460 protein-coding genes, 3 tRNA genes, 1 other RNA gene, 1 pseudogene and 1 riboswitch (2 of these 466 cut by a window edge) are annotated in these 456,172 nt (G+C 54.6%); of the genes and pseudogenes, 232 read left to right on the top strand and 233 right to left on the bottom strand.

Translation table 11 applies throughout. The features are described 5' to 3' along the window. The 6 genes from L0666_RS09340 to L0666_RS09315 all read left to right on the top strand — a co-directional run. Positions 1 to 531 carry the 3' portion of a TIM barrel protein gene (locus L0666_RS09340; protein ID WP_235261023.1) on the top strand. The gene continues 288 nt to the left of window position 1, outside the view, so 531 of the gene's 819 nt are visible here — the last part of the coding sequence; its start codon lies off the left edge, out of view; the stop codon is at positions 529 to 531. A gap of 81 nt (positions 532 to 612) precedes the next feature. After that, positions 613 to 1,551 carry a substrate-binding domain-containing protein gene (locus L0666_RS09335; RefSeq protein WP_235261013.1) on the top strand — a complete coding sequence of 313 codons (939 nt, stop codon included), beginning with the start codon at positions 613 to 615 and terminating at the stop codon, positions 1,549 to 1,551. A gap of 91 nt (positions 1,552 to 1,642) precedes the next feature. Further along, a complete protein-coding gene (locus tag L0666_RS09330; protein WP_235261005.1) occupies positions 1,643 to 2,716 on the top strand; it encodes an ABC transporter permease in 1,074 nt (357 codons plus the stop codon). A gap of 14 nt (positions 2,717 to 2,730) precedes the next feature. Next, a complete protein-coding gene (locus L0666_RS09325) occupies positions 2,731 to 3,510 on the top strand; it encodes an ATP-binding cassette domain-containing protein (RefSeq protein ID WP_235261003.1) in 780 nt (259 codons plus the stop codon). Further along, on the top strand, positions 3,507 to 3,707 hold the full coding sequence (locus L0666_RS09320; protein WP_235260995.1) for a hypothetical protein: 201 nt from the start codon (positions 3,507 to 3,509) through the stop codon (positions 3,705 to 3,707). The genes L0666_RS09325 and L0666_RS09320 overlap by 4 nt, the downstream gene beginning before the upstream one ends. 6 nt (positions 3,708 to 3,713) lie before the next feature. Then, complete coding sequence (locus tag L0666_RS09315) at positions 3,714 to 4,709, top strand: LacI family DNA-binding transcriptional regulator (RefSeq protein WP_235260993.1); 996 nt, start codon at positions 3,714 to 3,716, stop codon at positions 4,707 to 4,709. Positions 4,710 to 4,736: 27 nt separating this feature from the next. Here the strand turns inward: L0666_RS09315 and L0666_RS09310 are convergent, their stop codons facing one another. Genes L0666_RS09310 through L0666_RS09300 form a run of 3 tightly spaced genes read right to left on the bottom strand, consistent with a single transcriptional unit; the run spans position 4,737 to position 7,912 of the window. Further along, positions 4,737 to 5,891, bottom strand: coding sequence for a Gfo/Idh/MocA family protein (locus tag L0666_RS09310; RefSeq protein ID WP_235260991.1), 1,155 nt, complete (start codon positions 5,889 to 5,891; stop codon positions 4,737 to 4,739). 4 nt (positions 5,892 to 5,895) lie between these two features. After that, positions 5,896 to 6,795 carry a TIM barrel protein gene (locus tag L0666_RS09305; protein WP_235261421.1) on the bottom strand — a complete coding sequence of 300 codons (900 nt, stop codon included), beginning with the start codon at positions 6,793 to 6,795 and terminating at the stop codon, positions 5,896 to 5,898. Positions 6,796 to 6,808: 13 nt separating this feature from the next. After that, positions 6,809 to 7,912 (bottom strand): Gfo/Idh/MocA family protein, encoded by a 1,104-nt coding sequence (locus L0666_RS09300; RefSeq protein ID WP_235260989.1) that lies wholly within the window; start codon positions 7,910 to 7,912, stop codon positions 6,809 to 6,811. A 119-nt stretch (positions 7,913 to 8,031) separates the two neighbouring features. Here L0666_RS09300 and iolD point away from each other — a divergent pair, with 119 nt between their 5' ends. Genes iolD through iolG form a run of 6 tightly spaced genes read left to right on the top strand, consistent with a single transcriptional unit; the run spans position 8,032 to position 14,398 of the window. Continuing rightward, a complete protein-coding gene (iolD, locus tag L0666_RS09295) occupies positions 8,032 to 9,903 on the top strand; it encodes a 3D-(3,5/4)-trihydroxycyclohexane-1,2-dione acylhydrolase (decyclizing) (protein WP_235260987.1) in 1,872 nt (623 codons plus the stop codon). A 1-nt stretch (position 9,904) separates the two neighbouring features. Then, positions 9,905 to 10,741, top strand: coding sequence for a phytanoyl-CoA dioxygenase family protein (locus tag L0666_RS09290; RefSeq protein ID WP_235260979.1), 837 nt, complete (start codon positions 9,905 to 9,907; stop codon positions 10,739 to 10,741). Then, the gene (gene iolC, locus L0666_RS09285) at positions 10,738 to 11,718 is read left to right on the top strand and encodes a 5-dehydro-2-deoxygluconokinase (protein WP_235260972.1); all 981 of its coding nucleotides are present in this window, start codon (positions 10,738 to 10,740) and stop codon (positions 11,716 to 11,718) included. The genes L0666_RS09290 and iolC overlap by 4 nt, the downstream gene beginning before the upstream one ends. Positions 11,719 to 11,728: 10 nt before the next feature. Further along, positions 11,729 to 12,571 carry a 5-deoxy-glucuronate isomerase gene (locus L0666_RS09280; protein WP_235260970.1) on the top strand — a complete coding sequence of 281 codons (843 nt, stop codon included), beginning with the start codon at positions 11,729 to 11,731 and terminating at the stop codon, positions 12,569 to 12,571. Between the two features lie 9 nt (positions 12,572 to 12,580). Next, positions 12,581 to 13,408, top strand: coding sequence for a class II fructose-bisphosphate aldolase (locus tag L0666_RS09275; protein WP_235260968.1), 828 nt, complete (start codon positions 12,581 to 12,583; stop codon positions 13,406 to 13,408). A gap of 3 nt (positions 13,409 to 13,411) precedes the next feature. After that, positions 13,412 to 14,398 carry an inositol 2-dehydrogenase gene (gene iolG / locus L0666_RS09270; RefSeq protein ID WP_235260965.1) on the top strand — a complete coding sequence of 329 codons (987 nt, stop codon included), beginning with the start codon at positions 13,412 to 13,414 and terminating at the stop codon, positions 14,396 to 14,398. Between the two features lie 83 nt (positions 14,399 to 14,481). Here iolG and L0666_RS09265 read toward each other — a convergent pair whose 3' ends face one another. From L0666_RS09265 to L0666_RS09255, 3 genes are all read right to left on the bottom strand, one after another. Continuing rightward, positions 14,482 to 14,997, bottom strand: a complete 516-nt coding sequence (locus L0666_RS09265; protein ID WP_235260963.1) for a fasciclin domain-containing protein — start codon at positions 14,995 to 14,997, stop codon at positions 14,482 to 14,484. Between the two features lie 194 nt (positions 14,998 to 15,191). Then, on the bottom strand, positions 15,192 to 15,827 hold the full coding sequence (locus tag L0666_RS09260; protein ID WP_235260961.1) for a ChrR family anti-sigma-E factor: 636 nt from the start codon (positions 15,825 to 15,827) through the stop codon (positions 15,192 to 15,194). Between the two features lies 1 nt (position 15,828). Continuing rightward, the gene (locus L0666_RS09255) at positions 15,829 to 16,461 is read right to left on the bottom strand and encodes a sigma-70 family RNA polymerase sigma factor (RefSeq protein ID WP_418887986.1); all 633 of its coding nucleotides are present in this window, start codon (positions 16,459 to 16,461) and stop codon (positions 15,829 to 15,831) included. 95 nt (positions 16,462 to 16,556) lie between these two features. Between L0666_RS09255 and L0666_RS09250 the strand changes: the two genes are divergently transcribed. Genes L0666_RS09250 through L0666_RS09225 form a run of 6 tightly spaced genes read left to right on the top strand, consistent with a single transcriptional unit; the run spans position 16,557 to position 21,584 of the window. Beyond that, the gene (locus L0666_RS09250) at positions 16,557 to 17,837 is read left to right on the top strand and encodes an NAD(P)/FAD-dependent oxidoreductase (RefSeq protein WP_235260952.1); all 1,281 of its coding nucleotides are present in this window, start codon (positions 16,557 to 16,559) and stop codon (positions 17,835 to 17,837) included. Continuing rightward, a complete protein-coding gene (locus L0666_RS09245) occupies positions 17,834 to 18,589 on the top strand; it encodes a DUF1365 domain-containing protein (protein ID WP_235260945.1) in 756 nt (251 codons plus the stop codon). Before L0666_RS09250 ends, L0666_RS09245 begins: the two co-directional genes overlap by 4 nt. Beyond that, positions 18,589 to 19,746, top strand: coding sequence for an SAM-dependent methyltransferase (locus L0666_RS09240; RefSeq protein ID WP_235260942.1), 1,158 nt, complete (start codon positions 18,589 to 18,591; stop codon positions 19,744 to 19,746). The genes L0666_RS09245 and L0666_RS09240 overlap by 1 nt, the downstream gene beginning before the upstream one ends. Beyond that, positions 19,739 to 20,476 carry an SDR family NAD(P)-dependent oxidoreductase gene (locus L0666_RS09235; RefSeq protein WP_235260940.1) on the top strand — a complete coding sequence of 246 codons (738 nt, stop codon included), beginning with the start codon at positions 19,739 to 19,741 and terminating at the stop codon, positions 20,474 to 20,476. Before L0666_RS09240 ends, L0666_RS09235 begins: the two co-directional genes overlap by 8 nt. Further along, complete coding sequence (locus L0666_RS09230) at positions 20,473 to 21,189, top strand: tryptophan-rich sensory protein (RefSeq protein WP_235260929.1); 717 nt, start codon at positions 20,473 to 20,475, stop codon at positions 21,187 to 21,189. The genes L0666_RS09235 and L0666_RS09230 overlap by 4 nt, the downstream gene beginning before the upstream one ends. After that, positions 21,186 to 21,584 (top strand): DUF2177 family protein, encoded by a 399-nt coding sequence (locus tag L0666_RS09225; RefSeq protein WP_235260912.1) that lies wholly within the window; start codon positions 21,186 to 21,188, stop codon positions 21,582 to 21,584. Before L0666_RS09230 ends, L0666_RS09225 begins: the two co-directional genes overlap by 4 nt. A 346-nt stretch (positions 21,585 to 21,930) precedes the next feature. On the opposite strand, the gene L0666_RS09220 is transcribed toward L0666_RS09225, so the two are convergent. The 3 genes from L0666_RS09220 to ychF all read right to left on the bottom strand — a co-directional run bounded on the left by L0666_RS09220 (position 21,931) and on the right by ychF (position 24,784). Continuing rightward, positions 21,931 to 22,020, bottom strand: a tRNA-Ser gene (locus tag L0666_RS09220). A gap of 98 nt (positions 22,021 to 22,118) precedes the next feature. Continuing rightward, positions 22,119 to 22,946 carry a LysR family transcriptional regulator gene (locus L0666_RS09215; RefSeq protein WP_272492177.1) on the bottom strand — a complete coding sequence of 276 codons (828 nt, stop codon included), beginning with the start codon at positions 22,944 to 22,946 and terminating at the stop codon, positions 22,119 to 22,121. Between the two features lie 740 nt (positions 22,947 to 23,686). Continuing rightward, positions 23,687 to 24,784 (bottom strand): redox-regulated ATPase YchF, encoded by a 1,098-nt coding sequence (ychF, locus tag L0666_RS09210; RefSeq protein ID WP_235260899.1) that lies wholly within the window; start codon positions 24,782 to 24,784, stop codon positions 23,687 to 23,689. Positions 24,785 to 24,960: 176 nt separating this feature from the next. On the opposite strand from ychF, the gene trpA reads away from it, so the two are divergent. From trpA to L0666_RS09195, 3 genes are all read left to right on the top strand, one after another. Then, on the top strand, positions 24,961 to 25,752 hold the full coding sequence (trpA, locus tag L0666_RS09205; RefSeq protein ID WP_235260889.1) for a tryptophan synthase subunit alpha: 792 nt from the start codon (positions 24,961 to 24,963) through the stop codon (positions 25,750 to 25,752). Positions 25,753 to 25,832: 80 nt separating this feature from the next. Continuing rightward, positions 25,833 to 26,996: an alpha-hydroxy acid oxidase gene (locus L0666_RS09200; RefSeq protein WP_235260880.1), complete on the top strand. Its 1,164-nt coding sequence runs from the start codon at positions 25,833 to 25,835 to the stop codon at positions 26,994 to 26,996. Between the two features lie 152 nt (positions 26,997 to 27,148). Further along, positions 27,149 to 27,805 carry a 50S ribosomal protein L25/general stress protein Ctc gene (locus L0666_RS09195; protein ID WP_235260872.1) on the top strand — a complete coding sequence of 219 codons (657 nt, stop codon included), beginning with the start codon at positions 27,149 to 27,151 and terminating at the stop codon, positions 27,803 to 27,805. Between the two features lie 78 nt (positions 27,806 to 27,883). On the opposite strand, the gene L0666_RS09190 is transcribed toward L0666_RS09195, so the two are convergent. Further along, positions 27,884 to 29,107, bottom strand: a complete 1,224-nt coding sequence (locus tag L0666_RS09190) for an EAL domain-containing protein (protein ID WP_235260870.1) — start codon at positions 29,105 to 29,107, stop codon at positions 27,884 to 27,886. A 145-nt stretch (positions 29,108 to 29,252) separates the two neighbouring features. Between L0666_RS09190 and pth the strand changes: the two genes are divergently transcribed. The 4 genes from pth to L0666_RS09170 are packed head-to-tail and all read left to right on the top strand — an operon-like array spanning position 29,253 to position 32,602. After that, the gene (pth, locus tag L0666_RS09185; RefSeq protein WP_235260868.1) at positions 29,253 to 29,978 is read left to right on the top strand and encodes an aminoacyl-tRNA hydrolase; all 726 of its coding nucleotides are present in this window, start codon (positions 29,253 to 29,255) and stop codon (positions 29,976 to 29,978) included. Continuing rightward, positions 29,978 to 30,994, top strand: coding sequence for a DUF2332 domain-containing protein (locus tag L0666_RS09180; RefSeq protein ID WP_235260859.1), 1,017 nt, complete (start codon positions 29,978 to 29,980; stop codon positions 30,992 to 30,994). The genes pth and L0666_RS09180 overlap by 1 nt, the downstream gene beginning before the upstream one ends. Before the next feature lie 55 nt (positions 30,995 to 31,049). After that, a complete protein-coding gene (locus tag L0666_RS09175; RefSeq protein ID WP_235260856.1) occupies positions 31,050 to 32,231 on the top strand; it encodes a serine hydrolase domain-containing protein in 1,182 nt (393 codons plus the stop codon). Further along, complete coding sequence (locus L0666_RS09170; protein ID WP_235260854.1) at positions 32,231 to 32,602, top strand: DUF2237 family protein; 372 nt, start codon at positions 32,231 to 32,233, stop codon at positions 32,600 to 32,602. Before L0666_RS09175 ends, L0666_RS09170 begins: the two co-directional genes overlap by 1 nt. 67 nt (positions 32,603 to 32,669) lie before the next feature. On the opposite strand, the gene L0666_RS09165 is transcribed toward L0666_RS09170, so the two are convergent. From L0666_RS09165 to L0666_RS09120, 10 genes are all read right to left on the bottom strand, one after another. Further along, on the bottom strand, positions 32,670 to 33,197 hold the full coding sequence (locus tag L0666_RS09165) for a ricin-type beta-trefoil lectin domain protein (RefSeq protein ID WP_235260852.1): 528 nt from the start codon (positions 33,195 to 33,197) through the stop codon (positions 32,670 to 32,672). A 33-nt stretch (positions 33,198 to 33,230) separates the two neighbouring features. Beyond that, complete coding sequence (locus L0666_RS09160) at positions 33,231 to 33,872, bottom strand: PEBP family protein (protein ID WP_235260850.1); 642 nt, start codon at positions 33,870 to 33,872, stop codon at positions 33,231 to 33,233. A 185-nt stretch (positions 33,873 to 34,057) separates the two neighbouring features. Further along, the gene (trpB, locus tag L0666_RS09155; RefSeq protein WP_235260847.1) at positions 34,058 to 35,284 is read right to left on the bottom strand and encodes a tryptophan synthase subunit beta; all 1,227 of its coding nucleotides are present in this window, start codon (positions 35,282 to 35,284) and stop codon (positions 34,058 to 34,060) included. A gap of 81 nt (positions 35,285 to 35,365) precedes the next feature. Then, positions 35,366 to 36,028: a phosphoribosylanthranilate isomerase gene (locus L0666_RS09150; protein ID WP_235260845.1), complete on the bottom strand. Its 663-nt coding sequence runs from the start codon at positions 36,026 to 36,028 to the stop codon at positions 35,366 to 35,368. A 5-nt stretch (positions 36,029 to 36,033) separates the two neighbouring features. After that, a complete protein-coding gene (locus L0666_RS09145; RefSeq protein ID WP_235260842.1) occupies positions 36,034 to 36,384 on the bottom strand; it encodes a lipopolysaccharide assembly protein LapA domain-containing protein in 351 nt (116 codons plus the stop codon). Between the two features lie 9 nt (positions 36,385 to 36,393). Continuing rightward, positions 36,394 to 36,675: an integration host factor subunit beta gene (gene ihfB, locus L0666_RS09140; RefSeq protein WP_235260840.1), complete on the bottom strand. Its 282-nt coding sequence runs from the start codon at positions 36,673 to 36,675 to the stop codon at positions 36,394 to 36,396. A gap of 307 nt (positions 36,676 to 36,982) precedes the next feature. Further along, positions 36,983 to 38,707 carry a 30S ribosomal protein S1 gene (gene rpsA / locus L0666_RS09135; protein WP_336246278.1) on the bottom strand — a complete coding sequence of 575 codons (1,725 nt, stop codon included), beginning with the start codon at positions 38,705 to 38,707 and terminating at the stop codon, positions 36,983 to 36,985. A 383-nt stretch (positions 38,708 to 39,090) separates the two neighbouring features. Beyond that, positions 39,091 to 40,647 carry an alanine/glycine:cation symporter family protein gene (locus L0666_RS09130; RefSeq protein ID WP_235260822.1) on the bottom strand — a complete coding sequence of 519 codons (1,557 nt, stop codon included), beginning with the start codon at positions 40,645 to 40,647 and terminating at the stop codon, positions 39,091 to 39,093. Positions 40,648 to 40,658: 11 nt separating this feature from the next. Continuing rightward, complete coding sequence (locus L0666_RS09125) at positions 40,659 to 41,090, bottom strand: universal stress protein (RefSeq protein WP_235260820.1); 432 nt, start codon at positions 41,088 to 41,090, stop codon at positions 40,659 to 40,661. A 318-nt stretch (positions 41,091 to 41,408) separates the two neighbouring features. Then, positions 41,409 to 41,978 carry a carboxymuconolactone decarboxylase family protein gene (locus tag L0666_RS09120; RefSeq protein ID WP_235260818.1) on the bottom strand — a complete coding sequence of 190 codons (570 nt, stop codon included), beginning with the start codon at positions 41,976 to 41,978 and terminating at the stop codon, positions 41,409 to 41,411. Positions 41,979 to 42,082: 104 nt separating this feature from the next. Here L0666_RS09120 and L0666_RS09115 point away from each other — a divergent pair, with 104 nt between their 5' ends. Next, positions 42,083 to 42,655, top strand: coding sequence for a TetR/AcrR family transcriptional regulator (locus L0666_RS09115; protein WP_235260816.1), 573 nt, complete (start codon positions 42,083 to 42,085; stop codon positions 42,653 to 42,655). A gap of 65 nt (positions 42,656 to 42,720) precedes the next feature. Here L0666_RS09115 and L0666_RS09110 read toward each other — a convergent pair whose 3' ends face one another. Together L0666_RS09110 and L0666_RS09105 are read right to left on the bottom strand one after the other, a co-directional pair. After that, on the bottom strand, positions 42,721 to 43,374 hold the full coding sequence (locus L0666_RS09110; protein ID WP_235260814.1) for an NAD(P)H-dependent oxidoreductase: 654 nt from the start codon (positions 43,372 to 43,374) through the stop codon (positions 42,721 to 42,723). Between the two features lie 114 nt (positions 43,375 to 43,488). Then, positions 43,489 to 44,652 (bottom strand): DUF2130 domain-containing protein, encoded by a 1,164-nt coding sequence (locus L0666_RS09105; protein ID WP_235260812.1) that lies wholly within the window; start codon positions 44,650 to 44,652, stop codon positions 43,489 to 43,491. A gap of 100 nt (positions 44,653 to 44,752) precedes the next feature. On the opposite strand from L0666_RS09105, the gene L0666_RS09100 reads away from it, so the two are divergent. Together L0666_RS09100 and L0666_RS09095 are read left to right on the top strand one after the other, a co-directional pair. Then, positions 44,753 to 45,400 carry a hypothetical protein gene (locus L0666_RS09100; RefSeq protein WP_235260805.1) on the top strand — a complete coding sequence of 216 codons (648 nt, stop codon included), beginning with the start codon at positions 44,753 to 44,755 and terminating at the stop codon, positions 45,398 to 45,400. Beyond that, positions 45,400 to 46,047 carry a histidine phosphatase family protein gene (locus tag L0666_RS09095; protein ID WP_235260802.1) on the top strand — a complete coding sequence of 216 codons (648 nt, stop codon included), beginning with the start codon at positions 45,400 to 45,402 and terminating at the stop codon, positions 46,045 to 46,047. The genes L0666_RS09100 and L0666_RS09095 overlap by 1 nt, the downstream gene beginning before the upstream one ends. A gap of 3 nt (positions 46,048 to 46,050) precedes the next feature. Here L0666_RS09095 and cmk read toward each other — a convergent pair whose 3' ends face one another. From cmk to miaB, 12 genes are all read right to left on the bottom strand, one after another. Continuing rightward, positions 46,051 to 46,659 carry a (d)CMP kinase gene (cmk, locus tag L0666_RS09090; RefSeq protein ID WP_235260801.1) on the bottom strand — a complete coding sequence of 203 codons (609 nt, stop codon included), beginning with the start codon at positions 46,657 to 46,659 and terminating at the stop codon, positions 46,051 to 46,053. 91 nt (positions 46,660 to 46,750) lie between these two features. Further along, the gene (aroA, locus tag L0666_RS09085) at positions 46,751 to 48,103 is read right to left on the bottom strand and encodes a 3-phosphoshikimate 1-carboxyvinyltransferase (RefSeq protein WP_235260794.1); all 1,353 of its coding nucleotides are present in this window, start codon (positions 48,101 to 48,103) and stop codon (positions 46,751 to 46,753) included. 52 nt (positions 48,104 to 48,155) lie between these two features. Beyond that, the gene (trmB, locus tag L0666_RS09080; protein ID WP_235260791.1) at positions 48,156 to 48,857 is read right to left on the bottom strand and encodes a tRNA (guanine(46)-N(7))-methyltransferase TrmB; all 702 of its coding nucleotides are present in this window, start codon (positions 48,855 to 48,857) and stop codon (positions 48,156 to 48,158) included. Between the two features lie 31 nt (positions 48,858 to 48,888). Beyond that, positions 48,889 to 49,392, bottom strand: a complete 504-nt coding sequence (locus tag L0666_RS09075; protein WP_235260789.1) for an ABZJ_00895 family protein — start codon at positions 49,390 to 49,392, stop codon at positions 48,889 to 48,891. A 10-nt stretch (positions 49,393 to 49,402) separates the two neighbouring features. Beyond that, positions 49,403 to 50,584 carry a methionine adenosyltransferase gene (gene metK / locus L0666_RS09070; protein ID WP_235260787.1) on the bottom strand — a complete coding sequence of 394 codons (1,182 nt, stop codon included), beginning with the start codon at positions 50,582 to 50,584 and terminating at the stop codon, positions 49,403 to 49,405. 6 nt (positions 50,585 to 50,590) lie between these two features. After that, positions 50,591 to 50,639: riboswitch (SAM-SAH riboswitch) on the bottom strand. Positions 50,640 to 50,654: 15 nt separating this feature from the next. Further along, positions 50,655 to 52,193 carry an apolipoprotein N-acyltransferase gene (gene lnt, locus L0666_RS09065; protein WP_235260780.1) on the bottom strand — a complete coding sequence of 513 codons (1,539 nt, stop codon included), beginning with the start codon at positions 52,191 to 52,193 and terminating at the stop codon, positions 50,655 to 50,657. Beyond that, positions 52,186 to 53,073 carry a hemolysin family protein gene (locus L0666_RS09060; RefSeq protein WP_235260778.1) on the bottom strand — a complete coding sequence of 296 codons (888 nt, stop codon included), beginning with the start codon at positions 53,071 to 53,073 and terminating at the stop codon, positions 52,186 to 52,188. Before L0666_RS09060 ends, lnt begins: the two co-directional genes overlap by 8 nt. Positions 53,074 to 53,121: 48 nt before the next feature. Continuing rightward, the gene (gene ybeY / locus L0666_RS09055; protein ID WP_235260769.1) at positions 53,122 to 53,613 is read right to left on the bottom strand and encodes an rRNA maturation RNase YbeY; all 492 of its coding nucleotides are present in this window, start codon (positions 53,611 to 53,613) and stop codon (positions 53,122 to 53,124) included. A 9-nt stretch (positions 53,614 to 53,622) separates the two neighbouring features. Further along, complete coding sequence (locus tag L0666_RS09050; RefSeq protein ID WP_235260761.1) at positions 53,623 to 54,636, bottom strand: PhoH family protein; 1,014 nt, start codon at positions 54,634 to 54,636, stop codon at positions 53,623 to 53,625. A gap of 140 nt (positions 54,637 to 54,776) precedes the next feature. After that, on the bottom strand, positions 54,777 to 55,202 hold the full coding sequence (locus tag L0666_RS09045; RefSeq protein ID WP_235260759.1) for a hypothetical protein: 426 nt from the start codon (positions 55,200 to 55,202) through the stop codon (positions 54,777 to 54,779). A 2-nt stretch (positions 55,203 to 55,204) separates the two neighbouring features. Continuing rightward, positions 55,205 to 55,762, bottom strand: a complete 558-nt coding sequence (locus L0666_RS09040) for an OmpA family protein (protein ID WP_235260757.1) — start codon at positions 55,760 to 55,762, stop codon at positions 55,205 to 55,207. Between the two features lie 340 nt (positions 55,763 to 56,102). Beyond that, complete coding sequence (gene miaB, locus L0666_RS09035; RefSeq protein WP_235260755.1) at positions 56,103 to 57,425, bottom strand: tRNA (N6-isopentenyl adenosine(37)-C2)-methylthiotransferase MiaB; 1,323 nt, start codon at positions 57,423 to 57,425, stop codon at positions 56,103 to 56,105. A 108-nt stretch (positions 57,426 to 57,533) separates the two neighbouring features. Here miaB and L0666_RS09030 point away from each other — a divergent pair, with 108 nt between their 5' ends. Next, positions 57,534 to 58,400, top strand: a complete 867-nt coding sequence (locus L0666_RS09030) for a hypothetical protein (RefSeq protein WP_235260748.1) — start codon at positions 57,534 to 57,536, stop codon at positions 58,398 to 58,400. Positions 58,401 to 58,433: 33 nt separating this feature from the next. On the opposite strand, the gene L0666_RS09025 is transcribed toward L0666_RS09030, so the two are convergent. Beyond that, positions 58,434 to 58,922, bottom strand: a complete 489-nt coding sequence (locus L0666_RS09025; protein ID WP_235260746.1) for a hypothetical protein — start codon at positions 58,920 to 58,922, stop codon at positions 58,434 to 58,436. 48 nt (positions 58,923 to 58,970) lie between these two features. Continuing rightward, entirely contained in the window at positions 58,971 to 59,399 is a 429-nt protein-coding gene (gene irr / locus L0666_RS09020) for a Fur family transcriptional regulator Irr (protein WP_235260743.1), read from the bottom strand. A 180-nt stretch (positions 59,400 to 59,579) separates the two neighbouring features. Between irr and fabA the strand changes: the two genes are divergently transcribed. Continuing rightward, on the top strand, positions 59,580 to 60,089 hold the full coding sequence (fabA, locus tag L0666_RS09015; RefSeq protein ID WP_216038102.1) for a bifunctional 3-hydroxydecanoyl-ACP dehydratase/trans-2-decenoyl-ACP isomerase: 510 nt from the start codon (positions 59,580 to 59,582) through the stop codon (positions 60,087 to 60,089). 318 nt (positions 60,090 to 60,407) lie between these two features. Next, complete coding sequence (locus L0666_RS09010; RefSeq protein WP_235260736.1) at positions 60,408 to 61,637, top strand: beta-ketoacyl synthase N-terminal-like domain-containing protein; 1,230 nt, start codon at positions 60,408 to 60,410, stop codon at positions 61,635 to 61,637. A gap of 102 nt (positions 61,638 to 61,739) precedes the next feature. Here L0666_RS09010 and L0666_RS09005 read toward each other — a convergent pair whose 3' ends face one another. Continuing rightward, on the bottom strand, positions 61,740 to 62,318 hold the full coding sequence (locus L0666_RS09005; RefSeq protein WP_235260729.1) for a VPLPA-CTERM sorting domain-containing protein: 579 nt from the start codon (positions 62,316 to 62,318) through the stop codon (positions 61,740 to 61,742). Positions 62,319 to 62,827: 509 nt separating this feature from the next. Between L0666_RS09005 and L0666_RS09000 the strand changes: the two genes are divergently transcribed. Both L0666_RS09000 and L0666_RS08995 read left to right on the top strand, forming a co-directional pair. Continuing rightward, positions 62,828 to 63,619, top strand: coding sequence for an enoyl-ACP reductase FabI (locus tag L0666_RS09000; protein WP_235260727.1), 792 nt, complete (start codon positions 62,828 to 62,830; stop codon positions 63,617 to 63,619). Between the two features lie 13 nt (positions 63,620 to 63,632). Next, positions 63,633 to 64,430, top strand: coding sequence for a metalloprotease (locus L0666_RS08995; protein WP_235260725.1), 798 nt, complete (start codon positions 63,633 to 63,635; stop codon positions 64,428 to 64,430). A gap of 65 nt (positions 64,431 to 64,495) precedes the next feature. Here L0666_RS08995 and L0666_RS08990 read toward each other — a convergent pair whose 3' ends face one another. After that, complete coding sequence (locus L0666_RS08990; RefSeq protein WP_235260723.1) at positions 64,496 to 64,933, bottom strand: FKBP-type peptidyl-prolyl cis-trans isomerase; 438 nt, start codon at positions 64,931 to 64,933, stop codon at positions 64,496 to 64,498. A gap of 91 nt (positions 64,934 to 65,024) precedes the next feature. Between L0666_RS08990 and L0666_RS08985 the strand changes: the two genes are divergently transcribed. The 15 genes from L0666_RS08985 (at position 65,025) to L0666_RS08915 (ending at position 77,568) form a co-directional block, all read left to right on the top strand. After that, positions 65,025 to 65,420, top strand: coding sequence for a DUF1801 domain-containing protein (locus tag L0666_RS08985; RefSeq protein ID WP_235260721.1), 396 nt, complete (start codon positions 65,025 to 65,027; stop codon positions 65,418 to 65,420). A gap of 78 nt (positions 65,421 to 65,498) precedes the next feature. Beyond that, entirely contained in the window at positions 65,499 to 66,176 is a 678-nt protein-coding gene (locus L0666_RS08980) for a haloacid dehalogenase type II (protein ID WP_235260713.1), read from the top strand. Further along, a complete protein-coding gene (locus tag L0666_RS08975) occupies positions 66,176 to 67,000 on the top strand; it encodes an alpha/beta fold hydrolase (protein ID WP_235260699.1) in 825 nt (274 codons plus the stop codon). Before L0666_RS08980 ends, L0666_RS08975 begins: the two co-directional genes overlap by 1 nt. Continuing rightward, entirely contained in the window at positions 66,997 to 67,980 is a 984-nt protein-coding gene (locus L0666_RS08970; protein WP_235260697.1) for a threonine ammonia-lyase, read from the top strand. Before L0666_RS08975 ends, L0666_RS08970 begins: the two co-directional genes overlap by 4 nt. A 64-nt stretch (positions 67,981 to 68,044) precedes the next feature. After that, positions 68,045 to 69,265 (top strand): endonuclease/exonuclease/phosphatase family protein, encoded by a 1,221-nt coding sequence (locus L0666_RS08965; RefSeq protein ID WP_235260695.1) that lies wholly within the window; start codon positions 68,045 to 68,047, stop codon positions 69,263 to 69,265. Then, positions 69,249 to 70,022 carry an alpha/beta fold hydrolase gene (locus L0666_RS08960; RefSeq protein ID WP_235260688.1) on the top strand — a complete coding sequence of 258 codons (774 nt, stop codon included), beginning with the start codon at positions 69,249 to 69,251 and terminating at the stop codon, positions 70,020 to 70,022. The genes L0666_RS08965 and L0666_RS08960 overlap by 17 nt, the downstream gene beginning before the upstream one ends. Positions 70,023 to 70,074: 52 nt before the next feature. Continuing rightward, positions 70,075 to 71,289, top strand: coding sequence for a TCR/Tet family MFS transporter (locus L0666_RS08955; protein ID WP_235261418.1), 1,215 nt, complete (start codon positions 70,075 to 70,077; stop codon positions 71,287 to 71,289). 81 nt (positions 71,290 to 71,370) lie between these two features. Next, complete coding sequence (locus L0666_RS08950) at positions 71,371 to 72,450, top strand: zinc-binding dehydrogenase (RefSeq protein WP_235260682.1); 1,080 nt, start codon at positions 71,371 to 71,373, stop codon at positions 72,448 to 72,450. Between the two features lie 33 nt (positions 72,451 to 72,483). After that, the gene (locus tag L0666_RS08945) at positions 72,484 to 72,837 is read left to right on the top strand and encodes a hypothetical protein (RefSeq protein WP_235260673.1); all 354 of its coding nucleotides are present in this window, start codon (positions 72,484 to 72,486) and stop codon (positions 72,835 to 72,837) included. 1 nt (position 72,838) lies between these two features. After that, positions 72,839 to 74,074: a mandelate racemase/muconate lactonizing enzyme family protein gene (locus L0666_RS08940; RefSeq protein ID WP_235260671.1), complete on the top strand. Its 1,236-nt coding sequence runs from the start codon at positions 72,839 to 72,841 to the stop codon at positions 74,072 to 74,074. Positions 74,075 to 74,134: 60 nt separating this feature from the next. Further along, positions 74,135 to 74,731 (top strand): TetR/AcrR family transcriptional regulator, encoded by a 597-nt coding sequence (locus L0666_RS08935; RefSeq protein WP_235260669.1) that lies wholly within the window; start codon positions 74,135 to 74,137, stop codon positions 74,729 to 74,731. A 115-nt stretch (positions 74,732 to 74,846) separates the two neighbouring features. Further along, the gene (locus tag L0666_RS08930; RefSeq protein ID WP_235260667.1) at positions 74,847 to 75,533 is read left to right on the top strand and encodes a PspA/IM30 family protein; all 687 of its coding nucleotides are present in this window, start codon (positions 74,847 to 74,849) and stop codon (positions 75,531 to 75,533) included. Positions 75,534 to 75,563: 30 nt separating this feature from the next. Then, positions 75,564 to 75,854, top strand: coding sequence for a hypothetical protein (locus L0666_RS08925; protein ID WP_235260659.1), 291 nt, complete (start codon positions 75,564 to 75,566; stop codon positions 75,852 to 75,854). Positions 75,855 to 75,967: 113 nt separating this feature from the next. Then, positions 75,968 to 76,633: a lysophospholipid acyltransferase family protein gene (locus L0666_RS08920; protein WP_235260658.1), complete on the top strand. Its 666-nt coding sequence runs from the start codon at positions 75,968 to 75,970 to the stop codon at positions 76,631 to 76,633. Then, entirely contained in the window at positions 76,630 to 77,568 is a 939-nt protein-coding gene (locus tag L0666_RS08915) for a phosphatidate cytidylyltransferase (protein WP_235260656.1), read from the top strand. The genes L0666_RS08920 and L0666_RS08915 overlap by 4 nt, the downstream gene beginning before the upstream one ends. Positions 77,569 to 77,570: 2 nt before the next feature. Here L0666_RS08915 and L0666_RS08910 read toward each other — a convergent pair whose 3' ends face one another. The 14 genes from L0666_RS08910 to L0666_RS08845 form a co-directional block, all read right to left on the bottom strand. After that, on the bottom strand, positions 77,571 to 78,470 hold the full coding sequence (locus L0666_RS08910; protein ID WP_235260654.1) for an endonuclease/exonuclease/phosphatase family protein: 900 nt from the start codon (positions 78,468 to 78,470) through the stop codon (positions 77,571 to 77,573). Then, positions 78,467 to 79,726: a glycerate kinase type-2 family protein gene (locus L0666_RS08905; protein WP_235260646.1), complete on the bottom strand. Its 1,260-nt coding sequence runs from the start codon at positions 79,724 to 79,726 to the stop codon at positions 78,467 to 78,469. Before L0666_RS08905 ends, L0666_RS08910 begins: the two co-directional genes overlap by 4 nt. Positions 79,727 to 79,993: 267 nt before the next feature. Beyond that, positions 79,994 to 80,998, bottom strand: a complete 1,005-nt coding sequence (locus L0666_RS08900; RefSeq protein ID WP_235260644.1) for an XdhC family protein — start codon at positions 80,996 to 80,998, stop codon at positions 79,994 to 79,996. After that, a complete protein-coding gene (locus tag L0666_RS08895; RefSeq protein WP_235260642.1) occupies positions 80,991 to 81,443 on the bottom strand; it encodes a CoxG family protein in 453 nt (150 codons plus the stop codon). The genes L0666_RS08900 and L0666_RS08895 overlap by 8 nt, the downstream gene beginning before the upstream one ends. Before the next feature lie 109 nt (positions 81,444 to 81,552). Next, positions 81,553 to 82,164, bottom strand: a complete 612-nt coding sequence (locus tag L0666_RS08890; protein ID WP_235260632.1) for a nucleotidyltransferase family protein — start codon at positions 82,162 to 82,164, stop codon at positions 81,553 to 81,555. Continuing rightward, positions 82,157 to 82,936, bottom strand: a complete 780-nt coding sequence (locus L0666_RS08885) for an XdhC family protein (protein ID WP_235260630.1) — start codon at positions 82,934 to 82,936, stop codon at positions 82,157 to 82,159. The genes L0666_RS08890 and L0666_RS08885 overlap by 8 nt, the downstream gene beginning before the upstream one ends. Then, on the bottom strand, positions 82,933 to 84,114 hold the full coding sequence (locus tag L0666_RS08880) for a vWA domain-containing protein (protein WP_235260628.1): 1,182 nt from the start codon (positions 84,112 to 84,114) through the stop codon (positions 82,933 to 82,935). The genes L0666_RS08885 and L0666_RS08880 overlap by 4 nt, the downstream gene beginning before the upstream one ends. Continuing rightward, positions 84,111 to 84,986: an AAA family ATPase gene (locus L0666_RS08875; RefSeq protein WP_235260619.1), complete on the bottom strand. Its 876-nt coding sequence runs from the start codon at positions 84,984 to 84,986 to the stop codon at positions 84,111 to 84,113. Before L0666_RS08875 ends, L0666_RS08880 begins: the two co-directional genes overlap by 4 nt. A 51-nt stretch (positions 84,987 to 85,037) precedes the next feature. Further along, positions 85,038 to 87,464: an aerobic carbon-monoxide dehydrogenase large subunit gene (locus L0666_RS08870; protein WP_235260611.1), complete on the bottom strand. Its 2,427-nt coding sequence runs from the start codon at positions 87,462 to 87,464 to the stop codon at positions 85,038 to 85,040. Continuing rightward, a complete protein-coding gene (locus tag L0666_RS08865) occupies positions 87,461 to 87,955 on the bottom strand; it encodes a (2Fe-2S)-binding protein (RefSeq protein WP_235260604.1) in 495 nt (164 codons plus the stop codon). Before L0666_RS08865 ends, L0666_RS08870 begins: the two co-directional genes overlap by 4 nt. Before the next feature lie 12 nt (positions 87,956 to 87,967). After that, positions 87,968 to 88,822: an FAD binding domain-containing protein gene (locus L0666_RS08860; protein WP_235260602.1), complete on the bottom strand. Its 855-nt coding sequence runs from the start codon at positions 88,820 to 88,822 to the stop codon at positions 87,968 to 87,970. A gap of 135 nt (positions 88,823 to 88,957) precedes the next feature. Continuing rightward, entirely contained in the window at positions 88,958 to 90,079 is a 1,122-nt protein-coding gene (locus L0666_RS08855) for an MHYT domain-containing protein (protein WP_235260588.1), read from the bottom strand. Between the two features lie 223 nt (positions 90,080 to 90,302). Next, positions 90,303 to 90,956 carry a glutathione S-transferase family protein gene (locus L0666_RS08850; RefSeq protein ID WP_235260579.1) on the bottom strand — a complete coding sequence of 218 codons (654 nt, stop codon included), beginning with the start codon at positions 90,954 to 90,956 and terminating at the stop codon, positions 90,303 to 90,305. Positions 90,957 to 91,025: 69 nt separating this feature from the next. Beyond that, positions 91,026 to 91,805: a transporter substrate-binding domain-containing protein gene (locus tag L0666_RS08845; RefSeq protein ID WP_235260577.1), complete on the bottom strand. Its 780-nt coding sequence runs from the start codon at positions 91,803 to 91,805 to the stop codon at positions 91,026 to 91,028. A gap of 142 nt (positions 91,806 to 91,947) precedes the next feature. On the opposite strand from L0666_RS08845, the gene L0666_RS08840 reads away from it, so the two are divergent. Further along, a complete protein-coding gene (locus L0666_RS08840; RefSeq protein WP_237693266.1) occupies positions 91,948 to 92,688 on the top strand; it encodes an amino acid ABC transporter ATP-binding protein in 741 nt (246 codons plus the stop codon). Between the two features lie 10 nt (positions 92,689 to 92,698). Then, positions 92,699 to 93,433, top strand: a complete 735-nt coding sequence (locus L0666_RS08835; RefSeq protein WP_235261416.1) for an amino acid ABC transporter permease — start codon at positions 92,699 to 92,701, stop codon at positions 93,431 to 93,433. Between the two features lie 371 nt (positions 93,434 to 93,804). Here the strand turns inward: L0666_RS08835 and L0666_RS08830 are convergent, their stop codons facing one another. From L0666_RS08830 to L0666_RS08815, 4 genes are all read right to left on the bottom strand, one after another. Next, the gene (locus L0666_RS08830) at positions 93,805 to 94,062 is read right to left on the bottom strand and encodes an alcohol dehydrogenase catalytic domain-containing protein (RefSeq protein WP_235260575.1); all 258 of its coding nucleotides are present in this window, start codon (positions 94,060 to 94,062) and stop codon (positions 93,805 to 93,807) included. 272 nt (positions 94,063 to 94,334) lie between these two features. Next, positions 94,335 to 95,243, bottom strand: a complete 909-nt coding sequence (locus L0666_RS08825) for a 2OG-Fe(II) oxygenase family protein (protein ID WP_235260573.1) — start codon at positions 95,241 to 95,243, stop codon at positions 94,335 to 94,337. A gap of 46 nt (positions 95,244 to 95,289) precedes the next feature. Continuing rightward, the gene (locus L0666_RS08820) at positions 95,290 to 96,078 is read right to left on the bottom strand and encodes an SDR family NAD(P)-dependent oxidoreductase (RefSeq protein WP_235260570.1); all 789 of its coding nucleotides are present in this window, start codon (positions 96,076 to 96,078) and stop codon (positions 95,290 to 95,292) included. Positions 96,079 to 96,116: 38 nt separating this feature from the next. After that, complete coding sequence (locus tag L0666_RS08815) at positions 96,117 to 96,893, bottom strand: CmcJ/NvfI family oxidoreductase (protein ID WP_235260561.1); 777 nt, start codon at positions 96,891 to 96,893, stop codon at positions 96,117 to 96,119. A gap of 98 nt (positions 96,894 to 96,991) precedes the next feature. Here L0666_RS08815 and L0666_RS08810 point away from each other — a divergent pair, with 98 nt between their 5' ends. The 8 genes from L0666_RS08810 to L0666_RS08775 all read left to right on the top strand — a co-directional run bounded on the left by L0666_RS08810 (position 96,992) and on the right by L0666_RS08775 (position 105,069). Further along, a complete protein-coding gene (locus L0666_RS08810; protein WP_235260559.1) occupies positions 96,992 to 97,903 on the top strand; it encodes a LysR family transcriptional regulator in 912 nt (303 codons plus the stop codon). 220 nt (positions 97,904 to 98,123) lie between these two features. Next, positions 98,124 to 99,317: a helix-turn-helix domain-containing protein gene (locus tag L0666_RS08805; protein ID WP_235260558.1), complete on the top strand. Its 1,194-nt coding sequence runs from the start codon at positions 98,124 to 98,126 to the stop codon at positions 99,315 to 99,317. Positions 99,318 to 99,561: 244 nt separating this feature from the next. Continuing rightward, a complete protein-coding gene (locus L0666_RS08800) occupies positions 99,562 to 99,921 on the top strand; it encodes a glycine zipper family protein (protein WP_235260556.1) in 360 nt (119 codons plus the stop codon). Between the two features lie 234 nt (positions 99,922 to 100,155). Next, positions 100,156 to 101,040 (top strand): SDR family oxidoreductase, encoded by an 885-nt coding sequence (locus L0666_RS08795; protein WP_235260554.1) that lies wholly within the window; start codon positions 100,156 to 100,158, stop codon positions 101,038 to 101,040. Then, positions 101,037 to 101,699 (top strand): hypothetical protein, encoded by a 663-nt coding sequence (locus L0666_RS08790; RefSeq protein ID WP_235260551.1) that lies wholly within the window; start codon positions 101,037 to 101,039, stop codon positions 101,697 to 101,699. Before L0666_RS08795 ends, L0666_RS08790 begins: the two co-directional genes overlap by 4 nt. A 30-nt stretch (positions 101,700 to 101,729) precedes the next feature. Next, positions 101,730 to 102,764, top strand: a complete 1,035-nt coding sequence (locus L0666_RS08785) for a serine hydrolase domain-containing protein (protein WP_235260549.1) — start codon at positions 101,730 to 101,732, stop codon at positions 102,762 to 102,764. Between the two features lie 147 nt (positions 102,765 to 102,911). Beyond that, positions 102,912 to 103,868 carry a serine hydrolase domain-containing protein gene (locus L0666_RS08780; RefSeq protein ID WP_235260547.1) on the top strand — a complete coding sequence of 319 codons (957 nt, stop codon included), beginning with the start codon at positions 102,912 to 102,914 and terminating at the stop codon, positions 103,866 to 103,868. A gap of 229 nt (positions 103,869 to 104,097) precedes the next feature. Continuing rightward, entirely contained in the window at positions 104,098 to 105,069 is a 972-nt protein-coding gene (locus L0666_RS08775) for a zinc transporter ZntB (protein WP_235260545.1), read from the top strand. A 136-nt stretch (positions 105,070 to 105,205) separates the two neighbouring features. On the opposite strand, the gene L0666_RS17275 is transcribed toward L0666_RS08775, so the two are convergent. After that, a complete protein-coding gene (locus L0666_RS17275) occupies positions 105,206 to 105,337 on the bottom strand; it encodes a hypothetical protein (protein ID WP_272492166.1) in 132 nt (43 codons plus the stop codon). 140 nt (positions 105,338 to 105,477) lie between these two features. Between L0666_RS17275 and L0666_RS08770 the strand changes: the two genes are divergently transcribed. Together L0666_RS08770 and L0666_RS08765 are read left to right on the top strand one after the other, a co-directional pair. Then, positions 105,478 to 106,419 (top strand): LysR family transcriptional regulator, encoded by a 942-nt coding sequence (locus L0666_RS08770; RefSeq protein ID WP_235260544.1) that lies wholly within the window; start codon positions 105,478 to 105,480, stop codon positions 106,417 to 106,419. 156 nt (positions 106,420 to 106,575) lie between these two features. Beyond that, entirely contained in the window at positions 106,576 to 107,412 is an 837-nt protein-coding gene (locus tag L0666_RS08765; RefSeq protein WP_235260531.1) for a DUF481 domain-containing protein, read from the top strand. A gap of 302 nt (positions 107,413 to 107,714) precedes the next feature. Here L0666_RS08765 and L0666_RS08760 read toward each other — a convergent pair whose 3' ends face one another. After that, complete coding sequence (locus tag L0666_RS08760) at positions 107,715 to 108,683, bottom strand: acyl-CoA desaturase (protein WP_235260529.1); 969 nt, start codon at positions 108,681 to 108,683, stop codon at positions 107,715 to 107,717. Between the two features lie 66 nt (positions 108,684 to 108,749). On the opposite strand from L0666_RS08760, the gene L0666_RS08755 reads away from it, so the two are divergent. Together L0666_RS08755 and L0666_RS08750 are read left to right on the top strand one after the other, a co-directional pair. Further along, positions 108,750 to 109,064, top strand: coding sequence for a metalloregulator ArsR/SmtB family transcription factor (locus tag L0666_RS08755; protein WP_235260527.1), 315 nt, complete (start codon positions 108,750 to 108,752; stop codon positions 109,062 to 109,064). 789 nt (positions 109,065 to 109,853) lie between these two features. Then, positions 109,854 to 110,393, top strand: a complete 540-nt coding sequence (locus L0666_RS08750; RefSeq protein WP_235260519.1) for a hypothetical protein — start codon at positions 109,854 to 109,856, stop codon at positions 110,391 to 110,393. Between the two features lie 279 nt (positions 110,394 to 110,672). Here L0666_RS08750 and L0666_RS08745 read toward each other — a convergent pair whose 3' ends face one another. Genes L0666_RS08745 through L0666_RS08690 form a run of 12 tightly spaced genes read right to left on the bottom strand, consistent with a single transcriptional unit; the run spans position 110,673 to position 120,798 of the window. Next, entirely contained in the window at positions 110,673 to 111,275 is a 603-nt protein-coding gene (locus tag L0666_RS08745; protein WP_272492165.1) for a 2-hydroxychromene-2-carboxylate isomerase, read from the bottom strand. Next, positions 111,262 to 112,119 carry a sulfurtransferase gene (locus tag L0666_RS08740; RefSeq protein WP_235260509.1) on the bottom strand — a complete coding sequence of 286 codons (858 nt, stop codon included), beginning with the start codon at positions 112,117 to 112,119 and terminating at the stop codon, positions 111,262 to 111,264. The genes L0666_RS08745 and L0666_RS08740 overlap by 14 nt, the downstream gene beginning before the upstream one ends. 17 nt (positions 112,120 to 112,136) lie before the next feature. Beyond that, a complete protein-coding gene (locus L0666_RS08735) occupies positions 112,137 to 113,252 on the bottom strand; it encodes an acyl-CoA dehydrogenase family protein (protein ID WP_235260502.1) in 1,116 nt (371 codons plus the stop codon). A 15-nt stretch (positions 113,253 to 113,267) separates the two neighbouring features. Next, positions 113,268 to 113,810, bottom strand: coding sequence for an OsmC family protein (locus tag L0666_RS08730; RefSeq protein ID WP_235260500.1), 543 nt, complete (start codon positions 113,808 to 113,810; stop codon positions 113,268 to 113,270). Between the two features lie 20 nt (positions 113,811 to 113,830). Then, positions 113,831 to 114,646 (bottom strand): ABC transporter permease, encoded by an 816-nt coding sequence (locus tag L0666_RS17365; RefSeq protein ID WP_235260498.1) that lies wholly within the window; start codon positions 114,644 to 114,646, stop codon positions 113,831 to 113,833. Beyond that, positions 114,643 to 115,896, bottom strand: coding sequence for an ABC transporter substrate-binding protein (locus tag L0666_RS08720; protein WP_235260496.1), 1,254 nt, complete (start codon positions 115,894 to 115,896; stop codon positions 114,643 to 114,645). The genes L0666_RS17365 and L0666_RS08720 overlap by 4 nt, the downstream gene beginning before the upstream one ends. A gap of 18 nt (positions 115,897 to 115,914) precedes the next feature. Then, a complete protein-coding gene (locus tag L0666_RS08715) occupies positions 115,915 to 116,721 on the bottom strand; it encodes an ABC transporter ATP-binding protein (protein WP_272492164.1) in 807 nt (268 codons plus the stop codon). Positions 116,722 to 116,728: 7 nt separating this feature from the next. After that, entirely contained in the window at positions 116,729 to 117,181 is a 453-nt protein-coding gene (gene cynS / locus L0666_RS08710; protein ID WP_235260494.1) for a cyanase, read from the bottom strand. Between the two features lie 32 nt (positions 117,182 to 117,213). Then, positions 117,214 to 117,681: a nuclear transport factor 2 family protein gene (locus L0666_RS08705; RefSeq protein WP_235260486.1), complete on the bottom strand. Its 468-nt coding sequence runs from the start codon at positions 117,679 to 117,681 to the stop codon at positions 117,214 to 117,216. Next, positions 117,678 to 118,577: an ABC transporter ATP-binding protein gene (locus tag L0666_RS08700; protein WP_235260479.1), complete on the bottom strand. Its 900-nt coding sequence runs from the start codon at positions 118,575 to 118,577 to the stop codon at positions 117,678 to 117,680. Before L0666_RS08700 ends, L0666_RS08705 begins: the two co-directional genes overlap by 4 nt. A gap of 8 nt (positions 118,578 to 118,585) precedes the next feature. After that, on the bottom strand, positions 118,586 to 119,422 hold the full coding sequence (ntrB, locus tag L0666_RS08695) for a nitrate ABC transporter permease (protein ID WP_235260478.1): 837 nt from the start codon (positions 119,420 to 119,422) through the stop codon (positions 118,586 to 118,588). Beyond that, positions 119,422 to 120,798 carry a CmpA/NrtA family ABC transporter substrate-binding protein gene (locus L0666_RS08690; protein WP_235260476.1) on the bottom strand — a complete coding sequence of 459 codons (1,377 nt, stop codon included), beginning with the start codon at positions 120,796 to 120,798 and terminating at the stop codon, positions 119,422 to 119,424. The genes ntrB and L0666_RS08690 overlap by 1 nt, the downstream gene beginning before the upstream one ends. Positions 120,799 to 120,988: 190 nt before the next feature. Here L0666_RS08690 and L0666_RS08685 point away from each other — a divergent pair, with 190 nt between their 5' ends. After that, positions 120,989 to 122,836: a sigma 54-interacting transcriptional regulator gene (locus tag L0666_RS08685; RefSeq protein WP_235260474.1), complete on the top strand. Its 1,848-nt coding sequence runs from the start codon at positions 120,989 to 120,991 to the stop codon at positions 122,834 to 122,836. Between the two features lie 193 nt (positions 122,837 to 123,029). Here the strand turns inward: L0666_RS08685 and L0666_RS08680 are convergent, their stop codons facing one another. Genes L0666_RS08680 through L0666_RS08660 form a run of 5 tightly spaced genes read right to left on the bottom strand, consistent with a single transcriptional unit; the run spans position 123,030 to position 127,728 of the window. Then, positions 123,030 to 123,662: an aspartate/glutamate racemase family protein gene (locus L0666_RS08680; RefSeq protein ID WP_235260469.1), complete on the bottom strand. Its 633-nt coding sequence runs from the start codon at positions 123,660 to 123,662 to the stop codon at positions 123,030 to 123,032. After that, positions 123,662 to 124,498, bottom strand: a complete 837-nt coding sequence (locus tag L0666_RS08675; RefSeq protein WP_235260467.1) for an ABC transporter permease — start codon at positions 124,496 to 124,498, stop codon at positions 123,662 to 123,664. The genes L0666_RS08680 and L0666_RS08675 overlap by 1 nt, the downstream gene beginning before the upstream one ends. A gap of 1 nt (position 124,499) precedes the next feature. Continuing rightward, positions 124,500 to 125,363 (bottom strand): ABC transporter permease, encoded by an 864-nt coding sequence (locus L0666_RS08670; protein ID WP_235260465.1) that lies wholly within the window; start codon positions 125,361 to 125,363, stop codon positions 124,500 to 124,502. A gap of 58 nt (positions 125,364 to 125,421) precedes the next feature. Further along, complete coding sequence (locus L0666_RS08665) at positions 125,422 to 126,708, bottom strand: ABC transporter substrate-binding protein (RefSeq protein WP_235260462.1); 1,287 nt, start codon at positions 126,706 to 126,708, stop codon at positions 125,422 to 125,424. 39 nt (positions 126,709 to 126,747) lie between these two features. Continuing rightward, on the bottom strand, positions 126,748 to 127,728 hold the full coding sequence (locus L0666_RS08660; RefSeq protein WP_235260460.1) for an ABC transporter ATP-binding protein: 981 nt from the start codon (positions 127,726 to 127,728) through the stop codon (positions 126,748 to 126,750). Positions 127,729 to 127,963: 235 nt separating this feature from the next. Between L0666_RS08660 and L0666_RS08655 the strand changes: the two genes are divergently transcribed. Then, on the top strand, positions 127,964 to 128,686 hold the full coding sequence (locus tag L0666_RS08655) for a GntR family transcriptional regulator (RefSeq protein WP_418887985.1): 723 nt from the start codon (positions 127,964 to 127,966) through the stop codon (positions 128,684 to 128,686). 432 nt (positions 128,687 to 129,118) lie between these two features. Here the strand turns inward: L0666_RS08655 and L0666_RS08650 are convergent, their stop codons facing one another. Beyond that, the gene (locus L0666_RS08650; RefSeq protein WP_235260457.1) at positions 129,119 to 129,430 is read right to left on the bottom strand and encodes an ETC complex I subunit; all 312 of its coding nucleotides are present in this window, start codon (positions 129,428 to 129,430) and stop codon (positions 129,119 to 129,121) included. Positions 129,431 to 129,628: 198 nt separating this feature from the next. Between L0666_RS08650 and uvrB the strand changes: the two genes are divergently transcribed. Both uvrB and L0666_RS08640 read left to right on the top strand, forming a co-directional pair. After that, positions 129,629 to 131,839: an excinuclease ABC subunit UvrB gene (gene uvrB / locus L0666_RS08645; RefSeq protein WP_235260450.1), complete on the top strand. Its 2,211-nt coding sequence runs from the start codon at positions 129,629 to 129,631 to the stop codon at positions 131,837 to 131,839. A 275-nt stretch (positions 131,840 to 132,114) separates the two neighbouring features. Then, entirely contained in the window at positions 132,115 to 132,675 is a 561-nt protein-coding gene (locus tag L0666_RS08640) for a VPLPA-CTERM sorting domain-containing protein (protein WP_235260448.1), read from the top strand. Positions 132,676 to 132,749: 74 nt separating this feature from the next. Here the strand turns inward: L0666_RS08640 and L0666_RS08635 are convergent, their stop codons facing one another. From L0666_RS08635 to L0666_RS08625, 3 genes are all read right to left on the bottom strand, one after another. Further along, entirely contained in the window at positions 132,750 to 135,035 is a 2,286-nt protein-coding gene (locus L0666_RS08635; RefSeq protein WP_235260446.1) for a glycoside hydrolase family 55 protein, read from the bottom strand. A gap of 168 nt (positions 135,036 to 135,203) precedes the next feature. Beyond that, positions 135,204 to 135,605 (bottom strand): DUF4864 domain-containing protein, encoded by a 402-nt coding sequence (locus L0666_RS08630; RefSeq protein ID WP_235260441.1) that lies wholly within the window; start codon positions 135,603 to 135,605, stop codon positions 135,204 to 135,206. A 54-nt stretch (positions 135,606 to 135,659) separates the two neighbouring features. Further along, positions 135,660 to 137,300 carry a lysine--tRNA ligase gene (locus tag L0666_RS08625; protein ID WP_235260440.1) on the bottom strand — a complete coding sequence of 547 codons (1,641 nt, stop codon included), beginning with the start codon at positions 137,298 to 137,300 and terminating at the stop codon, positions 135,660 to 135,662. 114 nt (positions 137,301 to 137,414) lie between these two features. Between L0666_RS08625 and L0666_RS08620 the strand changes: the two genes are divergently transcribed. Further along, positions 137,415 to 137,846, top strand: coding sequence for a tellurite resistance TerB family protein (locus L0666_RS08620; protein ID WP_235260438.1), 432 nt, complete (start codon positions 137,415 to 137,417; stop codon positions 137,844 to 137,846). Here L0666_RS08620 and dacB read toward each other — a convergent pair. Both dacB and L0666_RS08610 read right to left on the bottom strand, forming a co-directional pair. Further along, positions 137,843 to 139,387: a D-alanyl-D-alanine carboxypeptidase/D-alanyl-D-alanine endopeptidase gene (gene dacB / locus L0666_RS08615; protein WP_235260436.1), complete on the bottom strand. Its 1,545-nt coding sequence runs from the start codon at positions 139,385 to 139,387 to the stop codon at positions 137,843 to 137,845. The genes L0666_RS08620 and dacB overlap by 4 nt on opposite strands. Before the next feature lie 9 nt (positions 139,388 to 139,396). After that, complete coding sequence (locus L0666_RS08610; protein ID WP_235260432.1) at positions 139,397 to 140,032, bottom strand: nicotinate-nucleotide adenylyltransferase; 636 nt, start codon at positions 140,030 to 140,032, stop codon at positions 139,397 to 139,399. Positions 140,033 to 140,205: 173 nt separating this feature from the next. Between L0666_RS08610 and L0666_RS08605 the strand changes: the two genes are divergently transcribed. The 3 genes from L0666_RS08605 to L0666_RS08595 all read left to right on the top strand — a co-directional run bounded on the left by L0666_RS08605 (position 140,206) and on the right by L0666_RS08595 (position 144,459). After that, entirely contained in the window at positions 140,206 to 142,071 is a 1,866-nt protein-coding gene (locus L0666_RS08605; RefSeq protein WP_235260430.1) for a putative bifunctional diguanylate cyclase/phosphodiesterase, read from the top strand. A gap of 81 nt (positions 142,072 to 142,152) precedes the next feature. Beyond that, positions 142,153 to 143,808, top strand: a complete 1,656-nt coding sequence (gene ettA / locus L0666_RS08600) for an energy-dependent translational throttle protein EttA (protein ID WP_235260427.1) — start codon at positions 142,153 to 142,155, stop codon at positions 143,806 to 143,808. A 27-nt stretch (positions 143,809 to 143,835) separates the two neighbouring features. Continuing rightward, complete coding sequence (locus tag L0666_RS08595) at positions 143,836 to 144,459, top strand: sulfotransferase family 2 domain-containing protein (protein WP_235260426.1); 624 nt, start codon at positions 143,836 to 143,838, stop codon at positions 144,457 to 144,459. 1 nt (position 144,460) lies between these two features. On the opposite strand, the gene L0666_RS08590 is transcribed toward L0666_RS08595, so the two are convergent. Continuing rightward, entirely contained in the window at positions 144,461 to 144,985 is a 525-nt protein-coding gene (locus tag L0666_RS08590; RefSeq protein WP_235260424.1) for a PhnA domain-containing protein, read from the bottom strand. A 267-nt stretch (positions 144,986 to 145,252) separates the two neighbouring features. On the opposite strand from L0666_RS08590, the gene L0666_RS08585 reads away from it, so the two are divergent. Then, positions 145,253 to 145,459 carry a cold-shock protein gene (locus L0666_RS08585; protein WP_015496137.1) on the top strand — a complete coding sequence of 69 codons (207 nt, stop codon included), beginning with the start codon at positions 145,253 to 145,255 and terminating at the stop codon, positions 145,457 to 145,459. A 79-nt stretch (positions 145,460 to 145,538) separates the two neighbouring features. Here the strand turns inward: L0666_RS08585 and L0666_RS08580 are convergent, their stop codons facing one another. The 3 genes from L0666_RS08580 to L0666_RS08570 all read right to left on the bottom strand — a co-directional run bounded on the left by L0666_RS08580 (position 145,539) and on the right by L0666_RS08570 (position 146,955). After that, a complete protein-coding gene (locus L0666_RS08580) occupies positions 145,539 to 145,826 on the bottom strand; it encodes a hypothetical protein (protein ID WP_235260416.1) in 288 nt (95 codons plus the stop codon). A 270-nt stretch (positions 145,827 to 146,096) separates the two neighbouring features. Continuing rightward, positions 146,097 to 146,306, bottom strand: coding sequence for a dodecin family protein (locus L0666_RS08575; protein WP_216038022.1), 210 nt, complete (start codon positions 146,304 to 146,306; stop codon positions 146,097 to 146,099). 46 nt (positions 146,307 to 146,352) lie between these two features. Further along, positions 146,353 to 146,955 carry an arylesterase gene (locus L0666_RS08570; RefSeq protein ID WP_235261410.1) on the bottom strand — a complete coding sequence of 201 codons (603 nt, stop codon included), beginning with the start codon at positions 146,953 to 146,955 and terminating at the stop codon, positions 146,353 to 146,355. Between the two features lie 73 nt (positions 146,956 to 147,028). On the opposite strand from L0666_RS08570, the gene L0666_RS08565 reads away from it, so the two are divergent. Genes L0666_RS08565 through L0666_RS08555 form a run of 3 tightly spaced genes read left to right on the top strand, consistent with a single transcriptional unit; the run spans position 147,029 to position 150,833 of the window. Next, complete coding sequence (locus L0666_RS08565; protein ID WP_235260414.1) at positions 147,029 to 147,715, top strand: ABC transporter ATP-binding protein; 687 nt, start codon at positions 147,029 to 147,031, stop codon at positions 147,713 to 147,715. Then, positions 147,712 to 150,240 (top strand): ABC transporter permease, encoded by a 2,529-nt coding sequence (locus L0666_RS08560; protein WP_235260411.1) that lies wholly within the window; start codon positions 147,712 to 147,714, stop codon positions 150,238 to 150,240. Before L0666_RS08565 ends, L0666_RS08560 begins: the two co-directional genes overlap by 4 nt. Beyond that, positions 150,237 to 150,833 carry a gamma-glutamylcyclotransferase family protein gene (locus L0666_RS08555; protein WP_235260405.1) on the top strand — a complete coding sequence of 199 codons (597 nt, stop codon included), beginning with the start codon at positions 150,237 to 150,239 and terminating at the stop codon, positions 150,831 to 150,833. Before L0666_RS08560 ends, L0666_RS08555 begins: the two co-directional genes overlap by 4 nt. Here L0666_RS08555 and L0666_RS08550 read toward each other — a convergent pair. Both L0666_RS08550 and gltX read right to left on the bottom strand, forming a co-directional pair. Then, complete coding sequence (locus L0666_RS08550; protein ID WP_235260401.1) at positions 150,768 to 152,156, bottom strand: MATE family efflux transporter; 1,389 nt, start codon at positions 152,154 to 152,156, stop codon at positions 150,768 to 150,770. The genes L0666_RS08555 and L0666_RS08550 overlap by 66 nt on opposite strands. A 113-nt stretch (positions 152,157 to 152,269) precedes the next feature. Further along, a complete protein-coding gene (gene gltX / locus L0666_RS08545) occupies positions 152,270 to 153,589 on the bottom strand; it encodes a glutamate--tRNA ligase (protein ID WP_235260398.1) in 1,320 nt (439 codons plus the stop codon). Positions 153,590 to 153,727: 138 nt separating this feature from the next. Here gltX and L0666_RS08540 point away from each other — a divergent pair, with 138 nt between their 5' ends. Next, positions 153,728 to 153,961 (top strand): hypothetical protein, encoded by a 234-nt coding sequence (locus L0666_RS08540; protein WP_235260397.1) that lies wholly within the window; start codon positions 153,728 to 153,730, stop codon positions 153,959 to 153,961. Here the strand turns inward: L0666_RS08540 and L0666_RS08535 are convergent. Continuing rightward, entirely contained in the window at positions 153,958 to 154,392 is a 435-nt protein-coding gene (locus L0666_RS08535; protein ID WP_235260395.1) for a DUF1801 domain-containing protein, read from the bottom strand. The two genes, L0666_RS08540 and L0666_RS08535, sit on opposite strands and share 4 nt — an antisense overlap. A gap of 131 nt (positions 154,393 to 154,523) precedes the next feature. Here L0666_RS08535 and L0666_RS08530 point away from each other — a divergent pair, with 131 nt between their 5' ends. Further along, the gene (locus tag L0666_RS08530; RefSeq protein WP_235260387.1) at positions 154,524 to 155,471 is read left to right on the top strand and encodes a 1-phosphofructokinase family hexose kinase; all 948 of its coding nucleotides are present in this window, start codon (positions 154,524 to 154,526) and stop codon (positions 155,469 to 155,471) included. Here the strand turns inward: L0666_RS08530 and L0666_RS08525 are convergent. Further along, entirely contained in the window at positions 155,468 to 157,147 is a 1,680-nt protein-coding gene (locus L0666_RS08525; protein WP_235260382.1) for an NAD+ synthase, read from the bottom strand. The two genes, L0666_RS08530 and L0666_RS08525, sit on opposite strands and share 4 nt — an antisense overlap. 137 nt (positions 157,148 to 157,284) lie before the next feature. Here L0666_RS08525 and L0666_RS08520 point away from each other — a divergent pair, with 137 nt between their 5' ends. Both L0666_RS08520 and L0666_RS08515 read left to right on the top strand, forming a co-directional pair. Then, entirely contained in the window at positions 157,285 to 158,724 is a 1,440-nt protein-coding gene (locus tag L0666_RS08520) for an MORN repeat-containing protein (protein ID WP_235260370.1), read from the top strand. A 43-nt stretch (positions 158,725 to 158,767) separates the two neighbouring features. Further along, positions 158,768 to 159,370: a hypothetical protein gene (locus L0666_RS08515; protein WP_235260368.1), complete on the top strand. Its 603-nt coding sequence runs from the start codon at positions 158,768 to 158,770 to the stop codon at positions 159,368 to 159,370. 4 nt (positions 159,371 to 159,374) lie between these two features. Here the strand turns inward: L0666_RS08515 and L0666_RS08510 are convergent, their stop codons facing one another. Continuing rightward, positions 159,375 to 159,770: a GNAT family N-acetyltransferase gene (locus L0666_RS08510; RefSeq protein WP_235261409.1), complete on the bottom strand. Its 396-nt coding sequence runs from the start codon at positions 159,768 to 159,770 to the stop codon at positions 159,375 to 159,377. Between the two features lie 56 nt (positions 159,771 to 159,826). Further along, on the bottom strand, positions 159,827 to 160,486 hold the full coding sequence (locus tag L0666_RS08505) for an SDR family NAD(P)-dependent oxidoreductase (protein WP_235260367.1): 660 nt from the start codon (positions 160,484 to 160,486) through the stop codon (positions 159,827 to 159,829). 219 nt (positions 160,487 to 160,705) lie between these two features. Between L0666_RS08505 and L0666_RS08500 the strand changes: the two genes are divergently transcribed. From L0666_RS08500 to L0666_RS08465, 8 genes are all read left to right on the top strand, one after another. Then, entirely contained in the window at positions 160,706 to 162,265 is a 1,560-nt protein-coding gene (locus tag L0666_RS08500; protein ID WP_235260365.1) for a 2-isopropylmalate synthase, read from the top strand. A gap of 2 nt (positions 162,266 to 162,267) precedes the next feature. Then, positions 162,268 to 162,861, top strand: a complete 594-nt coding sequence (locus tag L0666_RS08495; protein WP_235260361.1) for a hypothetical protein — start codon at positions 162,268 to 162,270, stop codon at positions 162,859 to 162,861. 113 nt (positions 162,862 to 162,974) lie between these two features. Further along, positions 162,975 to 164,012, top strand: coding sequence for a rod shape-determining protein (locus L0666_RS08490; protein ID WP_235260360.1), 1,038 nt, complete (start codon positions 162,975 to 162,977; stop codon positions 164,010 to 164,012). A 17-nt stretch (positions 164,013 to 164,029) separates the two neighbouring features. Next, positions 164,030 to 164,953, top strand: a complete 924-nt coding sequence (gene mreC / locus L0666_RS08485; RefSeq protein WP_235260354.1) for a rod shape-determining protein MreC — start codon at positions 164,030 to 164,032, stop codon at positions 164,951 to 164,953. After that, positions 164,946 to 165,578 (top strand): hypothetical protein, encoded by a 633-nt coding sequence (locus L0666_RS08480; protein WP_235260353.1) that lies wholly within the window; start codon positions 164,946 to 164,948, stop codon positions 165,576 to 165,578. Before mreC ends, L0666_RS08480 begins: the two co-directional genes overlap by 8 nt. Then, positions 165,575 to 167,539, top strand: coding sequence for a penicillin-binding protein 2 (gene mrdA, locus L0666_RS08475; RefSeq protein WP_235260352.1), 1,965 nt, complete (start codon positions 165,575 to 165,577; stop codon positions 167,537 to 167,539). Before L0666_RS08480 ends, mrdA begins: the two co-directional genes overlap by 4 nt. Continuing rightward, a complete protein-coding gene (gene rodA / locus L0666_RS08470) occupies positions 167,539 to 168,678 on the top strand; it encodes a rod shape-determining protein RodA (RefSeq protein WP_235260345.1) in 1,140 nt (379 codons plus the stop codon). Before mrdA ends, rodA begins: the two co-directional genes overlap by 1 nt. Beyond that, on the top strand, positions 168,675 to 169,601 hold the full coding sequence (locus L0666_RS08465; protein WP_235260341.1) for a 2-hydroxyacid dehydrogenase: 927 nt from the start codon (positions 168,675 to 168,677) through the stop codon (positions 169,599 to 169,601). Before rodA ends, L0666_RS08465 begins: the two co-directional genes overlap by 4 nt. Here L0666_RS08465 and L0666_RS08460 read toward each other — a convergent pair whose 3' ends face one another. Both L0666_RS08460 and L0666_RS08455 read right to left on the bottom strand, forming a co-directional pair. Beyond that, positions 169,602 to 170,408 carry an SseB family protein gene (locus L0666_RS08460; protein ID WP_235260339.1) on the bottom strand — a complete coding sequence of 269 codons (807 nt, stop codon included), beginning with the start codon at positions 170,406 to 170,408 and terminating at the stop codon, positions 169,602 to 169,604. Then, a complete protein-coding gene (locus L0666_RS08455; protein WP_235260337.1) occupies positions 170,401 to 170,985 on the bottom strand; it encodes a uracil-DNA glycosylase family protein in 585 nt (194 codons plus the stop codon). Before L0666_RS08455 ends, L0666_RS08460 begins: the two co-directional genes overlap by 8 nt. Positions 170,986 to 171,184: 199 nt before the next feature. On the opposite strand from L0666_RS08455, the gene L0666_RS08450 reads away from it, so the two are divergent. From L0666_RS08450 to L0666_RS08410, 9 genes are all read left to right on the top strand, one after another. Beyond that, the gene (locus tag L0666_RS08450; RefSeq protein ID WP_235260336.1) at positions 171,185 to 171,880 is read left to right on the top strand and encodes an ABC transporter ATP-binding protein; all 696 of its coding nucleotides are present in this window, start codon (positions 171,185 to 171,187) and stop codon (positions 171,878 to 171,880) included. After that, entirely contained in the window at positions 171,822 to 173,504 is a 1,683-nt protein-coding gene (locus L0666_RS08445; protein WP_235260333.1) for a KpsE/RkpR family capsule polysaccharide export protein, read from the top strand. Before L0666_RS08450 ends, L0666_RS08445 begins: the two co-directional genes overlap by 59 nt. Next, a complete protein-coding gene (gene kdsA / locus L0666_RS08440) occupies positions 173,504 to 174,337 on the top strand; it encodes a 3-deoxy-8-phosphooctulonate synthase (protein WP_235260332.1) in 834 nt (277 codons plus the stop codon). The genes L0666_RS08445 and kdsA overlap by 1 nt, the downstream gene beginning before the upstream one ends. Before the next feature lie 75 nt (positions 174,338 to 174,412). Then, positions 174,413 to 175,723, top strand: a complete 1,311-nt coding sequence (locus L0666_RS08435) for a mechanosensitive ion channel family protein (RefSeq protein ID WP_235260331.1) — start codon at positions 174,413 to 174,415, stop codon at positions 175,721 to 175,723. Between the two features lie 62 nt (positions 175,724 to 175,785). Beyond that, a tRNA-Gln gene (locus tag L0666_RS08430) sits at positions 175,786 to 175,860 on the top strand. Between the two features lie 150 nt (positions 175,861 to 176,010). After that, positions 176,011 to 177,852, top strand: a complete 1,842-nt coding sequence (locus tag L0666_RS08425; protein WP_235260326.1) for a tyrosine-type recombinase/integrase — start codon at positions 176,011 to 176,013, stop codon at positions 177,850 to 177,852. Between the two features lie 393 nt (positions 177,853 to 178,245). Further along, positions 178,246 to 179,436, top strand: coding sequence for a plasmid recombination protein (locus L0666_RS08420; protein WP_235260324.1), 1,191 nt, complete (start codon positions 178,246 to 178,248; stop codon positions 179,434 to 179,436). Positions 179,437 to 179,650: 214 nt separating this feature from the next. After that, complete coding sequence (locus L0666_RS08415) at positions 179,651 to 180,871, top strand: AAA family ATPase (RefSeq protein WP_235260321.1); 1,221 nt, start codon at positions 179,651 to 179,653, stop codon at positions 180,869 to 180,871. A 414-nt stretch (positions 180,872 to 181,285) separates the two neighbouring features. Beyond that, positions 181,286 to 181,864: a YceI family protein gene (locus L0666_RS08410; RefSeq protein ID WP_235260316.1), complete on the top strand. Its 579-nt coding sequence runs from the start codon at positions 181,286 to 181,288 to the stop codon at positions 181,862 to 181,864. Between the two features lie 74 nt (positions 181,865 to 181,938). Here L0666_RS08410 and L0666_RS08405 read toward each other — a convergent pair whose 3' ends face one another. Then, positions 181,939 to 183,123, bottom strand: coding sequence for a cytochrome b/b6 domain-containing protein (locus tag L0666_RS08405; protein ID WP_235260308.1), 1,185 nt, complete (start codon positions 183,121 to 183,123; stop codon positions 181,939 to 181,941). A 392-nt stretch (positions 183,124 to 183,515) separates the two neighbouring features. Beyond that, entirely contained in the window at positions 183,516 to 184,517 is a 1,002-nt protein-coding gene (locus tag L0666_RS08400; RefSeq protein WP_235260304.1) for a GlxA family transcriptional regulator, read from the bottom strand. A gap of 62 nt (positions 184,518 to 184,579) precedes the next feature. Between L0666_RS08400 and L0666_RS08395 the strand changes: the two genes are divergently transcribed. Continuing rightward, positions 184,580 to 184,894 (top strand): DUF1272 domain-containing protein, encoded by a 315-nt coding sequence (locus L0666_RS08395; protein WP_235260301.1) that lies wholly within the window; start codon positions 184,580 to 184,582, stop codon positions 184,892 to 184,894. Positions 184,895 to 185,319: 425 nt separating this feature from the next. After that, on the top strand, positions 185,320 to 186,210 hold the full coding sequence (locus L0666_RS08390) for a hypothetical protein (protein ID WP_235260299.1): 891 nt from the start codon (positions 185,320 to 185,322) through the stop codon (positions 186,208 to 186,210). A 293-nt stretch (positions 186,211 to 186,503) separates the two neighbouring features. On the opposite strand, the gene L0666_RS17360 is transcribed toward L0666_RS08390, so the two are convergent. From L0666_RS17360 to L0666_RS08355, 7 genes and pseudogenes are all read right to left on the bottom strand, one after another. Then, positions 186,504 to 187,307 (bottom strand): FAD-binding domain-containing protein, encoded by an 804-nt coding sequence (locus L0666_RS17360; protein WP_235261401.1) that lies wholly within the window; start codon positions 187,305 to 187,307, stop codon positions 186,504 to 186,506. Between the two features lie 336 nt (positions 187,308 to 187,643). Further along, positions 187,644 to 188,036, bottom strand: a pseudogene (locus tag L0666_RS17355) (deoxyribodipyrimidine photo-lyase); the annotation flags it as partial. An 8-nt stretch (positions 188,037 to 188,044) separates the two neighbouring features. Continuing rightward, entirely contained in the window at positions 188,045 to 188,269 is a 225-nt protein-coding gene (locus L0666_RS08375) for a TIGR03643 family protein (RefSeq protein WP_235260297.1), read from the bottom strand. Next, a complete protein-coding gene (locus tag L0666_RS08370) occupies positions 188,253 to 189,503 on the bottom strand; it encodes an FAD-binding domain-containing protein (protein WP_235260295.1) in 1,251 nt (416 codons plus the stop codon). The genes L0666_RS08375 and L0666_RS08370 overlap by 17 nt, the downstream gene beginning before the upstream one ends. Continuing rightward, positions 189,500 to 189,667, bottom strand: coding sequence for a DUF2256 domain-containing protein (locus L0666_RS08365; RefSeq protein ID WP_235260293.1), 168 nt, complete (start codon positions 189,665 to 189,667; stop codon positions 189,500 to 189,502). The genes L0666_RS08370 and L0666_RS08365 overlap by 4 nt, the downstream gene beginning before the upstream one ends. Further along, complete coding sequence (locus L0666_RS08360) at positions 189,654 to 191,186, bottom strand: cryptochrome/photolyase family protein (RefSeq protein WP_235260288.1); 1,533 nt, start codon at positions 191,184 to 191,186, stop codon at positions 189,654 to 189,656. The genes L0666_RS08365 and L0666_RS08360 overlap by 14 nt, the downstream gene beginning before the upstream one ends. A gap of 12 nt (positions 191,187 to 191,198) precedes the next feature. Further along, positions 191,199 to 191,711, bottom strand: a complete 513-nt coding sequence (locus tag L0666_RS08355; RefSeq protein ID WP_235260286.1) for an aggregation factor core — start codon at positions 191,709 to 191,711, stop codon at positions 191,199 to 191,201. Positions 191,712 to 192,244: 533 nt separating this feature from the next. On the opposite strand from L0666_RS08355, the gene L0666_RS08350 reads away from it, so the two are divergent. The 3 genes from L0666_RS08350 (at position 192,245) to L0666_RS17395 (ending at position 194,839) form a co-directional block, all read left to right on the top strand. Beyond that, positions 192,245 to 192,931, top strand: a complete 687-nt coding sequence (locus tag L0666_RS08350; protein WP_235260284.1) for an RHS repeat-associated core domain-containing protein — start codon at positions 192,245 to 192,247, stop codon at positions 192,929 to 192,931. 502 nt (positions 192,932 to 193,433) lie between these two features. After that, a complete protein-coding gene (locus L0666_RS17405; RefSeq protein WP_235260282.1) occupies positions 193,434 to 194,081 on the top strand; it encodes a hypothetical protein in 648 nt (215 codons plus the stop codon). 221 nt (positions 194,082 to 194,302) lie between these two features. Further along, positions 194,303 to 194,839 (top strand): GNAT family N-acetyltransferase, encoded by a 537-nt coding sequence (locus L0666_RS17395; RefSeq protein ID WP_418887983.1) that lies wholly within the window; start codon positions 194,303 to 194,305, stop codon positions 194,837 to 194,839. Between the two features lie 232 nt (positions 194,840 to 195,071). On the opposite strand, the gene L0666_RS08340 is transcribed toward L0666_RS17395, so the two are convergent. After that, positions 195,072 to 195,965, bottom strand: coding sequence for an AraC family transcriptional regulator (locus L0666_RS08340; protein ID WP_235260280.1), 894 nt, complete (start codon positions 195,963 to 195,965; stop codon positions 195,072 to 195,074). Between the two features lie 153 nt (positions 195,966 to 196,118). On the opposite strand from L0666_RS08340, the gene L0666_RS08335 reads away from it, so the two are divergent. Next, on the top strand, positions 196,119 to 197,024 hold the full coding sequence (locus L0666_RS08335; RefSeq protein WP_235260278.1) for an SDR family oxidoreductase: 906 nt from the start codon (positions 196,119 to 196,121) through the stop codon (positions 197,022 to 197,024). Positions 197,025 to 198,237: 1,213 nt separating this feature from the next. Continuing rightward, positions 198,238 to 198,468 carry a phage holin family protein gene (locus L0666_RS08330; RefSeq protein ID WP_235260276.1) on the top strand — a complete coding sequence of 77 codons (231 nt, stop codon included), beginning with the start codon at positions 198,238 to 198,240 and terminating at the stop codon, positions 198,466 to 198,468. A gap of 465 nt (positions 198,469 to 198,933) precedes the next feature. On the opposite strand, the gene L0666_RS08325 is transcribed toward L0666_RS08330, so the two are convergent. Further along, on the bottom strand, positions 198,934 to 199,842 hold the full coding sequence (locus L0666_RS08325) for a LysR family transcriptional regulator (RefSeq protein ID WP_235260274.1): 909 nt from the start codon (positions 199,840 to 199,842) through the stop codon (positions 198,934 to 198,936). A 157-nt stretch (positions 199,843 to 199,999) separates the two neighbouring features. Between L0666_RS08325 and L0666_RS08320 the strand changes: the two genes are divergently transcribed. From L0666_RS08320 to L0666_RS08300, 5 genes are all read left to right on the top strand, one after another. Beyond that, positions 200,000 to 201,049 (top strand): ABC transporter substrate-binding protein, encoded by a 1,050-nt coding sequence (locus tag L0666_RS08320; RefSeq protein WP_235260273.1) that lies wholly within the window; start codon positions 200,000 to 200,002, stop codon positions 201,047 to 201,049. Between the two features lie 64 nt (positions 201,050 to 201,113). Then, positions 201,114 to 202,079 carry an ABC transporter ATP-binding protein gene (locus L0666_RS08315; protein WP_235260271.1) on the top strand — a complete coding sequence of 322 codons (966 nt, stop codon included), beginning with the start codon at positions 201,114 to 201,116 and terminating at the stop codon, positions 202,077 to 202,079. Beyond that, positions 202,076 to 202,921 (top strand): ABC transporter permease, encoded by an 846-nt coding sequence (locus L0666_RS08310; RefSeq protein WP_235260269.1) that lies wholly within the window; start codon positions 202,076 to 202,078, stop codon positions 202,919 to 202,921. Before L0666_RS08315 ends, L0666_RS08310 begins: the two co-directional genes overlap by 4 nt. Then, a complete protein-coding gene (locus tag L0666_RS08305; RefSeq protein WP_235260264.1) occupies positions 202,918 to 203,709 on the top strand; it encodes an ABC transporter permease in 792 nt (263 codons plus the stop codon). Before L0666_RS08310 ends, L0666_RS08305 begins: the two co-directional genes overlap by 4 nt. Position 203,710: 1 nt before the next feature. Beyond that, complete coding sequence (locus L0666_RS08300; protein ID WP_235260263.1) at positions 203,711 to 204,826, top strand: DUF917 domain-containing protein; 1,116 nt, start codon at positions 203,711 to 203,713, stop codon at positions 204,824 to 204,826. A gap of 361 nt (positions 204,827 to 205,187) precedes the next feature. Here L0666_RS08300 and L0666_RS08295 read toward each other — a convergent pair whose 3' ends face one another. Together L0666_RS08295 and L0666_RS08290 are read right to left on the bottom strand one after the other, a co-directional pair. After that, the gene (locus tag L0666_RS08295; protein WP_235260262.1) at positions 205,188 to 205,652 is read right to left on the bottom strand and encodes a GNAT family N-acetyltransferase; all 465 of its coding nucleotides are present in this window, start codon (positions 205,650 to 205,652) and stop codon (positions 205,188 to 205,190) included. A gap of 3 nt (positions 205,653 to 205,655) precedes the next feature. Beyond that, positions 205,656 to 206,342: a D-lyxose/D-mannose family sugar isomerase gene (locus L0666_RS08290; RefSeq protein WP_235260260.1), complete on the bottom strand. Its 687-nt coding sequence runs from the start codon at positions 206,340 to 206,342 to the stop codon at positions 205,656 to 205,658. Between the two features lie 140 nt (positions 206,343 to 206,482). On the opposite strand from L0666_RS08290, the gene L0666_RS08285 reads away from it, so the two are divergent. The 6 genes from L0666_RS08285 (at position 206,483) to L0666_RS08260 (ending at position 213,812) form a co-directional block, all read left to right on the top strand. Beyond that, complete coding sequence (locus L0666_RS08285; protein WP_235260258.1) at positions 206,483 to 207,553, top strand: LacI family DNA-binding transcriptional regulator; 1,071 nt, start codon at positions 206,483 to 206,485, stop codon at positions 207,551 to 207,553. Further along, positions 207,550 to 208,896: an ABC transporter substrate-binding protein gene (locus tag L0666_RS08280; protein ID WP_235260255.1), complete on the top strand. Its 1,347-nt coding sequence runs from the start codon at positions 207,550 to 207,552 to the stop codon at positions 208,894 to 208,896. Before L0666_RS08285 ends, L0666_RS08280 begins: the two co-directional genes overlap by 4 nt. 120 nt (positions 208,897 to 209,016) lie before the next feature. Next, the gene (locus tag L0666_RS08275) at positions 209,017 to 210,249 is read left to right on the top strand and encodes a carbohydrate ABC transporter permease (RefSeq protein ID WP_235260252.1); all 1,233 of its coding nucleotides are present in this window, start codon (positions 209,017 to 209,019) and stop codon (positions 210,247 to 210,249) included. Beyond that, the gene (locus L0666_RS08270) at positions 210,246 to 211,478 is read left to right on the top strand and encodes a carbohydrate ABC transporter permease (RefSeq protein WP_235260250.1); all 1,233 of its coding nucleotides are present in this window, start codon (positions 210,246 to 210,248) and stop codon (positions 211,476 to 211,478) included. The genes L0666_RS08275 and L0666_RS08270 overlap by 4 nt, the downstream gene beginning before the upstream one ends. Before the next feature lie 3 nt (positions 211,479 to 211,481). Further along, positions 211,482 to 212,765, top strand: coding sequence for an MGH1-like glycoside hydrolase domain-containing protein (locus L0666_RS08265; protein ID WP_235260248.1), 1,284 nt, complete (start codon positions 211,482 to 211,484; stop codon positions 212,763 to 212,765). A 21-nt stretch (positions 212,766 to 212,786) separates the two neighbouring features. Further along, entirely contained in the window at positions 212,787 to 213,812 is a 1,026-nt protein-coding gene (locus tag L0666_RS08260; protein ID WP_235260247.1) for an ABC transporter ATP-binding protein, read from the top strand. Positions 213,813 to 213,939: 127 nt separating this feature from the next. Here L0666_RS08260 and L0666_RS08255 read toward each other — a convergent pair whose 3' ends face one another. The 3 genes from L0666_RS08255 to L0666_RS08245 form a co-directional block, all read right to left on the bottom strand. Further along, entirely contained in the window at positions 213,940 to 214,134 is a 195-nt protein-coding gene (locus L0666_RS08255) for a hypothetical protein (protein WP_235260243.1), read from the bottom strand. A 3-nt stretch (positions 214,135 to 214,137) separates the two neighbouring features. Further along, on the bottom strand, positions 214,138 to 214,308 hold the full coding sequence (locus L0666_RS08250; RefSeq protein ID WP_235260241.1) for a hypothetical protein: 171 nt from the start codon (positions 214,306 to 214,308) through the stop codon (positions 214,138 to 214,140). Between the two features lie 128 nt (positions 214,309 to 214,436). Continuing rightward, a complete protein-coding gene (locus tag L0666_RS08245; RefSeq protein ID WP_235260238.1) occupies positions 214,437 to 215,330 on the bottom strand; it encodes a LysR family transcriptional regulator in 894 nt (297 codons plus the stop codon). A 94-nt stretch (positions 215,331 to 215,424) separates the two neighbouring features. Between L0666_RS08245 and L0666_RS08240 the strand changes: the two genes are divergently transcribed. The 7 genes from L0666_RS08240 (at position 215,425) to L0666_RS08210 (ending at position 220,668) form a co-directional block, all read left to right on the top strand. Beyond that, entirely contained in the window at positions 215,425 to 215,718 is a 294-nt protein-coding gene (locus L0666_RS08240) for a DUF2218 domain-containing protein (RefSeq protein WP_235260237.1), read from the top strand. 51 nt (positions 215,719 to 215,769) lie between these two features. After that, on the top strand, positions 215,770 to 216,240 hold the full coding sequence (locus tag L0666_RS08235; protein ID WP_235260235.1) for an ester cyclase: 471 nt from the start codon (positions 215,770 to 215,772) through the stop codon (positions 216,238 to 216,240). A gap of 52 nt (positions 216,241 to 216,292) precedes the next feature. Then, the gene (locus tag L0666_RS08230; RefSeq protein ID WP_235260233.1) at positions 216,293 to 216,784 is read left to right on the top strand and encodes a nuclear transport factor 2 family protein; all 492 of its coding nucleotides are present in this window, start codon (positions 216,293 to 216,295) and stop codon (positions 216,782 to 216,784) included. A gap of 55 nt (positions 216,785 to 216,839) precedes the next feature. After that, complete coding sequence (locus L0666_RS08225; protein WP_235260231.1) at positions 216,840 to 217,700, top strand: NAD(P)H-binding protein; 861 nt, start codon at positions 216,840 to 216,842, stop codon at positions 217,698 to 217,700. Between the two features lie 42 nt (positions 217,701 to 217,742). Beyond that, positions 217,743 to 218,348 (top strand): protein-methionine-sulfoxide reductase heme-binding subunit MsrQ, encoded by a 606-nt coding sequence (locus tag L0666_RS08220; RefSeq protein ID WP_235260228.1) that lies wholly within the window; start codon positions 217,743 to 217,745, stop codon positions 218,346 to 218,348. A gap of 692 nt (positions 218,349 to 219,040) precedes the next feature. Beyond that, positions 219,041 to 219,355 (top strand): hypothetical protein, encoded by a 315-nt coding sequence (locus L0666_RS08215; protein ID WP_235260225.1) that lies wholly within the window; start codon positions 219,041 to 219,043, stop codon positions 219,353 to 219,355. A gap of 242 nt (positions 219,356 to 219,597) precedes the next feature. Continuing rightward, positions 219,598 to 220,668 (top strand): murein L,D-transpeptidase catalytic domain-containing protein, encoded by a 1,071-nt coding sequence (locus L0666_RS08210; protein WP_235260224.1) that lies wholly within the window; start codon positions 219,598 to 219,600, stop codon positions 220,666 to 220,668. Positions 220,669 to 220,821: 153 nt separating this feature from the next. On the opposite strand, the gene L0666_RS08205 is transcribed toward L0666_RS08210, so the two are convergent. After that, positions 220,822 to 224,220: an ExeM/NucH family extracellular endonuclease gene (locus tag L0666_RS08205; protein WP_235260222.1), complete on the bottom strand. Its 3,399-nt coding sequence runs from the start codon at positions 224,218 to 224,220 to the stop codon at positions 220,822 to 220,824. 371 nt (positions 224,221 to 224,591) lie between these two features. On the opposite strand from L0666_RS08205, the gene L0666_RS08200 reads away from it, so the two are divergent. From L0666_RS08200 to L0666_RS08190, 3 genes are all read left to right on the top strand, one after another. Next, positions 224,592 to 225,938: an NAD(P)/FAD-dependent oxidoreductase gene (locus L0666_RS08200; protein WP_235260217.1), complete on the top strand. Its 1,347-nt coding sequence runs from the start codon at positions 224,592 to 224,594 to the stop codon at positions 225,936 to 225,938. Positions 225,939 to 226,782: 844 nt separating this feature from the next. Next, positions 226,783 to 228,519, top strand: a complete 1,737-nt coding sequence (locus L0666_RS08195; RefSeq protein WP_235260216.1) for a hypothetical protein — start codon at positions 226,783 to 226,785, stop codon at positions 228,517 to 228,519. A 301-nt stretch (positions 228,520 to 228,820) separates the two neighbouring features. Continuing rightward, complete coding sequence (locus tag L0666_RS08190; RefSeq protein ID WP_235260215.1) at positions 228,821 to 230,476, top strand: DUF4214 domain-containing protein; 1,656 nt, start codon at positions 228,821 to 228,823, stop codon at positions 230,474 to 230,476. 112 nt (positions 230,477 to 230,588) lie between these two features. Here L0666_RS08190 and L0666_RS08185 read toward each other — a convergent pair whose 3' ends face one another. After that, the gene (locus tag L0666_RS08185) at positions 230,589 to 231,353 is read right to left on the bottom strand and encodes an endonuclease/exonuclease/phosphatase family protein (protein ID WP_235260209.1); all 765 of its coding nucleotides are present in this window, start codon (positions 231,351 to 231,353) and stop codon (positions 230,589 to 230,591) included. Between the two features lie 319 nt (positions 231,354 to 231,672). Beyond that, positions 231,673 to 232,629 (bottom strand): TonB-dependent receptor, encoded by a 957-nt coding sequence (locus L0666_RS08180; RefSeq protein WP_235260208.1) that lies wholly within the window; start codon positions 232,627 to 232,629, stop codon positions 231,673 to 231,675. Between the two features lie 347 nt (positions 232,630 to 232,976). On the opposite strand from L0666_RS08180, the gene L0666_RS08175 reads away from it, so the two are divergent. From L0666_RS08175 to L0666_RS08165, 3 genes are all read left to right on the top strand, one after another. Further along, positions 232,977 to 234,185, top strand: coding sequence for an NAD-dependent epimerase/dehydratase family protein (locus L0666_RS08175; protein WP_235260206.1), 1,209 nt, complete (start codon positions 232,977 to 232,979; stop codon positions 234,183 to 234,185). Positions 234,186 to 234,281: 96 nt separating this feature from the next. Then, positions 234,282 to 235,844, top strand: a complete 1,563-nt coding sequence (locus L0666_RS08170) for a hypothetical protein (RefSeq protein ID WP_235260202.1) — start codon at positions 234,282 to 234,284, stop codon at positions 235,842 to 235,844. Continuing rightward, positions 235,841 to 237,673, top strand: a complete 1,833-nt coding sequence (locus tag L0666_RS08165; RefSeq protein ID WP_235260201.1) for a glycosyltransferase family 2 protein — start codon at positions 235,841 to 235,843, stop codon at positions 237,671 to 237,673. Before L0666_RS08170 ends, L0666_RS08165 begins: the two co-directional genes overlap by 4 nt. A 60-nt stretch (positions 237,674 to 237,733) precedes the next feature. On the opposite strand, the gene L0666_RS08160 is transcribed toward L0666_RS08165, so the two are convergent. Continuing rightward, positions 237,734 to 238,867 carry a helix-turn-helix domain-containing protein gene (locus tag L0666_RS08160; protein WP_235260198.1) on the bottom strand — a complete coding sequence of 378 codons (1,134 nt, stop codon included), beginning with the start codon at positions 238,865 to 238,867 and terminating at the stop codon, positions 237,734 to 237,736. 145 nt (positions 238,868 to 239,012) lie between these two features. Between L0666_RS08160 and L0666_RS08155 the strand changes: the two genes are divergently transcribed. After that, complete coding sequence (locus L0666_RS08155) at positions 239,013 to 239,720, top strand: hypothetical protein (RefSeq protein ID WP_235260190.1); 708 nt, start codon at positions 239,013 to 239,015, stop codon at positions 239,718 to 239,720. A gap of 233 nt (positions 239,721 to 239,953) precedes the next feature. Further along, positions 239,954 to 240,241, top strand: a complete 288-nt coding sequence (locus L0666_RS08150; RefSeq protein WP_235260188.1) for an amidohydrolase family protein — start codon at positions 239,954 to 239,956, stop codon at positions 240,239 to 240,241. A gap of 130 nt (positions 240,242 to 240,371) precedes the next feature. Here the strand turns inward: L0666_RS08150 and L0666_RS08145 are convergent, their stop codons facing one another. The 3 genes from L0666_RS08145 to L0666_RS08135 form a co-directional block, all read right to left on the bottom strand. Then, positions 240,372 to 241,853, bottom strand: a complete 1,482-nt coding sequence (locus L0666_RS08145) for a tripartite tricarboxylate transporter permease (protein WP_235260183.1) — start codon at positions 241,851 to 241,853, stop codon at positions 240,372 to 240,374. A gap of 4 nt (positions 241,854 to 241,857) precedes the next feature. Further along, on the bottom strand, positions 241,858 to 242,340 hold the full coding sequence (locus L0666_RS08140; RefSeq protein WP_216035270.1) for a tripartite tricarboxylate transporter TctB family protein: 483 nt from the start codon (positions 242,338 to 242,340) through the stop codon (positions 241,858 to 241,860). A gap of 72 nt (positions 242,341 to 242,412) precedes the next feature. After that, positions 242,413 to 243,399, bottom strand: coding sequence for a Bug family tripartite tricarboxylate transporter substrate binding protein (locus tag L0666_RS08135; RefSeq protein WP_235260176.1), 987 nt, complete (start codon positions 243,397 to 243,399; stop codon positions 242,413 to 242,415). A gap of 103 nt (positions 243,400 to 243,502) precedes the next feature. On the opposite strand from L0666_RS08135, the gene L0666_RS08130 reads away from it, so the two are divergent. The 3 genes from L0666_RS08130 to L0666_RS08120 are packed head-to-tail and all read left to right on the top strand — an operon-like array spanning position 243,503 to position 246,517. Then, positions 243,503 to 244,171, top strand: coding sequence for a response regulator transcription factor (locus L0666_RS08130; protein WP_235260174.1), 669 nt, complete (start codon positions 243,503 to 243,505; stop codon positions 244,169 to 244,171). Then, positions 244,161 to 245,528, top strand: a complete 1,368-nt coding sequence (locus L0666_RS08125) for a sensor histidine kinase (RefSeq protein WP_235261399.1) — start codon at positions 244,161 to 244,163, stop codon at positions 245,526 to 245,528. Before L0666_RS08130 ends, L0666_RS08125 begins: the two co-directional genes overlap by 11 nt. Further along, entirely contained in the window at positions 245,507 to 246,517 is a 1,011-nt protein-coding gene (locus L0666_RS08120) for an ABC transporter substrate-binding protein (RefSeq protein ID WP_235260173.1), read from the top strand. Before L0666_RS08125 ends, L0666_RS08120 begins: the two co-directional genes overlap by 22 nt. Before the next feature lie 102 nt (positions 246,518 to 246,619). Here the strand turns inward: L0666_RS08120 and L0666_RS08115 are convergent, their stop codons facing one another. The 6 genes from L0666_RS08115 to L0666_RS08090 all read right to left on the bottom strand — a co-directional run bounded on the left by L0666_RS08115 (position 246,620) and on the right by L0666_RS08090 (position 256,431). Continuing rightward, on the bottom strand, positions 246,620 to 247,231 hold the full coding sequence (locus tag L0666_RS08115) for a hypothetical protein (RefSeq protein ID WP_235260172.1): 612 nt from the start codon (positions 247,229 to 247,231) through the stop codon (positions 246,620 to 246,622). 1 nt (position 247,232) lies between these two features. Further along, positions 247,233 to 249,476, bottom strand: a complete 2,244-nt coding sequence (locus L0666_RS08110) for an OmpA family protein (protein ID WP_235260170.1) — start codon at positions 249,474 to 249,476, stop codon at positions 247,233 to 247,235. A gap of 205 nt (positions 249,477 to 249,681) precedes the next feature. Then, positions 249,682 to 250,371: an ATP-binding cassette domain-containing protein gene (locus tag L0666_RS08105; protein WP_235260167.1), complete on the bottom strand. Its 690-nt coding sequence runs from the start codon at positions 250,369 to 250,371 to the stop codon at positions 249,682 to 249,684. Continuing rightward, positions 250,371 to 251,546: an FtsX-like permease family protein gene (locus L0666_RS08100; RefSeq protein WP_235260160.1), complete on the bottom strand. Its 1,176-nt coding sequence runs from the start codon at positions 251,544 to 251,546 to the stop codon at positions 250,371 to 250,373. Before L0666_RS08100 ends, L0666_RS08105 begins: the two co-directional genes overlap by 1 nt. Then, positions 251,543 to 252,763 (bottom strand): HlyD family efflux transporter periplasmic adaptor subunit, encoded by a 1,221-nt coding sequence (locus L0666_RS08095; RefSeq protein ID WP_235260159.1) that lies wholly within the window; start codon positions 252,761 to 252,763, stop codon positions 251,543 to 251,545. Before L0666_RS08095 ends, L0666_RS08100 begins: the two co-directional genes overlap by 4 nt. 206 nt (positions 252,764 to 252,969) lie before the next feature. Beyond that, on the bottom strand, positions 252,970 to 256,431 hold the full coding sequence (locus L0666_RS08090) for a transglutaminase family protein (protein ID WP_235260157.1): 3,462 nt from the start codon (positions 256,429 to 256,431) through the stop codon (positions 252,970 to 252,972). Positions 256,432 to 256,567: 136 nt separating this feature from the next. Between L0666_RS08090 and L0666_RS08085 the strand changes: the two genes are divergently transcribed. The 3 genes from L0666_RS08085 (at position 256,568) to L0666_RS08075 (ending at position 259,819) form a co-directional block, all read left to right on the top strand. Continuing rightward, on the top strand, positions 256,568 to 257,992 hold the full coding sequence (locus tag L0666_RS08085; RefSeq protein ID WP_235260153.1) for a circularly permuted type 2 ATP-grasp protein: 1,425 nt from the start codon (positions 256,568 to 256,570) through the stop codon (positions 257,990 to 257,992). Then, a complete protein-coding gene (locus L0666_RS08080; RefSeq protein ID WP_235260152.1) occupies positions 257,992 to 258,972 on the top strand; it encodes an alpha-E domain-containing protein in 981 nt (326 codons plus the stop codon). Before L0666_RS08085 ends, L0666_RS08080 begins: the two co-directional genes overlap by 1 nt. A gap of 88 nt (positions 258,973 to 259,060) precedes the next feature. After that, on the top strand, positions 259,061 to 259,819 hold the full coding sequence (locus tag L0666_RS08075) for a proteasome-type protease (protein ID WP_235260150.1): 759 nt from the start codon (positions 259,061 to 259,063) through the stop codon (positions 259,817 to 259,819). A gap of 78 nt (positions 259,820 to 259,897) precedes the next feature. Here L0666_RS08075 and L0666_RS08070 read toward each other — a convergent pair whose 3' ends face one another. The 11 genes from L0666_RS08070 to L0666_RS08020 all read right to left on the bottom strand — a co-directional run bounded on the left by L0666_RS08070 (position 259,898) and on the right by L0666_RS08020 (position 273,268). Next, entirely contained in the window at positions 259,898 to 260,977 is a 1,080-nt protein-coding gene (locus L0666_RS08070) for an ABC transporter ATP-binding protein (protein WP_235260147.1), read from the bottom strand. A gap of 30 nt (positions 260,978 to 261,007) precedes the next feature. After that, the gene (locus L0666_RS08065) at positions 261,008 to 262,060 is read right to left on the bottom strand and encodes a carbohydrate ABC transporter permease (RefSeq protein ID WP_216037962.1); all 1,053 of its coding nucleotides are present in this window, start codon (positions 262,058 to 262,060) and stop codon (positions 261,008 to 261,010) included. Further along, on the bottom strand, positions 262,053 to 263,021 hold the full coding sequence (locus L0666_RS08060; protein ID WP_235260146.1) for a carbohydrate ABC transporter permease: 969 nt from the start codon (positions 263,019 to 263,021) through the stop codon (positions 262,053 to 262,055). Before L0666_RS08060 ends, L0666_RS08065 begins: the two co-directional genes overlap by 8 nt. 60 nt (positions 263,022 to 263,081) lie before the next feature. Further along, positions 263,082 to 264,344: an ABC transporter substrate-binding protein gene (locus L0666_RS08055; protein ID WP_235260143.1), complete on the bottom strand. Its 1,263-nt coding sequence runs from the start codon at positions 264,342 to 264,344 to the stop codon at positions 263,082 to 263,084. 49 nt (positions 264,345 to 264,393) lie between these two features. Continuing rightward, positions 264,394 to 265,452 (bottom strand): Gfo/Idh/MocA family protein, encoded by a 1,059-nt coding sequence (locus tag L0666_RS08050; protein ID WP_235260138.1) that lies wholly within the window; start codon positions 265,450 to 265,452, stop codon positions 264,394 to 264,396. Next, the gene (locus tag L0666_RS08045; RefSeq protein ID WP_235260136.1) at positions 265,449 to 266,462 is read right to left on the bottom strand and encodes a Gfo/Idh/MocA family protein; all 1,014 of its coding nucleotides are present in this window, start codon (positions 266,460 to 266,462) and stop codon (positions 265,449 to 265,451) included. The genes L0666_RS08050 and L0666_RS08045 overlap by 4 nt, the downstream gene beginning before the upstream one ends. Further along, entirely contained in the window at positions 266,459 to 267,508 is a 1,050-nt protein-coding gene (locus L0666_RS08040; RefSeq protein ID WP_235260133.1) for a Gfo/Idh/MocA family protein, read from the bottom strand. The genes L0666_RS08045 and L0666_RS08040 overlap by 4 nt, the downstream gene beginning before the upstream one ends. Before the next feature lie 105 nt (positions 267,509 to 267,613). Next, a complete protein-coding gene (locus L0666_RS08035; RefSeq protein ID WP_235260132.1) occupies positions 267,614 to 268,537 on the bottom strand; it encodes a dienelactone hydrolase family protein in 924 nt (307 codons plus the stop codon). A 32-nt stretch (positions 268,538 to 268,569) separates the two neighbouring features. Next, positions 268,570 to 269,757 (bottom strand): kynureninase, encoded by a 1,188-nt coding sequence (kynU, locus tag L0666_RS08030; protein ID WP_235260125.1) that lies wholly within the window; start codon positions 269,755 to 269,757, stop codon positions 268,570 to 268,572. A 34-nt stretch (positions 269,758 to 269,791) separates the two neighbouring features. After that, positions 269,792 to 272,227, bottom strand: a complete 2,436-nt coding sequence (locus tag L0666_RS08025) for a GcvT family protein (protein WP_235260121.1) — start codon at positions 272,225 to 272,227, stop codon at positions 269,792 to 269,794. 90 nt (positions 272,228 to 272,317) lie between these two features. Continuing rightward, positions 272,318 to 273,268 carry a LysR family transcriptional regulator gene (locus tag L0666_RS08020; RefSeq protein ID WP_235260120.1) on the bottom strand — a complete coding sequence of 317 codons (951 nt, stop codon included), beginning with the start codon at positions 273,266 to 273,268 and terminating at the stop codon, positions 272,318 to 272,320. Between the two features lie 79 nt (positions 273,269 to 273,347). Here L0666_RS08020 and L0666_RS08015 point away from each other — a divergent pair, with 79 nt between their 5' ends. Both L0666_RS08015 and L0666_RS08010 read left to right on the top strand, forming a co-directional pair. After that, positions 273,348 to 274,868, top strand: a complete 1,521-nt coding sequence (locus L0666_RS08015) for a trimethylamine methyltransferase family protein (RefSeq protein WP_235260117.1) — start codon at positions 273,348 to 273,350, stop codon at positions 274,866 to 274,868. A 62-nt stretch (positions 274,869 to 274,930) separates the two neighbouring features. After that, positions 274,931 to 275,893: an NAD-dependent epimerase/dehydratase family protein gene (locus tag L0666_RS08010; RefSeq protein WP_235260109.1), complete on the top strand. Its 963-nt coding sequence runs from the start codon at positions 274,931 to 274,933 to the stop codon at positions 275,891 to 275,893. Here L0666_RS08010 and L0666_RS08005 read toward each other — a convergent pair. The 4 genes from L0666_RS08005 to rpe form a co-directional block, all read right to left on the bottom strand. Continuing rightward, on the bottom strand, positions 275,890 to 276,819 hold the full coding sequence (locus L0666_RS08005; RefSeq protein WP_235260107.1) for a HAMP domain-containing sensor histidine kinase: 930 nt from the start codon (positions 276,817 to 276,819) through the stop codon (positions 275,890 to 275,892). The genes L0666_RS08010 and L0666_RS08005 overlap by 4 nt on opposite strands. After that, on the bottom strand, positions 276,816 to 277,508 hold the full coding sequence (locus L0666_RS08000) for a response regulator transcription factor (RefSeq protein WP_235260105.1): 693 nt from the start codon (positions 277,506 to 277,508) through the stop codon (positions 276,816 to 276,818). Before L0666_RS08000 ends, L0666_RS08005 begins: the two co-directional genes overlap by 4 nt. Continuing rightward, positions 277,505 to 277,633 (bottom strand): hypothetical protein, encoded by a 129-nt coding sequence (locus L0666_RS17265; protein ID WP_272492162.1) that lies wholly within the window; start codon positions 277,631 to 277,633, stop codon positions 277,505 to 277,507. Before L0666_RS17265 ends, L0666_RS08000 begins: the two co-directional genes overlap by 4 nt. An 87-nt stretch (positions 277,634 to 277,720) precedes the next feature. Beyond that, entirely contained in the window at positions 277,721 to 278,410 is a 690-nt protein-coding gene (rpe, locus tag L0666_RS07995) for a ribulose-phosphate 3-epimerase (RefSeq protein ID WP_235260103.1), read from the bottom strand. 100 nt (positions 278,411 to 278,510) lie between these two features. On the opposite strand from rpe, the gene L0666_RS07990 reads away from it, so the two are divergent. The 4 genes from L0666_RS07990 (at position 278,511) to L0666_RS07975 (ending at position 283,010) form a co-directional block, all read left to right on the top strand. After that, positions 278,511 to 279,359 (top strand): helix-turn-helix domain-containing protein, encoded by an 849-nt coding sequence (locus tag L0666_RS07990; RefSeq protein ID WP_235260096.1) that lies wholly within the window; start codon positions 278,511 to 278,513, stop codon positions 279,357 to 279,359. 81 nt (positions 279,360 to 279,440) lie between these two features. Continuing rightward, entirely contained in the window at positions 279,441 to 280,427 is a 987-nt protein-coding gene (deoC, locus tag L0666_RS07985; RefSeq protein WP_235260093.1) for a deoxyribose-phosphate aldolase, read from the top strand. 5 nt (positions 280,428 to 280,432) lie between these two features. After that, the gene (locus L0666_RS07980) at positions 280,433 to 282,751 is read left to right on the top strand and encodes an aldehyde dehydrogenase family protein (RefSeq protein ID WP_235260090.1); all 2,319 of its coding nucleotides are present in this window, start codon (positions 280,433 to 280,435) and stop codon (positions 282,749 to 282,751) included. A 19-nt stretch (positions 282,752 to 282,770) separates the two neighbouring features. After that, positions 282,771 to 283,010, top strand: a complete 240-nt coding sequence (locus L0666_RS07975; protein WP_235260081.1) for a hypothetical protein — start codon at positions 282,771 to 282,773, stop codon at positions 283,008 to 283,010. Between the two features lie 95 nt (positions 283,011 to 283,105). On the opposite strand, the gene L0666_RS07970 is transcribed toward L0666_RS07975, so the two are convergent. Genes L0666_RS07970 through L0666_RS07915 form a run of 12 tightly spaced genes read right to left on the bottom strand, consistent with a single transcriptional unit; the run spans position 283,106 to position 291,566 of the window. Continuing rightward, a complete protein-coding gene (locus L0666_RS07970) occupies positions 283,106 to 283,783 on the bottom strand; it encodes a DUF1523 family protein (RefSeq protein ID WP_235260078.1) in 678 nt (225 codons plus the stop codon). Positions 283,784 to 283,793: 10 nt separating this feature from the next. After that, positions 283,794 to 284,063, bottom strand: coding sequence for a hypothetical protein (locus L0666_RS07965; protein WP_235260076.1), 270 nt, complete (start codon positions 284,061 to 284,063; stop codon positions 283,794 to 283,796). 1 nt (position 284,064) lies between these two features. Further along, complete coding sequence (locus L0666_RS07960; protein ID WP_235260068.1) at positions 284,065 to 285,414, bottom strand: DUF6638 family protein; 1,350 nt, start codon at positions 285,412 to 285,414, stop codon at positions 284,065 to 284,067. Positions 285,415 to 285,423: 9 nt separating this feature from the next. After that, positions 285,424 to 285,951: a GIY-YIG nuclease family protein gene (locus L0666_RS07955; RefSeq protein WP_235260067.1), complete on the bottom strand. Its 528-nt coding sequence runs from the start codon at positions 285,949 to 285,951 to the stop codon at positions 285,424 to 285,426. Positions 285,952 to 285,980: 29 nt separating this feature from the next. Further along, positions 285,981 to 286,325, bottom strand: a complete 345-nt coding sequence (locus L0666_RS07950) for a hypothetical protein (RefSeq protein WP_235260065.1) — start codon at positions 286,323 to 286,325, stop codon at positions 285,981 to 285,983. After that, positions 286,322 to 288,256 carry an ATP-binding protein gene (locus L0666_RS07945; protein WP_235260064.1) on the bottom strand — a complete coding sequence of 645 codons (1,935 nt, stop codon included), beginning with the start codon at positions 288,254 to 288,256 and terminating at the stop codon, positions 286,322 to 286,324. Before L0666_RS07945 ends, L0666_RS07950 begins: the two co-directional genes overlap by 4 nt. Next, the gene (locus L0666_RS07940) at positions 288,253 to 288,615 is read right to left on the bottom strand and encodes a hypothetical protein (protein WP_235260063.1); all 363 of its coding nucleotides are present in this window, start codon (positions 288,613 to 288,615) and stop codon (positions 288,253 to 288,255) included. The genes L0666_RS07945 and L0666_RS07940 overlap by 4 nt, the downstream gene beginning before the upstream one ends. A gap of 20 nt (positions 288,616 to 288,635) precedes the next feature. After that, positions 288,636 to 289,775 (bottom strand): hypothetical protein, encoded by a 1,140-nt coding sequence (locus tag L0666_RS07935; protein ID WP_235260062.1) that lies wholly within the window; start codon positions 289,773 to 289,775, stop codon positions 288,636 to 288,638. Next, positions 289,747 to 290,043: a hypothetical protein gene (locus L0666_RS07930; RefSeq protein WP_235260060.1), complete on the bottom strand. Its 297-nt coding sequence runs from the start codon at positions 290,041 to 290,043 to the stop codon at positions 289,747 to 289,749. The genes L0666_RS07935 and L0666_RS07930 overlap by 29 nt, the downstream gene beginning before the upstream one ends. Then, a complete protein-coding gene (locus tag L0666_RS07925) occupies positions 290,040 to 290,180 on the bottom strand; it encodes a hypothetical protein (protein ID WP_235260057.1) in 141 nt (46 codons plus the stop codon). The genes L0666_RS07930 and L0666_RS07925 overlap by 4 nt, the downstream gene beginning before the upstream one ends. After that, entirely contained in the window at positions 290,173 to 290,478 is a 306-nt protein-coding gene (locus L0666_RS07920; RefSeq protein WP_235260055.1) for a hypothetical protein, read from the bottom strand. The genes L0666_RS07925 and L0666_RS07920 overlap by 8 nt, the downstream gene beginning before the upstream one ends. A gap of 11 nt (positions 290,479 to 290,489) precedes the next feature. Then, entirely contained in the window at positions 290,490 to 291,566 is a 1,077-nt protein-coding gene (locus L0666_RS07915) for a coiled-coil domain-containing protein (protein WP_235260052.1), read from the bottom strand. 189 nt (positions 291,567 to 291,755) lie between these two features. Here L0666_RS07915 and L0666_RS07910 point away from each other — a divergent pair, with 189 nt between their 5' ends. Next, the gene (locus L0666_RS07910; protein ID WP_235260051.1) at positions 291,756 to 292,253 is read left to right on the top strand and encodes a hypothetical protein; all 498 of its coding nucleotides are present in this window, start codon (positions 291,756 to 291,758) and stop codon (positions 292,251 to 292,253) included. A 1-nt stretch (position 292,254) separates the two neighbouring features. Here L0666_RS07910 and L0666_RS07905 read toward each other — a convergent pair whose 3' ends face one another. After that, positions 292,255 to 293,088 carry a L,D-transpeptidase gene (locus L0666_RS07905; protein WP_235260050.1) on the bottom strand — a complete coding sequence of 278 codons (834 nt, stop codon included), beginning with the start codon at positions 293,086 to 293,088 and terminating at the stop codon, positions 292,255 to 292,257. 178 nt (positions 293,089 to 293,266) lie between these two features. Between L0666_RS07905 and L0666_RS07900 the strand changes: the two genes are divergently transcribed. Genes L0666_RS07900 through L0666_RS07885 form a run of 4 tightly spaced genes read left to right on the top strand, consistent with a single transcriptional unit; the run spans position 293,267 to position 295,914 of the window. Next, complete coding sequence (locus L0666_RS07900; RefSeq protein ID WP_235261397.1) at positions 293,267 to 293,623, top strand: cupin domain-containing protein; 357 nt, start codon at positions 293,267 to 293,269, stop codon at positions 293,621 to 293,623. Then, positions 293,623 to 294,096 carry a hypothetical protein gene (locus tag L0666_RS07895; RefSeq protein ID WP_235260049.1) on the top strand — a complete coding sequence of 158 codons (474 nt, stop codon included), beginning with the start codon at positions 293,623 to 293,625 and terminating at the stop codon, positions 294,094 to 294,096. Before L0666_RS07900 ends, L0666_RS07895 begins: the two co-directional genes overlap by 1 nt. Positions 294,097 to 294,109: 13 nt before the next feature. Beyond that, on the top strand, positions 294,110 to 295,438 hold the full coding sequence (locus tag L0666_RS07890) for an SDR family oxidoreductase (RefSeq protein WP_235260048.1): 1,329 nt from the start codon (positions 294,110 to 294,112) through the stop codon (positions 295,436 to 295,438). Beyond that, the gene (locus L0666_RS07885) at positions 295,435 to 295,914 is read left to right on the top strand and encodes a DUF2269 family protein (protein WP_235260046.1); all 480 of its coding nucleotides are present in this window, start codon (positions 295,435 to 295,437) and stop codon (positions 295,912 to 295,914) included. The genes L0666_RS07890 and L0666_RS07885 overlap by 4 nt, the downstream gene beginning before the upstream one ends. Positions 295,915 to 295,928: 14 nt before the next feature. Here L0666_RS07885 and L0666_RS07880 read toward each other — a convergent pair whose 3' ends face one another. Beyond that, positions 295,929 to 296,696, bottom strand: a complete 768-nt coding sequence (locus tag L0666_RS07880) for an alpha/beta hydrolase (protein WP_235260045.1) — start codon at positions 296,694 to 296,696, stop codon at positions 295,929 to 295,931. A 67-nt stretch (positions 296,697 to 296,763) separates the two neighbouring features. Between L0666_RS07880 and L0666_RS07875 the strand changes: the two genes are divergently transcribed. From L0666_RS07875 to L0666_RS07855, 5 genes are all read left to right on the top strand, one after another. Next, positions 296,764 to 298,242, top strand: coding sequence for an NAD-dependent succinate-semialdehyde dehydrogenase (locus L0666_RS07875; RefSeq protein ID WP_235260044.1), 1,479 nt, complete (start codon positions 296,764 to 296,766; stop codon positions 298,240 to 298,242). Positions 298,243 to 298,385: 143 nt separating this feature from the next. Further along, positions 298,386 to 298,799: a hypothetical protein gene (locus tag L0666_RS07870; protein ID WP_235260043.1), complete on the top strand. Its 414-nt coding sequence runs from the start codon at positions 298,386 to 298,388 to the stop codon at positions 298,797 to 298,799. A 403-nt stretch (positions 298,800 to 299,202) separates the two neighbouring features. Next, positions 299,203 to 299,616, top strand: a complete 414-nt coding sequence (locus tag L0666_RS07865; RefSeq protein WP_235260042.1) for a CopD family protein — start codon at positions 299,203 to 299,205, stop codon at positions 299,614 to 299,616. A gap of 62 nt (positions 299,617 to 299,678) precedes the next feature. After that, the gene (locus L0666_RS07860) at positions 299,679 to 300,212 is read left to right on the top strand and encodes an RNA polymerase sigma factor (RefSeq protein WP_235260041.1); all 534 of its coding nucleotides are present in this window, start codon (positions 299,679 to 299,681) and stop codon (positions 300,210 to 300,212) included. After that, a complete protein-coding gene (locus L0666_RS07855) occupies positions 300,213 to 302,204 on the top strand; it encodes a vWA domain-containing protein (protein WP_235260040.1) in 1,992 nt (663 codons plus the stop codon). Positions 302,205 to 302,269: 65 nt separating this feature from the next. Here L0666_RS07855 and L0666_RS07850 read toward each other — a convergent pair whose 3' ends face one another. From L0666_RS07850 to L0666_RS07830, 5 genes are all read right to left on the bottom strand, one after another. Further along, positions 302,270 to 302,488 carry a DUF6500 family protein gene (locus L0666_RS07850; RefSeq protein WP_235260039.1) on the bottom strand — a complete coding sequence of 73 codons (219 nt, stop codon included), beginning with the start codon at positions 302,486 to 302,488 and terminating at the stop codon, positions 302,270 to 302,272. Continuing rightward, positions 302,485 to 303,183 carry a helix-turn-helix transcriptional regulator gene (locus L0666_RS07845; protein WP_235260037.1) on the bottom strand — a complete coding sequence of 233 codons (699 nt, stop codon included), beginning with the start codon at positions 303,181 to 303,183 and terminating at the stop codon, positions 302,485 to 302,487. The genes L0666_RS07850 and L0666_RS07845 overlap by 4 nt, the downstream gene beginning before the upstream one ends. 3 nt (positions 303,184 to 303,186) lie before the next feature. Then, the gene (locus L0666_RS07840; RefSeq protein WP_235260035.1) at positions 303,187 to 303,561 is read right to left on the bottom strand and encodes a VOC family protein; all 375 of its coding nucleotides are present in this window, start codon (positions 303,559 to 303,561) and stop codon (positions 303,187 to 303,189) included. Between the two features lie 72 nt (positions 303,562 to 303,633). Then, on the bottom strand, positions 303,634 to 304,389 hold the full coding sequence (locus L0666_RS07835; RefSeq protein WP_235260033.1) for a hydroxypyruvate isomerase family protein: 756 nt from the start codon (positions 304,387 to 304,389) through the stop codon (positions 303,634 to 303,636). Next, a complete protein-coding gene (locus L0666_RS07830; RefSeq protein WP_235260031.1) occupies positions 304,389 to 304,982 on the bottom strand; it encodes a DUF1285 domain-containing protein in 594 nt (197 codons plus the stop codon). The genes L0666_RS07835 and L0666_RS07830 overlap by 1 nt, the downstream gene beginning before the upstream one ends. Positions 304,983 to 305,048: 66 nt before the next feature. Between L0666_RS07830 and L0666_RS07825 the strand changes: the two genes are divergently transcribed. Genes L0666_RS07825 through L0666_RS07810 form a run of 4 tightly spaced genes read left to right on the top strand, consistent with a single transcriptional unit; the run spans position 305,049 to position 311,850 of the window. Then, positions 305,049 to 306,068, top strand: a complete 1,020-nt coding sequence (locus tag L0666_RS07825) for an AAA family ATPase (RefSeq protein WP_235260029.1) — start codon at positions 305,049 to 305,051, stop codon at positions 306,066 to 306,068. Beyond that, positions 306,065 to 306,940, top strand: coding sequence for a DUF58 domain-containing protein (locus L0666_RS07820; protein WP_235260028.1), 876 nt, complete (start codon positions 306,065 to 306,067; stop codon positions 306,938 to 306,940). Before L0666_RS07825 ends, L0666_RS07820 begins: the two co-directional genes overlap by 4 nt. Before the next feature lie 37 nt (positions 306,941 to 306,977). Beyond that, the gene (locus L0666_RS07815) at positions 306,978 to 309,737 is read left to right on the top strand and encodes a DUF4159 domain-containing protein (RefSeq protein ID WP_235260024.1); all 2,760 of its coding nucleotides are present in this window, start codon (positions 306,978 to 306,980) and stop codon (positions 309,735 to 309,737) included. Between the two features lie 40 nt (positions 309,738 to 309,777). Next, positions 309,778 to 311,850, top strand: coding sequence for a hypothetical protein (locus L0666_RS07810; protein ID WP_235260022.1), 2,073 nt, complete (start codon positions 309,778 to 309,780; stop codon positions 311,848 to 311,850). On the opposite strand, the gene L0666_RS07805 is transcribed toward L0666_RS07810, so the two are convergent. Then, entirely contained in the window at positions 311,847 to 312,185 is a 339-nt protein-coding gene (locus L0666_RS07805; protein ID WP_235260018.1) for a hypothetical protein, read from the bottom strand. The genes L0666_RS07810 and L0666_RS07805 overlap by 4 nt on opposite strands. 36 nt (positions 312,186 to 312,221) lie before the next feature. Then, the gene (locus L0666_RS07800) at positions 312,222 to 312,932 is read right to left on the bottom strand and encodes a DUF599 domain-containing protein (RefSeq protein ID WP_235260016.1); all 711 of its coding nucleotides are present in this window, start codon (positions 312,930 to 312,932) and stop codon (positions 312,222 to 312,224) included. Positions 312,933 to 313,013: 81 nt separating this feature from the next. Between L0666_RS07800 and L0666_RS07795 the strand changes: the two genes are divergently transcribed. The 8 genes from L0666_RS07795 to L0666_RS07760 all read left to right on the top strand — a co-directional run bounded on the left by L0666_RS07795 (position 313,014) and on the right by L0666_RS07760 (position 320,054). After that, complete coding sequence (locus L0666_RS07795; protein ID WP_235260014.1) at positions 313,014 to 314,453, top strand: FAD-linked oxidase C-terminal domain-containing protein; 1,440 nt, start codon at positions 313,014 to 313,016, stop codon at positions 314,451 to 314,453. A 67-nt stretch (positions 314,454 to 314,520) separates the two neighbouring features. Next, positions 314,521 to 315,654, top strand: a complete 1,134-nt coding sequence (locus L0666_RS07790; protein ID WP_235260011.1) for an FAD-binding protein — start codon at positions 314,521 to 314,523, stop codon at positions 315,652 to 315,654. Further along, the gene (locus L0666_RS07785) at positions 315,651 to 315,968 is read left to right on the top strand and encodes a hypothetical protein (RefSeq protein ID WP_235260009.1); all 318 of its coding nucleotides are present in this window, start codon (positions 315,651 to 315,653) and stop codon (positions 315,966 to 315,968) included. The genes L0666_RS07790 and L0666_RS07785 overlap by 4 nt, the downstream gene beginning before the upstream one ends. A 3-nt stretch (positions 315,969 to 315,971) precedes the next feature. Further along, on the top strand, positions 315,972 to 317,291 hold the full coding sequence (gene glcF, locus L0666_RS07780) for a glycolate oxidase subunit GlcF (protein WP_235260008.1): 1,320 nt from the start codon (positions 315,972 to 315,974) through the stop codon (positions 317,289 to 317,291). A gap of 89 nt (positions 317,292 to 317,380) precedes the next feature. Continuing rightward, complete coding sequence (locus L0666_RS07775) at positions 317,381 to 318,193, top strand: trypsin-like serine peptidase (protein ID WP_235260003.1); 813 nt, start codon at positions 317,381 to 317,383, stop codon at positions 318,191 to 318,193. 144 nt (positions 318,194 to 318,337) lie between these two features. After that, positions 318,338 to 318,808 (top strand): Hsp20 family protein, encoded by a 471-nt coding sequence (locus L0666_RS07770; protein WP_235259999.1) that lies wholly within the window; start codon positions 318,338 to 318,340, stop codon positions 318,806 to 318,808. Positions 318,809 to 318,988: 180 nt separating this feature from the next. Then, the gene (locus L0666_RS07765; RefSeq protein ID WP_235259998.1) at positions 318,989 to 319,210 is read left to right on the top strand and encodes a hypothetical protein; all 222 of its coding nucleotides are present in this window, start codon (positions 318,989 to 318,991) and stop codon (positions 319,208 to 319,210) included. A gap of 211 nt (positions 319,211 to 319,421) precedes the next feature. Next, positions 319,422 to 320,054 carry a LysE family translocator gene (locus L0666_RS07760; protein WP_235259997.1) on the top strand — a complete coding sequence of 211 codons (633 nt, stop codon included), beginning with the start codon at positions 319,422 to 319,424 and terminating at the stop codon, positions 320,052 to 320,054. A gap of 31 nt (positions 320,055 to 320,085) precedes the next feature. Here L0666_RS07760 and polA read toward each other — a convergent pair whose 3' ends face one another. From polA to L0666_RS07740, 4 genes are all read right to left on the bottom strand, one after another. Then, complete coding sequence (gene polA / locus L0666_RS07755; protein ID WP_235259995.1) at positions 320,086 to 322,881, bottom strand: DNA polymerase I; 2,796 nt, start codon at positions 322,879 to 322,881, stop codon at positions 320,086 to 320,088. Positions 322,882 to 322,950: 69 nt separating this feature from the next. Further along, complete coding sequence (locus L0666_RS07750; protein WP_235259988.1) at positions 322,951 to 323,409, bottom strand: DUF1203 domain-containing protein; 459 nt, start codon at positions 323,407 to 323,409, stop codon at positions 322,951 to 322,953. 81 nt (positions 323,410 to 323,490) lie between these two features. Further along, positions 323,491 to 324,174: a TIGR02117 family protein gene (locus tag L0666_RS07745; protein ID WP_235259986.1), complete on the bottom strand. Its 684-nt coding sequence runs from the start codon at positions 324,172 to 324,174 to the stop codon at positions 323,491 to 323,493. A gap of 12 nt (positions 324,175 to 324,186) precedes the next feature. After that, the gene (locus L0666_RS07740; protein ID WP_235259984.1) at positions 324,187 to 324,366 is read right to left on the bottom strand and encodes a zinc-finger domain-containing protein; all 180 of its coding nucleotides are present in this window, start codon (positions 324,364 to 324,366) and stop codon (positions 324,187 to 324,189) included. A gap of 93 nt (positions 324,367 to 324,459) precedes the next feature. On the opposite strand from L0666_RS07740, the gene L0666_RS07735 reads away from it, so the two are divergent. Continuing rightward, positions 324,460 to 325,386, top strand: a complete 927-nt coding sequence (locus tag L0666_RS07735; RefSeq protein WP_235259979.1) for an ABC transporter ATP-binding protein — start codon at positions 324,460 to 324,462, stop codon at positions 325,384 to 325,386. A 50-nt stretch (positions 325,387 to 325,436) separates the two neighbouring features. Here L0666_RS07735 and L0666_RS07730 read toward each other — a convergent pair whose 3' ends face one another. Both L0666_RS07730 and L0666_RS07725 read right to left on the bottom strand, forming a co-directional pair. After that, entirely contained in the window at positions 325,437 to 325,799 is a 363-nt protein-coding gene (locus L0666_RS07730; RefSeq protein ID WP_235259978.1) for a histidine triad nucleotide-binding protein, read from the bottom strand. Between the two features lie 11 nt (positions 325,800 to 325,810). Then, positions 325,811 to 327,388 (bottom strand): DUF5928 domain-containing protein, encoded by a 1,578-nt coding sequence (locus L0666_RS07725; RefSeq protein WP_235259976.1) that lies wholly within the window; start codon positions 327,386 to 327,388, stop codon positions 325,811 to 325,813. A 153-nt stretch (positions 327,389 to 327,541) separates the two neighbouring features. Between L0666_RS07725 and L0666_RS07720 the strand changes: the two genes are divergently transcribed. Beyond that, a complete protein-coding gene (locus L0666_RS07720) occupies positions 327,542 to 328,360 on the top strand; it encodes a sulfotransferase family protein (RefSeq protein ID WP_235259974.1) in 819 nt (272 codons plus the stop codon). Positions 328,361 to 328,400: 40 nt separating this feature from the next. Here L0666_RS07720 and L0666_RS07715 read toward each other — a convergent pair whose 3' ends face one another. Both L0666_RS07715 and nth read right to left on the bottom strand, forming a co-directional pair. Next, the gene (locus L0666_RS07715; protein ID WP_235259973.1) at positions 328,401 to 329,378 is read right to left on the bottom strand and encodes an adenosine kinase; all 978 of its coding nucleotides are present in this window, start codon (positions 329,376 to 329,378) and stop codon (positions 328,401 to 328,403) included. Then, a complete protein-coding gene (gene nth / locus L0666_RS07710) occupies positions 329,375 to 330,028 on the bottom strand; it encodes an endonuclease III (protein ID WP_235259971.1) in 654 nt (217 codons plus the stop codon). The genes L0666_RS07715 and nth overlap by 4 nt, the downstream gene beginning before the upstream one ends. A gap of 91 nt (positions 330,029 to 330,119) precedes the next feature. Between nth and L0666_RS07705 the strand changes: the two genes are divergently transcribed. Beyond that, positions 330,120 to 330,962, top strand: a complete 843-nt coding sequence (locus L0666_RS07705; protein WP_235259970.1) for a bifunctional helix-turn-helix domain-containing protein/methylated-DNA--[protein]-cysteine S-methyltransferase — start codon at positions 330,120 to 330,122, stop codon at positions 330,960 to 330,962. Positions 330,963 to 331,091: 129 nt separating this feature from the next. Beyond that, complete coding sequence (locus L0666_RS07700; RefSeq protein WP_235259969.1) at positions 331,092 to 331,754, top strand: YiaD family glycine zipper/OmpA-like lipoprotein; 663 nt, start codon at positions 331,092 to 331,094, stop codon at positions 331,752 to 331,754. Between the two features lie 56 nt (positions 331,755 to 331,810). Here the strand turns inward: L0666_RS07700 and L0666_RS07695 are convergent, their stop codons facing one another. After that, on the bottom strand, positions 331,811 to 333,136 hold the full coding sequence (locus L0666_RS07695; RefSeq protein WP_235259965.1) for a hypothetical protein: 1,326 nt from the start codon (positions 333,134 to 333,136) through the stop codon (positions 331,811 to 331,813). Positions 333,137 to 333,346: 210 nt separating this feature from the next. Here L0666_RS07695 and L0666_RS07690 point away from each other — a divergent pair, with 210 nt between their 5' ends. Next, the gene (locus L0666_RS07690; RefSeq protein WP_235259963.1) at positions 333,347 to 334,114 is read left to right on the top strand and encodes a FadR/GntR family transcriptional regulator; all 768 of its coding nucleotides are present in this window, start codon (positions 333,347 to 333,349) and stop codon (positions 334,112 to 334,114) included. Positions 334,115 to 334,218: 104 nt separating this feature from the next. Here L0666_RS07690 and L0666_RS17185 read toward each other — a convergent pair whose 3' ends face one another. From L0666_RS17185 to L0666_RS07660, 6 genes are all read right to left on the bottom strand, one after another. Beyond that, positions 334,219 to 335,403 (bottom strand): formylglycine-generating enzyme family protein, encoded by a 1,185-nt coding sequence (locus tag L0666_RS17185; protein WP_235259958.1) that lies wholly within the window; start codon positions 335,401 to 335,403, stop codon positions 334,219 to 334,221. A 231-nt stretch (positions 335,404 to 335,634) separates the two neighbouring features. Further along, complete coding sequence (locus L0666_RS07680; protein ID WP_235259957.1) at positions 335,635 to 336,207, bottom strand: F0F1 ATP synthase subunit B; 573 nt, start codon at positions 336,205 to 336,207, stop codon at positions 335,635 to 335,637. 3 nt (positions 336,208 to 336,210) lie between these two features. Then, positions 336,211 to 336,741 (bottom strand): F0F1 ATP synthase subunit B', encoded by a 531-nt coding sequence (locus L0666_RS07675; protein ID WP_235259953.1) that lies wholly within the window; start codon positions 336,739 to 336,741, stop codon positions 336,211 to 336,213. Between the two features lie 122 nt (positions 336,742 to 336,863). Next, positions 336,864 to 337,091 carry a F0F1 ATP synthase subunit C gene (locus L0666_RS07670; protein WP_235259952.1) on the bottom strand — a complete coding sequence of 76 codons (228 nt, stop codon included), beginning with the start codon at positions 337,089 to 337,091 and terminating at the stop codon, positions 336,864 to 336,866. 67 nt (positions 337,092 to 337,158) lie between these two features. Beyond that, positions 337,159 to 337,917 carry a F0F1 ATP synthase subunit A gene (locus L0666_RS07665; RefSeq protein ID WP_235259951.1) on the bottom strand — a complete coding sequence of 253 codons (759 nt, stop codon included), beginning with the start codon at positions 337,915 to 337,917 and terminating at the stop codon, positions 337,159 to 337,161. After that, complete coding sequence (locus tag L0666_RS07660; RefSeq protein ID WP_235259947.1) at positions 337,917 to 338,258, bottom strand: AtpZ/AtpI family protein; 342 nt, start codon at positions 338,256 to 338,258, stop codon at positions 337,917 to 337,919. Before L0666_RS07660 ends, L0666_RS07665 begins: the two co-directional genes overlap by 1 nt. A gap of 204 nt (positions 338,259 to 338,462) precedes the next feature. Between L0666_RS07660 and L0666_RS07655 the strand changes: the two genes are divergently transcribed. Beyond that, positions 338,463 to 338,816, top strand: a complete 354-nt coding sequence (locus L0666_RS07655; protein ID WP_235259942.1) for an ArsR/SmtB family transcription factor — start codon at positions 338,463 to 338,465, stop codon at positions 338,814 to 338,816. A 56-nt stretch (positions 338,817 to 338,872) separates the two neighbouring features. Here the strand turns inward: L0666_RS07655 and L0666_RS07650 are convergent, their stop codons facing one another. Beyond that, entirely contained in the window at positions 338,873 to 339,751 is an 879-nt protein-coding gene (locus L0666_RS07650) for a LysR family transcriptional regulator (RefSeq protein WP_235259935.1), read from the bottom strand. 103 nt (positions 339,752 to 339,854) lie between these two features. Between L0666_RS07650 and L0666_RS07645 the strand changes: the two genes are divergently transcribed. The 11 genes from L0666_RS07645 to L0666_RS07595 all read left to right on the top strand — a co-directional run bounded on the left by L0666_RS07645 (position 339,855) and on the right by L0666_RS07595 (position 348,134). Then, positions 339,855 to 340,394, top strand: coding sequence for an FMN-dependent NADH-azoreductase (locus L0666_RS07645; RefSeq protein ID WP_235259933.1), 540 nt, complete (start codon positions 339,855 to 339,857; stop codon positions 340,392 to 340,394). A 48-nt stretch (positions 340,395 to 340,442) separates the two neighbouring features. Continuing rightward, entirely contained in the window at positions 340,443 to 340,991 is a 549-nt protein-coding gene (locus L0666_RS07640) for a hypothetical protein (protein ID WP_235259930.1), read from the top strand. Between the two features lie 171 nt (positions 340,992 to 341,162). After that, positions 341,163 to 342,659, top strand: a complete 1,497-nt coding sequence (ffh, locus tag L0666_RS07635) for a signal recognition particle protein (protein ID WP_235259928.1) — start codon at positions 341,163 to 341,165, stop codon at positions 342,657 to 342,659. After that, positions 342,656 to 343,219, top strand: a complete 564-nt coding sequence (locus tag L0666_RS07630; protein WP_235259922.1) for a GNAT family N-acetyltransferase — start codon at positions 342,656 to 342,658, stop codon at positions 343,217 to 343,219. Before ffh ends, L0666_RS07630 begins: the two co-directional genes overlap by 4 nt. Then, positions 343,216 to 343,518 (top strand): chorismate mutase, encoded by a 303-nt coding sequence (locus L0666_RS07625; RefSeq protein ID WP_216037857.1) that lies wholly within the window; start codon positions 343,216 to 343,218, stop codon positions 343,516 to 343,518. Before L0666_RS07630 ends, L0666_RS07625 begins: the two co-directional genes overlap by 4 nt. Positions 343,519 to 343,531: 13 nt before the next feature. Continuing rightward, the gene (gene rpsP, locus L0666_RS07620; protein WP_216037856.1) at positions 343,532 to 343,960 is read left to right on the top strand and encodes a 30S ribosomal protein S16; all 429 of its coding nucleotides are present in this window, start codon (positions 343,532 to 343,534) and stop codon (positions 343,958 to 343,960) included. 70 nt (positions 343,961 to 344,030) lie between these two features. Then, positions 344,031 to 344,558: a ribosome maturation factor RimM gene (gene rimM / locus L0666_RS07615; protein WP_235259921.1), complete on the top strand. Its 528-nt coding sequence runs from the start codon at positions 344,031 to 344,033 to the stop codon at positions 344,556 to 344,558. Positions 344,559 to 344,704: 146 nt separating this feature from the next. After that, a complete protein-coding gene (locus tag L0666_RS07610; protein ID WP_235259920.1) occupies positions 344,705 to 345,355 on the top strand; it encodes a hypothetical protein in 651 nt (216 codons plus the stop codon). After that, complete coding sequence (trmD, locus tag L0666_RS07605; protein WP_235259919.1) at positions 345,345 to 346,136, top strand: tRNA (guanosine(37)-N1)-methyltransferase TrmD; 792 nt, start codon at positions 345,345 to 345,347, stop codon at positions 346,134 to 346,136. Before L0666_RS07610 ends, trmD begins: the two co-directional genes overlap by 11 nt. Before the next feature lie 144 nt (positions 346,137 to 346,280). After that, positions 346,281 to 346,847 carry a hypothetical protein gene (locus L0666_RS07600; RefSeq protein WP_235259914.1) on the top strand — a complete coding sequence of 189 codons (567 nt, stop codon included), beginning with the start codon at positions 346,281 to 346,283 and terminating at the stop codon, positions 346,845 to 346,847. 63 nt (positions 346,848 to 346,910) lie between these two features. Further along, positions 346,911 to 348,134 (top strand): APC family permease, encoded by a 1,224-nt coding sequence (locus L0666_RS07595; RefSeq protein WP_235259912.1) that lies wholly within the window; start codon positions 346,911 to 346,913, stop codon positions 348,132 to 348,134. A gap of 15 nt (positions 348,135 to 348,149) precedes the next feature. On the opposite strand, the gene L0666_RS07590 is transcribed toward L0666_RS07595, so the two are convergent. After that, positions 348,150 to 348,989, bottom strand: coding sequence for a CE1 family esterase (locus tag L0666_RS07590; RefSeq protein WP_235259910.1), 840 nt, complete (start codon positions 348,987 to 348,989; stop codon positions 348,150 to 348,152). A 294-nt stretch (positions 348,990 to 349,283) separates the two neighbouring features. Here L0666_RS07590 and rplS point away from each other — a divergent pair, with 294 nt between their 5' ends. From rplS to L0666_RS07575, 3 genes are all read left to right on the top strand, one after another. Continuing rightward, positions 349,284 to 349,670: a 50S ribosomal protein L19 gene (gene rplS / locus L0666_RS07585; RefSeq protein ID WP_235259908.1), complete on the top strand. Its 387-nt coding sequence runs from the start codon at positions 349,284 to 349,286 to the stop codon at positions 349,668 to 349,670. A gap of 11 nt (positions 349,671 to 349,681) precedes the next feature. Next, positions 349,682 to 349,903 carry a 50S ribosomal protein L31 gene (gene rpmE, locus L0666_RS07580; RefSeq protein WP_235259906.1) on the top strand — a complete coding sequence of 74 codons (222 nt, stop codon included), beginning with the start codon at positions 349,682 to 349,684 and terminating at the stop codon, positions 349,901 to 349,903. Between the two features lie 119 nt (positions 349,904 to 350,022). Beyond that, positions 350,023 to 350,358, top strand: a complete 336-nt coding sequence (locus tag L0666_RS07575) for a cupin domain-containing protein (RefSeq protein WP_235259904.1) — start codon at positions 350,023 to 350,025, stop codon at positions 350,356 to 350,358. A gap of 104 nt (positions 350,359 to 350,462) precedes the next feature. Here L0666_RS07575 and L0666_RS07570 read toward each other — a convergent pair whose 3' ends face one another. The 3 genes from L0666_RS07570 to L0666_RS07560 form a co-directional block, all read right to left on the bottom strand. Further along, positions 350,463 to 351,953 carry an inorganic phosphate transporter gene (locus L0666_RS07570; protein ID WP_235259902.1) on the bottom strand — a complete coding sequence of 497 codons (1,491 nt, stop codon included), beginning with the start codon at positions 351,951 to 351,953 and terminating at the stop codon, positions 350,463 to 350,465. A gap of 83 nt (positions 351,954 to 352,036) precedes the next feature. Then, positions 352,037 to 352,498, bottom strand: a complete 462-nt coding sequence (locus tag L0666_RS07565) for an NUDIX hydrolase (RefSeq protein ID WP_235259900.1) — start codon at positions 352,496 to 352,498, stop codon at positions 352,037 to 352,039. Between the two features lie 70 nt (positions 352,499 to 352,568). Then, the gene (locus tag L0666_RS07560) at positions 352,569 to 353,882 is read right to left on the bottom strand and encodes a DEAD/DEAH box helicase (protein ID WP_235259898.1); all 1,314 of its coding nucleotides are present in this window, start codon (positions 353,880 to 353,882) and stop codon (positions 352,569 to 352,571) included. A 372-nt stretch (positions 353,883 to 354,254) separates the two neighbouring features. Between L0666_RS07560 and L0666_RS07555 the strand changes: the two genes are divergently transcribed. After that, positions 354,255 to 355,064, top strand: coding sequence for a division plane positioning ATPase MipZ (locus tag L0666_RS07555; protein ID WP_336246275.1), 810 nt, complete (start codon positions 354,255 to 354,257; stop codon positions 355,062 to 355,064). Here L0666_RS07555 and L0666_RS07550 read toward each other — a convergent pair. The 3 genes from L0666_RS07550 to L0666_RS07540 form a co-directional block, all read right to left on the bottom strand. Further along, complete coding sequence (locus tag L0666_RS07550; RefSeq protein WP_235259890.1) at positions 355,061 to 355,513, bottom strand: hypothetical protein; 453 nt, start codon at positions 355,511 to 355,513, stop codon at positions 355,061 to 355,063. The two genes, L0666_RS07555 and L0666_RS07550, sit on opposite strands and share 4 nt — an antisense overlap. A gap of 89 nt (positions 355,514 to 355,602) precedes the next feature. Beyond that, positions 355,603 to 355,995 carry a Cu(I)-responsive transcriptional regulator gene (gene cueR, locus L0666_RS07545; protein ID WP_235259889.1) on the bottom strand — a complete coding sequence of 131 codons (393 nt, stop codon included), beginning with the start codon at positions 355,993 to 355,995 and terminating at the stop codon, positions 355,603 to 355,605. Then, a complete protein-coding gene (locus L0666_RS07540; protein WP_235259886.1) occupies positions 355,995 to 358,148 on the bottom strand; it encodes a heavy metal translocating P-type ATPase in 2,154 nt (717 codons plus the stop codon). The genes cueR and L0666_RS07540 overlap by 1 nt, the downstream gene beginning before the upstream one ends. 181 nt (positions 358,149 to 358,329) lie before the next feature. Between L0666_RS07540 and L0666_RS07535 the strand changes: the two genes are divergently transcribed. The 13 genes from L0666_RS07535 (at position 358,330) to L0666_RS07475 (ending at position 374,168) form a co-directional block, all read left to right on the top strand. Then, complete coding sequence (locus tag L0666_RS07535; RefSeq protein ID WP_235259883.1) at positions 358,330 to 359,718, top strand: aminotransferase family protein; 1,389 nt, start codon at positions 358,330 to 358,332, stop codon at positions 359,716 to 359,718. A 102-nt stretch (positions 359,719 to 359,820) separates the two neighbouring features. Further along, positions 359,821 to 360,300: a hypothetical protein gene (locus tag L0666_RS07530; RefSeq protein WP_235259880.1), complete on the top strand. Its 480-nt coding sequence runs from the start codon at positions 359,821 to 359,823 to the stop codon at positions 360,298 to 360,300. A gap of 112 nt (positions 360,301 to 360,412) precedes the next feature. After that, positions 360,413 to 362,383, top strand: coding sequence for a trypsin-like serine peptidase (locus tag L0666_RS07525; protein WP_235259879.1), 1,971 nt, complete (start codon positions 360,413 to 360,415; stop codon positions 362,381 to 362,383). A gap of 49 nt (positions 362,384 to 362,432) precedes the next feature. Beyond that, the gene (pdxR, locus tag L0666_RS07520) at positions 362,433 to 363,896 is read left to right on the top strand and encodes a MocR-like pyridoxine biosynthesis transcription factor PdxR (protein WP_235259877.1); all 1,464 of its coding nucleotides are present in this window, start codon (positions 362,433 to 362,435) and stop codon (positions 363,894 to 363,896) included. A gap of 100 nt (positions 363,897 to 363,996) precedes the next feature. Continuing rightward, complete coding sequence (gene xsc / locus L0666_RS07515) at positions 363,997 to 365,778, top strand: sulfoacetaldehyde acetyltransferase (protein ID WP_235259875.1); 1,782 nt, start codon at positions 363,997 to 363,999, stop codon at positions 365,776 to 365,778. Between the two features lie 72 nt (positions 365,779 to 365,850). Beyond that, the gene (locus L0666_RS07510) at positions 365,851 to 366,786 is read left to right on the top strand and encodes a phosphate acyltransferase (protein WP_235259873.1); all 936 of its coding nucleotides are present in this window, start codon (positions 365,851 to 365,853) and stop codon (positions 366,784 to 366,786) included. Then, positions 366,783 to 367,832: an acetate/propionate family kinase gene (locus tag L0666_RS07505; RefSeq protein ID WP_235259871.1), complete on the top strand. Its 1,050-nt coding sequence runs from the start codon at positions 366,783 to 366,785 to the stop codon at positions 367,830 to 367,832. The genes L0666_RS07510 and L0666_RS07505 overlap by 4 nt, the downstream gene beginning before the upstream one ends. Beyond that, complete coding sequence (locus L0666_RS07500) at positions 367,832 to 368,593, top strand: sulfite exporter TauE/SafE family protein (protein WP_235259868.1); 762 nt, start codon at positions 367,832 to 367,834, stop codon at positions 368,591 to 368,593. Before L0666_RS07505 ends, L0666_RS07500 begins: the two co-directional genes overlap by 1 nt. Positions 368,594 to 368,605: 12 nt before the next feature. Next, positions 368,606 to 371,440 carry a molybdopterin oxidoreductase family protein gene (locus tag L0666_RS07495; protein ID WP_235259866.1) on the top strand — a complete coding sequence of 945 codons (2,835 nt, stop codon included), beginning with the start codon at positions 368,606 to 368,608 and terminating at the stop codon, positions 371,438 to 371,440. Continuing rightward, the gene (locus L0666_RS07490) at positions 371,437 to 371,577 is read left to right on the top strand and encodes a hypothetical protein (RefSeq protein WP_235259865.1); all 141 of its coding nucleotides are present in this window, start codon (positions 371,437 to 371,439) and stop codon (positions 371,575 to 371,577) included. The genes L0666_RS07495 and L0666_RS07490 overlap by 4 nt, the downstream gene beginning before the upstream one ends. Then, positions 371,574 to 372,353, top strand: coding sequence for a 4Fe-4S dicluster domain-containing protein (locus L0666_RS07485; RefSeq protein ID WP_235259864.1), 780 nt, complete (start codon positions 371,574 to 371,576; stop codon positions 372,351 to 372,353). Before L0666_RS07490 ends, L0666_RS07485 begins: the two co-directional genes overlap by 4 nt. Continuing rightward, positions 372,353 to 373,225, top strand: coding sequence for a dimethyl sulfoxide reductase anchor subunit family protein (locus L0666_RS07480; RefSeq protein WP_235259862.1), 873 nt, complete (start codon positions 372,353 to 372,355; stop codon positions 373,223 to 373,225). The genes L0666_RS07485 and L0666_RS07480 overlap by 1 nt, the downstream gene beginning before the upstream one ends. A 118-nt stretch (positions 373,226 to 373,343) precedes the next feature. Then, complete coding sequence (locus tag L0666_RS07475; protein WP_235259858.1) at positions 373,344 to 374,168, top strand: SMP-30/gluconolactonase/LRE family protein; 825 nt, start codon at positions 373,344 to 373,346, stop codon at positions 374,166 to 374,168. Position 374,169: 1 nt separating this feature from the next. Here the strand turns inward: L0666_RS07475 and L0666_RS07470 are convergent, their stop codons facing one another. Continuing rightward, positions 374,170 to 377,718 carry a hydantoinase B/oxoprolinase family protein gene (locus L0666_RS07470; protein WP_235259856.1) on the bottom strand — a complete coding sequence of 1,183 codons (3,549 nt, stop codon included), beginning with the start codon at positions 377,716 to 377,718 and terminating at the stop codon, positions 374,170 to 374,172. A 121-nt stretch (positions 377,719 to 377,839) separates the two neighbouring features. Here L0666_RS07470 and L0666_RS07465 point away from each other — a divergent pair. From L0666_RS07465 to L0666_RS07455, 3 genes are all read left to right on the top strand, one after another. Further along, positions 377,840 to 377,916 (top strand) — tRNA-Met (locus L0666_RS07465). 75 nt (positions 377,917 to 377,991) lie between these two features. Continuing rightward, complete coding sequence (locus tag L0666_RS07460; protein ID WP_235259848.1) at positions 377,992 to 379,371, top strand: FAD-binding oxidoreductase; 1,380 nt, start codon at positions 377,992 to 377,994, stop codon at positions 379,369 to 379,371. Positions 379,372 to 379,515: 144 nt separating this feature from the next. Beyond that, positions 379,516 to 379,809, top strand: coding sequence for a hypothetical protein (locus tag L0666_RS07455; protein WP_235259846.1), 294 nt, complete (start codon positions 379,516 to 379,518; stop codon positions 379,807 to 379,809). Between the two features lie 58 nt (positions 379,810 to 379,867). Here the strand turns inward: L0666_RS07455 and arsJ are convergent, their stop codons facing one another. The 4 genes from arsJ to hemC form a co-directional block, all read right to left on the bottom strand. Beyond that, positions 379,868 to 381,151, bottom strand: a complete 1,284-nt coding sequence (gene arsJ, locus L0666_RS07450) for an organoarsenical effux MFS transporter ArsJ (RefSeq protein ID WP_235259837.1) — start codon at positions 381,149 to 381,151, stop codon at positions 379,868 to 379,870. Beyond that, positions 381,148 to 382,146 carry an ArsJ-associated glyceraldehyde-3-phosphate dehydrogenase gene (locus L0666_RS07445; RefSeq protein WP_235259835.1) on the bottom strand — a complete coding sequence of 333 codons (999 nt, stop codon included), beginning with the start codon at positions 382,144 to 382,146 and terminating at the stop codon, positions 381,148 to 381,150. Before L0666_RS07445 ends, arsJ begins: the two co-directional genes overlap by 4 nt. Before the next feature lie 5 nt (positions 382,147 to 382,151). Then, entirely contained in the window at positions 382,152 to 382,991 is an 840-nt protein-coding gene (locus tag L0666_RS07440; protein WP_235259832.1) for an arsenate reductase/protein-tyrosine-phosphatase family protein, read from the bottom strand. Between the two features lie 298 nt (positions 382,992 to 383,289). Further along, a complete protein-coding gene (gene hemC, locus L0666_RS07435) occupies positions 383,290 to 384,255 on the bottom strand; it encodes a hydroxymethylbilane synthase (RefSeq protein WP_235259830.1) in 966 nt (321 codons plus the stop codon). Positions 384,256 to 384,347: 92 nt separating this feature from the next. On the opposite strand from hemC, the gene hemE reads away from it, so the two are divergent. Then, on the top strand, positions 384,348 to 385,382 hold the full coding sequence (gene hemE / locus L0666_RS07430) for a uroporphyrinogen decarboxylase (RefSeq protein WP_235259828.1): 1,035 nt from the start codon (positions 384,348 to 384,350) through the stop codon (positions 385,380 to 385,382). 54 nt (positions 385,383 to 385,436) lie between these two features. On the opposite strand, the gene hemF is transcribed toward hemE, so the two are convergent. Then, positions 385,437 to 386,333, bottom strand: a complete 897-nt coding sequence (gene hemF, locus L0666_RS07425) for an oxygen-dependent coproporphyrinogen oxidase (RefSeq protein ID WP_235259826.1) — start codon at positions 386,331 to 386,333, stop codon at positions 385,437 to 385,439. 107 nt (positions 386,334 to 386,440) lie between these two features. Here hemF and L0666_RS07420 point away from each other — a divergent pair, with 107 nt between their 5' ends. After that, positions 386,441 to 386,830 (top strand): hypothetical protein, encoded by a 390-nt coding sequence (locus L0666_RS07420; protein WP_235259824.1) that lies wholly within the window; start codon positions 386,441 to 386,443, stop codon positions 386,828 to 386,830. Between the two features lie 6 nt (positions 386,831 to 386,836). Here L0666_RS07420 and L0666_RS07415 read toward each other — a convergent pair whose 3' ends face one another. The 3 genes from L0666_RS07415 to clpS are packed head-to-tail and all read right to left on the bottom strand — an operon-like array spanning position 386,837 to position 388,989. Then, positions 386,837 to 387,646, bottom strand: coding sequence for an SDR family NAD(P)-dependent oxidoreductase (locus L0666_RS07415; RefSeq protein WP_235259822.1), 810 nt, complete (start codon positions 387,644 to 387,646; stop codon positions 386,837 to 386,839). A gap of 45 nt (positions 387,647 to 387,691) precedes the next feature. Beyond that, positions 387,692 to 388,627, bottom strand: coding sequence for a class I SAM-dependent methyltransferase (locus L0666_RS07410; RefSeq protein ID WP_235259820.1), 936 nt, complete (start codon positions 388,625 to 388,627; stop codon positions 387,692 to 387,694). Positions 388,628 to 388,647: 20 nt separating this feature from the next. Next, positions 388,648 to 388,989, bottom strand: coding sequence for an ATP-dependent Clp protease adapter ClpS (gene clpS, locus L0666_RS07405; protein ID WP_216037819.1), 342 nt, complete (start codon positions 388,987 to 388,989; stop codon positions 388,648 to 388,650). 384 nt (positions 388,990 to 389,373) lie between these two features. Between clpS and L0666_RS07400 the strand changes: the two genes are divergently transcribed. Together L0666_RS07400 and L0666_RS07395 are read left to right on the top strand one after the other, a co-directional pair. Continuing rightward, a complete protein-coding gene (locus tag L0666_RS07400) occupies positions 389,374 to 390,786 on the top strand; it encodes a D-alanyl-D-alanine carboxypeptidase family protein (RefSeq protein WP_418887982.1) in 1,413 nt (470 codons plus the stop codon). A 17-nt stretch (positions 390,787 to 390,803) separates the two neighbouring features. Next, a complete protein-coding gene (locus L0666_RS07395; RefSeq protein WP_235259818.1) occupies positions 390,804 to 391,496 on the top strand; it encodes a fumarylacetoacetate hydrolase family protein in 693 nt (230 codons plus the stop codon). Here the strand turns inward: L0666_RS07395 and L0666_RS07390 are convergent. The 5 genes from L0666_RS07390 to L0666_RS07370 form a co-directional block, all read right to left on the bottom strand. Continuing rightward, positions 391,493 to 393,079 carry an ABC transporter ATP-binding protein gene (locus L0666_RS07390; RefSeq protein WP_235259815.1) on the bottom strand — a complete coding sequence of 529 codons (1,587 nt, stop codon included), beginning with the start codon at positions 393,077 to 393,079 and terminating at the stop codon, positions 391,493 to 391,495. The two genes, L0666_RS07395 and L0666_RS07390, sit on opposite strands and share 4 nt — an antisense overlap. After that, the gene (locus tag L0666_RS07385) at positions 393,076 to 394,218 is read right to left on the bottom strand and encodes an ABC transporter permease (RefSeq protein ID WP_235259813.1); all 1,143 of its coding nucleotides are present in this window, start codon (positions 394,216 to 394,218) and stop codon (positions 393,076 to 393,078) included. The genes L0666_RS07390 and L0666_RS07385 overlap by 4 nt, the downstream gene beginning before the upstream one ends. Further along, complete coding sequence (locus L0666_RS07380) at positions 394,218 to 395,435, bottom strand: microcin C ABC transporter permease YejB (RefSeq protein WP_235259811.1); 1,218 nt, start codon at positions 395,433 to 395,435, stop codon at positions 394,218 to 394,220. Before L0666_RS07380 ends, L0666_RS07385 begins: the two co-directional genes overlap by 1 nt. Before the next feature lie 41 nt (positions 395,436 to 395,476). Beyond that, entirely contained in the window at positions 395,477 to 397,408 is a 1,932-nt protein-coding gene (locus L0666_RS07375) for an extracellular solute-binding protein (RefSeq protein ID WP_235259810.1), read from the bottom strand. A 181-nt stretch (positions 397,409 to 397,589) separates the two neighbouring features. Beyond that, the gene (locus L0666_RS07370; RefSeq protein ID WP_235259807.1) at positions 397,590 to 398,105 is read right to left on the bottom strand and encodes a c-type cytochrome; all 516 of its coding nucleotides are present in this window, start codon (positions 398,103 to 398,105) and stop codon (positions 397,590 to 397,592) included. 121 nt (positions 398,106 to 398,226) lie between these two features. Here L0666_RS07370 and L0666_RS07365 point away from each other — a divergent pair, with 121 nt between their 5' ends. Continuing rightward, the gene (locus tag L0666_RS07365; protein WP_235259806.1) at positions 398,227 to 399,075 is read left to right on the top strand and encodes a prephenate dehydratase; all 849 of its coding nucleotides are present in this window, start codon (positions 398,227 to 398,229) and stop codon (positions 399,073 to 399,075) included. An 8-nt stretch (positions 399,076 to 399,083) separates the two neighbouring features. Here L0666_RS07365 and L0666_RS07360 read toward each other — a convergent pair whose 3' ends face one another. Further along, a complete protein-coding gene (locus tag L0666_RS07360) occupies positions 399,084 to 399,545 on the bottom strand; it encodes an SRPBCC family protein (RefSeq protein WP_235259804.1) in 462 nt (153 codons plus the stop codon). A gap of 50 nt (positions 399,546 to 399,595) precedes the next feature. Continuing rightward, positions 399,596 to 400,552 (bottom strand): NAD(+) diphosphatase, encoded by a 957-nt coding sequence (nudC, locus tag L0666_RS07355; RefSeq protein ID WP_235259802.1) that lies wholly within the window; start codon positions 400,550 to 400,552, stop codon positions 399,596 to 399,598. Between the two features lie 108 nt (positions 400,553 to 400,660). On the opposite strand from nudC, the gene ffs reads away from it, so the two are divergent. Then, an RNA gene (gene ffs / locus L0666_RS07350) (signal recognition particle sRNA small type) lies at positions 400,661 to 400,759 on the top strand. 88 nt (positions 400,760 to 400,847) lie between these two features. Continuing rightward, complete coding sequence (gene rsgA, locus L0666_RS07345; protein WP_235259800.1) at positions 400,848 to 401,867, top strand: ribosome small subunit-dependent GTPase A; 1,020 nt, start codon at positions 400,848 to 400,850, stop codon at positions 401,865 to 401,867. Here the strand turns inward: rsgA and L0666_RS07340 are convergent. After that, positions 401,854 to 402,345 carry a protein-tyrosine phosphatase family protein gene (locus tag L0666_RS07340; protein WP_235259793.1) on the bottom strand — a complete coding sequence of 164 codons (492 nt, stop codon included), beginning with the start codon at positions 402,343 to 402,345 and terminating at the stop codon, positions 401,854 to 401,856. The genes rsgA and L0666_RS07340 overlap by 14 nt on opposite strands. After that, positions 402,332 to 403,861 (bottom strand): ankyrin repeat domain-containing protein, encoded by a 1,530-nt coding sequence (locus L0666_RS07335; RefSeq protein ID WP_235259792.1) that lies wholly within the window; start codon positions 403,859 to 403,861, stop codon positions 402,332 to 402,334. The genes L0666_RS07340 and L0666_RS07335 overlap by 14 nt, the downstream gene beginning before the upstream one ends. Positions 403,862 to 404,049: 188 nt before the next feature. On the opposite strand from L0666_RS07335, the gene L0666_RS07330 reads away from it, so the two are divergent. The 4 genes from L0666_RS07330 (at position 404,050) to recR (ending at position 407,227) form a co-directional block, all read left to right on the top strand. Next, a complete protein-coding gene (locus tag L0666_RS07330) occupies positions 404,050 to 404,409 on the top strand; it encodes a YidH family protein (RefSeq protein WP_235259791.1) in 360 nt (119 codons plus the stop codon). 35 nt (positions 404,410 to 404,444) lie between these two features. After that, the gene (locus tag L0666_RS07325; protein ID WP_235259789.1) at positions 404,445 to 406,208 is read left to right on the top strand and encodes a DNA polymerase III subunit gamma/tau; all 1,764 of its coding nucleotides are present in this window, start codon (positions 404,445 to 404,447) and stop codon (positions 406,206 to 406,208) included. 79 nt (positions 406,209 to 406,287) lie between these two features. Then, positions 406,288 to 406,632 (top strand): YbaB/EbfC family nucleoid-associated protein, encoded by a 345-nt coding sequence (locus tag L0666_RS07320; protein WP_235259787.1) that lies wholly within the window; start codon positions 406,288 to 406,290, stop codon positions 406,630 to 406,632. 1 nt (position 406,633) lies between these two features. After that, on the top strand, positions 406,634 to 407,227 hold the full coding sequence (gene recR / locus L0666_RS07315; protein ID WP_235259785.1) for a recombination mediator RecR: 594 nt from the start codon (positions 406,634 to 406,636) through the stop codon (positions 407,225 to 407,227). Positions 407,228 to 407,320: 93 nt separating this feature from the next. On the opposite strand, the gene L0666_RS07310 is transcribed toward recR, so the two are convergent. Then, positions 407,321 to 408,070: a DUF1013 domain-containing protein gene (locus L0666_RS07310; protein ID WP_235261383.1), complete on the bottom strand. Its 750-nt coding sequence runs from the start codon at positions 408,068 to 408,070 to the stop codon at positions 407,321 to 407,323. A 133-nt stretch (positions 408,071 to 408,203) separates the two neighbouring features. Here L0666_RS07310 and L0666_RS07305 point away from each other — a divergent pair, with 133 nt between their 5' ends. Together L0666_RS07305 and L0666_RS07300 are read left to right on the top strand one after the other, a co-directional pair. Then, a complete protein-coding gene (locus L0666_RS07305) occupies positions 408,204 to 408,833 on the top strand; it encodes a ribonuclease T2 (RefSeq protein WP_235259781.1) in 630 nt (209 codons plus the stop codon). A gap of 177 nt (positions 408,834 to 409,010) precedes the next feature. Then, the gene (locus L0666_RS07300; RefSeq protein WP_235259780.1) at positions 409,011 to 409,568 is read left to right on the top strand and encodes a hypothetical protein; all 558 of its coding nucleotides are present in this window, start codon (positions 409,011 to 409,013) and stop codon (positions 409,566 to 409,568) included. Positions 409,569 to 409,739: 171 nt separating this feature from the next. Here L0666_RS07300 and L0666_RS07295 read toward each other — a convergent pair whose 3' ends face one another. Then, positions 409,740 to 410,711, bottom strand: a complete 972-nt coding sequence (locus L0666_RS07295; protein ID WP_235261376.1) for an NAD(P)H-quinone oxidoreductase — start codon at positions 410,709 to 410,711, stop codon at positions 409,740 to 409,742. Further along, the gene (locus L0666_RS07290; protein ID WP_235259779.1) at positions 410,708 to 411,385 is read right to left on the bottom strand and encodes a COQ9 family protein; all 678 of its coding nucleotides are present in this window, start codon (positions 411,383 to 411,385) and stop codon (positions 410,708 to 410,710) included. The genes L0666_RS07295 and L0666_RS07290 overlap by 4 nt, the downstream gene beginning before the upstream one ends. Before the next feature lie 115 nt (positions 411,386 to 411,500). Between L0666_RS07290 and rpsU the strand changes: the two genes are divergently transcribed. The 3 genes from rpsU to L0666_RS07275 all read left to right on the top strand — a co-directional run bounded on the left by rpsU (position 411,501) and on the right by L0666_RS07275 (position 412,632). After that, positions 411,501 to 411,707 carry a 30S ribosomal protein S21 gene (rpsU, locus tag L0666_RS07285; protein WP_009159816.1) on the top strand — a complete coding sequence of 69 codons (207 nt, stop codon included), beginning with the start codon at positions 411,501 to 411,503 and terminating at the stop codon, positions 411,705 to 411,707. 121 nt (positions 411,708 to 411,828) lie between these two features. Continuing rightward, the gene (locus L0666_RS07280) at positions 411,829 to 412,191 is read left to right on the top strand and encodes a DUF1304 domain-containing protein (protein WP_235259774.1); all 363 of its coding nucleotides are present in this window, start codon (positions 411,829 to 411,831) and stop codon (positions 412,189 to 412,191) included. A gap of 27 nt (positions 412,192 to 412,218) precedes the next feature. Beyond that, the gene (locus L0666_RS07275; RefSeq protein WP_235259772.1) at positions 412,219 to 412,632 is read left to right on the top strand and encodes a hypothetical protein; all 414 of its coding nucleotides are present in this window, start codon (positions 412,219 to 412,221) and stop codon (positions 412,630 to 412,632) included. On the opposite strand, the gene L0666_RS07270 is transcribed toward L0666_RS07275, so the two are convergent. The 4 genes from L0666_RS07270 to L0666_RS07255 form a co-directional block, all read right to left on the bottom strand. After that, positions 412,629 to 413,087 carry an Lrp/AsnC family transcriptional regulator gene (locus L0666_RS07270; protein ID WP_235261374.1) on the bottom strand — a complete coding sequence of 153 codons (459 nt, stop codon included), beginning with the start codon at positions 413,085 to 413,087 and terminating at the stop codon, positions 412,629 to 412,631. The genes L0666_RS07275 and L0666_RS07270 overlap by 4 nt on opposite strands. 150 nt (positions 413,088 to 413,237) lie before the next feature. Beyond that, on the bottom strand, positions 413,238 to 413,606 hold the full coding sequence (mscL, locus tag L0666_RS07265; protein ID WP_216037800.1) for a large conductance mechanosensitive channel protein MscL: 369 nt from the start codon (positions 413,604 to 413,606) through the stop codon (positions 413,238 to 413,240). Positions 413,607 to 413,760: 154 nt separating this feature from the next. Continuing rightward, positions 413,761 to 414,207 (bottom strand): YtoQ family protein, encoded by a 447-nt coding sequence (locus tag L0666_RS07260; protein WP_235259770.1) that lies wholly within the window; start codon positions 414,205 to 414,207, stop codon positions 413,761 to 413,763. A 33-nt stretch (positions 414,208 to 414,240) separates the two neighbouring features. Beyond that, entirely contained in the window at positions 414,241 to 414,873 is a 633-nt protein-coding gene (locus L0666_RS07255) for a class I SAM-dependent methyltransferase (RefSeq protein WP_235259768.1), read from the bottom strand. A gap of 83 nt (positions 414,874 to 414,956) precedes the next feature. On the opposite strand from L0666_RS07255, the gene L0666_RS07250 reads away from it, so the two are divergent. Together L0666_RS07250 and L0666_RS07245 are read left to right on the top strand one after the other, a co-directional pair. Continuing rightward, the gene (locus tag L0666_RS07250; RefSeq protein WP_235259766.1) at positions 414,957 to 415,850 is read left to right on the top strand and encodes a LysR family transcriptional regulator; all 894 of its coding nucleotides are present in this window, start codon (positions 414,957 to 414,959) and stop codon (positions 415,848 to 415,850) included. 96 nt (positions 415,851 to 415,946) lie between these two features. Beyond that, positions 415,947 to 416,195 (top strand): Flp family type IVb pilin, encoded by a 249-nt coding sequence (locus tag L0666_RS07245; RefSeq protein WP_235259765.1) that lies wholly within the window; start codon positions 415,947 to 415,949, stop codon positions 416,193 to 416,195. 9 nt (positions 416,196 to 416,204) lie between these two features. Here the strand turns inward: L0666_RS07245 and pheT are convergent, their stop codons facing one another. From pheT to pheS, 3 genes are all read right to left on the bottom strand, one after another. After that, positions 416,205 to 418,604 carry a phenylalanine--tRNA ligase subunit beta gene (gene pheT / locus L0666_RS07240; RefSeq protein WP_235259763.1) on the bottom strand — a complete coding sequence of 800 codons (2,400 nt, stop codon included), beginning with the start codon at positions 418,602 to 418,604 and terminating at the stop codon, positions 416,205 to 416,207. A gap of 69 nt (positions 418,605 to 418,673) precedes the next feature. Next, on the bottom strand, positions 418,674 to 419,111 hold the full coding sequence (locus tag L0666_RS07235; protein WP_235259761.1) for an ASCH domain-containing protein: 438 nt from the start codon (positions 419,109 to 419,111) through the stop codon (positions 418,674 to 418,676). Positions 419,112 to 419,192: 81 nt separating this feature from the next. After that, entirely contained in the window at positions 419,193 to 420,254 is a 1,062-nt protein-coding gene (gene pheS, locus L0666_RS07230) for a phenylalanine--tRNA ligase subunit alpha (protein WP_235259753.1), read from the bottom strand. 242 nt (positions 420,255 to 420,496) lie between these two features. Here pheS and L0666_RS07225 point away from each other — a divergent pair, with 242 nt between their 5' ends. After that, complete coding sequence (locus tag L0666_RS07225; protein ID WP_235259752.1) at positions 420,497 to 421,786, top strand: CAP domain-containing protein; 1,290 nt, start codon at positions 420,497 to 420,499, stop codon at positions 421,784 to 421,786. A gap of 147 nt (positions 421,787 to 421,933) precedes the next feature. After that, entirely contained in the window at positions 421,934 to 422,365 is a 432-nt protein-coding gene (locus tag L0666_RS07220; protein ID WP_235259748.1) for a hypothetical protein, read from the top strand. 71 nt (positions 422,366 to 422,436) lie between these two features. On the opposite strand, the gene rplT is transcribed toward L0666_RS07220, so the two are convergent. From rplT to pyk, 4 genes are all read right to left on the bottom strand, one after another. Further along, a complete protein-coding gene (rplT, locus tag L0666_RS07215) occupies positions 422,437 to 422,796 on the bottom strand; it encodes a 50S ribosomal protein L20 (RefSeq protein ID WP_216037791.1) in 360 nt (119 codons plus the stop codon). A gap of 12 nt (positions 422,797 to 422,808) precedes the next feature. Then, positions 422,809 to 423,009 (bottom strand): 50S ribosomal protein L35, encoded by a 201-nt coding sequence (rpmI, locus tag L0666_RS07210; RefSeq protein WP_049835590.1) that lies wholly within the window; start codon positions 423,007 to 423,009, stop codon positions 422,809 to 422,811. A gap of 118 nt (positions 423,010 to 423,127) precedes the next feature. Then, entirely contained in the window at positions 423,128 to 423,352 is a 225-nt protein-coding gene (locus tag L0666_RS07205) for a hypothetical protein (RefSeq protein WP_235259747.1), read from the bottom strand. Between the two features lie 30 nt (positions 423,353 to 423,382). Beyond that, the gene (pyk, locus tag L0666_RS07200; RefSeq protein WP_235259746.1) at positions 423,383 to 424,834 is read right to left on the bottom strand and encodes a pyruvate kinase; all 1,452 of its coding nucleotides are present in this window, start codon (positions 424,832 to 424,834) and stop codon (positions 423,383 to 423,385) included. Positions 424,835 to 424,949: 115 nt separating this feature from the next. On the opposite strand from pyk, the gene L0666_RS07195 reads away from it, so the two are divergent. After that, positions 424,950 to 425,699, top strand: coding sequence for an N-formylglutamate amidohydrolase (locus tag L0666_RS07195; RefSeq protein ID WP_235259740.1), 750 nt, complete (start codon positions 424,950 to 424,952; stop codon positions 425,697 to 425,699). A gap of 1 nt (position 425,700) precedes the next feature. Further along, the gene (locus tag L0666_RS07190; protein ID WP_235259739.1) at positions 425,701 to 426,024 is read left to right on the top strand and encodes a DUF1244 domain-containing protein; all 324 of its coding nucleotides are present in this window, start codon (positions 425,701 to 425,703) and stop codon (positions 426,022 to 426,024) included. A 2-nt stretch (positions 426,025 to 426,026) separates the two neighbouring features. Here L0666_RS07190 and L0666_RS07185 read toward each other — a convergent pair whose 3' ends face one another. The 5 genes from L0666_RS07185 to dgcN all read right to left on the bottom strand — a co-directional run bounded on the left by L0666_RS07185 (position 426,027) and on the right by dgcN (position 431,730). Then, entirely contained in the window at positions 426,027 to 426,659 is a 633-nt protein-coding gene (locus L0666_RS07185) for an NADH-quinone oxidoreductase subunit E (protein WP_235259737.1), read from the bottom strand. 25 nt (positions 426,660 to 426,684) lie between these two features. Continuing rightward, complete coding sequence (locus L0666_RS07180) at positions 426,685 to 428,745, bottom strand: OmpA family protein (protein WP_235259735.1); 2,061 nt, start codon at positions 428,743 to 428,745, stop codon at positions 426,685 to 426,687. 156 nt (positions 428,746 to 428,901) lie between these two features. After that, the gene (locus L0666_RS07175) at positions 428,902 to 429,762 is read right to left on the bottom strand and encodes a D-amino-acid transaminase (RefSeq protein WP_235259734.1); all 861 of its coding nucleotides are present in this window, start codon (positions 429,760 to 429,762) and stop codon (positions 428,902 to 428,904) included. A gap of 4 nt (positions 429,763 to 429,766) precedes the next feature. Then, positions 429,767 to 430,732: an N-acetyl-D-Glu racemase DgcA gene (gene dgcA / locus L0666_RS07170; protein WP_235259732.1), complete on the bottom strand. Its 966-nt coding sequence runs from the start codon at positions 430,730 to 430,732 to the stop codon at positions 429,767 to 429,769. Beyond that, the gene (gene dgcN / locus L0666_RS07165) at positions 430,729 to 431,730 is read right to left on the bottom strand and encodes an N-acetyltransferase DgcN (protein ID WP_235259729.1); all 1,002 of its coding nucleotides are present in this window, start codon (positions 431,728 to 431,730) and stop codon (positions 430,729 to 430,731) included. The genes dgcA and dgcN overlap by 4 nt, the downstream gene beginning before the upstream one ends. A gap of 239 nt (positions 431,731 to 431,969) precedes the next feature. Between dgcN and L0666_RS07160 the strand changes: the two genes are divergently transcribed. Then, positions 431,970 to 432,926 carry an L-malyl-CoA/beta-methylmalyl-CoA lyase gene (locus L0666_RS07160; RefSeq protein WP_235259728.1) on the top strand — a complete coding sequence of 319 codons (957 nt, stop codon included), beginning with the start codon at positions 431,970 to 431,972 and terminating at the stop codon, positions 432,924 to 432,926. Between the two features lie 179 nt (positions 432,927 to 433,105). Beyond that, on the top strand, positions 433,106 to 433,708 hold the full coding sequence (locus L0666_RS07155; protein WP_235259726.1) for a hypothetical protein: 603 nt from the start codon (positions 433,106 to 433,108) through the stop codon (positions 433,706 to 433,708). Here the strand turns inward: L0666_RS07155 and L0666_RS07150 are convergent. Continuing rightward, entirely contained in the window at positions 433,705 to 434,544 is an 840-nt protein-coding gene (locus tag L0666_RS07150; protein WP_235259725.1) for an AraC family transcriptional regulator, read from the bottom strand. The two genes, L0666_RS07155 and L0666_RS07150, sit on opposite strands and share 4 nt — an antisense overlap. A gap of 99 nt (positions 434,545 to 434,643) precedes the next feature. Here L0666_RS07150 and L0666_RS07145 point away from each other — a divergent pair, with 99 nt between their 5' ends. Next, on the top strand, positions 434,644 to 435,606 hold the full coding sequence (locus L0666_RS07145; RefSeq protein WP_235259723.1) for an acetyl-CoA carboxylase carboxyltransferase subunit alpha: 963 nt from the start codon (positions 434,644 to 434,646) through the stop codon (positions 435,604 to 435,606). Beyond that, positions 435,603 to 436,097, top strand: coding sequence for a hypothetical protein (locus L0666_RS07140; protein WP_235259721.1), 495 nt, complete (start codon positions 435,603 to 435,605; stop codon positions 436,095 to 436,097). Before L0666_RS07145 ends, L0666_RS07140 begins: the two co-directional genes overlap by 4 nt. Here the strand turns inward: L0666_RS07140 and L0666_RS07135 are convergent. Genes L0666_RS07135 through L0666_RS07115 form a run of 5 tightly spaced genes read right to left on the bottom strand, consistent with a single transcriptional unit; the run spans position 436,094 to position 439,557 of the window. After that, entirely contained in the window at positions 436,094 to 436,654 is a 561-nt protein-coding gene (locus L0666_RS07135; protein WP_235259720.1) for a hypothetical protein, read from the bottom strand. The two genes, L0666_RS07140 and L0666_RS07135, sit on opposite strands and share 4 nt — an antisense overlap. Next, the gene (locus tag L0666_RS07130; RefSeq protein ID WP_235259719.1) at positions 436,654 to 437,253 is read right to left on the bottom strand and encodes a pyridoxamine 5'-phosphate oxidase family protein; all 600 of its coding nucleotides are present in this window, start codon (positions 437,251 to 437,253) and stop codon (positions 436,654 to 436,656) included. Before L0666_RS07130 ends, L0666_RS07135 begins: the two co-directional genes overlap by 1 nt. Then, complete coding sequence (locus L0666_RS07125) at positions 437,250 to 437,987, bottom strand: lysophospholipid acyltransferase family protein (protein ID WP_235259718.1); 738 nt, start codon at positions 437,985 to 437,987, stop codon at positions 437,250 to 437,252. Before L0666_RS07125 ends, L0666_RS07130 begins: the two co-directional genes overlap by 4 nt. Further along, complete coding sequence (locus tag L0666_RS07120; RefSeq protein WP_235259717.1) at positions 437,984 to 438,886, bottom strand: cell division protein FtsX; 903 nt, start codon at positions 438,884 to 438,886, stop codon at positions 437,984 to 437,986. Before L0666_RS07120 ends, L0666_RS07125 begins: the two co-directional genes overlap by 4 nt. Next, positions 438,886 to 439,557: a cell division ATP-binding protein FtsE gene (locus L0666_RS07115; protein ID WP_235259716.1), complete on the bottom strand. Its 672-nt coding sequence runs from the start codon at positions 439,555 to 439,557 to the stop codon at positions 438,886 to 438,888. The genes L0666_RS07120 and L0666_RS07115 overlap by 1 nt, the downstream gene beginning before the upstream one ends. A gap of 155 nt (positions 439,558 to 439,712) precedes the next feature. Here L0666_RS07115 and L0666_RS07110 point away from each other — a divergent pair, with 155 nt between their 5' ends. Next, positions 439,713 to 440,639, top strand: coding sequence for a zinc-ribbon domain-containing protein (locus L0666_RS07110; protein ID WP_336246274.1), 927 nt, complete (start codon positions 439,713 to 439,715; stop codon positions 440,637 to 440,639). Here L0666_RS07110 and L0666_RS07105 read toward each other — a convergent pair whose 3' ends face one another. The 4 genes from L0666_RS07105 to argH all read right to left on the bottom strand — a co-directional run bounded on the left by L0666_RS07105 (position 440,640) and on the right by argH (position 446,246). After that, entirely contained in the window at positions 440,640 to 443,291 is a 2,652-nt protein-coding gene (locus tag L0666_RS07105; RefSeq protein WP_235259713.1) for a DUF4175 domain-containing protein, read from the bottom strand. A 54-nt stretch (positions 443,292 to 443,345) separates the two neighbouring features. Continuing rightward, positions 443,346 to 444,611: a diaminopimelate decarboxylase gene (gene lysA / locus L0666_RS07100; RefSeq protein WP_235259712.1), complete on the bottom strand. Its 1,266-nt coding sequence runs from the start codon at positions 444,609 to 444,611 to the stop codon at positions 443,346 to 443,348. A 67-nt stretch (positions 444,612 to 444,678) separates the two neighbouring features. Next, positions 444,679 to 444,855, bottom strand: coding sequence for a hypothetical protein (locus tag L0666_RS07095; protein ID WP_235259711.1), 177 nt, complete (start codon positions 444,853 to 444,855; stop codon positions 444,679 to 444,681). Further along, positions 444,852 to 446,246 carry an argininosuccinate lyase gene (gene argH, locus L0666_RS07090; protein ID WP_235259710.1) on the bottom strand — a complete coding sequence of 465 codons (1,395 nt, stop codon included), beginning with the start codon at positions 446,244 to 446,246 and terminating at the stop codon, positions 444,852 to 444,854. The genes L0666_RS07095 and argH overlap by 4 nt, the downstream gene beginning before the upstream one ends. A gap of 30 nt (positions 446,247 to 446,276) precedes the next feature. Here argH and L0666_RS07085 point away from each other — a divergent pair, with 30 nt between their 5' ends. Together L0666_RS07085 and L0666_RS07080 are read left to right on the top strand one after the other, a co-directional pair. Then, positions 446,277 to 446,861, top strand: coding sequence for a TlpA family protein disulfide reductase (locus tag L0666_RS07085; protein ID WP_235259709.1), 585 nt, complete (start codon positions 446,277 to 446,279; stop codon positions 446,859 to 446,861). Continuing rightward, positions 446,858 to 447,550 (top strand): hypothetical protein, encoded by a 693-nt coding sequence (locus L0666_RS07080; protein ID WP_235259707.1) that lies wholly within the window; start codon positions 446,858 to 446,860, stop codon positions 447,548 to 447,550. The genes L0666_RS07085 and L0666_RS07080 overlap by 4 nt, the downstream gene beginning before the upstream one ends. Before the next feature lie 7 nt (positions 447,551 to 447,557). On the opposite strand, the gene L0666_RS07075 is transcribed toward L0666_RS07080, so the two are convergent. From L0666_RS07075 to ubiA, 3 genes are read right to left on the bottom strand one after another with little or no spacing between them, the layout of a single operon-like run. Then, positions 447,558 to 447,884 carry a hypothetical protein gene (locus L0666_RS07075; protein ID WP_235259706.1) on the bottom strand — a complete coding sequence of 109 codons (327 nt, stop codon included), beginning with the start codon at positions 447,882 to 447,884 and terminating at the stop codon, positions 447,558 to 447,560. Further along, positions 447,881 to 449,770: an OmpA family protein gene (locus L0666_RS07070; protein ID WP_235259705.1), complete on the bottom strand. Its 1,890-nt coding sequence runs from the start codon at positions 449,768 to 449,770 to the stop codon at positions 447,881 to 447,883. The genes L0666_RS07075 and L0666_RS07070 overlap by 4 nt, the downstream gene beginning before the upstream one ends. A 59-nt stretch (positions 449,771 to 449,829) precedes the next feature. Continuing rightward, positions 449,830 to 450,789 (bottom strand): 4-hydroxybenzoate octaprenyltransferase, encoded by a 960-nt coding sequence (gene ubiA / locus L0666_RS07065; protein ID WP_235259704.1) that lies wholly within the window; start codon positions 450,787 to 450,789, stop codon positions 449,830 to 449,832. Positions 450,790 to 450,800: 11 nt separating this feature from the next. Here ubiA and L0666_RS07060 point away from each other — a divergent pair, with 11 nt between their 5' ends. From L0666_RS07060 to L0666_RS07045, 4 genes are read left to right on the top strand one after another with little or no spacing between them, the layout of a single operon-like run. Continuing rightward, positions 450,801 to 451,520, top strand: a complete 720-nt coding sequence (locus L0666_RS07060; protein ID WP_235259702.1) for a 16S rRNA (uracil(1498)-N(3))-methyltransferase — start codon at positions 450,801 to 450,803, stop codon at positions 451,518 to 451,520. After that, the gene (locus tag L0666_RS07055) at positions 451,517 to 452,356 is read left to right on the top strand and encodes a GNAT family N-acetyltransferase (RefSeq protein WP_235259701.1); all 840 of its coding nucleotides are present in this window, start codon (positions 451,517 to 451,519) and stop codon (positions 452,354 to 452,356) included. The genes L0666_RS07060 and L0666_RS07055 overlap by 4 nt, the downstream gene beginning before the upstream one ends. Next, positions 452,353 to 452,862 (top strand): hypothetical protein, encoded by a 510-nt coding sequence (locus L0666_RS07050; RefSeq protein WP_235259700.1) that lies wholly within the window; start codon positions 452,353 to 452,355, stop codon positions 452,860 to 452,862. Before L0666_RS07055 ends, L0666_RS07050 begins: the two co-directional genes overlap by 4 nt. A 58-nt stretch (positions 452,863 to 452,920) precedes the next feature. Next, positions 452,921 to 454,291 (top strand): glutamate--cysteine ligase, encoded by a 1,371-nt coding sequence (locus tag L0666_RS07045; RefSeq protein WP_235259699.1) that lies wholly within the window; start codon positions 452,921 to 452,923, stop codon positions 454,289 to 454,291. A 21-nt stretch (positions 454,292 to 454,312) separates the two neighbouring features. Here the strand turns inward: L0666_RS07045 and plsY are convergent, their stop codons facing one another. After that, a complete protein-coding gene (gene plsY / locus L0666_RS07040; protein WP_235259698.1) occupies positions 454,313 to 454,918 on the bottom strand; it encodes a glycerol-3-phosphate 1-O-acyltransferase PlsY in 606 nt (201 codons plus the stop codon). Continuing rightward, positions 454,911 to 456,172, bottom strand: partial view of a dihydroorotase gene (gene pyrC, locus L0666_RS07035; protein WP_235259696.1) — the 3' portion only. The gene runs 10 nt beyond the window's last position; the window shows 1,262 of its 1,272 coding nt (coding positions 11-1,272); its start codon lies beyond the right edge, outside the window — the gene reads right to left on this strand; the stop codon is at positions 454,911 to 454,913. The genes plsY and pyrC overlap by 8 nt, the downstream gene beginning before the upstream one ends.

Genomic DNA, 456,172 nt, shown 5'->3' with positions numbered 1-456,172 from the left:
GCGCTCATCCCGCGCATCCAGGACAGCCCAGTACCGCGTCAAGTCCAACGGGACCAATTGCGCGACACACTGACCGCGTTGCTGCCGTTGTTTGAAAACTCCGGCATCACAGGATTGATCGAACCGTTAGGGTTCCCCAACGCCAGTTTGCGACTGAAAGCAGATGTGCGTGCAGTGTTGGATGAAATACACAACCCGACTTGTTTCGCGCTTATCCACGATACGTTTCACCACGCGTTGTCGGGCGAAACTGATGTTTTCGCCGCAGAGACCAAGATTGTTCATATCTCCGGGGTGTCTGACCCCCACGTGAAATTTGACGACATGACGGACGAAATGCGGGGGCTGGTCGATGACCAAGATCGCCTCGGAAATATTGCGCAAATCGCTGAACTGCGGGCGCAAGGCTACGACGGTCCGTATTCTTTTGAGGCTTTTTCAGCCGACGTTCATGCGCTGGAAAACCCAGTCGCAAACATCGCTGAGTCAACGAAATTCATAACTGCTCAAATCGCCGAAAGGGAGGCCTGAGAAGCTGTGAAGAGAAAGCCCTTTTAATAAGGGCCCCGGGAAATGAACCGTGTGCCGGGCACGATTTTTGGGAGGAAACCAATGAACAAGCTATTTATGGCCGCAGGCCTGACAATGCTGATGGGAACATCGGCTATGGCGCAGCAAATCGGTGTATCCGTTGCGCGTTTTGACGACAACGGCCTGACCGTTATGCGTAACGGTATGACTGCTCACGAAGAAATGCTGGACGGCGTATCTTTGCAGATCGAAGATGCGACAGACGACGTTGCAAAGCAGCTCGACCAGATCAACAACTTCATCGCATCTGGCGTCGACGCAATCATCGTGAACGCAGTTGATACAAACGCAACAGAAGCGATGTCCAACGCTGCAGCGGCTGCAGGCGTACCACTCGTTTACGTCAATCGTCAGCCAGTCAACATGGACACACTGCCAGAAGGTCAGGCATTTGTGGCATCCAACGAAATCGAATCCGGTACTTTGGCCGCATTCCAGATGTGTCGTCAGCTTCGTGCAGAGGGCAAATCCGGTGGCGCGACTGCGTACATGTTGATGGGTCAGCTTTCTAACCAAGCTGCGGTTCAGCGCTCCAAGGATTTCCATGACGTTATCGGCATGGACATGTGCAACTTCATTACTTTGATCGATGAGCAGACAGCGAACTGGTCTCGCGATGAAGCAAACGATTTGATGACAAACTGGATTTCTTCCGGTGAGCCATTCGACGCTGTTTTCGGCAACAACGATGAAATGGCGCTGGGCGCTATTCAGGCAATGAAAGCTGCTGGCATTTCCATGGACGACGTTGTCGTTGGTGGTGTTGACGCGACTTCTGATGCGCTGCTCTCCATGCAGGCGGGTGAAATGGACGTAACAGTATTCCAAGACCTTGCTGGTCAGGGCGCTGGTTCCATCGACACAGCAATCGCGCTGATCAACGGCGAAGAGGTCGACCAGACTGTCTTCATCCCTTTCAAGCTGGTGACACCAGACAACATTGGTGACTTCCTCCAGTAAGCCAATCTGGAGAATTCAGATACTGTGCAGGGCTGCGACATGCGGCCCTGCACCACAAACAACACCCCCGATCATGTAGGAGAACGGACCGATGTCGGACACAAGTGAAGGCACAGGCGGCCTGACGTATGACAAATCTAAGCGCCAATGGCCTAACGAGTTAAACGTCTTTGCGGCCCTTATTCTAATCGTGATTATCTTCGAAATTCTCGGCGCGATCTTCATGCAGCAAAGCCTTCTGTTTGACTCCCGTGACCGTTTTGACAGCATCTTTAACGAAGCGCGCCTTCGGATCATTATTATTCAGGTCGCAATCATCGGTATCATCGCAATTGGCGTCACTCAGGTGATCATCACGGCCGGTATCGACCTGTCGTCAGGGTCCGTTGTGGGCGCAACGGCGATGATCGCGATGAGTTTCGCGCAAGTCGCCGAAGTGAACGGCGGCCCGAATCCAAAAGCGATCTTTGGCGATTGGGCCTTGGATTTACCTGTCGTTGTACCAGTTCTCGTCGGCCTGGGTGTCGGTATGCTTGCCGGTATCATAAACGGGGTATTGGTCGCTTACTCTCGCATTCCGCCGTTCATCGCGACCCTTGGCATGATGCTATTTGCGCGCGGCGTTGCGCAGTGGTGGTCGCTGGGTAACCCTGTGTCTTTCCCGACTGAAGGTTACGCCAAAATCGGCGCAGGTATGATGCCCGTGATCATCTTCCTGTCGCTCGCGGTGCTGTTCCATTTCATTATGAACTATACCGTCTACGGCAAACACACCTACGCGATTGGTTCTAATGAAGCCGCAGCGCGGATGTCGGGCATCAACGTGCCGCGCCACCTTGTGCTGGTTTACTTGATCGCTGGCGGTCTGGCTGGCCTTGCCGCAGTGATCCTGACGTCCAAAAACCTGACAGCGCAATCCGGCATGGGTCTATCTTACGAACTCGAAGCGATTGCCATGGCCGTGATCGGTGGCGTGTCCCTGTTCGGGGGGCGCGGTTCGATCATTGGCACCGTTATCGGCGCGCTGATTATCGGCGTTATCACGTCCGGTTTCACGTTCTTGCGCCTTGGCGCTTACTACCAAGAGATGGTTCTTGGCTGCATCATTGTGGGCGCAGTCGCGCTTGATCAGTGGCAACAAAAACGCGCCGCGGCGCGAGCATAAGGGAGGGCATACCAATGTCAGATATCATTCTGGAAACCAAAGGCCTGACCAAACACTACGGCGGCGTTCACGCACTTGAAGATGCGGATTTCAAACTTGAGCGCGGCGAACATGTCGCGATCATGGGCGACAACGGTGCGGGCAAGTCTACCTTTGTTCGTCAGATCACAGGCGTTGAACAACGCACGCGTGGCACCGTCACCTTTGATGGCCAAGAAGTCCATTTTGCGGGTCCGCTAGATGCCCGCGAAGCTGGGATCGAAACCGTGTTCCAAACCCTCGCTCTTGCGGACGATCTGAACGTGCCGGACAATCTGTTCCTTGGCCGTGAAAAGACCAAGTTCAATTGGCTCGGTCCGTTCCGTTTGCTGGACTATAAGGGCATGCGTGGTGACACCATGGCTGGGCTCGAAAAGACGGGCGTCAAAATCCCGAACATCAAGAACAGCATCGCCAATATGTCTGGCGGACAGCGCCAATGTGTTGCCATCGCCCGCACAGCAACGTTTGCGTCAAAGCTGACTATCATGGATGAACCAACAGCGGCCCTTGGTGTGCAAGAAACTGCGCAGGTCGAAAACATCGTTCGCACGCTCAAGGAACAGGGTGAAAGCCTGATCCTTGTCTCGCACAACATGCGGCAGGTGTTTGATCTTGTGGATCGTATCATCGTCTTTCGTCGTGGGCGCATTTGTGCGAACCTCGACATTAAGAACGGCGATTACACAGGCGAGGATGTCGTGAGCTACATCACAGGTGCCAAAACGGGCGCAGAATACGAAGGGGTCGCATGAGAAAACTCATCGATCTATACCACCCCTTCTTTGCGCCCGCCTGGATCCGCGTCGCCATTGTCATAGTTTTGGCGGCGTGGGGCCTATTCGAGCTGAGCACGGGTGCCGTTCTCTGGGCAATTATCTTCATAGGAATTGGCGTCGTATGCGCGTGGCAGTTTGCCACGATTGACTACAGCACCATTTCCGATGAATAGGACAGTATGGCTGTCACTTTAAAAGATGTTGCGGAACTCGCGGGCGTGTCTCGCTCCGCGGTTTCACGCACCTTCACTGAGGGCGCGTCTGTTTCCGCCAAGACCCGAAACAAGGTCATGGCAGCGGCAACTGAGCTAGGTTACAGCCCCAATGCGCTTGCGTCGTCTTTGACCACCGGTCGCACCAAGATGATCGGCCTTGTCTCAAATAACTTTCACAACCCCATTTTCCTCGAAGTGTTCGACCTGTTTACTCGCGGGCTGCATGAACGGGATCTGCGCCCATTGCTGGTGAACCTGACGGACGAAACCGACCCAGAAGCGTCCGTGCGGATGCTTCGCCAGTATTCGGTAGATGGTGTGATTGTCGCATCCTCCACCCTGCCCCATGACTTTGCGCGTGCTTTCCGTGATGCAGGTGTTCCTGTGGTGCATTCTTTCGGCCGCCAAACCGAAGCGCCAGCTGTGGATGTTTTAGGGATCGATAACATCGCTGCCGGAAGACTGGCCGCGCGAACCCTAATTGAACGCGGCTATACAAATGTCGGATTTTTGGGCGGCCCAGCCAGTGCGACGTCGACAATCGACCGCCAAGCGGGGTTCATGGAAGAAGTCGCACAACATGGCAGCATGACCGCGACCTCCAGTTTCGCCACAGCCTATTCCTTCGAGGCTGGCCGCGAAGAAATGACCCGTCTGTTGGCATCAAAGCCTGCACAAGCCTATTTCTGTGGCGATGACGTGTTGTCCATAGGGGCTATGTCCGCACTTCAGACAGCAGGCCTAAAGGTTCCGGAGGATGTCGGTATCATCGGGCTGAACGACATGGAAATGGCGGGTTGGGAAAGCATAAACCTAACCACGATTCATAACCCAGTGTCCGAAATCATCGCGGCATCCATTGCGCGCGTTACCGAATTGGTTGCCGACCCCACGCTAGAGCCTAAGGCCCGCCTATTCGACGGATCCGTTGTCGAACGCGGCACGCTGCGGCCTGCTTAGGCGCCCGAAAAAACGGGCGCCCTTTAATTAGCGAAACATTGGGGGGCGCGCATCAAGCCACGCACCATCTTGCTTGCCGGACTCAGCGACAGCCACGACAGCCGCCATTGAACGCAACCCGTCCTCAGCACGTGGGAACAGGTTCGCCGCGCGGTCCATAACACGGCCTTCTTTGCGCGCGCTGATGGCTTCGGCCAAATCGGTGTAGATATTGGCAAACGCCAGCGGCATCCCTTCGGCATGACCGATGGTCACGCGGCTGGTGCGATCTGCTTCTGGTGAAAGGTTCTCTTCGCCGCGTTCAATGACCTGCAAACGCTCCCCCAGCGGCATATAGTAAAGCTGGTTGGGGTGTTCCTGGCTCCAGCGCAGCCCACCAGTTTCCCCGAACACCTGAATGCCCAACCCGTGCTGTCGACCTATCGCAATGGACGACGTCCACAAACGTCCAACCGTGCCACCATCCATTCGAAAGTTCACCATCGCATCGTCTTCAAGCGTACGCACATCGATGCAAGACACGCAGTCCGCCGAAAGTTTGGTGACTTCTTGGCCCGTCACAAAGCTCGCCATATGCAGCGCATGAATTCCGCAGTCGGCAAACTGTGCAGACACACCCGCCTGCGCAGGATCATACCGCCAGCGCACACGAGGGTTATCCGCATCCGTCGCATCTGCATGGTGACCATGCGCAAACTCCGCGTTCACCAAACGCACCTTGCCGATATCCCCACGCGCAATCATCGCGCGCATGTGCCGAACCAATGAATACCCAGAGTACCCATAATTTACGGCGCAGATGTTGCCTGTCTTGCTAGCGATCTCAACGATTTCCTGACCCTCTTCAACGGTCATGGTCATCGGCTTTTCACAAAGCACATGAAAACCGGCCTCAAGGTAGGCTTTGGTGATTTCAAAGTGTGTCGAATTTGGCGTAGCCACAGTAACGAGATCAACGCGGTCGTCGCGTTTCTTTTCGCCTTCAAGCATATCCTGCCAAGACCCATAGGCCCGATCGCCAAGCCCGAGCCGTTTACCGTAGTCGATACCTTCTTCGGGGCGGTGATCCAATGCGCCAGCCGAGAATTCAAAAAGCCCGTCCAAACCGGACCCAAGACGGTGTGCAGGCCCAATCTGACTGCCTTCGCCGCCGCCGATCATACCCCATTTCAGTTTCGCCATGACGTTAAGCTCCTTCAAATCCAATAGACCGCAAGTAAGCACGGTTTAGTTTTGCATCATCAATTGGCGATGTGTCGCCTTCTGGGTCGCAGTCCTGTTCAACGGTGCACCATCCGTCAAAACCATTATCCAACAGGACCTGACGAACCGCTGGGAAATCGACGTCTCCGTCGCCAAGGTTGCAGAAGATCCCCTGCCCACAGGCATCGTAGAAATCAGTGCGGTTGGTAACGACCTGCGCTTTTACTTTCGGGTCGATATCCTTGAAATGCATGTAGCTGATACGGTCGATATTGCGGCGCATGAACGCCACCGGATCAAAGCCTGCATAGGAATGGTGCCCTGTGTCAAAGCAGATCTTAAGAATGCTTTCGTCGACTTCAGCCAGCAAGCGGTCCAGCTCAGGTTCAAAATCCATGAACCCGCCAGCGTGTGCGTGAATACCGACCGTGAGGCCGTACTCTTCGGTCCCCATCTTTGCGATTGTCGCAAACTTATCGCGGTATGCTGTCCACTCGGCCTTATCCATTTGCTCGGCTTCATCAGCGCGGCCCGCTGTGGGCGCGCGGCGTGGTGAAATACTGTCGATCAAAACAAGGTGCTCTGCTCCGTGGGCCTGCAATGCTTTGCAAGTCCGAACAGCGCCGTCCATCACATCATCCCACGCGTCAGGGTCATGGAATGGCCGGAACACCACGCCACCCACAAGAGTTTGTCCGAACTCTTCAAGCGCGTCCGACAAGACCGCTGGGTCCTCAGGCATAAACCCGACGGGGCCAAGTTCGATCCCTGTGTAACCTGCGCCTGCATTTTCCTGCAGTACTTTTCGCCAGTTCGGGTTGCGCGGATCATCCGCAAACTCGACTCCCCAAGAACATGGTGCGTTCCCAATCTTGATCATGATCAAGCCCTTTCAGTTAGAAATTTTTGATGTCGACCCAAGTGCCTGTGCGACTTGAAGCCAGTGCAGCTGTGACAACGCGGTTTACTTCCATTCCTTCGGCGAAGGTTGGCCAGATGTTGCGTTGTTCATGGATGGCCCGCAAAAAGTCGTGGGCCTCGATGATAATTTGGTCTTGATACCCTGTCCCATGGCCGGGGCCCTGACAGAACGGCAAATAGTCAGGATGCGCCGGTCCCGTTAGGATTTTGCGAAACCCGCGTTCGGCCTCGGGGCCTTCCATCGTATAAAGATGCAGTGCGTTCTGATCTTCTTGATCAAAACGGATCGCGCCCGTTGTGCCGTGGATTTCATAGGCATAGCCCATCTTTCGACCTGTCGCGATCCGGCTAAAGAACAGGTGTCCCTGTGCGCCATTCTCAAACCGGCACATCATCTGTGCTTGGTCATCGTTATCAACGATCCCGCCTGGGCGGGTGCTGTGAACGGTTTCCGCAGTGGCGTTCAAGCTGACAATAGGCCCGATCAGCGCACGCGCAGCGTTGATCATATGGGGCGCGAGATCGCCCATGGTCCCATTGGCATCCCCTGTCGTGCGCCATGTCGCTGGTAGTGTCTCATCCGCGAGGAAGTCCTCGGTGTGCTCACCCCTAAACCACGTGACATCCCCGATCCGCCCTTCGGCAACGAGCTGCCTTGCAAACTGCGACGCAGGCGTGCGGATGTAGTTGAATCCCGTCATGTGAACTGCGCCTGAAGCCTCAGCCGCCGATAACATTGCGCGGCTGTCCTCTAGGGAGGCACCAAGTGGCTTTTCACAAAACACCGGCTTGCCCAGCGCAAACGCGGCTTCTGCGATTTCTCTGTGCGTGGACTGCGGCGAAGCGATGACGATTGCACCTACTGCATCATCTGCAACCAGCGTGCGCCAATCGTCAGTTCCACGTCTAAACCCATAGGATGCACGGTAGCGTTCGGCGGACGCAGGCGACGACGCGCAGATCATCTCAAGGACGGGGCGCAATGGCGTATCGAACACCCCCGCGACAGCCGCATATGCAACGGAATGGGCCTTACCCATATAGCCGCCGCCGATCAGTCCAATTCCAATTTCAGCCACTTTTTCTCTCTCCCAAAAGAATCCCGTTGCAACCGGTTGCAAAACGGCTATCTTTGATTGGGGGCGCAGGTCAATAGCGATTTGCTGTGCGTCATGCTCAATTTCGTGGAGGCGCCGCTGTGGCAAACGTAAACCAAACAATCACGCTGACAACTGCGCAAGCAATCGTGCGGTATCTTGCAGCACAATACATTGAAATAGACGGCGTAGAAACGCGCCTGTGTGGCGGTGGATTTGGCATATTCGGCCATGGCAATGTCACCTGCCTCGGCGAAGCCTTGCACGACCATCAAGATGAATTGCCCCTTTATCGTGGCCAGAACGAACAAGGCATGGGCTTTGCGGCAGCGGCCTACGCCAAGGCGCATCTGCGCCGCCGCTTTATGTTTTGCACCGCAAGTGCCGGCCCCGGCACGGCGAATCTTTTGACTAGCGCCGCACTGGCCCATGCGAACCGTCTGCCGTTGTTGCTTCTGTGTGGCGATGCCTTTTTGACTCGCCTGCCCGATCCTGTGCTGCAACAACTCGAACATTATGGAAATCCAACCTTTGGTGTTAACGACGCCTTTAAGGCCGTCAGCCGTTATTGGGATCGGATCACCCACCCCGCGCAGATCATCCAATCCTTGCCCGCAGCGCTGAATACCATGCTTGATCCCGCAGATTGCGGCCCCGCATTCCTTGGTTTGCCGCAAGACGTTCAGGGTTGGACATATGATTACCCCGCCTCCTTCTTTGATAAACGCGTCCATCGAATCCGACGTCAGGCTGCGGATATCGCAGAAATTGCCGAGGCCGCCGCGCTTTTGAAGACCGCAAAACGCCCGATGATCATCGCGGGTGGTGGTGTGCAATACTCCGGCGCTGTGGAAGAACTGACAACTTTCGCCGAGACCCATTCTATCCCTATTGTCGAAACCATCGCTGGACGTGCGAACCTGAAAGCGACGCACGCCCTCAACATCGGACCACTTGGGGTGACGGGGTCGGACAGTGCAAATGCGATTGCTGAAAAGGCTGATGTAATTCTCGCCGTTGGAACGCGATTGCAAGATTTCACGACAGGGTCGTGGACTGCATTTGCCCAAGACGCACAGATCATCGGATTGAACGCGGCGCGCCATGATGCGGCAAAACACATGTCGGCAACTGTCGTTGGTGATGCCAAACTGGCGCTTGGAGCTTTGCAAGACGCACTCATTGGATATGTGTCCCCCGAGGACTGGGTCGCAACCGCCAAAGCTGAACGGGTCAAGTGGGACGACTATGTCGAAGGCAACACGCGCCTCGGGAATGGTCCTGCGTCTTATGCGCAGGCGATTGGTGTGGTTAACGCCGCGTGCGATCCACGTGATCGCATCGTCGCCGCTGCTGGCGGGCTACCTGCCGAAGTTACCGCAAACTGGCGCACGTTGGATATCGGAACGGTCGATGTTGAATTCGGCTTTTCTTGTATGGGTTATGAAATTGCTGGCGGCTGGGGCGCACGGATCGCGCAGTCCGAAAAAGAGCCGGATCAGGATACCATCGTATTCACGGGTGACGGGTCATATCTGTTGATGAATTCGGATATCTACTCCTCAGTATTAACCGAGAAAAAGATGATCATCATGGTGTTGGACAACGGCGGCTTTGCGGTCATCAACAAACTGCAAAACAACACCGGCAACGAAAGCTTCAACAACCTGATCGCGGATACGCCAACAGCCACCCATCAGGTCGGCGTTGATTTCGAAGCTCACGCGCAGTCCATGGGCGCTTTGGCGGAAACCGTTGCCGACCCATCTGGCCTTGCCGAGGCCTTTGCCCGCGCAAAGGCGGCTGACCAAACCTACGTCATCGTAATGAAAGTCGATCCTTACGAGGGATGGACGACCGAAGGACACACATGGTGGGAAGTCGGCACCCCACATGTTTCAGAAAACCCAAAAGTCACTGCAGCCCACAAAGACTGGGAAAGCAGCCGCCCCAAACAGCGGAAAGGACTGTAGGATGAAGCGTTACACCGCCAAAACCGCTGACCCGGATGAGATTGTCGCAGAATTGTTGCACGGCAAAGGGGCTGTCCTGATCTCGGGTTTATTCACCGATGAGCAAGTCGCGGAAGCGCGGCGAATTGTGATGGAATACTCCGCCGAGGCCGATAAGGTCACTCACTTTCAAGGTAAGGCGGCGGAAGAGGGAAGGATCAACCTGCAACGCCGGGTGTGGAACCTATTGGACAAGGGCGCGGTCTTTTCGGATATGGCGACCCCTCCGGCGATCATGGCGATCCTGCGCAAGTTCTTAGGAACGGAATTCATCATGGGGTCCATTGCCGCAAACCGCATCCTGCCTGACGGTCCGGGGCAAGAGCCACACGTCGATTATCCCTATTGGGACTTCTACAAATCCGAAAGCCACCCTGTTGGTCTGAACAGCAGCTTTCCGATGAATGCTCAAGTCTCTGTCTTGCTTGACCCGTTCACGAAAGAGAGTGGCGCCACGGCCTACGTTCCGGGCAGCCAAAAAGAACTGCGCTATCCCAAAGAGTCGGATAATTTCTACGACAATTGTGAGCAGATGTTGGGCGAGCCGGGTGATGTGGCGCTGTTTTACGGCGTGGCTTGGCATTGCGCGATGCCCAACAACGCGGACCACGACCGGTCCGCAGTCCTGATCAACTACCTGCCAAAGTGGGTGAAACCGCTAGAGGATATGCCCGCAGCGCTGTCGCAAGAGTTTTTGGATGCCGCAAGTCCAGATCTGAAACAACTGCTGGGCTTCAACTATCCCTACCCGGAGATTTTGGATCAGGCCAAAGGTGGCAACACGGAGGGGCGCAAGTGAGCAAACTATTGGCGGGCATAGCCCAGAACAATTTCGTCATCGTCGGCCGCGCCGGAATGGACTTTTTTACGCCCGCGGGCACCGCAACCGAGGACGCCGAAGTCTTCCACGCGGGCCTTGGCGGATCGTCGGCCAATACGGCGGCGGGAATCTGCAAACTGGGCGGAAAGGCAGCCATCGTAACGCGGGTATCTGACGACAGCATCGGACGTTACTGCGTAAATCAACTAAAGCGCTACGGCGTTGGCACTGACTACGTAACCCCTGTCGGCGGCGAGTTTCGGAACTCTCTCGCCGTCTACGAAAGCCGTCTTGAGGGGCACCAGTCTGTTATCTACCGCAACGGCGCCGCCGATTTTGAGATGAACCAATCTGACGTCGAAGCTGTCGATTACGCCCGTTTCGGTGCCCTGATTACGGCAGGGACTGTTCTTGCCGCAGAACCATCCCGCAGCGCGACCTTCCGCGCATTTGATCTGGCCAAAGAGGCTGGGCTGCCGATTATTTTCGATGTCGATTATCGCCCTTATTCATGGCCCTCTGCTGAAGTAGCCGCAGATGTCCTCAGCCGCGCGGCCGATCAATGCGACATGATCGTCGGCAATGACGAAGAATTCGGTTTTATGGCCGGGTCCATCGACAAGGGCTTGGACAAGGCCCGTGAACTCTCGCAAAGCACTGCCGCGATTGTTGTCTACAAGATGGGGCCTGAAGGCGCGATTACCTTTGCCGAGGGCCAAGAAATTCATACCGGTATCTACCCAGTCGATGCACTCAAACCGACGGGTGCTGGTGATAGCTTTATGGCCGGCCTTTTAACTTCTCTCGCGGATGGTCACGACCTCAAGACATCTATTTTGCGCGGCTCTGCCTGCGCATCTGTCACCGTCTCTCGGCCCGGCTGTGCTCCCGCGATGGCTGACACCGAAACGCTTGAAAATTTTCTGGCCACCCACTCCGGCCCAACTCAACGCTAAAGGAACGATCATGCATATTGCTCCCTTCGACAACCACAACAAACCTATCGTTGATATCGACGACAGCACCGTTCCGCTGAACTATTTTAACATAGTGAAGTTGAAAAAAGGGCAGGCCTTTGAATATGAAGTGCCCGGATATGAGACCTGCATCGTGCCTGCCACCGGCAGCATCGACATCGACGTCGAAGGCTTCAAGGCCGGTGATATCGGCGGACGTGGCGAAGACGTTTGGGACGGTGAACCAGAAGGTGTTTACGTCCCCACCGCCGCAAAAGCGGAAATCGTCTGCACCTCGGACGAAGCCGAGGTTTTTGTGGCCGGAGCGCGCTACGACAAGGTGTTAGATGCCTTTGCCGTGCGTTCAGATGAACTGGACATGGTCCAATACGGATCCGACGACACTAAGACCCACCGCAAGATCAAACATATCCTTGGTACCAAGTATCACGACAAGGTTGGTCGCCTACTGGTATCCGAGCTGTTCACCGTCGGCGAAGGTGGATGGTCAGGCTTCCCAAGCCACAAGCACGACACAGATCGCCTACCGCAAGAAACGCGCCACGATGAAACCTACAACTTCCGTTTCAAACCCAACCACGGGTCAGGCGTGCAGATGTTGCAGCGCGAAGACGGCAAGGCGGGTGACGCCTATCACATCGTGGATGGCTCAACGATCTGCCTCGACAGCGGCTATCACCCTTGCGCGGTTCTGCCTGGCTATCAGATGTATTACTTCACGATCCTTGGAGGACTGTCACAGCGCAGCCTCGTGCAGTTCTTCCAACCGAGCCATGCTTATCAGGTCGAAACGATCCCCGGCATCAAAGACATGATCGCAAAGTTCAAATAGGAGCGCACTATGGCGTTGGTAACACTTGCGGATGTCTTGCAGCCCGCGCTCAAGAACGGAACGGCGGTTGCTGGTCTCGTGACACTCGGTTGGGAAGACATGCGCGCCTTTGTACATGCAGCAGAGGCTGAAAACTGCCCTGTCATTCTACAGGCTGGCCCCGGATGCAGAGCACACACGCCCCTGCCCGTTCTTGGAAAGATGTTCCGCCATCTGGCCGAGAACGCGTCTGTGCCTGTCGTGGCTCATCTGGATCACGGCTATACTTATGATGAATGCGCCGAAGCGTTGGACAGCGGGTTCACGTCCTTAATGTTTGACGGATCACGCAAGCCATTCGCCGAAAATGTAGAGGAAACCAAACGCATCGCTGACATGGCCCATGCGGCAGGCATTTCCTGCGAAGGTGAAATCGGTTTCGTGGGCTACGCGTTAGGCGAAGCATCCGCCGGAACCGACCCCGCGGAGGCCGCGGAATTCGCGCGTCTGACAGGGGTCGATGCAATGGCAATCTCGGTTGGAAACGTACACCTTCAAGAAGACAAAGAAGGCGGGTTGGACGAAGAGCGCATCGCCGCAATCCAAGCCCTAACGGACGTGCCATTGGTGATCCACGGTGGATCAGGCGTGCCAGTTGAACAACGCGCGCGATTGGCCCGCGAAACCAACATCTGCAAGTTCAACATCGGCACCGAACTGCGCATGGCCTTCGGCGCTGCCCTTCGAGACGCAATTGCCTCAGATCCTAAACGGTTCGATCGTGTATCGATCTTGAAAGACACAGAAACACCTATGATCGCCGCCACTCGTCGCGTTCTTGCTCCTCTAAAAGGATAAAACATGCTCAACATCGGACTTTTGGGATGTGGCCGTATCGGCCAAGTCCACGGCGCCACACTTGCAGGAATGCACACTGCGCGGGCTGCCGCAGTATCAGATTTCCTGCCAGAAGCGGCGAACGCGTTGGCCGGACAATTGGGCGCAAAGGTCATGACCAGTGACGGGATGCTGGAAGACCCCAGCATTGATGCTGTCGTCATTGGCACCCCAACGACCACGCATTATGACCTCATTCACAAAGCCGCCGCGAACGGCAAAGCGATCTTTTGCGAAAAGCCTGTCGATCTGTCCGTGGACCGCATTCGCGAGTGCCTAGCCGCCGTAAAAGCCGCAGACGTGCCATTCATGGTGGCCTTCAACCGCCGCTTCGACCCGAGCTTTGCCCATTTGCAAAAACAGATTGCCGATCAAGTTATCGGTGATGTGGAAATCGTCACGATCCTGTCGCGCGACCCTGCCCCGCCCCCGATCGGCTACGTCAAAACATCTGGCGGAATTTTCCGCGATATGATGATCCATGACCTTGATATGGCACGGTTCTTGCTGGGCGAAGAACCTGTTGAACTTACGGCAGAAGCGTCTTGCCTTGTGGACCCTGCAATCGGCGACGCTGGTGACTTTGATACAGCGGTTGTCACGTTGAAGACCGCGAGCGGTAAGCTTTGCCAGATCAGCAATTCCCGCCGTGCGACCTATGGCTACGATCAACGCATTGAAGTGCACGGGTCAAAAGGAATGTTGCGCGCAGACAATATGCTCGAAAACACCGTTCAGCTGGCCACGGGCGCAGGGCACCAAACTGCTGCCACACAGCCCTTCTTTCTAGAACGCTACGCGGCTGCGTACCGCGCCGAGATGGAACATTTCGTTTCTAGTATTGTATCGAATGTTCCAATGACGCCAACCGGCGACGATGGTTTGAAAGCACAAATTCTCGCCGATGCAGCCGATGCAGCTGCGCGAGACGGCGGGCGCCGATCATTCTAGCTTGGAAAGTTCTGAGGCACGTTAACCGAGCCCCGTGAGTGATGAATGGGCGCCCTGCCTATTCAGCAGGGCGCCATATCTAACTAGTGGCACGCAGGGCGTGTGCCCGGCAGAAGGACCTTGTCGATGACGTGAATAACGCCATTGTCAGCCATAATGTCTGCGATGATGACATTTGCCATTTCGCCTGTTCCATCAGCAATCGTTACGCCGCCACTTCCGGCAGTAATGCAAAGACGTTCGCTGTCCAGAATTGGGCGGAAGTAATTTGACCCAGCAGGGATCATGCTGGCGGACAATTTCCGATCATCAACATGGTAAAGCAGCACATTGGTGAGCTGATCCTTATTTTCAGGAAGCAAAAGAGTATCAACCGTTCCCTCTGGTAGCGCCGCAAACGCATCGTTGACCGGCGCATATACAGTGAACGGACCCGGTCCCGACAATGTGTCGACGAGGCCAGCGGCAGAGACTGCGGCTACAAGCGTTGAAAAGCGTTCGTCGCCAGCGGCGATTTCAACGATGGATTCGGCGTTCACTGCCGCGGCAGTTAGGCTGAGTGTGAGGGCTGCAGCAGTGGCTTTCAGGTTCATTTTCATCTTCGTTCTCCGTGTTGCCGGACGATCATGTCCGTTTTGATTTACGTTTCGTACAAAGGTTACGGAGGACGATCGGGCTTGGTTCACATGGTCACAGAAACGTGAGGACAACCAATTCAACCTGTTGAAATAAATAAAAAAACCACCGGGAAACCGATGGTTTTTTGCCCTAGTTGAATGTCATGTTTTGTGCGTCAGATACGAAAGAATGGCTGAAGCAATCGCGGGATAAACGAATTGAATCGTAATGGCGCGTCCGTGGCCGCAAGGCAGATACAAGGTGCGCCCGGATCGGCAACTGGCGTATGTTCAAGCGTGTGATCCGCAACCTCAAGGTCACCAACACCGAACCGACCGGTTTCATCGCTGAAGCTACCTTGAAGGACCAAAGTCAGTTCCAAACCGTTGTGGCTGTGATCCGGAACGGCGCGGCCAGGCGGTATATAAAGAAGACGAACAGAACCATCGCGCCCGTCCGACAAAATACTCTGACGGACTCCCATCCCGAGGGATTTCCAACGCGGAGGCTTACCTTTTAGCGCTTCCATCACAGGGCCCGGGAAAACCCCTGAACGCTGATACGCTGGTTTTGCTGCAACTGGTGCGTCCAAAAGATCAAGCACATTGGATTTCAAGTCGGCCGACACGGCTTCGGTATTGCTCATCTCCAATACCGCACCACCCGATACGAGATGGGCTTCGTAAGTAGCGCGACAGTCTAGACACAAAGAGATATGTGCTGCCACGGCCAACGCAAATGGCTGCGGTAAGCTTCCTCCAGCATAGGCCGCCAGCAAGGCGTCTGATGGGTGGTGAGTGATGGTCGTCATCTTAACGCAGTTCCTTTAACTCGTGACGTAGCTTTTCAAGACCCAGACGGATGCGGGACTTGATTGTGCCAAGCGGCAGACCCGTTTGGGTACTGATCTCCTGATGGGTAAGCTCGCCCATATAAGCTTTTTCAATTATTTCACGCTGCTCTGGCTTCAAACGCCCTAGAGCATCTTTTAACTGCCCAGCCTCTTGCTCAACGGCCAATATCTGGCTGGCGTCAGGTTCAGCGCTCGGGTCTTCGCCTAACTCTTCTGGCAGCGGCTTATTTTCTTTACGGATTACATCGATTTGGCGGTTTCGCGTGATTTGATAAACCCAAGCGGACACTTGCGCGCGCTCGGGATCGAATTGCTCTGCCTTGCGCCAAACGGTCAACATGACGTCTTGAACAATCTCTTCGGCTTGTCCGGATCCGGTGCCGGACCGCATGATAAATCCCTTCAGCCGAGGTGCAAAATGATCGAACAATAGTGCAAATGCGGCGCGGTCCCGATCATTGCGGACGGCAATCATTGATGCCGTCAGTGCAGATATCTGTGGGGGCGATTGCTTCACCTGAGATCGGTCCTTTCGCGGCTCCAACAAAGGGCGCCGATCAGCTTGTTCGATATCTATGCATTCTGTCAACATACACCAATTACGGGGGCGATCAGTTTTTGGATCATTTTTTTGATCCGAAATGCTTGAACGCGCGTAAACTATTCAAACAACCAACCGGAGTTTCAATGTCATTAGATGCAGTTCCGATCCGCCCACAACGGATTGCTATTATCGGCGGCGGTATATCTGGGCTTTCAGCGGCCCATCTTCTGTCCCCCCATCACGCAGTGACACTGTTTGAGGCCGCTCCAAGGCTGGGTGGCCACGCGCGTACCGTTATGGCTGGCCTAAATGGAGATCAGCCGGTTGATACGGGTTTCATTGTATTTAATTACGCGAACTACCCGCACCTGACACGGATGTTTCAAGAATTAGACGTGCCTGTTGTCAAAAGTGACATGAGCTTCGGCGCCACGATTAACGGTGGCGAAATCGAATACGGGTTACGCGACGTGGGCGCGCTTACGGCTCAAAAACGCAATCTGCTGCGACCCGGGTTTGTCCGCATGGTCCGAGATATCCTGCGGTTTAATGACAAAGCGGAAGCGCTCGCGACGGACGATACCGCCACAATCGGCGACCTGATGAATGATCTACGATTGGGGGATTGGTTCCAACGCTACTATTTGATGCCACTTTGTGGTGCGATCTGGTCGACGCCGCCGGATGAAATCCGTGGCTTCCCGGCCCGCGCTTTGGTGCAATTCTTTCGCAACCATGCTTTGTTAAGTTCATCGGGTCAGCATCAATGGTGGACCGTGGACGGTGGTAGCATCGAATACGTGCGTCGGCTGGAACACAGCCTTCGCGGGCGTGGTGTTGCGATCAGAACCGGAACCGCCGTGCAAAGCGTCAGTCGTGATGGTCAAAAAAGCACCGTTCACAGCAGCGCGGGCCCGCTTGAACCGTTCGATCAAGTGATATTCGCCTGCCATTCGGATCAAGCCCTACGCCTTTTAGAACAACCAACACCTCAGGAACGTGCTGCCCTGTCCGCGATCCGGTTTCAGGACAATCAGATGATCCTGCACAGAGACGAAAATCAAATGCCCAAGCGCCGTTCCGTCTGGTCAAGCTGGGTTTACAAGGCGGATACAACCCAACCGGAACCCGCAATAGGGGTGACGTATTGGATGAACCGCCTTCAGAATATCCCGTCAGATGACCCGCTGTTTGTGTCTTTGAACCCATCCGAGGCCGTGCCCGATGAATTGATTTACGATCAAAAGACATTTCGACATCCGGTATTTGACGCACCGGCGTTGGTCGCTCAGCGACAGTTGACCGAAATGCAAGGTCACAACAACACGTGGTATGCTGGCGCCTACACACGGCACGGATTTCATGAAGACGGGTTTGCAAGCGCGGCCCGCATCGCCCGCATGATGGATCGGCAGCTCGCATGACGAAAAAGCCAGAACTTATAGCTGGTGTGACGACCCATGGGCGCCGTGGGGCGATCAAGCATGGCTTTCGTTATGGTGTGGACTTTGTTCTGATTGACCCCGAAACAGCGGCCAATGGGCCAAGCCTGTTTTCACGCAATCGTTTCAATCTCGCCTCGGTTCATGATCGCGACCACGGCGGACCTCTCAAGGCCGGACGAGGCGTCAAATGGGCCCGTGAGGTTTTGACGGCGCATGGTCTTTCCGAGGCGGATCATCAACTACAGCTGCTCACTCAGCCTCGTTTGTTCGGAAATTGTTTCAATCCAGTCAGCTTTTGGTTGGCAAAACGCGGCGGAGATCTGGTTGCAGTCATCGCCGAGGTTTCAACGCCGTTTGGCGACCGTCACTCCTACCTGTGTCACTTACCAAATTTTGCCCCCATCACGTCTGACAGTCGCATAACCACGCCAAAATCGTTGCATGTGTCGCCGTTCCAAGAGGTGAAGGGCAATTATGAATTCAGTTTTGATATTCAACCCGATCGCATCGCCATCCGCATCTTATACCGCAATGGCGATGAGGGCGTAGTTGCCACTCTCGCTGGGTCCCGCGCGCCCCTCACAAACACGAATTTAATCAAAACCGTCCTGCGCCGCCCAATTGGTGCGTTTCGAACAATCGCGCTGATCCACTGGCAAGCCGTTCGTTTAAAATTGAAGGGTGCTCGATATCGCACCCGCCCGACACCCCCCAAGACCGAGGTCACTTAATGCTCTTCCTGACAAAACGCGTGAAACACGATTTCTTGGAAACCTGCGCGCAGATTAATTCCGGAAGCCTGCAATTGAGAACGCCAGAGGGCGAAGTGGTCAACTTTGGCCATGGGAGCCCAGCTGCCGATATGCAGATCCACGACTGGTCGGTGGTCACTGCGATCGCTTCGCGTGGCGACATCGGACTGGGAGAGGCCTATGTCGCTGGTTTGTGGGACACATCTTCAATCGAAAACCTGACCGCCGTTGCCTTACAAAACCTCGAACAGTTTCGTGGCTATGCCTATGCAGGTTTCTGGAGCAGCCTGAAATTTCGCGTCGTGAACCGATTGATGCGCGCCAACTCTCTCAAGGGGGCCGCGCGCAACATTCGAGCGCATTATGACGTTGGCAACGAATTCTACCAGCTCTGGCTGGATAAAAGCATGACCTACTCGTCTGCTATGTTTACGGATGGGGACGATGACCTAGAACGAGCGCAAAATCGCAAATATGATCGTGTTCTGAACCAAATTGGACCCGCAGAACGCGTCCTCGAGATCGGCTGCGGTTGGGGTGGATTTGCTGAACGTGCGGCGGACAATGGGCGTCACGTCACCGGGCTGACGATTTCCCCCAGCCAAAAGGGGTATGCCGATGCCCGGCTAGACGGGCGCGCTGAAATACGTCTGCAAGACTATCGCCAATGCTCCGGCCAGTACGACAGCATTGTTTCCATTGAAATGATCGAAGCGGTCGGCCAGACATATTGGCCAACCTATTTCGCCACCCTCAAAGCCCGACTTTCGGAGGGCGGGCGTGCCGTCATCCAAGCGATCACGGTACCCGATGACTATTTCGAAACGTATCGGCGCAGTGCCGACTACATCCGGCAATATACCTTCCCTGGAGGCATGTTACTGTCAGACGCAGTGATCGCCGAACAAGCGAAACGCGCGGGGCTCACAGTACAGGGAAGCCATGCATTCGGCCAAGACTACGCGCGCACCTGCGCTCAATGGAGTGATAGATTGGCTCAGCAGTCGGCCAAGGTGAATAAATTGGGGTATGGCCCCGAATTCTTGCGCAATTGGCAGTTCTACCTCGGAATTTGTGCAGGGTCTTTCGCAGTCGGACAAACCGACGTTGTTCAAGTGGAGTTGGCCCATGCCTGAGCCTGAGACTATCTGGATTATTGGCGCCAGCGAGGGCATCGGTGCCGCCTTGGCACGGGATTGGGCGCAACGAGGTGCGCGCGTGATTTTGTCTGCACGCTCGCAGGATCGGTTGGACGTTCTCGCGGCAGAGCTCGGGTCTGTGCACATACCGCTTGCTCTTGATGTGTCTGATCGTAGCAGCATCAATGAAGCGGCCGTCAGGATCTCCAAGATCGGCGCCTTGGATCGTATTGTGCATCTGGCGGCCATTTATGATCCGGGCAAGATCGCCGATCTTGATCCCGAAAAAGCAATGCAAATCGTCACAACGAATCTGACCGGTAGTTTTCACGTTGCGCAAGTCGGCCCAACACTGCTGAAGGACGGCGGCCAGCTCGCGCTGTGCGGATCGGTGGCGGGTTATATTGGCTTGCCTCAAGGCCAAATCTATTCGGCAACCAAAGCTGGTGTGATCAATCTTGCTGAATCTCTGCGCGCAGAGCTTTCAGGGCGCGTCGACGTCCGCCTGATCAACCCCGGCTTTGTCGACACACGCCTAACACAGCGTAACGACTTCCGTATGCCTGCGATGGTGACACCCCAACGCGCTGCCACCGCGATCATAGACGGGCTTTGTTCAAGACGTTTTGAGGTGCATTTCCCACGCCGCCTGACCTGGGGTTTGAAGTTGCTAAGCGCACTTCCGTACTGGGCGGCGATGCCGCTAACCAAGAGGTTAACACAATGATGAGATACCTCCCTCACGTTGTTCTGATTGCAACGATAACATTCGTTCTGTCGCCACTGGCATCCACTGGGTTCAATGGCTTTACGCCTGATCAGTTTCCTGTCGCACAAGTTGATCCGCCTGTGCAGCCAGCAGGATACGCCTTCTCGATTTGGGGTGTCATTTACCTATGGCTTGTCATCGGGGCGGCATATGGGCTCTGGCGTAAGGCGGATGATAACGACTGGCAGGCAATGCGCTTGCCGCTCGCCTTTAGCTTGATCATCGGAACGTTCTGGATCGCGGCGGCGAACGCCGCACCAATTTTGGCCACGATCATGATCGTTTTGATGGCAGCTTCGGCAATACTCGCTTTGTTTCGTGCTGGTCATCAACAGACTTGGCTACAGGTCCGCCCAGTCGCGCTTTATGCCGGTTGGTTAACAGCAGCCAGCGGTGTGGGCATTGGCGTCGTCCTCGGGGGCTACGCAATAGTGTCGGCCCAAACCGCGGCGATCCTTTGTCTGTCAGGCGTTTTGGTTGTCGCGCTATTCGTGCAATCAGTAAGACCCCGAGAATGGGGCTACCCCGTTGCCGTCATTTGGGCGCTAACTGGCGTGATTGTCCAAAACGCACCCAGCGCGAACTGGTTGGTAATTGCATTGGCCGCCATTGGCATTGCCGCATTGACGTTCCGCGCCTTCTTCTCATTCATGAAAGGTCAAAGATCATGAACATTCTGGTACTCTATCTCTCAACTGCTGTGATCTTTTTTGCCGCCGACGCTGTCGGCCTGCGCCTGCTCATAAAGCCAGTATTTGACCGCCATGTCGCGCACCTGTTCGCCGATCCGTTTCGCGTTGGACCCGCCGCTGTGTTTTATCTGGGATATATTGCTGGGGTGCTGTGGTTCGTTTCGGCCCCGGCCCTCCGAGAGAATGATCCGACCGCAGCTTTCTTTGGCGGCATAGCGCTGGGACTTCTGGCCTATGGAACCTATGAATTCACGAACTACGCGACACTTCGTGATTGGTCGCCCCAGCAGGTTGCTATCGACACGATTTGGGGCGGTATATTGACTGGGTTTGCCGCTTGGGCAGGTGTGATGGTCACGCGCTCGATAGGCTAGTGCTACTCGTAACATTCTGGAAATAGTACTTGTGCATATCGGCTAAGAACTCTGGCGTGAGCTCATATCCTGAAGCATCACCGATCACGGAGTCGACGCCACAGAAGGGACAGAGAGCTGTAGCTCCTTCAGGATGCCATTGATCGTCACACCAATCTTCTATCTTCTCAGATGCAAATACAGTCAGGCAGTAGAAGCACCCGCACATCTTGCTCGCGAGGACTTGATCCCTGTGCTTGATCGATTTGCCGTGTGCTGCTTTCAAAATGTCAGCCATTCAACCCTCAAAAATACCCCTATTAGGGGTTGTATAGATACCAATAAAATTGAGTGAAAGTGGTGTGGGTGGCGGAGACGAAGGGATTCGAACCCTCGAGACCCTTCCGGGCCTACTCCCTTAGCAGGGGAGCGCCTTCGACCACTCGGCCACGTCTCCGTTGACCCGTTTAGTGGGCACAGCGAGGCACCGCAACACTAAAACTTCATAGGTCTTTTGAATTTTCACTTGGGCTTGCTCGACATCATCGGCGCCACTTAATCAACAACGGTCTCAAACAGATGGTCCAGCCACTCTTTTACTTTGATCAACGTCTTATCCATTCTTCTGCTTTCATGGATCACGCTCCAAACTTCGCGTTCGACGATTTGTGACGGGTCCGCAACGAAAGTCTCTCCTGCTCCCATGATGACATCTGGGCCAATCGTTCCCAGACCTAACGAAAATGCAGTGCGTTTCGCCGCGGCATAAGAAGAAGTGCGGATAATCGGGTCACGCCCAAAAAAGGCACGACCCATTTCCATGTCCGGCGTCCAATCTAAGTCTTCGCTCATCCCGACCCAGTCCGTCGCGTCGCAACCTTTGGGTTTCCATACCCGCATAGGCATGCTGCAAATCCGTTTTGCAACTAATTGCCCTTCACATGGGCGACCAAAACGCAAAGCTAGATCTGCTTCATTGAATGCCAGACTCAGTCGTCGGTCCGAGCTCAACAATGAGACTTCGATATTTGGTACCTCATTCAAAAGAAGTGGCAGGTTAGGAGCGAGGTAATACGTCAGAACAAAATCTAAAGACGTGATTGCCAAACGCGTTACCTGTTCTTCCTGATCCGGCGTATCGAGATCCGAAAACTTAAAGCTCAGGTCGGAAGCCATTTCGACGAGCTTCAAACCTTTTGGTGTAATTGTCCAAGCTTCGCCCTTGGTTTGTTTTGCAAGCATCTCTTTGCAATCCTCGGACAGGGATCGCACATGCCGTGAGACGGTTGACGTCGATGTATCAAGTAGCTCAGCGGCACGTTTCATGGTTCCGCCTTCGTGTAAGGCAAGAAGATACCGCAAATTGTTCCAGTCTTTGATCATCAATCCCACTGCGTCCCCACGTCATAAGGTTACTTCTCTTGACCAGTTCGTACCGTAACCAAAAGCCTAGAATCTGCGCGAGTAAGAGTAGTGCGCGACTCAAAAGGCTATGCGACCTACCCGTAAGGGTAGCTAAAACGCTACCCGTTAGCATATCTAGAACGCCGCCCCAAAAGCCCGCTATCAAGTTCTCGCAGACCTCAGGTAAAGCGTCAGTCCTTAAGGCTGAGCGTACCATCCGATCGAGATTTCTGTGGGAAATACGGCGCGCAAATTTGCAACCACGTGATCGCAACCATCGAGGTTGCCTTACGTAGGGTAAAAGTTACGATTTACGTTGAGACGCCAAAAAGGGAGAGAACATTATGAATGATACGGAGCACAGATCACAGGGCCGCAAGTACGCCCGATCAAATCCCACTCTACTAGGTTCCCTTATTTTGGCTAATTTCGTGTCGTCGACCCACTTGCATTCTTCAGAGGGCATTTGGGCAACCACAGCGATCTACGCTTTGTGCTTACTTACCCCTATGGCGATACGGCTTTTAGTAATCAGCAGCGATAAGAACGTACCCGACATCAGACCTCGAAGCTCGATACAGCGATTGCCGCGCGCTAGCTACGGTGGCCGCTAAATCCATTCTGGCCCAAGACACCACTCACATTACTCAGCTTGGCCCAGCTTCGTGATCGAAAGATCGCGAACTCGGCGGCGGCACCCCCAATGCCGTCGCCATTTTTTAGTTATTGAACAAGAAGTGCAGTACGTCACCGTCTTTGACGGTGTATCCCTTGCCTTCGGCACGCATTTTGCCAGCTTCTTTTGCCGCTTGTTCGCCACCTAAAGAGACAAAATCGTCATACGCAATCGTTTCGGCGCGAATGAAGCCTTTCTCAAAATCACCGTGGATCACGCCCGCGGCTTTTGGGGCGCTGGTGCCTTCTTTGATCGTCCATGCTCGTGCTTCTTTCGGCCCGACGGTAAAATAGGTCTCGAGGTGCAGCAGCGCGTAACCTGCCTTGATCAGACGATCCAGGCCAGCCTCAGCCAAACCCATTTCCTCAAGAAACATCTGTGCTTCGTCGTCTTCCAGCTGGCTAATTTCTTCTTCAATTTGAGCCGAGATAATAACGTGCGAGTTGCCCTGCGACGCGGCCATTTCAGCCACGGCGGCGGAGTGGGCATTGCCTTCGGACGCTTCAGATTCACCTACGTTGCATACATATAGGACAGGTTTCGTCGTCAGCAGTTGCAGCATTTTCCATGCCTTAACATCGTCTTCGTCAATTTCCAGAACGCGGGCTGGTTTGCCGTCTTCCAAAGCGGCTTTCGCGGCCTCAAGCAGACGCACCTGTTGGACCGCGTCTTTGTCGCCGCCCTTCACCTTACGCACAAGGTTCTGCAACCGTTTCTCGATGCTTTCAAGATCAGCGAGCATCAGCTCGGTTTCGATGGTTTCTGCATCCGCGACCGGGTCAACGCGACCGTCAACGTGTGTGACGTCCCCATCTTCAAAACAACGCAGAACATGGGCAATAGCATCAGTCTCGCGAATGTTGGCGAGGAACTGGTTGCCGAGGCCCTCGCCTTTGCTCGCACCTTTAACGAGGCCTGCAATATCAACAAAAGTCATGCGCGTCGGAATGATGGATTTGGACGATGCGATCTCTGCTAATTTATCAAGGCGGGCGTCAGGAACGGCGACTTCGCCTACGTTGGGTTCAATTGTACAAAACGGGAAATTCGCGGCCTGCGCCGCAGCAGTGCGCGTCAACGCATTGAAAAGCGTTGATTTTCCGACATTTGGCATGCCGACGATACCCATTTTAAAACCCATCAGATCGCTCCTTAAACCCGTGTTTCTTGGGCTTCTAGGCCGTGACCCGACCTATCGCAAGCAACCATCTGTCTCCACGCCTTGTTTGGGCGCAGTTGAACGTCGCCCATTGATTTCCCCCGTCCTTTCGCGCAAACCCGCTTAAGGAAAAACGACACCACGATCAGGGGACGACCATGAGCAGAATTGACGCCAAATTTGCCGAACTCAGCGCAGCCGGCAAGAAAGCCTTTGTTGCTTATGTGATGGCAGGCGACCCTAACTACGAAACCTCGCTTGAGATCGTTAAGGGCCTGCCAGCAGCGGGCGTTGATGTCATCGAATTGGGCCTCCCCTTCACGGACCCGATGGCGGATGGTGCGACAATTCAATTGGCCGGACAACGCGCGCTTGATGGCGGCATGACGTTGGACCAAACGCTGTCTATCGCAGCCGAGTTGCGCAAGACCGACAACACCACACCGATTGTGATGATGGGCTACTACAACCCGATTTACTCCCGTGGCGTTGATCTGTTCCTAGAACAAGCAAAAGAAGCTGGCATCGACGGGTTGATCATCGTCGATTTGCCGCCTGAGGAAGACGAAGAACTTTGTATTCCCGCGCAAGCCGCCGGTCTGAATTTCATCCGCCTTGCCACCCCGACGACGGATGCAAAACGCCTTCCCAAAGTTCTGCAAAACACATCAGGCTTCCTTTACTATGTGTCCGTCACAGGCACGACTGGCGCGGCAGCAGCCCAAGCCTCTGATGTTGCGCCCGAAGTTGCGCGGATAAAGGCATCGACCGACCTGCCCGTCATCGTTGGGTTTGGGGTGCGCACCCCCGAGACCGCCAAAGACATCGCTGGCGTCGCGGATGGCACTGTTGTTGGATCGGCGATTGTCGAGAAGATCGCCGCAGGCGAACCTGTGGCCGATGTTTTGGCATTTGTTAAGACCTTGTCTGACGGTGCGCACTCCGCATAACAGCGATGCGACTTAACATTTGCGCTGAAAAGGCGATATTGGTAAAAGAACCTAACCAATATCAACCGAAAGCCCGCGCAATGCCTGTCATTACAAATATCAACGATCTAAAACGCCTGCACAAACGCCGCACGCCGAAGATGTTTTATGACTATTGCGAAAGCGGGTCTTGGACGGAACAAACGTTCCGCGAAAACACTTCTGACTTTGACAAAATCCGCCTCCGTCAGCGCATCGCCGTCGATATGACCAACCGCACAACCGCAAGTCAGTTGATCGGCCAAGACGTTACAATGCCTGTTGCGCTTGCTCCGGTTGGGCTCACGGGCATGCAACGCGCAGATGGTGAGATCAAAGCGGCACGTGCGGCGGAAAAGTTCGGCGTGCCTTATACGCTATCGACCATGTCAATCTGTTCAATCGAAGATGTGGCCGAACATACAACCGCACCGTTCTGGTTTCAGCTCTATGTTATGCGCGACGAAGAATATGTGGATGCCATCATCGAACGCGCAAAACGCGCGGGATGTTCCGCGATGGTCCTAACGCTGGACCTGCAGATCCTCGGACAGCGCCACAAAGACCTAAAGAACGGGCTGACGGCCCCGCCGAAATTGACGCCGCCGGTGCTCCTTGATCTTGCAACGAAATGGCGTTGGGGCATCGAAATGTTGCAAACCAAACGCCGATCCTTTGGCAACATTGTTGGCCATGCAAAAGGAGTCGAAAACATGAACTCCCTGCAGACATGGACGGCAGAACAATTCGATCCACGTCTGGATTGGGAGAAAATTCGCATTCTGAAAAAGAAATGGGGCGGCAAGTTGATCCTGAAGGGCATTCTAGACGCGGAAGACGCTAAGATGGCTGCCGAAGTTGGTTGCGATGCGATCATCGTTTCAAACCACGGGGGGCGCCAGCTGGATGGGGCATTATCCTCTATTCGAATGCTGCCAAGCATCATGCGCGCCGTGGGCGACAAGGTCGAAGTTCATCTCGATAGTGGCATCCGGTCGGGCCAGGATGTGTTGAAGGCGCTAGCCCTTGGTGCAAAAGGTGTGATGATAGGGCGGGCCTATATCCACGGGCTTGGCGCCATGGGCGAAGCAGGCGTGACTTCGGCGCTTGAAGTCATCCACAAAGAGCTCGATATCACGATGGCCTTATGCGGCAAACGCGACATCAAAGACCTTGATGAAAATGTTCTTTTGGTTCCGGAGGATTTCGAAGGGCGGTGGGCTTAACCCGACCTCGCAGGATGACAAAGAATCCCCCTTTTCAAAAGGGCAATCCTGCCCTATACGCGCGACTTCACTAGGGACCAGCATGGTTCCTGACATGGAAAAGTGGGTCGCTAACAGAGTTGAGCGACGCGCGAATTGAAAGGAAGACCAAGATGGCTGGCCAAGTTCCAGATTTTGAAGCAACACTTCGCACTGACACAGGTAAAGGCGCTGCGCGCCAAGCACGCCGCGACGGCCTCGTCCCGGGCGTTGTTTACGGTGGTGGTGAAGACCCAATCGCAATCAACGTGCCCTTCAACGTTCTCTTGAAGAAGCTGAAAGCAGGCCGTTTCTTGTCCACACTGTTCAACCTGAAAGTTGAAGGCCAAGACGACGTTCGTGTGATCTGCCGTAACGTGCAGCGCCACGTTGTTAAAGATTTGCCAACACACCTCGACTTCATGCGCCTGAAGCGCACAACGAAAATCAACCTGTTCATCGGTGTTGAATTCATCAACGAAGACGAATGTCCTGCGTTGAAAGCTGGCGGCGTTCTGATCCCAGTTCGCAACGAAGTTGAATTGGTTGTGACAGCTGGCGACATCCCAGAAAGCCTGACTGTTGACCTCACAGGTCTCGAAATTGGTGACACGATCACTATTTCTTCGATCAAGCTGCCTGAAGGCGCGAAACCAACAATCGATCGTGATTTCGTTATTGCGAACCTTCAAGCCCCAGCGAGCCTTACATCTGCTGAGGACGACGAGGACGAAGGCGAAGACGTTGCAGCGGACGAAGTTCCAGCAACAACTGAAGCTTCCGACGAGTAAGATTGCTGCCAAACGGCAAATAGACATTGAAAGGGCGTGCCATTGGCGCGCCCTTTTTCGTTATCTGCAAGCGTAAGTTTAGCCAGCCTGTTCCAAATCTAACAAATTCGCGGCGAGCTTTGGCCTCCCAAGGTGATACCCCTGCCCCATGTCGACCCCGAGCAACTTCAACGTTCGCATCTCTGCTTCGGTCTCAATCCCTTCGGCGACAACCCGTGCATTCGTGTCTTTGGCAAATTGCACCATCGCGGATGCCAATGAACGCCGCGCTAGGTCTTTGTCGACGTCCTGTGTCAATGAGATATCCAGTTTGATAACCTCGGGCCGCAGCCGAACGATCTGTTGCAAGCCAGAATACCCTGCTCCCGCGTCATCCACGGCGATCCGCACGTCCTGTTCGCGTAACTGATCTATTGCCATAAGCAGCTGATCTAGGTTCGCGATCTCAGCGTGTTCTGTTATTTCGATCAACACCCGAGCACCGTCTACATGTTCCAGAAGTTTAGCAATTTCCCCAGTGGCCAACGTATTGGGGGATGAGTTCACCGCGAGGTAGCTTTCAGGTGGCAGGTGAGGCAAGAAAGCGAGGGCCGCCTCGATGACCAGTAACTCCAGAGTCACCTGAAGCCCTGCTTCGGCGGCATCATCAAACCATAAGTTCGGCGCGCGGTACGGTTCAGGAGAGAACCGGCAAAGCGCCTCGTAGCCAGCAGTTCCATCTCCCTGCAACCGCATAATAGGTTGTAAGGCGATTTCGAACGCATGCCCCTCCAAAACGGCCTCAATAGCATTTCGCTTCAATACAGCGGCCTCTTCCTGAGCCAACCGCGCGATGATTTGGTCAGCCGAAAGCGATGCAAAAGCCCGCATAACCTTAAGATCGCGGGCATTTAACGATTTTTTGGGTCTGCTATCAACGCAACTAAACATCCCGTAGATCGCCCCCTCGGAATCGTAAATCGGAATACCGACATGGGACTGAATATTGACCTTCTTCAGAACACCAAGGTCTTGGATGAAGGGATAATCTTTTACGTTTGTAATCAGCTCTGGAAGGCGGCCTTCGATAATATGCTGAGACAAGGTCAAATTCATGGGTACGGATTGGCCGACCACAATTACCGTTTCAGTTTCCGGACCTACAACGACCTCAAACACGAGGTCATCGCCAACGATCCGCGCCAGAAAAGCGATCTCCATATCCAGATGGCTGCGCGCAAATGTCAGCGCGTTCATGATTACATCCCCGTCGGGTTCAATAATGTTCGGTACGATGGCTTTCGTAGATAGGGGATTTGACATTTGGTTCCTCATTCACCCACGAGAGATGCAACAGTCGGCCTGAACAAACCGTTACCAAGTCATTTTCAGATCGTTACAATTTTTATCACTTCAACCCAGCGATCTAGGGGCTGGGCGACCAGAACCCGTGCCGATATAAGACGGTATGAAATTATTTGTTGGCCTCGGAAACCCCGGTTCGAAATACGCGCAGAACCGACACAACATCGGCTTTATGGCGCTGGATGAATTCGCGCGCGATCACGGCTTTGCCCCTTGGCGCAGCAAATTTCAGGGACAAGTTAGCGAAGGTCGTTTGGGAAGCGAGAAGGTCATCCTTCTTAAACCCGAGACTTTCATGAACATGTCTGGTCAATCCGTTGGCGAAGCGATGCGATTTTATAAGCTCGACAGCACGGATGTGACCGTTTTCCACGATGAGATAGACCTCGCCCCAGCAAAGGTCCGGCTAAAGTCCGGTGGCGGCCATGCTGGCCACAACGGGTTACGATCAATTCATCAACACATCGGGCCGCATTACGATCGCGTGCGTTTGGGCGTTGGCCACCCCGGCCATAAAGATCGCGTTCCGGGTTATGTGCTGAGCGATTTTGCCAAAGCGGATCAGAACTGGCTCGACGATGTTTTGCGCGGCATGTCTGACGGAGTCGCATATCTGGCGAACGATGAAGGGCCGAAATTCCTAAATGCTGTTGCCTTGCGCGTAAACCCTCCGAGACCGTCCACAGGAACCAAGAAGTCAAACCAACAAGAACCGGATGCCAAGCCAGATCAAAAAACGGCCGCGCCCAAGCCCAAGCAAGATCCGGCGCCCGAAGTCGAGACTGACACGCGCTCGGCCTTGCAAAAACTCGCTGACAAGTTCCGTTAATGGCAGAGCTGCGCACAGCATTTCTTCAGCAGGCCGACCACTGCATCGCACTAGGTTCACCCTTTATGGGCCAGCTGTGCCGCGTCTTGGCCAAGCAACTGCGACGCGGATCACCTCTGACAGATCGCCTATTTGACTGGCAAGGTGAACTCGGCCCGGGCGGCGATAGCGTGCCACTACGGTTATGTGGAGCACTCCATGCGCTGCGCCTCTCGGGTGATCGAGTGCTCGATGCCGTCTATCCGCCCGCTATAGTGTCGGATGACGATCTTTGGCTCGCGCTCGACCAGACCTTCCGCACCCATGGTACAGCGCTGAACGCCTTTATCGACAACCCACCACAAACAAACGAAGTCCGCCGCGCATCCGCGTTAATCGCCGCGGCCCAAAAGATCACCGAACACTTCCCCAACCCGATGAGGGTTTCTGAACTTGGCGCAAGCGCGGGGCTGAACCTCAACTGGGATCGCTTTGCGTTACACGTTGGCGACACGACCTATGGGCCGACAGATGCCGCCTTGACGCTAAGACCTGATTGGACGGGCAATCTGCCCCCAATGATGCATCCACGCGTCGTTGAACGACGTGGTGTTGATTTGAACCCAGTCGATCCAATCAAAGACAGCTTGCGCCTGCGGGCATACCTTTGGCCCGACCAGCCACACAGGCTCGAGCTTACGGATACAGCCCTAGCCTTGCCGCCAGCGCCTGTTGATCAAGGTGACGCCATTGACTGGCTCGCGCCCCGCCTGCCCCATATCAGCGGCCAAACCCATATGATCTATACCACCGTGGCATGGCAATATTTCCCCAAAGAAAAACAAGAACTAGGCCTCGCCTTAGTCCAAGACGCCGGAGCAACAGCGACGTCCGACAGCCCGTTGGCCTTTGTTCAAATGGAAAACGATGGAAGTAAAAACGGCGCAGCCCTAACGCTTCGGCTTTGGCCGGGTGATTTACACCTTTCGCTGGGCCGCGTCGATTTTCATGGGCGGTGGGTCGACTGGACCATCTGACTTGTCGCAGTCCGCGCCCCGTGTCAGGCTGCAGAAAGCAATCAAGGGAACCGATATGAAGACCACTTTGAAATGGATCGGAATTGGCCTGCTTTTGTGCCTGCTTCTCATTGCTGGATTTGCTGTCCTTCAACGCGAGAAAGTCGCGCGTTTGATGGCTGTTAATTCTCTCTTTTCCCAAGATCGCATCGTCGCCAATTTCACTGCCATGGACACAATGTTCGAACACATTGCCCTTACACGTGACGACACCATCGTGAACCAGCTCCCTTCAGGCGCGCCGATGACACTGCCCACGGGTTTTGATTTATGGAGTGAAGACCGTGCTGTGACCGGCGTCATTGTGGTGCAAAACGGCGTAATTCGTCATGAAAGCTATCCACTGACGACCGATGACGAAGACGACCCTGCCACGTCCCTTAGGATTAGCTGGTCAGTCGCCAAGTCGTTCTTGTCTGTCCTTATGGGTATCCTGCACGAAGACGGCACCATCCCAGACCTAGACGCGCCTGTTACCCAGTACGTGCCGTCGCTTGTTGGGTCGTCTTATGAAGATGCGACCATCAAAGACGTGCTACAGATGTCATCCGGCGTCACATTCGACGAAGACTACCTCGATTTTTGGAGCGACATTAACAAAATGGGCCGCGTCCTTGCGCTCGGCCAATCCATGGACGGGTTTGCCGAAGGGCTAGATGAAACCTTCGCGGCACCGGGCAGCCAGTGGCAGTATGTGTCGATCGATACCCACGTCATCGGAATGGTAATCCGTGGCGCCACCAACCGTTCAATTCCTGACTTGCTTAGCGAAAAGGTTATCGGCCCTCTCGGGCTTACAGTCACACCTTACTATCTGGCGGACGGACACGAGGTCGCCTTTGTGCTGGGTGGCCTGAACCTCACGACACATGATTACGCGCTGTTTGGGAACATGGTCGCCAACGGCGGCATCGCATTCGGCAATCGCATCGTATCCGAAGCATGGATCGAAGAAAGCACCGCTGCCAGCGCCCCAACCGCCGAAGGAGCAATCGGATATGGGTACCAATGGTGGGTGCCGGTAGGTGCGACCGAAGGCCAATTCATGGCTCGCGGCATTTACGGTCAATATATCTACATAGATCGCACACGCGGCGTTGTGATTGCCGTGAACGCTGCAGATCGCGCGTTTCGCGAAGACGGTGTAGCGGACAGCAACGTCGCAATGTTCCGAGCAATAGCAGAAAGCCTCGACTGATGGACAAAGACCCTTCTCTCAATGTGCTCGGTGAGGCATTGCAAACCTGTTCACTAGACCCAATGACCGGTTTCTTTCGCAATGGAGCCTGCGACACCTGCGATCAGGACAGCGGCAGTCATACGGTCTGCGCAGTAATGACCGACGAATTCCTCGCGTTTAGTAAATATGTCGGCAATGACCTGAGCACCCCACGCCCAGAGTTCGGGTTTGCGGGGCTTAAGGCTGGCGATGGATGGTGTTTGTGTGCAGCGCGGTTCTTGCAAGCGGCCGATGAAGGCTGCGCACCTCGCGTGAACCTTTCGGCGACTCATCAAAAAGCGCTAGAGATTGTTCCTCTGAATGTTCTGGAACAACACCAGACGTCCTAAAGCCTTACGGCAAATCATGCCCGCAATCGGTATTGGGGGCCGGCAGAACCAGCCCCCCAATCTAAATTTATTCCGCTGTGCGGTTGGCCCAAGTCTGGGTCGCGGCTGCGTCCTCAGAACATGTTTCCAGCGTCAGTGCCTTCATCTGGTTCTCGTCGCTGCGACCCGTGCGGGTCTCTTCTGCCAACGTCAGGCAAACGTCAGTGGCGGCTGCGGGTGCGATTGTGCCCTCGCCGTCAAACGCCCAGCTTTGTGCCTCAGACCCATCACACTCAACCAATTCGACTTCCGCGCCGGCTTCGGTGGACGACGCCTGCATGCAAACATCGAACTCCGGCATGTAAATCACGCCATCAGCGAATTGCTCAGAGTCAAACGCCTGATCGACGTAGATCTCACCGGATGGGCTATAGCAGGTGTGCGCCTGAAGGCCGTCATCAGGGTTCGCGTTAGCGCCCTGCGCCTTAGCGATATCTAGGCAATACCCGCTCTGGATATTGTCGAGCATGTCCGTGACGTAGATTTCAACATTTTCCGCATAGGCTGCGCCGGAAATTGCGATCGCAGCGGCTGCTCCAGTGGTGAACTTGTACATAGTGTTTGTCCCTATTTGGTATTCTAATTTGATTTATTCGACAGTTAAGCGGCAAAGAACAGTGTTGCTTTGCTCAAGATCTGGGCCCCAGATTAGCTCTGCGTCGGCGTCCCAGCTAATTTCATCATAGCCCATCTTTGGATCGACCTGTGCCTCGGAATAGACATCAGCTTGCGGCCAATCGGCAGCGTCAAATCCGGCAAGATCCCAACCGGCGGGTTCATCAGATGCTTCGAAATCGCAAACACCCTCACCAGCAACTGGATTGCTTTCGCTTTCGCAGGATTTGTCTAACGGCGCCGTGTGAATCACAAGGCACTGCCACCCATCATCGCTAACAACAACAGCTTCACCAGAAGCATCGGTCATTTGAAGGATGACTCCACCATCGCCCATTTGTTGGCGACCAGAACCGATATACTCAAGTCCCGTGTCGTTCTCTTTGAAGTCTTTGGCCACAAGGCCAATCACAAAGGGGCGTTCCGCCTCAAAAGTGAAGCTTTCGGCGTTAAAAGATCGCTCTGTGGTAATGGATACGCTGTCTTCGGCGACCAGTTCACCATCAATACGCATTTCAAACCAGTTGTCGGCCCAAACATCCACCGCATAGGTTTCTGCCTGCAGTGCAGCGGTTGAGGTCAGTAAAAGGGCGAAAGCTGGAACTATCTGGCGCATCGAAAATGTCCTTGTTTGATTGAATTACAGGTTTCTACGTTTCAGCCAGAGGTTTCCGTCGGTCATTCGCCAACTTTTTTTGTAATTCAATCGCTTTAAAGGAGGCGTGTCAAAGACAGGCATCGTAATAGGCGGACCGCCACTCATGGTAGCGTCCGAAATTGCAGCCCATTTGAAAAGTCGCCTTAAGCCTCTGACATGTCCCAACCGAGCGCTTTCGCCACGGTAAAGATGTCCTTATCGCCGCGCCCGCACATGTTCATGACAAGCAAGTGATCCTTTGGCAGCTTGGGGGCGATCTTGCAGACATGGGCCAAGGCGTGGGATGGCTCTAGTGCAGGAATGATCCCTTCCATCTCGCAGGAGAGCTGAAACGCTTCCAGTGCTTCGACATCCGTAATCGACACATACTCAGCACGGCCGATTTCATGCAGCCAGCTGTGCTCAGGTCCGATCCCAGGATAATCTAGGCCCGCAGATATCGAATGGCCCTCTAGAATTTGGCCGTCATCATCCTGCAACAGATACGTGCGGTTGCCGTGCAACACCCCCGGACGACCGCCTGTCAGCGACGCACAGTGTTCCATCTTAGCGTTCACGCCTTTCCCACCAGCTTCGACGCCGATGATGTTGACGCTCTTGTCGTCGAGGAACGGGAAGAACAAACCCATCGCGTTTGACCCACCGCCAATTGCCGCGATCAATGTATCGGGCAACCGGCCTTCTGCAGCTTGCAACTGCTCTTTGGTTTCTTTGCCGATGATCGCTTGGAAATCACGAACCATAGCAGGGTATGGATGTGGCCCAGCAACGGTGCCGATACAGTAGAACGTATCGCGCACGTTAGTCACCCAATCGCGCAGTGCGTCGTTCATCGCGTCTTTCAGTGTGCCACGGCCCGACGTCACAGGAACAACCTCTGCGCCAAGCAGTTTCATACGGAATACGTTGGGGGCCTGACGTTCAACATCATGAGCGCCCATGTAGACAACACATTTCAATCCGAACTTTGCACAAACCGTCGCCGTAGCCACGCCGTGCTGCCCAGCACCCGTTTCCGCGATGATCCGTGTCTTGCCCATGCGGCGTGCCAGAATGATCTGGCCCAGCACGTTGTTAATCTTATGCGCTCCGGTGTGGTTCAACTCGTCACGCTTAAGGTAGATCTTTGCGCCGCCCAAATGCTCTGTAAGGCGTTCGGCGTGGTACAACGGGGATGGGCGACCAACATAGTGCGTCCAAAGATCGTGCATTTCCGCCCAGAACGACTCGTCCGTTTTGGCGTGCTCATACTGGTCCTCAAGTTCAAGGATCAGTGGCATCAACGTTTCAGAGACGAACCGCCCACCGAAATCACCGAAACGGCCTTTTTCATCAGGGCCAGTCATGAAGGAATTGAATAGATCGTTCATCGCGCGTCTCCGCCGTTTGCATGGGGCTGGCGCGAGATGTAGCGCGGTCCTGCCATCCCGTAAAGCCGCCCGTGGTGTTTCCTAGCTCAGCGAGGGTGCCGCGGGTGCATTTGCCGCATTAATGAACGCTCGGATCATATCCGCGTCCTTCACACCGGGCGCAGATTCCACCCCCGAAGACACATCCAACTGCGTCGCTCCCGTTTTGGCGAGTGCCAGCGCTGCGTTCTGCGGTGTTAGGCCGCCCGCCAGCAACCATGGTTTGGTCCAGTATTTGCGCGACCGAAGAAGTTCCCAATCAAACGCTAAACCATTGCCGCCCGGCAAAACTGCACCTTTGGGGGCTTTGGCATCGATTAACAGCTGATCTGCGACGTCTGAATAGATGTCGATCTGGTCCAAGTCAGCAGCGTCCGCGATCCCGATGGCCTTGAGGACCGGTAAACCATAGCGCGCGCGTACTTCTGCGACACGCTGTGGGCTTTCACTTCCATGTAGCTGCAACATGTCCGTCGTTGTGGTGTTCACAATCTCATCAAGCGTTGCATCATCCGCATTCACCGTCAACGAAACCTTGGCCACGCCCATCGGCACATCCAGCATCAACGCCGCCGCCTGCTCGGGGGACACATAACGCGGACTTTTCGGAAAAAAGTTAAACCCAAGATAGCGCGCGCCTGCGTCGGCCGCAGCCGCAACTGTTACGGGCTCAATCAGCCCGCAAATCTTTACTGGAACGGTCATAGTGTTCAGCTGGCTTTATCAAGCAAAGCGACGATCTCGTCTTTGCCTTCGTGCTTTTCAGTTTTCAGCGAATCGATCTCGCGCTTCAGCGCATCAACTTCACGGACCTTGGACTTAGCGTGGCTGCGCATACGGTGCTCACGAACCCATTCCCACAGGAAGCCAATCAGCAAGCCAATACCGACACCTATAAAGATCGCCATAAACAAAGGCATCTCAATATCCGGTGAAATCCCCAGCGGCGCCGCCAATGCTTCAGGCATTGCGCGCAAAGTCACAATACCGCGGTTCGCCATCCCGACGATTATGAGGCAAACCGCTACGATCAGCCAAAAGGTATATTTGATATATTTCATGACGGCAGTTTACTTCCCGTTCAGGCGGTCCCGCAAGAGCTTACCGGTCTTAAAAAAGGGTACATGTTTCTCATCGACTTGAACCGCATCCCCTGTTCGTGGGTTACGTCCCAGACGGGCGTCGCGTTTCTTAACAGAAAAAGCGCCAAATCCGCGGAGTTCGACACGATCACCATCCGCCATTGCGTCGATGATACGATCAAAAATCGTGTTCACGATTTTCTCTACGTCACGTTGATAGAGATGCGGGTTTTCCGCAGCAATGGTATCAATCAGCTTGGACCGGATCATGTAGTCGTCTCCCCAGGTTTTATCAGTGGCAGTGGCGCACCTGCCCTTTGGCGATAACTATAGGGTGGAAATTTCGTTCACGGAAGAACCCGATCCACAAATTTACCTGCCTTTTCAGACGTTTTCAGGCCTTTATCCGCTGAGATTGGTATTTCGAGCGGCACTCAACCGGAGTCACAAGAATTGCCGCAGAGCAGCATTCGCTCCCGATTCGCGGTGATCCCTCCCCAGAACGACAAAACCCCGCCGGTTTTCACCAGCGGGGTTCGTCATTTTCAAACGGCCCGGTATGGGCCGAAACGATCGATTACTCGTCGTCGCCTTTGTTCAAGGCTGCGCCCAAGATATCGCCCAAAGATGCGCCGGAGTCGGAAGAACCGAACTGCTCAACTGCTTCTTTTTCTTCTGCGATTTCGCGTGCTTTGATGGACAAGCCCAAACGACGCGTCTTGGCGTCGATGTTGGTGACGCGAACGTCAACCTTATCGCCTACGCCGAAACGCTCTGGGCGCTGCTCTGCACGGTCACGGGACAGGTCAGAACGACGGATGAAGGATTTAGCGCCTTCATAGTCGACTTCGATGCCGCCGTCTTCGATCTTGGTCACTTCAACAGTGATGATCGTACCGCGCTTAACGTCGCCAGTTGCGTCTGCAAACGGGTCACCGTCCATAGCTTTGATAGAGAGGCTGATGCGCTCTTTCTCAACGTCTACTTCTGTAACCTTAGCATTTACCATGTCACCCTTACGGTAGTCACCGATAACGTCTTCGCCGCGGCCTTCCCATGTCAGGTCGGACAAGTGAACCATGCCGTCGATGTCGCCTTCGAGGCCAACAAACAGACCGAATTCGGTGATGTTTTTGACTTCGCCTTCGACTTCAGTGCCTTCAGGGTGTGTTTCTGCAAACACTTCCCATGGGTTACGCTGTGTCTGCTTGAGGCCAAGGGAAACGCGACGCTTTGTTTCGTCGATTTCCAGAACCATGACTTCAACTTCTTGAGAAGTAGACACGATCTTGCCTGGGTGTACGTTTTTCTTTGTCCAAGACATTTCGGAAACGTGCACAAGACCTTCAACACCGGCTTCCAGCTCAACAAAAGCGCCATAGTCAGTGATGTTTGTCACGCGACCAGTGTGAACTGTGTCCAGCGCGTATTTCGCGGCCACTGCATCCCATGGGTCTTCCTGCAACTGCTTCATGCCGAGGCTGATGCGGTGCGTGTCTTTGTTGATCTTGATCACCTGAACCTTGATTGTCTCACCGATAGTGAGGATCTCGGATGGGTGGTTCACACGGCGCCATGCCATGTCTGTGACGTGCAACAGGCCGTCTACGCCGCCAAGGTCAACGAACGCACCGTATTCAGTGATGTTCTTAACCACGCCGTCAACTTCCTGACCTTCTGTCAGGTTGCCGATGACTTCAGCGCGCTGTTCTGCACGGGACTCTTCGAGGATTGCGCGACGGGACACAACGATGTTGCCACGACGACGGTCCATCTTAAGAACCTGGAACGGCTGCTTCAGACCCATCAATGGGCCAGCGTCGCGTACTGGGCGTACGTCAACTTGGGAACCCGGCAAGAACGCAACTGCGCCGCCCAGATCAACAGTAAAGCCACCTTTAACGCGACCAAAGATTGCGCCTTCAACGCGCTCTTCGTCTGCATATGCTTTCTCGAGGCGATCCCAAGCTTCTTCACGGCGTGCCATCTCGCGGGAGATAACTGCTTCACCGCGGGCGTTTTCAGACGAACGAAGGAATACTTCGACGCTGTCGCCAACATTGATTTCAGGAGCTTCGCCAGGATTTGCGAATTCTTTTACGTCAACGCGGCCTTCCATTTTGTAGCCTACGTCGATGATAGCTTGGCCATTCTCGATTGCGATGACTTTGCCTTTTACGACACTACCTTCTTGAGGTGTGTCGATTTCGAAGCTTTCGTTCAAGAGTGCTTCAAACTCGTCCATTGATACGTTCTGAGCCATGTGGCGTCTGTTTCCGGTATGTGTTTGCCTGCGCGGGATCGGTTCCGCCGGACTTTTGGTTTCAATTTATTGCTAGGCCTATGAACAACAAAAGAGGGCCGGAAACTCCGACCCTGCTCAGCTGTGCGTTCTAACGACCCATCAACAGGCGCGCGTATAGGCTGGTTTGATGTTATTTGCAAGGCGTATGAGGAGAAGCAATCTTTCAACAGCATCCATCAAATTGTGAACCAAAACCGCGCTGACAAAACTACCGACCAATGTCAGCAATGCCGGACAAAGCAGACACTCGCGGCGAGTTGATCAATGTCTGGTTTAGCGAAACGTTCAAAAAACGGCCGGTTTGTGAGTGGGTATGAACGCAAAAAGCCGCCCCATTCTTTTTTCAGGGGGCGGCTTTTCAATTTTGTGGTTACTTTACCTTAGTGCGAGAATTTCTTGATCTCGCCCGATTTCAATCGCGCTGAGTAAGATGCCAGCTCTTTACGGACAATCTTCATCAGGAAATACAGGCTGAAGATGTTCACGACAGCCATCGCAAAGATCGCAGCGTCAGAGAAGTCGATCACTGGGCCAAGGCTTGCAGCCGCGCCGATCACGATGAAGATGCAGAAGATGACTTTGAACGTCAATTCCGTCCCCTTGCCTTCGCCGAACAGATACGTCCACGCTTTCAGGCCATAGTAGGACCATGAAATCATTGTGGAGAACGCGAACAAGATGACCGCAATCGCCAAGACAAACGGGAACCAACCAATTGCCGAACCGAATGCCGCAGCCGTTAGAGCCACGCCTGTGTTGCCGTCAACAGTTGCAATTGCGCTGCCAGCTTCGTTTAGCATGTAGTTGCCTGTTGCTTGATCAATGATCAACTGCTGGGAAATCACGATGACCAGTGCGGTCATTGTACAGATCACAACGGTATCGATCAGTGGTTCAAGCAAGGACACAAAGCCTTCGGTGATTGGTTCTTTGGTTTTCACCGCAGAGTGCGCGATCGCCGCGGACCCAACACCAGCTTCGTTTGAAAACGCCGCCCGTTTGAACCCTTGGATCAATGCACCAACCATACCGCCAGCGACGCCAAGACCCGTGAAGGCACCTGCGAAGATTTGGCCAAAGGCCCAGCCGATCATGTTGTAGTTCACGATTAGAACGATGAGTGCTGCACCGACATAGAGGATGCCCATGAATGGAACGACCTTTTCGGTTACGCGTGCGATGGATTTCACACCACCAACGATCACCGCAAACACAACACCTGCGAAAACGACGCCTGTGATCCAACCTGGATAATCACCCGTGATGCCAGAAATCGCAGCGTGCGCTTGGTTCGCTTGGAACATGTTGCCGCCACCCAATGCGCCCAAGATACAGAAGATCGAAAACAGAACCGCAAGAATCTTACCGCCTGGAAGGCCGAGCTCGTCGAAGCCCTTAGAGATATAGTACATCGGACCACCAGAAACAGTACCGTCTGGATATTCGTTGCGATATTTCACGCCCAAAGTACATTCGGTAAACTTGGATGCCATCCCCAGAAGACCCGCAAGGATCATCCAGAACGTTGCACCGGGGCCACCGATACCGACGGCGACAGCAACACCTGCGATGTTACCAAGACCAACAGTCCCGGACAAAGCCGTTGCCAAAGCCTGAAAATGGCTCACCTCACCAGCATCATTCGGGTCCGAATAGTCGCCCTTAACCAACCCGATTGCGTGGCCGAAGAAACGGAATTGCACCGCAGCAAAATAGATCGTGAAAACAGTCGCACCGATCACTAACCACATAACGATCCACGGGAAGTTGGTGCCCGGAATCGACATGAAGATAAAGTTGACGAACCAACCTGTCGCAGCTGAAAAGCCAGCGTTTACTTTTTCGTCCAACGACATTGCGGCGTCCTGTGCCGATGCGGGGACCGCTGCAGCAAGAAATGCCGCAGCCATAATTGCGAAACGATATAATAAAGTCATAATATTGATCCCTATGCCACGACGGTGACAGGGACACGGGCATCCATCACCAAGTTAGCTGTTGAACTACCAAAAATACGTTTGGAGAAACCACCAGCGCTAGATCGCGCGACGATGATCTGGCTTGCGCCTTCGTCATGGGCAATGTTGTCAATCGTATCGGCCACATCACCGTGACGTACCACAGCACGTGCCGTCAGACCCGCATCTGTAAGTGTCTTAACTGCAGGGTTCAGCACCCGCTCCATTGCAATTGCGATTTCTTCTTCGCGGCGTTTATGGCGCTGCGCATTTTCCTCTGCAGTCTGAAATGAAAATGGCGACCATTCGATCACGTACACCACGATCAGTTCGCAGCTTTCCATCCGGTTGGCTAAATCCTTCGCAAATTCGAGGGCCTTATCCCCCGAACTTTGCCCGTCAAGGCCAATAACTAGTTTCATAACTTTGCCTCTCACTGTTTGAATATGCTCAGGTAAGGCCAGATAACCCCTCCGTGTAAAGAGTTTTGAATTACTCTGGGTTGTGCCGTTCGTGGAAATCGCTCAAAAAACAGGCACAAATCGCTTCGAAAATCGTAGCCCATAAAGTTCTACATTACCTAAGTATTCATAGAGGTTTTGCTGATCCGCTCGCGCTCAACAGACATTCGTGCCAACGGCTACATCGGTCAGACGGGGCTCAAACCTGCCGTTCGATAAAATTACGAAAAGGGGCACCAAGCGGCGCCCCTTTCCATGACCTGAAACAAACAACTTAGCTTAAGACTCAACAGGAGTGTCGCCGCGTTCCCAAAGCAGCGGGTGGAACACTTCGTCCACCGGCGTTTTGGCGAAGTGGTTGATGTAATTGGACATCGTCTTCTGAGCCACGACCAGAACCACATCCAACGCGGAACGGTGGGTGAAGCCCGCCGCGAAGAATGCTTCGAACTGAGCGTCTTCAATGTTACCGCGCTGACGGACAACCTGAAGCGTGAATTTGCGCAGAGCTTCGAGCTTAGCTGTTGGCAGTGGCGCTTCGTCGCGCAATGCGTTGGACAGCGCGTCGTCAACTTTCATCATCTTCGCGATGCCTGTGTGGGCTGGCACACAATAGTGGCATTCGTTTTCGACGTTAATCGTCTGCCAAACGACAGTGATTTCGTCCGCGTCAAAATCTGTCTCTGTCGCGAGCTTGTGTAGCACTTGGTAACCGTCAAGCGCCTGTGGGCTACCTGACATAACCTTGTGCAAACCAGGAAGACGGCCAAACGCCGCTTGGGATTTTTCCAGCAAAGGCTTGGATGCTTCGGGCGCAGTCTCGAGATCGTAGGATGGGAAGTCTGTCATGGGAATCTCCGTTTGAGTTGATGACTGACATTTGCCCTTTCTTGAGTGATCACTCAAGTATATAATTGAGTAGACGCTCAACAATATTGTGATCACCGCGAAACATGCCACGTAAACCATCATATGACAGAGACGATCTCATACGCCGCGCCCGCGACGTGTTCTGGAAACAGGGCTGGGCAGGAACGTCTCTCAAGGATCTGGAAAAGACGCTGAACCTCAAGCCGGGCAGCTTTTATGCCGCATTCGGGTCCAAAGATGCGCTGTATCAACTAACGTTGGATCAATACGCAAAAGACGGGGCTGCCGCTCTTGAGGCATTGGCACAAGACCGTGGACCCCTTGGCGCATTGCAGGCCTACCCCCGCCATATCATCGAAAACGATGCCGCTGCCGCGCGGGCCTGTATGTTGGTCAAGACCATGCTCGAACTGTCACCGCATGATCATCCGCTCGCCGATCACGCAAACGCGCACCTCAACACGATGGAAAATCGTTTTTCCGCTCTGTTTTCAGCGGCGCAGGATAATCAGGAGATCGGCGACACGCATGATCCCGCACGCCTCGCACGCCGGTATCAATCTGACTTACTGGGGATGCGTATTTCGGCAGAACGGCCCGGACACGACAGCGCCAGCACGATCGACGAAATCGAACAAAGTCTCGCGCGACTATAAATACAGAACCGCCGACCAACACATACTGATCGGCGGCTTGTTATTCTTCTACCTAGTCGAATGGATCAATCGATCCGCTCAAACAGTACATCTTTGCTTTTGCGGACTTTTGCCATCGGCGCCAGCCAATCGCCTTCATCAGCGCGCGTGCCGATCGCAAGGTAGCTTACTGCTTTCAGCCCTTGATCCGACAGCCCGAGAATTTCATCAACTGCGGCGGCGTCAAAGCCTTCCATTGGGGTTGTGTCGATCTGCATCTGTGCAGCCGTGTACATCGCAAACCCAAGCGCAATGTAGGATTGGCGTGCCGCGTGTTCAAAGTTCACATAAGGGTCGCGTGGCAAATACATGGCCTTCAGATTGCCGTAGTACCCTTCGAGCATCTCACGCGTGCCAGGGCGCTGTTCTGCGTGAACATCAACGACATTGTCGATCCGGTCTTCGCTGTAATTGTCCCACGCCGCAAAAACGAGCAACGCTGTGCTGTCCGTCACTTGTGGCTGGTCAAACGACACCGCACGCAACTTGGCACGCACATCATCATTGCGAATGACAAGAACCTTGAACGGTTGTGAACCACTGGATGTAGGAGCCAATTGGATCGAGTCCAAAACTGCATCAATCTTGTCGTCTGAAACCGGCTTTGAGGGATCGAACTTTTTAACGGCATAACGCCACTGCAAAGCGTCGGAAAGCGTGGTGGGAAGCGCATCTAACATCGGAAAATCCTTTTGGTCCCTGCACTCTTATTGAGTGCGTCATTACGACAAGTAGGTTGTAACTCCGCTTGCGCAATGCCCCAGCATCCACATTCAATGTGCGTATTTGCACGGCTAGTCGTGATCGCGGTCCTGACCAATCATCAAAGCATCCACACTTTCGATTTCGGGCATGGATCGGCCCGCAATTCCCTGGAGGTCTCCATGCATCCCGACGGTCGACGCAATCACCAAATCAATCTGTTTCGCGCGCAACGCCCATTGCTTTTCAATGAACACACGTTCCTTGCGTAGATTGTCTTGCATGTCTTCGAACCGTTCAACGATGGCATCAATTCGCTGCTTGAACTGCGTTCCAGTCAGGTAGTCATAGACCATTTCCATCTTGGTCTCCTGCCCCATTGCACGCCCTTTAGCGCCCGCGACTTCAATAAGGCCTTGGCGTAACGACGTCGCCAACGGAATTGCATAGCGCGGCGCGCACACCCAGACACCATCAACGATGCCAAAACTTTCGATGCCGTCCGGTAGCGCCACTGACGTAATCACTGCAATCTCGCATCCGCTGCTGCGTTGATCGTCGCGCAACTTGGCCAGCCAACCCGCCGTCCAGTTCTTCGTACGTTTACTTTCCCAAAGAATACGCCCCGCGATGCCGCCCTGCCCCATGACATCTTGCTGCACATCTGCACCGCTTTGCCCCTTAGCCACGGGAGAGAAGCCGTCCATCGGAAATGCTTGCGAAAGCGTATCTTCCAGAACCATTTCTGCAGCCTCGCCCTGAGTCTGCATCGACCCCTGTTCGGACTTTTGTTTCAACGCTTCGATTTGCTTTTTCATGCCTTCGATCATCTGCGCCTGTTCGGCCACTTTTAGTGCAGCCTTCTCTTCGGCGTCCTTGGCCAGCTTTTCGCCCATGGCTTCGCGCTCCGCCGCGATCATCTTTTGAACGGTCAGTTCGAGTTCCGCTTCTTTGTCCTGCAGTTCCTGTTCGCGTTTCATCGCCTTGGTCGCGGCGGCTTGGGCCTCTCGCAATTTGGCGTCTTGTTCTTTCAGGCGTTCTGCCATGGCGACGTGTTCCGCGTTCGCCTCCGCTTTACCAGCCGCCAAGGCTTGTGCTTTGGCTTCAGCGACGGCGCGTGCAGCATCGGCTTCTTGGCGCGCCAGCGTTTCAGCAAATCGTTTCTGATTGTCCGCCAATAATGGTCCGGCAAGTTGTTCGGTCAATTCGATCTCGCTGTTGCAAGTCGGGCATGTGATCGTGAGGTCAGACATCATGGTACTTTCGGCTGGGAATTGCCCAACTCCTAGCACGTCACCGATTGTGCCTCCAGCGGTGGTAGGTCATTGTCGCACAATGTTTCGATTGCTTGCCTTGATGGCCTTTTTACCTTCGCTCGCCGCCGCCGATTGGTCGCCGCGCCCATTGCTTTTCACATATGAAGCGACATTGGACACCTGCGTCGCGGACCCAAATCGCCTCGATCTCGCCCGCAATTGCGAAAAAGACCTCAGCGCGGCTTATGTCTTGAAGCGCGCCGTCGCTTTGGCCGCATTTGAGTGCGGTTTTACTGATGCCGAAACATGTGCAGCCCCCTTTGAGGACGAAGGCCTGCCTGCTTTGGCAGCCTCTATCGCCATTGACGTGGGGTGCGATGCAACCGCAATTGCAACCCTGCCCGAAGACGAACCTTTCCCGCCGAACCATTGCGTGACAGTTGCGTCAGACATCATGATTGATGAAGGCGTTGTGCCGCTACGGCTGGACATTTACTGCGGGATCAACTGGATCGAATGTGGTGAACTGGCGCTGATAAACGATGCGTTCTGGAAGGACCAAGTCGAACAGGCTGCCCCCGACGATCCTCTCATTCGTGAACTTCAATTGCGCAACATAGCGGAGTGTGAAATGCAGTCGCGCGATGTCGGGGGCTGGGCCATCGATCTGAATGCGCTCGAATGCACCAGCGCACGTTCGGCCAGTCTTTGGGCTGATCTAGCGCAAGGAATGGAACAGGAAAACTGATGGGTGAACTTTACTTGGTTCGACACGGGCAAGCCAATACGGGCGCCGAAACGGAAGAAGACTATGATCGCCTGTCAGACCTAGGCCATGTCCAAGCCAGACTTTTGGGCGATTGGATGCGCGATCACGAGGACCCCTTTGATCAGATTCTAGCGGGCACGATGCGTCGCCATCGCGAAACCGCCGCAGGGATGGGCTATGCCCCTGAACGCTTCGATGAACGCCTGAACGAAATGGAATATTTCGCCCTCGTTCGGGAAATGCAGTTGCAACACGGGATAGACCCTCCAAATAATGAAGAAGAATTCACCGAACACATGCCGAAAACTCTAGCCGCATGGGAACAAGCGACCATAAAAGGTGCTGAGCCCTTCGCGACATTCGAAACTCGTATCCTAACAGCGCTAAAAGAAGCCACGAAACCCGGCAAACGGGTGCTTTGCGTCACATCAGGCGGTGTGATCGGCATGGTGATGCGCGGCGCACTCGGCCTCAGCACGCATCAAATGGCGCATGTGCTTTTGCCGATCTACAACTCGTCGCTTCACCGGTTCCGCATCCGTCCAGAGGGCACGTTTCTGATGACCTTCAATGGGATACCGCACCTAGATGCGCCAAGCCTCTCGGATCATCGGACCCACATCTAGATCTTAGCTTTGCTTGGCTTTGATGTGGGCAATTGCTTGCGCAATAGCGTCCTCGGCACTCAGGTCAGACGTGTCCAACTGTATTGCGTCCTCTGCAGGCTTCAGAGGGGCCGTCTCGCGTTCACTGTCGCGTTTGTCACGCGCCAGTACATCGGCGAGAACCTGTTCGAATTCCAAACCCATCCCATTGGCGTTCAGCTCGTCCAGACGTCGTTGCGCACGAGTTGCGGCACTGGCCGTGACAAACAACTTAACATCCGCGTTCGGGCAAATGACGGTTCCAATATCGCGCCCGTCCAGAACCGCGCCACCGTCGCGCCCCGCAAACTGTATTTGAAACGCGATCAAGGCCGCGCGGACATCTCTGTCCACTGCAACACGGCTGGCGGCTTGCGCGACTTCGGGGGTGCGCAGATGCTTTGCGTCTAAATCAATCGCCTCAAGGGTTTGCGCAGCTTGCAACGGGTCCGCCCCGTTCAAGACTTTGGCCCCAACCGCGCGATACAATAGCCCTGTATCCAGATGGGCAAACCCAAAATGCGCGGCAACCGCTTTGGCAATCGTACCTTTGCCTGCGGCCGCAGGCCCGTCGATAGCAACCGTGAACTTCATATTGTTCTCCTTAGGGCACAATCAAAACCGCACCTATCCTAAGATAGGAAAGAAATCGCGATCGAACCAGCACCCCTGCGCGGGGACAAGATTATGCGTTCTGCCGCACGATCCCGGCACCAAGATCTTTCATCAAGCCTTCGAATATCGGGAACGAGGTTGCAATCGGGCCGCCATCATCGACCGACATCGGCTTATTCGTCGCTAATCCCATAACAAGGAACGACATCGCGATACGGTGATCCAACTGGCTCGCCGCAGTTATGCCACCTTCGACATTGCCAAAGCCTGCGCCAGTAACGATCCACCAATCGTCGCCTTCGTCAACGGCTACACCGGCGGCCCGCAGCCCTTTTGCCATAGCGTCAATCCGGTCGCTTTCCTTGACGCGCAACTCTTTGACGCCCCGCATCACAGTGTCGCCCTTCGCAAAGGCCGCGACCACTGACAACACTGGGTATTCGTCGATCATCGATGCTGCTCGCGCAGGAGGCACTTCGATGCCCTTCATATCAGGTGAATAACGCGCGCGCAGATCGGCTACGGGCTCACCACCTTCTTCACGCATATTCTCGAATGTCAGATCTGCACCCATCTCTTGTAGAGTGTAGAACAGCCCAGCGCGTGTCGGGTTCAGCCCGATATTGGGGACCAACACGTCAGATCCTTCGGCCAACAACGCAGCACAAACAGGAAACGCTGCCGAGCTTGGGTCGCGTGGCACAACAATCGTTTGCGGTTTCAACTCTGGCTGACCCACAAGAGTGATCACACGACCTTCGTCGGTTTCTTCAACGCTCAGCTCTGCGCCAAAACCCACCAACATCCGTTCTGTGTGATCGCGCGTCGCTTCTTTCTCGATCACCACAGTTTGACCGGGGGCATTCAATCCTGCCAACAGAACAGCGGATTTCACTTGCGCCGATGGCATCGGCACCGTGTAGCGCACAGGCACAGGGGCCTTCGCCCCTACAATGGTCATCGGCAGACGGCCACCTGCGCGGCCGACGGCCTGTGTGCCGAACAAAGCCAAAGGATCCGTCACACGCCCCATAGGACGCCCGTTCAGAGACGCGTCACCCGTAAACGTCACGGTGATATCACTGGTCGCCATCGTCCCCATGATCAACCGGACACCCGTGCCAGAGTTGCCACAATCGATTACGTTGTCAGGCTCCGAAAATCCACCAACACCCACGCCATGCACCGACCATTCACCGCCGCCGTGGTTAATTACCTCTGCGCCAAACGCTTCCATAGCGCGACCAGTGTCCAACACGTCTTGCCCTTCCAGAAGACCGGAAATCTTTGTCTCACCGACGGCCATCGCACCTAAAATCAATGACCGATGCGAAATCGACTTATCACCGGGAACATGAGCTTCGCCCTTCAAAGGGCCGCCCTTGCGGGATGTCATTGGAATTGGGTCGCCATGGCTCGACATATTGTGTCCTTCAAAACTGTTAGCGCCTGATAAACTGCTAACTACAGAACGTCTATGTCTTGCGGAAGGTTAGGTAATGAGGAGTTCGCCCCTCACGCAGAGCTTTTTGTTCGTACCTTGTAGAAATCCAATCGCTCCAAGGTGTGCGCCAATCGGTCGGCCCTTCGGCCAGCCACTCAAACCCTGCCTTAGGAACTTCTTCTAGTGTTTGACGCACGTAGTCCGGAATATCTGTCGCAACGCGAAACTCTGCCCCCGGCTTCAAAACCCGCACGAGTGGTTCAAGATGTTCCGGTGTTACAAAGCGACGGCGGTGATGACGCGCCTTGGGCCAAGGATCAGGATACAACAGGAACGCTTTAGAAATAGATGCGTCCGGTAAAACATCAAACATGTCCCGCACATCACCCGGGTAGATGCGCAGATTATCAACGCTTGCATTACGGATTTTGCCCAACAGCATCGCGACGCCGTTAATATACGGCTCACATCCGATAATCCCAACGTTCGGATTTTCAACCGCTTGATGGATCACGTGCTCACCACCGCCAAAACCAACCTCAAGCCACGTATCATTGCCGCCGAACAGCCCCTGCAAATCAAGGTTTTCGCGGGTAGGGTTTACGTCCCAATCCACAAGACCAGGGGACAAAGCCGCGAGATCATCTTCTAGATAACCCTTTTGGCTATCCTTCAGATGTTTGCCCTTTAGGCGGCCATAGAAATTGCGATGCGGACGGTCTGGATGTTTCATCCCTGCCCTTTAGCTTCGCCGTCCAACATTCTCAACCTTTGCGCGCTGCTTTCGCGGCCAGACGCTCAGCTTTCTTGATTTCGCCGCGTACGCCGGACCAAAGCATCAGCTTGATCACAAGGATCAGGAAAACCGCAAAACCACCTGCAATCATCATCAACAATTGGCTGTCATTGTTCCACATGTCCGCCATTGCGCCGCGTTCGCCATCCGTCAACGGAACGATCAGTGTGCCGACCCCGATCATTACAGCGCTCACCGCAAATGTAAGAAGCGTGAAAACCACGGCCATGAACCAGCCTTCGCCAGCGGTCATTCGCCTTTGTTCATGTTTGTAGAACTGCTGCGCAACGAGCATGGCAGGAACAATTACAGACACCACTCCCATCCCCGAACCACTTCCGCCTTGAAAGTATCGGGCTGCGAGGTCCAGCATGAACGTGTGCGCGGCCCAGATAATCGCAACAATCGCCAAAATAACGGCAATGTTGTAGATGACAAAACGCGTACAGTAGAACCCAAATGACTTGGTCATGGTATTTGCCTCAAACTTCTTTTTTCAAAACGTCTACGAGATCAGTGGCTTCCCATGAGAACCCGCCATCGGCATCCGGCTTACGGCCGAAGTGCCCGTAAGCAGCCGTGCGCTGATAGATCGGCTTATTCAATTGCAGATGTGTGCGAATGCCGCGCGGGGTCAAATCCATGACCTTCGGGATCGCAGCCTCAATCGCCGCGGCCTCAACCTTCCCAGTCTGGTGCGTATCTACGTAAATAGACAGCGGAGCAGCAACGCCAATGGCATAGGACAACTGCACAGTGCAGCGGTCGGCCATCCCTGACGCCACAACGTTCTTGGCCAGATATCGCGCAGCGTAAGCGGCCGAACGGTCCACCTTGGTCGGATCTTTGCCAGAAAACGCACCGCCGCCGTGGGGTGCGGCACCGCCATACGTATCGACGATAATTTTGCGCCCCGTCAGACCCGCGTCCCCATCAGGTCCACCAATGACAAACTTACCCGTGGGATTCACGTGCCACGCCGTCTGATCATCAAGCCAACCATCGGGCAGAACTTCACGGATATAAGGTTCGATCACGGCACGCACATCTGCGCTGGTCATGTTTTCGTCAAGGTGCTGGGTCGACAGCACCAACGACGACACCCCAACAGGCACACCGTTCTCATACCGAACTGACAGCTGAGATTTTGCGTCTGGACCAAGTGTCGGTTCGGTTCCGTTCTTACGGACCTCTGCCAAACGGCGCAACACGGCGTGGGCATAGTGAATTGGAGCAGGCATCAGTTCCGGCGTTTCATTCACAGCATAACCGAACATAATGCCCTGATCGCCAGCACCTTCGTCTTTGGTGCCAGCAGCATCAACGCCTTGAGCAATGTGCGCAGACTGCTCATGCAACAGGTTCAACACATTGCAGTATTTCCAGTGAAACTTGTCCTGTTCATACCCGATGTCTTTGATGCAATCGCGGGCAATCTGGTCGATATCACCCATCATCGCCGTTAGGCGGGTCGGGTCTGACAAGCCAATTTCGCCACCGATAACAACTTGGTTTGTCGTCGCGAAGGTCTCTGCGGCCACACGTGCTTCGGGTTCGATCGCAATCATCGCATCTAGGACCGCGTCCGAGATACGGTCACAAACTTTATCGGGATGCCCCTCGGAAACGGATTCCGACGTAAAGGTGTAGTTTTGACGTGCCATGAGAAGTGCTCCAGTTCATATGCCAATCCACGTCAGGAAGCCGTTGTGGATGGATTAAGGTTGGTTCCGCCTATCCCTGCTCAACCAGTGGGTCAACGGCTATAACGCGACGTCGCACAAGCCCCAGCAAAAAGAAGAGGCCCAGCAACACCAGCAACGGCCAATCCCGGATCCGCGCATAAGCTGTCGGCGGCAAGGCGTTGGGCACATGTGCGTCAAGGTAGCCGGCCTCGTTCAACGGCAAGCTGTCAACGATCTCACCACGCGCATCGATAACGGCGGAAATTCCAGTGTTTGCAGCACGGATAACGGGTAGGCCCTGTTCAATCGCCCGCGCCTGCGCTTGAACCAAATGCTGACGAGGACCAGCATTCGTACCAAACCAAGCATCATTCGTCAGAATCAACAGAACATCGGGGCGCACGTCACCACGTTGGATTTCTTCAGGGAAAATCCCTTCGTAACAAATCAGGACCCGTGCAAGGCCAAACCCGTCGATCTCCATCAACCCATCGCTTTGACCCGCTGTGAATCCTGCGACTTGCTCAACCAAAGTGCCAAGCCCAAGCGGGACCAGAACATGGGCAAACGGAATATATTCACCAAACGGCACCAGATGGGCCTTATCCATAATGTCGGCAACGGTCGTCGGTCCCTCGATCACAATGGCGGAGTTGAAGTAGTTGTTGGCGTCTTCGCGCTGAATGCCGGCCACCACCGGGGCGCCACGCGCCGCAATCGACATCCGTTCGATCAAGGGTTGGGCATAATTCAACAATGACGGAATAGATGTTTCCGGCCAAATTACTACGTCGGGCGGATCACCTGCGCTCGTTTGGGCAATCGCGCGTTCGAAGAAAACTGGCATCCAGTCGCGGTCCCACTTTTGATGCTGCGGCGCGTTCGGTTGAACCAGACGAAGAGTGACTTCTGCATTTGGTTCTGGCGCTTGCGGCGTTAGCGCCTGCAAACCGATTGTGACGAACAAACACCCGACCAAAGACGGCCAAATCAACGTCCACCCACGGTGCAAACAATAGGCCACCACCCCAATGAGACCCAAAAATAACAAGGTCGTGCCATAAGGCCCAACCCAAGCGAACCACACATCCCCGACGCCGCCAATCAAGGTGTAAGACGGCAATCCCCACGGAAACCCAGTGAAAACATGACCGCGCATAAGTTCAGCAAGGGTCAATGTGATTGGCAGCCACAGCATCGCACTCGCCCGCCCCACCGAGAACCAACGCGCCAACCAAAACGCAGCCCCCCAAAACAAGGCTAATCCCCCCGAAAGCAATAGGATCGCAAAGGGCGCCATCCAACCATGGCGCACAGGATCGACAAGAAAGGGCTCGATGATCCAACGCAGCGTTACGGCAAAGTAACCAACCCCAAGAAGCCAGCCAAACGATGCGGCCTTCTTCGGGGCAGCAGGCAAGATCAGTAACGCCAAGATGAATGGGATCGTGACCCACCAAAAACCGGTAGCCCAACTTTCGTGGCCGAGTGCAGCCAAAGCCCCCAGAACGACAGGTGCCGCACTACGCGCCACGCGTGGCCAAGCAGCGAACCGTTGTGCTAGATCGCTGGGGTGCAGCCTAGCCACCGCTCGTCCCTGTTAGTCGGACGCGCAGCCGTTTAATGCGGCGCGGATCGGCTTCGACCACTTCAAATTCAGGCCCATCAGGGTGAACGATCACTTCGCCGCGTGCAGGCACATGTCCCGCCAACATGAACACAAGACCACCTAACGTTTCGATCTCTTCTTCGTCGATTTCGTCGTGTTCCGTCAAAGGCATGCCAATTTCAGACTCAAATTCATCCAACGGCGCCTTGGCTTCGACCATAAAAACGCCCGGTTTCTCGGCGACCCAAAGCGTGTCTTCGTCGGCATCGTGTTCATCTTCGATTTCGCCGACGACCTGTTCGATTAGATCTTCGATGGTCACCAGCCCGTCAGAACCGCCGTATTCATCAATGACCAATGCCATATGAATACGTTCCGCTTGCATTTTTTGCAGCAGGACTCCTAGCGGCATCGATGGCGGCACAAACAACAACGTTCGCGCAAGATCACGCAGATTGAACGTTTTGGATCGTCCGTTAAATCCATGCGTCAACGCGAAGTCCTTGAGGTTCACAAACCCGATGGGCGTATCCAACGTCCCGTCAAACACCGGCAAACGAGTCAGCCCGCTGTCGCGAAATACTTGCACGAGATCATCGCGATTGATCGTCACCGGAACAGCCACGATATCCGCTTTGGGGATCATTACATCTTCGACCCGCATGCTGCGCAGGTTCATCATCCCGCGCGCTTCGAGCGGCGGGGCATATCCTGTCACGGGGGTAATATCTTCGGGGGTGTCCGAGGGGCTAAGCGCCTCGACTATACGGCTGAAAAAGCCGCGCTTACTCTTGCTAACTTGGATATCACTTAGCGCGCTTTGCGCTGCGCTAGAAGGTCCGTCGGTGGTGTCGCCCATTGTCTCCGTTTCCAAATGCGGCCGCATACTGCGACCAAGATACTGTCCTTACGAATATGGGTCAGGGATGTCCAGTTTGCCAAGGATTTCTGTCTCTAAACCCTCCATAAGCGTGGCGTCCCCGTCACGTATGTGATCAAAGCCCAACAAATGAAGGGTTCCGTGCACCAAAAGGTGGATCACATGATGCTCAAATGGCTTACCCGCCTCGGCGGCTTCGCGCGCACAAGTATCGTAGGAAATGGCGATATCACCCAATTCGGCGTCCATCGGCAGACTCGGCGGATCAGGCATTTCACCGTCATTTTCGGCGGCCCTCTCATCAGATGGCCATGACAGTACATTGGTCGCACTGCCCTTTTGACGAAAATCTTCGTTCAACGCGGCGATGCGTGCATCATCACAGGCCAAAATACTGACCTCGAACGGGGCTGGATCCAGCCTGACACCGGATAGGGCAGCCGCCACCGCTTGCTCGGCCAGCAGGGCTAGGTTTTCCGTCCAGCGGTCATCTTCAACGATAATGTCAGCAACTGCCACGGCGGGAACCTATTTGGGGTCGTCTTTGTCGTAGGCTTCGATAATCGCCGCCACAAGTGGATGACGCACGACGTCCTTGGACGTGAAGTAGTTGAAATCAATCTTGGGAATATGCGCCAATAGCCGTTCTGCGTCCCGCAAGCCCGAGCTCACGCCACGAGGCAAATCGATTTGGGTCCGGTCGCCGGTGATGACCATTCGAGACCCCTCACCCAGACGGGTCAGGAACATCTTCATCTGCATGGTTGTTGCGTTCTGGGCTTCGTCCAGCACCACGAACGCGCGGCTAAGGGTCCGCCCTCGCATAAACGCAAGAGGCGCGATTTCGATCTTCTTTTCCTCAATCAACTTTTCTACCTGCTTGGCGGGCAGAAAATCATTCAAGGCATCGTAAAGCGGCTGCATATATGGATCGACTTTGTCCTTCATATCACCGGGCAAATAACCAAGCTTTTCACCTGCTTCGACCGCAGGACGGCTGAGGATGATCTTATCGACATGACCGCCAATAAACAGGTTCACACCAACAGCGACCGCCAAATAGGTTTTGCCTGTCCCCGCTGGCCCAATTCCAAACGCCAGCTCGTTCTTGAACAACGATTTGACATAAGCCTTCTGGGCATCGGTGCGCGGTTCCACCAGTTTCTTTCGGGTTTTGATCTCAACCCGATCACCGACGCCTAGATCCATCTGATCCCCAACCGGGGATCCCGTCCCTTTTTCGGAAGACCCCATGCGCACTTCGCGGTCGATGTCTGCCATCTCTACGGCACGACCCGCTTCGAGGCGTTCATAAAGAGACTGTAGCACTTCGGCCGCTTCGGTCTGTGCAGCGGGTTCGCCGTGAATGGACAATTGATTCCCACGGCGCAGAACTTGCACACTGAGTTTTAGCTCAATGTCAGCAAGGTGACGGTCATGTTCGCCACACAAATCAATCAAAAGGAAGTTGTCAGGAAACTCCAGCACAACAGGTGCTGCGTCTTTCTCGTACGGTGTCGGGGGTAGCGTTGTCGTAGTCAATCAACTCTCCGGCGTTTGGTTTCCCCAATGGTGGCGGGTCGCGAGCGAACACGCAAGCCATCCCTTCAAATTGTCACACTTTTGAAACGAAAAAAGGCCGCGGTTTTCACCGCAGCCTTTCTTTTGGTCATTTAGGTGCATCAGTGCGAATGCGCGTCTGCCGGGTGCACCGTCTGGAACTGACCTTCGTTCGTACGAACTTGAACGGTTTCGACACGAACGGGAACAGGGTCACCTGGAACGTCGTCACGAATACCCGCAGAGTTACTTTGGTAGTTGCCATAAACAACACCAGGCTCACCGGCACACACCGGAAGACCCGTGACTGGGTCAAGGCGGTTGCTGGCACGGCCATCGATACCATCATCAATGATCCAAGCCTGACAGCCATCCGGTGTCACCGCAATACCGGCGTTGTCTCCCAAGTGGCTGTCTTTATCGCGGCCAAGATCGGCGGCAACGGCGATGTAGTCGTTTGGCCCCTGATAGCGGCGGGTCCCTTCGACACTACAGGCCGTCAAGCTGCCAACAGCGCCGATTACGAGTGCAAGTTTCAATGTATTCATGATTACCACCTGTAGCAGATTACTTCGACGCGACGGTTTTTAGCCATCCCGGCGCTGGTTCCATTGGATGCGACTGGACGGGTTTCGCCGAAGCCAATCTCGCGTTCAATCATTGCGCCCACACTACGGCCAACGTTCGCAACCGCACGAGCGCGGTGCTCGGACAAAGTCTGGTTGTAAGCGTTAGACGCACGGCTATCCGTATGGCCATAGACCGCAAAGCCGGAAACGCCACCTTGGCTAAAGACTTCTTGCAAGCGTGCGCGTGCGTTGTCTGTCAAACGGTAGCTGTCAGTGTGGAACATGGCATCCGTTTCGCCAACAAAACAAGTTTCGACCTGCATGCAGACCGGGCGACCTGTTTCCGGATCAAGGCGGTTGACCTGAAATTGTTCGAAACCACCGTCAGCCATCCAGTGCATACAGCCATCCGGATCGATCCAGATACCCCACTGAATGCGGCCAGACTGCTCTCCGCGCTCAAAAGTTTGCGCGGACGCGGACGCCGCGAGGGCCCCAACAAGCGCAACGGCCGCTAAGCCGATTTTTAGATATTTCATTAGATTTGGCATTCCGAATCCCCCGTAATCATAACTGCGCGCGTGTGGTTTATGCCCACGGCCAACGCGTTGCCCACTTGTCGCTTCATTTTTCTGCCCTGTCTTACCAACTACATTCACTAAGAGTGCCTGAAGGATGGCAAGCCATCTCGTGGACACTTTGTCACTTTATCCGCAAGAGAATAACAATTTTTAGCCACATTGGAAGGTAAAAACACAAGATATTGTAGCTAAACCGACAACAATCATGGGTCTAATGGGGGTATTAGCCCCCACAAACAGCCCAAGGTTGCCCCGCACGTCAATTACCTAAACGTGCAAGTTGTGTTCGCGATTCAGGTTAGCAGATTTCGCCACCCAACGAGTTTCTTTCAGACTTCACGATCAGGACGTCCCTTATGTCACCAATGGACACATCGGAGACCTCAGCAAACACGGCATGCAGGTATTCTGACTTACCAATCATCTGTCCCGCCTCGCGGCCGTGTTTTTCAAATAATACCTTAACCTTGCGCCCAATCATGGAGTCCTGAATGTCGCGCTGCTGTTCCCCCAGAAGGGCCTGCAGTCGGTGAAGGCGGTCCAACTTCACGTCCTCATCGACTTGGGCACGTTCGGCGGCGGGTGTGCCAGGGCGCGTTGAGTACTTGAACGAATACGCCTGCCCGTAACCAACAGTACGGACCAAATCCATAGTGTCTTCGAAATCGGCTTCGGTCTCACCAGGAAAGCCGACAATAAAGTCACCAGACAACAAGAGATCGGGACGCGCGCCGCGAATACGCTCAATCAGTTTGATGTACTCGTCGCGTGTATGTTTCCGATTCATTGCCTTGAGAATCTTGTCAGAACCTGACTGAACAGGCAGATGCAGATACGGCATAAGCTTATCGCAAGTCCCATGCGCCTCGATCAAAGCATCATCCATGTCGTTGGGGTGACTGGTCGTGAAACGGATACGTTCCAAACCATCGACTTTATCCAGATCCCAGATCAGTCCCGCCAAGCCACCATCATGGCCGTGGTAGGCGTTAACGTTCTGCCCGAGCAGCGTAATTTCACGAACACCCGCTTCGACCAATTCCTGAGCCTCACGGATAATACGTTCACTTGGGCGGCTGACTTCGGCTCCTCGCGTATAAGGCACCACACAGAAGGCGCAGAACTTGTCGCAGCCTTCTTGCACGGTCAAGAACGCCGTTGGCCCACGCTTAGCCTTGGGGCGCGACTTTAACGTTTCAAATTTATCGTCCTCTGGAAAATCCGTATCCAAAGCTTTCTCACCCTTGGTGACGGCTTCTTCCATAGCCGGCAAGCGGTGATAACTTTGCGGCCCCACCACCAGATCGACCATAGGCTGGCGCTTCATGATTTCGGCGCCCTCGGCCTGTGCCACACAGCCAGCAACGCCGATCTTTAGATCCGGCTTCTCAGCTTTCAGTCCCTTAAGACGCCCGAGTTCAGAATAGATCTTTTCCGCCGCCTTTTCACGAATGTGACAGGTGTTCAGCAGGATCATATCCGCATCTTCGGGGGTCTGCGTGGTTTCATAGCCCTGCCCACCAAGGCTTTCGGCCATGCGTTCACTATCATAGACGTTCATCTGGCACCCGTAGGTCTTGATGAACAGCTTTTTGTTGTTTGATTTGTTCGGAGCGGACATATGGACAGCTTTCGTGGATGGAATTCGGCAGCATTTAGCGTAAGGCCTGCCTGCTTGCAATGAAGCGTGATTTACAAGACATTAGCCGCAATCAGGCAGAGCAACCAAATGAACCAGTATTCAGACCTCACCAGCTTTTTGAAAGACGGCGCGCCCAAACTGCTGAAGGGTCCTGTTGCATTGATATTTGCCGAGGACGAAGTCGAGCTGGATGCAACCATACGCCACCACATCGACGCGGGATTTCGCCATACAGTCGTTTTCGCAATGCCCGAATTTTCCATAGCCGAAGACGTCGCTGAACAGATTTTCCGTGTAGATTACAATGTACGGACACCGACCGCGTTAGAAACAGCAGTTAACGGCGTGATGAGGGCTACTGGCGATATCTGGATTTACTACTGCTATAACGCCGAGTTCTTATTCCATCCCTTCTGCGAACACCGCACCGTTGGCGAAATGATTGCGTTCAACGTTGAAGAACGGCGCGACACTGTCCTGACCTATGTGGTCGATCTATATACGGGCGATCTGTGGCAGAACACGAATGCGGTTTGCATAGAAGACGCCCACCTAGACAAGACAGGGTATTACGCACTGGCCCGCAAAGATCGCTGGAACAATGATCTGGATCGCCAATTGGATTTCTTTGGAGGCCTGCGGTGGCGGTTCGAAGAACACATTCCCGCGCCAAAACGGCGTATCGACCGAGTTGCCCTATTCCGCAACAAACCGGGATTGGTGTTCTTGCCCGATCATCTGTTCAACGATCCCGAATACAACACCTACGCCTGCCCGTGGCACCACAACTTAACAGCCACGATTTGTTCCTTCCGCACAGCCAAAGCGCTCAAACGCAATCCTGGGTCTACGTTTGATATCGACACATTCAAATGGCACAACTCAACCCCGTTTGAATGGCATAGCCAGCAGTTGCTAGATTTGGGCCTGATGGAACCGGGGCAGTGGTTTTAGATTGGGACGAGCGACGCAAAATCACTCCCCCAACTAAGCCACAGCAACACCCATATCGCCTGACTGCTGTGCCTTTTTGTGAACAGAGCTGAAAGGCCAATCAATCGCGGCCATCACCAAACCAGCACGAACAGGCGCTTGTTCAATAAAGCCGCGACGCAGTTCTGCGACAGCGGGCTGAATCTCGATCACCTCATTAGCGTCGGACCACAGGTTATCCGTCATTGGTGGCACAGGTACATGTTTCGCAAATGCTGACATGATCAGCCGAAGCGCGCCGCCCACACCAAACTCACCGCACGGAAAAATGCACAAAAGCTGCATCTCGGACGGTAAGACGACGGCTGCTTCAACCTCAAAGGTCCACCTTTTCTGGGCCAAAGCAACGCAATCACGCAGTATACGCACATGGCGCACCAGCAAATCAGATCGCGGGTCAGCCAGCCGCATTGTAACCGAGACAAACGCATCATCGGGAGAAGCAGGGACCAGAGGGCGGGGGAATGGGGTTTGTAAGCTCATGCCCCATCATGGGACAAACGAGGTTAAAATCTCATGAAGCGCTATGAGTTAGCTGCGACGTAACCGGATTACGACATCCACGGACGCAATTTCTGCACCCTCTGGCGCATTTGGTATCCGTGCGATTTCAAGCTGCTCTGCTGGCGCGTCTGACAAGCGATTGTCGTCTTCCCAGTAGAAATGCGGGTGATCCGACATATTCGTGTCGAAATAGCTCTTGCTGCCATCCACCGTGATCTCACGAAGCAAACCGGCGTCACAAAACGCGCGCAACGTATTGTAGACAGTGGCCAAAGACACCTTTTCGCGGGTTTGTGTTGCCGCTTCGAACAGGCTTTCGGCGGTGACGTGGCGATCACGTCCATCCCCAACCAACAATCCGGCAAGTGCAACACGTTGCCGTGTCGGTCGCAGCCCTGCCCCCGCGAGCCACTGTGTGCCGCGTTCAGAGAGTTCATTAGAGGTAACGTCCGCCATTTCGGCACCTTTTGATCTGATCCCCTCTAATATGGGGAAATCTCCGTCCCTGTTCAATCTAAAATGCGAATAGGTCGCAGCCAGAACGTGTGTTTGGCGGCTCTCTTGCCCTTGGTAATCCCAAGATGATAGCAGGGAACAACTGCCAGAAATGCACCACTCCACAAGGACACACCTATCATGAGCGAATTCCCAACAAGTTTTGACCGCGATGACCTTCTAAAATGTGCTCGCGGGGAGCTTTTTGGCGAAGGCAATGCACAATTGCCCGAACCACCTATGCTGATGATGGACCGCATTACCGATATCTCTGGTGATGGCGGCGCACACGGCAAAGGTCACGTAATGGCCGAATTCGATATTACGCCCGACCTTTGGTTCTTTGAATGCCACTTCCCCGGCAACCCTATCATGCCCGGCTGCTTGGGGCTTGATGGTCTGTGGCAGCTTACGGGGTTCAACCTCGGCTGGCGCGGCTGGAAAGGCCGCGGCTACGCGCTTGGCGTTGGTGAAATCAAACTCAAAGCAATGGTTCGCCCAACGGCGAAAATGATCACCTATGAAATCGACTTCACCAAAGCAGTCCAAACCCGCCGCCTGACAATGGGCGTCGCCGACGGCATCGTTAAAGTTGACGGTGAACTGGCCTATGAAGTCAAAGACATGAAAGTCGCGCTGAGCGAGAGCTGAGCATCGGTTCGTCTATGTTCGATTTTACCCAAAGCTCATTTGCAGTTCTCTGCCTTGTGAGCCTCTGTATCTATTTGGGCTATGTCTTCTACTTCATGCTCCCGACTGAAATGGCGACACATCGGGGGAGAGACACTGCAAGCTGGATAATCATCGCAATTCTGGTCAGTCCTCTAGTGGCAATATGTCTGTTATGGCTTCTTGGAGACGCGCCAGACAAAGAGCCGCGCACGGATGATTGAACGCGGAAATGCTCACACTCTTGCTCCTCCCCCGCCTCTCGCCTACACCTAAGAAAACACTACTTAGGGAGCAGCTATGCGGCGCGTCGTCATTACAGGAATGGGAATTGTTTCCCCCATCGGGAACAACGTAGCCGAAGTCGATGCGGCTTTGCGGGCCGGCAAATCGGGTATTGTCGCCTCTGAGGAGATGGCCGAGCACGGGTTTCGCAGCCAGATCGCAGGGACACTCAAGATTGATGTGGCTGAACATGTCGACAAGCGCACCCTACGCTTCATGGGGCCAGGGGCCGCCTATGCCCATATTGCAATGGGGCAAGCCATCGAAGACGCTGGCCTGTCAGAAGATGAAATCGTCAACCCGATGACCGGTGTGATTGCCGGTTCTGGCGGCCCATCTACTTCGGCCATGTTTGCGGCACATCAGGTTGTCCTGAAAACCGGATCAACCAAACGGATCGGGCCGTTCGCCGTTCCTAAAACCATGTCGTCCACAATTTCCGCCAACTTGGCAACGGCCTACAAGATCAAAGGCATGAACATGTCGATTACGTCGGCCTGTTCTACGTCACTGCACTGCATCGGTATGGCTGCACAGCAGATCGCGCTCGGCACACAAGACATCATGTTTGGTGGCGGCGGCGAAGAACTGGATTGGACCCTGTCCTGCCTGTTCGATGCGATGGGCGCGATGAGTTCCAAGTATAATGACACCCCAGAAAAGGCATCCCGTGCCTTTGACGCCAATCGCGACGGGTTCGTGATTGCGGGCGGTGGTGCGATGGTCGTACTGGAATCCCTAGACGGTGCGCTCGCGCGTGGCGCGAAAATCTACGCCGAAGTCACCGGCTTTGCCGCCACCTCAGACGGCGCCGATATGGTTGCCCCATCCGGCGAAGGCGGCGAACGTGCCATGCGCGGCGCATTGGCGACCCTGCCCGAAGGTCGCAAAGTCAGCTACATCAACGCACACGGCACATCCACGCCGGTTGGTGATGTAGGCGAAGTAGAGGCTGTGCGCCGTGTCTTCGGACAAGGCTCCACGCCTCCGATCAGCTCAACCAAATCCATGACAGGTCACAGCCAAGGCGCGACAGGCGCGCAAGAGGCAGTCTATTGTCTGCTCGCACTTCAAGGCGACTACATCATCCCAAGCATCAACGTCGAAACGCTCGACCCGGCCTTGGACCCTGCCGAAATCGCGACCGAGTTCAAAGAGAACGCAGGGCTGGATACTGTGATGACCAACTCCTTCGGCTTCGGTGGCACGAACGGGTCGATGTTGTTGAGCAAATATCGCGACTAAAGTGTATGAGGTTGCAATTGGCAGCCTCATCATCTCGCTTCGCAAAAAGAAAAAAGCCCGCCAAGATTGGCGGGCTTTTCTAATTAGGTGTGCTGCGGATGATTAAGCAGCAGTTACGTCCTTACGACGACGTGCAACGCCAAGTGCGCCCATGCCGGCAAGCAAGAAGCCGAAGCCCGCAGGAAGCGGAACAGCAGACAACGCAGCTTCGAATGACGCATTCACGTCACCCGCACTATCCGTTACCGAGCCAGTGGGACAGTTGTTGAAGCAACGTGCGACGCTGTCGAAGCCTTCAAGTGTGAACGTGCCGTCTGTAAAATCAAATCCGACAGGAGCAACAAGAGTAAGTTGGCCAGCAGCGCCAGGTCGTGCGCCGGTCAGCAAGTTACGTGTCCGCAATGTGAAGTCGACTGTTTGCGTCAATGTTTGACCCAAGTAAGTCGCAGTAATGTCGATGGATTGCGTTTGCGAAACATTTCTCACAACTGAATCATCGAACAACGTGGAAAGCGTCCCAGTCAAAGAGGCACTTCCAACATCGGTGTCAACATCGGCCGAAAAGCCGTTGAATGTAGTGTTGTTCACCGTGAACGTATCAGTAGACGAAAACGTAACGGTTGCGGCAGACGCAGCAGATGCACTTACAAGAGCAGCTACAACGGCGATTGTCTTAAACATAAAGTACCTCATGGATAACAAGTTACATTGCCCCAATATTGGAGCCTCACCGATTTTAGTACCTTAAAGAATTGTTAACGTCGACAGCGCAGCAACGCAGAAGTAGGAAAAAACGTGAAAATGCAGCATTTTTCCAACCCAGCACACGCATGAGGAGAGCGATCAGGCCATATCGCCCATAAAGGTGGCATTGTGAGTACGGATTTCCATGACAGCCAGGCCTCAGTTGTTTGAAAAAGCGAAACAATGTGCGAAAAATGCGGCTAACGTTTCCGGTGATGCTGCCGATTCTTGTCGAACGGCACAACGATTCGCCACGGGACCTGCCGTAAGGGCAAGAACTCCTAAATCTAGAAGCGGCCATTCTGGAATACGGGCCACGAAAGGCGGGAGCCGTAAAGTTATACAAGGCCTCCGATCACAGCATAACTGTCTCAATTGGCTCACCGGAAGCTTGACCCGCCCCCCTAATCCGTCGCAAACCCACTTTAATTAATGGAGAGCAGGCTATGACCATCGACATGAACGGCAAGCGCGGACTTATCATGGGGGTCGCCAATGACCGCTCTATTGCTTGGGGCATCGCAAAGCAGATGCATGCGGCTGGCGCGGAACTGGCGTTCTCCTATCAGGGCGAACAGTTGTTGAAACGGGTTGGGCCACTTGCTGAATCTGTTGGCTCGGACACTTTGGTCGAAGCGGATGTTATGGATGACGCGTCACTCGACACTTGTTTTCAGACGTTGAAAGACAAGTGGGGCAAGATCGATTTTCTGGTCCACGCGATTGCATATTCTGACAAGAACGAATTGACAGGTCGCGTGTCAGATACAACTCGCGCCAACTTTACCAACTCAATGGCCATCAGCTGCTACAGCTTTATTGACGTGGCCAAACGTGCGTCCCAGATCATGCCAGACGGCGGCACGCTGCTGACGCTGACCTATGATGGCAGCCAGCGCATCACGCCAAATTACAACGTCATGGGCGTTGCCAAAGCCGCCCTTGAATCTGCGACCCGCTATTTGGCTGCCGATCTTGGACCGCAAGGTATTCGTGTTAACGCGATCAGCCCAGGACCAATGAAAACACTTGCTGGTGCCGCAATCGCAGGTGCGCGTCGCACGTTTAAATACGCCGAGGCCAATGCGCCGATGCGCCAGAACGCGTCCCTTGACGCAGTTGGCGGCACGGCCGTTTACTTGGCATCTGACGTAGGGGCATCAACAACGGGTGAAATCGTTCACGTCGATGGTGGCCTGCACGTCATGATGATGCCCGCCCTCGAAAACCTAGCCTAACAGGCGGTTCGTAATGAGCGGTTCAGTCACACTTTTGGCAGGCATTATTGCGTGCCTTGCCACCGCCTATGCTTTGCGCGGCGGTCTGGTGTCGCGAACGAAGATGACCGTGTTGGGTATGGACCCACAAGGCATAGGCATCTCGATTTTGGCCGTAATTTTGGCTGTGTTCCTATTTGGGCCCGTCTTTGGGCTGTCCCTCATCCTTGTTGTCGTGATCCATGAATTTGGACATGTCGCCGCGTTCCGTGTGGCGGGCCACGATGATGCACGGTTCCGGCTTGTCCCGTTATTGGGCGGCTACGCGATTTCAAATCGCGAACCCGACACGCAAGAAGAAAGCGTTTTCATAACGCTGATGGGTCCTGCAATCTGCATCGCCCCTATGGTTCTGGCCTACGGATTGGCTGGGATGTCGATCAATGTGATGCCTGCCGCTTATGGTCCGTTGATGACATTTGCCAGCATTTGCGGCGCGTTGAACTTCTTTAACCTACTGCCGATCTGGCCATTAGACGGAGGGCGCCTGACGGCCAGCATCACCTCTGTATTCCACGACCGCGCACCGTTTTACATCTTCGCGACCTCAGCCGCATTGATCGGATTGATCGCGCTCTTGTCGCAACGTATTTTTCTGATTTTCATTGTCCTCATGACGGTTCAGCACATGATGCAGACTGGCGGCGGCGATGGTCGTGCGCCCTATCGCCGGATGTCCAAGCAGCGCGCCCTGCTTTGCCTAGGTGCATGGCTGTTTACCGCCGCGGCACTCTTTGTCGGTGGGCTGCCGACCATCTTGCGGTTCATCTAAACCAACCCTCTAACGCAAACGGGCCGCGCTGATCTGCGCAGCCCGTTTGTCTGAAGACCAACGGTTTAGCTCGCCTTAATTGACGTCAGCTCGATCGCGAATGTCAGGTCTTTGCCTGCGAGCGCATGGTTGGCATCCAACGTCACTTCTTCTTCAGTCATCTCAACGACGGTAACTGGCATTACGTGCTGACCGTCAGGTGATTGCATCTGCAATGTCAGCCCCATTGCCAACGGAATTTCTGCTGGAATTTGTTCACGAGGGATGGACTGACGGTTCGCAGGATTGCTTTCGCCATAGGCCTCAGCGCATGGGATTTCGACAACTTTTTTATCGCCTACGGCCATGCCAGGGATCGCCTTGTCCAAACCAGGAATGATCTGACCGGACCCAACGACGAATTCCAAAGGATCGCGCCCTTCGCTGGAATCAAACGTGCTGCCGTCGGTCAATGTGCCCGTGTAGTGAATGGAAACGGTATCGCCTGATTTAACTTGGCTCATGGTGCTATCCTTTAGCGTGATTAATTTGGCGGCTGCCTACCAATCGGCCCACGGGATTGCAAATCAGCGCCTCTTGCGCGACGCTCGTCCTATGCAACAGCCGTTTCAAACCAGCGCCGTCAGCGCCGCATTTGACGATATGCAAGACAACCACCGCGCAGGGTTGTTAGCCATCCGCACGCTGATCTTTGAACAAGCTCATGCCTTGCCAGTTGGCCGCATTGAAGAAACGCTAAAGTGGGGTCAGCCGTCCTATGCAACACCTGATACAAAGGCCGGCACCCCCATTCGGTTGGGCACAACCAAATCTGGTCATTTGGCGGTTTTCACTCATTGCCAAACCACGGTCATGTCGGACTACCGCGCACTCGCTCCACCTGAGATGAAATTCGATGGCAATCGCGCCGTCCACTTGTCGCCAGATATGCCTATTCCACTAGCGGAGATCACACCATTGATCCGCGCGGCACTTACCTATCGGTTATAACGCCTAAAACTTCCGCCCTATTGAGGGTTCCAAACGCTATCCGCCCATGCCAAGCTACCTACAACTGAAAGGGTTCCCATGACCATAAACACCTGCATTTTCGACGCTTACGGCACCTTGTTTGACGTGGGCGCAGCCGCCCGCAACGTCGCCAAAGAACCGGGACAGGCGCAATTGGCAGCGGTTTGGGGCAGTTTATCGGCGGATTGGCGCGCCAAGCAGCTCGAATACTCATGGCTGCGTGCCATCTCGGGTCGCCATATCCCGTTCTGGCAAGTCACCCAAGATTCGCTGGATTGGGCAATGGAAAACAACGGTCTTGCAGACAACGCGCTGCGGGCCAAACTTCTTTCGGTCTACAAGGAACTTCCCGCCTTTCCCGAAGTGCCCGCCATGTTGAAAGCACTGAAAGAGAAAGACATGAACGTCGCGATCTTATCCAATGGATCGCCCGATATGCTGGTTAATGCTGTGCGTTCTGCTGGTATCGGCGAATACCTTGATGATGTTCTCAGCGTCGAAGAGGTGCAAATCTACAAGCCTCACAATCTCGTCTATGACCTAGTTTGGGATCGCTTTGATGTCGCCCAATCCGAAGTATTGTTCGCATCGTCCAATGGTTGGGACGCAGCTGGCGCGGCAGGTTACGGTTTTGCGACGGTTTGGGTTAATCGCGACGACAAACCCCAAGACCGTCTGTGGGCCACACCTCATCGCACCCTTAAAGACCTGAAAACGATCCCTGATCTGGTCTGATGCCCAAGTTTACGACCGCCGACGGAACCCAACTTTATTTCACTGACGAGGGAACAGGCTTGCCTGTTCTGGCTCTCGCTGGCCTGACTCGCAATACCCATGACTTCGACCATGTCGCCCCACATTTACTGAAACGCGGAATTCGACTTATCCGAATGGATTATCGCGGGCGCGGCCAGTCTGATTGGGCCGATCCGGCGAGCTATACAATCCCGCAAGAAGGCATGGATGCCCTCGCATTACTTGACCACCTTAGCATCGACAAAGCCGCAGTGCTGGGCACGTCGCGTGGCGGGCTTATCGCAATGGTGCTTGCGGCGACGGCTAAGGATCGCCTGCTCGGCGTGGCTCTCAATGACATTGGCCCAGAAATCGAAGCCGCCGGCTTGAGCGTCATCAAAGACTACATCGGTCGTAACCCCGCCCAGAGAACACACGACGAAGCGGCGCAATTTCGCGCCAAGGCGTGGTCGCATTTCAAGGGCGTTCCAATGGAACGCTGGCAAACAGAAGTCCGCAATCACTACACGCAAACGGACGCGGGCCTTTTGATCAATTATGATCCTAAACTGGCCGACACCGTTTTGGCCGCCAGCACCAACCTCGCGCCCGACTTGTGGCCGGTGTTTGACGCGATGGCAGGATTGCCATTGGCATTCTTACGCGGTGATGCTTCTGACCTGCTGTCCGCAGCAGCCTTTGATGAAATGCGTAACCGACGCCCCGATGCCCATGCCGCCACAGTGCTGGGCCGTGGCCATGTGCCATTTCTAGACGAACCGGAATCCATTTCCGTTCTACAAGACTGGATACAAGACCTATGAGCGAAGCCTGCAACATCGACATGATCCGCGACGCAGCTGTTCGCCTGAGCGGGCACGCACGTCGCACGCCTTTGCTGTCTTCGCCGTTCCTCGATGAGATTGCGGGCCGCAAGGTATTTGTAAAACCCGAATGCCTTCAGCACACGGGTTCCTTCAAGTTTCGCGGCGGCTGGTCCGCCCTCTCAGCACTTGATCCGGCGATCCGCGCCCGAGGCGTCATTGCGTTTTCGTCTGGCAACCACGCCCAAGGCGTCGCACTGGCCGCCGCCCGTCATGGGACCTCATCCGTGATCATCATGCCCGCAGACGCACCCCAGTTGAAAATCAACAACACGCGCGCCCTTGGTGCCGAAGTCGTTCTTTATGATCGTGACACCGAAGATCGTGACGAAATCGGTGCCCGACTGGCCAATGAACGCGGGCTGACCCTGATCAAGCCGTTCGACGAACCTTTGGTCATTGCCGGGCAAGGCACCTGTGGGCTTGAAATCGCCGAAGACGCCAACGCACTTGGGATCAAGAATGCCGATGTGCTGGTGTGTTGCGGCGGTGGTGGCCTGACATCGGGCATCGCTTTGGCCTGTGAAGCAGACGCCCCGACCTTACGCATCCGCCCTGTTGAGCCTGAAGAATTTGATGATGTTGCACGATCGCTGCGCTCAGGCAGGATTGAGCGTAACACCGCAGCATCAGGCAACATTTGCGATGCCATTATCACCCCCCAAGCAGGCGATCTGACATTCCCGATTATGAAACGGTTGTGCGGGCCAGGGCTTGCGATCTCTGAAGATGAAGCTTTGCGCGCTATGGCACAGGCCTTCTTACGTCTAAAGCTTGTCGCGGAACCCGGCGGAGCTGCGGCGCTAGCAGCGGCGCTTTATCGGTCCAACGGTATCGACGGGGATGCGGTCATCGTCACCATATCAGGCGGCAATGTTGACCCGACGCAGTTCATGCGCGCACTGGACACCTTGTCCTAACCCTGCTTTTCCTTGGGCTCTTAAATCGGGGCTCCGCCTGTCTTATCCTAATGAAAGCTGTTCCATGACCCGTTTCACCATCGCCAGTTTCAATGTCAAAAACCTGATCGGACCCGATCAGGAATACTACAAGTTCATGAAATACACGCCCGAAGAACATGCGTGGAAACTGGACTGGATGGCAGATCAGCTTCTGACCATGGACGCGGACATCGTCGGTTTTCAAGAGATCTTTGACGAAGGCGATTTGCGCGACGTCATCACTGAAACCGACTTGCGTGGTCAAGCATCCAATGACGCCTCTGTGCCTGACGAATCCAAACGATACCACCGTCGCGCGATCTTTCGCCGCTTGGCCTATACGCCCTACTTTGAGGGCAAAGGCGCGCTTGCCGTCGCCCCCAATGTCGCTGACGGCGAACCGGGCCAACGCAGACCGGGCGTTGCGATCCTGTCACGGTTTGGCTTTGTCGGCACGCCCGAAGTCATGCAAGATCTTCCCGAACCAGTCGACATTCCATTTTCTGCGTTGCGCGGTGCGGATGGTGATGATGATGCGGGCTACTACCGGCTACGCCGCCTTTCACGACCAATCCTAAAGGCGCGTATCCCTGTTGGCGGTGCCGTCATCACAGTGTTCAACTGTCACCTGAAGTCCAAGCTTGGCGAACATCAGAAACCAGCTGGCGCAGATTTTCCGCCCGCCGCAGACCTGACCAAATACGACCCGACCACCCGCGCACTGGGTGCATTGCGGGCCGCGTTGCGTCGCATGGCAGAAGCATGGGTTCTGCGCGCAGAAATCATCAAAGAACTAGAGGCCGGCAACCCTGTGATGGTGCTCGGGGATTTCAACGACGGCGAACATGCAGTCAGCTCGGAAATCATTTCCGGCGAAACACCATTCAAGAACTACTCTTGGATGCTGCGTCACGACGCCAAGACCCCTCAGGATCGTTATACCAAGGCAGAAAACGAACAGATCACAGAAGACATCAACCGTGTCCGCCTGCATTCGGCTGAAAAGATGTTCGTGCGAAAATCAGCGCGCGACATGGTCTATACTTCGGCATTTGGCGGCACTTATGAATCGATTGACCAGATTTACATGTCGCGCCATTTTCACCCCGATTATGCGGCCAAACTCGGCGAGATGGAGTATTTCTCGGTGCTGAATGACCACATCACCGACGGGTCCCACCCCGAAGCGCCATATAACAAGCTCGCGTCAGATCACGGCCAGATCATCGCACATATGGTGATGGGCGATGACGAAAACGCATAAGATAAACGCAAAAGGCGCGACTCTATTTGCCACCGAAAGCGGCAGTGGCCCGACGTTGGTGTTTTCTCATTGTCTTGGCCTTGATCATCATGTCTGGGATGGGGTGGTGGATCGCCTGCCAAACTATCGATCTGTGCGTTACGACCTGCGCGGGCACGGCCAATCGGACGCCCCTGAAGGTCCCTACAGCATGGGGACGCTGATCTCGGATGCCGAAGCGGTTTGTGATGCACTCGATCTGCGGGATGTGGTTTTTGTCGGCCTGTCCGTTGGCGGAATGGTTGCGCAAGGGCTGGCTGTTAAACGTCTCGATCTTGTTCGTGGCATGGTGATGATCGCCTCAGCCGCAAAAGTCGGCCAACCTGAACCATGGCACGAGCGCGCCAAGGCCGTGCGCGAAAAAGGGATTCAGGCCGTCGTAGACAGCACCATGGATCGCTGGAACGCAGGCGATGACAGCAAAGAGCTGAAAGAATGGTTGTTGCAAGTCAATCCAGAAGGCTACGCCGCCACATGCGAGGCCCTTGCCGGAACTGATTTTTACACGCCAACGTCAGGTTTGCGCCTTCCGACTTTGGGTATGTGCGGCAACGGAGATAAAGCAACGCCCCCTGACCTTGTACGCGAGACCACTGATCTTGTGCCCGGATCGCAGTTTCACCTGATCCATGGCGCAGGCCATATCGCGACTGTCACCCACCCAGAAGATATTGCAGCCAAGCTGAATGAGTTCCTAAGTGGGATCGGCCACGTCTAACGTTACGGCCCGCCCCCTTCTCATTTGGCAATCACGCCCTTAAATGCCCAACATGACACCAATCCAGCGCAAACGCGCCTTCCTGTTTATTCTTATGACACTGACTCTTGATGCCATGGGCATCGGGCTCATTCTGCCGGTGATGCCGGACCTCATTGCTGAGGTAAACGGTGGCACAATCGGAACAGCCGCCATCTGGGGCGGCATTCTGGCCACCACGTTTGCAGTCATGCAGTTCATTTTCGGACCGGTTCTTGGATCGTTGTCGGACCGTTTTGGCCGTCGCCCTATTCTGCTTATTTCGCTGTTTGTAATGACGCTGGATTACTTGGTCATGGCAGTGGCAGGGACCATTTGGCTGTTGTTCGTGACGCGCGTTATTGGCGGCATCACCGCCGCAACCCAATCTGCAGCACACGCGTTTATTGCGGATATCTCAGAGCCCGAAGAAAAATCTGCGAATTTCGGGCTGCTTGGGGCGGCCTTTGGGCTCGGCTTTGTTTTGGGACCCGTGATAGGTGGTCTACTGGGCGAGCTTGGCACCCGAGCGCCGTTCTATGCAGCTGCCGCACTGGGCGCGATTAACTTGTGTTTCGGGTATTTCGTGCTGCCCGAAACCGTGACTGACCGCATTCGCCGGCCGTTTTCGCTGCGGCGCGCGAACCCGTTTGGCGCATTCAAGGCACTTTCGCAGCTTGATGGTTTGCGTCGCTTGATCCTGTTGGTGTTTCTTTATGAGTTCGCGTTTATCGCCTATCCCGCCACGTGGGCCTATTTCACAAAAGAAGCGTTCGGCTGGTCACCTGGTATGGTTGGTGTTTCGCTAGCATTGTTTGGGATCGGTATGGCCTTTGTGCAAGCTGTCTTGATCCGTATAGCACTGAAACATTGGGGCGAACGCGTCACCATAATTTATGGCATTGCCTTTAACTTTTTGGCTTTCATTGCTTTGACATTGATAACCAACGGCTGGGTCGCGTTGGCGTTCATACCGCTTACGTCATTGGGGGCTGTTGTTAATCCTGCAGTGCAAGGGCTGATGTCAAAACGCGCAGGCGATGACCAACAAGGTGAATTGCAGGGCGTCATCTCTTCTGCGCGATCCATGGCCATGATCTTCTCGCCGCTTGTAATGACGCAGTTGTTTTGGGCGTTTACCAACGAAACTGGTGTTTACTTCCCCGGTGCGGCCTTTGCGTTGTCCGCTGCAATCATGATCGCCTGTATGATCGTCTTTTTGGGGCGCAAACGGACTGTCGTCGTGTAAAGGCAACCCATGTCGCATTCTTGCTTGCTTCCTTCGCACAGCATCGCCACGGTCGTTCGAAAGATTTGACCGGAGCACCCAATGTCCACAATCAAAGCCGCAGTCTGTCATGCATTTGGCGAACCTTTCGCAATCGAAGAGATCGCGATCCGCGCGCCTATCGGTGAAGAGGTCGAAGTTACGCTCGCCGCCTGTGCAATTTGCCATTCCGACATCACCTACGCCGAAGGGCATTGGGGCGGCTCATTGCCCGCCGTTTATGGCCACGAGGCCGCTGGAATCGTTACCGCCACAGGCCCGAATGCACGCGGAGTAAACCTGGGCGACAAGGTCGTCGTCACACTGATCCGCGCATGCGGAACCTGCCCCTCCTGTTCTGCGGCCCGCCCGACCAACTGCGAAGAGCCATATGACGGCGACCATGGTCCGATCAAAACCACCGACGGCGGCAAGCTCCACCAAGCAATGGCCTGTGGTGGCTTTGCGGAAAAGGTTGTCGTGGACAGCTCTCAGGTTGTGACACTCCCAGATGGGATCAGTATGGAAGTCGCAAGTCTTTTGGCCTGCGGCGTCATCACCGGTATTGGCGCTGTTGTGAATGCCGCCAAAGTCCGCCCCGGTCAGGATGTTGTTGTTATCGGCGCGGGCGGCGTTGGCCTAAATGCAATCCAAGGGGCGGCCATCGCAGGTGCGCGTCGCATCGTGGCCGTAGATATGGAACCGTCCAAACTCGATGTGGCCAAAGAATTTGGCGCGACCGATGCGGTTCTTGCAACAGGAGAGCCGTGGAAAGAAGCCAAGAAAACCATGGGCCGTGGCGCAGATGCCGTCCTTGTCACTGTCGGCGTTGCACCAGTTTACAACCAAGCGCCACGTTACCTCGCGAAAGGTGGCAATATTATTATGGTCGGAATGCCGCCATCCGGTGCCTTTTCGGAATACGAGGCGGCCAACTTTGCCGCCGCGGGCCAAGGCATGATCGGTTCCAAGATGGGGGACGTGGTAATCAAACGCGATATCCCGTGGATGGTTGATCTCTACAAACAAGGTCGCCTCAAGCTGGACGAACTTATCTCTGGCACATGGTCGCTTGACCAGATCAACGAAGCGATTGAGGATACCAAGACAGGGGCCGCCAAACGCAACGTGATTGTGTTTTAATCAAAGGCCCTATTTTTAATAGAAAGCCAACAGATGATCCGTTTCCTTGCAAACTTGTTCAAAGCGCCCGCCCAAGCGGCAGAACCGATTGCCGGCCACTCCGCTGAGACTTCGATGAATTTCGACAGTGAAAATGTGCGCCCTTTTCTTGAGGGACTTGCTCCAGGCACGATTGACCAAGGAGCACTGGCGGTTGTCGATTCCGCCGTCGGGACCATGGCAGTTGATGAAACGCGTGACATTGTTCTCAATGCCCAAAGTGGCCTTCAGCTCCAAATCTATATGGATGATATCCAAGCACCCGATTTGTATTTCTTTGGGCCACTCGAGGTCATCCAGTATATCGATTCCGCATTAATGGCCTTCGCCAACGCACTGGGGCTTTGACATGAAACTCCAAGATCTAGACGTCATCATCACGGCCCCGCCGGCCCCCGGCTGGGGTGGGCGCTATTGGATCTTGGTCAAAGTCACGACTGATACAGGCATCACAGGCTGGGGCGAATGTTACGCAAGCTCGGTCGGCCCCGATGCGATGACCCATGTCATCAAAGATGTGTTCGAACGCCACATGCAGGGCGAAAACCCCGAAAACATCGAACTGATGTTTCGGCGCGTCTATTCATCCGGTTTCACCCAACGCCCCGACCTAACTGTCATCGGCGCGTGGTCCGGCCTTGAAATCGCCTGTTGGGACATCTTGGGCAAAGACCGTGATCGTCCTGTTCATGCGCTGATCGGCGGACGGCTTAACGATAAGATCCGTGCCTATACGTACCTTTATCCCGAATCTCACCACCCGCTGCCTGATTTTTGGGGCAGTGCCGATATGGCTGCCGAAGTCGCGGTGAGCATGGTTGAAAAAGGCTACACCGCCGTAAAATTCGACCCTGCAGGCCCCTACACTATTCGCAGCGGCCATATGCCCTCGATGCATGACATCCAAACCAGCATCGCGTTCTGCCAGAAAATTCGCGATGCCGTGGGAACACGCGCCGATCTGCTGTTCGGAACCCATGGACAGTTTTCAACGGGCGGCGCGATCCGCATGGGTCAAGCCATCGAGAAGTTTTCACCGCTTTGGTACGAAGAACCCATTCCGCCAGATTCCGTGGCCGAAATGGCCAAGGTCGCATCAGCGGTCAAAATACCAGTCGCCACCGGCGAACGCCTAACCACTAAGGCCGAATTTGCCCCGATCTTGCGCGGCGGTGCAGCCAATATTTTGCAACCTGCGCTAGGGCGCTCTGGTGGTATTTGGGAAACCAAAAAGATCGCAACACTGGCAGAGGTCTACAACGCCCAAGTCGCACCCCACCTTTACGCGGGTCCGATTGAATGGGCCGCAAACGTTCAACTCGCGGCGACCCTGCCCAACATCCTGATGTGTGAGACCATCGAGACACCGTTCCACGATGCGCTGATAAAATCCTCGATCACGATTGAGAACGGCTACGTCAATGTGCCAACCGCACCCGGTCTTGGCATCGATGTGGACGAAGATCTTGCACGTGCGCACCCGCTTTCCGATGGCGGCCTGCATCTGCAAATGCAGGAAGATCCGATCGGCTACCACGCACCCAATCTGTTTGCGGGCGGTGCGCCGGTCAAAGAAGAGCCCTAGAACGAGCTTGCGAACGCCTCTGGCGCTGCTATCTTTGAACAAAGTTCACTGGAGACCGTCATGGCTGGAAAAGTCGAGTTGCGCCGCGCCGCTTTGCGCGAAACCCTGATCGCTCAGGCTGAACGCCGGATTAAGGCGGACGGGCTAAGAAACCTGCGTGCACGGGACCTCGCGAAGGATGCGGGCTGTGCCCTTGGTGCGATCTACAATGTTTTTGGTGATTTGAATGATCTGGTGCTGGCTGTAAATGCTGGCACCTTCAAACGGCTTGGCGCTGCGGTCGCCGAAGCATTGGCCGACGCCCCACAAGATGCGACCGAACAGTTAATTGTGATGTCGCACGCCTATCACCACTTCGCGGCCAAGAACTTTAACCTTTGGCGTGCACTGTTTGATATTGAACGTCCTGCTGGCGAAGCCGCGCCTGATTGGTACTTGCAAGAGATGGGCCAGTTGTTCGCCTACATCGACGCGCCCCTGTCCGTCATCTTCCCCGATCACACCCCCGAGAATCGCCAGCTTTTGACCAAAGCATTGTTCTCATCGGTGCATGGAATAGTGCTTTTGGGACTGGATGAGGCCTCTGCGGGGGTTCCAGCGGCCCATTTGGATGAAATGATTTCGTTGATACTCAAGCACTTAGCCGCCCAATCCTAATTTTTATGAACATTGTTCACAAAAGAGCTTGATACACCTAACCGCCCTCGCTAACTTTAATTCATGAACAACGTTCACGATATGGTGTGAACCGCGACACATGAAAGGAAGCGATATGTTCAAAACACTCTCAACCCTGATTGCAGGGGTTAACGCCCGCTCCGAAGACCGCGTTCGCGATGCTTTTGCGATTGAATTGATTGATCAAAAAATCCGCGAGGCTGAAACTTCTCTCAAGGCGGCCAAGGCCACTCTCGCCTCACTCATCCAGCGTCAGCGCAGCGAAGAGCGTCAGCGCGAGAGCCTGAAAAACCGCGTTACCGACATGATGGACCGCGCCCAAGAGGCCCTGAACAAAGGCCGCGATGACCTTGCAGCAGAAGCGGCACAAGCCGTGGCCCAAATGGAAAACGAACTGACGATCCGCAATGAAACCTGCGACCGTCTGGATCAGAAAGTGATCCGTCTGCGCAATTCTATCGAAGCAGGCCACCGCAGGATCATCGATCTAAAGCAAGGTGCGATACAAGCACGCGCTGTGCGCCGTGAACAAGCGATCCAGTCCAAGCTGAGCTCAACCATCGGGCACACATCCAACGTCGAAGAAGCCGAAGAGCTGATCACCCGTGTCATGGGTCGCGACGACCCGTTCGAGCAATCCGAAATCCTGTGCGATATCGATCGGGATTTAGGCCACGAAACTCTGACGGACCGCATGGCTGACCAAGGCTTTGGTGCAGCCACACGCACCACGGCCGACGACGTTCTGGCCCGTCTGAAAAACTCAAATAAATCCGCTTAACTTACTGTAATTTATCAAAGGAATAATTCGATGAGCAACTTCAACAAAAACGACAACGCATTGATCACCCTATTTAACGGCGCAGGAGTCGTGGTCGCCTACGGGATGCTTGGTCTCTCGCTTTACATGTCCCCTGATGTGCCGCTTTCGACCAAAGGGTACTGGGGTATCGGTATTCTTCTGCTCACCTTGTCTTTGGTGAACTTTGTGAAACTGCGCTTTGACGAACGCCTCTCAGAGGACCGTGTGACGCGCCTCGAGGAAGCTCGCAACGAGCGCATTTTGTCCGAATATGTTAGCGGCGACGACGCCAAAGACTAACCGCCAACATCCCCCTTGCCGCGTCATCGGCAAAGCGCCCCGCCCTTCCCGTCCCACGGGTGGACGGGGCGCACCCCTTTCCAATCCTGCGATCCTCAGCCAATGTCTGTTTAATGAAATCACTTCTGTCCCTCCCTCGGCGCGCCGCCGCCAAAATCGTCGGTTTGGCGATCTCCTTGTTGGTGAGGTTCCTGACTGCCGTGCGTGCCGATTGGCGGGGCATTGAACCCGTTAACAGACAACGGGTCTATTTCGCCAACCACGTCAGCAACGCCGACATGCCCATGATCTGGTCCTGCTTGCCGCCAAACCTGCGTCGCGATGTGCGCCCCGTAGCCGCTGCCGACTATTGGCTTAAGAATAAACTGCGCGCTTTTGTTGGCCCCGAAGTTTTCAATTGCGTCCTCGTTGATCGCCGCCCCGAAGCGCGCGACTCAGATCACGACCCGATGCAAAACATTCTTGATGCTTTGGATGACGGGTCCTCTTTGATCATTTTCCCCGAAGGCAACCGTAACATGACGGAGGACCCGCTGCTGCCCTTCAAGGCGGGGCTATTTAACATGGGCAAAGCGCGCCCTGACGTCGACCTCGTGCCGACGTGGGTGTCCAATGTGACCGAGATTATGCCTAAGGGCGAAGTCATTCCCCTGCCCCTGATTTGCACCGTGACATTTGGTGAGCCAATTCACGTCGATGACGGTGAGGAAAAAGACGCCTTTCTGAGGCGCGCCGAAAACGCCCTTGTGTCACTTGCGCCAAAGGATGATCGTCTATGACGTCGACTGACTCAGAAATCCTTGGCCTGTTCATCGGCGTTTGCGGCCTTTTGATTGTTCTCACACTCGTCGGCGAAGTTCTCGGCATGCGAGCGGATGACGACAATCCGGTCGTCGAAACCTTTAAAACGCGTGTGCGCAGCTGGTGGGTCATCGTAACTTTGTTCACGCTGGCACTGATTGCGGGAAAGGTCGGCCTTTTGGTCCTAACGGCGTTCGCGTCGTTTGCCGCGTTGCGAGAATTCATGACTCTGACCAACAAACGCCGCGCAGATCACCTGTCTCTTGCGCTCGGCTTTTTTGTCGTCCTACCGCTGCAATACATCTTTATCGGGTTTGGTTGGCAGGCTTTGTTCACGGTCTTCATTCCCGTCTACGTCTTCCTTCTTCTCCCCATTGTGAGCGCCCTTCGCGGCAATTCGGATCGTTACTTGATCCGCGTCGCGGAAACCCAATGGGCTTTGATGATCTCGGTCTTTTGCGTCAGTCACGTGCCGGCACTTTTGACGCTCGAATTTGACAGCTACCCTGCAGATCGCAGCGTCCTTCTCATCGCGTTCCTGATCATGGTGGTTCAATTTGGCGACTTGCTTGATTTCTTCTTTGGGCGCCGTATCGGCAAAACCAAGATAATCCCCGGAATTTCTGCGAAAACATGGGAAGGCATGGCCTGCGGTGTGGTATCCGCCTCAATCATTGGTGGGTTGCTTGCGTGGCTCACGCCATTCGGAGTGTTTGGGGCCATGGCAATGGCAGCACTTGCGTCCACCGTCGGGATGTTTGGAAATCTGGTCATCTCCGCGATCAAAAACGACCGCGGCATCAAAGACTGGTCACATCTGATCCCCGGCCAAGGCGGGTTTGTTGATCAGCTTGATTCCGTTATCTTCGCCGCGCCGATCTTTTACCACGTGACATATCTGGTCTGGATGTAACCCTAGCGAAGCCTGAAATCGCCTACGATCGGATAGTGATCTGTCGGCCATTCGCCATCAAATTTGCCACGCACTGAAAACGTCTCTCCGATAGGGTCGATACCCTCGGTCCCGCCAATATGATCAATGGCAGGAAACAGGTTCAGCCCGCGATTGAAGTGGTAGGTAGATCCCTGTGCGGGCCAAAACGTAACGCCTGCGTCTTCCAGAATTCCAAGCGTCGTTGATCCGCTGACCGCATTGAAATCACCAATCACAAACACAGGCATTTGGGCGGCGGGGGCTGCAATGCGGTCAGCGACCAGTTTTGCTGAAAGCTGGCGGTTGGATGCACTGCGATACTCTGTATGCAGATTATAGACCCGAAAAACTGTTCCCGACGTATCTTCAAATTCGGCCCATGACGTAAACGCGGGCCATGATCCGTTAAAGGTACGCGAATAAATCACATCCGGCGTATCGCTGAAAAAGAACCACCCCTGATCTCGCAGGTGCAGCCTATCTGTGCGATAGAAAATAGGTTGGGTCGATGGAAACGCTGCAGGGTCGCCCACGGCAGCGGCGGCGTAGTCGGGGTTGTTCATGCGCAGATAATCCAATGTCAGATTGGCGGGGGCCATGTTGCGCCCGAAGCTTTCCATCTCTTGGAAACCGATCACATCTGCGTCCAATGCACGAACAGACAATTGCAGCGCGTTTTTGCGCCGTCCCCAATCGCCCACGGACCAATCCCCCGTCTCACGCGCCATCCAAATGTAATGGACGTTATAGGTCGCGATCCGCAGGTTTTTCGGACTGGGCGCCTGAACGGGTTGTGGCAAGGAATTACATGCAACCATGCCCCCCAACACCGCAATCAACATCGCAAAGAAAACGGTCAGTCGTTTGAACCACCTCCTCATGGCAGGACCAAAATCGCTCTGAAATCGTTCACGTTCGTCAATGTCGGACCAGGGACAACCTGCGCGCCGATCGCTTCAAAGAACCCGTGCGCGTTGTTGTTAGCCAATGCACCTTCGGCGGAAATTTCCATCGCTTCGGCCAAAGCCAATGTCGTTGGGTCCGCCACTGCACCCGCAACCTCCGCCGCGCCATCCACACCGTCCGTGTCACAGGCAATCACGTGGATTTTTGGATGCCCCCGCAAAGCCAGTGCTGCCGCCAAAACAAATTCAGCGTTGGGTCCACCGATACCATCCCCACGTCGTGTCACAGTGCATTCACCGCCCGACAACAACAGAACTGGCTGAGACAGCTTTTCCTCAGCGATTTGAACCGCCAATTCTGATTGGGTGACCGCAAGATCGCGGGCCTCACCCTCCAGCGCATCGCCCAGAATGCGAACATCGACACCTGCATCTCGCGCGATCTTTGCTGCTGCTTCCAAAGACTGCGACGGCGCCGCGCAGATGATGTTTTCCACCCCAGCCAAACGTGGATCATCGGGTGACAATGGATCTCCACCCTTTTCCAGATATGAGGCAATCGCAGGCGGCGCGGTCACGCCCCATTTGGCCAAGGTCGCAATGGCCAAATGGGCGTTTCCTGCATGGCCAACGGTTGGTCCACTTGCGATGTCGCTTGGATCATCCCCAGGAACATCCGATATCATCAACGTTACAATCTTTGCTGGATACACCGCTGCTGCCAGACGCCCACCTTTGACGGCCGATAGTTCTTTGCGGATACCGTTAATATCACCAATCGGCATCCCGCTGGCCAGCATATCCGCGGCCAATGTCTGCTTGTTATCCAACGTTAGCCCGTCAGCAGGCGCACAAAGAAGCGCCGAACCACCGCCCGAAATCAGCATGATGACCGTGTCGTCTGCCCCCAGCCCCTCGGCTATTTCCAGCAACTGCCCTGTCGCATCCACGCCCGCCTGATCAGGGACGGGATGTGCCGCTTCGACGATCTCAATCCCCTGACAGTCCCGCGCGTAGCCATATCGCGTAATCACAAAGCCCTCACACGGACCCCATTCAGCCTCGACCGCCTCAGCCATTCGTGCAGACGCCTTACCCGCCCCCAACACAACAACCCGCCCGTCGGGCTTGGGTGGCAAAGCTGCAGGGACACAACGCATAGGATCGGCCTGCTTAACGGCGGCCGAAAACAGGCTGCGCAGAAAATCATTAGGGTCTTGAATACTGCTCATGAGGTAATCCTCCGAAACCGCTGTGCGGCGCATGTGTCAGCAAGAATGGAAGCATGCAGAACGCAAGTTTTGACGTCTTGATTTCAAGCATAAAGACAACTGCAAGAAAAGGACAAGGTGCTCAAGAAAGTTAGCGGTTATGCAAAGTGAAGAATGGGTAGGAAACAGACGTTCGCCATGAGTGCGAACGGTCTATCGAACCTAGAACCTTGAAATGCAGGGCGCAACTGACATTAGCGTTATCCCAATCAATCGCCACTTGCCCAATTAAGGTACCAAAGGTGCTTCTTTATCTGCTGCAAAGGAGGGTAATGTTGCGGCTTGATGGCCCTGCAGAGCCTCAACGACCACTTGTTGATCATAGGCAAAGGCCTGAGCGATTTCAGCCAACGCAGAAACTGCAATCAGATCTGCATTTCGCAACGACGGAACTAAGCCAATTGGCCCCTTGATGCGCCGCTGGTCCTCAGATGAGACGCCCATGTCAGCTAACTGCGCAAGCCGAGCGGCATGGGTTCCTTGACTGCCCAATGCACCAACAAATCCGGCCGTGGTTGCAAGTGCAGCGACAAGGAACGCAGGTTCCCAATCATGATCGTGAAACAGTGTTAGGAAACCACTGGTCGCGTCCAATTCAAGCTCAGTGATGCCCTGCTGAGACGTCACATGCGTTGGGGCTGCTTTACAATAGGCAGTGACTGCATCCAGATCATGTAGGTCGGGGGAAAAACCTGTGACGTCAAATCCGATGGCATGAGCAATTCTGGCGGTCGCCCGGAAAATGGCGCCTCGCCCCGCAAGTGTCAGAGCCACCTTGGGTTGATAGACAATCGTGACCGGAGCGAGAGACGTTTCCATTGCTTGAGGATGGAACGTAAGTGATGTTGGTTCACGTGCCAGCAAAGCAATGTAGGCTGCCACAAGCGCAGATTGGTCAGGTGCGGGGTCGATCCAAACTGATAGCGACCCACCACACGGCAACGTCAAATCATGGAAAGGTGACCCGTCACCGTACTGCAGCAAACGTGCCGTTCTTGACTGCAAACACTCCAACGCTTGAAACAGGATATCCTGATCAATACAGCCGTTGGACATATAACCTGTCATCTCGCCTGCATCATTGACGACAGCCAGTGATCCTAGATCACGTGCACTGCCGCCCTTGATATCCACCGAGGTAATCAACACAAACCGCTGGCCTGTTTGCACATAGGTCGCAACCTGCGCCAAAACGTCGACCGCGTGGTCTTGATATGTGATTGGATTAGCCAACCGTTTCGCCGTCCAGCACTTCGGCGAACTTCTTAAAGAATTTGGCCGCGAGTTTTTTAGCCGTGCTTTGAATAAGCCGACTGCCCAGTTGCGCCAACTTACCACCGATTTGCGCCTTTGCGTCATAGCTCAGGATTGTCGTGTCACCCTCCGCAACCAGCGTTACATCCGCTCCACCTTTGGCGTGACCCGCCGCCCCACCGTTGCCCTGCCCCGTTAATGAAAACGCATAAGGTGCACCACTTTTGTCCAACTGAACATCACCGCTAAAACGCGCCTTCACAGGCCCGACTTTCAGTACGATCTTTGCTTCAAGCTCAGTGTCGGAATGTTGGATCAGTTCTTCACACCCGGGGATGCATTCACGAAGGATGTCGGGATCGTTCAATGCTTCGTATACGCGTTCCATTGGTGCATTGATGATTATTTCGTCTTTAAGTTCCATGTTTTCGCTTCCTAACAGCAGGGGAATTTTACGGACGCAAGTGTTTCCACTTGTTCCGGTGAGAGCGCCCATTTTTGACGATAGGCTTGGAAAAGGCTGCGTAACTTTCTCATGTCAGATCCTTTAACGTTGTTGATTGATTGAAGACGTCAAACGCGGCTGGCGTGTCGATGTCATTGAAAAATCCGGATTGTGTCATGGGGTAGTGCTGGACCAGTTCGGGATGGTCGCGGGTGAATTTCCCACAACCTGGATTGGCTTGATCTGCCAATAACCGGGCCTGCATGGCTGCAGGAACAATGATCGGATTACCCCGTGTCGTACCGTGGTAGGGGATGGAAATCTTCAGAAGATCTCCCGCCAAATGCGCCGCAATCAATGCGCGCAAGTCGCCACCAGTTAGGTCAGGCTGATCACCAAGACCGATCAAGTAATGGTCAGCGCCCCGTGCCTCAAGAAGCCCAGTGCGGACTGAAAACGGTTGCCCGTCCTCAAAATTCTCATTGTGCACAATGCGCACATCCAGACCATGCAGCGCGGCTTCAATTCGTTCGTTTTCATATCCTGTAACAACCCAAACCTGTTCACCGACTACGGACAAATAGGTTTCAACGACGTGGCGGATCATGGGCTTTCCGTGGATAGGCAACAGTAATTTGTTACGATCACCCATGCGCCGCGACAGACCTGCAGCTAGAATTATCGCGCCAAAACTATCCATTCTGGGCAACCTCTGCCAAACGATCACGCTTGACCTGCGTGAGTTCCGCAAGGATCGACAGCGCAATTTCGGCAGGCGTGACGGCGCCGATGTTTAGCCCCGCGGGCGCACGGACAGCGGCGATTTGCGCGGGATCGGTTTCCGCCGCGATCAGCTTTTCGGTAAGGCTAGCGAACTTTTTGGAGCTGCCGACAAAAGCGACGTAATCAACTGGCTCAACCAGCCCCGTCTTCAATGCGGCAAGATCGCCTTGGCCTTGTGTCGCAATCACAAGATAGCGGGCGCGATTTGGTGTGCGCGCATCCAAAGGGGCGTCCACGCCAACTGAGGCCACGGCCCAACCAAACTGTGGCGCAAGTTCTAACAACTTCTCAGCCACGGGAGATTCCCCGAAAACCAGTAAATCAGGCGTAGGAAGGTATGGTTCGATAAAGATGTCGATCGTGCCTTTGGACGGGCATCCGTTGCGTGCAAATCGGACGCCATCAATGTCATCGCCGGCACGCACGCCCTTTTTCGTCAGGTCTTCTTCCGGAGCGACCGAGATAAATTGGGGTTGTCCTGTCGCATAGGCCCGGAAAGTCGCGTCCCGGATCGCACCGCGTACACATCCTCCACCAAGCCAGCCTTCTAGGATTGTACCATCTTCGCGCAGCAGCGCCTTGGCACCGGGTTTGGCTGAGGTGGTCCCTGCGGTCCGCACGATCGTTGCGATTGCGAAACAGTCTTCGCCTTCGTTCAAACCGTGGTCTGTGATTTGTTTGGGGGTCATAGTCGCGCCAATTCAGTTTCAAGCGCGGCCAAGTCGCCCAAGGTGTTGGCTGCGCGGAACAGATCCAGATGCGGCAGGGCACTGGCCATCGCGCGCGCTGTCGGCTCGTATCCGTCCCAGCCCTTAAGCGGATTGAGCCAAATGAGTTTGCAGCCGCGTTTCTTTATTCGGGCGAGCGCATCGGAAACCCCGTCAGGCGATGCCGTGTCATAGCCGTCCGACAGGATCATCACGACGGTGCGGTTGTCGACAAAGCGACGCCCATAAGTGCTTGCAAACGTATCGAGGCTGTCCGCAATCTTTGATCCACCGGCAAAACCTTCGGCCAACAAAGACAATCGTGCCAGCGCGCGCAGCGCATCTTTGTCGCGCAAAGCTTCGGTTATGCGCACAAGGCGCGTGTGGAATAGATACGCATCGGCGCGCGGGTCGGCGCGCATCAAGCCCGCGAGGAACGCTAGGAAAATACGTGAATAGACGGTCATCGATCCAGAAACATCACAGATCGCCGTGATCCGCAGCGTGCGGTCGGGCCGCTGGCGTTTGGGTAGCGCGAATGGCTCGCCACCCGTCGCAAGGCTTTGCCGCATGACCTTACGAAAGTGAATCTGATCGCCCTTACGGGCGGCTTTGCGACGACGCGAACGGCGATCCCGGAGGGCCGCACCAAGGCGTAGCGCGATTTTTTCGGCCTCTGCTATTTCTTCGGGTCGAACCAGATCGCGAAGGTCTTTTTTAAACAGGTTGGCCACATCAGTTGCGACCAATTTTCCCTGTCCATCGCTTGCCGCTTCGCCATCTCCACCGTCGGGCGCGCTAATATCGCCCGTGCCACTGCTTGCCTCTTCGCTGGCTTCGCGACCGGAGTGTACGTTTTCGTTTTGACTAGGTGTAGCCGTTGCCGTCACACGGGTTTTGACCCGCCCGCCATTCATCCAAAAGCTGTTGAACAAACCATCAAATTGCGCAGCTTCTTCGGCGCAGCCGGTAAACACGGTCTTCAACGCGCGGCGCGCATCATGGGGGTTAGCGGCGTTGATATGGGTCAGCGCATCAAGTGCTAAGCCCGTTTCGCCCACGCCCAGTCGCAACCCATTGTCGCGGAGGTGCGCCACAAATCCCGCCATTCGCGCGGCAGGCCCTGAATCGCGGGCCGCAAATTTGGTCACAAGGCTCATGCGGCTTTGCCTGCCAAGCGTTGTGCGATTTCGGTGGGGATCGCGTCACGGTCAATTTGCGTTTTCAAAAGCGTCGTCAGCGTCGCTTGCAACATTGCAGGATCGTCCGTTAAGTCGGCCACGCCCAACCCCATCAGGGCCGCAGCGAAGTCGAGCATTTCAGCGATGCCCGGTGTTTTCTCTAGTTCCTGTTTGCGCAACGCCTGAACGAAACCGACGATCTGCGCGCACAACCGATCCGTGATGTCGGGATAACGCGTGACTAAAATGGACAATTCGGTTTCATGATCAGGGTATGGGACATGGGCATAAAGACAGCGACGACGAAGTGCGTCAGATAAATCGCGCGTACCATTGGCGGTCAGGATGACAATAGGCCGTGTCGTGGCGGTGATCGTGCCCATTTCAGGAATGGTCACTTGGAATTCAGATAGGATTTCAAGCAGATACGCCTCGAATTCTTCGTCAGCGCGGTCAATCTCGTCGATCAGCAGAACAGGTGCTTTGTCTTGGCGGATCGCCTTGAGCAAGGGGCGCTCAAGCAAGAATTCATCGGAGAAGATCCGCGCCTCGACTGTCTTACCCGTCTCGCCGTCTTCGGATGCCGCGCGGATTGCTAATAGTTGGCGTTGGTAATTCCATTCATAAATAGCCTGCGCTGCATCCAGCCCTTCGTAACATTGCAAACGGATCAGTTGCGTATCCGTTACCGCTGCTAAGACACGCGCAACTTCGGTTTTTCCGACACCGGCGGCCCCTTCCAACAGCAACGGGCGGCCCAGCGATAACGACAGGTGCAACGCCATCGAAAGATCACCAGAGGCGATATATCCCTGATCGGCCATAGCCGTTTGTAACGTCGTCCAAGTCATCGATGTCCTCCCAGACGATGCGGACCGCATAAGGCAGTCCGCATCATTACCTTAGTCGTGCATGCCCAGATCGTTGGCTGTCTGCCAAATACGCCAGTGATCATGCGGCATATTGGTGTGACGGTTGCCAAACGGACGGAACGCATCCTGCACTGCATTCGAGAAGCACGGAACACCGCCGACATGCGGGCTTTCGCCGACACCTTTGGCCCCAATTGGGTGGTGCGGGCTCGGCGTGACGGTGAAGTCAGTCTCGTAATTTGGCACTTCCCAAGCCGTTGGCAGGAAAAAGTCCATCAACGTACCTGTCTTGACGTTGCCCATGTCGTCATAGGCAATCTCTTGACCCAAAGCGACGGCAAGAGCTTCGGTCAAACCACCGTGGATTTGCCCATCAATGACCATCGGGTTGATCCGCGTACCGCAGTCATCCAGCGCATAGAAGCGGCGGATTTCAGGCACGCCGGTATCGACGTCGATGTCCATGACGCAGACATATGCGCCAAAGGGATAGGTCATGTTAGGTGGATCATAGTAGCTGACCGCCTCAAGCCCAGGTTCAAGCCCAGGAATGGCCTGATTGTATGCAGCGTAGGCGACTTCCTTCATCGTCTTAAACTGCTCAGGCGATCCTTTGACAACAAAGCGATCCACGTCGAATTCCACATCGTTGTCGTGTACTTCAAGCAAATACGCCGCGATCATCTGAGCCTTGGCACGGATCTTACGCCCCGCCATTGCCGCTGCTGCACCCGCAACTGGCGTGGAACGCGAGCCATACGTCCCCAGACCATAAGGCGCGGTATCGGTGTCGCCTTCCTCGATTGTAATGCTTTCAGCAGACAGGCCAATCTCGGTTGCAAGGATTTGCGCAAAAGTCGTGGCGTGACCTTGACCTTGGCTAATCGTCCCGAGCCGCGCCACAGCCGACCCTGTCGGGTGAATGCGGATTTCACAGCTATCAAACATACCCATCCCAAGGATGTCGCAGTTCTTGACCGGTCCCGCACCAACGATTTCCGTAAAGAACGACAAACCGATGCCCATAACTTTGCGGGTCTTACCGGCCTTGAAGTCTTCGACCCGTTGGGCCTGTTCTTCGCGAAGACCTTTGTAGTCCACGGCCACAAGCGCCTTGTCCCAAGCGGTTTGGTAATCGCCGGAGTCGTATTCCCAGCCAAGTGCTGCCGTATAAGGGAACTGTTCCTTCTTGATGAAATTGATCGAACGCAGTTCTGCTGGGTCCATGTTCAGTTCGATCGCAAGAACTTCGATCATGCGTTCAATAAAGTACACAGCCTCAGTGACGCGGAACGAACAGCGGTACGACACGCCGCCGGGGGCCTTGTTGGTATAAACACCATCAACGCCTAGATAGGCGACCGGGATGTCATAAGACCCCGTACAGATGTTCATAAAGCCCGCCGGGAATTTGGTCGGATCGGCACAAGCATCAAACGCGCCGTGATCAGCCGTCACGTGGCAATGCAGGCCCGTGATTTTGCCATCTTTTGTGGCGCTGATCTTACCCTTCATCCAGTAGTCCCGCGCAAAGGCTGTGGACATCAGATTTTCCATCCGGTCCTCAACCCATTTCACAGGAACGCCTGTCACAATCGATGCAACGATGGAACAGACATAGCCAGGATAGACGCCCACCTTGTTGCCGAACCCACCGCCAATATCAGGGGAAACAACACGGATGTTGTGCTCCTCAATACCTGACAGCAGTGACGCAACCGTTCGCACGACGTGCGGCGCTTGGAAGGTCCCCCAAAGGGTCAGCTTGCCATTCACCTTGTCCATCGACGCGACAGATCCACAGGTTTCTAATGGGCATGGATGGGTGCGGTGGTAATACATCTCTTCGGTGGCGACGACTTCGGCATTGTCGATCACTTGATTGGTGGCTTCTTCTTCGCCCGCTTCCCAAGTAAATATATGATTGGGATGCTTACGAGGGCCATGGGCACCGTTCGGAACCGAACCGTCTTCGGCCACCATGTCCTCACGCAGTACCACATCTGATTGCAACGACTTGAATGGATCGACGATCACCTCAAGTTCTTCGTAGTCCACTTCGACCAGCTCAACCGCGTCAGCTGCAATATAGCGGTCATTGGCCACAACGAACGCTACTTCCTGCCCTTGGAACAGCACCTTTCCGTCGGCGAGCACCATCTGTTTGTCGCCCGCCAGCGTCGGCATCCAATGCAGGTTAAGTGGTTCTAGATCCTTGGCTGTCAGCACGGCAACAACACCGGGCAACGCCATCGCCGCGTCAATGTTGATCGATTTCACCCGAGCGTGCGCATAGGGTGAGCGTACGAAATCGCCGTGCAGCATGCCGGGTAGTTTGATGTCGTCAACGTAGTTGCCTTTGCCTTGGGTAAAGCGGGAATCTTCGACCCGTTTGCGTGAACACCCCATGCCCTTAAGGTTTGCGACCCGTTCGTCGCGTGTAATTTCGTCCTTCATTGGGCCGCCTCCTTGGATGCGTTTAGCTCAGACGCCGCTGAGAGAATTGATTTCACGATGTTCTGGTAGCCCGTGCAGCGACAGATGTTGCCGGCGATGCCAAAGCGGACGTCTTCCTCGGTTGGGTTGGGGTTCTCTTCCAGCAACTTGGCGGCGCGCGTGATCATGCCCGGTGTGCAGAAACCGCACTGAAGGCCGTGATGCTCTTTGAAGTTCTCTTGCAAAACGTGCAGCGCATCCGGCGTGCCGAGACCTTCGATTGTGGTGACCTCAGCGCCATTAGCTTGCGCCACAAAGACGGTGCAGGATTTAACGGACTTACCGTTCATCGTAACCGTGCAGGCCCCACAATGGGATGTTTCACAGCCCACGTGCGGACCCGTGATGTTGAGCTTTTCACGCAGTGCATAGATCAGCAGCTCGCGTGGTTCAGCAAGGAATTCGTGGTCCTCACCGTTGACGTTAAGTTTGACGTGCATCTTGTTTGACATAGTTTTTCTCCCTTACGCCCGTGACCAAGCGCGCGCGATGGCGCGGCCTAGGACGATGCTGGCAGCGTGGCGTTTGAATGCGACGGGGCCGCGGTTGTCTTCTGTTGGATCGATGTCGTCCAGCATGGCGGTGACAGCAGCTTTCACGGCAGCTTCATCACAGGCCGTACCGACAAGAGCCGCGCCCGCGTCTTCGGACCAGACCGGTGTATCGCTAAGGTTGGTCATCGCGATTGAGGCGGCAGAAACTTTGCCACCCTCTTTGGAGATTTGTACGGCGGCCGCAGCCGTCGCATAATCGCCAATCTTACGCTTTTGCTTTTCATAAGCGAAGCCACCGGCGGGGGCTGTAAAGCTCACAGCGGTCAGAACCTCTTCGTCTTCGCGGTCGGTCATATAGGCTGCCTCGTAGAAATCGCGCGCATCAACAACGCGATCCCCGTCAGGGCCAACAAGGTGAAACTGTGCGTTCAGACATTGCATCAAGCCGGGCATGTCGTTGCCAGGATCCCCGTTTGCGACATTGCCACCAACTGTGCCCATATAGCGGACCTGCGGATCAGCAATTTGCAGCGCAGCCTCTTTCATGATGGGCGCGGTTGCTTCCATCTCGGCGGAATTAATAATCTCGTGCTGTGTAACCATCGCACCGATGGTGATGGTACCGTCCGAAATGGCGATCCCGTTCAGGCCGTCAATTGCTTGCAAATCGATAAGATGCGGCACCTCGGCCATCCGCAGCTTCATCATCGGGATAAGGCTGTGCCCACCCGCGATCACCCGCGCATCATCTCCATGTTCTTGAAGCAGGGCGATTACGCCTGCCATGTCTGTCGGCCTGTAGTACTCGAACGCCGCTGGTATCATTGCTTCGCCTCCCGTTTCCGCAATTTAGTTCAGGACGACAGACTGTACGCAGCGGTATGCAGGCGCTTGGGTTAATCAACGAAATGATCTGGTTTTTTCACGAAATGCGCCTGAGGCTGCACGAATTGCGAAACGCTAGATGCCAAGTACGTCTCGAACACCCTTAAGGTGAGAGCGGCTTACCGGGACGGGTGGTAGATGCGGCGCAGCAAAGCGACAAACGCCCGTATCTTTGAGTCGTTCAAAGTCATTCACCTGCGCAGGGTTCACCAAATAACTACGATGAGTCCTGATGAGGCCCGACGCCTCTAGCCGCGTGATCGCCTCGGTAATCGGCCACCCACAAAAGTGCTTTGCGTCTTTGGTAAATACGTTGGTGTAATGCCCTTCGGCTTGAACAAAGGCGACCTGTGCCGGATCTATTAATTTAGTTACGCCGTTGTGCTCGCACGGGATGCGTACGGTCGCTAACGTCGGAGCAGGTACAGGCGGGCTCGCCTTTGAGTCCTGTGCAGCAATAGGTTGCTGTGCCGCCTCACCCGCAGTTGGTGCAAAGAACGTCACGCCCATCCATAAAAACGCCCCGAAGATTACAAAGCTCGAAAGAATAACCCCCATCGCAAGCGTCTCATTGCTCATTACTGGGCCAAATTCATGTAACGTCGGGAGGGCGACAAAATTGGTGCCAGCCATAGCCGCAAAATGTACCGCACTGACGGCCGACCCAAAGCACAGCGTTCCCAATAAGATGTTGCGATTGGTCCGTCGGCCATACGCAATCCAGAACGCGGCAATGCAAAGGCCCACAGCGGAAACGACAGCCAATAGAATTCCAAGTGGTGTATATACTGCGCGGCACAATTGAAGGCCCGCCATTCCGACATAATGCATCGCCAGTATGCCGCATCCAACCAACGCGCCCGCAGCAGACAAAGTAAAAGGCGTTCGTTCCCGAAAATGCAACAACAGCAAAGCGGTGCCAACGATCAGGATTGCCAGCAAAGCCGACGCTAACGTGATCGCCGCATCATAAAAGAATAGGATCGGCATCTGAATACCAAGCATTGCCACGAAATGCATGGACCAAATGCCGCCACCTAATGCGATCGCTGACATTGCGATCGACACTTTCCTACGCGCCACACTTTTCGTTGAAAGATCTTTGGACAGGGTCAAACCCGTGAAGCCAGCGACAAGGGCAACAACAATCGACGCAATGACAAGCGCAGTATTATGTTGGACGTCTAAAAATTCCATCCTGATTGATGGCATCAAATTTCGAACAAATCAATTCGGTAAGATTTGGTTTCAACTTAACCTTGCACCATTGGCTTATCGTGCTGAAGTCTACTGATGCAGGACGCGAAAGAACTGTTCCAACTTTCGCGGCGCCTTCGCGCCCCTAGAATGGCTACGATGGACCATGAGCCTGCTGTCGTCGGCTTCTATTCTGCGATCGGTACCGTCAACACTTATTTGCCTAAAGCGACGGCCGCTTTGCCTTCTCTAGGTAAGTATCCATCGCCGCCTGATATTGGGTCAGTTCTTGTTCAACCGCTGTATGGCTCCGCAGCCGCGCGTCATAGGTCAAAACCGTATCCGGCCAATCAATGGGCAAGTCGAGCGCTACTTCAAACGCTTTGATCCATGCGAAAGTCACAGCAAACCCACAATCGCACATCCAAAGGGTTTTTGTGTCCAGCGGATCTGTTTCGAGGAACAATGCCAGCGATTGTAAATGCTTTGAGATCGCGGCCCCGCCCGCTTTGACAGCCTCTGGATCGCGGCCCTCATAGGCGACTTGAGGATAGATCGCCCGCACGGCTGGTTCCAAACGGGTATCATGCAGGCGGCTTTTTTCGCGGGCTTTGGCGCGTAGGTTGATCGTGTCAGGAAGCATCGGCGTATCTGGGAACGCCTCTTCGATATATTCTGCAATTGCTTCGGAATCTGCCAGTATCAGATCGCCACGGACCATGGCGGGTAAATTACCCGAAGGCACCAGCGATTTGTATTCCGCCGACCCATAGCCACCAGGCGGAGGTAGCTCTGTAAAGGGAACGCCTTTGTGCCGTAACAAGATGCGTAACTTGGCGTTGTAAACCGAAACGGGTACTGCGTAGATCGTCAGCATCTAAGGGTCCTTTATTAAAAAGGCCGCCCGCTGGACAGCGGGCGGCTCTGTTTTCAAAACGCGTGTGGCTTATTCAGCAAGCAGTTGCCATTTAACACCGAGCTCTTCGAAAAAGCCCTGTTCCTGCTTTAGCGTGATCCATGTGTTCACGTAGTTGATCCAGACCTGATCATCTTGCGGCAAAAGCATCGCGATCGGAGTTGGAGAGCGCGCTTCTGCAACGGGAACGATCATCAGTTGTTCGTACTGGGCGACCAATTGGTTGGCTTCAACGTTCGATGTGATGTTTGCATCAGCACGGCCCGCAAGTACCTCTTGGAAGTCCCGTGCAGGGGCTTCGACGATCCGGTGTTCTGCATCAGGAAAGTACTGTCGAACCTGCGTCTCTTGGGTTGTACCCAATGTTGCGGCAACAGAGACATCGGGGTCATTGAGATCGTCCCAAGATGTGAACCGCTCTGCGTTTTCGCGCAATGTCAGTGGCACCGTCGCCAATGAGAAATAGCTGTCGGAATAACCGGCCGCTTTGGCTCGTGCCGGTGATACGGATGCGGATCCGGTGATATGATATTGACCTGCAGTGACACCACTGACCAGTGTCTTCCAATCTGTAGGCACGAATTCGACTTCCACTCCCAGATCGGCGGCAAGTTCGGTCATTACGTCGATGTCATAGCCAACATAGGAATTGGTCGCGACATCGCGCATTGTCATTGGGTTCCAATCGCCTGTCGTGCCAACCTTTAGCACGCCTTCGCTCAGGATTTCATTTAGCGCGGATTGCGCTGTTGCTGATACTGCGCTTGTTGCCAACAAAACGGTCGTTGCGGCGATCTTAAAAAATTTCATGGGTGTTCCCTTTTGGAGTAGCGTTCCACATCTAGTTTGCCAGTTGTTCGCAACAATGCAAATGTTGACGCTGGTGCTTTCACCCTATCTCAAGGCCCCGCCATCCGGAAAAGGAAATTCCATGACGAATACTGCCGCGCCTATGATCGAACCTGTGATCAAGATGCGCGATGTTTCTAAGTTTTACGGGGATTTCCAAGCGCTTAAGTCCGTCAATCTTGATGTTTCACAGGGTGAACGCATGGTCATCTGCGGCCCATCGGGCTCGGGGAAATCGACCTTGATCCGCTGTATTAACCGTCTTGAGGCGCATGAGAGCGGTCAAATTAACGTCAACGGGGTAGAGTTGACAGATGATTCAGAAAGTCATGACAAGATTCGCGGCGCCGTGGGAATGGTGTTCCAACAGTTCAATCTGTTCCCCCATCTAACCGTTCTCCAAAACCTGACCCTTGGTCCCCGTCGTGTTTTAGGTCTGTCCGACACAGAGGCCGATGAGCGGGCCATGACTTATCTGGAACGGGTGCGCATCCCCGATCAGGCCGATAAATATCCCCGCCAATTGTCGGGCGGTCAGCAACAGCGTGTGGCGATTGCCCGCGCGTTATGCATGGAATCCAAGATACTGCTTTTTGATGAGCCAACCTCTGCCCTTGACCCTGAAATGATCGCCGAGGTCTTGGACGTGATGACCGAACTCGCCTCATCGGGGATGACAATGATCGTAGTGACACACGAAATGGGCTTTGCGCGTAAAGTGGCCGATACGATGGTCTTTATGGATCAAGGTGAGATCGTCGAGGTCGGCCCCCCTGATCAAGTTTTCACCGCACCAAAGTCGCAACGCTTTGCGACGTTCCTCAAACAAATTCTGCAACACTGAGATGTCCCGCATGAAATGTATCGCTATACTTGCAACCTTTTTGCTGCTGGCTGGATGCTCGGGGAACTGGGGTTGGTATGTGGTTGATCCAACCACACCCAAGGGCTTGATCAACCTCAAGTTCATGCTGTCAGGGATGTATTACACGATCTTACTATCCGTCACGGCAATCTCGATTTCTGTGGTTTTGGGGCTTCTGGTTGCCTTACCGGGATTATCCGAAAAGAAAGGCTGGCGCAGGTTCAATCGCACTTACGTAGAAATCGTGCGCGCCGTACCGATCCTTGTCCTGATTTTATGGGTCTACTACGGACTCCCTGCGCTGTCGGGTATTACATTGAACGTTTTCTGGGCGGGTGTTTTGGCCTTGGCGTTGTCGGACAGCGCGTTTCAAGCCGAGATTTTCCGTGGGGGCATCCAATCCATCTCACGCGGACAATACGAAGCGGCGAAGTCAGTGTCGTTGAACTATCGCGACACAATGCGTTTTGTGATCCTACCGCAAGCAATTCGACGTATCTTGCCTGCTTTGGGAAATCAGTTGGTTTACATGCTGAAGATGTCGTCGCTCGTATCCGTCATCGGGATGCAAGAATTAACCCGCAAAGCCAATGAACTCTCGGTCTCAGAATACCGGCCCTTGGAAATCTATACGGTACTCGTGCTCGAATATCTTGTACTGATCCTTGTTGTGTCGGCCTTTGTTCGACGTCTCGAGCGAAGGATGCAAGCGGCCGAAGCATGAGCGTTGTCGATGACCTAGACAAAACCCAAGGCCCGTTTCTTTCGCATTAACGAGCACATGCAATGCATGCGGTTTTCGGGATACTGTCACCTACATTGTATGGCCCAATCGCGATCAATTGAGGGCCGATGGTAACCGTTGAACATTGCTTAAAAAACTACCGGACCTCAAAATTCGCCACGCTTAGACTTCGACGACGACCTTGCCGATCGCCTGTCCACTTGTCAGGCGGTGATGCCAACCAATGGGATGGCCACAGCTTCGCGCATCGAGATCGACTTTGGCTTGTGCGCAATCAACGTTGCATCAGCCAGCATAAACTCGGCCAATGCGCCTTGCAAATCTGCCAAACCACCCGCGCAGCCGTAAACTTAATCGCCTACGGCAAAACCGGTCCCCCCTTCGCCCACGACGTCGACAACACCGGCGAAATCCATGCGAAGAACCGCAGGAAGCGCAGGTGAAAGTGGCAGATCGCTCCCCATCGCGCGGATCGTCCTATCAACAGTGTTTACGCTGCTTACGGCAACGCGAACCAAAACATGGCCGGGCGTCGCGACTGGTTTTGGCAGGTCAGTTAGCTCGAATTTTGCCTTCTCGCCGTAGGTTGTAATTGTCGTGGCTCCCATTGGGGCAACTCCTAAATGTGTTTGTTAACCCCTCAGAGGTACTATTTGAAAACCGGGTAAATTGACCCTCTGATACGGTGCTGAGAAAGCAAACTCGCCCAAGCCGCCGCTCGAAAAGCGCATCCAAGAGTAAAACCGCTGCAGTACCGAGAGGATGTATCGCACTAAGGTCACGAGCAGAAAGCTCGAAGAGATCATTGCAAAAATCTACGTCGAGCGCAGGCACATCGAAGGGCGGATCTCACCGCCCTTCCAGTTGCTCATAGCGCGATCTAAAACGGTGCGAAGCCATCACTTTGCGTAGTCGGCACGGACCAACGTTCGCGGGGATCGAGTATGGTTTCACCGCCGCCAAACCGAGGCACTTGACCATCATCGCCATAAAGCCACAGAACAAAGTTCGACCGCTCGCCTTCTGTAATTGGCATGGATTCATGAGCCACGCTGCCGTGGTGGATCAATGCCGTACCGGGGGCGAATGTCAGTTCGCTGACCTTACGGGTATCGCGATCAAAGAACCGCACGCCGGAGCCTGAGAAGTCTTCACCTGGTAGGTTGAGGTTGATGTTCAACGTAACAGAAGACGCGTCCGTGTGGGCGCGCAAGGATGTGTCGGCATCTGCCTGCCACTGGATCGAAAACCCGAACGTCTGCGTATCAAAGCCCACGATATCAGGAAACAAAAGCCTCGAGATCGGGCGCATGTAGGCGTCCATCAAACCGCGATAAAACGTCTGGAAGTTCGGCGCACCGAGGTGCCCTTCAGACCGTTCATCAAGCATGGCCCCGCCACGGTTCAGCGAGATTCCATAGGGCGGGCGCAGCGGAATCTCCGCATCGGCTACGTCCTCAAGATAATCGCGCAGGACGTTCAGGCGCTGAGGATCAAAAAACTGGGTTTTGTATACGCCGGGGAACACTTCCTCCCACAGGTCTTTTACAGCACCTTCTTTGGTGGGGTCTTCCCAGGCTTGTTCAACAGCGGCGCGCAATTTGGGGTCATAAAGGCTGCTGTCCAGAACGGCAGTTTGACCAGTGCTGTCTTCCCATTCCTTCCAAGCCTCTTTGAACAGTTCCTTGTTTTGGTTCCAGAACTGCTGGACCGAAAATGTGCGTTGCAGCATTTCATCACGGGTCGGGCGTTCAATCGCGCGGGCGCGGTCTAGGGAATTGGTTTGCATTTTAATTACTCCGGATATGGGGCGCATGCCCCTTTGTTGATTGGAACTAGCTCAGCGCGGTGACAGCGTCGGTAATGCCTTGCATCACGCCCATCACATGGCCGTCGTCCATTGCGGCGGGGTGAGGCTGTGCAAAACGCTGGCTGTCGTTGTCGAAATACTTGCCTGTGGCTGTCTCAAAGGACGCACCCAATGCAGCTTCCCGCAGGATGTTTGCGCCGATGCTCAGATCGTTGCCCGAAATGCCATAGCCTTCTTTCACCATTTTGGAGGCCAACAGCGAACCGGGGTTCACCGCGATAACCGCAGGCCCATCGGGGAGTTCTTTGGCCAATTCTTGTGTCCAGATCGTAATGGCCAACTTACTTTGGGCGTAAGCGGCCGAGTCACCGATAGGTTTGCGCCCAAGCAATGCCGCAACATCAATTGGCGCTTGTGCGGCGGATGACAGGTTAACAATCCGCCCATCCTTGGCGATGATCGGCAGCAAAGCGCGAGTAAGAACGTAGGGCGCAATCGTATTGACCATAAACCGCAGATCAAAGCCGTCCTTTGTGACGGTATTCGGTGCCTTGAGAACACCGGCGTTGTTAATAACGACGTCAAGCTGGTCGTGATTGTTGCGGATGTCTGCGGCGAGCGCTTGGACGTCCGCCATGCGTGACAGATCGGCAGTGTAGACCTGCGTGTTGCCGCCGACCTTTTGTGCGGCCGCTGCAAGTTTTTCAGCGCTGCGGCCGTGCAGCAATATGGTGTGGCCCTCAGCTGCAAGGTTTTGCGCGGTGAGAAGGCCGATGCCGTCGGTGGCCCCTGTAATAAGAATGGTCTTGGTCATTTGATTTTCTTTCGTTTTTTACGCGGGCGGTGGGGTACTCAGTACCGAACCAGCGTCCGGCTCTCGATGCTTTGGCGCACGGTTTGGATGTTCGGATCTTCGACCATGTCCAACGCGCTATGCCCGATAGAGGGGCGACCCTTGTTGTCGTAAATATTGAAGTAGGCGACATCGTCCGGCGTCATCTTTGATCTGTAAATCCATCGATGATCCGGGTTCGCCGCCAGGCCTAAGATTTGCCCCTTGCGATCCGGATAAATCAGATCGAGCAAAATCCAGTCACGTTTTTCAACGCTGTCCGGCAGGATGAAGCCAAGCGGGGCTGAATTGATCGGCGCGCCCACTGGCCGCCAGACGTTGACGAAGGCGTAGTGGCCTTTGGCCCATTCCGCCGCTGTTTCTTCACCCAGAACGTCGATGAGCCGTTGTTTGGCCCCATTCAGGCTATAGTCGCTATGCACATTGCGTGCGGGTTTTCGGGCGGCATCTGGGTCATCGGTGCGCAGGGTATGATCGAAAATGATGACTTCTTTGGCATCAATTTCGGCGGTCAGAAGCGTGGTCAGTTCGGCATCATATGTGTGCTGCCAATCCGGGCCATCAAAGGCGCGAACTTTCGTCGGAGAGGTCGTAAACCCGACAGAGGCTTCTTCGAACGTTGTGCTGGCACCGACGGCGCGTTCGTCGAAGACTTGCACCTGTGTCGGCGCAAGCTCTGGCGCGATGAGATTGCCAACAATCCCGCCCGCGTCCAATTCAAACGCCTGTCGTTCCGGCTTATGGACATGGTAGTTCACTGTCGCTGTCTGGGTCATGAGAGCCTCCGTTCTTCAACTTGACCCTAGACATATCAGTCTGGAAAAATATAAAAACTGGGTGAAATTGATTTCAGTATTTCGAAAAAGGATATAATTTGGACACCCAAAGCCTGCGTCTTTTTGTGCTCGCGTGTGAAAAGCTCAACATCAGTGCGGCGGGTCGCGCGCTGGGTATGGCACCTGCTGTGGCGAGTACGCGCATTGCGAAGTTGGAGCATTTCTTGGGGGCGGATCTTTTGCACCGCTCAACACGTAAAGTGTCCCTATCGATAGAGGGTCAAGATTTCCTGCCCTATGCCCGAGAAATGATCGCGCAAGAAGAAGCCGCACTTGCGGCGCTCGGCAAAGGTCGCACACAGATCAGCGGCACGTTGCGCTTTGCCGCACCCAGTTCATTCGCGCAGCTCTATATTGCGCCTCTGTTGCCGAAGTTCATCGACCTCTACCCCGACCTGACGCTGGATCTGCATCTATCCGATACACAGTTTGACCTGATTGAGGGCAGCTACGACCTCGCCCTGCGCAACTCGGTCCTTGAGGACAGCACCCTAACGGCACGCAAACTTGCGGATGACCAGCGCATTCTCTGCGCGTCACCGGATTATCTAGACCGAAATGGCACGCCAAAAATACCGGAAGACTTACATTCACACCGTTTGATTGCCTTTCGCGATATCGAGCCAAGGGGGCTTATCAAAACCGATGGAACCACTGCCGTCTACAACCCGAAACGCGCTGCGCATCGACTGCTCCTGAATGACGGCATGACGCAAAAGAAATTGACGGTCGACGGCGTGGGCATTTCCATCAATTCTCTTTGGTCGGTCCACAAAGAACTGGCCGACGGGACGCTCATTCGGGTGTTGGAGGAATATCATATGGCCGACACGCCCGCCCTGTGGTTGATCTACCCCAAAAGCAACGTGGTTTCTGCCAAGGTGCGCGTTTTCATAGATTTCTTGATCGAGAATATTGGCCGCGCCCAAACGTGGCATGGGGTGGCTTAAGTGTTCACCACCCTTTCGGTTCTCGACGACATATGATCCGGCAATGACTGTAAAGCGGACGTAGCAGACGTCTGCTTTACCTGACCGGATGTCTGCTCTCAGTCTTGACGTCGGCAGCCGTCGAAAACCAATTTAAGTTCATGTCGCTTGCGCTGCGCCTATCGCGGCTTCCTTGAAATTCCGGCGCAAACGTTACAAGGATTTCATGTGAGGTCTATTGATGATGGAAATTCGCGCAGGTCTTTATTGGGAACATCTGGGTGTCGCAGGCGCGCTGGCAGTATCGGTATTCGTGCTTCTGGGTTTGATGCTCAGACTGCGCGACACTAGCCCGCCCCGTATGCATATCTGGGCGATGATCGCGTTTTTCACGGTTAACATCAGCGACGGCCTAAATTCCTTTGCCTATTCGGACACATTCAATGGCCCTCCTGCGCTCTATCGGTGGAATGATGTCATCATTCCGGGCTTCATGGTCGCGCTCTACTTCTATGTTCGAGCGCTCACCAGCGCGGCGCCCAAGCTGGTCCGGGCCGATCTGGTCCATCTTGTGCCCTTTCTCACCGGGTTACTTTGCCTCGCCCCAGCCCTCATCTTACCGGGAGAGGTGCGGCTTGGCCTCGCGCCTGACGACATCACAGACGGGCACCAAACGCTCATCGACACAGGCGAGACGGCGTTTTGGATCCTGTGGGTCATCATCCTTATTGTGTACGGCGCAATCTGCATCCGGCGGCTGATCCTGCACAAACGGAATATTCGCGACGTGTTCTCAGACCTCGAAGGTAAGACCCTGCGCTGGCTTGACGGCTTGGTGGCAACGATCCTGATCATCGCGCTCATCGTTATTGCTGACGAGATTGGACAACTTCTGGGTCAGCGCCCCATTCGGGACGGCATCTGGTCATTGTTCTTCGACGTGGTCATGCCGGTTTCCTTCGGCATCTTTGCCTTGCGGGCGAATCCGCCCCTTCCGGAGTGGACCGAAGCGGTTCTTGAAGATGCACTTGTGCCGAACGAGCCCACCCAGCAAGGCAAACCATACTCCCGTTATGCTCGCTCGGGGCTTACGGAGGCGGACATGAACCGCTACGCCGCGCGGCTAGAAAAGCGAATGGCGGACGGACAGCTTTGGCGCGATCATGGCCTGAACTTGCGCGGCCTAGCCGCCGAGATCGCCATCCCACCCATTCACCTATCAGAGGTTCTCAACACCAAAATCGGCATGTCGTTCTATGACTACGTGAACCAATGCCGCATCCGTGATGCTTGCAACTTGCTGATCAATAGCAATGACACAATCATTGAAATCAGCGAAGCCGTCGGCTTCAACGCAAAGTCGACCTTCAACACCAGTTTCAAGAAGGTCACCGATCAAACTCCGTCCCAGTGGCGAACCACCCACAAGCCATGACTGTGCCGTGGGCGTTCTGATCCACTGGCTGAACGCGCTGGATACCACAATTCGCCTCTATCCAAGCTCCTGGATTTTAAGGCATTTGACTCTTGGAGGTTCGATCCAGCTTGTTCGAACGTGCGGGCAAGCTTGTCCGGTCGAAGCAGGCGCAAGACGTGCCCTATTTCTTTTTACATCGCCAATGAAGCGCTGGGGACTGACCAGCAAAAGCGGCGCCAAAATGTTAAAAAGGAACTAACCTATGAAATATCTAATCGTAATTCCTGCTGTTCTTGCAGTCACGGCCTGCGCAGACAGCGGGGCAAATTATCGGCCCATCTTAGACGGTCAGCCTTCGGCAGCCTTCCAAGCTGATCTGGCTGCCTGCCAAACCCTCGCCCGCAACCAGAACCAGTTTGATCAGGAAACCTTCGGTGCCGCCGCCATGGGGGCAGGTGCCGGCGCTGTTCTGGGCGAAGTTGATGACGGGGGTGACGCTCTGGGTGGTGCAATTGTCGGCGCGCTCGCCGGAGGAGCTGCTGGTGCGGTCAATGCCAATGAACGGCGGGAAGCCATCGTTCTCAAATGCTTGCGTGGCCGTGGCCACCGGGTTGTTGGATAGGGGAAAGCTCATGGCAAACATCGTTCGCCTTCGCGCGCATCGCTTCGAGGCGCTCTATCAACTCCTCACTGGGGTAGCTCATACAGAGCTACCCCAACCTTACTCCGGATCGGATCACCTGAGAAAAGACGTCGGACTGCCACCGCAAGCCAACAGCAGTCTGACCTTCACTCACGTTGGAAAATTCCGAACCGATCCGTTTGATCGCTAGCCGCAGCATCGGAGGCATGAACAATGAAAAGCGTCTTCATCGCAGGGGCGACTGGCTATCTCGGCCGATTTCTGTGCAAAGAGTACCAGTCTCGCGGCTGGCATGTGACGGCCTTGGCTCGAAATAGCAGCCATCACGGTGACTTGGCCGCAGATCGGGTCATTGAAGCGGAAGCCACTTGGCCTGAGTCCTTGTCGGGAACGATGGAAGGCATTGATTTGGTGGTCTCTGCATTGGGGATCACGCGCCAAACGGACGGGGTCGGGTATTGGGATGTGGACTATCAGGCCAATGTGAACCTGATGGAAGAAGCGCTGCACAGCCAGGTTGCGCGTTTTGTTTTCGTTCATGTTCTCAACGCGGATCGCATGGAACATGTGCCTTTGGTCGCGGCCAAAGCGGCCTTTGTTCGCAAACTTCAAACGTCTGACATCCAATCGACGGTCATCGCGCCCACCGGATACTTTTCTGACATGGCCGATTTCCTGACAATGGCGAAGGCAGGCCGCGTCTGGCTGTTCGGCAACGGGCAACACAGGATCAACCCAATCCACGGCGCTGATCTAGCCGCAGCGATTTTCAACGCCGTTGAAGACGGTGCCGCTTGGGCTAACATCGGCGGGCCAGAAACCTTGACCCAAAGGGACCTCGCCAGACTTTGCTTTGACGTTTTGGAGAAACAGCCTCGCATCACATATCTGCCGGACATCCTCCGCCGTCTCGCGCTGCGGCTTCTGCCTCGGGTTGCACCTCGCCGTATTGCCGGGCCGGCCCAGTTCTTTCTAACGGCGGGAGGGATGAATATGACCGCGCCGCCGTCTGGGACACGCAGACTGGCGGATCATTTTGAATCATTGCTGGTTCAGGAACGCCGATCCTCGAACGAACCTATTGGAGACGACCCATGAAACTTCAAACCATCGGAGGCCTCGCGGGCCTCACCTGTGCCGCTACTTATATGTTCGGCTTTGCCCTTCTGGTCACGGTGCTCGCACCTTTGGGTTTCGGGACAGGTAGCATCGACGCACGGGCTGTCGTTGGATTTATTGAGGGCAATGCTGGGCTGCTGATCCTGTGGAATAGCGTCATCTATATCGTGAATGCGCTGGCTTTGGCCGTTTTGGTTGTCTCCATTCAGACACGACTACGCGCAAACACACCAGATTGGGCGGCTGTAACCTTCGCCCTTGGCCTCATCTGGGCGACCCTTGTGATTGGGGCTGGTATGATTGCCAATGTCGCGGTGGAACGGGCAGCCCTTCTCGCGCCCACCGATTTCGAACGCGCTGTGACACTTTGGGAAACCTTGCACGCCGTCGAATTGGGCCTGGGCGGCGGCAACGAAATCGCCGGGGGAGTCTGGATTGGCGGTGTGAGCATCGCCGGATGGATCGGCCGCAGCCTTGGCAAAATGACCGTTGGCCTCGGCCTGTTGACCGGTGCAGGTGGGTTGCTGACACTGATCCCAGTCCTTGGTGACACGGCAGGCGCCGTCTTTGGGCTCGGGGCGATTGCATGGTTCATCGCCATTGGCCTGACGCTCATCCTGCAGCCAAACAACGCCTGATAGGCGTCGAGGAACGAAAGGAACAGATCAATGACCCTCGACCAGGACCTGCAAGCCTTGATCGAAAAGGAATGCAACAAGGCCCACACTCATGCGCTAATCCTCCGCGTTCAATCCGGCGATGGCCATGTCGATTTCAAAGGCAGTGCCGGTGATGCCATGCCCGACACAGGCTTTCCAATTGCGAGCATCGCCAAGATGTTCACCGCAACGCTGATTATGCAACTGGCCGAAGAGGGCCAAATCGAGCTGGATCAGATGGTTCAGAACATCCTGACGGATGTCGACCTTTCTGGTCTGCATGTGGTGAAGGACATGGACTATGGCGCAAGCTTAACTATCCGACATCTCCTCCATCAAACCTCGGGCCTGGCTGACTATTACGAAAGCGATTTGGCATCGGATTTGAAGGCGGGCCGTGATCGCAGCTATGGGCTGAAGGACGTGCTACAGATGACGCGCGCCTTGCCGCCCCAAGCCGCGCCAGATAGCGGGCGATCCTACTATTCCGACACGAATTTCCAGCTTCTGGGAGCGGTGATCGAGCGCGTGACCGACAAGAGCTTTGATGAGATGCTTAAGACCCGTATCTGCGCGCCGCTTGGGCTGACGCAAACCGGGGTATTGGATGGCACGGATGTTGGCCTTCCCGTCTACCATGAAGACAGGATGCTCAATATTCCGCGGATCCTGGCCAGCATGGGACCAGATGGTGGCATCATCTCAACCTTGGACGAGATGATGATCTTCTTGCGCGCCTTTATGCAAAACCAGCTATTCCAGCCCCAGACGGCCGCGCAAATGCGCCAGTGGAACAAGCTCTTTTTTCCTATGCAATATGGCTACGGCTTGATGCGGATAAAGCTGCCGCTATGGACGACCTTGTTTCGCGCAACGCCCGAACTGGTCGGGCATTCCGGTGCCAGCGGGTCCTTTGCCTATTATGCGCCGGAACCGGATATCTACCTGATCGGAACCTTCAACCAAACTGACGCGCCACGTCGTCCCATTGGCTTCATGTTCGAAGTGCTGCGCATGATCGCAAAACATGAGGGCTCACGATGAAGATGGCTTTGAAATGGTTCGCCAGACTTTTGAACCGATGACGCCATGACTGATCAAGCATCGCAGCTCCGCGGCATGATGGAGCCCTATAAAGGGCCTCGGCACACAGTCGTGGCGTTTCACTTGAGAGACAGCAGGTGCAACATCGTGGGATCGGGTCCAAACGAGACAGGGGCGCCGTGGAACGACCTCATCTTCGAGATTGGCTCGATCACCAAAGTCTTCACCGCCATTTTGCTGTGCGTGCTGGTCGAAGAGGGAAGAATTGACCCGTGCGCGCCCCTTGCCGAGATGTCAGACATGTTCAAGGATGTGCCGCACTCGATCACGGCAGAGCGTTTGGCCTCTCACACCAGTGGCCTGCCTAACATCTACGTTCCTATCTGGAAGGCCCTGTTCCAACAGCAGCCTGAAGGCCCCTATGCGAACTTCACACGGACGGATTTGCTTGACTGGCTGCAGAAGTGGCGGGGCAAAGACCGCGGCACCCATTTGCGCCACAGTTATTCAAACCTTGGGTATGGGCTACTGGGAGAGGCGATGTCGATTACGATGGGCGAACCTTTCACCGAATTGCTGGCTGCCAAGGTGATCCACCCACTCGGCCTTTGCGACACAACGGGTGAAATGAGTGACGAGCAGCGCACGCGTTTCATGCAGCCAAGATATACAAACGGAAGGCCTGCTACGCCTTGGACCTTCGACGCTCTGGCTGGCGCCGGTATCTTACGGTCTTCGGCTCGCGACCTTGCTCGGTTTTCCGATGCGGTGATCCGGGCCTGCAACGCGCCAGAAACGCCGCTGGATCGCGCCATCTTGCGTTCAACCGAGCCACATATCGGCTTGGGCCCTCGTGGGAGCATAGAACCGACGGCGCAATGTCATGGGTGGTTGTCGGTGAGGCAGGACATAGCGAACCCGAAGATCATCCTCGCCAATGGCGGAACCGCCGGTTCGACCTGCGCACTCTATGTTTGTCCCCACCGCGCGCAGGTCATCTGCGTACTTTCCAACAATGGCGTTGCTGCAAATCTCTGGGCCAGCACCAAGCTGAGTTGGTCGAGCCCGATCCGGCATGCGAAAGTCATTCTGGCGGGACCTTAGTCGCCAAAGATGACATTCGTACAGATCGCAGCATTTGTCACTTTGGGTTCATAGCGGCCATTCTCCGCACCGCGGCGCCGCTTTTCATTTCACTTAGTCTGGTAACCTCTTGCTGGCCTGGTCATCGGATGCTTTGCAAAGCACAGATAAGCCATTTCTTAACCAATTCTTGCTTCAAAATAGGCAAATGCCATATGCGTGAAAACAGCTGTCTATTGTAGGATATAAAATGCCTGAAGAAGACCCAAAACCAATCTGTGCTTTTGCCGTTTCGGCTGATGGCTTGCCTAAAGCGATCCCACTACCAAAAGACTTGAAAGAACATTCAGCATCAGCTGGTTACATTTGGCTACACTTTGACGCGACGGACGTTGCGCTTGAAAAATGGCTAACCCGTCAGCTGCCCGTAACGGTTGTGAGTGCGCTGATCCAAGCGGAAACGCGGCCAAGGTGCGACCGAATTGAAGGCGGGCTGATCCTAAACTTGCGGGGAGTAAATTTGAATCCCGGCGCGGATGCTGACGATATGGTTTCTGTACGGTTATGGGTAACTGAAGGCTTGATCATCAGCGCCCGCGTTCGCAAAATTTGGGCTGTTGACGCGATCCGACAGCAAATGGTTTCTGGTAAGGCACCGGCTACAGTTTCCGCTTTTTTGGCCGAGCTCGCTTTCGGCCTGACGAAACGGATCGAACAGGTGTCTCTTGAACTAGTAGAAAATACCGACGCACTGGAGGAGGAGGCACTACAAGCCTCATCAACCTTAGTGTCGGTTCTCGCGGGATTGCGACACAGCGTGATCAAATTGAGGCGGTTTGTCCGACCGCAAAGCCAAGCGATCTCTGAGCTCAGCAATGGTCGAGCTTGGCCGCTCGATCCGCACTACGCGGGCCTTTTGCAAGAGGCAGCCAATCAAAGCCTACGTACTATGGAAGAACTCGATTCAACTTCAGACCGTTTGCAGGCGATACAGGATCAGCTCGATGTGATGCATGCATCGGCCTTGGGGCGAAACAGCTATGTACTATCTGTTGTGGCTGCAATTTTCCTCCCGCTTGGCTTTTTGACGGGCCTGTTCGGGATCAATGTTGGCGGCATGCCGGGTGTAGAAGCGGCCTATGGGTTCTGGGTGGTTACGGTTGGATCAATTCTAATCGGTCTAATTTTATTCCTAGCTTTCAGATACCTGAAATGGCTTTGAGTGCGTCCTACTTTCAGCCGAGCATTTATCAGCGAAGCTACACCGCACGATCGTAACGGCGCTGGCACCGGACAGAAAAGCCTGATGCAATCTCTCATTGGATCAGGCTTCTGTTTTTGCGACGGATAGAGGCCAATCAGTCGCCGCCCACCTGACGGGCGACAAATTTTCCAGCGCCCCAAACGTCGCTCACTACGCCTTGTGCTGTGCCACATGCCGAAGTGAAGGTCAGTGCCGCGAATACGGCGATCATCAGTGTCTTATTCATTGTTCTTCTCCCAAAGAAGTAAGGCCCAGTATCGGGCGCTGACGAAAGATTTAGGGCGCAACCACCCATAAGTGAAATTCAAAATAATTGTGTTTAGAGTGAGTATTTGTTAAGCTTGGCAAAGCATCGCAGGGAAACCCATGGACATTTCATTGCTTAAAACCTTCCTCGAAGTGGCCGCCACTGGGTCCTTTGTGAATGCAGCGGACCGTTTGTTCGTCACCCAATCCGCTGTTTCCTTGCGCATTGGCCGCCTCGAAGACACGCTGGGAAAGCCGCTGTTCACCCGTAGCCGCGCAGGGGCGGAACTCACGGCGGCTGGGCGTGAATTTGAACGTTACGCCTTGTCGATGATCCGCATCTGGGAGGAAGCCCGCCAGCAGGTCGCCATTCCAGAAGGGTTCACGCGGTCGCTGACCATTGGCGCACAGTATTCCCTTTGGCCGCGCCTTGGGTTTCGTTGGCTGGACCGATTGGAAGAGGCCGCCCCCGATCTCAATATCCGCACCGAGCTGGGCATGCCCGATCGCCTGATGCGGTTCCTGATCGAAGGGGTGATGCATGTGGGACTAATGTATATGCCACAGCTGCGCCCGGGTCTTGAGGCGCAAAAGGTCATGGACGAAGAACTGGTGCTCGTATCTTCGGTCAGGGGCACGACGATGGACACGATTGAACCTTTGTATGTGTTTGTCGATTGGGGTTCTGAATTTATCAGCGCCCATGCTCTGGCCTTGCCAAACTTGACCAATACCGGCCTTAGCTTTGGATTGGGCGCGATGGTGGCGGAATACATCAAGAACCGCGAAGCCGCCGCCTTCCTGCCCGCCCGCTACGTCAAAACCTACCTCGACTCAGGCGAGTTGTATCTCGTGCCAGAGGCGCCGCGGTTCCCCTATCCGATCTGGGCTGTATGGCGCGAAGACCTTGATGCAGAGCTGCGCCAGCTGGCGCAATCCGAACTTGTCGCCACTGCCAAGGCCGCAGATGTCGAAAGTCATGCGGTTGTTGACCGGTTGCGGGATCTAAACGATGGCGAAGATATTGAAGTGCTTGGTGAAAATACACAACTTGATACATAAGAAAAACTCTTCTTAAGAATAATTATTTTGAATTTCACTAATACATAAGCGAGTCCTATCTCTCCCTCAGCAGAAATGCTCCCGCCTCGATGAACGGCACTGATTGTCAGTCCGAATAGAGGTCTGGGTCACCTTCTTTGGGAAAGGAAGACCACTATGAACACGAATACATTCATTGCCGCGCTCGTCGCTGGCTTCGCTGCATCCTCCGTTGCCGCTCAAACAACAGCTTTCGACAACGTAGGCGCTGCGGAAACCGCAGTTGACGACCTGCAGGAACAAATGGAAGACGATCAGGACCGCGATCTAAGCGCGTTCGGCACCGAAGGCCGCGAAATTGGCGACTACGGCTCGGTTGCTCTGCGTTACACTGCGACGTCCAACGATGGAGACACTTCCAACGACCTCGGTGTTGGCCTGCGTTACGGTTGGTTTGATGGCGTGAACGGCATCGACACAAACGCGTCCTACGTCTACGGCGAAGAGAACGGAACAATCACAGAAAACACTCTGTTGGCTGGCGTCGACTACCGGCGTAACCTGTCTGATCGGGTCTTTGCCTACGGCCAAGCCGACCTCTCAATTGACAAGCAAACAACAACTGCGGACGAATACACTCAAGACATCTTTGCTGGGGTCGGTGTGGGTTACCGGATCTTCAACAGCGCTGACACTCAATGGTCCGTGCAAGCTGGTCCCGGTTATCGTGCTGCCGAAGTTGTTGGTGGCGCCAAAGTCAACGAAGCTGCGGCCTCTGTGTCGTCTAACCTTTTCGTGAGCCTGACAGACAGCGTCTATCTGACCAACGATACCGATGTGATCTACTCGGAATTTGCGACAACTATTGCCAATGACTTGGCACTGAACGTCGCACTGACTGACACAATGGCTCTGCGGACATCCTATGCTACGCGGTTCAACGATCTGACCGACAACAGCTTCTCTGATGGCGAAAACACACTCGGTGTGTCCGTGGTTTACAACTTCAACTAAGTCGCGGGTTTGCATTCCCAAGTGGGTCTGACCCTCGCAGTCCCACGCGAGTTGACGGACAGGGGCGGAGCAATCCGCCCCTTTTTGCGCCACTTCGCATCCCACCACCGCTTCCCCTCGCAGCGCGGCGCATTACGGTCGAAACAATCACGCCTTCGGTACACCTAACGGTGGGCATAAACAGATCAGAAGTAATACGAATCTGACGGGCTTTTTGCGGCCTTTCGTTCTTATCGCGGCAAACGTCAGCTTGGAGCCCTGAGTCACATATGCTGCGGGCCGTACATATGCCCCCTTTTTGGTTAACCTGTGATTTCAACAATCCGCTTGTTGAGGCCTTTTATTGATGGTTCCGACGTAACGAATTCTTTTCTTTCAACCCTTGTGAGACCATCACGTTCGGGTTGGTCTGTTGGCCCAAGAATTGCGTCTGCTAAACCAAGAGTCTCGAGCGCTTTGATAAACCAAAAGCCTGGATCAAGCTGTCCCTTCTCAATGCCAAGCTTCGCCGAATGCGGGAATGCATGATGGTTGGAATGCCAGTTTTCTCCAAAAGTAACCAACCCAAGGCCCCGCAGGTTAAAACCTTGAACCGGCAAGCCTTCGACGGTCCATCCTTGATGCCCGGTTTTGTGTGCAAAGTGACCGACGAGCCAATGACCATTCAGCGAAACCGCAACACGCAAGCAAACTCCCCATAGCACAAAATCAATGCCGCCAAGGCTGAAGAGCGGCACAGCGACAAAGAGCTGCTGCGCCATCCAGTGGCGCTCCATCCAACGATAGACAGGGTCATTTGCGATCTCGGCCTCAATTTCAAAATGTGGGGGATTATCGAGATCGAACCGGCAATGCATCTGCCACCATGCGTCACGCCAAAAACCCGCACCATGGCTTGGGTGTGGAGGACAAACAGACTGGCGCTGGTGCCAGTCACGCATGTCATGAGCGCGGATCATACCAAACGGCCCCGCCATACCAACAAGCGTTCCAAGCCAAACGAGAGTGTATTCCAGCCACTTAGGCGTATGAAATGACTTGTGAATAAGGAGCCTATGCATACCGACCGAATGGCCAGCGCAAACTGTGATTGCTGTTGTTGCGAGGAACAACATGAATCCGCTCCAACTTGGGACCAAGACGATTGCAATTATGCCCCCTGCGATCATGCTGAGAAGCCAAATTGACTTCAGTGCGTCCCAATAAATGGTGCCCTGCACCGCGTTGGTTTGGCTGTTGGGAAACACACGATCCGTAGCATGCAAGTACATCTTGAAACTCCCAAGAATAAGGAATACATTGTTAGATATATAACTAATAAGTTAAAAGGTGAATTCATGTCAAGCCCTGACAAAGTGTTTGAAGCGTTAGCGTCAACCACGCGGCGCCGGATACTGGCGTATCTCTCTGAGGGACCATTGACTGCTGGCGTCGTTGCTGAACGCTTTGATATGTCGCAACCCGCTATTTCTAAGCACCTTTCGATCCTAGAATCTGCGGACCTTATTTGGAAGAAGCGAGAAGGTCAGTTTGTGAAGTACGGAATGCAGGCTGATAATCTCGGCGGAACTTTAGCAAAGTTCATCCAGGAAGTCTGCCCACCGAGCCGCGCGTTGAAAGCAGAGCGACGTGCAGAGAACGACTCGGATTGAGCGGAATATGATATCTACAGCAGCTTAAGCGATCATTAGAAATTTCAAGCAGGCCGCAAATCACAAATTTTGAAAAACGGGGCAAAGTTGCCTCGAAGTTGGAGAATTTTCCCTGCAATTTCAATGTCTGTCCGTCGTCAGAGTTTTTGGAACCAATGGCTACCCAAACGACGAGAGAGTTTGGCCGATCTGGTTGGTTTGATTATGCGGCGCGTTGTCTGTGATGCAAGCGTCCCGTTTCGAATGTCTTTCGTTTGATCCTTTCCCGTTGCTTTCAATTGATTTGAGCTATGCGTGTTCAAACGGAGTGAGCGTCGGTCCGTTCCACAAAAAAACAGCGGCTAAACTCTCTGCGATATGGGTTTCGGTTTCTTGCTCATGGTGGAAACGCGGGCGTAGGCAAATGTCCTGAGTATGGTGCTATAGTCAAGAAATCGGTGCCCGTACGTGTATGGATGTTCTTAAACGCGTCAAGTTAAGTTTCGGAAATGGGGTCGGAGGGGGGCGAAAGGCAATCTTTTAGAACACCAGGGAACTTTCAAGAAAATGTTGCATGACAGGCCAGGTGGGTATGGCGAAACAAACCGAGCTTTTTTGTCTCTGGGAAGCCCAACTATCTAAGGAACATATGTTTTGCGGAAAGAGGAACCTTTTCTAGACGGATTACGAGAACTGGTCGGTGCTTCAATCTCCTAGAGGTTCTAAATTTTTTGATTACTTTATTCGTGAGGGATATATTCGTGAGTGATAATCGGCAAAAAATTTGTGGTCATTTAAAGGGATCTAAAGATGAGACGGTTTCCCGAGACAATCGCTGGTTTGTTCGCCGCCGTACAGCTTTTAATCGGCTGCACGCAAGTTGCCTCTATCGCGAATAATAACAACTCAGATAGTTTTAACGAATGTTCAGGCAAGGACGGATTCATTCAAGCTCAATACGAATTCTATGAACCTTGGATGGATGAATATTCAATTTGGGTAAGGCAAATTGAGGCGGAGGTTCCAGTACTTGAAGTTGGCGGAAAAATATTTTCACTTTCGGCTGATAACCTGGCTGTCGTTCAGATTTATAGAGGTTCGACACGCTGTATATTCGAGATCGAAACTGCTACTTTTCAGGTGTCTTCATTAGGGCTTTATTTGAGTACGTTTACAGTGGGTGCTCTATCGCCTGCAGCTGAAGCGCAGATCAGAAACTTGAGATCGTCAATAGCAAGTGGAACTCTAGACGCGGCGATACACCTAAGTGCAAGCATCTATGATGATCGCGGCGCTCGCAACGCAATCAGTTTTTTGATCTTGGATGGTGAATTTTTTTCTTTAAATTAAGGTAGTAGAATTTATGACAACTTTTGTTGACGGAACTGGGTTTGGGCCGTGAGCGACCTTGCCCGAACTGGCTAAGTCGGTGGATGCGGCGTATGTCAGCTTTGAGCCCACTTTACCGCATTTCTGCATCGCAACTAAAGTCCGCTTCGAGAACATGGAGCGTCGATAACCGACAATTGTGTATCATAGCTGGCCTGAAGCGTTTTACCGCCTAGGGTGGGGTAGTGAATTTTGAAGCCGTAGAGCATATCTCCGAGGTCGGAGTATCTGACTGTGATCCTATTTCGAGAGATCGCTATGTAAAAAATCTAGTCTGTCTTGGCCGAAAAACCAGTTCTGGTCGACGACATAAGTTGGGGAGCCGAAGATACCTAACGAGATGGCGTCTTCGGTTTCTTTTTGACTTATATTTTTAATTTGGGGCGTTTCCGATTTGTCCAAAACACTTTCAGCATCCAGCCCGACCCCAATCAGACCTTTGCGCAGATCGCTTTCTAACGCGATGTTAAGGTCCTTTTCCCAAACAGCCGAGAGAATGGCCCCTGTCACCTTACCTTGATCAATTCCCAAGGCCCCTGCGGCCACAATAACCGAGCAAGCAAGCTCCATCGGGACCGGCCAAAAAGCGGGCGTGGTATTGATTGGCACTCCTAGCTCCTCGGCCCAACGCGCCATATCTGCCTTTCGATGGGTTTGGCGCACCTGAGGGTATTTCGCAGGTGGAAATGACCCGGCGGCGGCAAAAACCTTGAGCATATTGAGCGGATGATACCGAACCAGCGCCCCAGCTCCTGCGGCAATCTCCAAGAGCCGAGCATGCCCGAGGTAGGCATAACCCGACATTGGTGCAAAATAGTAATCTATGATCTTAGGCGCTGGCAAAGGGCAGTCCTTCGTCAATCGGTAGAGACATATCGCGCGACCATTCGTTCCACGATCCGAAGTAGATGCGCACGTCTTTCACGCCCGCTTCTTTCAGGGCCAGAAACGTGTTGGACGCCCGCGCGCCCTTAAAGCAATACAAGTAGACTGGCGTTTCGGTCGTGATCCCGACCGACGCGCATTCTGCAAGGACCTCATCCGCAGATTTCATCATCGGACCGTCCGCTGTTGGTTTCATCATTCGGTACCATTCAATCCAAACAGCGCCTGGAATACGACCCTTACGGGGGCAGAAATCTGGACCGTACGGGGACGAGCTTGTAGCGACCCATTCATCCACGTCGCGCACATCCAAGAGAGCCACATCTGGTGCCTCAAGGGCGTCTTTCATGTCTTCAACGGTCAACATCAGCGACGCCGCATCGGGATCGATGTTAAAGGACGACGGTGCAGGCGATATAGCATCGGTCGTTACGGGCATTTCAGCCGCAACCCATGCAGCGAAACCTCCGTGCAGTACTTTTATGTTAAGGTAACCAAGATAACTAAGGAGAAAATACCCGCGACAAGATTGGCCAAATCCGGTGTTCATGGACTCCTCGTAGATGACGGCGGTCTTTGTGCCATCAAGGCCCGCGGCCCCAAAAGCGTCTGCGAATTTTTGGGTTAGCTCGGTCATGCCCGCAGCATCCGAAGTCGCAAGATAGGTGAAAATATCATGCAAGTTCACAGCGCCGGAAATATGGCCGGCAGCAAAGGCTTCAGGCGCGCGCGTGTCGATAACGACGATGTCGTCGTCCGACATTTCGGCAAGCTCAGCAGGAGAAATAAGAACAGAGGTCATTAGGTTTCCTTTCTAGTTTAAGCGGCAGGCAGGTCTGCCAGCATTTTACGAAGTTGTTTGGTCGCTGGTGTTACAACGGCGATGAAATAACTTTCGCGCAGACGTCGCTGGGCTTCACCTTGGCTGACAAAGCCCCGCGCGCCGCAATGGAGCATGGCGAAATGCGCAGCCTCGGTTGACGCCTCGCCACCACGCAGTCGGGCGGTGACAACACGGCGGAAATACGAGATGGACGTATCATAGGGCGTCTTGGCAAGTTCCATGATCTCATCCTCAAGCTCATCCAGAAGCGCTTGGAAATCTTCGGGTTGTTTTTCGAGGTATTTGTTCACATGCCCTAGAGGCCCGCCCACTTGCTCCATCAAAGCAATCGAGCTGCGGATCATCCCCAAAGCCATACCCGTCTGCATAAGAACGAAACCGGGGCGGATTTTTTGAAGGTAGCCATCGATCGGATCTGACAGCACAAAAGTATCTTCTATCAGTGCATCGCGAAATTGGACGGTCCGGGTGGCCGTACCAGCCATTGACATAAAGTCGTGATCGAGAGCAGTTTTCACACCGGTCTGGTCGCCGCGCGCCACTGCCATAATGTGTTTAACTTGCGCTCCATCTTCAACAGAAAACACTATACCGAAATAGCCATCCTCACCAACATTGGACACCCAAGGTAAAGCGCCCTTCACACGGTAACCACCGTCAACCCGTGTGCCTTTCAGGCGCATCTTTTCGATCCCGAAGAACGTTTTCATCGGGTTGGACAGCCCCGTCCCCCCAAGCGCTTCGCCACGGGCCACTTTCGGCAAAAGCGTTGCCTTCAGGGCCGCGTTGTCAGACGAGCCGACGTACCAAGCCAGTGCATTCTGACACCACATGCAAAATGCGGTTGAGATACAATGCTCGCCCGCGCGCGCAATGGCTTGGATCGTTTGACCCATGTCCATATCTTCCGCGCCAATCTCAGGTGCCACGTGGCTGCCATAGGCCCCCGCCGTCCCAAAGGCACGCATAATGTCTTCAGGATATAGCCCTGCATCAATCTCGCGCGTCAAAGGTTTTAAGTCATTGGTGGCGACCGCATCAACGCGGGTCAGCATGGCTGATGGGTCAGCTATTCTTTCCTGTAGAGTCATTGCGGTCTCCCTTGTTTATATCGTCTCAGCGATCATGTTCACGGGGCGTGAAAAGGTGTTGAAAACAGGCGAATATTTGATGACATGGGCTACCAGTTCATCGACAACGGTTTTGTCCACACCGTCACATTCCATGTCCACCTTGATGCGCACGTCTGTGAAGCCAATGGGTTTGGCCTCATTCAGATCGCCTGTGCCCCAGACGGCGGTGATATTCAGATCACCTTCCAGTTCCAGCTCAAGCTTATTGACGGTCATGCCCCGATAGACAGCATTTGCATGCAGGCCAACGGCCACGCAGGAACCGAGCGCGGCCAATGAGGCCTCTGATGGGTTGGGCGCTGTATCATCGCCCAGCAAACCCGGGGGTTCGTCGACGATGTAGGGTTCCAGATTTCGAATGAAGTTAGCGTGGCGGAATTTGCCTTCGGCCACGGTTTTGCATTTCAAGGTCTTGATGACCTCTGGATTAGCTTTGCCGTTCTCAATCAGGGTCTCAAGACCTGTCTTGTCGATCGGCGCAAGGCAACCCGTAAGGGCGGTTGCTGGTTCTGACATCTAATTCTCCTCTTTATTAATCAAGATGTTTTGGTCCAATTCAGACGGCTGATTGCCTTTTGACAAAGCGTATCAAGGCCGAAGCCGATAACGCCGATCACCACGACGGTGGCAGATAAGCGGTCATATTCGAGAGTGTCGCGTGCATCGTTGATGGCGTAGCCAAGGCCCGATGTGACGCCAAGATACTCTGCGGGCACTAGCACTACCCAAGCGACTCCAAGTGCAAGACGTATGCCGGTCAGGATATCGGTCGCCACTGCGGGCAGTATAACGGTGGTCAGCATATGAGTTCGGCTTGCGCCCAGATTTCGGGCCACCTTGATCCACGCGGGGTCAATGCGGCGCACGCCAGCAGCAGTCGCAAACAAAATCGGCCAGATGGCCGCAACCATGATCAAAAAAATGATTGCTGCGTCCCATGTGGCAAAGGCCATCACTGCAATGGGCATCCAAGACAAAGGCGAAATCATCCGCAGAAATTGAAACGGAATATTAGTGATCTCGCGCACCTGCTGCACCCGCCCTACCAGAATGCCCATAGGCACGCCGACAACCGCTGCAATTCCCATGCCCAACCCGACGCGGTAGAGCGACGGGCCTGCCATTTCGAAAATTTCACCGCTGGTGATCATCGTCCAAAGTCGCGTCAAGGTGGGCCCCGGCGCGAAACTGGAAAACGCATACATGTTCGGATTGCCCGCAACCGCGCGGCCCCCTAGCCACCACAGGAAGATCAGCAATGCCATGCCAAACGCCCCATTCACCACACCGCGATAGCGAGCTAGTGACGGAAAGGCGCGCGCGCTGCGCGGGATATCCGAAGTCGTGGTCACAGCTTCAGAATTTCTTCGCGAACATACGGATCGCCCGGATTGACCGAAGGATCATTAAGCCAATCTGGGTTTGCTTCCAGCGCGGTTTTCACAAAGTTGTAGTCCACTAGGTCTTCGGTCACGAAATCGCTGTCGAGGCCAGCGAGGAATGTCGTATCGCCGCTCACCACTGTGTCCGACATAGCCTCAACGATCAGCTTGGTTGCGGACGGATATGGCCATGGCTGGAAATCAATCCGCCCATTTTGGAATTCAGCTTGGTTCTGGATCGCACCGCTGTCGATATAGTCGGCATTGTCCTCATAGACTGTCATCGCGCGTGTAACGACGGGAGCTGGGGCGGGCAGATAACCGGCACCGTCCCGAGACAGTAGTTCCGCCACCTCGGCCTTGTTCTGGCTTGCATAGATCGCGCCACGGACCACCGCATTCATGACCTTTTGGGTCCATTCGGGTTTGGAGTTGGTGACCTCTTCGTTCATGCACACAACACAGCACGGGTGGTTTTTCCAAATGTCACCGGTAAAACGTAACATCCGTGCGCCGGCCCGCAACTCGCCCAAAGCATTGAATGGTTCGGCGACAATATAGGCATCGATCTTTTGGGCAGCCAAAGCAGGTGGCATATCTGGCGGTGGCAAAACCTGAAGGTTACATTCATCCGGCGCGAGTTCTTCGTTCTGGTCCTTGATGACGGCTTTAATGCCTGCTTCTCGAAGGGCGTATTGCAGTACGATATTGTGCATGGAGTACCAGAACGGCACGGCCACTTGTTTGCCTCCAAGACCGGAAAAGTCCGTTATGTCCGTATGCCCGCCAACCACGAGCGCGGAGCCGTTGGTGTGCGCCCAAGCCATGATCTTTACTGGAAAGTCGTTGTTGTATCGCATCCAGACAGGGATCGGCTTGAGAAAGTGTACAAGGTTGAATTTGTTTGAGGTAAAGCCCTCAATCAGAGGGGCCCAACCGCGGATCAAGGTGGGTTGTTCCGCCTCCAATCCTTCATCCTCAAAATATCCTTTTGCGTGCGCCACAAGAAGCGGAGTCGCATCCGTGATCGGCAAATACCCTATCCGCACAACATCATCGTCTTGGGCCGCAGCGATGGATGGCAGGCTGCTCGCCAAACCGCCCAACATTGCGGCCAAGCCGCCCGACGCCAGCATATCAAGGGTTTTTCGTTTGTCTTCATCAACGCCATCATGGCCACAGCAGGCGGCATGGAGGTCTAGGTCTTTAGGATCGGTCATGGGACACTCTCTCTTGGGCTAACATTGGGTTTGCATCTGGGAATAGATGCCGTTCAAACGGGCAAGTTCAGCTTGAAAATCAGGGTTGTTGAGGTCGCGCGCCTTTGGTGCCAAACCGACAGGTGTATCGCCAACGATCTTGCCGCTTCCAGATTTCAGGAACACTGCGCGGTCGGCCATCAACGCGGCCTCGGACACATCATGGGTCACGAGAACCATAGTTAGCCCGAGACGTTTCGTGATGGCGCGCACATCTTGCTGCATCGATTGACGGGTGAACATGTCGAGCGCGGAAAACGGCTCGTCCAGCAGTAAGACATCGGGGTTCGGTGCAAGGGACCGCGCTAGGGCAACCCTTTGTTGCTGTCCCCCTGATAGGTCCTGCACATTGCGATCTGAGAAGGCAGACAAATCAACTAGGTCAAGCACCTCGGCGACACGGTCGTCCACACCCTCTTTTTGGCCGCTGTAGCGCAAACCAAGGCCCGCGTTCTCTGCCACCGTCATCCATGGAAAAAGCGATGGCGCCTGAAACATCATCACCCAAGCCGCTGACGGGCCAGTGACGCGTTCATTTCCGATATGCACAACACCTTCGCTAGGTTCAAGCAGCCCGGCAATAATATGCAGCAGCGTCGACTTGCCCGAACCAGAGCGCCCAATCAGGGCTACGACTTCGCCCGCACCTATATTAAGATCAATACCAGAGAGCACTTCGCCATCGCCCACTCGGTAGGTGTGACCGACCGCCGTAATGCGGACCTCCGCTGTAGCAGTAACCGCGACAGCGTCAGTTTGGCTTGGTTCAAGGGGAGTGTGTCGCATCACATTGTTACCAGCTGTTATATCCGAGGTATTTCCCCGACATTTCAACTTTGACCCGATCCCCTTTGGGGTCTTCAACGCGCGTAACTGACATGTCGAAATCAATCGCCGACATGATGCCATCGCCAAATTTCTCTTGGATCAGCGCCTTTAGCGTTGGACCATAAACCCCGACAATCTCATAAAAGCGGTAAATGCACGGATCGGTCGGCACCGCTTGTTCCCAAATTTTGGTCGGGCTTTCGGCCAGCACACTTTCGGCTTCTTGTGGCAAGCCCATAGCCGTAACCATCAGAGCTGCTTTTTCGGCTGGAAACGCGTTCATTCCCATCGCTGCCGAATGCGTCCAGACTGGAGACATCCCGATTTTTTCAGCAATTCCTTCCCATGTCATCCCAGCGGTTTTCTTTGCCGAGAGGATCATCGCGGTGACGTCTTCTTTGGTCATCATGTCGCTCATTTGTGTGGTGTCCTTCTACTTTTGAATCAATTTTAAAGGCCAAGCGCTGTCAGGCTTGGGTGATCATCTGGGCGTGGCCCGGGGGCCTCCCAGTGGACCAGGCGTTGCGCGTCTGAAATGGGCACATCGTTGATCGATGCATGGCGCTGCGCCATGTAGCCGTCCGCATCGAAGGCCCAGTTTTCATTGCCATGGGCGCGAAACCATTGGCCTGCCGCATCATGATATTCATAACAAAACCGCACTGCGATATGCGCATCACCATGAGCCCAAATCTCCTTGATCAATCGATACCCATTTTCAGTGGCCCACTTGCGGGTCAAAAAGGCCTCGACCTCAGCACGCCCGTTCAGGAACTCGGACCGATTGCGCCACTTGGTGTCGGGTGTGTAAGCCATTGCGACTTTGGCGGGATCTCGGCCGTTCCACGCGTTTTCAGCCATACGAACCTTTTGGACCGCATCATCATAGCTGAAAGGAGGGATAGGCTGGCGCGTCATGTCTTGACCGCCTGCAAAATGGGTTGATCGCTGGTCTGAACACTTGTTTTGTCGATGCGAATGGTCTGCGGCGTGTGGGTTCCGCCCGCCTCGCTCGGTTGCCCCGCAAGCTCAGCCGAGCGTTTACCGAGAAATTGCACCAAGTGATTTCGGATCGCGTAGTAATTCGGGCTTTCCACAATCTCGGTACGAACCCGTGGCCTTGGAATGGTGATCTCGACACTTTCGGCCACCCGTGCAAGTGGCCCGTTGGTCATGAGCAAAATGCGGTCCGCTAGTAAGATCGCCTCGTCGATGTCATGGGTGATCATGAAAACGGTCTGGTTCGTCCCGCGCCAAACCTTCAGCAGTTCTTCTTGAATTGTGCCACGCGTTAACGCATCCAGTGCGCCAAAGGGTTCGTCCAGCAACAACAACTTGGGCTCATTGGCAAATGCGCGCGCAATCGAAACCCGCTGACGCATACCGCCAGACAATTGGCTGGGCTTGCGATGGATAGCGTCCTCGGACAAGCCAACCTTCGCCAAAAATGCGATTGAATGATCTTCAACCTGTTGTTTGGTCCAATCCGGAAAGCGCGCAGCCACCCCGAAGGTGACGTTTTTCAGCGCACTTAGCCAGGGCAGCAGGGAGTAGTTCTGGAACACAACCCCACGGTCTAAACTTGGGCCAGAAATCTGGAACCCATCCATTTTAACCACTCCGGACGTCGGCTCTGAAAGCCCCGCGAGAATGTTCATAATTGTCGATTTCCCGCAGCCGGAATGGCCAAGAATACAAACGAATTCACCCTTCTCGATCCCGAAGCTCGCGTTCTCAAAGACGGTGAACTGACCGCCGTTGCCGTCCGGATATTTCTGGGTCAGCCGTTCAATGCTAAGGAATGATTTTGCCATTAACTTACCTATTCAACGAAGGCGACGCGTCGCTGGAGCAGGCCAAAAGCCGCGTCCAGTAACATGCCGACGATGCCGATCATGAGAATTGAAAAAATGACGGACGTGAGGTCGAGGTTGTTCCACTCGTTCCACACATAATATCCAATGCCAGTCCCACCAACGAGCATTTCAGCCGCCACGATCACCAGCCACGCAATGCCAATCGAGATCCGCATGCCCGTGACAATCGTCGGTGCCGCAGCGGGCAAAATGACGGTGAACGCGGTTTTTAATGGGGACAGTTCATGGGTGCGCGCGACGTTAACCCAATCTTCACGGACCCCCGCAACCCCGAATGCTGTGTTGATCAACATCGGCCAGATCGAACAGATGAAGATCACGAAGATCGCCGATGCCTCAGAGTCTTGAATAATAAAAAGCGCCAAAGGCATCCATGCCAGCGGAGAGATGGGTCGCAGAACTTGGATGAACGGGTTCAGCGCCTTATAAGCGACTGATGACATCCCGATCAAAAAGCCGAGCGGAATGGCAATGATCGCCGCCAAGAAATAGCCCGTCAGAACGCGGTAGATCGAATACCCGATCTGGATGCCGATCCCTTTGTCGTTGGGGCCTGCATCATAAAACGGGTTGGACAATTCCTGCCACGCCTTAACCAGAACTTCGCTCGGCGGTGGCACGCCTGCCTTGGCCGTTCCTGCCCCCGTCAACAGCTCGTACTCGGTCAACTCGCCCGCAGCGACCTGCTGGTTGGAAATCGAAAGTTCCCACACCAGCAACCCGACCACGAGCAGAATGACTGACCACAAAGCGGCGCGTTTGTTTTCTGACAAAAGTCCCATTAGTCGGCTTTAATCTCGAAGCTGTCGACGTAAGCCTCAGGCTGATCGGGGTCAAAACTTTTGCCCATAATCATATGAGATTTGTAGTTTTCCGCCGGCGCGTCATAGCCAAGATCGGTCATGACCTTGCGAGCGTCGGACGCGAGATACACCTGTTCTGCGACACCTTTGTAATCCACATCCCCTTCGATATAGCCCCAGCGTTTCATCTGGGTCAAAATCCATACGCCCATGGACTGCCACGGGAACGGATCGAAATCGATGCGATCTGGCACGCGCTGCACCTCGCCCAAACCATCGGCATAGGTCCCTGTCAGAACTTGCTGAATCACGGTCACCGGCTGGTTGAGATAATTTGTCGGAGCAATCGCTTCTGATATCTCGATGCGATTGTCGGGGTTTGACGCATATTGCGTCGCATCGATGATCGATTTGAGCAACGCGCCATAGGTGTTTGGCAATTCAGTTGCAAAAGACAGCGGTGCAGCAAAGGCACAACACGGGTGACCTTCCCAGATCTCTTTCGTCAAAATATGAATGAACCCGATGCCTTCGTACACGGCGCGTTGGTTAAACGGGTCAGGCGACAGATAACCATCGAGGTTACCAGCACGCAGGTTGGCGACCATTTCTGGCGGCGGGACCACGCGGATCTGGATATCAACATCAGGGTCCAGGCCAAATTCGGCCACGTAGTAACGCAACAAAAAGTTGTGCATGGAATATTCAAACGGCACCCCGAAGGTGAAACCTTTCCACTGCGACGGATCACGTTTGTCGAGGTGTTCATTTGCCAACACGATCGCTTGACCATTGATGTTTTCAACAGCTGGCATGATGTATGGCTCTGCCACAGACCCCGCGCCCAGCGTCATCGCCAAAGGCATCGGCGTCAGCATGTGACTGGCGTCATATTCACCGGACAGAGATTTGTCGCGAGCAACCGCCCAACCCGCGGTCTTGATGACCTGAGCGTTCAGACCGTAACGTTCATAAAAGCCCAACGGCTGCGCCATAATGATGGGCGTCGCACAAGTGATTGGCACGAAGCCAATGTTTAGGTCCGTTTTTTCCGGCGGTCCGAGGTTTTCGAGGATGTTGGCTTTGGCTTCGTTCAACGGGAAGACAGACGCGAGCGCAGCGGCAGCCGTCGTGCCGCCGACCATGCCCATAAATGAACGTCGCCCGATATCGCTGTGCCCGAAAACGGAACGAACGATCGCGCTTTCGACCGCCTGTTCAAGCATTTCTTCGCTCGACATCAAAGGCGTTTGCGCCTCGATGCGCGCATTTTTACAAGGCTCACAAGGGCAGCTTTGGCCGTGGCGCAAGTCAGTATCTTTCGAAAACGGATTTCCTAAACTTTTGGTGGTCATGACGGTCCCCTCATCTGATTTGACGTCATCGTGACACGGTAAAACCCGCTCGTTGAGTTCGTTCTACAATCGCCTAGAAATTCCATTGTGTTGAATTTGTTGATTAAAAATTAACACTTCCTCACGGGTTTTCGTAAATTACGAATTCTCGCGTTTGGTTGTTCAGGGCCAAACAGATGAAACTGTCCCTATGCTTCTCGATTCGGACACATCACTTGATCTACGCCACCAGCCGCTGCCTTCAGTCGCCTATGACCTGAGGGCTAAGGTGATTTCTGCGATGAACACAGACGCGGAGCGCTTGTTTCAACGGGACCTAACTGGTCAGCGTTTTGACCGTGTTCTAAAAGCACCGTCTGTGCAGATGGCCGTGTTTCTGGAGGCCGTGCTGCACTTTGGACGCTACATTGATAACGACTTAGAATTTTGCGCCGATGGCGGCCAAGATTTGCAGCTGCAAATCTACGGAACCAAAGTCGGCGAAGATCAGGTTCTTCTGTCATTTCTTGATCTGGACGCCCAAGAACGTCGCACGGAACAAGCGTTGCAGGATGCCCACCAACGTGCAGGCATAACCCAATGGCAGCACATTTATGGCTTCTTTCAGGAAATCGAAGCACAGAACCAATTGATCCTTGATGCCGCTGGTGAAGGTATCTACGGCATTAATGCCGAAGGCAAAGCGACCTTCGTCAATCGCGCTGCGCAAGAAATGCTGGGTTGGAACGCGGAGGAACTGATTGGGCGCGAACTTCACTCGATCATTCATCATCATCATCTGTGCGGGGATAACTTTCCGGCCAACGAATGCCCGATCTACGATTCATTCCGTCACGATAAAACGATCCGCGTTGAAGATGACGCTTTTTGGCGTAAAGACGGTAAGCCGATCTTGGTCGAATACGTCTCGACCCCGATTTACGATCACGGCATGCTCGCTGGTGCGGTTGTGATTTTTCGCGACGTGACGGCCCGTAAAGAAAATGAAAAGAAACTGCGCCAAGCCTTGCAGGAGGTCGAAGCCCTACGCGACCAGCTTGAACAAGAAAACGATTACCTGTTGACGGAAATCCGCTCTGCTCGATCTCCTGCAGGAATAATCGGCGCGTCACCTGCCGCACGTAACCTTGATGCCCAAATCAGGTTGGTCGCAGACACAAACACCAACGTTCTGATATCCGGCGAACCTGGCACAGGCAAAAGCCTCGCCGTAACGGCGATTCACGAAGCAAGTGGCCGCAGCAAACGGCCGCTGGTCCGTGTAAACTGTTCTGATGTGTCGCTGCGTGATCTTGAGGCAGACGTGTTTGGTGCGCGCCGCGGTGCTACGCGGTCCGTTACGCGCGATACGACCGGGAAGCTCACCTTGGCGCACAATGGCACGTTACACCTTGACGAAGTGTCAGACTTGCCCAAAGAATTTCAAGCCAAACTCCGCGCCGCTTTGAATGATGGAATGTATCGCCGGCTCGGAGACGTCTCCGATTTGCCGTTAGACGTTACCGTTGTATCGACAACGACGCGCGACCTTACAGAAGAAGTACAGGCTGGCCGCTTCCGGCAGGATCTTTACTTCGCGCTTAGTGTGTTTCCGATTAGATGTTCACCGCTCAAAGACCGGCCCGAAGACATACCCTACCTTGCAAAGCATTTTCTAGATCGTGCAAATACACGTTTGCGCCTCTCGCCAACTAAATTGACGAAAGGCAACATCAACGCACTTTTGTCCTATAATTGGCCCGGAAACGTCCGTGAACTTGAAAGCGTTATCGAACGAGCCGCTATTCTGTCACAAGGCGGGAAATTGAAATTTGAATTCGAGCCGCAGACGGAAGGAAAAATCGCGACGGACCGCGGCATCCTTACCAACGACGAGCTGCGCCAAATGGAACGCAACAATCTGATAGAATGCCTGCGTCGCTCTTCCGGAAAGGTCTCTGGAAAGAATGGCGCGGCACAACTGCTGAAACTTGCGCCGACGACAGTATACTCAAAGATAAAATCGATGGCTGTCGAGGAGTCCGACTGGGCGAAATGAACGAAAATCGGGCGGCAGCTTTTCCTCAGTATTCCATATTTTTGAAGCCTGATACCGGGGGCACCTCACTCGGCCTTTGCGCCCGTAGAAACCGGCAAATTTAAGCCCTCAATGGTGAAGTTTCGCATCACGAAAACCGTCTGTAAAATCGAGTTAGGAAACTCTGAAGGTTTGAACGCCTTACAATGCTGCGTCAAAACAAGGTCGCAAGGCCTACGGCTGCGCGAACGCCATCGATGAGCTTTACTGAAACGTCGTCACTGTCTTCGATGATATGCACCATACCTGCGCAGCCTAGGACTATACTACTGATGCCATCTTCAAGCGCCGCTGCTCTAATCTCAGCCTTAACCTTCTGCGTCGCGCTTTCGCGATCGTCTTCGAGCGCAAGAACGGGCACGCCACTTGCTCTCACACGCCCTAGGTTTTTTTCCAGCCCATAACGGATAATGTTTTCGGTCAGTACCGGAACTGAAACTTCTAACGTCGTAACAACTGAAAACTTAGGCCCAAATAGCGACGCCAAATGATAGGCTGCCTGACCAATTCCGATGACTGGGCAGCTTGCATGCTCACGCGCAGCATCAAGGCCCGTGTCATCAAAGCAGCCGATAATGATCGCCTTGGCTCCTTCTTTTTCTGCCTGCCTTACTAGTTTGAGCATGGGCGGTATGGCCGCGTACCCGTCTTTCTCACCTTCGATAGCAGGCGGGCCTTCTTTGGATGTCCAACCAACGACGGTTGCATCGGGCGCTGTCTTGCGGGCCGTTTCGACCATCGCATCCGTCATTGAAGCCGTGGAATTGGGATTGATGATGACGATCATCAAATGCCCTTTCCTGCATCAGATCCTTGCCGCGCACGGCGGCGGTTCGCGACCAACGCGACACAAAGGAACACGCCGATGATGATGAGCGAGAAAATAGTCGTCAGTGTTCCCAAGGCATAAAGTACGGGCGATGTGACGTTTGTTGTCATGCCATAAATTTCCAGAGGCAGTGTGTTGTAGCTGCCCGAGGTCAAAAGCGTTCGGGCAAATTCATCATAGCTGAGCGTAAAACCGAACAAAGCAACCCCGATGAGCGACGGCGCAATAATCGGCAGCACCACATGGCGCAAGGTTTGCCATGGAGTCGCACCCAGATCGCGCGCGGCCTCTTCATAGCTTTTGTCGAAGCGGTTGAAGACGGCGAACATGATCAGCAATCCAAAAGGAAGCGTCCATGTCAGTTGAGAACCAAACCCTGACGTCGACCAATGCACGTTTAGGCCCGATTGAGAAAACAGCAGGCCGACGCCTAGCGAGATCAGGATGGAAGGGATCACCAATGAAGTAATGATCAGGTAGAACAGAACGTTTGATCCCGGAAACTTGCGCCGAAACGCCAGCCCACCCATGACAGAGACAACAACCGTGACGACCATGACCATCAGGCCAAGCACAAAGCTGCGCCGGAAACTGCCCCAGATGTCACCCACAGCTTGCTGTTCAAACAAGTCGTAGAACCAGTAAAATGATACGCCTCGCATGGGGAACGTCAGCCCACCTCCCTCACCTTGGAACGACAGAATGCCGATTGTAATCGTTGGCCCGTAAAGGAACAGAATGAAAAGCGCGAAAAAGGCGCTGAGGACGTAGAACGACCGAGGTCGAGGTTCCATCTTAGAGCTCCTTTCGAATGTCGACGAAGCGCAGCAGTATGCCAATTGTGATCAGCACCGTCAGCAACAATACAATCGCGGTCGCTGATGCGCTGGGGTATTGTAGCAAGGCGATATCGTTCGAAATCAGGCGGCCAACGTTCGCCGATTGGGAACCGGACATGAACCGGACCGTAATAAAATCTCCCATCACAAGAGTGACCACAAAGATTGTGCCAATCATGATCCCTGGTTTCGTTAGCGGGATGATGACATTCCAGAGGATTTGAGCGCCATTAGCACCCGCGTCCCGCGCCGCCTCGATTAGGGATTTGTCGATGCGCATCATCGTATTGAAAATTGGGACGACCATGAACAACGTGTAGAGATGTACGAACGCGAGAATAACGGCAAAGTCTGAGAACAAAAGCCACTCGATCGGGTCGTCAATCACGCCCCAAGACATGAGCGTCGAATTGGCAATTCCGTTGCGGCCCAGAAAAGGGATCCACGAAATCATACGGATAATATTGCTTGTCCAAAACGGGATCGTGCAGAGCAAGAACAGCGCGATTTGCCACGTCTGGCTACGGATATGGAACGCCAGATAATAGGCGACTGTGAATCCAATCAGAAGTGTACAGGCCCAAGTGATTACTGCGTATTTGAATGTGTTGAAAAAGACTGTGTAGGTTACGGGCGATCCGAAGAGGAAGGCGTAGTTGTCAAATTCGAACGCGGGAATGATCGAAAACTCAGTGGCCCGCCAGAAGCTGACAATCACGATCAATACAATCGGCAGTACTAGAAAAATTAACAGAACAGCTGCCAAAGGCGACACCATGAGCAGACTCGAAATAGCGGGATTATCGCGTAATTTTTTCATTGGGCATTCTTAAATTGGGAGATGGGTGCGCCACCATGTAGCGCACCCAAAAGTCTTCTTAAGCGGCGATGAATTCATTCCACTTGCGGACCATGTACTGGTTCTCGTCCATGACAGAGTTCCAACAAACCACTGAGCCCATCCGATCAAGGAAGGAACCACCATCGCGAACTTCGCCCGCGCCAGCCAGTTTGTCCCCTGTTGGCGACAGGATGTCGCCTTCGGCAGCCTTGCCTTCGTACCAGAAGCCCCATTCGTCTTCTGACATGAACTCTTTGGACGTTTCAGGAACCGCAGAGTAGTAGCCTTGACGCATCAGGTAACCGCCAACCCAACCGGACAGGTACCAGTTGATGTATTCGTAAGCTGCTTCCAATTCGATGCCAGAAAGTGCAGCGGAAATACCCAAGCCGCCGCCCCATGAACGGTAGCCTTCTTCCAGCGGCTGGTAGACACATGGGATGCCTTGGGATTTGACTGCGGTGATCGCAGGGGACCACATGGATTGAATCACGACTTCACCCGAAGCCATCAGGTTGACCGATTCATCGAACGACTTCCAGAAGGCACGGAACTGGCCATTCTGTTTAGCTTCGGTGAAGATCGCCATTGTCAGGTCGATCTCTTCTTTCGTCATGTTGCCTTTGTCTGGATAAGTGTATTCACCCATGGATTCCACGACCATAGCCATGTCCATGATCCCGATGGACGAGATATCGAGGATTGATGCTTTGCCTTTGAATTCAGGGTTCAGCAGCTCAGACCAGTTGTTAATCGGACGACCAATCAGGTCAGGACGGATGCCTAACGTGTCAGCGTTGTAAATCGTCGGGATCAGGGTCATCCAGCCGGATTCCTCCTGAACGAAATCTGTACCGTTCTGGCCGGATGTGAAACCAACTGTGTGTGGTGCTGTACCCTGCGCGATGGTGCTTTCAGGTGTCAAAAGGCCGCTGCGGAAAGTACCGGCAATCTTATCGTAGTTGTCGATTTTGGTGGTATCCATCGCCTGCAAGTTTCCGGCCGCCCATACTTTCTTACAGATGAAGTATTCGATGTCGGCAATGTCGAAACTGTTCGGCTGCGTGGCTGCGCGCTGTGTGACGCTATCCGTATCAAGCGCAGTCATTTCGAGCGTAAAGCCGAGGTCTTCTTGCACCTTGTTGGCGACGTCATTCAGGTTGGACACACCAGTACCGAATTGGCGCAATGTTACGTCTTTGATATTTTGCGCCCATAGCATCGGCGCACCTAAAGTTGTCGCCCCAGCGGCCACGGCTGTTGAGGCGGCACCTTTCAAAAGCGTTCGGCGGCTCAGGCCGTTTCGTTGAGTGAATTTAGTCATTGGTTTGTCTCCTTGTCGGGTTGGTGAAGGCGCCGCAGTTCATGCGGTCAGTTTGTGTTGATCGTTGGCGTCCCAGTGCAGACCGATCAGGTCGCCGGGGTGGTGCGGGTTGGCAAAGAAAGTGGAGTCAGGAATGATCGCAATGACCTCTTGGTCGCCTGTAATCCGCGCAGACAAGGACACATGGGTGCCTTGATACTCTACGGCTGTCACATTCCCTTCGACCGCGCCTTGTTTGGGTTCCGTTACCGAAACCGCATCAGTGCGAATTGCGAAATGGCCTGTTGGCAGGGCAACCACGTTGTGTCCGCCCATGAATTGCGCCACGAACTGGGTTTGCGGGGCGTTGAACACGTCCTGCGCTGGTCCAGCTTGTTCAATAACTGCGTTATTCATCACAATGATATCGTCGGCCAAAGCCAGTGCTTCGTCTTGGCCGTGCGTGACATGGATAAAGCTGATGCCAAGCTCTTTTTGGAGCTTACGCAGTTCTCCCCGCATGCGGATCCGTAAGAATGGATCGAGGGCAGACAAAGGCTCATCCAGCAGCAAGACTTGAGGACGGGTAATTAAAGCACGGGCTAGTGCGACGCGCTGCTGCTGCCCACCGGAAAGTTGATCGGGTAACCGGCCTGCAAGGTTTGTGAGGTCGACCAGTTCCAGCATCTCATGGGCTTGAGCATGCCGCTTTGCTGTCTCTGCCCCCTTCATCTTGAGGCTAAAAGCAACATTATCCAAAACGCTAAGATGCGGAAACAAAGCGTAATTCTGGAACATCATAGCTGTGCCGCGCTGTGCGGGCGGCAAATGAGAAACATCACGTCCGGCCAGTACGATAGAGCCGTCACTCACGCTTTCGTGGCCAGCAATCATGCGCAATGTCGAAGATTTCCCGCAACCGGAAGGGCCAAGCAAGCAGGTGTAGCTATCAGATTTGAAACGGTAATTGATAGCGTCGACAGCAACCGTGGCGCCGTAGCGCTTGGTCACAGAAACGAGTTCTAGATCTTGTTTACTCATGCAGGCCCCCGATCGCAGATGAGTCCAGCAGCTCTTTCAAGCAGAGATCATGCAATCGTTAACGGACTTGGCCGAACGTGATTTGAAGAATGCGCCTAGTATTTCATCGCGCTAGAAAGGGAGTGATCACTAATTGCGCACAATATTGTATACAATTTATATCTATATTGTTGATGACCTGAGTGGGGGTTGCCTCTCGAATCTGGCTCTGGCATCCGACATATAGGAGACTGAAATGATGTTGAACTCACCCACAGCCGATACGACCATCGTCACTACTGAGTCCATCGCAAGTGCTTTGTCACAAGCCATTCATGAACACCGTTTAGCCCCCGGCACCAAGTTAGGCGAGGATGAACTCTCGGATATTTACCGCGTGTCACGCACTATGGTGCGCGCAGCGCTACAATCCCTTTCTCATCAGCAAATCGTCGAAATTAAACGCAACCGCGGTGCATTCGTGGCACAGCCGAGCCTTACAGAAGCCCACGAGGTCTTTGAGGCCCGCGAACTGTTAGAACCACGCACCGCCAAAAGCGCTGCTTTGAATGCCACGCCTGAGGATATAGCGCTACTTAATGATCATATCACACAGGAGCATGCAGCACTGGCGGCAGGTGATCGTGGGCGCGCTTTGTACCTCTCAGGGCTGTTTCATCTTGAGATTGCTCGGATTGCAAAGCAGCAAACAATTGCGGACATGATCAATGTTTTGATCGCCCGCTCTTCGTTGATCATTGCGCTTTACTGGCGGCGCGAAAGTGCGTTGTGTGAAAGCCAAGCCCATCATGCTTTGATAAAAGCGATTGCAGACAACAACGGCGCGTTCGCAGAAGAGTTGATGCAAAGCCATCTTGTCGACCTTCATTCAGCGCTTAACTTACACGAACTGCCCCCAGTCGGGCAGAATTTGAAAGCTATGCTGCTGGGAGCTGCACCAACGCAAGAAACGTCTTAATATTCTGTACCGCTGCGACAACCGAAGAAGCCAGCGATCAGCAATGGTAACTTCTAATGCAAGTGGCTGAGTATTTGCCAAGCTGACATTTGAGAAACTGAAGCGAAGGGCGGCTTCGTCCCGCATTGCAGAACTTGGCGAACGTTTGCTCCCCGCCCGATTGTTCGCCTTTCATTTAGCTAACTTTTAGCAAGTGCGTGTGGAACCAAAATGTTCACACCATTCTGCAAGTTACCGAAAGAGGCACCCAATTCTCGCTTGCACAATAGGTCAGTTGGCGCATTCCCTCTGATTTGCCGTACTGCCAAATGCCGTCCGGCCAGATTCAGTATTTAGAGATTTTGCGTCGCAAGCACCAATATGTAGCGACGCTGTCCGCATCCCAATATCTTTGCCCCGATTCCGAGACAACTTTACCCCGATTTACAAACTTTAGTGCGTCCAAGCGCCACGACGGTTCGTTGCAAAATTTTCACCGTAACCGCCGGCGCGGATGTTGGCGCGGCGTGACTTAGGCTCTTGGACCGTAGCCTCGATCCCGTGAGACTTTGCGTAATCCAGCGCCGCTTCTTTGGTATCAAAAGACATCTTAACCTGCGTTTGCGTATCGCTTGACGAGGTCCAGCCCATCAAAGGGTCAACATCACGCGCAGATGTTTGAGCATACTCCAACACCCAATGCTTGGTCTTGGCAGTTCCCGAAGACATTGCAGTTCGGGCTGGCTGGTAGATACGTGCTCGCATGTGAAGGGCTCCTGTTGATACCGTTATATCGGACAAACTCGGCCCTAGTGCAATCCCTGTGGTTCGGTGAATTTGTCACATAAACACGCAACAATGCAGTCGCCGCCCGTCCCTGACAGTCTGCTGACACACTGCTGTCAGCAGCCCCCCTTGAACCCACGCGCTCAGCTGTCACATTAGGGTCTGACAGGAGCCTCTATGCCATACGCCCAGACAGACAAATCCGAAGCCGAACAATTCCTCGCTAATCCGGCACCGGACGTGAAGACGCGCGAAAAACTCGAAGGTGGTCGCGCGTTTCAACTGGTGACTGAGTTTGACCCAGCGGGTGATCAACCCACTGCGATCAAAGAACTGTCCCAAGGCATCCGAGACGGTGAACGCGATCAGGTATTGCTGGGCGCGACTGGTACTGGCAAAACATTCACCATGGCGAAAATGATTGAGGAAACTCAACGTCCTGCGATCATTTTGGCCCCGAACAAAACCCTCGCGGCGCAGCTTTATGGGGAGTTCAAAGGCTTCTTTCCTGACGCCGCCGTGGAATACTTTGTTTCCTTTTATGACTACTACCAACCCGAGGCCTACGTCGCGCGATCAGATACCTTCATCGAGAAGGAATCCCAGATCAACGAACAGATTGATCGGATGCGCCACTCTGCCACGCGGGCGCTGTTGGAGCGTGATGATGTAATCATCGTCGCGTCCGTGTCTTGCATTTACGGCATCGGGTCGGTGGAAACCTACGGCGCTATGACCCAAGATTTGCACGTCGGCGGTGAATACGACCAACGCGGCATCATGGCGGACCTCATCGCGCAAGCCTACAAGCGCAACGACCAAGCCTTTCAACGCGGCACGTTCCGCGTGCGTGGCGACTCACTGGAGGTTTGGCCCGCCCACCTTGATGACCGCGCCTGGAAGTTGTCGTTCTTTGGCGAAGAACTGGAAACCATCACAGAATTCGACCCCCTAACGGGAGAAAAGACCGACACCTTCGAAAAGGTCCGCATTTACGCGAATTCGCACTATGTGACGCCAAAACCAACGATGAAACAGGCAATTGTGGGGATCAAGAAAGAGCTGAAGATCAGGCTCGACCAACTGGTGAACGAGGGCAAGCTGCTCGAGGCGCAGCGGCTTGAACAACGCTGCAATTTCGATCTCGAGATGCTCGAGGCGACGGGCGTGTGCAACGGGATCGAAAACTATTCCCGTTATCTGACAGGCCGAGCACCGGGTGAGCCGCCCCCCACCCTGTTTGAATTTATCCCCGATAATGCTATCGTATTTGCCGATGAATCCCACGTTTCCGTGCCACAGATCGGTGGCATGTATAAGGGCGACTTCCGACGCAAGATGACACTGGCGGAACACGGGTTCCGCCTGCCGTCTTGCATGGACAACCGTCCGCTGAAGTTTGAGGAATGGGACGCCATGCGCCCCCAGTCGGTTTTCGTCTCTGCTACCCCCGCGGCATGGGAAATGGAACAGACCGGCGGCGTGTTCACCGAACAGATCATTCGGCCCACGGGGCTACTTGATCCTGTGATTGAAATTCGCCCTGTAGACACGCAAGTCGATGATATTATGGATGAAATCCGCAAAGTCACCGCGGATGGGTTCCGCACGTTGGTCACGACATTGACCAAACGTATGGCCGAAGACCTCACCGAATACCTGCACGAGAACGGCATCAAAGTACGTTATATGCACAGCGACATCGACACAATCGAGCGCATCGAGATCCTACGCGATCTGCGCCTTGGGGCGTTTGATGTGCTGATCGGGATCAACTTGTTGCGCGAAGGTTTGGACATTCCTGAATGCGGGCTGGTCGCCATTCTTGACGCCGACAAAGAAGGTTTCTTGCGTTCTGAAACCTCATTGATCCAAACAATTGGCCGCGCAGCTCGTAACGCCGAAGGGCGCGTCATCATGTACGCGGATCGCATCACTGGCTCCATGGAACGCGCGATGGGCGAAACCGACCGCCGCCGCGCCAAACAGATCGCCTACAACGAAGAACATGGCATCACCCCTGCGACAGTCAAAAAGAACGTCGAAGACATTCTTGCAGGCCTCTACAAAGGCGACGTCGACATGAACCGTGTTACAGCCACGGTCGACAATCCCCTACACGGCGCCAATCTTGAGGCCGTTCTGGACGGGCTGCGAGGCGACATGCGCAAAGCAGCAGAAAATCTCGAATTCGAAGAGGCCGCGCGCCTGCGTGATGAGGTTAAACGTCTGGAAGCCGTTGATCTGGTGATCTCCGACGACCCCCTCGCGCGGCAATATCAGGTGGATAAGGCCGTCAACGACGCGAAAAAAGCAGAAGGCAGATCACAAGCTGGCAGACCGGGCCAACGTGGTGGAATCAAGCCGCGGAAAAAGAGGGGCGGGTAATAGATCGTCCGTTGATTGCGAAACAGAAACAGTACTGCAAAAATGAAAATACTGTTTGCAATTGATCGCGAAACGATGTCCAAACCTGCCAGTGCAGATTATTGCTTTTAATTAATAAGTTAACACTCTCAGCACCCCCTCGATTTCCAATTAGTTGCGAAATCTGTCATTTCCGCTACGTAAGCCTCAAAATATCGAGTACAGAAATAGAATCTATTCCGTTACCGTTTTCGGTCACGGATATTAGCGTTAATTTTTTGAATAGAGGAAGAACAATGAAAATTTTAAAAATTGCTGCAACTTTGGTGGCCTTGCTTGCGGCGCCCGCTGCTTTTGCAGCACCGATCAATTCGCCTGTCGCTGATAACGCTTATATTACAAAAGGTGGTCTTGATTGGGCTTGGGCCGCACCATGTGCGCCAACGTCACCAACCTGTGGAGCCATCGACCTAAGCTACCAAGGCGGCTTGGGTTGGCGCCTGCCGACGTTGGCTGAATTCAACGCTGCAGCAATCGTCGCGATGGATTTTGTATTCGCTGGTGCAAACGTTACATTGGGTGGTAGCGACGCCGTTGGCAACTATTTCACAGCCGGATCTCCGGGCGGCGACGCAGCTTGTGCGGCCGCGTGGTTCAGCTCCACACACACACACTGTGACTGGAGTGACGGAAATTCCGGCCGGTGGGCTGTCAACAACCCAGGGGTTTCATACGCGGAGTCCCTCGTCGTGCGGGCGGCTAATGTTTCAGCTGTACCTGTACCTGCAGGCCTGCCGTTGGTCCTAACAGGCATGGCTGCCTTTGGATGGATGCGCCGCAAGAACCGCGCTGCATAAAGCAGACGAATATAGAAAAAGCGGCGTAGAAATCTGCGCCACTTTTTTTGGCCCCAAAGTATTTCTTTAAATCCCTAAGCCGGATTATCCATCCGTGCCGAATATCTAACCTCACCCTTCACGGGTTCCGACCAGATGATATCGAACGCATCCGAATTGGACCCGTTCACAGGTTCTGCGTAAGGCATTGAAAACACGGCATCGTTTGACCCATTGCGGATTGCACCAACGGGCACCAAAGCATCAATCGTGCGCGCCCAACCACCGAACGGCAGATAACCTTCGGTATCAATCGTCCACGTCGCATCAACCGAATTTTCGCTGTGCGTATCGATATGCGGGTTTCGTGTTGGCTGGCTGATCCCATTGAACGCATTGCCTTGGAAAATGATGTTGCGCATTAAATCGTAGCGCAGGTCAGCATAGGTCGTATCGATCTGTTCAACCCGCCCAACAGTCGCTGAGTTGGTGCGGAATACGTTGCCCTGAACAGACAACCCGTTGATCGCGTGATCTTGCCCATGGGGCTTGATCACAATCCACGAAAACGCAGTCGTGACGTCACTCACCAAAAAGATATTGCCCGTTATCGTAAGTCCGCCAAAGGAATACCCCGTCGCATCGGGCGTCGCGTCGTGTTCGTTCGTCCACTCGATAAAGTTGTTATCAATGTAGTTGCCGACGAACGTGGTCAGGCAATTGGGGGACGTCAAAACAACACCCGCCAAACGCGGCCCATCATCCTGATTGTCACCTTGGAACCAGTGATTGTTGGCGATGATATTCCCGTTGCCCTGCAGAACGCAGAAGTGCCGGAACCGAACACCACGATTATTACGGATTTTCGGATCGTTGGCATTTACATTGAACGCGATGGACTGCCGATTGCGGGATTCAATATCCTGCTCGTCCGACACAAACATATTTCGATCAATGATCATGCCCTGACATCCGGTCCCATGGGACGTCATTCCGCGGTTCTTGGGACGTTTGAAATTGCAGTCGCGCACTTGAAACACCAACCCGTTGGGTGGAAGCAACACGCCGCTGGTTTCGCCGTCACAGCTGAACTCAATGTTATCAAGGATCATATCCGATAACTTCGTGAACCCGCTGAAATCCAAAAGATATTTGAACCGCGTAAACGTGAATTCCTGCGTTCCGATCGCATCAAACATTTGCGCATTAAGCGTTACTTCAGAATTCGCGACATCCACCGACGTCACATATATCTCTCGGCTCACGCCATTCCCTGTGACCAAGGAACCGGGTTGGATCGCACTGATATTCGCCACGTTCGTCAGTTTGATCGAGTCAGACGCGCTATAGGTCGCCTGCGCCACAACAACATCACTTTCCCAAGCAGGGCCATCAATGGGCTGGAATTGCCCGTTACGTATGACGCGTCGAACTTCAAACTTGTCTTTATTGTTGACTGCGGCCTGCATATTGACGGGTTCCGACAGTGAAATGCGCCGCCCCCCCAAATCAAGGCTTTCGTGGTCCGCGAAATTCAACAACGCTTGGAACGCTTTCTTGAACGCTAACTCTTCGTCAACAAAGGCATCAACATAGGTCGAGTAGTCGAAATTCTTCTGGAAGATCAGGCGGTGTTCGTCGCCCATCATGACCGTGCCTTGAAACCTAACTTGGTTATTAAACGTCACTGACCCTCCAAGGAAATACGTCCCCTCAGACACCAAGACCTCGCGGCCATCGGCATCCTGATCGGCAGCTTCAAAAGCCGCTGAATCGTCCGTCACACCATCGCCCAGTGCGCCATAGTCGCGCACATCCACGATGCCTACCTGATCCCTCAGGAACACGGATGACACATCCTCAATGGTGATATCATCAACACGCACAACGCCCCCGTTCGAGCCAGTCAAATCGATCCCGAAATGCCCATAGCTCGCGCTGGCCCATGTCATGTCGACACCAGTGCGCGCACCAGTGCCGATGATCGCGGAGACTTCAAACACCTCACCATAGCTGGTGATCGATACCGACGGTCCGTTCGTCACAACGCCAGCCAGTTCCGTCCCCCCCGCTTCTCCGGCCCAACCCGCGATCCGGACGTCTGGCAATGCCCCCGACAGGCATTTAACCTTGGCGGTCACTTGCAAGTAACATCCCGGCAACACAGAAGTTTCCCCCATATACCGAAGCTTTGTCACCGAACTGGATTTTACGATTTCAATGCAACCTGCAAAGTCCTGATCCGCAGGAACATACACCCCGCCACCGGATTGCTCATAGGTATCCGACCCCGGCGTGCCATCCCCACTCGACCACACATCCAAACCGTCGGAAAATGGTGGCGGCGTAAACACCAGCCCGTCAGTAATCACCTTGTTCATAGGAAGCCCCTTAGATTTGGGGTCGACCAATCAACCCCACCACAACCAGACCAAACGGCCCGACGGGCGCGCAGATCAACGGCTGATAGGGATAGTCGTTAGTGGTAAACGGCCCCTGACAGCACCGTGACGGTGCGCCTTGGTTTTAAGCAACGACAAGGGCTGTACTTAGGAAAACATCTCGGGTGCGGGGATCACGTGCACAGCATTAATCAGCCACCCCTGAGGGGTCTCAATCATCTCATAGTCAAGAATATGGAACAGACCATCCGGTCCCCGTATCTGAACCTCTTGGCGAGTTTGAGAACCGGTTTCTTCTGAGTCCAGGAAACGTACATCCGAATTGTCCCACACCATCGGATAACCGTTTTCAACCATGCGGCCGAATGTCTCGGGCGTTCTAAAAATGCCTTGGATCATCGGACTGGCATACTGCCAAGCCTCTTGCACATCACGATCCCGAAACGCTTGCAGCTGACTGTTAATAACGTCTTCGATTGACTGATCTTGTGCGTTGGCCGCCGTAGCGAACAAAGCCAACGTTAGAATAGCATCTTTTATCGACGGCATCTCGCTCTCCCGTTTGTCTCCGTATCTATGATACGCAGCCAAACGGGGTTTGGTTCATTTCACCAAATCGCCGGACAAACCCGCCTCGATCAGAGCGATAGACTCCTCAACGCCGTAGAGTGCAATAAACCCACCAAAACGTGGGCCTTGTTTCGCGCCCAAAAGCACCTCGTACAAGCAGGAGAACCAAGCCCGCAGGGGATCAAACCCATGCACCTTGCCAACAGCGAACACGATAGACTGCAAGAATTCATCATTGTGCCAGTCAACGTCCGGCAGTGGCATGTCCTTGCCTTCTTGCTCGTTCTTCTGGGCAATCGTGGCCAACGCAACCTCTTCGGATTTCAGGCAAGCGATCAACGCTTGCAGTGCACCACGTTCTTGCTCCGTTGGGAGGCGGAAAACCTTCTGCGGTTCCACGAAATCCTTGTAATAGCGCACAGCAAATCCAGCGGCAGCATCCAGATCAGGATTGCCTTCAGGCGACGCGTCTGGCGCATAGCGCTGAATAAAGCTCCAAAGCTTATCTTTGTCCGTTGCCTGAGACACGCTAGCAAGGTTCAACAACATCGAGAACGGAACAACCATCGTGCTTTCTGGCACGTTCTCACCATGAATGTGGAACACAGGGTTGTTCAACTTGCCCGCATCATCCTGCTTTGGATAGGCGCGCAGCTGTTGGTGGTATTCATCAACCGCCTTCGGGATCACATCAAAATGCATCCGCTTTGCAGTTTTAGGCTTCAAGTACATGAAGTAAGATAGGCTCTCGGTGCTGGCATAGGTCAGCCATTCATCGATGCTCACCCCGTTGCCGGACGTTTTTGAAATCTTGTGGCCCTGATCGTCTAAGAACAACTCATAAGAGAAGTGTTCCGGTTTCTTGCCGCCCAAAATCTCGCAAATTCGGTCGTAGATCGGCGTGTTAGTGCTGTGATCCTTGCCATACATTTCAAAATCAACGTCAAGGCTCGCCCAGCGCGCACCAAAGTCCGGCTTCCACTGCAGCTTCACATTGCCGCCTGTCACGGGGACTGTGAATTCCTTGCCAGTCTCGTCTTCAAACGTCACTGTACCGTTCTTTGCATCGACATGCTTCATCGGCACGTACATTACGCGGCCAGATTCAGGGTGCATCGGCAAGAAGATGGAATAGGTTTCTCGGCGCTCTTCGCGCAAGGACTTCAACATTACCTTCATCACATCGTCGTACTTTTCCGCAGCCCGCAAAAGTACCTCATCAAAAGCGCCGGATTCATAGTATTCCTTGCCCGAGATGAACTCGTATTCAAACCCGAACGTATCCAAGAACCGACGCAACATGGCGTTGTTATGGTGGCCAAAGCTCTCATATTCGTCGAACGGGTCAGGTACGGATGTCAGCGGCAACTGCATGTACTGCTCCAACCGCTCTGGGTTGGGCACGTTGCTTGGCACTTTACGCATTCCATCTAAATCGTCGGAAAAACAGATCAGCCGCGTAGGAATATCCGAGATCACCTCAAAAGCGCGGCGGATCATCGTTGTGCGGCTCACCTCACCAAAGGTTCCGATATGCGGCAAACCAGAAGGGCCATAGCCGGTCTCAAACAACACATGATCCTTGCCGGACGCTTCAACCCGTTTCAGAAGCTTTCGTGCTTCTTCAAAGGGCCAAGCCTTGGAGGTCATTCCAGCGTCACGCAAATTGCTCATGGGTCTTCTCTATGAATATGGGCCACCACCCCTATGGTGCGGCATGTCGCGCGTCCTATTGCAGTGCTGCCTTGTCGTCAATAAATGTGAACCAACAAGCAGGAGTACTACTCGATGCCAGACTCAATTTCCGGGACCCCGTCCCTTACCGCCCAAGACGCATTATGTGCGGTCATGATCGCCGTATCTGCCAGTGACGAAAACATCCGCACAGCGGAGCTGGTGAAAATCACTGACATTATCAATAACCTGCCCGTTTTTGCTGGCTACGACGCGGATCATGTCCCGCGTGTGTCACAAACCGTCTTTGATCTATTTGATCAAGAAGATGGCCTAGATGCGCTCTTTGGGCTGATCCGCCAAACCTTGCCAGAACGCCTGAACGAAACCGCCTATGCAATGGCTTGTGACGTGGCAGCGGCCGACGGAGACATCGCGCAATCCGAACTGCGTATGCTCGAAGAAATCCGCTATGAGCTAAATATTGACCGCCTCCATGCGGCAGCCATTGAACGTGGCGCACGTGCGCGTCACATGACGCTTTAACCGCGCTCGAGGTCCAATACTTCGTCGCGATAGACCAAACCCCAGCGTTGCAGCAGTTGTTGTTGCAACCGCTTGGACCGCCTGTTCCATTCAATCGAACCTGCAGGGACTTCATCGCCCGCTGCTTTGCCGCGCTCACGGCGTTCGATATCTGCGGTGAAAATCGCAAACGCGAGATCCTTGCCCTCAACCGTTTCAATATATCCAGACAGCGCACTGACGAAATTCAGTGTGCCCGTTTTCGCTCTAACTTCAATAGGATACCCCTCAAGACGATTGTTGTCGGCATCCGTCATCGCAATGCGTTTCAGAATGGGTCTCAACGGCCCGTCCGGCCCTTCTTGGAGCAACAGTTTCACCATATCATCCGCACTAATCCGGTTTTCGTCGCTCAGCCCCGAGTGATCGACAAACTTCGCCTCCAGACCAAACGTCTCTCCGACCCATGTGGTCATGTGCGCCGCGGAGGTTTCGATGCCCAGAGCCGTTCCGAACCGTGCCTGAGAAGCGGCCAATCCGCAGATTTCTGCAGTAAGGTTGGTCGAATACAACAACATATCATTGAGAATTGTGCGCAGCGTGCCACTGCGATGCTGCGCGATCTCGTCCCCGTCAGGCAGGTCGTCTATCACCTCAGGTTCTGGCAAACGCAGCCCGATTTCAGCCGCAAGCGTTCGGAACACATCACCGGCATACAATGCAGGCTGGCGTACAGGCATCCAACGTGACCCTCCGTTACCCAAAGCGGATCGAGCGACCGACCAAGAATCCGGCCCATCTGTCGCAAACACAGGCGCACCACGGTCAACGATGCGGACTTTTGCCATACGGACCCTCGGAACACGGTTATCCGTGCGGGCATCCATCGTTGTCTGCCAATTACCGCTTACGCGCCGCCATTCAAAATGAACGCGGTTAAAGTTCAAATTCAGCCCGCTGACCGCCGGATTATACCCAAGGTGGTCCAACTGTGATGGTTCAATCTCTTCGGCGTAGGGCAACGCCCCGCGCCAGCACAACAAACGGCCCGTGACCTCTGAAATGCCCGCTGCTTTTGTTGCTTCCGCAAGTTCAGCCAAATGATCTGCCGAAAGTGTGGGGTCGCCTCCACCAGCCAAAATCAAATCACCACTTAAAATGCCTTCGGAAATGCCCCCAATCGCAAAAACACGCGTCACGAACCGATGCGCTCCGCCCAAAGCATCCAGCGCATAAAGCGCGGTCACTGCCTTGGTCACACTCGCAGGCGGAAGCGATACCCCCCCATCAACCCGCTCCAGAACCTCGCCCGTACGGGCATCCGCAAGAACGCAACCAACCGTTCCATCCAGATCAGCAGCTGCGATGAGTTCTTCAATTGTTGCCCGCAAACGTGGGGCAATACGTGGGATCGGGCTGCTTTCGGGCGCGGCGGACGCAACAGGTACCTCAGAACGTGCATTCGGCCGAATGGACTGCAACGGCCCCTCTGCCAATGCGGCACCTGCAGTACTGGTTAACAATCCGCCCAATAGGGCCCGGCGCGTAAGGTTCACAGACATTAAACTACTCTAATTCTCATCATCATCGCCAACAACCGTACCAGGTGTCCAATCCCCTGCATTTCTGATCGCAGTCGATGACGATTGCGACATCGGCAGGTTAATAAAGGTCCACACAGGCGCTTCAGACTGTCCCAGCAATGACGCAGCGCGACCGATCAAACGATTTTCACGATACATCCGAGCGGCCCGTGACATCCGTGCAGAGATCCGATCTCCCGGACGAGCAAAAACAGCAACAGGAACACGATGCATGATCTCCTGCCAATTTTGCCAAAGATGGAACTGTGTCAAATTATCGGCCCCCATGAGCCAGACAAACCGAACATCTGGATAGGCTATCTGCAGCTTTGCAATCGTTTCTGCGGTATAACGAGTCCCAAGGCGCTGCTCGATGTCGGTAACCTGAACACGGGGGTGCTGCATTACCGCTTTTGCCCGCGAAACACGATCGGCTATCGGCGCCGGTCCCTTTTCTTTCAATGGATTCCCGGGGCTAACCAGCCACCAGACCCGATCCAGTCCCAAACGAGTTATCGCAGCCTTGGAAATATGGGCATGCCCTTCGTGGGCCGGATCAAACGATCCCCCCAGCAATCCCACCACCTGACCAGCGCGAGCATATGGCATTCCATTACGTTGCATTAAACGGTCCTTACGCAGCACCCGCCCTAATGGCAATTCCGCTTTGGCGAAGCGCTCAATGTCTTAGGTGAAAACTTCTACGGTTTTGGGCCTCAAAAGCTGCCTAGACTGTTAACAATAATCAAACACATTTACTCCAAAGTAAGAAAAAGCAGTCGAACAAAGGGTTATCGGTGTCCATTTTCGTCGTTTCGATTCTCTTTCTGGGTGCTCTCGCTCTGGTTTTGATACCATTGCTTTATCGGGCGTGTCGGCACAACACACGCCTGCGCGATGAACTTCACGAAACCCGACGTGACATTGCCCAAACCTTGCATGACGTAGAACACCTTAAACTCGCATGTGAACACGCGCCTGACGGGATCGTAATCCAAGACATGAAGGGGCGAATTCTTTGGGCAAACAATTCTTACTGTCGTATACATGGACTTTCACGAGAAGAGGTAATTGGGCGCTCCCCTCTCGAACACGCCCTACCCGACGGCAAGAAATTTTCAGCACAACAGATTGCAGATTTCCGATTTGATCCGGCAGACCCAAAATGGAACGGCTACGAACTGGTGGAAAATCAGCGTTCAGACGGAACTCTGTTCTGGAATCAGATTAGCGTTTCATTTGTTAAAACGGCCGAAGGCGAAGAGAACGCAATTCTTGTTTGCCGCGATGTAACCGAACAAGTTGATCAACAGACGCAACTGCATGACATCAGCCAACGCCTTGAACAACAAGCAACGCATGACACACTTACCGGCATCCCAAACCGGGGAGCGTTTCTAGATTTCATAGAAGGCGCGCTGGGCACAGAACAACGTGATCCCGTCGGCCTTCTGCACATCGACCTCGATAACTTCAAAGACATGAACGACACCCACGGCCATTCTGCTGGAGATGCCGTGTTAGTCCATGCCGCCAACGTAATCCGAGACAACATTCGTAATTGCGATTTGGTAGCGCGGGTAGGCGGGGATGAATTTGTCGTGGCGTGCCCAGAATCGACGGACCTCGACCATCTTAACCGTTTAAGTCAGGCCCTAATCCAAGCAATCTCGGAACCTTTTGAATGGATGGGACGAATTCTTCGGGTTCAGGCAAGCATTGGTGCCGCGTTATCGCATTCACAACCTTCGACGGCGGGCGAATTACTCGTGAGATCCGATTTCGCCCTTTATGAGGCGAAACGCTCTGGCCGCAATCAAGCCGTCCTTTATGATGAGGACCTACATGCTCGACATTCTGTCCAGCTGCGCCATGCTCTCGACTTGGCCGAAGCCATCGATATCGGCGCACTTGATTTCTACTTTCAACCAACAATGGACCTCACATCGCGGCAAATCGTCGGGATGGAAACACTTGTTCGATGGCTGCACCCGGAAGACGGGTTAATCCTTCCAGATGACTTCTTGCCCATTGTGAAAGACTTGGGGCTCATGGGATCGCTAGATCTGCTCGCGATGGAGGCAGCCCTTTCGGAAAAAGCACGGCTAAACGAAATTGGACAGGGCCACTTGAACGTCGCATTCAACGCGTCTCCTGAGCTTCTCAATCATCCTGACTTTGTTGATCGATTGGTCTGGGGCGTCGAGGCTGGTTCTATCGATCGATCGCAAATAACAATTGAGGTACTGGAAAACACCGACTTCGGTGAAGCCGCCGAAATCAAATCGCATGCCGCAATCATCAAAGATTTACGACTGGCTGGTTTTCATGTGCACCTTGATGACTTTGGCGTCGGCTTTGCGGGCTTGTCCCATCTCGCATCGTTAGACGTGTCCGGTGTGAAAATCGACCGCAGCTTGATCGGAGCCCTATTGAACGACCCTCAAAGTCGCAAAATTGTTCGCAAAATTGTGGAACTCGCTAATGATCTAGGCCTAACCGTTATCGCTGAAGGTGTAGAAGACGTGCAAGCAGCCAACGTGTTACAGAACATGGGCTGCGCAATTATCCAAGGGTATTGGCTGTCGCGCCCCCTGACGACCGAGGCTTTGCATATCTGGCTTCAGGAGAGCGCGAAAAACGTGCCACCTCTGCACGCTTAGCCTCCTGCACTGCCCATTGCACAGCCCGTCGAGCGCGCGTATTCACTGGCAAAAGCAATTTCCAACCGAGGGACCAGAGACATGGCAGCCTATCAATATGTTTACTTCATGGATGGCGTATCCAAGACCTACCCCGGTGGTAAAAAGGTCTTTGAAAACATTCGCTTGAACTTCCTACCTGGTGTCAAAATCGGCGTTGTGGGCGTGAACGGCACGGGTAAATCCACCCTAATGCGGATCATGGCTGGCCAAGACAAAGAATTTCAGGGCGAAGCATGGGCCGCCGAAGGCGCAACTGTCGGTTATCTGCCGCAGGAACCAGAACTGGACCCAAACCTCACAGTCCGTGAAAACGTCATGCTGGGCGTTAAGGCGAAAAAGGATATCCTTGATCGCTACAATGAACTCGCGATGAACTATTCTGATGAAACCGCCGATGAAATGGCGCAGCTTCAAGACGAAATCGACAGTCAAAACCTGTGGGACCTCGACGCCCAAGTCGACGTTTCCATGGAAGCCCTGCGCTGTCCCGCCGACGACGCCGATGTCACAACACTTTCAGGTGGTGAAAAGCGCCGCGTTGCGCTGTGCCAACTGCTGCTGGACGCGCCAGACATGTTGCTACTCGATGAACCGACCAACCACCTCGACGCCGAAACAATCGCTTGGTTGCAGCAGCACCTGATAGATTACAAAGGCACAATCTTGATCGTCACCCACGACCGTTACTTCCTCGATGCGATCACGGGTTGGATCTTGGAACTCGACCGCGGTTCTGGCATCCCGCACGAAGGCAACTACTCCAGCTGGCTCGAAGCCAAAGCAAAACGCCTCGAAAAAGAGGCCAAAGAAGACAAGTCCAAGCAAAAAACGCTAGAGCGCGAACTCGAATGGATGCGCCAAGGCGCCAAAGCCCGTCAGGCCAAATCCAAAGCCCGTATCAGCGCTTACAACGACCTCGCCAATCAGTCCGAGCGCGAAAAAATGGGCCGTGCCCAAATCATCATCCCAAATGGTCCTCGTCTTGGCTCTCAGGTGATCGAGGTCAAAAATCTGACTAAAGCCATGGGTGACAAACTCTTGGTCGAAGACCTCAGCTTTGATCTGCCACCAGGCGGCATCGTTGGTGTGATCGGGCCAAACGGCGCGGGTAAATCCACGCTGTTCGGCATGCTAACGGGCCAAATCGAACCGGACTCCGGTTCGGTAACGTATGGCGATACGGTTCAGCTTTCCTATGTTGATCAATCCCGTGATGATCTCGATGCCAATGCGACAGTCTGGGAAGAAATTTCTGGCGGCGGCGAAGTGATCAAACTGGGTGATGCGGAAATGAACTCCCGCGCCTACTGTTCCGCGTTCAACTTCAAAGGCGGCGATCAGCAAAAGAAACTGGGCGTACTGTCCGGTGGTGAACGTAACCGCGTGCACATGGCTAAGCTGCTGAAATCCGGCGGCAACGTATTGCTTCTCGATGAACCTACCAACGATCTAGACGTCGAAACGCTCCGTGCGCTCGAAGACGCGCTGGTGGATTTCGCAGGCTGCGCTGTGGTCATCTCCCACGACCGTTTTTTCCTCGACCGGATTTGCACACACATCCTCGCATTCGAAGGCGAAGCCCACGTCGAGTGGTTCCAAGGCAACTTTGAGGACTACGAAGAAGACAAGAAAAAGCGCCTTGGTGCGGATGCGATGGAACCCAAACGGATGAAGCATAAGAAGTTTGCACGCTAAGAATATTGCAATGTGCGGAGTAGCTTTATGATTTGCCACCGTCGGAAATTCGTTTTCCTACACATCGGTAAAACTGGTGGCCAAAGCGTGGAAAAGGCTCTCCGCCCATTTGCATTCTCAAGAATCCAGCGTTTCGTACGTTATGTGGACATAAGAACTACAAAACGCGACCCTTACGGAATCCACGCCGCTGGGTCGCATCCCACCGCCACCGAACTTCGGCAAACGATTGGCGATGAAGCTTACGATTCCTATTACTCGTTCTGCTTTGTAAGAAACCCTTGGAGCAGGCTGCTCTCTTACTATAAGTTTTCAAAACTCAAAGAAGGCCGGCCTGCATTCGATGATGCATCAACTTTAGATTTTAACGCATTTATTGCCAAACACGGCGACACGGCCCCGATGCGCCAGCAATCCGAACTGTTGCTAAACAACAATGGCCAGATCGACGTCGATTTCGTTGGGCGCTTTGAAACCTTAGAGAACGACTTTCAAACCGTTTGTGAGACGCTCGGCTGTTCCGTCGAACTGCCTCACAAGAACAGCACAAAGAAATCTGATTTCAGAACGGCCTACTCCGAAGAGTCTGTTGACCGCGTCGCGAGATGGTTTGCCGACGACGTCACGAACTTTGGTTACACTTTCGAGTAACTTACTTCCGCTTCACGAACTCGGTTAAAATCACGATCCGCTGCCCCTCAACGCGGCCCTCAATGTGCGCGGCATTGTCAGGCACTAAGGAAATGTTGCGCACCGCAGTCCCGCGTTTCGCTGTAAAACCAGCACCTTTCACCGGCAGGTCCTTGACTAAAACAACCGTGTCACCGTGTTCCAGCCGCATGCCGTTGCTGTCAAAATGTTCCAAAACCTCTGCGACATCCTGCGCGCGGGTGAGAACCTCTGGTTCCATCACCATGCTATCGCGCGCATCAGAGGCCCACATCTCTTTGATCTCACCCAAGCGGCGATAAACGGCAATCTGAACGGCAGGCTCTGCAGACCACATCGCCCCCTCAAGGCAGCGCCAATGTGCGGCAGGAACGTCGCCTTCACCCCGACAAGAAGAACATAAAAGCACCTGATCACTCGGCGGCACGTCCACAGAAGCCAATTCGCCCGCTGTGCCGCAAAATTCACAAACGCCACCGGCGCGGTCCATCAATTCATCCCAACGCATCGCGCTAACCCCTTGTTTTATTACCACTCTCAAGACACTGCTCTTGTTCGTTTAGCAACCCCAAACAACCTAAGCGTGAATCTGCCGAAATGACGCGGCGAAGCGATACCTCTTGCAAAACAAAGCGCCCTGCCCCATATCAGCGGTGCAAACGTTATTCTATCTCGACCCCTGTCTACCTTTTACGGCACACAGTTCTTCGACCTAGCACTGACTACGCCACGGTTGCCGCACAATGCGGGCAACATAATTAAAGGAAGACATGACATGGCCAACGGTACAGTCAAATGGTTCAACACAACAAAAGGCTTCGGCTTTATCGCTCCTGAAACTGGCGGCAAGGACGTATTCGTTCACATCTCCGCAGTTGAGCGTTCCGGCCTTACAGGTCTGGCAGACGATCAGAAAGTTACTTTCGACGTCGAAGCTGGCCGCGACGGTCGCGAATCCGCGGTTAACCTCGCACTCGCATAAGCTTTCGGTCTTTTGACCAAAGCAAAGGGCGGCTCCTTTTTGGGGCCGCCCTTTTTCGTATCAATTCGCCAAACCCGAGTTACGCGGCTTTTTCAGTAACCTCGGCCTTTTCGGCAACCTCGCCTTCGACGGCGTCTTTAACGGTTTCCGCAGCCTCTTCTGGAGCAGGCAAAGCCAAGGCTTCGTCTGGCATCTGCTCTGGCAGATCGACGGTGATCAACCCGCTATTTAGGTCGATACCCACCACAGGTTTATCCGCCATCAACGCCAAAACGCTATTGAGCTCATCGACAGCGCGGGCAACGGTATCGCGCTGGGTTTCAATTGCCGCTTTACCGCGGGTCTTTCCAAACAGAAATTTGAACATGACAGTCCCCAAATGTTGCAGTTGCCCAAATGTACTTCGGGCCATTAGGCGGCGCGAGGGGAAAGCAACCGCCCCATTCCCATAACATGTCTATTAAGCGGCAAAGCCAAAAAGCATGAACGGACTAAAGGTGCGTCGCCCATTTTATGTGCGACGTTAGTACGATCAAAACCGCGATCGCTGGCGCACGGCTTGGGGACCAGCCATATCGCCATAAGACGGGCGCCTCAATTCGTAGCGCCCGTGTTAGTTTTACGTTTGGCGACTATTTTAGTCCTTCAGGACGAATGTCACCTTAAGAACAACACGGTACTCATCAATCTTACCGTCAGTGACCGTGACTTTTTGGTCGGCAACCCATGCACCCGTGATCCCCTTAAGCGTCTCGGAGGCGCGTTTGATGCCATTCTCGACGGCATCGTCAAACGACTTGGAAGACGAACAGATGATTTCTGTGACTTTTGCTACGGTATTGGACATATCTTTACTCCTACTAAGTTAGGCGTCCACGCTACCTGTCAGCGGCCTACGGCGCAATCAGCTCGAGAACCGATGGCCCGATCCCGCTTACAATCAGCGCAACGCCTGCGGCGTTTGGATGAATTCCATCGGCCTGCATATAGGCCGCACGCGCGGCGTTTACGTCCCCCCCATCCTCAAGCGGAGCAAAGAAATTTTCATAAAGATCGGCGTCATAGGCACCGGCAAGGTCAGGAAACATCCCCTCAAATGCCACTTCATAGTCCGTGCCATAGTTGCTTGGTGCATCAAGCCCAACCAACAAAACATCGACACCGGCCTCCGTTGCCAACTGCAAAATGGCATCAAGATTGGCACGGCTTACGGCCGGATCAATGCCTCGTAACAGGTCGTTACCACCCAGATTTAAGATCAGTGCATCCACATCCGGCGTCAACGTCCACGCCACGCGGCTTAGCCCGCCTGCTGTCGTATCACCTGACACACCAGCATTTATCACCTCAACATCTTCGCCCTTGGCCAGCAACCACGCCTCAAGTTGCGGCACAAATCCGTCCTCAATTGGCAGCCCGTAGCCTTGGGTCAAAGAATCGCCTAAAGCGGCAATTGTCTTGGTTTCCGCCTGCGCCATGCCAACGGTCAAAATCATCGCCAAACACAGGTTGCCACTCGCGCGGATCACCCCATATGTCAAAGAGCCCAAACCCGAAAAGGCCCGACCAATGACTGATGCTTTGTCCCTTTCCGACGTATCCCTCTCTCTGTCAGGTAACGCCGGAACCGTTGATATCTTGCATGATATTTCACTGACCGTGCCGCAGGGTGAAACGCTCGGGTTGGTGGGGCCTAGTGGATCGGGCAAATCATCACTCCTCATGTTGATGGGCGGGCTAGAAACAGCCAGCGACGGAACCATCACCGCACTTGGCACAGACCTTACCCGAATGGGCGAAGACGCGCTCGCACGGTTTCGTAGGGATAATATGGGCGTGGTGTTTCAATCTTTCCACCTCATCCCGACAATGACGGCACTGGAAAATGTAGCAACTCCGCTGGAACTCGCGGGTGTTCGCGATGCCTTTGAACGCGCCGCCAATGAATTGGCGGCCGTTGGGCTTTCTCATCGGGCCGATCACTACCCTGCGCAAATGTCGGGGGGGGAACAACAACGCGTTGCATTGGCACGTGCATCCGTCACGCGCCCCAAAATCCTGTTGGCGGACGAACCGACCGGGAATCTTGATGAAACCAATGGCGCGGCGATCATCGACATGCTCTTTGCCTTGCGTGACCAACATGGCGCGACATTGATCATGGTTACCCACTCCAATGAATTGGCCAACCGATGTGACCGTGTCGTGCGCTTGCGCGACGGGCGCATTGATACAGCAACGCTGGCCGCGCAATGAGCCTGACTGCCTTTAAATTAGCATGGATCTTTGCCAAACGAGAATTGCGTGGCGGTTTACGCGGGTTTCGCATTTTCCTTGCCTGCCTCGCTCTAGGTGTCGCGGCCATTGCTGCCGTCGGCACCGTCCGTGCCTCTATCCAAGCTGGGCTAGAAGCCGAAGGCGCGTCCTTGCTTGGCGGAGATGCCGTCGTGCGGTTCACCTATCGCTTTGCCAATGACGATGAACGTGCATGGATGTCAAACATCGCGACCCGCGTTTCCGAGACCACAGATTTCCGCTCCATGTTGGTTGTTAATCGCGAAACCGTCGAACGTGGTCTGACCCAAGTGCAAGCCGTGGATGATCTTTATCCCTTGATCGGTCAAACGGTTCTTGCCCCACCAATGCCGCTGGCCGACGCCTTTGATGGCAACGGAACGTATCCCGGTGCTGTGGTCGAACGTGTACTGGCGGATCGGCTTGGCCTTGCTGTTGGGGATACCTTCAAGCTAGGCGATCAAACCTTCCTGTTGTCGGCGATCCTTGTCAGTTACCCTGACAACTCTGGCGGCGGCTTTGGCCTTGGTCCGCGGACCTTGGTTCTTCTTGATGATCTGGCGAACTCCGGCTTGCTTGCCACAGGCACCCTGATGGAAACCAACTATCGCCTCGATCTGCCCGAGGACGCAGACCTCGATCTCCTAGAAAATGAGGCCGAAGAGCAGTTTGCAAACAGCGGCCTGCGGTGGCGCGATGCCCGTGCCGGCGCCCCCGGAGTTGCACGCTTTGTCGACCGTATCGGTGCCTTCTTAATCCTGATTGGCCTGTCGGGGCTAGCCGTTGGGGGTGTCGGTGTTTCGGCCGCCGTGCGCGCATATTTGGCAGGGAAATCGAACACCATCGCGACATTGAAAACCCTTGGCGCAACGCGGAACACGATTTTTCTTAGTTATGGTCTACAGATCGGCATCCTAACACTTTTGGGTGTCGCAATTGGTCTGATCCTTGGCGCCGCTATTCCGCTCGCCTTTGCGCCATTGATCGAAGCTCGATTGCCGATACCCGCTGAATTCACATTGCACCTCGCACCACTGATCGAGGCCGCGATCTATGGCGTACTTGCAGCGGCCATCTTCACCCTTTGGCCCTTGGCACGCACGGACAACATCAAAGCCGCCACGCTGTTTCGCGACTCCTTCAGCGCGGGACGTGCCCTTCCGGCGACGCGGTATCTAATAGCGACAGCTTTGCTCCTCGCATTGCTAATCGGTTCGGCGATCTTGTTCTCCGGTACTGCCTTTCTGACACTTTGGACAGCGGGTGGCATCGCTGGCGCACTTGCCCTGCTTGTCATCGCCGCCGCTTTCGCCCGTTTCACAGCCCGCAAGTTCAGCCGCCTTGCCCGAGGCCGACTGGCTTTGCGGGCAGCGCTCGGCGCAATCGGATCAGGGGGCGAAACCACTTCTGTTGTCCTCTCCCTTGGTCTTGGCCTTTCGGTGCTTGCCGCCGTTGGACAGATCGATGGGAACCTTCGCAATTCCATCGCAACCGAGCTCCCAGACGTTGCACCATCCTATTTCTTTGTCGACATCCAGCCTGATCAAATCGATGGGTTCCGCGCACGCCTTGACCGGGACCCAGCTGTTAGCGAATACGAAGCCGCGCCAATGCTGCGTGGCATTATCACCCAAATCAACGGCCAGCCCGCCAGCGATGTGGCCGACCATTGGGTTTTGCGCGGGGATCGTGGGATCACCTATTCTGCTGATCCGGGCGATGGCACGGTCATCACCGAAGGCACATGGTGGCCCGCCGATTATACAGGCCCGCCTCTCATTAGCTTTGCCGCCGAAGAGGCCGCCGAAATGGGGCTGAAAATCGGCGATACGATAACAACGAACATCTTGGGACGCGACATCACCGCGACCATCGCCAGCTTTCGCGAAGTCAGTTTCGAAAACGCGCAAATGGGGTTCATCATGTCTATGAACCCCGCCGCCCTACAAGGCGCGCCCCATTCTTGGATCAGTACTGTTTACAGCACCCCAGAGGCCGAAGCCGCCATCCTGCGCGACCTTGCCTCGGCTTATCCCAACATCACAGCCATTCGGGTGCGCGACGCGATTGATCAAGTCGTTGGCCTGCTCGGCGGTATCTCGGCGGCGACACGTTATGGCGCGTTGGCCACCCTTTTGACTGGGTTCCTTGTTTTGATCGGGGCCGCCGCTGCAGGGCTACCTGCGCGCACCTATGAATCCGCGATGCTAAAGACCCTTGGCGCCTCACGCTCAACTATCCTGCGCAGCTTCGCGCTTCGTTCTGCACTGCTTGGACTTGCTGCGGGGCTCGTCGCGCTGGCCGCTGGAATGCTTGGCGGATGGGCGGTATCGACCTTCATCATGGAAACAGATTTCAGCCCGATCTGGACCTCGGCCAGCGTTATCATCTTGGGCGGAATGGGGGCGACTTTGCTTGCAGGACTAGCTTTTGCCCTGCGCCCGCTTGCGGCCAAACCAGCACGTGTTCTAAGGTCGCGTGAATGACCAAGACTGACCCACATCCGCAGTTTTTCGGCTATGGTAGCCTCGTGAACTTGGCGACCCATAGTTACGCTGATCCGACCCCCGCAACGCTTACGGGGTGGCGGCGTGTTTGGTGTCATGCCCGCACACGCCCTGTCGCATTTTTGTCAGTTGAGCCCTGCCCTAAGACGACACTTCACGGCATCACCGCAGGTGTGCCAAATGCCAATTGGGACGCCCTTGATGCCCGTGAAAATGCTTACCTGCGCCGCGATGTAACCGCCCAATTCAAAACCGATACTGCAGTTTACGAGGCCAACCCCGAACACACCGCCCCACCCAGCACGGGGCATCCGATCTTGCTCAGCTATCTGGATGTGGTCGTCTCTGGCTACACGTCTCTCATGGGCGATGACGGCGCAGCACATTTCTTTGCGACGACACACGGCTGGGGGCCAATCCTAGATGATCGCGACGCGCCCCTCTATCCGCGGTCGCGACCGTTGGCGGTTAAAACTCGCGATATCGTGGACGACGCAATCGCGGCCTTATCGGTTCTTGTACGTCCAGCCAAAGATGCGCGCCTGCTTGTGGACGCCATCCGCGCCAGCTGAGCCGCCGCCGCCGCGCATGATCCGAAGCGCGATTACCAGCGCGATCAGACCAAATAATACGCCACCAACGGCCTGCCCTATCAACACGCCACCCGCGCCAAACCACGCTGAAAACACGACAACAAATGGGATCGTGCCAAGCGTATGCCGCCCCCAATTCACGATCGTCGAATAAAACGGATGACCCATGTTGTTGCAGGCGGCGTTGCTGACAAAGATCATGCCGTTAAAGAACCACATCAGGCTTAATGGCCCTGCGAACAGGAACACCAGCGATTGCACTTGGCCATCAAGGTCAAACAACATCACCAACAGTGGTCGTGTCGCAAACAAGAGCCCAGACACAATAGCCACAACAACGCCCGTAAAGATTAGCCCATCGCGAAAAGCGCCCTTTACACGATCCATCTGTCTCGCGCCAAAGTTTTGCCCGATGACTGGGCCTATGGCCCCCGACAAAGCAAAAATAATCGCGAACGCCACGGGTGTCAGGCGACCGACAATCGCCATGCCCGCAACAGCATCTTCGCCGAACTCCGACATAGCGCGGGTAACATAGGCTTGCCCAATAGGCGTCGCCAATTGAGTCAGGATCGCGGGGAACGCGATGATCATCACCGGGCGCAAATCCGGCAGCACACTAGCCAAATTGGGCCGCCCAAAACCGCCATAAAAACGAATGATCGGCACCAAAGCCGTCACACCAATGGCAACACGCGCAGCAACCGAAGCCCAAGCCGCGCCCTGCAATTCCATCCCGAACCCAAATATAAAAATGGGATCAAGAACCCCATTCACCAAAGCACCTACAATCGTCGCCAACATAGAACGGCGCGCATCACCGTGCGCGCGAAGGATCGCACCACCAACCATGCCAATCAACAGCATCGGCAACGAAGGGATGATGATGCTCAGATAACTAATCGCCAGATCTGCAGTCTGCCCAGTGGCGCCAACCAGCCCTACAATCGAGGAAAGATTGAACCAGACAAGCGCAGCGAAGACCGCACCAAATATAGCTCCGAAAATCAGAACGTTGGTCGCCTGTCGTTGGGCCAGGTCTTTGTTGCCTTCGCCTAAGGCACGCGCAACCAATGCCCCACCCGCGATTGCCATGCCGATCCCGAATGACGATGTGAAAAACAGGATCGCTCCCGCATAACCGATGGCCGCTGCTAGCTCTGCTTTGCCCAGCATCGAGATGAAAATCATGTCGATAAAGTCGACAAGAAACACCGCCATCAACCCAACCGACGACGTAAGCGCCATGACGGTGATGTGGCGCATCAACGATCCGCTAAGAAACTTTGCCTGTTCATTCATGTGTTGGACTATCTGCCTTCGACTGCATCGAGGCAAGACAACGAAAACCAACAGACCTTATACTATTACCGCACATCGTCGATGGTGCCGGATCAAGCTGCGTTGGGAGAGCCTTAGCCCTTTGGCTTGACCTGAAGCAACGGCATCACGTCGGCCATCTCAGGACCTCGTGTGCGGCCAGTCACTGCATGGCGCAGCGGCATGAATAACCCCTTGCCTTTGCGACCTGTGGCTTCTTTTACCGCTGATGTCCAAGTGGCCCACGTGTCATCCGCATAAGGCGGATCCCCCAAAAGCGCCAAGGCCTGCGGAATAAACTCTGCGTCTTCATCAGCAATTTGCGGTTCTGCCCCGTCACGGAACACAGCCCACCATTCGGCCATCTCACCAAGGTGCGTGATGTTTTCACGGACCACATTCCAAAACCGTTCCCCGAGTTCGGCAGGCACACCAAGATCGCCCACCGTGTCTGCAACGGTTTCATACGGGCGTGCTGCCAACCAACGGGCCGTTAGTGGCCCCAGATCATCAGCGTTAAACTTAGTCGGGGCCGATCCGAATTTCTTCAAGTCAAACCCTGCAACGACTTCATCCACGGTTTCACGTAGCTCAACTGGATCAGACGAACCCAACCGTGCCATGAGCGATAGCACCGCCATCGGGACGATACCCTTGGCTCGCAGGTCGCGCAGCGCAAGCGTCCCCAATCGTTTTGAAAGCGCCTCACCTTGTGGCCCAGTCAACAACGAATGGTGTGCGAAGTTTGGCACGGTGCCGCCCAGCGCTTCTATCATCTGGATTTGGGTGGCTGTGTTGGTCACGTGGTCGGACCCACGAACAACGTTGGTTACGCCCATTTCAGTGTCATCGACAACCGACGCCAGAGTATATAAGATCTGGCCGTCGTTCTTGAACAACACTGGGTCACTGACCGACGCCGCATCAATCGAGATGTCGCCGATAATGCCATCCGTCCACTCGATCCGCTTGTGATCCAGCTTAAACCGCCAATGGCTGCCCCGCTCCGCGCGCAACTTGTCTTTTTCGTCCTCAGACAGCGCCAATGCGGCGCGGTCATACACAGGCGGTTTGCCCATGTTCATCTGCTTCTTGCGCTTCAGGTCCAATTCAACCGGCGTTTCGAAACACTCATACAAACGACCCATCTCGATCAGCTTTTGCTTTGCCAGATCGTAGCGGTCCAACCGTTTGGACTGATATTCAACGCGGTCCCACGTCAGACCCAACCACGTGAGATCTTCCATTATGCCGTCGATGTATTCCTGCTTGGACCGCTCAGGATCCGTATCATCAATACGCAAGATGAACGTACCACCCGCCTGTCGAGCAATCGCGGCGTTAAACAGCGCAGCGCGCAGGTTACCGATGTGCAAATAACCTGTGGGGGACGGGGCGAAACGGGTGGTTGTCATAGCGGAAACTTCCTGAAATCGGTTGCGCAGCCTCTTTCACAACTGAACTACAATGTCCATATTGTACCTATGGCAGCCTTCCAAGAATCTCGCCCCCTTACCTCCTGGGAAAAAACCGAAAGACGCGTGCTTACCGTCATGGTGATCAATTTCGCCGTGTTCTGGGTTATTGCGGTCATTCTGGGGGGTGATGCGCTCAACGGAAGTAAGGACGCAGGCACCTATTATATCGCATCCCATGGGGCAGAACGTGCGGTGCATCCTCTCGTCTGGTATTATTCACTGATCCATAGTTCCGTAACGCTTGGCAGTTTCTTGCTATTTATGGCCTACAAAGTCTTAGTGGGCGTGCTCGGACGCCTGCTCGGCTAGCTCGGCTTTACAGGCCAACGCTTTTCCAGATCATCTAGTCCCGCCCGAATAATCTCTTCAAGGACGGCCATATCCACGTCCGCCAGCTTGTTAATATAAAGGCAGGCCGCACCTGTCTTGTGTTTACCCAACCGCCCCAACAATTCGCCAAAGTCCTGATACCCGGGCATGATATAAAGGCTCAGGTTGCTCTTGCGCGGGCTAAACCCTGTGGCGCACATGTCTCCTTCTCGGCCAGAGTCGTAGACGTAATGGTATTGTCCGTATCCGACAATCGTTGGCCCCCACATGCGCGGCGACCATCCCGTAATCTTTTGGAATAGCTCATCCAACGCCTGTGCGTCAGCGCGACGCGTAGGGTGTTCTACACCCTGCAAAAAGGCGTCAACATCATCGTCAGACGCTTGGGTCTTGTTCTTGGGGTCAGCCATAGAAACCTCCATGCTATCGCAGCTAGAATAACATGGGGTTACGTCAGTGTCGCCTAACTTGCTTGCACTCTGGAATGTGTCACTTAATGCTTTAATGGCAGGCCCACTTCGAGACTACGAAAGGCGACGTTGTGCGTGACATTCTAACCGTAACCTTAAACCCGGCACTTGATCTGGCGACGTCCGCGTTCCAAGTGCGGCCAAACGAAAAGCTGCGGTGCGCGCAACCTCACCCCGATCCAGGCGGCGGCGGATTGAACGTGGCACGCGCCGTTCACCAACTCGGAGGGACTGCGCGGCCGTTTGTGGCGCTTGGGGGAAATACGGGCAGCGTCGTTAAACAGCTATTAGAAAATGCCGGATTGGACATTATTGTCCATGACGCCCCAGGTGACACCCGACAAAGCCTTGCAGTGACCGACCTAAGCACAAGCGAACAGTTCCGTTTCATGCTTGCGGGTCCTGATTGGAACGCGGCGCAATTGCAGGCGATGCGGATTTCACTGGCAGCCATCGCAAAGCCCAACGGTTTTATCGTCCTGTCAGGAAGCGGACCAAACGGCGCCTCGCCGAACCTTTACGCCGAAATCTGTCAGGACCTTTCGCAAATTGATGCGGAAATCCTGATCGACACGTCTGGCCCTCCTCTTGCGCATCTGGCCGCGGGCCAAGACCGACCGCCCTTTTTGCTTAGGATGGACCAGCACGAGGCAGAAACCCTCGCGCGGCGGCCACTAGTAACACGCAAGGACAGCGCCGACTTCGCCAAACATCTAGTCGATCAAGGCGCCGCCCGAACGGTCATTGTCGCGCGTGGTCGTGACGGTTCTGTATTGGCCGACGGGCAACAACAACTCCGTGTGAATGCTGCAAACATCGAAGTTCGGTCACGTGTCGGTGCTGGCGACAGCTTTATCGGCGGGTTTACTATGGCGCTCGCTCGCGACTTACCGCTGGGGGAAGCATTTCGGCACGGTGCAGCTGCTGCTTCAGCGGCCTGCATGACCGAAGGCACGCAACTTTGTCTGTTGCCTGACTTTCAAGCGGTGCTTCCGCTAACGCAGATCGAAACGCTTTAAGTCTGGCCGCTGTCGTCGCGCCAGCGATTTACAATTGGATACCTACGATCTAGCCAGAAGGCCTTCATCGATAACCTTGGCCCTGGTGCAGATTGGAACCGTTTGTATTCGCTAATATAAAGCAGGTGTTCGATTTTCTTGACGATCGCTCGGTCATACCCTGCAGCAACGCAATCAGCGACGCTTGCTTCTTCATCCACCAGCATCTCAAGAATGCCATCCAGCACGTCGTATTCCGGCAGGCTGTCACTGTCTTTTTGATCGTCCCGCAGCTCAGCACTTGGGGGTTTATCGATGATCGCAACCGGGATCATCTCTCCCTCGGGGGCCTTCATCCAAAGACGATGATTGGCGTTCCGCCAGCGGCAAATATCAAATACGCGCGTTTTATAGAGGTCTTTGATTGGATTATATCCACCTGCCATATCCCCATAGATCGTAGCATAGCCCACCGCGACTTCGGATTTATTGCCTGTTGTCAGAAGCATTTCCCCAAACTTGTTGGACTGCGCCATAAGCAGAAGGCCGCGAATACGGCTTTGAATATTCTCTTCGGTCAGACCTTCATCCAACCCAGCAAACAGCGGGGCCAGCGTTTCCGTCACCGCATCTCGGGTCAGGCCAATCGGCACAATATCATATGTCACGCCCAGCGCCGCCGCGGCGGCTTTGGCATCGGTCAAAGACCCCTCAGAGGTATATTCAGACGGCAACATCACACAGCGCACGTTTTCCGGCCCTAATGCATCAGCAGCAATCGTAGCCACGATCGCCGAATCTACGCCACCGGACAGTCCCAGCAGGACCTTTTTGAATCCCGTCTTAGCCATATAGTCGCGCAGACCCATCACGATGGCCGCATAGTCGGTTTCCAGACTGTCTGGTTCCAAGGCTTTTTCGCCGCTCTCAGCCACCCAGCCATCATCGGTTTGAGTGAAATCAACATGAACGATGGCCTCGTCAAACCAAGGCAGTTGCACCGCCAAGGCGCCGTGCTTGTTCAGCACAAAAGACCCACCGTCAAACACTTGGTCATCCTGCCCGCCGACCATATTTAGATAGACCAACGGCACATCACATTCCGTCACCCGCGCAACCATCTGGTTCATGCGGTATTCGTGTTTGTCGCGGAAATATGGGCTGCCATTGGGTACCATCAAAACATCAGCGCCGCTTTCGACCATTGCTTCGCAGACGTCAGGATACCAAGAATCCTCGCAGATCGGTGTGCCTATGCGTAAATCACCAGCATCCCAAGGGCCTTGCATATCTGACCGCGAAAACAGGCGGACCTCATCGAAGACATTGAAGTTAGGTAAGAAATACTTGCGCGTTGTGGCATGAACCTTGCCGCCCTTAAGTATGAAATAGGCGTTGTGAAGCTTTGCACCTTCACCCGACACTTCGGCCAACGGCCCTCCAATTCCCAGCATAGGGCCATCGGCGCACTCTTTCGCCAAACCTTCCAATGCTTCACGGGCGGCTTCTTGAAAGGCGGGTTTCACGATCAAGTCTTGCGTCTGGTATCCGACCAAAAACATCTCTGGGAGCATGACCATATCCGCGTTCGCCGCACGGCCTTCATCCCATGCGACTTTTGCCTTGGCTGCATTACCTGCGATATCCCCGACTGTCGGGTTCAACTGCGCCATCGTTAGGCGGAAACTCTTGCTCATGGTACGACCTTTCGTGCGTCTTACACCCACTTAATGCCGATAGACGGCAAGGGGAAGCCGAACCCGCGAAAGCCCCGTTGTCTTACAAGCGCACTCCGCCTATTCTTTGCCAAATTTCGCATGAAAGACCTGACTATATGTTGCGCCTCGCCACTCCATTGATCGCCGCTTTAATGCTGGCAAACCCCGCATTGTCCCAATCTGTGCAGACGAAACAATACGACGATGGCGGCATCTACGAGGGCCAATTCCTCGCAGGGCTGCAACACGGCCAAGGTACATACACTCTGCCCAACGGCTACGAATACACTGGAGAATGGTTCGAGGGTGAAATCCGCGGCCAGGGCACAGCCCGCTTTCCCAATGGTTCTGTCTATGAGGGCCAATTCGCGGCAGGCAAACCAGAAGGTTTCGGTACAATCAATTTCGCCGACGGCGGCACCTACGAAGGCGATTGGCTGGATGGAAAAATCACAGGCCGTGGCATTGCTCGCTACGCCAATGGCGTCGTCTATGAAGGCGACTTCCGAAATGCGATGCACCACGGCCAAGGCACAATGCGCAGCCCTGGCGGCTATATATACGAAGGCCCATGGGTCAATGGTGTCAAAGAAGGCGAAGGCACGATCACCTACCCTGACGGTGCGATCTATCAAGGTACCCTTTCGGATGGCGAACGCCAAGGCGTCGGCACTCTGACCATGGCAGACGGCTTAATTTACGCAGGGACGTGGAACGCCGGCCAGATGAGCGGCACAGGTCGTTTGACCCAGCCCAACGGCGACATCTATGAAGGTGACCTTGTTGACGGCAAGCGTGCGGGTACGGGCACGGTAACCTATGCAAATGGCGACGTTTACCAAGGCGGCTTTGTGAACGACCTGCGCGACGGCGACGGCACATTTATTGGCGCTGATGGCTACCGCTATGCGGGGCAATGGTCCGAAGGCCAGATTGAAGGCACTGGGGAAGTCACCTATCCCGACGGATCCACCTATGCAGGTACCTTTGAAAACGACCTTGCACATGGAACAGGTACGATCACGTATCCTGACGGTTCGACCTATGCAGGCGGCTGGGAGTCTGGCGTTATCAACGGTACTGGCGTCGCGACATACGAAAACGGGCTGGTATATGAAGGCGAATTTCTAAACGCCAAAAACCACGGCCAAGGCACGATGACCTACGCGGACGGCTACACCTATGTCGGCACATGGGCGAACGGGCAACGCGAAGGCTTTGGCACTGCGACTTACGCCGATGGCACAGTCTATGAAGGCGAATTCTCGGGCGGCCAACGAAACGGTACCGGTAAAATCACTATGGCTGACGGGTTCACCTACGAAGGCCAATGGGACACAGGCGAAATCTCTGGCCTTGGCGTAGCAACATATACCAATGGCGACATCTACAGCGGCATGTTCCGTTCGGGCCGTCGCCAAGGTGAAGGCACAATGACTTACGCTGCTTCAGGCCAAGTGGCTGAAGGCGAATGGCAAGACGGCGCACTGGTGACCCAAGGCACAGCAAGTCCCGCAACAGACGGTGTTGTGGTTGAGGAAACCGCGACCGAGTAGACAGAAAAATGGAGCAACTCCTCACACATGTAAGTACCGTCTAATGGCAACAAAAGAAGACATCCTTGAGCAAGTCGTGGGAGAATTCTTACTCAGCCGCGGTTATTTTGTTCGCCACAATATCAAATTTCGCCCACGAACAGACCATCCAGACCATGATACCCAGAAAGACTCCAACCACAGCGACATTGATGTCCTTGGTTATAATCCCAATAAGACCGGATCAGATCGAGTCGTAGCAGTAAGCTGCAAGAGTTGGCAATCTGGCTTTAGGGTAGCGACAAAGATCTCTGAACTCGAAAACGATAAAACAGTTGGGGGGAGAAAAGCTTGGCAAGCTTTCCGGGAATTGATGGTACCAAAATGGACGGAAGCCTTCATTGATACAATTGAAGCCGCAACTGGAACTCGACAGTTCATTTACGCGACTGCGGTCACGAGAATCAGGGGCGATAAAGAAAGTTGGGAAACGTATCCGAGATTTCAAGCCGCTTTAGCGGGAAACCCAGTATGGCTTTTGTCATTTGAATCAATGGTAACTGAGTTAAATGCCGACCCGTCCAGAACCCTAGCAGGAACAGAAATTGGGCGTCTCTTACAGCTGTTTCGAGCCGCAGGAATGAAACCTATCACAACGAACCAATAAGACGTCACCCAACAGCTTTCCGAAACGTAATACTCGTGGGCTGCTTGAAGCCCTCATGGGTCGTGCGCATTACCTCTACAAACCCTAGTGCCTTGAACACCGCGTGGACCTCCACCAGTTCTACTCGGCTTTGCAGCTCGAGCCATTCCAACCCCAAAGCGCGCGCTCGATCTTCGGCCACTGTCATCAACATCCGCCCAACCCCGCGCCGCTTGCCCGCCACCGCCAGCTTACCAACGTACAACACTCGAGGTTTTGGCGTCAGAACTACAGTGCCCACAACTGGATGACCAAGGACCCAAACCTCTGACGCGGGATTACGAAGATCATCAACAGTCATGCGTTCTAATGACGATGGCGGATTGATCCGCCCGTTCATCCCAGCAAACGCGGCGCGCATAACATCAAGCGCTTGGGGCAAAGCAGGGTCATCCGCACTTAGACGTCGCACATCGCTCACCACTCGATCTCCACACCATCATAGGCGAAAAACTGACCCGACTGTGAGGGTTCTAACCCCTCCATCACGTCACATAGATCAGCTGCCGCATCTTTGGCTGACACCTTTTTGTGGGCTGGGTAGTCGCGGGTAAATTCGGTGGCGACCGTGCCTGGATGAAGGGCGACAACAACAGCACTGCGCCGCTTGCGACCAAGTTCAATCGCCGACCCCCTAACAATCTGGTTCAACGCCGCCTTGGACGCGCGATAGGAATGCCACCCACCGATTTTGTTATCGCCAATTGAACCAACCCGCGCAGACAAAACCCCGACGAAACTGGCGCGATCTTGGGGCAACAACCGTTCCAGCTGCGCCAGGACCAGAGCAGGCCCAACGGCGTTCACAGCGTAGATATCCAGCATCCGCGCCGGATCAATCGCGCCAAGCGCCTTTTCGGGGGCGCCCCCTGCGGCCAACGTTCCAATAGCCACGAATACCGCATCAAATGGCCCCTCAAGCCCGCCCAAGACGCGTTCAACCGAATCCTTATTCGTTACATCCAACCCATCGCCAGATCGCGATACGCCAGTCACCGCAAATCCGCGTGACTGCAGTTCTAGCGCCAAAGCGTTCCCAACTCCGCCTGACGCGCCAATGACCAGTGCTTTCTTCATTCATCCAGCTTAAGGCAGTCACAGCCTGCGTCCATATAATTTGCACCACCCCCTTCCAAAACGAAATCCTGTGAGTATAGTCGCACCCATGATGCAGATCGCATATATCCGGCCGCTCCTCGGCCTCCTCCTTAGTCGCCTCTGAGCGTGCCCTTCGGCGCGACCGCTCAGGGGATTGATCGCGCCAAGAAACACTAAGGAAAACAAGGAAATACCAAAATGACCGATCAAGTTCTGATCTTTGACACGACTCTGCGCGACGGCGAGCAATCCCCAGGCGCGACAATGACTCACGACGAGAAACTGGAAATCGCCGAAATGCTGGACGACATGGGTGTCGACATCATCGAAGCGGGCTTCCCGATTGCCTCTGAGGGCGACTTCAACGCGGTATCCGAAATCGCGAAACGCGCCGACGGGTCAACTATCTGCGGGCTGTCTCGTGCCAACCTCAAAGACATCGACCGCTGCTGGGAAGCGGTAAAACACGCGAAATCCCCGCGTATTCATACGTTTATCGGCACGTCCCCGCTGCACCGCGCAATCCCGAACCTGACCATGGATGAAATGGCGGAACGCATTCACGAATGCGTCACCCATGCTCGCAATCTGTGTGACAACGTTCAATGGTCCTCCATGGACGCGACCCGCACCGAGTGGGATTTCCTGAAACGCACAGTTGATATCGCAATCAAAGCGGGTGCGACGACGATCAACATCCCTGACACCGTAGGCTACACCGAACCTGTCGAATCCGCTGACCTGATCAAACGCCTGATCGCCGAAGTGGACAACGCAGAGACTGTGATCTTCTCGACCCATTGTCACAATGACCTTGGCATGGCGACCGCGAACTCGCTGGCCGCTGTCGCGGGTGGCGCGCGCCAAATTGAATGCACAATCAATGGCTTGGGCGAACGCGCAGGTAACACTGCGCTCGAAGAAGTCGTCATGGCGATGAAAGTCCGCAAAGACATCATGCCATTTAATACCAAGATCGACACAACCAAGATCATGAACATCTCGCGCCGCGTCGCGACGGTTTCTGGCTTCCCTGTGCAGTTCAACAAAGCCATCGTTGGCAAGAACGCCTTTGCCCATGAATCAGGCATTCACCAAGACGGCATGTTGAAGAACCGCGAAACTTTCGAGGTGATGAAACCCGAAGATGTCGGCCTGAGCGGCACATCCCTGCCGCTGGGCAAACACTCTGGCCGCGCAGCGCTGCGCGATAAGCTGGAAAAGCTCGGCTACGAAATGGGCGACAACGAACTGAAAGACGTTTTCGTGCGCTTTAAGGATTTGGCGGACCGCAAAAAGGAAGTCTTCGACGACGACCTGATCGCCTTGATCCGTCAGAACGAAACCGAAGACGACCGTCTAAAACTGAAGGACCTGACTGTCGTATGTGGCATGAACGGCCCGCAAAAGGCCGACATGGTTCTCGAAATTGATGGCAAAGATCACAGTACATCTGCCACAGGCGATGGCCCCGTTGATGCGACTTTCAATGCTGTGAAAGCTCTGTTCCCACACGGCGCTCGGTTGCAGCTTTATCAGGTGCACGCCGTGACAGAAGGCACTGACGCGCAAGCGACCGTATCCGTTCGCATGGAAGAAGAAGGCCGTATTGCCACCGGTCAATCCGCTGACACCGACACAGTCGCTGCATCTGCCAAAGCCTACATCAACGCACTCAACCGCTTACTGGTACGGCGCGACAAGGTCGCCGCTGGATCTGACACACCGGAAATTCGCTACACCGACGCAGGAGAATGAAGATGCGAAGCATCTTTGCCGCAGCGCTTGTCGCTGCGGCCACCCCGCTCGCCGCAGGCGCCGAAACCTGCCCAACAAACGCAGATCTTGAAACCGGAATTCGACTGACACGTTTTGACCCGTTCTTTTCCGTAGTCCAAACCCAAACACCCGTTGGCCTCGCCGAGGCGCGCGTTTCGCAACGCGGAGCCGCTCCCGAATCGACGTCTTCGCTTTACGAACACCCACTAACGGTCACACAAAGGATCGGCGCAAATGGCACTCTTGCATTGCTCTATACCGACGACACGACTGCGCTGAACTCTCTCCCATCTTTGCGCGAGTGGTCCACAACCGTTTCCCTTGTGTCAGATGGTGAGACTATCAACCAAGGCGCTTATTCTGCCCGCATTATCGGCTTTGGCGAAGCCCAGATCGGCGCGTGCGCCTATGACGTCTGGCGAATTGACGAAAGCTTGGCTTTGGATGGGTCTGCACCACTGCGATTTGAAAAGTCCTATGCCCCTGACCTTGGTTTAGTTCTTAGCTCGATCCGGCTTGGCCCCGACGGCGCGCCCTTAAATGGCGTCTTCTTTGATGAAATCGTGGCGGAATAACGCGCAGCCTTCACGCAACCCCCCTTCCCACCAACACCGCCCCGCCCTATAAGCGCGAGGGTCCGTACTCTTAGGGGAGTCGCGGGCGATATTACTATGGGAACGGCATCTCTATGTTTGGCTTAGGCAACCTCTTTTCGTCCGATATGGCGATCGACCTCGGAACCGCGAACACGCTGGTCTACGTAAAAGGCAAAGGCGTGGTTCTGTCTGAACCGTCCGTTGTCGCGTACCATATGAAAGACGGCATCAAAAAAGTGCTGGCCGTCGGCGAAGACGCCAAGCTGATGCTTGGCCGAACACCCGGGTCAATCGAGGCTATTCGCCCCATGCGCGAAGGTGTGATTGCCGATTTCGACACCGCCGAAGAAATGATCAAACACTTCATCCGCAAAGTTCACAAACGTTCGACGTTCTCAAAGCCGAAAATCATCGTCTGTGTTCCCCACGGTGCGACGCCCGTTGAAAAACGCGCTATTCGCCAATCCGTTCTCTCAGCTGGTGCCCGCCGTGCCGGCTTGATCGCAGAACCGATTGCTGCCGCCATTGGTGCGGGCATGCCGATCACGGATCCGACAGGCAACATGGTTGTCGACATCGGCGGTGGTACGACCGAAGTGGCGGTACTTTCGCTTGGCGATATCGTTTACGCGCGCTCCGTGCGCGTCGGCGGTGATCGCATGGATGAAGCCATTATTTCCTACCTGCGTCGTCAGCATAACCTGTTGATCGGTGAAGCAACCGCCGAACGCATCAAGACATCCATTGGTACAGCCCGTATGCCCGATGATGGCCGCGGTCAGTCCATGCACATCCGTGGCCGCGACCTTTTGAACGGCGTGCCCAAGGAAACCGAAATTTCCCAAGCCCAAGTCGCCGAAGCGCTTGCTGAACCCGTTCAGCAAATCTGCGAAGCGGTCATGACAGCACTTGAAGCTACTCCACCCGATTTGGCGGCAGACATTGTCGACCGCGGCGTGATGTTGACAGGTGGCGGCGCGCTGCTGGGCGAACTTGACTTGGCCTTGCGCGAACAAACGGGCCTTGCGATTTCGGTCGCCGATGAAAGCCTGAACTGCGTCGCGCTTGGAACCGGTAAGGCACTGGAATACGAGACCCAGTTGCGCCATGTTATCGACTACGACAGCTGATCTAGGGGGCCGCGTTATTGGCACGGGACCGACAGCAGAAGGAAGACTATGTTAATCCCGTCCGGCGCTTGCTGGTCGGTGTTTTGGTCCTGTTCCTTCTGGGCACGTTCCTGATCTGGCGCATCGACAACCCACGCGTTGAACGGTTTCGGATGATGGTGATTGACGCCGTGGTCCCCAGTTTCGATTGGGCCATGGCACCTGTGACTGGCATTGCAAATTTACTGTCAGACTTCCAATCCTATCAACGCCTTGCCCAGCAAAACGTCGATCTTCGCCGCGAGCTTCAGGACATGAAAAGCTGGCGCGAGGCTGCAATCCAGCTAGACCAAGAGAACGCGCGCCTCCGTGAGCTTATCAATGTCCAGCTTGATCCCCAGCTAACGCGGATTACAGGTGTTGTGATGGCGGATTCCGGATCGCCCTACCGGCAATCAGTCCTGCTGAACGTCGGATCCCGCGACGGTATCCTTGATGGCTGGCCTGCCATGGATGGGATTGGCCTCGTCGGGCGGATTTCCGGCGTTGGCGAACAAACTTCGCGCGTGATCCTTGTTACCGACACCTCAAGCCAGATTCCGGTTACGATCCAACCATCCGGACAGCGGGCAATTCTGTCAGGTGACAACACGATTAACCCACTTTTACAGTTCATCGAAGACACCGACCTCGTGAAACCGGGTGATCGCGTCGTAACATCTGGCGATGGCGGTGTTTTCCCTGCCGACTTGCCCGTTGGACAACTTGCGCGTGGGACTGATGGTCGTTTGCGCACACGATTGTCTGCAGATTTGGAACGTTTAGAATTCCTTCGTGTCTTGCGCAGCCAGCCTGCCGCCCGCATCGAAGAAGCCGGCTCACTTCTTGCGCCCCTTTTCGCGCCTGTTTCAACTGAGGATACAGAGGCGGACGACGGCTCAGGCGATGGTTCGGATGGCTGACAATACGCTCAACCGTCGCAAATGGATTGGTCGAATAACTTTCGCCTTTCTCGGCTTATTCCTCATCTTTTGCCAACTCATTCCGTTGGAAACAGTCCCACCCGGTTTAGGGGGAACGTCGCTTTGGCCAATCGAACAACGTGGCGCCACCCCATCTTCGCCGATAGAATTTGAAACCTTTGCTGATCCAAAACGTTGGATCACCCCAAGTTTCTTGTTGTTGCTCACTGTCACGTGGGTTTCGCGCCGCCCGTCTTTTGCTCCTGTTTTCGTTATCGCTGCGATCTTCTTTCTGGCGGACATGTTGTTTCAACGCCCGCCGGGGCTTTGGACGGCCTTGGTTATCATCCTTACAGAGATACTGCGGGGCCGAGCGCGCCACCTGCGTACGATGCCATTCTGGTTGGAATGGGCAACCGTCAGCACTGGAATTGCCGTAATCTCTGGCATCTATTGGTTCACATTATCGATGGTTTTGGTTTCCGATGCATCGTTAGGGTTGGGATTGCTACAATTGAGTCTTAATATACTGGCCTACCCGCTGGTTGTTTTTCTCTCCTACATCCTATTTGGCGTTAGCCGACCAGCTCCGGGTCAAGTGGACGAACTAGGACACAGGATATGAAACGCGGGCCCAAGGAAACCGAAGACAGCAACCGTCGCCTTTCGCGACGTGCGATGCTGCTTGGCACGGCGCAACTGGGGATCATTGGTATTTTGGGCGCCCGAATGGGGTCAATGCAGGTCGAACAAGCCGACACGTTTCGCATGCTTGCAGAAGAAAACCGTATCAACATCGGCCTAATCCCCCCAGCCCGCGGCCTAATCTATGATGTCAACGGGGTGGTAATTGCGGATAATGAGCAGCACTACACCGTTACGATGACCCGTGAAGGTGCAGGTGACGTCGATGAAATTCTTGCCCGCCTTGGACGACTGATCGCGCTAGACCCTGAGCGGCTCGAAAAGGCACGCGAAGAGCTCAAGGCACGGTCCCCGTTTGTGCCTGTCACGGTTGCCGAGCGGATGACATGGGAAGACGTCGCGCGCGTGACCGTCAACGCGCCCGCGTTGCCAGGTGTCGTAGCTGAATTGGGCCGCAGTCGTATCTACCCGCAGGGGGCTGATCTGGCTCATGTCGTCGGATATGTCGGCCCCGTTAGTGACTACGACCTGAGCCGCATCGAAGACCAAGACCCCCTATTACAAATTCCCCGTTTCCAGATCGGTAAGACGATGGTCGAAAACCGCCTTGAACAGGAATTGCGCGGATCGGCTGGCACGAAACGGGTCGAGGTCAACGCCGCTGGACGTGTTATGCGCGAACTCGATCGCGTCGAAGGCATTCCCGGAGCCGACATTCAGCTCACGGTCGACGCAAAGCTGCAAAACTACATGCAAGCACGGCTGGACGGTGATTCCGCAGCGGCGATCGTCATGGATGTCACGAACGGTGACATCAGGGGTATTGCATCGGCGCCAACGTATGACCCCAACGTCTTTGTCCAGGGGATTTCTACAACGCTCTGGAATGAACTTAACGAACGTGAGGTCGACCCCAAACTGCACCGCCGCCCTCTTGCGGCGAAAACCGTGCAGGGTACCTACCCTCCGGGATCTACCTTCAAGATGGTAACGGCGCTAGCCGCTTTGGAAGATGGCGTTGTAGAAGCAGAAGACACCGTGCGCTGCGTCGGCCACGCGGATGTATTTGATGTGCGTTTCCACTGCTGGAAACGGTCAGGTCATGGCAACATGAACCTGAACGAAAGCCTGAAACAGTCCTGCGACGTCTATTACTACGATATCGCCCAGCGTGTCGGCATAGATAAAATTGCGGCCATGGGCCGCAAGCTTGGCCTTGGCGAACGTCATGACCTACCTATGTCTGCGATTAGGTCCGGCATCATGCCGGACAAAGCATGGAAACGCGAAACCCGCGGCGAAGACTGGCGTGTTGGCGATACGGTGAACGCGTCAATCGGTCAGGGCTATGTGGCGACGTCGCCCCTACAATTGGCCGTGATGTCCGCACGTATCGCTACTGGGCGTGCTGTGTCCCCTCGTCTTGTTCGATCAATTGACGGTGTGGAACAACCCTCTGGCGCAGGCGAAAGCCTAGGCATCAATGAAAACAACCTGCGCCGCGTTCGCCGTGCGATGTATGACGTCTCGAACAATTCACGAGGCACCGCCTATCGCGCCCGAATTGCCGTCGAAGAATTTAAGATGGCCGGTAAGACCGGAACCAGCCAAGTTCGTGCCATTGCGCGGGATGAAAACGGTAACGTCATCACGCGAAACGCGGACCTTCCGTGGGAAGCACGCGACCACGCGCTTTATGTGGCCTTCGCACCTGCTGAAAACCCGAAATACGCAGTCGCAGTAGTTGTGGAACATGGCGGAGGCGGGTCCACCGCCGCAGCGCCAATCGCGCGTGATATCTTGCTTCAGGCCTTGTACGACGGCACCCCGCCATTGTCGGCTTATCCGTCTGCCGTTCGTGGCCAGGTAGCCGAACAGCAACGTCGGTTGGACAGCATGATCCGCGACATCCAACCCGGCCGCGACACGGAAGAAACCTGATGAGCTATCTTGAGTATCAGGTAAAATACGTCCCCTCTGGGTTCAGAAAGCTCTTACACCTGAACTGGCCTGTGGTCTTTTTGATCACAGCCGTGTCGGGCTTTGGCTTCTTGATGCTTTACTCGGTCGCAGGCGGATCAATGACACCTTGGGTGACGCCACAAGTACAGCGGTTTGGGCTTGGCATCGCAATCATGATTTCGATGGCCATTGTCCCGATCTGGTTCTGGCGCAATATGGCGGTGGTTGGCTATGCCGTCGCGCTGATCTTGCTCATTTTAGTTGATTTCATCGGGGTCGAACGCAACGGCTCCCAGCGGTGGCTTGACCTTAGGTTCATGGATTTTCAGCCCTCGGAGATGATGAAAATCACGCTGATCATGTTGCTGGCCGCTTATTATGACTGGTTACCCCTGAACAAAGTGAGCAAACCCGTCTGGATCTTTGTTCCATTGCTGTTCATCGCCGCCCCAGCTTACCTTGTGCTGAGCCAACCCGACCTTGGTACCACGATGCTTATGGTCGCTGGCGGGGGCGCGATCATGTTTCTTGCTGGTGTCCATTGGGCCTATTTTGCCACCGTGATCGCAGGGGTGTTTGGCTTGGTCGTTGCGGTTTTCCAATCGCGGGGAACTGGTTGGCAGGTGCTGAAAGACTACCAATACCGCCGCATCGATACGTTTTTGGACCCAACCCAAGACCCCTTGGGCGCGGGCTATCACATCACCCAAGCGAAGATCGCGCTCGGCTCTGGCGGTTGGACGGGGCGCGGGTTCATGCAAGGCACCCAAAGCCGCCTGAACTTTCTGCCGGAAAAACACACCGACTTTATCTTTACTACATTGGCTGAAGAATTTGGCTTTGTCGGGGCGTTCGGCCTGTTGATCCTTTATACGTTGATTATCATCTTCTGTGTGCAATCTGCTGTCACCAACAAGGATCGCTTTGCGTCTTTGATCACCATGGGCGTCGCCGTTACGTTCTTTCTGTTCTTCGCCGTCAACATGGCGATGGTCATGGGACTAGCACCGGTTGTGGGCGTGCCACTACCGCTGGTCAGCTATGGGGGGTCGGCGATGTTGGTGTTGATGGTGGCTTTTGGTCTTGTGCAATCCGCGCACGTGCATAAGCCACGATGATCAACGCGCTCTTCTCCGCAAACGACGCTGCTTGGCCTGACTATTCTGAGGCTTTGCCACCGGCGTTCAAGAAATTCGGCCTTAAGGTAGATCTTTCGCGCGACCATCCACCCGAAACAGTTGATTACATCATCGCCGCCCCCAATGGTCCTGTTCAAGACTTCGCACCTTTTACCCGTTGCAAAGCCGTGTTGAACCTTTGGGCGGGCGTCGAAGATATCGCCCCTAATCCAACATTGACCCAACCGCTGGCACGGATGGTCGACAAAGGCCTGACTGACGGTATGGTCGAATGGGTCGTTGCCCACACGATGCGCCACCACATGGGGCTTGATCACCATATCAACGGACAAGACGGCATCTGGCGTACCGACTATCCGCCCTTGGCCGCTGATCGCCCTGTTACGATCCTTGGCCTTGGTGAATTGGGGGTTGCTTGCGCCAAGGCTCTTCGAGACTTGGGTTTTCCTGTTTCAGGCTGGAGTCGATCTCAAAAAGCGGTCGACGGAGTCACCTGCCACTCTGGCGAAGACGGCTTTCACCGCGCGCTTACCGACGCAGAAATCTTAATCCTGTTGCTGCCGCTCACCGACGCCACAACGAATATTATCAACGCCGAAACACTTACTTTGCTGGCAAAGGGTGCCTTTGTCATCAATCCGGGCCGAGGGCCTCTGATTGATGATGACGCCTTAATCGCGGCTCTTGGAACGAACATAGCCCATGCCACATTGGACGTTTTCCGCACAGAACCTCTGCCCAAAAATCATGTGTTCTGGGCACACCCGCAGGTCACGGTGACGCCACATATTGCATCCACAACCCGCCCGAAGACGGCGGCCAATTGCATCGCAGAAAACATTCGCCGCGGCGAAGCTGGCGAGGCGTTCTTGCACCTCGTTGATCGCAGCCGCGGCTACTAACTAGTTCAACTTAGGCGGCTTGCTTGGGTCCATTCCTGGGTTTGCCCCAGGTTGGCTTGGCATCTGCGGAGTCGGCAAATCAAACCGCAAACCGACCTTTGCAACACGTTCGGACACCGGATCGCCACCTTCAAGATGCGCGACATCCAACATCCCCGCATCAATACCTGAAAACACCAGCGCTTCGTTCACCGCAGCCGTCAAAGCGGCCTCAGCGCCTTCGACCGTCCCGACAAACGCCAACATATGCCCACGCCCGCCACCGTCGTAGGTGACGCCGCAAAGATATGCCTCAACCGCCAACCCTGCGGCAGTGGCTAATTTCCGGTCCAACGCTTCAAGCAACGTTTCTGGTAAGCCTTTCGGCGCTGTTAGTTCTGTGATTTGCCCTTCAACTTCTTGGGCATCGCTGCCCAAGGTTTGCGCCAGCCAATCCACGGCCTCCGCTGGGATCAACATCGCTGACGGTGCAACGCCCATGTTCAACGCCATGCCAATGCGTTGGCCCTGCAACATCTGCGCCATACCGCGCCCAGACAAAGCCGCGTAAGGCGCGATGACCTTGCCGTAAAACTCTGACATGCGAGCTTCGCGGTCAAAAATCAAAACGAACGATTGGTCCTCAACCTCAAACAAGGCGGGCGTCACCTGATCGCCTTCGGCTTCGTCCTCTAGAAGCATGAACAGCTCTGTCTCGGACAGGCGTTCATAAAACCGCAACCGCGCGATGTCGTCTTCTTCATTCGCCGTCATCGCAGCATGTGCCTGATCAATGTCAGTTACGTCGATCTCTGTCTCGTTAGTCATTCAGAACCTCTTTTACGCGGGTGCGTAGGGCGGGCAAAACCTCGTCCCCGAACCACGCGTTTTTCTTCAACCATGCGGTATTGCGCCAAGACGGGTGTGGCAAGGCAAAGCTGTCGGGCGAATGATCGCGCCAAGCCTTCACAGTATCCGTAACACTCGTTTTTGCTCCCAAATGATAGCGATGCGCCGCTGCCCCGACCAAGACGCGCAACCGAACGTTAGGCAAACTCTCCATCACACGATCATGCCACGTCTCCCCGCATATCTTTGGCGGCGGCAAGTCAGATCCCTTCGCGTCATACCCTGGAAAACAGAACGCCATAGGAACAATGGCAACGCGGGTTAGGTCATAAAACGCGGCGTCATCAAGCCCCAACCAGTCCCGCAAACGATCACCAGACGGATCGGTGAACGGCTTGCCGCTGTTATAAACCTTCATCCCCGGCGCTTGGCCAGCGATCAAGATGCGCGCGCTTGGGGCAAACCACGCCACTGGACGCGGGTCGTGTTGCGTTTGTGTTGCCGCAAATCGCGCCTCGCAAATACGACATGCGCTAATGTCATCCCTAAGTCCCATGCGACAAATCTAAGTTAAAATCTGTCGAACACTAGTGACGTACACACAAATCGCCGCCTATTCCTTCACCTTGCAGTGAAACGCATTGAAAAAGGGACACCACACCCGACATAATATAGCCAGATTGTTCACTTATCGGAGACAATAGCAGGATAATCTGTCACGTAAGGCAGAGCAAAAAAGGTGTCTAAGGCACGAGATGTTAGAGTTCGTAAACGTCAGCAAGTCCTTTTGGACAGGAACGCAGCGCAAGGTAATCCTTGATCGTGCTTCTTTTCGCGTGGAACTTGGCAATTCTCTCGGCATTCTGGCGCCGAACGGCACGGGTAAGACGACCCTCATCAATATGATGGCAGGCCTCGAGAAGCCCGACGAAGGCGAAATTATTCGCACAAGTCGTATCTCATTCCCGCTGGGCTTTATGGGGGGTGTCGTTAACCGGCACAGCGCCCGTGAAAATAGTCGCTACATTGCCCGCCTTTACGGTCTTGATCCCGACTACGTCGAAGCGTTTTGCCGCTGGATGGCTGGCATCGAAGAATACTTCGACATGCCCGTCGGCACCTACTCGCAAGGTATGAAAGCGCGCTTCACCTTTGCATTGATGCTGTCGCTGGACTTTGACATCTACCTGATTGACGAAGGCATGCCTCAAACCACTGACGCGGAGTTCAACCGCAAAGCAGGGGAAGTCCTTAAGGAACGTTTGGCGACCACGACGGTCGTTATCGTCTCTCACCAAGCGGCAACGCTTGAAAAATTCGCCCGATCGGCGGCCGTTCTTGTGGATGGTCAGTTGGTTATGTTTGACACCTTGGAAGAAGCGAAACAGCTCTATGACTACGAAACCCAAGGCACAGAAATTCCGGATACGACGCAATTCCAGCACGGCTAGTGCGGCCGCAGCGACGTCTGATCCAGCGCCTCAACAGGACGCCCCGAGTTCTCCTCAGGGGCAGGCCTATTCTCAAGGTGCGGCCCAAGCCATGCCAGACCCGTCCGCAGTCTCCGGAACGGTTGAGTCTGCGCAATCTGTGGCATCAGAGACCGACATCGACGCGATCCGCCAAGAAGGTCTTACCGGGCGCCAGTTGCGCATGGCGCGGCGTGTTGCGCAAAAGAACGGGCTAGCGGTCACGTCGGACTTTGATGCTGTTCGCCAATTGCGCCAACAAGGTATTGATCCGTTCCAACGTGCAAATGTCCTAGAGCTTGTCGCCCCAAATGACGCGCAAACCCAAGCCGCGGCGGGGCATATGCAAGCCGCAACGGCCAAAGTTCCTGCGGATCAGGCAAAGGTTCAGCTACCGCAAACTGTCCAACGCCAAAAGAACCTGCCGTCGACGCAAGTCGGCCCCGGTGACAATCCAGCTGAGCGCCGTGCAGGGGAAATCCGCCGCATCCAACGAGACATCGCCAAACGCCGTCGCCGCAACCTTACCGCCCTACTGGGCCGGCTCGCGATGTTTGTGATCCTCCCGACGATTGCTGCGGGCTGGTATTTCTTTGTAATGGCGACGCCGATGTACGGCACAAAGTCCGAATTCGTCATCCAGCAAGCCGAAAGTTCAGGATCGTCGGGCTTGGGCGGGCTATTTCAAGGCACAGGCCTTGCGACACAAACTGACAGCACGACAGTTCAGTCCTACATCACCTCTCGTGAGGCGTTTATCCGCCTCGACGACGATCATGGCTTCATCGAGCATTTCTCAGATCCTGACATCGATGCCATCCAGCGGTTAGACGAAGACGCATCTCGTGAAGCCGCCTACGGGGTGTTCCAAGACCATGTACAAGTTGGATATGACCCAACCGAAGGCATCCTTAAGATGGAAGTCATCGCAGCGTCCCCTGACAAAAGTCAGGAATTCTCGGAAGCCCTGATCGGCTACGCCGAAGAACAGGTCGACCAACTGACACAACGCGTTCGGTCCGACCAAATGGAAGGCGCACAGGCAGAAGCAGCGCGCGCGGAAATTGATCGCCAAGCAGCGCTTGCTGCACTTGTTGAGGTACAGGAACGCATTCAGCAGCCCGATGCCACAGGTGCAACAGCAGCCTTGCAGCAACGGATCACGACCCTACAAATTGAACTCGACCAAGAACGGCTAAACCTTGCCAGCCTTCTCAACAACCGCCGCCCTAACGAGGCACAGGTCAACGCTGTGGAAACACAGATTACCTTGCTCGAAGGGCAAATCGACTTGCTACGCGGTCAACTGTCCAGCGGTGACGGCGGATCGATCGTGTCCAACAATGCGCTGCTGCGCCAAGCCGAGGAGAACTACCTCATCGCGGTGCAAAAAGTTCAATCCTCTCTTGCTTCACTTGATACCGCGCGCATCGAAGCAAACCGGCAAGTACGCTACATGTCGATCTCTGTGGCGCCAATCGCGCCGGACGAAGCGACCTACCCCAAATCATTCGAGAACACTTTGTTGGCCTTCCTGATCTTTTCAGGCATCTACCTGATGATCTCGCTCACAGCATCCATCCTTCGCGAACAGGTAAGCTCCTAATGCACGACGTTAAAATCGGGTCTGTCACGACCTCTAACGACCGCCCGTTGACGGTTATCGCAGGCCCCTGCCAGCTGGAATCATTGGATCATGCCCGCATGATTGCCACCGAAATGGCCCGCGTCTGCGATTCCTACGGTGCACAGTTTGTGTTCAAGGGCAGCTATGACAAAGCCAACCGCACGTCGCTTTCAGGTAAGCGCGGGCTTGGCATGGATGAAGGGCTGGCTATCCACGCCGCAATCAAAGCCGAGTTCGGCTGCCCTGTCTTGACCGACATCCACACGCCCGAACAATGCGCCCCTGTGGCTGAAGTCTGCGATGTGATCCAGATTCCGGCGTTCCTATGTCGTCAAACGGATCTGCTGCTTGCGGCGGGTGAATCCGGCGCTGCTGTGAACATCAAGAAAGGCCAGTTCTTGGCCCCATGGGACATGGCAAACGTTGTCGCCAAAGTCGAAAGCACAGGCAACAAACGTATCATGCTCACCGAACGCGGCGTGTCATTTGGATATAACGCACTGGTGGCGGACATGCGGTCCCTCCCCGAAATGATGAAAACAGGATACCCGGTCGTCATGGATGCAACCCACGCCGTTGCCCAACCCGGTGGACTGGGTGGATCATCTGGCGGCCAACGTGAATTCGCTCCCGTTTTGGCGCGCGCAGCCGTGGCCCAAGGTATTGGCGCAGTTTTCTTAGAAACCCATGAAGACCCAGACAACGCCCCATCAGACGGCCCAAATATGATCGTGCTGTCTCACATGGACGCGACGCTGAAAACGCTGATGGCACTGGATGCTGTCGCCAAAGCCGATCCAATCCGTCTCTAACGGCCCCTGCCGCACTGGTCAGTCACATTTAATCTGCATAAGATCGCCCCAACTCATTTCAAACGGCGATCTATTATGACCTTTTTGCGTACCCTCGCTCTACTGCTATGTCTTCTTCCTGCCGTGCCCAGCATGGCCCAAGAAGAACCGACAGGCACCATCACCACGGATCAAACCGGCCAACTTGATGCAGATATTGCAGTGCGCATTCGTGAAATATTGGGCGAGCTCGGCAATTACGAGGACATCACGGTCACCGTTTCTGACGGCGTCGTTACCCTGCGCGGCACAACCAATTCCCTCATGGAAGCACAAGAACTCGACGCTCTCGTGACCCGCGTAGAAGGCGTTGTTGCCATAAAGAACGAAGCGACTGAAACGACCGACATTCGCCGCCGCCTTGATCCAGCAATCGAGCGCTTCATGGGCCGCTTAGAACAGCTGATGATTCAGCTACCCTTGGCCCTGATCGCTTTGGCCGTTTTCTTGCTCATCATGTGGATAGGCTCGGCCGTCGCGCGCTTGAAACAACCATGGGATCGCTTGGCGCCGAACGCCTTTATCGCCGACCTGTTCCGCACAATAATTCGCATCGCCTTCATCATCGGGGGCATAGTAATCGCGCTCGACATAATGAATGCGACAGCATTGCTCTCAACAATCCTCGGTGCTGCCGGTCTGATCGGTTTGGCCATTGGTTTTGCGGTCCGCGACACGGTAGAAAACTTCATCGCCTCCGTCATGTTGTCGATCCGCCAACCGTTCCGCCCGAACGATGTCGTCGAAATCAACGGAGACCAAGGCAAAGTCATCCGTCTGACCAGCCGCGCCACGATCCTGCTGAGTTTTGATGGCAATCACATCCGAATCCCCAATGCGACCGTGTTCAAATCTCGTATCATTAATTTTAGCCAAAACAGGGAACGCCGGTTTATGTTTACGGTTGGCGTAGACAGCGCCACGGACCTTGGCGCAGCACGTGAAATGGCGCTCGAAACGACGCAGGATCTGCCATTTGTCCTCGCTGAACCGGCGGCCAATGCATGGCTTGGTGATATCACCGACGCAGGCATTGAAATCGTTGTAGTCGGCTGGATCGATCAATCAGAAACGTCACTTGCGCTCGCCCGTGGTGAGGCACTCCGCCTTGTAAAACGAGCATTTGAGGCCGCTGGTATCACTTTGCCAAACACAACCTACACAATTCAAATGGAGAGAACCGCGGCCTCGTCAGCAGCCAATACCGTCCCAGAGCCCCCTAAAGACAGCGCCGAAGTTGCTGTCGTTGCCGCCGATGCCGAAGGCGCGTTAGATAGAATGATCGACGCCGAACGCGAGATAGGAGACGGCGAAGACCTGCTTCGAGACGACGCCGCAAAGGAATAACAAAATAGCCTCTTTTCAGGGTTGATCCCTCGTCAGGATTTGCGTATCACGCACCTCGCTGATGGGGTGTAGCCAAGTGGTAAGGCAACGCTTTTTGGTAGCGTGCACCGTAGGTTCGAATCCTACCACCCCAGCCAGCTTTCTTCTAACTCATTGATTTAATTGAGACGCGATGCGCGTTTTGGGGATTGATTCCCAGCTGCATCTCGTAGGTGCATCTCGTCTATGCATCTCGCTCGGTTTGCGAACAAGAATTTCGACACCTTCGAATCCGAGGGGAAGTTGAAATGACCGGCCTAAATTATGTAACCCGCCGTGGTGCGATCTACGTCTGGCGCAGACGCCTGCCCGCTTGGGTTTCTCAGACGTCTTACCTGCAGATCAGCCTCCGGACTCCAAAGTTTTCCACAGCCAAGATTCTGGCAAACCTTGTAAACGCCGGGTTCGCGACCTGTATAAGCCGCATGAAGAGCCAGCGGATCACTCAAGCTGAGGCCCAGCGCTTCTTGTCTGATTTGGTCGTGCGTGAGCTCGAGAAAATCGAAGAAGAACGCTACTATGAGCCAGATGCCTCATCGCCAGAAGATTGGCGGCAGCGATATCTCGATGAAAGAGGTCGCGCTGTTGCCGCGCGTCTCGTGGCCGCCAGAGGAGTCGCTGCCGATCTCTTTCCCGACGACATCGCTGAGCTAGAAAAGGACGGGTTTTCAAGCTGTGACATAGACCATGTCCGGGCACAGATCGCGATTACCAAGAGCGAGATCGCGTCTCAAACCTACATCGACGAAAGCCGGACAATGGCTACCACTGCCTTGCGGCTTCCTGATTGCGACACCTTCGCTTTGCGCAAAGTAGGTTCGTTACGTTTATTGGCAGAGGCAGAAGCCCTGGAGCGGTCTGACCGCCGGACAGCGGACGCCCTAGCCCCAAGTTGGGGAATCGCCCAAGTGGAAAGGCTCGATCCTCAAGCCGCACCGGAACGCCCGCCGGAAAAAGATAACAAACGGTACAGTGAAGTCCTGACCTCGATCGTGTCCGACTACATCGACAGCCGAGACCGCGCCGTGGATGACCCCGCCGAACAAAAGAAGATTGCTAAAGATGTCTCGCAGCACCGCGCTATCCTGGCTCAGTTTGTTGAAGCAACACAGGTCGAAAAGCTAACTGATCTGCGCCAAGAAGATTTGTTTTACTATGTCAGCGTTTTGGAGCGACTGCCCAAGATCTATCGCAAAAGCCCAGAAGACCAAGCCCGGACATTGGAAGAGATCCTGGAGCGTGCTGAGGAGCTTCCTGCGGATAAAGTCGGTCTTGCGCCTTCAACGATCAACCGGAACGTGACAGCGCTTCAGGGCTTTCTGAAATTCGCAAAGTCGCGTGGGACTAAGCCAGCGGAAGTCTTGGACCTATCGTGTTTGCGCAAGCCCTGTGACGACGATGAACGAAGCGCACGGCTGGCATTCTCAGAAAACGACATGGCGGATATCGCTCAGCATCCTGTCTGGACTGGCTGTCGAAGCTCTACGCGCCGCAATGAAACGGGGGCTTTGATCATTGAGGACGGTCTCTTTTGGGCTCCGATTGTCGCCAGCGTTACAGGGACGCGACGCGAGGAGATCATGGGAATTACTTTGGATGAGATCGACCTCACGCATAAACACCCGCACCTCCACATTCGGAAGAACCACAATCGGCGCCTCAAGAATGCAGCATCCGAGCGATTGGTGCCATTACACGACGCTTTGGAAGAGTTAGGTTTTCATGATTACGTTGCTGACCTGAAAGCGCTTGGTGAGACTGACCTTTTCCCAGAGCTAAAGCCGCAGAATGAGCATGGCAGTTTTGGCGACGTTTTCTACGGGAAATGGAAGCCGATCACAGAGAACCAGCTTGGCGACCGTGCGCAACGCCGGACATTCCACAGCTTCCGGCATCGTTTCATCTCGGTATTGCGCCACGACACGGATGTGCCGAAAGAACTGGTTCAAGATTTGGTTGGTCATAAACACCAAGATGAAACAGATGGCCGGTATCGCAAGATGATCGATTTCCGAGATCAAATCCTCGAAAAGCTGGCGCCTGTCGTGAACCAAGTACCAGCCGACGCTTGGTTGAATGCGATGAAGTAGAATCCGCCCATTCAGGGGCAGCATGGGTTTCCAAAGGGGCGCAGCAGCCCTTGTCTTGTGGGTTTCCAAAGGGAGCAACGCGTCCCTTTGGTGGGGATTTGAAAGGGGCAACGTCCCTTCACCGGATCGGGATAACGAAGTTATGCCGAGTAGGTTATGTGATCAGGTCGGCTTCCATTAAGTATATGACAAACATAATTTATTTAGGAAAGGTTTTGAACTTTCATGAAGGGCGCGGATGCTTGTCCCATGACAAATACAAAACCCAAGACCCGCCCAGACGCCAAAGACTCCAACCCGAATGCGGTCTCCGTCCGCATTGAGCCTAAGCCGATGTCGAAGGCCAAGTTCCAGCGTCGGCATGATTTTCGGATCGGGGCGCAACCTGCCTATGTGGATGGTGACCGCACACATCTGAACCGGCATCTTATAGAGCTTCGCCCATTACCGGACATTCAACGCGAGAATGAGGCTTTGAGGTTGAAAGCGGGTCGTTCTCGTAAGATGAAATCCAACGCAGCTGTCGTTAGCGCGGGGATCATTACGTTCGGCCACGCCGCACAGGATGTGTTCAATCAATTGCCGGACGAAACCCAAGATCGCGCGTTCACGGAACTGGCTCATGAGGTTGCAGCACTCTTGAACACATCGCTGGAAGCGCTCGTCGTGCATCTCGATGAAACCTCAACGCACGCCCACTTCACGCTGAGGGCTTACAACAACGACGGCGCCCCCCTCAGCGATGCAACGAAGCTAAGTGACCTGTCCAAGATCCAGGATCTAGCGGCTGAAGTGATGCAGCGCTACGCGCCTGAGATTGAACGCGGACACAAAAAGAAAGAACGGCTAAAGGCAGGGGCAAATTACCCGGACACGCTTCACCGGACAGTGAAGCAGTTGCATGAGGATTTACCCAAAGAAAAAGCCACGCTGGAGGCAGAGATCGAGGCATTGTCTCAAGAGCTCATTGAAAGGAAGGCATCGGTTGAGACGACAGAACGGCACCTGAAGAAGGTCGAAGAAAAAGCGGAACTGACGGAAAAAGAAATCAAACTGAAAATAAACTACAGCCGTCGACTTGAAAAGAAACAGGCCGCAGTGGTGAAGGAAACGGAGCAATTGGAGCTTCGAAAAACCCAGCTTGCGGCCATCATGGAACAGGAACAATTGGCCTTAGAGGTTGAGAAACAAGCAGTGAGGGCGGCACGGAAACAGGCGCAGGAACAAACGGCAGCCGCGCGACGCGCTAAAGAGTCCTATAAAGCTGGTATTAGTGCCTTCGAAGCTGTCTTAACTGAGGCTGAGAACGAAACGCTGAAATTTGATCCCGATACCGGACAAATAACGATGCAGGATCTGAAACCGATGAAAGCTGCGCCACCCAAACTCCGGACACAGATCGTGAAACTCGCCAAACGCCTCGCGTTTATTGAAAGCAACCTCTTTGCACGGGTCTTCCGATTGGACGAACAAATCAGCAGAGTCCGAGCATTTCTGACGCGGACCGATATTGATCCGGAGACGAAGAAAGTCGCGCAGAACATCGTCAGCGAGATCGAAGGTGATGAACCCAGCCTAAGATAGAAAACGACCAAGCCCTACTGAGGGGGCTTGAAACGAAGCCACTGAGGGCGGATATAGAGCTAATGACGTTGATACACACACCAAAGATTATCGCAGCACCGAAGCTGTAAACCAGGCTGATCGGCCTGGCCGATCAACGTGTGTCCTATCAAGCATCCCCAGATCTGTTGTGCCGATGACGCCATAAATGATGGCCCCCAATAGGCATGGACTGATGACACTTTACCTTGAGACCTTCACCGAACTTCTTCCCAAACACCCCAACCTTGAAGACGTGAAAGCCGACTTTCTGCAGAAAGCGGAAGCCGTTGGCATGACCGAATTCCTCCGTGAGAACTCAGTTTCCCAAAAGACAGTTGAGCACCGCGTCAAAGAAGAGATCAGCAACTTCATGACCGCGAACGTGGCTGAGATCATCGAGCAACGTGGTCTGATCGATCATGACCAGATCGAACTCCTTGGCTTCACGCATGAGAATCCGGACGAGGACTTTATCGCGGCTGTAAGAGACGCCGTGCAAGTTAGCTTTGTTTATGAAGCGGCGCGAGAGAGCCACCGAATGAAAGCGGGACTACATGACCGCGCCCTGAAAAATGCTGGGCCGAAGGACGAGGTGCAAAAGCTCGTGCAAGAGCTCGCGACCGCCCATCCGGTCTTAGTGGGGCCATCAACGCTGCACGCCGTTGATGAAATGATCGCCGAATTACATGCCTCTGCGCCATGGATGTCTGATGTCTCAACATGGGCCTACAAAGCTTTGCGCGCGCGCTACAATACCGGACAAACATGGCTCGCTCTGCCGCCCGTGATCCTCATCGGCCCGCCTGGTTGCGGGAAGTCGACCTATGCGCGCAAGCTCGCCGCCTTGTCCGGCGCGCCAGTCAGGACGGTTGATGTGGGCAGCTCGAACGCAAGCTTTACAGTTGCCGGATGTGACGCGACATGGAGCAAAGCGCAGGCGGGAATTCCACTACAGGAGATCGCTAATACAGGCATCGCCAACCCTGTCATGATTGTCGACGAGATCGAGAAAGCAGGCACCATGACCGCCAGTGGAGGGTCGCGCGTTTCGCTGCCCGACGCACTGCTGGGCTTGCTCGAACCGACATCATCGACAGCTTGGGGCTGCCCCTTCACGCGCCGGACATATAATATGAGCCAGATCAGCTGGATTATGACGGCAAATGAGCGATTAGGCATTCCAGCGCCACTGCTTGATCGCTGCCGCGTGTTCAAAATCGGGTATCCAGAAGGGAATGATCTGGTTGACCTGATCCGCAAACTCTCCGCTGGGCGGGTCTTTGACGAGGTTTCAAACTGTCTGATCACACGTGTGGTAACTGCCGCATCAAAAGGTAATCCACCCTCGCTACGTCGCATTCAACAGCTCATCGATGAAGCTGCCGCAGTGACACAAGAACCGGTGCTGCATTGAGCTGATACAACGGCGGAAAGTGAAAATGGATCTTCGTGAGCAACTGCTGACCCCCGTTCGCCTAAGTCCGGTCAGAAATACGCTATTTAATTGCATTCCTTAGTAGACATGGGCGGGAAGCGGACCTTCGCTGCAGATGCGAGTTGAAATTGGATCAGCGACAAAAGCCGAAATTCAGATTATTATGGATCGATGGTTCTTGCGGAAATGCGAAATGTAACAGAGTGCCTAGTTTGACGCATTCATCGCAGGTTGCAGTTTCAGTGCTTACTCATCAAGCGTAATTATTGACTACACCAAGTACTGTGCATCTACGCACGCTGAATGTGGAAATCGAACAAATTGCGCAAGAGTGTTCAGCTTGTCATACAATTACAAGATTTTAACCCGCAACCTTTGAGAAAAGAGATCCACATGAAAAACGTCCTTTTGACATCAGCTTTGGGTGTTGCCCTCGCGACTGCCGCACAGGCCGAACCTGTCACCTATATGCTCGATGCCTCTCACAGCCAGATCGTCTTTAGCTATGATCATTTGGGCTACTCCAAAACAACTGGTATGTTCTCTGGGTTCGAGGGCACGATTGAAATGAATGCGGACGACCCCGCGGCGTCCAGCGTGTCCGTCTCCTTCCCGGCATCCAGCTTGATCACAGGTTGGCCCGCACGCGAAGCGCATTTCATGTCCGAGGACTTCTTTGGGTCCGAGGCAAACCCGCTGGTGACATTCACATCGACATCCATCGAAGTGACTGGCGAGACCACAGGCCTTATCACGGGTGATTTGACCATGAACGGCATCACGAAATCCGTCGTGCTTGATGCAACGTTGAACCAGATAGGCGATCACCCGATGGCTGCCCTACCATGGGCTGGTTTTGATGCCACAACAACGCTACTGCGGTCCGATTTCGATATGGGGCAGTTCGCGCCATTCGTCGGCGATGAAATCGCGATCAACATCTCAATCGAAGCAATGGTTCCTGCCGAATAGGCCCGAACAACCGCGCTGAAAAGAAAGGCCGGCCGATACATCGGGCGGCCTTTTATTATGATTAACTGTTAAGTTCAGTCAGGTTGCGCAGCAGTCAAAACAATCAACACTTCGACTGAAAACCCGACCGAAGTTTCATCGGGATAGGCCGCGCCCATACCAAAGTCGCGCCGATCCAAGGTCGTTGTTCCTGACATCTCGGCAACGCCGTCCGCAATTACAAGATCAAAATCAAGCGTCACGGGCAACGTTTGCCCCACAAGCGTGAGCGTGCCTACAACTGTATGAGCGCCACCGTCAACTTGCGTAATATCGCCCGCAAATGTCGCCTGACCGAACGTCTGGACATCGAAAAACTCCGGTCCTTTGGCTTGGTCAGTAACCGATCCAAGCGTGACAGATGCCGTTTCAATTAGTGCGTTAACCGCGCCTGTTCCGCTGTCAGTGTCATATTCGATTTCAGCCTGCCAATTCGCAAAGGTTCCTGTGACAGGCGCGCCAATTTGCATGACAGTAATAGAAATCGTACCGTCTTGAACGACCCAGCCTCCTGTCTGGGTGGAGGGAGTCTGAAGCGTTGCTTCGTCGTGATTACTCGGGGCAAAAACCGTCAAAGCCCCGCCAAGTGTCACCCCCCAGATAAGCAGGGCCACACCGGCTGGCGCGCGATGCGCTGCGCCGCCAAACTTGGGGTCTCCCGCATCGGTGCCGCGCCACATCCGCGCCAAAGTCGCGTCGCGATCCACCATGGAATGTTTGAGCGCACCGCCGATATGCGCCGCCACCGTCGCGGCTAGCACGATCCCTGCCGCCCAATGCACGTTTGCGGCCGTGTGGGCCAGATCTTCTGACTTCGGCACAAATGGAAGGTTTTGACCAAATGGCCACCAAATCGGCGCAAAGCCGACTTCTGCAGAATGCATCACCCACCCCGACAGTGGCAGCACAAAGATCGAAGCGTAAAGCACCCAATGCGCGGTCTCTGCTGCGAAGGTTTCGACAGCCCGTGTCGGATGAAGTGGCGTTGGGCGCGGCTGCGAAAAAGCCCAAGCCACACGCAGAACAGCCAGCAAAAGCACTGTAACGCCGATCGTCTTATGCGTTGAGTATAGGATTTGAAGGACGTCTACGGTATCGCCTGTTCTCGGTATGAATTTACCCAAGACCCCCAGCGCGATATCGACCAATACGAGGAGCGCAATCGCCCAATGAAAAAATCGCGCTATCGATCCGTAGCGTGTCGCTGTATTTGCAAACATAGCAGTCCCAATATTTTATATGACGATCTTCATTCTTTTCTAGGCAGTTTCCTACTGCCTGTCTGCAAACAGTCGCTGTGCGGATACGCGTAGAAATGGGAAAGTTCAACAAATTCAGGGCGTTTAACTATTAGGGAAGGAGGTAAGTTGGTCCCGCTAAGATTAGGTGCTGCGTCGTTCCGCAGAGCCGGCCTCTGCTCCGTCAGAATGATACGAAGAAAATAGATGTCCGCTTTTGGGAGGCAGCACAACAGCGTGCTTTCTTTCAACGAATGTCCGTTATGGGCCGTTCGTGTCGGTGGTGACACACTCACGACGCGGGAATGCTGCGACCGATCTAATGTCGGCAACGAGCCCGAAGTTACGGATGCTGCATATTGCACGAACGTCCACTATCCGGCGATGGGCGTCGCGAACTTTGCCGCATAAGAAGAAGGCGATATGCCAAGCTGCCTCTGAAACGCTCGGCGCATATTCTCTTGACTGGTAAAGCCAGATTCAATCTGCACGACCGAGAGGAGCGCGCCAGGCTGATGCAATATATTTGCTGCGTGTTCGACCCGAAGTCTCTCAACAAATTGGGCAGGACTGACACCAACTTCTTCAGTAAACCTCCGCGCGAAGTTGCGTTCGCTCATGCCTACTTTGGCAGCCATTTCAGCGACGGAATTACGGTCTTGCAAATCTCCGGCGACTGAAGCGATGAGGTCACCAAAACGTTCCCCTTTGCTACCTGCCTGAGCCGCCAAGGTTCTACTGAACTGCCGTTGGCCGCCGTTTCGAACCATCGGCAGCACAAGTGACTTTGCAATGCGCAGGGCCTCGGATCCTCCGAGATCACGCCGAACCATTTCTAATGCCATGTCGATCCCGGCAGTGACGCCTGCGGATGTCCAGATTCCGTTGTCTTCAACATAGATAGCATCGTCTTGCACTTTCACATCAGGGTAGTCTGTGCTGAGTTTGGCGCTTCCCTCCCAATGCGTTGTTGCAAAGCGTCCAGACAGCAGGCCACTTTCAGCCAATACGAAGGCACCCAAGCATATTGATCCAAGCCGTCTGCAAGTGATGGCGGACTTGCTGATAAAATCACGCAGCGGCTTTGATTGCATGGCCACGTAGGCGCTACTCCCACCGGACACTATTGCGGTATCCCATACAACATCATGGTACGAAGTCAGCGCCGATGTCTCAACATTACAGATGGTGTCGGTTCGCAAACTTCCGCCCACCTCAGACAAGAGATGCACGTCATAAGCCTTGGCTCCGTTTGCTAGCTTGGCATCGCTGAAAACCTGCAATGGACCGGCAAAATCCAACAGTTTGGAGCCTTCAAACAGGAGCAATGCGACCGTCAGGGGTGTTTGTAAAGTTGTGGCGGAATAAGTGGGCATATTGTCATTTATGCCAAACAGTCCTTTGGGCTATCAAGGGAAAAACGAAAAGGAGATATCAAATGCTGGAACTTAGACCGAACTGTGAGTTGTGTGACGGTGACCTACCACCGAACTCATCCGACGCGATGATTTGCAGCTATGAATGCACCTACTGCGCGGATTGTGTTAAGGACATTCTTCAAAATGTGTGCCCCACATGCGGGGGCGGGTTCGTTCAGCGCCCCATTCGCCCTGTTCGAGCTGAGGGAGGACAAACCAACCTTGGATTGTCGAACCGCCCCGCGGGCACTCAACGGTATCATTCCGCGTGGAGTAGTGAACAAATAGAAGCTGTCGTCATGCACCTGAAAGACATTCCGCCGGAAGAACGCTAGAGGATCCAATGCTCCGAAAAGGCAATGGGGCAGTGGTCATGGATCGCGTGAAGCGGACTTTGTATGACCAAACTGGAACGGCAGCAAAGTCCCGCAGTCCGGTCATCTAGCTCGCACCAAATGCTGCACGCTGCGCGAACGTCCGCAATGCGGGCTGCGACCGCAGCATTCAGATGTTGTGACCAACGGCCAGTTTGGGCCGTGAGCGGTGACGCGATCTAGGTAGATATTCCGTGATGCTGCGAAGCGGAGAACGGCTGCTTCGAGCCCAAAGCAGTCGGATGCTGCATCATGTGTAAACGACAACTTTGCTTCCAAGAATTTCCGTCAGCTCCACACGTGACCCACTATGATAAGGCACTCTTTCCACGCCGTTTCGAACTGATATGCTGATTGAAAGCAACTATTCAGCATGGAACTAAGCATTGAAAATCGAAAGCATTCCCGTCTCGTGGTCATCCCCCCAAGTCGCGGAAATGAGCGCATATGAATTACTCGAACACTACGACCTGTATCTGGGTAGAGTGCAGGACTTCCGACAGCTCTATGTGCGCAAAGAAGAGCTCCCCGACATCTTGATCGAGGCCGCGGCCTTCAGATTGGGATGCAACGATCACGACACAGGCCTGTTTGGTTGGAGCCCATGGGACGTTGATGATCCTAGTGTATTTCCAAAGATTGGCCGTTTCCTAGAGAGATGCGGACAACATGAACTTGCAGCTGAGCTCAAAGCTTTCGTGGGTAAACTCTCTCGCTTTTCCCATGAAGAGGTATTGGCCTTCCTCACCCATACAGGTGGGCTGACAAGCGCGAAAAGTGATGCGATCAACGAGGTGGTCGTAAATGGCTTCGATAGCGCCAAGTTCAATGATGAGATGTGGTTGCAAGCCGCGCGTGTCGGGGCCGAGCTCGCGGAAAGCTCAGGCGTATTTCGGAAGTACCCCGATCCTGAAAGTCGTCGCGCTGCAGAGCGAAACATTGTGGAGATGCTGCCCGACTATGAAAGGCGGCAACAGCAAAAGACGATTTGGCGGACTATTCTTCCGTTTCATGAACTTCTTGTCAGTGTTGGAGAACGCTATTTTCATGATCATAGTCTGAAAATCACGCGCCATGACGGAAGTGTGCTTTTTCGCGACGACGCTCACAAGTATGACAATATCCTTGCCTTTGAAGATTTCAGCGAGGTCCACTTGCTACGCTCCACTAAGCGCGAGTGGCTTTGTTGTAGGGTTGAAGACACGGCTTGGCTGGTTGATCCAACGACAGGAAACAAAGTGGCATCTGCACCATGCTCCGCCTCCGAAAACACATAGACAACCTGAACGCGTTCGCAGCGTGTTGGCCAAGTTTAACCGACGCGGTACACTTCAAAGCAGCCATTGGCGCAGCCGCAGCGAAAGCTCACTTTGTCCGCGCAATCTGGCCGTCCGATCAATCAAAATGCTGCGCAAAAGATCAACGTCCGCTTTCAGGAAGCTGCACTGCAACGTCCAGCACAGTCGTGGAGGTCGGCTTTGGGCCGTGATCCGCTATAGTTGCTTCGAGCAGAAATTAAGCATTTGTTATGAATCAGTTAAACCAGCCTGAACCCTTCGATGGTTACTACTTAAATCAGTGGTAACTGCCTCTTATCTTGTTTTTTCTTGCGCCTCACATGCGTAAGAGACCGTTTGCGGCTTCCTAGTTTTTGGTAAACTGCGTTGGCCGATGCTCGGAAATTGTTTCCATTGCGCACGTCAGAAATTCGTTTTTTGGCAGCTCGCGCAGCAACTTCATGGTCAATAATGCGTTCTGGATATTCGCGACCTAATTTAAACTCTACATCATCAATCAAGGTACGCTCCCAAGTCCATGGCGTGTGAATGAAATCGTTTGGCACGCCTCTGAGTTCTGGAACCCATTTTCGGATGAATGCGCCTGTTGGGTCATGCTCTTTTGACTGTTTAACAGGGTTGTAGACTCGCATTGCGTTTATGCCGGTCACGCCAGATTGCATCTGAAGCTGGCTGTAGTGAATACCGGGCTCATAATCCGTAAATAGCTGCGCTAAATGATGCCCTGTGGTGCGCCAATCGAGCCAGAGTTGATAGCTTGCGAAGCTCACCAACATCGCGCGCATCCGGAAGGTGATCCAACCTTCTGACGCAAGGTTGCGCATACAGGCATCGATAAAGGGGTATCCGGTTTGACCGGACGCCCAGGCCTGAAAATGCGCGTCATTGTGTTCGTTTTCGCGCAGACCTTCGAAGGCCGGGTGCATACATTTCGTTTCAATCGATGGCTGGTCTTCGATCTTTTGAACAAAATGACATCGCCACGCCAGTCGCGAGCCAAAAGCGCTTAAATTTCGGCCAAAGGCCTTCTTTTCTAACGGCGATAACTGCGCGCGGCGCTTGGCGAGCGACTGCACGACTTCGCGTACTGACAGGGTTCCCCAAGCGAGATGGGTGGAGAGCCGCGAACAGTGGGTTTCAGACGCGTCTGGGGCTGAGATATGATAAAGGTATCGCTCGGATCGATGCATAAGGAAACTGCGCAAGTCTTTGACCGCCGCGTTTCTTCCACCTTTCTGAACGTGCCCAATCAAAGGTGCGCCAAACAACGCGCACTCTTTATCAGGCAAAGCGTCCGAGGTTAGCGACACCGGCGTGAGCCTTTCGGGCTTTGATTGGATATCTTCACCCATGCGGGTGTTTCTGATCCTCGACCAATCATCACGGCTGCGCAGTCGGCGTACAACTCCGTTGCTTGGAAACTCTCGCAGCTCTATTTTGTGATCAGCGCAAAGCCGCGCCACGCAAAGATCACGTGCATACGTCCACCCGTTCCCCGTTTCTTCATGGGCAAAGATTTGAGTAACGCCAATGTCTCGATGTAATTCGGCGATGACGTCCACGGCCTCACCGACTTTAACAATGAGCGGTTGCCCAAGGTCGGCAAGGCTCTCGCTCAGTTCGGTCAGGCAATCGTGGATGAAGTGCCAGTGACGGCGCGATGCGAAAGGTTGTTGCCAGTATTCAGGTTCGACGATGTAAAGAGGGATCACAGGGCAATCTAATTTTGATGCCGCCAACAATGGCGCGTGATCTTGGATCCTTAGATCGCGTTTAAACCAAAAAATGCAGGGTGGTTGTGGCATCCAAAAGCCTACTTATACACGTCTCTGCGCTCTCCGAACGAGCGTACGCGTTTGCGCCAAGCTTTGTAGCTGCCGCTTTTCAACTCACGTCGCATCAAGGTTTTCACTTGGCTGTCACTGATCCCGTATTGGGCTTTGATGTCGGCAAAACTTGTATGATCAGACAATGCCATCTCAATCACTTCGCTTACGTGGGCGGGCGATAGCTCGGTGAGGTTAGAGCGTTTTGGCATCGGTAACTCCAAGATCTGTTAAGAGTGTCGGGATCATCTTCTTGAGCTTAAAGAAGCCCTTCGTCGCATGGGGCCATATGAGTGCATCATAGGGGCGCAGCTGTTGGTGAAGGGTCATCCCTGCCATTGCCAATTCCCTTTGCAGGCTTTCGAGTTTCGTCGTGATTGGGCCAACAGGTGCAAATGCTGTTAGGATTTGGGTTGTGGCAGCTTGCTCGGCGGCCGCGATCATCGCGGAGGTCCAATCGTACGTCGTGACGACGCTTCCTTGCGCGCTCAAGCGCGTGACTGCATCCGTCACAGCGCCTTGTTTGAATGCGTGGGTTTTTTCCGCAATATCCGGCTCGCGCGGGAGAACGAGCCCAAGCACATCATTCGGTGTTTCGCAAACAAAGCTTGGCTGGCAATCTTCCTCCGTCACCAAAAGTAGGGCGTCACCTTGGACCGAGGGCTGCACAATGTTGAGCGGAACAAATGGATGCTCTTGGTCATCAATCAGGGGCGGCGCTGATTGGGCCAACTGGCCCATCGGATCAAATGCGCCTTGTGTGTATCTTGCGATGTTGGATGGACGGGCCAGATAGGTCTTGCCCTTAGTGTGAAGGCCGCCGACCCAGCGCCAACTGAGTGTATTGGAGGCCGGATCGCCGTCGATGAGGTGCGTCAGGAAGAAATCTGCGCCCAGTTCCCAAGGCAAGCGCAGCGTGAAAATCCAGATCGAAGCAAACCACATGCGGGCGTGATTGTGCAGATATCCGGTTGTTTTCAACTCAAGACACCAATGGTCAAAGCACGCGATCCCCGTGCGACCTTCAATGGCGCTTTGGTAATCGACGTTTCTATGAACGCTCCGGGCTAGCTCATTCTGAGCAGACTGAAGGCCGCGTTGATAACTCACCCAGACACTAGGGTGCTGTTGCATCCAACCTTTAAAATACCCCCGCCAGAAGACCTCTTGGATGAACTTCATGGCGGCCGACGGACTGTGGCGCGCAAGTGTCTGTCTGAGGACCTCTTCCTCGGCAATCAGCCGATGCCGTATCCAAGGTGACAGGGCAGAAACCGTGCTGCGCTGCGCCGGACCAAGATCAAAATTTCGTTGCGACGCATAATGCGTGCCTGTGCGCGATGCGAAGCTTTCCAATCGAGCAAGGCCAGCTTGCCTTGTTGGTTCAAACGCAACGGTTTCGGGATGGTCTGGGAGATCGGCAAATAAGTCTTCTGTAAGGGTCATGCTTGCCCTCCCTGACTGGTGAGAGATTGCGTTGAAGGTCTCGCGCGCCGACAGCGTTCAGAGCAGTATTTGACCTCATCCCAAACCTTTGCCCACTTTTTTCGCCACGCGAATGGGCGTCCACAGGTCACACAGGTTTTTTGCGGCAGATCAGACTTTTTCATTGGCTTGCATCGCATTGAAAAACCGTCGGCTGTCGTCTTGTATCGCTTGACGTTTTTCGTCGCTCATCCGATCAAGGCTTTTGTACATAAAGCCCATGCGTGGATTGCCCCGCAGCTTGCCGTCATTGCGCGCCAAGAAATCCCAGTAGAGATAGTTAAAAGGGCATGCAGTTGGCCCATTTTTGACGGTCGGTTTATATTTACACGACCCGCAATAGTTCGACATCTTGTTGATATAGCTGCCGCTGGCGGCATATGGCTTAGAGGCAAGCAGCCCCCCATCGGCAAATAGGATCATGCCCGAGACATTGGGCAATTCCACCCATTCATAAGCGTCTGCGTAAACCAGCAAATACCATTCGTTGACCTCATCGGGGTGGAGGCCTGCCAAAAGGGCGAAATTCCCAAGCACCATCAGCCGTTGAATGTGATGTGCATAGGCGTTTTGCTTTGTTTCCGTGATGCATTGGCGCATGCAGTTCATCTGCGTGTCCCCAGACCAATAAAACTCTGGAAGTGCGCGGTCTGCATTGAGGAAATTCACGGCCCTATATTCCGGCATCTTCAGCCAATAAATCCCACGCACGTATTCTCGCCAGCCAAGGATTTGGCGGATAAAGCCCTCGACCGCATTCAACGGGGCGGCCCCACGGTGAAAAGCCGCCTCAGCACGTTCAATGCACTCTAGTGGATCTAATAGACCGCAGTTCAGGTAAAGAGCGATATGGCTGTGATACATCCAAGGCTCGCCTTGGATCATTGCGTCTTGGTAATCCCCGAACAGGCGCAAACGGCGTGCGATAAATTCATCAAGCGCAGCCAGAGCTTGATCGCGGGTTACTGCAAAATGAAAGGGAACCAGATCACCGAAATGGTCAGGAAAACGTCTTTCGACAAGGGACATGACATCTTGTGTGATCTCATCTGGCTCAGCCTTGTATGTCTCTGGGACATCCAGTCCATTCGCTGGTGGTTTTCTGTTCTCGGCATCATAATTCCACTGGCCGCCAATCGGGCCATCAGCGTCCATCAAAACAGAATATTTGCGACGCATCTCTCGGTAAAAATACTCCATCCGCAATTGTTTGCGACCGTCGGCCCATTGGGCAAAATCGTCTATCGAACACAGAAAACGATCATCCTCGCGCATCACGACTGGAACAGGCAGGTCATCCCCCCACGCATGAAATTCGCTTAGCAATCGTTGCTCGCCGGGTTTTGTAACGACCAGCTCATTGCACTGGTAAAGGCAAAGGGCCTTTTCGACTTCTCCCAACAACGATCCGCTGTTGTTCGGATCATCATAGGTCACATAGCGGACATTAAAGCCTCGTTGCCTAAGATCGTCTGCGAAATGACGCATTGCGCTAAACACAAAAGCGATCTTTTTCTTATGGTGTTTCACATAAGTCGCTTCTTGGCGAACCTCACACATCAAGATCAGATCGCTCTTAGAGACGCCTGACAAGCTTGATGTTGAAAGGCTTAACTGATCGCCAAGGATGAGCCGAAGTTTCATAAACTGGTGCCCCTAAGCGTCGCAGTTTGGCGTGGTAAGCTGGACCTGCGCCTTGGTCTCCATCACCGCAGAATAGGTACTGCCGTCCGTACGCAACGAAACCGTCGTTCCGCTGATTTCGCTATCGGCGACCGTGATTGCACGGGTACCGATTGTGTCGTCAACATCAATAGTGAAGGCGATTGTCTCGGTCACACCGATGCCGGACATGTCCAAAATAGCGCGCTGATCACCATCTGTGATCAGCGGTTGTGAAGTCAAATATTCCGCACCTACAGTAATTTCGGATGGTTGAAAGACCTCTACGACTGCGCCTTCGTTCGAGACATCAAAGATCAAACCTGCGCTCGAATTCACAAAATCAATTTCAAATTGCCCTGCGCCCAACGCGCAATCACCTACGTTTGTAATAACGAAACGATCTTTTGGCGCGCCTTCAATAAACTCAACCTGCAAATCTGCGGCTGCCGCGCTCGAAAGCGCGACTGCGCTCAAGACGCTGAGCGATAAGGTGAGCTTACTCATGTTTGGCCTCCACAACCGGTTTACTTTCATACGCTTTAACGAGCGGCGTGGATCAATTGGACCTAAATTTAAAGTTACCGATAATAACTGCGATCTGACCAATCGACACGATATGTGCGTTAATGACGGCGCGTAGTCTGCCGGGATGCTGCGCGCATTTACCCATGTATTTCGCAGGCGCGGCGAATGACTACTAAGCGCGCTGCAAGTGCAGCATCTTAATTTGATGACCAACGGCAGCTTTGGGCCGTTCACGTCATTCGACACTAGGGGCGGAAAGCGGACTTTCGCTGCAGGTGCGAGCCGAACTCGCGTTGGCGTTGCAGCCGGATCTTTCCTCCACCCAAATTGAGGTTCTCATTGCACTCCCGTAAGGTGGCAGGGCACCTTAGCAAGTCTAACCGCACAAATAGGAATGAAAAGCAAAACCGACCTAAGGCGGATTGTACCGTTCCAGTTTGGTACCTTATCGCGTCTGCCGTAGCATCACCGGTATCTGAAACAACATGCTCAGCGGGCTGCATGGCAAAGTCATGACCTATGACGGTGAAAACCGTCCGCTGTCGGTCACATGGAACGGGGTGCGCATCGAATATGTTTATGGTGCCGATGGGACCCGTTTGCAGCAGATCACCAACGCGAACACCGCTCAGGAAGAGGTGATCACCTACCTTGGTCCGGTTGAGATTAGGGGAAATCTTGATAATCCGGATTCTGTTTTGGTCTATCCCCACGACAGGGTCCGGCTTGAAGACGGGGTGGAAAGCTATCTGTTCCGAGACCAGCTTGGCTCGCTTGTCTATATCCTCGACAATCAAGGCAACCGTGACCTGCTGCGCGGCTATCAACCCTTTGGCGAGAACTCAGTTGTGGGGAATTGGGACCCGGCGGCGGCGGAAGAAAGTATCGGCTTTATCGGCGAACGTTATGATGCCGGAGCCGGCCTGCAATACCTCAACGCAAGATACTACGACCCAGAACTTGGCCTGTTCCTGCAACCGGACTGGTTTGAGGTATCCCAAGCGGGCGTCGGGACCAGTCGCTATGCCTACTCAGGCAACGATCCGGTCAACCAGCTAGATCCGGGAGGGAATATTTACGGTCTCCTTGGCAAAGCAGTTCAACTTTTTGCAAAAGGAGGAGACTTTGGTGCCACCTTTGCAGGTGCTATCCAGGATACCCGAACTGTTTTCTCGAGAAACGCGACCCTCGGACAGTGAACAATAGCGCTGGGATCTCTGGCGACCGAAATCGGCTCCCCGGTTTCAGCAAGGGATGCGAGAGCCATATCAGAAGCAGCCACTAATACGTTGCAGGCAAGGCGAGCTCCGGACGGTATACCAGCCGATGCTGATCTCGATTTTGGTCCTTCCAATACTGCGCGTTTACCGCAAGACGGAGCAGTTAATCCGATTGCACCGGATCCGCTTCGGACAGATCGACCTATTGGTCAATCAGCAACACAGAATGCACAAGCACAGCAAGACATAGTAGATCTACGAGACCAGGGTGCCTATGATTTCAGGGTGAATCAACAACCGGTCGATGCAAACGGTGACCGAGTGGGCATTGGTCGGCCTGATGTGAGTTGCACATTAAGATGTGGTACTAGACTTCACATTGAATATGATAGCCCCCCTGCAACACGTGCGGAACCACATTCAGAACGGTTACGGGCAAACGACCCCAATTCAATCGTTTGGAGAAGGACAATAGAGTAAAATGTCTACGATGTTCACAAAGTTCTGGCCTATCACTAAAACCCTAGAGTTCCTAAACTGTGACTTGGACGATTTTGTTGATGAATTCATCAAATGGAAATCAATCATCATGTCCCCAGAATCTATCAAGCCTCTGATTTTGGAAAACAAAACAGCGGAGCAGGCGTTCGCGTCATGCCTTCCAATTGTTCATCCTGGCCGGACAAAGCTGCTGGCAATTCAAACAGATTCAAATTGGATCTGCCTAGCCGGCAATGGCAGGGGCGGAAATGAAGGGGATACAACTTTTGATTTTTTCGGACGAGAATTCCGAACGGAAAGGTTAGCGATAGCGTATTCACTTCAAAATGACCCAGGTTCATCGCAATTCTATTATAATAACGAAGCCAATCGAAGACGATATATAGCTGCACACAAAGAGTCGCGTTGGAAGTTTTACAACGAGGGAGAACCTTTCGATTGGGAAAATCTAGATTTATACAAAGAGAGGAAAATCAAGGACCGTTTGCCGCTAGAGGCGTTAGATGACTATTGCTCTGAGTTAGGTGTGCGCCTTTTGGATCCCAATTTTTATGTTGGTAAAGCCGCACTATTCGAACTACCTGGGTTTCCACAAACAAAAGTGATTTCAAGTTCGTTTGGATGCTAACTTGCAGGCGAGTTCGCGTTTCTTTCGTTTTAAATTTAGCAAAGGAATTGAGATATAGATAAGGAAGAGATAGTGCTGCCAACGCCGTCCTCGCATCTAACCTTTGCATAGCCTCACAAATACTAGCTTGAGCTACACATTGAGCCCATCTTACTGAATTTCTGCAACGCCGCGAATGTCCGATCTTTTGAGATAGGTCGTTCGTTGATAGTCTCTTTGGCATGTATATTTCGCGATACCTTGAGACCCCAAGACTCATTCTGCGCCCACTCTTGGCACGAGACGTTTTGTTCTTTTACCGCTTAGTCGGCAACAAGGAAGTTCGGCGATTTCTTGGAGGTCCGGTGCCTTGGAAGCAAAGAATTCCACGTTTCCGGTCCTATCTGCGCAGTCCAGCCGACGTAAGTATTTGGATCGTCCAGACCCGACAATATAGTAAATCAGTGGGGTTGATCGATTTAAGTCCTCACAAAGATGGTGAGGAGTATGAGATCTCGTACCAATTTCATCCAGATGGGTGGGGCAATGGATTTGCTCGGGAGGCAACAGCCTGCGTGGTTCAGCACTCACTTACCGGTTCAAGGTTAGATCGAATTATTGCTGAAACGCAAAGTGCGAACCTTGCATCATGTCGGCTGTTGGAACACCTCAAAATGGTAGAATTGAAACGGCTTCAAAGATTCGGCGCAGAGCAAGTAATTTTCGCAATTCAAAGTTCTGGTACGCATAGCAGTCACTCAGGGGATGAGAGCCGATAGTCGCTAAGTCCCGCACAGCTGCCATCGGTTCGATCACAATGCTGCGCGACCGATCAAGGTCCGCTTCGGGGAAGCTGCACCGCAGCGTCGGTCCAACTCGCGAATGGCAGCTTTGGGCCGTGAGCGCCGTAAAAGGCGACAGTCAATGGCGACGATGCTGCATTGCAAAGACCGGCAGAAATGAGCCCCAGTGACCTATTGCTACTACATGTTTGGATGCCAATTTCGGCTTTCAGATCGAACCGTTTTGTTGGTCTTGAAAAGCAGAGCTCACATCTCGACTGGGCGGCACTCTGAATTTTCTCCTGTAGTCCCGGCTGAAATGCGTTGGGCTTTCATAGCCAACGGAATACGCGGTTTCCGAGACAGACAGGCCTCTTTCAACGAGTGCAGAGCGTGCTTCGATGAGGCGTAGGTCTTTTTGATATTGAATGGGTGTCGTGCCTGTCACCGACTTGAAGTGTTCGTGAAATGAGGACGGACTCATTCCTGCGTGATGAGCAAGATCAGACACGGATATAGACGTGCGAAAGTCATGTCGCAACTTATCAATGGCCTTGGCAATCAGACTTGCATGACTGTCCGCGACCAATAGACGGCGAAGCATCCCTCCGATTGGCGAAAGCAAAAGACGATAGTGAATTTCCCGCAAAATCGACGGCCCTAGAACCCGCGCATCCATCGGGTTCTCCATCAACGCGACATATCTCGTTAGTGGTTCAACCCACGTCGGCTCGGCCTGCCATGTCGACAAGGATTGCGCATTGGCCTCAGCAAGATTTGCCCCAGCGACCTGATCATAAAGGCCGCGAACTACCCCAAAATCGAGAGAGAGAATAACTGCTATATAGGGTTCTTGCTGGTTGGCTTTTGTTATCCGGGACGCAACAGGCAGATCGTGACTGACAACCAGAGCGTCGCCTTGGTTGAGTTCAACATATTGGTCGCCGATAGAAGTGACTTTGCTACCTTGGAGGATCAGGCACAGGACTGGGTCATAAATCGTCGCCTCGATCGCACTAACTTTGTCGCGCCGATAGATGGTCAATTGCGGCAACTTCCACCCGTAGGCGTTATCTGAGGCGCAGTATTTGCGCGCGAGAGTGGTGAGGTGATATAAGTCCATCGGCGTCTCCTTACGTAATTCAGTAACAGCCTCTGAAATGAGAAAATAGCTAATCATTCATCAATTTGGAGAAATAGGCAGATTGTTTGGAGGATACGGTAGGCGCTGGCAGGTAAGTTTGGCTAAGATCAGGGAAACTATAGGAGTGTAGCAATGTCATCTATTCAAACTCAATTTCTCGATCTGACGGCCCACAACGCCCGCTATGACGCTATCGATCCGAACACCACTCTCAAGGGCAGCGCGGAAGGAAAGGTCGTTTTCATTGCTGGTGCCTCAAAAGGGATCGGCCAAGCCACAGCTATTGCCTTTGCTGAGGCAGGAGCAAAAGCGGTCTATCTAACAGCGCGCACAACGACAGCCCTGATCGAGACGCTGGCACTTGTTCAAAAAGCCAACCCGAACACCCAGTGCGCCTATGCGGTGTGCGATGTTACCGATGCTGCTCAGGTCGAGGCGGCAGTGAATGATTGCGTGGCAAAGTTTGGCGCCATTGATGTTGCCGATGCCAATGCAGGCTACCTTGGGCCTTGGGTCAAGATCGGTGAAAGCGACCCGAACGGGTGGTGGCGCAACTGGGAAGTCAACGTGAAAGGATGCTATCATGTGGTTCGTTTCACGTTGCCGCATCTTATCGATAGCGCAAAGAAATGGACTGCGGAGGGCCGAAGCGGCGGCCACCTTATACTTATCTCGTCAATCGGCGCTCAGTTTGTAATGCCCGGCGCGTCGGATTACCAAACGTCCAAACATGCGATCAACCGTCTCAGCGAATTCGTGCAAAGCGATCACGATGAGGATGGGATTAAGTGCTTTGCAGTGCACCCTGGTGGTGTTGCAACGGACATCGGCCATAGCATGCCGGAACACATGCATGAGTATCTGGTCGATGATCCCAACCTTGCCGCGAGCTTTGCCGTTTGGCTCTGCTCGGGCGCGGGGGATTGGGCCAAGGGCCGATATTTGAGTGCCAATTGGGATGTCGGTGAGCTTGGCGCTATGGAATCCGAAATCGTGCAAGATGACCTCTTGGTGAACAGGCTTCGTGTGAGGTCATAAAAACTGTCAAATCGGCGGAATAAGGGGCCCATATGCAATCGATAGATAGGTCAGCTTTGCCCCAAATAGCGGCCCTCCGAACTGTGCTCTGGCCTGGCTGGCGTGCAATGCCAGCTTCGGGGAGCTGCAGCGCAGGACCTGAGCAACTCCTGAATGTCGGCTTACGATCGTGCGCGTCAGCCCAAAGAAACAAGTGCTTAATGGTCAAATTCTTGCCCACTTCTTGTGCTGTTTTCGCTGTATCCGAACCCGAGTGGGCGAGAAAACTATCTGGACTCCTTGATACATGACAACAACAGAAGCGCTAAAAAACCTGTGGTATTCCGCCGTCATCTTGCTGGGTTATTTGGGAGCCTTGGTCGCGGTTCGAATTTCTCATTGGCCTCCTGACACAAGCGGGAGTTCGGGCATCGAGCCAGGTGGATTTCTAAAATTTTTGGGAATTCTGATGTTTGGTTATGTAGCCTATTGCATCTGGCGCTATGTTTTCAGGTCGTTCTATGTGGTTTTTGTAGGGAGCAATCGGTCGCCTGAACGAATGTCATGTTTCATGGCTCTTATCAGCAGCGCACTTCCGAGTGCCTCGATTGTTGCCGTACCAATGGCATTTGCGATCGCATTCAACCTTCCGGATCCCTTTAGATCTTTGCCTGCGATCTTGGTGTTTGGTGCTATCTGGTACGTCGGTCGGTTCGCGAATACCGCCGTTAGTGCTGTGCATTCTGAGTGCTTCTCCGAGTAGATCGCCGGGGTTCGACCAAAGTCGATCTAAAGTCGGCAAGTGGAAACCTCTACGAATGAGCGGTACGTCCGCAGTGCGGACATTCAACCAACTTCAAATCACGCAATGGCCGCGAAAGTCCGTTTGGACCGGCTGCACTGCAGCATCATAGGGGGGGCATGTGAACGGCAGCTATGGGCGATAGTATCGTGACGCACTTTGGGCAGTGAGCGCCGTAATAGGCGACTGTCAATGGCGACGATGCTGCATTGCGGAGAATGGCTGCAATGAGCCCGTTGCGGCCATTCGTGCAGACGACAGCGAACAGCTGCTTTGGGCCCATTTCCACTGATGCTGCGACTTGCACAAACGTCTGGTTCTCAAGTCGTGGCATCAAACCGCGACAGGTCCAGGCCGCTCTCGGGCCTCATTTTCGTCGCGGTTTGTCTGTAGTATTCATACGAACTTGATCCCTACGACGTGGAGATAACAATGCACGACGGCGACGTTCAAGATACACAAGTCGATAAGAAGCGATTTCCGCCGGGTTTCTGGCGGTTGATCTTGGCTGCTGCTGTGATCGGCAATGTTGGCATGTTGATGTTGATCTGGTTCTCTGTACCAGATTGGATTGCTGTGTCTGCGCCTATATTCGCAGTCGGCATCGCCGGAGTGATTATCGAGTACCGGCAAAGGCAAACCCGACGCGGCGAGGATCGGTGAAAACAGAGGTAAATCTTTGCAGGAGGCGTATGATGGTTGATGGGGAGGATAGACCAGCAAGAACACCACATCTCCGTGCTCGGCCAGCGTCCCTAGCCGCAAACCTAATCGGTTGTCATGACCACAGTGAAGTTAGCTGATATTTGTGCGGTTCTACACAAGCAGTCATCTGCGCAATTGCGGCGAAAGCTAACTCAGTCCGCATAACGGACCTTTGGCCCTTCAGTATGCAGCGCACCGGTTGAATGACCGCTTTGAAGAAGCTGCACTGCGGCACGTCTGCTTCATACGAATGTCCGGTAAGGGCCGTTAGTGTCGTGTGATCTCGGTTGATAACCTATGATGCTGCAAAGCGGAGAATTGCCGCTAGAGGCCAATCTGACCGATGCTGCATGTTATAAGAATGTCCGGTTTGCGCGACCTTTTGACTGAAACCCAAAAACACTGTGCATGGTTTTGGAATTGCTAAGTCGTTTTGAGCTGTCGCCAGGCGCTATCGGCGATACCGTCTGGTTTGGCGGACAGTAATCTTAGAGCGTGAAATTGTGATACGATTGCGTAGTCGCTCGGTGCGAGCCGGATAAGCTGCCCTGCTTCCACCCAATTTTGTGCATAGTGATTGGGAATGAGGCCCACGTGGGTTCCTGACAATGCCAGATATGTTGACAGCTCAATTGTGTCTTGTGCCAACCCTTTGCTTTGATCCAGCAACTTTGGATCAAGGTCTTGATCGATGGGGTTAAAGACGAAGCTATGTGCGGAAATCTCTGCCTCAGCCAAAGCTGCCTTGAGTGCTTCGGGATTATCAATCCCGACGCACTCATGGTCTGGCGTGCAGTAAAGCCCGCTTGTTTCTTGATAGAGAGAGATTGCCTCAAGATCGGACGGGATGGTTTCATTTCCTGCGATACCGACGATTGCGATGTCGAGTTGTTCGGCGCGTAATTCTGTCAAACAGTCGAGGAAGTCGTATATTCCAATTTGAATTTTCAGATCAGCATGAGCATGTTTTAAAGTGCGGATGTGATCGACCAAGGGATTATTGGGGTCAGTCACCATACAATCAACAACCCCGAACCGAATGCGTTTGGTGGGTGCTTTGCCGATAACGCGCAAACGGTCCGCAGATTCATCAACACTCGCTAAAAGTCGATTGGCCTCTTGAAGCACGAGAACGCCTTCAGTTGTTAATGAAAAACCCTGCGGCCCTCGGTCTGCCAAACGAAGGCCTAGCCGGTCTTCCAACTTGGCAATCTGGGCGGAGATCGCGGGCTGGCTAATCCCGAGGTTTCCTTGTGCTTTCGCAAATCCACCCGCTTCTGCGACAGCTTGGAAAACCCGCAACAACCGCAGATCAATATCTGAAAGTTTCATACCCTTGCTCCGATCACCGCGCCCAAACATTCTATACGTCGACTCCATGTCGATACGCTTATGCAACCATAACATAATCGATATGGTCAGAAGTTTGGGCCGTGCCTAGCATGAATCGTAGAATCAATCACCAATCCGACACCTAAGGAAAAGACTCATGAAAACCACCACTTCAATGGCGAAAATTGCTGGGCTGCTCATGGTAGCAGGCACCGCGACGCACGCAGAAGAACTGACCATCAGTGCATGGGGCGGCTTCTTTGAAGAGACATTGGCAGCCGAAATCTATCCTGGTTTCACAGCTGAAACAGGGATCGAAGTGCGTTCTATTGCCCAACCCGAAGATTCCACGTGGATGACACAGCTGATGGCGGCCAACCGTGCAGGCCAGGCGCCTGCCGATTTGTCGTTGGTCGTGGACGAAGTGCTGTATCGCGGCAACGAAGTCGGTTTGTGGGCTGAGCTGGACCCAGCCAATATGGCAGGCACTGAGGCGTTGATCGATGGCTATGTGAAACTCAACGATGCTGGTAATGCCTATGCGGTCGGCGCATTGGCCTTCTACACGACGTTCGTCACCAATACCGACTACGCGGCAGATGCACCGGCAAGCTGGGCTGAATTGTGGGAACCGCAATGGGATGGCAAACTTGGTATTGTAACGACACCAAACTCCGGGCTGATCGAAGTAACGGCCAAGACGTTCTTTGGTGGCTACGAGATCATGGAGACGCGTGAAGGTCTGGAAGAAGTAATCGCCAAAATTGCTGAACTCAAACCGCAGGTCAGCCTGTGGTATCGTGACGAAGGGCAGTTTCAGCAGTCTCTTGAATCAGGGGAACTGAACGCTGGTCTGTATTACCACGATGTGACCATGCTTTCGATTTGGGACGGTCTACCCGTTGCGTCGACCTTCCCAACCGAGGGTGGGATCGTGTCGGACGCCTATTGGGTGGTTCCCGCCGCATCCGAAAATATCGCTTCGGCTGAGCAGTTCCTTGACTACATGAGCCGCCCAGAGGTTCAGGCGCAGATGGCCTTGACCATGGGCGTGGCGCCGATCGTGCCGCGCGACAGCCTTGATCTGTCGGATGAAGATTTCGCCGCCGTCAGCAGCGACATTGAGCCGATCCGTGTTCAAACGCACATCCACCTTCGCGAAGGCGATTGGTTGGAAACTAAGTATCAGGAAATGATTGCTCAATAAATGATCCAAGTGGCGGGGTAGGTTTCGCCTCGCCACATGATGACGGCCACGCAATGGGGGGGTCATGTCCAACTTACAAATCACCAACCTGAGCAAGTCGTTCGGCAATCACGTCGCTCTGCGCGATATATCTATTGAAGTGGCATCGGGCGAATTTATTTGCCTTTTGGGCGGTTCTGGCTGCGGAAAGACGACGTTGTTACGCCTGATCGCAGGACTAGAAACCCATGATCAGGGTACGCTTTTGTTGGGCGGCAACGACCTGACCCCAATTCCGAGTCACAAACGAAATATTGGAATGGTGTTTCAATCCCTCGCACTGTTCCCGCACCTCAATGTTGGCGACAATGTTGCCTACGGCATGCGTCTTGCGGGGGTATCCAAAGACAAAGCCGGGCCGCGTGTTACCCAACTGCTCGATATGGTCGGGCTATCGGGGCTGGAAAAACGCTCAGTTGCGGCTCTGTCGGGGGGGCAACGCCAACGGGTGGCCATTGCTCGAGCGCTGGCCCTGAAACCGGACGTGTTCTTGATGGATGAGCCGTTTTCCGCATTGGATGCGGGCCTGCGAGACCAAATGCAAGAAGAGGTCAAACGCATCCAGCGCGACCTTAGCGTTACGACTGTTTTCGTCACCCACGACCAACGCGAGGCCATGGCGCTGGCGGACCGGATCGTTGTCATGAATGGTGGGATTATCGAACAGGCGGGCGCACCCGATGAACTTTATGCACGGCCAACGTCGCGTTTCGTTGCAGAATTTATCGGCATCAACAATATATTTGAGGTCAGCGGCAACCCCACAATCGCCGTGCGCCCTGAAGCCATATCTTTGGCTACGTCGGGCCAAGGCCTTAGTGGTCGGATCACGCGTCAACGCCGCCTTGGTGCATTGATGGAACGCGAAATCTTGGTCGGCACCCAAATCGTGCACCAAAGTGAATTTGCCGATCAAGGTACCCACCTTGAAGATGGCGCAGAGGTCATGGTGTCGTGGTCTGACGACAAAGCATGGGCCTTGCCGCAATGACGCCTGCACGCACATTCGGCCCTCGTTTGATAAGCGGTCTGGCCTTTGGCGTCATGGCAGTGTTCTTTGTGATCCCACTGATCTTCATGATTGTCGTCAGCTTTTATCAACCGGACCCGATGGGGTTCTATAAGGTTGATTTCGTGTGGGAAAACTACGCAAAGTTCTTCTCAAGCTTCTATTACAAAGTCTCATGGCGCTCGCTGTACTCCGCGATCTTCGGGGCCGTTCTGGTGGTCGCCTTGGCCTTTCCATTGGTCCTCGCCATTTCTGACGTGTCGCGCAAATGGCAGCTGTTCTGGATCATCCTGCTGCTGTCACTGATGTGCTTCAGCGAAGTCATCATCGGCTTTGCATGGCTGATCTTGATGTCCGAAAGCGCGGGCGTGCCGCGGTTCCTTGAGTGGGTCGGGCTATGGGCCGATCCTCGCTCTCTCTCACCCAGTTTTGGCGCGATGATGATCGGCCTTGTATACCTTGGCTTTTCGATCGTTTCACTGATCCTGTACCCCTCCGTCGCGCGCCGTGATCGCAGTATCGAAGAGGCCGCAGTAACCCTCGGGACTCCGCCCGCGATGGTCTTCTTCAAAGTCCTGCTGCCGACGTTCCGCACGTCTTTGATCTCGGTCACACTCACTATGTTCGTCTATCTCCTTGGAGTCTTCGTCATGCCGACAATGCTTGGCCGTCCCAAAGACTGGACCATGACGGTGATCATCAGTGACAAGGCGCTTGGCGATGCCAATCTGCCGCTTGGAGCGGCGCTGGCCGTGGTCATGTTGATTGTGACAGTTGTCGTTTTGCTCATTTCGGCGCTGGCAACGCGAGGGAGGCAAACATGACGTCCCTGCGCAACGCTTATTTATGGCTGATTGCTGCCATGCTGATTGCGCCCTTTGTGATCGTTCTGGGCGTGTCGATTGGTGCATCCAAGAACATCTCATTTCCTCCAGAGGCTTTGTCGCTTGAATGGTACACGGAACTTTTGACGGAATCTGAGTGGCTGCTCGCCATCGGGAGATCGTTGTTCATCGCGCTGTGTGCCGGCATCATTTCCACCACGCTCGCGCTGGCCATCAACTATGTGTTATGGCGTACGGGCTCGGGGTTTGCGAAACTGACCTTTGCGCTTGGCCTCGGCCCGTTCCTGTTGCCCCCGATTATCCTTGCGCTTGGTGCAAGCCTGTTCTGGGCCGAAGTGGGTTGGTACGGGCGTATGGAGGCAACGATTGTGTCCCACGGAGTGTTCTTCGTCACGCTGCCGCTGGTCATTATCGCACGCGGGTTCGCTGCTCTTACTGACGAAGTTGTCGAAGCAGCCCAAACCATGGGCGCAACCCCCATGCAAGTGTTTCGGACCGTCGTCTTGCCGCTGATTGCGCCCTATGTGCTGACGGGTTTCACGCTGGTGGCGATCATCAGTGTCAACGAATACCTGATCGCTAATATGATCTCTGGCTTTGTAGTTGAAACCCTACCGATCAAGATTTTCAACAACGTGCGCTACGGCTACTCGCCCGTGGTTGCAGCCGCCTCCATGCTGTTTGTCGTGTTAACGGTGACGGGGCTTCTAATTTTGTCACGTGTGACCGATCTGGTGGCGCTTTTCGGAACAGAAAAGGACGAATGATATGACTGAACTGACACGGCAAAATCTCGAAGATATCTTGCTCGGCGCGGTCATATTGGGCGCAGGTGGCGGCGGTGATATCCGTGAAGGCATGGCGTTGATTGATCGGTGTCTGGCAGCGGGCAAGACGTTTGATTTGGTCAGCGTAGATGATGTCCCCGACGACGCGCTCATTTGCACGCCCTATCTGCTTGGCGCGATTTCCCCGATGACGCCCGAAGAAGAACAGCTTTATGCGGGACTTGCCCCCACGGATCAGCACCCGATGCTGCAAGCTTATGTTGAATTTCAGAATCATTTGGGTCAGGAATTCTACGGCACCACCGCTTGCGAGCTTGGCGGCTCCAACACTGCCGCTGCCTTTTTTCCCGCTGCAATGAACGGGCACAAAATCATCGACGCAGACCCCGCAGGGCGCGCAGTGCCCGAGATCACCCATTCGACCTATTATCTCGCAGGGCTGCCAGCCGCACCAATCTATGCAGTGAACCAATTCGGAGAGTCGTTTCTGATCGACAAAGTCAAAGACGACCAGCGTGCCGAAACCCTTGTGCGCGCCTTGTGCCAGGTCAGCCGCAACGACATTGCTGCAATTGATCACGCGCTGCCGATGCGGGACCTGCGCGGCGTTCTTATTCCGGGCACAATATCCAAGGCGATGAAGCTTGGCGAGGTTTGGCGAGAGAGCCTTGCATCAAAAGGAAATCCCGCATCGGCAGTCGCCGTAGCCGGAAAGGGCGCAATTGTGTTCGAGGGCGTTGTGGAGCACGTGACCTACAAAACCGATAGGGGCTTCACAGTCGGTCAAATCGATATTGTGGCGCCGAGCGGCGAAACCATGCGCATCAGCGTCAAGAACGAGAACATGGCCTGCTGGCTGGACGGGGCGGTCTACGCGACGGTTCCCGACCTGATTTGTCTGTTTGATACCGACAGTGGTGCGCCCATCGCCAACCCTGATTGCTGCGCTGAGCAAACGATCGCTGTCGTGATCCTTCCGGCCCCCAAGCAATTCTTAACGGACGAGGGGCTTTCGATATTTGGGCCAAAATACGCCGGTATCGATGCAGTTTTTCGCACGCCCTTATTAACTCAATTAGAAACTGGCGCTGTGTAATACTAGTTCGGCAGCACGATAGCAGACATTGGTCTCAGCAAGTGCAAGGTCAGCTTTTTTCCGCAAAGCGGCCAATCATATTCTCAACTATGAATGACCGCTGCGAGAAGTGGCTTGCCGTTGACGGACCAAAACGACCTGACAAGAAATGAACGACAATGTGTTTTCACTCCCTCGACCCGATCAACCGCGAGCAGGTCAAATTCTGCTAACGGTTTTTTAATGAAATCGACGCCCGTTAAATGCAACCAAAAGCTGTCATACATATGTCAGTCTGAGCTTGTGCCATCTGATCTTTTTGCCACCTGAAAAGAGACCATGCGATAAACAAATTCTTGAAGCTTCTGCTCTTCCTCAGCCGTCAGCTTGACTTGGAATTTTGCCGTCCTGCCTTGTCTGCAAAGATTCCAGTCAACGACCGCCGCAGAAACCAACGCGAATGTATCGGCGGAGGAAAGCCATCGTTGCTTAGGTTGGCGAATTGAGAGAATCCGAGGCGTTCGTAGAACGCACAGGCCTCAGGGTTCGATGTTTCAAGCCAAGCCGAGTGACACCCCCGGGAGATGCTAAGGTCCATAGCCCGCTGCATCAGATCACTACCGATCCCAGTCCGGCGTTGGTTTTTCGAGACCCACAACATGTTCACGCGTAACCAGCCGTAAGACGTTGTGCCTGCCAAACCCGCAATCAACTCCCCGTCAGGAGAGCTCACGACAAGATTGATGCTGTCAATCACGCCCTGATCGGACAAGCCACGTAAGTCCGCCGACAACGCCGCAGCCAAGGATTTTAAGAACGTTGGGTCGGCGGACGCGTCTTCAATCATGGATTAGGCCAACCATGTTCGATAGTCGCTAACCAGCAGATGGGCCGGATCTACATCTTCTTCAATCGTTGCAAACCGCCCTATCGGTTCGCGGAAAATGTTGTCGGTTTCGTCGTCATTTACGGTCGAAACTTCACCGATCAAAACATCGCCGCCGTCCCCCCAAAACGCATGCCAATCGCCGGGCATTAGCGTCACACTTTCACCTGGGGCAAGGCGAAGTTTTTCACCCGGTCGAAAGTCTCTTTGGATGCCATCACAGAACACAGTGCCACCCTTAGACTCGTCAAAGTTTCCGTCAGAATCTGACCCGAACAATTCGACCACAAGCGTCGCCCCGCCACGGTTGATGATGTCCTCGGCCTTTATGACATGCGTGTGCATCGGGCTGAGCTGGTCTTGCTTTGAGATAAGCAGCTTTTCCGCATAACACATGCCCCCGCCGCGTTGCAGGTCTGCCAAACGGCCGTTGCGCAGCGTAAACAAAAACAGGCCCATCTTGTCATAATCGCCCGCGCCGTAGTCGGTAACATCCCATCCACATCCCGCATCAATCACATTCTTCGCGTCGGATTTTCGCGATTTGAACTCATCCGGCGTCCAATATGCGAACGGCGGCAGCACAAATCCGTGCGACCGCATCATGTCGTCAGACTCTTCGATAATATCGTTAATGCGTGAGCGTTTCATGTTGTTGCTTCTCCAGACGTCGCCGTCGCACACTGCCCAATCAGAGAGGGCGAACGACTCAATTTCAACCGACTGTAAATTAATTTCTTGTGCACCGAAACCGGTTTCGGTTAGCGTTTTGGACAATGGGAGGAGATTCGATGTCTAACAAGCCAGTCAGCTTGAAGGTTCTAGCCGCGCACCTTGGCCTTACGGTTCCGACCGTCAGCCGAGCGCTGAACGGATATGCCGACATCAGCCCGGCCACGCGAGAACGTGTACGGCGCGCGGCCGACGAACTCGGGTATCGCCCGAACCAAAACGCAAGACGGCTGTCGATCGGAAACCCTGAAACAGTAGGGTATCTCATGCCACGAATTGGCCAGTCGATTGCTCAACCTTTCGTCGCCCAATTATTGCAAGGATTGGGAGAGGCCCTTGGCAAGCGCCACTGGGACCTGTTGGTGTCGCACGCTGAGTCCGCCAGTGATGAACTCGCACAGATTGAGAAGTTGACCAGATCAGGGCGCGTAAGCGGCTTGGTTATCTCTCGCCCACTTCGAAACGACCCCCGCCTCCAGCTTTTGCAGGATTTGAAATTCCCCTTTGTGGTCCATGGGCGGACAGGCTCGAGCACTGACTATGCATGGTATGACGTTGACGGCGAAGATGCGTTTGTGACCTCGGTGAACCACCTTGTTGGGCTTGGTCACAGCCGGATTGCTTTTGTCGGTTCACCATTGCAATTCCAATTCGCTCAGGACCGCCTGATTGGATACGAACGCGGCATGGTCGTTAACGGACTGACCGTTGATAAGGATCTAATTCAGATTGCCGAATTCAGCGATGATGGGGGGGAAGCGGCAACAAACATTCTTTTGGATTTGCCGCAGCCACCGACAGCGATTGTCTGTGTCTCCGATACAATGGCATTGGGTGCTTTGGCGGCCATTCGTGGACGAGGCCTACGCCCAGGCGTCCACGTTTCCGTGATCGGTTATGATGGCTTGCAATTTGGCAACCATTCCAACCCCCCCCTTACGACTATGGCTCAACCTCAGGCACATGCCGGGCGACGATTAGGCGACATGCTCATGGCGATTATTGATGGCGATAAACCGTCCAAACACCAAGAATTGCAGCGCGCGCAATTGCTGCGCCGCATGACAGACGGCCCGATGCACACTGCAGCGGATCAAAAACTCGTTTCAACTAGGGAGGAAACCACATGAAACGCACAACACACCTAATGGCTGGCTTGCTGGCATCAACGGTTCTAGCGGGGGCCGCAAACGCGGATAATATCCGCTTCTGGACCATGGAAGTTCAACCAGAGCGCATTGCCGTTCAAGAGGAAATGGTCGCTGGCTTTGAGGCTGCGACGGGTCACACAGTCGAAATCATCCCTGTCGAAGAGTCTGACATCCAAACACGTGCGACTGCTGCATTCGCGGCAGGCGACCTCCCTGACGTGATCAACCTGACAGTCAGTCACATTCTGCCATACTCCGAAGCTGGCCTTCTGGATGCAGGTGCCGCTTCTGAAGTCATGGACAACCTTGGCGTTGATACCTTCGCCGAAGGCCCTGTAGGCATGGCGATGTCTGACGGCGAAATCGTTGCGGTTCCTTCTGATGGCTGGACCCAACTGGTCGTGTACCGCGCAGACCTGTTCGAAGCCGCTGGCCTTGAAATTCCATCCACATTCGACGCAATGAACGCCGCAATGGAAGCGTTACACAGTCCACCGGAAATGTATGGTTTCGTTGCTGCAACTAAGATCGACGAAGGCTACATGATGCAGCTGATCGAGCACCTCTCGCTCGCGACCGGTTATTCCCCTGTCAACGCAGATGGGTCAATCAACGAAGACACAACACACCTTGTTGAGTTGCTCGAGCTTTACACGGGCCTGGTTGCAAATTCCCCTGAAGGTGATCTGTACTGGTCCCAGTCTCGTGAACTTTACCTCGATGGTAAGGCCGCAATGGTGATCTGGTCCCCGTCTATCCTCGACGAGCTTGGCGGGTTGCGTGACAGCGCACCTGTCACAATCGATGACGACCCTATGACAACTGCACTGGCTGAAATGACCGGCTTCTCAACCGTTATATCTGGCCCCGGCAACGCAGACGGCGCAGCATATGCTGACGTTCGCTACCTCGGCATTACTGCTGATGCGAACACAAGTGTTGCACAGGAATTCGTCGAGTACGTGATGTCCGAAGGCTACAGCCAGTGGCTGTCACAAGCGCCAGAAGGCAAGTTCCCAGTGCGCCGCGGCTCTGAAGCTGGTGACACCTCCTTCGAAATGGCGTGGGCAGGCTTGGACGTTGGCGTTGACCGCAAGGCTCCGCTTGGCGACATCTACCCACAGTCTGTGATCGACGACATCGTCGAAGGCCTTTCTGTTGGTGACCGTTGGGGCGTGGCTGACGGCCAACTGGCAACAGCCTCCAAGATCGTCAACTCCCAGATCATGTCTCGTGTCATTCGTGAAATGACAGACGGCGATCTGACCGTTGAGGAAGCGGCCGCAAAGATTGTCGAAGAGCACATGGCTCTTGATCTGTAATCGAAAACAGGCGGCGCGTTACACCGCGCCGCCTTTTCCGAACGAATACTGGATACGCTGATGTCACTCGACAACGCCCCCAAACCCCCAAAAGGACTAGGCCCACTGGCAAAACGCGAAATGCGTTTCGCTTACATGCTGCTGTTGCCGACATTCCTGATCGTGTTATCGGTGGTTCTGTTTCCGCTGGTGGCCAATGTTTGGATCAGTTTCAAACCTGTAACATTGGGGGACCTTCGGGCACCTTCCATCCTCGTTAACGAACGCTTGATGGGTGACCTTGAAGCCGTAGGCGACGAGGCCGACATCCGTTACCGTATTAGGAATTCATCGCGTCAGAGCGATATCGCGGACGTGTTCATGACAGACACGCTACCCGCATCCCTCGACATTCTTTCAATTGACGAACATTGCACACTGGATGGAGCCGCCCTCGCCTGTGACCTTGGTGACTACGAAGCCGGAAAACGCGAAGACATCATTGTTCACGTCGCCGCGACACAGGCGTTCCTTGATGAGCCGATCAACGTGAAAGACACGGAATCTGCGTTTGAGTTTGAGCCTGAAAACATCCTAACCAACGACGATTTCACGCTCGAGAATTTCCGCAAGGTGTTTAACGCTTCCGACTTCTGGCAGGTCCTTTGGGCCTCGCTCTATTACACCATCGCCGGAACTGTGGGCGCACTGGTAATGGGCTTGTTCGCCGCGCAACTGATGAACATGACCTTCCGCGGTCGCAGCTTCCTGCGTGGGCTTTACTTATCGCCCTATGTTGCACCTGTCATCGCTGTTGCCCTTGCTTGGGTGCTGCTACTGGACCCAGGACCCGGAGGCACTTTGAACGCTCTTCTCCTGCAATTGGGTGTAATTGACGGGCCTATCAGTTTCCTTGGGCAACGGGTGGCCGAAATCAATTTTCTCGGTCTTACGTTCGACTTCCCTGTTGCGCTGACGGTGGTCATCATCTTCGAAATCTGGCGCTACTTTCCGCTGGCAATGTTGTTCATCCTTGCGCGGATGCAGTCGATGTCCACGGATATCTATGAGGCAGCCGAGATCGATGGTGCAACTCCGATCCAACAGTTCCGCTTTATCTCACTGCCGCAACTAATGGGAATTATGGCCGTCCTGTTCCTGCTGCGGTTTATATGGACGTTCAACAAATTCGACGACATCTTCCTGCTAACAGGTGGTGCTGCTGGTACACGGACGCTAACGGTCAATGTCTACGAACAGGCCTTCGCCGTGTCCAACCTTGGCGCAGGTGCCGCCGTCGCCGTGGTCGTGTTCCTGATTTTGTTGTTCTTCTCTGTCATCTTCTTCAAATTTTCACCGGAGGACGACGCATGAGCCGTTTCGGTAATATCTTCTACCTTTGCCTGCTGTTTGGAGCCCTTTGGGGTGCAATCGCAACGCTACTGATCACGCTTCTCGCGCTGTTCATTTCTGGTGAACCTTTTCAACCTCAAATCACTGCGGGGGCAATTGCGGGGCTGATCACAGCTGCCGTTCTGACGGGGTTTCGTTCCGAAAGACGTACCGTAGGAATCCGCCTTTTGGCGGGATTAGCGTTTATTCTGGTGCTGACCGTCGGCTCAGGCGCGACGCCGATGGGGCTAGGGCTTTCGACGTATTCAATCGGGCAATTGATTTTCACCGCAATCATTGCGTTTCTGGTAGTCCAGGCGATCCACTTAAATGCTATCGGTTTTGGTCCATGCCGCGAACGCCGTTATAACGTTGAAGTCATCTGCTTACGGTTTATCAAAGGTTTCGGGATCGTGGCCTTCACCATCGCCGTCGCCTTGCCGTTCTTCGTAATGGTGATGATGAGCCTGAAGAACCAGCAATTGCTGCTTTCCAACCCGCTCGACTTCTCGATCGACTTTTCGCAAGGGTTCAGCGCCCTGTTCCGAAGCTATATCGAATTGTTCAGCCAATACCACTTTGGCAGCTACCTGATGAACTCAGCGATGGTTTCTGTCGTAACAGTGCTGATCACCTTGTTCTTCGCGGTTCCCGGCGCCTACGCTGTCGCCCGATTGAAATTTCCCGGCCAAAACTTTCTTAGCCGCTCAATTCTGTTGATCTACATGGTACCGATGATCGTATTGGTGATCCCGCTCTATGCGATTTTCAGCCAACTCGGGATGCGAAATACGCTCTGGGGGCTGATGCTGGTCTATCCGGCCACAACGATCCCTGTCGCGCTCTACATGCTCCAAGGCTACTTCCGTGGCATCCCTGCCGAACTGGAAGAAGCGGGTCTAATGGACGGGCTGTCCCGCCTGAACGTGATCCGTAAAATCACCATGCCACTCGCCCTGCCCGCCATGGCTTCGGTTGCCCTCTATGTCTTCATGATTGCGTGGAACGAATTCCTTTTCGCCTTCATGTTCCTCGACAACGTTGACCTCTACACGCTGTCGCGAGGGATTGCAGAATTGAACTCGTCCGAAGTTCCACGCCAACACCTGATGGCAGGTGCCGTAATTGCGACTGTTCCGGTGCTGGCCCTCTTTTTGTGGTTCGAACGTTTCCTTGTTGCGGGTCTGACCGCTGGATCCGTGAAAGGATAAATTATGTCTCAAAAGTTAAGCCTGCAACAAACGGCAATCAACACGTTGAATCTAAACGACCGCGGCGGTTTCACCATCCCGACCGCAGGACTCTACCCCTATCAATGGAACTGGGACTCTGCGTTCGTCGCTCTTGGCATCGCGACCTATGACATGGATCGGGCGTGGCGCGAAATCACGACATTGATCGAAGGCCAATGGCCAGATGGCATGATCCCGAGCATCATCTTTCGCGATGACAACCCAGACTATTTTCCCGGGCCCTCCCGATGGGGTAAAACGCACGGCGCCATTCCTTCAACTGGGGTCTCACAGCCGCCCGTTTTGGCAACTGTCGTGCGGCAAATCACTCAAGGCTCAAAGGGAATCGCACGCCGCGCTGAAGTGTTCGATGCTATTTTCGCATGGCACAAATGGTTCCACGATGCCCGAACCGCTAGTGGTATCGTCGCAACGGTTCATCCGTGGGAAACTGGGCGCGATAACTGCCCCGAATGGAACATCGGGCTCGACCTGATGGAGGTCGCGCCAGACCTGCCTCCATACACCCGAATGGACAACAAGCACGTTAATCCGCATCACAGGCCAACACAGGAACAGTACGACAAATACCTTACTATCGTTCATTTCGGCGATGGGATCGGATGGGACCAACGCCGACTGACAAACGAAGGCCCATTTTTGATGGCCGACCCAAACATCCATTTCGTTCTATTGCGCGCGGACAAAGACCTATTGGCGATGGCCGAAGAGATAGGCGAACCAGTTGAAACTTGCGAGCAAATCCGCGCATGGATTGCCAAAGGTGAAGCTGCAACAGACTACATCTGGAACGAAGAACTCGGTGCATTTTCTGCCCGAGACATACGCACGGGAAAATTCTCCGACGGATTTAGCAATTGCAGCGCTTTGTGTTTTTACGCTGACACAGGAACGAAGGAACAACGGGCACGAGTTCTTGCGCACCTGCAGCGTGTCGAAAACAAAGTATCCTATATGCTTCCCAGCTGGGATCCGGATGCGCCGGACTTTGAACCCCAGCGGTATTGGTGCGGACCGATGTGGCCACAGATGAACTACATGACGGCTCTCGGTTTGGAAGAACAAAGTGAACCCGAAATGGCACGAACTATTCGCGATGCCCTGAACAACGCCATCGAAAAATCCGGTTTTTGGGAATGCTTTGACCCCCTCACAGGGGAAGGCTGCGTCGGCGCAAACTTCTCATGGACGGCAGCGGTTTGGTTGTCTTGGCAAAACGCAACAAAATTAAGCGGTGCGGCATAAACCCGACAAAGGAATTTACTCATGGGATCTATTAGACTCAAATCAGTCGAAAAATGGTTCGGCGATGCGCAAGTTATTAAAGGCATCGACCTAGATATTCAGGACGGTGAGCTGATCATTTTCGTCGGACCGTCCGGTTGCGGGAAATCCACTCTGTTGCGGATGATCGCCGGTTTAGAAGAAACCAGCCGAGGCCAAATCCACCTTGATGGCGACGAAATGACCCATATGGTTCCGTCAGAACGCGAGCTTGCGATGGTGTTCCAATCCTACGCTCTCTATCCACACCTGAGCGTCCGTGAGAACATGGGCTTTGCCTTGATGACCGCTGGCGCGCCCAAGTCCGAGATTGACGAAAAGGTTGGCAATGCCGCGGATATCCTCAAGCTCGATGATTACATGGATCGCCGCCCCAAGGATCTATCAGGCGGGCAACGCCAACGCGTGGCTATTGGTCGCGCGATCGTGCGTAAACCTAAAGGTTTCTTGTTCGATGAACCACTGTCCAACCTGGATGCATCATTGCGGGTTGATATGCGGTTCGAGATCGCACGCTTGCATAAGATGTTAGAGACAACAATGGTCTATGTGACCCACGATCAGGTCGAGGCTATGACTTTGGCCGACCGGATTGTAGTGTTGAAGGACGGGTTGATCATGCAGGTCGGCACCCCCCGTGAATTATACGAAAAGCCGGACAACGTGTTCGTGGCGCAGTTCATCGGATCGCCAAAAATGAACTTGATGCCATGTACCACGGACGGAGGCTTCACCACAGCCCCCTCAAAACCCGCTGGCGCCGTGCAGCTCGGCATTCGCCCTGAGCATATCGGGATCAGCGACGCGGGTGGCGGACACTGCGATGGTGTCGTGCAAGTCAGCGAATATCTTGGTGCGGACTTCTTCCACTATGTCGATTGTGGCCCACTTGGTTTGCTGACCGTCCGCAGCTCTGGCGCTATGCCAGACATTGAAGGTCAAGCAGTTGGCCTGTCGTTCGAAAAAGAAAACCTGCACTTCTTCGGGACTGACGACTTGGCGCTCTGACCGGCTTTAGAAAAATGGCAAGTCGCAGATTGTTCCAGTCCGAAGTTTGCCGTTTTTCAATAAAGCAATTTGGTCACCCGCCACCTCATCCACGTTCAGCAATCCAAAACCAATTTAACGTCTGCTTTCACGGTGACCAACCACCGTTGGTCATCTGGCCGATCAACTGCCCGCCTTTATAAACATAATACCAAACGGCGTGGCCTGCCTGTTGCGATTGCTTGTCCAACACGATTCCCATTTGATGCAGCTTTGAACCATCCGCATTAATAATTCGAAGCACCTGAATGCCAATCACGTCATCGGCAAAGTCCAAGTCCACATACTAGCCGAGCCGCACCTCATATGGGTTTGTCGTATCATCTGTGTCCCCACCATAAGACAGCAGCGCGCTTCCAACGCGCTCAACCGGATTTGGGTTCCATGGCCCTATGCCCCACGGCTGACCAGCTTCGCGCACGACATCCCACAGATCCGTTCCGCGATCCCCATCCATTAAGTAAATTTCAAACACACGCGGATTGGATTCCCTAGAGGTGACAATGGTCGCAGACGGAACTGGTATCAAAGTGCGTCAGATTTTGAACAAGAAACTCAAAGCTGGAGGTCGTCCACTCACCCAATTCACAACATGAGTTTCGAGCGGTGCTCGACTAGATGATCAATCAGCCGTCGCGTTAATGCTTTTTGTGGTCCAATATCCGGCCAAACTGCATAAATACCTAGAACTGGTAGCGCCCATCCTGGCAACAGATGAACCAGCTCACCGCTCGCAAGTTCTTTCTCGATCTCACTGAGAGGTAGATGCCAAATTCCAAGCCCCGTCAGAACGGCGGCTTTGGCGGCATGCACTGTATTGACCTCAACCCGAATGTTTGTCGGTTCAAAGCTGACAGACTGCCCCAATCGATCCAACGTCATCCTGGATGGGATTTGCGTCACCGAGATAAAATCGTGCTCAGCCAAATCTTGCGGGTGTTCCGGTAATCCTTGCCTAGAAAGATAATCAGGCGACGCAACAAGGCGTCGGTCAAAATTGGCGATCTTTCGGTTTTTCAGGCTGCTGGTGCTCAATGTGCCAAGCCGGATCGCCAAATCAAAGCCATCTTTGATCAAATCTGTCGGAACATCACTACACTCGAGTGAAATCGCCACCATCGGGTGAGCTTTGGCAAAGTTCCACATCTCCCGATGAAGTCTGCTTTGCTCTCCAAAAGCCGGCATTGCAATCCGAAGAGCACCAACAGGTTCATCATTTCCTGTGTGGATCGCATCCAACGCCTCCTCCCCCGCCGAAACCATCCGGCGCGCAGGATCAAGGGCAATCTGGCCCTCGGGCGTCAACGACATCGACCGCGTCGACCGGAAAAATAGCGTCACGCCCTGCCGTTCTTCAAGGCGTGACAGATGATGGCTTATCACGGATGTCGATAACTTTAGACGCCGCCCTGCCGCACTAAGGCTGCCAGTATCAGCAATCGCAACAAACACGGCAAGGCTTCGGTAATCGTCAATCATCTTTCTAATTCCTATAAAAATGATTTCTTTAATCTTGGGATAATCAAAAAGGCGCTGCCTGTCTATTTCTAGGTTCATCAGAAAGGAGACAGCAATGATCACAAGCACAGCAAACGTCACAACAGAGCGCGCAAGCACATATCTACAGCAACTTAGCAAACACTTCGGACACAAGGCTGAAGTGCGATTTGATCCACAGTCAGGGCAAATCAAGTTCCCATTCGGACAGTGCGAATTGAAAGCTAACGACACGACCCTAGCTTTGATTATCACCGCTCAGTCGCAAGCAAATCTGACCAAGGCCGAACGCGTTATCGCAAGCCACCTCGAACGGTTCGCATTTCGTGAAAATCCCGAAATCACATGGCGGCCATTTGCTGACACCTGACCATTCAACACGAACCAACCACAACACCCCAAACTCAAACTGGAGAAGCCCATGACCTTTAAAGCATTTATCGCATCCGCCACACTCGCCACTTTGGCATCAGGTGCATTCGCTGACGACACAGCCACAGTCACAACATTCTACGACCTGCTGAGCAATCCAGGCTCTCAGGACCTTGTCGCTGAATTCCAAGATGCCACATCCGAAGACTGGATCAGCGTTGGCGACTATTCCGGAAACGACAAAACGCGCGACGCCTTTTTAGGCCAAATGGGCGGTTTCGCCCAACTGATGCCTGATCTGAATTGGGAAATTCAGGACATGCACCAAGACGGTAACACTGTGATCGTACGCAGCCGTGCGACCGGTACACCTGTCGCCCCGTTCTTCGGTGTGGATGGCGAAGGCCGAAGCTTTGACATCCTGACCATCGATATCCACGAGTTGGAAGACGGCCTCATCGCTCGGACTTACCACGTTGAAGACTGGGCAGGCGCATTGCAGCAACTCGCTGGCAACTAAGCCACTTGAACTATGGACCGGAGAAATCCGGTCCAATCCATAGGAGCGTACTATGAACCGCAGAACTTTACTGACGACCTCCCTCGGCGCATCGCTTGCGGTGATCCTTGGAACTCAAGCAGGAGCACAAGACATGGACGAAACAACACAAGCAAGCTTTGACACCGTCATGGCCTTTATGGGCGCAATGGGGAGTGGCGATATGGAAACCATGGGGAACTTGATGGCGGATGACATGGTCTGGCACAACGAAGGTGATACGTCCCTACCCTGGGTTGGCGAGACCGCCGGCAAAGAGGCAATCTTTGAATTCCTTGGTGTCTTTTCAGCAAATTTTCAAACCACCAAATGGGAAAACTTAGATGCATTTGCGTCTGGTGATACCGTTGCGGTGTTCGGCCGCATGAATGGAATAACGACCCACAGCGGCAAGGAGATCGGTGAATTCACCTTTGCCTTGCGCGCCAAAGTCCGTGATGGCCAAGTGGTCCTGTGGAATTGGTTCGAAGACAGTTTCGCCGTCAGCCAAGCCTACCACGGTTAGATCACCTCCAAGTGGGCGCAATCTGCGCCCACTTGGTTCAATCCAGGAGACCAACATGACCATCGCAATAACAGCCGTATCCGGCCAACTGGGCAGCGAAATCGCCCGCACGCTGATCGCAACGCATCCCGGCGAAACCGTCATTGGCCTTGCCCGCACGCCAGCCAAGGCGCCAGACCTTGGGATTGAAATTCGTCCCGGTGACTACGACCAACTCGCCCAGCTGCGCCAATCATTGCAAGGGGTTGATACCCTTCTTCTCGTATCCGGCATGGACGCGCCAGAAGTCCGCATAAAGCAGCACCGCAACGTTATCAACGCCGCGAAAACTGCGGGCGTGCGCAAGATCGTTTATACGAGTATTCAGGGCGTCGAGGAAGGCACCGCTTTCTCTACCGTGGTTCAAAGCAATCGACAGACCGAAGCCGACGTGCAGGCAAGCGGGCTTAAATATGCTATCGGACGAAACGGGATCTATATTGAACCTGACGTCGAATATATCGACAGCTACAAAGCCCGCGGCGAAATCGCAAACAGCGCGGGAACAGGCAAATGCGGCTATACAACACGCGCTGAACTGGCTACCGCCTACACCAGCCTTTTGACGTCTGACAAGTTTAATAGCCAAACGTTCAAACTCTACGGAGTGGCGATGTCTCAGACACAACTGACTGACTATCTGAACAGCGCATTTGGCACGTCTCTCAAGTATCGGGAAATGACACCGGACGCGTTCATTGCGGATCGTAAGGCGGAATTAGGCGACTTTATCGGCCCGATCATCGGCGGCATTTACGAAGGAATCCGTCAAGGCATTTATGACGGACCAAGCGACTTCGAAACCGTCGTCGGGCGGGCTCACCAAAGCTGGGATGAATATTTTGAAAATTTGGCGACGTCCGCGACGGATACCTAACCGCGCTACGTAAAAACTTTATGTTAAATCGGAGAAAATGAAATGTCGGCCGTAAAATCGTTTTTCAATCACCCCTATACCTTCTGGGCGATCCTCAGCCTACCAGCGATCCCTATGTTTATGGCGCTTACCACCGGTGACCCACGCGCCGTGCATCAACTGCTCCACCCGACAGGCGAATTCGCTGCACGGTTCATGATCATCTCAATGATGATCACGCCGCTGATGATGCTGTTCAAAGGTTGGCGCGGCCCGCGTTGGTTGATGAAACGCCGGCGCTTTTTGGGTGTTGCGGCGTTTGGCTATGCCCTTGCGCATACAATTTTATATCTAATTGACGAAGGTTTGGTGGCGTTCACCGGCGGAGAAATCTCAAAGCTCTATATCTGGACAGGCTGGCTCGCGTTTTTTATTTTTGTTCCGCTTGCAGTTACGTCCACAGACGGCTGGGTGAAGTCGTTAGGCACGAAATGGAAAAGCCTGCAACGCTTCGTCTACGCAGCGGCTGTCTTAACGCTGCTCCACTGGGCCGCTTTGCATGATTGGAGTGGCGTCGGCGCTGCGCTGGTGCATTTCACCCCACTCGCCGCGCTTGAGCTGTATCGCGTTACTAACAATCTGCGACGTCAGCGCACCCGCTTGGCCTAGGCGACAGAAACGCTCTCTAATGCCAATTGTGAACCAAGCTTGCCTTCGCTGCGTTGATCATCAGTGGCCGTTTCAGAAACTTGGAAGCAATCGCGAGGGAGATTATGGGTTGATAGCGACGCCGATGTCAGCCGGGCTGTCAGTATCAATTGCAAAGCCACAGTAACGATATTCGCCGCCATCTTAACCATCACCCAAGCCCTCGATAGCGGCACGCCTTTGCATCAGGCTGTGAAACATTGACCACCACCCCGCCCATGTGCAACACAACTGCATCACGTTGTGAAGTGTTCGAAATTTTTTATTGCAAACACAATGAGTTACAAAGTCCACTGGGAATCCTACCACCCCAGCCAGCTCTTTCCTTAAGTAATTGCAGATGTTTTCGTTCGCTAGAGCGGTCTGAATGCCCCAGTTCCCGCCACCCCCAATCATCATCGGGGGAAGCGGGTGTCTTAATTAGAGCTCAGGTTAGATTATGGCAGCGGCCTAGTGCAATTCGCCATCCACTCCATTAGCTCTTCGATCGACCTAATCTAGCCAATTCTCACGTTGCGAGCCGAACTGCAGATGCTCGGGGTATAGACGGCCACCGACATAGGGAGCGATCTGGCACAGAAAGCTTGGGGAACTGTCCGTGACAATCCTGCGGGCGGCTTGCTTGTGTCGATCGGGCTCGGCTTGCTTTCGGCGTGACCAAACCGCAGCGCAATTCCAACCCCGCAGCCCACCGCTGTTGCACCCGACAAGGCTTTGACGAATGGATCGATACTGCGGATGCTGCGATGTCGTCGCCCGAGACGTCCGGTCTGGATCAATTACCGCCCAAAGCACGCAAACTGGTCGTCAAACCCCGCAAAGCTGCGATCTCTGCGCAAAAGACTGTCGAACGCAAAGCCCGCCACGCGGTGCGCAAGACTTCTGGTTTTGTCCACGACCAACCGTTGATGGCTGAGGCACGCAACTCGCTTCAGGATGAAATATTGCAGACCCGTTCTGACGTTTGAGAGGAGTTTTCGGCATGAACATACCGCTTTAGAATGTTTGTTCGTTCTCGAAATTGACTTTCAATCCCGGGGTACAAGAACGATTTTGTTGCGAACCCGTGCTAATACCCTTTCGCCGTAGACTTTCCTAAAGAGCTATCAGTGAGCCTGTCAGCGGGGTCGGGAAACCAGGTAGCAAAAGACTGTCCAATGCTGGTTGGCGTTTGTTAAGCTCCTAACGAGAGCATTTGCAGGAGACCCACATGATTGGTTGGAAAGTGACTGGAACGGTTTGCGATGAACGGGTCCGCTATAGCGATATTGGCGATGGAGCGGCAGGTATGGGGCTAAGGGTGAAACGACTTATTCATAGCCTTCGGTTCGTGTTAATGGTTGCGGGTGCGTTAGCGTTTCAAACGCCGGCTTCGGCGCAGTCAATCTCACGGGACATCCCCTCGTGGTTGCAGCAGCATGTGGGCACAGGTGAAGGGCAGATTGCACCTGTCGTTCTGGAACGCGCGCGCGATCTCTATCAGCAACAGTGGCGGCGCGCTGGCGTTCGCAACCCTTGCTATATGGCCATGGATGCGACGCGACCAAGCACGTCTTCTAACGGCACACCAACGCAGCGCTATTACATTGTCTGTGAAGAACAGGGTTCGTTCACTGCAGTGTCGTCTGGATACGGGAACGGACGCAGCATTCCAGGAGCAGATTTCTCGAATGGTCGAGAATGTGCGCGGCATTTCAGCAATGCGTTGGGGTCGAACCTGACGATGGGCGGCGCATACCTCACAGCGGAAGCGCGCACGTCTCATAAGGGATATATCAGGCAAAACGGGCAGACGGTGCCGTTCAACCGCACGTTCCTTGTCTTTGACGGAATGAGAGAAACGTCGAACGCACGAGAACGCGCGATTGGCGGCCATATGGCAGCGTTTGTCCGGTCACAATGCCGGATGAGTGTGCCGAGCAGCCCGCATGCAGACGAAAGTGGGTTTATACGGTTCGGCCGGTTGATTGACTATACGAGCGGGCGGAGCAACGGATGCACGACCTGGTCCGAAGACGTCTCTCAGCAAATCATTTCGTTGGTCGATGGGAACAGGACCTCGCTATATATTTACCCAGAATCTCGGGACATTGATGCGGTTGGAACTGCCGTGAGCAATGGGCGTTCGCTCTCTGAGCAAGGTCTCTACTGGAACAGCTCCTGCCTTAACCAAATTGGCGCGCCAAGGTTCTGGCCAAGACGCCAGCTCGAACCGATTATTCGCGAATGGAGGGCCTCACTGCCTACGCCGAGTTACAGCCCCCTACCGATTTGCCAATGAAGGCTCGATGTACTTTGTCGATTATCAGATAGCTAAATCGCGGCGGACCACGCAACGCACAGGGGTCGCAAGATACGTCGTTCCCTGAAAGAGGCGTTCCATAGAAGAGTCGGGCCTTGCGCGATTTTCCACCGCGCAAGGCCGTTTTAGAATTTATGCAATCGCAAACTCGTCTGCAAAGACGATGTCGTCAAAATCAGACACGCCCAACAAAGTAATACGATCATTGCCTCCCTCAAGGGAGATCCGGACCGAGCCCCAATATTCCCGGACATCGTCGATTGCTGCACCGCCCAAGTCGATGACGTCCTCAGACACATTGAAGTCGAATATGATACTGTTATCGCGTGTACGATCCTCGGCAAATTCGGCGGAGAATACAAACGTGTCGGCACCATCGCCGCCCCAATATTTGTCCCGTTTGCCGTCGCCCGCTCTGATGACGTCATCACCGTCTCCAGCGAAAACAAAATCGTTGCCGCTACCGGCATCGATATCATCGTTCCCGTTGCCCGCGAAAATCTTGTCGTTTCCGCTGCCGCCGAAAATAAGATCATCCCCGCCAGCGGCGAATATGAAATCATTTCCACTCATACCGTCGATCTGGTCGCGACCTTCAGTGCCAGACAAGAAGTCCCTGCGATTTGTGCCTGCAATCAGATTGTAAACGGGATCGAAATCAAAGCTAACGATCACTGGATCATGATCAGAATTTCGGGCTGGGCTATCATCACTGTAAAGGGTCGGGTCCCGTCCGAAATCGAGGTTATAATCCAGCGCATCTGCCTCATCAGAATTGATATGCCATTCCGTGACCCCAGCGAGGTTTTCAGCAAGCGCATCATTGGCCAATGCATAATCGAGCGTGCCAATCTGACCATCGAACACATAGGAATATGCGTCGTCGCCCAGTTCTGTCGCCGCAAGATCTGTGAAACCCGCGTCGGACAAAGTCGTAAGAGGGTCTTCTTTGGCGTAGGCATTCAAATCGCCCAAAATCAGCGTGTTTTCTGACCCCTGACCTGTTGGATCATCGTTCAGCCACTGAGCAAGGATACTTGCTGCTTCGGTTCGGGTCGCATTGTTGTTACCCTGACCGTCCCCCTGCGCTTCGTCTTCTGCGAGCCCTGATAGCGACCCCTTGGACTTGAGGTGGTTAACAGACACGGTGAGTGTTTGCCCTGTGTCCAAATCTTCAAACGTCTGTGCAATCGCAGGACGGTTCAGGTCTCGGCCCGCGCCCAAAGGATCAAGGAAGCTCTGTCCGTTGAAGGTTTCGAGTATAGCCATGTCGCCCTTAAGGCCGACGTCGTTCACCTTGTAGATCAACCCGTTGGAAATAGCGTCGCCACCGACGAATTCCTGTTTCGGATCAGCGAAGGCATAGATTTCCGACCCAAGGTCGGCGTTTACACGTTCGACAATATCCTTAATCGCAAAAGTGTCGCCAGCGAAGTCGTTTTCGATTTCAATAAGCCCCAATACATCCGCATCGATTGCAACAATTGCCTTTACCAGCTTGTCGGCCTGACGCTCGAACTCTTCAAGGCTGTCGGCACCACGCGGATCGGACCCGTTGTCTGTGGTGACGCCGGTTTCATCGATTGTAGTGAAATAGTTGAGCACGTTCAGGCTGGCGACTGTGAAATTGCCGCCAATGTCTTCTGGGGTCTCATCACGAGGGTTGGTTTGATCATAGACACCGGTTGCATCATTTATGCGGAATTCCCCGAAGGAATACCCCACGACGCCTTCGATCGAAGAAATCTCGTCTCCCATTCGGAAACTGTCCTCTGCGGTGAGCACACCGTCATTGCCATCGATAATTTTCAGCGTGTCAGGGTTTTGGGCTGACAAGCCATCATCCAAAACCAATGTGCGGGACGCTGTGTCTTGTAGGTGTTGTTCATAACCTTCGGCGTCCGGGTCATTGTTTTGGGTAAACTGAGTTACCCGTCCGTCGGCAGTGACGTTGTATTGGCCAAAACGATCAAGATTGAACATTTCGGATACTGTCATGTCCTGAGCGACGTTAACCAACATGCCTTCATATGCTTCGAGGTTGGCAACATAGTTACCGCTGCCATCATCCATGATGTTGGCTGTCGGGAACACGACGTCCATCGCAGGAGGTATCGGTTGATCTGTGTCCATCACGACCACGGACGTCGCCGAGAGCTGGGTCTGACCAAAGAATTCACTGACGGTGCCTGTGATTTCGACCAGATCACCAATGTTCACGTCCACCAGTGGCGCTGTGCCATCGAAAATAAAGATGCCTTCAGAACTTAGGTCGTTGAAATCGTAGTCGATTTCTTCTTCCTGAATATAAAAACCGTTCAAATCACCCTGTGTGCCAAACAGGCCATCCTGAAAATCGGCTGTGACGATGGCGCTGACCGTCACAATCTGACCTTCTAGCGCGCTTCGATCATCAACGCCGATCACATCCAGATCGCCGGTTCCGACGCTGCCCTGAATTTCACTGATCAGTGTGATTTCAGCCGGTGGCTCTATAAAGTTGCTGGCGCCCGGCGTCGGGGCTTGAGCAACGAAATCACCCGTTTCGTCAGGTTGGCGGGCCAGCGCATCTGACGTCGACGTGCCATTGGCGCTTTCATTCGCTTGAACGCTTTGGCCGAGAGCAGCCAAAAGCTCAGCGTCGTCGGCGTCATTGGTTCCGTAAACGATAGCGTCCACCAAGTTTACGGTTGTGGCAGTGGTCGGCGCGGTCCCTTCATAAAGAGCAACTGCGTCCGCGCCGTTTTGCAGCCCGTTAGTCGTGAACTCGACCAGATCAACATTGGGAACATCGGCAGACCCAACAACAAAGAAGCCATCGGCGTTTGTGGTGAACCCGTCTAGGGAAATCGTATCATAGCTCGCTTCGCCGTTCCCGTTAAAGAGCACGAGTGTCAGCCCATCCAGTGACGCATTACCAACTCCTCCATCGTAGATCTCGATGAATTCTTGGCTATCGGTACTGTCCTGATCTGCGTCGATTTCGTTAATCACGAAAGTCGGTGCCGTCACAACATTTTCAAAGGACCCAGTTGGGAACGGCGTTGCCGCGGTTGCATTACTCGTTTGCCCATCAAAGGCGTTTGCTCCCGACAGGGTCCAATCGGCCACGTCAAAAATAGGACTGGCGGTCGACCCGGGGTTTCGTGCAGCCCATCCATCTAGGTATTCCCAAGGCTGGCCATTTCCATCAACATTAATGTCGCCGAAAAGATCACTGACCGATCCAAATGCGTACAGCTCAATCGCATCATCGCCGTTCACCGACAGTGCCCCCGCTGTGTAATCGGGGGCAAACCCCATAAATTCGGTAAACCCGACTGTTTCAGAGGCCACATAGATATAAGACCCAGCAGCGGCCGCCACGGCGGGAAAGGTAAACTCTTCTCCGTCCGATCCACCCCCGTTATTTGCTGATCCTAAACCATAACTTGAGAGATCGGCGATGTCGGCAGTCACGAAAAGCTCTACCGCCTTAGGCAACCCACCGCTTAATGGACCGTCCAAAACACCTGTAATTATCAACGACATATCATTCTCCTAATTTGGCGGTCCCAGCAGAGACGCAGACCGCAAAGACCACAGTATGGTTGGAACGTAACAAACAAGTAGCCATCCCAAGTATTGGGCAGGAACGGCCAAATGCGCGGTCCAAAGATCGGCTTGCGCGACCTGCACACCATGTTGAGCCTGTGCAAAGTCATCCAGCGATAGCCAACAGACAACCCTAGGCTGTTCCGAAAGACAATGGGGCAACTTCATTTTCATTGCACCAAGCCCCCGCGAAGATCGAACTGAACCGGCCCATATTCTTTGACTGCCCCGTTTTTCTAAGAACATCGGCATCCATTTGAGGGCCTTATTGCATTGCACTTTAGAAGTAATTGCATGAGCGTAGCGCGATGAAACCATTCCCGATCCGGATTGAAAATCCTGTAGAACACTCAGGCCCGCTGCCGACGGTGGCGGATGTCGTTGTCATTGGCGGCGGTGTGATCGGTGTTATGACGGCATGGTTTATAGCGCGCAAAGGGCTGCGTGTTGTCGTAGTCGAAAAAGGCCGCATCGCAGCCGAACAGTCTAGTCGAAATTGGGGCTGGATTCGCCAACAAGGGCGCGATCCGGCTGAATTGCCGATTATGATCGAATCCAATCGCATCTGGCGCGAAATGGACGTCGCGCTACGCGCAGAAATTGGATTGGCTCAAACCGGCACTCTGTACTTAGCAAAAGGTGCCGCCGAAATGGCCCGCTACGAAGCATGGTTGCCGCATGCCAAAGCCCACGATCTCGACACCCGACTGCTGAGCAGTGTGGAGGTAGCCGCGATGCTGCCTAGTGCAGCACATCGTTGGCACGGCGCCCTTTGGACCGCCTCGGACCTACGGGCTGAACCTTGGGTTACGGTACCTGCAATCGCGCGCTCTGCGTCAGCGGACGGGGTAAGAATTGTTGAAAACTGCGCCGCGAGAGGGTTGGAGCGCAAAACCGGTTCGGTGAGTGGCGTGATCACCGAGCAAGGAACGATATCCTGTGACAAGGTCGTTTTGGCAGGCGGGGCGTGGTCTTCGCTTTTCTTACGTCGCCACGGGGTGAACATCCCACAGCTTTCTGTGCGCGCAACGGTCGTCGCGACACAAGCCGTACAGAACGTTTATAACGGCTGCGCGGCGGATCATCGGTTTGCGTTTCGGCGACGCGAAGACGGCGGCTACAACCTCGCGCCCGAAGCCTTTCATGAACTGCTTATCGGGCCAGATGCGTTTCGCGCATTCAGAAAGTACTTACCTCAATTGAAGGCCGATCCATTTGGCACAAATTATCGCCCATTTGCGCCGCGTGGATACCCCGACGCTTGGGGCACATCGCGCCGCTGGCGGTTCGATAAACCAAGCCCATTTGAGGCGATGCGCATCCTCAACCCCGCGCCACACAAAGGAACAGTGGCCAAACTGGCCAACCTCTTCGCTCAAACATTTCCGGAACTTGGTGCAGTTGGCGTCGAAACAACGTGGGCGGGCATGATCGACACCCTGCCCGACGCGGTGCCTGTGGTGGATCATGTCGACAGCATCCCCGGTTTAACGGTTGCCACGGGTATGTCGGGACATGGGTTTGGCATCGGTCCCGGTTTCGGACGAGTAATCGCTGACCTCGTGACAGGAAATGATCTGGGGCACGATCTTCACCGTTTCCGGTTATCGCGATTTTTTGATGGATCTCGCCTAAAAATCGGGCCGACCCTTTGATCCAATTGGCACACCGATGCGGGCTGCAAAACGTGAATTTTAGCTCATATTGCGCTTAAACCTAATTTGGCACTGCCATAATTTCCGCCTAATGTGCTCCCAATCGAAGTGATATCAACGACCTTTTAGGCGGAATGTCTTCGCCTGAGCACCGCCACAACCTAAAATTGTTCACCTGTCCAATTGTGTCATGCCAGACATGTTGTAACGGTGATCTGGTTCCAAAAATGAACGGCCAATATTCGAATCTGTAAACAATAAATGCTCACGTTCAAATCTTTGCCTTAACTTCTATCAACCGATCTAAACCCAGTCGTGATCACGGGCTGAACCGCGGCCGCCTGTGGGACATCGGAAGTGATGCAAAATTCTAATGTGTATTGTTATAAAGGCTTAACAATACCACTTTATCATCGCTTTCGCGAAACGCTGCGCAACGAATTAGAAGTGTGTTTCTAATCTCCACAAAACGGAATAGCGATTCTTCCCTGAGTCTCTAGTAACTGGCACTCTGGCGCCGGCCCTGCTTGGTAAAATTTAACGAAAATGTGGCAAAGATTACGGTATTTCCAAGAAGTGACGTCTAGGTCACTTTTACCAGAAAATGAAAAAATCACCTAGATTCAATGAACTAGACCCACCCAAAATTTGACCGCTTATTGTCAAATTCCCGGCTCATTCACGCCTGCTTTGCCCGACAAATTCGAAGCAACATAAAATTTTAATCGGTAATTAGGACAATAGTCGCAAGCATAGAAACGCAGACGTTAACCCTTATTCATCAGAGGGCTAAATCTGAAACGGTTTCTAACTTGCTTGACCAAATGTCCCGGGTAATTAGAGAATGAAAAACCAGAATATTTTGGAAATTGCATCGACCGTCGGAGACGAGATTTCCGTAGATCTGTTTGGTGGAAATATTCTGGCCAATAGTGGCGAGTTATTTGGGGACGGCCAATACGATACAGCCATTAACGATCTGGGTGTAACGTCCCTGCGGTATCCCGGTGGATCTCGGACTGAGAAATGCTTCGATATTAATAACCCGAATGCTGAGACTGTCATTGACGCAAACACTGGCGAAGAAAACAGCTGGATCTCGTTGTCTGACTTCTTCGGGTATGCCGAGGACAATGATCACCCTGTGTCGGTCGTCATCCCGACTCGGTTCAACCTATCCGAAGAGACTGATGAGGACGGCAACAGATGGCCGGATTTCAGCGAAGATGACCTCCGGACTTTCGTTCGAGATGTCGCATCAGGTGAATATGGGTCACCTGATATCCGAGCTTTCGAGATCGGGAACGAATACTGGCATTCCGGCTATATGAATACAGTCGAATATGGTCGCCTCGCATCCGAGATGACCGACGTAATTCGCGATGAATTGGACAAGGTTGCAGTCGACAACGCTGAGGCTGGCAATATTCAAATCACCGTTCAAATGGGACAGAATTTTGCTGCTGCTCGATTGAATGATGACTATGACGACGTCACACCGGAACAAGCTATCGATGCCTTGAATTCCGACTACGGTCTCTCGCTCGATGCTGATGCGTTGTACAATAGCGGGCAGGTCAACTGGAGCTATGTACATAACAAAATTCTTATCAAACAATTCGAAGACGACGGCACGATCGACGATGTAGATGGCATCATTTCTCATGTTTACAGCCTTGGTGACGCCAACGAATGGTCGCGTGAGTCGAGCCTTGGCGTACTCGAAGAGACGTGGATGGCAGAATACCCTGACATGCAAGTCCATGTAACCGAATGGAACATGAAAGGCGTGACCGACCAGCTGGAACGCTACGAAGACTACGGCCTGCATCAAGCCGAAGAGATGTTAAACATCATGGAGGAATTCATCAAAGTTGGCGTTGATCATGCCCAAGTATGGCCACTGACTCACTTGACTGACAATTCTCTTAGCAGCAAATGGGAGTACGCTGAAACAAATGCACCCGGAGCGATGTTTCAGATGATGGCGGAAAACCTGCCAGGAAAGACCTTATTGGATTTCCATCCGGATATCGACCGGCACACAGAAGCGGAATTGAGCGATATTAACGTCCACGGTTTTGCGGGTGAAGGCGAACTCTTGCTGTATGTCACGGGCACAAACCACGAGGGCGTGACGTCAACCAATTTGGACCTGAGCAGCCTTCTTGTTGATTTCGACACAATGGAACTGACCATTCTTGGCGTCGAAGAGGGCGGAAACATTGGATACAATAAGACCCACGCAGAGCTAGAAACAGTAGACCACACCCTCGTTTACGACGATGGAACGTTGAACGTCAGCCTCGATCCCGCCGAAATCCTGCAAGTCGTCGTAAAGGGCGTAGTTCCCACAGATCAATTGGCGCCGTTTATCGGGGAGCAATCGAACGAAGACGACTTTACAGCGTTTGAACCGCTGGCCGAATTCGCCTCGGCCTCCGCGCATGAAACAGCGTCTTCAACAGATGATGCGATTGAGGACGATGAAGAGCCGATGCTAGACGTCGCAGACGACATGGGGCTCTCAATGCTCTTGGCTGTGCTTCCTGTCTTAGCTCTCGCGATGTCCTTCGGGTAAACGCCTTTTTACGTCTCTGCTCAGCCGAAGTTGTAGATACCGGAGACCGAAACCTGATCACCCAGTTCATCAACCTGAACGAGAAGCTCGAATAGGGTCAAGCGGCTATTGCAGCCATCAATATAGTTATCTTATCAACTGAGTATGACGTCTCAAAGCCCATGTGCCGCCGGTTTCAAACCTTTTGGCAACGAACGAAACAGCGCTACCGAAAGTTTACTTTATGTCGACTAATTCCGTTTTTGTATCAGGCTCTTTGAGTGAACATACCTTTGACCTCATTGAGACACTAGCCTCAGGAGTGGCAAGAGGGGTTGGATCAAGTATTTCGATTGGCGGGAATGGGCTGAAAGCCGCGTCGCTGGGTGGTAGTGGTCTGTTTGTAAACTCAACAGGTAGTCAACTATTACGAGGATACATCAACGAAATTGACTTTACCCAGATCATTATCGGGCAAGGGTCTCCTCAATTTGTGGACTTGATTGAAATCGACTTACCGACCTTCTCTGCGGGCGGGCTTTATACAATCCAAAGCCAGATCGATAACACCGTATCTGCACAGCTAAATCTGGAATACCTTATCGAACAATTTTCGGATTTGGATTGGTCGTTTTCAGGTAGCGACGAAGATGACTCTATTACTGTAACAACGTTGTTCTCCCTCTCAGGCGACGACACTTTTGAAGGCTTAGGCGGGGACGATATTATTCAAGGTGGCGACGGTGCGGACGTCATTAGCGGTGATGGCGGCGCAGATATACTCTTTGGCGACAATGGCGGGGACACCATCACGGGGGATGAGGATAACGATATCCTTTTCGGCGGCGCGGGTAATGACACTATTACCGGCGGTGAAGGCATAGATTTTCTATATGGCGGTGACGACGATGACTTACTTGTCTCTGACGACCTACCCGTTGCCTTTTTCGCTGAAACGGCCGCCTCTGTTTACAGATTATATCAAGCGACGCTTGGCCGTGAGCCGGACGCAAACGGCCATCAAAACTGGACCACACGTTTAGAATTGGACGGACTAACGCTGTTGGAAGCAGCCAATGGGTTTGTTGGATCGTTAGAATTTCAAAATACTTATGGCTCACTCGGTGACGCTGGCTTTGTTAACCTCCTTTATCAAAACGTATTGGGTCGTGATGCTGATGATGCTGGCTTGGCCCGATGGGTTGGTGACCTAGAAACCGGCGTGTCACGAGCGCAGGTCGTCTTGGGCTTTTCCAATAGCAAAGAATTCAAAACCAACACTGCGACAGATGCAGCCCAATTCGCGCAAGGCAACACACAACAAATTTGGGCCGATGACGTGTTCCGCCTTTATCAGGCCACGCTAGATCGTGCACCAGATGTGAACGGAATGTTTAACCGAACAGAGCGCCTCGGATCTGGTACCGAGTATTTGGATGAGGCTGCTGGTTTTGTGAACTCGACTGAATTTAAGAACACTTATGGCGCTAATCTAAGCAATGCCGACTTCGTTGAGTTACTCTACCAAAACGTTCTGGATCGGAGTGCTGATGATGCAGGCCTGGCCCGATGGGTCAGCGACCTAGAAAACGGTGCATCACGGACCGAAGTTGTCCGTGGGTTTGCCCAATCCAGTGAATTCCGTGACAAAACAGCAGACTCTTTGGAAGACTGGATGCGTGAAAACGTGGAAGGTGACGTAATTGATGGCGGCGCTGGAAATGACGTAATTGCAGGTGGGCATGGATCAGACCTTTTCATTTTCCAAGAAACCCATGCAGGCAATGATCGCGTTCTAAATCTTGAAGCTTGGGACAGCATTGATGTCACTGATTTCCAGTTTGCTGATTTAGCTACAGCGCAGGCAGCTTTCACTCAGAACGGTGCCAACGTCGAGTTTGTATCTGGTGATGTCCAAGCCACGTTCGAAAATACAGACATCGCGGTCTTTGATGATGACCTTTTAATCCTCATTTAGAAGGACCCGCGTGTCCGCCCAGGGCTGACTAACCTTTCATCATCGCGGCCTTAGTTTGGAAACTTCGACTGCGTTGACGGCGGGGCTTTTCGAAACGTTATTGCACACGTCGTTAAACGCTAAGATGGGCCACAACTGCCGCGTGGTCACTGATCCCGAACTCCAGTCGAACATCAGATGCAACGTGGCAATCTTGGGTGAAGACATAATCGACCATAAATCGTTCAAAAAGTTTGGTAAGGTCGGGATCATTGCCTAAGCGATGAAAGTCTCGATCGAGACTAGAAGCATAAGTCTGCGGGACATTGTCGGCGTAACGTTCACACAATACGTCATAAAGCTCATTCTCGTTTCGGGGAATGTTCATATCGCCGCACAAGACATGCGCTGGTAATTGATCGAGAACGTCAAGGAGTGAGCGCATGTCATTCTTTTGATGCTGGTCCGCGGTTTCTCCGGAACGGTTCCATGTGAAATGCGTGGCCACTATGTCAAGATCGCCAATCTTCGCATGAAGCGCCACGTGTGAAATCGAGTTTCGCTTGTCGTCCTTTACAAAAGGGACAATCTCCGCGTCCGCGCGATAGTAGTAATGCGGCTGCGCGCTGTGCTGCTCTCGACTGGCAAACAAAACGCCTTCTTGAAATTCTTGGCCCGCCTGGGTGCGGATCATCATAGGGGCAAAGGTCGTGTGATACCCAAGTTCTGACAATGTGGATTCGAGGAATTCGGGCGCCTCTAGCAGGGCAATTGTATCAGGGCTTTCTTTCGCCAGAAATGGCAGGACCCGATCAAGGTGGCGTGCACCCTCAACGTTGAGAGAAATCAGTTTGGTGAAACTACGACCATCCAACATAAGTGCAGAAACCCTTTCCAAATGTGTCCTGATTATGGCGGTAGCAGAGGATGCACGCCTCTGGCCAGCCTTATTTTTAAGGGCGCGTGGACAAAAGATTGGACAGAGGGTCATTGTTTCTATAGCGAGAGCTATAACGGGCATTTCGCATGAAATTGCTCGATTTCATGAAGACCGAGTAAACGTTAGGCGCACTTTATTTTACGCCAAGGCGAGCAAAATTGGCCTAATTCGAATCATGAAACGCGACCCAATCCAGCAAGTTCAGGCTTGGGTTTCGGCGTTTCGACTCATGAGTTATGGCTCAACGAGCAAGCAGGTTCGACGGATCCCTGACGTTTCATTGCCATTGATACGTGATCGCGACGCCCGCAATTGGGCCATCGTAGGACAAGCCGGAAATGGTCGATCCATTGCCGTCCCAACCGGCATAGGCGCTGCCAGATAATTGATCTGAGAAAGTATGTTCGACCTCAACCGATAGCTTTATTCGTGTATCATCGCGATGGGTCGGGTTGGTTGCAGAATACCCATCCTGAAATTCCCGCTGATAGATTGAAAGGCGCGCGGTCATTTCGTTTGTTTCAGACAATGGTGTGCGGGCCATGAACCTTAAGCCAACTTCATCATAACTGTACTGCGCATAATCGGCGCGCCGTGTTTCGGTGTAGACGGTGCCTGCGAACGTCAAATCGCTGTCCTCTGGCCTCCACGTGTGGGTCAGCGACCCCAGAAATTCCGTCTGGTCGTATCCTAAAAGACGATCGTCGTTCTGATCCCGATACCCAAAACGGACAAATCCGGCGGTCGAGTGTTCGGGGCTAAGTCGATATTTAAGGTGGAACCCCAGGCGCTGGCGCTGAAAAACCAATTCTTCGTTGGACATCAGAATATCGGATTCACCGCGCACCTGATACTGCCAGTCATTGTTCGTCCCGAATTTCTGCCGGTAATTGAATGACAGGCCACCTTCTAGTTCGGTTTCACCATTGGTTGTCGCAACACCGTTTCCCGTTAACAGAACGTCCGCACCAAAAGAAAGATGTGCACCATTGGGCAGCGACGTTGACGTTTTCGCGGTTGTCAGAAAAGACGGGGCCGCTGCAAACTCGGTGTTTAACGTGCCTTCGTCCCACGTCATTTGCATTTCCCGATCAAAGCTCAACGTAGAAGACCATTGAATGTCCGCTAGATCGGCTGCGACGGTCTCTGGGACGATCACAAGGGACGCGAGCCAAAGCGGTGCTGCCACACTCTTCGTTGCCAGTGCGCGGGCGCGGTCCCAAATTTTCGTCATGATCGGATCTCAATATTATAGTGTGCTTGTTCCTTCTGATGATGCCGCTTCAATAAGGCGGAACTTTGATTAAATTCTTGCGAAACTACGTCGGTTGTTTCCAAATCGGCGATTCCCGCACATGCAAGTGGTGCGCCCAAAAACCGCTGAAATCGCCCGCAACCAACGATTTGTGGGGAACTGTGGCGTTTTTCTCCCCGCAGAAGGGTCCTTCTTGACGCAAGGGAACCCGCCAAATGTTTCCAAAACCACAACATTACCGCTGGTTTGCCCAAGCTGGTGCACAAAGCCGCCACTTTTCAAATTAATGATCCGTTAACGAACATGGAAACGTAAGGATATACACAATGTCTAAGAAAATTATCGTACTTGGTGGCGACGGCTTCTGCGGATGGCCAACATCCCTTTATCTCAGCGCACAGGGTCACGATGTGCACATTGTGGACAACCTGTCCCGTCGAGCTATCGATGAAGAACTGGGCGCAGACAGCCTGACACCAATCGCATCCATGGAAGAGCGTCTCGCCGCATGGGAAGAAACCGGTGGCAGCCCGATTGGTTTTCACAACTTTGATGTGGCACAAGACTACGCCGCTCTCCGCAACCTGATCGAAGAGATCAAGCCAGACACAGTGATCCAATTCGCTGAGCAGCGTGCCGCTCCATATTCAATGAAAAACGAAAACGGCAAGTTGTACACGGTCAACAACAACATCGGCGCTACGCACAACTTGCTGACGGCAATTGCCGAATTGCGCGAAGACATCCACGTTGTTCACCTCGGTACGATGGGCGTTTACGGCTATGATGGCGACGGCCTGGAAATCCCAGAAGGCTACCTGAAAGTATACGTACCAGGCGATGACCGCACGATTTTCCAGCGCGACATCCTGTACCCAACAAACCCGGGCAGCGTTTATCACATGACGAAGTCCATGGATCAGCTGATGTTCCAATTCTATGCCAAGAACGACAACATGCGCATCACTGATTTGCATCAGGGCATCGTTTGGGGCACCCAAACAGAAGAAACACGTCGTCACGACGCGCTGTTGAACCGCTTCGACTATGATGGTGATTACGGCACAGTGTTGAACCGCTTCTTGATGCAAGCGGCTGTTGGTCACCCGCTGACAGTGCACGGCACTGGTGGCCAGACACGCGCATTCATCCACATCCAAGACACAGTCCAGTGCTTGGCGTTGGCAATCGCGAACCCGCCTGCTCGTGGTGACAAAGTTAAGATCCTCAACCAGATGACTGAAACCCACCGCGTGCGTGACTTGGCGCAGATGGTTGCAGACGCATCCGGTGCAAAGGTTGCAATGGTCGATAACCCGCGCAACGAGGCCGCTGAAAACGATCTGCGCGTCTCAAACAAAGGCTTCATCGATCTTGGGCTTGAGCCAATGACGTTGGCAAAAGGCTTGCTTACCGAAACAATGGAAGTGTCCCAAAAGTACGCTGACCGTTGCCGCATGGAAATGATCCCGTGCGTGTCCACATGGACCGACAATCAGAAGCCCGGTGTTCTAAACAAAATGGCAGCTGAGTAAGCCACTTCGAAAGACCTGCGGGTTCCCTGTTCGTCAGGGTGCCCGCATCCGTTCCAGTATTAGTAAATCTTGAGATACGTGGGGTTGATCATGAGAATGTTAATTTTATCAATTCTGGTTTTCTTACTGGCCGGAGTCGCACTGGGTATTTCAAAGCTCGGTCTTGTTGAACGCGTTCCGCAACTTTTTGCAGGTCGCGATACCAAGCTGACATTCGAAATTACACCAGCCGCTGAAGACTTTTCATCCTACATCAGTCTGTTTCGCGCGCGTCCCGAAGGCGTGCTTTTGTTGACGACTTCGAACCGCGCCCAAACTGCTCGGTTTCAGATGCCACAAGACGTTTCATTGCGTACCGGATCACTTGCGCTGAGTGCGACTGCACAGATCGCTGACGGCCAGCACAGCCTTTTGCGCGTTCTGGTCGGCAACGAAATCCGCGGCGAAGTTCTTTTGCGGCCCGGTCAGTATGACATCAATACGGAAATCGAACTGACTGCGGACGATCTTGCGTCCGATACGCTTGGTGTGCGGTACGCATTGCTTGTCGCTGATGATACAGGATCCTGTTCGCCGGATAGCGACTGGTCCAACGTCGTTGAGATCGAACAAGATACCCGCGTTCTGCTGAATATTGATGACACCGCGCTCACACCGCGCGATCAGGTCGCAGCATGGGGCAATGTGGTATTGCTTGGCTGGCCTGAATGGTTGCCCGAAGAAAAACGCCAAGAACGTTGGTTGGCCGCAGCAGAATTAACAACACGCGGTTATCAGGTCCGGTTTGTGGACGCGCCCGACAGTGAAACGCTATCCGGTAAAGCCCTTCGGGAGCTCGTTGCGTCTGGTGCGCCCGCGTTTGCGGTTCAAGAAGCCATTCCCGCATGGCCCGAGTACATTGCAGCCGCCGGCGCGAATGCTGGTCACCGCACTTTCAAGGAAACGACAACATGGCGCCATTGGTACCGTGTCGGTCCGCGCGCGCATTTGTCGGCCCCCGGCGAATTTGACTATGAAGTCATGCTTGGCCCGCTACCGGGCGATGCAAAATGGACTGTTATTGTAACCCACAACGGTTCGATCCTGGAGGCCACAGAAGTTGCCACCAACGGTGGTATCCATTCTGGGCGTTTGGATCTGACCGACGTTGAGGTGCTCGACAGCAACCTGATCGAAATCACGGCTATGTCAAATTATGAAGCCGTCGGCGTTTGCAACAACGGCCCAGACCTGTTTGCAGAACTGCGTTCTAGCACACGTCTCTTACAGGGCGGTGAAACCTTCGAGGATGATCTGCGTGCAGCGGCAAGCATGCTCAATCGACGCCAGCCTGTCACAATCAGTTTCCCTGACAACATGTCACTTGTCGAAGCACAACGCATGCTGGATTTGACGCTTGATCTAATCACGACGGACACCGAGTTACAGGTTGTAGATGGCCCTGCGGCTTTGGCGGCGGTTCGTCGCGCCGACATCGTATCGGTTGCCGGTACGTTGCATTCGACCGCATTGTTTGTCGGATTAGATGCCAACAAACGCGCCATCGTGACCCGATCAGCCGATGTAACCGCGGGCGAAAATGACGTTGCAAGTAGCGCCATTGTTTTGGCTATTTCGCCCGTTGTAGAGGACCGACTGTCGATGGCACCGCGCCAATGACCAAGACAACCGAAACCAAAGCGATTAACTTTGTATCCGTGGACAGCGCGCCCAAGCGTTTTGCCGGAGCGGTCCCACAATGGCGCGCGCCGGCATCACTCTTGCTATTTGTAGTCGTCGCTACCGCACAATTGTTCCTTGTGAACATGCCATCAGTTGCCGCGATTTTCCCAAATCACGATTGGACGTTCTCCCCTTATGAGGGCAACCACGTCGTCGCGATGCGTATATTTGTGCTGTCTTTCTATATCTCATTTTCCGCATTCGCAGGTGGCACGCCGAAGATGCGGCTGCTGTTTGGGGCGGATCTTATCCTTACCTTCATGTTCGGCTGCGCAATCCTAGATCTGCTAAACGCAGGATTCTACCTAACCATGGGTTATGGGTATGGTCTTAGCTTTTCTCAGATCGTCAGTGGATTGCTGGGCTTCGCAGTCTATTCCGTAAAATTGTTGGAATGGGGCAATATGCCCGCACGCATCCGTGTTGAACACCGCCCTACAAACGAACGAAGTGCATTGGTTCGTCTTTTCATTACGTTCGGTGTCGCATCATCTGTAGCAATTACCTCCTCCAGAGCCGACTGGCCTCTTGTTGACTTCATGCGCAACTGGGCGTTGCTCGGGGGTATTGGCCCTGGCGTGTTCTTGTTTTTGCCGGTGTTTTTCGGCCAACTCTACATTCTTGCCGTGATGGATGTTTTGTTGATGCGCCCAGCGCCTGTAAAACCATCGGTCAGTATCATCGTACCCGCCCACAATGAATCCTACATCATCGAACGGACCATCAAAGCGATGGACAAAGCCGCCAAACACTATGGCGGTGACGTGCGAATATTGATCATGAATAACAATTCCACCGACAACACGGCTGAGCTTGCCACAAATGCCATCAACGCGTGCACAGCTGCAACGGGCCGAGTGATCGATGTACCGACTCCAGGAAAATCACACGCTTTGAATGACGGAATGGACGCCTGCGAAACCGAGTTGCTGGTACGGGTCGACGCCGACACACTTCTCGGCGAAGACAACCTTAGCCGCGCGATCCCGTACTTCACTGATCCAGAGGTCGGCGTTGTTGGCGGCGTACCTATCCCTCCGGGTGGTGGCCTGTTTGACCGCGCACGTTTGCTCGAAGTGATGGTGAAACACGGGTTCTATTCCGTGGCAATGGGGGCCATCAAAGGGGTCGTCGGCATTCCCGGAATGTTCGTAGTCTACCGCGCAGAACACCCCCGTTACTTGGGCGGTTTTGTCGAAGGCATGAACGGCGAAGACACCGACATTTCATTGCGTATCGGTGAGCTGGGCTTCAAATCCGTTGTCGATCCGCGCATCCGCTATGTTTCCGAAGTCCCAACAGAATACGCCCATATGCGCGAACAACGCATGCGCTGGTTTCGCTCAATCTATCATGTGTCATCGCGCTGCCGTGATTTGATCTATTCGGACTGGGTGTCGATCCGTGGCAAACTGATGCTGCCTTACATGCTGGTAAACTCTGCGCGTCGCGCGATGTTGGTCCCTCTAATATTCTTCGGCATCCTAGAGTATGTAACTGCCTTCAACCCCCAAAGCCCCTTAATCTGGCAAGCGATCCTCGCCGTTTTCTTGGGCGCACCATCGATCATGGCGATCTTTGCGACACTTCTAAACGGTATGCCGCGTGGAATTCTTTGTTTGCCCGAATATCTGATCTTCCGAATTATCCGCGCTTATTTCACACTTGAATCCATGATGAGCATTTCACTGTCGAATGTCCGTCACGTTCAAGAGCAAGCCTACATCGAAGATATCGTGCCACAAAAACCGATCCGTGTTGCCTAATCAAAAAATGCACAACTACCCGGCGCAGCGGTCCATTGCGTGTGAGGGATCTAAGTTGATTTAATCTGCAATCGCCAGCGAAGCGCGATAGGCTTTCGGCGTCATGCCCGTTTCACGTTTGAAGGCTTTGTAGAACGTTGAGCGGGAATTGAATCCAACGTCTAGCGCAACGGCTAAAACCGATGCATCACCTTTCATGATCAGCGGCTTTGACGCCTCTATCCGCCAGCGTGCGACGTAATCAAAGAAGGATGCACCGATCTCTTGATTCAGTGTTTGTGACACTTGGTTTGGCAATGCGCCCACATGCTGCGACAGTCTTTGTAACGATAAGCTCGGGTCAAGAAATAACGTGTCTTTTTGCATCGCCGTTTCCAGCCTAGCTGCCAACTTTGCGGCGTGGGAAGGCGTTAACGCGGAGCGGGAATACTTGAGATCGGGTTCGTGTTCTTCGACTGATAATTCTAGTTCTGGCGGCGCGATCGGCGCAAAGATATTCAAGATCAACAAGCCGCCAGCGATCAGCGCTAGAAAAAGCGTTTCGACGAACAACGTGCCACCCGCAAAGTTTTCATCTGCGAGGCATAGCGCCCCGACAGCCCAGATCATTGTGAGCAGTCCCATCACCACATCGATCCAGCGTAGATCCCGTTTTTCGACGTCCGAGTACAGTTGCCGGATTTGGGCACGGTAAGCCGCAAGTCGGCGCAGTATCGCTACAAGGTAGGCGAAGGACGCGAAGAACCAAACTACGATCAAGAAAAACGTCGCGAGGGCGAGAGCAACCGGCAAAAACCCCGATGGCAATTCACCCAAAACGAACATCGCTGTCTTGGCTTGCGCAGGGAGTATCCAATATCCGATGCACACAACGCCCCCCGCCAATGGCAATGCCAAATCACGCCAAGGGATTTTCAACGATGGTCCCGCGCCTGTTCTGGCCGCAATGTAGTGATAAAAAGCTGGTGGCAGCGCCAACAGTATGACCAACAACAATGGCATATAATTTATCAATACAGGTTCGGCGAAGGCTCTGACGATCGGCAGTGCGATCATTCCAATGAATCCCACGTATACGAACCCAAGGCTGAACCGTTCACGCAGTCCACCTTTCCGCAATACAACGGAAAGTAGTCCGGTCAGGGCAATGCCTAGACAAAGTCCGGCGAGGGTAACAACAGCCGCGTTCTCCATTCTCCTTGATACGCTGGTTTGAACGGCATCATCAACGAAACAGATCGTATGAAAGAAAAATGTCCTCGCCGTCATGCGCGGACGACAGGACGGCGCGAAGGCACGTATAACCCGGACAAAACCAAAACAACGGATAGGATACGTTATGCCCACCGCAGATATCATAGCATTGTTTGCACATGTAACTCTTGGCACTTTGGCCGTCATAGTGGGCGCCATCGCCCTAGGATCACGCAAGGGGCGCAGCCTTCATATAAGCGCTGGTCGTGTGTTTGTTCTAAGTATGGGGCTGGCATCCGTGTTGGGCGCGATCCTTGGAGCGCTCAAGTACGAGACGTTTTGGATTACGTTTCATGCGGGCATCCTCGGCGCGACATTGGTCGCAAGCGGTGTGTTGGCTGTACGCATTCGTGCGCGGGCCGCAAAAAGACTGTTCATCGCAGTAGCGGTGGTAAATGGCCTGAACGCGGCCACTCTTTTCTTTGCGGGCTGGTACGCTACGACATTGCCAGACGCGCGTTTGTTCGGCTTCGCGGCTGAAGACTACTTTTTCTTGTTCGGCATGGCAGCCATTGCCAGTGGTGGCGATGTCCGCATGGTTTTTGGAACAACGATTTCAAGCAAACATCGGATCGCCCAGCATCTTTTGCGGATGTGTATCGGCTTCTTCATCGCGGCTGGATCAGCCTTTACAGGACCTGGGGCATCCGTGTTTCCAGACGCCGTGCAAAACTCTGGCTTACTGTCGCTGCCTGAACTGACCATCATCCTTTTAATGCTGTTCTGGCTCTGGAAGACCCTGCGCCAACCTCGACCCATGGCAGCCAATCGATTGGCAAGTCATCCGCAATAATCTCCGTTCGTTAAGCCTCGAACCAAGGTCTGCAAGATTGATACAGTTTGCAGTTAGCCGGAGCGTTCAAATAATCGGTTACGGTGAGAGTTTAACGTTTGAGGATGCGGCTATAGACGTCACCTTCCTCAACTTCGAAAGCTGCTGTCCCGCCGCCCAAACCTGCGTACCGTAATCGACCACGCCGCCAAACCCGATATAGCAGGCGCCATGTCTGAGGATTGGCCAAGGGCATGACCACCCTTGCCAAAGAAACCAAGGACTATTGCAAACTGTTTGGCCTATTGACCAAAGCTGGCGAAGATTGGAGGCCAGACGACGTCGCCCCGTATGTCGCACATCTGGTGGAACAATTTGGGACGCAAAGGCTCATTTGGGGAAGCGATTGGCCGGTGCTTACGATTGCAAGCGACTATGGAACATGGATGGATTTGGCGATGTCCTTCAATCCCTATGTACTTGAAAGTGTCTCAATTTTTGGCACCAACGCCGTTGAAGCCTATAGGCTGTTATCGAATTAGGACTTCGGATGTCCCAGTGCTACGCGCCAGTGACACCAAGGCCAAACTTGGCCAACACTACAACATTTCTGTATGCGCCAGACAAATCAGCGGTTCACGGCACTTGTTTTCAAGCGCCGTGAACCCAGGCTTACTTAGCTTTCCGCGCCCTTAGGATCGGAAGGACAATCAATCCAGCAGCAACGACCAGAAGACCCAGTGTCATTGGTCGTTCAAAGATAAACGACACCCCACCATAAAGCTGCATTGAACGAGAGAAGTTGTCTTCCATCATGCCGCCCAGAATAAACCCGATCAACAAAGGTGGCAGCGGGAAATTCGCGAATTTCAGCGCGATGCCGCAGATCCCGAAGCCAACCAATATGAGCAATTCAGTTGCGTTGTTTTGGCCGATGTAGGCCCCCATCAACGTAAAGAATAAGATGAAAGGGATCAGGAAATTGCGCGGGATCGCCAGCAGTTTCGCAATGTAGGGGATCAATGGCAGGTTTAGGATCAACAAAACCAAGTTACCGATGAACATCGACATGATGACGGCCCAGAAAATCTGTGGCTCATCGATCATAAGGCGTGGGCCCGGTGTGACATTCAGTGCAATCAATGCGCCAAGAAGGATCGCCGTGGTCCCAGACCCCGGAATGCCCAATGTCAAAAGCGGTACAAATGACCCTGTGCAGGCCGCATTATTTGCCGTCTCTGGTGCAGCGAGGCCCTTGATAGATCCTTTGCCAAACTCGTCTTGTTCTTCCTTCGGTGCAATGTTGCGTTCAACCGCATACCCCAAGAAAGACGCAATCGTAGCGCCCGCCCCTGGCAAAACCCCGATAAAGAAACCTTGCACTGATTGGCGCCCAATGACCGGCGCGATCGCCCGTGCTTCGGAACGTGTAATGCGCAAATCCTTGATCTCACCACCATCATCCCCAAGGTTTTTAGGTTTCAGGACAAGGAAAATAGCTTCGGGCAGCGCGAACATCGCCATCGCCAAAGTGATAAAGCCAAAGCCTGACTGAAGGTCCATGATGCCTGCGGTAAACCGTGGCATGTTGAACAACGCCCCCTCGCCTACCGTTGCCATGATCAGGCCCAATACGGTCATCATGACTGCTTTTGTTACTTGCCCCGGACCAGCAAAGGCCGCGATAGCAGACAGGCCCACAACCATCAGCGCGAAGTATTCCGCCGAATGAAACAGCAACGCCACCGATGACAACATCGGCGCGAAAATCATCAAAAGGATCGCGCCAATCGTGCCGCCTGCGAAACTGGAGATCGCAGCAATCGTCAAAGCCTTACCAGCCTTACCTTGCCGCGCCATGGGGTAGCCGTCGAAACTGGACGCCACGGTGCCCGCGACTCCGGGTGCGTTCAGCAAAATCGAGGACGTTGATCCCCCAAAGATCGCGCCGTAATACACGCCCGCCAATAAGATCAAAGCTGCAGACGGATCACCCATAGTAATCGCGACAGGGATCATGATTGCGATGATCGACATCGGACCAAGTCCCGGCAACATGCCGATGAATGTGCCGATCAAACAGCCGCCGATGACGACCAATAGGTTTTGCAAAGACAGTGCCGTTTGCAGGCCAATCAGAATACCTTCAAGCATTGCTCTACACCCCCATGAAGAACGGCAAAGGACGCAAGAAGATGCCCAGCACCTCTTGCACGAGATACCACACGGCGCCTGTGGCGATCAGCGCGACGGGAACCATCACGTGCCACTTACGCTCGCCCAAAATAAAAGACCCGATGATCAAAAATGCAGAGGTTGAGAACACAAATCCCAACGGGCGCAAGCACAAGGCATAAACAACCATCAAGCCCAACAAGAACAACGCCTGCCCGATGAAGTAATCGCCCAAACGACGGTGGTCGATATCGCCGATCTTCTCTTCGCCCTTCTCTAGCCCGAGCAAAATAACGAGCGAGGCAACGATGCCGATAATCGAAAGCACCTTGGGAAATGTGCTTGGCCAGATCGGATTTCGGCGCATGAATGGCGCAAGACTTCCGTCCATCGTGAACCACGCGGTGTATCCATAAACGATGCAGATGCCCAACAGGACAAGTGCGATCCAACGATCCAAGGCCATCAGCCCACTCCCAAATTGTAAAGAAATAAGAAATGGCAGAGCGGGTAACCCGCTCTGCCCAATGGTCTTCTCTTAAAGGAAGCCCAGTTTTGTCATTAGATCGCCAATCACCGTTTCCTGCTCTTCAAGGAACGTTTGGAAATCATCACCTGAGTTGTGGATGTTGACCCAACCGTTACGGGCGCGAACGGCTTCCCATTCTTCGGTCTCATACATCGCAGCAATCGCATCTTGGTACGCTGTCAGCTGCTCTTCTGGCAGGCCAGGTACCGCAAAGAAACCGCGCCAGTTGACGAAGGTTGTGTCGATGCCTTGCTCCATCATGGTCATGGCTTCTGGTGCCGCGTCAACGCGGGCGTCAGATGTCACACCAATGATCTGAACTTCGCCCTGATTGGCCAGATCGACCGCTTCAGAAAAGCCTGTAGAAAGCGCTTTGATTTCGCCAGACAGCAATGCCGCCATAGCTGTACCACCAGCATCGTATGGGATGTAGTTCACACCCAATGCGTCACGACCGGATGCTTCCATAACCATGGCTGCAACGAGGTGATCCATACCGCCCGGAACAGACCCGCCACCAATCGGTGTGCCAGCTGGATCCGCGTCAAACACGGCCAAGAACTCTTCCATGTTGGAAATGTCGCTACCCGCTGGCACAACAATTGCAGCGTAATCGCCGATTGTGCCGGACACCAATGTGAGGTCGCGGAAGTTATGCGGGAATACGCCCGTCAGCGACCGGATCACGATCGGGGTCGAGTTGACCATCAACGTACCGTGGTTGCTGTCTGCATTTTCGATCATGTAGCCGATCGCGACGCCACCGCCGCCACCGGACATGTTTTCATAAGACGCAGAGCCGACGATGCCTGCTTCGGTCAAGGCTTCACCAGTTCCGCGAGCCGTGCCGTCCCAGCCGCCACCGGCGCCACCAGGAATAATGAAGTGGATATCATCAAGGACTTGGTGGCCATCAGCGAAGGCTGCATTGCCAAGACCCAAGGTAGCAACCGCAGTTGCAATCAGGGCGCGACGGCCCATTTTCATCGTTGTCATGTTCTTCTCCCATTTGGTAGCCGTCTCCCACGGCCCCTGCGGACACCAAACCACAACAACCTGACATGGACCTGTCATGCCCAAAATCGGATAACTTACGCCTATGAAATACCTGCTCGTCGAAGACAACATGGACCTTGCAAACGCGATTTCATCGCGCATCCGTCTTGATGGGCATATCGTTGATCACGCTGCAAAAATCGCAGATGCGACGGCCTTTGCATCAACCGGCGATTACGACCTAATATTGCTCGATATTATGCTACCTGACGGGGATGGCCGCAGCTTCCTAAAACAGCAACGCGCGGCCCAAAACGACACGCCAATCATCGTTCTGACAGCTCGCAGTCAGGTGTCTGATCGAATCAGTATGTTGGACTTAGGGGCCGACGATTACGTCACAAAGCCTTTCGACCACTCCGAATTACAGGCCAGATGTCGCGCTGTGTTACGTCGAAAATCCGGTTCTGCGCAGTCTGTTTTGACAGTTGGCGACGTGGAATTTGACACCCTTGCGGGTCACCTTAGCGTCAAAGGCCAAAGCATAAACCTGCGCAATCGCGAACTGCGGCTGCTGGAACTGCTGATAACATCTCAGGGTAAGGTGTTCTCGAAACAGAAGCTGGTTGATCGGTTGTTTTCTTACGATGATGACGTATCCGAAAACGCCATCGAAGTTTATATTGGCCGCCTACGTAAGCACCTCGAAGGGTCGCGCGTTCAAATCAAGACCCTGCGTGGATTAGGGTATAGGCTGGATGATGACGGATGATGTGAACGTCTCAGGATCGCTACGAAACCGTTTGGCATTGATCCTGACGGGCGGCGCGGCTGTCTTGGCTGCAATCTTGTTCGTCGTCGTTCGCGCACTTGCAACACAGGTCGCCCAACAAGGCCAAGACAACATTCTCAATGCTTCTATGTCGTCCATCTTGGATACCGCCATTATCCGTGACGGAAGTGTGACGTTGGATTTCCCCTATTCATCTCTGTCCATGCTGGGAACCACTGCCGACGACCGCGTTTTCTATGCAGTTTATGAAAATGGCAGTTTGCTATCAGGCTATGACACTTTGCAGTCACCCACCGCGCCCACTCCCGATCAGACGGAATTCACCAGCACCACATTCAACGGCGACCCCATCCGCATGGCGACCGGCATGCGGACTTTGATCGGGGCCGACGGACCACGCACGGTGTCGGTTTCCATCGCACAAACCCAAGACGCGCTGTCGGACACGCTCAATACGATCTCGCGCAATGTCGCGCTGATTGGGTTGGGATTCTTTGTGCTGTCATCCGCCCTCGCCCTTTGGGCCGCGTCGTCAACAAGTGGCCAGTTGCACCGGCTAACGCGCTCAGTAACCCGTCGCGGCCCCCAAGACCTCAGCCCCGTTACAAAAGCGGTTCCCAGCGAAATGGGTCCTCTTGTAGGATCGCTCAACACATTCATGTCGCGCCTTGATCATACGCTGACCCAATCTGAGGATTTCATTGCCGAAGCCGCTCACCGCATTCGTACCCCGCTTGCCACTGTGCGGTCTCATGCCGAAGCCACGTTGCAGCGGGTAGAACACGCCGACAATCGCGCGGCCCTGCAATCTATGGTGCGTGCAATCGACGAAAGCAGTCGCGCCGCTGGCCAGTTGCTCGATCATGCCATGGTCACGTTTCGCGCCGAGAACCTCGAAACGGAAGACGTCGATCTGGTCGAACTCCTACGCGAACTGGTTCAACGGATGACACCCGTAGCGGACATGAAAGACATCACGTTGACCTTGAAGTCGGACAGCCCCGCCGTCCTATCTGGCGATGCTATCTTGCTGCAAAACGCGCTGCGCAATCTGATCGACAACGCGCTGAAATATGCGCCAGCTGAAACAGCGGTCGTCATTGATGTCTCAGCTACACCAACTGTAAACATCAGCGTTCTGGACGGCGGGCCCGGTTTTGCCCCCGACGAGATTGCGACCCTGTCAGGCAGGTTCGTGCGTGGCAAAGATACGGGAAACAAGGTGGGGTCAGGTCTGGGCCTGACGATCGCCAAAGAAGTCACTACTGCACATGGTGGTACAATGTCTTTACATAATAGACCGGAGGGCGGCGCATGCGTTACCTTGCACTTCTAGCCTTGTGTTTGGCGCCACTGATCGCAAAGGCACAAGATTGGGAAGACCAGAAAATGTTCGGCGCTGAGAACGCCGATACAATCCTCCGGATTCTGTCCAGCACAGACACCTCGTTCTTTGCGCCTATCATTGATGACTTCATCGCGGCCAATCCAGCGGTGTCCGTAGAATACCTTGTGACCGGAACCGCCGACCTCAACAAGATTTTCCGCGAAACACCCGATGATTTCGATGTGGTCATCTCCAGCGCGATGGACCTGCAACTGAAACTTGCCAACGACGGATTTGCAGCGCGGCTGTTGGACGTCAGCCACCCCGATTGGGCCCAATGGCACGATAGCCTGTTTGCATTTACATCCGAACCAGCAGCAATTGTCGTAAACCGCAGCGCGCTGGGTGATTTGCCGATCCCCAACACCCGCCAAGACCTAATCCAATTGATGCGGGATAATCCCGACCGTTTTCAAAGTAAGGTCGGAACCTATGACGTTCGACAATCGGGCTTGGGCTACCTGTTCGCCACTCAAGACGCCCGCGCCTCGGAAACGTTCTGGCGCCTGACCGAGGTTATGGGCCGCATCAACGCGCGCCTTTATTGCTGTTCCGGTCAAATGATCGATGACCTGATCTCGGGCGAACTGATCATGGCGTACAATGTCTTGGGAAGCTACGCACAGGTACGCGCGCAAGCATCGAACGACATTTTGGTCATCTTGCCGTCAGAATTTCCAACGACGATGATGCGTACCGTTCTGGCCTCAAGCACAGCGTCCGACCCGCTGGTCGCCGAAGACTTCGTGCGCCATCTTTTGACACTTCAGGCTGTTGGCGATCCGGCACGTTTCCCTCTTCCGCCCCTATCCGCCACCGAAGCGAACGAAGGCCAGACAACCATCGCGCTTAACCCCGCACTCATGACCTATCTAGATCAAATGAAACGCGCTGCTTTTATCCGTGAGTGGGAGGACGCGATTGTACAAGATGAGTAGCGGCCACTCGCAAAGTTGCAAGACGTCAGAACCAGCTCAACGAAAAACAGCCCCGCGAATAGCGGGGCTGTTTCAGTGTAAATCGGATCGAATGGCTTTCGCTTAGTACACGTTGCCTTTGTCGACCTTTTTAGAAAACTCGGTCTCGCCACCCGTGGCAAGCAGCGCCGCCTGTTCGACCCAATTGTCTCGGCTAACACGACCGCTGAACCCTTCAAGGTTTGCATCGACCCATGCAACTTCTGCCTCAGTCCAGCTGGCGACCTGATCGAAGTGCCAGAAACCAAGCGAGTTACAAAGCTTCTCCATCTTGGGTCCAACGCCTTTGATCTTCTTAAGATCATCTGCGCCCCCAGCACGAGGCTCAGACAGGGTCGTTGGCTTTTCGCCCTCGTTCTTGCCTTCAATTACACCGTCGCCATCGAAGTCTTGACCTTCAGGCGCAGCCGCAGCGACTGGCGCCGCAGAAGCCACAGGCGCAGGCGCAGGAACCGCTGCCAAGCGTGCATTAAGATCATCGATCTGCGCATCTTTCTCAGCGTGCTTGGCACGGCATGCGTCAAGATCAGCACGCAGTTTGTCGGCTTCGCCGGTGTCGATGTTCACTTCAGACCGACGGCCCCAAATGATCCACCCTGCCAAAAGGCCTAGCAATGCTGCAATAGCAAGAAGGACCCAAATCTCTGTTAGTAGAAATCCCCATTCACGAAACATCTTATTCTCCTACTTCCGTATTGGTGTCTGTAATAGCGGCATCGTCAGTCGCGCCGTCATCTTGTGGTGTTTCTGTCGCTGGTTCCTCGATTTCCTCGACCACTGGTGTGAACCAGCGAATTGTCGTTCTTCGATTTTCAGCACGGCCTTCGGCCGTTTCATTGTCTGCAATTGGCTCGGCTTCACCATAGCCCAAAGCAACGATTTCAGCATCCGCAGCACCGCGTGCAATCAAAGCCGTGCGAACAGAACTGGCGCGTTCCTGCGACAGCTGAAGGTTCAAGTCTTCGCCGCCCTGACTGTCAGTGTGTCCGCCAATTTCGACGTTCAGATCAGTCTCAGACAGGCATTTGCGTACAATTGCCGCTACCGAGTTGATGGCCCGTACGGATTGAGCATCCAACTGGGCAGAGCCAGTAACGAAGTTGATGCGATTGGCCTGTAGGGCCTCAGCGGATTGCGCGTTGCAGCTATCGGCATCTGACACAAAGTCAAAGATCGGCAGCCAGAAGCCGTTTGTTAGCGTCTCAACGCGTCCAGTCGCTTGGTTCGTCCGCGTGGTCCCGTCATCAGGTAAATCCGTTGCCGCGGATACCGTCACAGCGGCATCAGAACCCGCAGCTTCGGCAAGACCCGCTTGGATCAGGTCAACGTTAACACCAGGGGAGGCAACTGCGTCCACGGTGATCGCTGCATCGTTGCTGTTAAAGGTCAGCGTTTCCAGTTCAGGTAACCAGTTTGACACTGCAGCGAGCCTTTCGGTCGCTTGAGCGCCTTCACCAACCAAACCTTGCACGGCGTCGCCTGACACGGCGTCGACATCAAGTGCCGCTGTAAGGTCAGTAATGTCCGTATCTGCAGGAAGCTTGCCTGAGACGGTTGCCCCATCGGCAGCCGTGTAAACAACATTAAAGTTTGGCGGCGTTCCATCGTCGATTGCCGTGATATCAAAGGCTGTCGTGAAGCCGTCTGGAAGATCTCCAAACAGTGCTGTGGCCGCGTCTGCCTCTGTTGGTGTCCGTGCGACACCCTTCAATGAAACGTCAGTCCCAACGATGCTCAACGTGCCTTCTTCGAGAAGGCCCAATGCCTCAACGCCTGATGCGGCCACGGCTGCAAAACCAGTGTCGTCACCAATGAAGGCGTTGCGAATATCGCCAGCAGGCACATCACCAATAATAGCAGAAGCAGCAAGGTCCGCCGGGAATTTACCACGTGCCGTCATTCCGGCGTCGTCACTTGTCATTTCCAGAGCGAACGGCTCACCATCGTCATAAAGAGTGATGTCACTGGTCGCTGTGAAACCTTCCGGCATCGCCGCAAGCAATTCTTCGGCTGCTGCTTTGCCATCTGGCGTCGCAACACCTGTGATAGCAAGTGTGTCTTCTATCATTTGCATCTGACCAGATTCCAGCTCGCCTAAGGCGGCTGCGCCCGTCTTAGATGCCTCAGCCCAATCCGCCAAAGCAGGTGCCAATGCGCTTTGCGCAATGCCGTCCCCTACATCGGACCCCAAGGATGCAGAAAGGTCAGCAATTTCAAGTGTGGACGGGATCTTGCCTGCCGAAGAAACAGAACCATCTTCGCCAAGATCCAAAGTCAGGCGAAGCGGTGTACCGTCATCAAGTACATTGATATCGAAGTTCGCTTCAAACCCGTCTGGCAGATCAGCCAATGCAGACCGCGCAGCCATGTCATTTTCAGGTGTCAAAGCATCGCCAGTAACGGTGATAACACTGTCCGAAACGGTCAATGCCCCGCCCTGCAACGCTTCAAGGCTGTTAAGGCCTTGACCAACAACGCCAGTCCAATCGCCCTCAGGCGCACCTGCCATCAGATCGAGAGTGTCAGCATCCGCTCCAATGCGTTCCGCCAATACAGCGCGATCGGCCTCAGTTGGGGTCATGCCTGAATGAGTTGTCCCATCGGCATCTTTGGCTGCATTGAACAAATAAGGGCTAGCTGTCTCTAGGACGCGCAAATCATCGCGCACAACGCGGCGCCCATCCAATTCATTCATGCTTGCAAGAATTTCTTCACGTTCCGCATCGCTGTTCGCGATCCCAGAAACCATAATATCGCGACCAGACACTTGGGTTTCGATCGGATGGATCGTCCCCTGCGCAGCACCTGCCGCGGCGTCTGTGATTTCGCCTTGCATCGTCTTGGCATTGTTTGCGGATCCGTACCATCCGGTCCCCACAACGCCAGCAACAATGACAGCCCCACCTAACAATTTTCGCACCGAGAGCTCCTCTTTCTCAAAAATCTCATCTCTGGTTTAGACAAGTACACCTAAAGGTACAGGGGGAGTTTTGCATAGCGTTCGTCGTTCCTGACGAATGAGACCCCCGATAATTGCACTATTTCAGCCATTTTTGCCCAAGAGTTTAGCAACAAATAGCAACAGTGTACGTGCCCAGCGCCCCCAATCGAACTCGACAGGAATGCTATTGCAGCTCGTCCGAAATGACCCGCCCGTCTTCGAGGGTAATAATCCGGTCAGCCATCTCAAGGATACGCGGGTCATGTGTGACCATCACTGTGGTGGTACCGCGCGCCTTGCCAAGGGATTTTAGCATTTGGACGACTGTGTGCCCAGATTCCTTGTCCAAGGCAGCTGTCGGTTCATCAGCCAGTATTATCTCTGGGTTGGACACCAACGCACGGGCAACGGCGACTCGTTGCTTTTGACCGCCAGATAGACTTGCCGGCAGATAATCACGCCGATCTGCGAGGCCAAGCAAATCAAGGACGTGGTGCGCGGCTTTTCGTTGCTTCACAGCATCCCCATGCCCATGGACCTGCAGCCCCATCGTCACGTTTTGCGTGGCTGTTAGACTTTCGTGTAGATTGTGCGCCTGAAAGATAAACCCAAGACGACGGCGCAGCCCCACAAGCACCGCCTCACTTGCGCCATTCAACTCATGGCCGAGAACGTGCACCTGACCGTCTTTCACATCGCGCAAGCAGCCGATCAACGTCAGCAGTGTCGTTTTCCCAGACCCAGACGGCCCCATAAGGATCGTTAGACTGCCTCGCGCGATCTCCAGATTGATATCAAAAATCGCCTGTTTTCGCGCGTCACCCGTGCCGAAAAAATGATCAAGGTTGCGGGTGGAGATAACGGCATCGTTCATCAGAACAACTCCGCCGGATCAGCATTGGCGAGCCGCCGCGTGGCAATCGCTCCTGACAGGCTACATGCGGCAAGGGTGCCCAGAAATACCAGGATCGCACGGCTGGCGTCCATTTCAACGGGCAAGCCAGTAACCGACACCAGCCCCGCATAAAGCCCCATTGAAACGAAGAAACCGGGGATGAAACCGAACACGGCAAGAACAATGGCCTCCTCAAAGACAATGCCAAGGAAGAACGGCTGACCATACCCCATGGCTTTGAACGTGGCGTATTCGCGCAGGTGATCGGCAACGTCTGTCGACAGCACCTGATAGACAATGACCAGCCCCACAAGAATACCCATGAACACACCAAAACCAAAGATGATGCCTGTCGGGCGTTCCGTCGCCATGTAGGCTAGATCGTTGGAGGCGGACGCCTCCATACTTTGGATGCGTAAGTTGCCGCTTGGAAGGGCGGCGTCCAGACGAGCCACGACGGTATCAACGGCAACGCCGTCAACGGTCTGGATCAAGATATGATTTGGCGCACCGCTGGTTCTGCTCGGAAACACCCGCAAAAAAGTCTGGTCGGACATGATCATCATGCCATCCGCTAAAAAACCGCCACCGACATCCATTGTGCCGATCGCAGTCAGTGTATTACCGCCCGTTTCAAATACAAAACGGCCCCCGCTCATAAGTTCCTCAACGACAGAGTCGGGCATGCCACGGGTTCCTTCATCCAATAAAGCTGTGCTTTCAAGGCTCAGTTTGCTCAACACAGGCGCAATGGACGAGGCGCTGAACTGCGGCTTTGTCACATCCATCCCAAAACTAAGAAGAGAGACCGAAGATCCATCTTCGAGGGTGAAAGGCAGGTTCCCAATAAAAAGGGGCGTGGCATCCATAACGCCCGCAACGCCAAGTGCTTGATACATTCGGGCACGGGGTATGTGCCCATCATCTGTCAGCGTGTTTCCGTCTTCGGACGATAAAATGATATCGGCATCTAACATCGCATAGGGGGCCACCGTTGATGTGTTCAGCGCCCCCATGATCCCAAGCTGCATAAACACCAGAAGATTCGCAAAAGCTACGCCTGCCACTGCCGCGAAAAATCGGCCACGGCTATGGGTCAGTTGCAGCCAGCCAATGGGCAAGCGGCCGAACAACAGGGTGAGCAGGCGGCTCAAGGTGTGCGGCCGGCGTCGATCCGGACAATAGCTTCGAGGTTGGTAAACGGTGCCGCGATTGGGGAAGAGTCCGCATCAAGGGTGATGATCACAGAAACCACCCGCGCGTCCGTATTGGCCGCCGGATCATCGGAGGTAATCGATTGCCGTCCGATCTCAAGCCCGATCGCCGAAACCGTTCCGATCAAATCCTGAGCCAGAGCATCGGCTTGTATAATCGCCGGATCGCCAATTGTGACGCGGCCAATCATCGTTTGATAGACTTCTGCTTCGACCGTCATTTGCGAGGTGTCTCCGAGGTCGATAATACCTTCCGTTCCAGGGCGTTCCCCTGGCCGCACGTTGATATCAAGGATCCGACCACGCTCGGGTGCGCGCACATAAGCGCTGTCCAAGTCGGTCTGGGACGCGACAAGGGTAGCCCGCGCCGCGGCAAGGTTAGCTTCGGCGACGGCAATATCAGCCTGCACTGTTTCCGAACCGGTTTCATATCGTGACAACGTCGCCTTGGCGCGTTCAACGTCGCGCGCGGCTTGAGTGGCCGTAGCGACCGTCTGATCAAAACTCGCACGCGTAATAACACCTCGTTCAAACAGGGTCGTGACACGATCCAGCTCAGATTGAGCAACCGTTGCCGAAGCCTCTGCACGTTCAAGCGAGGCCTGCGCCTCTGCCTGACTTGCTGTATTGGATGCGCGAGTTTGGGCCAAAGTTGCCTCTCGCACGCGCACTTCGGCTTGCGCTGAGGCCACAGCGCTTTCCAGTTGGGTCAGGTTATCAAGCACCGCAAGGATATCACCCGCTTCGACGTCATCGCCAACAGCGACCTGCAATTGCGCAATCCGTGCGTCCGCCCCACCCGATGGTGTTGCAACGCTGATAACATCGCCACGCGGAATGATACGGCCCAAGGCAACGACATCGCCCTCGCTGATAACCGCAATCTGTTCTTGATCTACGACCTGCTGAATGGCAACGGCGATGGGCGTATCCGTCCCTGCGCCCGGTTCTAACCCTGTCGTATTAAAGAAAGCGCGCAACCCCGGCGGTTGGAAATACATACCGATTACAGCCCCCGTAAATAGGGTGCCCAACAGAAGCGGGATAAGCAGCAACCGCGACCTGCCCGCCGTTCTAGGGGCGTTTGCCGGTTCTGCTTTCGTCAATCCTGCGTCTTCCAAAGGAAGCCCTAGGGAAGTGTCTTCATCCTTCGACATTTAGAAATACCTGACCTTTTTACGCACGTTTCTTCAATTCTCAGTGTGCTGGGCACAACCTTTGAACCGTCTAACATGATAACCGGCCCTCGCGTATTGTCTTGGATCAAATCCAATTGGTGAAGAATCGCGAGCGACTTCGTATCTGCGAAAGCAAACCAACCACGGCCGAAAGCCCACAACGCGGGCGGTCCGTGGATGGCGCCCTAGATAAACCGCAAATCAAGCGTCGCAGCGTTCCATTGGTTGGCCCGTGGTTTGATCGGGTCGAACCGGAACGGCGTATGTTGTCCCTCTTGAAAACGCACACGTCTGCGTCCTTCGGCCTCCAGCTCGTTTACGGGGCGCGTCTCATGGGCGCGGCCACCTTCATGGGCCACCAAATACTTTAGCCCACCAACAGACCGCCCTGAAATCCGATCATAAACGTCGAAAACAAGCGGCGCATGTGCCGGAATCGTCGGATGAAGCGACGACCAAGGCTGCCAACTGCGGAACCGAATGCCAGCGACGTATGTATCCGGGCCGACCTTCTCGAGCGGGACCTCAACTTGATTGCACGTGATGACAAACCGCTCACCAAGATCGCCTTCGATCTTCAGCTCCACGCGTTCAAGGGAGCTGTCCACATATCGTGACGTACCCCCGCCCGTAGCCTCTTCGCCAAGGACCAACCAAGGTTCGATGCCGTTGCGCAGGGTCAGCTTTAGCCCCTCAACATGGGTGTGTCCGACTTCGCCGAACCGCATCTCATATTGCGCGTCATACCAATCTGGTCTGAATGCAAACCCGTGCGCTCCGCTTAGGTCTTCCAGCACTGAATTGAAATCAGCGCGGCAATGATGCGGCAACAGGAACTTATCGTGCAGCGTCTGGCCCCAATGTTCGAGCGGCTCTTCATACGGCGTATCCCAAAACCACGCTAGCAACCCGCGCATCACGAGCGATTGCGCCATGCTCATCTGCCAATGCGGTGGCATTTCAAACCCACGAAATTCCACAAGTCCGAGACGCCCCGTCGGACTGTCTGGCGAATACATTTTGTCGATACAGATTTCGGCGCGATGTGTATTACCCGTCAAATCAGTCAAAAGGTGTCGCAAAATGCGATCCGATAACCAGGGAAAAGACTGGCCGCTCTTTTGAATTCGGGTCAACTCATTCAGCGCGATTTCCATCTCATAAACCTTGTCAGGCAAGCCTTCGTCGAAACGCGGGGCTTGGCTGGTCGGGCCAATGAAGGTGCCAGAAAATAGGTAGGACAGGGACGGATGCCGCTGCCAATATCGGATCAGCGATCCAATAAGATCAGGCCGCCGCAAGAACGGGCTGTCCGCAGGTGTCGCACCACCAACAACGATATGGTTGCCGCCGCCCGATCCCGTAAGCCGTCCGTCCACCATGAACGTGAAACTATCCAACCCACATTGGCGCGCTTCCTCATAGAGGGCTTCGTTGATTTCCTTCAACGACTGCCAGCTTTTAGCGGGGTGAATGTTAACCTCGATGACACCCGGATCAGGGGTCACGCGAATGACATTGATGTTGCCGTCATTCGGCGGTTCATACCCTTCGATGCGAACGGGCAAATCCATAGACGCGGCGGTCTCTTCTACGGCTTCAACAAGATCGAGATATTCATCAGACGACCCCGTTGGCGGCATGAAGACATGCAAAATACCGTCGCGCGGTTCAACCGCTAGCGCCGTGCGCACAGGCATGCCCTCGACCCAGAAACTATGCTCTCCCATGAGCCAATCATCCGAGGTTTCGACGTCGCGCATCCAAACATCTTCGCCAAAATTCTGTGCAGGACCAGGCGCCGCATCGCCGCGTTGTTGGCGGACCTGTCGCGTAGGATTTACCGACGTCGGTTGACCGTAACCGGTCCCAAAAACAGGGGTGTTTAGGACGTGATTATCATCAGCGCCGCCTTCGGGTTCATCCCCCCGACGAACCGCACGTCGCGCGGGTAAACCACGTTTACGTCGCAACATGGTATCGCGGAAATACTGCTTAAACTCTTCGGATTTATCGAGCGAGTTCAGCGGCAAACGGTAGCCAGCCGGGCTGTCGCCCGGCATCAAGAACAACTTATCGCGGCGCGTTCCCCAAACATCTGACGCCCAGCGGAACCGCCTGCGTGCGCTGGCTTTGGCTTGGGCCAACTGGATTGGAATGACATAGCTGACCGGATTGGAAAGACCGTTGTTCAGCATACGCACCATACGCGCGCGTTCTTGAGGGTCTTCCAACTGGCTATCTTCAACCGACACGTTGTCGGGCAACATCGCTTCTTTACCCATAAAATGAAGCGGATCCTCGTAGACCGGATGCGCGACGGCTTCATCCCCCAGTTCAAGGGCATCCAACAGTTTTTCCGAAAATTCCTCGGCGGTTTCATAAGTTGCGGTGCCTGTGTTCTCTTGCGCCAAAAGGTCAGCGTTAGACCAAAGAGGCAGCCCATCACCGCGCCAAATCAACGAATAGGCCCAGCGCGGCAGCGGTTCACCGGGGTACCACTTGCCCTGCCCGTGATGCAAAACCCCGTGAGGCGCAAACCGTTCCCGAAGACGGCGCACAAGTCGATCAGCATAGGTTCGTTTGGTCGGGCCGACTGCGGCAGTGGACCATTCTTCGCCATCACGATCGATTGCGGAAACGAACGTCGGCTCGCCTCCCATCGTGAGCCGCATATCTTGCGCTTCGAGTTTCTTATCAATCGCCTGCCCAGCGCGGTCGATCTCGGCCCATTGTTCGGGACTCAGAGGACGCGTCACGCGCGGCGGTTCATCTATCCGTTTCACGGACATATCAAAACTAAACGAGACCTCGGCAAATTCATGTGCACCCGTGATCGCAGCAGCTGAGGTCGGCTCAGGCGTTGCGGCCAATGGGATATGCCCCTCACCAGCAAACAGCCCAGACGTTGGGTCCATACCGATCCAGCCCGCACCGGGAAGATAAACTTCGCACCATGCATGAAGATCGGTGAAATCATCCTCAGGGCCAGCGGGCCCCTCGATCGGTTTCTGGTCTGCCGTCAATTGAATGAGGTAGCCCGACACGAACCGCGCTGCGTAACCCAGCTCGCGCAGCAATGCGACCATCAACCATGCACTGTCACGACACGATCCAAGCGCCTTACGGATCGTCACCGACGGCCTTTGCACACCAGGTTCCATGCGGATGGTGTAATCAATGCGGTTCGCCAAAAAGCTGTTCACCGCGACAAGCCAGTCATTTGTCGTGCCAGACTGCGCAGGCACTTCGTCAACGAAGTCCTTGAACGCTTGCCCGCGGCCAACCTTTTTCAGGTAGGGTCGAAGGTCTTTGAGTTGGTCACTCGTGTAGGCAAACGGAACTTCTGCGCAGGATTCTTCAATAAAGAAATCAAAGGGATTAATCGCAACCATGTCCGCAACAAGATCGACAGTGACCGAAAACTTCTGCGTTGGCTTCTGAAAGACCAGTCGCGCGCTCCAGTTAGCGTAGGCGTCTTGCTGCCAATTAATAAAGTGGTCTTCGGGTTCAATTCGAAGGCTGTAACTCTTGATCGGTGTCCGGCTGTGTGGCGCCGGTCGAAGTCGCACCACATGGGGCGCCAAGTTTACGGGGCGGTCATATTCGTATGTTGTTCTATGGCTTAGCGCTACGCTTATGGACACTCAGTTGCCTTTTATTTTGGCAAAACTTGAAAAAATACAAGAATTGCGGACTTCAATTATTCCTAATTTGACGCCCCTCCTTGTCTGACGGGCCGAACCCGTTACGGTCAACCCTAATGTGAATAAAGGGGCGACAATGAACGGCGACTTCTTCAATGAGATGAAAAATGGGGCAACGCTCCGTCCTGAATATCAAGTTGTTGTCGATTGGATAGAACGAAACGGAATAGACGCATTGCAGTCCCGCCGCGCTGAGGCCGAGGCCTTGTTTCGGCGAATTGGGATTACGTTTGCCGTCTACGGCGAAGGCGGTGACCCGGACCGGTTGATCCCGTTCGACATGGTCCCGCGGATATTTAACGCAACCGAATGGCAAAAGATCGAAAGCGGTTCGATCCAGCGCGCCAATGCCCTGAACGCCTTTATTGCCGATGCTTATGGCGCCCGCGAGATCGTCAAAGCAGATATCGTTCCCGAAGCCATGATCACGAAAAACCCCGCCTATCTAGAATTGATGAACGGCTACCGCCCTCCGCTGGACGTTTGGGCGCATATCATCGGCGTCGATCTTGTGCGGACAGGCCCCGACGAATTCTTTGTACTCGAAGACAACTGCCGAACCCCATCGGGCGTCTCCTACGTTCTGCAGAACCGCGAAGTCATGTCTCGAATGTTCCCAGAACTCTTCCGCGACGGCAGAATTCGTCCCGTTGACGGCTATACCGATTTCCTTGCCGAAGCGATGCAAGCGGTCGCCCCGCCCAATTGCACCGGCACGCCAACGATGGCGATCCTCACGCCGGGGCAGTTCAATTCCGCATATTTTGAACATTCATTCCTCGCGGATATGATGGGGATCGAATTGGTCGAAGGCCCCGATATCGTCGTCGAAAATCAGAAGGTCTACATGCGCACGACACGCGGGTTCGAACAACTTCACGTCATTTATCGCCGGATTGACGACGCATTCCTTGATCCAGCCGTGTTCCAAAAGGACAGCATGATTGGTGTCGCAGGTCTTATGGACGCGATGAAAGCCGGCAACGTCACGGTGATCAACATGCCTGGCACGGGAGTCGTAGATGACAAAGCCGTCTACACCTACGTGCCCGACATGATCCGGTTCTATTTAGGCGAAGAGCCCATCATACCCAACGTAGAGACTTACCGCTGCGATCAAGCCGATGATCTGGCCTATGTATTAGATAACTTGTCCGACTTGGTTGTGAAAGAAGTTCAGGGTTCAGGCGGTTACGGGATGCTTATCGGCCCAACCTCAACCAAGGACGAAATCAAGGAATTCGCACTTAAAGTGAAAGCCAACCCCAACAACTACATCGCGCAACCGACATTATCGCTCTCATCTGCGCCTGTCCTCGCGGAAGATGGGCTTATCCCACGCCATGTCGACCTGCGCCCCTTCGTGGTTTCTGGTGCGACGACAAAAATGGTCCCGAGTGGACTAAGCCGCGTCGCCCTTCGTGAAGGCTCGTTGGTTGTGAATTCAAGCCAAGGCGGTGGTGTCAAAGACACTTGGGTCCTGAACGCGGGGGCTGTCTAATGTTGAGCCGCACAGCAGAGGGCCTGTTCTGGATGGGCCGTTACATCGAACGCATGGAAAACGTCGCGCGTCTTCTTGATGCCGGTCAGCGTCTTGAGAGCCTGCCAAAGGACCCGACGCAAGACTACAACGAATGGAGTTCCATCGTTGTCGCATCTGGCGCTTCCGGTACGTTTCCAACAGCCCTAGAAGACGCGGACGTTGCCGCCGTTTCGGACCATTTGATCCGTGACATTTCTAATCCGTCATCCATTACATCATGCATCGAAGCCGCGCGAATGAACGCAAAAGCCGTGCGAAATGCGATCACTGCTGAAGTCTGGGAAGCGGTAAACGATACGCGCTTACAACTTCACGAACACCTGAGAGTCGAGAAAGACCGAGAGAACCTTTCCTACTTTTTGGATTGGGTGCGAAATCAAGGCGGGCTTGCGCTTGGCAAAATCGAAAACACGATGCTGCGCGATGATGGCTTTCGGTTCATTGAACTAGGAAAGTGGTTTGAACGGGCTGATGCCACAGCACGCCTTCTGGATGTAAAATACCACGTTCTCTTACCGGAAGCGACGGATGTAGGCGGTGGCATCGACTACCTACAATGGGTGCAAATCTTGCGGGCGGCCAATTCGGCAGTCGCCTTCCGCCACTTGTACAGTCGGGTTGTTGACCCGCAGGGCGTCGTTGATCTGCTCGTTCTGAACGAGAAAAGCCCGCGATCCCTTATGACAGCAATGGCTGAAATTGCGACTTTATCGGATAAGCTCGCGTCTGAGCTACCAATCCAACAAAAGCTCGCCAGCGATGCACGCAATGCCGAAGCAACCCTGCGCAACACAAGCGTTGATGCTATTTTTGAACACGGCTTACACGATTGGCTGACCGATTTCATCGCCGCGACCAACCTAAGGGCGCAAGCGACCTCCGCAGCTTTCGGATTTGGGGTAGATTACCCGCCGGCAACTAAAGAAACTGTACAATAGCGGCTCGGAACTGTGGTTAGGCGGTGATAGAAGCACACCGAATGTTGGCCGAATCCCGGCACACACAAACGGAGATACTCCCAGCCTGATGACTTATTGCGTCGCCTTAAAAACGAATGCCGGAATGGTATTCCTGTCCGACACCCGCACCAACGCAGGTGTCGATAACATCTCGAAATATAAAAAGATGTTTACCTGGGAGGTTCCGGGTGACCGCGTCATCACAATGATGACCGCAGGCAACTTGGCTGTCACTCAGGCCGTCATAAGCTTGCTTCAGGAAAACATCGACAAGCCACAAGAAGGCATCGACACACTGCTAAATGCGGATTCAATGTTCCGCATTGCTGAGATCGTTGGCGACGCGATGCGTGTCATCCAAAACAGATATGGGCGTAATATTGCGCAAGCTGGCGAAAGCACGCTCTCATCCATCATCGTAGGCGGGCAGCGTGCTGGCGGCGAAATGCGCCTGTTCTACGTCTATTCTGCAGGCAACTTTATCGAAGCTGGTGAAGACACACCGTTCTTCCAAATTGGTGAACACAAATACGGAAAACCAATCTTGGATCGCGTGATTACGGTTGATACCCCTGTCGATGTTTGCGTGACCGCCGCCTTGCTGTCTATGGATTCAACACTGCGGTCGAACTTGTCCGTGGGAATGCCGCTGGATCTGTCCGTTGTTGCGCGAGACGAGCTGCGCTTTGCGCAAAAGCGCCGGATCGATGATCATGACCCCGATTATTTGGCCTTGTCCGACGCTTGGTCGAATTCGCTGCGGAACGCCTTCCTCGAGATGGCGCAACTCTCAATCTCGCAATCGGACCAAGGTACAATGTCGTAACCTAAAGGCCTGCTCGACCTGACATATCGCAATAGATTTAACACTCGGGCTCCCCTTATCAGGCGGAGCCCGTGCCGTTTAATCCGCCCTAAGTGAGTCACCGCTCGCTGTGTCAAACAGATGCATATGATCGCCGTCAGCCGACAGAGATAACGTCTCGCCGATTTGCGCGCCGATTTGACCCGGCATGTGCAGCGTGAAGGATTGATCGTTGCTCAGCGCGGCATAGACATATGCCTCACCGCCCAGTTGCTCGACGCTTTTGACTGTGACTTTGATCGACCCATCGGAAACTATCGAAAGATGGTTCGGGCGCACGCCAACGGACACGTCTTGCCCAGCGACTTGATTGAACCGCCCCTCTGGAAGACGTAACGCATCCCCTGTTTCCAGATCGACCACGTTCACGTCGTCCGCAGACACGGTCCCCTTCAGGAAATTCATCTTCGGGCTTCCTATAAAACCCGCCACAAAGATGTTCTTGGGGCGGTTATACAGATCAAGCGGACGCCCAAACTGTTCAAGTTCACCAAGGCGCAGCACAGCGATCTTATCGGCCATTGTCATGGCTTCGACCTGATCGTGGGTCACATAGATCATGGTGTTCTGCAGGCGACGGTGGAGCTGCGTAATCTCCCCGCGCATATCCACGCGCAGTTCCGCATCAAGGTTGGAAAGTGGTTCATCAAACAAGAAAACGCGTGGTTCGCGCACGACCGCACGACCAATGGCTACGCGTTGGCGCTGCCCGCCGGACAGGTCCTTTGGGCGACGATCAAGCAGCTGTTCGATCTGCAACATCTTCGCTACTTCGCCAACCTTACTGTCGATTTCCGCGCGCGCCGTGTTCAGGTTTTCCAACCCGAACGACAGGTTTTGGCGCACAGTCATATGCGGGTAAAGAGCATAGGACTGAAACACCATCGCAAGCCCACGGTCTGCGGCCGGGATGTCATTCACGACCTCTTCGCCGATCACGATGTCACCACCCGAAATCGGTTCAAGGCCCGAAATCATCCGCAGCAGTGTGGATTTCCCGCAGCCAGACGGGCCGACGAAAACACAGAAGTCGCCGTGCTGGATATCCAGATCAATGCCTTTGATGACCTCGGCAGCCCCATAAGATTTCTGGACATTTCTAAGCTCAATCCGCGCCATGCTGGACCTCCTTTGGTATTGAACGCGCCATTACTTACCACCCGTAGAGGCAATGCCGGTCGCGATGTATTTTTGTAAGAACATGAAGACAGCTGCGATGGGCAGCAGCGTCAAAACTGTCATCGCCAGCAGGCTTGGCCAGTCAGTTTGCAGCTCACCTTGGAACGAGTTCAGCGCCAATTGCAGGGTGAAGTTCTCGGTGCGTGTCAACACGATGAGTGGCCATAGGAAATCATTCCAACGCCACATGATCGCGAGGATCGCAAGAACCGCAATCGCGGGCGCGGACAGCGGCAAAATGATCCGCCAGAAAATCTTCCATTCGCTGGCTTTGTCCATACGCGCGGCATCCAAAATCTCATCAGGGATCGTGATCATATATTGCCGCAGCAGGAACACGCCGGTCGGTGTCGCAGCTCCCGGAATGATGACACCCCATAGCGAGTTGAACATCCCCAGTTCCGTGACAATCAGGAACAGCGGCACAAGCACTACCGTCTGAGGGATCATCAAAGTGCCGATGACCAACAGCAGGACCGTCGTTCGCCCCCTAAATTCGTATTTGGACAGCGCAAAGGCGGCCATTGAGTTGAAAAGCAGCATCAGAACCGTTGCGGTCACCGTAATGAAGGTCGAATTCCAGAAGAATTTTAGAAAATTGAACCGCTCAAACAGCTGGGTGTAGTTTTCCGTAGCAAAGGCGATTCCTTCGATGGGTTCGAGTTGGTCCGTCGTCAAGCGTACTCGTTCTGTTGGGTTGGACGGTGACACGACCTCTGAGCGGCCCGCCGCACGGCGGGTCTGCCCCACGGTTTGCCCTTCCAGTTCGCCTTCGGTGACAACAAACGCCAAGAGCGGTTCGTCATAACCGTCAACCACAAGCGTTTCTTGTGCATAGGGCAAGAAACGCGGCGGGAACCGATCCAATTCATTAGGCGTCTTGAAGCTGGACAACAGCAACCACACAACGGGGCCGAACATCAGGAAAACACCGAAAATCAAATACCCGTAGGACACCCAGTCGGTCCAATGAAGGCGGCCCTTGCCCCGCGTCGCAGTCAGGAATGATAGAACTTTAGCCATCGGCGTTCTCCTTACTGATCCGCAATTGCACAAGCGTCAGAACGACCAACACGCCAGCCACGAGCAACGATGCCGCCGCCGCAAGCCCAAATAGACGCGGTGCACCTGCAAAGCCGCGTTCGTAAATATATTGAATGATAAACGTCGTCGCCGTGCCTGGGCCACCACCCGTAAAGGCGTAGATTTCATCGAACGTTTGCACGCCTTTGATCAGCGCAAGGATCAGCACCACCAACATGGTCGGTGACAACAGCGGAAGCGTGATCCGCCGGAACGTGCGCCACGCCGATGCGCGATCCATCAAGGCGGCGTCATAAACATCACGCGGGATCGCCTGCAGGCCTGCCAATAGGATCAATGTATAAAACCCCATATGCGCCCAGACGGAAATAAACACAGACCACCCGAACGCCCACTGCGCATCGACCAGCCAATTGATGCCGCCCGCACCTGTCCAATCAAGAAAGGCGTTCAACACGCCCTCGCGCTGCAAAATCCATTTCCAGACGAGCGCGACAACGACAGGGGACAACAAAACAGGAAAGAAAAAGACCGAGCGAAAGAACCCGCGCGCGCGGATGTCGCGGTTCAAGATCAAAGCGGTGAGCAAGGCAAAGCCCACCATAAACCCGACCTGCAAAACAACGAACCAGATCGTGTTCCAAACGGCACGCCAGAACTTATCTTCGCGGCAACTGTTGGGGTCAAAATGGTTGGAACAATCTAATAACTGCGCAAAATTGCGCGCGCCCACGTCAGGACGATCCGCCAGCAAAACATTGTCTCCGCCTGTCATGGCGTAAAACACGTTTAGAATAACGGGCAAGAAGGCGAACAGCCCAAAAAGAACGAGGTTCGGCAGTAGGAAAGCCCACGCCAGCCGGTTGATCCCAATCTTGCGCTGCAACGCAAGCATCGGAACTTCGATAATCCGCATCATTGGTGTCAGGATTTTCAACATGGCACCGCCCCCCCCAAAAGAAAACCCGCGGCGCATGAAACGCCGCGGGCCGTGGTGTGATTAGTCGGCTTCTGCCATTGCTGCTTCGAGGTCTGAGGAAGCGCGCATCATCGCGTCTCCAACAGACAACTCGCCAACAATCGCTTGGCTCAGACGTTCGACAGTGATGCCGAACATTGCGCGGTTGCCGGCATAGCCCTGATACGCGAATGCGATTGGGGATACGTCTGGCAATGCGCCTGCAAACCCGTTCAACGCGGCTTGTGCAGCTGGGCTTGCGTCTTGGAACTCAACGCCAGCAGAGGCGACGCCAAGGTGCGCAGGCAGGTTCTTTGTGCGTGCAGCAGCTTCAGCGTAGATCTCTTCCTGAGCAAGGAAGTCGATAAGCGCAGCAACAACTTCTGGGTGTTCTGTCTGTTCAAAGCCGACAACACCAGCACCGCCCGGCATGCCGGAACATGCACCAGCTGGACCACAAGGGGATCCGACAACCTGCCAGTCAAAGAAATCACCGACTTGTTCGTCCATACGACCAACCTGCCAAGAACCGGAGTAATAGAAGACTACTTCGCCGTTGATGAATTCTTGTGCGGCATCCGCGTATGTGGACCCACCTTGGCTTGCCCAAACGTCGCGCGCCATTGTGCCGTCTTCGTTCCAGCCTACGAATGCTTCTGCAAAGGCGTCAAAGCCTTCAAAAGAACCATTACCGTCTGCGTCAAAGTACTTTGCGCCATAGGAAACAGCTGGGCCCGCAACGCGGTGACCGGAACGGTCCATCGCCATTGGGAAATCAGCGTCTGTGGCTTCGGTCACTGCCCGTGTTGCAGTCGCCCAGTCATCCCAAGATGCACCAGCACCCGGCATGTCTACGCCAGCTTGTTCAAACAGCGTCGCGTTCACGAACGGACCCGTGATCGTCAACTGAGAGTGCATGCCGTAATAACCCTGACGGTCGCCATTGCGGTACCAGTTCAAAGTCTCTCCAAAGGACGCATCCCAATAGCCAGTGTCTACGTATGGTGTGAGATCGAGGTAAAACTCGTTCAGGCCGCCAAGGTCAGTTACCTTAGCAAGGTCAGGACCTGTGCCCGCAGCAAGCTGCACTGGCAGGTTTTCGAGAATAGCCTGATATGGAACCACATCGACGATCACATCAACGCCGTCGTTCTCGGCTTCAAATCGTGTCAGCAGGTCGTCGTAAACTTCGCATTCATTGCCATCGGAATAGCACATGAACCGAATTTCTTGGGACATCGCCGCGCCAGCAGCAACACCAAGACCCGCAGCAAGCGCTGTGGTAAGCAGGTGTGTCTTTTTCATTGTTTGGTCTCCTCCAAGTTACCTTAATGATTAGAAAATATTGGAATGGCTAAGGCATCCACCCCTTATAAAACTCCGAGTCCGGTTTAAGCGGTAACGAAATCATCTCCCTATTTCGCGCCGAAGTATAAATTGCCGTCACGAGTTCGATCGAACGGCGGCCATCTGCCAAGGTAACCCCATCGTCACCTCCAGAGTCCAGCACATTTGCTGTTGCCTCAAGGTAACCAGCGAACCCCGAAAGCCTGTTTTGCGCCACGCCCTCTAGGACATCGTCGATCTGGTCTTGTGTGACAGGCGCACGCGCTGTGAATGTCCAAACGTCTTGCGCAGGTGTGTATGGGGCAGTCCCACTTTCAGCGGTCAGCCCATCAAAACAGAACCGCAGCCGCGTTGTGTCATCCCCTGCCCCCAACGTGACAGACGACGTCGCCAGTGCTCCGTTGTTCAAACGAAACGACAAGGATGCACAGTCTTCGGTTTCGATGTCGTTTACGCGGGTATCGGCAAAGGCAAACACATCAGCCACAGGGCCCATCACGTGACAAATCAAGTCATGGGCGTGAATGGCATGGCCCAACAATGATCCACCAGATTCACCCGCCCATGTCCCGCGCCACGGGATGGAATAGTATTCACCATCGCGGTTCCAGTGGGTTTCGACACTTGCAACATATGGCTTACCCGCAAGCCCTGCTTTGCGCAGCGCCATCAGTTGATCCATGGCTTTGCCGTACCGGTATTGGAACACGGGAAACACCTGCCGCCCCTGTGCCTTTGCCGCGGCTTCCAGCTGATCCGCCTCATGCAACGATCGCACAATCGGCTTTTCGCAGATCACGTGTTTCCCCGCCTCCAACGCCTGCATCGACACCCGAAAATGCAAGTGCGGCGGCAGACAGACATCGATCAGATCGATACGCTCATCCGCCATCACCGCATCAAGATCAGCACTCACTTCGATGGTCGCATCCCCGTTCAGCGCAGCAGTCGCGCGGTCCGTATCAAGATCGCACAGGGTCACCACTTGGAACCGATCCGGTAGCGCACGGTAGCCTTCCAGATGCTCGGCCCCAATGCCCGCCCCAATGATGGCAACACGGATCATACAGTTTTGCCTTCCGCGATGGCTTGCGCCTGTAGGGACAATTCGCAAACCTTAAACACATGGGCCTGCGTCATTGCCTTTTGGCCACGCGTACGGAAATCGTCGATCAAGGTCGCAAAGAACGGCAGGCCCGCATCGGATGCGTCGATCGTTTCACAGCGCGTGCCGTTCACGACGATCACATGGTCCGTGCCCTCGCGGCCAACGTCGACGTATTTGCGCAGCTCGATATATCCTTCCGTGCCAAGGATCGTCAGACGACCATCCCCCCACGTCGGCAAGGCGTCAGGCGTGTACCAGTCCACACGGATGTAGCCGTGGCCATTGGCACTGCGCAGGCCAATCTCACCAAAATCCTGCAAACCCGCATTATCGGGGTTGGCATAGTTGGCAACACAGGCCGTCGTGATTTCGGCATCATCCGATCCCGTAAAGAACAGGAACTGGTCAATCTGGTGGCTGGCAATATCCGTCAAAATGCCGCCGTAGGCGTCACGATCAAAGAACCAATCGGGACGAGTAGGCTTATTAAGCCGATGCGGGCCAATGCCGATGGTCTGGATCACACGGCCAATCGCACCCTCTGCCACCAGTTCAGCGGCCCGCGTCACGGCGGGCACCTCAAAGCGTTCGGAAAAATCGATGGACCAAATGCGGCCCGTGGCCTCAACGGCGGCCTGCAACGCGGCGAGCTGTTCAAAGGTGGTGCAACCTGGCTTATCGCTCAGTACGTCTTTGCCCGCTTCCATGGCGCGGATGGCCCACGCGGCACGATCCCGTGGGATACCTGACAGAACGATAAAGTCGATAGAAGGGTCAGCAAGCAGCGCATCGCCATCCTTGGCGCGTGGCACGTCAGGAAACCGCGCAACAAATCCATCTTCGGTGTTGGGGTGGCCCTCGGTCGCCCAGCCCACAAATTCCGCGCCTGCATCAATCAGGTTGGCCGCCATACCGTAGACATGACGATGGTCGATGCCGATGGCGGCAAAACGCAAAGGGGTACTCACTTGGAAATCTCCTCGATCTGGCCACTACGGGCGGATCGCATAGTTGCATCAATCAAATCATGCGCATCTAGCGCTGCTTGCCCTGTCACCACAGGATCGCGGCCTTGGGTGATTGCTTCAGCAAAATCTTCGATGATGCCTTGGTGCCATTCATGGGTGAACGCCATCGGGTCCGCGCCACCGCCTGTGCCGCCAGCCTCCCCTTGGACTTCTGACCGTCCATCGCGCCAGTTTATGTGCAACTGACCCGAGGCAAGATGCAGGCTCGCGTTGTCGAAATGCATCGTGATGCTCTCGGCGCCACCGGGGAAACTGGCCGTGCTGGCCACCATCGACCCGACTGCGCCATTTTCAAATTCAAAACCCGCCGAAACGAAATCTTCGGCTTCCATGTCATGGAACCGCGTCGTAGCCGCCATGGCCCGCACCGATTTCACCGGCCCCGCCAGCGACAACGCAAGATCAATCGTGTGAATGGCCTGACTGATCAGAACCCCGCCCCCGTCCCGCGATAGTGTTCCACGACCGGGCTCATCGTAATATCCCTGATCGCGCCACCACGGCACGGAAATCTCTACCACACCAAGCGCGCCCAAATCGCCAGAACCGATGATCTTAGCGGCAGCGATAGACGCAGCACGCATACGGTGCTGGAATACAACGCCCAGCGCCACGCCCGCATCTTGGCAAATCTGAACGACTTCGCGGGCCTCATCGGATGTCCGCCCCATTGGTTTTTCGAGCAGAATATGTTTGCCCGCCTGCGCCAAGGGGCGAATAATTTCAGCCCGTGCATTGGGCGGCGTAAGAATAATTGCGAAATCTACGGATGCATCCGCAGCGACAGCAGACAGATCGCTTGTAGCGTCTACAGGAGCGCCCGTCAGTTCCGCGGCATCAACGGCCAGCGCCTTTGCGCGCTCCCCGCTGCGCGAACAAATCGACGCGAGCCGCACGCAATCCCCTGCTGCGATAGCTGCAACATGCGTCCGCGCAACCATCCCCGCACCAATGATCGCGGCACTGACCTTTTTCGAGTCGCTCATTCGCAGATCTCCTCCCTGCTGCGGCAAGTTGGCACACACACTGCGCCCTATCAAACGAATATCGATATTATTTTAAATCGCGTGTTCAACCGCCTGCCGAACAGGTCAATCCAGCAGTTCGCGCTGCAAAAAATCCAGAACGGCGGCGCGCAATTTCGATGTTTCGACATGTCCCGATTCAGGGTCAACAAGAACCGATAATTTCTCTTTCGCGTCAGCGGCGGCATACGCAGCCGCAAGGTCCGAACGACCTATTTCAAAGGCCTCTTCTGGCGTTGACCAATCCAAAAGCCCAACCCCAACTTGCAGCGCCCGCGGCGCAGTAAGCCCGGCAATCTGACCACTGCGCGCAACAGTCAGCAAGCCCGGAACGGTCATATAATGTCCGTGACCATCATGCGCGCCCGACCCAACCAAAGTCTCAAGATCGGCAAACGAACACAGCGCCGATGCCGCACGGATGCGTGGATCAAGCGCTGCCAACCACCACGCGAGGGTGCTGCCCATGGAAAATCCCAATACTCCGATTCTATCCGCATCGACCGCCGCATGCTGCGACAGAAAATCTATACCTGCCCGTTGTTCGCTCAACATCTGCCCGAATAGCGTTTTGCCATACCATGCCAGTGCTTTGGATCGTGCACTTTCGCTCGGCCGCTGCCGTGCGCCAAAGCACGGCATCTCGATACAAAGCACAGCGATCCTTTGCGCGACCAAGTCAGCGGCATAGGGACCCTGAAGGGCGGCACGACCATCAATAAGTTCGTCGCGCCCGACCGCATAATTGTTGCCATGCGCGTGGGCGTAAATCAGCGCTGGTACTTTTGCATGACCTGTCGGTGGACGCAGAAAATAAGCGGGGATTTCCTCCTCGTTTGCCGCTTGGAAGAGAATATCCTCAAGGCACCACCCATGGCAGTCCGTCACTCCATGGCTTTGAACGGCAGCAAAAAACACACCCTCTTCTTGCACCCCAAGGAGCTGAAAGAGCCTTTCACGCAGATCTTTTTGATCGTCCCGCCGATTCATCTGTGTCCGCCAATTCTAGTCCGCGTTGGGTGTCATGTCACACGGCCTTTGGCATGATACACAGGGTCATCCCAAAGCCGGTTGTCCAAAACGTCGCCCAAAATATCGACCGCCCCGCGCACATCGGTCTCGTCGATATAAAGCGGTGTAAACCCGAACCGGATAAGGTTAGGTGCACGAAAGTCACCTATAACATCCCGTGCAATTAACGCCTGCATAACTGGGTATCCATTCTCGTGTTCGAACGATACTTGGCTGCCCCTATTGTCGCCATCACGGGGCGAATGCAGGGTCAGCTCTGGGCAACGCGCCTCGACCAATTCGATGAACAAATCCGTCAAACGGATCGACGCCGCGCGAACTTCCGCCATATCCACGCCGTCCCATGCGGTCATTGCAGCCTCAAGCGCGGTAAGTTGCAAGACAGGCGGCGTACCAACGCGCATCCGTTCAATCCCCGTGGCGGGGCGGTAATCCAGATCAAACGCGAACGGCGCATCATGGCCAAGCCAGCCAGACAATGCCGGTTGGATATCGCCGATGACGTCAGGATGGACATAAATGAACGCAGGCGCACCCGGTCCCCCGTTGAGGTATTTATACGTGCAACCAACCGCAAATTCGCAGCCGCAAGCGGCCAAATCAACTGGAACAGCCCCCGCTGAATGTGCCAAATCCCAAATCATCACAGCCCCTGCGTCCTGCGCCTTGGACGTGATGGCGTCCATGTCGTGCATTCGGCCTGTGCGGTAATCTACGTGGGTGATCATCACAGCGGCGACGTCTTCGGTGATGGCATCCGCAACCTCTTCGGGCGCAACGATGCGCAGTTCATGCCCCTGCCCTAGCTGCGCAATCAACCCCTGTGCCATGTACAAATCGGACGGAAAGTTGCCGCTATCAGACAGGATCACCTTACGGTCTGGACGCATCTGCACCGCCGCAGAGAGCGCTTGATAGACCTTTACCGACAGGGTGTCGCCCATCGTCACACTGCCTTCTGGTGCGCCGATAAGCCTGCCGACCAGATTACCAACCCGCATCGGTTGGCCCATCCAGTCGTCAACATTCCAACCTTTGATAAGGTGCTGCCCCCACTGGTCCGTGACCATGGCACTCAACGCGCCATCCACCGATTTCGGCAATGGCCCTAACGAGTTACCATCAAGGTAGATCATGCCGTCAGGCAGGTGAAACAGGTCTTTGCGGGGCAGTGTCATGGGGCAATCCTTAGTCGGCTTGCCCCACGCTAACCTAACCACGCATCAGCGAGTAGTCCGGATCGTATGGCCCCATAGGGATAATCGTTGCTGGCACACGTTTGCCCAGAACATCCACCTCAAACGTGGTGCCCGTGGCGGAGTACTCGGGCTTCACGAACGCATAAGCAAGGTTCTTACCCGTGCGATACCCCCAGTCACCAGACGTCACCGTGCCAATGACATCGCCGCCGACCATCACAGACGACCCGCCATGAGCCGCGGCCTCTTTGGTGTCCAATTCCATAGTTACGAGCTCGACGGTTTTGCCCGCTGCGACGCGTTTCTCCAACGCCGCCTTGCCAACAAAATCCTCTTTTTCCATCTTCACGAACCGATCCAGTCCTGTTTCAAACGGGTCGAATTCAGTCAAAATGTCGGCCTTCCAATGCAGGAACCCTTTTTCCATCCGCATGGAATCCACGGCCTTTGCCCCGAACATCTCCATCCCAAACGCCTCGCCTGCTTTGCGCAGCGTTTTGTACGCGTTGTAAAGATGCGCGTTAGGAATGTGGATTTCATAGGCCAACTCACCAGAAAAGCTCACGCCCAGCACTGTCGCAGGTGCATAACCGATGAAACACTCACGTGCGCTTAGCCATGGGAATGCCGAACTAGACCAGTCTAGACGTGACACAGCCGACAACACATCACGCGCCTTCGGCCCTGCAATGACCAAAATCGTCTGGTCATTCGTCAGTGACTTGATCTGCACATCTTCATCGTCGCGCAGGTGTGTCTGCAGCCAATCCATATCGTGATATTCAGCCGCCGCAGCAGACCCGAACCAAGCCCGCTGAGGGCCGCGATCCGTGGCTGGAAGGTTTGCAATCGTCGCCTCGCCTTTAATCATGCCATGGTCATTCAACATGTATCCCAGGCCAACGCGACCGTCTTTCTTCGTCATATTGCCGCAGAACATACGGTCGATGAACGTGTGACGATCTTCACCTGTAATTTCGAAACGGTTGAACCCGTTGACCTCACAGATGCCGACAGCGTTTTGAACGGCAGCGACTTCTTCGCCGACAATGTCAAAACTTTCATCAAACTTGAACGTGTGGGTAACGTGGAAATCAGGGGTCGGCTTCATGAATTCGACCCGTTCCCAACCATTCACGATTGTAAACTCGGCGCCTTCTGCCGCCAAAACCGGAGTGATCGGCGTTGTCTTTGCATCGCGGCCAACAGGGCGGTGCTCGTTCGGGAAATGGAAGCGGAATTCGTTCTGGTAATCCTCAATCGCTTTCAGAGAAGTCAATTCGACATTGGTATGACCCGTAAAACGACGCGGATCGATGCACCAGGTGTCATAGCAGGCCTCACCATGAACAATTTGTTGCGCCAACATCCAGCCGTGGCCGCCACCCTCGCCCAGACCTGCACGCAGGCCGATAATGCAGAACGCATTGCGCTTGTTCGGGATTGGGCCAACCAACGGTGCGCCGTCAATCGTGTAAGTAATCGGCCCGTTAACGATGTTCTTGATGCCCACTTCCATCAGCGCTGGCATCCGCTCAAACGCGCCCTCAAGCACGTCGGTCACTCGGTCCAGATCGTCAGGGCACAGATCGTTGGAAAAGTCGGGCGAGATGCCATCCATGCCCCACGTCTTACAATCCTGTTCGTAGAACCCAAGCAGAAGCCCGTTCTTTTCCTGACGACAATAATAGTCGGAAATCGGGCAACGCAGCAGCGGCATCCGGTGGCCCGCTTCAACGATCCCCGGAATTTCATCTGTTACAAAATATTGGTGTTCCATTGAGGCAACGGGGTGATGCACGCCCATCATCTCGCCGACTTCGTTTACGCGATAGCCACAAGCATTCACCACGACCTCGCAATCGATATCACCTTTGTTGGTGTGCACAGTCCACGTGTCGTCTTTGTGTTGGGTCAGTCCGGTCACGTTGGTCTGACGGTAAACTTCTGCGCCTGCCTTTCGGGCACGACGCGCTAGCGCCTGACACAAGGACGCTGGGTCAATATCGCCATCGCTTGGGTCCCAAAGGCCGCCCAACAAGTTGTCGGTGGAAATCAACGGATGACGACGTGCGCATTCCTCAGCATCGATAACTTCAAAATCAACTCCCATGCCGCGTGCCATGGATGAAAAGTGACGATATCCGTCCATCTGCTCTTCGGTGTTGGCAAGGCGAATGCCGCCATCACCGTGGTTATATTGGACCGGATAATCGGCATCATCGCGCAGCTCTTTGTACAGGTTGATCGAATGCGTCTTGAGACCCACCATCGTTTGGTTACCGCCAAAGTTCGTCACCTGCGCGGCCGAATGCCACGTCGTTCCGCTCGTAAGTTCATCACGTTCCACCAAAACAACATCGCTCCAGCCTTCTTGGGTCAGGTGATACAACGTGGAACAGCCCGCAATGCCGCCACCGATTACAACAGCTCTGGTCGTCGTTTTCATGGGGTGAGTCTCCTATATGACTGGGTGATGGGACCAGAAACATCGGTTTCGATCAATCCACCCAACTCAGCCTAAATCTATAATTTCGATTTACCGAAGCATCTGAAACCCGTCACTTAAAAAGGGCAGTCGCGATGCCGACCCTTCGACAATCCTGTCCTGCAAACTAGATCGAATATCTTCCGCCATGCGCGCAGGAAGGTCGCCCAAAGCACCACTGCGCGCCTGTAAGGCCAAGCGCCGCGAAAATGACGGCACAGGAAGCGCGTGCGCCGTAACCAAATCGCCAGCTAATGGTGTGCCAAAGTAGGCCAACGCCGTGGTGATCGCCCAGCCGCTCAACTCAGCCGTCATCGCAAATAATGCCTGATTGGTAGAAAACTCGAACCCGCGTGCGGGTTGCATCCCGCTACGGCGTAACTGTGCTTCGATTTGGCGCCCGATCTGCAAATCACTCGCGTAGCGCACAAACGGACGCGATGCGACCTCATCGGCGGTCACATTTGGCGCTGTCACGAGAATAAACGGGTCCCGTAAAATCGGGAACTGGTCGACCCAGTCGACCTTACCGACCGTATCGACCGCCAGCATCAAGTCCACGGATCGTGTACTTAGCGCCTCGTGATTTTCATGGCTCGCCCCACCACTCAACGTGAAGGTGATATTTGGAAACCGCTCAGTCAGCTTAAGCATCCACGGTGCCATCACTGTGGCATCCAATTCTTCGAGCGATGCAATGCGGATCGCCATAGGGGGGCTCTGATCCGCCATGACCAGCCGCGCTTTTGCTGCTGTCACATCATCCAACAACTGGCGTGCAGGGTCTAGGAACAACTCGCCCGATTTGGTCAACCGGAACTGTCGCGCAGTACGTTCCAAAAGACGTGCGCCCAGCGCCGCCTCAAGGCTCGCCAACTGTTGGGACACCGTAGACGGGCTAATCCCCAACCGATGCGCAGCCCGCGTGACGGATCCTGCCTCAACGGCGGCAACAAACACCTGAGCGGCGCGAAACGTGAAAGGTGGCTCTTGATTGTCCATAACCAAATCATCCTTTCGGTTTTACCGCAGCTTGTCCATGGCGCTTGCACCAATGCATCCAGAAGGTGACGCTATGCACATGACAAAACGCCCTACCCGATCAGGCGGCCGCGCCGCGCGCCACGCCAAACGCGCCGTACCAGTTCCCATCAATCCGGCAGCGCCTGGTCAGATTGGCGGGCAATATCGCCCACTAAATGAACAAGATTGCAAAGCTATTTATGACACGGCCCTGCGGCTGCTGTCTGACCTCGGCATGGGCGAAGTGCCCAAGCGGTTGTGGGATGACTTGATGGGCGCAGGCTGCATCGACCTCGGCGAGGGTCGTATCGGCCTGCCCCGAGCCTTAGTCGAAGACATTATCGACAAGGCCGCGAAAACCTTTCCCCTTCACGGGCGCGATCCGAACCGAACCATCGAAGTCGGCGGCGACAAGGTCTTCTTTGGCACCGGAGGCGCAGCCGTCAACACGCTGGATCGAGAAACGGGCCTTTACCGCCCTTCAACCCTGCAAGACCTTCACGACTTTACTCGCCTACAAGACGCGCTTGATAACGTCGCTTGGTTCACACGCTGCTGCATCGCAACGGACGTGCCAGACATGTTCGATCTAGACGTGAACACCGCTTACGCTCTGATGCGCGGCACGACCAAGCCAGTTGCCACGGCGTTCACCATTGCAGACCACGTTGACCCAATTGTGCACATTTTCGACATTGCAGCAGGTGGGGAAGGTGAGTTCGCCAAACGCCCTTTTGTCAAAACCCACATCAGCCCCGTGATCAGCCCCATGCGATTTGGCGAAGACGCCGTGGATGTCGTCTACAAGTGCATTGAACACAACATCCCGATGTCCTGCATAACCGCCGCACAGGCAGGCGCAACCGCCCCTGCTACAATGGCGGGCTTTCTCGCGATGTCACTTGCGGAAACCCTCGCCAGCCTTGTGATGGTCAACGTCATCTCGCCCGGTTTTCCGATGATCTTCTCCAACTGGCCGTTGGTGATTGACCTGCGCAGCGGGGCCTTCGCAGGCGGCGGCGGGGAAACCACCCTCCTCAATGCCGCCTCTGCGCAACTGTCCAATTGGCTTGGCCTGCCGTCTGGTGTTGCAGCCTCAATGACCGACGCCAAAGCGATCGACGCACAATATGGCGCCGAAAAAGGTATGACGAGCCTCGCCGCCGCGCTGGCTGGTGGTAACCTGATTTATGAAAGCTCCGGTATGACAGCCTCCCTACTTGGCGCATCCTTTGAGGGTTTCGTGCTAGATGATGAAATGCACGCAATGACCTATCGCACCTTGCGCGGCGTCGAAGTCACCGAAGATAACCTTGGTTATGAAGCGATTTGTGCCGCAATCCTTGGGGATGGCCACTTCCTTGGTGCCGATCACACCTACCAAGCAATGGAACGCGACTATCACTACCCGAAACTGGCAGATCGCGAACAACCCAAGACTTGGGCGGACGATGGCGCACAAACGGCATGGGACCGCGCTAAACAACGCACCACTCAAATCCTGACCGAGCATAACCCCGCCTACTTAACCCCCGAACAAGACGCGGAAATCCGCGCGGCCTTCAATATTCTCGGCTAACGCCCCCTTGACGTCGCCTTGCCAAAATCAGACCGTAGCAACACAACATGAAAGGCGCTGATATGGCCAAACTCTTCAAGAAAATTGTTCTGACCGGCGCCTCTGGCACATTGGGAATGGAGCTGCGCGGCACGCTCGCTTCTCTCGCGGATGAACTGCTTTCAGTGGACATCGCAGCGGCTCCTGCAGACTTGCTGGAGAACGAAACATTTGTTCAGGCCGATTGCTCCAACTTCGACGAGGTTCTGCCCCTGATGGAGGGGGCGGACATCGCCGTGCACTTTGCTTCAATCGTTGATGAACGCCCCTTTGAGGAACTCCTTGGGCCGAATTACCTGTCATCCTATAATGTCTGGGAAGCCGGTTATCGCCACGGCGTCAAACGGGTCATCTATGCGTCATCCGTACACGCGGTTGGCATGCTGGAAAACTCGGCAGGCATCGACACGGATGCCGATCACGCGCCAGACACATTCTATGGCCTCGCGAAATGTTTCACCGAAGACCTCGGCAAGCTTTATTGGTCCAAACGCGGCATGGAATCTGTGCATTTGCGGATTTTCTCTTGCACCAAAGTTCCCCAGAACGCTCGGGCGCTGCGCACGTGGCTTAGCTTTGACGATCTGCGTCATTTAGTGGAACGTTCCATCACCACGCAGGCCACTGGCTTTGCTGTGGTTTATGGCATCTCCAACAATGACCGCGCACCAGTTAACAACGCGAAATCAACGTTCTTGGGCTACCGCCCCAAAGACAACGCGGAAAACTGGGCAGAAAGCCTGATACCGGCCGGTGTCGACGTCGACCGAACCGACCCTGCCCATTTGCTGATTGGTGGACCATTTGCCACCGTACCATTGGGCGAAAGCGGCCTCGCCGGAATTCAGGCGATGACGAACGCTGTCTCGACACCGGATGTGACAGAAACACCTGATCCCACCCCAGAACCTGCAGCACCTGCAGCACCTGCCGCAGACGGCAAGAAACTTCCGTCATTCCTAACGAAAAAGGGCATGAACCCCTAAAAGGTTATGACAAACCGCGCGCCCTGTTCGCTTGGCGTCAGGGTGATTTCGGCCTCATGCGCCTCAAGGATGCGGCGCACAATCGACAGCCCCATCCCAGTACCGCCGGACTCACGCCGCGTGGTGAAAAACGGCTCGAATATTCGATCTTGGTTCCCGATCGACACGCCAGAACCATTGTCTTGAACCGTCAGACTACCGTCAAAAGAAGCTGTGATCTTCGTGGCCCCATGTGCCTTTGCGTTGCCCACCAAATGGTCCATCACAAGTTGCAAGGCGTCCTCGCTCAACGGCACTGTGCCATCTTGCAACACCTCAACGCCTTTCGCGACATCAGACAACCGCACCGAACCTCGTGCGGCGGGTTCTTGTGCCTGCGCAAGGGATCGCTGTGCATCCAGCAGCGCCGTCATCCGATCCGCTGAGGCTTCGATCCGGCCCAGCAATCGAGCGCGCTCGGCATCGGGCAAATCCGGCATCGCCAAAAGCTCCGCCGCGCCGCGCACCACCGTCAGTGGTGATTTAAGCTCATGGGTCACATGGTCCGCGTAACTGCGTAAAACCGCCTCTCTGCTACGCAGCGCCCGTCCCATATCGAGAAACGACTGCCCAAGCGCCTGCATGTCTGCTGTTCCGTAATGATCCAAAGGGTCTAACGCATTGTCATCCCCCGCCCGCAACGCAGTCACCCGCGTGCGCATCGCTTGAACGGGCCGCAGCAAAATACGCCATAGCCCCCAGCCTACGACAAACGTCGCGGCCAAAACGCCAAATCCGGCCACATAAACGGCTTCACGATACCCAAGAACGGGCCACATATAACGTACGAAGAAAATACCGATGATCGGCAAACATAAAACGACGGCCAACGTAATCCCGACGACCATCCATAACGGAGGCCGCCATTTACGTCTGATCCGCATCATGCGACCGCGCCCTTACATGGCCCCATGCGAATACCGATGCCATGCATGGTTTCGACGGCATCAGCGCATCCCGCAGCACTCAATTTGGCCCGAAGGTTGCGCAGATGGCTGTCCATTGTACGGTCACTCACATGAACATTGGTGCCATAAATCGCATCAACCAAAGCAGGCCGTGCAAACACTTGATCTGGCCGCGCGATCAGTTTCACAAGCAAGTCCATCTCACGCGCGGTCAACGCGACAGCCGCGCCGCGCACGCGTGTCAAATGGCGGTTGGGGTCCACCTCGATAATCCCGTGACGCAACGGCTGGTCCTCAACCACGGTTCCACCACGGCGCAAAATCGCTTTGACCCGTGCAACCAATTCACGAGGGGAGAACGGCTTGGACAGGTAATCATCCGCCCCCATTTCAAGCCCCACGATACGGTCAATTTCATCGTCCTGCGCCGTCAAAAATAGGATCGGCACATCTGACGTCACCCGAACGGTGCGGCAGACTTCGAGCCCATCCATTTCGGGCAGACCAATGTCCAGAACCACCAAGTCAGGCTTTGCCGCGGCAATGGCCGCCAAGGCAGCGCGCCCGTCGCCGGCTTCTTGTGTTTGGAATCCAGCTTGGCTTAGCGCAATCCGAACAACATCACGGATGTCCGCATCATCATCAACAATTAGTATCGTGCCACTCATGCGCGCGCCCCTTTTGACGCCAGCTTAGCGGCAACGATCTGTTTGGGGAATGGCCGCATTTCGTGGTCCAGCCACCATCCGTCCAGCTGCAATTTAGAGGGTACGGCCTTGGTTAACGTTGTCATTGCACTGTCCTTCGCATGCGAGTTTTACCCCTTATGCGAAAGGTTTGTGCAGACGGGTTCGCCGGTTTGTGCAGTTTTTGTGCAGGCCTATAGTGCCGCGTTTGCAGCGTCACGGATGGCTTTGATGTTGGCTCCATAAACCTCGGGCTGATCAACAGACCCGCCACGGAACACCGCAGACCCCGCCACCAATGCATCCGCACCCGCTTTGGCAACCAATGGCGCGGTTGTTGGGTCAATCCCACCATCAACTTGGATGTGGATCGGGCGATCGCCAATCATCGAACGACACCGCGCGACCTTATCAACCATCGCATGGGTGAACTTCTGACCGCCGAATCCCGGATTGATCGTCATCACCAAGATCATGTCGATATCATCAAGAATATCTTCAACGTGAGACAAAGGCGTCGTCATGTTCAACGCAACGCCTGCCATTGCGCCTTCTGCGCGAACAGACTGCAAAGAACGGTGCAAATGCGGCCCAGCTTCGGCGTGTACCGTAATCATATCGCTACCAGCCTTCGCAAACGCCCCGATATAGGGGTCAGCGGGTGAAATCATCAAATGCACATCCATAAACGTTTTCACATGTGGGCGGATCGCGGCGACGACGTTTGGCCCGATTGTCAGGTTCGGCACGAAATGTCCGTCCATCGGATCAACGTGAATCCAATCCGCGCCTTGCGCTTCGACCGCTTGAATTTCCGCGCCAAGGTTGGCGAAATCAGCGGACAAAATAGACGGGGCAATCTTGATGGAACGGTCAAAGGACATGGGGCAGACTCCTGATGCGATTTGCCCCGTCCTAGCCTGTGCTCGGCCTCTTGCCAAGTTGCCGCATAGACGCCGGCGCTCAATATGCTATTTTGATGCCATGGACCAAATCACCATATCCGCGAGTGACACATTCGCCGACGACGACGCTTTTGTATTGAGTCGTTCAGAGCTGGACACAAAACGCCCATCCAACCTGCACACACAAGACTTTCATGAACTTCTTTGGGTTCAAAACGGCACCGTGCGATTGCATTCGGGTCAGGGCAAGAAAGACCTCAAAGAGGGTGACTTGGTTTTTATTGCGCCTGATCAACCCCATGGCATTCAAGGCCGCGGCGAAGCACCTATCGTTGTCTCACTTGCTATTCGCCCCGGGATTATCAACGCACTTGGCAATCGCCACGAAGATCTGGTCGGCGTTGGTTTCTGGGGCGGCGGCACCGAACCCGTGCTTTCCCATCGCGACATGCGCCAACTGGCGGCGTTGAACCATGACGCCCTACAGCTGGAACGCGCACCCCGACGCAAACTCTATCTCGAAGCGTTCTTATTGCCCCTGCTCGTCGGGTTGGATCGCGCACCGGAAGGCATCGCGCCCGACGCCCCCTCTTGGCTGCTGTCCGCCTGTGCCGCAGCACATACACCAACGGTATTTCGCGAAGGCGCCGCAGGATTTGTTGCTAAAACGGGACGCGCCCATCCGCATGTTTCCCGAACAATGCGCCGCTTTATGGGGCAAACCCCTATCGATTACATCAATGGTATTCGAATGGATCACGCAGCACGGCAACTGACAGGGACGTCCGACAGTCTTGCGGAAATCGCAACGGACTGCGGGCTGCCGAACTTGTCCCATTTCCATAAACTCTTTTTGGCAACTCACGGCGAAACCCCGCAACGCTATCGTCGCACCCGCCAACGCGAGTTGATCCAACCTCGCACCTAATGGACACAAACAACGTCGCGTCGCCGCTTGCCTTCGTTTGGGCTGCGTGACACTCTCCGCACTCACAACACGGTGCGCACGATGCTGACCACAGACAAAACAACCAACCATCTTCCGCAAGTTCAGGAACCCCGCAATGATGGGATTCCGCTAGATATCTCATGGGTGAAGGCCGTTCAGGCCAATACCTCGGCGATCGAACGTCGCGCTGCAACGTTGCCTGGGCGCCGCTCAGTCAAGAAAGACTACCAAGCAGCATGGCTGTGTAAGGCAATCAGCCTGATCGACCTGACCACCTTGTCCGGCGATGACACAGAGGGCCGTGTACGCCGACTTTGCGCCAAGGCCCGCCAACCCGTTCGCCCCGAGCTCCTGCAGGCGCTGGGAATGGAAGGCCTGACCACAGGCGCCATTTGCGTTTACCATGATATGGTCGAAACGGCCGTGGACGCCTTGCGCGGTTCAGGCATTCCCGTTGCAGCCGTATCAACTGGTTTCCCTGCTGGCCTCTCGCCGTTTCCGCTGCGCATCGCCGAAATCGGCGAAAGCGTGAAAGCGGGGGCCGAAGAAATCGATATCGTCATCACCCGCCGTCACGTGCTGCAAGGCAACTGGCAGGCGCTTTACGATGAAATGTCGGAAATGCGGGCCGCCTGTGGCAATGCCCACGTCAAGGCGATCCTTGCGACGGGAGAACTGGGCAGTCTGCGCAACGTCGCGCGCGCCTCTGTGGTGTGCATGATGGCTGGCGCCGATTTCATCAAGACCAGCACCGGTAAGGAAAGCGTTAACGCAACCTTGCCTGTCACCCTTACGATGGTCCGCGCGATCCGTGACTACTACGACCGCACTGGCCTACGTGTCGGTTACAAACCGGCAGGCGGGATCAGCAAAGCCAAAGATGCGCTGGTCTATCTGGCGTTGATCAAAGACGAACTCGGCGATCGATGGCTGCAACCGGACCTGTTCCGCTTTGGCGCCTCATCGCTTTTGGGCGACATCGAACGGCAACTCGAACACCACGTCACAGGCGGCTATTCCGCTGGCTGGCGTCACGCGATTGGATAATGACAATGACCGTCAAAGACATTTTCGACTCCATGGACTACGGCCCTGCCCTTGAAGACGCCTCCGAAGCACTGTCTTGGCTGGCAGATCGTGGCGGCATCGCGGGTCACTTTATCAACGGGCAATGGGGCCCTTTGCGCGATGACTTCGCCTCCACCAACCCAGCGACGGGCGAACGCCTTGCAGGTGTCACCAATGGCACCGCCGATGAGGTCACCAAGGCCGTCGCTGCCGCGCGCAAAGCGCAACCAAAATGGGCCAAAGACGGCAAGGCCCGCGCCCGCGTCCTATATGCCATCGCACGCCTAATGCAGAAGAACGCGCGCCTTCTGGCCGTGATGGAAACGTTAGATAACGGCAAACCGATCCGCGAAAGCCGCGATATTGATGTACCGCTGGCGATCCGCCACTTCTACCACCACGCGGGTTTTGCCCAATTGATGGATGAAGAAATGCCAAACGCCGAACCTCTTGGTGTTTGCGGACAGATTATCCCGTGGAATTTCCCGCTGTTGATGCTCGCTTGGAAAATCGCCCCTGCGCTTGCGATGGGCAACACGGTCGTTCTCAAACCAGCCGAATATACGTCCTTGTCCGCCATGGTGTTCTGCGAAATCTGCACCGCCGCCGGCGTGCCCCCGGGTGTGATCAACATCGTCACAGGTGACGGCGACACAGGCGCTGCTTTGGTCGCGTCCGACGTCGATAAGATCGCCTTCACGGGCTCCACCGCAGTAGGCCGCATTATTCGTGAACAAACCGCCGGATCGGGAAAAACGCTGTCTTTGGAGCTGGGCGGCAAATCCCCCTACATCGTCTTTGACGATGCTGATATTGATTCCGCGGTCGAAGGCCTCGTTGATGCGATCTGGTTCAATCAAGGTCAGGTCTGCTGCGCTGGATCGCGGCTTTTGGTGCAAGAAGGCATCTCCGATCGTTTTTACGCCAAACTTCGCGCCCGTATGGATGGGCTGCGTATTGGTGACGGCCTGGATAAATGCATCGATATGGGCGCCATCGCTGACACTGTGCAGCTCGACCAGATCAAAGCCATGGTCGACGCCAACACCTCGGGTGAAATGCACCAGTGCAAGGCTCCCGAAGGCTGTTTCTATCCGCCAACACTGATCACGGGCCTCGCGCCAGCTGACACGCTGATGCAAGAAGAAATATTCGGCCCGGTGCTGGTTGCCTGCACCTTCCGCACCCCAGCGGAAGCCGTGGAAATCGCCAACAACACCCGCTACGGACTGGCGGCTTCGGTCTGGACCGAAAACGTGAACCTCGCTCTGGATATCGCGCCTAAATTGGTGTCCGGCATCGTCTGGGTCAACGCAACAAATCTAATGGATGCAGCTGCTGGCTTCGGCGGTGTGCGTGAAAGCGGCTTCGGTCGCGAAGGCGGTTGGGAAGGCCTGCTTGGCTACACCAAACCTCGCGGGAAATCCTCTGACGTTAAAGCGCCCATTGCGTTCACATCGGATGACGGCACCCCTGCGGACCCGCTGGATCGCACGGCCAAACTTTATGTTGGCGGCAAACAAGCCCGCCCTGACGGCGGCTATTCGCAACCCGTCTTCAACAAGTCCGGCAAGCTTCTGGGTCACGCCAGCATCGCCAACCGCAAAGACCTGCGCAACGCTGTTGAGGCCATGGCCGCCGCAAAGGGCTGGTCAAAAACCACCGGTCACCTACGGGCACAAATCCTGTATTACATCGGTGAAAACCTCTCCGCTCGTGCGGATGAATTTGCCGATCGGATTAACCATCTCACCGGAACCAAAAACGGCGCGAAAGAAGTCTCTGACGCGATTGATCACCTGTTCACATGGGCCGCTTGGGCAGACAAACATGATGGCGCTGCAAAGGGTGTTCCCATCCGTGGCGTCGCATTGGCGATGAACGAACCCGTTGGCAACATCGCTGTTCTGACAGACGACACCCGCCCCCTCATGGGGCTGATCGAACCGCTGGCACCAGCACTCGCCATGGGCAACCGCGTCACAGCTGTCGCCTCACAAGCGTTCCCACTTGCGGCCACGGATTTCTATCAAGTTCTGGACACGTCCGACGTGCCCGCAGGCGTCGTAAACATCCTGACAGGGGATCATACAGAACTAGCACCGCACATGGCAGCACATGCCAACATCGACGCGGTCTGGTCCTTCTCAACCTCCGACACGTCTGAAATCATCGAGGCTAAGTCAGCCCAAAACCTGAAGCGTACATGGGTTAACAACGGAACTGCACGCAGCTGGCCAAGTACCATTTGGCGCGCACAATCCACCGAGATCAAGACGATCTGGATTCCCTACGGCGAGTGAAGCAGGTAGCTGAGACAATATGAAAAGGCTCGCCCTCTTCGCCCTAAGTTTTTGCGCAACAGGCCTGTGCGGCTTCGCCTATTACGATCGCTACTTTAAATGGCAGGACTGTTTTAACGAATTGGGCCGTTGTTTTGATCCTGGCAGTGGCACTGTCATGCTGGAACAGTCGGGCCTGTCATGGGGCAGTCTTGCCGTTTTCGGCGCGGTGATAACTCTTTACCAACTCTGGGCGTTGATCCGGATGCACAACAGCTGACATCTAACGCACATCGGCCTTGCACCTGCACTTGAAACGAAAAGCGCCCCGAAAGGGGCGCTTCCTGCCGTCCGCAGGACCCGATCGTAAGATCGTTACTTCTTGCGCCAAGTTCCAAGCCAACGGGAAATGCGACCTTTACGTTCCGACAAGTCCGCACTCACATGGTCATATTGATCCCCGACCTTATCGGCCAATGGGTCAACCGTGCGTTCACGGAACTGAGCCCACGCCGCGCGAACAAACAAAAGACCACCAATCAGCACGGCAAAGATAATGAGGTTAATCCAAGGGAATGGACGGAAATCTTCGCTCTCGGCGGGGCGGATTGAAACCGCATTCGGGTAAATTGTCGCCCAGCGAATACGCCAGCCATAATGGCGGATGACTACCCACTGATAAGGCTCTGTCGATGACACAGCCGCCGCAGCCTCTGCATGCAAATCCGAGCTGTCGAACTTGAAATACGGCGGATAGATCCAACCCGTATCCTCGTTGCGATAGACCATGGTTTCGTTGTTGCCGCGGATCAGTCCAAACAAATACGTCGCCTTACGTTCGGTCGAGATCAGACGCAGATCGCGCCCAGCGGAGCTTTCGGCTGTCCCAGCATCCTCTTGCGCATAAAACCAGCTTTGTAGGCCAGAAACACTTTGCAGCCGGCTGTCCACATTCACGATCCGCGCGATGTCTTGTTGCGGCATCACGTAGTGCAGGAACAACCCGACAAGCAGGAACAGGGCGATACGAAGAAAACGTCTGATATTGCGCATGTGAGCAGCCTCAGTTGATAAAGTAAATAATGGTACCGACAACAATCGGCGGGATGACAAAGACCAGCAAGATCAGCTTTTTGCGCAGCCCGCTTTCATATTTCGCCATGCCCTCTGCAATAAAGGCATCGCGTGTCTCAGCGGAAGCGTTTTCAGGCGGATTCTCATCCCAGTCATCTTCCAGCTTTTCCTTGCGAATGGATCGCGAGTAAAGCGAAATGCCAAAATAAACCACGCCAAGCAGCAAGAACCCGAATACGACCAATCTTACGAACTGCATGTCATCTCCTCCTTACCGCGCCCCAAGGCCCGACCCTATCGATCAACGTTGACCTTTTGGGGGCTGCTGGAGCTTCTTCCATCGCCGCCTCATGGCCGAACAGGGCATCACGAGTGCCCGCTTTATCCACCTGATACTCGTTTGAAAGGAATTCCGCCACATAAGCCTTCTTTTCGTCCGGCCAGCCCATATAGGCTCGGTAGAATGCTTCTTTGTGGCAAATGAACAGTTGGCGCACATCCATTTCGGTCAGTTCGGCCAACAACATGTTCACCAAATCCGCGTCTTTATGGTCTTTGGCGCGTAACGTGTAAAAATATGCGGGGTGTTCGCTGTCGATCTTGGGCCAAGGTCCACCATCTTCAGCCCAGCGCACAAGGTCCGCAAGACCGCGCCACGCGGCAGGCAGTTTGTCATGATACTGCCGACCCAAGCGTCGCAGATCGCGCCGCGTTGCACGGCTCAGATCCTCGCCCAGACCAGCAGCTACATCGGCGACAATAAAGTCCATTTTCTGGCGCAGGATCGCAGCACTATCGATGCCGCGCGCCTCGATGATCGGCTCGGCAAGATCATTCACCTTCAAAAACTGCGCAATCGCCGAACGTTCGTCACGTTGCAACAGATGCTCAATCGGTAATTTACCCAAGCTCTCCTTGTCGCCCATGGTAATCGCCGCAGGTTCTTCCACATCGCGAAACAGATAGAACCCGCCCAAATGAGCGGTCCAGAAATTGTCCTGATCAAAGGTCATCGTTTTGAGCGTCAACGGGTTGCGGGTGATGTCGCCCGTGTCCTTTGCCAGCGTGATCATCTCGCCAATCAGCACGTCATCACACCACGCATCTTCCTCGCCCATAAAGCGGTCAATCATCCCGCCCAATTTGGTCGCGGACGCCACCGCCCCATCAGTCGTATCGGCTTCAATCTCAACATGGCCGATGTCAAACAGCCGCGCAGGCGTATCCAGCGCAAAGACCGAATTTACCAATTCCCCTGCGACAGCATCGCGCGCAGTCAGGGCAAACAACTGCGCCTCATTGGCCTCAATGAACTGGCGCAAAATCCCGCGAGAGGTTGAAAATTTGGCATTCAGCAACGGCGCGGTCTTCTGGTCGGTCGTTAGTAGAATAAACTGACGGTTCACCCCGTGATGGTTGAGGTACAATTCATCGCCAAACTCATCACCAATCTCGGGAGAATACCCCGAAATATCGACATGAAAATCAGTGAGCGCGGTCCGCTGCCCCGTAAGGCGCTCCAACGCGCGGTTATACCGCTCCACCAGAATAGGGCTGACCACGGGGATCAGATTGCCGAACATGAGACCGCGTAAGATTAGACGTTTCATTGCTGTTTTTCACTCATCATCGGGAAGCCGGCTTAATATTGTTTCGAGATAATGACGGACAGTAACTGGATTCGGGTTGTCTTGTTGAAAAACTTCCATCGCATTGGGGAGGCTCTCGCGTTTCCGATTTAGAGCAGGGTCGGCAATTAAGATCGCAAGCGCTTCTAACGTATTTACGACGGTCTCCGGCCTCAGCTGTCTGGTTCCAGCGTTCCTCAAAGTTGAATCGGTAATCTTAAAAGTGCAGGTGCTATACCACGAAAACATGTCCCACCGACCTGCGTGTCGGTCTGACATGTGGTCTCTCACTCTCTTGCCGATCGAAGTCGAAAACGCTTTACCCACGTAAACGGGCTTGAAGCTATCAAACAGAATGTAGATTCCCTGAGCGCCAAAGAAATTCGCTTTGTATTTCTTTTTGTCTTTTTTGACTTCACCCAGAAATTGAGCGGCGTTTCCTGCCCCCCTTGCTCCCCAATCTATAATGTCGGGATTCCAAAACTCCCCATAGAGCTTGATTAGACTAGTCGCAGCCATTGCCAGACCCTTTCAAGACAAAAATCATTTCACCAAACCTCCTTCACCCAATTCTTCGGCACACCTGCCAAAGACAAAATCATCAACGGCCCCCACAACAGCGCGGATACGATGCTCAGCTTCATAAAGTGGATCGTGACGGACAACCCGCCCGTCGCCCACAGGTCAGCCAAACTGACGCCTTGCGCCGCATAGATCACCACAAAAACCACGGCCCCAGCCAAAGCCATGACAAGCGTGCTGACCAGCGCCAAAAACATCAGCCATTTCACCCCTTCAGGCCACCACAGCGCCAGCATCCGCGGCACCGTCCAGCCCAAAGCGGCCAAACAGATCGCGGGGAGCAGCAGCCCTGATGAAAAGGCGTCGCTCACCCCTTGCTCTCCATATACCGCCTTTTGGCTTCTTCGGAGCGTTCAAAATCCCGCACCATGTTATCGATCGCCACCTCGTCGGATTTATCGGCATAGCGGAATTCTGAGTCCGCGTAGCGGTTGATTTCTTGGATGACCATTTCAACGGTGATCGGCTGACGCATATCGTTGATCATCGCCAGCTTGGTGTCGTAGTCCTTGGTCAGGAACAGTTCTGGGTTTTCCATCCACTCATCCGGCAATTCAAAGTCCATCGCGCGCACCTTAACGGCGTCCGTGATGTTCTTAATCGCACGGCCCGTGAAACGGTTATCCGCCTCTTGAATACCCTTAAGGTACGTCCCGAGTTTGTTGATGGTATCCAACTCGCCAATTTCAGAAGACACCCGATCAAACACGTTCAGCAAACCGGGTTCGTGAGGTTTGGAGTGCCCCTCAAAGGACGCAGCAACAGCTTTCTTGATCTCTTGGGCGCTGAACACCTCATGGTCACCGACGGGGATGTCATGGTTTTTCCCCATAAGCAGATAAAGGATATCGACGTAATCCTCCCGCGTTTGCGGACCATCCACCAAGAACCGCGCGCCCGCCCGCTGGCGCAGCGCATCATCCACGTTCTCGGGGTAGTTGGAAAACATCCCGAAGGTGCAGTTGCCGCGCACAACCGTGTTGGCACCTGCAAAGCTTTCCATCAGCACAGCGGTAATTTCCAACTGCCCCGCCGAAGACTGACGATCCCCGCGTTTACCCGCCAACTGATCGATATCATCAATCGTGCCAAAACCAATGACATTCGGGTCAATCACATTGTTGATAAATGCCTTTGCATTCTGGCCCGATTTACCCTGATAGCTGTCGATATTGTCGGTGCTCAGGTTCTGATATCGGAACGGATAGTCGGCAATCTTGCAGTACTCCGAAATCAACCCTGCCATCATCTGGATCAACGTGGTCTTCCCCGTCCCCGGCGCGCCATCCCCCATGAACGTAAAGATAAACCCACCGAGTTCGGCAAACGGGTTGAGCTTGCGCTCAAAGTCATAGGCCATAACCATCTTGGCCAACTTCATGGCTTGATACTTGGCGATGTGGTTGCCGACGACCTCGTTAGGTTTTTTGAACGACATCGTGAGCGTCGACCCTTTGGCTGCCCGTGCAGGGCTAAAGCCACGGATCGTCAGATCGTCGGCTTCGACCTTCCAACTTGCATCAACAAAGCTTGCCAGACGGCCCGCCGTGCTAGCCCGAGCCGCGATCTTGGCCATCAGTTGTTCAGCATAGGCAAGCACCGTCGGGACAAGACGGCCTTCTTCGCCCGCAAACAATCCGATGTCTTGATCCAGCTCCCACAACGCACCATGCAGCGCGAGCGTGGCATTGTCGGTCAAAACCTCTTCGACTTCGCCAACTTCGACGCTTTCTTCTCCGGCATGGGACGACAACAGGAACGACGTGGAATTGGCAAAAACATACAGAACAGATAGCGCCTCGGCCGTCAGCAATTCGCTGAACTCGGTCTTCTTGCCCGCCGGCAAAGACCCTTCCAGATTGGCACGTTTCAAGTCCGCCAGACCTGTGCGTTCACCAAACTGTTCACCCACCGCCAAAGCAATCGCCAACGCGCGGCGCAGCCCATGCAACACGCTGGCCTGTGTGGGCGACGTTAAACCGTCCCCGTCATCCGCGCTCTCGATCCGCCCAGACAACTGCACGCCCTCGGTGCGGGCCGTGCTACGGGTCACCAAACCCGGTGTCGTCGTGCGAAACCGTCGCCGCGTACCGATGCCGCTGGATTTCTCGACCGGAGCAGCCTCTTTGGTTTCCGCAATGCGAGGTGTGTGATCAAACCCCTGCACCATGGCCGTGGCCGCGTCATAATGCTTGCGAATGTCTTCTTCGCGCAGCTCCATTGTGTCACTTGTCTGGCTCATCGACTTAACCTTACCTGTGTCTCTTCGCTAAAATTTGGTTCTTCCCAACAAGCATCGTCACGGTTGGGATAAAATTCGTGCCAAGGGCAACCATGTGTGTGACGTGAGATGATGATCGGCCCATCTGTATCAAAACAGACCCGCACGATATCGACCCCTGCCGCCAGTCCAAGCAAACCGACAGCCGTTTTTTCGTAACACTCACCCGACTGCAATTGTGGTCCCATCATTCCGCTGATCCGGAAAAACCCACGGTTCTTTAGAACCGATGGGGTCACAAGTTCTGGACGTGACTCCACCAACTCCGCCAATCGATCAGCCGAGGGGCGAACCGATCCACATGCTGAAAGCAATAGCATTGATATGAGGCAAAGCATTCTCACTTATAACTCAAGACCCGCCCCTTGGGCGACACCACAAACTTACGCACATCCGCGAACCCCGCAGGGCGGCGTTCTTCCAGTGCCTGATAGGGGCGTTCGGGCAGGATGATGCTGCGCTCGACTTTGGTGGCTCCGGTTTCCGCGCCGTGCCCTGCAAACGGGTCCAGCGCGAATGTTTCGCGTTCCACCGTGCCGAACCAACCGGATTTCTCGCGGCGCGTTTCGCTCGACACGAGTTCTTCTTCCGTCCAGACCAGCGCCCAGTCTTCCCCCACGGGGGATCGCGCCAATTCAAGCACTTCGCGCAACGGTCCAGCCTGACGAGTGAACGCATTGGAATACATCGGCCCCACATGGAACCGCCGCAGACGTTTAGGATGTAGATCGTCAAAGTCTTCATCAAACCCTTTGGCGATGGTCAGCAATTTCAACCCGCCCAACGACTGTGCCATCAAATGCGCCTGCACTTCGGGCCAGCGACGATCATCCTTTGGCAGCCCAACACGTCCTGAATCCTCAAGCTCCATCATGTAGATTGTCGGCAAGTTGTTGACGCTGTCATAAACCGCCCAATGCACCATGAAATCACGGCGCATTTGCTGCTTGTTACCCAACCAGATCGCTGTTGGATCATTGCGGGCCCAGAACAGCTCGCCCTTGGCCAGTTCTTCATAATACAGCCGCTGGGACAGCGCATATTGCAATTTTGAGGGGATCGCCTGTTCGGACAGGATCACGCGGACCATATCCTGTTTCAACGCCTCAACAGAACGCATCCCTTCTAGATGCCGCGAGGCTTGCGCCGCATCATTGGCCATGGTCAGCAATTCGGAATAGACGGGAAATCCGCTGTCCACGCGGTCAAACGTTAGCTTTCCCGCATGCGCAAAGCGACCGCTGAAATGGTACTTATGCGCCAGCGCTTTGAAGGTGTAATTCAGCGCCATGATATAGCGCGTCATCACTTCAACATCGCGCTTGGACAACCGTCGTTCCGCCTCAAGTGTTGCTGCAACGCGGCCTAAATGGCCGATAATCTTTTCGAACTTGCCAAAATAGCGCCGCGTGACGCGGGTGTCTTCAAGTTGAAAGTGGTCGTACGCAGTGTCAGAAGTCACCGGATTCTCCAGTCTCATCGCCGCCGTCCATCAAGGTAAACTTCTTTTTGAGATAGCCCATGACGACGCAGTAAACACCCGCCCCAATCGAGAGCAGGTATAAAAGCACGGTCTCAAACAAGTCATCAGTGTCCCCATCACGCGCTGGCGCGTCAGAGGTCGTCACGTAATTCAATAAGACGTGCACGGCCACGATAGCCGCAAAAATCAGGATTGCCGCAGTCCACCATTTGCCCCGCTCTGCGTTGGCCCGCATCGCGATGTAATCATCAGCAGTGTACCTCATTCAAAGTGGCCTTTCTTGATATCATGCGCCACCTCACCACGGGTTAGATGACCAACGGTCTTCCTAAGCTTGCCAAAATACCGCCGCGTGGCACGGATGTCTTCAAGCTGGAAATAGTCGTAAGCGGTGTCAGTCATATTGAGGGACCTGACACTCTGCGGTAATGGTCTCGAAGCCGTCGGAGACTACATCAAAGCATCGAAACACCGTATCAACGCCATTCGTTGTTGGCACTTTCCAAAACGTTACGATGACCTGCCGATTGGCCGACAATTGATAAGTCACCGACGAAACAAGTTCTTGCCCGCCTTCTGCCAGAAAAGCAGATGTGCCCTCAACTGTAGACCACCCTAGGTCGTCGGCCTCAGATGCGATTGGGCCAGCGGCTCCGAACAAAGCGAGAAGTGGTAGGAAAAGCGCAGGTTTTCTATTCATCGAAGACGCGCTCAAGCCCCATATTCATTGCTGTCGTGCTTCTCGACGATCTTCGCAAAACGGCGCATAAAACGGTCATCCGCTTTGGCTTTTTGCTCCAGCACTTCGCGCGCGAACACCATGTGGTCCTCGTGGGCTTCCATCATTTCGGCCATACGCGCGTTGGTGGCGGACCCAATCGCAGCCATAGCTGTCTGCGCTTCTTGGTCCGTCTTCACACCGATCTCGTTGATGCGGTGCGCTACGTCTTGTTGCTGCGCTGTTTTCAAAGATTTCGTCAGGGCGTCATACAAAACAACACGCTGCTTGGTGTCTGTTTGCAGTTTGTTGATCAGCACCATCTGCGTCGCCGCTTGGTTCTGCAATGAATCGATCCAGGTTTTGCCCTTTTCGATGTAGCGCTCCAGCGTTTGGGACTTCGCCAGTTTTACCTGTTCCTGCTGCACCGCCTCGTTATAGGCCGTGTTCATAGCTGCCAACTCTGTTTCCAGCTTGGTGCGCGCAGCGGCGTCTTGTTCCACGGCGATCTTGTTTTCCAGAGCGATGATCTTTGGATCAGCAGCTAAGATTTCAGCACGGACCGCTTCTAGTTCACCAACAACGGCTTCGCGTTCTTCCAACGTGCCGCCAAGGTTTCCTTCGACCTTGGCTTTCTGATCCTCAAGGATCAGCAACTGGTTTTCCAGCAGCTTGGTGATCACGTCGGATTTGGAAATCAAATCCTGCAATTTGTCGTCAACTGAAGCAGACCGCATACGTTCTTCGCGCATGGAATCCGACTTGGCCCCGCTAAAGAACCCAACAAAGCTTTCCCAGCCGGTCTTGCTGCGCATCTCGTCAAAGTCCTGTTGGAACCCTGCAGTCACATCGTCTAGACCCATTATCAGCTCAGCGATGTTAGCGTTCATCAGTTCGGTGTGTGCATGCACGTCCTCAAGCGAGGCATTCTCGATGTCGACAGCGATATCCGTCCCCTCGGCCATCTTCTGACGTGCGGTTTCAATCCGGCTCGTTAGCTCTGAAATCTTGGATTGCGCTTCGGCAACCTCGGATTGGGATTTACGGATTTGCGCGTCAAAATCGGCCATATGGTCCTCACTGTAAGAATTCGTTGCGTGTTATGTAGGTATTGTTAACGACAATTTCATGGCGCGAGTAGCTAGAAATGCGCAAAATCGGCCCGAACAGGTCAGGAAATCCAGACCTATGCAATTTGATGAGGCATATGGCACGATGTGAAAATGAACATCGTTCAAAAACCATACACCCCGCCCCGCATGCTTGCCCTCTGTCTAGGCGGGCTGATCTTCGTGTTTTATTATCTGGTTCGACGCCCAGCGCTGATGGAATACGAGACAACCGGCAAAGCGCTTCCCCCCATTGTTGCAATTGCGTGTTCGTTGGTCTTAGGCTACGGGCTGGCGATGCTTTGGTGGTTGATAACCCACACCAAAGGGCAAATCCGCGAAACATTTCGCCCGACCCTTGGGCGGATTGTGGGAATGATTGCTTTGACGTTGGCAACACCCATCGGCGTAGTAAGCGATCTGCCATGGACAGTGGGCAGGCTCATTGCACTGGTCCTTCCAACGATGTCGCTCGCAGGCTTCACTTTCTTGCTTGGCTTGCTGACAATAACCTACGGCCTGTCCGCGATGATCGTGCGCCACACATATGAACGTCGGCTTATGCGGTTCGGATTATTCTGCCTCACGTTTTGGGCAGCCTATTCGTGTCATTTGCTCTATTCTGGCGTCGTCGTCTTTCGGATTTGACTCACCCGCCCGAAATCGTGCTGGCACTCAGCGGATCAACGGCGACGTCTTCCGCGATCTCATCCAACTCAACAGCATCATCTTCGCCAGTGCCGTAAATCAAATCCGGATCAACGATGTTTGGCTCAAGGATCACACCGCGATTGGCAACCGCTTCGCCCTCCAATTCAACGGAGGCAGCATAGGTCCGCACCACAACCCGTGTGCCGTTTGGCACATCGTCAAACAGATCAATGATGTCGTGGTTGAACATGCGGATACATCCAGCAGACCCCGAGTTACCGATAGACGGCAAATCGTTGGTGCCGTGGATACGGAAGTGCGTGTCGCGCCCGTTCTGGAACAGATACAGCGCCCGAGCGCCCAACGGGCTTGCCAAACCACCTTCAACACCGCGTGCGAAGGGACCGTAAACTTCTGGTTGGGTGCGCAACATGTTTTGCGTTGGCGTCCAGCCGGGCCATTCGCGTTTCAACTGCACGGTTGAAGGGCGGCTCATGCTCATGCCCTGACGCCCGACAGCAATAGGGTAACGGCGCGCCGTGCCGTCATCACCGACAAAGTACAAAAGCTTGGCATGGGGATCGACGACAATTGTGCCCGCAGCTTCCGGTCCATTGTATTCTACAACAGTACGACGGTTCAGTTCGCTCAAATACTCAGCGGGGATCGGTGGCAGGTTGTATCCATTATCCTCAAGGAACCCGTATCCCTCAACGATCTGGTCGGCTGGAATTCCGCCGATCATCTCAACCCGTTCAGCACAAGCTGACAAAACACCAATGGCCAATCCCATTAGAGCAAAACGAACGGTTGGAACTGTGGAAAACTGCATTTTTGCCCTCGATTGATTACCTTTTCCAAACACTACCCCTGCAGAGCACGGCAAAACCACCCCAAATGTGAAACTATCGAATTATCCGCGGCAAGGTGTGCATTCGGGCCGCTTGCCATCTCAAACTTGATGTAGATAGTGGGCATAACCGACCCAAAGAAAGACAAAACCCATGGGCCTGAAAAAAGTAAACCTCGCGGAAAAGCTGTCCATGTTCAGTTCCCATTGGGACCCGCATGTCGTTGCAAATTACAACGGAAACGATGTGATGGTGGTCAAGTTTACAGGCGAATTCCCGTTCCACAAACACGACACCACAGACGACTTTTTCTTGATCCTAGAAGGCGAAGTCACGCTCGACGGCGAAGATGGTGATGCCGTCACCCTTGGCCCTGGTGAATTGTGCGTCGTGCCACAAGGCATGGTTCACCGCCCCCGCGCCACATCCGAAGCCAAAGTGTTGCTGATCGAACCCACCGGAGAACCGAATTCTGGCGACAGTGACCGCCCTGCATCGGCAAAGCCGTCAATCTAATGAAGGGTTTGTTTGGAATAGTCTTCGCCCCTATCGCCAGCCTGATCCCTTGGCGGAAAATCATTCCCCATACGGTGGTCGGCAACCCGCACCGCGACACCCGCGCGATGGATCAGACTCAGCAACCCAATCGCGCGCATAGCAACCGCGTTCACGTCTTCCACGGCACGTTCGAATCCGAACTGGACGCGACGCGCTACTGCATCGACGCCCCCAGCCAAAACGAGCCTGAGCCCCTCACACGAGACCTGCCGGACGCGACGATCGACACCGATGAAGTCGAGATCGTTTTTGGCGCCCCCCGCATAGGTGCCGCAGTTCCAATGTTAACACCGCACCCAGATGGGCTGTTTCAGCAGATTGGATCAAACAACACCATTATATTGCTTTCCGAAGCGGCGTTTTGCGGCCTGCCCTACACCCTGAACGACACGCCAAAATTGCGCTACGCTGGTGCATTCGACGTTACCTGACGCAGGACGCCAGATGAGCACCCTTTCTTCAACCACCCGCCCGAGAATGACGATCCTAGTTGTCGGCGCATATGGCCTCATTGGCAGTGGCGTCGCACAACGCCTCACCCCGGATGGCCACACGGTCATCGGATTAGGGCGCGACCTATCCACGGGAAAACGTGTCCTTCCGGACATCGACTGGCGCATTTCTGACCTTCGATCCTTGACCCACACAGATGCATGGCAGCCCTTTCTGGACGGGATCGATGCGGTGGTAAACTGTTCAGGCGCGCTTCAGGACGGGCCAGAGGACGACCTTGAGACGCTACACCATTACGCCGTGTCAGCCCTCGCGCAGGCTTGCGCGTCAGCCGACGTGCACCTTGTTCAAATCTCAGCAGCAGGTGCAGATGTCGCTGCATCAACGCCTTTTCTGGCGTCAAAGGCACGCGGCGATGGCGCCATCCAAAACTCTGGCGTCATACATCACATTTTCCGACCCGGGCTGGTCTTGGCAAGACACAGCTACGGCGGCACCACCATGTTGCGCATGTTGGCCGCAATCCCCCTGATCCAACCCATCGCCGATCCAGACGCCAAAATTCAAACCGTCGCGCTAGATGATGTTGCCGCAGCCGTAAGCGCCGCACTCGCAGGCAAAATTCCCAGTGGTTTTGTTGGGGATCTGGTCGAGGACAAAACGCATTCACTGCGCGACGTCGTGGCCGCCACCCGCCATTGGTTGGGGTTCGCCCCCGCAAGACATGAAATAAAAATGCCAAACGCCTTAATGCGCGCAACTTCGAAAGTCGCAGATGGACTGGGCAAATTAGGCTGGCGATCCCCCCTCAGAACCACCGCGGTCAAAGTGCTCTCCGATGGGGTGACGGGAACACCGCCCAACCTTTCGCAATTCGGAGTGCCACCCGTCAGGTCACTGAAGCAAACCTTCGCCGGCATGCCTGCGTGGGCAGAGGATCGGCTGTTTGCTCAGATGGCGCTTCTGACCCCAATACTCATCGCAACTCTCGTGGTGTTTTGGGTCCTGTCCGGTGTCATTGGGTTCATCAAAGTTCAAGAAGCAGCCCGTGTTCTTACTGACGTCGGCTGGCCCAACGCCTTGGCCATCAGCAGCGTTATGTTCTGGGGTGTCGTCGACATAACAATCGCTGCCGCGTTCTTATATCGCCCAACCGCTAAAATGGCATGCTGGGCCGCAATCGCGGTCAGCCTATTCTATTTGGCGGCCTCAACGCTCTTCGTGCCACATCTATGGCTTGATCCGCTTGGCCCAATGATCAAAGTACTGCCAAGCATCGCCTTGGCCTTGGTTGCTCGCGTAGCACTGGAAACACGATGATCGAAGGGATTGACGTCATCCGCCTGCTGCATGTGCTTGGGGCCTGCGTGCTGATCGGAACAGGGGCTGGGATCGCGTTCTTCATGGTCATGGCCCATCGTACCAAAGACCCTGCCAGTATTACTCACACCGCCGCGATTGTCGTCATCGCAGACATGTTGTTCACCGCCACGGCGGCAATCGCGCAGCCAATCACGGGTGTCGTTCTAGCGTTCGACTTAGGCTGGCCGCTGTTGGAGGGCTGGCTCGCGGTCTCGCTCGGGCTTTATGTGTTTATCGGGCTGTTTTGGCTTCCCGTTGTGTGGATTCAAGCCAAAATGCGCGACGAGGCACGCCAATCAGCGCAAACAGGCAGGCCTTTAACACCACGCTACATGCGACTTTATCGCATATGGTTCGCGTGCGGTTTTCCGGCCTTCATCGCCATCATCGCATTGCTTTGGTTGATGATCGTCAGGCCCGTGATTGCATTTTGAGCATGACTTAGCCTCTACGACCTAAACAGTGCTCGCATCATCGGACTGATAGGGCTTTCCAACCCTTCAATCACATCGAAATGATGTTTCCCGGCTTCAATCGTTAAATCACAATCCCATACCCGCGAGAGCCCCATGGCTTGATCAATGAACGCAGGCCGTTCCTCTGCCCCGACCCAAACGGTAAAAGGGATATCTTGCCGCTTGTGATGAATGGGGCTTTCTCTCAATGCTTCATCTTCGCTAATGCCCAGCGTGTCGTTCATCGTGGTGTCGCGCAACGGCGCCAAATCACCAATCGGTGAAATCGCCATCATCCGCCGTACCCTATGTGACCAATTGGCCGTCATATCTGTGCACGCCATACGCGCCACCAAGTGCCCACCCGCCGAATGACCCACAAGGTATATCGGCCCCTCAATCGCCGCTGCGATCTCGTCAATACTTGCGGCGATCTGCTGTGTCATGTCACCGATACGAGCCGCCGGAGCCAAGGTATAAGATGGTAATGCAACCGCAAAACCAGCGCTGATCGCACCCGCTGCCAAATGCGAAAACATCGATGGCGACCCTGCCAACCAATAGCCCCCGTGAACGATAATAACGGTTCCACGTAACGGCCCTTTAGGGGCGTAGATCTCACCTGTCTCATTGGGGCGCGTCGCAGATTGCTGCGCTCGAAACGCCTTGGCCGCCGCGTCCCAGCGTTCATAATAGCTCTCGCCATCGGGAATATAGGCGGAATTCGCATAGGCCTGATCAGCTGCATCTCGGTTCGTCATAACGGCTCCTCTTGGATCATCCCGCGAAGCCGCGTAGGTATTTCCCAAAGTCATATCGGAGACCACAATGCTTGATTCCACCACAGACCTAAAGTCCATGCTGTCCCGCCCTGACCTTGTCTGCACCGACGCCTTCGTCGCAGGCAAATGGGTTCAAGCCAAATCCGGCAAAACCTTCGATGTGACCAACCCTGCCCGCGGCGACGTAATAGCCAAGGTCGCCGACCTAAGCCGCACAGAAATCGCGGACGCGATTGATGCCGCCGAAAAGGCCCGCCACATTTGGGCTGCGCGGACCGGAAAAGACCGCGCAAACGTGCTGCGCAAATGGTTCGATCTTTTGATGGCCAATCAAGAAGACCTCGCAATCATTATGACCGCCGAACAAGGCAAACCACTGGCCGAAGCCCGTGGCGAGGTCGCCTATGGCGCGTCCTTCGTGGAATGGTTCGCCGAAGAAGCAAAACGCGTCTATGGTGAAACCATCCCGAGCCACATGCCAAACGCCCGCATTACCGTGATCAAGCAGCCCATCGGCGTCGCCGCAGGTATCACGCCGTGGAATTTCCCCAACGCGATGATCGCCCGCAAGGTCGCGCCCGCACTGGCCGCTGGCTGCGGCTTTGTAGCCCGCCCGTCCGAACTCACACCGCTGTCGGCCCTCGCCATGGGTAAACTCGCCCAAGAGGCCGGCATCCCAGATGGCCTATTCTCTGTGCTGACATCCACGGATGCCTCCGGAACCGGCAAAGAATTCTGCGAAAACCCCATCGTGCGTAAGTTAACCTTCACAGGGTCAACCGCTGTGGGGCGCATCCTGCTGAAACAAGCGGCAGACCAAGTGATGAAGTGCTCCATGGAACTGGGCGGCAACGCGCCCTTTATCGTCTTTGACGACGCTGATCTGGACGAAGCCGTGATCGGAGCCATCGCCTGTAAATTCCGCAACAACGGCCAGACCTGCGTCTGCGCAAACCGCATCTACGTGCAAGCCGGCGTCTATGATGAATTTGCCCAGAAACTGAAAACCGCCGTCGAAGCGTTGAAAATCGGCGATGGCCTGACGGACGGCACAACCCTCGGCCCGCTGATCGCCCCCGCCGCAGTCGAAAAAGTGCGCGAACACCTTGCCGATGCTCTTTCCAAAGGCGGCGATGTTTTGACTGGCGGCAACGCGTCCAACCTCGGACCGCTGTTCTTTGAACCGACCGTCGTGACGGGCGCGACCAAAGATATGCTCGTTAGCACCGATGAAACTTTCGGTCCCTTCGCACCCCTGTTCAAGTTTGAAGACGAAGACGATGTCATCGAACTGGCCAACGACACGATCTTCGGCCTCGCGTCCTATTTCTACGCCAAAGACCTGTCCCGCGTAACCAAAGTGGCCGAAGCGTTGGAATATGGCATCGTCGGCGTGAATACTGGCATTATTTCCACCGAAGTCGCGCCCTTTGGCGGCGTAAAACAATCCGGCCTTGGACGCGAAGGCAGCCACCACGGGATCGAGGACTACTTGGAAATGAAATACATCTGCACCGTGGTTTAATCAGCATCGCCGCGCGGTCTAAGCCGTGCCGCTAATGTCTGTTTTGAGCCCCTGTTGACCTATGCTGAGCAGTAGCCCAATGTCCGGTTCTGCGGGTTGGGTTAAGCTGACGTTACTTCGCAGAGAAAGGCAATGTAGTTTTGATGAAGTACCGAAAGGCTTTGCTGCCGCTTGCTTTTGCAGTTTCTGGATGCGCGGTTGTACAAGATCGTACAGGGTATTCTGACGCATGGTACTACGAACGTCTGACACCCTATTATACGAATGATTTAGCCCTCACACCTCGTGTTCATCTACGCGCAGTAAGGGAGCTGGTTGGAGTTCCAATTACCTTTGATGACGGCTCAACAGGTCACGCTGATGTTTTCCGGAATGATATCGAGTTATTCTTTGCCGCGCCTGTGACTTCTGAGGAAGAACGAATAAATCTCATCCATTCAGCAGTCCGAGTAACCTGTCCGCAGACTGATCTGGAAGAAATTCAAGATAGAATCGCGTACTTCAACAACACATATATCGTTATTTTGAACACTCCCTGTCTCGGACATGCGTCTTAAGTGAACATTCTCCGAAAGCGGGCTTTGAGGCTTGCAAAACCAATGGCAGCTTCGTCCCGCACAGCGGATTTTGGTGCCAACACACTGCCCGTTGCTCTTTAACCGAACGCCCTTTTCATTCCCCATCAACACCCCGCGCATACCTTCACCCATGGTTAACCCGTGCGGATTATCACCCCGCGCGCCATGGCATTTGTGGCCGCCGGTTGGTCCCCAAGCGGGGCCAGCAGGTCGCAGCGCATTGACCTTGGGGGCCTACCCCCCTCGGCACCGCCCACATGTAAAACACCAGCATAAGCACCGCCCGTATTCCGCCTGACAGCCCTGCGCTGCCTCGGGCCGAAGGCGCGGAATAAGACGTGGGCCGCTTGCACGTGGCAGCGCGTTCCTCCATTAAACGCCTATGGATTGGCTGAAAATCATACATATTCTCTGCGTCATGGGCTGGATGACCTCAATCTTCGCAGTCCCACGCGCGTTGATCTATTGGAAACGTGATTTCGCCAAGACGGGAGAATTCGGCCCCATTGGTGATCTCACCTATCGCCTCTATCGCTTTTCGGCGGGCCTTATGGTGATCGCGCTGATCACGGGGATCTGGCTTGGCGCGGCTGTGTTCGCCTTTGCGCCTTGGGTCTGGGTAAAACTTGGCCTCGTCGCGCTACTGTTCGTCCACTACATGATGACGGGTGGCATGGTCATGCGCGCCAAAAAAGGCGAATTTCGTGAAAGCGACATGTACCTGCGTATCTTCAATGAAATCAGCGTCTTCGGCGTCATCGCCATCCTCTGGGTCGTAATCACAAAGCCTTTTTGAAATTTTTTTGAGTTTTCTTCCAAGGATTGACCTTTGACGCTCGTCATACCCTAGTGATGCGAATGACAGTTAGTGATGAAGACATGGCCTTGGCGGCCGCAAACGGGGACGGGCAGGCCTTTGCCAGCCTGATCGCCCGCCAGTACGACCGCCTGTATCGTTTGTGTTTTCGCCTGACGGGCAGCCAGCACGAGGCCGAAGACCTTACCCAAGACATCTGCGCCGCGCTGCCTGCCAAACTCACTAGTTACAAACGCCAATCCAAAGTCACCACATGGCTGTACCGCGTGGCCGTAAACGCCGCCCATGATCGTCGTCGTAAACAGGCCACCCATGGGCGTGCCGCAGATGGATGGGGTGATTGGGAACTCAACCGCCAAGCCGTGATTGAAGAAAACACCGAACGCGCCGATTGGCTGACCGAAGCGATGGGTCAACTCGCCCCCGACCTGCGCGATACGTTGGCCCTAATCCTTGATGACATGACCCACGCCGAGGCTGGCGAAATCTTGGGCGTCTCCGAAGGCACCATCAGCTGGCGCCTGTCCGAGGCCCGCAAACATCTTAAATCCCTTAAGGAAAAGGAGGGCGTATAAATGAGTGATGACTTTGATCTAGACGACCTCAAGTCCGCAATGAATGCCGCAACCCCTGCGCCTGATGCAGAGGCCAAGGCGCGAAATATCGCATTGGCGACGAGAAATTTCGCCGATCTCCAAGGATCGCGCGATGCAGCCCGTCATATCACCAGACCAACAAAATGGACTGGAGTAAAAGACATGCTGAACAAACTTACATCCCGTGGAGGCCTCACTGTCACCACCGCCATCGTCGCCTGCGGCGTCATGATCACCACGCCCCAAGGGCGCGATATCCTGAACCTCGACCCGACAACTAAGGTGACCACCCCTGAAACACTGGCTGAGCCGGATGCCACTGCCATTGGTTCTGTATCCGTCACCCCAGCACAAGCAGGCGACGCTCAAGAAGAATCAGACCTTAGAGCGCTCGTCGAACCAGCACCAGCGATCGTCGCCGAAGCCGAGGGCGCTGCCCTTCTTGAACGAAGCGTCGAAAGCATCAGTATTTCACCTGCCGCGCCACAGGCGCTGACCCGCCAAATGGCCGTGGAGGATTCAATTTCCAGCGATATGGCACCGGCAGGTTACAACGAAACTATCGTGCAAGTACCAGCGGCAAACACCGAAACCTTTGCCAATGATACGCCCAACCCGCTGAAGATCACGTCCGATGAACCGGTTTCGACGTTCTCTATCGACGTGGATACCGCCGCCTATTCCGTTGTGCGTTCCTCCCTGACCGCTGGCCAACTGCCGCCCGAACAAGCTGTGCGGATCGAGGAAATGATCAACTATTTCCCTTACGCCTACGCCGCACCAGAAGGCCCGCACCCGTTCCAACCCACGGTCAACGTGTTCGAAACCCCGTGGAACGCGGACACGCAGCTGGTCCACATTGGCATCCAAGGTGAAATGCCTGCGGTTGATGATCGCCCACCACTGAACCTCGTGTTCCTGATCGACACGTCCGGGTCCATGGAAAGTGCGGACAAACTGCCGCTGCTGCGTCAGTCCTTCCGCCTGATGCTGGATAACCTGCGCCCTGAAGATGAGGTTTCCATCGTCACCTACGCGGGATCAACATCCATCGCACTGGAACCAACCGCAGCGTCAGACCGTACGACAATCCTGAAGGCTCTAAATGACCTTCGCGCTGGCGGATCGACCAACGGCCAAGGCGGGCTTGAGGCCGCGTATGCCATGGCGGAACAGATGACAGATGATGGCGATGTGTCTCGCGTGATCCTTGCCACAGACGGTGATTTCAACGTCGGCCTGTCTGATCCGCGCGGTTTGGAAGCCTACATCGAAGACAAACGCGATAGCGGCACTTACCTGTCCGTCCTTGGTTTCGGTCGCGGTAATCTGCAAGACGCGACTATGCAAAGCCTTGCGCAAAACGGCAACGGAACTGCGGCCTATATCGACACCTTGTCAGAGGCCCAAAAGGTGCTGGTTGATAACCTCACAGGCGCTTTGTTCCCCATCGCCAATGACGTAAAAATTCAGGTTGAATTCAATCCCGCAACCATCGCTGAATATCGCTTAATCGGCTATGAGACCCGCTCCCTTGCCCGTGAGGATTTCAACAACGACGCCGTGGATGCAGGCGAACTTGGCGCAGGCCACACGGTCACGGCGATCTATGAAGTCACCCCCGTCGGTTCGCCCGCACAACTCAGCGATCCGCTGCGTTATCAAGTGGCTGAAACGGGAACGACATCTGACGAACTTGGCTTCCTGCGCCTGCGGTACAAAGCGCCCGGCGAGGACGTCAGCCAGTTGATCGAAACACCATTCTCGACCGTCGGCACACCCGACACCGAAGCCCTGTTCGCCGCTTCTATGGCGGGCTTTGGCCAGCTGTTGTGCGATGACACCTATCTTGGTGATTGGGGCTGGGATGACGCCATCGCATTGGCAAACGCCAACCGTAGCACCGACCAATTCGGTTACCGAACCGAGGCGGTGCAGTTGATGCGCTTGGCACAATCCCTCAGCAACTAACCCTTAGCGATCAGACGGATCAAAGAGGTCGGCTTCGCATGCGAGGTCGACCTCTTTAGCGATAGTCACTTCCCGTCTGTGATCATCTCGCGGATTTTTACAGCCTTCTCAAAGTGATCCAGCTTGTGGGTTTTGATCCACCACTCCGCCGCTTCCATAAGACGTTCGGGATCATCATTCTTATTCGCAAAAAATGCGTAAAACGACAGGCCAACATTCTCGCCCTTCTTCGCGATCTTTGCATCACAAATAGCGACAGCCTTATCTCTTAAACTCTGCCTCATGACGCACCCTCAGGTCGTCCGACATCCGGACTGGCGTAAAAGTCCCTCAGACTCTGGCCCTTTTCAATTTTGAACGGCCCTGCTTCTTCCATGTCTTTGATGCGATCAAGGCGGAACATACGGAAATCATTGCGCAATTCGCACCATCCAACGACGGTCCAAACCTTGCCCCAGAACCACAACCCCAAAGGCCGAATGACACGCCGTGAAGACGCGCCAAATTGATCGGCATAGTCCAAATCCAACCTGATGCGCCCGTCCGCCGCCGTTTCAATACGGTCAATGCGCGCGCGGATTTCATCCGTCATATTGTGCATCGTAAATGCATGAACAGGAACGCTAGCGGCCTTGGCCCGTGCATCATCGGGCAACACCGCCTCGATCTTGACCAACGCTTCCTCGGCGGCGGCGGCCATTGATGCGCCACCCCACGCACGGATCATCCGCGCTCCTGCCACAAGGGCCACAATTTCTTCTGAATTGAACATCAGCGGCGGCAGGTCATAACCCGCCCTCATCACATACCCAACGCCAGCTTCACCCTCAATCGGCACGCCAGAGCCAATCAAATCCGCTACATCGCGATACACCGTCCGCTTTGTAACCTCGAGCCGTTCAGCCAGCATTTGAGCCGTAAGCAGCCGACCGCCCCGCAGATATTGTACAATCTGGAAAAGGCGGTCGGCGCGTCTCATGGTTTATTTCTTTCCAAGTTCGAAGAGCCCGATGGAGTTTCCATCAAGATCAAGCGTGTACTGAAAACGACCCGCTGGAATGTCGACAATTGGCCCCAGAACCTCGCCCCCTGCTTTGGTAACCCGCGCGGCGGCATCTTCGAGTTTACCGGACACCGACAAATGAAGCGTAGCGCCCGTCCCAGTTGCTGGTGGCTTACCCGGATAAAGGTGGCCACCACCACCGTTATCGGCACCGTCCAAAATGGCAATCGGGTTTGGCCCCATGTCAGTTACCATTTGCGATGTCCATCCGAACACTTCGTCATAGTACGCCATTGATTTCTCGAGGTCCGTCACTGGAATTTCGACCCATGCTGTCATTGGTTGGTATGTCATTTCTCATCTCCATAAGTTGTTGATGAGCATCTTCTGACACACCCCTACTGACAGCATTATGTCAGCAGGTTGTCAGCTGATCCAAGAAAGATTCTCTTCGGTCCGTCCGGCGGGGTTATATTCGCCACTCACCCAGCCCTTAAATTTTTGTTTATCCAGCATTTTAAAGAACGCGGCGTAGTCAAAATCACCCTCCGACGGTTCGTGGCGATCCGGCACACTGCCGACCTGAACATGGGCAACACGGGCTTTTACCTTGTCCCATGTGCCCAGAACGTCACCGGTAATTCGCGCAGCGTGATAAGCATCGAACTGCAAATACAGGTTTGGCGCATTTACCTCGTCCAAAATCTCCATCGCCAAGTCGAAATCGTCCAAGAAATAACCAGGTAAGTCGTGGCGGTTGATCGGTTCAATCGTCAGTTTTTGTTTCGGCGCAGACTCTGCTGCCCATTTCAGATTTTCGACGAAACAGGCGCGTGCGTCCGACCCTTCAGCGGCCCCCGCCATGATATGAATGAACTCCGCGCCCAGAGCGCCCGCATAACGAACCGTGCGGCGAAACGCGCCCTGAAACCGCACTTGTTCCTGAGGCATGGCGGCAAATCCACGGGGGCCATTGGGATCAGTGTAATTTGGCGGCGGGCAATTGATCAGCGCCATAGGCATTTTCGCCCGAGCCAGCGCCGTGCCAAATTCGGCTGCGTTTTCGTCATAAGGAAACAGAACTTCCACCGCTTTAAATCCCGCCTTGGCCGCTGCCATAGGACGCTCCAGCAATGGGTATTCGGTGAACAACATCGATAAGTTGGCGCAAAACTTTGGCATCAGATGTCCAGTTCTGCGGCAAGAATGATCGGGAAGAATACCCCGCCAGATCGCACCCCAAACCAATCAGCCCCATCATGCGGCGCCGTCTCTCCGATATCGACAAGCCTGTAGAACGACTTGCGATCAATCAGCGCCTCGAGGTTGCGACGGACCAAAACGTAGGGCGATGGCTCTCCTGTTTCGGGGTTCCGTACCACGCGGATAGGGTGTTGTGGCCCTGCTGTCGCAAAATCCCCGACATTGGTTTCAAATCGCAGGTCCCCGTCCACAGTTTCAAAATCCACAGCCACAAAAGGCGCGTCATCCACGGTGATTCCGACCTTCTCGACGGGCGTCACCAGAAAATAGTCGTCCCCGTCACGGCGAATAACCGTCGAAAACAGGCGCACCAATTCGGGACGTCCAATGGGTGTGCCCAAATAAAACCACGTCCCGTCCCGCGCGATCCGCATGTCCAAATCCCCGCAAAACGGCGGATTCCATTTGTCCACGGGGGGCAATCCGCCCCCTTTGCTCGCTGCACGCGCCGATGATGCGAGACTTTCCGCCGAAACAGGCACCTTCTCATCACTTTGGTTTGTTTTTGCCATTGGGCTTATCCGCGTTATCTGTTCTTCTGTTAATTCAACTATATGCCCCTAAAGGACCGGATTGCCATGCCCAGCCCCGACCAGAGTAACGATCAACTTGTTAATGATATCGAAGCCCTTGGTGGCAAACTGGCAGAGGCGCGGTCGTCTATCGCCAAACGGTTTATCGGACAGGATAAGGTTGTTGATCTTACGCTGACGTCCCTTCTGTGTGGCGGCCATGCGCTGCTGATCGGCCTCCCCGGTTTGGGTAAGACGATGTTGGTGGATACGCTGTCCACCGTGATGGGCCTGAACGGCAACCGCATTCAGTTCACACCGGACCTGATGCCCGCGGATATTCTTGGATCCGAAGTACTCGAAACCGCCGCTGACGGCAGCCGCGACTTTCGCTTTATCGAAGGTCCGGTGTTTTGCCAGCTCTTGATGGCGGATGAAATCAACCGCGCTTCACCACGGACCCAATCGGCGCTGCTACAGGCGATGCAGGAAAAAGAAGTGACCATAGCCGGCGAACATCGCTCCCTTGGCGTGCCGTTCCACGTTCTCGCCACGCAAAACCCGCTGGAACAAGAAGGCACCTACCCGCTGCCAGAAGCCCAGCTTGACCGTTTCCTTGTGCAAATCGATGTGCCTTACCCGACACGCGAAACCGAACGCGACATTCTGATCGCGACGACAGGGATCGACGAAGGTGCTGCATCTGCCGTCTTTACTGCCGATGAGCTTTTGGCCGCGCAAACACTTCTGCGCCGCATGCCCGTCGGCGACGGCATTGTTGAAATGATCCTCGACCTCGTGCGCGCCTGTCGCCCTGATGATGAAACAGCACCGGACGTCGTGAAAAACAGCGTCAATTGGGGCCCGGGCCCACGTGCGGCGCAGGCTTTAATGATGACGGTTCGCGCCAACGCATTGCTTGATGGCCGCCTTGTGCCGTCCATTGACGACGTTCGCGCCATGGCTGCACCCGTGCTGTCCCACCGTATGGCCCTTTCGTTTGCGGCTCGTGCCCGCGGAGAGGTCCTCGCGGATGTGATTGATCAAGTGGCGACCCAAATTACTGCGACTGCCGCCGCCGCATGAGTGACGCGCCCCTCTCCCTGAGGTCGCGATCCGAAGACCTCGCTGCGCCGTTCCCAGCTTTGCTGGCCGAGGCAGAACACCTTGCCGCAACGGTCATGGTGGGCGATCACGGTCGCCGCCGCGCAGGTGCGGGTGATACGTTCTGGCAATATCGGCCAGCACAAAACCACGATGAAATGCGCGCGATTGATTGGCGTCGTTCAGCACGGTCTGACAACCAGTTCGTACAAGACAAAGAATGGCAAATCGCCCAAAGTATCCTGCTCTGGGTCGATCAATCCGCCGCAATGTCGTTCACGTCCCTGAAAGACGGGACCACCAAAGCCCAGCGCGCGCGCACGCTTGCACTTGCCACGGCGATCCTTTTGCTGCGCGGCGGGGAACGGGTTGGGCTGACTGGCGACCTACTGCCCCCTCGTCGGGGTGAAATGCAAATCTCTCAGATGGCCGCCCTCTTGTCTGAAGATCACGCCGACGACTTCGGAACCCCTGTTGCAGACGGCATGGCCTCCCATTCCCGCGCACTCTTCGTGTCGGATTTCTTGGGCGATCTGACAGGGATCGAAACCGCCATGGCCAAAGCCGCCGAACGCGACGTGCGCGGCGCATTGGTGCAAGTCCTTGATCCCACGGAAGAAGCCTTCCCATTTGACGGACGCACGATCTTTGAATCCATGACCGGTGCTGTCGTACATGAAACCCTGAAAGCTCGTGATTTGCGCGACCGCTACCTTGATCGCCTCGCTGAACGCAAAGACCGCCTCGCGACGTTGGCGCGAACCTCTGGTTGGCAGTTCCACACCCATCACACCGATACCGCCGCGTCGTCGGCCCTGCTTTGGACCTATTCGGCACTGGAACGCCGCGCATGACTTTCCTACTGCGTTTCGCCAACAGTGAGATCACAACATGCTAACACTCGGCCCAATCGCCTTTGCCACGCCGTGGCTGTTGCTCGGTCTGCTAATCCTGCCGATCTTGTGGCTGTTGCTGCGCGCAGTTCCGCCCGCCCCGATCCGCCGCCGCTTTCCCGGTGTCGCGCTTCTGTTGGGCCTATCCGATGATGACAGTCAGTCGGACCGCACACCATGGTGGCTTTTGTTGCTGCGGCTTTCGGCTGTCGCCGCGATCATCACGGCCTTTGCAGGCCCCGTCTTGAACCCGAAACAGGAAACCGCAGGCAACGGTCCACTATTGGTGATCATGGATGGCACATGGGCAGATGCCCGCGACTGGACCCGCCGCATCGACCGCGTCGATGCCGCCTTGGCCGAAGCCGCACGCGATGGACGAACCGCCGCCCTCGTCACACTTACCGATCTGCCGCCAGAACCACCTGTGTTTCAAGATGCGCAGGCCGTGCAACAACGGCTCCCCAATGTTATGCCACGCCCCTTTGCACCCGACGCCGAAGCCCTCTCCCTGTGGGCAGGTAGCCTGACCGGCACATTTGATACCTTCTGGCTGTCGGACGGTATCGCGCATGACAGCCGCAGCGATCTTCTTACGTCACTCGAAACCCATGGTACTGTCACCGCCTTTGAATCCACGCGCCCCGTGTTCGCGCTGCGGCCTGCCCAGTTCGTGGACGACGCTGTCAGCGTCACAGTTCTACGGGCCGCCGCTGGCAATGACACCGAAACCACCGTCACCGCGGTCGGGCTTGACCCTGCGGGTGTTGAACGTCGCCTTGCAACGGCGACCGCCACGTTCACGGCTTCAGACCTTGTGGCAACGGCCACCTTTGACCTTCCGCCTGAACTGCGCAACCGCGTGACTCGTTTCGAAATACAAGGCATTCGATCTGCCGCTGTTATAACCCTTGCGGATGACGCCTTGAAACGCCGCGAAGTCGCTCTTTTGGCAGGTGCCAGCGACCGCGAAGCGCTCGAACTGTTGTCGCCATTGCACTACCTTGAACAGGCTTTGATCCCGACGGCTGACCTGATTGAAGGCAGCCTCGAAGACGTGTTGTTGGCAAATCCGGATGTCATCATCCTTGCCGATGTGGCCACGCTGACGGCAATCGAGGCCGACGCGATGTTGGAATGGGTCGATACGGGCGGGTTGCTTGTGCGCTTTGCTGGTCCGCGTCTTGCAGCGTCCGACATCAGCCGCACCGACGAAGACCCTCTGATGCCCGTTAGATTGCGGGTTGGCGGGCGTTCCATTGGCGGCGCGATGTCTTGGGGTGAACCCAAAGAACTGGCCCCCTTTGCTGACAACAGCCCGTTCTTTGGCCTGCCTATTCCAGATGATGTGGCAGTGACTGCACAGGTCATGGCCCAGCCGGACCCGACATTGGCTGACCGCGTGATCGCGCAATTGGCCGATGGCACGCCTTTGGTCACCCGTAAATCCAGCGGCAATGGATCCATTGTTTTGTTCCACGTCACCGCAAACGCGGAATGGTCCACCTTACCGTTGTCAGGGTTGTTCGTTCAGATGCTTGAACGCTTGGCGATCTCGACCCGCCCAGCCACCCCCAGCGTCGAAGACTTAGCTGGCACCACGTGGCAACCCGAGGACGTGCTGGACGCCTTCGGGGAACTGTCCCGCGCCGATACCTTGCCCGGCGTTGCTGGTGAAGATTTGGCTGAGGCCGTCGCATCCGCTGATCTATTGCCCGGCCTTTACGCCGGCGAGGATCGCCGTATCGCGTTGAACGTGACAGGCCCCGACGACGTCTTGGCCGCTGCCACTTGGCCTGCCCGCATCGCAGTAGAAGGATTGAACGTCGTGCGTGAAACCTTGTTGAAAGGCTGGCTCTTGGCGGCAGCACTGGTGTTGCTGAGCATCGATATCATCGCGTCACTCGCACTGTCAGGCCGCTTGCGCGGGCCGCGTGCTGCATCGGCGGCAGTGGTTCTGATGGCGATGATGATCGCGCCCAATTGGGCCGATGCTCAGGACGATAGCTTTGCGATCGCCTCAACGGCGGATGTGGTGCTGGCCTATGTGATTACAGGCGATACGCAGGTCGATGAGATGTCTGATGCGGGCCTTTATGGCTTGTCCAACATCCTGTTCCAGCGCACATCCATTGAACCATCCTTTCCTGTCGGTATTGACCTTGAGACCGATGAGCTGGCGTTTTTCCCGTTCATTTACTGGCCCGTGACCGCCGATCAACAACTGCCAACGCGTGAGGCCTACGCCCGCTTGAACCGCTATCTGCGCAGCGGTGGCATGATCTTGTTTGACACACGTGATGCAGACCTTGCGCGGTTTGGATCGGCCAGTCCAGAGGGGCGCAAATTGCAGGCGATTGCCCGTGGTCTTGATATTCCTGCGCTTGAACCCATTCCGCAGGACCATGTTCTGACCCGCACGTTTTATCTTCTCCAAGATTTTCCTGGTCGCCACGCAAGCCGCGACATCTGGGTCGAAGCAGCATCCGCAAACGCGCAAGCCGCCGAAGGCATGCCATTCCGCGACCTCAATGACGGTGTGACGCCAGTGGTGATCGGCGGCAATGACTGGGCCTCAGCTTGGGCAACAGATCGGCAGGGCACGCCGCTGGTTCCAATCGGACGTGGATTGGCGGGCGAACGCCAGCGCGAAATCGCCCTGCGATTTGGCGTGAACCTGATCATGCATGTGCTGACGGGCAATTATAAATCGGATCAGGTGCATGTGCCTGCATTGCTGGATCGGTTGGGCCAATAATGATGCAACTCCTTAGCAAAACCGGACAAGGAAACGGCGCATGATTGGCAGTGTTATACTTGATCCACTTGTACCGTCTGCGGTGCTTTATGGGTTGGCGGTTTTGGCCGCTGTCGGGTTAGCAATCGCGATTTGGCGCCGCCTTGTGGGTTGGGGCCTGCGTGCGTTAGCCGCAATTGTAATCCTTGGCGCAATCGCCAATCCGTCGCTGCAACAAGAAGACCGTGCAGAATTATCTGACATCGTGATCGCTGTGATCGACGAAAGCGCAAGCCAGCGTATCGATGAACGCGAACAGCAAACCGCCGAAGCCTTGGCGCAATTACAGGCAGACGTGTCACGACGTGCGAATACCGAACTTCGTGTCGTGTCATTAAGCGATGGTGACGGGGATGCGGGCACTGAGTTGATGTCTGCTCTCTCTGAGGCCCTTGCCGAAGAACCGCGCGCGCGGATCGCGGGCATGGTGATGATCACGGATGGTCGCGCCCATGATATGCCCGCCGCCCCTGCCGCGCTGCCCGCACCGCTGCATGTATTGCTGACAGGTCAGCCCGATGATTGGGACCGCCGCCTTGTTGTACGCAATGCCCCAGCCTTTGCGATATTAGGTGAACCTGTATCGCTGACACTACGCGTCGAAGATCAAGGCGCCGCGCCCGATACGCAACTTATTGAGCTAAGCATCGCGATTGATGGTGACGCCCCTTTGACGTTCCAAGTCCCTGTGAATGAAGACATCGAACTGCCGATTGATCTGCCCCATGGCGGCATGAACGTCATGCAATTTTCGACACCCGTCGCCGAGGGCGAACTGACAGACCGCAACAACGAAGCGGTCATCCAGATCAACGGCGTGCGCGACCGTTTGCGTGTGCTTTTGGTCAGTGGCGAACCCCATGCGGGCGAACGCACGTGGCGCAACCTGCTCAAATCCGACAGTTCCGTGGATTTGGTGCATTTCACCATTCTGCGCCCACCTGAAAAACAAGACGGCGTACCTGTTAACGAACTAAGCCTGATTGCCTTTCCAACGCGCGAGTTGTTCTTGGAAAAGATCGAAGAATTCGATCTGATCATTTTTGACCGCTACAAACGGCGCGGGATTTTGCCGTCTGCGTACATCGAAAGCATCCGTGACTACGTGACAAATGGCGGCGCGGTTCTGGTGTCTGCAGGTCCGGATTATGCCTCAGCGGATAGTATCTATCGCTCGCCGTTAGGGGATGTTTTGCCCGGCGGTCCGACAGCGCGGGTTTATGAAGAAGGCTTTACGCCCGCGATCACGGATCTTGGCCAGCGTCACCCTGTGACCGAAGGGCTTGAGACGTTTGCGACAGGAACGAACGAGGACGGCACACCTGCTTGGGGCCGTTGGTTCCGCCAAATCGAAGTCATACCAAGCCCAGACGCGGATGTGGTCATGTCTGGGGTCGACGGGCAACCGTTGTTGATGCTGGAACGGGTCGAAGAAGGACGGGTTGCGTTGATTGCGTCGGATCATTCATGGCTTTGGGATCGTGGATTTGAGGGCGGCGGCCCGCAGCTTGAATTGCTGCGCCGCCTCGCCCACTGGATGATGAAAGAACCCGAACTTGAGGAAGAGACCCTGTGGGCCGAACCTAACGGGCTCACGATGCGTATTATACGCCGCACACTGAATGACACCGCCGGTGAAGTGACGATCATCCATCCCGACGGCACCGAAACCATCGTGACCTTGGATGAGGTTTCACCGGGTCGTTATGAGCTGCTGTGGGAAGCCCCTGAAATCGGTCTGTACCGCCTGCGCGACAGCGAAACCGAAACCGTCATCGCGCTTGGCCCCTCTGCGCCGCGTGAATTTGAACAAACGATCGCGACGGGCGATGTTCTGGCTGACTTGGTGGCAGGCACAAATGGCGGGATTATGACCCTGACCGACGGGCAGCCATCCCTACGTGACGTGCGCGCGGGACGCCCTGCCTTTGGACGGGGTTGGATTGGTTTGACGCCTCGCGATGCCTACCGAACAGCAGACGTCAGCGTGACGCCATTGCTGCCAGCTTGGCTGGCGCTGCTGCTGGCAGGATTGTTGGTGATCGGGGCGTGGCTGCGCGAGGGTCGCCGCTAAGGCAGGGTCATTTGGTGCCGCTCTTCGGCCCAACCTTCCAATGTGTCAGACGCGCGGATGAACACTTCGTTCACGCCATCATGAACGGCAATAGAACTGGACCGTGTAAAGGGCTGCTCATTCACGTGCGGGTGCGCCAATACGCGGGTGCCAAGAACTGTTCCGTCCGCCAATTCTACACGCCAACCGTCAGCGTAATGGTCCCAGCCCGTATCTGGGTGGGACAGGGTGACGTCAAAACGACCATTCGAATAGGTGACGTTTTCAAAAACGGGCGCATCTGCAAAAGCAGGGGCTGCGAAAAGAATAAGTGCAAGTGCAAGTGCATGTTTCATGCGACGTGCATAGCGCCCCACCAGACCGTTGCAAAATCACGTTTTCGGGTAGCCGCGTTCGTCCAGCAGAATGGCACGCGGGATTGAAGTGAATTCGCGGCTCCAGACCAGCCAGGCCACAAGGACAATCGCTACCAATAAGGGCCATGGTCCAGCCATCCAAGCGACAGACCCAAGCGCGAAATACATAGACCGTAGGCCCCGGTTGAAATTCATCGCGGCGCGGATGTTCAGTTCAGCGGCTTTGGCGGCCATAGGGCGTGTGCGCGGGTCATCAACATCGTTGGGGACTGCGGACATCATGACGCTGCAATATCCGAAGACACGATTGGACCACACGAATTTCAGAAAGCCATTGCTGAGGAACAAAAGCACTAGCCCCAGTTTGATCTGCCAGATCACAGCGGGGCTTTGGGCCATTGTGATGCCTTCTGCGACACCGCGCAGCGGGTCCACATTGCCGATCAGGGCCAAGACACCACCGACCGCAAGCAAGCAAGTCGAGGCGAAAAACGACGTTCCTTGGCGCAGGCTGTCCATGATCTGCGCGTCAAAGATACGCGGCTGGCGATCAATCATCACCCGCATCCATTCACGGCGGTATTCCGACATGAGAACTGTCACGGAAGGTCGGCTGGCCGAAGGATGTTCGATCCACCAGCCAAGCCAGAGCCAGACCACAATCATCAGCGTGACAAACCCGCCGTCCAGCCATGTCAGGCTGGCAAAGTCAGTTACAAAATCCATATGTCGCACCCTAGGGCTAATCTGGGGGATAGACACGCGCATAAATTGGTTATATTTCTTTACCAATCGGAGGAGCCGTCTATGGACATGCCACAGCCAAACCCAACAATTCTGTCCCGAAAGGCAAAAATTGTTGAAATATTACAAAGAGTTCTCCCCAAGGATGCGGTGATCCACTCGGATTCCCAAGTGCGCGCGTATGAGTGCGATGCCTTGACCGCCTATAAATGCCCGCCACTTTGCGCGGTGCTGCCTGCCACCACGGATGAGGTTTCAGCGGTCTTGAAGGCTTGTCATGAGATGGGTGTACCAGTGGTTCCGCGCGGATCGGGCACGTCTTTGGCTGGCGGCGCCTTGCCGACTGCGGATTGCGTGATACTTGGCACCGCACGGTTGAATGCGGTGCTCGAGACAAATTACGATGACCGTTACATCCGTGTTGGATCAGGCCGCACGAACCTCAGCGTTACAGGTGCCGTAGAAGAGATGGATTTCTTCTATGCACCCGACCCGTCCAGCCAGTTGGCCTGTGCCATTGCCGGAAATATCGCGATGAATTCTGGCGGGGCGCACTGCCTGAAATACGGGGTGACAACGAACAATCTAATGGGCGTCAAAATGGTGCTGATGGATGGCACGGTGACTGAGATTGGTGGCGCGCATTTAGATGCCGCTGGTCTTGATCTATTGGGTTTGATCTGCGGAAGCGAAGGGCAGCTTGGCGTTGTAACGGAAGCCACGTTGCGCATCCTGCGCAAACCCGAAGGGGCGCGGCCCGTGTTGATGGCGTTTAACGACAACGAAGTTGCGGGTGCCTGTGTCGCAGATATCATCAAGGCGGGTGTCTTGCCTGTTGCGATCGAATTCATGGATCGTTTGTGCATTGAAACCACCGACAATTACGCCAAGGCTGGTTATCCCGACTGCGAGGCGCTTTTAATCGTTGAAGTCGAAGGCGCCCCTGAGGAAATCGACGAACAGCTGGCGTTGATCCTAGATATTGCGCGCAAACATGACCCTGTAGAACTGCGCGAGGCGAAATCCGCAGAAGAAGCCGCCCGCATCTGGCTTGGGCGTAAGTCGGCGTTTGGTGCAGTTGGGCAGATCGCAGATTACATGTGTCTGGACGGCACGATCCCCGTCTCGTCACTGCCGATGGTGCTGCGCCGTATTGGTGAATTAAGCGAACGGTACGGGCTTCAGGTGGGCAATGTGTTCCACGCAGGTGACGGTAATATGCACCCACTGATCCTGTATAATGCCAACAAAGAAGGCGATCTCGAGCTGTGCGAGGCGATGGGCGCGGAGATCTTAAAGCTCTGTGTGGACGCTGGCGGATGTTTGACAGGTGAACACGGTGTGGGCATCGAAAAACGCGATCTGATGACACACCAGTTTGAACCGCAGGATTTAGAAATACAGATGGCCGTGAAGGATGTGTTTGACCCCATGTGGCTGTTGAACCCTGCAAAAGTGTTTCCATTGCAGTCGTCGCAATCACGTCGGATTGCAGCTGAGTAACATACCCTGCCCGCTCTTAGCTAAACTGCCGAATTACTGAACAAAAGAAGTTGACCTCATGGCGTCTATGACCCCGAAAACAGAAAACGAATTGGCCGACGCGATTAGCTCGGCCAAGGGACCGCTGCGGATCACCGGCGGTGGCACGCGCGACATTGGCAATCCGGTTGTTGGGGATGCACTTAGCACCGCGGCACTGTCTGGCATTACGCTGTATGAACCGGGCGCTTTGACCTTAGTAGCGCAAGCAGGCACGCCGGTCTCAGAAATTGAGGCGGCGCTGGATGCAGAAAACCAGCGGCTTGCGTTTGAACCGATGGACCATCGTGCGCTGTTGGGCACGCAGGGCACGCCAACGATTGGCGGCATGGTCGCGGCAAATGTCAGCGGGCCGCGTCGTATTGCTGTTGGTGCGTGCCGCGATCACCTGTTGGGCGTTCGTTTTGTCGATGGGGCTGGAACCGTGATCAAGAACGGTGGCCGCGTGATGAAGAACGTCACCGGCTATGACTTGGTGAAGCTGTTAGCAGGATCCTATGGAACTTTGGGCGTTTTGAGCGAGGTTTCGTTGAAAGTACTACCCAAGCCCGAGACCGAGGCCACGCTGGTGCTGAACGACCTATCCCTTGAGGATAGCGTTGCTGCGTTGTCTGCTGCACTTGGGTCCCCGTTTGAGGTGACCGGAGCAAGCAAGGTCAAAGGGCAGACCTGCATTCGCATCGAAGGGTTCGAGGCCTCGGTGCGGTATCGGGCAGAGCAGCTTACGGCACTTCTAAGCACGCATGGCGATGTGGATCAGGTTGACCATAATGCAAGCAGCACGCTGTGGCGTGGCATTGCTAATGTATCAAATTTTGCTGACCATGAGGCCGTTACCCGCGTGTCCGTACAGCCCAGCGCGGCCCCTGCACTGGGGCATGAAATCGCGAGCAAGCATAACCTAGACGTTATGCTGGATTGGGGTGGCGGATTGATGTGGCTCGGGATGACGCAAGGGGATGCCGCGGCTGTCGCCCATCAGGCGATCCAAGACAGTTGTGCGCAAATCAACGCACATGCGACGCTGATCAAAGCACCAATTGAAACCCGTGCAGCCGTGCCAGTGTTCCAACCCGAGAACCCGACCATCACTGCATTGTCAGATGGTATCCGCGCTAAATTCGATCCCCGTGGCATCCTGAACCCTGGATTGATGGTATGAGCGGCCTGACAACAGCCTTTGTCCTTATCCCCTGCATCTCCGCCTCAGCGGTTGCAGTTGTTTTATTTGATTGGCGGCTAGCAGCGGCTGCAGCCTGTGGCGCTTTGGCCTTTCTGTTCTTGGCTCCGCAACTGCCCGAAATTCTGCGTATTTATGGCAGTTCGGTCATGTCGGGTGTCGCGATTGGCGCTTTGGCGTTGGTCGCGGTTTTGCTTTGGCGTCCATCTACGTCCACATGGTCACGAATGTCGGCCGCATTGGTCGCGACGTTTATTGTGACGTACGGCCATCTCATCTCGCTCGGAGTAACTTGATCCATGCAAACCACATTCACTGAAGAGCAGTTAAAAGACGCAGGGACCGCACGTGCGAACGAGATTTTGCGATCTTGTGTCCATTGCGGGTTCTGCACTGCGACCTGTCCAACCTATCAGGTCTTGGGCGACGAATTGGACAGCCCGCGTGGTCGGATTTATCTGATCAAGGACATGCTGGAAAACGAGCGTGTGCCCGATGAAAAGACCGTAAAACACATTGATCGGTGTCTGTCCTGTCTTGCCTGCATGAGCACTTGCCCCAGCGGTGTGCACTACATGCATCTCGTCGATCATGCCCGCGAATACATCGAAAACAATTACAAGCGGCCCCTGAGTGATCGCGCATTGCGTTGGATTTTGGCGCGTATTTTACCCTATCCAACACGGTTCCGCGTCGCGCTTCTTGGGGCCAAGATTGGGCGTCCGTTTGCAAGGTTCATGCCGGACGCGCGGTTGCGCGCGATGCTAGAGATGGCGCCCAAGACCATCCCCCCCGTGTCGCGCAATGATGACCCGCAGACCTTTCCGAGTGCGCAAAAGAAGATGCGTGTGGCGTTGATGACGGGGTGCGCACAAAAGGCGCTCAACACAGATATCAACGACGCAACCATTCGGCTCCTGACGCGCATGGGCGCTGAGGTTGTTGTTGCGGAGGGCGCAGGCTGTTGCGGTGCGCTGACCCACCACATGGGCAAGGCAGACGAGAGCCATGCAGCAGCAGCAAAGAACATCAAAGCGTGGACCCGTGAAATTCAGGGCGACGGTTTGGACGCTATTGTAATTAACACTTCTGGTTGCGGCACAACCGTTAAGGACTACGGCCATATGTTCCGTGAAACGGATATCGCCGACGAGGCACAGGCCGTCGCGAACATTGCGATGGATGTGTCCGAGGTCCTGATGAAGCTGGACCTGCCCGAAAGCGGTGCACCAGATATGACTGTCGCCTATCATGCGGCCTGTTCCCTCCAGCACGGGCAGCAGATCAAAACTTTTCCGAAAGATTTGTTGCGCCGTGTTGGGTTTAAAGTAGCTGAGCCTGCAGACAGCCATTTGTGCTGTGGATCGGCCGGAACTTACAATCTGATGCAACCCGAGATTTCCAAGCAGCTGAAAGCCCGAAAAGTGCAGACGCTTGAGGCCGTTAACCCTGACATCATCGCCGCAGGGAACATTGGCTGCATGATGCAGATCGGCGGAGGAACCGAGCTGCCAATCGTACACACGGTTGAGCTTTTGGATTGGGCAACAGGTGGGCCGAAACCTCCAGCGCTAGACGCGAAACGAGACGCAACTCCATCAGTTCCAATTCTGCGTTAGGCGGTCTTGCGACATTAAGAAACGGTAAAGGCCGCCACATTTGTGCCTCAGTCTCTGGGTATTTCGGAAGAAATCACCCGAGGCATTCGATGCGCAAGACCCTGCTTTCTATGGTTATGTTGGCTTTTTCCAGCTTAACGGCCATGGCCCAAACAACGACCCTACAGGAACTGTCATCGGGCGTTGATGCCCGGGGTTGGGAGGCCGTGGGTCGTTTGGATATCGATGGTAAAGGGTTCTGCACTGGGGCGTTGATCGCCCCTGATCTCGTGCTGACGGCGGCCCATTGCATGTTTGACAAAGGCACAGGGCTAGCTGTTGATCCGTCCCGCGTGGAATTCCTTGCGGGGCTTCGTGGTGGCCGCCCAGAGGCCACGCGCCTCGTGAGCAACGCGGTGGTGCATCCGTCCTATGAACACTCTGGCGAAGCAACACCAGAAGATGTCCGCTATGACGTGGCGCTGTTGCAGCTGTCCCAACCGATCCGTACCAGCCGCGTGGAACCATTCGAAATATCCTCGTCCCTGCGTCGTGGAACTGAAGTCGGCGTTGTATCTTATGCACAAGACCGCTCGGATGCCCCGTCCCTGCAAGAAGTTTGCAATGTACTAGGGCAACAAGACGGCGTTTTGATCATGGATTGTGATGTGGATTTTGGCAGCTCCGGCGCGCCGATCTTCCGATCTGAAGACGGCGTTCCGCGCTTGGTTTCGGTCGTTTCAGCGATGGCGGAAATAGACGGGGACAAAGTTGCGTTGGGCATGGACCTTGCGGAACCGATTGCCGTGTTGCGTCTCGCCTTAGAAGAAGGGCGCGGGTTGTTTTCGACACCCCCTGCCAGCGCGCGGGTTATCCGCCCCGGTGAGCGCGCCAACACAGGCGCTTTGTTCGTACGCCCCTAGTTGCGCATCCGCGGGTCTTGAAACCTGCACAACTGCCCCCCAAATAATACACATCGGGATGCCAATGATGGGTCCCGCGACTACCCCTGTCGTGCCCATTCGGGACGACAAACTACATCGCTATCGCTTTGAAAAGGATACACTATGCGTACGTTTGATTTAGCCCCACTGCACCGTGCCACTGTCGGTTTCGACCAGATCACTGACATGATGGACCGCATTCTTAGCAATGACCAAGGCAGCCAAAGCTACCCGCCCTACAACATCGAAAAAACAGCAGATGACAGCTGGCGCATTTCCATTGCCGTCGCTGGTTTCTCTGAGTCCGATCTGCACGTTGAAGTGAAACAGAACGCCCTTCATGTCTCGGCCAAAAAGGCCGAAGAAGACACGGTTGAGCGAACTTATTTGCACCGTGGCATCGCCACCCGCGCGTTTAGCCGTCGGTTCCATCTGGCCGACCACGTAAAGGTCACTGGCGCTGCCCATGAAAACGGCATGCTCCATATCGACCTGACCCGCGAAGTGCCAGAAGCGCTGAAACCGCGCCGCATCGAGATCGCGACGGCCCCCAAGGTCGAACAAGACGTGATCGAAGGCGACAAAGTCAACTAACCTTCCAACGTCTCCTCCCAAGACGACGCGGGCGTGCTGACCTCCCTCAGCGCGCCCGTTGTTATTTCAGCCATGCAAATTTCACATGTTGGACACCCTCTATTGTGGGTGCTCATTCATAAGGTCGCGGCTTATTCTACGAACAGGGAGGAGAAACCCGAACGAACACGGAGCTCTCCAATGGCATATGCCAACACGACTATTAATACACCGAACGATCGCTCAGTACTTGCGCGACCATTCGTTGCAATTGGCAAAGCCTTCAGCAACCTTGCCGAAGCTGTATCCATGGCGCAGGCAGCTGCTCGGGTCGCTGAGATGTCTGATCGCCAACTCGAAGAAGCCGGCATAGATCGTGCTGAAGCGATTGAAGCTGTGTTTTCAGTAGAGCCACAGCGCTAAGGGCGATCAAGTCTCATCAAGTGTTTGAGTTTCCGATTTGCTTAAGCGCAAGAGTGCGAATGTCCGCTATGAGCCCAACTTGACCGATGCTGCGTCATGTCTGTATGACGGCTTTGCGATAGATGGCCAGTGATTGCTCACTTTTAGGCTGGGCTTCAGCAAGCCACGGTGCGAGACTTCTAGGATATAACTTCCCATCAAGGATGTGCCAATGCCTGAGCTTGCAACCCTATCTGTATTCCTCACTGCCAGCTTTCTTTTATTGATTGTGCCCGGGCCTACAATTGCTCTCGTCATTTCTAAGTCGGTAGCGCAAGGAAGACGGGTTGCGCTGCCAATGATCTTGGGAATCGCGGCTGGAGGTGCGGTTGCGGCAACACTGGCACTTGCAGGAGTATCGGTCATTCTGATGGCTTCATCCTCAGCGTTTAATGTTCTGAAACTGCTTGGCGCACTTTACTTATTTTATATGGGTTTCAAGCTTTTGACAGCTAAGCCTCAGGATTTTTCGGAGGGTTCAAATCGCACTGTCGATACAGCGTACCGGTCATTCCGCGATGGATTTCTTGTCATGCTTTTCAATCCGAAGGGGATCTTGTTTTTTGCAGCATTTGTTCCTCAGTTTATTGATCCGGAATCCGCATATGCGCCACAGGCCATTACCCTCGTTTCGCTATTTGTACTGACAGGGGTTCTCGTAGACACAGGCTATGCCCTTCTCGCAAGCAAAGCGGGCGACGCAATAAACTCACTCAAGCTGCAACTTGGTGTCTCAAGAACAGCAGGTGCAGCCATCATAGGAGCAGGCATCGTTACGCTTTTTGCAAAACGGCCCGAAATATAGGCGCGACGACCCAAACAGCGGTCATTCATCCTTAGTGTGCTTCTGCCCACGTCGCACCGATCCCTGCATCCACAACCAGCGGTACGTCGAATTTCACCACGGGATTGGCCGCGTTTTCCATGACATTTTTGGCGGCCACGATCAGGTCATCGGCCGCGTCTTTGTCGACCTCAAACACCAGTTCATCGTGAACCTGCAACAGCATCTTGGCGGGTAAGTGCGCAATCGCGTCGTCCATGCGGATCATGGCGCGGCGGATGACGTCGGCGGCGGTGCCTTGGATCGGGGCGTTGATCGCCGCACGTTTGGCGAACCCTGCGCCGGGGCCTTTGGCGTTGATTTCGGGCGTGTGGATTTTACGGCCAAACAGGGTCTCGACGCGGTTGTGTTCTTTGGCGAAGGCAACCGTGTCATCCATGTAGGTGCGAATGCCCGGAAAGCGCTCAAAGTAACGGTCGATAAACCCCTGCGCCTCGGCCCGTGGGATGCGCAGATTCCGTGCAAGGCCAAAGCCGGAGATGCCGTAGATCACACCAAAGTTGATCGCCTTGGCTTGGCGGCGCACGTCTGACGTCATTTCATCAAGCGGCACATTAAACATCTCGGACGCCGTCATCGCGTGGATGTCGTGACCATCGCGGAAGGCTTGTTTCAGGGTTTCGATATTCGCGACATGGGCAAGGATGCGCAGTTCGATCTGGGAATAGTCGAGCGCCACAAGGGTTTTGCCCTCTTCGGCGACAAAAGCTTCGCGAATTTTGCGGCCTTCTTCGGTGCGGATCGGGATGTTTTGCAGGTTTGGTTCGGTCGATGACAACCGCCCAGTGTTGGCGCCCGTAATAGAATAGGATGTATGAACACGACCCGTTTCGGCGTTGATGTGGGTTTGCAACGCGTCGGTGTAGGTCGATTTCAGCTTGGACAACGACCGCCAGTCAAGCACACGCGCTGGAAATTCGTGTTCAGTAGCAAGGTCTTCAAGAATGTCGGCACCAGTGGAATACTTGCCCGTTTTACCCTTTTTGCCGCCCTCAAGCCCCATTTTCTCAAACAGGATTTCACCAACCTGCGCGGGGGAGCCGACGTTAAATTTCTCGCCCGCCAGTTCATAAAGCTCATCTTCCAGCCCTGCCATTTTCTGGGCGAATGAGTTGGACATGCGCGACAGTGTATCGCGATCGACTTTGATGCCGGACATTTCCATCTTAGCCAGCACAGGAACCAATGGGCGTTCCATGGTTTCGTAAACCGAAGTGACGCGGGCGCGGTGCAGTTGGGGTTTAAGGCTCTGCCAAAGTCGTAGGGTAATGTCGGCGTCTTCGGCGGCGTATTTCACGGCCTCAGCCACATCCACACGATCAAAGGTTATCGCCGATTTACCTGTGCCCAGTAGCGGTTTGATCGGGATCGGCGTATGGCCCAAATACGTTTCCGACAGCACGTCCATATTGTGACGGTGGGTGCCCGCATTCATCGCATAAGACATCAACATGGTGTCGTCGATGGGGGCCACGTCGATCAGCAAGCGCTTGAAAATCTTGCAGTCATACTTGGCGTTTTGAAAAATTTTAAGGATGCTATCGTCTTCAAGCATCGGTTTCAGGAGTGCGAGGCATTCTTCAAAACCCATCTGATCTTTGGCCAATTCATCGTCACCAAACAGATCATCTGCAGCGCCACCCTTGTGGGTCAACGGAATGTAGCACGCCTCGCCTGCCTCAACACAAAGAGAGACACCAACAAGGTCGACAACCATTTCGTTTAGGCCCGTCGTTTCGGTATCCACGGCCACATAGCCACGGGCATAAATGCGGTCGATCCACGCCTGAAGCGCGGTGGCATCTTTCACCCATTCGTACTTTTCGGCGTCAAAGGGCGGCTGCTCGGGTGCGTCCTCAGCGGCGGGTTGCTGAACGGCGTCTTCGATAACAGGCGCTTCGACGTTAAGCTTTTCCGCGATGCGTTTAACAATGGTTCGGAATTCCATCTGAGCAAGGAATTCGAGCAAAACATCAGGTTCGGGGTCGCGCACTTCGAGGTCATCCAGAGCGAACGGCAGGTCCATTTCTGTGTCCAAAGTCACAAGCTTTTTGGACAGTTCGATTTGGGCGCGATGGTCGATCAAGGTCTGTCGGCGTTTTGGCTGTTTGATTTCTTCAGCGCGATCCAAAAGCGTTTCCAGATCGCCGTATTCATTGATCAACAGCGCTGCTGTCTTGATCCCGATACCAGGCGCGCCAGGGACGTTATCAACGCTGTCGCCAGCAAGGGCCTGCACGTCGATCACTCGGTCAGGACCAACGCCAAATTTTTCTTCTACGCCTTCAACGTCGATCACGCGGTTGCCTTTCATGGCATCCATCATGACGACGCCGCCGCCTACCAGTTGCATCAGGTCTTTGTCGCTTGAAATAATCGTACAGCGCCCCCCTGCCTCACGGGCTTGGCGGGCGAGGGTCGCCATAATGTCGTCGGCCTCAAAGCCTTCGATTTCTTCGCAGGCAATGTTGAATGCGCGGGTCGCATCGCGGGTCAGCGGCATTTGCGGGCGCAGATCCTCGGGCATGGCATCACGGTTGGCTTTGTATTGATCGTAAAGATCATTGCGGAACGTGTGACTGCCTTTGTCAAAAATCACTGCAACATGGGTGACGTCGCCGCCTTGGTTTCCCTCGACATAACGCTGCAACATATTGCAAAAGCCCGACACGGCACCAATTGGCAACCCGTCAGATTTGCGCGTCAGCGGTGGCAACGCGTGATAGGCACGAAAAATAAATGCCGACCCGTCGATCAGATGAAGATGGTGACCTTTGCCAAATGCCATGTCGGAACCCCTTTTTCAGACCTCCAATATGTCGCACGAACCAAAGCAACGTTCCAGCGGCAACCCACCCTAACTGCCCGTAATTCGCGCAAGCCAGCAATTGTTCACCGCAGAACGCACATCAACAAAGGCCACATCGTCGCGCTCGAACAACGTCATGGCGTAGTCTTCCAAGTCCTGCGCTGGCGTTACTGCTCCGGTGCCATAAATGATCCGTTCATCCGAGGAATACGCCTTCAACAGATATTGCGGCGAAGCAGTAAGAACTTCTGCGTCAACACCACTGGGTGCCATACAGGGGTTTGCACACAGAAATATCGGACCAATTTCTGAATAGGGCTGCGTGGATTCGAATGGTTTATGAGAGGCGATCAAGAAAGGGTCGCCTTTCGGTACGATCTTAAGGCAATGACGGCACGGGGTTCCAACACCGCTCGAGATTGCCCGTTCCGCAGAGTTGCCAAACGCATCACCACCCCCAGCCCGCAGCCGCTTTGCTTCTTTTGTCGTGAGTCCTGAATAACGCATTTTTCAAACCTTTTGCTGTTTGAAACAAAACGCCATGATGCCTGCTACAAAGCGACCCGTTTCCTGCGCAAGGCTCTGTCGCTAACGCTCCAAAAGCCCGTTCCACCACAGCGAAACCGTCACGGCATAAGGTGTCGGGGTCCATGCGCCTATCGTTAAACCCGCATCCGCGAGTTTATCACTGATCCAGACATTGCAGGTGCGTAGGACATTGAAACGCCCTGCCGCGGGGAAAAAGACATCAGTTTGGGTGAAGCCAGACAAGGGCAAGGCGGTCCGTGTCGCATTCAAGTCGGACAGAATACTTGCCCGCAAAGCTGTCAGTTGCGCCTCGCTCACGCGGATGCGCCGCAATCTCGGGTGAACAGGCAATGCGCCCGTGACCTCGAACCGCATAACGCCAACGTCGCCTGTGGCAGCCTTAAGGACTGTGCTGGCAGAAAGAGACGAATAACTTCCTGTTGTGGTATAAAAGGCTTCACTACCCCACCCAACGGCAAGCCAGCGCACTAAAGGGTGGCGCAACGGTACGCCCGCGTTTTCCAGAAAGCCAAAATTTGTCAGCGTCGCGTCGTCTACGGGCAATAAGATATCGTAGTGGATTAGCCCTGCAACAAGGATGATCTCTCGATCCGTTGGTGCATCACCAACACCCGCGCGTGGGCTTTGTGGGGCAAACGCACCCAGCAAGGCCACACCAAAATACAAAATAAAGGGAACAAGTGCCCAAGTGACGGCCCGAAAGAGTCGCCTTAACCAGATCATGCGTTGCCGAATTCAGGTCGCGTCAGCGTCTTCACCATAAACATATTTGCAATCGCAATAGGGGCACTCAACGTAACCCTCTTTCAGCGGAATCTGCAGCCAGACCCGTGGGTGCCCAAGACCACCTTCGCCGCCATCACAGGCCACGCGTCGTTGGTTAACGATCTTGGTCTCTGGCGCGGTAAGGGTCATAGGTAGGCCTTTGTGTCGGGGGCACAAAACGTGCCGTTGCATGCAGAGTGTATAGCCGTCAAACAGGGCACCAATCAAGATGGGAAACACCTGATGTCAGAGAACGCGTTAGAGATCACGGGGCTGAAAAAGACCTATGCCTCAAGTAAACGTAGCCCTGCCAAAGAAGCGCTTACGGGTGTCGACCTGTGCGTGCCGCGCGGATCGATCTTTGGGCTGCTTGGGCCGAACGGGGCCGGTAAATCTACCATCATCAATATACTGGCTGGGCTGGTGACAAAATCGGCAGGCTCAGTGAAAATTTGGGGCTTCGATCAGGACGAAAACCCACGCCAAAGCCGCGCTGCCATTGGTATCATGCCGCAAGAACCCAACCTTGACCCATTTTTCACACCGCGCGGGTCGTTGGATGTGCAGGCAGGCCTATACGGGGTGCCAAAATCCCAACGCCGCACAGAAGAACTGCTTGAACTCACCGGCCTCACTGACAAGGCCGAGGCTTATGCAAGATCGCTGTCTGGCGGGATGCGACGCCGATTGCTGTTGGGCAAAGCGCTGGTTCATTCGCCACAAATCCTAGTGCTGGATGAACCAACTGCTGGCGTAGATATCGATTTGCGCAATCAGCTTTGGGCCCATGTGCGCCGCCTGAATGACGAAGGCATGACGATCATCCTCACAACCCATTACCTAGAAGAAGCAGAGGCCATGTGCGATCAAATCGCCATCATCAACCACGGATCGGTTATCGCAAATGACACGACCTCAAATCTGCTGGGGCAACTGGACAGCAAAACATTAGTGATAACGCCAGATGGTGACGCGACTTTACCAGATCTTCCGGCAGGCATCGATCTGACCCGTCGCGATGACGGCACTTTAGCCTTCACATATAAAACATCACACACACGCGCCGACGCAGTCCTTGATCTCTTGCGTGGAGCGGGCGTTTTGATCAAAGACATCCGCACCGAAGACCCCCACCTAGAAGATGTCTTCTTGAATCTCACACGGGACTAACGCGCGCCAAAGGCACACTCGTCGGATTTGCAAAGCAAATTCGAAACCGCTTACCGCGCCAGCATTGGTCCAAGATTGCGGCCGGCCAGAATATGCAGGTGATAGTGCGGCACTTCTTGCACGCCATCCTCGCGGGCATTCGCAACCGCACGGAAACCCGCTTCGACCCCTTCAAGGCGGCAAACTTCGGCAACTGCGGCCATAAACCCGACTTGCTCGTCCGCGCTCGCATCCTGCGCGAAATGATCAAGAGTCATGTATGGCCCCTTCGGGATCACCAAAACATGCACCGGTGCTTGCGGATTGATATCGCGAAACGCAAGCGCATGCTCGTTTTCAAAAACGGTGTTGTTTGGAATCTCGCCACGCAAAATCTTGGCAAAGATATTCTGGTCATCATAGTCAAATTGCATAGCGGCGATCCTTAGTCGGCGAACAGATATGGGGTTTGGGCAATTGCACGCGCCTCGTCTTCGGACAGGCTCAAGAATTCAGCGATGGGCGCTGTGTTTTCATCTGGGCTGGCGACCTCGCGCACGCGAAGATGGTTCTCGAAGCCCGCATCACGAATACGGTCGCTTTCATAGACAACATCGTAACGGATTGTCGGCAACAACTGCTGCATGGTTTCTTCCGCGGTCTCTTCTCCGGCAAGTCCGACCCGTTTGGCATGACCCGTCAAATAGTCATCCGAGAATTCGCATTCCAGCTCCAACAGCCGCGTGGTCGAGCGATCGTTAAAGAAATCCTGCATCAAATCGAGGTTCGCCGTGTCCAGACAGATAATCAACCGATCAGTGTCATAGTAGTCAAACAACATCCGCATCAGCGCACGCCTGTGGCGGGTCCGTTTACTCAACGTGGATTGAATGCCGCCCAGATCCGGAAGATCCGTATCTTCTTCGTTAAACAGGTAATCGATGGACGGGATGTTTGTGTGATGTTTGATCGACCCGACGAGACGCTTTGCAACATGCCATTTCTTGCAGGCAACAATTAGCAGTTCGCGTTCGCGCCCAAGGGAGGTCTCGGTTTCCCAGAAGCGCGGTGCAAATCGCCGCCCGATCCGGCCGCGCCCAGTCAGGAAGCTAAACAGCTTTTGCCCCTCACCGGAAATACTGAAATCATCGCGATCAGAGGCATAAAGACGGCCCAAGCGTTCCTTGAGCAGCGTCGCCTCAGGTGAGATTTTTCGCGCAAACAGGAAATCTTGCGATAGCAGAAGGTCATAGTGATCGTTGTAAAACGTCACCGGCATTCCGTAGTCGGTAAACATCAAGAACGTCAGCGTGCGGGTACGAATTTCAGGTTCTGGCACCAGATGACGGACAAGTGTCTGAAAGAACGTCTCATCCGGAATCCACGTCGTGCGGAAGAATTTCATCACATCAGGACGATTTTTCGTCATATCGATGATCCACTCAATCGTACGACGGCGCAGACACCACCACTGTGACCCAATCATGATTTGCAAATCAGCCGGAATTTCCCGTTCTAGGCCCAGTTTTCGCTGCGCCCACCACGAATTGTAAAACAATGACTTGTGCGTGCGCTCGTTGAAGAAGTGGCGATAGATCAGCCGTTCTTCTTTCATGCCAGTCTTGATCCAGTCGGACTCGAAGAAATCGAAACTCTCGATGTAGTCACAATCGTCGCTGTCCAGCAGGGCCTTTGCATGGCTTGCGGATTTGATTGCCATGCAATCGCCGGAAACCATGTAAAAATGTGTGGCGCGTGGAAAGGCATCGACGGCGGCCTCAACGGCATAAAGTGTTGCCTGCACGAGGGACCATTCACCCCAACCGCATTTGATCCGTTTTTTGGCAAAGGTCACGTTGGGATTGTCGCCCAAATGCTCTTGAATATAAGCAAATGCTTCTTTTGGGGCACTGGCATCGAAATGGATCGACATGTAATCCCCAACAGCCGTCAGCTGTTCGGCCTGTTGCACGATGGCTTCAGGGTCTTTGTGACACAGCAGGATGAACGCGATTCTTGCCATCTTAGAAACAATTTTCCCCTATGGGTTAGATTGTAATCGTTTAGTTTTTCTTGTGTAAACGCGATGACAGATTGAAGAAACACGAATTCTTTGTTTTTTTAGCAAATAGTAAAACTGACGCGCACGGCAACTGTAACGGACAAGGACGAGCATATGGGTTTCCCAGGAACATGGATGACTGAATCCGAGAGCGTAGTGTACCGCGTGGTACCTAAATGCGCCTGTTCGACCATCGGTCAGATCATGTACTATTCTGATCACGGCGAGTTCTTTGACGGCGACATCCACGATGCCGAAGGCGGTATGCATAAATGGGCCATGGAAGACAGTCAGCAACTCATCACTGACAACGTCAAAAATCACAGCAGCTATTCGTTCACCTGTGTTCGCAACCCTTACACCCGCATCCTATCGTCCTTCTTTGACAAGATTTGCGGTATCCAGCGCAATGGACGACGCTATCGTGGCAACCTTGTCCCACTACTGATCCAAAAATACGGCATCGAAGTTGGCAGCCCAGAGGATGGGTTCGAGTTTGACCAGATCAAATCGTTCCGCCGCTTTCTGCTGTTTGCCCGTGACACCATCAAATACCGTCGCCCCATGGACCCAGACATCCACTGGTCCGCAATGTCGGGCCACATCAGCACGTTCATTGTAAACGGCGGGCGCTACGATAAGATTTTTTGGACCGAACAGTTCAATGACGGCATGCAACAGGTCCTTGACGGGATCGAGACCAAGAACGACGTCAATCTAGCTGAAATCCCTCGCTTCAACGAATCCGAAGGCCACGGGCCAAAACGCGCCCATCCTGTGGAAGACTATTTTGACGATCTGTCAAAGCACTTGGTCTATGAGATCTACAAGAAGGACTTCAACCTGTTCAAATATGACTTTGAAAACCCGGGCAACAAAATGCCCATTGGTGAAATCGATTTGGACGAAGTGCACGCAAAACTGGGCAGCTAGCCCAGTTTTGCTATTTTCTAAAACCGTTCGGAATGGTCGCTTAGACCAAACCAGCGGTTTTGAATGCCTCTAGCATATTCGTTTCTGGCCGCGGTCCGATGTGGCCAATGACCTCTGCGGCGCACATCACGCCCATTTGCGCCGCCACGTCCAGCGCAGCCCCTGTCGATATCCCATAAAGAAAACCTGCGGCGAACTGATCGCCTGCTCCGGTTGCGTCGACAGGTGTCACTGGCGTGACCTCTGCGGTGTAACGGGTTTCGCCTTGCTGGACCCAAACTGCGTCACCAGAACGAGTGCATGCTACGACATCGCAAACCTCAGCGGCTTGGCGGATCGCGTCATCTAGGTCGTCTGTCTCATAAAGGGTCAGCCATTCTTGCGCGTTGCCAATGGCGATATCCATATCCTCGGCAATTAAACGTTTGAAATCGTCGCGGTGGCGTTCGGCGCAGAACGGATCGGAGATCGTGATCACGGAGCGACCACCAGCGGCCTTCATTTTTGCAGCGGCTTCGGAGAACGCGGTCTTTCCTTCGTCTTTGTCGAACAAATAACCTTCGAGGAACAGCAACCCTGCACCGAAAACATCCGGTACATCGGCGCTGGAAATATCCGCACCCGCACCAAGGTATGTGTTCATTGAACGTTCGCCATCAGGTGAAACGAAAATCATCGAGCGCGATGTAGGCAGATCGACATCCTGTGGTGGCAGGGGAAATGCAGTGCCAGCGTCAACCAGCGCATCAGCGTAGAATTTCCCCAACGCGTCGTCTTTAACCTTACCGATAAACGCGGTCTGCAAACCCAGTTCACCGATCCCGGCAAGTGTGTTTCCCACAGATCCACCGGGCGCTTCGACACGGCTGTCCATGGACGCATACAGCAGCTCAGCACGATCACGTTCGATCAACTGCATGATCCCTTTTTCGATCCCCATTTGATCCAGAAATGTATCGCTGGAGGGAGAGATCACATCAACAATTGCATTGCCGATACCGATGACGTCGTAGTTCATTCTGTTTTATCCTCGAATAGGCACAGGTCACGGATGTGACAGGCCTGACATTTTGGTTTGCGCGCAACGCAGATATACCGCCCGTGCAGGATCATCCAGTGGTGAGCGTGCAGTTGAAAATCAGCTGGGATGTTGTCTTCGATCGCGCGCTCGACGGCGTCTACATCTTTGCCCGGCGCGATGCCACTGCGATTACCAAGCCGGAAAATATGCGTATCCACTGCCTGCGCGGGCTGACCCCACCACATGTTCAAAACCACATTCGCCGTCTTGCGCCCCACACCCGGAAGTGATTGCAGCGCCGCGCGGGAATTCGGGACTTCGCCGCCGTATTCATCCACAAGGATTTGCGCGGTCTTCATCACGTTCTTGGCCTTTTGACGAAACAGGCCAATCGTCTTGATGTGGTCCGTCAGCGCATCAATCCCGAGGTCGAGCATTTTCTGCGGCGTATCGGCGACCTTGAATAACTCAGCCGTCGCTTTGTTCACACCTTTGTCCGTGGCCTGCGCGGACAGTGCCACGGCGACCACCAAGGTATAAGCGTTAACGTGATCAAGTTCGCCTTTGGGTTCGGCGTCACCATCGCGAAACCGCGTGAAAATTTCGCGGATCGTGTTGTAGTCGAGCTGTTTTGTTAATTTAGCCATAGCGCCCTTTTGCCCAGCTTGCGGGTTACAAACAAGTCAAAGGCGCAACATTCGGGTCGCACAGGGCACGATGGGTCGCTACGTTTCCAGCATGGAACAGTCAGATCGCTATCATTATCATGTCATTCGCCGCGCCTTGGATGAGATCGACGCCGCCGAGGGCATTCTTTCGCTCGACGAACTAGCGGCGCGCATGGAGATGTCGTCCGCCCATTTCCAACGGGTCTTTTCGCGCTGGGTTGGGGTGTCGCCGAAACGGTATCAGCAATACCTCGCGCTGGATCACGCCAAGACTTTGCTCTCCAATAACTTCACCACATTGGCGACGGCAGACGCTGTGGGCCTATCTGGGTCCGGCCGCCTGCATGACATGTTTCTGAAATGGGAGGCCATGAGCCCCGGTGACTTTGCCAAGGGTGGCGCGGGGCTGACTATCTATTGGGGGTGGTTCGAAAGCCCCTTTGGTCCTGCCATAGTCATGGGCACCGACAGGGGCATCTGCGGCTTGGGGTTCGCCGAAGAAATGGGCGCCGAAGCGGCAATGGAAGACCTGCTTGGCCGCTGGCCGAACGCCGACTTCGTTGAGGACATCGGGCGTTTACGTTTTTGGGTTGAGACAGCGTTTGGTGTGACGAAAACGAATGATAAGGCCCCGCTTTTCATGATTGGTGCGCCGTTTCAGCTGAAGGTTTGGGAAGCGCTTCTGAGTATACCGTCCGGCCATGTCACGACCTATTCCGAAATCGCCGAAACGATCGGATCACCGCGTGCGGTGCGGGCTGTCGGTACCGCGGTCGGCCGCAATCCTGTCAGTTGGTTGATCCCCTGTCATCGTGCCCTGCGCAAATCCGGCGGCCTTGGTGGCTACCATTGGGGACTTCCTGTTAAACGGGCGATGTTAGCGTGGGAAAGTGCCCGTGAGGACGCCGGTTAAGACATTGAAACCCATGACAGTCGGCGGAACCCCGCCGCTCATTAGGGCGTTATTGGATAACAAGCGGGATTGGTCGATATAACTCCTACCAAGCGCACCACGTCCGGTGCCCAAATAGGATTTTAGAATATGACCCTGTCCAAAATGTCCCTCGCCGTCGCTTTGTCTGGCGTCATGGTGCTGACAGCCTGTGACTCAGTAACTGACCCGAACAACCCCAACAGCAATACACAGACCGGCGCCCTTGTTGGTGCAGGTGTTGGTGCGATCATTGGCGCCGCACGTTCAGATGGCGATTCTGGCGCCCGCAACCGCAGCGCAATCGTCGGCGCGGTTCTTGGTGCGGGTCTGGGTGCAGGCGCTGGCGTGTTGCTGGACCAGCAAGAAGCCGAACTTCGCCAACAGCTCGGGTCCAATGCGACCATCACCAACACCGGTGAACAGCTGATCGTAAGCCTGCCACAAGATATCTTGTTCGCAACAGATAGCGCAGCACTGACAGGTGGCCTGCGCAGCGATATCACCGCGCTGTCGGCATCCATCAACAACTACCCAAACACAACGATCAATGTGATCGGTCATGCCGACAACACAGGTGGCGCAGCTTACAACCAAGACCTGTCCGCACGTCGTGCGCAGGCTGTGTCCTCCGCGCTTATCAGCAGCGGCGTTAATCCGGGCCGTATCCGGTCCATCGGTCGTGGTGAAAATGCCCCAATCGCATCCAACCTGACGCCAGAAGGCCGCGCATTGAACCGCCGTGTGGAAATCACCATCACACCAAACGGCTAAGCCCGTTCGATAAGAATTCTAAAGCCGCTCTTCTGAAATGAAGGGCGGCTTTTTTGTTAGTTTGGGAAATGCATCAAAGGCTGGCGCCCCCAATTACCGTTGAGCTCAAGCACGATCATGCGTTGATCACACAGCATATCCAACCGCGTCATAAGATCTGTCGCCATCTTCAGGGTGTCAGGGCTATTTTCGCCACCGGCGTTGGCCAGTGTCAGCCTCCACGCTGCAGCATATTCTTCAGCCGCCCAAAGCAGTTCGATCGTCGCTGTCGGACTGGCCGCAAATGCTGCGTTCAATTCACCAACCCTCAAAGCTTCAGCCGCTGAAAGCCAAGCGTCCCAATCCACGGTGCTGTTGTCAGGCATGGCGGGCGGGTCCGCGAGGTCCCCCTGCACGTAAGGGCCTAGAGCCGCCTTGGCCGCCATCACATCCAATTGTGACAGTGCATCACGCAATTCGTGCCAACGGGTGGTCGTTGCAAAACCAAGACGAGCCAGTTGGCGGCGCACTTCATCTGGATCATCACCGTCCAATAAAGACTGGAATGCTAACAACCAAAATGTTTCTGGCTCTGCCAATGGGTCATCGTCACCCGTTGCTATCGCATTCAAAACGGTCTGTGCCGCCGCGCTGGATTGAGCCAGCGCTCCGGACTGATTGTAGTAAATCCAAAGAAAAGAGGTTGGGTAGGTAGCCCGCGTTGCTGCTTCGATAGCGTATTGCTCACGAATGAAAGCGCCATACTCCGGTGACTCTTCCGCTATAGCTTCAATTTTTCTTTCTCGCATGGCATCCGAATAGCCAAAGAATTCCCAGTTCCGACGCCTCTCATCTTGTTCAAAAACAGCATCATTGCGGGCCACCACATCGTCAAACTTGGCGAGGTCGGAATGCCCAGTCAAAATGGCCGCGGCGAGGTGGATTTCGCCTTTTTCTTCGGCAAGCGCCGCAAAGGTTTCGCGAAAGTCGTCTGACTGGTCCGAGACTAAATGTGCGACATTTGATCTGTAGGCGAACGGCAGGTAGCCGTTGTCGGGCTCTGGTGTAGTTGCAACACGCAGCCGTAGAAATGTCGCTCCGTCATCGGCCAAGACAAGGGCCCGCAACAAAGCAGGACTGGCATTTCTAAACCGCTCGATTGTGTCCTCATTCGTTTGGGCCCAGACCGACAGCCCGCTCGGTTTAGAAAGGTCATAGATCGCACGAAGCACATCTAAAGATACCGAGTCGGCATCATCCCATGCGATCCGGTCAAAAAGCGCCTCGATCTCCTCACCATCCAACGCGCCGTAGTGCATTTTGAGATAGGCGGCCCGCGCGACATTGGTGCTCAGTACGGAATGAAAGCGCGGCAAAGGCGCATCAATTTGATGATCCGCCATCGACACGATCAAATCCGCATGCTGGCACTCCTGCGCTGTGGTCGCACTAGCCCACAGGACTGAGCAAAGGCTTACAACATTTATCAGACGCATTCATGATCTCCCCACGGTTGAAATTTGATCAGGTTCAATATGAAGTCAACAGCGCGATCGGGGTTTCCCTGCGTGCCCGATGGTCATATCATTTGACCAATTAAGTAAGGGGCCAGCATGCCATTCGAACCCATTCAACCTGAGAAGATTTCGCAATCGGTGGTGCGCCAGATTGAGCAGTTGATCCTGCGCGGCATCCTGAAACCCGGTGAACGCCTACCGTCAGAACGGGAATTGTCTGAACGGCTTGGCGTATCGCGCCCATCTTTGCGCGAAGCCTTGGCCGAGCTGCAGGTGAGTGGCCTGCTGGTCAGCCACGCGGGGTCTGGGGTCTTTGTCGGCAATGTGCTCGGCTCGGCATTCTCGGACACCTTGGTGCGGCTGTTTTCAAACCATGACGAAGCCGTGTTCGACTACATCGCGTTTCGGCGGGACATGGAAGGGTTGGCCGCAGAACGCGCGGCAACTTTGGGCAGCGATACCGACTTGAAAGTCGTCGATACGATCTTCAAGAAGATGGAAACCGCCCACAGCAAACGTAATCCGACCGAAGAAGCGGGATTGGATGCTGATTTTCACCTCAGTATCATCGAGGCGAGCCATAACGTGATCATGCTGCATATGATGCGATCCATGTATCAATTGCTGCGCGAAGGCGTGTTTTACAACCGTCAGATTATGTTCAAACAACGCACGACGCGGGACGCCTTGCTAGATCAGCACCGCGCGATCAACGATGCATTGCAGGCGCGGGATGCTGCCGGTGCGCGGGCAGCCGTTGAGGCGCATTTGGGATTTGTGGAAGACGCCTTATGGGGACAGGATAAAGCAGACCGCAATGAAGCGATTGCACAGAAACGGCTAGATCATGAGGTGCGGCGTTAAACGGCTTTGGGTTGATCCAAAAATAAGTGTTGAGAGTCCGCTTTGCGGACGAAGCGGACATTACTTACCATATCGGCAGTGTCCGCTTTTTGCTAAAGTTCTGTCTATTCAGACGGGCGCAAATCAGGTTCTAGGTCTCTAACGACACGAAACCCTGTTGACGGAGACCAATGGTCACTGGGTATACCAACACGCCGAGCAGGTCGTGCCAGTTCGGCGTAGCCGCTGTACATGCCGCCCTTCAGGGAATGTTCACAAGATGGGTCACTAGAGTTTGCATGAAGATACTCGCTGGATGATGTGAAGCTACGGTGCAGGCCCTCTGCACACATACTCGTAAACTCGGATACATTGCCAGACATATGCCTCATGCCCCAAGGATTTGCGGCATCGAGTTCATCAACCGGCAAAGGTTCAGTCGGGCTCCTTATATCTCGGTTCCACACAAATTCGCCGTCGAGAAACTCTCTAGTCAAGACGGTAAAGTTTGCTTGATCCAAAGTCAGCGACTCTCCTTGGGCGTACCTTGTGTTGGTTCCGGCTCGGGCGGCATATTCCCACTCGGCCTCAGTCGGAATCCGGTACAAATCAGCGCCAACTCTGTCATTCAGCCAGGACACATAGCCTTCCATTTCGAAATAGGTAATGCCCACCATGGGACCGCGAGGGTGAAAAGTGGGGGGCTGAAATTGCTTGCGAAACGCGACGCGGGCGTCGGGCGTCGGTTCGCAATCACTACTTTCGTCGCATGAGATAAATTCATCTGGCGGCACGTATGTCTGCCCCCGTTCGCAAACGCCATCTGCGACGCAAACGGCCCATTCCTCCCTTGTCACTTCATTGCGACCCATTGCTATTGGCACATCAATCGTAAATCTAAACTCAGGCACCTCGTTAAGAAACGGATTCAACCAGCGCTGCGGGTCATTCTCCCGTCTGTAACGTGTGCTCGCGTAATAGCTAAGCAAGCCGTCTTCTGGATCATCCGGATCGAGACCAAGGTCGATAAATGACTGTCTTGTAGCCTCCTCAAACGCTGAGACATCTATGTTGTTGTTGGAATGAAACAGCAGTCGAGCAGCGATGGCTTCCTCGATGGATGACCCCATATGGAATGTTCCCAGCGGCAGAACAATCATTTCTGGGCAGACATCACAGTCTTGGAAGACATCGAGCAAGGCGACCTGCGATCCGGTGGTCGTTAAATAGGTCTCTTGAGCTGAAACGCTATTTGAAAATGCAAACAGATTTAAGACTACTGCACTAAGCAGCTTCATTGAACGACGCACGGGTTCCTCCAAAATTCTAACGTTGGAACCAATATGACCAAGCTATCTGACGTAATTGTGGCTGCCGGAAAGCTGACATTCATGCGTTTCGCAGCGTCGGTCACTACGGGCTCGAAGCGGACATTCAGAGTACCCAACGCAATCAAGCTCCCACAAGCCTCTCCACCCCCTCAAACGAAAAAGGGCCCGACGCGTTTCCGCATCAGGCCCTCTTAGAAAACTTGAACTTGCTTAGTGCAGCTTGGCGCCGACTTCGGCAATTGCATCGTCGATCAGTTTGTTCGCATCCGCAGCAGTTGTCTGCTTGGCGATCACGTCCTGAGCGGCGGCAACGGCAACAGTCGCTGCTTGGTTGCGCACGTCGCGGATGGCAGACGATTTCGCGCTTGCGATCTGTTCTTCGGCGGCGGCCAGACGGCGCGTTACGGACGCTGCGATGTCTTCTTTCGCAGTGACAGCAGCGCGGCTTGCTTCGTCTTTGGCGTTCGCAACAATGCGGTCGGCCTGTTCCTGCACTTCACGTTGCTTGCGCTCGTAAGAGGCCAGCAAAGTTTGTGCTTCTTCGCGAAGCGCTTTGGCTTCGTCCAGATCGGATTTGATGCCTTCAGCACGCTTGTCCAGCAGACCGGAAATCATGCCCGGAACTTTAAACTTGATCAAAACGCCTGCGAAGATGAGGAAGGCGATCAGAACGATCATGTCTGTGTTGCTGAGCGACCAGAAGTCTGCAGAGAACGGGTTCTTGCTGGCAGCCAATGCAGGCGATGCAGCAAGTGTCAAAAGGGCGGCTACTGAATATTTCATGGCTTACCCTTTCATCCGTGCAGTGACAGCGGCGGTGATTGCTTTCGCATCGGCCTTGCCACCCATCGCAGCGACGATTTCTTTGGCAGTGTCTTTGGCGACGGCTTTCACCGCGTCCGCAGCACCAGCCTGAATTTCGGCGATTGCTTTTTCGCTTTCAGCCGTTTGAGCGGCAATTTCAGCGTCGGCTTTTGCCAGTTGAACATCAAGCTCAGCTTGGATGTCCGCCTTGGCGGTGTCGACGATTTTGCCAGCTTCCGCGCGGGCATCTACAAGCGCTTTTTCGTAGGCGGCCTCGGCCTCCTGTGCGCGTTGCTTTAGCTCTTCGGCGGCGGCAATGTCATTTGTGATCGTGCCCTGACGTTCGGCCAAGACCGCGCCAATGCGTGGCAGAGCCACACGGGACAAGATGAAATAGATCACGATCAACGTGACCACGAGCCAGAAAATCTGGTTCGGGAAGGTCGAGAAATCTAGCTGTGGCATTCCTGCCCCGCCAGCTTCGGCCCCATGTTCGACTGCTGTATCAGCCATGTTTCACATCCCTCTCGATGATCTAAATTGATTCCGCCGCTGAACGCGACGATATCGGGGGTCTTACATTAGGGGGAAACCGTTAGATTTCCCCCTAAGCGTAAGGATCGTAATGTCGTGCCTTAGCCGACAGCGAACATCAGCAGAAGTGCTACGAGGAACGAGAAGATCCCCAAAGCTTCTGCGAATGCGATGCCGATGAACAGCGTAGCAGTCTGGCCAGCAGCAGCTGACGGGTTACGCAGTGCGCCTGCGAGGAAGTTGCCAGCTACGTGACCAACACCGATTGCGGCAGCGCCGGATCCGATTGCAGCCAAGCCAGCGCCGATGTGTGCGAGTTCGCCTTCCATAATGTATCTCCTTACGATTGGAAGTTTAGCACCCCGAGGCTTTTCCCCGAGGTAGCATTCTTAGTAATTAGTGTGACGGGTGAAGCGCGTCTTTCAGGTAAACGCACGTCAGGATTGTGAATACGTAGGCCTGGATCGCGGACACCAGAACTTCGAGAGCGTAGATCGCGACAACGCCGAGGATGGCGACCGGTGCGATGATAAAGCCTACTTGTGCAAAGCCCGCGAAAACCTTGAGAACCGCGTGGCCCGCCATCAGGTTACCTGCCAAACGAATGGAGTGGCTAACCGGGCGTACAAAGTAAGAGATAACTTCAATGATCGCGAGGATCGGGCGCAGCGCCAAAGGTGCTGAAGACACCCAGAAGAGTCCCAAGAAGGCTGCGCCGTTCTTTACAAAGCCAATGATTGTGACCGTAAAGAAGACTGCAAAAGCAAGGATCGCTGTAACTGCGATGTGAGAAGTTGTTGTGAACGACATTGGCAGCAAACCAAGGAAGTTCGAAATCAGGATGAAGATAAAGAGCGTAAAGATATACGGAAAGTATTTGATCCCGTCTTTACCCGTCACGTCTTCGACCATTGTATAGACGAAACCATAAAGTGTTTCGGCAACGGACTGGGTACGGCTTGGAACAACTGCGCGTTTGCGTGTGCCGATAACCAACAAGAGAACGATGCAAACCACGGCAATCGCCATCCACATTGTTACGTTGGTGATCGTGTACCAGTGGATCGGGCCTTCGCCAAACAGGCGGTGGACTTCAAACTGGTCGAGGGGGTGAAAGGACAATCCGCCCTCTGCGCTGTGTGCTTCGTCTGCCATCAGTCTTCGTCCTCGTGTTTGTCGGCTTGCTTTGCCAACGCTTCATTCTGCATCTCGGCGGCGCTTCGCATCATGGTCTTAACACCGGCTGCGAGGCCGAAAAATATAAACAGCACCATAAAGATGGGCATTGTACCGAACAAAACGTCCAGCCCGTACCCGATGCCAAACCCGATCCCTAGACCGGCGACCAATTCAATCACCATGCGCCATGCCATGTTGGCCTGCGAATAGTGCTCTTCTGACTGAGGTTTCTTATCGTCGCCCTTTGCTGCTGCAATCCGATCTTCCAGCGCTTTTAAGCGCGTCGATTGATCGTCATGGTCAGCCGGATCGGACATGAAGAGGCCCCTGCCTTGGTTGCCGGTGGTCTAAGGTTGCACAGGCTTAGAGTCAACAGATTGAATCTGTTCATTAACTCACTGAAATAAAATGATTTAATTTCGAGAAAGGCTGGTCATTTTGACGCAGGCAACGTCAGGATCGCGTTTTGCGTTATTCAACCATTTGGTTGACGTTTACCGCGTGTTGCGCTCAATACACGTATGGCCACGACATCGACACTCAAGCTTGATACTGTTTTCGCCGCCCTTGGCGATCCGACCCGCCGCGCGATCCTTGCGATGCTGCTAGAGGACGATATGGCCGTGACCGATGTGGCTGAACCGTTCGAAATGTCGTTGGCCGCGATCTCCAAGCATTTACAGGTCTTAACCTCAGCAGGCCTCATCAGCCAAGAAAAGCGAGGGCGTGTGAAATGGTGCAAGCTGGAACCAGATGCCCTTAAGGAAGCGTCCATATGGATGCAGGGGTTTGGCCAGTTCGAAGCCGTCAATCTTGATGATTTTGAAAGATTCCTGGCGCTAGAACTTCCGAACGAGGACATCGCCTCGGAATAAGCCTGATTCAATAGCGCTGCCGCCACCGCGCCGTCATTGACCACCTATTCGGATAGCTAAATCTCCCAGCCCTTTGCCTCCTCCTTGAGGAATGACAAAAATGCCTGAACCTTCGTCGTGCGATGCAAATCAACATGCGTCACAAGCCATAGGTCCCCCGACCAATCCGGCTTAGGTGGAATAACTTCGACCAGTTCTGGGTGCGACTTGAGAACAAGTGATGACACAAATCCAATGCCCGCTCCGGCCCGAACTGCATCCATCGTTGAACGGATGTCGGTCGTACGGAAAACAATGTTGTTGTGCGGAACTTTACTGATTAGCCACTGATAAAACGGGGCGCGGCTGCCTCTGTCGTCGTTACCTACGAACCAATGGTTCTTCAGATCGTCCTCTCCAGATGGAGCCCCATATTGTTCGATGTAAGAAGGCGCGGCGACCAAATGGATGCTTTGTGACATGAACGGTTGTACCACGTTGTCGGGTTGATCAGGCGCTTTGCCCGCACGAATTGCAACATGCGCTTCACCGTACTCAAGGCGGAACAGTCGATCGCCGGTCAAGAAACGCACCGTAAGGTCAGGGTTCTCCCGCCGGAATTTGGCAAGGACCGGTGTAAGTACGGGCGATAGCATTACCAACGATGTGACAACCAAATCACCAGAGACGCCTTCGCCGTGCCCGCGAATACGGCCTTCTAATTGTGCAAACTGATCATCGGTCGTCGTCGCGACCTGCATTAGGTCTTGGCCGGCCTCCGTTGCTGTGTAGCCCCGTGCGTGCCGCTGGAACAGCTTCACACCGAGCCGTTCTTCCAACGCATCGATATGGCGGATGACCGTGGCGTGGTGAACGCCCAGCGCATCTGCGGCGCCACTTACGGTGCCAATTTGAGCCACCTGATAAGCTGTGCGAATTTCATCCCAATTGTCCATGATGACCCCTGTGCAAATATGAACATGACCTGTTGAAAATGGATTATAGCGTTCGCAGGCGCAAAGGCCATATGACTAACATCACACATTCATGAGGTCCCAAATGACACACATCCTTCATATCGACGCATCTGCGAACACGACCACCACCAGCGTTAGCCGCGCGGCATCTGCCAAGTTGGTCGCGGACCTGGGTGGCACAGTCACTTACCGTGACCTTGCCCAAACTCCCCTGCCACAGATTGACGGTCCATGGGCGGATGCCCGTTTAACTGACCCAGATACACGCAGCGCCGAAGACGCCGAGCGCCTTGAATTGTCCGACGAGATCGTCGCTGAGGCTGCTGCGGCAGACGTAATTGTTATTGGCACCCCGATTTACAACTTCGCCGCTCCTGCGTCGCTAAAGGCATGGATGGATCTGATTGCTCGGCCCCGCGTGACGTTTCGTTATTCAGAAAACGGGCCCGAGGGTCTTTTGACAGGAAAGAAAGCTATAATCGCCGTGGCGAGTGGCGGTGTTCCCGTGGGTAGCGAAATGGACTTTCTATCCTCTCACTTACGTGTTTTCCTTGGGTTCATCGGCATCACGGACGTCGAATTCGTGGCTGCCAAAGACATTGTGCCGCCACTCGCCGCTTGATTGACTTAGCCCATGGGCCGCGTTTGACTAAGGTCAGAAAGGCGGCCCATGTACTTTGCGAAAGACACCGACGAGACACTCATCATTCGTGGCTACAGCTGGCACCGCTTTGCACTCGCATTGGTTTTCCTGCTCTGCACACCTCTATGGGTGTGGTTGCTATCTCACGTTGATGAACCAACTGAGCGCCTCATGGCTATGGGCGCTGGAGTGGTTGTACCGTTCACCATCTTCAAATGGGTCTGGGACACCTACGAAAACTGGCAGCTGGTTTTTGAATCGGACTACAATCTCGCTGCGATTTACAAAGGCCGTTGGGGCACACGTCAAACCGTGAAAACGTTTCCCTTAAGTGACGTCTCTGGCGCCGCACTTCATGAGCACACGGAAACCTACAGGACCAAGTCCGGCCAAACCCGCGAAAAACGGACCTATCATGTGGTCCTGAACCTCTCGACACAGCCGCGGCCCATATTTGTTGGTCAGGGGGATGAAGTAGATGTCTATCGCATTCAGAGAGGCATCAAGATGTGGCTGAATCGCCATGAACGCCGAAGTCAGGTTTTGACAACGGCTTGCTCTTCAGCCAGCGCTTGACTCGACAGCCTCTCAGGCCTAAACGCTCTTTCAAATCCGGAGTTTTAAACCTCCGGTCCTTGCCTATGCAGGGATCGCCCTCAGTCAGCGCGTTGCGCCCACTGGGGTAAAACTGCTTTGAATCGTCCCTATATTGGGGGCACCGATGAAACCGCCGCAAAGGATGCGCCCATGTTCGAGTCACTTTCAGATCGCCTAGGTGGCGTCTTTGATCGCCTCACCAAACAAGGTGCGTTGTCTGAGGACGACGTCAAAACAGCGTTGCGCGAAGTGCGCGTTGCGCTGCTTGAGGCTGACGTTTCCCTACCAGTCGCGCGGGATTTCATCAAAGCCGTCCAAGATAAGGCCTCTGGCCAGTCTGTCACGAAATCGGTCACACCCGGTCAGCAGGTCGTCAAGATTGTTCACGACGAGTTGGTGCATGTGCTTGCCGGTGACGGTGGCGACGGCAAACTGAAAATCGACAACCCGCCTGCGCCGATCCTGATGGTGGGCCTGCAGGGCTCTGGTAAGACAACAACGACGGCGAAACTTGCCAAGCGGATGTTTGAGCGTGAAGGCAAGCGCGTCCTTATGGCATCGCTTGACGTTAACCGCCCTGCCGCGATGGAACAGCTGGCGATCCTTGGTTCGCAAATCGGCGTGGACACTCTGCCGATCGTAAAGGGCGAGAACCCCGTACAGATCGCCAAGCGTGCCAAGACCCAAGCCGGACTTGGTGGTTATGACGTCTACATGCTCGATACTGCGGGCCGTTTGTCGATTGACGAAGAACTTATGCAGCAGGTCGAAGCGGTGCGCGATGTCGCCAACCCGCGCGAGACGTTGCTGGTGGTTGATGGCCTGACGGGTCAGGACGCCGTTCACACCGCTGAAAACTTTGATGAACGCATCGGCATTTCCGGCGTTGTTCTGACACGAATGGATGGCGATGGTCGCGGTGGTGCAGCCCTGTCCATGCGTGCCGTCACTGGCAAACCGATCCGCTACGTTGGTCTTGGCGAAAAGATGGACGCGATCGAAGAATTCCATGCTGATCGCGTCGCAGGCCGTATCCTTGGCATGGGCGATATCGTGTCGCTCGTTGAAAAAGCCCAAGAAACCATCGAGGCCGAGCAAGCCGAACGTATGATGAAACGGTTCCAAAAGGGCCGGTTCAACATGAACGACATGAAAATGCAGCTCGACCAGATGATGAAAATGGGCGGCATGGAAGGCATGATGGGCATGATGCCCGGCATGAAGAAAGCCGCCAAACAGATCGAAGAATCCGGCATGGACGACAGCGTTTTGAAACGCCAGATCGCGCTGATCAATTCGATGACCAAAAAAGAACGCGCAAACCCGCAGTTGTTGCAGGCATCCCGCAAGAAACGCATTGCGGCCGGTGCAGGCCTTGAGGTCCGCGAACTCAACCAACTGATCAAAATGCACCGACAGATGTCGGACATGATGAAGAAGATGGGCAAAATGGGTAAAGGTGGCATGCTTAAGCAAGCCATGAAGGGCATGATGGGCAAAGGCGGCGGTATGCCGGACATGAACGACCCAGCCGCAATGGAAGCAGCCGCAAAACAATTAGGCGCAAATATGCCAGCTGGCGGCTTGCCTGGTTTGGGCGGCTCAGCGCTGCCCCCCGGCCTGTCTGGGTTCGGCAAAAAGAAATGACTTTGACCGTCACCATACCCACGCTTGAAACAGAGCGTCTGGTGCTGCGTCCAGCTATGCTGTCGGATGCGAAGGCGTTCATGGCGTTTTTGATGTCGGAACGCGCGAAATTCGTTGGCGGGCCTGTTGTCGAAGGCTATGCCGCACGCAGTTTCGCAGGTTTTCTTGGTCAATGGATGCTGCGTGGCTATGGCTATTTCATCGGTGCACTTAAGTCTGATCCAGAAGCACCTTTGGGTGGGTTTGGTGTTTTTCACCCCGTGAATATCGAAGAACCTGAATTCGGCTGGGCGCTTTATGACGCGGCTTATGAAGGCAAAGGCTACGCGACTGAAGCTATGCGCACGGTCATTCCTTGGGCTTGGGACGTGATTGGTACGAACACAGCCCAAAGCCACATTGATGAAGGCAACGACGCCTCTGTCGCCGTGGCAAAAGCACTGGGCGCTACGTTTGATGCAGAAGAAACCCGCATCGCCAATGCACCGGGTGGGGATTTCGGCGACGAAGGCAGCCCACTCGTCAACATTTGGCGTCACCACAAAGGGAGCCTGACATGACCGACGCTGTTATCCGCGCGGCGGACCTTCTAAAAGAACACCGCGACAGCATTGATCGCCTTGATGCGATCCTCGTCTATACCTTGGGCGAGCGGTTCAAGCACACGCAGGCTGTGGGGAAACTCAAAGCCAGCCACGACCTTCCCCCGTCCGATCCCGCCCGCGAAGAGGCGCAGATCGCACGACTAGAAGATTTGGCAGACAGGGCGTCACTCGACCCCGAATTCGCCAAGAAGTTTCTCAACTTCATCATCGCTGAAGTCATTCAGCACCACAAAAATCATCAAGATAAACCCTAAAGGAACTAACATCATGGCTATGAAAATTCGCCTCGCACGCGGTGGCTCCAAGAAGCGCCCGTTTTACCGTATTGTTGCTGCGGACTCCCGCATGCCACGTGACGGCCGTTACGTAGAAAAGCTCGGCACATATAATCCTCTGCTGGCCAAAGACGACGAAAACCGCGTTCAGATGAACATGGAACGCGTCAACTACTGGTTGGGCGAAGGTGCACAACCAACAGACCGTATTTCCCGTTTCCTCGAAGCAGCTGGTGTTGTTGAGAAGAAAGAGCGCGCAAACCTTAAAAAAGGTGAGCCAGGCAAGAAAGCTGTTGATCGCGCTGAAGAAAAAGCTGCTAAAGTTACTGCTGCCGCTGAAGCTGCTGCCGAAGCTGCTGCTGCACCTGCAGAAGAAGCTCCTGCTGAGGAAGCACCAGCAGAAGAAGCCGCAGCTGAATAAGCGCCGCTTTAACGCTATTTGGTGGGGCGGCACAGATCGCCCCACCGTTTTGACGCACTAGGATTTGCCCATGTCTGAGGACCGCATCATTGTCGGAACACTCGCTGGATCTTTTGGGGTCCATGGGGATGTGCGCCTAAAATCATTCTGTGCCGACCCAGAGGCACTGGCCGATTACACACCGTTGATGCGCGCCGATGGCGCGCTGATCACGACAATCGTCCTAAAGGGCCAGACCAAAGGCGCTTTGATTGCGCGCGTGGACGGCATCACCACCAAAGAACAAGCCGACGGTCTGCGCGGCATGGAGCTGTTTGCGACCCGCGAACAACTGCCGTCCCTGCCAGACGACGAATTTTACCACGCCGACCTTGTCGGTCTGATGACCTATGACACCGGCGGTGCCGAACTGGGCCGCGTAAAGGCCATTCAGAGCAACGGCGCGGACGATCTACTTGAAATCATCAGCCCAAGCGACAAAGACACCGTATTGGTACCGTTTTCAAAGGCCGTCGTACCGACGGTTGATCTGGCGTCAGGGCGCATTGTGCTCGATCCGCCGCGTGGGTTGTTCGCAGAAGACGACACGGCCGAATAATGTCCCGGCCGCGCGTGATCGTCCACGCTGGCTTTCACAAAACCGGCACGACGACAGTCCAAAAATTTCTTCGCGCCAATGGCAAACATATTTATCCGCGTTGCGCCCTCGTGCTGCCGGGTAGATTGCGCAAAGGTGCCGCCCGCATGGCCGTCCGCTTTTCGCGGTTTGGAACGGACGCTTTGCTAGATCAATTCGGAGAGGACCTGCGTGACGTGTTGAGCGCGATCGAAGTCAAGAACCGCGCTGTTCTTATTTCAGATGAAAATCTTTCGGGGCGTATGCCCGGTCGGGACGGTCAGCCAAATTACGAAGCCGCCCCTGCCCTGATGGCCCGTGCCGAAACGGTCATCCGCGAAGTGTTCGGAACCGACGCTGATGTGGTGTTTCAATTTACTACCCGCGCGCCAGACGCATGGCTGCGGTCTTCGTATAAACACAACTTGCGTACATCCCGTTTGGTGATGGATGAGGCCGAATACACGGCAACCTACCGCGGGGCGGCAAACCTAGCCACGGTTGTGCAGGATGTGGAACAGGCTGTCACGGGCGCGGTTCACGTCGCTAATCTAAAAGACCTCACAGGGGGATTAGGCCCTGCCCAACCTCTCATTGACCTTATCGGGTTACCAGATCATCTAGGCCGCCGATTAACGCCCCATCCAGCCCAAAACGCGGGGCCAAATGATGGGCTTGTAGATGATTTGCTTGCGCTCAATCGCAGCGCGTTGTCGGATGAGGCGCTGAAGGCGGCTAAGATGGATTTGCTTGGAAAGGCACAAGAAGATGACGGATAAACCCACCAAATCTATCGGTCGCAAGTCGGTGCAGGTCAGCGCCAAGCCGCAAGAGCTAATGACCGACAAGCCCCAGCTCGCCAATGCGTGGACCGCACAGGTCATCACATTGTTCCCCGATGCCTTTCCAGGGTTGCTGGGCGAAAGCCTGACGGGAAAGGCCCTGAAAGACGGGATTTGGCAGTTACAGGCGACCGATCTGCGGCGCTATGGCGTGGGCAAACATCGCAACGTCGATGACACGCCATCAGGTGGCGGCGCGGGCATGGTGCTGCGGGCCGACGTCGTGGCCAACGCGATCGGCGACACCCGCCGCAAGGCACGTGGACGGATGCCTCTGCTATACCTCAGCCCCCGCGGTGTGCCATTCACCCAGAAAATCGCTCAGGATCTAAGTGAACAAGACGGCGTGACGCTGTTGTGTGGCCGCTTTGAGGGTGTCGACGAGAGGGTTCTAGAACACTACGAGATCATGGAAGTTTCCATGGGGGACTACGTTCTGACTGGTGGCGAATTGCCCGCGATGACATTGATCGATGCCTGCGTGCGCTTATTGCCCGGCGTATTAGGAAATGCAGAAAGCGCGGTTGAGGAAAGCCATTCCAACGGTATGTTGGAACACCCCCAATATACCCGCCCCGCGGAATGGGAGGGCCGTACAATTCCGCCGGTTCTAACGTCGGGCGACCACAAGAAGGTCGCGCAATGGCGGCGTGAGATGTCGGAGAAGATCACCAAAGAACGCCGCCCCGATTTGTGGGCGAAGCAGGACAAAACATAAGACCCAGATCGGCAGATCATCAAAGGTCGTCGATAATCGGGTGCCACAGGCCACTTCAAATGTCTTGATCTTGATCAAGGCGGGAACAGGTCTTGAGATGATTAGTATGTTCAGAGAGCTTTTACGTCTGAACAGGAGACTAACATGTCCGACAAGCAAACGACTGTCGTAATCAAGGTTCCCGAAGCCGTTGGCATTTTCGACACCGCAGAGGATCTGCAGAAGGCATTTTATGACTTGCGAATGGTTGGGATCCATCATTCTGACATCAGCCTCTTGGCGGATGAGAAAACTCTGAAAGAAAAGCTCGGTAAGGCTTACTGGCGAACCCCTGATCTTGAGGATGACCCAAAAGCGCCGCGCGCGAATTTCGTGTCCGAGGAAGCCATTGGCGAATTGGAAGGCGCAATTGCAGGCGGGCTGTTCTTTGTCGGTTCTTACATAGCAATGGCCGCCATGCTGACACCTGCCAGTACAATTGCCGCATCAATCGCTGCGATTGCCATCGGCGGAAGCCCCGCTGCGGTCGTAGGAACATTGCTGGCACGCCGCGTTGGTAATCATCATAAAGACTATTACGCAGATCAGATCGAACGAGGCGGTATCCTTCTTTGGGTTCGCGTGCGGGACAAAGAACACGAACATCTAGCGGTCAAAATCATGAAAGGTCACTCTGGTAGAGATGTTCATGTCCACTCGTGGAGCAAATGATCTTTCATTGCAGGTCAGCGGCCGACAGCCCGATACAAATGAGGTCTCGAATTGAATACTGAATTGAGTGGTAATAGCGCACCAGAAGCGCCGACCCTGCGGCGTACGCTAACTCTACCGTTGCTGACCCTATATGGGCTGGGCGTAACTGTTGGTGCAGGCATTTATGTCTTGATCGGGACGACTGTCGCGCAGGCAGGTGCCTATGCTTGGGTTTCATTCCTACTGGCGGCTATCGTGGTTGCCTTTACTGCCTTCTCCTATGCAGAGCTCGCGACGCGGTTTCCTGTCAGTGCCGGTGAAGCTGCTTATGTCGACGCGGGCTTTAACAGCCCAAACCTCGCGCGGCTGGTTGGGCTATTGGTTGTGGCCTCGGGCATGGTGTCCGCGTCGGCTGTTTCGGTCGGTGCGGCGGGGTATCTTGGGGGGCTTATCCCTGTGTCGCAGTCTGTGTTAATCATCGCTGTTGTTATTTCTATGGGGGTCTTGGCTTGGTGGGGGATCACGCAATCCGTCAGCGTCGCTGCCTTGATTACCCTCATTGAAATCTGTGGGCTGATCTTTGTGATCTCTTGGGGTTTCGGAATGTCCGAGAATGGCGGTGTGACGCCTGCCGAACTTATCCCGCCCTTAACAGGTCCCCATTGGAGCGGCATCGCAGCTGCCTCGCTGCTGGCGTTCTTCGCCTTCATCGGCTTTGAGGACATGGTTAACGTCGCTGAAGAAGTCGCTGACCCGCGTCGCACAATACCAACCGCGATTATTCTAACACTGATCGCGGCGACAATCCTGTATGTTGCGGTATCTATCGCCGTGTTGATGTCTGTTCCCACCGATACCCTTGCGGTTTCAGCCGAACCGCTGACGCTGGTGTTTGCCAACGCACCCTCTAGCGTTCAGGTGGGTTTTGCGGCGATTGCCGTGGTGGCAACGGTAAACGGTGTGCTGATCCAGATGATCATGGCCTCGCGCGTGTTGTACGGCATGGCGGACCGCGGCCAGCTCCCGACAGTCCTAGCCCGCTTGTCGCCCCGCACACAGACCCCATGGGTGGCAACGCTATTTGTTGCCGTGGCGATCATGGTCTTGGCGCTTTTCCTCCCTATTGAAAGCCTTGCAGGGTGGACGTCACAGATCGTTTTGGGCGTCTTCGTCTTTGTGAACATCGCGCTGATTATGATCAAACGCGGCGATAGTTCGGGGGGTGATCATTTCTCTGTACCGATGGTCGTGCCCGTGTTGGGGATCGTCACCAGCTTTGTATTGCTTGGCAGCACTTTTCTTTGATCCGGTTTCGCAGAACTAGAGAGCGCTGAAAAACCACCAGCTAAGCTGAGCAGCATCGACTTCTCTTGTCGCGGGACCTTGCAAGCGAGTACTGCGCTGGCCCACCCCGGGCCAGTCATGGCCATGCCCATGTATCAGAACATAGGTCAGCGGCGCGGTACATGGTGCGTACTGAGATATATGCGCCTCTGTTCCATCATTGGCGCGATCAATCTCTTGCGTTGTCACAGCACCGGAACATCTATTCCGACGTTCCCAAACTGCTAAACTATCTTGCGCTGAAAGGGTGGCCCCTAAACGGCTCCCCTCCGGTCTGCCCGTATGAGGTGCGATTGGGTCCTCTGTGCCATGAAATAAAATCGCGGGCACCGCTGCCCCGTTTGCACAAGTGTAAGCCGTCGGCAGCTTCGTCGCGACGACGGAAATCGCTGCGATCAGATCAGGCCGGTCGCAAGCCATACGCATAGCCATCCCACCGCCATTTGAATGCCCCGTTAGATAAACCCGCTGCGGATCGGCAAGGCCATCAGACACCAACGATCCAATCAATGCGGACAAGTAGCCCACGTCATCCACAGGATTGTCTGGCGAACGTCCATCATTCCACCTTCGCCCTTCGCCGTTCGGGTAAACCACAACAAACCCGTTCCGCCTCGCCAACTGATCGAAAGACGTCTTACGCTGCATATTACGAGAGGTCCCCAGAAAACCGTGCATGGCAATGATTACGGGCGCGGCAACCGACGTGTCAGAACGCCCGTCGGATATGGCCACGGTGCGGCCCAAGAACTGTTCACTTATGGCGGGTGCCGCACTAAGCAGGACCAAAACAAGCGCCGTCAAAACTGATCGCATCTGAAGCCTCCTATGTGGAAGTCTTCGACCAAAGACGCCACGCGTCAATACCCGTCAAACCACTGCGCAAACACTTGCTATAAACAGCACATGCCCCTATACGGCCCAAGTCTGCGTCCCAAATGAGTCGTTGGACCTTTTTGGTATGGCCGTGACCTCTTCACCACGAACCCGCCAGATAGCATTACAAGGCAGCGAAACCTTTGGTGGGCGACTTGATCGACCCGATGAAGACCAAAGCTCTGGCAGCTCTCACATCCGCGGGCAAACCGCGTGAAAACTAAGGAGAAGGTCATGAACCTGATCGCACAAATCGAGGCGGAACAAATCGCCGAACTGGGTAAAGACATCCCAGACTTTAAAGCCGGTGACACAATCCGTGTTGGCTTCCGCGTGACCGAGGGAACTCGTACACGTGTTCAGAACTACGAAGGCGTATGCATCGCTCGTAAAAACGGTTCCGGCATTGCTGGTTCGTTCACAGTTCGCAAAATTTCCTTTGGTGAAGGCGTAGAACGTGTGTTCCCGCTGCACTCCACCAACATCGACAGCATTACAGTAGTCCGTCGTGGCCGCGTTCGTCGCGCCAAGCTGTACTACCTGCGCACCCGCCGTGGTAAGTCCGCACGTATCGCTGAAAAGACAAACTACCGTCCGCTCTCCAGCGGCGCAGACGCGTAAGGATTATCGAGATGAAAAAAGATATTCACCCAGATTACCACATCGTCGAAGTCAAACTGACAGACGGTACTGCGTACCAGATGAAATCCACATGGGGCGCCGAAGGCGACTCTATGCAGCTGGACATTGACCCTACCGTGCACCCTGCATGGACAGGCGGTAACTCCCGCTTGATGGACACGGGTGGTCGTGTTTCCAAGTTCAAGAAAAAATACGAAGGTCTGGGCTTCTAAAGCACCTACCTTTTGGAAAAAGAAAACGCCGCTCCTACTTGGGGGCGGCGTTTTTCGTTTGGGATCGTTAATGCACTGGCGCATGATGCATCGAACCGACCTATCACCGGAGAAATCACATGGCTTTCGCAACGTTCATAGATAGCTTCCCCTCCCTCGATGTGCCAATCCCTCAAACTACGGTCACAACCAAGGCTATCGCATCGGATGCTGGGCTTGTTGTGTTCTTCACGTTCCACGAAGACTTCGAACTACCGCCCCATTCTCACAAAGGCCAATGGGGAACGGTCGTCATGGGGCAGATTGAGTTGACCATGGATGGAACGTCCAAGGTTTACGGACCGGGCGAAAGCTACGACATTCCTTCCGGCATGGTGCACAGCGTTAAAGTCAAATCTGGCACGCAAGCTATCGACGTATTTGAAGAAGGCGACCGCTACGGCCTCAAAGACTGACGTCCGAATGCATTCACTATTCTTGTGTCGAACAGAAAAGGGCCGCCCCAGATAGGGCGCCCCTTCAAATAGTTTCTTGAATACATTCGTACCGGTAATTGGGATTACGCCCCCAGCACTGCGTTCAGCACAAAGAAGATCACGGCGGACAACAGCGCGGCAGCTGGAACTGTGATGACCCATGCAGCGATGATCGTCAGGAAGTGCGAGCGGCGTACCAGCTTACGGCGACGGCGTTCTTCTACGGAGTAGATAGGCTTATCCGGCATCGCCGCACGGGCGTTGCGCAAGCGACGCTCTGCGTCCCATTCACGGAAGAACCCGACGCCAAACACACCACCAACAGCGATGTGTGTGGAGCTTACGGGCAGGCCCAGCCAAGAAGCCACGATCACTGTGATGGCTGCGGACAGCGCCACACAATAGGCACGCATCGGGTTCAGTTTGGTGATCTGGCTGCCGACCATGCGGATCAGTTTTGGCCCAAACAGGAACAGACCGAACGAGATACCAAACGCACCGATGACCATCACCCAGAACGGGATGCCGAACGAATGCGTGAAATCACCGGATTGCGAAACCTGCACGATCGCCGCAAGTGGTCCAACCGCGTTCGCAACATCGTTGGCGCCATGTGCAAAGCTCAGCAATGCCGCAGACACGACCAGCGGAATACCAAACAGAACCTTGAGAGATTTGTTGCGGTTTTCCAGACCTTCGGATTGCTTTTTGATAACTGGGATCATCACCATCCAGACCAACACGGCAATCGCCAAGCCAATCAACAGCGCAGTCGGCATGTCGATTTTGATGATTTTCTTAAGGCCCTTGAGCGCCAAATAAGCGCCGAAAGCCCCCGCCATAATTCCCACAAGAACAGGAACCCAACGACGCGCGGCTGCAATCTTGTCGTCTTGATAGATGATACGAGATTTGATGATGAACAGGAAAAACGCAGCAATCGCGCCGCCCAAAACAGGCGAAATCACCCAAGACGCAGCAATCGCGCCCATGGTGCCCCAACTGACAGCGCCAAAACCCGCCGCCGCAATGCCAGCACCCATCACGCCCCCAACGACCGAATGTGTCGTGGAAACGGGTGCGCCGACGAAGGTCGCAAGGTTAACCCACAACGCAGCAGACAAAAGCGCGGCCATCATAGCCCAGATGAATGTTGTCGCAGTGCCCATGCTTTCGGGCGCGATGATGCCTTTGGCAATGGTGGACACAACGTCCCCGCCCGCAATTAGGGCGCCTGCGCTTTCAAACACGACGGCAATACCAATTGCGCCGCCCATGGTAAGCGCGTTGGCACCCACAGCTGGCCCCATGTTGTTGGCGACGTCATTCGCGCCAATGTTGAGCGCCATGTAAGCGCCCAAACAGGTAGCAACGATCACAACCATAGAATTTGTAGATTGGCCGAAGAACAGCGCAGCCGCCAAACCAGCGAGCACAATAAACACCAGCGAGATCCCTGGACCGACCATCGGGCGGGCCACATACTGTGTCGCGACTTCTAATGTTGAATAGCGTGCCAGATCTCGGTCTAGCGTTTCAAGGTGGCGTGCGTCGCCCTTGTTATCGTCACTCATTGGTTCCCCCCGCATTAAGTGGGATCACCTGTGACAGCGAGTCGCCTAAATTTCAATCCCGCAAGATCGCGTAGCCAGCAGAGTTAATCGCCAATTACGCTCAGAATCGACTTTAATTCAGGTTCATCGACCAGTTCTGCCGCTTCTTCAGGGGTGGCCCATTTACGTTCGCGTTGGCCCGCCTCAGGGAAGTCATTGGCGAGATTGTCGACTTCGACCGAGTAAACAAGCGTCTCAACCGGAACCGGAAGACCAGAATTCATGACCTTATCGTAGCTGTAGCTGCCAATAGAGGTGCTATCCGCCCGACCGTTTTCAACGCCCGCTTCTTCCCATGCTTCTTGTGCTGCGGCTTCAGCCGAGGCGAGACCATTGATGGGCCATCCTTTGGGGATGATCCAACGGCCCGTTCCGCGGCTGGTGACCAACAGAACCTCTTTGCCGCGCTTGGACTCGCGATGGCACAGAGCCGCCACCTGAAGCTTTTTCGGGCGACGGAACATGGGCGCGACATAGTCACGAAGAAACGTATCTACTTTGGACATCTACTACTAACTGCCAGTTTTTGTTTTATTATTTGCCAACAATATAAGTAGATGCCCGCCGAATTGCAACTTAGGCGCTCGGCTTGCGCGGTTTGCGGCGTCGGTTGCCGCCGCCAGGCTTACCGCCACCAGGATTGCCACCGCCACCCTGAGGGCGTCCGCCACCGGGTTTGCCGCGTCCTTTACCACCACCGCCGCCGAAACGACGACCACCGCCACCCCCGCCGCGTTTAGGCTTGGCTTCTTCTTCGTCGCGCGCCCAAGGGCGGCCACCAGCAACGGGGATATCCGCCTTCATCGCCTTTTGAATGTCGCGCAGTTCGCCCATTTCGTCTGGCGCACAGAATGCAATCGCCATCCCTTCGGCACCGGCTCGTGCGGTACGGCCGATCCGGTGGACATAGTTTTCAGGTACGTTCGGCAAGTCGTAGTTATAGACGTGCTTTACCTCTGGAATATCCAGACCACGGGCCGCAACATCCGTCGCCACAAGAATTTTCACCTTGCCGGCTTTGAAATCGGTGATCGCGCGGTCACGCTGGCCTTGGCTTTTGTTGCCGTGGATCGAAGCAGACTTAAAGCCCTTCTTTTCCAGCAATTTATGAAGCTTTTCAGACCCGTGCTTTGTGCGACCAAAAACAATCGCCCGTTCATCGCGGTGTTTGTCGATCAGTTCCAACAACAGGTCAGTCTTTGCTGCCTTGGCAACGAAATGAACGGATTGTTCGATCCGATCGACGGCTTTACCCGGTGCATTCACTTGCACCCGCATCGGGTTATCAAGGAAGGCCCCTGCAAGTTCAGCCATCAGTTTTGGCATTGTCGCGGAGAACAGCATTGTTTGACGCGGTGTGGCCAACAGCGGAGCGATTTGGCGCAGCGCATGGATGAACCCCATGTCGAGCATTTGGTCAGCTTCGTCGAGAACGAGGAATTTGGTGTCGTCCAAGCGCACGGCCTTGCGGTCCAGCAGGTCAATCAGACGGCCCGGCGTTGCGACCAACAAGTCAACACCGCGTTCCAGCTTTCGGATTTGGCCAACGATGCCAGCACCACCAACGACCAACATCGTCTTAAGGTGTGTGCCTGTTGTGTAAGCCGCGAGGTTCTCTTGAATCTGTTTTGCCAACTCACGGGTTGGGGCCAAAATCAGCGCACGGGCTGTTTTCGGGTCAGGCTTACCCTGTTCTTTCAAAAGCATATCAATCATCGGCAAGCCAAAGGCCGCCGTTTTACCACTGCCCGTTTGGGCAAGGCCCATCACGTCGCGGCCGTTCATAGCATGCGGGATGGCTTGGGCTTGGATCGGCGTTGGATCAGTGATCCCTTGGCGTTCCAGTTCTTTAATCAGTCGGGGCGCGAGGCCCAGCATATCGAAATCCATGTATTTTCCTTGGATCGGGGCGGACACATCAGCACCCGCGTAAAAATGTCGCCACAGGCCCGAACGGCCGCGGCATCGCAAAAGGGATGCGCCAAAGGCTCGCGGTGGGCCGAATGCCCATGCCTAACAAAATCGAGGCCCGCCGACTGGCGCGGCGCCCCTGCGTGATGGTGGGAACCTTTGGCTGATACTCCTGTGCGCCCCATTTGCTTTTCGGGGCGCCTGCTCACGCGGCAGCCGGTATCAGACCTGAGGGCCAAATGGGGCCTATATGCCCACAAGTCAATCCCTCTTTGCCTTGCGTCCCGCCGCGCCTATAGTTACGCCACGCACTTCGGACAACGATCCGGATCAACAAAGGGGCAAATGGCAGTGGCACATATTATCGTCGTGGGGAACGAAAAGGGCGGCGCGGGTAAATCAACCGTATCGATGCACGTAGCAACAGCCCTTTCACGCATGGGCCATAAGGTTGGCACGCTTGATCTGGACTTGCGCCAGAAAACGCTGGGCCGCTATGTGACCAATCGTCAGAAATACATGGCCGAACAGGGTTTGGAACTGCCAACGCCCACGTACCACGACCTCCCCGAGGTAGATCCTGCAACCTTGCGCGATGGTGAGAACATCTTTGACCACCGCTTATCTGTTGCGGTCGCGGGTTTGGAACCTGACAATGATTTCATCCTGATCGATTGCCCAGGTAGCCACACGCGCCTGTCCCAAGTCGCGCATTCGCTGGCGGACACGTTGATCACCCCATTGAACGACAGCTTCATCGATTTTGACCTGTTGGCCCACATCGACAGCGACGGTGAAACGATCACCGGTCCTGCCGTCTATAGCCAAATGGTCTGGAATGCGCGTCAGCTGCGGGCGCAGGCAGGTTTCGAACCCATCGATTGGGTTGTCGTCCGAAACCGGATGGGCGCGCAGAACATGGTGAACAAACAAAAGATGGAAGCCGCGATTGAAAAACTATCCAAGCGGATCGGCTTTCGCACGGCACCCGGGTTTAACGAGCGGGTCATCTTTCGTGAATTGTTCCCACGTGGCCTGACCTTGCTGGACCTGCGCGATTTGGGCGTAAAAGGTCTGAACATCTCGAACGTCGCAGCCCGCCAAGAACTACGCGACCTGATCAAGGCGCTGAACTTGCCGGGTGTCACCGTCGATTTCTAAGCTGGGTTAAGGCCCGTTGCCGATGAACCCATAAAATCGGACAGTACAGCGGCCAGCCCCAACAGGAACAGAACCCCTACAAATACGATCAGCATTTTTCGTATTCCGAATCCTGCACTGGTTTTTGGAACTACGTCGTCCGCGTCGGTCGCCTCGTAGGCGTGGATCGGTTCGGGGGTGTTCGGTGATAAGTCTTGGGTTTCGGACGGTGTGTCCGTCGGACGGGAATGCAGCACGAACACGCCCAATGCAGCGAACCCGACACCGCCAGCGATTTTTGCCATCAACCCGAAAATAGTGGTCGCGCCAATCGAAACCTTTTCGAGGAGGCCCGAACCAATCCCAAATGATTGCATGAAAGCCCCTGCAACCAAGACGGCAAGAGCTATCATGCCAAGCACCAGCGGCGCGCGCGCGATCATTCTATCGTTTGCAAAACTAAGTGCCATCAAAACCGCTCCTTACGAAAAAACCGGCCTCAGTTTGCCAAACATGTTAGGCAAAATTTAGGCGCATTCGAGTCGTTTTTTCGCGGAACTTACTTCGCAGGGCCTTGCAGACGGTCGATAATCGGGCAATCGGGCCGGTCATCCCCAGCGCAGGTTTCCACAAGATCGGCAAGAGTTGCACGCATGGCTTCCAACCCTGATATTTTGCTTTCGATCTCGGCGAGATGCTGTTTTGCAATGGATCGCACGTCGCCACTGGCGCGGTCTTGGTCTTCCCAAAGCGCCAGAAGGTTGCGGCAGTCCTCAATCGAGAACCCAAGGCCGCGGGCCTGCGCCAAGAAGGTAAGTTTGTGCAAATGCGCCGCATCGAAGTCGCGGTAACCATTGACAGCGCGGTCCGGCGTGACCAACCCGATATCCTCATAGTAGCGGATCGTTTTGGCGGGCAGTCCCGATTTTTCTGCTGCGTCTTTAATGTTCATCAGACTCCTCCTTTGACCCAACGCAGCCGCAAGGCATTGCTAACCACCAACACACTGGACGCCGCCATCGCGAGGGCGGCCAGTTGTGGCGACAGCAGGCCGAGCGCGGCCACGGGCACCAATACGACGTTGTAGCCAAAGGCCCAGCCAAGGTTTTGCCAGATGTTTCGAATGGTGCGTCGGCTGATTTCAACGGCCCGCAAAACGCCCAGCGGGTTGCCCGAGACCAGCACCACATCTGCGCTTTCAACAGCTACGTCGGTGCCATCACCCATGGCTATGCCGACATCCGCCGTTGCTAATGCAGGCGCGTCGTTGATGCCATCCCCCACAAAGGCGACCGTACGATCACCTTTTTGGAGTGCACGAACCGCATCGACCTTCCCCTCAGGAAGCACGCCCGCGACGACCTGATCGATACCCAATCGTGCGCCAAGCGCGTCCGCAGCGGCCTGCGCGTCGCCAGAAATCATCACAACCTCAACCCCGCGATCCTGCAGCGCTTGTACGGTTGCAGCGGCTGTCTGCTTTGCCTCGTCCTGCAAAGCCAGAATGCCTGCGACCTGTCCGTCTATTGAAACATACACAGGTGTCAGGCCAGCGGTTGCCGTTATTTTATCGTGAGTCCCGAAACGTTCCATCATTGCGGCGTTACCGATCACAATTTGGCGCCCATCAACGGTTCCTGTCACCCCGTGACCGGGAATGGTTTCCACATTCTCAGCGTCGGGCAACACCGTATTGGCAAAGGCAACTATGGCGCTTGCTAATGGATGGTTGGAAGCACTTTCGACAGCGGCAACGGCAGCGAGATCAACATCAGACAGCGTAGAAGAGACCACAGCAGGTTTGCCCATCGTTAAGGTCCCAGTCTTATCAAACGCCACAACATCAACGCCGTGTAGCGCCTGCAACGCATCACCACGTCGGAACAACACGCCAAGGTCCGCTGCGCGACCTGTGCCAACCATTATCGACGTCGGAGTGGCCAACCCCATGGCACAAGGGCACGCAATGATCAGCACAGAGACACCCGCAACAAGAGCTTGCGGTAAAGTGCCAAACAAGAGCCACGTCAAAGTAGTCACCATTGCGATGGCCATGACTGCGGGCACAAACCAAAGAGTGATCTTGTTGACGAGGTCTTGCACCGGCAATTGCGCGCCCTGTGCCTCCGTGACCATGGCGATGATCCGCGCAAGCATCGTGTCCGACCCTACTGCGCGAGCCTCCATCACGAGGGTAGATGTACCGTTGATTGTGCCTGCAACCAGATGATCATCAATGGCCTTATCAACAGGCATCGGTTCGCCCGAAATCATGCTTTCGTCGACATACCCCGCGCCCTTGCGCAGCACACCATCAACCGGAATCCGCCCGCCCGCCGCGATGTGAATCACATCGCCAATTTGGACAGCATCAAGCGGGACATCTTCTAGCGTGTCGCCCCTTTCGACGCGAGCAGTGTCAGGGCGCAAGCCGATAAGTCGTTTGATTGCGACCCCCGTGCGTCCCTTGGCGCGGGCTTCAAGATAGCGGCCCAGCAGGATCAACGTCACGATCACGGCGGCGGCTTCGAAATAGACGGCGACAGACCCCTCGGGCAGCCACTGGGGGCGAAATACCGAAACGGTCGAATAGGACCAAGCGGCTGTGGCCCCGAGCACAACCAGAGAATTCATATCTGGTGCACGGCGCAACAAGGCGGGCACGCCTTTACGGTAGAATGACAGGCCGGGGCCGATCAGAACAAGCGTCGCCAATGCGAATTGTATCAGCCAACTGTTCTGTGTCCCAAGAACCCAAGCAATGAAATGGTGGACGCTCGGAAACACATGTCCGCCCATCTCAGCCACAAAGATTGGAAGTGTCAGGGCCGCCGCAATTAAGGTATTGCGCAATAAGGCAGGCGTTTCGTCGACGTTATCTTGTGGCAAATCACCAGCGGCCAAAGGTTTGGCTGCATACCCTGCTCGTGTGGACGCGGCCGCTATTTGGGCCGCAAGTTTCGCAGGCGCATCCACTGTTGCTGTGTGATCCGCCAAGTTCACATTCGCCGAGATCACGCCTTCGACCCCAGCCAGCGCCTTCTGGGCTCGCGCAGCGCAGCCGCCACAGGTCATTCCTTCAATCTCGAATCGTAGAGTTGCCATGGGGGATCCTTGTTTATGCAGGTCATATAGAGGTTCCAGTTACAGGAAGGTCAAGACCCGCTTGGCAATCGCCCAATTGGACCTATGAGCGGTAGGTAGCTGGCCCTATCTGCCGCACAACAAAACCGTGATAGTTTTGGAACCACCCCTTCAATGCCCCTGATTCCAAACGGAGGTCCCAATGGACGGAATGACTGCAAACGACCTGAGCCACGTAGTTGACGCCGATCGCGCCCACGTTTGGCACCACCTTGTTCAGCACAAGCCCTTTGAAGACGGCGAGCCGCGGATCATCGTCGAAGGCAAAGGCATGCGCGTTTGGGACCAACACGGCAAAGAATCCATCGACGCCGTGTCTGGCGGTGTTTGGACCGTCAATGTTGGCTATGGCCGTGAAAGCATCGCAAATGCCGTCCGCGACCAAATCCTGAAGATGAATTTCTTCGGTGGCACGGTCGGATCTATTCCGGGTGCTTTGTTCGCGGAAAAGCTGATGTCCAAAATGCCGGGAATGACGCGGGTCTATTACGCGAACTCGGGCTCCGAAGCGAACGAGAAAGCCTTTAAGATGGTGCGCCAGATCGCGCACAAACGTTACGGCGGCAAGAAACACAAGATCCTCTATCGGGACCGTGATTATCATGGCTCTACAATTGCCGCGATGTCGGCGGGTGGTCAGGATGAACGCAACGCGCAGTACGGCCCTTTTGCACCGGGGTTCATTCGCGTGCCCCACTGCATGGAATACCGCAAGCATGAACAGGATGGCGCGCCGGACGAGAACTATGGCGAATGGGCTGCAAACCAGATCGAAGAAGTGATCCTGCGCGAAGGCCCTGATACAGTCGGCGCATTGTGCCTTGAACCTGTCACTGCGGGTGGCGGCGTGATCGAAGCACCCGAAGGCTACTGGCCGCGCGTTTCAGAAATCTGCAAGAAGTACGACATCTTGCTGCATATCGATGAAGTTGTCTGCGGCGTTGGCCGCACTGGGAAATGGTTCGGATATCAGCACTATGATGTCCAACCTGATTTCGTGACGATGGCCAAAGGTGTGGCCTCTGGCTATGCGGCGATTTCGTGCTGTGTTACCTCTGAAAAGGTATTCGAGCTGTTTAAGGACGACCCGTCCGATCCGCTGAACTACTTCCGCGATATCTCGACATTTGGCGGCTGCACGGCAGGTCCTGCCGCGGCGCTTGAAAACATGCGGATCATCGAAGACGAGAACCTGTTGGAAAACACCGTCGCCATGGGCGATCGTATGGTGGTGAACCTGAAAGCGCTCGCTGAAAAGTACGATGTGATCGGGGATGTTCGCGGCAAAGGGCTGTTTGTTGGTGCTGAATTGGTCGTGGATCGCACAACCAAAGAGCCAATGGACGAAAAGCGCGTGGGCGCAGTTGTCGCCGATTGCGCCAAGAATGGTGTGATCATCGGGGCGACAAACCGCTCAGTGCCGGGCAAGAACAACACGCTATGCTTTTCGCCTGCATTGATTGCCACCGCAGACGACATTGACCAGATCACCGACGCCGTTGGCAACGCCTTGGGTCGCGTTTTCGGCTAGCAGCAAAACTAAGTTTGGCAAGGGGCGGGTTCACTACTGGACCCGCCCTTTGGTTTTGAGCATGGTGGGCGCACAGTTTTTAATACCTTGAAAGGTTCCCTCATGTTTCGGTCTCTCCTCATATTGCTTACCTGCGTTATCGCCTTGCCAGCGCTTGCAAATGACAGCTGCGAATTCGCCAACGACAATGAATGTGACGAAGTGCGTTACGGTGGTATGGGCTACTGCGACGATGGAACAGACACCACCGACTGCACATTGCTCAGCGCTGGGATTAACGATGATAGCTGTTCCTTCGCAAATGATGGCGAGTGTGACGAATACCGCTACAACGGGTCCGGCGCATGTCAGGATGGATCTGACGCGACAGACTGTGCAGCTTGGCAAGTCGACCGTGAGGCGACGTTCCTTGAACGCGCTGCAGGACTTGGTGTGGCTGCCCCTGTCGTAACATTGCTGGGCGATAACTCATGCCGTTGGTCTTATGACGACGAATGTGATGACCCGAATTTTGGCGGCACCGGCGCGTGCGATGCAGGCACCGACGCAATGGACTGCGTAGCGGCTAAGCCTGTAAACTAAGGCCCGAAGCGCACGACGCTCCGGATTTTCAATTGAGGGCTGGGTTCTTAGTGGACCCAGCCCTTTGTTTTGCCCATGATGAACCAATTCAAGTTAGACAATAGGTTTTCTTATGCTTCGATATTTCATCATCCTCGTGACATTTGTGATCGCGCTTCCGGCTAATGCCCAAGACAGCTGCGAATTTTCCAATGACAATGAATGTGATGAAGTTCGATACGGCGGCCAAGGCTATTGCGATGATGGCACGGACACCACCGATTGCCGTTTGGTCAGCCAAGGCATCTCGGATGACAGCTGCCAATGGGCGAACGACGGCGAATGTGATGAGTTTCGCTATGGTCGCGGCGGGGCCTGTCTGGATGGGTCTGACACGACAGACTGCCTGCAGTGGCAAGCGGATCGGGAACGAAATTTCATGGAACGCGCCTTGGCTCTCGAGCTTGAGAATGACGTGATCCGCAGCCTTGGCAACAACACCTGCCGCTGGAACAATGACGACGAATGCGACGACGGGAACCTCGGCGGAACGGGTGCGTGTACACCCGGAACAGACGCAAGCGATTGTATCGCTTTGGTGAACGGCTCCGCAGGAGCGGCTGATGGTGACAATTCCTGCCTATATGCCAACGACAATGAATGCGACGAAGCGCGGTTCGGCGGCGGTGGATATTGCGCTGACGGCACGGACGCGAATGATTGTAGCGCTGGCGAGGCCAACATTTCCGAGACCCCCACAGGCGGCCCCGGAGATACATGCGAATACGCAAATGACAACGAATGCGACGAGCTCCGCTACGGCGGAGGCGATTATTGCGCCGAAGGCACAGACACCACGGATTGCCGTCAACTGGCCGCCGGCCTTGATGATGACAGCTGCCAATGGGCCAATGACAACGAGTGTGACGAATTGCGCTACGGTGGTGGCGGCGCATGTGTAGACGGGTCGGATTCCACTGACTGTAACAACTACGGCAACTCGCCCGAGGCACTGGCGCGTCTGCTGGAATTGGTCCCAGATACGTTGCGCGCCCAATTGGGCGATGACAGCTGCGAATATGCAAATGACGCGGAATGCGATGATGTGAACTTCGGCGGGACTGTTTATTGTACGCCGGGTACGGATGCGTCCGATTGCCGAGCGATGGCGCTGGGCGGTGAAGATTCGTGTCGCTGGGCCAATGACAACGAATGCGACGAACCCGGTATCGGGACGAACAATTGCACATCCGGAACCGACGTCACAGACTGTGCCGATGTGGCCTATCTTCGCAACCGTACGGACACTTGCAGCACCGCTTTTGATGGTGTCTGCAACGAGGCCATCGGCGGCGACAACACGTGCGAAGCATTCACGGACACGGCCGATTGCCTTGGCCGATCACGTCCGGCGGGTTTGGAAAATCACTTCTTTGGGCGTGATGATCGCTTCCTAGTCGATGCAACCCAAATGCCTTGGCGGGCGATCGGGTCGATCGACGGGTATTGCACAGGTACGCTTGTTGGGCCGTCTTTGGTTCTGACCGCAGCACACTGTGTCTTTGATGAAGACAACCACCTCATCACACCGGATTTCTTCTATGCAGGTCAGTCCCTTGGCAACAACATGGGCGAAGCCAAGGTGCGCAGCGCCTATGCCTTCCCCGGTTACACACCGGATTCGGCCCCAGCGGGCGGTGGCAACGGCGACGATTGGGCGTTGCTTGAACTCGCCTCACCGCTTGGCGACCAAGTTGGATATTTGAACGTCCATGAATTGACAGCGACGGAACTGACACAGATCGGCCGTTCCGGATTGATCGTAAATCAGGCTGGGTATTCTTGGGACACGGGCGACAACCTGTCTGGCAATAGTGGCTGTCGCATCGTTCAAGCCTTCAACGACAGTTCCGTTCTGCATGAATGCGATACAGCGAAAGGAGACAGCGGATCGCCATTCTTGTTGAACCTGAATGGGGAATGGAACGTTGTGGCACTCGACAGTCAGTTCTTTGACGCAGAAGATGAAAAATCACCATTCGGCCAAGCCAACCTTGCAGTTGATAGCCGTGCGTTTGCCGCTGAAGTTGCTGCGCGCCAATAAGGCAATAAGACCAGTTTACGCGACACATGGAGCCAGATAAACTGGTCCCATGGCTCTTCCTGTTGAAACCTTTTTCTTAGAATCCAATGCAGAGGGAACCCTGCAAACCCAAATCCGCCAACTGGTCGCTGAGGGCATCCTTTCAGGCCGTTTTCGTGCGGGAGAAAAGCTCCCCTCGTCGCGTAAATTGGCACACCACCTTGGCGTAAGCCGCATCACTGTCACCTTGGCGTTCACGGAACTTCTTGCGGATGACTATATCGTGGCCAAGGGTCGGTCTGGGTATTTTGTGTCCGAAAACGCCCCTGAACCTCCAGCCTTTCCCGCCACCGCAAGCGAGAACAGCACAGTCGATTGGTCCCGTGCAATCGGCCAAAAATTCACGACGGACGATAGACTGACGAAACCATCTGACTGGGCCAGCTATCGTTACCCGTTCATCTACGGACAAGCCGACCCTACCCTATTTGATACAGCCAACTGGCGGCTTTGCGCGCTCGAAGCATTGGGCCGCAAAGATTTCGGCGCCTTGACGGCCGACTATTTTGATAGTGATGACCCGAAACTGCTCGATTTCATCGCGCGTCAAACTCTGCCGCGTCGCGGTATCCTCGCGAGGCCAGACGAAATCCTGCTGACGCTTGGTGCGCAAAATGCGCTATGGCTCACGGCGCAAGTTTTGCTAACACAGCGCCGTACGGCGGCTATAGAAGATCCCTGCTATCCGAACCTACGCGGCATTCTTGAACAATCGCGCTGCCACCTGCACTCAATTCCAGTGGATCGTGATGGGTTGCCACCTGATGCACTTCCTGATGGCACAGATGTTGTTTTCACAACCCCAAGCCACCAATGCCCGACAGCGGCGACCATGCCGATGGCACGGCGCAGGGCCTTACTCGACAAAGCGGAAGCCGATGATTTTCTCATCGTTGAAGACGACTATGAATTCGAGATGTCCTTTCTCAAGCCCCCATCACCCGCATTAAAATCGCTCGATCAGAATGGGCGGGTCATCTATGTCGGCAGTTTCTCGAAATCGATCTTTCCGGGTTTACGGTTGGGCTACCTCGTGGGGCCTGCGCCATTTATCCGCGAAGCGCGCGCCCTTCGGGCCTCCGTTTTGCGCCATCCACCAGGCCACATTCAGCGCACGGTTACTTATTTCCTGTCACGTGGACACTACGACGCCCTTGTTCGCCGCATGAGCCGCGCCTTTCACGATCGACGTAAAGTGATGGATCAAGCCGTAGAAGACCACGGCCTTACCGTTGCTGGCGCAGGAAGCTTTGGCGGGTCGGCGCAGTGGATGCGTGCGCCCGATCATATTGATACAGCGGAACTTGCCGAACGGCTGCGCCCCAAGGGCGTCCTAATCGAACCCGGCCAGAAGTTTTTTGCCGGTGAGAATGCGCCGCAGAATTATTATCGACTTGCGTATAGCTCGATCCCGTCCGCCCGTATCCCGGAAGGCATCGACATTCTGGCGCGAACTCTGCAAGAGATGGGGTAAGAACAGCCAAGTGGCCATAAGCGGGCCGCCCAACTGGACCTAACCCAAACCCGCCAAAAACCTTACCTTCGCAACAAGCTTGGACACAGGGGATTCCCATATGAAAATGACGACCGAAGAAGCCTTCGTAAAAACACTCCAGATGCATGGCATCGATAACGCCTTTGGGATTATCGGTTCCGCAATGATGCCTATTTCAGACATTTTCCCTGACGCAGGGATCAAGTTCTGGGACTGCGCCCACGAAACATCTGGCGGCATGATGGCTGACGGTTTCACGCGCGCAACTGGTAAGATGTCCATGATGATCGCGCAAAACGGTCCCGGTATCACCAACTTCGTGACAGCTGTTAAAACAGCCTATTGGAACCACACACCTGTTCTTCTTGTGACACCGCAAGCCGCGAACAAAACAATCGGTCAGGGTGGCTTCCAAGAGATGGAACAGATGAACCTGTTCGCCGATTGTGTCGCCTACCAAGAAGAAGTGCGCGACCCGTCCCGTATCGCCGAAACGCTGAACCGCGTTATTATGCAAGCCAAACGCGCCTCCGCGCCGGCTCAAATCAACGTTCCACGTGATTTCTGGACACAGGTCATCGACATTGAACTGCCTGTCATCGTGGACTTTGAATTGCCACAAGGTGGCGAGGCTGCCGTGCAAGAAGCGGCTGATCTTTTGTCCAATGCGAAATTCCCTGTGATCCTGAACGGCGCTGGCGCAATCCTGTCCAAAGGCGGGATCGAAGCCTCCCGCGTTCTGGCCGAGACTTTGGATGCTCCTGTTTGTGTTGGTTACCAGCACAACGATGCATTCCCCGGCAATCACCCACTGTTTGCTGGTCCATTGGGCTACAATGGATCCAAAGCTGGCATGGAGTTGATCAAACAGGCCGATGTTGTGCTGTGCCTTGGTACCCGCCTGAACCCATTCTCCACCCTGCCCGGTTACGGCATGGAATACTGGCCGTCCGAGGCCAAGATCATTCAGGTTGATATCAACCCTGACCGCATCGGTTTGACCAAGAAAGTCACAGTCGGAATTGTTGGTGATGCAGCTAAGGTGGCATCCGGCATCGCGGCAAACCTGTCTGACAGCGCAGGCGACGCAAACCGCAGCGCCCGCAAAGACACCATCGCACAAACCAAATCCGCATGGGCACAAGAACTGACATCCATGACGGACGAGGCCGACGATCCGGGCACCACTTGGAACGAACGCGCACGCAACGCCAAGCCAGATTGGATGGCACCGCGCATGGCGTGGCGCGCTATTCAGGCCGCTTTGCCTGTTGAGGCAATCATCAGTTCTGACATCGGCAACAACTGTGCGATCGGCAACGCCTACCCGTCCTTCAATGACAGCCGAAAATATCTGGCACCTGGTCTGTTCGGACCGTGTGGCTACGGCCTGCCGTCCATCGTTGGTGCCAAAATCGGCCGGCCTGATGTTCCGGTGGTTGGTTTTGCTGGTGACGGTGCGTTCGGTATTTCCGTCAACGAACTGACAGCGATTGGCCGTGGCGAATGGCCTGCGATCACGCAGATCGTATTCCGCAACTACCAGTGGGGCGCGGAAAAACGCAATTCGACCCTGTGGTTTGACGACAACTTTGTCGGCACTGAGCTAGACGAAGATGTGTCCTACGCTGGCATCGCTAAGGCATGTGGCCTCAAAGGCGTCGTTGCGCGCACACAAGACGAGCTGACAGCGGCTTTGGATCAAGCGATCAAAGACCAGATGGAAAACGGCATCACCACTCTGATCGAAGCAATGATCAACCAAGAGCTTGGTGAACCATTCCGTCGCGACGCTATGAAGAAGCCTGTAAAAGTTGCAGGCATCAGCAAAGACGACATGCAAAAGCAGCCGCTTGCGTAACTGGCCTTGAAAGATAGGTTCGGGGTAGAGAACTCCACCCCGAACCGCCCCCATTGAAAGGCCCGCGTTTTCATGTCCGAGTATCCGTTTCTATCCGCCCAATCACCTGTTGCCCCGCAACGCCTTCTGGATCAGGCGCGTAGCCTGCCTGTGCCGCGCGTTGCACTCGTAAATGCGGGGGCTGTCACGCCGCTTGCTGGTATTAAAGAAGCAGCCGAAGCAGGCCTCGCAAATCCAATCTTAATTGGTGATGAGGCAAAGATTCGCGCCGCCGCCGAAGAGATCGGCTACGATATTTCCGACCTGCCCGTGATCCATGCGCCCCACGCAGAAGCCGCCGTCAAGGCCGCCGAGCTCGCCCGCGAAGGCGAAGCTGACGCGATCATGAAGGGTCAGGTCCACACTTCGACGTTCCTCAAAGGGCTACTGCCGTCCAAGGCGGGCCTGCGCGAAAAGGGCACACGCTGTGGCCATGTTTTTCACATCACGGCACCTGGGCACGACCGCCCGTTGCTGCTGACCGATGCGGCGCTAAACGTCGATCCAAGCATCGAAACACGGCAGGCGTGCTTGACCCATGCCGTTAAGCTTTCCAAAATTCTTGGAACACAGCGGCCAAAGGCGGCACTGTTGGCCCCAACAGAAGACCCAATCCCCTCGATAAACAACACAATGGAAAGTGCCGCGATTACGGCCTGGGCAAAGGATCATTTGCCCGATGCGGATGTTGCTGGCCCCATTGCCATGGACTTGATCCTCTCAAAGGAAGCAGCCGCTGTGAAAGGGTATGAAAACCCTGTCGCCGGAGACGCAGACATCATCATGACGCCCAACATCACAACAGGAAACGCGGTTTTCAAATTGATGGTGCTGGGCATGGGCTGCTGCGCAGGTGGTATCGTGATGGGAGCCAAAGTCCCGATCCTACTTACATCCCGTAGCCAAAAAGCGCCCGCGCGTTTGGCATCGGCGGCGCTGGGCGTCGTATTGGCGGGGGCAGCTGGATGATTCTGGTTCTCAACACCGGATCGTCTTCTATTAAGGCCGCAATCTTTGACGGTACCCTTACTGAAATTGCAGGCGCGACCCTCACCGGATTGGGGGACGCAGATGGTGACGCTGTCCTGTCAGTCACAGGGCAAAAACAGACTGTCGCGGCCCATGATCATGGGGCTGGCATTGCTGTCATTCTTGATGCGCTTTCTGGGCACGAGATTACAGCCGTTGCTCACCGCGTCGTGCATGGCGGCACAAAGCTGACCGCACCAACACGCCTAACTGACGCGGCTATTGCTACGATCGAGGCGAATGTACCGCTTGCCCCGCTACACAATCCCCCTGCCTTGGCGGGCATCCATGCGATGGCAACCGTACGCCCTGACCTGCCGCAGTTTGCTAGCTTTGACACCGCGTTTCACGCCACACAACCCGATTTGGCGACCACCTATGCCTTGCCCAAAGCCCAGCGCGACGCGGGCATACGACGTTACGGGTTTCACGGGTTGTCTTATGCATCAATGGTGGATCATTTCGGCGCTGGTATTCCCAAGCGCCTTCTGGCGCTTCACCTCGGCAATGGCGCATCTCTCTGTGCGATCCTTGATGGTAAATCTGTTGCCACATCCATGGGATACTCCCCCCTCGAGGGGCTGACCATGGGCACGCGCACGGGCTGCATTGATGGTATGGCCGTGCTACGGATCGCGGAAGAGATTGGGATCGACGCGGCGGGTACCCTTCTCAACAAACAATCAGGTCTTAAGGGGCTCGCTGGGACGAACGATATGCGCGACTTGCTGGCGTCTGACGGCACTGACGCACAGTTTGCGGTTGATCATTTCTGTTACTGGGCGGCGCGCCATGCGGGAAGTGCGATTGTCGCAATGGGCGGTATCGACGCTGTGGCGTTCACCGGCGGCATTGGTGAAAACAGCGCACCTATTCGCGACCGTATAATGGCGCATTTGAGCTTCTTGGGCGATGTTCCCTTTCATACCGTAGAGGCCCGCGAAGAGCGTCAGATCGCGCAAGATGCGATGCAGGTCACCACTTGATGGACTGGATTCTAGAGACAACGGAGCTTAGCCGAGACCATTTCTTCATTCTTGTTGGACTGACCCTGTTGGCTGGGATCGTACGTGGGTTCTCGGGCTTCGCATTGTCTGCAATGGTTATGGCCACAGCCGTCGTTATCCTGCCCCCGATTGAGCTGATCCCAATGCTGTGGTGGCTGGAAATGTCAGCATCACTGCTGATGATGAAAAACGGCTGGGCCGAAGCAGACCGCCCAATGGCTTATGGCCTCGTGATCAGCGCATTGATTGGCTGGCCAATTGGATTGTGGCTTACGTTGTCTCTTCCGGTTGAGACATCAAAGGCACTGGCGCTCAGCGTTATTGTTGTTCTTGCGATCAGCCAGCTGGCCAAAGTGCGGTTGTCTTTCTTGGCAAGCAAACCGGGTCTTTATGGCACGGGTATTGTCGCCGGAATTGTGTCCGGTGTTGCCCATGTCGGCGGCATGGTCGTGGCGTTTTACGTTCTCGCTGCAGATCAATCTGCCCGTGTGATGCGGGCCTCGCTTGTGCTCTATTTGTTTCTTGGCTCCGCATCGTCGATGGTTGTGCTGCTGCTGTTTGGCGTGATGGATTTCTCTGGCGCAGCACGCGGTTTGGTCTTTGCAGGCCCAACAATGTTTGGCGTTCTTTTAGGGCAACAGCTCTTTACCGAACGGCTATCAGCCTACTATCGTCCATTTTGCCTTATCCTTTTGATCGGTCTCGCGTCTGCTGGGCTCATCCGAACACTTGTTAGCTAGAGGTTTCTTTCAATGCCCAAAGACCAGCCAAACCTCGACACGTCGCCCCCCGTCTCTGATGAGGTGCGTAAGACGACCTGCTACATGTGCGCGTGTCGGTGCGGCATCAATGTCCACATGAAGGATGGTAAAGTTGCATATATCGAAGGCAACAAAGACCACCCCGTCAACCGAGGCGTTCTTTGCGCCAAAGGTTCGGCAGGGATCATGCAGGTTAACGCGCCGTCACGCCTAAAAGCGCCGCTGAAACGGGTCGGTGAACGCGGGTCGGGCGAGTTTGAGGAAATCAGCTGGGAAGAAGCCCTAACATTGGCCACTGAGTGGCTGGAACCTATCCGCAAGGAAGCCCCCGAAAAGCTAGCGTTCTTCACAGGGCGCGATCAGTCGCAATCGTTTACGTCATTGTGGGCGCAGGGGTTCGGCACACCGAACTACGCCGCACATGGTGGGTTCTGTTCGGTGAACATGGCGGCGGCGGGCATCTATACGATGGGCGGCGCATTCTGGGAATTTGGCCAACCCGATTGGGACCACACGAAGATGTTCGTGCTGTTCGGGGTCGCCGAAGACCACGACAGCAACCCGATCAAAATGGGCATCGGCAAGATCAAAGACCGCGGCGCACGTATGGTTGGTGTCAACCCGATCCGCAGTGGCTACAATGCCGTGGCGGACGATTGGTTTGGCATCACTCCGGGCACGGACGGGCTGCTAATCATGGCATTGATCCATGAGCTGTTTAAGGCGGGCAAGCTCGACCTTGATTACCTTGCTCGGTTCACCAACGCGTCCTGTCTTGTGAATGAGGACACTAAGTCAGACCAATTCGGCCTGTTGATGCGCGATGATGATGGCGAACCGTTGGTAATCGATCGCAACACCGGTCATCTTGCTCCATGGAATGGCCAAGGGGTCGAACCTGACCTTTCAGGCACCCACCGCGCGGCTGGTGTTACACATCGCCCGGTTTTCCACCTCATGGCAGATCGTTTTCTTGATCCAAAATACGCCCCCGAGGAAGCCGCCGACAAGACCGGTATTTCAGCATCTCGGATCAAACGGCTTGCCGCGGATATGGCCCGCGTCGCCTTTGACGAAGAAATTGTGCTGGACCGTTCGTGGACGGACTTTCGCGGCAAGAAGCACGACAAGATGGTGGGCCGGCCTGTGTCGATGCACGCTATGCGCGGGATTTCAGCACACTCGAACGGGTTCCAGACGTGCCGTGCGCTCCATACTTTGCAGATCATCCTTGGGGCAGTCGAAACCCCCGGCGGGATGCGGTTCAAACCGCCCTATCCCAAGCCCGCAACCGCACACCCAAAACCCCACGGCAAAGTCACACCAGGGGCCGCTCTCAATGGGCCACACCTTGGTTACCCCCATGGCCCAGATGATTTGATGCTGCACGAAGATGGTTCCGCCATTCGCATCGACAAGGCCTATACGTGGGAAAACCCTCTCAGTGCGCATGGCATGATGCATATGGTCATTTCCAATGCCCATGCAGGTGATCCGTACAAGATCGACACGCTGTTTATGTATATGGCGAATATGTCGTGGAATTCTTCGATGAACACGACTGGCGTCATGGAAATGCTGACGGATAAGGATGAGAACGGCGATTACGTCATCCCTCACATCATATACTCAGACGCCTATTCATCCGAAATGGTCGCCTATGCCGACCTGATACTGCCGGACACGACCTACCTTGAGCGCCACGATTGCATCAGCCTGTTGGATCGCCCCATCAGCGAAGCCGACGGCGTGGCTGACGCGATCCGTTGGCCCGTGGTCGAACCCGACCGCGATGTGCGCGGCTTTCAATCCGTACTTTGCGAACTCGGTGCGCGACTTGGCCTTACTGGCTTTGTGAACGAAGACGGCAGTCAAAAATACGAAGACTACGCAGATTACATCACCAACCACATCCGCCGCCCCGGAATCGGGCCTTTGGCGGGTTGGCGCATGGGCGAAGATGGGCTGCAAGACGGTCGTGGAGACCCCAATGAGGGTCAGTTGGACAGCTACATCCAGAACGGCGGTTTCTGGGTCTCTCACGTCCCAGAAGAGGCGTCTTATTATAAGCCCTTCAACATGGCCTACCAAAACTGGGCAGTAGAAATGGGGTTCTATGATTCCGTTCAGCCCTACATTTTCACCCCCTACGTTGAACCGCTTCGCCGTATGCAATTGGCCGCCGAGGGTCACGGACGCGTCCAACCACCGGATCACCTGCGCCAGCAGGTAAAGGACACAATGGACCCGCTGCCGATCTGGTATGCGCCGCTGTCAGACGAAATGATCGACTGTGACGAATACAACGTCCACGCGCTAACCCAGCGCCCGATGGCGATGTATCACTCATGGGGAACGCAGAACGCTTGGCTACGCCAAATCCACGGACGCAACCCATTGTATGTGCCAACCAAGATCTGGGAGGCCAACGGGTTTGAGGACGGCGATTGGGCCAAAGTTACCAGCCCATCCGGTACCATCACCGTCCCCGTCGCCCATATGGCGGCCCTGAACGAAAACACTGTCTGGACATGGAACGCCATTGGCAAACGCAAAGGTGCATGGGCGCTGGACAAGGACGCCCCCGAAACCAAAGAAGGGTTCTTGCTGAATCATCTGATCCACGAATTGCTGCCTGCCAAAGGTGACGGCATGCGCTGGTCCAATTCTGATCCGATCACCGGCCAAGCCGCATGGTTCGACCTGCGCGTTAAGATCGAAAAGACAGACGCCCCAGCGGCTGACCAGTCCAAACCGGAATTCTCACCACAAGAATCCCCCGTTGGAAAAGGGCCCAAATCACAGGCATGGAAGGTCGGCAAATGATCCGCACCCTGCTCCTCATCTTCGCCTTCCTCGCCTTGATGATTGGATCGTTCATCTGGTTCGTCGCCACATGGGACGCCAGCAAGGAAGAACCCGTCAGCTTGATCCGACCCATTCAATTAGGGGCCACCACATGACAACGCTTCCCACATCAACGGACCGTAAACTCGGGCTTGTGATTGACCTTGATACCTGTGTCGGGTGCCATGCCTGCGTCATTTCCTGTAAAGGGTGGAACACAGAAAACTATGGCGCGCCCTTGTCAGACCAAGACCCATATGGCGCGAATCCGACCGGCACGTTTCTGAACCGCGTGCATTCCTATGAAATTCAGCCCGAGGCGGCCCCCGCTCAGCTGATCCACTTCCCTAAATCCTGCCTGCACTGCGAAGACGCCCCATGCGTCACCGTCTGCCCGACAGGGGCCAGCTACAAGCGGGTCGAGGACGGGATTGTTCTGGTCAACGAAAGCGATTGTATTGGCTGTGGATTGTGCGCGTGGGCATGCCCGTATGGCGCCCGTGAGATGGATGCCGAAGAAAAGGTCATGAAGAAATGCACGCTGTGTGTGGACCGCATCTATAACGAAAACCTACCCGAAGAAGACCGTGAACCTGCCTGCGTGCGCACCTGCCCTGCAGGCGCACGTCACTTTGGTGACTTCGCAGATCCTGACAGTAATGTCTCGCAATTGACCGCGCAACGCGGCGGTATGGACCTGATGCCAGAGATGGGTACAAAACCCGTGAACAAATACCTGCCACCACGGCCCAAGGACCAATCCCTTAAGGAAGAGGTCGATATCCTCGCCCCATTCCTTGAACCCATCACAGAGGCCCCCAAGGGTTTCCTTGGTTGGCTAGACAAAGCACTCGATGCCATGCCCGGCGGCCCTAAAGGGGGATCAAACTGATGCATCCAGCACCTTCTGTTATTCTGTTTTCCACGATGTCCGGCGCGGGCTTTGGCCTTTTGGCATTCCTCGGTCTTGGCCTACCCGTTGTCACAGGTGGGTTAGCATTTGGATATTTCGCGTTAGCCTATCTACTGGCGGTGGGCGGGTTGATTGCCTCGACCTTCCACCTTGGTCATCCTGAACGCGCGATGAAGGCGTTTAAGCAGTGGCGCTCCAGCTGGTTGTCACGCGAAGGTATTTGCGCCGTCGCTGCGCTGGTTGTCATGGCGATCTACGGCGCGGGACTAGTGTTCTTTGGCACCCGTATCGGGCTGTTAGGGACCATCGGCGCAATCCTCTCGTTTGGGACCGTTTTCACGACCTCGATGATCTACACACAAATCAAAACGGTTCCGCGTTGGAACAACACGACGACCCCTGCAATGTTCCTTTCCATCTGTATTGCTGGTGGCGCCTTGTTGGCCGGAGAGGTCAAATTCGCTGTACCATTGCTGATCCTCGCTGCCGCAGCCCAAATCGGGCATTGGTTGTTTGGGGATCGCGCCCTAGCAGAAAGTGGGACAACATTGGCGACCGCAACGGGCCTTGGCGCACGCGGTGAAGTTCGTGCCTTTGAGCCGCCACACACAGGCACCAACTACCTGCTGAACGAGTTCGTTTATGTGATCGGACGTAAACATGCTTTGAAACTTCGCATCATTGCGTTGATCCTGATGATTGCTGTTCCGCTTGCCTTGGTTCTTCTTGGGCAATCGTTTATCTTTATTGCACTGGCCGCGATCAGCCACCTTGTCGGTGTTTTTACCGCACGTTGGTTATTCTTTGCACAAGCCGAACATGTCGTCGGATTGTATTACGGAAAGCGGTAGCAGCGCTTAGTCGTCTGTTAACTCGAATTAATTCGTAACTTTTACCATTGGCCAAAGCGATCCAATGCTTGCTTTGGCCCTTCTGACAACCGTACTAAGGGCCGAGGGGCGCCCAATCATGATCTTTGACGAAACCAAGTGTACTCTGGGTGAAGGCCCCCTTTGGCACCCGTCGCGTGGGGAGCTGTATTGGTTTGATATCCTGTCAAAACGCCTACACACCAAGGACCATCACTGGCAATTTACCCGTTATGTTTCCGCCGCTGGCTGGGTGGACGACAACCGCCTTCTCATCGCGGACAGCATCGGACTGCATGTCTTTGATTTGACGACCAGTACGGGCGACCAGATCGCCGAGATCGAAGTCGACAACCCGATTACCCGTTCAAATGATGGTCGCGCCGATCCTTGGGGCGGGTTCTGGATCGGAACAATGGGTATGGACGGAGAAGCCAAGGCTGGCGCGATCTATCGCTACTACCGTGGAGAAGTGCGCAAACTGTTCGCTGGTATCTCTACGTCCAACGCGATTTGTTTCGTTCCCAATGCCACCCATGCCTTTTTTACCGACACGAAGACCCGCAAGATCATGCGTCAAAAACTGGCCGAAAAAGATGGTTGGCCCGTTGGGGACCCCGAAGTCTGGCTCGACTTTGGCGATACTCCATGGGGGCCGGATGGGGCCGTCGTGGATTTGGATGGAAACTTTTGGAACGCTCAGTGGGGCGCTAATCGGGTGGCCTGTTATGCACCCGATGGCACGCTCACGCAAACCATCTCGTTTCCAGCGAAACAGACCAGTTGCCCTGCCTTTGGTGGCGTCGGGTTCAAGACGTTATTCTGCACCTCAGCTGGAATAGGACAGTCAGGCCCAGATGACGGCAAAACATTCGCGACCTCCGTTGATGCGGTCGGGCAAGCCGAGCATCAGGTGATCCTGTAACTTAAGGTTCGCCCCAACCACCGCCTCCGGGTGTTTCCATCACGAATTGCCCGCCTGCTGGAAGGTCAATTTCATCGTTTCCTCTCAGGTCATGCCGCGTGCCATCAGGCAAAACAGCCCAGTTGCGCCCAACCGTACCGGCACCACCTCCTGCCCCACCAAAGGGCGGCACAATTCGGTGCGAACACAGCGTCGTAACGGTAACGGGTTCTAGGAACGTCATCATACGGCGGGCACCGTTTCCGCCCACATGCGCCCCTTTACCCCCTGATCCATCCCTCACCTCAAAGCGATCAAGGCGCACAGGAAAGCGTTTTTCCAGCACTTCGGGGTCTGTCATGCGGGTGTTGGTCATATGGCTTTGCACTGCATCACAGCCATCGAAATCAGGGCCCGCTCCTGTTCCGCCCGCAATGGTTTCGTAGTTCTGAAACGCCTCATTGCCCCAAACAAAGTTGTTCATTGTCGCCTGTGATCCAGCAATCACGCCAAGTGCGCCGAAAAGCGCATTGCACGTTGCCTGAGACACTTCTGTATTCCCTGCAATCACCGCAGCCGGATAAGTTGGGTTCAACATCGTCCCTTCGGGCGCGATGATGTTAAGCGGTTTCAGACACCCCTCATTGAGCGGGATCGCAGATCCGACAAGCGTGCGGAACACATACAAGACCACCGCGCGACACACCGCATAAGGCGCATTGTAGTTACCCGCATGCTGTGCACTGGTGCCTGTGAAGTCGACCGTTGCCGAGCGACTGGGTTTGTCGACAGTAATCGAAACCTCAATGCTTTGGCCTTCGTCCATTGGGTAGCTAAAGATCCCATCCGAAAGGCTGTCGATCACCCGGCGCACGCTGGCTTCGGCGTTGTCTTGCACGTGCCCCATATAAGCGCTGACCACATCCGCGCCGTAGCTGGTACATATACGGTTGAGTTCAGCCTGGCCCGTTGCATTGGCTGCCACTTGCGCCTTTAGATCAGCAATGTTTTGATCTGGATTGCGGCACGGGTACTTGCCCGATGCGAGCGTCGTACGCGCGTCTTCCTCAAGGAAACGCCCCGCCGAAACCAGCTTCATGTTGTCGATCAACACACCTTCTTCATCGATGTGCTTGCTGTCTGGCGGTGCAGACCCCGGCGTGCGTCCCCCAATATCGGCATGGTGCCCACGAGAGCCCAGCCAGAACCGAGGTTTGCCGTCGATGAACACAGGCGTCACCACCGTTACGTCAGGCAAATGGGTGCCGCCGTTGTACGGCGAATTGAGCATGAACGCGTCGCCGTCTTTTACATCCGGCCAACCCTTCATCACCGTTTTGATGCTGTCTGACATCGACCCGAGGTGCACAGGCACATGGGGTGCGTTGGCCACCAGATCACCCGCGCTGTCAAAGATCGCGCAGGAAAAATCGAACCGTTCCTTAATGTTTACAGACTGGCTGGTGTTGGCAAGCGTTGCGCCCATTTGGTCGGCCACCGACATGAACAGATTGGACATCACTTCAAGCACCACGGGATCCGCGTCACTGTTTGCGCTGAGAGACCGTGAGGTGTTGTCCGTCGTAAGGATCAGATTGCCGAGCGTATCTACTTCGGCTTGCCAACCAGCCTCGATGACGTTGGTACCTGTTGGTTCCAGAACAATCGCGGGGCCGTTGATTTTATCGCCGACACCCATTGTCTCACGGTCATAAAAGGGACGGTCATAGGTCGCGACTGGATCGGGGTTTTGTGCTGCTTTCACGCCGAGGTCCGGCAGGTCCGCGCCCTCTCCAATCGCTTCGACGCTTAGCATTTCAAACAAGATATCAGCGTTCGGGCTAGTGAAGCCAAACCGCGCGAGGTGTGCAGTCTCAAAGGCGGCCTTCATGGCATCCGCGCTGCCAAAACCCACCCGTAGGTCCTGCTGTGTTCCGTCGTACCTTAAATGCGCCCATGCCATCGTACGCACTTCAGCGGCACCCTGCCCGAAGACAGTGTCACGCGCGTCTTTGGTCATCGCCGTCAGTTCACCCTCGGCACGTTTCACATCCGACAATGGCGCATCAAACTGCACTTCGCGAAGTTCCCGCAGCTCAGCCAACCCCATCCCGAATGCAGACAAAACACCCGCGAACGGATGGATCAGCACACGCGACATGCCCAAGGCTTCGGCCACCAAACACGCATGCTGCCCGCCCGCGCCGCCAAAACACTGTAAGGTATAGTCCGTCACATCATGACCGCGCTGAACGCTGATCTTTTTGATCGCGTTGGCCATGTTATCGACCGCAATCGCGAGGAATCCTTCAGCGATGTCTTCTACGGCCCGCGGGGCGTTGCCTGTTTCGTGTGCCACGTCGGCGGCCATCGCTTCAAACTTTGCACGAACTGTCGCCACGTCCAGTGGTTGGTCCCCATTTGGTCCAAACACCTGGGGGAAATGTTCGGGGTTCAACTTTCCCAAGAGAACGTTGCAATCCGTCACGGTCAAAGGACCGCCGCGTCGATAACATGCTGGGCCAGGGTTCGCGCCTGCACTTTCAGGGCCCACTTGGAACCGTCCATCCGCAAAACGACAGATCGACCCGCCCCCCGCCGCAACGGTGTGAATATCCATCATCGGCGCGCGCATACGCACGCCTGCGACTTCGGTTTCAAACGAGCGTTCATATTCGCCCGCGTAGTGGCTGACATCCGTCGAGGTGCCGCCCATGTCGAAACCGATCAACTTGGGATGCCCTGCGGCCTCTGCGGTTTTGACCATGCCGACAATCCCACCCGCCGGACCAGACAGAATGGCATCACGTCCTTGGAACCGCGCGGCATCCGTCAGCCCGCCGCTGGATTGCATGAAAAACAACCGTTCACACACACGCCCCACATCCAAAGCACCTGCCACCTGATCAACATAGCGCCGCAGAATCGGCGACAGATAAGCATCCACCACCGTTGTGTCCCCGCGCCCGACCAGTTTGGCGAGGCGCGAGACTTCATGACTGGTGCTTATCTGAGTAAATCCGATCTCAGTCGCGATCTGGGCCACGCGAATTTCGTGTTCAGGGTTAAGGTACGCATGTAGAAACGCAACGGCGACTGCCCTTAGGCCAGAATCAAACGCCTGCTGCAGCGATACACGAACCGCGTCTTCATCTAGCGGCACAAGAATATGGCCCTCAGCGTCCAATCGTTCGGTAACTTCAGCCACCTCGGAATACAGCAGTTCTGGGCGAACGATCTCCAATGCAAATAAATCTGGGCGGGTCTGATAGCCTATTTTCAAAAGATCGCGATACCCGTCCGTGATCAACAACAGAACTTTTTCGCCTTTGCGTTCAAGCAAAGCATTGGTTGCAACCGTGGTGCCCATTTTAACAGCTGAGATAGATCCAAGCGCTGGATCAGACGTTCCGATCAGGTCATGAACCCCTTGAACGGCAGCATCGGCGTATTGTTCAGGGTTTTCTGACAACAGTTTATGTGTGCGCACATCTCCGTCGGGGGTGCGCGCCACAATGTCGGTAAACGTTCCGCCGCGATCGACCCAAAATTCCCACTGTTTATCTGTCATTTTGCGCCCCTTCGCCTCGTCCGTAGACTTGATCAAGGGCACGAAGAAAGAACAACCCCACAAAAGCAGCAGAATCGGTTTGACAGGACGCTCAAGCGCGACTATCCCGCCCGCTGTGCATGGCGTTATAGCTCAGTTGGTTAGAGCGAACGACTCATAATCGTTAGGTCCCTGGTTCAAATCCAGGTAACGCCACCACGCACTCCCTTTTCATAGTATTTTTCTTTAACTCACTGACGTAGTTACCTAGGTTCAAGCTTGGGGGAGATTGATATGCCGTTGCTGCAAGATTTTGCTGCTATTGTGGGGGATAAGTTTGCGTTGACTGGCGCGGACACCGCCCGTTGGTCAAAAGACTGGACAGGTAAGTACTGTGCCGAACCGGGTGTTGTATTGCGCCCCGCGTCCACATCCGAAGTCTCGCAGATTATGGCCCTGGCCAATCAAGAACGACAATCCATCACCCCGGTCAGTGGTCACACGGGGTTGGTTGGCGGGACCTATGCGCCCGGTGGGGTGCTTTTGTCGCTGGACCGCATGAATACGATCCATGAGATTAACACCGCAGCCCGTACCGCAACCGTGGATGCTGGTGTGATTCTGTCGTCCCTTCATGATGCAGCCGAAATGCAGGATTTAATTTTCCCACTAACTTTCGGCGCACGTGGATCGGCGATGATTGGCGGTGTAATGTCCACCAACGCAGGCGGTTCCAACGTGCTGCGCTACGGGAACACCCGTGACCTTGTTCTAGGGCTTGAGGCGGTCTTGGCTGACGGGCGTGTCGTGAACTTGATGTCATCCCTGCACAAAGACAATTCCGGCCTGAACTTGCGGCAACTTCTGATCGGATCAGAAGGCACACTGGGTGTGATTACGAAAGCCATTCTAAAGCTGGCCCCTAAACCACGTAGCTACGCTACAGCGATGGTCGCCACCCCCACTCTTGAGGACGCCCTCACGCTCCTGAACCGCGCACAAGACGCCACAGGGCGTTCTGTTGAGGCGTTCGAGTACATGCCGCGCAACTACATTGACGTGCACATGGACCGCATAGACGGCGCCCGCGAACCCTTTGACGCGCCCCGTGACATCAACATCATGGTCGAAGTCGCCACCACGACCGATTTCGATGTGAACGAGACCCTTTTGGACATCATGGCCGACATGATGGAAGACGGCACTGTACTTGACGCTGTCGTCGCCCAGAACGAAGGTCAACGTCGCGAAATGTGGGAGCGCCGAGAGGCGGCTGCAGAGCTCGCGTTTTGGCGCCAACCTATTGTGGATACTGACGTTGCGCTTCCTCTTGATCTGGTGCCGGCGTTTTTTGAAAAAGTGGCTGTTCGCATGGCGGCGCTCGATGCCGATTTTGAACCAAACTTCGTCGCCCACCTTGGTGACGGCAATGTGCATTACAGCGTCTACCCATCCCGCGATGATACCGCCTTAAATGATAAAGTCGTTGAAGCCATCGAAGACGTGGTTGAGGAGTTGGGCGGTAGTTTTTCAGCCGAACACGGTGTCGGTCTATCCAAGCTGAACACTATGCGCCGTCGCAAAGACCCCGTGGCGTTAGATATGATGCGAAAAATCAAAGCGGCCCTAGACCCTAACGGCATCCTTAATCCAGGGAAAATGATCCCAGATTAATGGGAAGGAATGGGAAGGAATGGGAATGTCCGCTTTGAGCCCATTTGATCAGTAATTGATTGCCAGAAGCCTCAACGAATTCCTCTTGTTTTGCGCCTTGTATTGCTTGCATCCTGATCACATCGTTAAGAAATGAGGTTCTGAGTGCCCATCAATATTTTTGCCAGCTTAGAGGAAGCCGCCCCCTCTAAAGAGAAGCCAAAATCTATAGCATGGCTTTGCGATGATGGCTGGGAATTACCGGCCCAACTCTTTGAATTTGAACGCTGGCTTGAGAAAGACGGAACGAATCTTCCGAAGGGGAGCTACGTTGCTGACATCGGTTTTAGCCTAAGGCCGGACGCGACTGGTGGCGGAGCCATCCTTTCTGTCTCCGCGATGCAAACACTCGTGAAAGTTGGTATGGAAGTATGGCTTTCTGAGTACCCCAAACCCTAACGTTTGCAGTTGTCGCTTTGTCCGCATAGCGGAAATTCATGCGCGGGCCATCACGTTGTCATCGCGCTTGAGATAATGGTGGCTCATGTTCGGGTCTTAAAAAGCCAACCATCACAGCAGAAAGCGCAACCATAACAGCCGCGACGCCCAGCATCAGTGGCAGCCCACCGACCTGATAGGTGAAACCGGACAACAGCGTTCCTGCAAGACGACCCGCTGCGTTAGCCATGTAATAGAATCCCACATCCATCGTAACCCGCTCTGCCTTGGTAAAGGACAAGATGAGATAGGAATGGAGAGAGGAATTCACGGCAAAGACAGCCCCGAACGTCAGCAATCCAACCACGATGCTAATCGTTAGCCATGTTTGAGGCCCTTCTGCGGCGAGCGCGGCGCAGGTGAGCGCCGCAGGCACAAGGGCAAGACCCCAAGCCCATTTGCGGGCGGCACCGATCAACTCATGTTCCGACCGCGTTTTTGCACGTAGAATCCGCGGCGCGTTAGCCTGCACCAAGCCGTACAAGATCACCCAGACCGCCATGAACGTCCCAATGAGGAAGAATGCCGTGCGGTTCCCTTCTGTCGTGCCATCAGACAAGACTGCGTAGAAATAGATGGGGATTCCGACGACAAACCAGACGTCGCGCGCGCCAAACAAAAAGACCCGAGCGGCGCTAAGCCAGTTCACATTTGCCGACTTGGAAAATACCTCGGAGAATTTGGTGCCTTTGCTGCCTTTGGGCAAACCGTCGGGCATAACGGTTAGAACCGCGAGCAGGATTACGAACAGGATCGCAGCCATGCCGAGCACCGCCCAGACGAAACCAACGGCTGCCAGAAGAGCAGCCCCTAAGAAGAAACCCGCGCCTTTCACCATGTTCTTAGACCCCGTCAGGAGTGCGACCCAGCGGAACAACCCGCCGCCTTCGGTCGGGGCCAGTAATTTAACCGCCGATTTCGACGACATCTTGGCCAGATCTTTGGCCACACCACTCGCGCCTTGCACCAACATCACAAAGACCACGGATGTGCCAAGCGCCCAAGCCGGATCAAGCTGTGTCAAAGCCAACAAAGCCAATACTTGCAGTCCCAAACCGGCATAGAGCGTTGATGTCAGCCCGAACCGTGCAGCAATCCAGCCCGCACAAAGATTCGTGACGACGCCCGCAATTTCATAAAGCACGAAGAGATAGGCAAGCTGAACGGCTGAGAAACCCAGCGTATGAAAGTGCAGCAGCACCAGCATGCGCAACGCGCCGTCGGTCAGCATAAACGCCCAGTAGGCCGCAGTGACTGCAATGTAGGCCGACAGACCCTCAGGCTGCGATGACGTGTCGCTCACAGGCTGTCACCAACCATGTAAGCCACGTCCACCAGACGGTGCGCATAGCCCATTTCGTTGTCATACCACGCGTAGATTTTCACCTGTGTGCCATTGATAACCATCGTTGACGGGGCGTCGACGATACTGGAGCGTTCATCGTTGGTATAATCAGTAGAGACCAGCGGGCGCTCTTCGTAGCCCAAGATACCCTTCAATGGCCCATCAGACGCGGCTTTGAACAGGGCGTTCACCTCTTCTGCGGTGGTTTCACGCTCCACTTCAAAAACGCAATCGGTCAGTGACGCGTTAAGCAGCGGAACACGGACTGCATGCCCGTTGAGGCGACCCGTTAGTTCAGGATAGATCAACGTGATTGCCGTGGCGCTGCCGGTTGTTGTTGGGATCAGCGAATTGAGGGCCGAACGCGCACGGCGCAAGTCCTTGGCAGGACGATCCACGATGGTTTGCGTATTGGTCACATCATGAATGGTCGTGATGGAGCCGTGTTTGATCTTCAGGTTTTCGTGGATGACCTTGACCACGGGAGCGAGGCAGTTGGTAGTGCAGCTGGCGGCGGTAACGATGCGGTGGCGGTCTGGCTGGTAGGTATCGTCATTCACACCGAATACGATATTCGCGGCATCGCCATCCTTGACCGGCGCAGAAACGACAACTTTTTTGACGCCCGCGTCGAAATATGGCGCGAGTTTCTCTTCGGTTTTAAAAACTCCGGTGCAGTCGATTACTACATCAACACCTTCGAGTGGCAGTGCGCCAAGGTCGCGGGTTCCGATGAACGGAAGGCGGGTGCCATCAATGGTGACGCTGTCCGCGTCATGGGCGAATTCGGCGTTCCAGCGGCCGTGGACTGTATCGAACTCCAGCAGATGGGCGTGCATTTCAGGGTCGCCAACCGCATCGTTGATCCATGCGATTTTGGCACCGCGTGCTAGCAAGGGTTTCAGGGCGAGTTTACCAATACGGCCAAGGCCATTTAGGGCGTAAACGGTCATCTAAGTCATCCTTCGGTGTTGGATTGGCCGATATTATCGACTGCTTTTTGGAGGGAAATTCGGTCGAGCGACGCAATAGGCAGGGCCGTGAAACCCGTCATCCGGTTGCGAAGCGCGCCGTAGATCTGATGGAATGCGAGGCTCTTTTCGGCGTCCGTTCCTTCGACCTTCACGGGATCAGGGAGCCCCCAATGCGCGCTGATGGTCTGGCCTTGCCATGCGGGGCATTCCTCGTTGGCGGCCTGATCGCAGACAGTGAAAACGAAATCGAATTGCGGAGCATCTGGCCCCTGAAACTCGGAAATATTCTTGGCCCGAAGGACAGAGACGTCGTGCCCATTCTGCGCCAGCACATCGAGCGCAAAGGGGTTCAGCTCCGAGCGCGGTCTTGTTCCCGACGAATAAGCCACAAAACGATCCCCCGCGATGTCGCGCAGGATGGATTCCGCAAAGATGGAACGTGCGGAATTGCCTGTGCAAATGAAGAGAACATTAAATTTCCGGCCGATCTCTAATTTGTCTCCGAAAGACGAGGAATAGGCATTGGGCGTGCAAATTTCAGGGTGCCCTCTGCAACAGTCGTGCAAGAGGTAGTCGATCGTCTCGCGGGTTACATTCAGGTCGATCGCGTAACGCAATGATGTTCCCACACGTTCTTGGCTCACCAATCCGGCCTGCATCAGAGCGTTGACATAGGTGGAGAGCGTGTTTGGCTTCAACTCAAGCGCTTGAGCCAGCTCGGTGGCCGGAACGCGGTCTGGGTAACGGCGCATCAACAACCGAAAGACAGCCAGCCGTTGAGGGTGACCAAGTGTTGAGAGGCGTTGGGGTATAACTGATTCCATACTTCATGAATATGTGAACTATGAAACTTTGAACAGTGAAGCTTTTGTAAAACGGGCTGCGATATAGATTTTTTTTGGCTTCAAGTTCCCCTTGCCGAGTCGAAACTCTACGACCGCGACGAACCTAGATCAGATTTCTTTTGCGACAGGGGTGCGACAAGACAAGGTTGAAATGTAGGCTAAACTTAATGCAAAAACCGAATTTCCCATGTGCCACAGGCAAATGATCCCTTCGCAATCAAAGCGGTCCTTAAGAAACTTCAGCAGGCAAAAACAAAACCCGCGAAACGGGCTTCACTCACCCTGCAGACACAGCCTCAAAAAAGTCTGGTCCAGCTTGATCTAACAATTCCTGCGCCAGTGATTTGCCCATAGCCGCACCATCCGCAATCGCACCGCGTCGTTCGCCTGTGAAAACCTGACTGCCGTCAGGTTTCAAAATCTCTCCGCGCAGCCAGATTTCATCGCCATCAATCAAAGCCAGCCCTGCAATCGGTGTTTCACAAGATCCGTCCAGCGCCCCCAAGAATGCCCGTTCGGCGGCCATCTGCTGACCAGCCGCGACATCATGGATTGCGGCCAACATGCCCTTCGCCCGCAGATCATCAGCGCGGCGTTCAATACTGATCGTACCTTGGGCAATGGCAGGCAACATTTCATCAACGTCAATGGCGCATGTCGCATGAACGCCCATGTCCATCCGGTTCAGCCCAGCCATTGCCAAGAATGTCGCGTCAGCCACGCCATCACCAAGTTTCTTAAGACGTGTCTGAACGTTGCCGCGAAATTCGACCACCTGCAAATCGGGCCGTTTGGCCAACAATTGCGCACGGCGACGCAGACTAGATGTGCCGACAACAGCGCCCTGCGGCAATTCAGCGATCCCCGCGTGTTTAATCGAAACGAATGCATCCCGCGAATCTTCGCGCGGCAGGAAGACATCCAACACCAGCCCGTCTGGCTGCTCTACTGGCATGTCTTTAGTCGAATGCACCGCAATATCGATACGTCCGGCCAACATGGCTTCTTCGATTTCTTTTGTGAACAACCCCTTATTGCCAATTGTCTTGAGCGCAATATCAGCATCAATCAACATGCGATCATCGCCAGTGGTCTTGATAACGCAGATTTCAAAAGCGTCGTCAGGCAGGTCAAACGCCGTCATCAAACGGTTTTTGGTCTCGTGAGCTTGCGCAAGCGCAAGCGGTGATCCACGGGTGCCAATTTTCAGCGGCGCGACGGCAGAGGGCAATTCATAATCCATAAAGCACAATTAGCCGCGCCCTAGCGGCCTTACAATCCCTTGACTTGCGGAGCCGCAAACCACAGACCTCCATTCAGCTTTAGGAGGCCCAGATGAGCACGCAAAAAACCATACTTCGAGCCCTTGCAGGAGAAACACTGCCAACGCCACCGATCTGGATGATGCGTCAGGCAGGGCGGTATCTACCGGAGTACAAAGCAACGCGTGCTCAGGCCGGCGATTTCCTGTCATTGTGCTACAATCCCGAACTTGCCGCCGAAGTGACCCTGCAACCAATCCGCCGCTACGGATTCGACGCAGCAATCCTGTTCGCGGACATCCTGTTGCTGCCACAGGCTTTAGGCGCAGATTTGTGGTTTGTGACGGGCGAAGGTCCACGGCTTTCGACAATCACCTCCGCTGAAGAACTTGACGTGTTGAAGCCTGTGACCGCGATCCACGACACGCTGTCCCCTATCTATGAAACCGTCAAAATCCTGTCCCGCGAACTGCCAGACGAAACAACTTTGATCGGTTTTGCGGGCGCGCCTTGGACGGTCGCGACTTATATGGTTGCAGGTAAAGGCACCCCTGACCAAGGACCGGCACACGCGCTGAAAGATGCGAACAAAGACGTCTTCGAAGCTCTTTTGGATCGCATCACCGAAGGGACAATCGATTATCTTTCTGAACAGATCAAAGCTGGTGCCGAAGTGGTGAAACTCTTCGACAGCTGGGCCGGATCTCTGCAGGGGTCTGATTTCCTGAATTATTCGGTCAAACCAATGGCTCAGATCGTCGCGGCGCTTAAGGCGAAACATCCAACAACGCCGATCATCGCCTTTCCACGCGGTGCAGGGGAAAAATACGTCGGGCTACATGCAGCTATTGGTGCAGACTGCATCGCACTCGATGATGGCGTGACAGTCCATTGGGCCGCGGAAAAAGTTCAGGTCAACGGTTGTGTTCAAGGAAACCTGAAATCATCGCATATGGTTACGGGCGGGGATGATCTGGTCAGCGAAACGCGCCGTATTGTCGACGCGCTTAGCAACGGCCCGCATATTTTCAACCTCGGCCACGGCATCACGCCTGATGCAGACCCTGAGAATGTACAACTGATGATCGATACCGTCCGCGGCAATTAACGGGATGGCGGGCGGGGCGTCTTGAGGTCGAAGGACCTCAAGAGCGTCGTTCCGTCAGACCCATTTTGCCAAAGGTGGCAGGCTCATCAGCACTGCATTCGCATCATGGCCAGTTTCGAGACCAAACTTTGTGCCACGATCATAAACAAGATTGTATTCGGCATAGAGCCCACGATGCACCAGCTGCGCATCCTTATCCGCGTCATTCCACTGCGTGCCTTTGCGTTTTTCAACGAGCGGAACATAAGCCGGCAGGAACGCATTGCCCAAGTCCTGAGTAAGCTTGAAATCGGCCACCCAGTCACCGCTGCAGTGATCATCCATGAAAACACCGCCAACGCCGCGTGCACGATGACGATGGGGAATGTAGAAATATTCGTCCGCCCATGCCTTTAGCTTAGGATAATGCGCCTCTCCGTGGGGATCGAGCCACGCTTTTTGTGTGGCATGAAAATGCGCTGTGTCTTCATCGTATTCGAGGCATGGGTTCAAATCTGACCCGCCGCCAAACCACCACGCATGGGGCGTCCAGAACATCCGCGTATTCATATGCACCGCAGGTGCATGTGGGTTTTGCATATGGGCCACAAGGCTAATGCCGGACGCCCAAAACCGTGGGTCATCGGCCATTCCTGCCAGTCCCTTGCGGGCCATCATGGCAGCCTGCGCGCGCTCACCCAAAGTGCCATAAACAGTCGAGATATTAACCCCAACCTTTTCGAACACACGTCCGCCGCGCATCACTGACATCAAACCGCCACCAGCATCTTCGCCGCTGTCGCCACTGCGTTTGGTTTCGCTTACTTCAAAGCGACCCGCAGGCTGGTCAGACAATGGTCCGGTGACTTGGCTGTCTTCTAAATTCTCAAAGGCCTTTACGATCTCATCCCGCAAAGTTCTAAACCATGAAGACGCTTCATTTTTTTCGGTTTCCATGTCGCCCAGACCCATGATCCGCACCCTTGTTATTGCTTATCAATGACCACTAGCATTGACTAAACGTGCAGGCCAACACCCTGTCAAACATACGCGACCATTTGGCTGCCAAAGGAAGACCCATGTTTTACAAGACCCTCGTTTTCGTCCCTCTCATCGTACTGGCCGCTTGCGGCACACCACGCGAACGCTGCATCGCCGGTGCGAATCGCCCTGTAGCCACACTAGACCGCCTCATAGCGACCACCCGCGGCAATATCGAACGAGGTTATGCCTTGGTTGAAGTCGAAGATGTACGTGTTCTGCGCAGGACCTGCGAAGACGTGCGCGAGGACGGCACGAGGTTCCGTTACCGCTGTGATGAAACAGAGACCTTCACGCGCCAAGAGCCTGTCTCAATCGACATCGCCAACGAGCGCAGAAAGCTAGCGCAGTTCACTGAGCGCCGTGCAGCCGCTGTGCAACAGGCACAGGCAACCACGCAGCAATGCATCGCGGTTCACCCTGAGTAAGCGATTTTAATGTGCAGGTGCTGTGGCCGGATCAATCAAGGTTCGGCCACCGTCCACGGTGATCACCTGACCTGTCACAAAGCTGGACGCATCAGACGCAAGGTATTGCACGGCGTCTGAAACCTCCCCTGGGCCCGCGATACGGCCGAGCGGCGTGTTGTCGATAATGTCGCTGCGATACTCTTCGTTGTCGCGCAGCTGGTGCTTGAGGCTAGAGGACATGACTGACCCGAACGCAACGGCATTCACCCGAATGCGGTGCGGAGCCAAAGCCACGGCCATCGAGCGTGTCATCTGATCGAGAGCCGCTGTCGCGATCGAATACCCCAGAAGATCAGGGTTGGCCCGGCGCGCCGCGATTGAGCTGAGGTTGATGATAGACCCGACATTTCCAGTGTCTTCTTCGTCGCCACTTGCTTGCTTGATCATCCGTTTCGATATCGCTTGCGTCAGGCGCAGGGACGTCATCAGGTTTTGGTTCAGCATCGTTTCGACGTTGTCTTCTTTTGGGTCAAGAGGATCGGATGGCACGATCTGACGAGACGCATTCACAAGGATGTCGACCTTTTCGAAGTTATCGATCGTCATGGACAGCAGGTTGTTGATGGAGAGCTTCTTTCGCAGATCACACGCAAACGTTCGATAGCTTTCGGTTTCGGCCTTACCGTCCCCAAGCTCTGCCTCTAGGCGTTCTTCGTCCATATCCGCAAAGATAACATTCGCACCCTTAGACAAAAAATGCCGCCCAATCGCGAGGCCAACACCATTGGCGGCCCCCGTTACGATAGCGGTTTTACCGTCGATTGAAAAAGACATGATGGCTCCTATTCGCCCGCGCAGATGCTACGACGCTAGCGGGAATTATCGGCGAGGGCGAGTCGCACGGAATGTTTTGAACGCGCCTGATCCGTTCAGTTCTTCGACACGCGCAAATTTTGCATCGAGATCGGCCTCATAAGGGAGGTGGCGGTTGGCGACCATATAAAACACGCCACGCGGTTTCAGGATCCTCGCCGCCGTGGCGATAAAACCACGGCCTAAATCCGGATCGCCAGCACGGCCAGCATGAAACGGCGGGTTCGACACAACAACATCGTAAGACCCTTTATGGGTCAGCGCGTCAGCCCAGACCGCATGGGCGCGTGCATCGTCGGTATTGGCAATCGCACAATCCAATGCAGTTTGTTCCGCCTCGACCATATCAAGCCGCGTCACTCCGTCGTGGGCCAGAATCTCTCGGGACAAATAACCCCAACCAGCCCCTAAATCGGCAACCTCACCCTTGAGAGGGTCCAATTGGGGAACCAATAACGCGGACCCCGCATCGATTTTGGCCTCAGAGAACACGCCAGCCACGGTTTCATATCCGGCTGGGGATTTTACGGAAGTGTCCCACTTCGGCGCCTGACCAGCCTCAAACCAAAACAGTCGTCCGTGGCCCTTGGTCACAACGCCATTGATCGCACTGGTTTTGCGAATGTCTTTGTAGATCGATTCAACACCATCAGTTTTTTGGCCGTCCACGATTACTATGCCGCCCGTGTCGATAGCCCGCTGAACCATCTGCCGCGCAAGCGTCTTTGAGCGCGGAAGAACAACCAGTGTCCCAATACACCCAGCGCCATCGCCTATCAGGCCCATTGAGGTCCAATACTGATGGTCTGAATAGAACGTCGCCTCGACGGTAACGTTTTGAAGCCCCGCAAGGTCATACCCCATTGGTGGACGTAAGACATGTAACGGCCCGTCCAATGTCAGGCCTTCGCTCAACGCGGTGAATAATCTTGAGTGTTTCATGGGTTAGGAGGGCGCGCGGCCTACTCTCTCTCCATTGTGCACTGCAAGGGGTGTTCGTGACGTGCTGCAAGGTCCATCACAAGGGCCACTTTAGTCTCGGCTATCTCGTGAGAAAATACACCTACAACAGCCAATCCTTTTTGGTGAACGGTGAGCATCAACTCTACGGATTGATCATGGGTCATGCCGAAATAACGTTCCAAGACATGCACAACGAATTCCATCGGGGTGTAATCATCGTTCAAAATCATCACCTTATACAAAGGTGGGCGTTTTGTTTTTGGGCGCGTTTCAAGTTTAACGCCGATGTCGCCATCGTCGTCTTCATTCTTGTCGGCCATCATGATGATGTCTTGCAGCATTGCGTTTCCCTTGCCGAGTCGCCGGCTCAGTGTGATGTCAGCCGCTTAATATAGCCTTCATGGGGCCTATGAAAAGGGGGCGTTCGCAGACTTGATCACTAAACGTTTCTTTTACGCCCATCGTACTTCTGCGAACCGCGCTGCAAGCGATCGGTCACAACAATATTATCACGTGCCCCATTGTTGCCATATTTCAGCATCTAGGGGGTAAAATCAGAAATCACCGCTAGATATGGCCCCCTACGGTCGATCTGTGCAGGGATGCCACACCAAAAGCCTTTGAAAATAAGGTGTTTTCTGAGCCGCCACCCTATGTTAGCTTTGATCCATAATAAGGAGACCCCGACAAAACTGGGGCTCACGAGGCAGTAAAGAGGCAGTGGCGTGAAACGTCGTATTCAACACCCCGCGTTGGCGGGTATTCTTCTATTGATGACACTCCTGTTGGCCGCACTCGCGCCCGCAACAGGTAGAGCCGCGCCATACGCCGCTATGGTAATGGATGCCCGAACGGGTGAGGTCTTGCATTCACGTAATGCCGACACGCAATTGCACCCGGCGTCCCTGACCAAGATGATGACGCTCTATATTGCGTTTCAGGCAATTGAGCGCGGTGAAATCAGTCTTGATGACATGGTGACAATCACGCCTTTGGCTGCGAACGAGCCGCCCAGCAAGTTGGGTTTAGTAACAGGCCAACGTATCCAATTCCGCTACTTGATCCGCGCTGCTGGCGTTAAGTCCGCCAATGACGCCGCGACTGCGATCGGTATCGCCTTGGAAGGCAACGAAGCCGCCTTTGCCCGCCGTATGACAGCAACAGCCCAAGCCATGGGCATGAGCCGTACAACATTCCGCAACGCCCACGGGCTGACCGAAGCAGGTCATTTGTCCACGGCACGCGACATGACCGTGCTTGGTCGCCACATCATCTACGATTACCCCCAGTATTATAACATCTTTGGCCGCATCACGACCGACGCTGGTGTGCGCGAAGTTGCCAACACGAACCGTCGTTTTTTGAACGCCTATCGCGGCGCAGACGGCATCAAGACTGGGTACACACGTGCCGCAGGCTTTAACCTTGTTGCATCCGCAGAACGTGGCCAAGAACGTATCATCGCAACAATGTTTGGCGGGTCTTCAACTGCAGCCCGTAACGCCCGCGTTGCTGAATTGCTTGATATGGGCTTTGCCCGTGCGCCAAGTACTGCCCGCATTGACCGTCCACGCCCTGTTGGTCCGCAAACCTCGGGTGCTGACACCCCTGCTCCAGGCACGACCGCCCGTACAGTCCGCGTAAACGGTCTTGTTGCACGATCCTTGCGCCCACAAGCACGTGCTGTGCCTGATGTACCGGAAGTCGCTGAAGTGCTCGTTGCTGTGAATGCTGATGCGGTCCAAGACGCCGTCGCAGACGTTATCCAAACCGCGGCAGCAGCACCCGAAGCCAGCGAAGCGCCTCCTTCGCGGCCCTCCGATGTTGTTCTTGCCGCTGTCCAACAAGCCAGCCCAACACCCAACGAACCTGAAATCGTCACCCGTATTTCTACCTCTGGCAGTCGTCTTTGGGGTGTGAACGTGGGCCGCTACGGGTCTCGGTATCAGGCAGAACGTGTGCTTTTGCGTGTCGCGCTGAACGAAATGTCCACGCTGGACGGATCATTGCGGCGCGTAAATCAATCCAGCCGCGGCTTTGACGCTAATTTCATGGGGCTTACCCGCGATGGTGCGGAACGCGCATGCGCACGCTTGCAAGCCCGTGGCACCACGTGTTTCATGATCGGGCCTGAATAACAGCCCGAGGAAACACCATGGCGGTTCTAGACGTACAAGCACCCGGCATCCCGAAACTGAAAAGCAGCAAACCCGACCACTATGTCGGAATGCATCGGATTTTCTGTGTCGGCCAAAACTATGCCGAACACGTAACCGAAATGGGCGGCGACCCCAAGGCCGACCCTCCGATCTTCTTTATGAAGCCCGCGAGCGCATACGTGCCGTCTGGCCTTACCGTCCCCTACCCTCTTGCTACAGAAAACCTCCACCATGAGACGGAACTGGTCGTCGTGATCGGACGCGGTGGCACGAATATCACTGAGGGCGAGGCGCTGCACCATGTTTACGGTTATGCCGTTGGCAACGATCTGACACGCCGCGACCTTCAAGGGGCTGCCAAGAAACGCGGCAAGCCGTGGGATATGGGCAAAGGCTTTGATCAATCCGCCAACATCGGCCTTGTACACCCCGTATCCGAGGTCGGCCATCCGACGACTGGCGCCATTCGCTGTTTGGTCAATGGTGACGTGCGTCAGAACGGTGATCTGTCACAGATGATTTGGTCCGTCCCCGAAATCATTGCCACCCTATCTGGTCTTGTCACACTTGAGGCCGGCGACATCATTATGACAGGCACGCCATCCGGCGTCGGTCCGATTGAACGGGGGCAAACCTGCGTCTGTGAAATCGAAGGGCTGTCGTCTGTGTCCGTCAGCTACGAAGCCTAGTCAAACGCGGCTTTCATCAGTTGACGAGTATAGTCCGTTTGCGGGGTGTCAAAAATGGCATCGGCCTCCCCTGCCTCAACAACGTCACCGCGTTTCATCACGATGACCTTGTGTGAAAGTGCGCGCACGACCTTCAGATCGTGGCTGATGAACAGATAGGCCAGTTGATACTTCTTTTGCAGGTTCCGTAGCAGTTCGACAATTTGCACCTGCACTGTCATGTCCAGTGCCGAGGTCGGTTCATCAAGGACCAGAAGTTTTGGCCGAAGGATCATGGCGCGCGCGATCGCGATACGTTGGCGTTGCCCACCAGAAAACTCATGCGGGTAGCGATCCATCAATTCTGGCGCGAGGCCGACTTCTTTCATGATGTCAGCAACCATCTCACGCGAATTTTTACCCTGCGCGGTGCCGTGAATTGTCAGCCCTTCCGCAATGATCTGTTCGACCGTCATTCGAGGCGACAGTGATCCATAGGGGTCCTGAAAAACGATCTGCATCTCGGATCGGAGCGGACGCATTTGCCCTTCTTTTAGTCCTTGAAGGTCTTGCCCCATAAAGGCGATGCGCCCTTCGGATGAAATCAAACGCATCATCGCAAGGGCCAACGTGGTCTTGCCGGACCCTGATTCACCAACAATACCCAACGTCTCGCCCGCACGGACTTCGAGCGTCGCATCGTTGACCGCTTTCACGTAACCCGTCGTGCGCCGCAACAAGCCGGACGTCAAAGGGAACCATATTTTCAGGTTCTTCGTCTTTGCGACCACTTTGGCTGTGGGGTCGACCGGATCAGGATGGCCCGTGCTTTCGGCTTCAAGAAGCGTGCGAGTATAGGGGTGCTGTGGATTAGCAAAAATCTCGGCTGTTTCGCCCTGCTCGACGATCTCGCCGTCCTTCATGACACAGACACGATCCGCAATCTTGCGCACGATGGTCAGGTCATGGGTGATGAACAACATCGACATGCCAAGGTCACGTTTCAGATCTGCCAGCAATTCAAGAATTTGCGCTTGGATTGTTACGTCCAGCGCGGTCGTTGGTTCATCCGCAATCAGCATCTCAGGCCCGTTGGCCAGCGCCATAGCAATCATGACACGTTGGCGTTGGCCGCCAGACAATTGATGCGGATAAGACGCCAAACGTCGTTCTGCTTCGTGGATACCTACTTGTGTCAAAAGCTCGATGATACGAACTCTCACCGCATCGCCACGCAATCCTTGGTGCAGCTCAATCGACTCGCGCAGCTGTTTTTCGATGGTGTGCAGCGGGTTGAGTGACGTCATCGGTTCTTGAAAGATGAAACTGATGTCGTTTCCGCGCACACGGCGCAGGTCTTTCTCGGGGGCGCCGACCATTTGGGTGCCATCATAGGTGATCGACCCCCCAACAGTCGCGCTGTCACCAAGCAACTGCACAGTCGAAAGTGCAGACACAGATTTACCCGAACCGGACTCACCAACCAGCGCGACCGTTTCACCCTTATCGACATGGAATGACACGCCGCGCACCGCATGGGTGGTCTCGCCGTCTTGGCGGAAATCAACGGTAAGGTTTTGAACGTCTAGGACACGGGCGCTCATGAAAATGTCTTTCGCGGATCAAAGGCATCACGCACGCCCTCAAAGATAAATACGAGCAGCGACAGCATCACCGCAAAGGTGACGAAAGCCGTCAGCCCAAGCCACGGCGCTTGCAGGTTTTGTTTTGCTTGCAGTGTCATCTCACCCAGTGACGGGGCCGAAGACGGCAGACCGAAACCAAGAAAGTCGAGAGATGCTAGCGTCGCGATTGTGCCCGTGATCAAGAACGGCAACATCGTCAGCGTCGCCACCATCGCGTTTGGCAGCATATGGCGGAACATAATCGTGCGATCCCGAACGCCCAACGCCTTGGCCGCACGGACGTATTCCAAATTTCGCGCGCGCAAGAACTCAGCACGCACCACGCCAACTAAGGCGGGCCAGCCAAACAAGATCGTCAAGAAGACAAGCAGCCAGAATGAGCGCCCCAAAATCGCAAATAAAATGATGATCACGTAAAGGGATGGCGTTGAGCCCCAGATTTCCAACAGGCGTTGAAACACCAGATCGACCCAGCCGCCGAAATAGCCCTGCACTGCCCCTGCGATGATCCCGATCACTGACGCACATGACGTGACAATAATCGTGAACAGGATCGAAAGGCGGAACCCGTGGATCACCCGCGCAACCACGTCGCGCTTTGTATCATCTGTCCCCAGCCAGTTGTTCTCATCGGGTGGTGACGGGGCCACACCAGGGATGTCGACAATGGTATTGTAACTGTAAGGAACGGGTGGCCAGATCAACCAGCCTTTTTCAAAGTCAGGATCATCAATGCCGGTTTGGGCTGCCTCAATCAGGGTTTCTGGTTCGTCAAAGCAATCAACCAACCCACCCGTTTCGATCAGACATTTAACTTCTATGTCTTTGTATTCGGCCTGCGTTGGGAAATCGCCGCCGAAATCCCGTTCGCTATAGAACTGGAAAATCGGCATCCGCAACTCGCCGCGATAGCTCACTAGAATGGGTTTATCATTGGCCAGAAATTCAGCGAACAGCGACATCACGAACAAGAACAAGAAAATCCAAAGAGACCAGAACGCGCGACGGTTCCGCTTGAAATTTGTCCACCGACGTCGGTTCAACGGCGACAAATGATACCAACGCTTCTGCGGAGGTGGCGGAGCGAGATCAGTCATCACCCTCTCCTCTCGAAATCAATGCGCGGATCGATAAGAACATAGGTAATGTCGGTGATAATCCCGACGACCAGCCCCATCAGAGAGAACGCAAACAAAGTGCCAAACATCACCGGATAGTCGCGTTGCAACGTCGCCTCAAACCCGAGGCGGCCAAGCCCATCCAGCGAGAACAGCGTTTCGATAATCAGGGACCCGCCAAAGAACACGCCGATGAACAGCGCCGGAAAGCCCGAGATCACGATCAACATCGCGTTGCGGAAGACGTGGCCATAGAGAACGCGCGCCTCTGACAGGCCTTTGGCTTTGGCCGTAATGACATACTGCTTCTTGATCTCATCCAAGAAGCTGTTCTTGGTCAGCAGCGTCAAAGTAGCAAACGCTGAAATGGTTGAGGCCAACACTGGCAGTGCGATGTGATGGAAGTAATCCTTAATCTGCCCCCACGTGCTCAGCTGGTCAAAATCCGATGACGTTAGCCCCCGCAGTGGGAACAATCGCATGCAGGTCGGGTTCGAATTATAAAGCCACGTTACATTTTCGCGGAAGAAATCCGATATTCCGAAAGGCAGCCTGAAACAGTTGTTCGAGGCAAACAAAACAATAAGCAGAATGGCGAACAGAAACCCCGGTATCGCATAACCAACAATGATCGCCGCAGAGGTCCACGTATCAAACGAAGACCCATCGCGAACAGCCTTACGAATACCCAGTGGGATCGAAACCATATATGCAATCAGCGTGGACCAAAGGCCCAGCGTGATCGATACAGGCATCTTTTCCATGACAAGGCCGACGACCGACACAGACCGGAAATAGCTCTCACCGAAATCGAACCGCATGTAATCCCACATCATCAGGAAAAAACGTTCGATTGCGGGGATTGGGACTGGATTGCATTCATCCGCACTTAGGTCAGGTTCACCTGTGAACCCGACATCGCAAACGATCCGTGCGAAATTGAATTCGACTTGGAGCTGGTCCAGAAACTCCTGAGGCAAACCGCGGGATGCGACGCTATCTCCGCTTTCGTTTTCAAGCAGCTCTGATCCGCCGCCGGAAATGCCTTCAAAGACGTCTCCGCCACCTTCCATCTGCGCAATAACTTGATCAATCGGGCCACCGGGCACGAACTGAATCAGCACGAAGTTGACAATCATGATCCCAAGCAACGTTGGGATCACAAGAAGCAATCGTTTGAGGATATAGGCGCCCATTCAGCGTAGCCTTTTTGGTCTTTTTGCCAACTGTCGGAGCGCTAGAACGCGCCCGCAGCTCTTAATTCTTCTGCTCTTTCGGCGTTGTACCACCAGAACGAAGTATGCCCCAGTAAAAACGGCGGTAAGTTTTCCGGATACTCATAGATATCGTAATAAGCGACCGTGTGGGTCGACTTATACCACTGCGGCACCCAGAACCCCTTGGCCCGCAATACTCGGTCAATCGCCTGTGATCCTGTGATCACTTCTTCTAGACCCGTCGCGTTAATGACATTTGTTAAAAGGCGATCAACAGCAGGGTCTTCAAGGCCCATCAGGTTGCGTGAACTGTCAGCAGCCGTCTCAGAACCGAACCACTGGCGCATGCCACTGCCCGGCTCAAACCCTTGGGTCATTGTATGGTTTACAATGTCAAAATCAGACGGAGCATCCAGACGCTCAACATACTGCGCGAAGTCGACCCTGTTCAGGGTCGCGTCAACGCCCAAACGCTGCAAACTTTCGACGTAGGGGTTGATGATGCGATCAAAACCTGGAGAGGCAGACAAGAATTCCACCTCAAGCACCTGTCCGTCCTTTCGGCGCATCCCGTCATCCCCGGCAATCCAGCCCGCTTCGTCCAAGAGGGCGGATGCACGGCGCAAGTTGGAGCGATCCGTAGGGCGGCTTGCATTCGATGTCGGTGGCAATACAGCCTCATCCGTCAAAATAGAGGCATCAAGAAGCCCTTCATCAACGAGCGGTTGAAGCAGTGCAAGTTCACCTTCAGATGGCACGCCCCGCGCCTGAAGGTCCGTGTTCTGCCAGAAAGATTCAACGCGGTCATACAACCCATAGAACAAGGTCTCGTTTGACCATTCAAAGTTGAACATCAACCTAATAGCTTCGCGAACCTTCGGGTCCTGAAACCGTTCTTCACGTAGGTTGAAAATAAATGCCTGCGCAGACCCAATTGTGCCATCTGGCAATTCTTCTTTACGGACCCAACCGTTTTCGATGGCGGGGAATTCGTACCCTGTGGCCCACTGCAACGACGAGCTTTCTTGGCGGAAGGTATACTCGCCCGCCTTGAACGCTTCGAACGCTGCAGCACTATCCGAGAAATACTCATAGCGGATCGAGTCGAAGTTAGCTTGTCCGACGTTCATGGGGTGCTCTGCGCCCCACCAATTCGGATCCCGCTGATAGACAACGTTTCGATTGGTGTCGTAACTGCCAAGAACGTATGCCCCTGTGCCAAGGAACGGTACATCCGTGCTTTCATCCAGCCTTGCACCAGTTTCCGCGAACCATGCCTTGGAAAACGCGCGGTTGCTTCCGGCGATGCCGATCACATCACGGCGCGGGGCCTCAGGCGTGAAGGTGAATTGCACACGGTGTGTGTCGAGCACTTCGACTTTTTCGATGTAGCCTTCGACAACGGCCACGTATTCAGGCAAGCCTTGATCCATGATCAGCTCGTGGAAAAACACTACATCTTCGGCCGTAAACGCCGAACCATCAGAAAACGTAACATCATCGCGCAGATTGAAGATCACCCAGTCTTTGCTCTCTGGGTATTCGATCGTGGTGCAAAGATAGCAATACGATCCGTATGGGTCATCCGCCGTAGCCGTCATAAGGCTTTCGTAAAGGATCGTTGTGCCCGCTGCTGTTGCACCTTCACGGGTGAAATTATTGAAGGTATCAAATGTGCCTTGCGTCCAAAGGCTCATCTCGCCACCTTTGGGCGCGTCTGGATTGACGTAATCCAAATGCGCCATATCCGCTGGGTACTTCAACTCGCCAAAATTTGTATACCCATGCGAGATGATCACCTCTTCATGGCTATCGGCGCGCAGCATGCTCGCAGCGCCAATTGCCAGTGCTGAGCCAGCTAACAACATCCCCCATTTCGAAAGCCCCAATTGTTGGGTCTGAACTGCCGCCTTGGATCGTGGGGCATGGGGGTGCTGCTGTGTCTTGGCCATTGGGCGCTCCTGCTTGCGGAAAATTCCTTATAAATAAGCTAGGACGGCGAAGGGTTAACATTCAAGTTGAGATTACGTGACAACCTCGTGATTTGGACCGACAGCGGCCTTGTTGCCCGACGTCACAACGAAAAAGGCCGCCCAAATTGGACGGCCTTCGATAAATTCGATTGTGTCTGACTTAGCCGTCGAGGCTGTCGAGATACGCGATAAGGTTCGCGCGATCTTCGATCTTGCGCATGCCGTTGTATGTCATGCCCGTGCCTGGCGCGTAACCGCGCGGGTTTTCAAGAAATGCGTTCAGGTTCTCAGGTGTCCAAACATCGGCGGCATCGTTCAAAGCGCCAGAGTAGTTTCCAAAGCCGTCAACGGAGCCAACCGCACGCCCAACAACACCGTAAAGGTGCGGGCCTGTCGCGTTTTCGCCATCTTCAAGCTTGTGACACGCAGCACATGCACGCCACTGGCCTTCACCTGCTGCAGCGTCGGCCATCGCATAAACTTCCGCGAAGTCAGGGCCTTCTTCAACAGGTGCCGCATCGTCGCCACCTTCAACAGGAATCACATAAGCCTGTTCATGATCGCCGTGACCACCGGGGTGATAAATCTCTTCTGCGGCCCATTTGCCCAGCAAAAAGACCAATAGTGTGCCGCATACGCCGCCAAGAACTTTGGTCATTGTCATTGTGTCGAACATGTCGCGATCCACTTGCTTCCTAATTTGTGCGTCATCTATCCGCTTCCCTTGCCATTTATCAAGGTGTAGCACCGCGACCAAATGCCCATTTTTTGTGAAAAAGGGAAATTAGGGGGGAAAGATGACAAAACGCATCGCATTTCAGGGTGAACCGGGCGCTTATGGCCACCAAGCCTGCGTTGAAGCACGCCCCGATCATGAGCCCCTTCCTTGCCCTACCTTCAATGCCGCAATCGAGGCCGTCCGCAAAGGTGACGCCGATCTTGGTATGATTGCCGTTGAAAATTCCACCTACGGGCGGGTTGGTGATGTCCATACTCTGCTGCCCGAAAGCGGGCTGCACATTGTCGACGAAGCGTTTGTCCGGGTTCACATTAATCTACTTGGAAAACCTGGCGCTCAGGTTGAACAGATCAGAACAGCAAGTGGTCACATCGTGATTCTTCCGCAATGCGGTAAGTTCCTGCGGGAAAACGGGATTACACCGTTGATTAGCCCAGACAATGCCCGCGCCGCGATGGATGTCGCAGCAGGTGACGACATGACGGCAGGCGCACTAGCCTCTGAAATGGCGGCTGGAATCTATGGTTTGAACATTTTGGCCCGCCACATTGAGGACCATGACCGCAACACAACGCGATTCTTGATCATGGGCCGTGAGCCCGATCTGTCTCGACGTGGCAAACATGGCATGGTGACAAGCTTTGTGTTCCGCGTTCGCAACATTCCAGCCGCGCTTTACAAAGCGATGGGCGGTTTCGCGACCAATGGCGTCAACATGACCAAGCTGGAAAGCTACATGGTTGGCGGGCAGTTTACAGCGACACAGTTTTACGCCGAAGTCGAAGGCCACCCTGATGACCGCAATGTTGCGCTCGCTATGGAGGAGTTAGACTACTTCACCGATCACATCCGACTGATGGGTGTCTTCCCTGCTGCCCCACGGCGTCACGAAAAGCCGACCTCTTAACGGGCCGATCAACCGACGTACTTAGCATCGACGTCTTTGGCGAAGCCTTTTACCAGCATCTTGAACTTGTTTTCGGTTTTTACGCGGGCGAAACGAACGGATTGGAACAACAGTTTGCCTGGAATCGTCTTTGCGACGGCTTGCACCTTAACGCTCAGCCGTGTGTGCGTCTTTGACAAAGAGATAAGGTCGACCACCATCGTTCCTTCAATGCTCGGTGATGTGACTTCGATCTTCAGGGAGTTCGGGGCGTCGACTTCAACCAATTCTGCATCAACGGTCCTGTCTTTGTCGCGCAGGCGGAACTTCACACGCCATTTGGTACCGACCGTCGCCGTATCGCTGCCATTAAGGCGTTCGACGTCACCGCCACGGCGCATGATAGAGCGTTCAAACTTTTTGAAGTCTGTTACCTGCGAGTAAACAAAATCAATCGGAGCTGAGATGTCGTCGTGTGCGCTAAATTCCATTGTATCCTGCTCGTTCGTCCGGCCTTGTCAGCCTGTTTAATTTCGTCTGATTAATCTAGCGTATTTGCCAGCCAATTCTCTAGCAGAAAATGTGCGATTGCGCCGTTTCGAGCAGGCTTTATCTCTGGGTGTTCCCCATTCGCCGCTTGCTCCATCTCAGCGCGCGACAGCCAGCGAGCGTCTTCCAGTTCAACGGGATCAACGGTTATCTTTGTTGATGTCGCCTTCCCAAGACAGCCGATCATTAACGATGACGGGAACGCCCAAGGCTGGCTTGCCAGATATTCCACCTCGCCGACTTCAACGCCCGCCTCTTCGAATACTTCACGGCGAACAGCGGCTTCTATCGTTTCGCCGGGTTCCACGAAGCCTGCTAACAATGAATACATTCCTTCAGGCCAACCAGGTGAGCGCCCGACAAGCACATTGTCCCCCGATAGGATCAACATTATCACGACAGGGTCTGTGCGCGGAAAATGGAACGTGCCGCAGTCAGGGCACGTCCTTTTCCAGCCGCCATCGTCGGAAACGCTTCGAACACCACAGGTCGAACAAAAACGGTGACTATCGTGCCATTGCAGTACAGATCGTGCGGTCGCTGCCAATTCAGCATCACGCGCGGTCAGTGTCGTCATGATCGCACGTAATTCCGCGGCGTGGTTCGCGTCCGGCATTGCAGGGTGATGCTGCGTGGTAGGATCAAGAAACGTGTTCATCGCCTCTTCGTCCAGCACATCTGGGTCCCAGTGGATCAGGTTTGCCGCAAAAACGGGCCCCTCGTTATCGAGCCCCATAAACACCCGCACAGGTCCGGCATCAGCCAACACCGGATGATCCAACGGCACACGGGCAAGACCCAGACCTTCGCCTTCGACCATCAGTTTCCCCCGCCACAACAAGATACACCTTGCATCTGGGTTCGCTTCCAACGCAGTTACGTCCGCGCGTAAATGTGCCGCGCGATCAAGTCCTGAGCCGCCGAATGTCACTGTCTCTGCATGTTTCATGCCCGTTAGGTCGCATAGCAATGGGTTCGGTGCAAACACTCTGATCGATGGTTTGGCTGCTTTTCCCGAATCCCTTGCAAGAGCGCCTCTTCGTTCGTATATGAGCGTTGAGGGGTTGGCGCGGGCAAGTGCCTCGCCAACCTGGTCAGGTCCGGAAGGAAGCAGCCACAACGAGCCCCACTTGGGTCGATGTCCAACCTCTCACCTACCGCACAAATGCATCGCATTTTCTGCGGATTCTGACGAAGCAAAAGCACAGCTTTTGTGAGCCCCAGAAATAAGATAACTGCATCCCATGACAACTGATCTTAAATCTCTCGGCTGGACGGCGCATTTTTCACGGCAAGCCGAACTGATCGACGAACAACATCCTGTTCGCGTTAGTGCGGTGCATCGCTCGCGGTTGGACGGATTTTCCGCAAAGGGTGATGTGTCTTTGTCGCCAACGGAATCAGCCGGCGTCTATGCTGTTGGGGATTGGGTTATTGCTACAGGTGCCGCCGCATCGGGACCACTGGAACGCACCACCGAAATCACGCGACGCGCCGCTGGCGAAGAATCCAAACCGCAGTTGATTGCCGCCAACGTGGATACGCTCGGCATAGTCACAAGCTGCAACGCAGATTTTAACGTTGCGCGGCTTGAACGGTATTTGGCTATGTGTGCCGCATCAGGCTGCTTACCACTGGTGATCCTGACGAAAGCGGATCACTGCGACGATCCGCAATCCTATGTTCGGCAAGCCGAAAAACTATCCCCATTGCTAAGCGCTGTAGCAATCAACGCGACGGATGACGAAGATGTAAAACGTGTAAACGCGTGGTGCTCTAACGGTCAGACCTTGGCTTTGGTCGGGTCCTCTGGCGTTGGCAAGACCACAATACAAAATCGCCTGACTGGGATTGCCGACACGACCCAAGACATTCGCGAAGACGACGCCAAGGGCCGACACACAACCACCAACCGCAACCTACGCCCGACACTTGCGGGGGGTTGGCTGATTGACACTCCGGGGATGCGCGAACTGCGCCTTGTGGATGCGACCGAAGGTGTCGACGAGGTCTTCTCCGACATCACCGAGCTTGCGACCCAATGCAAATTCAACGATTGCGCCCATATCACGGAACCCGGCTGCGCCGTTCGTGCTGCCATCGATGCGGGTGATCTAGATGCAGATCGTCTTGAAAGGTGGCGCAAACTGGAAAAAGAAAACAGGTTCAACACCGCGACTGTGGGCGAAAACCGTGCCCATATGAAACGGATGCAGAAGATGTATGACAACGGCGCCGAAAAAGGCCGCTTTAAACGCCGCTAGACGCCCATTCGAACTGAGCGTCTCGCTCAACAGCACAGGACCGAACAGACCGTAGCCGCGCAAGGGCCGCGTCAGGGGCCTCACCCGTTTCAACCATCAACCGCAACGCAGCCATACCAGACCGTCCGCACCCCCCAAAACAATGGCTCAATATCTTGCCGCCCCGCCCCAGTACTTCATGGGCAAGCGAGGATGTTTCAGGCCAAAGAGCATCAACATCAGCGTTCGGGGCGCCGAAATCCACAATCGGAAGATGCCGCCAAGCAACGTCCGCCGCTTCAAGGTCAGCGCCGAAATCCGTCGCCCCAACACGATCCAGTTCTTCCTGCCCCGTCATCGTCAGCACAAGATCAGGCCCCCAATGCAAGATTGCAGATAGGTTATCCTCATAGGTGCCATACCGCCCGGGTATCGGAGACAGGGCAATTTGCCCTGCCCCAACCGTTACGGGGTAAATCGCGAATTCAGCCAATTCCATGTGCCACCACTTGCGACGGCTTTGCCGCCGCCCAGTCTTCTAAGGTTCTGCGGACGTCATCATTGCCCGCCATCTCAATCGTTTTTCGCGGCAAGGCAACGCCATGATCAAGCACTAATCGAAGGCAGGCGACATAATCCGCCGCCCCACGGTTCGGATTGTTTTCGGAACCGTGAACAATTGTCGAAAGCAAGGTGCCTCCGTAATTGTTCACATGACTAAGGTCAGGATCAAGACTGAGGAAATACGCGAGCACATCAGGTAAACCAACCCAGCCCGCAGCCTGAACAGGCGTTATGCCTTCACCGTCAGGGCGGTCCCATTCCATCCCAATCGCGACCAAAGCCTTTAGATGGGGCAACTTCTCTGGCAAGTGCAGCACCTCGCGCAGGATGTTTCGGTAGGCATCGGGGACTTTTGCGGGGTCTATAAACCCGTCAGCCGGTTTACCTGTCGCCGCAGCGGCAAGGCGTATCTCAATCTCGGTCAGGTCCGGCACGCTCCCGAGCGCTTCTATCCGTTTGCACAACGCGTCGTTGCCGAACACTCGCGCAAACGCATAAGCACTGTGACCTTTCCATGTTGCTGCTGGGTCCGCGCCATATTCCAGCAGCAAATCCAAAACCGCGCCTGAATTCATCCGTCGCGCCGCCTGATGAAGGACAGGCACACCGCGCTGAACACCGGTGCCAACTGTCCACGCATCTGTACCCTCATTTGGGTCAGCCCCTGCCTTCAACAGAAGTTCAACCATTTCGGCATTGTCAAAATCCATTGCGCGCGGCAACGCGTTGGTCTGCTTGGGGTCTGCACCGTGGGCCAACAACAGCCGAACGCCGCCTGCGTGGCCCAGTTCTGTCGAATGGTACAGGCTTTCGCCGTCGTTCGGATTCGCCCCGTTTTCAAGCAACCATTCTGCCAGCGACATGTTCCCCGCATGCCCCAGCGCCCAATACAAAGGAGACAACGGAGCCCCGTTTTCTACTGTGCCCGCATTTACGTCAGCCCCGTTCGCGACAAGCATGTCCGCAATCGCCACAGCATCATCCGCCTTCTCGGGCCAAACACTAAACATGCGCGATTTACACAGATGCACCAGAGGCGGTACGGGTCCTGCCACATTCGCGGCAAGCGTTGGATCCTCTTTCAGCATCGCCCAAACGGATTGAACATCCAAAAGCGAACACAACAAACCGAAATGGCCTCCCGCCAGATCGGGTGTGTTCGAAATCAACCGCTGAACCACTCCTGTCTGGCCATGAAACAACGCGATCTTCAGTCGCTGCAATTTGCTTGCACGATCAAACCCGACGGTTTCCACCGCCTCTTTCATTACCGGCCAGCTGTTGAACGTATTTTCCTGCGCGATGACATGCAGAAAATCAGCGTGCTTAAGCGCACCCGCAGCCCGCGGCGGATGTGCCTTCAATCGGGCACGGGCATCAGCGTCACCCATTTCATAACGAGATTTGAGCGTTTTGGCCGCACGGCGGAATTGTTCTAGGGGGTCTGTCATAGGACTTCCTCATCAGTTGGTCCCAACGGTTCGCTATTCGGGACAATGAGAAAGACCAAAAAGGCCTGTTCTAAGATCGATAAGGGTGCCGTACTCAGCTTTCCGCGAACCTGGGTGCCCCCCCTATTGGGCCTCTAATTTCTACGAGCAAACCTTGAGAAGAACAAGGCAGCCGTTAAGATGGCCAAATGAAAGAAAAGAAAACGTCTCAAGATCGTACAAACATGGCCGAGGACCGCACTGCGATGGCCAACGAACGCACCTATTCCAGTTGGATGGGCACCGGATTGGGTGCAATTGGTGTCGCTATCGGGATGAAAGCCGTGTTTGGGGCGTTCGAACCCACATGGGCGGCCAAAGCAGTGGCATCTATTTTCTTACTCGTGGCCGTTCTGATTTTCTGGGCGGCACGACGCAACGCCTGCAAAACTTTGGCTCGCTTGCAAGAGAACGACTTCGAGGCGACGTCGTCTACTACATTCACAATCCTCGCGGCAATCATGACGCTGGCTGCAATCGGAACAGGCGCTATTCTATGGTCTCTCTAGTGGACGCCAGATCAGGCAACGCGTAGCTTAACCAAATGACCGAATCCGACACCCCAAAGTACCAAGTCCTCGCGCGGAAATACCGCCCCGAAACTTTTGCCGATCTTGTCGGACAGGACGCCATGGTGCGCACGCTGAAAAACGCCTTTGCGGCGGATCGCATTGCACAAGCGTTTATCATGACCGGCATCCGCGGGACGGGTAAAACCACGACCGCGCGGATCATCGCCAAGGGGATGAACTGTATCGGTGAGGACGGAACTGGCGGCCCAACAACCGAACCCTGCGGCAAATGTGAAAACTGTGTAGCGATCATGGAAGGCCGTCATGTTGACGTGATGGAAATGGATGCTGCATCGCGCACAGGTGTCGGCGACATCCGCGAGATTATCGAAAGCGTTCATTACCGCGCGGCATCTGCCCGCTACAAGATCTACATCATCGATGAGGTTCACATGCTGTCGACCAGTGCGTTCAACGCGCTGCTCAAGACGCTCGAAGAACCGCCCGAACATGTGAAATTCATTTTTGCGACCACAGAAATCCGCAAGGTTCCGGTCACGGTGTTGTCTCGCTGTCAGCGATTTGACCTGCGCCGTATCGAACCCGAAGACCAGATCGGCCTGCTGCGCAAGATTGCGACTGCCGAAGGTGCTGAGATCACCGACGATGCTTTGGCTTTGATCACCCGTGCGGCTGAAGGGTCTGCGCGCGATGCGCAGTCTTTGCTGGATCAGGCGATCAGCCATGGCGCAGGCGAAACCACCGCCGACCAAGTGCGCGCCATGCTGGGGCTTGCGGACCGAGGTCGCGTTTTGGATCTGTTTGACATGATCCTGAAAGGTCAGGCCGCCGACGCCCTGCACGAACTGTCCAGCCAGTATTCTGACGGGGCCGACCCGATGGCGATCCTGCGGGATTTGGCTGAAATCGCCCACTGGGTCAGCGTCATCAAGATCACCCCTGACGCCGCCGAAGACCCGACAGTTGGTCCCGATGAACGCACACGCGGCGCGCAGATGGCACAAGACCTACCTATGCGAGTACTGTCGCGTCTTTGGCAAATGTTGCTGAAGTCCCTAGAAGAGGTCGCTATTGCGCCGAATGCTATGATGGCCGCTGAAATGGCAATCATCCGGCTAACGCATGTCGCCGACCTTCCCAGCCCAGAAGAACTGGTGCGCAAGCTTGACGGCGCAACGCCACCCGCCGGACCCGGTGGTGGAGGCGGCGCACGCCCAGCACCCTCGGCCCCAACGACAAATGCGCAAGGCAGCGCGCCAGCACCAACGCATTCAGGCCCAAGCGGCACGACAATGTCAGCAAGTGGTCCTGCTCTTGCGATTGCAACCGATGAAGCACTTGCTCTCTACCCGACGTTTGATCACGTTGTTGAGCTCATCCGCCGTCATCGCGATGTGAAACTGCTTGTCGAAGTCGAAACCGGCGTACGGCTGGCCGCATACCAACCGGGCCGGATTGAATTCGTTCCGTCCCCCAGCGCCACCAATGACCTTGCTCAACGGCTTGGGTCACGGCTTCAGGCCTGGACGGGTAACCGTTGGGCAGTGACTGTTGTGAACGAAGGCGGGGAAGACACGATCGCCGAAGTGCGCGACGCCGAAGCCAATGCCCTGCGCGAAAAAGCCAAGGCACATCCTATCGTTCAAGCGATCTTTACCCAGTTTCCAAATGCAAAGATCGGCGAGATCAAATCGCATCAATCAATGCAAGCAGAAGCCGAACTCGAAGCGCTGCCAGAGGTCGACGAGGAATGGGACCCCTTTGAAGACAGCTAGTGTGCAGCATCTGCCGCTTGCCTTGCACGACGCCCCCCGCCCCCTTATCTAGGGCGCAACACACATTGAGGAGTGACAGATGTTCAAAGGTTTAGGCGGCCTCGGCGATATGGCCGGTATGATGAAAAAAGCCCAAGAGATGCAAAAGCAGATGGGCGCGTTGCAAGAAGAACTTCACGACATGATGGTGGTCGGCGAAAGCGGCGCGGGTCTGGTCAAGGCAACGGCATCCGCAAAGGGCGAACTCAAGGCGCTCGACATCGATCCGTCCATATTCAACGGCGACGACAAAGAAGTTGTCGAAGACCTGATCCTTGCTGCGATCAAAGACGCGCAAACGAAAGCGTCCGACAAAGCACAAGAAGAAATGGCAAAACTGACGGACGGCTTGGGTCTTCCGGCGGATATGAAGCTACCCTTCTAAGGTGAGCCAAGCACCCAAAGATATCGACGTGCTGATTGATCTTATGGCCCGCCTTCCGGGACTTGGGCCAAGATCAGCGCGTCGTGCGGTGCTACATCTCATTAAGAAACGCGGGCAGCTGCTAAACCCTTTGGCAGAGGCCCTTACGACAGTCGGCGCGACGGCGCGCGAATGCCTGAACTGCGGCAACATAGGCACCGCCGATATCTGCGGCATCTGTGAAAGCGAGAAACGCAACATAGGCCAAATTTGCGTCGTCGAAGACGTAGCTGACCTTTGGGCAATGGAACGTTCGGGCGTGTTCAAAGGACGCTACCACGTTCTGGGCGGCACCTTGTCTGCACTGGATGACATCGGCCCCGAAGAACTCCGCATCCCGAAACTACGAGACCGGATTACCACTGAATCGATCTCCGAGGTGATTTTGGCACTCGGCGCGACGATAGACGGCCAAACGACAGCCCACTACATCGCAGATGAATTGCAAGGCGTGCAGGTCACGTCACTCGCCCAAGGTGTGCCTGTAGGCGGGGAACTCGACTACCTCGACGATGGGACAATCACGGCCGCACTGAACGCCCGCAAAGCACTTTAGCCCTAGGCGGAAACCCCACACAACAACGCTCCAAAACCAAAAAAGCCCCAGCGTTTCAGCTGAGGCTTTCGATTTCATTACGACCAGCGGACCTTAGTCTTCGTCGTCGTTACCCGCATCATCGGGCAAGTTGAAGAAGCTGTCAGCATCTGGAACTGACGTGTCTTCTTCTGGCTCTGGCATATCCGTACCCAATGAGAATGTCTCAAGACCTTCAATCGCGGTCGGAATTTTTGGCTCAGCTGCGAGGCCTAGGCTCTGCTCAGTGCTGACCAGCTTCCGGCGTTCGTCATCAGACATCACACCGCCTTCTTTAAGCTTCTTGGCAGCAGCCTTTTGTACAGCAGCATCAAGTTCGGATTGTTTACACAGGCCCAATGCAACAGGATCGATGGGTTCAATGTTGTTGATGTTCCAATGCGTCCGCTCACGGATCGCCTGAATGGTTGGCTTGGTTGTGCCGACCAGTTTGGAAATCTGACCATCAGACAATTCAGGGTGGAACTTAACCAACCAATAGATCGACGCAGGGCGGTCCTGACGCTTGGACAACGGTGTGTAACGCGGGCCACGGCGCTTTTCTTCGCCCTCAGACGCTGGGTTATATAGAAGCTGCAGCTTGTGCCGCGGGTTGGCTTCGCCTTTGTCGATCTCTTCTTGTGTCAGCTGCTTGTTAGCAATCGGGTCGAACCCTTTCACGCCAGTCGCCACATCGCCATCGGCAATGCCCTGCACTTCCAATTCATGCAGTCCGCAGAAATCAGCGATCTGCTTGAATGTCATTGTTGTGTTGTCACACAGCCAAACAGCTGTGGCTTTGGCCATAATCGGTGTGCCGCTCATCTCGTCTTCTCCTACATCAATCGACATGCCTGTCCCACGCCCTTGAAGGGGCTGACCGCATCGGGCCGGGTTCACATTGTCGGGGAACTTAACTGCTATATAAGGGCGAAGTTGATTTATGGAAAGACCCCAAATGCTGCGAATACTTGCCCTGCTCTGTGTGATCGCCCTTCCCGCCAAGGCGCAAGACGTCGCGGGGGAGTTTGATTACTACGTTTTGTCCCTGTCTTGGTCCCCAACGTGGTGCGCGATCGAGGGCGATTCTCGCAACTCGCCGCAATGCGATGACGACAAAGATTTCGGGTGGGTGCTGCATGGGCTTTGGCCCCAATACGAAAACGGCTGGCCTGCTGATTGCCGACACACGTTCCGCAATCCATCACGCGCCGACACTGCGGCGATGGCTGACATCATGGGGACCAGCGGTTTGGCATGGCACCAGTGGAACAAACACGGCAGCTGTTCTGGCCTTTCGCCTGACGATTACTACGCATTGTCACGTCAGGCCTATGAAAACGTAACCCGCCCCGCTGTCTTCCGCCGACTGGAAGACCCCGTTACGTTGCCTGCATCACTGATCGAAGAAGCCTTCATGCGCGAGAACGACGGATTGGATGCCGACGAGATCACCATCACTTGCCGCAGCCAACGCATCCAAGAAGCACGCATCTGCCTGACACGGGATTTGGAACCACGTCGTTGTGGGGCAGACGTCATCCGCGACTGCACGCTGGATGATGCGCTGTTTGATCCGGTTAGATAGTTACGACCGCAATGCGGGACAAAGTAAGCTTTCGCTGCGCTAGCGCGAATGTCCGCATCTCACCAGTTTTTCATTTTGAGCGATTGGGTTGAGACCGTTGCCTCAGCCTTACGGGTACTTCAAACTCTGCCTCAGGACAAAACTGAAGATGAACAAAGCTGGTCGAGGCCAATTTCGATGAAAAAACATCTCCTTAGAATTTCTCTTACCGCGCTAGTCATTTCTACGGAAGCGACACAAGCATGTATTATGGCTTCTCCCTTAAATATCGACGATGTGTCATTTGCTGACGTCGTCGTTGTTGGCACCGTCGAGAATTATGAAATAGTAAGAGACATAACCTTCCGAGAAAGAATGCTCTCAAATCCGGAGTTGTCCGACAGCCTTCGAGAATTGTATTCCGACCCAAACCAATCACTCCTCAGTGACTATGCGCGATTTGAAGTACTTGTTCATGAGACAATCGTTGGAGACGTGTCTCAGCGCTTTATGGCAACTTGGGATAATTCGACCTTTGCGGAGCCCGCTTTGTTGTCCAATGAGCAATTTCTCATGGCTTTTAGACGTCCGGAATCTCCAATGCCGCCCCTTCAAGGACCTAGCGCAACAATCTTACCCGCTCCGGAGCCTCAATCACTAACAGTTTTGCAGGCTCCATGTGCTCCGCCATTCTTATTCCGCAACTCTTCTGAAACTGCGAAAAGCGTTCGTGAAACCATAAGATTGGAGCGTTAGCGACTTGGCTGCATAAACGGTGCCATACCATACGCAGAACCAAGGGGCGGTCCGTACCAAACCCCAAGTGCCGGACCTCATTGGAATAGGTCTGTCAAGAGCATTACCGACATTCGCTGCGCTGTAGCATTCCGTCACTTTGGGCTCAAAGCCGCCGTTCGCTGCAATGGCTCAGCTGACTTTCAACACGATCTTCCCAATGTGCTGACTGCTTTCCATTCGCGTGTGGGCCGCGCTTGCATCTGCCAATTCAAATTCCTGATCCATAACGGGTGCAACTTTGCCTGACGCTAGCATCGGCCAGACCTGTTCGCGCAGTTGGGCTGCAATTTCAGCTTTTGCCAAATCAGACTGCGGCCGCAATGTGCTGCCCGTGATCGTAAGGCGTCGCATCATGAGGTGGGCGAAATTCAATTCAATCTTTGGCCCTTGCAGAAACGCGATCTGAACAAGCCGTCCGTCATCTGCCAAGGCGCGTACATTGCGCGGCAGGTAGTCGCCGCCAACCATGTCGAGGATCAGGTCCGCGCCGCCCTCAGCCTTCATCACCTCGACGAAATCAACCTCACGGTAGTTCATCGCAACTTCGGCCCCAAGGTCGAGGCACGCCGCGCATTTCTCGTCTGATCCGGCAGTCGTGAAAACCCGTGCGCCAAAAGCGTTTGCCAGTTGGATTGCAGTCGTGCCGATGCCGGACGACCCGCCATGAACCAAGAACCGCTCGCCAGCTTTCAGCCCTCCGCGCATGAAGACATTGGACCATACAGTGAAAAACGTCTCCGGCAGGCAGGCCGCTTGTTTTAGCGACAAGCCATCAGGCACCGGAAGACAATGGGCCGCTGGGGTACAGACTTCTTCGGCGTAGCCACCTCCGGGCAGCAGTGCGCAAACAGCGTCTCCAATGGCAAATCCCGTCACGCCATCCCCAATGGCGCTGATTTCGCCCGCGGCCTCAAGGCCAGGCAAATCGCTTGCACCTTTGGGTGGGTTATACATCCCCGCCCGTTGCAAGGCGTCAGGTCGGTTCACACCAGCGTAGGCCACTTTGATGCGCACCTCGCCGTGACGTGGTTCAGGCAATGGACGGTCGGTTAGCGTTAAAACTTCGGGCCCACCCGCTTGGGCAATCTCGACGGCCTTCATGACGGTAAATCCCATGAGCCGGGCAGATCGCTCGGCGGCGCTGTGGGCGCCTTGATCCGTGATGTGAACTGCCCCAAGGCAGACGCGAATGGCTTGGTCAGCGGGTTCTTGTTCAAGGCCGCCTTGAAGGTTTCGAACTGCATCACATTCTCTATCCGTCGGTCAATAAATTCATCCGTCGCGCTGTGATCAGGGCTATCGTCGCCCAACCAGTACAAAACGACTGATCCATAGACGGCCGACAACGTCGCGCGTTTGGTGTACCAATTTACGTCATCTGACCTATCACCCAATGCGGTCCAGATCGCATCCGCCGTCCCCCAGATCAACTTAGACCCGATAGGTGCCATATGAGGCAAAGCAAACAGTACTGATCCACGCCGCACGGCTTCTTTGTCGGTTACCGCATCAAGGCGAAGCCGCACCGCATGGGCGACTTTATCACGGAACCGCATATCGCTCAGGTCGGCCGCAGCCAAGGCAGCAACCATCGCCACGTCCCCCTCGGTGTGAAACAAGACCGCAAGGTCCACCGCACCGCGAGGACAGATCGCGCGTGCATCGTCCTTTGTCAGATCGCAATCTTCGGCGGCGGCAAAAAATGCCTCATCAGACCAGCCATCAAAGGCCACATGAGGGAGAATCGCTTCTAGCAATGTCAGGGCTGTGGTCATTTCAGGCTCCGTTTTCAGGCGTTTGCCCAATACTAGACAAATAGCGGGGCACTTGCTATATGGCGGCTTCCTGCAACTTATTGCAAATCAAACTTAGAGAGGTGGTGAAAACCACATGCAGGTTAGTGTTCGTGACAACAACGTCGATCAGGCGCTCCGCGCTCTGAAGAAAAAGCTCCAGCGTGAGGGCGTTTTTCGTGAAATGAAGCTCAAGCAACATTTCGAAAAGCCCTCCGAGAAAAAGGCGCGCGAGAAGGCCGAGGCCATTCGCCGTCAGCGCAAGCTGGCTCGGAAGAAAGCACAGCGCGAGGGAATGCTCTAAGCACCCCTTTCGATATGTTTAAGAATTAGGAAAACCCCTGTGCCGTAAGGTTCGGGGGTTTTTCATTATGAAGACGCCGCGCACGGTGATAGGGAAACGAAACCCTAGACCGGAGCCAAAAATGAACCTCATCGCAATCATCCTTATCGTCCTCATCGCAGCTTTGCATTTCTTCATCATGTGGTTCGAGATGTTTGCATGGGAAAGCCGTGGCCCCAAAGTCTTCTCCAGCCTATCTGCGGACCTGTTCCCCAAGACCACGGCAATGGCTGCCAATCAGGGGCTTTATAACGGGTTCTTGGGCGCTGGGTTGATCTGGTCCCTATTCTTGGGCAACCCGTTCTATTCCCAATCCGTCGCCCTGTTCTTTTTGTGCTGCGTTTTTATCGCGGGCATTTTTGGGGCGCTGACCGTTAGCAAACGCATCCTGTTCGTTCAGTCGGTGCCGTCTGCTTTGGCAATGCTTGCGTTGCTGATTGGCTAGGTGAATACGGCATTAAAGGATCTGAAAATGTCGACTGATGCTGGAGTAACACACGTTTTCAGGGAAAAGTCTTGGGAACCCGTTGTCAAAATCCAAGCAGATACATTAATCTACCATATGCCCGTTGCCAACGGGCACTTCGATAAGCACTTCGAGTTCTCCATCTCAGTTGACGAATTCGAGGTTCTCAAAGCTGATGAAGAACGCCGCTATTTTCTATACGCCCTGCTTCATAGCAAATATCAGTCCCGCCTCATGTCTGAGACGTTAAGGACTGATGACTTCTTCCACGACATCCTATTCGGCCACAAAGAACGTATTGAACAGCTCTTGAGCCTGCATGACGCAGAAAGCAATTTCGCGGTTTCAAATCTGGTGCACATCCTCATGAACAGAGAACAGCAGCCGATGATCGAAGGCCGCTGGTTCAACGCGCACTAAACCGGAAGCGCCGTCGTCTGCCGAACCGTCCTGAGCGCAAAAGACGATTGCATCCCCTGCACGCCCGGAAGGCTCGCCAGATACCGACGGTGTATGCGGGCGAAATCTTCTGCGTCCTCGGCAACAACTTTTAGCAGATAGTCCGCCTGCCCTGCCATCAAATGGCATTCCAATACATCCGGTATCCGCGCAACAGATTTTTCAAACGCGTCCAGCACATCATCTGCCTGCGCACGCAACGTGATTTCAACGAAAACGGTCGTCTTACGATCCACTTTGCGCGGGTTCACCAGAGCGACGTAATCGGAAATGAAGCCTTCTTTCTCTAATCTCTGGACCCGTCGATGACAGGCTGAGGGCGAAAGGTTCACCTTTTCGGATAGCTCGGCGTTGGACAAACGACCCTCTTTTTGCAGAGCCGTCAAAAGGCGACGATCTGTTTCATCAAGCTCCATGGGCGCACTTATCTCCTGCATGTTGTCAAATTCTGCGTGTTCTATTGCAGCACTAGACGATAGAGCGGAAAAGTTTGCCATCTCTTTCTACAACAAAAAAGGCCCGCCAACTTAATGGCGGGCCTCGAGAACTCGTTAACCAAATAGAACTTACTTTTTCAGCGCAGTCAGGATGTCTGCAAGAAGCTCTTCCTGTGTCGGGCCAGCTGGCTCGGCAGGTGCTTCTTCTTCAGCTTTCTTCATTTTGTTCACAGAGCGAACCAGCATGAAGACCACGAATGCGATGACCAAGAAGTTGATGATCGCCATAATGAACTTACCGTATGTGAATGTCGCTTCGCCAACGGAGGCAGACAGACCAGCAAAATCAACACCGCCCATAAAGATACCAATCAGCGGATTGATAAGGTCTTCAACCAGGCTACCGACGATCGCAGTGAACGCTGCACCGATGATGATACCAACAGCCATGTCCATGACATTGCCTTTGGCGATGAAATCTTTGAATTCGTTAAGCATTGTATTTTGTCCCACTTTTTTTCCCGCGCCTCGGATTTACCGTTAGCGCTCTCGTAGGCGGCTTATTGCTTGTTTTTTGATCAACACAAAGGGTTTATTCAGCAAATCGTTCCCCCTAAACCAAAAACGGGTCATCGTTCACGCCACATCATTATTAGGCGGGGAGCTCTCCCGTTAGCACATAACGCAAGATTTCGACCACTTCTGATGGCTCTCGCGCCATGGCAAGCGCGGCTGCGTCAACTTCCTTAAGTGCATGATCATGGTCAGGTTGTTGCAAAACAATCAATGACTTACCCAGAGCCGCAGCAAACCCTGCATCGAATGCCGCGTTCCATTGGCGGTATTTCTCGCCGAAACGAACAACGACCACATCGGCATCAGAAATACCTTTTCGTGTGCGAATTGCATTCACCATCGCGCCTTTATGGTCATGCCAATACTTATTTGGCTCGGTGCCTAGAATATTCACGCCACAGTCGTCAGATGCTTCGTGGTTGGTGACAGGGCTATTGAACTCGACGTCCAAACCCTTGGCCCCTTCAATGATTTGTTCGCGCCAATCCGTATGAATCTCGCCGGATAGATAAACTTTTAGCATGTTGCCTCCTTGGTTTGGCGACAGTTTACCCACTCAGACTTTCCGTGCCACGACATAACGTGAGATTGCAGGGAAATTACCGGACTCGACGATTTCAAAACCCGCAAACCGCAGTGCGCCTTCAAGATCACTGTGCGTTAGAAACTGCACATAAGGCGCTTTTCCAATCCATTGCATGGGTCGGACCATGGCCTTGAACAAGAAGCGTTTGAACCCCACGGACCTATCCGCGAGACATGGGGTCTTGCTAATGAAATACCCACCCGGCGGCAGCATCTTATGGACACTCGCAAAAGTGTCTTCCATGCCCTCAACAAGGTGAAACAAATTAAACCCAAGCACTGCGTCAAATGGTTCTTTCTGGCTTGCCGCATCCTTAGCCGACGCCACGCGAAACGTGGCATTGTGTACACTGCCCGCTTTCGCTTTGGTGTCAGCGATGTCGATCATTTTCGGAGAAATATCCGCCCCAACGATCTCCCTCACCTTTGGCGCGAGCAGAAGGGCTGTCGATCCGGTGCCGCACCCCAGTTCAAGAATGCGATCGTCATATCCGAGGTATGACTTCGTGCGTTCCAATGTATATTCGTACGCTGCCATGTCCTTGATTGGATCTTGGGCGTATTTGGGGGCAATCTTATCCCAAAATGTAGCGGCATCATTCATAGCATTCTCCTTTGAAACCACCCTACAGACGCATAGACCCCCAAGGAATTGACGAAATTCACAACTAATCTATACAATTTCGTATGGATATGGACGCCAACAGACTCGACTGGACGCATCTACGCAGCTTCTTGGCAACGGCCGAGACGTCGTCCTTGTCGGCTGCCGCGCGCGAACTGGGGCTGACGCAGCCCACACTCAGCCGGCAAGTCGCCGCCCTCGAAGACGACCTTCAATTGATGTTGTTTGAAAGAGTTGGGCGTGGGCTGCAACTGACGGACGCCGGACGCGAACTGTTGGCCCACGTTCGCGATATGGGACAAGCCGCCGAACGTGTTGCCCTTACCGCCAGCGCACAGCGATCCGACATCAGCGGACAAGTCCGCATCACAGCAAGCGATATCTCTGCTGCCATGTATTTACCCAAGGTGATCTCCGAAATCCGGAAACGCGCGCCGGCGCTGACGATTGATGTCGTCGCCACAAACGACATTTCCGACCTCATGCGACGCGAGGCCGATATCGCCATCCGCAATGTCCGCCCCGAACAACCCGACCTAGTTGCACGATTGGTGCGCGAAGCGCGCGGGCGTTTCTACGGCGCAACAAGCTACCTCGACAAACGGGGCCGACCCACGTCACGCGTCGAGTTGGCATCCCACGACTGGGTGTCGTTCGGCGAAGTTGCCCGCAATGTAGGCTACATGACGGCCCTCGGAATTCCCGTGACGGAGGATGCTTTCAAGACCGGATCAGAAAGTGGTTTGGTCGTTTGGGAAATGGCTCGTGCGGGATTGGGGATTTGCCCAATGGACGAAACACTAGGCGATACAACCGACGGGATGGAACGGGTCTTGAGCTCCGAACTCAAGATCAATTTCCCGATTTGGCTGGTGACCCATCGCGAGGTCCACACAAGCCCACGCATCAGGTTGGTCTACGATATTCTAGCTGATGTGCTTACAAAATCGGCATAAATAACCCTCAAAGCCGACACGTGCCTGCCCTAGTTTCACCATGACGTAAGGTTATTCCTCCTCATCGCCCGAGGGATTTCGGGCAAGGAGATTTGTATGAGTAACTTTTTCAAACGCTTCCGCCGCGACACCGACGGCGCCGTAACCGTCGATTGGATTGTCCTGACGGCTGGCACAGTCGGGCTTTCTATTGCCGTTCTTTCATCCGTAGGTCAGGGCGCCGTGAGCCAAAGCGAAAGCCTTGAGCTGTGCATGAAACGCGTCTCGCGAATTTTGACCCGCGACAACGACTGGTCTTTCGAACGCCGTATGCGTGTCGCCCAACGACGTTGTGCCGCAGCCTAACCCACCGCGTTAACCGCGCAGGGTTCCGCCTGTCGCTTTCGTTACTTTCTCGATGATCTTGGCACTTACCGCTTCGATGTCGGCGTCTTTCAACGTCGCATCGCTCGGCTGAAGGCGCACGGTCATGGCAAGGGACTTTTGGTCCTCTCCCAGTGATCCGCCAATGAATTCATCAAAAACGCGAACATCCGCGATGAGCGCCTTGTCTGCACCAGCGGCGGCATTTACCGCCGTAAGGGCATCAACAGTCCTGTCCATCACGAAGGCGAAGTCACGTTCAACAGACTGCAAATCCGGAAGCGATGCAGCCCCGCGATTTACCGTAACCTTCTTGGGTAACGGAATTTCCTTTGGGAACAGAACAAAGCCAACAACAGGGCCTTTAACGTCCAGCGCCGACAGAATTTTCGGGTGGATTTCACCAAAGACGCCAAGCACCTTTTTGGGCCCAAGACAGATCATCCCGTGGCGACCAGGATGCCAAGCATCGCCCGCCCCACGAAGGATTTGAACTTTGGAAGGGGCGCCCATCGCCGCGAGAACCGCTTCGGCATCTGCTTTCGCGTCATAAAGGTCAACATCACGCGACGCGCCATGCACGTCCTTTGGACCCGTCTTGCCGACGAGGATACCCGTCACAAGGCTGTGCTGTTCTGTTGGTTCACCGCCATGGAATGCATCACCGGCCTCGAACAATGCCATATTGGTCTGGCCACGCGCTTGATTGCGGGCCGCTGCCTGCAACAGACCCGGCAATAGCGCCGGACGCATGTGGGACATCTCGCTTGAGATCGGGTTGGCCAACATTGTTGCATCCGTGCCGCCGCCGAAAAGTTCAGCCGCCGCTTTGTCGATAAAGCTGTAGGTCACACATTCGTTGTAACCCAAAGCAGCCGTCGTGCGCCGCGCCATCTGCATGCGTTTTTGCATCGGCGTCAGGATGGGCGCCGGAACGCCTGCACGTACCCGGGGCATTGGAACGGGCTTAAGGTTTGTAAGTGACGCAATCCGTGCAACTTCTTCAACCAGATCAGCTTCGCCTTGAACGTCAGGACGCCAGCTGGGCACCTGAGCCATATCGCCATCCATAACGAAGCCCAACTTCGTCAGGGTTTCGCGTTGCGTTTCAGCAGGAATATCCATCCCGACCAGCGACGAACACCGATCGGTGTCGAGCTTATAGGCCCGCGCTGTGTCAGGAACCGCACCGGCTTGCACAACCTCGGACGCCTCACCGCCAGCGATATCAACAATCATGCGCACTGCATGTTCCAGACCTTCTGGCGTGAAAGCAGGGTCGATACCGCGTTCAAAGCGATATCGCGCATCGGAGTTAATCTTGAGCGCGCGACCAGTATAGGCGGTGCGGATAGGATCAAAGTAAGCCGCTTCAACGAAGACGTTGACCGTGTCCTCGGAACAGCCGGTGCGCAAACCACCCATAACACCACCGATGGATTCAGGACCTTCGGCATCTGAAATCAGCGTCGCGCCTTCTGGGAAGGTGTACTCTTTTTCATCTAACCCAACGAGCGTCTCACCACCCGCAGCGCGGTGCAGGCGCAACATGTTGCCCGTGATCTTGTCCGCATCAAAGACGTGCAGCGGGCGGTTTAGGTCATACGTGAACCAATTGGTCACATCCACGAGGAACGAAATCGGACGCAGGCCAATCGCCCTTAGCTGCTGTTGCAACCATGCAGGGCTAGGGCCATTTTTCACACCTTTGATCAGGCGACCAAAGAACACTGGCGCTTGGTCTAGTGTGTCTTCATCGATGCTGACGCTTACCGGATTGGCGAATGTCGCTGGAACAGGTTCAACGTCACGTGCCTTCATTGTGCCAAGCCCACGGGCGGCCAGATCACGCGCAACGCCGCGCACGCCAAGTGCATCAGGGCGGTTCGGCGTAATCGCGATCTCGATCACAGAGTCAACTTTGGATGGGTCATGTTCAGCCAGATAATCGGCAAAGGACTGGCCGACTTCTCCGGCAGGCAATTCAATAATGCCGTTGTGTTCGTCCGACAGTTCCAATTCTTTCTCGGACGCCATCATGCCAAAGGATTCAATCCCACGGATTTTGCCGACAGAAATGGTGATATCCAGACCAGGAATATAGGTACCCGGTTTGGCAACGACGACAGTAATACCTTCACGGGCGTTTGGCGCACCACAGATGATCTGCGTCGGGCCTTCGCCTGCGTCCACGGTGCAAACGCGCAGCTTATCCGCATCGGGATGCTTTTCCGCCGACGTCACTTTACCGATCACAAAATCGCTCAGCTTCGCGGCTGGATTTTCGATCCCCTCAACCTCAAGACCAAGGTCGGTCAGCGTGTCGGCGATCTCGTCCACGGAAGCATCCGTGTCGAGGTGGGATTTAAGCCAAGAGAGCGTGAATTTCATGGTCGTAGTTCCTGCGAAAAAGGTGTTGCGGGCGGTGTACCCTATGGGCGTGTCAGGGGCTAGGGGCCTTTAGGAACGCGGCTCGATCTGCCGCCCGTCGAGGTCTTCGATCAATTGGAAGAATTCAAACACCAGCATCATCTCGGGATCAAATTTATGATCCTTCTTAATCGCTGCTTTGGTGGCTTTGCGCCATCCAATGAAATCATCCCGTCCCAGATCGGAATGCGCCATGTTGGTGTTCACATCGCAGTAACGGACCTGCTGAACTTTGACGGTCTTCACGATCAACGCGGGGGTGTTGTTCCAATGGGCAACAATATCGGTACGACCCACGACGGGCATGGCCTCAGGTGCGCCCTCAAAATCCGCCAACGGCGCACAAACTGCCCGCTTGCCACCACGACGCACGAGATTAATCTGCGCCGTGCAGCTTTCGGCATCATGGCCAAGCTTGAACGTCCCTGCGCCGGGGTATGTTTCTTGGAGATCTTCGTATTCAGGCATGTTGTGCCCTTTCAGTTTTTTTTGGCGCCATCCTCGAACAGGAGAATTGGGCGCTCTCCAGCCTAGCTGGATTAAACTAGTCTACCCACCATGTACCGTCGGCACCTGAAGTGCAGAGAAACCGTAATGCTTCAGCCAACGCAGGTCGCTCTCAAAGAACGCCCGCAAATCAGGAATGCCGTATTTCAGCATGGCGATGCGGTCGATGCCCATGCCAAAGGCAAAGCCTTGGTATTCGTCAGGGTCGATGCCGCCAGCCCGCAAGACTTTGGGGTGGACCATGCCTGAACCAAGAACTTCGAGCCAATCGTCCCCCTCGCCCACTTTGACGGTACCGCCTGAGAAGTCGCACTGAATATCAACTTCCGCGGATGGTTCCGTGAACGGGAAGTGGGAGGCGCGGAAACGGGTCTTAACCTCGGTGCCGAAATAGGCGGTAAAGAACTCCTCAAGCGTCCATTTCAAGTTCGCCATTGAGATGTCTTTGTCGATGGCCAGACCTTCGATCTGGTGGAACATCGGCGTGTGCGTCTGGTCGTAATCCGCCCGATAAACGCGACCCGGACAGATGATGCGGATCGGCGCGCCTTGTGCTTCCATGCTTCGGATTTGCACGGGGCTGGTGTGGGTGCGCAGCACGTGCGGCGGGCGATTATCGCCTTCGTCACGATGCATATAGAACGTGTCCATCTCGGCTCGCGCAGGGTGGTGGCCGGGGATATTCAAGGCATCAAAGTTATACCAATCGGTATCGATCTGTGGGCCTTCCGCAGTCGCGAACCCCATGTCGGCAAAGATCGCGGTGCATTCTTCCCAAACCTGCGACACAGGGTGAATCGTGCCCTGACGGCGATCTCGCGCAGGCAGAGTCACATCGAGCCATTCCGTGCGAAGACGCTCATCAAGCGCCGCATCGGCAAGACCAGCTTTCTTTGCCGTCAACGCGGCATTGATCTCATCCTTAAGGGCATTGAGCGCCGGCCCTGCCACTTGGCGTTCCTCTGGTGTCATCTTACCCAAAGAGCGCATTTGCAGGCTGATCTCGCCCTTTTTGCCGACGGCCTGTACACGCAGGTCCTCAAGCGTGGCTTCGTCGCCAGCTTTGCCAATCAGGTCGAGGTATTTTGATTTGAGATCGTCCATGTGCGTGCCCTTTATCGCTTGAGGTTCAGGTAGCGAAATGGCGGCGGGGTTGCAAGGTTTCGCGCATATCGCGCCCACCCACGTTGTTTACTTTATGGGTATGGCAGAGATCGGCTTACAGATCAGCGACAGGACGCTGGCTCAAGGCGCAGTTCATTGGCATTGCCCAGTCAGCGCCTTACTCTTGTCCCATTAACATAAGAAGAAACAACCAATACCGCCACAGAAGACAGGAAGACACGATGAGCTACGCTGATGAATTCGAAAGATATATGTTGGAGCTCGTCAACGCGGAACGCACAAGCCTTGGGCTGGGCGCGTTGGAATTGGAACTGCATCTGAACGACTCCGCTGAGGTTCACTCAGACTGGATGCTGGACGCGAACGTTTTTTCACACACAGGAGAGAGCGACTCGACCCCAACACAGCGCATGGTAGCCGCAGGCTTTGACTTCTATTGGTCGTGGGGCACCGGTGAAAACATTGCCATTCAAACAACCCGTGGCGAAGAAGGGTTTATGGACGACGTTGAGGACTTGCACATTGCCTTGATGAATAGCCCTCTCCATCGCGACAACATCCTGAATCCTGACTTCGAATATGTCGGCATCGGGATATCTGTTGCTGATTACACCTACCAAGTCGAAAACGAGAATGGCGAACTGGAAGATTACACAGGTCAATCGATCATCGTGACGCAGAATTTCGCATACACATTGGGTCAGGTCGAACTTGACCTGACGGCTGACGATTTCGAAGAAACTACAACGGGCACATCTTTGGTTGATGTTCTGGTGGGATCTACCGGGGTCGACTTGATGTCAGGCCTTGAGGGGAACGATAGACTAATAGGTGGCCGCGAAGGCGATCTTTTGTTTGGCGGTGATGGGAATGATGTTCTCATCGGGCAACATGGCGATGATTTTCTGTCTGGTGGTAACGGCAACGATCAGATGATCGGTGGCGTTGGGGCTGACACATATGACGGCGGCGCAGGTGAAGATCGCGTGCAATATGGCTCCGCTGGCACAGGCGTCACCGCAGACCTTGGCGACGCAACACAAAACACAGGGGACGCCGCTGGTGATACGTATGCCTCCATCGAGCGCCTTCGCGGATCAAATTTCGATGACGTGCTTCGCGGCGATGATGCTGACAACGTCCTTTGGGGCGTTAATGGTGACGATCAAATGGACGGGAATGGGGGCGACGATGTGCTGTTTGGCATGAATGGCGACGACACCCTACGAGGTATGGATGGCGATGACCGCATGTACGGCGGCGCCGGAAGCGATGTTTTCGTATTCGAAGACGGGTTTGGAACGGACGTCGTTCTTGATTTCAACGTAGCCGATGCAGCAGAGAAAATATCATTAGCGGACGTGACCGCCATTGATGACTTTGCAGATCTAATGACGAACCACATAAGACAAACCGGCAACAACACAGTGATCGTCGACCTGCAAAGCAATCGAATTGTACTGCGCAATGTTGACGTGACGGACCTGACTGTCGATGACTTTCTATTCTAAAGCTTGATTCCCGCCTTGGCCGACTTCAACGCGGGTTGCCCAATGTCACTCTAACTGCCGAAATCAAATGCTTCACGGCCAAACAGACAGGGTTGCAAGATCTACCGAGACTCGCATTGTGTCTAAAAGCCGAGGATCTAACCGCCGATGAAACAAATACTAATCATCCTTGCTGTGCTGATGGGATGCGGGCCAACGACCTCCCCACCGATGGTAGAACGGTCCGGACCCGACGGACGGATTTGCCGGGTGTTCAACGATACTGGTGGCAACTTGGCGCAGTACCAAAGGTTTCGCGCAGACCTTGCTCAGACTTGTGACGTTGTTGAACTGGGGGAGTGCAATTCCGCCTGCACCATGTTGATGACCCTCCCCAATGCTTGTCTATTGCCCAGCCGTCGGTTTGGATTTCATGCCAGCACGCTGAATGGCGCAGCTAATGAGGTTATGAGCGCCCATTACCGCGCAGGCATTTTGCAGCGTTTCAACGACGACTGGTCGCAGTCGGCCGACATTCAACGCGTGACCGCAGAGCAGGCCATTCAGCTTGATCCACAGCTCCGACTGTGTCCTGAATAGACGCCCAACCAAACAAACGAAAAAGGCCGCCCATCACTGGGCGGCCCTTTAAATTCAACAAACAGTTTGGCTTACGCCATTGCTGCTTTCGCTTTTTCAACGATCGCACCGAATGCATCAGGCTCGTTAACTGCCAGATCGGCGAGAACCTTACGGTCCACTTCGATACCAGCCAAGTTCAGGCCGTTGATGAAACGGGAATATGTCAATGTTTCGTCGATAGAACGTACCGCAGCGTTGATACGCTGGATCCACAAAGCGCGGAAGTTGCGCTTACGGTTGTGACGGTCGCGTGTTGCGTACTGGTTCGCCTTATCTACGGCCTGACGCGCAACTTTGAAGGTCGTGGAACGACGGCCATAATAGCCTTTCGCTTGATCCGTTACCTTCTTGTGACGACGATGAGTGACTGTACCACCTTTAACTCGCATATCTAAATCTCCTTATCGCGCGTATGGCATCATGCCCTTGATGATCTTCGCATCAGGGGCTGAAAGTGTTGTTGTGCCGCGTGCGTTACGCAGGAACTTGTTAGAGCGTTTAATCATGCCGTGCTGTTTACCAGCTTGGGCAGCTTTGACTTTGCCGGAGGCCGTCATTTTGAACCGCTTTTTGCAGCTCGACTTTGTCTTCATCTTAGGCATTTCCGTCTCCTCTTTGGGTCGGTTTTCACACAACTCGGCATGCCAAATCGGCCGGTCGCGCGGTAGGAAATGGGCGTTTAGCCCGCGTTCAGTAATATAGCAAGGGGATTCGCGACGTTTAGTTGAGGTACTTTCCAACAACGCTAACAAAAACATCCGGAATGTCGGCCAGTTCGTAGCCCCCTGGTCGATCGCGAATTGCTAATACGATCAAACCACCAGAAATCATGATCGCAATCGCTGCCGCACGAGGCACTCGTCCGTCAGCCATTGCCCCCATGATCGACGGAATCGAAAAACCGCCAATTACCAACCCGATTACCAACATCAGATCCGGATCCATACCACTACCCCAACTTTACGTTAAGGTAGTTTAGCCCGCATCGCCGCTATAAATCAATCTCTCGTCACAAGGAGCAACGCGAAGAATATTCGTGCTGCCAGGCGTGTTGAATGGAACACCCGCGGTTACCACAACCATATCCGGTTCGCTGGCGATGCCTGACGAAATAGCAGCACGAACGGCCTCGATCACGGCGGTCTTAAAGCGATCAACTTCGGTGACGACTTCAACACAGTTTGTGCCCCAGCTCAGAGCGAGGCGGCGCACCGTATGGATGTCGCTGCTCAATACGATGATAGGTACACGAGGACGTTCGCGTGCGGTTAGCAACGCAGTCGTGCCGGACTGTGAGTAACAGCAGATCGCTTTAATGTCCGCGGTCTCAGCAATTTCACGAGCTGCGGCCACGATACCGTCAGCAACCGTACGGCCAGACGTTTTGCGGCTGGCTTCGATAATGTCGGTATAAGTCGGGTCCGCCTCAACTTCGACGGCCACGTTGTTCATTGTGGTCACGGCTTCGATCGGGAAATCGCCAGCAGCGGATTCAGCAGACAACATAATCGCGTCAGTGCCTTCGTAGATCGCAGTCGCAACGTCTGAGACTTCAGCACGGGTCGGCATCGGTGATTCAATCATCGATTCAAGCATCTGCGTCGCGACGATCACCGGCTTAGCAGCCTCACGGCACTTGCGGATCAGGCGCTTCTGGATCGGCGGTACGTTTTGCACTGGCAGCTCAACACCAAGGTCTCCACGTGCAACCATGATGCCGTCAGAGACTTCCAGAATGCTATCAAACGCTTTGACCGCAGCAGGTTTTTCGATTTTGGACAACAGCGCCGCGCGGCCTTTAGCCAGCTTGCGGGCTTCTTCGACGTCTGCAGGGCGCTGAACGAACGACAGTGCCAACCAATCTACACCCAGCTCACATACGAATTCGAGGTCTTTGCGGTCTTTGTCGGACAAAGCAGCCAGTGGCAGAACCACATCAGGAACGTTTACGCCCTTACGGTTCGAGATTGTCCCGCCGACCAGAACCTCACAATCAGCAAAATCACGGCCGCAGTCTTTAACTTGCAGTTTGATCTTACCGTCATTCACTAGAAGGTGCGCACCGGGCTCAAGTGCGTCAAAAATTTCCTTATGAGGAAGTTGTACGCGATCTTTGGTGCCTTCTGCGTCGTCCAGATCAAGGCGGAAAGATGCACCCACTTCAAGCTCTTCACCGTCTTTGTTCGCAAACACACCAACGCGCAGCTTTGGCCCCTGAAGGTCAGCCAGGATGCAGATCGGGCTGTTTAGGTCTTTTTCCACCTGACGGATGATTGCATGGCGCACCTTAATCTCGGCGTGATCGCCGTGGCTCATGTTCAAACGGAACGTATCCGCGCCAGCTTCGTGCAGGGCACGGATCATTTCATAATCATCGGAGGCTGGGCCAAGTGTGGCTACAATCTTGACGTTGCGGTCGCGTTTCATGGTGGTATTCCTCGGGTTCGGCTTGGCTTCTCGTTCGCGGTTACCGCTAACAGTTATGCGGCCTTATAGCGCATCTACGTCAGGCTACAACTGCTCACACTTGGATAACACTAACATGACGTCTGAACCTTTTGACCCTTTTCATCTGCACGGCGCAGATCGAACGTCCCGCTGGCTGATAACGTGCGACCATGCATCCAACGTTGTGCCCCCCAGTGTTGGTAATGGATCGTTGGGTCTTCCGGATGCGGATATGCAACGCCACATCGCTTACGACGTAGGAGCCGCGGGTGTTACACGCGCGTTAGCGGACGCTTTAGATGCACCCGCAGTTCTGTCGAATTTTTCACGTATGGTCATTGATCCAAACCGTGGGTTGAATGACCCAACGCTGTTGATGAAACTCTACGACGGCACCGTTATCCCCACAAACCGAGATGCGGATATAGTAGAAAAAGCCCGTCGCGTTGATGCGTTCTACTCGCCCTATCACACGGCCTATGCGAAATTAGCGGCGAGGCAGGACGACACGATCATCATTGCAATTCACAGTTTCACACCAAAACTGAAGGGCAGAAGCCCGCGCCCATGGCACATTGGTATTCTGCATGAAGGCGATGATCGCTTGTCTGACCCATTGTTGGACATTCTCGGCGAACAAGGCGACTTATGCGTTGGCGACAACGAACCCTACGCGGGCCACCTTCCCGGGGATTCTGTAGATCGTCATGCCCTGCAAACAGGCCGCGCCAATGCGCTCATTGAAATTCGCAGTGACCTCATCGAAACTGAGGACCAACAAGTGGCTTGGGGCAAACGCCTTGCGCCGATTTTGATGCAATCCCTTGCCCGAATGGAGGCCTAACATGCCCAAGCCCGACGCCCAGACCCAGATTGAACTCGAAGCGGCTGCCTTTCGTCGCCTGCAAAAGCATTTGATGGAAGACCGCACCGACGTTCAGAACATCGACATGATGAACCTTGCAGGGTTCTGCCGAAACTGCCTGAGCCGATGGTACCAAGAGGCCGCCGCAGACCGTGGCATCGAGATAACCAAAGATGAAGGCCGCGAAGCGTTCTACGGTATGACGATGGACGAATGGAAAGCGAACTATCAGACCGACGCGACGCCCGACAAACAAGAAGAGTTCAAGGCGGCGTTTGAGGAGAACGTAACCAAAAAGGGGTAACGTTAGTCCGTTCGGCGGACAAACGCAGGGGGCTGGTTCGTCGCAAGGGCCTTAGCCTGCTCCACCCACCCGTCCCGTGTGACCCGCCCCTTGAACCCCTCAAGGTTGTCATCGACCCAAGCGACTTCATCTGCCGTCCAATTGGCGATTTGGTCGTAGTGCCAGAACCCTAATTGATTGCAGAGTGCTTCCATCTTTGCGCCGACTCCTTTGATCTTCTTCAGATCATCCGGAATCCCGTCGCGCGCCTCGCTTAGGGATGCCGGTTTTGATCCAGCAGTTTCATCCGGCTTCGCAGGCTCAGCAATGGGCGCAAACGCGCGTATAGGTGTCATTGCCTCTGGCGGCTTCGTGGGCAAGGGGATCGGCTCAGACGGAGGTGTTGCCACAGCAACCGGACGGGAATAGCCTCCGCCCTCCATGGCGGGAACGTCATCCGACTGTCCGCCAAGACTTTCGCGTTCCTTAGCCCTAAGGTGATCAACTTCGGCCCGTAGGCGGCGCACCTCATCGGCATCAGCGCCAGTGTCCGCACGACCACCCCATATCAGCCAGCCCCCGACCAGACCGATTACGATGGCAATCGCTAACAAAACCCAAATCTCTCCGAGTAGGAAACTCCAGTCTTTGAACATTTATCTCGTGTCCTTGCATCGGCGGTTAAGGGGTTTCTGAATCGACCCAAGTCAATGTAGTGCGGCGGTTGGCGGCTCGGCCTTCGGCGGTTTCATTCTCGGCAACAGGCTGGGACGGTCCAAAACCCGTCGCAAACATATCCGCAGCCGGAAGGCCCCGATCAATCAGTGCTGCGCGCACAGCTTCGGCGCGTTCGGCACTCAGCGCGATGTTGTCATCCTCGTTGCCCGACGCATCCGTATGCCCCCCGATGTCGAGCAACAGATCAGCATCAAAACAGTGAACGGCAAGCGCAGCCAAACCATTGAGCGCACGAATGGATGCCGCATCAAGTCGCGCAGAGCCAGATAAGAACGAAATTTTCGCACGGTTAAGCAAAGCATCAGATTGCGTATTACATCCATCAATGTCGGCAGTGAAATCAAGGTTCGGCAGCCAATACCCACGGCTAAAGATTTCATCCAAGCCAGTTGCAGCGTTCACGCGAGTCGTTCCCTCAACAGGCAAGTCTTCGAGAGGCGAGAGAGAGAATGCCACGTCAGGCGGAAGGTTTTCGGCCAGATCGCCCGCGACAAGATCAAAATCAACGCCGGGGGAAACGATAAGATCAAGGGCGGTCCCGCCCCCATCTCGCGCAAAAGTCAGCGCCTCCAATTCAGGTAAATACCCAGCAACCCCCGCCAAAGCATCAAGGCTGCTGCCTACTTCGGTATCGGCGAGCGCCGTTTCCGGCGATCCCGTCACCCCCGTCCCTAGGGCGTCTTGCAAGTCTTGCACCCCCATTCCATCAGGCAGACGTCCCTCGACACGCGCACCGTTTGCGGCATCATATGTCAGCGACCATGCGGCAGGCGAACCGTCATCCAGATAGGTAATATTGCGTTCAACCGCCACATCCCCCCCCACCACGGCCAGCACGTCATCCATGACGACATTGACCTGCGGTGTGGTCGCGACGCCCGACAATTCGATCGACATCTCTGACACAACAAGCTGTCCCGATTGAAGCACCCCCAAAGCTGCAACACCCGCATCTGCATTGGTCGTAAAGGTACCAGTCCCGTCTGCCAGAAAGCTAAACGCGGCATCACTGGTCACGGCAACACCAGTAGGCCCCCGAACAGTAAACCCTTCAGGAAACTTGCCCGACGCCGTAGCGCTTGATCCATCCCATTCCATGATCAACGTCAGCGCAACACCGTCATCCCAAAGCCCCAGATCCGCGGTGACGTCATAACCAGCTGGCAAGGTCGCAAGCAGGTCTTTCGCCTGTGTAACGCCATCAGGCGTGCCAGTTCCAACCAGCGAAACAGCTTGAGCTTCAATCACCAATTCCCCGTCGATCAGTTCAGACAACGCATCCATGCTGATACCTGTGGCATCAGGCCAGTCGGGTTGGGTGGATGGAATGACGGCTTCGATTAACGTAAATGGTTCAGCGATTTCAAAACGGTCGGTAATATCATTTTGCGACATTTGAGCCGGTAACTTACCGCCCCCCGACACAACACCGTCACGCAGGGACAGCATCAGGCGAATGGGCGTGCCGTCGTCTTCAACGTCAATATCAAGACTGGCTGTGTACCCGTTCGGCAAGGCGTCCAAATTCGAGCTCAAGCCTGCAACGACGTCAGGGGTCCGTGCTAAACCTGAAAGGCTGATGTCGCGGCCTTCCAAAGTCATCTCGCCAAACTTCAGCGCTTCAAGCGCGGAAATTCCCTGCACTGCAGCAACAACCCAATCTGCGTCAGGCGCACCTGCGGCAAGCGTAAGGTCCGCTGCAAGCGCTCCAAGCTGCGCACGATCCACCTCTGACGAAATAACGCCGCTTAGTTCCAAGGAACCTTCGCTATCTTTCACAGCCATCAAAGCAAACGGATCAACATACGGCAGCGTTTCAACACCCGTCATGTCGACATCGCGCACCCCATCGATCCCTTCAAAGGTCGCTTGTAGCACTGCCAATTCTGTCGGATCTGTCACGAGCCCTGTAACATGGACGTCCCTGCCCGACACATCTGCCGAAAGACCGTGAAGGGTACCTTCAGCTACAGCCTGCGCATCCGCTGCTATTGTTCGCTGCATACGCGGCGCCTGCTGGGTCGTCGCAACATAGCCTAGTCCCGCGGCGCCTGAGACTAAAACCAGAAACCCTAAAAATCTGCGCACATTGCCCTCCGGCATGGTTTGCCTTTTGCCACTATGGCGCCGCATAAGGGCGACTGGCAAGCAGGCCGACCCTTACTGAGCGGCTTTACGACTTTCATCGAGGTAAATTTCGCGCAGACGCGCCGCAATCGGTCCCGGAGTGCCCGTGCCAATCGCAGCACCGTCGATTTCAACCACTGGCATAACAAACGTGGACGCAGAGGTCACAAATGCCTCATCCGCGTCCTGTGCTTCGGCGATTGTGAATGTACGCTCTTCGACTTTCATCTGGGCTTCGCGGGCGAACCGCAACACAGCAGCACGGGTGATCCCGTGAAGGATGTCATTGCTTAGCTGACGGGTGATGATCGTGTCGCCTTTGACAATGTAGGCGTTGTTGGACGTACCTTCGGTCACGGCGCCGTCCTCAACCATCCAAGCGTCATCGCAACCTGCCGCCTTCGCGGCCATCTTGCCCATGGAGGGGTAAAGCAGTTGGGTCGTCTTGATGTCGCGACGGCCCCACCGCAAATCTTCGATTGAGATGATCTTAAAACCTTCTTTGGCTTTTGGGCTGTCCGCCAAACCTGGTTTGTTCTGGGTAAACAACACAAGTGTCGGCTTCACATCGTCAGACGGATACGCGAAATCGCGATCCCCCGCACTGCCGCGGCTGACTTGCAAATAGATCATGCCCTCGTCGATGTCATTCAAGCGCACGAGTTCACGGTGGATTTCCAACAGGTCGTCAAAGCCGTCTGGCTTTTGCATGTCGAGCTCATTCAACGACCGTTCCAGCCGTTTCGCGTGGCCTGCAAAATCAATCAACATGCCGCCCAGAACGGACGTCACTTCGTAAACGCCATCTGCCATCAAGAAAGACCGATCAAAGATCGAGATCTTTGCGTCTTCTTCGGGCAGGTATTCTCCGTTCAGGTATACAGTGCGGCTCATCTCGTTATCCCCATAGTGCGGCTTCGGGTGGGTGCACCCCAGCGTCATCAAAAATCAAAGGTTCGTTGCGGTCTTCGGCCAATAGAAGCGGCCCGTCAAGGTCAACAACGGCCGCGCCTTGCGCGACAATCGTCGCAGGCGCCATCGCAAGCGATGACCCCACCATACAACCGACCATCACATCATAGCCCTCAGCACGGGCCGCTTGGTTAAGGCGCAGGGCCTCGGTCAGGCCACCTGTCTTATCCAGCTTGATGTTTACCATGTCGTATTTGCCCTTGAGCGCGGCCAAGGTCGCGGTGTCATGACAGGACTCGTCCGCACAGACGGGCAAAGGACGCGCAATCTCACCCAACATATCATCTTGTCCTGCAGGCATTGGTTGTTCGACCATGCTCACCCCGAGGCGTAAAAGGTGTGGCGCGAGATCAGTGTAAACTTCAGCGCTCCAGCCCTCGTTGGCATCCACGATAATCTCGGCGTTCGGCGCACCTGCGCGAACGGCTTCTAATCGGGCCATGTCATCGGGCGTGCCGAGCTTGATCTTCAGGAGCGGACGATGTGCGTGCCTGGCCGCGGACGCACGCATATTTTCAGGCGTATCCAGCGATAAAGTGAACGCTGTGATACAGGGCTTCGGCGTTGGCACCCCGATGAGGTCCCAAACGCGTTTTCCCGCGGCTTTCGCCTCCAGATCCCAAAGGGCGCAATCAACCGCATTTCGCGCCGCCCCGGCCCCTAGAAGATCATACAACCCAGCGCGCGACACTTCGGACGGCAGGCCTTCGATTTCCTCGGTCACGGTGTCAAGTGTTTCGTCGTATCGGGCATAGGGCACACATTCACCCCAGCCGACATGGCCACCCTGTTCAACTTTAACGGTTAGAACCTTGGCCTCAGTGCGCGATCCCCGAGAGATCGTGAACACTTCAGCCAATCGAAAGACATCTTGGGTAACAGTCAGTTTCATAGTGCACAGAGTGCATCAACCAACCGCCCAGCGCCATGACGGAATGGGTCGACAGTTGGCAAACCCATACGCGCCTCAACGTCTGCGAGATACTTAGCGGCTTCTTCTTCGCTCAGATGCTGAGTGTTCACGGAAATGCCCACGATTTCGCAGTTCGGGTTGGCGACACGTGCGATCGGCAGGGCCGTATCGCGCAGGTCCTCAAGCGATGGCAGATCATATGTCGGCAAGCCGCGCATATGGGTGCGGGTCGGTTCGTGACACAAAACCAAAGCATCCGGTTGTCCGCCGTGGATCAGCGCCATTGTCACGCCAGAATAAGAAACGTGATACAAGCTGCCCTGCCCTTCAATGTGATCCCAGTGATCTTCGTCATTGTCCGGCGTCAGATACTCGACAGCACCCGCCATGAAATCTGCAACAACCGCATCCAACGGGACGCCGCCACCAGTTATCAGAATACCTGTCTGCCCTGTTGGGCGGAACGACGATTTCATATCGCGTTTGCGCATCTCTGCATCAATCGCAAGGCCCGTGTACATTTTGCCGACAGAGCAATCCGTTCCAATCGCAAGGCACCGTTTGCCACTGCGCTTGATGCCGTTTGCAATCGGATAAGCCACAGACGGAATCCGGACATCATGTAGGGTTTGTCCGGCCACATGCGCCGCAGCGACCAGATCGTTTTCATCCCGCAACAGATTGTGAAGACCAGAGGCCAAATCAAAACCCATGCCCAGTGCTTCGATCAACACGTCTTTCCATGCTTGAGAAATGATCCCACCACGGTTGGCCACACCAATCACAAGCGTCCGCGCGCCAGCATCCCATGCTTGCTGCAATGTCGTGTCTGCAAGCCCTACATCAGCGCCACACCCCGGCAGGCGAAGCTGGCCAACGGCATTTTCAGGGCGCCAATCTTTAATGCCCTGCGCGACTTTTGCCGCAAGTTGGTCCGGCGCATCGCCGAGGAAGAGAAGATAAGGTGTGGGAATCATAGCAGCCTCCATTGGGGTTTTGCACAATGTGGGCGACTAAGGGCGGGAAGGGCTGTCGGAATTCAGCGTAATTGCATTCGATATGGGAAAAGATTGCGCAAGTTTAAATTATTTCGGGAAAATTTTGCACTTCTTGAATTTCTGCAGTTGCTAATTCGCACTTGCAGCATGCTGCGCAATATTCTACCCCTACAGCAACACAAAACGAAACATCATTACTTTACCGCCAGAGGCCCGCCATGTCATTCCGTTTGCAACCCACCCCCGTCGCCCGCCCGAACCGCTGCCAACTGTTTGGACCAGGATCCAACGTTAAACTGCATGCCAAAATGGCGGCCTCTGCGGCTGACGTCATCAACCTCGACCTTGAAGATTCAGTCAGCCCGTCTGACAAAGATAGCGCCCGCGTCAATGTGATCGACGCGATCAATACACTCGACTGGGGCAACAAGACCTTGTCTGTGCGGATCAATGGGCTCGACACACCGTATTGGTATCGCGACGTTGTAGATGTTCTGGAACAAGCGGGCGACCGACTAGATCAGATCATGATCCCGAAAGTCGGGTGCGCGGGCGACATCTATGCCGTCGATGCGCTGGTAACCGCAATTGAGCGCGCAAAAGGCCGCACCAAGCCGATCAGCTTTGAAGTGATCATCGAATCCGCAGCGGGAATCGCCCACGTCGAAGAAATCGCAGCAGCGTCACCACGCTTGCAGGCGATGTCCTTGGGCGCCGCTGACTTTGCCGCGTCGATGGGGATGCAAACAACTGGCATCGGCGGCACGCAGGAAAACTACTACATGCTGCACGGCGAAAACCGTCATTACTCTGACCCATGGCACTGGGCACAGACAGCCATCGTCGCGGCCTGCCGCACCCATGGTGTTTTGCCTGTCGATGGTCCGTTCGGCGATTTCAGCGACGACGAAGGTTACCGCGCCCAAGCACGCCGCAGCGCAACACTGGGCATGGTCGGTAAATGGGCGATCCACCCAAAACAAATCGCGCTCGCCAACGAGGTATTCACCCCATCCGAAGACGCCGTTGCCGAAGCACGCGAAATTCTTGCTGCTATGGAAGAAGCAACAGCACGAGGCGAAGGCGCGACTGTTTACAAAGGTCGCCTTGTCGATATCGCCAGCATCAAACAGGCGGAAGTTATTGTAAAACAATCAGAAATGATAGCAGGATAGGCCATTCAGCCCGACGCGATAACCTTTGCAAGATTTTTGCATGACCCAATAGTATGGGTCCGGTATGGTCCTGATATGGTTCTGGTATGGGTCCGCAGCCATATGGCTTTGGTTAACCCTTTCGATTTGCGATGATTTACCTGAGTCAGACCGAACCGCAGCAACACCAAAGGCCAACGATGACAAGACCCCTTACGCTTGTTCACACGGCTCAGGTGCATGTCACGCGGTTTGATGCGTTGCGTGATAGGATTGCACCTGACGTAACCCTGACACACATCGTGCGCGAAGACCTTTTGGACCGCGCGCGCGCTAAGGGGGTGACCGAGGCCATCAAAGCAGACCTTGTTGCCGAACTGGGCGATGGACCGACCATTTGCACCTGCACGACCCTTGGCCCCGCCGCCGAAACCGCAGGCGCGATCCGTATTGATCGCCCGATGATGGATAAAGCCGCGACGCTCGGCGGGCGAGTTTTGCTCGCTGTTGTGTTACAAAGCACGGTGGCAGCCTGCCAAGACGCCCTCAATGAAAGCATTCAGGCCGCTGAAACGGACACGAAAATCGACACATTGCTTATGCCAGACGCGTGGCCGCTGTTTGAAAGTGGTGACATGGATGGTTTTGCGCAGTTCATTGCAGACCGCGTAAATGCCCATGTGTTAGACCACACCGCTGTTGTTCTCGCGCAAGTGTCTATGACAGACGCTGCGGGGCGAATTGATCACCCCACAGTTCTTACAGCGCCGGAACTAGCACTGCGATTTGCCTTAGGGATTTAATCAGCAAGCGGCATGAAGATTTCCGTCAGCAGATCATCCGGCGCGGTCGTTGTCGGATCATTTAGGTAAACCTCAAATGATGGTGAATCGCGCAGCCTTGCCTGACTCTCCGTAAGCCAGTCGCCGAATAAGTAGTCATATGCCTGACCCAACCCAGCATAGGGTCCCTTAAAGGTCAGAACAGCATAATCGCCCCCAGCAAGATCAACCGCTTCAAGTCCTTCAGGAACCTCACCACCGGCCCAAATTACGCCGGCATGACTGCGCAAATTTTCTGGGGCGACTTCATTGGGATCATCATAATAGACCCCCGCCATTCCACGCGTGTTTGGCCAGTGGCCACCTGTCGTCATAATCGTCGCCACCTTTTGATAAGCAACACTGCCTTCGGAATACGGGCCACGGTGGCTGAGCGCGGCGAGCGTCATTGGATCAATTGTGCGATTTGAAACATCAAACATTAGGGTTTCTCCGTTGGGATTGGTTTTCATGGGTGCAGTCACCCCACGTTTGCGAAACGCAGCGGGGGTGACGTCGTAGACCTCTTTGAACGCCCGCACAAAACTCCGCTCATTGGGATAGCCGACTTGTTTGGCGATCCCCGATACCGGCTGCGACGAGCGCACCAAAAGCATCGTTGCCTTGTGCATTCTCACTGATCTAATCATTGCTGCGGGCGATACGCCCATGATTGCAGTAAAGACCCGATGCCAATGAAAACGGGACAACGCCGCAACATCGGCAAGCTGATCCAATGATAGATCTTCGCTCGCATGGGCATGGATATATTCAACAACACGAAGGATGCGATCTGTATGAGGGTGCGTCTTGGTCATGCTCAATCCCTAACAATAACCCGATGCACAAATCTTGCTGAGTTGCATTGCCCCTACGTCCGACCTTATATCATGCACAAGATATCAGGAGCATGATGCATGACCAACTACCTCGACTTTGAAAAGCCGCTTGCCGAAATCGAAGGCAAAGCCGCTGAACTGCGTGCCATGGCCCGCCAAAATGAGGAAATGGACATCGAGGCAGAGGCCGCAGGCCTTGATAAAAAAGCCGCTGACCTGATGGAAACGCTTTATGCGGACCTAACGCCGTGGCGCAAATGCCAAGTCGCGCGTCATGCGGATCGCCCCCATTGCAAGGACTACATCGACGCCTTGTTTACTGAATACACACCGCTCGCAGGTGATCGCAATTTTGCCGATGACCACGCGGTGATGGGCGGCCTCGCTCGACTGGACGGTCGCGCGGTGATGGTTATCGGCCATGAAAAAGGAAACGACACCAAGTCCCGAATCGAGCGCAACTTCGGGATGGCCCGACCAGAAGGCTACCGCAAAGCGATCCGCCTTATGGATATGGCAGACCGGTTCGGCATTCCTGTCGTGACTTTGGTCGACACGCCCGGCGCCTACCCTGGTAAGGGCGCCGAAGAACGCGGCCAGTCCGAAGCGATTGCCCGTTCCACACAAAAATGCCTGCAACTTGGTGTTCCATTGGTCAGCGTCATTATTGGCGAAGGCGGATCCGGCGGGGCGGTTGCCTTTGCAACGGCCAACCGTGTCGCGATGTTGCAGCACTCTGTATATTCGGTGATCTCACCAGAGGGCTGCGCGTCGATCCTTTGGAAAGATGCCGAAAAGATGCGCGAAGCTGCCGAGGCACTGCGTTTGACTGCACAGAACCTTAAAGAACTCGGCGTCTGTGATCGTATCGTCAGTGAGCCAACAGGCGGGGCGCATCGCCACAAGAAGATCGCCATTGATGGCGTCGGCGCCGCGATCCAAGCCATGCTCGATGAACTTGAAAACAAATCCGCTGATGAATTGCGCCAATCGCGCCGTCAAAAGTACCTTGATCTGGGCAGCAAGGGCCTCGCTGCGTGATCCGCGCGGCCATCGCGCTCATTTTTGCGGCTCAAACAGCGGCCGCAGGTGGGCTGATGGACCGTACAGTGACGTTTGGCGCGCTGGCCTATGACGACGTCGAAGCGCCGATTTATGTTGGCGAACGCCACCCTGCCGTAGTTACCGACGCGATCGAATACGGGCTTGGCCCCGAAGGGTCCCAAAACGGCTGGGACATCGTACCCGCGATCATCGATATTCGCGACCAACAGATCATCGTGACCTACCCGAACACTGTCGACGGAACGTTTCCAGAAGCTGAATTCAATGGTTATGTTCTCGACTTCCTGACCGACTGCGTGTTGTTCAACGGCGCAGGGCAAGACTTGGAAAACTCGACTGTAGAACTCGATAGTGACGCGATTTTCGTCGACGGTTCAAAATTGTACGTGGACATGGCGGGCATCAATTACGAGCCACAAACGTTTATCGTTGTAAACGTCGACGTGGCTGACTGCCCGCTGAGTTAATTTGCGTCCCCGACAACCACGAACGATGACACACGCCCAGGGCTTGCGATCATTACCACGCGCAGCCCCTCAAATGCGTCGCGATCAGCGCCATACCAACCGAGAGTTCTGGGACCATCCGTGAGGGCATCGACCTCGGGGACCAAGGGTTCAGCGATCGCAATTACGTCTGTGTAGCGATCCACGAAACCGTCCTGATCCACGGCAAAACCTGCGACCGAATTTTCAGCATAACTGACTTCGACGGTGCAAACCCGCAATTGGCTGGTCGGATCGCTGGGGTTTTCGGCTTCGCCCCATTCTGCAACAAAGCGGTTGTTTTCAAGAATGGCCGCGCCCGCGTTTTCCAAGTTTTCGGAAACCTCTAACTCATCATAAACGCCAGGTGTGCGGCCAATATCCGCAAATGGCGTTGCACCCGTCAGCACGTACGGCAAGCAATGGTCGGACAAGTACGTGCTAAGCAAGTCATCATCCGTGACGGTGGTCAGCACATTGAACGCATAGACCCCAATTCCCGCGACGCCGGCCCCTACCAGAAACCCTGCTAGTTTCATTACCACATTCGTCCCTTGGCATATTCCGCATAGCCATCGTCATACCCCTGAGCATCAAATTCGGCCTGCTGTTCCTTGATGAGTTGCCCAGCGGTTGGAAGGCCTTCCGCCGCCTCGCCTGTCCACAGTTCGGACCGCATGATTGCTTTGGCGCATTGAAAATACGCCTCCTGCACGGTGATCACGATGACGGACTTGGGGTGTTTTCCGTTCTGCTCAAAGCTGCCGGTGACCTCGGGATCATCGGACAAGACCGCGGTGCCATTCACACGGATCACATTGGCGGAGCCGTTATTCATAAACATCAAGCTAACGCGCCCGTCGCGCACGATGTTGCGCAGGCTGTCGATGCGGTTGTTGCCGCGCCAATCCGGCAAATAAAGCGTTTTGTCATCAATGATACGGACAACCGGCCCCACGTCACCTCGTGGGCTGCCATCGGAGCCTTCCGGTCCAACCGTCGTCAGCACACAGAACCGCGCCGCGTTGATCCATTTTTCATAGTGCGGCGTGATGCGCTTAACGACTTTAGTCAGAGAGGCAGGAACAGCCGCATCGTAAAGTGCCTCTAGGGCTGCGATATCATCAATCGTTTTCATACGTCACCACCCGTGAAACCTGCCTCAGCCATAAGCTCGTTAGACCGCGTTTCCACGACCTCTTCTAGCTGTTTCATAAATTCAGGTAATTCGGTTCCTACGGGAATACGTGGCAAGAATTCTACTACCGCCGTACCGGGCTTACGAAGAACACCCCGTTTCGGCCAGAACACCCCGACGTTGCAAGCTACCGGAACACAGTCCTGCTGCAGTTCTTTGTAAAGAACTCCGGTGCCAACTTTGTAGGGCGCTTTTACCCCCGGCGCGATACGCGTCCCTTGTGGGTAGATAATCAGCTGACCGGGAAACAAGCGCCCTGCCGCCACATCCGCCACCATCTTTTTGATGGCGACCCCTCGTTTGCCACGTTTCACAGGAATGCAACCAACGCGCAGGCCGAACTGGCCGACGATAGGTGCATATTTCAGGATGTCTTTCATAATGAAACGACCTGCAGGGATATCCCCATAGATCATCAAAACATCAAGAAACGACTGGTGTTTGGCCGCGATCAAAACTTCGTCCTGCGGAGGCGTGCCACGCACTTCGCATTTTAGCCCAATCATCCAACTTGCGGCCCACGTGATGTGCCAACAATAGGATCGGCAGCAATAGATCGCGGCACGGCGCGAGAACACGGCTGGAATGGCAAACACAATGCCCCAAGGCAGCAGCATAAAATACATATACGTGTTGAAGACTAGGGACCGAACCCATTGGATCGCGTAGCTCATGATTGCTCCTTAAGGGTACGAAGGGCAGCTTGGCGCGTGGCAATAAAAGCCACAAGTGCTGCGAGTGCTGGGATGACCAGCGGCCAAAGCCAGTGAGCGCCTTGAAAGCCAAGCCCCGTGAGAAAGCCGCCCGCAGCATCGGCGCTAGGAAGCAGCAAGACAGCCAACGTGCCTGCCAGTGTTCCAACCGCTGCACCAATCAACGCGCGTTGGGTGAAACGCCTCACAAAGGCGCGGGCGATGTAGATGTCGCGCGCACCGACAAGGCGCATCACGCGGATCACCTGCGCATTCGCAGCAAGCGCGGCATTTGCCGCAAGCGTGATCATCGCGCCCGTTGCACCAGCAATCAACAGCATCGAAACGAACCCAAGCAACCGGAGCCGATTGGCAGCTTCGACCAAAGGTTCGCGCCATCTTGTGTGATCATCCAAAATGGCCCCAGGAACCTCAGCCTGAAGACGGGCACGCAATCCGGTGGCATCAAACCCGTCGCCGTCTTCAATCACTTCGATCAACTGGGGAACAGGCAGGGTCTCGACTGGCAAGTCAGGCCCGAACCATGGGGCCAGCAATTCGCGTTGTTCATCCGCGGATAACGCGCGCGCTTGCGCTACTCCGGGTGTGGATTCCAAAACGACAATGGCCGCGTCTGTTTGGGCTTGCATTTGATCGGCAGGCGCGGAAATCCGCAGCGTCGATGTCTTTGCCAGCTCGTCAGACCACCGATCTGCCAACCGCCCCGTCGCGAGAGACAAGGCCAAAGCAAAAACTGCCAAGAACGCCATAGCCCCCGAAGAAAGCAGCGTCAGGCGCGCGGTGAACCCTGTTGGCGGCACAGCGCGATCTGCTTGTGGATCACCCGCAAGGAGTTCCAGAAGACGGCGCAGCATATCCATCACAGGCTCGCCCCCGCCAATTGCAAACGACGATCCGCAAGTCGCAAAACCCGCGCTGACACTTGTGCCTTAGCGGCCCGAATGAGGCTGAGGTCGTGGGTCGCGATCAGTACCGTCTTGCCCATCTTGTTCAGTTCAACCAGCAGCCCCAAAAGCCGTTGCGACATTTCCCAGTCAACATTGCCGGTCGGTTCATCGGCCAAGATCACTTCGGGAGACATAATGACAGCTCGCGCAAGGGCCGCGCGTTGCCGTTCTCCACCTGACAATTCTGGTGGCAATTGTGCCGCTTGCTTCGATAACCCGACCCAACCCAACAAATCCCGAAGGTCATCCGAGGTTGATCCGTGCCCAGCGACAGTCAACGGCAAGGCAATATTTTCAGCAACGGGCAGGTGATCCAAGAACTGGCAATCTTGATGCACAACACCAATCCGGCGGCGAATTTGCGCAACTGAATCGCGATCTAACCCACGTGCATCCTGACCAAACAGGCGAACTTGTCCGCCCGTCGCGATCAATTCGCCGTAACACAGTTTCAGAAGAGTTGTCTTTCCCGCGCCAGACGGTCCCGTCAAAAAATGGAACGACCCTGGTGCCAAGGTCAGATCAAGGCCCGCGAAAAGCTCCGCTCCGCCATAAGAATAGGCTACATTGTCCAGCTCAATCACGGCTGCCCCCGTTTGTTGCCCTGTTTTTGGCTGAAAGCAGCGCCACATGCAATCAGCCGCACAGGCGCTTTGCCGTAAAACCTTTGCGCTTCTGCGTCCAGAGCGGTAAGATTCATAAAAGTTGCGGGCAGAATGCCCGTTTGAGGCAGGGGAACATGACGATGCGGCTGATTTGCCCAAATTGCGGTGCGCAATATGAAGTTGGCGACGACGTCATCTCGGAAGCTGGGCGCGACGTCCAATGCTCCAACTGTGGGCACGCTTGGTTTGAAACGCCCGGTGCGTCCGAAAAGGCCGAACTCGCGGCTGAGGCCACACCGCCAGAACCCGTTCAAGAACCTGAATCCGACATCATCCAAGAACCCGTTCCAGAGCCCGAACCAGAAGTCATTCCGGAACCTGAACCCGCGCCAGAACCAAAACTGGAGCAAGAGCAGGAACAGATATCTGAACCAGAGCCAGAACAGGCCCCCGAACCCGAATTACGCCAACGCGAAATAGATCCAGGTGTGGCGGATATTCTTCGGGAAGAAGCTGACTACGAACAAGCAGCACGACAGGCCGAAGCAGATCCAATCGAAACACAGCCTGATCTTGACTTGTCTCAGGACCCCGACGAGGACCGCCGTAGCCGCGAGGCGCGTGACCGTTTGGCACGCCTACGCGGGGAAACAGACGTTGCCTCAACAACCGCAGCTATTGGCGCAACGATGGCGCATGATGCAGAGACACCGCGCAGCGAGTTATTGCCCGACATAGACGAAATCAACTCGACCCTACGCCATGACGGTTCAGGGCACGTAGTTGCCGCCGACGCCGCTGAAGAAGAACTCAAGCAACGAAGCGGTTTCAGACGCGGCTTCATTTTTGTGATCGTGCTCGCCTTGTTGGCGCTGGCAGCTTACATTTTTGCGCCACAGATCATCGCTGCGCTCCCGCAGACCGAAACTGCCATGACGTCCTATGTCGAATGGGTCGACGGGCTGCGTCTGTGGCTTGACGGCAAAGTTCAGGGTCTGGTTGAGGGGGCGTCTGACGCCCCTGCCGAAGCGGTTGAGCCTGTCACCACAACCGATGGCTAATTAGAACCGATCCAGTAACCGCCGCAGGTAATCCAGTTCTAACTGGGGGCGTTCCTGATCGGCGGAACGTTCGCGCAATTCACGCAGCAGTTCTTCTGCACGGCGATTTATGTCGTCTTGCAGCATGCTTTCTTCAGTTCCGTACTGACCAGTTTCGCCCATCTCACGACCCAAGGGGTCACGGCGTTCCGGCTCGGGGCGGCCTTCGGCATTCCCCGTTTGTGTACCTTCCCCCTCCTCGAGATCGTCTACCTGATTTTCAGCGAGAGCCTCGCCCAACTCCCGCATGCCGTCCCGCAGCGCGTCCATGGCTTCGGCCTGACGGTCAATCGCCTCGGCCAGATCACCGTCTCGCAATGCATCTTCTGCGCCGTCCATCGCCCCTTCAGCACGATCAAGCGAACGTTCCGCGTTATCCGCGGCTTCGCCATTTAGTCCAGGCAGCCGATCACGCAGTTGGTCTAAGCCGTCGCGCAGCGCCTGCTGGCGATCTGCAAGACTTTGGCCGCTTCCGTCAGAATTTCCCGCAGACCCATTCTCGTCCGTCAGTCCGCCCTGAGTATTATCGCCCTGTCCTTGACCTTGGCCCTGCTGCTGGCCGGACCGTTCGCCACTTTGGCCACTCTGACCATCTTGGCCCTGCTGGCCGGGTTCTTGGCCTTGCTGATCACCTTGTTGCTGACCCTGCTGGCCCTGCTGGCCCTGTTGTTGATCTTGATTGAATTGTTCTTGCAGATCGCGGAACGCGTCATCCGTCAGGTCCTGCTGGTCGCGCAATGTCTCGGCAAGATCTTCCATGCTTTGCTGACCCGGAGTTTGCGGACCGCCTTCGCCGCCCTCTCCGCCTTCGGCCATCTGAAGGTTTTCCATCAACTGATTAAGCTGTTCCATAAGCTCTTGGGCTTCAGCCATGCGGCCTTCTTCCATCAGCTCTTGGATACGATCCATAAGCGCCTGAATCTCGTCTTGAGTGATTGTCTCTCCGCTTTGCTGCTGATCGGGCTGATCAGTGCCGTTGTTGTCAGACGGTTCCATCTGATCGGCCAGCATCTGCATGTAGTCGTTCGTCGCTTCACGCAGCTCTTGCATAAGCTCAGCAATTTCTTCGTCAGATGCGCCATTGCGCATGGCCTCTTCAAGACGTTCTTGCGCCCGCTCTAGACGCGCCCGTGCATCCGCCAAAGACCCTTCTTCAAGCTGCAAAGCAAGTTCCCACAAGGCAAGCGACACCTCGTCCTGCACCTCATCCGTCAGTCCGACGTCTTCCATGTTTTCCAACTGTCGAATGATATGGCGCAGACGCAGATACGTGGTTTCATCAGGGAAAATTTCATCCGGTCGGTTCGACACGGCCCGCAAGATTTGAGCAACACGCGGCGCGTTTCCTTTGGACCACAACAAATCGCGGCGTTGCTCGATCACCGCCCGCGCCATGGGTTGAAAGAACCGCCGTCCCGGAAGGATCATCGGCTCTGGGTCCGTGCTGCCTGTCTGGCCAAGTGCGTCTTCAACCTGCAACGTCATGGTAACTGGAAAGTTTGCCCACGGGTGTTCACTAAAGTCGTCAATCAGGAACTCTTCGAAATCGGCGCGGTCCCCAGAAAACGGCATTGGCAGATCGATTACGACAGGATCACGTGCGTCTGGGTCGATGACCAGACCGTGGCGGCGTTCAAGCGCGGTCAAATCCAATGCAATCGTGGCAGTACCGAACTGCACCCCATAATCATCAAACGCCGAAAACGGTTGTGACATTTCACCTTGGGCGTCTGCCTCAATCGGGCCAGTCAGTTCAACGGTAGGTGCTTCGTCTTCTAGCAATAGGATCTGCCAAGATGTTCCACCCTCTCCGTCGATTGACAACTCCCCTGCTTGGACAACCTCAAACCCCTGCTGCTGGTCCGTCGCCGCGCCAAGGTCCTCTGTTCGCCCAGACACAGTTTCCGAAACCGTTAGATCGCCAACGTCGCCGTATAGACGAATGGTAATAAATGAACCCTGCGGCACCTGCACACGGTTGGCGACGATATCCGCCAGATAGAGTGTTGGTTTGCCCGTGTAGGCGGGGGGTTCGATCCAGCCTTCCCAGACGGGTCCAGTGGCAAGTACTTCACCGCCAACGCCTGCCTCCGCCACAGAGCCAACGCGCCAGATCGATCCGAACAACAGCGCGACCACCAGAAACAACACAGCAATATAACGGATGCTATAAGGGTCTTTGTCTGACACACGCAGATCAGGCTCGACCGCTTTGGCATCATGAGTACGCTGTTCCATTCGCCGCAAATGGGCTGCCCAAACGGCCTCAGATGCGGCATCACCTGCACCAACAACCTGAATGTCATTCAGCGCCGCGATCGGACGACCAGGAAGGCGTGCATCGATGCGGGCAACAGCCTCAGCCTCGGATGGCCAGTTCAGTCGACGAATTCCGCGATAAAGGGTCCACAGCAAAGCCACGAGTGCCACCACACCGTAACCCCAGACCACTTCGAGCGGCATGAAATCTTGCCACCCCATAATAAGAGGCGCCAAAGCAATGAACAGAACTGTCCAGAATGGCCAAAACGCTTGCGTGACCCGCTCAGCAATCAAGCCGAGACGCGTTAGTGCAACGGGCACCTTCAGGTGCCGTGGGGCGGGACCGCCCATTGGCGTGTGCGTGGTCAGCTGACCTCTCCTGTTACTCAGGCTGCACCAAATCAGTTACAACCACTCAGGTATGCTATCGCGGTTTATCATGTCTTCAAAGGTCGGACGTCGGCGGATAACCGCAAATTGATCCCCTTGGACCAAAACCTCAGGAATCATGGGGCGGGAGTTGTATTCGCTGGCCATTACAGCGGCATAGGCACCCGCAGATCGGAACGCGACAAGTTCACCAGCCTTGGTTTGTGGCATCATTCGGCCCTTGGCAAAGGTATCACCGCTTTCGCAAATCGGACCAACCACATCATATGGCGCTTGTTCTTGTCCTGGCGTTGCTTCGATAACCGGCACGATATCGTGGTGGGCGTCATACATCGCAGGACGAACCAGATCATTCATCGCGGCATCCACGATCAGAAATTCGCGTTCTTCGCCGGATTTCACGTAGATCACCTCAGTGACCAAAATCCCCGAATTACCAGAGATCAAACGGCCCGGTTCGATCTCGATCTCACACTCAAGATGGCCGACTTCTTCTTGAATCATCGCACCGTATTCGATCGGCAGCGGTGGCGCGTTGTTGTCGCGCGCATAAGGGATGCCAAGGCCGCCGCCAAGATCAAGGCGGGAAATCTCGTGCCCGTCGGCGCGCAGCTGTTCTGTCAGCTCCGCAACTTTGCGGTAGGCTTGGCGGAACGGTTCAAGTTCGGTCAACTGGCTGCCGATATGCACGTCGATGCCGACAACCTTCAGGCCGGGCAGCTCAGCGGCCATGGCGTAAACTTCGCGTGCACGGCTGATTGGGATGCCGAATTTATCTTCTTTCTTGCCCGTCGAAATTTTCGCATGGGTCTTTGCGTCGACGTCTGGGTTCACGCGAACCGTTATAGGCGCTTGGACACCCAACGACACCGCAACATCAGAAAGTGCCTGCATTTCAGGCTCGCTTTCGACGTTGAACTGGCGAATGCCGCCTTCCAAAGCGATGCGCATTTCTTCACGCGTTTTACCAATGCCGGAAAAGACGATCTTATCGCCCGATACGCCCGCAGCCTTGGCACGCAGATATTCACCGATGGATACAACATCCATCCCAGCACCCGCATCACCCAGCAATTTCAGAACAGCCACATTGGACAGGGATTTCACGGCAAAGCATACAAGATGCTCAGAGTGAGCGAGTGCATCGTCAAAAAGCTTAAAGTGACGCAACAAAGTCGCCGCCGAATAAACGTAAAATGGCGTACCGACCTGTGCCGCAATCTCGGCAATAGAAACGTCTTCGGCCATCAACTGACCGTCTTGATACAAAAAGTGGTCCATCAGGCCCTCCAGAATCGTGTTATGTCTGACCTAGCAGATTACGCGGCACGCCCAACCCTGAACGAGCCTAAAGGCTAAGCCCGACATTGAATGTGCCGTTTGTCGCACCGATGCTTGCGTTTGGTGTAATGCCATTCGGGCCAATCGACACGCCAGCATTCGCCGTCGGGCGCACAGGCGGGCCATCGGCACCGCACGCCGCCAAAAAGATCAGCGTTAGAATAGCTGTTATGGGCCGGGTCATGACAATGCTTCCTTCCAGCGGGAAATCTGCGAACGCACGTTGTCGGGCGCTGTGCCTCCATAAGACGTACGGCTGCGCACGGAATTGTCCACGCCCAGTACATCAAAGATAGCCTCTGAGATGCCGCCATGAACAGCCTGCATGTCCGCAAGTGTCAGTTCCGGCAGATCGCAGCCTTTTTCTTCGGCTTTGGCGACTAAGGTGCCCGTGACGTGGTGCGCATCGCGGAACGGCAGGCCAAGCTCGCGAACCAACCAGTCAGCAAGGTCAGTCGCCGTAGAAAAGCCCATTGCAGCCGCAACACGCAAATCATCAGGGCGGCCCTTCATATCAGCCACCATGCCTGTCATCGCCGCAAGGCCAAGCATCAGGCTGTCAGCCGCATCAAACGTCTGCTCTTTGTCTTCTTGCATGTCCTTGGAATAGGTCAGCGGAAGGCCCTTCATGATTGTCATCAGTGCCACGTTCGCCCCAAAGATGCGCCCGATTTTGGCGCGCAAAAGCTCTGCCGCGTCAGGGTTGCGTTTTTGCGGCATGATGGAGGAACCCGTTGACCAGCGATCAGACATGGCGACAAAGCGGAACTGCGCAGAGGACCAGATTACCAGTTCTTCGGCCAAACGGGACAGGTGCATGGCGCAAATGGACGCCGCGCCGAGGAATTCCAGCGCAAAGTCACGTGCAGCGACGGCATCAAGCGAATTGGCCATAGGGCGATCAAAGCCCAGCGCGTCGGCTGTCATCTGACGGTCGAGCGGAAAGGACGTGCCAGCAAGCGCGGCGGCGCCCAAAGGCGATTCATTCATCCGCTTGCGGGCGTCCGCGAAACGGGCGCGGTCACGGGCGAACATCTCAACGTAGGCCATCATGTGGTGGCCCCATGTCACGGGCTGAGCGACCTGAAGATGCGTGAAACCGGGCATCACCCAATCAGCGCCCTCTTCGGCCTGACCGATCAGCGCCTCGATCAACGCCTTCAACGCGCCATCGGCGGCATCGCACTGATCGCGCACCCAAAGACGGAAATCGACGGCGACTTGGTCATTGCGCGACCGGCCTGTGTGCAAACGCCCAGCGGGTTCCCCGACAATCTCTTTGAGGCGGGCTTCTACGTTCATATGAATGTCTTCAAGCTCAACGCGCCATGGGAATGTATCGCTTTCAATCTCTGACAACACCGTGAGGAGCCCTTCACGGATCGCATCCGCATCGCTATCCGTAATGATACCTTGGGCAGCCAACATGGCCGCATGGGCACGGGAGCCATCAATGTCTTGTTTCGCCATTCGACGATCAAATCCAATAGACGCGTTGATCGCTTCCATGATCGCATCCGGACCTGCGGCAAAGCGACCGCCCCACATTGCATTCGAAGATGATTTATCCGACATCAGGTATGTCTCCAACTGGGTCTTAAGCCAATGAACAAAGCCGCCATTCTCGCCGTCTCTGCCGTTATAGGTGTTTCTATTGGGCTATACTTCGGCTTGCGCACGGGTGAAACCCCCTCCCTGCCCACGCAGGACTTCTCAGAGGTTGAGGCCTTGCGTACGGGCGACATGCTCAAACTACAATTTGGTTTGGATCGCGGGTCTGATGTGGTTTTCACTCACGAAGACGGAACGGATTTAGCTTTGTCCGCCTTTGAAGGCCAATACGTGCTGTTGAATTTCTGGGCGACATGGTGCGCGCCGTGCCGCAAGGAAATGCCGCACTTGTCTGAGCTTCAGGATGAATTTGGCGACGAGCTGGAAGTCGTCACCGTCGCCACTGGACTGAATCAACGTCCTGCTATGGAACGTTTCTTCGCTGATATCGGCGTCGACAATCTGCCTTTACATACAGATGCGAACAGCGCTTTGGCGCGTGACTTTGGTGTCGTCGGCCTTCCTGTGACCTTAATCCTGAACCCCGAAGGCCATGAAATTGCGCGTCTGATTGGTGATGCGGATTGGGCGAGCGATAGCGCCAAAGAGATTTTGCAGACTCTGGTCGGACCTTCATGAAAACCCGCGTAGCATCCCTGACCCAAACTGCGCTGGCCACAACCTTTGCCTTAACAGCGAGCGTCGTGGCCGCCGAAAGCTGCCCCGACTTTTATCGTTTCGTAGACTTTGGACTGCAAGACAACGACGGCATTCTGTATCGAGGAGGGCCACTGTTACGCGCCGAAAACTTTGCTGAAGATCGCCTCCTGCTCGAGGAGCAAACAGAGTGTTTATCCGTTTGGCCGACCCTGACAGACGGGCGTGGCAACCCTATGCCCGTAGTATCAACCATCGCATATGACCCTGCTGCCGTCGACGCAGGCATAACGGAACTAAAGGTTCGAACAGTCGAGGGCACGACGGCGGCCGCGACCCAATCGGCCACTGCATATCGTCGTCGACTTGAAGAACCGGATGCAACAGTGACCCGAGGTGATACATTTGTCTGCGTTGAAACAGCCCAGACGCAGCATTTCGCCTGTCAGTTGGTGTCACCTTATGACACCGATGCGCCGTTGATCGTGTATTGCCATAATCATTCCTGCCAGTTGCCAGTTTTGGCAATGGATGACCGAATTTTCATGAGCGCACGTTGGGAGACAGACGTTGATTACATCAACGACCCTGCAGCGGGTGCCGCATCAATGTCGGAAATAGTTCAGGACATTTACGACTTTATGTCGCCGCTGTCGTCGTCGTTCCAATAGCTTCGTATCAACCGGCGCTATGACGTTCGATGTGGGCGCGCATTTCTTCGGCTTCTTGGCGTGCATCACGCAACCCATCCATCGCAGCCCTCAATTCGGCTTCTGTTTGGCTAAGTTGGTTGGTGATCTCGGCCTCTCGCTGTTGAAGATAGGTGATCGCCTGATCGCGCGTTTCCTCAGCTTCGTGCAGGGCCTGCGCCATGCGGTCCAGCTCCCCCACTTCGGCTTTGGACACCCGCGTGAATCGGTTGATGAGCCAGCTGGCAAACCAACCCAGTGAAAACGCTACAAATAGGATAATCGCAGTTGCGACGATGAATTCGGTTCTGTTCATTCTGTAGCGCCCTCTTCGGAGGCCTCTTCGGCCTCTGCTTCGATCTGTTCAAGTGCCGTCGGCTCTTCGGTGCTCTCGGGTACGATCAGCGAAAACTCAATTCTGCGGTTCGCTTCGCGGCCTTCGGCGGTTTCGTTGTCGGCAATCGGATTGGCCTCACCATAGCCAACCGCACGGAAACGCGACACTGGGACGCGACGCACACGCAACCCGTCCAGAACGGCATCGGCTCGTTGTTGGCTCAGGCGTTGATTGCCATCCTCGGACCCTTGGCTATCGGTGTAGCCCGCAATTTCTACCCGCAGATCCGCGCAGCGTTGCAGCACTTCGGCAATGTCATCCAAGATCGCCGCACCGGCCCCAGCGATCGTAGCGGAGCTTGGTTCAAACGTGATCTTACGAGCTTGGGTTACAGCCTCAATCCCCGCAAGACATTCTTCTTCGGTCGGCAAAGATGCAATCGGATCGAGGGCCTCAACATAAGTCACGTCGACTTCAAATTCTTCCGAACTGCCAAGTTTATCGATCAACAAGCGCGTGATCTCAGCGCCGGCTTCTTCCGATCCAGAATTCCCGCGCACGACGACTGATTCAGGTTCCACCGTGACAGACCCATTTGATAGCTTCGACAATGCTTCAACACCGGCCAACACGCGAATGGCCCAACCGTTCGGAAGCCCGTCAACGACTCGCGTTGCCATCGATATTTCGGACGAGCCGAACTTGGCGCGGGCGAAATTCTCCGCTGTAGAGTTCAGCAGATCATCCGAGACACGTCCTCGCAGCTGAACCAGACCTTCAGGGCTCAGGGTTGCGATAAATTGTGGCGGCCCTTCGCTAATCTCACTCGGAGCGGCGGGCAAGATCGCCTCAAGCGCAAACACTTCTGGCAACGAATTTTCCAACTCGCCTGCAATACGGTCAAAGTTGCCCTCAACCGCACCAGGGTTTGCAACAAACGTAACATCCGCATCCGAGAACGTAACCGTACCGCCGCCCAGTTCTTCTAGTGCCGCAATCGACATAGTAACCGCATCCGCCCAGCGCACTGTCGGCGACCCAAGTGCAATTGTGCACCCCAAACGCCCTTCGGCACCCGCCGCTTGGGCAGCCGCGACTATCCGGCGTTCCGATGCCGCAGTGTCAGCAACACAACTGTCAAATCGCGCGCCTTCGTCGTCGATAATGAAGCGTGTTACAAAGGGTGAAACCACAGGGCGAGGCGCCGAGATATCAAGCGTGATCAACAGATCCTCAGGTGCTGTTCTGCGCAGTCCAGTTTCTAATTGGGCCTTTTGTTCCGGCGAGTCTGAAATAGCTTCTACGGCAACGCTTCCTGCTCGCACCGATATTTTTGACCGTGGCAATTGACGCAATGCGCGCAAGGCGAAATCTACAGACGTTTCCCAATCCAGCGGTATGTCGTAATCAGCCGTTTCAAGGAAATCAGCAAAGTTACCGTCCTCTCCTGAAAGGCCCGCGAGCGTCTCGGTAAGCTGTTCGTGATCAGAGGCTGCTGGGATCAGCCCAATGATGGAGATCCCGCTGTCATTGCGTAAAATCTCCAAAGAGAATTCTGGCGCCTGCAGTGAGTCGGTCACGGTGACAGTCATGTTGTCGATGACGCGGCTCGCATCGACCATCCCGCCTGCCGTCGAAATTGCGCGGAACCGCATCGCTTCTGATGGGGCTTCGCCTTCCAAGATAACCTGTAGGCCATCCCCAATCACCGTAGCAAATTCATGCCCGTGTTCTTCAAACGACATTTCAACCGCTTCGACGGATCGTGCTTCGACGGTTGAAACAATAATGCGCGCACCAATACCGCAGAGAATTGCGGCCACTAGGAACACACCGAGACGGACAAGAAGGGTAGAGAGGCGCATTACGGCGTCCTTGATAAGTAATTGCCGTACTGCTTAGGCGGTTGTGGCCCAGTGTTCAATCACAGCAGCAACGCTATGGCGAAAAATGGCAAAGGAATGAGCCCCGCATCGCGATTGGAGCGAAACAAACGCAAGAGTGTGTCGTTGTCATCGGCGTCGAATGTGCGTTGCTGCCATGCCAAATGCCAGCCCATCGCCCAAGGGCCACCCAAGGCGACCACCAGCGCAAGAACTGATCCACCAATGGCCGCGAGGATCACGGCCACCCCCAAAAGAACAACCGTTGCAGCCCAAAAATAACGCAACCAGCTGGATGTGGCATCCCCAAACAGCCGCGCCGTGGACTTCACCCCGATCAACGCATCATCTTCTGCGTCTTGATGGGCATAAATCGTATCGTAAAACAGCGTCCACGCGATGCCTGCAACATAAAGAACAACCGCGGGCCAATCGAGAGATCCCGTATGCGCCGTCCACGCCAGCAACGCACCCCAATTAAACGCAAGCCCCAAGAACGCCTGAGGCCACCACGTAAACCGCTTGGCAAAAGGATAGACCCCCACGGGAATGATCGCGAGGAATCCTAAGAAAATCGCGACCCCATTGAAAGTCAGCAAGATCAAAAGCGACAGGAACGATTGCAGTGCCATCCAGACCAACGCCTGCCGAACGCTTACTTGCCCAGACGGAATAGGGCGATTAGCGGTGCGTTCCACCGATCCATCTATATCGCGGTCGGTGATGTCATTCCACGTGCAGCCCGCCCCACGCATCAAGAATGAACCGATTGCACAGCCAATCGCGATCCAAAGATCAAACCAACTAGCCTGCCCCGTGTGCAGCATCGCCAGCAATAATCCCCACCAACACGGCAACAACAACAGCCATGTTCCAATTGGGCGATCCGCACGAGATAAACGCAAATACGGACGGGCACGGGCAGGCGCATATGTATCCACCCAATTGCCTTTTACAGCATCTGCTATTTCAGCCTCTGGCATCCGGTTGGTCTCGGTCATATGTTCACCCAATGGCACGTATTAGACTTCATGTAGATCACCCATTGGCGCTACGCGAAAGGGTCACACTGACGCGGGAACAAGCGCACTACCTTTTTGGGGTGATGCGATTGGACGTGGGCGCCAATGTTTTGCTGTTTAATGGCAAAGACGGCGAATGGCAGGCCCAAGTTGTTGCCGCCACCAAAAAGGGGGGCGTGCTGGAATGCTCTGCGCAAACTAAGCCTTTGTTGATGCCGCCTGATCTATGGCTCGTTTTTGCTCCGATCAAGAAAGACCGCACATCGTTCATAGTCGAAAAGGCCGCCGAACTTGGTGCAGCCCGCATTTGCCCAATGCAGACTGAATTTACCCAAGCGGCGAACCGTGTGCGCCAAGACAAACTGCAAGCCCACGCCCTTGAGGCAGCCGAGCAATGTGGCGGAACTTTCGTCCCCCAAGTCGATGACGTACAGAAATTCTCCAAGATTATGGACAATTGGGACCCAACCCGCCGAATCCTGTTTTGTGACGAGGCGCTGGTCGGAAAAGCTATAGACTTGCCAAAAGACGGTGGGCCATGGGCCATCTTTATCGGTCCGGAAGGTGGGTTCTCTGATAAGGAACGGGACCGCTTGCGTGCAATGGAATGTGCGTATCCTATTAGTCTTGGCCCTAGGATACTGCGAGCAGATACAGCTGCGGTTTCTGCGATGACCCTTTGGCAACAGGCGTTAGGCGACTGGGGATGACATTCCGGCGGGTTAGATCAAGCGATATTGAACCCGTAAAGGCGTTTCTCACTGCTAACGCTGAATTCGCGATGTTCCCGCTCAACAATCTTTTGACCCATGGACTAGAGAGCGATCACAAGTTTGCCCCAACCATGTGGCGCAATTCAGATGGCCCAATTACCGACGTGCTTACGATTACGAAAAACGGCATTCTTCTGCCCTACCTGCCCAGTCAAAACTATGTCGAAGCCGCCGCCAAACTAACGGGCAGGACGATCACCCGTATTGTCGCGCCACTGGCTTGCGCGCGAGGCATTCAGGCTGCACTGGGGTTTATTGACGCGCCAACCACGCTTGATATTCCCGACCAGCAGTTCCTGCTCAACTTGACAGACATGGTTGTCCCAGAAGGCGCTAGCCGTTTGGAATATTTGCGCGAAGAACACGTAGAAACAGTGACGGAGTGGATGACCGACTATCAAGCAACCATCCTAGGTACGCCGCTTTCGGATGCACCGAAGATTGCCCGCGAAAACGTTGAAGCAAGTCTTGAATCGCAAAACCGCGTGGTTCTCATTCAGGACAGCGCCCTCGTTTCGACGACGGCCTTTAATGCAACATTGCCGGATATCGTTCAGGTCGGCGGCGTCTATACGCCGCCCGCTTTGCGCGGCAAAGGCTATGCACGCCGTCTCGTTGCCCTGCACTTAGAAATTGCAGCCCAAAACGGCGCAACACGGGCAACGTTGTTCGCCAGCGATCCGAGCGCAATCGCCGCCTATTCTTCACTTGGTTTTCAACAAATCGGCGACTTTGCCCTAACATTCTTCACATCCCCACAGGTGGCGTCATGATCCGACCGGAAATCAAAGCAGGCATTTGGCGATGGCGCGAAGTCATTTTTGCGATAGCGTTGGCCCTTCTCGGTCTTCGATGGGCATTCGCGTCTTTCGGAATTGTTCAATGGCTCGGTTGGGGGCTGGCCGCCCTTGGCATTGCCCTTGCCTTCGGGGCCGCCCAAAGAGTCCGTTTCCGCCCAGACAGCGATGGCCCAGGTGTCGTGACGCTGGACGAAAGGCGTGTCACCTATTTAGGGCCGATCGATGGAGGCGTGGCCGAACTTGATCTGATGGTGCAGCTGGATCTTACGCCAGCCCCTGCATGGCGCTTAATCAATCGCGACGGAAGCTATACCGACATCCCGACCAACGCACGCGGCGTCGAAGCATTGTTTGATTTCTTCACGGCCCTCCCGCACATGAAAACCGAATACATGCTTTCCCTACTGGAACGCCCTCAAAACGCACAAATGACAGTGTGGATGGCGCCCGATCACAAACCCTACAAACAGTTGCATTGACACTGGCTGCACGCTCAGCCACGTCTAGAGTCCACGCCAATTAACGGAGCGCTTCGTCATGTCTATTCCACAGTCCGGCGGCGGCCCGATCGAACACCACGATCAGCTAGCACAGTACCTTGCAGACGGCTGCAAACCGAAAGCGGATTGGCGCATCGGCACCGAGCATGAAAAATTCGGGTACTGCAAAGACACCCATAAGCCGCTTCCGTTTCATGGCGAACGTTCTATCGAGGCTGTACTTTCAGGCCTGCGCGATCGTTACGGCTGGGCCCCCGTCACCGAAGGCGGTTTTCTAATTGGTCTGGAAAAAGACGGCGCAAATGTCTCCCTTGAACCGGGCGGCGCACTGGAACTGTCAGGCGCACCCGTGGAAACCATCCACCAGACCTGTGACGAAGTGAACAGCCATCTCGCAGAGGTGAAATCTATCGCTGATGAAATTGGCGTCGGCTTCATTGGTCTTGGCGCGGCACCTGAATGGTCGCACGATGAAATGCCCCTGATGCCCAAGGGCCGTTACAAGCTGATGGACGCCTATATGGATAAAGTCGGCACATCAGGCAAAATGATGATGCGACGCACCTGTACGGTTCAAGTGAACCTCGACTTCGGGTCCGAAGCCGACATGATCCAGAAGATGCGTGTGGCCATTGCACTGCAACCCGTGGCGACCGCCCTATTCGCGAATTCGCCGTTCTTTGAGGGCAAGGTGAATAAGCACAAAAGCTGGCGCGCACGGATTTGGCGGCATCTAGATGATGCGCGCACAGGCATGTTGCCGTTCGTGTTTGACGATGATTTCGGGTTTGAACGCTATGTCGAATACATGCTCGATGTGCCAATGTATTTCGTCTATCGCGACGGAAATTACATCGATGCTTTGGGCCAATCGTTCCGCGATTTCCTAAAGGGCAAACTCCCCGCTTTGCCCGGTGAAACACCTACCCTGTCTGATTGGGCCGATCATCTAACAACGGCCTTCCCAGAAGCGCGCCTCAAGAAATTCATCGAGATGCGCGGTGCAGATGGTGGGCCTTGGCGCCGCCTGTGCGCGCTGCCAGCTTTCTGGGTAGGTATGACCTACGATCAAGAGGCCTTGGACGCTGCTTGGGATCTTTGCAAAAACTGGGACGCCGAAACACGCGAAGAATGGCGCGTCGCAGCGTCCGTAGACGGGCTTCAGGCCAAAGTAGGCGGCCAATCCATGCACGACATCGCTGGTGAATGCGTGAAAATTGCTGAACTTGGCCTAAAGAACCGCGCCATGCCGGGTGCTGGTGGACTGGTGCCCGATGAAACGCATTTCTTGAATGCGCTCAAAGACAGCATTGAAACAGGTAAAACGCCGGCTGACGAGTTGCTGGATGACTACAACGGCGACTGGAACGGCGATCTCAGCAAAATCTACGGCGCTTACAGCTACTAAACGCGGCCCCGTTGCAACTGATTACTTCTGACCGATCTTGCTTTCTTCACCGGCGGCAAGGCGGCGGATATTGCCTGCGTGACGCCAAAAAATCAGCGCCATTAAGCAAGAACACATAATGAAAATCTGTGGCTCGTCCAAGACGATCGACCAGACCAAGGTAGAAGCAGCGGCAACCAAAGCCGCCAAAGACGAGTACCGGAACACAGCCGCAGTCGCCAACCACGTCAGGCAAGCCGCAATGCCCACGGGCCAAGCCAAGGCATACAGCAGGCCCAAAAACGTAGCGACACCCTTACCGCCGCGAAAACCTAGCCAAACTGGGAAGCAATGGCCGATCATGACCGATAAGGCTGCCACTTGCGCCGCATCTATTGCTGCAAGCTTGTGCGCCAAGATCACGACGACCGCCCCTTTACCGCCATCCAATAAAAGCGTCAGGAGCGCTGCCTTCTTGGACCCCGTTCGCAAGACATTCGTCGCCCCGATATTGCCCGACCCGATGTCACGCAGATTTCCCAACCCCATGACCCGTGCAAGGATCATCCCAAAGGGGATAGACCCCACCAGATACCCAATCGCCGCCCAAAGCAGCAGGGTGTTCGTCGTACTGGCGAACTCAAGCATTGGCTAACTCTTTCGTTTTGTTCACACCCGCAACATAGGTCGCAATGACTTTGCCTTGCAGAATGGCACCATCAAACGGTGTGTTCTTTGATTTAGAATGAAGCGCAAACCGATCAAGCTTAATGCTCGCGTCTGGATCAAAAAGTACCAGATCAGCAGGTGCACCTACCGACAAACGCCCGCAGTCCAACCCCAATCGATTGGCCGGATTGAGAGCCAAGGCGCGGAAAAGTGTGGGCAGGTCCAAATGGCCCGCGTGAACCAACCGCAACGCCGCTGGCAAAAGCGTCTCAAGAGCAACTGCCCCGCTTGCCGCTTCTTCAAAGGGGAGCCGTTTTGATTCTTCGTCCTGCGGCGTGTGCATGGAACTGATGATGTCGATCAGCCCAGAGGCGACTGCATCAACCACGGCCAAACGGTCTTCCTCAGATCGCAAGGGCGGCTTGAGCTTAAAGAAGGTGCGGTAATCGGCGACGTCCATTTCGTTTAGGGTCAGATGATGGATGCCGATCCCTGCCGTGATATCAAGCCCATTGCTCTTTGCCCGTTCCAGTGCAGGCAAAGCCCGTGCAGTTGTAATTTGATCCACATGATAGGACGCGCCCGTCATTTCCAACAGCGCCACATCCCGATCCAGCCCCATACGTTCGGCAATCGGTGACACACCGGACAATCCGCGCAGGGTCGCAAACTTGCCCGACGTCACAGCGCCGCCTTTGGACAGGCCCGGTTCTTGGACATGGCCAATCACCAAGGCGCCGCAGGATCTCGCGTAAACCAACGCACGGCTGAACACTTTAGTATCGGTTACAACGCGGTCACAATCGGTAAAGGCAACGGCGCCGGCGTCCATCAAGAACCCGATCTCCGTCATCTCGCGCCCATCTCGCCCTTTGGTCAGCGCGGCCATTGGCAACACATTAACCGCCGCATCAATTGCGGCGCGCCGTTCGACAAATTCCAATGTTTCGGGCGTATCGATTGCGGGTGTCGTATCGGGCCGCGTCACCATTGTTGTGACACCGCCTGCAACCGCCGCACGGCCTGCTGATGCGAAACTCTCTTTGTGCCGCTCACCGGGTTCAGACACCTTCACCCCGATATCAACGATCCCCGGAGCGAGGCATTTGCCACCACAGTCGATAACCTCATCAGGCGATCCGTCGCTTTCGACGATCACGCCATTTTCGACCATCAGCGTCCCAAGCATATCGGTGCCGGCCTCTGGATCAATCAATCGGGCGTTTTCAAACA

This window comes from Octadecabacter algicola, from assembly GCF_021532625.1.
Classification (GTDB): domain Bacteria; phylum Pseudomonadota; class Alphaproteobacteria; order Rhodobacterales; family Rhodobacteraceae; genus Octadecabacter; species Octadecabacter algicola.
Note: the sequence above shows the minus strand (reverse complement) of the source record. Positions and strands in the feature narration are given on the sequence as shown.

Bases quoted from the DNA above. Each gene is read 5' to 3' on its own strand.
- trpA (WP_235260889.1), top strand. From the start codon at position 24,961: ATGAGCAGAATTGACGCCAAATTTGCCGAACTCAGCGCAGCCGGCAAG.
- L0666_RS07700 (WP_235259969.1), top strand. From the start codon at position 331,092: ATGACCCTGTCCAAAATGTCCCTCGCCGTCGCTTTGTCTGGCGTCATG.
- L0666_RS07875 (WP_235260044.1), top strand. From the start codon at position 296,764: ATGCTTGATTCCACCACAGACCTAAAGTCCATGCTGTCCCGCCCTGAC.
- L0666_RS07085 (WP_235259709.1), top strand. From the start codon at position 446,277: ATGAACAAAGCCGCCATTCTCGCCGTCTCTGCCGTTATAGGTGTTTCT.
- L0666_RS07930 (WP_235260060.1), bottom strand. From the start codon at position 290,043: ATGAGGTACACTGCTGATGATTACATCGCGATGCGGGCCAACGCAGAG.
- L0666_RS08230 (WP_235260233.1), top strand. From the start codon at position 216,293: ATGAACCGCAGAACTTTACTGACGACCTCCCTCGGCGCATCGCTTGCG.
- L0666_RS07060 (WP_235259702.1), top strand. From the start codon at position 450,801: ATGGCACGTATTAGACTTCATGTAGATCACCCATTGGCGCTACGCGAA.
- L0666_RS09030 (WP_235260748.1), top strand. From the start codon at position 57,534: ATGAACCAGTATTCAGACCTCACCAGCTTTTTGAAAGACGGCGCGCCC.
- L0666_RS09045 (WP_235260759.1), bottom strand. From the start codon at position 55,202: ATGAATACATTGAAACTTGCACTCGTAATCGGCGCTGTTGGCAGCTTG.
- L0666_RS07695 (WP_235259965.1), bottom strand. From the start codon at position 333,136: ATGGCGGATCATCAAATTGATGCGCCTTTGCCGCGCTTTCATTCCGTA.
- cynS (WP_235260494.1), bottom strand. From the start codon at position 117,181: ATGAGCGACATGATGACCAAAGAAGACGTCACCGCGATGATCCTCTCG.
- L0666_RS07270 (WP_235261374.1), bottom strand. From the start codon at position 413,087: ATGGAGCTTGATGAAACAGATCGTCGCCTTTTGACGGCTCTGCAAAAA.
- L0666_RS07810 (WP_235260022.1), top strand. From the start codon at position 309,778: ATGATTGGCAGTGTTATACTTGATCCACTTGTACCGTCTGCGGTGCTT.
- L0666_RS08540 (WP_235260397.1), top strand. From the start codon at position 153,728: ATGGTGATCAATTTCGCCGTGTTCTGGGTTATTGCGGTCATTCTGGGG.
- L0666_RS07845 (WP_235260037.1), bottom strand. From the start codon at position 303,183: ATGAGACGCGCCGACCGCCTTTTCCAGATTGTACAATATCTGCGGGGC.
- L0666_RS07610 (WP_235259920.1), top strand. From the start codon at position 344,705: ATGGCCGTCCGCTTTTCGCGGTTTGGAACGGACGCTTTGCTAGATCAA.
- L0666_RS09325 (WP_235261003.1), top strand. From the start codon at position 2,731: ATGTCAGATATCATTCTGGAAACCAAAGGCCTGACCAAACACTACGGC.
- L0666_RS07135 (WP_235259720.1), bottom strand. From the start codon at position 436,654: ATGAAACTAGCAGGGTTTCTGGTAGGGGCCGGCGTCGCGGGAATTGGG.
- L0666_RS08560 (WP_235260411.1), top strand. From the start codon at position 147,712: ATGAGCCTGACTGCCTTTAAATTAGCATGGATCTTTGCCAAACGAGAA.
- L0666_RS07480 (WP_235259862.1), top strand. From the start codon at position 372,353: ATGCATCCAGCACCTTCTGTTATTCTGTTTTCCACGATGTCCGGCGCG.
- L0666_RS08360 (WP_235260288.1), bottom strand. From the start codon at position 191,186: ATGAAACTTCGGCTCATCCTTGGCGATCAGTTAAGCCTTTCAACATCA.
- L0666_RS08305 (WP_235260264.1), top strand. From the start codon at position 202,918: ATGACGTCCCTGCGCAACGCTTATTTATGGCTGATTGCTGCCATGCTG.
- L0666_RS07830 (WP_235260031.1), bottom strand. From the start codon at position 304,982: ATGGCAAAAACAAACCAAAGTGATGAGAAGGTGCCTGTTTCGGCGGAA.
- L0666_RS08450 (WP_235260336.1), top strand. From the start codon at position 171,185: ATGTTAGAGTTCGTAAACGTCAGCAAGTCCTTTTGGACAGGAACGCAG.
- kdsA (WP_235260332.1), top strand. From the start codon at position 173,504: ATGCACGACGTTAAAATCGGGTCTGTCACGACCTCTAACGACCGCCCG.
- L0666_RS07895 (WP_235260049.1), top strand. From the start codon at position 293,623: ATGAAGGGTTTGTTTGGAATAGTCTTCGCCCCTATCGCCAGCCTGATC.
- L0666_RS08930 (WP_235260667.1), top strand. From the start codon at position 74,847: ATGTTCAAAACACTCTCAACCCTGATTGCAGGGGTTAACGCCCGCTCC.
- L0666_RS08295 (WP_235260262.1), bottom strand. From the start codon at position 205,652: ATGATTGAAGACGCGTCCGCCGACCCAACGTTCTTAAAATCCTTGGCT.
- L0666_RS07505 (WP_235259871.1), top strand. From the start codon at position 366,783: ATGATTCTGGTTCTCAACACCGGATCGTCTTCTATTAAGGCCGCAATC.
- L0666_RS08060 (WP_235260146.1), bottom strand. From the start codon at position 263,021: ATGTTGAAAATCCTGACACCAATGATGCGGATTATCGAAGTTCCGATG.
- L0666_RS07575 (WP_235259904.1), top strand. From the start codon at position 350,023: ATGGCTTTCGCAACGTTCATAGATAGCTTCCCCTCCCTCGATGTGCCA.
- L0666_RS08175 (WP_235260206.1), top strand. From the start codon at position 232,977: ATGTCTAAGAAAATTATCGTACTTGGTGGCGACGGCTTCTGCGGATGG.
- L0666_RS08655 (WP_418887985.1), top strand. From the start codon at position 127,964: ATGATGTTGAACTCACCCACAGCCGATACGACCATCGTCACTACTGAG.
- L0666_RS08670 (WP_235260465.1), bottom strand. From the start codon at position 125,363: ATGAAAAAATTACGCGATAATCCCGCTATTTCGAGTCTGCTCATGGTG.
- L0666_RS08855 (WP_235260588.1), bottom strand. From the start codon at position 90,079: ATGGAATTTTTAGACGTCCAACATAATACTGCGCTTGTCATTGCGTCG.
- L0666_RS08795 (WP_235260554.1), top strand. From the start codon at position 100,156: ATGAAAAGCGTCTTCATCGCAGGGGCGACTGGCTATCTCGGCCGATTT.
- L0666_RS08960 (WP_235260688.1), top strand. From the start codon at position 69,249: ATGACGAAAACGCATAAGATAAACGCAAAAGGCGCGACTCTATTTGCC.
- L0666_RS07745 (WP_235259986.1), bottom strand. From the start codon at position 324,174: ATGATCTGGTTAAGGCGACTCTTTCGGGCCGTCACTTGGGCACTTGTT.
- L0666_RS08415 (WP_235260321.1), top strand. From the start codon at position 179,651: ATGACACTTTACCTTGAGACCTTCACCGAACTTCTTCCCAAACACCCC.
- L0666_RS08950 (WP_235260682.1), top strand. From the start codon at position 71,371: ATGTCCACAATCAAAGCCGCAGTCTGTCATGCATTTGGCGAACCTTTC.
- L0666_RS07460 (WP_235259848.1), top strand. From the start codon at position 377,992: ATGCCGTTGCTGCAAGATTTTGCTGCTATTGTGGGGGATAAGTTTGCG.
- L0666_RS07655 (WP_235259942.1), top strand. From the start codon at position 338,463: ATGGCCACGACATCGACACTCAAGCTTGATACTGTTTTCGCCGCCCTT.
- L0666_RS07890 (WP_235260048.1), top strand. From the start codon at position 294,110: ATGAGCACCCTTTCTTCAACCACCCGCCCGAGAATGACGATCCTAGTT.
- mscL (WP_216037800.1), bottom strand. From the start codon at position 413,606: ATGCTTAACGAATTCAAAGATTTCATCGCCAAAGGCAATGTCATGGAC.
- L0666_RS08770 (WP_235260544.1), top strand. From the start codon at position 105,478: ATGGACATTTCATTGCTTAAAACCTTCCTCGAAGTGGCCGCCACTGGG.
- L0666_RS07490 (WP_235259865.1), top strand. From the start codon at position 371,437: ATGATCCGCACCCTGCTCCTCATCTTCGCCTTCCTCGCCTTGATGATT.
- L0666_RS07150 (WP_235259725.1), bottom strand. From the start codon at position 434,544: ATGACCAAGACGCACCCTCATACAGATCGCATCCTTCGTGTTGTTGAA.
- L0666_RS08680 (WP_235260469.1), bottom strand. From the start codon at position 123,662: ATGATCGTCATCATCAATCCCAATTCCACGGCTTCAATGACGGATGCG.
- L0666_RS09200 (WP_235260880.1), top strand. From the start codon at position 25,833: ATGCCTGTCATTACAAATATCAACGATCTAAAACGCCTGCACAAACGC.
- L0666_RS08865 (WP_235260604.1), bottom strand. From the start codon at position 87,955: ATGTCAAACAAGATGCACGTCAAACTTAACGTCAACGGTGAGGACCAC.
- L0666_RS09150 (WP_235260845.1), bottom strand. From the start codon at position 36,028: ATGACCGTTCCAGTAAAGATTTGCGGGCTGATTGAGCCCGTAACAGTT.
- L0666_RS09265 (WP_235260963.1), bottom strand. From the start codon at position 14,997: ATGAAAATGAACCTGAAAGCCACTGCTGCAGCCCTCACACTCAGCCTA.
- L0666_RS08445 (WP_235260333.1), top strand. From the start codon at position 171,822: ATGACTACGAAACCCAAGGCACAGAAATTCCGGATACGACGCAATTCC.
- L0666_RS08260 (WP_235260247.1), top strand. From the start codon at position 212,787: ATGGGATCTATTAGACTCAAATCAGTCGAAAAATGGTTCGGCGATGCG.
- L0666_RS08995 (WP_235260725.1), top strand. From the start codon at position 63,633: ATGAGCGGTTCAGTCACACTTTTGGCAGGCATTATTGCGTGCCTTGCC.
- L0666_RS08630 (WP_235260441.1), bottom strand. From the start codon at position 135,605: ATGCCGTCGATAAAAGATGCTATTCTAACGTTGGCTTTGTTCGCTACG.
- L0666_RS09100 (WP_235260805.1), top strand. From the start codon at position 44,753: ATGGCCTTTTTACCTTCGCTCGCCGCCGCCGATTGGTCGCCGCGCCCA.
- ubiA (WP_235259704.1), bottom strand. From the start codon at position 450,789: ATGACCGAGACCAACCGGATGCCAGAGGCTGAAATAGCAGATGCTGTA.
- L0666_RS08465 (WP_235260341.1), top strand. From the start codon at position 168,675: ATGATCAACGCGCTCTTCTCCGCAAACGACGCTGCTTGGCCTGACTAT.
- argH (WP_235259710.1), bottom strand. From the start codon at position 446,246: ATGTCGGATAAATCATCTTCGAATGCAATGTGGGGCGGTCGCTTTGCC.
- L0666_RS08455 (WP_235260337.1), bottom strand. From the start codon at position 170,985: ATGGGACTTAGGGATGACATTAGCGCATGTCGTATTTGCGAGGCGCGA.
- L0666_RS09260 (WP_235260961.1), bottom strand. From the start codon at position 15,827: ATGACGACCATCACTCACCACCCATCAGACGCCTTGCTGGCGGCCTAT.
- L0666_RS09025 (WP_235260746.1), bottom strand. From the start codon at position 58,922: ATGAGCTTACAAACCCCATTCCCCCGCCCTCTGGTCCCTGCTTCTCCC.
- L0666_RS07665 (WP_235259951.1), bottom strand. From the start codon at position 337,917: ATGGCAGACGAAGCACACAGCGCAGAGGGCGGATTGTCCTTTCACCCC.
- L0666_RS08330 (WP_235260276.1), top strand. From the start codon at position 198,238: ATGCACGACGGCGACGTTCAAGATACACAAGTCGATAAGAAGCGATTT.
- metK (WP_235260787.1), bottom strand. From the start codon at position 50,584: ATGGCACGTCAAAACTACACCTTTACGTCGGAATCCGTTTCCGAGGGG.
- L0666_RS17275 (WP_272492166.1), bottom strand. From the start codon at position 105,337: ATGAATAAGACACTGATGATCGCCGTATTCGCGGCACTGACCTTCACT.
- dgcN (WP_235259729.1), bottom strand. From the start codon at position 431,730: ATGATTCCCACACCTTATCTTCTCTTCCTCGGCGATGCGCCGGACCAA.
- L0666_RS08920 (WP_235260658.1), top strand. From the start codon at position 75,968: ATGAAATCACTTCTGTCCCTCCCTCGGCGCGCCGCCGCCAAAATCGTC.
- L0666_RS07920 (WP_235260055.1), bottom strand. From the start codon at position 290,478: ATGAATAGAAAACCTGCGCTTTTCCTACCACTTCTCGCTTTGTTCGGA.
- L0666_RS08325 (WP_235260274.1), bottom strand. From the start codon at position 199,842: ATGAAACTTTCAGATATTGATCTGCGGTTGTTGCGGGTTTTCCAAGCT.
- L0666_RS07880 (WP_235260045.1), bottom strand. From the start codon at position 296,696: ATGACGAACCGAGATGCAGCTGATCAGGCCTATGCGAATTCCGCCTAT.
- lysA (WP_235259712.1), bottom strand. From the start codon at position 444,611: ATGGACCACTTTTTGTATCAAGACGGTCAGTTGATGGCCGAAGACGTT.
- L0666_RS08760 (WP_235260529.1), bottom strand. From the start codon at position 108,683: ATGTACTTGCATGCTACGGATCGTGTGTTTCCCAACAGCCAAACCAAC.
- L0666_RS08350 (WP_235260284.1), top strand. From the start codon at position 192,245: ATGACCTATGACGGTGAAAACCGTCCGCTGTCGGTCACATGGAACGGG.
- L0666_RS08595 (WP_235260426.1), top strand. From the start codon at position 143,836: ATGATTTGCCACCGTCGGAAATTCGTTTTCCTACACATCGGTAAAACT.
- rpmI (WP_049835590.1), bottom strand. From the start codon at position 423,009: ATGCCTAAGATGAAGACAAAGTCGAGCTGCAAAAAGCGGTTCAAAATG.
- L0666_RS08965 (WP_235260695.1), top strand. From the start codon at position 68,045: ATGACCCGTTTCACCATCGCCAGTTTCAATGTCAAAAACCTGATCGGA.
- L0666_RS08575 (WP_216038022.1), bottom strand. From the start codon at position 146,306: ATGTCCAATACCGTAGCAAAAGTCACAGAAATCATCTGTTCGTCTTCC.
- L0666_RS08080 (WP_235260152.1), top strand. From the start codon at position 257,992: ATGTTGAGCCGCACAGCAGAGGGCCTGTTCTGGATGGGCCGTTACATC.
- L0666_RS07600 (WP_235259914.1), top strand. From the start codon at position 346,281: ATGTCCGACAAGCAAACGACTGTCGTAATCAAGGTTCCCGAAGCCGTT.
- L0666_RS08635 (WP_235260446.1), bottom strand. From the start codon at position 135,035: ATGAACAAGGTGATTACTGACGGGCTGGTGTTTACGCCGCCACCATTT.
- L0666_RS09105 (WP_235260812.1), bottom strand. From the start codon at position 44,652: ATGATGTCTGACCTCACGATCACATGCCCGACTTGCAACAGCGAGATC.
- L0666_RS08985 (WP_235260721.1), top strand. From the start codon at position 65,025: ATGCAACAGCCGTTTCAAACCAGCGCCGTCAGCGCCGCATTTGACGAT.
- L0666_RS08915 (WP_235260656.1), top strand. From the start codon at position 76,630: ATGACGTCGACTGACTCAGAAATCCTTGGCCTGTTCATCGGCGTTTGC.
- L0666_RS08400 (WP_235260304.1), bottom strand. From the start codon at position 184,517: ATGCCCACTTATTCCGCCACAACTTTACAAACACCCCTGACGGTCGCA.
- L0666_RS07340 (WP_235259793.1), bottom strand. From the start codon at position 402,345: ATGGAATTGGCTGAATTCGCGATTTACCCCGTAACGGTTGGGGCAGGG.
- L0666_RS08135 (WP_235260176.1), bottom strand. From the start codon at position 243,399: ATGACAACGATGAAAATGGGCCGTCGCGCCCTGATTGCAACTGCGGTT.
- L0666_RS08405 (WP_235260308.1), bottom strand. From the start codon at position 183,123: ATGTTTGCAAATACAGCGACACGCTACGGATCGATAGCGCGATTTTTT.
- L0666_RS09235 (WP_235260940.1), top strand. From the start codon at position 19,739: ATGCCTGAGCCTGAGACTATCTGGATTATTGGCGCCAGCGAGGGCATC.
- L0666_RS08550 (WP_235260401.1), bottom strand. From the start codon at position 152,156: ATGAATGAACAGGCAAAGTTTCTTAGCGGATCGTTGATGCGCCACATC.
- L0666_RS08025 (WP_235260121.1), bottom strand. From the start codon at position 272,227: ATGAAAACGACGACCAGAGCTGTTGTAATCGGTGGCGGCATTGCGGGC.
- L0666_RS09010 (WP_235260736.1), top strand. From the start codon at position 60,408: ATGCGGCGCGTCGTCATTACAGGAATGGGAATTGTTTCCCCCATCGGG.
- L0666_RS07120 (WP_235259717.1), bottom strand. From the start codon at position 438,886: ATGGATATGCTGCGCCGTCTTCTGGAACTCCTTGCGGGTGATCCACAA.
- L0666_RS07885 (WP_235260046.1), top strand. From the start codon at position 295,435: ATGATCGAAGGGATTGACGTCATCCGCCTGCTGCATGTGCTTGGGGCC.
- deoC (WP_235260093.1), top strand. From the start codon at position 279,441: ATGCTGACCACAGACAAAACAACCAACCATCTTCCGCAAGTTCAGGAA.
- L0666_RS08820 (WP_235260570.1), bottom strand. From the start codon at position 96,078: ATGACCAAGACCATTCTTATTACAGGGGCCACCGACGGCATCGGCCTT.
- L0666_RS09245 (WP_235260945.1), top strand. From the start codon at position 17,834: ATGACGAAAAAGCCAGAACTTATAGCTGGTGTGACGACCCATGGGCGC.
- L0666_RS09110 (WP_235260814.1), bottom strand. From the start codon at position 43,374: ATGTTAGATGCGCTTCCCACCACGCTTTCCGACGCTTTGCAGTGGCGT.
- pth (WP_235260868.1), top strand. From the start codon at position 29,253: ATGAAATTATTTGTTGGCCTCGGAAACCCCGGTTCGAAATACGCGCAG.
- L0666_RS07290 (WP_235259779.1), bottom strand. From the start codon at position 411,385: ATGACCACAGCCCTGACATTGCTAGAAGCGATTCTCCCTCATGTGGCC.
- L0666_RS08860 (WP_235260602.1), bottom strand. From the start codon at position 88,822: ATGATACCAGCGGCGTTCGAGTACTACAGGCCGACAGACATGGCAGGC.
- rpe (WP_235260103.1), bottom strand. From the start codon at position 278,410: ATGTCCTTTGACCGTTCCATCAAGATTGCCCCGTCTATTTTGTCCGCT.
- L0666_RS08120 (WP_235260173.1), top strand. From the start codon at position 245,507: ATGCGTTACCTTGCACTTCTAGCCTTGTGTTTGGCGCCACTGATCGCA.
- L0666_RS08580 (WP_235260416.1), bottom strand. From the start codon at position 145,826: ATGTTCAAATTTCTGTTTGGAAAGACCCGCGGTAAAGCGGCAATTGAA.
- L0666_RS09005 (WP_235260729.1), bottom strand. From the start codon at position 62,318: ATGTTTAAGACAATCGCCGTTGTAGCTGCTCTTGTAAGTGCATCTGCT.
- L0666_RS08105 (WP_235260167.1), bottom strand. From the start codon at position 250,371: ATGAACGATGCCGTTATCTCCACCCGCAACCTTGATCATTTTTTCGGC.
- L0666_RS08245 (WP_235260238.1), bottom strand. From the start codon at position 215,330: ATGATTGACGATTACCGAAGCCTTGCCGTGTTTGTTGCGATTGCTGAT.
- L0666_RS09225 (WP_235260912.1), top strand. From the start codon at position 21,186: ATGAACATTCTGGTACTCTATCTCTCAACTGCTGTGATCTTTTTTGCC.
- fabA (WP_216038102.1), top strand. From the start codon at position 59,580: ATGAGCGAATTCCCAACAAGTTTTGACCGCGATGACCTTCTAAAATGT.
- L0666_RS08525 (WP_235260382.1), bottom strand. From the start codon at position 157,147: ATGAGCAAGAGTTTCCGCCTAACGATGGCGCAGTTGAACCCGACAGTC.
- L0666_RS07245 (WP_235259765.1), top strand. From the start codon at position 415,947: ATGAGTAACTTTTTCAAACGCTTCCGCCGCGACACCGACGGCGCCGTA.
- L0666_RS08830 (WP_235260575.1), bottom strand. From the start codon at position 94,062: ATGGGAGCCACGACAATTACAACCTACGGCGAGAAGGCAAAATTCGAG.
- L0666_RS08265 (WP_235260248.1), top strand. From the start codon at position 211,482: ATGTCTCAAAAGTTAAGCCTGCAACAAACGGCAATCAACACGTTGAAT.
- L0666_RS07225 (WP_235259752.1), top strand. From the start codon at position 420,497: ATGAGCTACGCTGATGAATTCGAAAGATATATGTTGGAGCTCGTCAAC.
- L0666_RS09335 (WP_235261013.1), top strand. From the start codon at position 613: ATGAACAAGCTATTTATGGCCGCAGGCCTGACAATGCTGATGGGAACA.
- L0666_RS08800 (WP_235260556.1), top strand. From the start codon at position 99,562: ATGAAATATCTAATCGTAATTCCTGCTGTTCTTGCAGTCACGGCCTGC.
- L0666_RS08940 (WP_235260671.1), top strand. From the start codon at position 72,839: ATGAAACTCCAAGATCTAGACGTCATCATCACGGCCCCGCCGGCCCCC.
- L0666_RS07680 (WP_235259957.1), bottom strand. From the start codon at position 336,207: ATGAAATATTCAGTAGCCGCCCTTTTGACACTTGCTGCATCGCCTGCA.
- L0666_RS09115 (WP_235260816.1), top strand. From the start codon at position 42,083: ATGCCACGTAAACCATCATATGACAGAGACGATCTCATACGCCGCGCC.
- L0666_RS07260 (WP_235259770.1), bottom strand. From the start codon at position 414,207: ATGCTAAAAGTTTATCTATCCGGCGAGATTCATACGGATTGGCGCGAA.
- L0666_RS08065 (WP_216037962.1), bottom strand. From the start codon at position 262,060: ATGGCTAAAGTTCTATCATTCCTGACTGCGACGCGGGGCAAGGGCCGC.
- L0666_RS07565 (WP_235259900.1), bottom strand. From the start codon at position 352,498: ATGTCCAAAGTAGATACGTTTCTTCGTGACTATGTCGCGCCCATGTTC.
- L0666_RS08240 (WP_235260237.1), top strand. From the start codon at position 215,425: ATGATCACAAGCACAGCAAACGTCACAACAGAGCGCGCAAGCACATAT.
- L0666_RS08515 (WP_235260368.1), top strand. From the start codon at position 158,768: ATGGCAACAAAAGAAGACATCCTTGAGCAAGTCGTGGGAGAATTCTTA.
- L0666_RS08300 (WP_235260263.1), top strand. From the start codon at position 203,711: ATGACTGAACTGACACGGCAAAATCTCGAAGATATCTTGCTCGGCGCG.
- L0666_RS09170 (WP_235260854.1), top strand. From the start codon at position 32,231: ATGGACAAAGACCCTTCTCTCAATGTGCTCGGTGAGGCATTGCAAACC.
- L0666_RS09320 (WP_235260995.1), top strand. From the start codon at position 3,507: ATGAGAAAACTCATCGATCTATACCACCCCTTCTTTGCGCCCGCCTGG.
- L0666_RS07640 (WP_235259930.1), top strand. From the start codon at position 340,443: ATGTACTTTGCGAAAGACACCGACGAGACACTCATCATTCGTGGCTAC.
- L0666_RS07535 (WP_235259883.1), top strand. From the start codon at position 358,330: ATGGACGGAATGACTGCAAACGACCTGAGCCACGTAGTTGACGCCGAT.
- L0666_RS08035 (WP_235260132.1), bottom strand. From the start codon at position 268,537: ATGAATCGGCGGGACGATCAAAAAGATCTGCGTGAAAGGCTCTTTCAG.
- rpsP (WP_216037856.1), top strand. From the start codon at position 343,532: ATGGCTATGAAAATTCGCCTCGCACGCGGTGGCTCCAAGAAGCGCCCG.
- L0666_RS08955 (WP_235261418.1), top strand. From the start codon at position 70,075: ATGACACCAATCCAGCGCAAACGCGCCTTCCTGTTTATTCTTATGACA.
- L0666_RS08270 (WP_235260250.1), top strand. From the start codon at position 210,246: ATGAGCCGTTTCGGTAATATCTTCTACCTTTGCCTGCTGTTTGGAGCC.
- L0666_RS08640 (WP_235260448.1), top strand. From the start codon at position 132,115: ATGAAAATTTTAAAAATTGCTGCAACTTTGGTGGCCTTGCTTGCGGCG.
- L0666_RS07860 (WP_235260041.1), top strand. From the start codon at position 299,679: ATGACAGTTAGTGATGAAGACATGGCCTTGGCGGCCGCAAACGGGGAC.
- L0666_RS08365 (WP_235260293.1), bottom strand. From the start codon at position 189,667: ATGAAAAAGTCTGATCTGCCGCAAAAAACCTGTGTGACCTGTGGACGC.
- rimM (WP_235259921.1), top strand. From the start codon at position 344,031: ATGTCTGAGGACCGCATCATTGTCGGAACACTCGCTGGATCTTTTGGG.
- L0666_RS07445 (WP_235259835.1), bottom strand. From the start codon at position 382,146: ATGACCGTTTACGCCCTAAATGGCCTTGGCCGTATTGGTAAACTCGCC.
- ihfB (WP_235260840.1), bottom strand. From the start codon at position 36,675: ATGATCCGGTCCAAGCTGATTGATACCATTGCTGCGGAAAACCCGCAT.
- glcF (WP_235260008.1), top strand. From the start codon at position 315,972: ATGCAAACCACATTCACTGAAGAGCAGTTAAAAGACGCAGGGACCGCA.
- xsc (WP_235259875.1), top strand. From the start codon at position 363,997: ATGAAAATGACGACCGAAGAAGCCTTCGTAAAAACACTCCAGATGCAT.
- L0666_RS08885 (WP_235260630.1), bottom strand. From the start codon at position 82,936: ATGACCCCCAAACAAATCACAGACCACGGTTTGAACGAAGGCGAAGAC.
- pdxR (WP_235259877.1), top strand. From the start codon at position 362,433: ATGGCTCTTCCTGTTGAAACCTTTTTCTTAGAATCCAATGCAGAGGGA.
- L0666_RS08805 (WP_235260558.1), top strand. From the start codon at position 98,124: ATGATGGAAATTCGCGCAGGTCTTTATTGGGAACATCTGGGTGTCGCA.
- L0666_RS08290 (WP_235260260.1), bottom strand. From the start codon at position 206,342: ATGAAACGCTCACGCATTAACGATATTATCGAAGAGTCTGACGACATG.
- L0666_RS07380 (WP_235259811.1), bottom strand. From the start codon at position 395,435: ATGGGCGCCTATATCCTCAAACGATTGCTTCTTGTGATCCCAACGTTG.
- L0666_RS09330 (WP_235261005.1), top strand. From the start codon at position 1,643: ATGTCGGACACAAGTGAAGGCACAGGCGGCCTGACGTATGACAAATCT.
- L0666_RS08480 (WP_235260353.1), top strand. From the start codon at position 164,946: ATGGCTGACAATACGCTCAACCGTCGCAAATGGATTGGTCGAATAACT.
- L0666_RS09195 (WP_235260872.1), top strand. From the start codon at position 27,149: ATGGCTGGCCAAGTTCCAGATTTTGAAGCAACACTTCGCACTGACACA.
- L0666_RS07160 (WP_235259728.1), top strand. From the start codon at position 431,970: ATGTCATTCCGTTTGCAACCCACCCCCGTCGCCCGCCCGAACCGCTGC.
- L0666_RS07740 (WP_235259984.1), bottom strand. From the start codon at position 324,366: ATGACCCTTACCGCGCCAGAGACCAAGATCGTTAACCAACGACGCGTG.
- L0666_RS07325 (WP_235259789.1), top strand. From the start codon at position 404,445: ATGACCGAATCCGACACCCCAAAGTACCAAGTCCTCGCGCGGAAATAC.
- L0666_RS07080 (WP_235259707.1), top strand. From the start codon at position 446,858: ATGAAAACCCGCGTAGCATCCCTGACCCAAACTGCGCTGGCCACAACC.
- L0666_RS08055 (WP_235260143.1), bottom strand. From the start codon at position 264,344: ATGAAAAAGACACACCTGCTTACCACAGCGCTTGCTGCGGGTCTTGGT.
- L0666_RS08410 (WP_235260316.1), top strand. From the start codon at position 181,286: ATGAAAAACGTCCTTTTGACATCAGCTTTGGGTGTTGCCCTCGCGACT.
- L0666_RS07940 (WP_235260063.1), bottom strand. From the start codon at position 288,615: ATGCTATTGCTTTCAGCATGTGGATCGGTTCGCCCCTCGGCTGATCGA.
- L0666_RS07305 (WP_235259781.1), top strand. From the start codon at position 408,204: ATGCTGCGAATACTTGCCCTGCTCTGTGTGATCGCCCTTCCCGCCAAG.
- L0666_RS08840 (WP_237693266.1), top strand. From the start codon at position 91,948: ATGATCGAACCTGTGATCAAGATGCGCGATGTTTCTAAGTTTTACGGG.
- L0666_RS07775 (WP_235260003.1), top strand. From the start codon at position 317,381: ATGCGCAAGACCCTGCTTTCTATGGTTATGTTGGCTTTTTCCAGCTTA.
- L0666_RS07155 (WP_235259726.1), top strand. From the start codon at position 433,106: ATGACAAGACCCCTTACGCTTGTTCACACGGCTCAGGTGCATGTCACG.
- L0666_RS08905 (WP_235260646.1), bottom strand. From the start codon at position 79,726: ATGAGCAGTATTCAAGACCCTAATGATTTTCTGCGCAGCCTGTTTTCG.
- L0666_RS08735 (WP_235260502.1), bottom strand. From the start codon at position 113,252: ATGACTCTACAGGAAAGAATAGCTGACCCATCAGCCATGCTGACCCGC.
- L0666_RS07235 (WP_235259761.1), bottom strand. From the start codon at position 419,111: ATGCCTGAATACGAAGATCTCCAAGAAACATACCCCGGCGCAGGGACG.
- L0666_RS07675 (WP_235259953.1), bottom strand. From the start codon at position 336,741: ATGGCTGATACAGCAGTCGAACATGGGGCCGAAGCTGGCGGGGCAGGA.
- L0666_RS08620 (WP_235260438.1), top strand. From the start codon at position 137,415: ATGCCAGACTCAATTTCCGGGACCCCGTCCCTTACCGCCCAAGACGCA.
- L0666_RS08010 (WP_235260109.1), top strand. From the start codon at position 274,931: ATGGCCAAACTCTTCAAGAAAATTGTTCTGACCGGCGCCTCTGGCACA.
- L0666_RS08665 (WP_235260462.1), bottom strand. From the start codon at position 126,708: ATGACTAAATTCACTCAACGAAACGGCCTGAGCCGCCGAACGCTTTTG.
- L0666_RS07530 (WP_235259880.1), top strand. From the start codon at position 359,821: ATGTTTCGGTCTCTCCTCATATTGCTTACCTGCGTTATCGCCTTGCCA.
- L0666_RS08285 (WP_235260258.1), top strand. From the start codon at position 206,483: ATGTCTAACAAGCCAGTCAGCTTGAAGGTTCTAGCCGCGCACCTTGGC.
- L0666_RS07760 (WP_235259997.1), top strand. From the start codon at position 319,422: ATGCCTGAGCTTGCAACCCTATCTGTATTCCTCACTGCCAGCTTTCTT.
- L0666_RS08720 (WP_235260496.1), bottom strand. From the start codon at position 115,896: ATGACCGATCCTAAAGACCTAGACCTCCATGCCGCCTGCTGTGGCCAT.
- L0666_RS08235 (WP_235260235.1), top strand. From the start codon at position 215,770: ATGACCTTTAAAGCATTTATCGCATCCGCCACACTCGCCACTTTGGCA.
- L0666_RS08980 (WP_235260713.1), top strand. From the start codon at position 65,499: ATGACCATAAACACCTGCATTTTCGACGCTTACGGCACCTTGTTTGAC.
- L0666_RS08585 (WP_015496137.1), top strand. From the start codon at position 145,253: ATGGCCAACGGTACAGTCAAATGGTTCAACACAACAAAAGGCTTCGGC.
- L0666_RS07790 (WP_235260011.1), top strand. From the start codon at position 314,521: ATGACCCCGAAAACAGAAAACGAATTGGCCGACGCGATTAGCTCGGCC.
- L0666_RS09190 (WP_235260870.1), bottom strand. From the start codon at position 29,107: ATGTCAAATCCCCTATCTACGAAAGCCATCGTACCGAACATTATTGAA.
- L0666_RS08220 (WP_235260228.1), top strand. From the start codon at position 217,743: ATGTCGGCCGTAAAATCGTTTTTCAATCACCCCTATACCTTCTGGGCG.
- L0666_RS08160 (WP_235260198.1), bottom strand. From the start codon at position 238,867: ATGGAGAACGCGGCTGTTGTTACCCTCGCCGGACTTTGTCTAGGCATT.
- L0666_RS07785 (WP_235260009.1), top strand. From the start codon at position 315,651: ATGAGCGGCCTGACAACAGCCTTTGTCCTTATCCCCTGCATCTCCGCC.
- L0666_RS07280 (WP_235259774.1), top strand. From the start codon at position 411,829: ATGAACCTCATCGCAATCATCCTTATCGTCCTCATCGCAGCTTTGCAT.
- L0666_RS07965 (WP_235260076.1), bottom strand. From the start codon at position 284,063: ATGCAGTTCGTAAGATTGGTCGTATTCGGGTTCTTGCTGCTTGGCGTG.
- rsgA (WP_235259800.1), top strand. From the start codon at position 400,848: ATGACAACTGATCTTAAATCTCTCGGCTGGACGGCGCATTTTTCACGG.
- L0666_RS08790 (WP_235260551.1), top strand. From the start codon at position 101,037: ATGAAACTTCAAACCATCGGAGGCCTCGCGGGCCTCACCTGTGCCGCT.
- L0666_RS07440 (WP_235259832.1), bottom strand. From the start codon at position 382,991: ATGGAATCAGTTATACCCCAACGCCTCTCAACACTTGGTCACCCTCAA.
- L0666_RS09230 (WP_235260929.1), top strand. From the start codon at position 20,473: ATGATGAGATACCTCCCTCACGTTGTTCTGATTGCAACGATAACATTC.
- L0666_RS07870 (WP_235260043.1), top strand. From the start codon at position 298,386: ATGAAGTACCGAAAGGCTTTGCTGCCGCTTGCTTTTGCAGTTTCTGGA.
- nudC (WP_235259802.1), bottom strand. From the start codon at position 400,552: ATGAAACATGCAGAGACAGTGACATTCGGCGGCTCAGGACTTGATCGC.
- L0666_RS07205 (WP_235259747.1), bottom strand. From the start codon at position 423,352: ATGGATCCGGATCTGATGTTGGTAATCGGGTTGGTAATTGGCGGTTTT.
- L0666_RS08880 (WP_235260628.1), bottom strand. From the start codon at position 84,114: ATGAGCCTTGTGACCAAATTTGCGGCCCGCGATTCAGGGCCTGCCGCG.
- L0666_RS08020 (WP_235260120.1), bottom strand. From the start codon at position 273,268: ATGGACAATCAAGAGCCACCTTTCACGTTTCGCGCCGCTCAGGTGTTT.
- L0666_RS09175 (WP_235260856.1), top strand. From the start codon at position 31,050: ATGAAGACCACTTTGAAATGGATCGGAATTGGCCTGCTTTTGTGCCTG.
- L0666_RS08590 (WP_235260424.1), bottom strand. From the start codon at position 144,985: ATGCGTTGGGATGAATTGATGGACCGCGCCGGTGGCGTTTGTGAATTT.
- L0666_RS07360 (WP_235259804.1), bottom strand. From the start codon at position 399,545: ATGGAATTTAGCGCACACGACGACATCTCAGCTCCGATTGATTTTGTT.
- L0666_RS07185 (WP_235259737.1), bottom strand. From the start codon at position 426,659: ATGTTCAAAGACTGGAGTTTCCTACTCGGAGAGATTTGGGTTTTGTTA.
- L0666_RS08610 (WP_235260432.1), bottom strand. From the start codon at position 140,032: ATGCAACGTAATGGAATGCCATATGCTCGCGCTGGTCAGGTGGTGGGA.
- L0666_RS09130 (WP_235260822.1), bottom strand. From the start codon at position 40,647: ATGACTTTATTATATCGTTTCGCAATTATGGCTGCGGCATTTCTTGCT.
- L0666_RS07835 (WP_235260033.1), bottom strand. From the start codon at position 304,389: ATGCCAAAGTTTTGCGCCAACTTATCGATGTTGTTCACCGAATACCCA.
- L0666_RS17405 (WP_235260282.1), top strand. From the start codon at position 193,434: ATGTCTACGATGTTCACAAAGTTCTGGCCTATCACTAAAACCCTAGAG.
- L0666_RS08370 (WP_235260295.1), bottom strand. From the start codon at position 189,503: ATGACCCTTACAGAAGACTTATTTGCCGATCTCCCAGACCATCCCGAA.
- L0666_RS07470 (WP_235259856.1), bottom strand. From the start codon at position 377,718: ATGACAGATAAACAGTGGGAATTTTGGGTCGATCGCGGCGGAACGTTT.
- L0666_RS07960 (WP_235260068.1), bottom strand. From the start codon at position 285,414: ATGAAACGTCTAATCTTACGCGGTCTCATGTTCGGCAATCTGATCCCC.
- ettA (WP_235260427.1), top strand. From the start codon at position 142,153: ATGGCAGCCTATCAATATGTTTACTTCATGGATGGCGTATCCAAGACC.
- L0666_RS07660 (WP_235259947.1), bottom strand. From the start codon at position 338,258: ATGTCCGATCCGGCTGACCATGACGATCAATCGACGCGCTTAAAAGCG.
- L0666_RS08850 (WP_235260579.1), bottom strand. From the start codon at position 90,956: ATGCTGACGATCTACGCAGTACCCGTTTCGGTTTACAACGCCAAGTTA.
- L0666_RS07650 (WP_235259935.1), bottom strand. From the start codon at position 339,751: ATGGACAATTGGGATGAAATTCGCACAGCTTATCAGGTGGCTCAAATT.
- ffh (WP_235259928.1), top strand. From the start codon at position 341,163: ATGTTCGAGTCACTTTCAGATCGCCTAGGTGGCGTCTTTGATCGCCTC.
- L0666_RS07250 (WP_235259766.1), top strand. From the start codon at position 414,957: ATGGATATGGACGCCAACAGACTCGACTGGACGCATCTACGCAGCTTC.
- L0666_RS07385 (WP_235259813.1), bottom strand. From the start codon at position 394,218: ATGACTGATCTCGCTCCGCCACCTCCGCAGAAGCGTTGGTATCATTTG.
- L0666_RS08685 (WP_235260474.1), top strand. From the start codon at position 120,989: ATGCTTCTCGATTCGGACACATCACTTGATCTACGCCACCAGCCGCTG.
- L0666_RS08910 (WP_235260654.1), bottom strand. From the start codon at position 78,470: ATGAGGAGGTGGTTCAAACGACTGACCGTTTTCTTTGCGATGTTGATT.
- ntrB (WP_235260478.1), bottom strand. From the start codon at position 119,422: ATGGGACTTTTGTCAGAAAACAAACGCGCCGCTTTGTGGTCAGTCATT.
- L0666_RS07475 (WP_235259858.1), top strand. From the start codon at position 373,344: ATGATCTTTGACGAAACCAAGTGTACTCTGGGTGAAGGCCCCCTTTGG.
- L0666_RS07075 (WP_235259706.1), bottom strand. From the start codon at position 447,884: ATGAACAGAACCGAATTCATCGTCGCAACTGCGATTATCCTATTTGTA.
- L0666_RS07370 (WP_235259807.1), bottom strand. From the start codon at position 398,105: ATGTTCGACACAATGACAATGACCAAAGTTCTTGGCGGCGTATGCGGC.
- L0666_RS08495 (WP_235260361.1), top strand. From the start codon at position 162,268: ATGCGAAGCATCTTTGCCGCAGCGCTTGTCGCTGCGGCCACCCCGCTC.
- L0666_RS08815 (WP_235260561.1), bottom strand. From the start codon at position 96,893: ATGACCCAGACAGCGACAGTGAACTACCATGTCCATAAGCCGGAACGA.
- L0666_RS09250 (WP_235260952.1), top strand. From the start codon at position 16,557: ATGTCATTAGATGCAGTTCCGATCCGCCCACAACGGATTGCTATTATC.
- miaB (WP_235260755.1), bottom strand. From the start codon at position 57,425: ATGTCCGCTCCGAACAAATCAAACAACAAAAAGCTGTTCATCAAGACC.
- L0666_RS07925 (WP_235260057.1), bottom strand. From the start codon at position 290,180: ATGACTGACACCGCTTACGACTATTTCCAGCTTGAAGACATCCGTGCC.
- hemC (WP_235259830.1), bottom strand. From the start codon at position 384,255: ATGGATTATGAATTGCCCTCTGCCGTCGCGCCGCTGAAAATTGGCACC.
- L0666_RS08500 (WP_235260365.1), top strand. From the start codon at position 160,706: ATGACCGATCAAGTTCTGATCTTTGACACGACTCTGCGCGACGGCGAG.
- L0666_RS08505 (WP_235260367.1), bottom strand. From the start codon at position 160,486: ATGAAGAAAGCACTGGTCATTGGCGCGTCAGGCGGAGTTGGGAACGCT.
- L0666_RS08570 (WP_235261410.1), bottom strand. From the start codon at position 146,955: ATGATTTTGACCGTTGGCATGGCGCAGGCGGAAACCAAGACAATTGCC.
- rodA (WP_235260345.1), top strand. From the start codon at position 167,539: ATGAGCTATCTTGAGTATCAGGTAAAATACGTCCCCTCTGGGTTCAGA.
- L0666_RS07495 (WP_235259866.1), top strand. From the start codon at position 368,606: ATGCCCAAAGACCAGCCAAACCTCGACACGTCGCCCCCCGTCTCTGAT.
- cmk (WP_235260801.1), bottom strand. From the start codon at position 46,659: ATGAAGTTCACGGTTGCTATCGACGGGCCTGCGGCCGCAGGCAAAGGT.
- L0666_RS08085 (WP_235260153.1), top strand. From the start codon at position 256,568: ATGAACGGCGACTTCTTCAATGAGATGAAAAATGGGGCAACGCTCCGT.
- L0666_RS08935 (WP_235260669.1), top strand. From the start codon at position 74,135: ATGGCTGGAAAAGTCGAGTTGCGCCGCGCCGCTTTGCGCGAAACCCTG.
- L0666_RS08320 (WP_235260273.1), top strand. From the start codon at position 200,000: ATGAAAACCACCACTTCAATGGCGAAAATTGCTGGGCTGCTCATGGTA.
- L0666_RS07840 (WP_235260035.1), bottom strand. From the start codon at position 303,561: ATGACATACCAACCAATGACAGCATGGGTCGAAATTCCAGTGACGGAC.
- L0666_RS07110 (WP_336246274.1), top strand. From the start codon at position 439,713: ATGACGATGCGGCTGATTTGCCCAAATTGCGGTGCGCAATATGAAGTT.
- L0666_RS07335 (WP_235259792.1), bottom strand. From the start codon at position 403,861: ATGACAGACCCCCTAGAACAATTCCGCCGTGCGGCCAAAACGCTCAAA.
- L0666_RS08970 (WP_235260697.1), top strand. From the start codon at position 66,997: ATGAGCGAAGCCTGCAACATCGACATGATCCGCGACGCAGCTGTTCGC.
- L0666_RS08660 (WP_235260460.1), bottom strand. From the start codon at position 127,728: ATGAGTAAACAAGATCTAGAACTCGTTTCTGTGACCAAGCGCTACGGC.
- L0666_RS07970 (WP_235260078.1), bottom strand. From the start codon at position 283,783: ATGCGCAATATCAGACGTTTTCTTCGTATCGCCCTGTTCCTGCTTGTC.
- L0666_RS07765 (WP_235259998.1), top strand. From the start codon at position 318,989: ATGGCATATGCCAACACGACTATTAATACACCGAACGATCGCTCAGTA.
- L0666_RS08750 (WP_235260519.1), top strand. From the start codon at position 109,854: ATGAGACGGTTTCCCGAGACAATCGCTGGTTTGTTCGCCGCCGTACAG.
- L0666_RS08825 (WP_235260573.1), bottom strand. From the start codon at position 95,243: ATGCAAACCAATTCCCTAGACCGCGCCCGCGCGATTGAACGCCCGACC.
- gltX (WP_235260398.1), bottom strand. From the start codon at position 153,589: ATGACAACCACCCGTTTCGCCCCGTCCCCCACAGGTTATTTGCACATC.
- L0666_RS07730 (WP_235259978.1), bottom strand. From the start codon at position 325,799: ATGCAATTTGACTATGATGACCAGAATATCTTTGCCAAGATTTTGCGT.
- L0666_RS07390 (WP_235259815.1), bottom strand. From the start codon at position 393,079: ATGAGCGCCCGTGTCCTAGACGTTCAAAACCTTACCGTTGATTTCCGC.
- L0666_RS08535 (WP_235260395.1), bottom strand. From the start codon at position 154,392: ATGGCTGACCCCAAGAACAAGACCCAAGCGTCTGACGATGATGTTGAC.
- L0666_RS07905 (WP_235260050.1), bottom strand. From the start codon at position 293,088: ATGCAGTTTTCCACAGTTCCAACCGTTCGTTTTGCTCTAATGGGATTG.
- L0666_RS08340 (WP_235260280.1), bottom strand. From the start codon at position 195,965: ATGGACTTATATCACCTCACCACTCTCGCGCGCAAATACTGCGCCTCA.
- L0666_RS09275 (WP_235260968.1), top strand. From the start codon at position 12,581: ATGGCGTTGGTAACACTTGCGGATGTCTTGCAGCCCGCGCTCAAGAAC.
- hemF (WP_235259826.1), bottom strand. From the start codon at position 386,333: ATGGGTCTGGGCGACATGGAAACCGAAAAAAATGAAGCGTCTTCATGG.
- L0666_RS08075 (WP_235260150.1), top strand. From the start codon at position 259,061: ATGACTTATTGCGTCGCCTTAAAAACGAATGCCGGAATGGTATTCCTG.
- L0666_RS07975 (WP_235260081.1), top strand. From the start codon at position 282,771: ATGAAAAGGCTCGCCCTCTTCGCCCTAAGTTTTTGCGCAACAGGCCTG.
- rplS (WP_235259908.1), top strand. From the start codon at position 349,284: ATGAACCTGATCGCACAAATCGAGGCGGAACAAATCGCCGAACTGGGT.
- L0666_RS08740 (WP_235260509.1), bottom strand. From the start codon at position 112,119: ATGACCTCTGTTCTTATTTCTCCTGCTGAGCTTGCCGAAATGTCGGAC.
- L0666_RS08975 (WP_235260699.1), top strand. From the start codon at position 66,176: ATGCCCAAGTTTACGACCGCCGACGGAACCCAACTTTATTTCACTGAC.
- L0666_RS08785 (WP_235260549.1), top strand. From the start codon at position 101,730: ATGACCCTCGACCAGGACCTGCAAGCCTTGATCGAAAAGGAATGCAAC.
- L0666_RS08000 (WP_235260105.1), bottom strand. From the start codon at position 277,508: ATGAGTGGCACGATACTAATTGTTGATGATGATGCGGACATCCGTGAT.
- L0666_RS08095 (WP_235260159.1), bottom strand. From the start codon at position 252,763: ATGTCGAAGGATGAAGACACTTCCCTAGGGCTTCCTTTGGAAGACGCA.
- L0666_RS08165 (WP_235260201.1), top strand. From the start codon at position 235,841: ATGACCAAGACAACCGAAACCAAAGCGATTAACTTTGTATCCGTGGAC.
- L0666_RS07195 (WP_235259740.1), top strand. From the start codon at position 424,950: ATGACGTCTGAACCTTTTGACCCTTTTCATCTGCACGGCGCAGATCGA.
- L0666_RS07095 (WP_235259711.1), bottom strand. From the start codon at position 444,855: ATGACCCGGCCCATAACAGCTATTCTAACGCTGATCTTTTTGGCGGCG.
- L0666_RS08310 (WP_235260269.1), top strand. From the start codon at position 202,076: ATGACGCCTGCACGCACATTCGGCCCTCGTTTGATAAGCGGTCTGGCC.
- L0666_RS07980 (WP_235260090.1), top strand. From the start codon at position 280,433: ATGACCGTCAAAGACATTTTCGACTCCATGGACTACGGCCCTGCCCTT.
- L0666_RS07510 (WP_235259873.1), top strand. From the start codon at position 365,851: ATGTCCGAGTATCCGTTTCTATCCGCCCAATCACCTGTTGCCCCGCAA.
- L0666_RS08490 (WP_235260360.1), top strand. From the start codon at position 162,975: ATGTTTGGCTTAGGCAACCTCTTTTCGTCCGATATGGCGATCGACCTC.
- L0666_RS09280 (WP_235260970.1), top strand. From the start codon at position 11,729: ATGCATATTGCTCCCTTCGACAACCACAACAAACCTATCGTTGATATC.
- L0666_RS08845 (WP_235260577.1), bottom strand. From the start codon at position 91,805: ATGAAATTTTTTAAGATCGCCGCAACGACCGTTTTGTTGGCAACAAGC.
- L0666_RS08225 (WP_235260231.1), top strand. From the start codon at position 216,840: ATGACCATCGCAATAACAGCCGTATCCGGCCAACTGGGCAGCGAAATC.
- L0666_RS09165 (WP_235260852.1), bottom strand. From the start codon at position 33,197: ATGTACAAGTTCACCACTGGAGCAGCCGCTGCGATCGCAATTTCCGGC.
- L0666_RS08170 (WP_235260202.1), top strand. From the start codon at position 234,282: ATGTTAATTTTATCAATTCTGGTTTTCTTACTGGCCGGAGTCGCACTG.
- L0666_RS08895 (WP_235260642.1), bottom strand. From the start codon at position 81,443: ATGGAACTTAAAGACGAAATAATCATCAATGCACCAATGGAACGCGTA.
- L0666_RS07365 (WP_235259806.1), top strand. From the start codon at position 398,227: ATGACAAAACGCATCGCATTTCAGGGTGAACCGGGCGCTTATGGCCAC.
- hemE (WP_235259828.1), top strand. From the start codon at position 384,348: ATGAGCACGCAAAAAACCATACTTCGAGCCCTTGCAGGAGAAACACTG.
- L0666_RS08730 (WP_235260500.1), bottom strand. From the start codon at position 113,810: ATGTCAGAACCAGCAACCGCCCTTACGGGTTGCCTTGCGCCGATCGAC.
- L0666_RS08155 (WP_235260190.1), top strand. From the start codon at position 239,013: ATGCCCACCGCAGATATCATAGCATTGTTTGCACATGTAACTCTTGGC.
- L0666_RS08150 (WP_235260188.1), top strand. From the start codon at position 239,954: ATGACCACCCTTGCCAAAGAAACCAAGGACTATTGCAAACTGTTTGGC.
- L0666_RS08005 (WP_235260107.1), bottom strand. From the start codon at position 276,819: ATGATGCGGATCAGACGTAAATGGCGGCCTCCGTTATGGATGGTCGTC.
- L0666_RS08715 (WP_272492164.1), bottom strand. From the start codon at position 116,721: ATGCGACACACTCCCCTTGAACCAAGCCAAACTGACGCTGTCGCGGTT.
- L0666_RS07500 (WP_235259868.1), top strand. From the start codon at position 367,832: ATGGACTGGATTCTAGAGACAACGGAGCTTAGCCGAGACCATTTCTTC.
- L0666_RS07550 (WP_235259890.1), bottom strand. From the start codon at position 355,513: ATGGCACTTAGTTTTGCAAACGATAGAATGATCGCGCGCGCGCCGCTG.
- L0666_RS08835 (WP_235261416.1), top strand. From the start codon at position 92,699: ATGAAATGTATCGCTATACTTGCAACCTTTTTGCTGCTGGCTGGATGC.
- L0666_RS08555 (WP_235260405.1), top strand. From the start codon at position 150,237: ATGACCAAGACTGACCCACATCCGCAGTTTTTCGGCTATGGTAGCCTC.
- L0666_RS08335 (WP_235260278.1), top strand. From the start codon at position 196,119: ATGTCATCTATTCAAACTCAATTTCTCGATCTGACGGCCCACAACGCC.
- L0666_RS08990 (WP_235260723.1), bottom strand. From the start codon at position 64,933: ATGAGCCAAGTTAAATCAGGCGATACCGTTTCCATTCACTACACGGGC.
- L0666_RS07300 (WP_235259780.1), top strand. From the start codon at position 409,011: ATGAAAAAACATCTCCTTAGAATTTCTCTTACCGCGCTAGTCATTTCT.
- ychF (WP_235260899.1), bottom strand. From the start codon at position 24,784: ATGGGTTTTAAAATGGGTATCGTCGGCATGCCAAATGTCGGAAAATCA.
- mrdA (WP_235260352.1), top strand. From the start codon at position 165,575: ATGAAACGCGGGCCCAAGGAAACCGAAGACAGCAACCGTCGCCTTTCG.
- L0666_RS07320 (WP_235259787.1), top strand. From the start codon at position 406,288: ATGTTCAAAGGTTTAGGCGGCCTCGGCGATATGGCCGGTATGATGAAA.
- L0666_RS08435 (WP_235260331.1), top strand. From the start codon at position 174,413: ATGACCTTTTTGCGTACCCTCGCTCTACTGCTATGTCTTCTTCCTGCC.
- L0666_RS07275 (WP_235259772.1), top strand. From the start codon at position 412,219: ATGTCGACTGATGCTGGAGTAACACACGTTTTCAGGGAAAAGTCTTGG.
- L0666_RS07070 (WP_235259705.1), bottom strand. From the start codon at position 449,770: ATGCGCCTCTCTACCCTTCTTGTCCGTCTCGGTGTGTTCCTAGTGGCC.
- trmB (WP_235260791.1), bottom strand. From the start codon at position 48,857: ATGAAACATCCAGACCGTCCGCATCGCAATTTCTATGGCCGCCTAAAG.
- L0666_RS07310 (WP_235261383.1), bottom strand. From the start codon at position 408,070: ATGAGCGGCACACCGATTATGGCCAAAGCCACAGCTGTTTGGCTGTGT.
- cueR (WP_235259889.1), bottom strand. From the start codon at position 355,995: ATGAACATTAAAGACGCAGCAGAAAAATCGGGACTGCCCGCCAAAACG.
- L0666_RS08210 (WP_235260224.1), top strand. From the start codon at position 219,598: ATGATTGGTTGGAAAGTGACTGGAACGGTTTGCGATGAACGGGTCCGC.
- L0666_RS07330 (WP_235259791.1), top strand. From the start codon at position 404,050: ATGAAAGAAAAGAAAACGTCTCAAGATCGTACAAACATGGCCGAGGAC.
- L0666_RS07945 (WP_235260064.1), bottom strand. From the start codon at position 288,256: ATGAGCCAGACAAGTGACACAATGGAGCTGCGCGAAGAAGACATTCGC.
- L0666_RS07130 (WP_235259719.1), bottom strand. From the start codon at position 437,253: ATGAAAACGATTGATGATATCGCAGCCCTAGAGGCACTTTACGATGCG.
- plsY (WP_235259698.1), bottom strand. From the start codon at position 454,918: ATGCTTGAGTTCGCCAGTACGACGAACACCCTGCTGCTTTGGGCGGCG.
- L0666_RS07625 (WP_216037857.1), top strand. From the start codon at position 343,216: ATGACCGACGCTGTTATCCGCGCGGCGGACCTTCTAAAAGAACACCGC.
- L0666_RS07190 (WP_235259739.1), top strand. From the start codon at position 425,701: ATGCCCAAGCCCGACGCCCAGACCCAGATTGAACTCGAAGCGGCTGCC.
- L0666_RS09290 (WP_235260979.1), top strand. From the start codon at position 9,905: ATGAAGCGTTACACCGCCAAAACCGCTGACCCGGATGAGATTGTCGCA.
- L0666_RS08130 (WP_235260174.1), top strand. From the start codon at position 243,503: ATGAAATACCTGCTCGTCGAAGACAACATGGACCTTGCAAACGCGATT.
- L0666_RS08925 (WP_235260659.1), top strand. From the start codon at position 75,564: ATGAGCAACTTCAACAAAAACGACAACGCATTGATCACCCTATTTAAC.
- L0666_RS08375 (WP_235260297.1), bottom strand. From the start codon at position 188,269: ATGCCAAAACGCTCTAACCTCACCGAGCTATCGCCCGCCCACGTAAGC.
- L0666_RS07725 (WP_235259976.1), bottom strand. From the start codon at position 327,388: ATGGCAAGAATCGCGTTCATCCTGCTGTGTCACAAAGACCCTGAAGCC.
- L0666_RS07525 (WP_235259879.1), top strand. From the start codon at position 360,413: ATGCTTCGATATTTCATCATCCTCGTGACATTTGTGATCGCGCTTCCG.
- L0666_RS08425 (WP_235260326.1), top strand. From the start codon at position 176,011: ATGACCGGCCTAAATTATGTAACCCGCCGTGGTGCGATCTACGTCTGG.
- L0666_RS07420 (WP_235259824.1), top strand. From the start codon at position 386,441: ATGTTTTACAAGACCCTCGTTTTCGTCCCTCTCATCGTACTGGCCGCT.
- L0666_RS07720 (WP_235259974.1), top strand. From the start codon at position 327,542: ATGGGTTTCCCAGGAACATGGATGACTGAATCCGAGAGCGTAGTGTAC.
- L0666_RS08945 (WP_235260673.1), top strand. From the start codon at position 72,484: ATGATCCGTTTCCTTGCAAACTTGTTCAAAGCGCCCGCCCAAGCGGCA.
- L0666_RS08870 (WP_235260611.1), bottom strand. From the start codon at position 87,464: ATGAAGGACGAAATTACACGCGACGAACGGGTCGCAAACCTTAAGGGC.
- L0666_RS09255 (WP_418887986.1), bottom strand. From the start codon at position 16,461: ATGTTGACAGAATGCATAGATATCGAACAAGCTGATCGGCGCCCTTTG.
- L0666_RS08625 (WP_235260440.1), bottom strand. From the start codon at position 137,300: ATGAGCAATTTGCGTGACGCTGGAATGACCTCCAAGGCTTGGCCCTTT.
- trpB (WP_235260847.1), bottom strand. From the start codon at position 35,284: ATGAACGATCTATTCAATTCCTTCATGACTGGCCCTGATGAAAAAGGC.
- L0666_RS07750 (WP_235259988.1), bottom strand. From the start codon at position 323,409: ATGCGTTATTCAGGACTCACGACAAAAGAAGCAAAGCGGCTGCGGGCT.
- L0666_RS07485 (WP_235259864.1), top strand. From the start codon at position 371,574: ATGACAACGCTTCCCACATCAACGGACCGTAAACTCGGGCTTGTGATT.
- L0666_RS07795 (WP_235260014.1), top strand. From the start codon at position 313,014: ATGGACATGCCACAGCCAAACCCAACAATTCTGTCCCGAAAGGCAAAA.
- L0666_RS07955 (WP_235260067.1), bottom strand. From the start codon at position 285,951: ATGGCTGCGACTAGTCTAATCAAGCTCTATGGGGAGTTTTGGAATCCC.
- trmD (WP_235259919.1), top strand. From the start codon at position 345,345: ATGACGGATAAACCCACCAAATCTATCGGTCGCAAGTCGGTGCAGGTC.
- irr (WP_235260743.1), bottom strand. From the start codon at position 59,399: ATGGCGGACGTTACCTCTAATGAACTCTCTGAACGCGGCACACAGTGG.
- L0666_RS08510 (WP_235261409.1), bottom strand. From the start codon at position 159,770: ATGCGCGCCGCGTTTGCTGGGATGAACGGGCGGATCAATCCGCCATCG.
- L0666_RS07050 (WP_235259700.1), top strand. From the start codon at position 452,353: ATGATCCGACCGGAAATCAAAGCAGGCATTTGGCGATGGCGCGAAGTC.
- L0666_RS08395 (WP_235260301.1), top strand. From the start codon at position 184,580: ATGCTGGAACTTAGACCGAACTGTGAGTTGTGTGACGGTGACCTACCA.
- L0666_RS08315 (WP_235260271.1), top strand. From the start codon at position 201,114: ATGTCCAACTTACAAATCACCAACCTGAGCAAGTCGTTCGGCAATCAC.
- uvrB (WP_235260450.1), top strand. From the start codon at position 129,629: ATGCCATACGCCCAGACAGACAAATCCGAAGCCGAACAATTCCTCGCT.
- L0666_RS07255 (WP_235259768.1), bottom strand. From the start codon at position 414,873: ATGAATGATGCCGCTACATTTTGGGATAAGATTGCCCCCAAATACGCC.
- pheS (WP_235259753.1), bottom strand. From the start codon at position 420,254: ATGGACGATCTCAAATCAAAATACCTCGACCTGATTGGCAAAGCTGGC.
- L0666_RS08015 (WP_235260117.1), top strand. From the start codon at position 273,348: ATGACAAAACGCCCTACCCGATCAGGCGGCCGCGCCGCGCGCCACGCC.
- L0666_RS17265 (WP_272492162.1), bottom strand. From the start codon at position 277,633: ATGACAACGTTAACCAAGGCCGTACCCTCTAAATTGCAGCTGGACGGA.
- L0666_RS07825 (WP_235260029.1), top strand. From the start codon at position 305,049: ATGCCCAGCCCCGACCAGAGTAACGATCAACTTGTTAATGATATCGAA.
- L0666_RS07375 (WP_235259810.1), bottom strand. From the start codon at position 397,408: ATGGCCAAGACACAGCAGCACCCCCATGCCCCACGATCCAAGGCGGCA.
- L0666_RS08755 (WP_235260527.1), top strand. From the start codon at position 108,750: ATGTCAAGCCCTGACAAAGTGTTTGAAGCGTTAGCGTCAACCACGCGG.
- L0666_RS08705 (WP_235260486.1), bottom strand. From the start codon at position 117,681: ATGACGCGCCAGCCTATCCCTCCTTTCAGCTATGATGATGCGGTCCAA.
- iolG (WP_235260965.1), top strand. From the start codon at position 13,412: ATGCTCAACATCGGACTTTTGGGATGTGGCCGTATCGGCCAAGTCCAC.
- L0666_RS07145 (WP_235259723.1), top strand. From the start codon at position 434,644: ATGACCAACTACCTCGACTTTGAAAAGCCGCTTGCCGAAATCGAAGGC.
- L0666_RS07590 (WP_235259910.1), bottom strand. From the start codon at position 348,989: ATGCGATCAGTTTTGACGGCGCTTGTTTTGGTCCTGCTTAGTGCGGCA.
- L0666_RS09120 (WP_235260818.1), bottom strand. From the start codon at position 41,978: ATGACAGACTTCCCATCCTACGATCTCGAGACTGCGCCCGAAGCATCC.
- rplT (WP_216037791.1), bottom strand. From the start codon at position 422,796: ATGCGAGTTAAAGGTGGTACAGTCACTCATCGTCGTCACAAGAAGGTA.
- aroA (WP_235260794.1), bottom strand. From the start codon at position 48,103: ATGTCGAGCCATGGCGACCCAATTCCAATGACATCCCGCAAGGGCGGC.
- L0666_RS08460 (WP_235260339.1), bottom strand. From the start codon at position 170,408: ATGACTAACGAGACAGAGATCGACGTAACTGACATTGATCAGGCACAT.
- L0666_RS08650 (WP_235260457.1), bottom strand. From the start codon at position 129,430: ATGCGAGCACGTATCTACCAGCCAGCCCGAACTGCAATGTCTTCGGGA.
- L0666_RS09060 (WP_235260778.1), bottom strand. From the start codon at position 53,073: ATGGGCGACACCACCGACGGACCTTCTAGCGCAGCGCAAAGCGCGCTA.
- L0666_RS09160 (WP_235260850.1), bottom strand. From the start codon at position 33,872: ATGCGCCAGATAGTTCCAGCTTTCGCCCTTTTACTGACCTCAACCGCT.
- L0666_RS07630 (WP_235259922.1), top strand. From the start codon at position 342,656: ATGACTTTGACCGTCACCATACCCACGCTTGAAACAGAGCGTCTGGTG.
- dgcA (WP_235259732.1), bottom strand. From the start codon at position 430,732: ATGAAACTGACTGTTACCCAAGATGTCTTTCGATTGGCTGAAGTGTTC.
- L0666_RS08145 (WP_235260183.1), bottom strand. From the start codon at position 241,853: ATGCTTGAAGGTATTCTGATTGGCCTGCAAACGGCACTGTCTTTGCAA.
- L0666_RS08250 (WP_235260241.1), bottom strand. From the start codon at position 214,308: ATGGATGGGGATCGCGGAACGGATCTGTGGGATGTCGTGCGCGAAGCT.
- L0666_RS07915 (WP_235260052.1), bottom strand. From the start codon at position 291,566: ATGGCCGATTTTGACGCGCAAATCCGTAAATCCCAATCCGAGGTTGCC.
- L0666_RS07910 (WP_235260051.1), top strand. From the start codon at position 291,756: ATGCTTGCCCTCTGTCTAGGCGGGCTGATCTTCGTGTTTTATTATCTG.
- L0666_RS07990 (WP_235260096.1), top strand. From the start codon at position 278,511: ATGGACCAAATCACCATATCCGCGAGTGACACATTCGCCGACGACGAC.
- dacB (WP_235260436.1), bottom strand. From the start codon at position 139,387: ATGTCTGTGAACCTTACGCGCCGGGCCCTATTGGGCGGATTGTTAACC.
- L0666_RS07395 (WP_235259818.1), top strand. From the start codon at position 390,804: ATGGCGGTTCTAGACGTACAAGCACCCGGCATCCCGAAACTGAAAAGC.
- L0666_RS08040 (WP_235260133.1), bottom strand. From the start codon at position 267,508: ATGAGCGACTCGAAAAAGGTCAGTGCCGCGATCATTGGTGCGGGGATG.
- L0666_RS08125 (WP_235261399.1), top strand. From the start codon at position 244,161: ATGACGGATGATGTGAACGTCTCAGGATCGCTACGAAACCGTTTGGCA.
- L0666_RS09000 (WP_235260727.1), top strand. From the start codon at position 62,828: ATGACCATCGACATGAACGGCAAGCGCGGACTTATCATGGGGGTCGCC.
- L0666_RS08675 (WP_235260467.1), bottom strand. From the start codon at position 124,498: ATGGAACCTCGACCTCGGTCGTTCTACGTCCTCAGCGCCTTTTTCGCG.
- L0666_RS08200 (WP_235260217.1), top strand. From the start codon at position 224,592: ATGAAACCATTCCCGATCCGGATTGAAAATCCTGTAGAACACTCAGGC.
- nth (WP_235259971.1), bottom strand. From the start codon at position 330,028: ATGGCTAAATTAACAAAACAGCTCGACTACAACACGATCCGCGAAATT.
- L0666_RS07770 (WP_235259999.1), top strand. From the start codon at position 318,338: ATGCGTACGTTTGATTTAGCCCCACTGCACCGTGCCACTGTCGGTTTC.
- L0666_RS07805 (WP_235260018.1), bottom strand. From the start codon at position 312,185: ATGAAACATGCACTTGCACTTGCACTTATTCTTTTCGCAGCCCCTGCT.
- L0666_RS09075 (WP_235260789.1), bottom strand. From the start codon at position 49,392: ATGACCAAGTCATTTGGGTTCTACTGTACGCGTTTTGTCATCTACAAC.
- L0666_RS07850 (WP_235260039.1), bottom strand. From the start codon at position 302,488: ATGAGGCAGAGTTTAAGAGATAAGGCTGTCGCTATTTGTGATGCAAAG.
- L0666_RS07410 (WP_235259820.1), bottom strand. From the start codon at position 388,627: ATGAAACACTCAAGATTATTCACCGCGTTGAGCGAAGGCCTGACATTG.
- L0666_RS07690 (WP_235259963.1), top strand. From the start codon at position 333,347: ATGCCATTCGAACCCATTCAACCTGAGAAGATTTCGCAATCGGTGGTG.
- L0666_RS08565 (WP_235260414.1), top strand. From the start codon at position 147,029: ATGACTGATGCTTTGTCCCTTTCCGACGTATCCCTCTCTCTGTCAGGT.
- L0666_RS17395 (WP_418887983.1), top strand. From the start codon at position 194,303: ATGTATATTTCGCGATACCTTGAGACCCCAAGACTCATTCTGCGCCCA.
- L0666_RS07175 (WP_235259734.1), bottom strand. From the start codon at position 429,762: ATGAGCCGCACTGTATACCTGAACGGAGAATACCTGCCCGAAGAAGAC.
- L0666_RS09240 (WP_235260942.1), top strand. From the start codon at position 18,589: ATGCTCTTCCTGACAAAACGCGTGAAACACGATTTCTTGGAAACCTGC.
- L0666_RS07645 (WP_235259933.1), top strand. From the start codon at position 339,855: ATGACACACATCCTTCATATCGACGCATCTGCGAACACGACCACCACC.
- L0666_RS07560 (WP_235259898.1), bottom strand. From the start codon at position 353,882: ATGGATTTCGATATGCTGGGCCTCGCGCCCCGACTGATTAAAGAACTG.
- L0666_RS07295 (WP_235261376.1), bottom strand. From the start codon at position 410,711: ATGAAGGCCGTCGAGATTGCCCAAGCGGGTGGGCCCGAAGTTTTAACG.
- L0666_RS07815 (WP_235260024.1), top strand. From the start codon at position 306,978: ATGCTAACACTCGGCCCAATCGCCTTTGCCACGCCGTGGCTGTTGCTC.
- L0666_RS07125 (WP_235259718.1), bottom strand. From the start codon at position 437,987: ATGAGCTACGCGATCCAATGGGTTCGGTCCCTAGTCTTCAACACGTAT.
- L0666_RS07055 (WP_235259701.1), top strand. From the start codon at position 451,517: ATGACATTCCGGCGGGTTAGATCAAGCGATATTGAACCCGTAAAGGCG.
- L0666_RS09145 (WP_235260842.1), bottom strand. From the start codon at position 36,384: ATGAAATATATCAAATATACCTTTTGGCTGATCGTAGCGGTTTGCCTC.
- clpS (WP_216037819.1), bottom strand. From the start codon at position 388,989: ATGCTGCAAGACATCATCATGATGGCCGACAAGAATGAAGACGACGAT.
- L0666_RS07570 (WP_235259902.1), bottom strand. From the start codon at position 351,953: ATGAGTGACGATAACAAGGGCGACGCACGCCACCTTGAAACGCTAGAC.
- L0666_RS08690 (WP_235260476.1), bottom strand. From the start codon at position 120,798: ATGACCACCAAAAGTTTAGGAAATCCGTTTTCGAAAGATACTGACTTG.
- L0666_RS09315 (WP_235260993.1), top strand. From the start codon at position 3,714: ATGGCTGTCACTTTAAAAGATGTTGCGGAACTCGCGGGCGTGTCTCGC.
- L0666_RS08355 (WP_235260286.1), bottom strand. From the start codon at position 191,711: ATGAGTAAGCTCACCTTATCGCTCAGCGTCTTGAGCGCAGTCGCGCTT.
- L0666_RS07220 (WP_235259748.1), top strand. From the start codon at position 421,934: ATGAAACAAATACTAATCATCCTTGCTGTGCTGATGGGATGCGGGCCA.
- L0666_RS08180 (WP_235260208.1), bottom strand. From the start codon at position 232,629: ATGACGAAAATTTGGGACCGCGCCCGCGCACTGGCAACGAAGAGTGTG.
- L0666_RS07180 (WP_235259735.1), bottom strand. From the start codon at position 428,745: ATGCAGCGAACAATAGCAGCGGATGCGCAGGCTGTAGCTGAAGGTACC.
- L0666_RS07715 (WP_235259973.1), bottom strand. From the start codon at position 329,378: ATGAACTACGACGTCATCGGTATCGGCAATGCAATTGTTGATGTGATC.
- L0666_RS07820 (WP_235260028.1), top strand. From the start codon at position 306,065: ATGAGTGACGCGCCCCTCTCCCTGAGGTCGCGATCCGAAGACCTCGCT.
- pyk (WP_235259746.1), bottom strand. From the start codon at position 424,834: ATGAAACGCGACCGCAACGTCAAGATTGTAGCCACACTTGGCCCAGCC.
- L0666_RS08520 (WP_235260370.1), top strand. From the start codon at position 157,285: ATGTTGCGCCTCGCCACTCCATTGATCGCCGCTTTAATGCTGGCAAAC.
- L0666_RS08875 (WP_235260619.1), bottom strand. From the start codon at position 84,986: ATGACTTGGACGACGTTACAAACGGCTATGGCCGATCAGGGATATATC.
- L0666_RS07705 (WP_235259970.1), top strand. From the start codon at position 330,120: ATGGAACAGTCAGATCGCTATCATTATCATGTCATTCGCCGCGCCTTG.
- L0666_RS07415 (WP_235259822.1), bottom strand. From the start codon at position 387,646: ATGTCTTTTTCAATCGACGGTAAAACCGCTATCGTAACGGGGGCCGCC.
- L0666_RS07670 (WP_235259952.1), bottom strand. From the start codon at position 337,091: ATGGAAGGCGAACTCGCACACATCGGCGCTGGCTTGGCTGCAATCGGA.
- L0666_RS09095 (WP_235260802.1), top strand. From the start codon at position 45,400: ATGGGTGAACTTTACTTGGTTCGACACGGGCAAGCCAATACGGGCGCC.
- L0666_RS07735 (WP_235259979.1), top strand. From the start codon at position 324,460: ATGTCAGAGAACGCGTTAGAGATCACGGGGCTGAAAAAGACCTATGCC.
- L0666_RS07865 (WP_235260042.1), top strand. From the start codon at position 299,203: ATGGATTGGCTGAAAATCATACATATTCTCTGCGTCATGGGCTGGATG.
- pheT (WP_235259763.1), bottom strand. From the start codon at position 418,604: ATGAAATTCACGCTCTCTTGGCTTAAATCCCACCTCGACACGGATGCT.
- L0666_RS08280 (WP_235260255.1), top strand. From the start codon at position 207,550: ATGAAACGCACAACACACCTAATGGCTGGCTTGCTGGCATCAACGGTT.
- L0666_RS08050 (WP_235260138.1), bottom strand. From the start codon at position 265,452: ATGATCCGTGTTGCCATCATTGGGGCGGGCATTGGGGCCGAGCATCTG.
- L0666_RS07045 (WP_235259699.1), top strand. From the start codon at position 452,921: ATGTCTATTCCACAGTCCGGCGGCGGCCCGATCGAACACCACGATCAG.
- L0666_RS09215 (WP_272492177.1), bottom strand. From the start codon at position 22,946: ATGATCAAAGACTGGAACAATTTGCGGTATCTTCTTGCCTTACACGAA.
- L0666_RS08140 (WP_216035270.1), bottom strand. From the start codon at position 242,340: ATGGCCTTGGATCGTTGGATCGCACTTGTCCTGTTGGGCATCTGCATC.
- rpsU (WP_009159816.1), top strand. From the start codon at position 411,501: ATGCAGGTTAGTGTTCGTGACAACAACGTCGATCAGGCGCTCCGCGCT.
- L0666_RS08765 (WP_235260531.1), top strand. From the start codon at position 106,576: ATGAACACGAATACATTCATTGCCGCGCTCGTCGCTGGCTTCGCTGCA.
- L0666_RS07105 (WP_235259713.1), bottom strand. From the start codon at position 443,291: ATGGGCGGTCCCGCCCCACGGCACCTGAAGGTGCCCGTTGCACTAACG.
- L0666_RS09040 (WP_235260757.1), bottom strand. From the start codon at position 55,762: ATGAAATATCTAAAAATCGGCTTAGCGGCCGTTGCGCTTGTTGGGGCC.
- L0666_RS08890 (WP_235260632.1), bottom strand. From the start codon at position 82,164: ATGGATAGTTTTGGCGCGATAATTCTAGCTGCAGGTCTGTCGCGGCGC.
- L0666_RS08275 (WP_235260252.1), top strand. From the start codon at position 209,017: ATGCGTTTCGCTTACATGCTGCTGTTGCCGACATTCCTGATCGTGTTA.
- L0666_RS07540 (WP_235259886.1), bottom strand. From the start codon at position 358,148: ATGGCAACTCTACGATTCGAGATTGAAGGAATGACCTGTGGCGGCTGC.
- L0666_RS09310 (WP_235260991.1), bottom strand. From the start codon at position 5,891: ATGGCGAAACTGAAATGGGGTATGATCGGCGGCGGCGAAGGCAGTCAG.
- L0666_RS07935 (WP_235260062.1), bottom strand. From the start codon at position 289,775: ATGAGACTGGAGAATCCGGTGACTTCTGACACTGCGTACGACCACTTT.
- L0666_RS08775 (WP_235260545.1), top strand. From the start codon at position 104,098: ATGCCTGAAGAAGACCCAAAACCAATCTGTGCTTTTGCCGTTTCGGCT.
- rpmE (WP_235259906.1), top strand. From the start codon at position 349,682: ATGAAAAAAGATATTCACCCAGATTACCACATCGTCGAAGTCAAACTG.
- L0666_RS08070 (WP_235260147.1), bottom strand. From the start codon at position 260,977: ATGGCGCGGATTGAGCTTAGAAATGTCCAGAAATCTTATGGGGCTGCC.
- L0666_RS08205 (WP_235260222.1), bottom strand. From the start codon at position 224,220: ATGTCGTTGATAATTACAGGTGTTTTGGACGGTCCATTAAGCGGTGGG.
- L0666_RS09180 (WP_235260859.1), top strand. From the start codon at position 29,978: ATGGCAGAGCTGCGCACAGCATTTCTTCAGCAGGCCGACCACTGCATC.
- kynU (WP_235260125.1), bottom strand. From the start codon at position 269,757: ATGACACTGCCCCGCAAAGACCTGTTTCACCTGCCTGACGGCATGATC.
- L0666_RS07800 (WP_235260016.1), bottom strand. From the start codon at position 312,932: ATGGATTTTGTAACTGACTTTGCCAGCCTGACATGGCTGGACGGCGGG.
- L0666_RS07855 (WP_235260040.1), top strand. From the start codon at position 300,213: ATGAGTGATGACTTTGATCTAGACGACCTCAAGTCCGCAATGAATGCC.
- L0666_RS08195 (WP_235260216.1), top strand. From the start codon at position 226,783: ATGAAAAACCAGAATATTTTGGAAATTGCATCGACCGTCGGAGACGAG.
- L0666_RS08700 (WP_235260479.1), bottom strand. From the start codon at position 118,577: ATGGCAAAATCATTCCTTAGCATTGAACGGCTGACCCAGAAATATCCG.
- L0666_RS09125 (WP_235260820.1), bottom strand. From the start codon at position 41,090: ATGAAACTAGTTATTGGCCTTGACGGGCAAAGTTCGGGGGATAAGGCC.
- polA (WP_235259995.1), bottom strand. From the start codon at position 322,881: ATGGCATTTGGCAAAGGTCACCATCTTCATCTGATCGACGGGTCGGCA.
- L0666_RS08115 (WP_235260172.1), bottom strand. From the start codon at position 247,231: ATGTTTCGTGAATGGGGATTTCTACTAACAGAGATTTGGGTCCTTCTT.